Origin of the sequence: Delftia deserti (genome assembly GCF_042653485.1) — a bacterium.
Taxonomy (GTDB): Bacteria; Pseudomonadota; Gammaproteobacteria; order Burkholderiales; family Burkholderiaceae_C; genus Comamonas; species Comamonas acidovorans.
The window spans coordinates 1,223,678-1,567,500 of sequence record NZ_JBHSIH010000001.1 but is presented as its reverse complement, the minus strand read 5'-3'; the positions used below and the strand labels follow the sequence as shown (position 1 = coordinate 1,567,500).

General features: G+C 66.8%; 318 protein-coding genes, 12 tRNA genes, 2 rRNA genes and 2 pseudogenes (2 of these 334 running past the window's edge). 188 read left to right on the top strand and 146 right to left on the bottom strand.

Annotation, left to right across the window (positions count from 1 at the left end; translation table 11 throughout):
• The 5 genes from ACFPFG_RS07560 to ACFPFG_RS07540 form a co-directional block, all read left to right on the top strand.
• Window positions 1–2,758 (top strand): 23S ribosomal RNA (locus tag ACFPFG_RS07560); it begins 118 nt to the left of the window's first position.
• 124 nt (window positions 2,759–2,882) lie between these two features.
• Window positions 2,883–2,995 (top strand): 5S ribosomal RNA (rrf, locus tag ACFPFG_RS07555).
• 129 nt (window positions 2,996–3,124) lie between these two features.
• On the top strand, window positions 3,125–3,868 hold the full coding sequence (locus tag ACFPFG_RS07550) for a 16S rRNA pseudouridine(516) synthase (RefSeq protein ID WP_183018437.1): 744 nt from the start codon (window positions 3,125–3,127) through the stop codon (window positions 3,866–3,868).
• A gap of 19 nt (window positions 3,869–3,887) precedes the next feature.
• A complete protein-coding gene (gene guaD / locus ACFPFG_RS07545) occupies window positions 3,888–5,315 on the top strand; it encodes a guanine deaminase (RefSeq protein ID WP_312379028.1) in 1,428 nt (475 codons plus the stop codon).
• Window positions 5,316–5,362: 47 nt separating this feature from the next.
• Entirely contained in the window at window positions 5,363–6,736 is a 1,374-nt protein-coding gene (locus tag ACFPFG_RS07540; RefSeq protein WP_380105871.1) for a uracil-xanthine permease family protein, read from the top strand.
• A gap of 103 nt (window positions 6,737–6,839) precedes the next feature.
• On the opposite strand, the gene ACFPFG_RS07535 is transcribed toward ACFPFG_RS07540, so the two are convergent.
• From ACFPFG_RS07535 to ACFPFG_RS07525, 3 genes are read right to left on the bottom strand one after another with little or no spacing between them, the layout of a single operon-like run.
• Complete coding sequence (locus tag ACFPFG_RS07535; protein WP_183018440.1) at window positions 6,840–7,289, bottom strand: RNA-binding S4 domain-containing protein; 450 nt, start codon at window positions 7,287–7,289, stop codon at window positions 6,840–6,842.
• Between the two features lie 4 nt (window positions 7,290–7,293).
• On the bottom strand, window positions 7,294–8,781 hold the full coding sequence (locus ACFPFG_RS07530) for a sensor histidine kinase (protein ID WP_197956920.1): 1,488 nt from the start codon (window positions 8,779–8,781) through the stop codon (window positions 7,294–7,296).
• A 30-nt stretch (window positions 8,782–8,811) separates the two neighbouring features.
• Entirely contained in the window at window positions 8,812–9,534 is a 723-nt protein-coding gene (locus ACFPFG_RS07525) for a response regulator transcription factor (RefSeq protein ID WP_183018442.1), read from the bottom strand.
• Window positions 9,535–9,634: 100 nt separating this feature from the next.
• On the opposite strand from ACFPFG_RS07525, the gene ACFPFG_RS07520 reads away from it, so the two are divergent.
• The 23 genes from ACFPFG_RS07520 (at window position 9,635) to ACFPFG_RS07410 (ending at window position 32,511) form a co-directional block, all read left to right on the top strand.
• Window positions 9,635–10,594 carry a Bug family tripartite tricarboxylate transporter substrate binding protein gene (locus tag ACFPFG_RS07520; protein ID WP_013803365.1) on the top strand — a complete coding sequence of 320 codons (960 nt, stop codon included), beginning with the start codon at window positions 9,635–9,637 and terminating at the stop codon, window positions 10,592–10,594.
• Between the two features lie 216 nt (window positions 10,595–10,810).
• The gene (locus ACFPFG_RS07515) at window positions 10,811–11,380 is read left to right on the top strand and encodes a tripartite tricarboxylate transporter TctB family protein (protein WP_183018443.1); all 570 of its coding nucleotides are present in this window, start codon (window positions 10,811–10,813) and stop codon (window positions 11,378–11,380) included.
• Window positions 11,380–12,894 (top strand): tripartite tricarboxylate transporter permease, encoded by a 1,515-nt coding sequence (locus tag ACFPFG_RS07510; RefSeq protein WP_183018444.1) that lies wholly within the window; start codon window positions 11,380–11,382, stop codon window positions 12,892–12,894. Before ACFPFG_RS07515 ends, ACFPFG_RS07510 begins: the two co-directional genes overlap by 1 nt.
• 367 nt (window positions 12,895–13,261) lie before the next feature.
• Window positions 13,262–13,498 carry an RHS repeat-associated core domain-containing protein gene (locus ACFPFG_RS07505; RefSeq protein WP_380105867.1) on the top strand — a complete coding sequence of 79 codons (237 nt, stop codon included), beginning with the start codon at window positions 13,262–13,264 and terminating at the stop codon, window positions 13,496–13,498.
• 121 nt (window positions 13,499–13,619) lie between these two features.
• Window positions 13,620–13,946 (top strand): SEL1-like repeat protein, encoded by a 327-nt coding sequence (locus ACFPFG_RS07500; protein ID WP_380105865.1) that lies wholly within the window; start codon window positions 13,620–13,622, stop codon window positions 13,944–13,946.
• 263 nt (window positions 13,947–14,209) lie between these two features.
• A complete protein-coding gene (locus ACFPFG_RS07495; protein WP_380105863.1) occupies window positions 14,210–14,572 on the top strand; it encodes a hypothetical protein in 363 nt (120 codons plus the stop codon).
• Entirely contained in the window at window positions 14,572–14,820 is a 249-nt protein-coding gene (locus ACFPFG_RS07490) for a hypothetical protein (RefSeq protein ID WP_380105861.1), read from the top strand. The genes ACFPFG_RS07495 and ACFPFG_RS07490 overlap by 1 nt, the downstream gene beginning before the upstream one ends.
• A gap of 56 nt (window positions 14,821–14,876) precedes the next feature.
• Window positions 14,877–15,062: a hypothetical protein gene (locus tag ACFPFG_RS07485; RefSeq protein WP_183018447.1), complete on the top strand. Its 186-nt coding sequence runs from the start codon at window positions 14,877–14,879 to the stop codon at window positions 15,060–15,062.
• Window positions 14,992–15,528: a YbbD family protein gene (locus tag ACFPFG_RS07480; RefSeq protein ID WP_183018448.1), complete on the top strand. Its 537-nt coding sequence runs from the start codon at window positions 14,992–14,994 to the stop codon at window positions 15,526–15,528. The genes ACFPFG_RS07485 and ACFPFG_RS07480 overlap by 71 nt, the downstream gene beginning before the upstream one ends.
• Window positions 15,529–15,753: 225 nt before the next feature.
• Entirely contained in the window at window positions 15,754–17,067 is a 1,314-nt protein-coding gene (locus ACFPFG_RS07475) for an SGNH/GDSL hydrolase family protein (protein WP_380105858.1), read from the top strand.
• A gap of 137 nt (window positions 17,068–17,204) precedes the next feature.
• Window positions 17,205–17,723, top strand: a complete 519-nt coding sequence (locus ACFPFG_RS07470; protein WP_013803359.1) for a sigma-70 family RNA polymerase sigma factor — start codon at window positions 17,205–17,207, stop codon at window positions 17,721–17,723.
• 14 nt (window positions 17,724–17,737) lie between these two features.
• The gene (locus ACFPFG_RS07465; RefSeq protein WP_380105856.1) at window positions 17,738–18,745 is read left to right on the top strand and encodes a FecR domain-containing protein; all 1,008 of its coding nucleotides are present in this window, start codon (window positions 17,738–17,740) and stop codon (window positions 18,743–18,745) included.
• Between the two features lie 153 nt (window positions 18,746–18,898).
• The gene (locus tag ACFPFG_RS07460; RefSeq protein WP_380105854.1) at window positions 18,899–20,713 is read left to right on the top strand and encodes an ABC transporter ATP-binding protein; all 1,815 of its coding nucleotides are present in this window, start codon (window positions 18,899–18,901) and stop codon (window positions 20,711–20,713) included.
• Window positions 20,707–22,500, top strand: coding sequence for an ABC transporter ATP-binding protein (locus ACFPFG_RS07455; RefSeq protein ID WP_380105852.1), 1,794 nt, complete (start codon window positions 20,707–20,709; stop codon window positions 22,498–22,500). The genes ACFPFG_RS07460 and ACFPFG_RS07455 overlap by 7 nt, the downstream gene beginning before the upstream one ends.
• On the top strand, window positions 22,497–23,501 hold the full coding sequence (locus ACFPFG_RS07450; RefSeq protein WP_380105850.1) for an ABC transporter permease: 1,005 nt from the start codon (window positions 22,497–22,499) through the stop codon (window positions 23,499–23,501). The genes ACFPFG_RS07455 and ACFPFG_RS07450 overlap by 4 nt, the downstream gene beginning before the upstream one ends.
• Window positions 23,501–24,463: an iron chelate uptake ABC transporter family permease subunit gene (locus ACFPFG_RS07445; RefSeq protein WP_380105848.1), complete on the top strand. Its 963-nt coding sequence runs from the start codon at window positions 23,501–23,503 to the stop codon at window positions 24,461–24,463. Before ACFPFG_RS07450 ends, ACFPFG_RS07445 begins: the two co-directional genes overlap by 1 nt.
• A gap of 64 nt (window positions 24,464–24,527) precedes the next feature.
• Entirely contained in the window at window positions 24,528–25,577 is a 1,050-nt protein-coding gene (locus ACFPFG_RS07440) for a siderophore ABC transporter substrate-binding protein (protein WP_380105846.1), read from the top strand.
• Window positions 25,578–25,663: 86 nt separating this feature from the next.
• A complete protein-coding gene (locus ACFPFG_RS07435; RefSeq protein WP_380105844.1) occupies window positions 25,664–28,186 on the top strand; it encodes a TonB-dependent siderophore receptor in 2,523 nt (840 codons plus the stop codon).
• A 148-nt stretch (window positions 28,187–28,334) separates the two neighbouring features.
• A complete protein-coding gene (locus tag ACFPFG_RS07430) occupies window positions 28,335–28,655 on the top strand; it encodes an ArsR/SmtB family transcription factor (protein WP_183018455.1) in 321 nt (106 codons plus the stop codon).
• 71 nt (window positions 28,656–28,726) lie between these two features.
• Window positions 28,727–30,259, top strand: a complete 1,533-nt coding sequence (locus tag ACFPFG_RS07425) for a sigma-54 interaction domain-containing protein (protein WP_183018456.1) — start codon at window positions 28,727–28,729, stop codon at window positions 30,257–30,259.
• A gap of 96 nt (window positions 30,260–30,355) precedes the next feature.
• Window positions 30,356–31,510, top strand: coding sequence for a DUF4272 domain-containing protein (locus tag ACFPFG_RS07420; protein WP_380105842.1), 1,155 nt, complete (start codon window positions 30,356–30,358; stop codon window positions 31,508–31,510).
• 379 nt (window positions 31,511–31,889) lie between these two features.
• Window positions 31,890–32,279 carry a hypothetical protein gene (locus tag ACFPFG_RS07415; protein WP_380105840.1) on the top strand — a complete coding sequence of 130 codons (390 nt, stop codon included), beginning with the start codon at window positions 31,890–31,892 and terminating at the stop codon, window positions 32,277–32,279.
• Window positions 32,280–32,361: 82 nt separating this feature from the next.
• Window positions 32,362–32,511 (top strand): TonB-dependent receptor, encoded by a 150-nt coding sequence (locus ACFPFG_RS07410; protein WP_380105838.1) that lies wholly within the window; start codon window positions 32,362–32,364, stop codon window positions 32,509–32,511.
• A gap of 60 nt (window positions 32,512–32,571) precedes the next feature.
• Here the strand turns inward: ACFPFG_RS07410 and ACFPFG_RS07405 are convergent, their stop codons facing one another.
• The 4 genes from ACFPFG_RS07405 to ACFPFG_RS07390 are packed head-to-tail and all read right to left on the bottom strand — an operon-like array spanning window position 32,572 to window position 34,978.
• The gene (locus ACFPFG_RS07405; protein ID WP_380105836.1) at window positions 32,572–33,231 is read right to left on the bottom strand and encodes a hypothetical protein; all 660 of its coding nucleotides are present in this window, start codon (window positions 33,229–33,231) and stop codon (window positions 32,572–32,574) included.
• A gap of 55 nt (window positions 33,232–33,286) precedes the next feature.
• Window positions 33,287–34,030 carry a hypothetical protein gene (locus tag ACFPFG_RS07400; protein ID WP_197956909.1) on the bottom strand — a complete coding sequence of 248 codons (744 nt, stop codon included), beginning with the start codon at window positions 34,028–34,030 and terminating at the stop codon, window positions 33,287–33,289.
• Window positions 34,031–34,053: 23 nt separating this feature from the next.
• On the bottom strand, window positions 34,054–34,752 hold the full coding sequence (locus ACFPFG_RS07395; RefSeq protein WP_380105834.1) for a hypothetical protein: 699 nt from the start codon (window positions 34,750–34,752) through the stop codon (window positions 34,054–34,056).
• Window positions 34,745–34,978, bottom strand: coding sequence for a helix-turn-helix domain-containing protein (locus ACFPFG_RS07390; RefSeq protein ID WP_183018462.1), 234 nt, complete (start codon window positions 34,976–34,978; stop codon window positions 34,745–34,747). Before ACFPFG_RS07390 ends, ACFPFG_RS07395 begins: the two co-directional genes overlap by 8 nt.
• 73 nt (window positions 34,979–35,051) lie before the next feature.
• Between ACFPFG_RS07390 and ACFPFG_RS07385 the strand changes: the two genes are divergently transcribed.
• The 6 genes from ACFPFG_RS07385 (at window position 35,052) to ACFPFG_RS07360 (ending at window position 42,036) form a co-directional block, all read left to right on the top strand.
• A complete protein-coding gene (locus tag ACFPFG_RS07385) occupies window positions 35,052–35,717 on the top strand; it encodes a S24 family peptidase (RefSeq protein WP_183018463.1) in 666 nt (221 codons plus the stop codon).
• Window positions 35,718–35,870: 153 nt separating this feature from the next.
• The gene (locus tag ACFPFG_RS07380) at window positions 35,871–36,350 is read left to right on the top strand and encodes a S24 family peptidase (RefSeq protein ID WP_380105831.1); all 480 of its coding nucleotides are present in this window, start codon (window positions 35,871–35,873) and stop codon (window positions 36,348–36,350) included.
• Window positions 36,351–36,913: 563 nt separating this feature from the next.
• Window positions 36,914–40,201 (top strand): IPTL-CTERM sorting domain-containing protein, encoded by a 3,288-nt coding sequence (locus ACFPFG_RS07375; RefSeq protein WP_380105830.1) that lies wholly within the window; start codon window positions 36,914–36,916, stop codon window positions 40,199–40,201.
• 214 nt (window positions 40,202–40,415) lie between these two features.
• Window positions 40,416–40,853 (top strand): acetyltransferase, encoded by a 438-nt coding sequence (locus ACFPFG_RS07370; protein WP_312378989.1) that lies wholly within the window; start codon window positions 40,416–40,418, stop codon window positions 40,851–40,853.
• 181 nt (window positions 40,854–41,034) lie between these two features.
• The gene (locus ACFPFG_RS07365; protein WP_312378987.1) at window positions 41,035–41,526 is read left to right on the top strand and encodes a GNAT family N-acetyltransferase; all 492 of its coding nucleotides are present in this window, start codon (window positions 41,035–41,037) and stop codon (window positions 41,524–41,526) included.
• A gap of 231 nt (window positions 41,527–41,757) precedes the next feature.
• Window positions 41,758–42,036 carry a hypothetical protein gene (locus tag ACFPFG_RS07360; protein ID WP_312378986.1) on the top strand — a complete coding sequence of 93 codons (279 nt, stop codon included), beginning with the start codon at window positions 41,758–41,760 and terminating at the stop codon, window positions 42,034–42,036.
• A 32-nt stretch (window positions 42,037–42,068) separates the two neighbouring features.
• Here the strand turns inward: ACFPFG_RS07360 and ACFPFG_RS07355 are convergent, their stop codons facing one another.
• The 3 genes from ACFPFG_RS07355 to ACFPFG_RS07345 form a co-directional block, all read right to left on the bottom strand.
• Window positions 42,069–43,172, bottom strand: a complete 1,104-nt coding sequence (locus ACFPFG_RS07355) for a porin (protein ID WP_312378985.1) — start codon at window positions 43,170–43,172, stop codon at window positions 42,069–42,071.
• A gap of 102 nt (window positions 43,173–43,274) precedes the next feature.
• Window positions 43,275–44,144, bottom strand: a complete 870-nt coding sequence (locus ACFPFG_RS07350) for a substrate-binding domain-containing protein (protein WP_197956902.1) — start codon at window positions 44,142–44,144, stop codon at window positions 43,275–43,277.
• Between the two features lie 63 nt (window positions 44,145–44,207).
• Window positions 44,208–45,182: a Bug family tripartite tricarboxylate transporter substrate binding protein gene (locus tag ACFPFG_RS07345; protein WP_183018471.1), complete on the bottom strand. Its 975-nt coding sequence runs from the start codon at window positions 45,180–45,182 to the stop codon at window positions 44,208–44,210.
• Between the two features lie 104 nt (window positions 45,183–45,286).
• Between ACFPFG_RS07345 and ACFPFG_RS07340 the strand changes: the two genes are divergently transcribed.
• The 4 genes from ACFPFG_RS07340 to ACFPFG_RS07325 all read left to right on the top strand — a co-directional run bounded on the left by ACFPFG_RS07340 (window position 45,287) and on the right by ACFPFG_RS07325 (window position 49,225).
• A complete protein-coding gene (locus ACFPFG_RS07340) occupies window positions 45,287–46,189 on the top strand; it encodes a LysR family transcriptional regulator (protein WP_380105826.1) in 903 nt (300 codons plus the stop codon).
• A gap of 284 nt (window positions 46,190–46,473) precedes the next feature.
• Window positions 46,474–47,055, top strand: a complete 582-nt coding sequence (msuE, locus tag ACFPFG_RS07335) for an FMN reductase (RefSeq protein ID WP_380105824.1) — start codon at window positions 46,474–46,476, stop codon at window positions 47,053–47,055.
• A 44-nt stretch (window positions 47,056–47,099) separates the two neighbouring features.
• Complete coding sequence (locus tag ACFPFG_RS07330; RefSeq protein ID WP_380105822.1) at window positions 47,100–48,083, top strand: DUF1852 domain-containing protein; 984 nt, start codon at window positions 47,100–47,102, stop codon at window positions 48,081–48,083.
• A 116-nt stretch (window positions 48,084–48,199) separates the two neighbouring features.
• A complete protein-coding gene (locus tag ACFPFG_RS07325) occupies window positions 48,200–49,225 on the top strand; it encodes a methionine synthase (protein ID WP_380105820.1) in 1,026 nt (341 codons plus the stop codon).
• Window positions 49,226–49,228: 3 nt separating this feature from the next.
• Here ACFPFG_RS07325 and ACFPFG_RS07320 read toward each other — a convergent pair whose 3' ends face one another.
• Window positions 49,229–49,438, bottom strand: a complete 210-nt coding sequence (locus ACFPFG_RS07320) for a hypothetical protein (RefSeq protein ID WP_380105818.1) — start codon at window positions 49,436–49,438, stop codon at window positions 49,229–49,231.
• Between the two features lie 223 nt (window positions 49,439–49,661).
• Between ACFPFG_RS07320 and ACFPFG_RS07315 the strand changes: the two genes are divergently transcribed.
• Window positions 49,662–50,897, top strand: coding sequence for a porin (locus ACFPFG_RS07315; protein WP_312378980.1), 1,236 nt, complete (start codon window positions 49,662–49,664; stop codon window positions 50,895–50,897).
• Window positions 50,898–50,964: 67 nt separating this feature from the next.
• Here ACFPFG_RS07315 and ACFPFG_RS07310 read toward each other — a convergent pair whose 3' ends face one another.
• Window positions 50,965–51,717 carry an SDR family NAD(P)-dependent oxidoreductase gene (locus ACFPFG_RS07310; RefSeq protein ID WP_374620536.1) on the bottom strand — a complete coding sequence of 251 codons (753 nt, stop codon included), beginning with the start codon at window positions 51,715–51,717 and terminating at the stop codon, window positions 50,965–50,967.
• A gap of 130 nt (window positions 51,718–51,847) precedes the next feature.
• Here ACFPFG_RS07310 and ACFPFG_RS07305 point away from each other — a divergent pair, with 130 nt between their 5' ends.
• Window positions 51,848–52,600: a GntR family transcriptional regulator gene (locus ACFPFG_RS07305; RefSeq protein ID WP_183018478.1), complete on the top strand. Its 753-nt coding sequence runs from the start codon at window positions 51,848–51,850 to the stop codon at window positions 52,598–52,600.
• On the opposite strand, the gene ACFPFG_RS07300 is transcribed toward ACFPFG_RS07305, so the two are convergent.
• From ACFPFG_RS07300 to ACFPFG_RS07290, 3 genes are read right to left on the bottom strand one after another with little or no spacing between them, the layout of a single operon-like run.
• Window positions 52,597–53,130: a V4R domain-containing protein gene (locus ACFPFG_RS07300; protein WP_380105815.1), complete on the bottom strand. Its 534-nt coding sequence runs from the start codon at window positions 53,128–53,130 to the stop codon at window positions 52,597–52,599. The two genes, ACFPFG_RS07305 and ACFPFG_RS07300, sit on opposite strands and share 4 nt — an antisense overlap.
• Window positions 53,131–53,140: 10 nt before the next feature.
• Window positions 53,141–53,662 (bottom strand): aromatic-ring-hydroxylating dioxygenase subunit beta, encoded by a 522-nt coding sequence (locus ACFPFG_RS07295; RefSeq protein ID WP_183018480.1) that lies wholly within the window; start codon window positions 53,660–53,662, stop codon window positions 53,141–53,143.
• Window position 53,663: 1 nt separating this feature from the next.
• Window positions 53,664–54,980, bottom strand: coding sequence for an aromatic ring-hydroxylating oxygenase subunit alpha (locus ACFPFG_RS07290; RefSeq protein WP_197956893.1), 1,317 nt, complete (start codon window positions 54,978–54,980; stop codon window positions 53,664–53,666).
• A gap of 70 nt (window positions 54,981–55,050) precedes the next feature.
• Between ACFPFG_RS07290 and ACFPFG_RS07285 the strand changes: the two genes are divergently transcribed.
• Window positions 55,051–56,007, top strand: coding sequence for a PDR/VanB family oxidoreductase (locus tag ACFPFG_RS07285; protein ID WP_183018482.1), 957 nt, complete (start codon window positions 55,051–55,053; stop codon window positions 56,005–56,007).
• A 45-nt stretch (window positions 56,008–56,052) separates the two neighbouring features.
• Here ACFPFG_RS07285 and ACFPFG_RS07280 read toward each other — a convergent pair whose 3' ends face one another.
• The 8 genes from ACFPFG_RS07280 to ACFPFG_RS07245 form a co-directional block, all read right to left on the bottom strand.
• On the bottom strand, window positions 56,053–57,024 hold the full coding sequence (locus ACFPFG_RS07280; RefSeq protein ID WP_380105812.1) for a Bug family tripartite tricarboxylate transporter substrate binding protein: 972 nt from the start codon (window positions 57,022–57,024) through the stop codon (window positions 56,053–56,055).
• A gap of 122 nt (window positions 57,025–57,146) precedes the next feature.
• On the bottom strand, window positions 57,147–58,202 hold the full coding sequence (locus tag ACFPFG_RS07275; protein ID WP_380105810.1) for a carbon-nitrogen hydrolase family protein: 1,056 nt from the start codon (window positions 58,200–58,202) through the stop codon (window positions 57,147–57,149).
• Between the two features lie 13 nt (window positions 58,203–58,215).
• On the bottom strand, window positions 58,216–59,127 hold the full coding sequence (locus tag ACFPFG_RS07270) for a fumarylacetoacetate hydrolase family protein (protein ID WP_183018485.1): 912 nt from the start codon (window positions 59,125–59,127) through the stop codon (window positions 58,216–58,218).
• The gene (locus ACFPFG_RS07265) at window positions 59,118–60,281 is read right to left on the bottom strand and encodes a cupin domain-containing protein (protein WP_183018486.1); all 1,164 of its coding nucleotides are present in this window, start codon (window positions 60,279–60,281) and stop codon (window positions 59,118–59,120) included. Before ACFPFG_RS07265 ends, ACFPFG_RS07270 begins: the two co-directional genes overlap by 10 nt.
• A 112-nt stretch (window positions 60,282–60,393) precedes the next feature.
• Window positions 60,394–61,593 carry a dienelactone hydrolase family protein gene (locus ACFPFG_RS07260; RefSeq protein WP_183018487.1) on the bottom strand — a complete coding sequence of 400 codons (1,200 nt, stop codon included), beginning with the start codon at window positions 61,591–61,593 and terminating at the stop codon, window positions 60,394–60,396.
• A gap of 14 nt (window positions 61,594–61,607) precedes the next feature.
• A complete protein-coding gene (locus ACFPFG_RS07255) occupies window positions 61,608–61,904 on the bottom strand; it encodes a zinc ribbon domain-containing protein (protein WP_183018488.1) in 297 nt (98 codons plus the stop codon).
• Window positions 61,901–63,043, bottom strand: a complete 1,143-nt coding sequence (locus tag ACFPFG_RS07250) for a thiolase family protein (protein ID WP_183018489.1) — start codon at window positions 63,041–63,043, stop codon at window positions 61,901–61,903. The genes ACFPFG_RS07255 and ACFPFG_RS07250 overlap by 4 nt, the downstream gene beginning before the upstream one ends.
• On the bottom strand, window positions 63,040–64,650 hold the full coding sequence (locus tag ACFPFG_RS07245) for an AMP-binding protein (RefSeq protein ID WP_380105806.1): 1,611 nt from the start codon (window positions 64,648–64,650) through the stop codon (window positions 63,040–63,042). Before ACFPFG_RS07245 ends, ACFPFG_RS07250 begins: the two co-directional genes overlap by 4 nt.
• Window positions 64,651–64,838: 188 nt before the next feature.
• On the opposite strand from ACFPFG_RS07245, the pseudogene ACFPFG_RS07240 reads away from it, so the two are divergent.
• Window positions 64,839–65,232: pseudogene (locus ACFPFG_RS07240) on the top strand (peroxiredoxin); the annotation flags it as partial.
• Window positions 65,233–65,250: 18 nt separating this feature from the next.
• On the opposite strand, the pseudogene ACFPFG_RS07235 reads toward ACFPFG_RS07240, so the two are convergent.
• A pseudogene (locus tag ACFPFG_RS07235) lies at window positions 65,251–65,442 on the bottom strand (DUF779 domain-containing protein); the annotation flags it as partial.
• Window positions 65,443–65,732: 290 nt separating this feature from the next.
• On the opposite strand from ACFPFG_RS07235, the gene ACFPFG_RS07230 reads away from it, so the two are divergent.
• The 8 genes from ACFPFG_RS07230 (at window position 65,733) to ACFPFG_RS07195 (ending at window position 74,880) form a co-directional block, all read left to right on the top strand.
• The gene (locus ACFPFG_RS07230; RefSeq protein WP_183018491.1) at window positions 65,733–66,935 is read left to right on the top strand and encodes a substrate-binding domain-containing protein; all 1,203 of its coding nucleotides are present in this window, start codon (window positions 65,733–65,735) and stop codon (window positions 66,933–66,935) included.
• Window positions 66,936–66,938: 3 nt separating this feature from the next.
• Complete coding sequence (locus ACFPFG_RS07225) at window positions 66,939–67,721, top strand: ABC transporter ATP-binding protein (RefSeq protein WP_380105804.1); 783 nt, start codon at window positions 66,939–66,941, stop codon at window positions 67,719–67,721.
• On the top strand, window positions 67,718–68,461 hold the full coding sequence (locus ACFPFG_RS07220; RefSeq protein ID WP_374620555.1) for a branched-chain amino acid ABC transporter ATP-binding protein: 744 nt from the start codon (window positions 67,718–67,720) through the stop codon (window positions 68,459–68,461). The genes ACFPFG_RS07225 and ACFPFG_RS07220 overlap by 4 nt, the downstream gene beginning before the upstream one ends.
• Entirely contained in the window at window positions 68,458–69,441 is a 984-nt protein-coding gene (locus ACFPFG_RS07215; RefSeq protein ID WP_197956885.1) for a branched-chain amino acid ABC transporter permease, read from the top strand. Before ACFPFG_RS07220 ends, ACFPFG_RS07215 begins: the two co-directional genes overlap by 4 nt.
• A 13-nt stretch (window positions 69,442–69,454) precedes the next feature.
• Window positions 69,455–70,522, top strand: coding sequence for a branched-chain amino acid ABC transporter permease (locus ACFPFG_RS07210; protein WP_183018495.1), 1,068 nt, complete (start codon window positions 69,455–69,457; stop codon window positions 70,520–70,522).
• A 51-nt stretch (window positions 70,523–70,573) separates the two neighbouring features.
• Window positions 70,574–72,790 (top strand): 3-hydroxybutyrate oligomer hydrolase family protein, encoded by a 2,217-nt coding sequence (locus ACFPFG_RS07205; RefSeq protein WP_380105801.1) that lies wholly within the window; start codon window positions 70,574–70,576, stop codon window positions 72,788–72,790.
• Window positions 72,791–72,865: 75 nt separating this feature from the next.
• Window positions 72,866–73,774, top strand: coding sequence for an alpha/beta fold hydrolase (locus ACFPFG_RS07200; protein WP_183018497.1), 909 nt, complete (start codon window positions 72,866–72,868; stop codon window positions 73,772–73,774).
• Window positions 73,775–73,884: 110 nt separating this feature from the next.
• Complete coding sequence (locus ACFPFG_RS07195; protein WP_183018498.1) at window positions 73,885–74,880, top strand: rhodanese-like domain-containing protein; 996 nt, start codon at window positions 73,885–73,887, stop codon at window positions 74,878–74,880.
• Between the two features lie 13 nt (window positions 74,881–74,893).
• Here ACFPFG_RS07195 and ACFPFG_RS07190 read toward each other — a convergent pair whose 3' ends face one another.
• The 4 genes from ACFPFG_RS07190 to hemH all read right to left on the bottom strand — a co-directional run bounded on the left by ACFPFG_RS07190 (window position 74,894) and on the right by hemH (window position 78,541).
• Window positions 74,894–75,067 carry a hypothetical protein gene (locus ACFPFG_RS07190; protein ID WP_012204476.1) on the bottom strand — a complete coding sequence of 58 codons (174 nt, stop codon included), beginning with the start codon at window positions 75,065–75,067 and terminating at the stop codon, window positions 74,894–74,896.
• Window positions 75,068–75,078: 11 nt separating this feature from the next.
• Complete coding sequence (locus tag ACFPFG_RS07185; RefSeq protein ID WP_380105798.1) at window positions 75,079–76,176, bottom strand: YeeE/YedE thiosulfate transporter family protein; 1,098 nt, start codon at window positions 76,174–76,176, stop codon at window positions 75,079–75,081.
• Between the two features lie 146 nt (window positions 76,177–76,322).
• The gene (locus ACFPFG_RS07180) at window positions 76,323–77,297 is read right to left on the bottom strand and encodes a sulfurtransferase (RefSeq protein WP_380105796.1); all 975 of its coding nucleotides are present in this window, start codon (window positions 77,295–77,297) and stop codon (window positions 76,323–76,325) included.
• Between the two features lie 146 nt (window positions 77,298–77,443).
• A complete protein-coding gene (gene hemH, locus ACFPFG_RS07175) occupies window positions 77,444–78,541 on the bottom strand; it encodes a ferrochelatase (protein WP_380105794.1) in 1,098 nt (365 codons plus the stop codon).
• Between the two features lie 91 nt (window positions 78,542–78,632).
• Between hemH and ACFPFG_RS07170 the strand changes: the two genes are divergently transcribed.
• Genes ACFPFG_RS07170 through ACFPFG_RS07155 form a run of 4 tightly spaced genes read left to right on the top strand, consistent with a single transcriptional unit; the run spans window position 78,633 to window position 81,146 of the window.
• Entirely contained in the window at window positions 78,633–79,403 is a 771-nt protein-coding gene (locus ACFPFG_RS07170) for an HAD family hydrolase (protein ID WP_374620570.1), read from the top strand.
• 30 nt (window positions 79,404–79,433) lie between these two features.
• Window positions 79,434–80,267, top strand: coding sequence for a DUF2189 domain-containing protein (locus tag ACFPFG_RS07165; protein WP_380105792.1), 834 nt, complete (start codon window positions 79,434–79,436; stop codon window positions 80,265–80,267).
• Window positions 80,268–80,323: 56 nt separating this feature from the next.
• Window positions 80,324–80,536, top strand: coding sequence for a DUF2788 domain-containing protein (locus ACFPFG_RS07160; protein WP_016449600.1), 213 nt, complete (start codon window positions 80,324–80,326; stop codon window positions 80,534–80,536).
• A gap of 19 nt (window positions 80,537–80,555) precedes the next feature.
• Window positions 80,556–81,146: a class I SAM-dependent methyltransferase gene (locus ACFPFG_RS07155; RefSeq protein WP_183018503.1), complete on the top strand. Its 591-nt coding sequence runs from the start codon at window positions 80,556–80,558 to the stop codon at window positions 81,144–81,146.
• Between the two features lie 7 nt (window positions 81,147–81,153).
• Here ACFPFG_RS07155 and ACFPFG_RS07150 read toward each other — a convergent pair whose 3' ends face one another.
• The 3 genes from ACFPFG_RS07150 to ACFPFG_RS07140 all read right to left on the bottom strand — a co-directional run bounded on the left by ACFPFG_RS07150 (window position 81,154) and on the right by ACFPFG_RS07140 (window position 83,557).
• Window positions 81,154–82,152 carry a tripartite tricarboxylate transporter substrate binding protein BugD gene (locus tag ACFPFG_RS07150; protein ID WP_183018504.1) on the bottom strand — a complete coding sequence of 333 codons (999 nt, stop codon included), beginning with the start codon at window positions 82,150–82,152 and terminating at the stop codon, window positions 81,154–81,156.
• Between the two features lie 132 nt (window positions 82,153–82,284).
• A complete protein-coding gene (locus ACFPFG_RS07145) occupies window positions 82,285–83,148 on the bottom strand; it encodes an NAD(P)-dependent oxidoreductase (protein ID WP_380105789.1) in 864 nt (287 codons plus the stop codon).
• Between the two features lie 10 nt (window positions 83,149–83,158).
• Complete coding sequence (locus ACFPFG_RS07140) at window positions 83,159–83,557, bottom strand: carboxymuconolactone decarboxylase family protein (protein WP_374620578.1); 399 nt, start codon at window positions 83,555–83,557, stop codon at window positions 83,159–83,161.
• A 167-nt stretch (window positions 83,558–83,724) separates the two neighbouring features.
• Here ACFPFG_RS07140 and ACFPFG_RS07135 point away from each other — a divergent pair, with 167 nt between their 5' ends.
• Window positions 83,725–84,408: a GntR family transcriptional regulator gene (locus ACFPFG_RS07135; RefSeq protein WP_197956876.1), complete on the top strand. Its 684-nt coding sequence runs from the start codon at window positions 83,725–83,727 to the stop codon at window positions 84,406–84,408.
• A gap of 39 nt (window positions 84,409–84,447) precedes the next feature.
• Here the strand turns inward: ACFPFG_RS07135 and ACFPFG_RS07130 are convergent, their stop codons facing one another.
• The 4 genes from ACFPFG_RS07130 to hpnC all read right to left on the bottom strand — a co-directional run bounded on the left by ACFPFG_RS07130 (window position 84,448) and on the right by hpnC (window position 88,776).
• Entirely contained in the window at window positions 84,448–85,467 is a 1,020-nt protein-coding gene (locus tag ACFPFG_RS07130) for a Bug family tripartite tricarboxylate transporter substrate binding protein (RefSeq protein WP_380105786.1), read from the bottom strand.
• 126 nt (window positions 85,468–85,593) lie between these two features.
• Complete coding sequence (gene hpnE / locus ACFPFG_RS07125) at window positions 85,594–86,982, bottom strand: hydroxysqualene dehydroxylase HpnE (protein ID WP_380105784.1); 1,389 nt, start codon at window positions 86,980–86,982, stop codon at window positions 85,594–85,596.
• Complete coding sequence (gene hpnD, locus ACFPFG_RS07120; protein ID WP_012204489.1) at window positions 86,979–87,824, bottom strand: presqualene diphosphate synthase HpnD; 846 nt, start codon at window positions 87,822–87,824, stop codon at window positions 86,979–86,981. The genes hpnE and hpnD overlap by 4 nt, the downstream gene beginning before the upstream one ends.
• Window positions 87,825–87,891: 67 nt before the next feature.
• Window positions 87,892–88,776 carry a squalene synthase HpnC gene (hpnC, locus tag ACFPFG_RS07115; protein WP_380105782.1) on the bottom strand — a complete coding sequence of 295 codons (885 nt, stop codon included), beginning with the start codon at window positions 88,774–88,776 and terminating at the stop codon, window positions 87,892–87,894.
• Between the two features lie 174 nt (window positions 88,777–88,950).
• Here hpnC and ACFPFG_RS07110 point away from each other — a divergent pair, with 174 nt between their 5' ends.
• The 5 genes from ACFPFG_RS07110 (at window position 88,951) to ACFPFG_RS07090 (ending at window position 95,160) form a co-directional block, all read left to right on the top strand.
• The gene (locus ACFPFG_RS07110) at window positions 88,951–90,174 is read left to right on the top strand and encodes an efflux RND transporter periplasmic adaptor subunit (RefSeq protein ID WP_183018509.1); all 1,224 of its coding nucleotides are present in this window, start codon (window positions 88,951–88,953) and stop codon (window positions 90,172–90,174) included.
• Entirely contained in the window at window positions 90,171–93,386 is a 3,216-nt protein-coding gene (locus tag ACFPFG_RS07105; RefSeq protein WP_183018510.1) for an efflux RND transporter permease subunit, read from the top strand. Before ACFPFG_RS07110 ends, ACFPFG_RS07105 begins: the two co-directional genes overlap by 4 nt.
• Before the next feature lie 121 nt (window positions 93,387–93,507).
• Window positions 93,508–93,594 (top strand) — tRNA-Leu (locus tag ACFPFG_RS07100).
• Window positions 93,595–93,776: 182 nt separating this feature from the next.
• A complete protein-coding gene (locus ACFPFG_RS07095; RefSeq protein ID WP_380105779.1) occupies window positions 93,777–94,805 on the top strand; it encodes a tyrosine-type recombinase/integrase in 1,029 nt (342 codons plus the stop codon).
• A 64-nt stretch (window positions 94,806–94,869) separates the two neighbouring features.
• Window positions 94,870–95,160: a helix-turn-helix domain-containing protein gene (locus ACFPFG_RS07090; RefSeq protein WP_312378949.1), complete on the top strand. Its 291-nt coding sequence runs from the start codon at window positions 94,870–94,872 to the stop codon at window positions 95,158–95,160.
• 13 nt (window positions 95,161–95,173) lie between these two features.
• Here ACFPFG_RS07090 and ACFPFG_RS07085 read toward each other — a convergent pair whose 3' ends face one another.
• From ACFPFG_RS07085 to ACFPFG_RS07025, 13 genes are all read right to left on the bottom strand, one after another.
• Entirely contained in the window at window positions 95,174–95,404 is a 231-nt protein-coding gene (locus ACFPFG_RS07085) for a helix-turn-helix transcriptional regulator (RefSeq protein WP_380105777.1), read from the bottom strand.
• 2 nt (window positions 95,405–95,406) lie between these two features.
• Complete coding sequence (locus ACFPFG_RS07080) at window positions 95,407–96,267, bottom strand: DNA adenine methylase (protein ID WP_380105775.1); 861 nt, start codon at window positions 96,265–96,267, stop codon at window positions 95,407–95,409.
• Complete coding sequence (locus ACFPFG_RS07075; RefSeq protein ID WP_380105773.1) at window positions 96,264–96,551, bottom strand: hypothetical protein; 288 nt, start codon at window positions 96,549–96,551, stop codon at window positions 96,264–96,266. Before ACFPFG_RS07075 ends, ACFPFG_RS07080 begins: the two co-directional genes overlap by 4 nt.
• A 3-nt stretch (window positions 96,552–96,554) precedes the next feature.
• Entirely contained in the window at window positions 96,555–96,761 is a 207-nt protein-coding gene (locus tag ACFPFG_RS07070; RefSeq protein WP_380105771.1) for a hypothetical protein, read from the bottom strand.
• A gap of 29 nt (window positions 96,762–96,790) precedes the next feature.
• Window positions 96,791–97,018, bottom strand: coding sequence for a hypothetical protein (locus ACFPFG_RS07065; RefSeq protein ID WP_380105769.1), 228 nt, complete (start codon window positions 97,016–97,018; stop codon window positions 96,791–96,793).
• A gap of 15 nt (window positions 97,019–97,033) precedes the next feature.
• Window positions 97,034–99,076, bottom strand: a complete 2,043-nt coding sequence (locus tag ACFPFG_RS07060; RefSeq protein WP_380105768.1) for a replication endonuclease — start codon at window positions 99,074–99,076, stop codon at window positions 97,034–97,036.
• A gap of 6 nt (window positions 99,077–99,082) precedes the next feature.
• Entirely contained in the window at window positions 99,083–99,592 is a 510-nt protein-coding gene (locus ACFPFG_RS07055) for a hypothetical protein (protein WP_380105766.1), read from the bottom strand.
• Window positions 99,593–99,599: 7 nt separating this feature from the next.
• Window positions 99,600–99,743, bottom strand: coding sequence for a hypothetical protein (locus tag ACFPFG_RS07050; protein WP_380105764.1), 144 nt, complete (start codon window positions 99,741–99,743; stop codon window positions 99,600–99,602).
• Entirely contained in the window at window positions 99,740–100,048 is a 309-nt protein-coding gene (locus ACFPFG_RS07045; RefSeq protein ID WP_380105762.1) for a hypothetical protein, read from the bottom strand. The genes ACFPFG_RS07050 and ACFPFG_RS07045 overlap by 4 nt, the downstream gene beginning before the upstream one ends.
• On the bottom strand, window positions 100,045–100,446 hold the full coding sequence (locus ACFPFG_RS07040) for a DUF7673 family protein (RefSeq protein ID WP_380105760.1): 402 nt from the start codon (window positions 100,444–100,446) through the stop codon (window positions 100,045–100,047). Before ACFPFG_RS07040 ends, ACFPFG_RS07045 begins: the two co-directional genes overlap by 4 nt.
• On the bottom strand, window positions 100,443–100,853 hold the full coding sequence (locus ACFPFG_RS07035) for a hypothetical protein (protein WP_380105758.1): 411 nt from the start codon (window positions 100,851–100,853) through the stop codon (window positions 100,443–100,445). The genes ACFPFG_RS07040 and ACFPFG_RS07035 overlap by 4 nt, the downstream gene beginning before the upstream one ends.
• A gap of 114 nt (window positions 100,854–100,967) precedes the next feature.
• Entirely contained in the window at window positions 100,968–101,516 is a 549-nt protein-coding gene (locus ACFPFG_RS07030) for an Ogr/Delta-like zinc finger protein (RefSeq protein ID WP_380105757.1), read from the bottom strand.
• Window positions 101,517–101,525: 9 nt separating this feature from the next.
• Entirely contained in the window at window positions 101,526–101,774 is a 249-nt protein-coding gene (locus ACFPFG_RS07025; protein ID WP_380105755.1) for a hypothetical protein, read from the bottom strand.
• 80 nt (window positions 101,775–101,854) lie between these two features.
• On the opposite strand from ACFPFG_RS07025, the gene ACFPFG_RS07020 reads away from it, so the two are divergent.
• Window positions 101,855–102,427: a helix-turn-helix domain-containing protein gene (locus ACFPFG_RS07020; RefSeq protein ID WP_380105753.1), complete on the top strand. Its 573-nt coding sequence runs from the start codon at window positions 101,855–101,857 to the stop codon at window positions 102,425–102,427.
• Window positions 102,428–102,459: 32 nt separating this feature from the next.
• Window positions 102,460–102,993, top strand: a complete 534-nt coding sequence (locus ACFPFG_RS07015) for a hypothetical protein (RefSeq protein ID WP_380105751.1) — start codon at window positions 102,460–102,462, stop codon at window positions 102,991–102,993.
• 390 nt (window positions 102,994–103,383) lie between these two features.
• Here ACFPFG_RS07015 and ACFPFG_RS07010 read toward each other — a convergent pair whose 3' ends face one another.
• From ACFPFG_RS07010 to ACFPFG_RS06865, 30 genes are all read right to left on the bottom strand, one after another.
• Window positions 103,384–103,614 carry a hypothetical protein gene (locus tag ACFPFG_RS07010; RefSeq protein ID WP_380105749.1) on the bottom strand — a complete coding sequence of 77 codons (231 nt, stop codon included), beginning with the start codon at window positions 103,612–103,614 and terminating at the stop codon, window positions 103,384–103,386.
• Between the two features lie 89 nt (window positions 103,615–103,703).
• Window positions 103,704–103,997, bottom strand: a complete 294-nt coding sequence (locus tag ACFPFG_RS07005) for a BrnA antitoxin family protein (RefSeq protein ID WP_380105747.1) — start codon at window positions 103,995–103,997, stop codon at window positions 103,704–103,706.
• A complete protein-coding gene (locus ACFPFG_RS07000) occupies window positions 103,984–104,250 on the bottom strand; it encodes a BrnT family toxin (protein ID WP_034368507.1) in 267 nt (88 codons plus the stop codon). The genes ACFPFG_RS07005 and ACFPFG_RS07000 overlap by 14 nt, the downstream gene beginning before the upstream one ends.
• A gap of 53 nt (window positions 104,251–104,303) precedes the next feature.
• A complete protein-coding gene (locus ACFPFG_RS06995; RefSeq protein WP_380105745.1) occupies window positions 104,304–105,392 on the bottom strand; it encodes a contractile injection system protein, VgrG/Pvc8 family in 1,089 nt (362 codons plus the stop codon).
• Window positions 105,392–105,853 (bottom strand): phage tail protein, encoded by a 462-nt coding sequence (locus tag ACFPFG_RS06990; protein ID WP_380105743.1) that lies wholly within the window; start codon window positions 105,851–105,853, stop codon window positions 105,392–105,394. Before ACFPFG_RS06990 ends, ACFPFG_RS06995 begins: the two co-directional genes overlap by 1 nt.
• Before the next feature lie 11 nt (window positions 105,854–105,864).
• Window positions 105,865–108,444 (bottom strand): phage tail tape measure protein, encoded by a 2,580-nt coding sequence (locus ACFPFG_RS06985; RefSeq protein ID WP_380105741.1) that lies wholly within the window; start codon window positions 108,442–108,444, stop codon window positions 105,865–105,867.
• Window positions 108,437–108,562, bottom strand: a complete 126-nt coding sequence (locus ACFPFG_RS06980) for a GpE family phage tail protein (protein ID WP_380105739.1) — start codon at window positions 108,560–108,562, stop codon at window positions 108,437–108,439. The genes ACFPFG_RS06985 and ACFPFG_RS06980 overlap by 8 nt, the downstream gene beginning before the upstream one ends.
• A gap of 8 nt (window positions 108,563–108,570) precedes the next feature.
• Entirely contained in the window at window positions 108,571–108,945 is a 375-nt protein-coding gene (locus ACFPFG_RS06975; protein WP_380105737.1) for a phage tail assembly protein, read from the bottom strand.
• A 133-nt stretch (window positions 108,946–109,078) separates the two neighbouring features.
• Window positions 109,079–109,588: a phage major tail tube protein gene (locus tag ACFPFG_RS06970; protein WP_380105735.1), complete on the bottom strand. Its 510-nt coding sequence runs from the start codon at window positions 109,586–109,588 to the stop codon at window positions 109,079–109,081.
• A 36-nt stretch (window positions 109,589–109,624) separates the two neighbouring features.
• Entirely contained in the window at window positions 109,625–110,821 is a 1,197-nt protein-coding gene (locus ACFPFG_RS06965) for a phage tail sheath protein (RefSeq protein ID WP_380105733.1), read from the bottom strand.
• Between the two features lie 161 nt (window positions 110,822–110,982).
• Entirely contained in the window at window positions 110,983–111,411 is a 429-nt protein-coding gene (locus ACFPFG_RS06960; RefSeq protein WP_374620669.1) for a hypothetical protein, read from the bottom strand.
• 9 nt (window positions 111,412–111,420) lie between these two features.
• Window positions 111,421–112,221, bottom strand: a complete 801-nt coding sequence (locus ACFPFG_RS06955) for a hypothetical protein (protein WP_380105730.1) — start codon at window positions 112,219–112,221, stop codon at window positions 111,421–111,423.
• 2 nt (window positions 112,222–112,223) lie between these two features.
• Entirely contained in the window at window positions 112,224–112,904 is a 681-nt protein-coding gene (locus ACFPFG_RS06950) for a hypothetical protein (RefSeq protein WP_380105728.1), read from the bottom strand.
• A gap of 8 nt (window positions 112,905–112,912) precedes the next feature.
• Window positions 112,913–113,947 carry a virulence-associated protein gene (locus ACFPFG_RS06945; protein ID WP_380105727.1) on the bottom strand — a complete coding sequence of 345 codons (1,035 nt, stop codon included), beginning with the start codon at window positions 113,945–113,947 and terminating at the stop codon, window positions 112,913–112,915.
• A complete protein-coding gene (locus ACFPFG_RS06940; protein WP_380105725.1) occupies window positions 113,937–116,090 on the bottom strand; it encodes a DUF4815 domain-containing protein in 2,154 nt (717 codons plus the stop codon). Before ACFPFG_RS06940 ends, ACFPFG_RS06945 begins: the two co-directional genes overlap by 11 nt.
• Before the next feature lie 7 nt (window positions 116,091–116,097).
• The gene (locus ACFPFG_RS06935; protein ID WP_380105723.1) at window positions 116,098–116,586 is read right to left on the bottom strand and encodes a hypothetical protein; all 489 of its coding nucleotides are present in this window, start codon (window positions 116,584–116,586) and stop codon (window positions 116,098–116,100) included.
• Window positions 116,587–116,589: 3 nt separating this feature from the next.
• Window positions 116,590–117,537, bottom strand: a complete 948-nt coding sequence (locus ACFPFG_RS06930; protein ID WP_380105721.1) for a phage tail protein — start codon at window positions 117,535–117,537, stop codon at window positions 116,590–116,592.
• Complete coding sequence (locus ACFPFG_RS06925) at window positions 117,537–118,391, bottom strand: baseplate J/gp47 family protein (protein ID WP_380105719.1); 855 nt, start codon at window positions 118,389–118,391, stop codon at window positions 117,537–117,539. The genes ACFPFG_RS06930 and ACFPFG_RS06925 overlap by 1 nt, the downstream gene beginning before the upstream one ends.
• On the bottom strand, window positions 118,388–118,744 hold the full coding sequence (locus ACFPFG_RS06920; RefSeq protein WP_374620693.1) for a GPW/gp25 family protein: 357 nt from the start codon (window positions 118,742–118,744) through the stop codon (window positions 118,388–118,390). The genes ACFPFG_RS06925 and ACFPFG_RS06920 overlap by 4 nt, the downstream gene beginning before the upstream one ends.
• Window positions 118,744–119,343: a phage baseplate assembly protein V gene (locus tag ACFPFG_RS06915; RefSeq protein ID WP_374620696.1), complete on the bottom strand. Its 600-nt coding sequence runs from the start codon at window positions 119,341–119,343 to the stop codon at window positions 118,744–118,746. Before ACFPFG_RS06915 ends, ACFPFG_RS06920 begins: the two co-directional genes overlap by 1 nt.
• Before the next feature lie 79 nt (window positions 119,344–119,422).
• Complete coding sequence (locus ACFPFG_RS06910; protein ID WP_096915347.1) at window positions 119,423–119,893, bottom strand: phage virion morphogenesis protein; 471 nt, start codon at window positions 119,891–119,893, stop codon at window positions 119,423–119,425.
• 3 nt (window positions 119,894–119,896) lie between these two features.
• Window positions 119,897–120,436, bottom strand: a complete 540-nt coding sequence (locus ACFPFG_RS06905) for a phage tail protein (RefSeq protein WP_380105717.1) — start codon at window positions 120,434–120,436, stop codon at window positions 119,897–119,899.
• 1 nt (window position 120,437) lies between these two features.
• Window positions 120,438–121,019 (bottom strand): hypothetical protein, encoded by a 582-nt coding sequence (locus ACFPFG_RS06900; protein ID WP_380105716.1) that lies wholly within the window; start codon window positions 121,017–121,019, stop codon window positions 120,438–120,440.
• Entirely contained in the window at window positions 121,016–121,600 is a 585-nt protein-coding gene (locus ACFPFG_RS06895; protein ID WP_380105715.1) for a glycoside hydrolase family protein, read from the bottom strand. Before ACFPFG_RS06895 ends, ACFPFG_RS06900 begins: the two co-directional genes overlap by 4 nt.
• Window positions 121,597–121,848, bottom strand: a complete 252-nt coding sequence (locus tag ACFPFG_RS06890; RefSeq protein ID WP_380105714.1) for a hypothetical protein — start codon at window positions 121,846–121,848, stop codon at window positions 121,597–121,599. Before ACFPFG_RS06890 ends, ACFPFG_RS06895 begins: the two co-directional genes overlap by 4 nt.
• 1 nt (window position 121,849) lies before the next feature.
• Entirely contained in the window at window positions 121,850–122,074 is a 225-nt protein-coding gene (locus ACFPFG_RS06885) for a tail protein X (RefSeq protein ID WP_374620714.1), read from the bottom strand.
• 2 nt (window positions 122,075–122,076) lie between these two features.
• Window positions 122,077–122,562: a head completion/stabilization protein gene (locus ACFPFG_RS06880; protein ID WP_374620717.1), complete on the bottom strand. Its 486-nt coding sequence runs from the start codon at window positions 122,560–122,562 to the stop codon at window positions 122,077–122,079.
• Window positions 122,563–122,669: 107 nt separating this feature from the next.
• Window positions 122,670–123,389, bottom strand: coding sequence for a phage terminase small subunit (gene gpM, locus ACFPFG_RS06875; protein WP_374620720.1), 720 nt, complete (start codon window positions 123,387–123,389; stop codon window positions 122,670–122,672).
• Between the two features lie 70 nt (window positions 123,390–123,459).
• On the bottom strand, window positions 123,460–124,473 hold the full coding sequence (locus ACFPFG_RS06870) for a phage major capsid protein, P2 family (protein ID WP_238003894.1): 1,014 nt from the start codon (window positions 124,471–124,473) through the stop codon (window positions 123,460–123,462).
• Window positions 124,474–124,529: 56 nt separating this feature from the next.
• Window positions 124,530–125,375 (bottom strand): GPO family capsid scaffolding protein, encoded by an 846-nt coding sequence (locus ACFPFG_RS06865; protein ID WP_238003895.1) that lies wholly within the window; start codon window positions 125,373–125,375, stop codon window positions 124,530–124,532.
• 139 nt (window positions 125,376–125,514) lie between these two features.
• Here ACFPFG_RS06865 and ACFPFG_RS06860 point away from each other — a divergent pair, with 139 nt between their 5' ends.
• Both ACFPFG_RS06860 and ACFPFG_RS06855 read left to right on the top strand, forming a co-directional pair.
• Window positions 125,515–127,386: a terminase large subunit domain-containing protein gene (locus tag ACFPFG_RS06860; RefSeq protein ID WP_380105711.1), complete on the top strand. Its 1,872-nt coding sequence runs from the start codon at window positions 125,515–125,517 to the stop codon at window positions 127,384–127,386.
• Window positions 127,383–128,420, top strand: coding sequence for a phage portal protein (locus ACFPFG_RS06855; RefSeq protein WP_312379032.1), 1,038 nt, complete (start codon window positions 127,383–127,385; stop codon window positions 128,418–128,420). The genes ACFPFG_RS06860 and ACFPFG_RS06855 overlap by 4 nt, the downstream gene beginning before the upstream one ends.
• Before the next feature lie 56 nt (window positions 128,421–128,476).
• Here ACFPFG_RS06855 and ACFPFG_RS06850 read toward each other — a convergent pair whose 3' ends face one another.
• A complete protein-coding gene (locus ACFPFG_RS06850; protein ID WP_157760053.1) occupies window positions 128,477–128,653 on the bottom strand; it encodes a hypothetical protein in 177 nt (58 codons plus the stop codon).
• A gap of 875 nt (window positions 128,654–129,528) precedes the next feature.
• Here ACFPFG_RS06850 and tig point away from each other — a divergent pair.
• The 13 genes from tig to ACFPFG_RS06785 all read left to right on the top strand — a co-directional run bounded on the left by tig (window position 129,529) and on the right by ACFPFG_RS06785 (window position 139,217).
• A complete protein-coding gene (gene tig, locus ACFPFG_RS06845; RefSeq protein ID WP_012204528.1) occupies window positions 129,529–130,839 on the top strand; it encodes a trigger factor in 1,311 nt (436 codons plus the stop codon).
• 135 nt (window positions 130,840–130,974) lie between these two features.
• Window positions 130,975–131,583 (top strand): ATP-dependent Clp endopeptidase proteolytic subunit ClpP, encoded by a 609-nt coding sequence (gene clpP, locus ACFPFG_RS06840; protein ID WP_012204529.1) that lies wholly within the window; start codon window positions 130,975–130,977, stop codon window positions 131,581–131,583.
• A 107-nt stretch (window positions 131,584–131,690) separates the two neighbouring features.
• Window positions 131,691–132,953, top strand: coding sequence for an ATP-dependent Clp protease ATP-binding subunit ClpX (clpX, locus tag ACFPFG_RS06835; protein WP_183018538.1), 1,263 nt, complete (start codon window positions 131,691–131,693; stop codon window positions 132,951–132,953).
• 120 nt (window positions 132,954–133,073) lie between these two features.
• Window positions 133,074–135,488 (top strand): endopeptidase La, encoded by a 2,415-nt coding sequence (lon, locus tag ACFPFG_RS06830; protein WP_012204531.1) that lies wholly within the window; start codon window positions 133,074–133,076, stop codon window positions 135,486–135,488.
• Window positions 135,489–135,591: 103 nt separating this feature from the next.
• A tRNA-Gly gene (locus ACFPFG_RS06825) sits at window positions 135,592–135,667 on the top strand.
• Between the two features lie 58 nt (window positions 135,668–135,725).
• Window positions 135,726–135,801 (top strand) — tRNA-Gly (locus ACFPFG_RS06820).
• Between the two features lie 59 nt (window positions 135,802–135,860).
• Window positions 135,861–135,936, top strand: a tRNA-Gly gene (locus ACFPFG_RS06815).
• A gap of 45 nt (window positions 135,937–135,981) precedes the next feature.
• Window positions 135,982–136,055: transfer RNA gene (locus ACFPFG_RS06810), tRNA-Cys, on the top strand.
• Window positions 136,056–136,438: 383 nt separating this feature from the next.
• Window positions 136,439–137,203, top strand: a complete 765-nt coding sequence (loiP, locus tag ACFPFG_RS06805; protein ID WP_043824220.1) for a metalloprotease LoiP — start codon at window positions 136,439–136,441, stop codon at window positions 137,201–137,203.
• A gap of 149 nt (window positions 137,204–137,352) precedes the next feature.
• A tRNA-Gly gene (locus ACFPFG_RS06800) sits at window positions 137,353–137,428 on the top strand.
• A 98-nt stretch (window positions 137,429–137,526) separates the two neighbouring features.
• Window positions 137,527–137,617, top strand: a tRNA-Leu gene (locus ACFPFG_RS06795).
• Between the two features lie 329 nt (window positions 137,618–137,946).
• The gene (locus ACFPFG_RS06790) at window positions 137,947–138,573 is read left to right on the top strand and encodes a DUF6806 family protein (RefSeq protein ID WP_013803265.1); all 627 of its coding nucleotides are present in this window, start codon (window positions 137,947–137,949) and stop codon (window positions 138,571–138,573) included.
• Window positions 138,574–138,605: 32 nt separating this feature from the next.
• Window positions 138,606–139,217, top strand: coding sequence for a M48 metallopeptidase family protein (locus ACFPFG_RS06785; protein ID WP_380105705.1), 612 nt, complete (start codon window positions 138,606–138,608; stop codon window positions 139,215–139,217).
• Between the two features lies 1 nt (window position 139,218).
• On the opposite strand, the gene murI is transcribed toward ACFPFG_RS06785, so the two are convergent.
• The 4 genes from murI to ACFPFG_RS06765 form a co-directional block, all read right to left on the bottom strand.
• Window positions 139,219–140,109, bottom strand: a complete 891-nt coding sequence (gene murI / locus ACFPFG_RS06780; protein ID WP_380105703.1) for a glutamate racemase — start codon at window positions 140,107–140,109, stop codon at window positions 139,219–139,221.
• Window positions 140,110–140,167: 58 nt separating this feature from the next.
• Window positions 140,168–140,755 (bottom strand): GNAT family N-acetyltransferase, encoded by a 588-nt coding sequence (locus tag ACFPFG_RS06775; protein ID WP_380105701.1) that lies wholly within the window; start codon window positions 140,753–140,755, stop codon window positions 140,168–140,170.
• On the bottom strand, window positions 140,752–141,384 hold the full coding sequence (locus tag ACFPFG_RS06770; RefSeq protein WP_183018542.1) for a class I SAM-dependent methyltransferase: 633 nt from the start codon (window positions 141,382–141,384) through the stop codon (window positions 140,752–140,754). The genes ACFPFG_RS06775 and ACFPFG_RS06770 overlap by 4 nt, the downstream gene beginning before the upstream one ends.
• Window positions 141,385–141,540: 156 nt before the next feature.
• Entirely contained in the window at window positions 141,541–143,094 is a 1,554-nt protein-coding gene (locus tag ACFPFG_RS06765) for a fumarate hydratase (RefSeq protein ID WP_034391754.1), read from the bottom strand.
• Window positions 143,095–143,409: 315 nt separating this feature from the next.
• Here ACFPFG_RS06765 and fumC point away from each other — a divergent pair, with 315 nt between their 5' ends.
• On the top strand, window positions 143,410–144,801 hold the full coding sequence (gene fumC / locus ACFPFG_RS06760; protein WP_374620746.1) for a class II fumarate hydratase: 1,392 nt from the start codon (window positions 143,410–143,412) through the stop codon (window positions 144,799–144,801).
• A 64-nt stretch (window positions 144,802–144,865) separates the two neighbouring features.
• Here fumC and ACFPFG_RS06755 read toward each other — a convergent pair whose 3' ends face one another.
• The 4 genes from ACFPFG_RS06755 to ACFPFG_RS06740 all read right to left on the bottom strand — a co-directional run bounded on the left by ACFPFG_RS06755 (window position 144,866) and on the right by ACFPFG_RS06740 (window position 148,435).
• A complete protein-coding gene (locus ACFPFG_RS06755; protein ID WP_183018544.1) occupies window positions 144,866–145,765 on the bottom strand; it encodes an alpha/beta hydrolase in 900 nt (299 codons plus the stop codon).
• Between the two features lie 127 nt (window positions 145,766–145,892).
• Window positions 145,893–147,122, bottom strand: a complete 1,230-nt coding sequence (locus ACFPFG_RS06750; protein ID WP_183018545.1) for a multidrug effflux MFS transporter — start codon at window positions 147,120–147,122, stop codon at window positions 145,893–145,895.
• A 1-nt stretch (window position 147,123) separates the two neighbouring features.
• Window positions 147,124–147,633: a MarR family winged helix-turn-helix transcriptional regulator gene (locus ACFPFG_RS06745; RefSeq protein WP_183018546.1), complete on the bottom strand. Its 510-nt coding sequence runs from the start codon at window positions 147,631–147,633 to the stop codon at window positions 147,124–147,126.
• 115 nt (window positions 147,634–147,748) lie between these two features.
• Window positions 147,749–148,435 (bottom strand): DUF3334 family protein, encoded by a 687-nt coding sequence (locus tag ACFPFG_RS06740; protein ID WP_183018547.1) that lies wholly within the window; start codon window positions 148,433–148,435, stop codon window positions 147,749–147,751.
• A 139-nt stretch (window positions 148,436–148,574) separates the two neighbouring features.
• Between ACFPFG_RS06740 and ACFPFG_RS06735 the strand changes: the two genes are divergently transcribed.
• Both ACFPFG_RS06735 and ACFPFG_RS06730 read left to right on the top strand, forming a co-directional pair.
• Complete coding sequence (locus ACFPFG_RS06735; protein WP_374620753.1) at window positions 148,575–149,213, top strand: ParB-like protein; 639 nt, start codon at window positions 148,575–148,577, stop codon at window positions 149,211–149,213.
• Window positions 149,213–150,838: a SulP family inorganic anion transporter gene (locus tag ACFPFG_RS06730; RefSeq protein WP_312378726.1), complete on the top strand. Its 1,626-nt coding sequence runs from the start codon at window positions 149,213–149,215 to the stop codon at window positions 150,836–150,838. Before ACFPFG_RS06735 ends, ACFPFG_RS06730 begins: the two co-directional genes overlap by 1 nt.
• A gap of 225 nt (window positions 150,839–151,063) precedes the next feature.
• Here the strand turns inward: ACFPFG_RS06730 and proX are convergent, their stop codons facing one another.
• From proX to ACFPFG_RS06710, 4 genes are all read right to left on the bottom strand, one after another.
• Complete coding sequence (gene proX / locus ACFPFG_RS06725; RefSeq protein ID WP_312378728.1) at window positions 151,064–152,110, bottom strand: glycine betaine/L-proline ABC transporter substrate-binding protein ProX; 1,047 nt, start codon at window positions 152,108–152,110, stop codon at window positions 151,064–151,066.
• A 110-nt stretch (window positions 152,111–152,220) separates the two neighbouring features.
• The gene (proW, locus tag ACFPFG_RS06720) at window positions 152,221–153,444 is read right to left on the bottom strand and encodes a glycine betaine/L-proline ABC transporter permease ProW (protein ID WP_183018550.1); all 1,224 of its coding nucleotides are present in this window, start codon (window positions 153,442–153,444) and stop codon (window positions 152,221–152,223) included.
• Entirely contained in the window at window positions 153,441–154,775 is a 1,335-nt protein-coding gene (proV, locus tag ACFPFG_RS06715; protein WP_183018701.1) for a glycine betaine/L-proline ABC transporter ATP-binding protein ProV, read from the bottom strand. Before proV ends, proW begins: the two co-directional genes overlap by 4 nt.
• A 742-nt stretch (window positions 154,776–155,517) precedes the next feature.
• Entirely contained in the window at window positions 155,518–156,126 is a 609-nt protein-coding gene (locus ACFPFG_RS06710) for a TIGR00645 family protein (RefSeq protein WP_012204594.1), read from the bottom strand.
• 231 nt (window positions 156,127–156,357) lie between these two features.
• Between ACFPFG_RS06710 and acs the strand changes: the two genes are divergently transcribed.
• Together acs and ACFPFG_RS06700 are read left to right on the top strand one after the other, a co-directional pair.
• A complete protein-coding gene (gene acs, locus ACFPFG_RS06705) occupies window positions 156,358–158,358 on the top strand; it encodes an acetate--CoA ligase (RefSeq protein ID WP_183018551.1) in 2,001 nt (666 codons plus the stop codon).
• Between the two features lie 175 nt (window positions 158,359–158,533).
• A complete protein-coding gene (locus tag ACFPFG_RS06700) occupies window positions 158,534–159,016 on the top strand; it encodes a hypothetical protein (protein WP_013803246.1) in 483 nt (160 codons plus the stop codon).
• Window positions 159,017–159,126: 110 nt separating this feature from the next.
• On the opposite strand, the gene ACFPFG_RS06695 is transcribed toward ACFPFG_RS06700, so the two are convergent.
• Window positions 159,127–159,432 carry a c-type cytochrome gene (locus tag ACFPFG_RS06695; RefSeq protein WP_183018552.1) on the bottom strand — a complete coding sequence of 102 codons (306 nt, stop codon included), beginning with the start codon at window positions 159,430–159,432 and terminating at the stop codon, window positions 159,127–159,129.
• A gap of 105 nt (window positions 159,433–159,537) precedes the next feature.
• Between ACFPFG_RS06695 and ACFPFG_RS06690 the strand changes: the two genes are divergently transcribed.
• On the top strand, window positions 159,538–159,780 hold the full coding sequence (locus ACFPFG_RS06690; RefSeq protein WP_312378738.1) for a TIGR04438 family Trp-rich protein: 243 nt from the start codon (window positions 159,538–159,540) through the stop codon (window positions 159,778–159,780).
• 190 nt (window positions 159,781–159,970) lie between these two features.
• Window positions 159,971–161,830 (top strand): dihydroxy-acid dehydratase, encoded by a 1,860-nt coding sequence (ilvD, locus tag ACFPFG_RS06685; protein ID WP_183018553.1) that lies wholly within the window; start codon window positions 159,971–159,973, stop codon window positions 161,828–161,830.
• A gap of 339 nt (window positions 161,831–162,169) precedes the next feature.
• Here the strand turns inward: ilvD and bfr are convergent, their stop codons facing one another.
• Window positions 162,170–162,646 (bottom strand): bacterioferritin, encoded by a 477-nt coding sequence (bfr, locus tag ACFPFG_RS06680; RefSeq protein ID WP_013803242.1) that lies wholly within the window; start codon window positions 162,644–162,646, stop codon window positions 162,170–162,172.
• Window positions 162,647–162,909: 263 nt separating this feature from the next.
• On the opposite strand from bfr, the gene ACFPFG_RS06675 reads away from it, so the two are divergent.
• From ACFPFG_RS06675 to ACFPFG_RS06635, 9 genes are all read left to right on the top strand, one after another.
• Window positions 162,910–163,752: a p-hydroxycinnamoyl CoA hydratase/lyase gene (locus ACFPFG_RS06675; protein WP_013803241.1), complete on the top strand. Its 843-nt coding sequence runs from the start codon at window positions 162,910–162,912 to the stop codon at window positions 163,750–163,752.
• Window positions 163,753–163,916: 164 nt separating this feature from the next.
• Complete coding sequence (locus tag ACFPFG_RS06670) at window positions 163,917–166,079, top strand: acetate--CoA ligase family protein (protein WP_380105694.1); 2,163 nt, start codon at window positions 163,917–163,919, stop codon at window positions 166,077–166,079.
• A 106-nt stretch (window positions 166,080–166,185) separates the two neighbouring features.
• Window positions 166,186–167,562 carry a spinster family MFS transporter gene (locus ACFPFG_RS06665; protein WP_380105692.1) on the top strand — a complete coding sequence of 459 codons (1,377 nt, stop codon included), beginning with the start codon at window positions 166,186–166,188 and terminating at the stop codon, window positions 167,560–167,562.
• Entirely contained in the window at window positions 167,559–169,349 is a 1,791-nt protein-coding gene (locus ACFPFG_RS06660) for an acyl-CoA dehydrogenase (protein ID WP_374620778.1), read from the top strand. Before ACFPFG_RS06665 ends, ACFPFG_RS06660 begins: the two co-directional genes overlap by 4 nt.
• 109 nt (window positions 169,350–169,458) lie before the next feature.
• Window positions 169,459–169,923 (top strand): MarR family winged helix-turn-helix transcriptional regulator, encoded by a 465-nt coding sequence (locus tag ACFPFG_RS06655; RefSeq protein WP_183018558.1) that lies wholly within the window; start codon window positions 169,459–169,461, stop codon window positions 169,921–169,923.
• A 61-nt stretch (window positions 169,924–169,984) separates the two neighbouring features.
• On the top strand, window positions 169,985–170,830 hold the full coding sequence (gene lgt / locus ACFPFG_RS06650) for a prolipoprotein diacylglyceryl transferase (RefSeq protein ID WP_380105689.1): 846 nt from the start codon (window positions 169,985–169,987) through the stop codon (window positions 170,828–170,830).
• A gap of 229 nt (window positions 170,831–171,059) precedes the next feature.
• Window positions 171,060–172,505: a malonyl-CoA decarboxylase gene (locus tag ACFPFG_RS06645; RefSeq protein WP_380105687.1), complete on the top strand. Its 1,446-nt coding sequence runs from the start codon at window positions 171,060–171,062 to the stop codon at window positions 172,503–172,505.
• A gap of 96 nt (window positions 172,506–172,601) precedes the next feature.
• The gene (locus ACFPFG_RS06640) at window positions 172,602–173,597 is read left to right on the top strand and encodes a Bug family tripartite tricarboxylate transporter substrate binding protein (protein ID WP_183018561.1); all 996 of its coding nucleotides are present in this window, start codon (window positions 172,602–172,604) and stop codon (window positions 173,595–173,597) included.
• Window positions 173,598–173,713: 116 nt separating this feature from the next.
• A complete protein-coding gene (locus ACFPFG_RS06635) occupies window positions 173,714–174,868 on the top strand; it encodes an esterase-like activity of phytase family protein (RefSeq protein WP_380105685.1) in 1,155 nt (384 codons plus the stop codon).
• 12 nt (window positions 174,869–174,880) lie between these two features.
• Here ACFPFG_RS06635 and ACFPFG_RS06630 read toward each other — a convergent pair whose 3' ends face one another.
• Window positions 174,881–175,597, bottom strand: coding sequence for a GntR family transcriptional regulator (locus tag ACFPFG_RS06630; RefSeq protein WP_374620785.1), 717 nt, complete (start codon window positions 175,595–175,597; stop codon window positions 174,881–174,883).
• A gap of 39 nt (window positions 175,598–175,636) precedes the next feature.
• Here ACFPFG_RS06630 and ACFPFG_RS06625 point away from each other — a divergent pair, with 39 nt between their 5' ends.
• The 4 genes from ACFPFG_RS06625 to ACFPFG_RS06610 all read left to right on the top strand — a co-directional run bounded on the left by ACFPFG_RS06625 (window position 175,637) and on the right by ACFPFG_RS06610 (window position 180,339).
• Window positions 175,637–176,386 carry an enoyl-CoA hydratase/isomerase family protein gene (locus tag ACFPFG_RS06625; protein WP_183018564.1) on the top strand — a complete coding sequence of 250 codons (750 nt, stop codon included), beginning with the start codon at window positions 175,637–175,639 and terminating at the stop codon, window positions 176,384–176,386.
• Window positions 176,387–176,568: 182 nt separating this feature from the next.
• A complete protein-coding gene (locus ACFPFG_RS06620; RefSeq protein ID WP_380105682.1) occupies window positions 176,569–177,537 on the top strand; it encodes a Bug family tripartite tricarboxylate transporter substrate binding protein in 969 nt (322 codons plus the stop codon).
• Between the two features lie 17 nt (window positions 177,538–177,554).
• Window positions 177,555–178,742, top strand: a complete 1,188-nt coding sequence (locus tag ACFPFG_RS06615; RefSeq protein ID WP_380105681.1) for a CaiB/BaiF CoA transferase family protein — start codon at window positions 177,555–177,557, stop codon at window positions 178,740–178,742.
• A 43-nt stretch (window positions 178,743–178,785) separates the two neighbouring features.
• On the top strand, window positions 178,786–180,339 hold the full coding sequence (locus ACFPFG_RS06610) for a malonate--CoA ligase (protein ID WP_374620793.1): 1,554 nt from the start codon (window positions 178,786–178,788) through the stop codon (window positions 180,337–180,339).
• 105 nt (window positions 180,340–180,444) lie between these two features.
• On the opposite strand, the gene ACFPFG_RS06605 is transcribed toward ACFPFG_RS06610, so the two are convergent.
• Window positions 180,445–180,888, bottom strand: a complete 444-nt coding sequence (locus ACFPFG_RS06605; RefSeq protein ID WP_183018567.1) for a universal stress protein — start codon at window positions 180,886–180,888, stop codon at window positions 180,445–180,447.
• 116 nt (window positions 180,889–181,004) lie between these two features.
• On the opposite strand from ACFPFG_RS06605, the gene ACFPFG_RS06600 reads away from it, so the two are divergent.
• The 9 genes from ACFPFG_RS06600 to ACFPFG_RS06560 all read left to right on the top strand — a co-directional run bounded on the left by ACFPFG_RS06600 (window position 181,005) and on the right by ACFPFG_RS06560 (window position 189,360).
• Entirely contained in the window at window positions 181,005–183,440 is a 2,436-nt protein-coding gene (locus ACFPFG_RS06600; RefSeq protein WP_197956810.1) for a heavy metal translocating P-type ATPase, read from the top strand.
• Window positions 183,441–183,603: 163 nt separating this feature from the next.
• Window positions 183,604–183,741 (top strand): cbb3-type cytochrome oxidase assembly protein CcoS, encoded by a 138-nt coding sequence (gene ccoS, locus ACFPFG_RS06595; protein WP_013803228.1) that lies wholly within the window; start codon window positions 183,604–183,606, stop codon window positions 183,739–183,741.
• Between the two features lie 63 nt (window positions 183,742–183,804).
• Window positions 183,805–185,241: a cytochrome-c oxidase, cbb3-type subunit I gene (ccoN, locus tag ACFPFG_RS06590; protein ID WP_063326627.1), complete on the top strand. Its 1,437-nt coding sequence runs from the start codon at window positions 183,805–183,807 to the stop codon at window positions 185,239–185,241.
• Between the two features lie 19 nt (window positions 185,242–185,260).
• Window positions 185,261–185,893, top strand: coding sequence for a cytochrome-c oxidase, cbb3-type subunit II (gene ccoO, locus ACFPFG_RS06585; protein WP_183018569.1), 633 nt, complete (start codon window positions 185,261–185,263; stop codon window positions 185,891–185,893).
• Between the two features lie 11 nt (window positions 185,894–185,904).
• Window positions 185,905–186,042: a cbb3-type cytochrome oxidase subunit 3 gene (locus ACFPFG_RS06580; protein ID WP_012204625.1), complete on the top strand. Its 138-nt coding sequence runs from the start codon at window positions 185,905–185,907 to the stop codon at window positions 186,040–186,042.
• A gap of 27 nt (window positions 186,043–186,069) precedes the next feature.
• The gene (gene ccoP / locus ACFPFG_RS06575) at window positions 186,070–186,987 is read left to right on the top strand and encodes a cytochrome-c oxidase, cbb3-type subunit III (RefSeq protein WP_012204626.1); all 918 of its coding nucleotides are present in this window, start codon (window positions 186,070–186,072) and stop codon (window positions 186,985–186,987) included.
• A 78-nt stretch (window positions 186,988–187,065) separates the two neighbouring features.
• Window positions 187,066–188,520: a cytochrome c oxidase accessory protein CcoG gene (ccoG, locus tag ACFPFG_RS06570; protein WP_197956809.1), complete on the top strand. Its 1,455-nt coding sequence runs from the start codon at window positions 187,066–187,068 to the stop codon at window positions 188,518–188,520.
• Window positions 188,521–188,577: 57 nt separating this feature from the next.
• Window positions 188,578–188,892 (top strand): FixH family protein, encoded by a 315-nt coding sequence (locus ACFPFG_RS06565; RefSeq protein ID WP_197956808.1) that lies wholly within the window; start codon window positions 188,578–188,580, stop codon window positions 188,890–188,892.
• 180 nt (window positions 188,893–189,072) lie between these two features.
• Entirely contained in the window at window positions 189,073–189,360 is a 288-nt protein-coding gene (locus ACFPFG_RS06560) for a hypothetical protein (RefSeq protein ID WP_183018572.1), read from the top strand.
• An 81-nt stretch (window positions 189,361–189,441) separates the two neighbouring features.
• Here ACFPFG_RS06560 and fnr read toward each other — a convergent pair whose 3' ends face one another.
• A complete protein-coding gene (gene fnr / locus ACFPFG_RS06555; protein WP_183018573.1) occupies window positions 189,442–190,161 on the bottom strand; it encodes a fumarate/nitrate reduction transcriptional regulator Fnr in 720 nt (239 codons plus the stop codon).
• A 161-nt stretch (window positions 190,162–190,322) separates the two neighbouring features.
• Between fnr and hemN the strand changes: the two genes are divergently transcribed.
• The 4 genes from hemN to ACFPFG_RS06535 all read left to right on the top strand — a co-directional run bounded on the left by hemN (window position 190,323) and on the right by ACFPFG_RS06535 (window position 196,329).
• The gene (gene hemN / locus ACFPFG_RS06550) at window positions 190,323–191,705 is read left to right on the top strand and encodes an oxygen-independent coproporphyrinogen III oxidase (protein WP_034391810.1); all 1,383 of its coding nucleotides are present in this window, start codon (window positions 190,323–190,325) and stop codon (window positions 191,703–191,705) included.
• Window positions 191,706–191,710: 5 nt separating this feature from the next.
• Window positions 191,711–192,427: a sulfite exporter TauE/SafE family protein gene (locus ACFPFG_RS06545; protein WP_380105674.1), complete on the top strand. Its 717-nt coding sequence runs from the start codon at window positions 191,711–191,713 to the stop codon at window positions 192,425–192,427.
• Window positions 192,428–192,496: 69 nt separating this feature from the next.
• Window positions 192,497–193,846 carry an HD-GYP domain-containing protein gene (locus ACFPFG_RS06540; protein ID WP_197956806.1) on the top strand — a complete coding sequence of 450 codons (1,350 nt, stop codon included), beginning with the start codon at window positions 192,497–192,499 and terminating at the stop codon, window positions 193,844–193,846.
• Window positions 193,843–196,329, top strand: a complete 2,487-nt coding sequence (locus tag ACFPFG_RS06535) for a bifunctional diguanylate cyclase/phosphodiesterase (RefSeq protein WP_183018576.1) — start codon at window positions 193,843–193,845, stop codon at window positions 196,327–196,329. The genes ACFPFG_RS06540 and ACFPFG_RS06535 overlap by 4 nt, the downstream gene beginning before the upstream one ends.
• Here ACFPFG_RS06535 and ACFPFG_RS06530 read toward each other — a convergent pair.
• The 3 genes from ACFPFG_RS06530 to ACFPFG_RS06520 all read right to left on the bottom strand — a co-directional run bounded on the left by ACFPFG_RS06530 (window position 196,293) and on the right by ACFPFG_RS06520 (window position 198,134).
• Window positions 196,293–197,111, bottom strand: a complete 819-nt coding sequence (locus tag ACFPFG_RS06530) for a sulfite exporter TauE/SafE family protein (RefSeq protein WP_012204635.1) — start codon at window positions 197,109–197,111, stop codon at window positions 196,293–196,295. The genes ACFPFG_RS06535 and ACFPFG_RS06530 overlap by 37 nt on opposite strands.
• A 379-nt stretch (window positions 197,112–197,490) precedes the next feature.
• Window positions 197,491–197,892: a cell division protein ZapA gene (locus tag ACFPFG_RS06525; protein ID WP_183018577.1), complete on the bottom strand. Its 402-nt coding sequence runs from the start codon at window positions 197,890–197,892 to the stop codon at window positions 197,491–197,493.
• A 32-nt stretch (window positions 197,893–197,924) separates the two neighbouring features.
• A complete protein-coding gene (locus tag ACFPFG_RS06520) occupies window positions 197,925–198,134 on the bottom strand; it encodes a hypothetical protein (protein WP_012204637.1) in 210 nt (69 codons plus the stop codon).
• Window positions 198,135–198,448: 314 nt separating this feature from the next.
• Here ACFPFG_RS06520 and ACFPFG_RS06515 point away from each other — a divergent pair, with 314 nt between their 5' ends.
• The 16 genes from ACFPFG_RS06515 to ACFPFG_RS06440 all read left to right on the top strand — a co-directional run bounded on the left by ACFPFG_RS06515 (window position 198,449) and on the right by ACFPFG_RS06440 (window position 212,001).
• Complete coding sequence (locus ACFPFG_RS06515) at window positions 198,449–199,849, top strand: cobyrinate a,c-diamide synthase (RefSeq protein ID WP_380105671.1); 1,401 nt, start codon at window positions 198,449–198,451, stop codon at window positions 199,847–199,849.
• Window positions 199,846–200,439 (top strand): bifunctional adenosylcobinamide kinase/adenosylcobinamide-phosphate guanylyltransferase, encoded by a 594-nt coding sequence (locus tag ACFPFG_RS06510; RefSeq protein WP_380105669.1) that lies wholly within the window; start codon window positions 199,846–199,848, stop codon window positions 200,437–200,439. Before ACFPFG_RS06515 ends, ACFPFG_RS06510 begins: the two co-directional genes overlap by 4 nt.
• Window positions 200,436–201,314 (top strand): ABC transporter substrate-binding protein, encoded by an 879-nt coding sequence (locus tag ACFPFG_RS06505; protein ID WP_183018580.1) that lies wholly within the window; start codon window positions 200,436–200,438, stop codon window positions 201,312–201,314. Before ACFPFG_RS06510 ends, ACFPFG_RS06505 begins: the two co-directional genes overlap by 4 nt.
• Window positions 201,315–201,355: 41 nt before the next feature.
• Window positions 201,356–202,339, top strand: a complete 984-nt coding sequence (locus tag ACFPFG_RS06500; RefSeq protein ID WP_380110239.1) for a FecCD family ABC transporter permease — start codon at window positions 201,356–201,358, stop codon at window positions 202,337–202,339.
• The gene (locus tag ACFPFG_RS06495) at window positions 202,336–203,139 is read left to right on the top strand and encodes an ABC transporter ATP-binding protein (RefSeq protein WP_197956804.1); all 804 of its coding nucleotides are present in this window, start codon (window positions 202,336–202,338) and stop codon (window positions 203,137–203,139) included. The genes ACFPFG_RS06500 and ACFPFG_RS06495 overlap by 4 nt, the downstream gene beginning before the upstream one ends.
• A 16-nt stretch (window positions 203,140–203,155) precedes the next feature.
• A complete protein-coding gene (locus ACFPFG_RS06490) occupies window positions 203,156–203,956 on the top strand; it encodes an aminoglycoside phosphotransferase family protein (RefSeq protein WP_197956803.1) in 801 nt (266 codons plus the stop codon).
• A gap of 83 nt (window positions 203,957–204,039) precedes the next feature.
• On the top strand, window positions 204,040–204,831 hold the full coding sequence (locus tag ACFPFG_RS06485; RefSeq protein ID WP_380105666.1) for a phytanoyl-CoA dioxygenase family protein: 792 nt from the start codon (window positions 204,040–204,042) through the stop codon (window positions 204,829–204,831).
• A 224-nt stretch (window positions 204,832–205,055) separates the two neighbouring features.
• Complete coding sequence (locus tag ACFPFG_RS06480) at window positions 205,056–205,301, top strand: DUF6364 family protein (protein WP_183018584.1); 246 nt, start codon at window positions 205,056–205,058, stop codon at window positions 205,299–205,301.
• On the top strand, window positions 205,298–205,735 hold the full coding sequence (locus tag ACFPFG_RS06475; RefSeq protein WP_380105664.1) for a TA system VapC family ribonuclease toxin: 438 nt from the start codon (window positions 205,298–205,300) through the stop codon (window positions 205,733–205,735). Before ACFPFG_RS06480 ends, ACFPFG_RS06475 begins: the two co-directional genes overlap by 4 nt.
• A gap of 28 nt (window positions 205,736–205,763) precedes the next feature.
• Complete coding sequence (locus tag ACFPFG_RS06470) at window positions 205,764–206,420, top strand: aspartate/glutamate racemase family protein (protein ID WP_197956799.1); 657 nt, start codon at window positions 205,764–205,766, stop codon at window positions 206,418–206,420.
• Between the two features lie 63 nt (window positions 206,421–206,483).
• The gene (gene cobO / locus ACFPFG_RS06465; protein ID WP_013803210.1) at window positions 206,484–207,053 is read left to right on the top strand and encodes a cob(I)yrinic acid a,c-diamide adenosyltransferase; all 570 of its coding nucleotides are present in this window, start codon (window positions 206,484–206,486) and stop codon (window positions 207,051–207,053) included.
• Between the two features lie 39 nt (window positions 207,054–207,092).
• Window positions 207,093–207,800, top strand: coding sequence for a 5,6-dimethylbenzimidazole synthase (gene bluB, locus ACFPFG_RS06460; protein WP_183018587.1), 708 nt, complete (start codon window positions 207,093–207,095; stop codon window positions 207,798–207,800).
• Window positions 207,797–208,879 (top strand): adenosylcobinamide-phosphate synthase CbiB, encoded by a 1,083-nt coding sequence (cbiB, locus tag ACFPFG_RS06455; protein WP_197956798.1) that lies wholly within the window; start codon window positions 207,797–207,799, stop codon window positions 208,877–208,879. Before bluB ends, cbiB begins: the two co-directional genes overlap by 4 nt.
• Window positions 208,876–209,919 carry an aminotransferase class I/II-fold pyridoxal phosphate-dependent enzyme gene (locus ACFPFG_RS06450; protein ID WP_312378786.1) on the top strand — a complete coding sequence of 348 codons (1,044 nt, stop codon included), beginning with the start codon at window positions 208,876–208,878 and terminating at the stop codon, window positions 209,917–209,919. Before cbiB ends, ACFPFG_RS06450 begins: the two co-directional genes overlap by 4 nt.
• Window positions 209,906–211,411, top strand: a complete 1,506-nt coding sequence (locus ACFPFG_RS06445; protein ID WP_183018590.1) for a cobyric acid synthase — start codon at window positions 209,906–209,908, stop codon at window positions 211,409–211,411. Before ACFPFG_RS06450 ends, ACFPFG_RS06445 begins: the two co-directional genes overlap by 14 nt.
• Window positions 211,412–211,554: 143 nt before the next feature.
• Window positions 211,555–212,001, top strand: a complete 447-nt coding sequence (locus ACFPFG_RS06440; protein WP_183018591.1) for a hypothetical protein — start codon at window positions 211,555–211,557, stop codon at window positions 211,999–212,001.
• A gap of 94 nt (window positions 212,002–212,095) precedes the next feature.
• Here the strand turns inward: ACFPFG_RS06440 and ACFPFG_RS06435 are convergent, their stop codons facing one another.
• Together ACFPFG_RS06435 and ACFPFG_RS06430 are read right to left on the bottom strand one after the other, a co-directional pair.
• The gene (locus ACFPFG_RS06435) at window positions 212,096–212,506 is read right to left on the bottom strand and encodes a type II toxin-antitoxin system VapC family toxin (RefSeq protein ID WP_183018592.1); all 411 of its coding nucleotides are present in this window, start codon (window positions 212,504–212,506) and stop codon (window positions 212,096–212,098) included.
• Window positions 212,503–212,772 carry a type II toxin-antitoxin system Phd/YefM family antitoxin gene (locus tag ACFPFG_RS06430; RefSeq protein ID WP_183018593.1) on the bottom strand — a complete coding sequence of 90 codons (270 nt, stop codon included), beginning with the start codon at window positions 212,770–212,772 and terminating at the stop codon, window positions 212,503–212,505. The genes ACFPFG_RS06435 and ACFPFG_RS06430 overlap by 4 nt, the downstream gene beginning before the upstream one ends.
• A gap of 229 nt (window positions 212,773–213,001) precedes the next feature.
• Here ACFPFG_RS06430 and ACFPFG_RS06425 point away from each other — a divergent pair, with 229 nt between their 5' ends.
• Entirely contained in the window at window positions 213,002–213,373 is a 372-nt protein-coding gene (locus tag ACFPFG_RS06425; protein ID WP_183018594.1) for an oxidoreductase, read from the top strand.
• Window positions 213,374–213,391: 18 nt separating this feature from the next.
• Here the strand turns inward: ACFPFG_RS06425 and ACFPFG_RS06420 are convergent, their stop codons facing one another.
• The 7 genes from ACFPFG_RS06420 to ACFPFG_RS06390 are packed head-to-tail and all read right to left on the bottom strand — an operon-like array spanning window position 213,392 to window position 221,019.
• The gene (locus tag ACFPFG_RS06420; protein WP_380105659.1) at window positions 213,392–215,269 is read right to left on the bottom strand and encodes a TRAP transporter large permease; all 1,878 of its coding nucleotides are present in this window, start codon (window positions 215,267–215,269) and stop codon (window positions 213,392–213,394) included.
• Complete coding sequence (locus ACFPFG_RS06415; RefSeq protein WP_380105657.1) at window positions 215,266–216,282, bottom strand: TRAP transporter substrate-binding protein; 1,017 nt, start codon at window positions 216,280–216,282, stop codon at window positions 215,266–215,268. Before ACFPFG_RS06415 ends, ACFPFG_RS06420 begins: the two co-directional genes overlap by 4 nt.
• Window positions 216,283–216,342: 60 nt before the next feature.
• Window positions 216,343–218,010: an acyl-CoA synthetase gene (locus ACFPFG_RS06410; protein WP_380105655.1), complete on the bottom strand. Its 1,668-nt coding sequence runs from the start codon at window positions 218,008–218,010 to the stop codon at window positions 216,343–216,345.
• On the bottom strand, window positions 218,007–219,173 hold the full coding sequence (locus ACFPFG_RS06405) for an acetyl-CoA acetyltransferase (protein WP_380105653.1): 1,167 nt from the start codon (window positions 219,171–219,173) through the stop codon (window positions 218,007–218,009). Before ACFPFG_RS06405 ends, ACFPFG_RS06410 begins: the two co-directional genes overlap by 4 nt.
• Before the next feature lie 28 nt (window positions 219,174–219,201).
• Entirely contained in the window at window positions 219,202–220,047 is an 846-nt protein-coding gene (locus ACFPFG_RS06400) for an SDR family NAD(P)-dependent oxidoreductase (RefSeq protein WP_380105651.1), read from the bottom strand.
• Window positions 220,044–220,472, bottom strand: coding sequence for a PPC domain-containing DNA-binding protein (locus ACFPFG_RS06395; RefSeq protein WP_380105649.1), 429 nt, complete (start codon window positions 220,470–220,472; stop codon window positions 220,044–220,046). Before ACFPFG_RS06395 ends, ACFPFG_RS06400 begins: the two co-directional genes overlap by 4 nt.
• The gene (locus tag ACFPFG_RS06390; protein WP_380105647.1) at window positions 220,465–221,019 is read right to left on the bottom strand and encodes a PCC domain-containing protein; all 555 of its coding nucleotides are present in this window, start codon (window positions 221,017–221,019) and stop codon (window positions 220,465–220,467) included. The genes ACFPFG_RS06395 and ACFPFG_RS06390 overlap by 8 nt, the downstream gene beginning before the upstream one ends.
• A 143-nt stretch (window positions 221,020–221,162) precedes the next feature.
• On the opposite strand from ACFPFG_RS06390, the gene ACFPFG_RS06385 reads away from it, so the two are divergent.
• Window positions 221,163–222,074 carry a LysR family transcriptional regulator gene (locus ACFPFG_RS06385; RefSeq protein ID WP_380105645.1) on the top strand — a complete coding sequence of 304 codons (912 nt, stop codon included), beginning with the start codon at window positions 221,163–221,165 and terminating at the stop codon, window positions 222,072–222,074.
• Here ACFPFG_RS06385 and otnI read toward each other — a convergent pair.
• The 7 genes from otnI to ACFPFG_RS06350 all read right to left on the bottom strand — a co-directional run bounded on the left by otnI (window position 222,034) and on the right by ACFPFG_RS06350 (window position 229,064).
• Entirely contained in the window at window positions 222,034–222,831 is a 798-nt protein-coding gene (otnI, locus tag ACFPFG_RS06380; protein WP_380105643.1) for a 2-oxo-tetronate isomerase, read from the bottom strand. The two genes, ACFPFG_RS06385 and otnI, sit on opposite strands and share 41 nt — an antisense overlap.
• A gap of 35 nt (window positions 222,832–222,866) precedes the next feature.
• The gene (otnK, locus tag ACFPFG_RS06375; protein WP_380105641.1) at window positions 222,867–224,150 is read right to left on the bottom strand and encodes a 3-oxo-tetronate kinase; all 1,284 of its coding nucleotides are present in this window, start codon (window positions 224,148–224,150) and stop codon (window positions 222,867–222,869) included.
• Window positions 224,147–225,067, bottom strand: a complete 921-nt coding sequence (ltnD, locus tag ACFPFG_RS06370) for an L-threonate dehydrogenase (protein ID WP_380105639.1) — start codon at window positions 225,065–225,067, stop codon at window positions 224,147–224,149. Before ltnD ends, otnK begins: the two co-directional genes overlap by 4 nt.
• A complete protein-coding gene (gene denD / locus ACFPFG_RS06365) occupies window positions 225,064–226,047 on the bottom strand; it encodes a D-erythronate dehydrogenase (RefSeq protein WP_380105637.1) in 984 nt (327 codons plus the stop codon). Before denD ends, ltnD begins: the two co-directional genes overlap by 4 nt.
• A 42-nt stretch (window positions 226,048–226,089) precedes the next feature.
• The gene (locus ACFPFG_RS06360) at window positions 226,090–227,421 is read right to left on the bottom strand and encodes an MFS transporter (RefSeq protein ID WP_183018603.1); all 1,332 of its coding nucleotides are present in this window, start codon (window positions 227,419–227,421) and stop codon (window positions 226,090–226,092) included.
• 102 nt (window positions 227,422–227,523) lie between these two features.
• Complete coding sequence (gene otnC, locus ACFPFG_RS06355) at window positions 227,524–228,162, bottom strand: 3-oxo-tetronate 4-phosphate decarboxylase (protein WP_197956787.1); 639 nt, start codon at window positions 228,160–228,162, stop codon at window positions 227,524–227,526.
• A 134-nt stretch (window positions 228,163–228,296) separates the two neighbouring features.
• A complete protein-coding gene (locus ACFPFG_RS06350; RefSeq protein WP_183018605.1) occupies window positions 228,297–229,064 on the bottom strand; it encodes a FadR/GntR family transcriptional regulator in 768 nt (255 codons plus the stop codon).
• Between the two features lie 268 nt (window positions 229,065–229,332).
• Between ACFPFG_RS06350 and cobT the strand changes: the two genes are divergently transcribed.
• The gene (gene cobT, locus ACFPFG_RS06345) at window positions 229,333–230,415 is read left to right on the top strand and encodes a nicotinate-nucleotide--dimethylbenzimidazole phosphoribosyltransferase (RefSeq protein ID WP_197957438.1); all 1,083 of its coding nucleotides are present in this window, start codon (window positions 229,333–229,335) and stop codon (window positions 230,413–230,415) included.
• A gap of 17 nt (window positions 230,416–230,432) precedes the next feature.
• Here cobT and pdxR read toward each other — a convergent pair whose 3' ends face one another.
• The gene (gene pdxR / locus ACFPFG_RS06340; RefSeq protein ID WP_380105634.1) at window positions 230,433–231,896 is read right to left on the bottom strand and encodes a MocR-like pyridoxine biosynthesis transcription factor PdxR; all 1,464 of its coding nucleotides are present in this window, start codon (window positions 231,894–231,896) and stop codon (window positions 230,433–230,435) included.
• A gap of 104 nt (window positions 231,897–232,000) precedes the next feature.
• On the opposite strand from pdxR, the gene ACFPFG_RS06335 reads away from it, so the two are divergent.
• Together ACFPFG_RS06335 and ACFPFG_RS06330 are read left to right on the top strand one after the other, a co-directional pair.
• Window positions 232,001–232,717: a GNAT family N-acetyltransferase gene (locus tag ACFPFG_RS06335; RefSeq protein WP_183018608.1), complete on the top strand. Its 717-nt coding sequence runs from the start codon at window positions 232,001–232,003 to the stop codon at window positions 232,715–232,717.
• A 122-nt stretch (window positions 232,718–232,839) separates the two neighbouring features.
• On the top strand, window positions 232,840–233,475 hold the full coding sequence (locus tag ACFPFG_RS06330; RefSeq protein ID WP_374620979.1) for a TetR/AcrR family transcriptional regulator: 636 nt from the start codon (window positions 232,840–232,842) through the stop codon (window positions 233,473–233,475).
• Window positions 233,476–233,484: 9 nt separating this feature from the next.
• Here ACFPFG_RS06330 and ACFPFG_RS06325 read toward each other — a convergent pair whose 3' ends face one another.
• The 5 genes from ACFPFG_RS06325 to ACFPFG_RS06305 form a co-directional block, all read right to left on the bottom strand.
• Entirely contained in the window at window positions 233,485–234,444 is a 960-nt protein-coding gene (locus ACFPFG_RS06325; protein WP_380105631.1) for a Bug family tripartite tricarboxylate transporter substrate binding protein, read from the bottom strand.
• A 29-nt stretch (window positions 234,445–234,473) separates the two neighbouring features.
• Entirely contained in the window at window positions 234,474–235,619 is a 1,146-nt protein-coding gene (locus ACFPFG_RS06320) for a CaiB/BaiF CoA transferase family protein (RefSeq protein ID WP_380105629.1), read from the bottom strand.
• Window positions 235,620–235,644: 25 nt separating this feature from the next.
• Complete coding sequence (locus ACFPFG_RS06315; protein WP_374620865.1) at window positions 235,645–236,703, bottom strand: hypothetical protein; 1,059 nt, start codon at window positions 236,701–236,703, stop codon at window positions 235,645–235,647.
• Between the two features lie 26 nt (window positions 236,704–236,729).
• The gene (locus tag ACFPFG_RS06310; RefSeq protein ID WP_197956783.1) at window positions 236,730–237,899 is read right to left on the bottom strand and encodes an acyl-CoA dehydrogenase family protein; all 1,170 of its coding nucleotides are present in this window, start codon (window positions 237,897–237,899) and stop codon (window positions 236,730–236,732) included.
• A gap of 213 nt (window positions 237,900–238,112) precedes the next feature.
• Complete coding sequence (locus tag ACFPFG_RS06305; RefSeq protein ID WP_197957437.1) at window positions 238,113–239,015, bottom strand: LysR family transcriptional regulator; 903 nt, start codon at window positions 239,013–239,015, stop codon at window positions 238,113–238,115.
• A gap of 143 nt (window positions 239,016–239,158) precedes the next feature.
• On the opposite strand from ACFPFG_RS06305, the gene ACFPFG_RS06300 reads away from it, so the two are divergent.
• Window positions 239,159–240,166: a tripartite tricarboxylate transporter substrate binding protein gene (locus ACFPFG_RS06300; RefSeq protein WP_183018613.1), complete on the top strand. Its 1,008-nt coding sequence runs from the start codon at window positions 239,159–239,161 to the stop codon at window positions 240,164–240,166.
• 9 nt (window positions 240,167–240,175) lie between these two features.
• On the opposite strand, the gene ACFPFG_RS06295 is transcribed toward ACFPFG_RS06300, so the two are convergent.
• On the bottom strand, window positions 240,176–240,808 hold the full coding sequence (locus ACFPFG_RS06295; RefSeq protein ID WP_380110236.1) for a helix-turn-helix transcriptional regulator: 633 nt from the start codon (window positions 240,806–240,808) through the stop codon (window positions 240,176–240,178).
• Window positions 240,792–241,445 carry an endonuclease III gene (nth, locus tag ACFPFG_RS06290; protein WP_380105626.1) on the bottom strand — a complete coding sequence of 218 codons (654 nt, stop codon included), beginning with the start codon at window positions 241,443–241,445 and terminating at the stop codon, window positions 240,792–240,794. Before nth ends, ACFPFG_RS06295 begins: the two co-directional genes overlap by 17 nt.
• Window positions 241,446–241,684: 239 nt before the next feature.
• Between nth and ACFPFG_RS06285 the strand changes: the two genes are divergently transcribed.
• A complete protein-coding gene (locus ACFPFG_RS06285) occupies window positions 241,685–242,761 on the top strand; it encodes a PDDEXK nuclease domain-containing protein (RefSeq protein ID WP_197956782.1) in 1,077 nt (358 codons plus the stop codon).
• A gap of 39 nt (window positions 242,762–242,800) precedes the next feature.
• Here the strand turns inward: ACFPFG_RS06285 and ACFPFG_RS06280 are convergent, their stop codons facing one another.
• Window positions 242,801–243,709: a LysR family transcriptional regulator gene (locus tag ACFPFG_RS06280; protein ID WP_183018616.1), complete on the bottom strand. Its 909-nt coding sequence runs from the start codon at window positions 243,707–243,709 to the stop codon at window positions 242,801–242,803.
• Window positions 243,710–243,824: 115 nt separating this feature from the next.
• On the opposite strand from ACFPFG_RS06280, the gene ACFPFG_RS06275 reads away from it, so the two are divergent.
• The 4 genes from ACFPFG_RS06275 to ACFPFG_RS06260 all read left to right on the top strand — a co-directional run bounded on the left by ACFPFG_RS06275 (window position 243,825) and on the right by ACFPFG_RS06260 (window position 247,947).
• Window positions 243,825–245,312 carry an amidase gene (locus tag ACFPFG_RS06275; RefSeq protein ID WP_380105624.1) on the top strand — a complete coding sequence of 496 codons (1,488 nt, stop codon included), beginning with the start codon at window positions 243,825–243,827 and terminating at the stop codon, window positions 245,310–245,312.
• Window positions 245,313–245,371: 59 nt separating this feature from the next.
• The gene (locus ACFPFG_RS06270; RefSeq protein WP_380105622.1) at window positions 245,372–246,358 is read left to right on the top strand and encodes a Bug family tripartite tricarboxylate transporter substrate binding protein; all 987 of its coding nucleotides are present in this window, start codon (window positions 245,372–245,374) and stop codon (window positions 246,356–246,358) included.
• Between the two features lie 138 nt (window positions 246,359–246,496).
• On the top strand, window positions 246,497–247,693 hold the full coding sequence (locus tag ACFPFG_RS06265; RefSeq protein ID WP_380105620.1) for an aminotransferase-like domain-containing protein: 1,197 nt from the start codon (window positions 246,497–246,499) through the stop codon (window positions 247,691–247,693).
• Window positions 247,690–247,947, top strand: a complete 258-nt coding sequence (locus tag ACFPFG_RS06260) for a SlyX family protein (RefSeq protein WP_183018620.1) — start codon at window positions 247,690–247,692, stop codon at window positions 247,945–247,947. Before ACFPFG_RS06265 ends, ACFPFG_RS06260 begins: the two co-directional genes overlap by 4 nt.
• 55 nt (window positions 247,948–248,002) lie before the next feature.
• Here ACFPFG_RS06260 and ACFPFG_RS06255 read toward each other — a convergent pair whose 3' ends face one another.
• Window positions 248,003–248,137: a DUF3149 domain-containing protein gene (locus tag ACFPFG_RS06255; protein WP_016445252.1), complete on the bottom strand. Its 135-nt coding sequence runs from the start codon at window positions 248,135–248,137 to the stop codon at window positions 248,003–248,005.
• Window positions 248,138–248,350: 213 nt separating this feature from the next.
• Here ACFPFG_RS06255 and ACFPFG_RS06250 point away from each other — a divergent pair, with 213 nt between their 5' ends.
• Both ACFPFG_RS06250 and ACFPFG_RS06245 read left to right on the top strand, forming a co-directional pair.
• On the top strand, window positions 248,351–248,818 hold the full coding sequence (locus ACFPFG_RS06250; RefSeq protein ID WP_183018621.1) for a helix-turn-helix domain-containing protein: 468 nt from the start codon (window positions 248,351–248,353) through the stop codon (window positions 248,816–248,818).
• 3 nt (window positions 248,819–248,821) lie between these two features.
• Window positions 248,822–249,397 (top strand): PIN domain-containing protein, encoded by a 576-nt coding sequence (locus ACFPFG_RS06245; protein WP_183018706.1) that lies wholly within the window; start codon window positions 248,822–248,824, stop codon window positions 249,395–249,397.
• Window positions 249,398–249,412: 15 nt separating this feature from the next.
• Here ACFPFG_RS06245 and ACFPFG_RS06240 read toward each other — a convergent pair whose 3' ends face one another.
• Complete coding sequence (locus ACFPFG_RS06240; RefSeq protein WP_183018622.1) at window positions 249,413–250,840, bottom strand: M20 family metallopeptidase; 1,428 nt, start codon at window positions 250,838–250,840, stop codon at window positions 249,413–249,415.
• Window positions 250,837–251,856, bottom strand: coding sequence for a tripartite tricarboxylate transporter substrate binding protein BugE (locus ACFPFG_RS06235; RefSeq protein WP_197956777.1), 1,020 nt, complete (start codon window positions 251,854–251,856; stop codon window positions 250,837–250,839). Before ACFPFG_RS06235 ends, ACFPFG_RS06240 begins: the two co-directional genes overlap by 4 nt.
• 189 nt (window positions 251,857–252,045) lie before the next feature.
• On the opposite strand from ACFPFG_RS06235, the gene ACFPFG_RS06230 reads away from it, so the two are divergent.
• Window positions 252,046–253,035: a LysR family transcriptional regulator gene (locus ACFPFG_RS06230; RefSeq protein ID WP_380105617.1), complete on the top strand. Its 990-nt coding sequence runs from the start codon at window positions 252,046–252,048 to the stop codon at window positions 253,033–253,035.
• Between the two features lie 116 nt (window positions 253,036–253,151).
• The gene (locus tag ACFPFG_RS06225) at window positions 253,152–253,700 is read left to right on the top strand and encodes a DUF2721 domain-containing protein (RefSeq protein ID WP_183018625.1); all 549 of its coding nucleotides are present in this window, start codon (window positions 253,152–253,154) and stop codon (window positions 253,698–253,700) included.
• 43 nt (window positions 253,701–253,743) lie between these two features.
• Here the strand turns inward: ACFPFG_RS06225 and ACFPFG_RS06220 are convergent, their stop codons facing one another.
• Complete coding sequence (locus ACFPFG_RS06220) at window positions 253,744–254,649, bottom strand: HTH-type transcriptional regulator ArgP (protein ID WP_183018626.1); 906 nt, start codon at window positions 254,647–254,649, stop codon at window positions 253,744–253,746.
• Between the two features lie 70 nt (window positions 254,650–254,719).
• On the opposite strand from ACFPFG_RS06220, the gene ACFPFG_RS06215 reads away from it, so the two are divergent.
• Window positions 254,720–255,370, top strand: coding sequence for a LysE/ArgO family amino acid transporter (locus tag ACFPFG_RS06215; protein ID WP_183018627.1), 651 nt, complete (start codon window positions 254,720–254,722; stop codon window positions 255,368–255,370).
• A gap of 9 nt (window positions 255,371–255,379) precedes the next feature.
• On the opposite strand, the gene ACFPFG_RS06210 is transcribed toward ACFPFG_RS06215, so the two are convergent.
• Together ACFPFG_RS06210 and ACFPFG_RS06205 are read right to left on the bottom strand one after the other, a co-directional pair.
• Complete coding sequence (locus ACFPFG_RS06210; protein WP_183018628.1) at window positions 255,380–255,691, bottom strand: hypothetical protein; 312 nt, start codon at window positions 255,689–255,691, stop codon at window positions 255,380–255,382.
• A 30-nt stretch (window positions 255,692–255,721) separates the two neighbouring features.
• A complete protein-coding gene (locus tag ACFPFG_RS06205) occupies window positions 255,722–256,219 on the bottom strand; it encodes an Lrp/AsnC family transcriptional regulator (protein ID WP_183018629.1) in 498 nt (165 codons plus the stop codon).
• A gap of 108 nt (window positions 256,220–256,327) precedes the next feature.
• Here ACFPFG_RS06205 and ACFPFG_RS06200 point away from each other — a divergent pair, with 108 nt between their 5' ends.
• Entirely contained in the window at window positions 256,328–257,230 is a 903-nt protein-coding gene (locus ACFPFG_RS06200; protein ID WP_183018630.1) for an EamA family transporter, read from the top strand.
• 95 nt (window positions 257,231–257,325) lie between these two features.
• Here the strand turns inward: ACFPFG_RS06200 and ACFPFG_RS06195 are convergent, their stop codons facing one another.
• Window positions 257,326–258,111: a MetQ/NlpA family ABC transporter substrate-binding protein gene (locus ACFPFG_RS06195; protein ID WP_183018631.1), complete on the bottom strand. Its 786-nt coding sequence runs from the start codon at window positions 258,109–258,111 to the stop codon at window positions 257,326–257,328.
• 196 nt (window positions 258,112–258,307) lie between these two features.
• On the opposite strand from ACFPFG_RS06195, the gene ACFPFG_RS06190 reads away from it, so the two are divergent.
• Window positions 258,308–258,526, top strand: a complete 219-nt coding sequence (locus ACFPFG_RS06190; RefSeq protein WP_183018632.1) for a DUF3820 family protein — start codon at window positions 258,308–258,310, stop codon at window positions 258,524–258,526.
• A gap of 66 nt (window positions 258,527–258,592) precedes the next feature.
• Here ACFPFG_RS06190 and ACFPFG_RS06185 read toward each other — a convergent pair whose 3' ends face one another.
• The 4 genes from ACFPFG_RS06185 to mfd form a co-directional block, all read right to left on the bottom strand.
• The gene (locus ACFPFG_RS06185) at window positions 258,593–259,123 is read right to left on the bottom strand and encodes an ABC transporter substrate-binding protein (RefSeq protein ID WP_183018633.1); all 531 of its coding nucleotides are present in this window, start codon (window positions 259,121–259,123) and stop codon (window positions 258,593–258,595) included.
• A gap of 306 nt (window positions 259,124–259,429) precedes the next feature.
• Complete coding sequence (gene serB / locus ACFPFG_RS06180) at window positions 259,430–260,143, bottom strand: phosphoserine phosphatase SerB (protein ID WP_016445267.1); 714 nt, start codon at window positions 260,141–260,143, stop codon at window positions 259,430–259,432.
• A 79-nt stretch (window positions 260,144–260,222) separates the two neighbouring features.
• A complete protein-coding gene (locus ACFPFG_RS06175; protein WP_380105612.1) occupies window positions 260,223–260,888 on the bottom strand; it encodes a hypothetical protein in 666 nt (221 codons plus the stop codon).
• 17 nt (window positions 260,889–260,905) lie between these two features.
• Window positions 260,906–264,400, bottom strand: a complete 3,495-nt coding sequence (gene mfd, locus ACFPFG_RS06170) for a transcription-repair coupling factor (protein ID WP_207444023.1) — start codon at window positions 264,398–264,400, stop codon at window positions 260,906–260,908.
• Window positions 264,401–264,591: 191 nt separating this feature from the next.
• Between mfd and ispD the strand changes: the two genes are divergently transcribed.
• Window positions 264,592–265,422 carry a 2-C-methyl-D-erythritol 4-phosphate cytidylyltransferase gene (ispD, locus tag ACFPFG_RS06165; RefSeq protein ID WP_312378836.1) on the top strand — a complete coding sequence of 277 codons (831 nt, stop codon included), beginning with the start codon at window positions 264,592–264,594 and terminating at the stop codon, window positions 265,420–265,422.
• A 16-nt stretch (window positions 265,423–265,438) separates the two neighbouring features.
• Complete coding sequence (gene ispF / locus ACFPFG_RS06160; protein WP_183018636.1) at window positions 265,439–265,918, top strand: 2-C-methyl-D-erythritol 2,4-cyclodiphosphate synthase; 480 nt, start codon at window positions 265,439–265,441, stop codon at window positions 265,916–265,918.
• Window positions 265,919–266,021: 103 nt separating this feature from the next.
• Here the strand turns inward: ispF and ACFPFG_RS06155 are convergent, their stop codons facing one another.
• Window positions 266,022–267,524: an ATP-binding protein gene (locus ACFPFG_RS06155; RefSeq protein ID WP_012204699.1), complete on the bottom strand. Its 1,503-nt coding sequence runs from the start codon at window positions 267,522–267,524 to the stop codon at window positions 266,022–266,024.
• 258 nt (window positions 267,525–267,782) lie between these two features.
• Window positions 267,783–268,520, bottom strand: a complete 738-nt coding sequence (gene ompR, locus ACFPFG_RS06150; protein WP_017404718.1) for an osmolarity response regulator transcription factor OmpR — start codon at window positions 268,518–268,520, stop codon at window positions 267,783–267,785.
• Between the two features lie 305 nt (window positions 268,521–268,825).
• Between ompR and ACFPFG_RS06145 the strand changes: the two genes are divergently transcribed.
• Window positions 268,826–269,572, top strand: coding sequence for an SIMPL domain-containing protein (locus tag ACFPFG_RS06145; protein WP_183018637.1), 747 nt, complete (start codon window positions 268,826–268,828; stop codon window positions 269,570–269,572).
• Between the two features lie 78 nt (window positions 269,573–269,650).
• Here the strand turns inward: ACFPFG_RS06145 and ACFPFG_RS06140 are convergent, their stop codons facing one another.
• The gene (locus ACFPFG_RS06140; RefSeq protein ID WP_012204702.1) at window positions 269,651–270,445 is read right to left on the bottom strand and encodes a 3-hydroxybutyrate dehydrogenase; all 795 of its coding nucleotides are present in this window, start codon (window positions 270,443–270,445) and stop codon (window positions 269,651–269,653) included.
• 69 nt (window positions 270,446–270,514) lie between these two features.
• On the opposite strand from ACFPFG_RS06140, the gene ACFPFG_RS06135 reads away from it, so the two are divergent.
• The 3 genes from ACFPFG_RS06135 (at window position 270,515) to ACFPFG_RS06125 (ending at window position 273,912) form a co-directional block, all read left to right on the top strand.
• Complete coding sequence (locus ACFPFG_RS06135; RefSeq protein WP_380105607.1) at window positions 270,515–271,522, top strand: alpha/beta fold hydrolase; 1,008 nt, start codon at window positions 270,515–270,517, stop codon at window positions 271,520–271,522.
• Window positions 271,519–273,768, top strand: a complete 2,250-nt coding sequence (locus ACFPFG_RS06130) for a RelA/SpoT family protein (protein WP_183018639.1) — start codon at window positions 271,519–271,521, stop codon at window positions 273,766–273,768. Before ACFPFG_RS06135 ends, ACFPFG_RS06130 begins: the two co-directional genes overlap by 4 nt.
• Window positions 273,769–273,835: 67 nt before the next feature.
• A tRNA-Val gene (locus ACFPFG_RS06125) sits at window positions 273,836–273,912 on the top strand.
• Window positions 273,913–274,069: 157 nt separating this feature from the next.
• On the opposite strand, the gene speG is transcribed toward ACFPFG_RS06125, so the two are convergent.
• Together speG and ACFPFG_RS06115 are read right to left on the bottom strand one after the other, a co-directional pair.
• Entirely contained in the window at window positions 274,070–274,600 is a 531-nt protein-coding gene (gene speG, locus ACFPFG_RS06120) for a spermidine N1-acetyltransferase (RefSeq protein WP_012204707.1), read from the bottom strand.
• Window positions 274,601–274,604: 4 nt separating this feature from the next.
• The gene (locus tag ACFPFG_RS06115) at window positions 274,605–275,285 is read right to left on the bottom strand and encodes a TetR/AcrR family transcriptional regulator (protein ID WP_183017418.1); all 681 of its coding nucleotides are present in this window, start codon (window positions 275,283–275,285) and stop codon (window positions 274,605–274,607) included.
• Window positions 275,286–275,609: 324 nt separating this feature from the next.
• Between ACFPFG_RS06115 and ACFPFG_RS06110 the strand changes: the two genes are divergently transcribed.
• The 21 genes from ACFPFG_RS06110 to adhP all read left to right on the top strand — a co-directional run bounded on the left by ACFPFG_RS06110 (window position 275,610) and on the right by adhP (window position 320,765).
• Window positions 275,610–276,977, top strand: a complete 1,368-nt coding sequence (locus tag ACFPFG_RS06110; protein ID WP_380105604.1) for an NAD(P)-dependent oxidoreductase — start codon at window positions 275,610–275,612, stop codon at window positions 276,975–276,977.
• 34 nt (window positions 276,978–277,011) lie between these two features.
• Entirely contained in the window at window positions 277,012–278,331 is a 1,320-nt protein-coding gene (gene preA / locus ACFPFG_RS06105) for an NAD-dependent dihydropyrimidine dehydrogenase subunit PreA (RefSeq protein ID WP_183017416.1), read from the top strand.
• A gap of 132 nt (window positions 278,332–278,463) precedes the next feature.
• Window positions 278,464–279,957: an NCS1 family nucleobase:cation symporter-1 gene (locus ACFPFG_RS06100; RefSeq protein ID WP_183017415.1), complete on the top strand. Its 1,494-nt coding sequence runs from the start codon at window positions 278,464–278,466 to the stop codon at window positions 279,955–279,957.
• Window positions 279,958–279,987: 30 nt separating this feature from the next.
• Window positions 279,988–281,448, top strand: a complete 1,461-nt coding sequence (hydA, locus tag ACFPFG_RS06095) for a dihydropyrimidinase (protein WP_183017414.1) — start codon at window positions 279,988–279,990, stop codon at window positions 281,446–281,448.
• Between the two features lie 24 nt (window positions 281,449–281,472).
• Window positions 281,473–282,741 carry a Zn-dependent hydrolase gene (locus ACFPFG_RS06090; RefSeq protein WP_197956769.1) on the top strand — a complete coding sequence of 423 codons (1,269 nt, stop codon included), beginning with the start codon at window positions 281,473–281,475 and terminating at the stop codon, window positions 282,739–282,741.
• Window positions 282,742–282,811: 70 nt separating this feature from the next.
• Window positions 282,812–282,888 (top strand) — tRNA-Val (locus ACFPFG_RS06085).
• A 721-nt stretch (window positions 282,889–283,609) separates the two neighbouring features.
• Window positions 283,610–287,647, top strand: coding sequence for an SDR family NAD(P)-dependent oxidoreductase (locus tag ACFPFG_RS06080; protein WP_380105601.1), 4,038 nt, complete (start codon window positions 283,610–283,612; stop codon window positions 287,645–287,647).
• Window positions 287,644–298,725: an amino acid adenylation domain-containing protein gene (locus tag ACFPFG_RS06075; protein WP_380105599.1), complete on the top strand. Its 11,082-nt coding sequence runs from the start codon at window positions 287,644–287,646 to the stop codon at window positions 298,723–298,725. The genes ACFPFG_RS06080 and ACFPFG_RS06075 overlap by 4 nt, the downstream gene beginning before the upstream one ends.
• Window positions 298,722–309,338, top strand: coding sequence for an amino acid adenylation domain-containing protein (locus ACFPFG_RS06070; RefSeq protein ID WP_380105597.1), 10,617 nt, complete (start codon window positions 298,722–298,724; stop codon window positions 309,336–309,338). Before ACFPFG_RS06075 ends, ACFPFG_RS06070 begins: the two co-directional genes overlap by 4 nt.
• Entirely contained in the window at window positions 309,331–310,935 is a 1,605-nt protein-coding gene (locus tag ACFPFG_RS06065; RefSeq protein ID WP_183017408.1) for an MBL fold metallo-hydrolase, read from the top strand. Before ACFPFG_RS06070 ends, ACFPFG_RS06065 begins: the two co-directional genes overlap by 8 nt.
• A gap of 223 nt (window positions 310,936–311,158) precedes the next feature.
• A complete protein-coding gene (locus ACFPFG_RS06060; RefSeq protein ID WP_016445288.1) occupies window positions 311,159–311,737 on the top strand; it encodes a YcjF family protein in 579 nt (192 codons plus the stop codon).
• A gap of 29 nt (window positions 311,738–311,766) precedes the next feature.
• Window positions 311,767–312,540, top strand: a complete 774-nt coding sequence (locus ACFPFG_RS06055) for a thioesterase II family protein (protein WP_183017407.1) — start codon at window positions 311,767–311,769, stop codon at window positions 312,538–312,540.
• Entirely contained in the window at window positions 312,537–313,103 is a 567-nt protein-coding gene (locus ACFPFG_RS06050) for a hypothetical protein (protein WP_183017406.1), read from the top strand. Before ACFPFG_RS06055 ends, ACFPFG_RS06050 begins: the two co-directional genes overlap by 4 nt.
• 10 nt (window positions 313,104–313,113) lie before the next feature.
• Entirely contained in the window at window positions 313,114–313,296 is a 183-nt protein-coding gene (locus ACFPFG_RS06045) for a hypothetical protein (protein WP_016445291.1), read from the top strand.
• Window positions 313,297–313,299: 3 nt separating this feature from the next.
• A complete protein-coding gene (locus ACFPFG_RS06040; protein ID WP_197956764.1) occupies window positions 313,300–314,961 on the top strand; it encodes a cyclic peptide export ABC transporter in 1,662 nt (553 codons plus the stop codon).
• Window positions 314,958–316,133, top strand: coding sequence for a prohibitin family protein (locus ACFPFG_RS06035; RefSeq protein ID WP_183017404.1), 1,176 nt, complete (start codon window positions 314,958–314,960; stop codon window positions 316,131–316,133). The genes ACFPFG_RS06040 and ACFPFG_RS06035 overlap by 4 nt, the downstream gene beginning before the upstream one ends.
• Window positions 316,130–316,879 (top strand): 4'-phosphopantetheinyl transferase family protein, encoded by a 750-nt coding sequence (locus ACFPFG_RS06030; protein ID WP_183017403.1) that lies wholly within the window; start codon window positions 316,130–316,132, stop codon window positions 316,877–316,879. The genes ACFPFG_RS06035 and ACFPFG_RS06030 overlap by 4 nt, the downstream gene beginning before the upstream one ends.
• Window positions 316,880–316,933: 54 nt before the next feature.
• Entirely contained in the window at window positions 316,934–317,356 is a 423-nt protein-coding gene (locus ACFPFG_RS06025) for a hypothetical protein (protein ID WP_197956763.1), read from the top strand.
• 209 nt (window positions 317,357–317,565) lie between these two features.
• A complete protein-coding gene (phaR, locus tag ACFPFG_RS06020; RefSeq protein WP_197956762.1) occupies window positions 317,566–318,105 on the top strand; it encodes a polyhydroxyalkanoate synthesis repressor PhaR in 540 nt (179 codons plus the stop codon).
• A 92-nt stretch (window positions 318,106–318,197) separates the two neighbouring features.
• Complete coding sequence (rimO, locus tag ACFPFG_RS06015) at window positions 318,198–319,586, top strand: 30S ribosomal protein S12 methylthiotransferase RimO (protein ID WP_380105591.1); 1,389 nt, start codon at window positions 318,198–318,200, stop codon at window positions 319,584–319,586.
• A 150-nt stretch (window positions 319,587–319,736) separates the two neighbouring features.
• Entirely contained in the window at window positions 319,737–320,765 is a 1,029-nt protein-coding gene (gene adhP, locus ACFPFG_RS06010; RefSeq protein ID WP_380105589.1) for an alcohol dehydrogenase AdhP, read from the top strand.
• A 62-nt stretch (window positions 320,766–320,827) separates the two neighbouring features.
• Here adhP and ACFPFG_RS06005 read toward each other — a convergent pair whose 3' ends face one another.
• From ACFPFG_RS06005 to ACFPFG_RS05985, 5 genes are all read right to left on the bottom strand, one after another.
• A complete protein-coding gene (locus tag ACFPFG_RS06005; protein WP_380110233.1) occupies window positions 320,828–322,126 on the bottom strand; it encodes an MATE family efflux transporter in 1,299 nt (432 codons plus the stop codon).
• Between the two features lie 175 nt (window positions 322,127–322,301).
• Entirely contained in the window at window positions 322,302–322,922 is a 621-nt protein-coding gene (locus ACFPFG_RS06000; protein WP_380105587.1) for a DUF2239 family protein, read from the bottom strand.
• A gap of 138 nt (window positions 322,923–323,060) precedes the next feature.
• On the bottom strand, window positions 323,061–323,615 hold the full coding sequence (efp, locus tag ACFPFG_RS05995; protein ID WP_016445346.1) for an elongation factor P: 555 nt from the start codon (window positions 323,613–323,615) through the stop codon (window positions 323,061–323,063).
• Window positions 323,616–323,773: 158 nt separating this feature from the next.
• The gene (gene earP, locus ACFPFG_RS05990; protein WP_380105585.1) at window positions 323,774–324,907 is read right to left on the bottom strand and encodes an elongation factor P maturation arginine rhamnosyltransferase EarP; all 1,134 of its coding nucleotides are present in this window, start codon (window positions 324,905–324,907) and stop codon (window positions 323,774–323,776) included.
• Between the two features lie 5 nt (window positions 324,908–324,912).
• Window positions 324,913–325,797 carry a LysR family transcriptional regulator gene (locus ACFPFG_RS05985; RefSeq protein ID WP_012204721.1) on the bottom strand — a complete coding sequence of 295 codons (885 nt, stop codon included), beginning with the start codon at window positions 325,795–325,797 and terminating at the stop codon, window positions 324,913–324,915.
• 167 nt (window positions 325,798–325,964) lie between these two features.
• Between ACFPFG_RS05985 and ACFPFG_RS05980 the strand changes: the two genes are divergently transcribed.
• The 10 genes from ACFPFG_RS05980 to ACFPFG_RS05935 all read left to right on the top strand — a co-directional run bounded on the left by ACFPFG_RS05980 (window position 325,965) and on the right by ACFPFG_RS05935 (window position 335,108).
• Window positions 325,965–327,182, top strand: coding sequence for a CaiB/BaiF CoA transferase family protein (locus ACFPFG_RS05980; RefSeq protein ID WP_197956758.1), 1,218 nt, complete (start codon window positions 325,965–325,967; stop codon window positions 327,180–327,182).
• The gene (locus ACFPFG_RS05975) at window positions 327,179–328,168 is read left to right on the top strand and encodes a hydroxymethylglutaryl-CoA lyase (RefSeq protein WP_183018968.1); all 990 of its coding nucleotides are present in this window, start codon (window positions 327,179–327,181) and stop codon (window positions 328,166–328,168) included. Before ACFPFG_RS05980 ends, ACFPFG_RS05975 begins: the two co-directional genes overlap by 4 nt.
• Window positions 328,169–328,221: 53 nt before the next feature.
• Complete coding sequence (locus ACFPFG_RS05970) at window positions 328,222–329,208, top strand: Bug family tripartite tricarboxylate transporter substrate binding protein (RefSeq protein ID WP_380105581.1); 987 nt, start codon at window positions 328,222–328,224, stop codon at window positions 329,206–329,208.
• 58 nt (window positions 329,209–329,266) lie between these two features.
• Window positions 329,267–331,219 (top strand): excinuclease ABC subunit UvrC, encoded by a 1,953-nt coding sequence (gene uvrC / locus ACFPFG_RS05965; protein ID WP_312374648.1) that lies wholly within the window; start codon window positions 329,267–329,269, stop codon window positions 331,217–331,219.
• Between the two features lie 77 nt (window positions 331,220–331,296).
• A complete protein-coding gene (gene pgsA, locus ACFPFG_RS05960) occupies window positions 331,297–331,866 on the top strand; it encodes a CDP-diacylglycerol--glycerol-3-phosphate 3-phosphatidyltransferase (RefSeq protein ID WP_026062576.1) in 570 nt (189 codons plus the stop codon).
• A gap of 452 nt (window positions 331,867–332,318) precedes the next feature.
• A complete protein-coding gene (locus ACFPFG_RS05955; protein ID WP_012204727.1) occupies window positions 332,319–332,591 on the top strand; it encodes an HU family DNA-binding protein in 273 nt (90 codons plus the stop codon).
• A gap of 14 nt (window positions 332,592–332,605) precedes the next feature.
• Window positions 332,606–332,681: transfer RNA gene (locus ACFPFG_RS05950), tRNA-Val, on the top strand.
• 60 nt (window positions 332,682–332,741) lie between these two features.
• The gene (locus ACFPFG_RS05945; protein WP_183018971.1) at window positions 332,742–334,637 is read left to right on the top strand and encodes a SurA N-terminal domain-containing protein; all 1,896 of its coding nucleotides are present in this window, start codon (window positions 332,742–332,744) and stop codon (window positions 334,635–334,637) included.
• Between the two features lie 74 nt (window positions 334,638–334,711).
• Window positions 334,712–334,787: transfer RNA gene (locus ACFPFG_RS05940), tRNA-His, on the top strand.
• A 245-nt stretch (window positions 334,788–335,032) separates the two neighbouring features.
• Window positions 335,033–335,108: transfer RNA gene (locus ACFPFG_RS05935), tRNA-His, on the top strand.
• Between the two features lie 292 nt (window positions 335,109–335,400).
• Here the strand turns inward: ACFPFG_RS05935 and ACFPFG_RS05930 are convergent.
• The gene (locus tag ACFPFG_RS05930) at window positions 335,401–336,393 is read right to left on the bottom strand and encodes an AraC family transcriptional regulator (RefSeq protein ID WP_183018972.1); all 993 of its coding nucleotides are present in this window, start codon (window positions 336,391–336,393) and stop codon (window positions 335,401–335,403) included.
• A 287-nt stretch (window positions 336,394–336,680) separates the two neighbouring features.
• Here ACFPFG_RS05930 and ACFPFG_RS05925 point away from each other — a divergent pair, with 287 nt between their 5' ends.
• The 7 genes from ACFPFG_RS05925 to ACFPFG_RS05895 all read left to right on the top strand — a co-directional run.
• Entirely contained in the window at window positions 336,681–337,574 is an 894-nt protein-coding gene (locus ACFPFG_RS05925; protein ID WP_183018973.1) for a VOC family protein, read from the top strand.
• A 51-nt stretch (window positions 337,575–337,625) separates the two neighbouring features.
• A complete protein-coding gene (locus tag ACFPFG_RS05920; RefSeq protein ID WP_197956752.1) occupies window positions 337,626–338,450 on the top strand; it encodes an alpha/beta fold hydrolase in 825 nt (274 codons plus the stop codon).
• A 52-nt stretch (window positions 338,451–338,502) separates the two neighbouring features.
• Window positions 338,503–340,272 (top strand): FAD-dependent monooxygenase, encoded by a 1,770-nt coding sequence (locus tag ACFPFG_RS05915; RefSeq protein ID WP_380105575.1) that lies wholly within the window; start codon window positions 338,503–338,505, stop codon window positions 340,270–340,272.
• Window positions 340,273–340,397: 125 nt separating this feature from the next.
• Window positions 340,398–341,189 (top strand): 2-keto-4-pentenoate hydratase, encoded by a 792-nt coding sequence (mhpD, locus tag ACFPFG_RS05910; protein WP_183018976.1) that lies wholly within the window; start codon window positions 340,398–340,400, stop codon window positions 341,187–341,189.
• Window positions 341,190–341,218: 29 nt separating this feature from the next.
• Window positions 341,219–342,160, top strand: a complete 942-nt coding sequence (locus tag ACFPFG_RS05905) for an acetaldehyde dehydrogenase (acetylating) (RefSeq protein WP_312374665.1) — start codon at window positions 341,219–341,221, stop codon at window positions 342,158–342,160.
• A 10-nt stretch (window positions 342,161–342,170) separates the two neighbouring features.
• Window positions 342,171–343,190, top strand: a complete 1,020-nt coding sequence (dmpG, locus tag ACFPFG_RS05900) for a 4-hydroxy-2-oxovalerate aldolase (RefSeq protein ID WP_183018978.1) — start codon at window positions 342,171–342,173, stop codon at window positions 343,188–343,190.
• Window positions 343,191–343,463: 273 nt separating this feature from the next.
• On the top strand, window positions 343,464–343,823 hold the 5' end (the start) of the coding sequence (locus ACFPFG_RS05895; protein ID WP_380105572.1) for a Rieske 2Fe-2S domain-containing protein. Its footprint extends 672 nt past the window's final position; 360 of the gene's 1,032 nt are visible here — the first part of the coding sequence; the start codon lies at window positions 343,464–343,466; the stop codon falls past the right edge of the window.

The following is a 343,823-nucleotide window of genomic DNA, read 5'->3' as shown; positions in this document are numbered from 1 at the left end:
ATGGGGAAACCCACCCGCAAGGGTATCGCATACTGAATACATAGGTATGCGAGGCGAACCTGGAGAACTGAAACATCTAAGTACCCAGAGGAAAAGACATCAACCGAGATTCCGAAAGTAGTGGCGAGCGAAATCGGAAGAGCCTTCTAGTGATAGTCAGACGGTTAACAAAACGGAATGGAAAGTCCGGCCATAGTAGGTGATAGCCCTGTATGTGAAAACCGACTGGTGGTACTGAGCTAGAGAAAAGTAGGGCGGGGCACGAGAAACCCTGTCTGAATATGGGGGGACCATCCTCCAAGGCTAAATACTCATCATCGACCGATAGTGAACCAGTACCGTGAGGGAAAGGCGAAAAGAACCCCGGGAGGGGAGTGAAATAGATCCTGAAACCGCATGCTTACAAAAAGTAGGAGCCCGCAAGGGTGACTGCGTACCTTTTGTATAATGGGTCAGCGACTTACATTCAGTGGCAAGGTTAACCGAATAGGGGAGCCGTAGAGAAATCGAGTCCGAATAGGGCGTCCAGTCGCTGGGTGTAGACCCGAAACCAAGTGATCTATCCATGGCCAGGATGAAGGTGCCGTAACAGGTACTGGAGGTCCGAACCGACTAGTGTTGCAAAACTAGCGGATGAGCTGTGGATAGGGGTGAAAGGCTAAACAAACTTGGAAATAGCTGGTTCTCTCCGAAAACTATTTAGGTAGTGCCTCAAGTATTACCTGCGGGGGTAGAGCACTGTTTAGGCTAGGGGGTCATGGCGACTTACCAAACCTATGCAAACTCCGAATACCGCAGAGTACAGCTTGGGAGACAGAGCACCGGGTGCTAACGTCCGGACTCAAGAGGGAAACAACCCAGACCGCCAGCTAAGGTCCCTAAAATTGGCTAAGTGGGAAACGAAGTGGGAAGGCTAAAACAGTCAGGATGTTGGCTTAGAAGCAGCCATCATTTAAAGAAAGCGTAATAGCTCACTGATCGAGTCGTCCTGCGCGGAAGATGTAACGGGGCTAAGCCAGTTACCGAAGCTGCGGATTTGCAATTTATTGCAAGTGGTAGGAGAGCGTTCTGTAAGCCTGTGAAGGTGCCTGGTAACGGGTGCTGGAGGTATCAGAAGTGCGAATGCTGACATGAGTAGCGTTAAAGGGGGTGAAAAGCCCCCTCGCCGTAAGCGCAAGGTTTCCTACGCAACGTTCATCGGCGTAGGGTGAGTCGGCCCCTAAGGCGAGGCAGAGATGCGTAGCTGATGGGAAACAGGTCAATATTCCTGTACCGATGTGTAGTGCGATGTGGGGACGGAGAAGGTTAGCTCAGCCAACTGTTGGATATGTTGGTTCAAGCCTGTAGTCATGCCTGGTAGGCAAATCCGCCGGGCTTAGATGAGGGGTGATAACGAGTCTGCTTGCAGACGAAGTGAGTGATACCCTGCTTCCAGGAAAAGCCACTAAGCTTCAGCTACACACGACCGTACCGCAAACCGACACTGGTGCGCGAGATGAGTATTCTAAGGCGCTTGAGAGAACTCTGGAGAAGGAACTCGGCAAATTGATACCGTAACTTCGGGAGAAGGTATGCCGCAAGTAGGTGAACTTGAACAAAGGGAGCCCAAAGCGGTTGCAAAAAATCGGTGGCTGCGACTGTTTAATAAAAACACAGCACTCTGCAAACACGAAAGTGGACGTATAGGGTGTGACGCCTGCCCGGTGCTGGAAGATTAAATGATGGGGTGCAAGCTCTTGATTGAAGTCCCAGTAAACGGCGGCCGTAACTATAACGGTCCTAAGGTAGCGAAATTCCTTGTCGGGTAAGTTCCGACCTGCACGAATGGCGTAACGATGGCCACACTGTCTCCTCCAGAGACTCAGCGAAGTTGAAATGTTTGTGATGATGCAATCTCCCCGCGGAAAGACGGAAAGACCCCATGAACCTTTACTGTAGCTTTGTATTGGATTTTGAACGGATCTGTGTAGGATAGGTGGGAGGCTTTGAAGTGAGGACGCTAGTTCTCATGGAGCCGACGTTGAAATACCACCCTGGTGCGTTTGAGGTTCTAACCCAGGTCCCTTATCGGGATCGGGGACAGTGCATGGTAGGCAGTTTGACTGGGGCGGTCTCCTCCCAAAGCGTAACGGAGGAGTTCGAAGGTACGCTAGTTACGGTCGGACATCGTGACGATAGTGCAATGGCATAAGCGTGCTTAACTGCGAGACTGACAAGTCGAGCAGATGCGAAAGCAGGACATAGTGATCCGGTGGTTCTGTATGGAAGGGCCATCGCTCAACGGATAAAAGGTACTCTGGGGATAACAGGCTGATACCGCCCAAGAGTTCATATCGACGGCGGTGTTTGGCACCTCGATGTCGGCTCATCTCATCCTGGGGCTGTAGTCGGTCCCAAGGGTATGGCTGTTCGCCATTTAAAGAGGTACGTGAGCTGGGTTTAAAACGTCGTGAGACAGTTTGGTCCCTATCTTCCGTGGGCGCTGCAGATTTGAGGAAGCCTGCTCCTAGTACGAGAGGACCGGAGTGGACACACCTCTGGTGTATCGGTTGTCACGCCAGTGGCATTGCCGAGTAGCTAAGTGTGGAAGAGATAACCGCTGAAAGCATCTAAGCGGGAAACTCGTTTCAAGATGAGATCTGCCGGGGCCTTGAGCCCCCTGAAGAGTCGTTCAAGACCAGGACGTTGATAGGCTGGGTGTGGAAGCGCAGTAATGCGTTAAGCTAACCAGTACTAATTGCTCGTGAGGCTTGACCCTATAACTTTGATGACGTGATCATCAAGGTGGTTATGCCAAGTAAGGCGCAGTCAAAATACAAAGCTGATTACAGACTCTATGAATTCGTTGTGTTGCTCGATGAGCAGCATGACAACAAGTTATGCCTGATGACCATAGCAAGTTGGTACCACTCCTTCCCATCCCGAACAGGACAGTGAAACGACTTTGCGCCGATGATAGTGCGGGTTCCCGTGTGAAAGTAGGTCATCGTCAGGCTCTTACAGCCCAAAAAACCCCGTAGCCCAAAGCTACGGGGTTTTTTGCTTGTTTGCGCAGAAGTACTTGTATCGTCGCCTGCGCGATGTGCGTGCGCCATGGTGGGCGCAGACGGCTTGAAAGATGAACATGCAACTGCAAGACATTCTGTATTCCCAAGGGTTCGGCATCCGCCGCGTGTGCTCTGGCCTGGTCCAGCAGGGCTGGGTGGAACTGTGGGACACCGAGGCCAATGACTGGGTGCGTTGCCTTGACTCCACGCAGGACATCGATCCTGAAGGCCTGCGCTATCGCGTGCAGGGTGTGGAGTGGGCCTATCACGCGCTGGGCTATGTGCTGCTGCACAAGCCGGCGGGCACGGAGTGCTCGCAAAAACCTTCGACCTATCCGAGCATTTACTCGCTTTTGCCCCTGCCGCTGCGGCTGCGCCCGAACAAGGGTGCCGTGCAGGGCGTGCAGGCCGTGGGGCGGCTGGACCAGGACACGACGGGCCTGCTGCTGCTCAGCGATGACGGCCAGTTCATCCACCGCATGAGTTCGCCCAAGAAGCATGTGCCCAAGATCTATCGCGTGACCACCAAGCATCCGGTCGATGCCGGCCAGGTGCAGCGCCTGCTCGACGGCGTGGTGCTCGACGATGACCCCAAGCCCGTCAAGGCCGCTGCCTGCGAGCAGGTGAGCGAGCATGTGCTGGACCTCACGCTGACCGAAGGCAAGTACCACCAGGTCAAGCGCATGATCGCGGCCGTGGGCAACCGCGTCGAAGGCCTGCATCGCTGGAAGATCGGCGAGCTGGAACTCACCGACGACCTGCAGCCGGGCCAGTGGCGATGGTTGACGGCCGAGGACCTGGCCAAGCTCAAGGCCAAGTGAGCCAAGGGGGCGCGTTTCCATGATGAATTCCGCTGACGCAGGCCGGGGCTGGGCCCTGTTGTGTACTGCTTTCGATGCGCCCGTGCCGGATGCGCTGCGCATCCAGCAGGACGTGCTGATCGTGGTGGATGGCGGCGGCATGATCGATGCAGTGCTGGAGCGCGGTGATCCCCGCCGCGCCGCTCTGGAGGCCGCGCATGCGGCCGCAGGCACGCTGCAGCGCCTGCCCGAAGGCCAGTACCTTTTGCCCGGCATGGTGGACCTGCATGTGCATGCACCGCAATGGCCGCAAAGCGGCAAGGCCCTGGATGTGCCGCTGGAAACCTGGCTGCAGGAGTACACCTTTCCCCTGGAAGCGCGCTACGGCGATGCCGGCTTTGCCGCTTCGGTCTACGACAGCGTGGTGCGCACGCTGTTGGCCAATGGCACGACGACGGCCATGTACTTCGGCACCATCCACGCCGTGGGCAACCAGGTGCTGGCCGAACGCTGCCTGGCCCTGGGGCAGCGCGCCCTGGTGGGCAAGGTGGCGATGGACGAGCCGTCGCAATGCCCCCCGTACTACAAGGACGCCAGCGCCGCCGAAAGCATTGCCGAGACAGCGCGCTTTATCGACTGGCTGCGCCAGCATCCGGACAACGCGCAGCAGCGCGTGCTGCCGGTGATCACGCCGCGCTTCATTCCTTCGTGCACCGACGAGCTGCTGCACGGCCTGGGCGACCTGGCTGGACGCACCGGTGCCCATGTGCAAACCCATTGCTCCGAGAGCGACTGGGCGCATGCCCATGTGCTGGAACGCCAGGGCCGCACCGATGCGCATGCGCTGCATGATTTCGGCCTGCTCACGCGCCGCACGGTCGTGGCCCATGCCAACTTCCTCACGGCCGATGACGTGGCGCTGATGGCGCGCACGGGCGCCTCGGTCGCGCATTGCCCTCTGTCCAACTTCTATTTCGCCAACAGCGTGTTCCCTGCCCGCAGCGGCCGCTCGCAGGGGTTGGGCATGGGGCTGGCCACGGACATCTCGGGCGGCTACAGCCCCAGCATGTTCGATGCCTGCCGCCATGCCATGACGGCCTCCCTGGCCTTGCATGAGGGGGTGGACCCGGCCCTGGGCGCTTCGCAGCGCGGCAGGGCGGGCCAGGGCGTGCAGGCCCGCATCGACCACGTCTTTGCCCTTTGGCTGGCCACGGCGGCGGGGGGTGATGCGCTGGACCTGCCCATTGGCCGCATCGAGCCCGGCCATGCCATGGACGCCCTGGCCATCGACTGCCAGGGGCCTGACTCCAATGTCCAGATCTGGCCCGGGGCGGATGGCCCGGCCGACATTCTGCAAAAGATCATCCACCACGCCACGCGCGCCAATGTGGCCAGCACCTGGGTGCAGGGCGAGTGCGTGCACCGGCGCCAGGCCGCCGGCGCGGTCGGCGCTGTCACTGCTGTCTGAGCGCCGCAGTCTTTGCGCTGCGGCCGTTTTCCGCATTTTTCCGTCCCATGACCGAACCGACCTCCTCCTACGAAGGGCGCCTGATCGCCCGCCCCGACGACCGCGTCACGATCTCACAGGCCTTGTTGCTGGGCCTGCAGCATGTGATGGCCATGGACGTCTATGTCGTGCCCTTCATCATTGCGTCGGCCCTGGCGCTGTCGCAGGCCGACGCAGCGTCCATGATCCAGTCCACTTTCCTCGCGGCGGGACTGGGCACGTTGATCCAGACGGCCTGGTGCATGCGCATGCCCGTGGCACAAGGGCCGTCCTATATTCCTCTGGGTGCCATCCTGGCCGTGGCCTTTGGCGCGGGCGGCGGTTTCGGCGGCATGGGGGCCGTCTATGGCGCGCTGATTCCGGGGGCGCTGATCGTCATTGCGCTGGGGGCGCTGGGCTGGTTCCACCGGGTGATCCGCTGGCTGGTGCCGCCCATCGTCGGCGGCACCATCATCCTCGTGGTGGGGCTGTCGCTGCTGCCTATCGCGCTGAGTGCCAACGTGTTCTCGGTCCACGGAGGCATGACGGTCAACCAGTCCATTGCCCTGGCTTCGGTGTCGGCGGCCCTGCTGATCGCGGCCATGATGCTGGGTCTGCGCTTCGACAACCGGCTGGGCCGCTGGATGCGGCTGTCGTCGGTGATCATTGCGCTGGCAGGCGGCACGGCCGTGGCCTGGGCCATGGGCCTGTTCGCCTGGCAGCCGGTTGCGGATGCGCCCTGGCTGACGCTGCCCAAGCTGGCCGGCATCGACTACCCGCTGCAGTTCAGCCTGCCCGCCGTGCTGACCTTTGTCGTGATCTATCTGGTGGTCATGGCGGAAACCACGGGCACCTGGTTCGCGGTATCGGCCGTGATCAACCAGCCCATCACCAGCCGCCAGCTCGACCGTGGCGCCGTGGGCGAGGGCCTGAGCTGCAGCGTGGCCGCGCTGATCGGCGCCACGCCGGTCACCGGCTACTCCACCAATGCCGGCGTGATCTCCATCACCGGCGTGGCCAGCCGCATGGTTTTCATTGCAGCCGGTCTGGTGCTGGCCTGCCTGGGCTTCCTGGGCAAGTTCTCGGCGCTGATTGCGGCCATTCCCTCGCCCGTGATCGGCGGCATGTTTGCCGTGGTCTGCGTGACCATTGCCATGGCGGGCATCCGCATCCTGCGCCATGTGCGCCTGGACGAGCGTGCCATGCTGGTGGTGGGCGTGCCCATCATCTGCTCCTTCTTCGCCACGCTGGCCCCCAAGGACTGGGTGCAGACCCTGCCGGACATGCTGCAGTACCTGCTGGGCTCGGCCGTGACCGTGGGGGCCATGGCCGCCATGGTCATGAACCTCATCCTGCCGCGTGCGCAGGGCGACGACGCACCGGCCAAGGACCAGGTGATCTGAACGCCGCAGGGGTCCGCGCCCGCAAACCCATGAGAAAAGGCCATGCGCTGTCGTTGCGCATGGCCTTTTCTCGTTTGGCCGGAGGGCGGCAGGGCCGCGGGATTCAGCGCCGGTCCAGATCGTCGATGGATGCGCTCCAGCGGCTGTCCCAGTTGCCGCGCTCGCGCACCTGGTCGATCTGGCGGCGGTCGCGCTTGGTGGGGCGGCCGTCGTGCTGGTCGGCAATGCTGCTGGCGGGCTCGGGCGCCAGCCGGCGCTGCTCGGCCAGGCGCTCCCGCTCGGCCTGGCTTGCGGCGGTTTCTTCGTACAGGGCCTGGGCCACTGGCGCCGGGCCACGCATGCCGGACAGGCCACGGATGACCACGGTGCGCGGAATCTGGCCCTGGCGCAGCGCCACGGTGTCGCCGCAGCGCACCTCGCGCGCGGGCTTGACCGGGGCTCCGTTGACGGTGATGCGGCCCTTGCCGATCTCTTCTACCGCCAGGCTGCGCGTCTTGTAGAAACGCGCGCACCACAGCCATTTGTCCAGACGCATGGATTCGATATCGGTCATGGCGTTATTGTGCGCGCGGCGCGGGGTGCTTGCCAGTGGCCGGTTGCAGCGGAATCGCCACGTGCGCGTGCAATCCGCAGACCAGGCCTTGCCGGTAGATGTTGCGCAGTTCGATGGCGCCGCCCAGCGTTTGCACGATCTCGTGGCAGATGGCCAGCCCCAGGCCCGAGCCGCTGCGCGCATTGCCGGCCGAGAACGGCTGGAACAGCCGCTGGGCCAGGTCGCTGTCTATGCCCGGCCCGCTGTCGCGCAGGCTGAGCACGGCCTGGCTGCCGGCCTGGTGCACGCTGATGTGCAGGCTGCCGGCCGCGGGCATGTGGCGTATGGCGTTGTGCAGCAGGTTGCGCGTGAGTTCGCGCAGCATCCATTCGTGGGCCGGCACGGGGCAGGGTTCGGTGTCTATGGAGAAGTCGATGTCCTGCTCGGCAATCAGCGGGGAAAGTTCGATGGCCACGTCGCGCACCACTTCGTCCAGCAGGCTGGGTGCGGGCGACGCCGGCTCGGCGCTGTCTTCCTGGCGTAGCTGCTCGACCTTGGCCAGCGCCAGCATCTGGTTGGCCAGCCGCGTGGCGCGGTCCACGGTGGCGCCGATTTCCTCGAAGGCCTGCTCGGCCGGCACATCGCCGCGCTGGGCCGACTGCAGCTGTGCCTTGAGCACGGCCAGCGGCGTGCGCAACTGGTGCGATGCATCGCGCACGAAACGCTTCTGGTCCGACAGCAGCTGGCGCAGCCGCAGCATGAGCTGGTTGATGGCCTCCAGCAGCGGCTGCAACTCGCGCGGCGCAGCGGGTGCGGACAGCGGACTCAGGTCGCCGCGCGGGCGCGAGCGCAGGTCGCTGCTGAGCCGGCGCACGGGTTGGGTGGCGCGCTGGACGACGAGGATCACGATCAGCGCCACGGCGGCCACCAGCAGGGCCTGGCGCGCCAGCGTGGTGCGCAGGATCTGCAGGGCCAGGGTCTCGCGCAGCTCCAGCGTCTCGGCCACCTGGATCACGGCCATGCCGCGCCCCTTGGCGCTGGCCACGGGCTGCAGCAGCACGGCCATGCGCACGGGCCGGCCGCGGAACTGGGCGTCGTAGAAATCGACCAGGGCCGCGTAGGGCGGGCGCTGGGGGATGACGCCGTGCCACATGGGCAGCTCGCCAAAGCCCGACACCATTTCCCCGTCCAGCGTGGAGACGCGGTAGAACATGCGGCTCTGGTTGTCGGCCTCGAAGATCTCCAGCGCCGAGTAGGGAACGATGGCGTGAAGCTGGGCGGACTCGTCATAGCCCGTCACATCCAGCTGCTCGCTGATGCTCTTGGCCGATGCCAGCAGCGTACGGTCATAGGCCGTGTTCAGCGCAGCCAGCGTCTGGTGGTACAGGCTCCAGGTATTGAAGCCAATGAACAGAATGACCGGCACGAGAATGCCCGTCAGCAGCTGGCGGCGCAGCGACCAGGGCTGGCGCGTGCGTGCGGGGGCGGGAAGGGGAAGACCGGGGTCGCGCATGGGCTTGCGGTGCAGGAACGCGGCAATGCGTCAGGCCGACTCGGCCTTGAGCAGATAGCCCAGGCCGCGCAGCGTGACCAGCTGCACGCCCGTGCCCGACAGCTTCTTGCGCAGCCGGTAGGCCACCACTTCCACTGCCTCGTACTGCACATCGGACTCGCCAGGAAACACCAGCGCGAACAGCCGCTCCTTGGCCACGGCATGCCCGGGGCGTGCCAGCAGGGCGTGCATCAGGGCCAGCTCGCGGGGCGTCAGCTCCATGATCTCGCCATCGCGGTGGATGGCGCCGCTGGCCTTGTCGTAGCGCAGCGCGCCCATGGCAATGGTCTCGGGCGGCGGCTTGGGCGCGAAGCTGTCGCTGCTGCGGCGCAGCAGGGCGCGCAGCCGGGCCTCCAGCTCGTCGAGGTCGAAGGGCTTGGCCAGGTAGTCGTCCGCGCCGGCGTTCAGGCCCAGCACGCGGTCGCCCACGGTGCCGCGCGCGGTCAGAATGAGCACGGGCGTGCGCAGGCCCTGGCCGCGCGCACGCTCCAGCACCTGCAGGCCATCCAGGCCGGGCAGGCTCAAATCCAGCACCACGGCGTCGGGCTCGCGCATCAGCCACTGCGCCAGGGCCGAGGGGCCGTCGGCCGCCGTCTCCACCTGGATGCCGCGCCGGATCAGCGTGCGCTGCAGCGTGGTGCGCATGGCGTTGTCATCTTCTACGAGCAGCAATTGCATGGCCCGCACGTTAGCACCGGGCGCGATGCAGGCCATCGCGCCAAGAGCGATCTAGGGATTCCCCTAGGGGTTTGGACAGCCATTTGACAGGTAGCGAACCGATCATCGACAGCCTTACAACATAAGGAGTCAAACCATGCGTCGTGATACTTTTCTGAAGTCGCTGGCCGCACTGGCCGCCGCAGGCAGCCTGCCGCTGTCTGCGCAGGCTGCGGTCGCCGTCAAGATGATGCTGCCGGCCAACCCCGGCGGCGGCTGGGACACCACGGGCCGTGCCCTGGGCAAGGCTTTGCAGGACGCTGGTCAGGCTGCTTCTGTCACCTATGACAACAAGGGCGGCGCCGCCGGCGCCATCGGTCTTGCGCAGTTCGTCAACGGCAGCAAGGGCGATCCCAACGCCATGATGGTCATGGGCGCCGTCATGCTGGGCGGCATCATCACGGGCAAGCCGCCCGTGAACCTGACGCAGGCCACGCCGCTGGCGCGCCTGACCAGCGAATACAACGTGTTCGTGCTGCCCGCCAACTCGCCCTTCAAGAACATGGCCGAGGTGATCGCCCAGCTCAAGAAGGACCCGGGCTCCGTCAAGTGGGGCGGCGGCTCGCGCGGCTCCACCGAGCACATTGCGGCAGCCATGATCGCGCGTGAAGTCGGCGTCGATCCCTCCAAGATCAACTACGTGGCCTTCCGTGGAGGCGGCGAAGCCATCTCCGCCATCCTGGGCGGCAACGTCACCGTGGGCGGCAGCGGCTTCAGCGAGTTCGCCGAGTACATCAGCACCGGCAAGATGAAGCCCATCGGCGTGACCTCGGGCCAGCGCCTGAAGGGCGTGGATGTGCCCACGCTCAAGGAGCAGGGCATCAACGTGGAGATCGGCAACTGGCGCGGCGTGTACGGCGCGCCAGGCATCACCAAGCCGCAGCGCGATGCGCTGGTCGCCATGCTGGAGAAGGCCACCAAGAGCAAGGCCTGGGCCGAGGCTCTGCAGAAGAACGACTGGACGCCTGCATGGCTGGCCGGCGATGCCTTCGGCGAGTTCGTGGACCAGGAGTTCGCGAGCCTGCGCGCCACCATGGTCAAGTCCGGCATGGTGTGATCGAACTGCCGCATAGGCCTCTTGCGGGGCCGGTGCGGCAACAGGCCCGCACTGCTGCGGGCCACGGCAGGCATCAGTCGCAGCGCCTGCTCCAAGAAGCGGAAGATGCCCGCGCGCCGCGCCAGCGGCTCGCAGGCCCCGGCGGCTTAATTTTTTCCCCACGTCTGCAGCGGTGGCCGGCCCGGTCGCCGGTTCCGCTGCGGCCAGGAACTGACCATGTCCGAGTCCTCACAACCCAATCCACTTGCCACGGATGCCGCCCAGGCCGATGAGCCCAGCGGCTTTCCCTCGGTTCGCGCGCAGACCATCGTCGGCTCCGGCGTGCTGCTCGTCGCTGCAGGCCTGGCCTTCGGCGCGCTGCAAATTCCCGGCGATGCCGGCTACGGCGGCGTCGGTCCCAATTTCCTGCCCTGGCTGTGTGCCGTGGTGCTCGCGGTCTGCGGCGCCTGGCTGGTCTGGGAGGCTCGCACGGGCGGCTTTCGCGAAGCCTCCGCCCCGGGTGGCCATCCTCGCGCCGACATCGGTGCCTTCGTCTGGGTGTCGGCCGGCCTGATGGTCAATGCCGCGCTGATCGGCACGGCAGGCTTCATCGTCAGCTGCACCATCTGCTACGTGCTGGCCGTACAGGGCCTGCGCCGCGCCGGTGGCCAGACCCAGGCGGGCAAGCCCATCACCTGGGCCAAGGATGTGATCACCGGACTGCTGATCTCGGCGCCCGTGTTCTGGGCCTTCACGCAATTCCTGGCAATCAACCTGCCGGGCCTGACTGAGACAGGGTGGCTGTAATGGAAATCTTTGACGCACTGATGGCGGGCTTCGCCACCGCCATCACACCCGCCAACCTGCTGTGGGCTCTGGTCGGCTGTGCCCTGGGCACGGCCGTGGGCGTGCTGCCCGGCATCGGCCCGGCCGTGGCTGTGGCCATGCTGCTGCCCATTACCGCCAAGGTCGAGGTCACCGCCTCGATGATCTTCTTCGCGGGCATCTACTACGGCGCCATGTATGGCGGCTCCACCACCTCCATCTTGCTGAACACGCCCGGGGAGACCGCGAGCATGGTCACGGCCATGGAGGGCAACAAGATGGCCAAGAGCGGCCGCGCGGGCGCCGCGCTGGCCACCTCCGCCATCGGCTCCTTCGTGGCCGGCACCGTGGCCACCGTGGTCGTGACGCTGTTCGCCCCCTCGGTGGCCGACTTTGCCGTCAAGCTGGGCCCGCCCGAGTACTTCATGCTGATGGTGCTGGCCTTCACCACCGTCAGTGCCGTGCTCGGCCAGAGCGCGCTGCGCGGCATGACGGCCCTGTTCCTGGGGCTGGCGCTGGGCTGCATCGGCATGGACCAGATCTCCGGCGCTGCGCGCTACACCATGGGCAAGATGGAGCTGCTGGACGGCGTGGACATCGTGCTCGTGGCCGTGGGCCTGTTCGCCGTGGCCGAGGTGCTGTATGCCGCCATGTACGAAGGCAAGGTCGTCGATACGCAAAACAGGATGGGCCGCGTTCACATGACCGGCCGCGACTGGAAGCGGTCGTGGCCCGCCTGGCTGCGCGGCACCGTCATCGGCACACCCTTCGGCTGCATCCCTGCCGGCGGCACCGAGATCCCCACCTTCCTGAGCTACGCCACCGAAAAGAAGCTGGCCAAGGGTGAGAACCGTGCCGAGTTCGGCAGCAAGGGCGCCATCGAAGGCGTGGCCGGCCCCGAGGCCGCCAACAACGCCACCGTGACCGCCGCGCTGATCCCGCTGCTGACCCTGGGCATTCCCACCAGCAACACCACGGCCGTGCTGCTGGGTGCGTTCCAGAACTACGGCATCAACCCCGGCCCGCAGCTGTTCAGCTCTTCGGCCGCCCTGGTCTGGGCGCTGATCGCCTCGCTGTACATCGGCAACCTGATGCTGCTGGTGCTCAACCTGCCCATGGTGGGCCTGTGGGTCAAGCTGCTCAAGATCCCGCGTCCCCAGCTGTACGCCGGCATCCTGATCTTCGCCACCGTGGGTGCCTACGGCATGCGCCAGAGCGCCTTCGACCTGTTCCTGCTGTACGGCATCGGCGTGCTGGGCGTGATCATGCGCCGCTTCGACTTCCCCACCGCGCCCGTCGTGGTCGGCATGATCCTGGGCCCCCTGGCCGAGGCACAGATGCGCAATGCCGTGTCCATCGGCGAAGGCAGCTGGTGGATCTTCCTGCAGCGCCCCATGTCGCTGACGCTGATCATCATCGTGGCCTGCGTGCTCATCGTGCCGCGCGTGCTCAAGCGCCTGCAGCCCAAGCCGTCGCCGGAGGCGGCTGCCGGCTGATGCCAACCCGTTGCTAGCCGGCCCGGCGATGCCACGCATGGCGCCCCGGGCCCCTGACAGCTCCTGCCTTTCGAGGCAGGGGCTTTTTTTGTTGGCGCGCCTTGATGCGGGTCATCAGGCCGCACCCACTACTACGGCTGGGACGGCGACCGCCTCATCCGCACGGAACGTCTGCAGCACGGCAGTGACACGCGCCACATAGAACACACCATCTACGAACCGGGCAGCTTCACGCCCCTGGTACGCCTGGGCACCACGGCCAACGGCGATCCCCAAGGCGGGGCCCACCTGCTGGTACAAGCCATCACTGCAGGCCTGCCCGACCAGGAAGACCCCAACCACACGCCAGCCCTGGCCCTCATGCCAGGTGGCCTGGGCTGCCAAGCTGGACCCCTGGGGCAATGTGCTGCAGGAGTACAACCCGCAAGGCATCCACCAGGCGATCCGGCTGCCGGGGCAGCACCATGACAGGGAGACGGGGCTGTATTACAACCGGCATCGGTATTACGATCCGGTGGTGGGGAGTTGTATCAATCAGGATCCTATCGGCTTGAATGGAGGTGTTAATTATTACAATTACCCCAAAACCCAAATATTGGCATAGATCCATGGGGCTGGTCTATTTAAATCTCTTTCCGGAGAAAGATGATAGATTTCAACCCTTCGTCAAAGGGGAAATGATGCGGTACATTTTCATATTATTCATGCTCATAACAATGACCCACATGGCCAATTCAGATCAATCATCCGGATTGATATATCATTTAAATTCAAATGAAATCCTTGATCTTGAAAATAAGGCCGAAACTGATCCCAAGGCTTCTTATGGGCTTTACGAATACTATACACTCTCTGAATACAATGAGGAAGAATCCCTGACTTGGCTGGAAAAAGCTGCCTTGTTAGGTCATGAACTAGCGCAATTCAACTATGTGAAGCATTTTTATGACAACGGAAACAAAAAGAAAGCAAATTCGCTAGCAAAAAAATGGAAAGACAATGTTGAGATAAATAAATTATTTCTTGAAAAAAATCCATCAAATAAAAAATAACAATTCAGAAACACAATCCGAAGCAGATGCACCAGGCCTTCTGGCTGCCAGGGCAGCACCATGACAGGGAGACGGGGCTGTATTAAAACCGGCATCGGTATTGCGATCCGGTGGTGGGGCGTTATATCAATCAGGATCCGATTGGTTGACTGGGCGGGACTAATCATTTAAATTACCCTAAAAATCCATTGAATTGGATAGGCTCGGTGGGTCTACACTCAATTGGTCCCCCTGCGGCGGGAACATGCTATCCACGAAGAAAAATGCCAAGACCTATTTTGCTTAGCGATCTGCCTCGTCGTGCAGCATATGAGGCTGCTGCGAACATGACGCAAGCGCCAAATCCGGGGTATCCAGAAGATCCACTTGATCTTCCATGTGTCGAATGGGATTGTTCCGATAAAAATTCACTTATTTTAAAATCTGGTGATTCGAAAAAATCCACGGACTTCATCCCCCCTGAAAATTCAACAGCAGATCCTGCACAGGGATGCCGTTGCATATCTGCAGGTAGAGATCCTGCGTATAAAATGCCATTCGATCCAAAATTGGATCCATTCTCCAATGCTCATGATGTTGAAGATGATTGGAAGAGAGGATTAAGAATTATTCTCCTGGGAAGATAGTGAAAAAATTACTTTTCTTAATTGGTTGTTTCTTCATTGTTGTCACACTTGGGTTGCCCGATGGAGTCAATGTTCAGTCAGGATTGAAATCATCTCCATTCTATTTTATTTGTTGGTTGATGTTGCCGATTCTAGATTTTTTTGGGGAATGGGGTGGTATATTTTTGGGCGTGGCATTTATTGTTTTTGCCATTTTGACAGGTAATAAAAAGAAGAAAAGCCAGAAAGATTTCAATAAAAATAAATAAATGCATTGTGTCGAATTTTTGGCATGTTCTATTAATTGACTGCTTGCACAAAATTCATGGAAACAGACGGACTGCTTACCCCATCTGGCGTGTCGGAAAAACTGGAGATCAGTGGCGAAAAGCTGATCTTGGACGTGATGGATACTGAATATATAAAAAATGAAGAAAAAGATGAAGATATTCTTTGCGTTGATCTCTGGAGTTATATTCCTGATATTTGTTCTATTGATTTCAACGGCTGAAAATCAGGAGGAGAGTACGTTCTCTTCCTATGAGGACTTGAAGAAATATGGCAAAGGATATACGTCATGGATCCCCGGGTTCCTGCCAAAAGAGGCTTTTAATATAAGAATATATACTCACGTTGAAACAAACTATTTTTATATGTTTTTCCAGCTTGAAAAGAGTAAATATGTTGATTTTCGAGAAAAAATGAATATTGAGGCTTCAAGGGAAGGACTATCGATTCTTCAGAAAGGAGTTAGGGAAATAAAATCGGGGTGGTGTGTTTTTCAGGATTCATCGGATGGTTTTGGGGAGAATTTATATCTGATAGGGGAAATGAATTCTAATCAAGAAATATATTATTTAACGAAGGCAACAACTGGCATAAGATCTAGCTCAGTTGTATATGCTGATGAAATGGCAAAGAAATACTGTAGGCTTGAAGAATTAAAGCCTGAAATGCGAAAACTGAATATCAGGTAATTTCCACAGTGGAATCCAGGATATGTGCATTTGCCGGCAGAAGATCGCCTCAGCCTGACATCGCTCCTGCAGCAATCTCCTGAAACCCGCCCTGTTTATTGCCACCCGGGCACGGCATAGCTGTTATCGTGAATTAAATTCACAGATGGTGTTCCCGCAGACCGTCTAGTCCCGCGCAGCCCTTGAATCCATGATCCCGTCATCGACAGACATCGGATTCCTTGCATGCGGCAACCCTTTCCATCGCTTTCCACGGCCTCGGGCGCGGTCCTTCTGGCGCTTGTGATTTCCACGCCCACCATGGCGGATTCGACGGTGCCGGCGGATTCGGCTGAAGCCTCCAACTGGGCCGCCACCTGGCAGGCCAGCCCGCAGCCGGTCTGGGGGGCGGACTTCCTCTTTCCCACCAACCTGCCCGCTGTGCTGCAGGACCAGACCGTGCGCCAGGTGGCGCGCATCAGCCTGGGCGGGCCGCGCCTGCGCATCGTGCTGTCCAACGCCTATGGCGGCCAGCCTGTGACGGTGGGCAGGGCCACCGTGGCAAAGTCGTTGCCGGCGGGCGCCATTGATGCTGGCAGCCTGCAGGCCGTGACCTTTGGCGGCAGCGCGCAAGCCAGCATTGCCGCAGGCGCATACCTGGTCAGCGACCCTGTGGCCTTGCCTCTGGCGGCGCTGTCGCAGGTGGCCGTGAGCCTGTACCTGCCCGGCGCCACGCCTGTGCAGAGCTTTCACTGGGATGGGCGCCAGACCGGCTGGATCGTGGCGGGCGACCAGTCCGCTGCTGCGGCGCTGCGGACTTCGGACCCTGGCGCAATCAGCAGCACGGCCCGCCCGTTGTTGGCGGGTATTCAGGTCGAGGCCGACACCGCGGCGCCCGCGGTGCCCGTGGTAGCGGTGATGGGCGACTCCATCACCGACGGTGCCACGGCCAGCCTGGACCGGGACAGCCGCTGGCCGGACTTCCTGGCCGCGCGCCTGGCGCCGCACGGCGCGGCCGTGGTCAACGCTGGCATCTCTGGCGCGCGCCTGCTGTCCGATGGCATGGGCGAGCATGCGCTGGCTCGGCTGGAGCGTGATGTGCTGGCCCAGCCCGGTGTGCGCAGCCTCATCGTGCTGCTGGGCATCAACGATATTTCCTGGCCCGGCACGGCCTTTGCGCGGCAGGCGCCGCGTCCCATGCTGCAGGACATGGCAGAGGGCTATCGCCAGCTGATCGCCAGGGCGCGCAGCCACGGTTTGCGCGTGATAGGCGCCACCTTGCCGCCCTTCGAGGGCGCCTTGCCAGGCACGCCGCTGGACGACTACTACCAGGACGACAAGGACGATCTGCGCCGGCAGGTGAACGCCTGGATACGCCAGGGCGGTGCCTTCGATGCGGTGATCGACTTCGATGCCGTGTTGCGTGATGGCGCCCATCCTTCCCGCATGGCGGCGCGCTTCGACTCGGGCGACCGCCTGCATCCTGGCGACGAAGGCAATCGCGCCATGGCCGACGCGGTGGACCTGAACGCCATACTGCCGGGCCTGCCGCCGCGCTAGCCGCGCCTGCACGCGGTGGAGGTGGCGTTGATGGTGGCGTTGGCGGCGGCGGGGCTGTCTCCCTATAAAATGCAAATGGTTCTCATTTGTCATTCATCCCAGGCCTGCCTGTGCCCCGGGATACAGGGAGGGGTATCGTGGCCGCCGCCGAGTTTGCGCTTCAGCAACAAGTCGAAATTCTCTACACCGATCACCACGGCTGGTTGCGCGGCCTGTTGCGCCGCAAGCTGGGCAATGCCTTTGATGCGGCCGATCTGGCGCACGACGTTTACCTGCAACTGCTGCGCACCGGCCGTGTTCCGCCGGCCGACGAGCACCGCCGCCATCTCACCCAGATTGCCAACGGCCTGGTGATCGACCTGTACCGGCGCCGCCGCGTGGAGGCGGCCTATCTTGAAGCGCTGGCCCTGCTGCCTGAGCAGATGGCGCCCTCCGAAGAAACACGTGCCCTGGCGCTGGAGGCGCTGGTGGAGATCGATGCCGCGCTGAACGGCCTGCCGCCCAAGGCGCGCAAAGCCTTGCTGCTGTGCAAGCTGGACGGCATGGCCTACCGCGACATTGCGGCCGAGCTGGGCGTATCCGTGTCTTCGGTGGAGAAATACATCGCCGCCGGCCTGCTGGCCTGCTACCAGGCGCTGCACGGCCCTGTGTGCTGAACGGTTCCGCGCGCATGTCCTCATCGCCCGCATCTTCCGACGCCTCCGGCGAGCTGCTGGAGCCGGCCATTGTCCAGCGCGCCGCCGAATGGATGGCCCGGCTGTGGGCCGATGACGCCAGCGACGAAGACCGCGCCGCCTGTGTCCGCTGGCGTGCCGAGCATCCGCGGCACGAGCTGGCCTGGCGTCGGCTGCAGGCCTTTGACGACAAGCTGCGCAGCGTGCCCGGCGGCATTGCGCGGCATACGCTGGCGGACACCTCCGCTGCGTCGCCGGCGCCACGCCGTGGCCGCCGCCGCGCCGTGCAGGTGCTGGGCCTCATGGCCATGGCCGGTGGCATTGCCCATGTGGTGCGCGGCACCGATGCCTGGCAGATCGCCGCCGCCAGCCATGGCACGGCGCGTGGCGAGGTCCGCGAGATCACGCTGCCGGACGGCACGCAGGTGGTGCTGGCCTCGGCCTCGGCCATCGACCTGCGCTTTGACGGGGCCGAACGCCTGATCCTGCTGCGCGCCGGCGAAATCCTCGTGACCACTGCGCCTGACCCGCAACGCGCGCCGCGCCCGCTGCGCGTGCGCTCGCGCCACGGCACGGTGCAGGCCCTGGGCACGCGCTTCACGCTGCGCCAGGAAGATGAGCAGTCCCGCGTGGCCGTGTTCGATGGCGCGGTGGAAGTGCGTCCCGCCCGGGCGCCGGGCCAGGTGGTGCGCGTGGAGGCAGGGCAGGGCGCCGTCTTCTCCGGTGATCTGGCCCAGTCCCCGGTGGCCACGCAGGAAAGTGCCGCAGCCTGGGCGCGCGGCGTGCTGGTGGCCGACAACATGCCGCTGGGCGAGCTGGTGGCCGAGTTGGCGCGCTACCGCACGGGCCTGCTGCGCTGCGACCCGCAGGTGGCCGGCCTGCGCGTGACGGGCGTGTTCTCGCTGCGCGACACCGACCGCGCCCTGCACAACCTGGCGCTGGGCCTGCCCGTGCAGGTGGTCTCGCGCACGCGCTACTGGGTCACGGTGCTGGCGGCAGGCTGAGGCGCCATTCATCGCGGCGCCTTCCCCGTCTCTCGGAACCCGTTACCGGCTGATTCAACTTCCTTGCCCTGCGGATTGAGGGTTTGGCGTTCTCGTTCGGAAGACAGGCAAGAGCCCTTGTTTTCTGTCCCGCCATGCCTTCCAGGAAATCCCATGCACTCCACCGAGGCCGATGACGCCCAGGCCGCCCCCGGCCCCATTGCGCAAACGCTGCAGCCCATCCGCGCGCAGCTTGTTCTTGCCGCACTGCTGTCGTTTGCGGGCGCCGTGCTGGCGCTGGCACCGCTGGCCGGCATTGCCCACATCGCGCGGCTGGCGCTGGCCGATGGCGGCATGGTGGCGGCCGAGGCCTGGCGCGTCATCGCGCTGTGCCTTGCCTGCCTGCTCGCGGGCATGGCCCTGGTGTCGTCGAGCGAGCTGGTCGCCCATCTGGCCGACAACCGCCTCACCCACCAGTTGCGCCTGTCGGCCATGCAGCGGCTGGCGCGCGTGCCGCTGGGCTGGTTTACCGAGCGGGCCTCGGGCCAGGTCAAGCAGGCCATGCAGGACGACGTGGCCACCCTGCACGAGCTGACCGCGCACTTCTACACCACGGTGGGGCGCGGTGCGGGCACGGTGGCCGCTTCTGCGGTCTACCTGGTGGCCATGGACTGGCGCATGGCCCTGGTCTCCGCCCTGCCGTTCGGCATCTTCTTTCTGGTGATGCGCCATGCCATGCAGGCCAGCGGCGCCCACATGCCGGCCTTTGGCGCGGGGCTGGCGCGCATCAACAACGCCGTGGTGGAGTTTGTGCACGGCATTCCCGTGGTCAAGGCCTTTGGTGCCAGCGGGCGCGCCCATGGCAGCTACCGCGAGGCCGTCGATGGTTTTACCGACGCCTTCCTCGGCTTTGCGCGCCCGCTGGTGTCGGCGCGCGCCAATGCCAATGCGCTGATCGCGCCCGTGGCCGTGCTGGGCGTGGTGCTGGCCTTCGGCACGCTGTTCACGGCCCTGGGCTGGATGGCGCCCGTGGACGTGCTGCCCTTTGCCCTGGTGGCGCCGGGCATCAGCGCGCCGCTGCAGCTGCTCAGCTTCAACCTGCATGCGCTCAACCACGCCACGGGCGCCGCCCAGCGCGTGCAGGCGCTGCTGCGCACGCCCGTGCTGGAGCAACCGGCCGCCGATCAATGCAGGCTGCCCCAAGGCTGCGAAGTCCGCTTCGAAGGCGTTGGCCATGCCTACGAGGCGGGGCATGACGTGCTCAAGGGCATGGATTTCACGCTCAGGCCCGGCACGGTGACCGCCGTGGTCGGTGCCTCGGGCGCGGGCAAGTCCACGCTCGCCCGGCTGTTGCTGCGTTTCTTCGACCCGAACGAAGGGCGCATCACGCTGGGCGGGGTGGACCTGCGGCAGATCGAGACCCGGCAGCTGTACCGCCACCTGGCCTTTGTGCTGCAGGACGTGCGCCTGGTGCACGCCAGCGTGCGCGAGAACATTGCGCTGGGCCGGCCCTCGGCCAGCGCGCAAGAGGTGGAGGAGGCAGCGCGCGCTGCCCACATCCATGAACGCATCCTGGCGCTGCCGCGCGGCTATGACTCCGTGATCGGCGAAGACGCCCAGTTGTCCGGCGGCGAGCAGCAGCGCGTGAGCATTGCGCGCGCCGTGCTGCTGGATGCGCCCGTGCTCGTGCTGGACGAGCCCACGGCCGCCGCCGATGCCGAGAGCGAGGCCACCATCCAGGAAGCCCTGTCGCGCCTGGCCGCCGGACGCACCCTGCTGGTCATCGCCCACCGGCTGGACACCGTCATGCATGCGGACCAGATCCTGGTGGTGGAGGGCGGAGCCATCCGCGAGCGCGGCCGCCATGCCGAGCTGCTGGCGCTGGGCGGACGCTACGCACGGCTGTGGGCGCTGGGCGGGTATGCACCCCCGCCCACGCAAGCCCAGCCTTTCACCCCCGCCCTGGCCCCGGAGCTGCCGCCATGCTGAAGACCCTGATGCAACTGCTGGGCGACGATGCCCGGCTTTTCCGCCGCTATGCCTGGATGGCCGTGCTGCATGGCCTGCTCGGCGGCCTGGTCGTCACCGCTCTTGTGCCTGTGCTGTCGCGCCTGCTGGCGGGCGATGTGCGTGGTGCCGCGGCCTGGCTGGCCGTGCTGCTGGCCGGCGTGGTGCTGTGCTGGGCCTGGCAGCGCCAGGTGGAAAAAGCCGGCCTGGGCCTGGGCGCCGCCGTGCTGCGCGTGGCACGCCACCGCCTGGGTGACCATGTGGCCAGGCTGCCCGTGGGGTGGTTCACCCCTGAGAACACGGCCCGGCTCAATCACGTCGTTTCGCAGGGAATGATGGAAGTGGCCCAGCTGCCCGCCCATGTGTTCACGCCCGTGTTCAGCGGCGCCGTGGCGCCCGTTGCCGTAGTGGCCGCGCTGTTTGCCCTGGACTGGCGCATGGGCCTGATCGCGCTGCTGGCGTTGCCGCTGCTGGCCGCCGTGCTGTGGGCCACGGCGCGCATGGCCCGCCGCGCCGACGAGCGCCTGCAGCGCAGCATGGCCGGCGCCAGCCAGCGCATGGTGGAGTTTGCGCAGGCGCAGTCGGTATTGCGCGCCTTCAACGGCGAAGGCGGTGGCACACACAGGCTGGAGCAGGCCCTGGGCCGGCAGCGCGCATCGGGCGCGCAGTCCATACGCCTGTCTGCGCTGTCTGGTGTGCTCAACGGCTGGGCCGTGCAGGCCGTTTTTGCGGCCTTGCTGGTGGCCGGCGCACTGTGGCTGGACGAGAGCCTGGGTGCCGCCTCCGCACAGGGCATGGGCATGGCCGCCGCCATCCCCGTGATCGTGGCCCTGCTGCTGGCCTGCCGCCATGTCGATCCGCTGCTGGAGGTGGCCGGCTACGCCGACTCGCTGCGCGCCGCGCGCGTGCAGCTCGATGCCGTGCGCGACATCCTCGCGGTCCAGCCGCTGCCCGAGCCTGCCGTGCCCCAGGCGCCGCGCGATGCCTCGGTGGAGCTGCGCGACGTGGTGTTCCGCTACGCGCCGGGCCAGCCCGAGGTGCTGCGCGGCCTGAGCCTGCGTGTGGAGCCGGGCTCGATGACGGCCCTGGTGGGCGCCTCGGGCTCTGGCAAGTCGTCCGTGCTGCGGCTGATCGCGCGCTTTTTCGATGTGCAGCAGGGCAGCGTGCTGGTGGGCGGCATGGATGTGCGCCAGATCGCGGGCGAGCGGCTGGCCGGGCAGATCAGCCAGATCTTCCAGGACAGCTACCTTTTTCAGGGCTCCATTGCCGACAACATCCGCATGGGCCGCCCGCAGGCCAGCGATGCCAAGGTGATGGAGGCCGCGCGCCAGGCCGGCGTGGCCGAGATCATCGAGCGCCTGCCGCAGGGCCTGGACACGCCGGTGGGCGAGGGCGGGGCGCGCCTGTCGGGCGGCGAGCGCCAGCGCATCGCCATTGCCCGCGCGCTCATCAAGGATGCGCCCATCCTCCTGGTCGATGAGGCCACGGCCGCGCTGGATGCCGAGAACCAGGCGGCCATCGCCCAGGCGCTGGCGCGGCTGCGCGGCCGGTGCACGCTGATCGTGATTGCCCACCAACTGTCCACCGTGGCCATGGCCGACCAGATCATCGTGCTGGACCAGGGCTGCGTCAGCGAGCAGGGCCCGCCGCAGCAGCTGGCGCAGGCCCAGGGCCTGTACGCGCGCTTTCTGGCGCGGCGGCGTGCCGCCAAGGGCTGGCGCATTGCGGGAACGCGCACGGGAACGGACACGGGCGAGGACCTTCGTTGAACCCGCTTGCGAAGCCAGGGACGAAGACGCAGGCCCCGCGCCTGGTGCCATGGCTGCTGCCGTTTGCCGCGCTGTGCTGCGCATCCGTGCTCACCGGCGCGCGGCAGGTGGACTGGGGGCAGCTGCTGTCGCTGTCGGGCGATGCCTGGCTCACCCTCACGGCCAGCCGGCTGCCCCGCCTGGCAGCGCTGGTACTCACGGGCGTAGGTCTGTCGGTGTGCGGCGTGGTGCTGCAGCAGATCGTGCAGAACCGCTTTGTGGAGCCTGCTACCTGCGGCGGGCTGGATGCGGCCAAGCTGGGCATTCTGGTGTCGCTGACGGTGGCGCCCGCCTCGGCCTTCACCTCGGGCGCGTGGGGCGTGGCCTGGCGCATGGTGTTCGCGCTGGTGTTCTGCCTGGGCGCCAGCCTGCTGTACGTGGCCATCATCCGCCGCATGCGCCTGCGCAACCTGGTGCTGGTGCCCGTGGTGGGCCTGATGTACGGCAGCGTGCTCAGCGCCATCGCCGAGTTCTACGCCTTTCGCCACAACCTGCTGCAAAGCATGCAGGGCTGGCTGCTGGGCGACTTCTCGCGCATCGTGCAGGGCCACTACGAAATCATCTACCTCATCGTGCCCATCGTGGCGCTCACCTATGCGTTTGCGCACCGCTTCACCGTGCTGGGCATGGGCGAGGGCATGGCCACCAGCCTGGGCCTGAGCTATCCGGCGCTGGCCACGCTGGGCCTGGTGCTGGTGGCGGTCACCGTCTCGGCCACGGTCATCACCGTGGGCGCCATTCCCTTCGTGGGCCTGGTCATTCCCAGCCTGGTGGCCCTGCGCTGCGGCGAGAACCTGGGCCGCACCCTGCCCATCGTCGCGCTCAGCGGCGCCTCGCTGCTGCTGGCCTGCGACATCGTGGGCCGGCTGATCATGCACCCCTTCGAGGTGCCGATCGGCCTGACGGCGGGCGGCGTGGGCGGCGTGCTTTTTCTGGCGCTCATCCTGCGCAGGAGGCCGTGATGCGCAAGGCCTTGCCTCACACAACCGCATGGATTGCGGCTGCCGTGGTGGTGGCCGCGCTGGCGGCCTGCTTCGTGCTCCTGGGCTCGGGGCTGGACTTCGGCTATGTCATTGCACGGCGGCTGACGCGGCTGTCGGCCATCGTCATCGGCGGTATCTGCATTGCGCTGTCGTCCATCGTCTTCCAGACGCTTGCGGGCAACCGCATCCTCACGCCCGCCATCATGGGCTACGAGGCGGTCTACCTGCTGCTGCAGGCGCTGCTGGTGCTGGCCATGGGCGTGCAAAGCCTGGTGGTGCTGGGGCCCGCCGGCAACTTCTGGCTGTCGGTGGCCTGCATGCTGGGCTACTCCTGGGCCCTGCACCGCTGGCTGCTGGGCGGGGGCCGCGACAACGTGTACTTCCTGCTGCTGCTGGGCCTGGTGCTGGGCATGGTGATCGGCACCTTCACGCAGTTCGTGCAACTGCGCATCAGCCCCGGCGAATTCTCGGTGCTGCAGGGCTACAGCTATACCTCGTTCAACCGCGCGCGGCCTGCGCAGCTGCTGTGGTCGGCGCTGATCGTGGCCGTGGCCTGCGTGATCGTGCGGCGCAGCCTGCCCGTGCTGGATGTGCTGGCCCTGGGGCGCGAGCAGGCCATCTCGCTGGGCGTGCACTACCAGCGCCAGCTGCGCCTGCAACTGGCGCTGATTGCAGCGCTGGTGGCGGTGTCCACCAGCCTGCTGGGGCCCACGGCCTTCATGGGCATCTTCGTGGCCCACATCAGCTATGCGCTGGCGGGCACGGCGCGCCACCGGGTCACGCTGCCGCTGGGCTGCGCCGTGGCCGTGTCCATCTTCATCGCGGCGCAACTCGCGGTGGAGCATGTCTTCAACTACCGCACGTCGGTGGGCATCCTCGTCAACCTGGTGTGCGGCAGCTACTTTCTCGCGCTCATGGTGCGCGGGCGCGACCGGGCCTGAGCGTGCCCACAAGCCTCCAAAAACCGTCAACGCAATGCATTCCATTTTTCAGGAGAGAAAGCCCGTGACCCGTCTGTTCCGCATTCCCCATCACGCTTCCATGCTGGCCCTGGCCCTGGCCCTGGCTGCTGCCCTGGCCCTGTCGGCCTGCGACCGGCCCGCCACCCCGTCGGCACAGGCCGCAGCGCCGCAGGCGGCGGCCGGCGGGTTCAAGCCCGTCACCGTGCAGCACCAGCTGGGCACCACGGTGGTGGAGCACCTTCCGCAGCGCGTGGCCGCGCTGGACATGAACGAGGCCGACTTCCTCGACCAGCTGGGCGTGCCCATTGCCGGCATGCCCAAGGACTTCGTGCCCCACTTCCTGGCACGGTACAAGGACGATGCCGGCGTGCAGGACCTGGGCTCCATCGTCCAGCCCAACCTGGAGCGCGTGCATGCGCTCAAGCCTGACCTGGTGCTGATCTCGCCTATCCAGGCCAGCGCCTACCAGGAGCTGTCCGGCTTTGCGCCCACGCTGCATTTCGATGTGGACTTCAGGAACAGCGGCGCACGGCACCTGGACACCGTGCGCGATCATATGCTGACCCTGGGCCGCATCTTCGGCAAGGAGGACCTGGCGCGCGCCAAGGCCGCCGAGATGGACGACAAGGTTGCCCAGGCAAAGCGCGCCACCGACGGCCGTGCGGAGACGGCCCTCATCGTCATGCACAACAACGGCGCCTTCAGCTCGTTCGGGCCGCAGTCGCGCTACGGCTTTGTCTTCAACGCACTGGGCGTCAAGCCCGCCAGCACGGCGGCCGAGGCCGACCTGCATGGCCAGCCCGTCTCCAGCGAATTCATACAGCAGGCCAACCCGGACATCCTCTACGTGATCGACCGCACGGCCATCATGCAGCGCCGCCCCGGCATGGACGCCACAGGCATGGACAACCCGCTGCTGCGCCAGACCCGTGCCTGGAAGAACAACCGCGTGGTCTTCGTCGATTCAGAGGCCTGGTACGTCACGGCGGCCAGCGTGACCTCGGTGAAGCTCATGGTCGATGACGTGCTCAAGGGCTACGGCGATGCGCCAGCAGCGGGCGCGGGCCCGGTGGCTGCTGCGATTGCAAATTGATCGCATTCTCGATTGAGGGTTTGGCTTTCTCGTTCGGAAGACAAGGTGAAACACCCAACGCCTACCCGAATCGAAAGGAGTCCCGCATGGCACTACGCCATCCATCCCGCCCCGCGCAGAACGGCGCATCGCGCGCCCTGCCGCACCCGGCCTTTGCCTCCAGGCACACGGCCATCGCCGTGCAAATGCTCTGCATGGCGGGCCTGGCACTGGGCGGCCTGGCCGTGGCCATGCCGTCCGCGCTGGCGCAGGCGGCTGCCCAGGGGGCCGCATCTGGAGCTGCCTCCGGGGCGGCACCCGGCGAGGCCCGCCGCGCCTTCAACATCCCCGCCGGTCCGCTGGGCCAGGCGCTCAACGCCTTTGCCGCAGCGGCCGGCGTGGAGCTGACGGTGGATTCCAGCCTGCTGCAAGGCCGCAGCAGTGCCGGCCTGTCGGGCAGCTACAGCGTGTCCGAAGGCTTTGCCGAGCTGCTGCGCGGCCAGGGCCTGCGCGCGCTGCGCGAGGCCAACGGCAGCTATACCCTGGGCCGCGACCGCAACGCCGCAGCGCCCGTGGAGGGCGGCGTGCTCCTGCCCGCCGTCACCGTGCGCGCACAGGCTCAGCAGGCGCCGGAAGCCTATGCCGGTGGCCAGGTCTCCACCGGCGGCCGCATGGGCCTGCTGGGCGACAAGGACTTCATGGAGACGCCTTTCAACACCATCAGCTACACCGAGAAATTCATGGCCGACCGCCAGGCCCGCGACATCACCGACGTGATCTCGGCCGCCGACCCCACCGTGTTCAGCACGGGCATGACCGGCATCATCAGCGAGAACTACTCCATTCGCGGCTTCAGCTCCAGCATTGGCGATGTGACCTTTGGCGGGTTGTTCGGCGTGGCGCCGTTCTACCGCGCATCGCCAGAAATGTTCGAGCGCGTGGACGTGCTCAAGGGCCCCTCGGCCCTGCTCAACGGCATGCCGCCCGGCGGCTCGGTGGGCGGCACGGTCAACCTCGTGCCCAAGCGCGCGGGCGATGAGCCGCTCACGCGGCTGACCACCTCCTTCATGTCCGATGCGCAACTGGGCGCCCACCTCGACCTGGGCCGTCGCTTTGGCGAGCGCAAGCAGTTCGGCATCCGCTTCAACGGCGTGCTGCGCGACGGCGACGGCGCCGTGAACCACCAGGAAAAGGAAACCCGGCTGGCCTCGCTGGGCCTGGACTGGCGCGGCGACCGTGCCCGCCTGTCGGCCGACCTGTATAGCAGCGATGACCGCACCGACGGCCTGAACCGCGGCATCAACCTGGCCGCAGGCCTGCCCGTGCCCAGGCCGCCCAAGGCCGACACCCTGCTCAACCCCAGCTGGGCCTTCTACGACACCAAGGACAAGGGCGCCATGGTGCGCGGCGAACTCGACCTGGGCGACAGCGTCACGGCCTATGCCGCCGTGGGCACCAGCAAGACCCGGTACCGCTCCACGGGCGCCTACCTGATCCAGGTCTTCAACACGGCCGGCGACTACCGCACCAACCTGGCCGACCTGGGATTCGAGATGGACAAGAAGTCGGCCGAGGCCGGCCTCAAGGGCAAGTTCAACACGGCCGGCGTGGGCCACCAGTGGGCGCTCAACGCCACCTACTACACGCATACCGACAAGCAGTTCGGCCGCCGCAACGTACTGGCCCAGGACTGGATCACCAACATCTACAACCCCGTCTGGGGCCCGGCCACCAGCTTCAACGCGCCCCCGATCTCGCGCACCGAACTGCGGCTGACCAGCATCGGCGTGGCCGACACCCTGTCTTTTGCGCAGGACCGCGTGCAGCTCACCCTGGGCCTGCGCCGACAGCAGGTGCTCAGCGACACCTTCAACGTGGCCACGGGCGCGCGCACCGCGCGCTATGACGAAGGCGCCACCACACCCGCCGCCGCGCTGCTGGTGAAGGCCAGCGAGCGTGTCTCGGTCTACGCCAACTACATCGAAGGCCTGAGCCAGGGCGCCACCGCACCCATGACGGCGGCCAACGCGGGCGAAGTGTTCGCTCCCTACAAATCCCGGCAAAAGGAGCTGGGCCTGAAGCTGGACCTGGGCGACTTCGCCCACACCTTCAGCCTCTACGAGATCCAGCGCCCCAACGGCTACACCGATCCTGTCTCCAACGTCTTCTCCTTCGGCGGCGAGCAACGCAACCGGGGCGTGGAATGGGGCTTCTTCGGCAACGTGGCCACGGGCGTGCGCCTGATGGGCGGCATTGCCTACGTACAGCCCAAGCTCACCCGCACGGCAGGCGGCGTGAACCAGGGCAAGCTGGCAGCGGGCGTGCCCCGGCTGCAGGGCAAGCTGGGCGTGGAGTGGGACGTGCCTGCCCTGCAGGGCCTGACGCTGACGGCCAATGCCACCACGGCCTCCAGGCAGTACATCAATGCCGACAACTCGCTGTCCGTCCCGGGCCGCACCGTGTTCGACGTTGGCGCGCGCTATGTGACCACGGCGGCCGGCCATCCGCTCACGCTGCGCGGCAGTATCACCAACGTGGCCAACAAGGCCTACTGGGCCACGCCGCTGTGGACCAGCCTGGGTCTGGGCGCGCCGCGCACTTTCATGCTGTCGGCCACGGTTGATTTCTGAGCGATGGCACGGCGCCTGCCGTATATCAAGCCGAGCCCGAGCCGGGCCGAGCCTGCGCTGCCGCCCTGCGGGCTATAAACTAGCCCGATGGGGCGGCGAGCATGCCGGCCCTCCTGCCCACCCGCCATTACCAGGATGACAGACGCCTATGGACAGCCGCAATGACAGCATGGACCTGAGCGACGACAGCGTGTTCGAGAGCGCTGCGGAGCTGTTCCGTGCCATGGCGGCGCCCGTGCGCCTGAAGATCATCAGCGTGCTGTGCAATGGCGAGAAAAACGTGACCGAACTGCTCGCCGACATCACCACCACGCAGCCCAACATGTCCCAGCACCTGAACACGCTGTACCAGGCCGGCGTGCTGGGCCGGCGACGCGAAGGCGTCAGCATCTACTACTTCATCGCCAACGCGCAGGCGGCGCAGATGTGCCGCGCCATCTGCGCCCAGGTCGCCATCGCGCAGGGCTGAGCGCGGCAGACCCGCAGGCGGCAAAAAGGGATCTCAAGGGGACTCAAGGCGACTCGGCTAGGATGCCATCCATGCCGCCCACACCCACCCTGGTCCAGCCCCTGCCGCTCGATGCCGACGGCATCCTCGCGCTGGCAGCGCGCTCCATGTTCCAGCTGTTCTCCACCATGAGCCAGGGCATGTTCCTGGCCGACAGGGCAGGGCGCATCGTCTGGGTCAACGAGGGCTACCAGCGCTTCCTGCCCGACCTGGGCGTGGCCTCGGTGGACGACTTCCTGGGCCACATGGTCGAGGACGTCATCCCCAACACCCGCATGCGCAGCGTGCTGGAAACCGGCGAGCCCGTGCTCATCGACCTGCTCACCAACCGCGCCGGCACCTTCGTGGTCAGCCGCATCCCGCTCAAGGACGATGCGGGCGCGGTCATCGGCGCCATCGGCATCGTGCTCTTCGACCAGCCGGAGACCACGCTGCAGCCCCTCATCAGCAAATTCGCCGTTCTGCAGCGCGACCTGGACGAGGCCCGGCGCGAGCTGGCCGCCCAGCGCAACCGCAGCCTGCGCGTGGCCGTGCAGGGCGAGCGCCGCGCCAAATACAGCTTTGCCAGCTTTGTCGGCAGCAGCCCGGCGGCCGTGGAGGTCAAGCGCCAGGCACGCCGCGCGGCCCAGTCGCTCAGCCCCGTGCTGCTGCTGGGCGAAACCGGCACCGGCAAGGAACTGCTGGCCCATGCCATCCACGCGGCATCGGCCCGCACCGGCGGCCCCTTCGTCACCGTCAACATCGCCGCCGTGCCGGATGCCTTGCTGGAGGCCGAATTCTTCGGCGTTGCCCCCGGCGCCTACACCGGCGCAGACCGCAAGCCGCGCGACGGCAAATTCAGGCTGGCCGACGGCGGCACGCTGTTCCTCGACGAAATCGGCGACATGCCCCTGAACCTGCAGGCCAAGCTGCTGCGCGCGCTGCAGGAGGGCGAGATCGAGCCGCTGGGCTCCAACCAGCTCGTGCGCTTTGACGTGCGCGTGGTGGCTGCCACCTCGCGCGACCTGCCGCAGATGGTGCGTGACGGCCGCTTCAGGGAAGACCTCTTCTACCGCCTGCACGTGCTGCCCATCCGCGTGCCGCCGCTGCGCGAACGCAGGCGCGACATCCCGGCCCTGGTCGAAGTCCTCTCCGAAGAACTGGCCCTGCGCAACGACATGCCCCCGCCAGAACTGCTGCCCGACGCCCTGGCCCTGCTGGCCGGCCAGACCTGGCGCGGCAACATCCGCGAGCTGCGCAACGTGCTGGAGCAGGCCGCCATGCGCAGCGAAGACACCGCCATCAACGCAGAACAACTGCGCGAAGTGCTGCGCTCATCCGGCGTGGAACCCGCCGCCCCCGCGCCCGGCCCCGAGACTGCGCTCGCCCCGTCCCCTGCCCACAACAGCCCCGCCGACACCGACCTGCTGCGCCCCCTGGCCCAGCAGGTGGCCGAGCTGGAACGCAAGGCCATCACCGCCACCCTGGCCGCCAACAGCGGCAACAAACTGGCCACGGCGCGCCAGCTGGGCATCTCGCGGGCCACGCTGTATGACCGGATGGCGGTGCTGGAGCTGGGAGGCTGAGTCACCCGCCATCTGCAGGCCGTACCGTGGCCAAGAGGCAGGGCGATTCCTGCTGTTCTCAATCCCGGAAGCAATCCCGGAACCAAGCCCGTGAACATGAAACACCTCCTCGCCCGCCTCAGGACCGCATTCAGCAAGCCCGCCCCCGAGCCCGCTCGCCAACAGGAACACCAGCAAACCCAGCACCAGCAGCACGAACCCCAGTCGGATGCCGCAGAAGACGAAGTACTCATCAACGCCTACTGCACCGTCTGGGACCTTCCCGCGCTTGACTTTCCGCACACGCTGGCCGGGCGCCGTGATCTTTCGGACCCTGAGCTGGCACCCCATCTTTCCGGCTTTGTCGGCTATGTGCTGGGGCGCGGCGATGGGCAGATGACGCGCAACCGCTACCACGCCATGCGCCACATCCAGCGCGTGCAGCAGCACCTGAGCCTGGGCATTGCGCCGGCCCAGCTCGATGCCTTTGCCGGCTGGGCACAGCGCGCCAACGCCATCGCCTTTCTGAAGGACGGCAGCATCCGCGACCCGCAAGGCCGCATCCTGCTGGATGCCAACGGCGCCGAGCCTGATGACCAGGCCGCGCTGCCCTATCCGCAGCAGGCCTGGCAGCGCAAGCAGCGCAGCGAGCAGGCGCTGGCGCAGCGCGGCTTCACGCCAGCGGCCAGCCTGCCGCCGCTGATCTCCGAGCCCGAACTGCGCATGCGCGCACCCGACGAGATCGCCGCCCGCGCCTTCGCCCTGCTCGCCGTGGCCGTGCGCGCCGAATCACTGAACGGTGGTGAACCACTCACGCCCGAGCAGCTGTTCCAGCGCCTGCCGGCCGCCCAGGCCGCGCTCACCCCCAACGAGCGCGAGTTCATGGCCACTGCCCGGCCCTCCGAAGAGGCCATCGCCAAGTTCGGCTGGCGCTACGAAGCCGCGTATTTGCTGGAATGGGCGCTGGGCCTGGTCGATACGCTGCCGTTCCCCGACGCCATCTGCGACGTGCCGCTCACCTCGCGCACCCTGCTGCAGGCGGGCGACCTGCAAGGCGCCCTGCATGCCGCACGCATGCGGCCCGACAGCGAAATCCTCGACTCCCTCGACCAGCACTACCGCCTGCACTGGATCGTGCGGCAGGCCCAGGTGCAACAGCAGCCCGCGCCAGCCGGGCTGAGCGCCGACGTGCTCATGGAGCGCCACCATGCGCTGAACTGGCTGGTGCGATTCGAGGGCAATGACTGGGATGACGTGGATACGCCGACCTGAGGCGTGCTGCACAGGGCGCATCAAGAACCCATGCGGATCGGGGCGAGCACTATTGCACTGCTTGCCCTATCTGAAAATCCGGTCGAATGCATACCTGCACGTGGCCTGCAATTCCTTGGGAGAAAGCTTTCGATCTGCCGGAACGGGCGCGGCCTGCGGGATTGCATCAGCCACATGCGCAAAGCTCGCATCCCACCCTCTTGCACATGGGACGGCACACCGCTGACATGGCCCAGCTTGAGCGCATCGGCGGCGGCGATCAGGCCCAGACAGCGCTCGCCGGGAGAGCGGTCCAGCAACTCTCGCAAAGTCCGATAAATCCTGGAAATTGGGTGATCTAGCCGGGGTTTTATATAAGGGATGCTCAGGAGATGATTTTGTGAAAGTCAAATATGGTAAAAAATGGATATTTATCATCCTGGGAGTGGTGGTTGCGGTATTGCTTTTGCTTTTCATGACACCAAGGAAACAAGGTGAGAGCATCAGTCCGCGCGGCGCTTACAGGGTTGAGTACTATTACGTGCCATTGGCCCAGAAACTGATTTATCACCAGATGAAAATGCCCATGACTGTGCGTCTGTATGAAGTGAAAACAGGCAGACTTATTTCTGAAAGCGCTGTGGTGGATCTTTGGCTGAATGGCTCAATATATTGGTATCTTGAACCGCCAATGAATAGCATCATGGTGGGAAATGATGTGATATTTGAAAATATTCCAAGGGAGTGCCAAGATTGCCCAAGATTAACTCTTGAGCAAATGGCAAAATAGGTCATCGTTGCCCGTAGATACGGACTACCGGCCACAACACATCCCGCTGCGCCGCCGTCACCACATGCAGTCAGCTCTAGCCATGAACCTCAACAACGTCTTCGACAAGCGCTACTGGGTCCCCGGCTTTGTCGAACAAAACGGCAGCAACGACTTCGGTGACTCGCGCAACGTCATGTTCACGCTCATTACACGCCGCGCATCTGAGAGGCAGGCGTGCGCGGCGGACTGAGGGCACGGGCCGTGCGCGCATTGCCACCACGGCCCAACTCAGGCCCAACTCAGGCCCCACTCAGGCTGAACCCACGCCCAACTGCTCCAGCGTGATGCAGGCCAGCCACCTGCATCCATCCGATGGCCAGGCGGCGTTATCCGAGATGCAGCGTCCGGTGGCATCCATCTGGATGCGGGTGACGTGGCGGTCGGCCCCGGGCCTTGACCGGCGGGCGGGCATGGCCAGCAAGGCTTCGGGCAGCGGCTGCGCTGGTGGATAGGGTTCAAGGCGCGTGAGATTTTTTGCAGAGCGCAGGCGCAGCGGAGATCGCTCCATGCCGATCACCCAGGTCCAGAAGAGCGCCGGGCAGCGAAATCTGTGACCTGGCATTTCCAACAGCAGCATGGCGCTGCCGCCCCGCTGCATGGCTTGCGCACAACGCAGCGGAGCGAGGGCGGGGAAATTCTCAAGCTGCGCTCTCCAGCCGGGCAGCAGCAACGCCAGAACCTGCGCCAGCTCTTGCGGGCCGGGCTGTGGCGTCAACTGCAGCGGCAATTGCACCTGCAGCCAAGCCCGTTGCCGCAGCACGGCAGCGCATCGTCTTGCGCACCACCAGGCGCCCTGCGGATCGGGCAGGCACTGGGCATCGGGAACCGTGGGCAGTGTGGCCCAGCGCGTCTTGCGCGTCGGTGTATCCACCTCGTAGCGCCATTGCGTATCAAAGCGCAGGCCGGGCATGAAGGTATGAATGGGAGACCTGGGCGTGCGCATTGCGGCTGCAGATCCACCAGCGTCAGGCCGGTGGAGGCCTGGCAGCGAGCGTGACCGTGCCAAGCCACTGGCAGGGGAGCCAGGGGCCGTCCGCACCATGCAGGTGGCAGGACCCGTCGGCATGCACCTGGATCCGGGTGGCGTATCCGCTGGACCAGGGGAGGGTCGAGCCGAAGGGCAGTGCAAGCAAAGCCTTGGGAGCGGCCATGGCCTGTACTCCTGCTGATGGCAAGGCCTCGGATGCAACGCAATCGTCGGTGCACGACAACGGCAACTCCGGCTCGTACCCCACCACCCAGGCCCAGAAAATGCCGGGCTTGGGGCCGTCGCATTCTGGTGACTCCAGCATCAGCAAGGCACTTCCTTCCTGCTCGACCGCCTGGGCGCATAGCAAGGGCGTCTGGGCGCATTGAAAATGTGCCTGCACGTCCCAATCGGGCAGCAGCACATCAAGGATCTGCGCCAGCTCCTGTACGCCGGGAAGAGGGGGCAACTGAGCGGGCAGTTGCAGGAACAACCAGTGGTGCTGCTCCAGAACCACGGCACACCGGCGAACGCACCACCAGGCGCCATATGGGTCGGCCGGGCCAACAAGGTCGAAGGCCATCGGCAGTTGTGTCCAACTGGTCTTGCCGGCTTGCGTACACCTCCTGTATTGCCAGTGACCGTCAAAGCGCAGGCCGCCCATGAGGCGTTGACCGGGACTTGCTGGCTCCAGCGGAATTTCCCGCTCGTACTGCTCTGGCGCGAGATTGGACTTCTGCATTTTTTCGGGTCAGGAAAAGCCGGTCAGGAAAAGCGGTCGTTGTTGGCAAGGTCGTTGCTCAGTGGCTCCAGCGTGATGGTCGCAGTGCACCGGTATCGGCTCCCGCGCGCATCTATGCCTTGCGCATCGCACAGCCCTTTGTCATCCACCGTCACCCTCAAGGCATGGTTCCATGCCAGGGGCGAGCCGAACGGCCAGACCAGCAGGGCGCGAGGGCGCCCGGGCATTTCAAAGGCTGAAATGCGCTTTGCACGCTGGAATCTCTCGTGCATTTCCACGCCGATCACCCAGGCCCAGAAAACGGCTTGCGCGCCATCGCTCGAATCTTCGGCCTGAAGTTGCAGCAAAGAGCAGCCACCGGCAAGCAGCGCGTCGGTGCTGCGCAGCAGGGGCGCCTGTGTCGAGGGCTCATGGAGCACCTTCACGTTCCAGTCCTCAAGCATTGCGCCCAGGGCCAGTGCCACATCGCCGCATTCCGGCTGCGCAGGCAGGCCCGAGGGCAGATGCGCGGAATGCCAGGGCCTGCGATTGAGCACTGCAACGCACTGGCGCACGCACCACCAGGCCCGCTGTGGATCTGCTGCAGCCACGCCGCCTGCCCGGGTTGCCGGCAGCCTTGCCCAATAGGTTCGGCCAGACGGCGTGCGCGCCGCGTAGTTCCACAGTCCGTCAAAGCGAAGCCCCGGGGCGAAGCGGTGGGTGAGGTGAGCGGTCTCAGCCATGTGCAGCCTTGTCGGGCTGGGCTGTGGGCCTTATGCCGCACGGAGTCTTGATGCCGCAGCGTTTGCCGATGCGCATGAGCGCGAGGCCCAGCGAGGTGCGCGGCTCCTTGGTTTTGCCTAATGCGAGGTCAGAAATCGTTGCTTGACCGCAGCCCACTTCGCGGGCGATCTGGCTTTGACTGACACCCTGCGCTGCAATTTTGGCGAGGTAGTCTTTCCATTCCATAGCGTCATGCTATCGAAAAGTCGATTTTTATTCAATCGAATTTGAAGTATCGGTTTTCCGTAAGCTACGGAGCATGTCAACCGATTTCGGCCAACGTCTCAAAAGCGCTCGCAATCTCGCGGGCCTCACCCAAATGCAGCTGGGCCGTCTGGCGGGCATGGGGCAATCGACCATTGCCGACCTTGAGAGAAGCGGAAGCGGCACGTCCAAGACAGCCACGCTCGCTTCGCTGTGTGGTGTCTCGGCGCTGTGGCTTGAGTGCGGCAAGGGCCCCATGTCGGCCGACGCCGCAGCGCTGCAGCTCCAGCTGCCCAAGGGCATGCGCCGCTATCCGTTGCTCGGCATGCAGCAGGTCGGCGCTGGCAGCACACAGGACGCGATGGGCGACTCCGATGATGGCGAGGTCCTGTTCATCGAAGTCGCCAGCGACAGCGCATCGCCTCATGGGTTTTTCGTGCAATTGGACGACAACTCCATGGCCCCGGAAATCCGCGAAGGGGACCGCGTGCTCATCGACCCCTCCCTGCCGCCCCGGCCGGGGGACTGCGTACTGGCCACCGACTCCCGGCAACGGGCCATCTTGCGCAAGTACCGGGTGCGTGGAATAGACAAGGCCGGCGCGGAAATCTTTGAACTGGTGCCACTCAACGAAGACCATCCCACACTGCGCAGCGACGAGCAGGTGCTCCAACTGCGCGGCACCGGCGTCGAGCACCGCAGGCGGCTCCAGGCCCGGTAAAAGATCGGGACTACCCGCGGCCGCACCGGTCTTTGCCGTTTGCGTTGAGCGGCTGGGTGCAACGCCCCTGGTGCATCCCATGGCGGTGGTTGGTGAATGGCATGAGCGAGTCTCCCGGCTCGGGCCGACAATGGTTGGTTCAAGACAGGCCGCATGGACAAGATGTGGCTTCCCGTGGCCGGAAAGATACTGAGCGTAGACCTGCTTTTGGACGTTGATGTGTCCGCAGATGGTGCAGCCTCGGCGGTGGGGCGCGCCTTTCCCCTGAGCTTTACGGGTCCGTCCCGCCGCCGCAGGATTCGCCTCGTGGAGTTCGGAGACGACAGTCCCTCGCAGGGTGCTTTCTTCCTTCAACTCGATGGCGACTCCATGTTCCCCGATTTCCGCGAAGGTGACCGTGTGCTGATCGATCCTGCCGTCACGCCGCAGCCCGGCGACTATGTGGCCGCCGAGTCCGGAAAGAATGAAACCCTGTTTCGCAAGTACCGGCTGCTCGGCCACGATGACAGCGGCGAGGAGGTCTTTGAGCTGATGCCGCTCAACCAGGACCATCCCGTTATGCGCAGTGACAACTACGAGCTTTCCGTGATCGGAACCATGCTGGAGTTGCGCCGGAAGTTTCCGCGACCGTGAACCGAGGATCTGCCAGTGTGCGCAGTTCCGTGAACACCGGCTTGGCCAGTAGTCCAGCTTCTGGTCTGATATCGAGCCATTTGGTGGCGCTCATCTGTTGCTTGAGGGTGTCGGCTTTGCAGTGAAAGCAGACGTCGCGCCTGCTGGGCTGATTGACCGCAACCAGCCTCCCACAGGACTCTCGTACCGCCGACTCAGCAGCGGCATAGTCGCTCGATCCTGACAGATATATTCCCACCGACGCCAACACCATTTGTGACCATGGCGAGAGCTGAAGCGCGTGCCACCGGCATGGCTCCGCCCACGCCCTCCACACCCGCGTCGGCCGAGTACGCCGACTGGCTGCCCAGCCTGCACGTCTGAAACATCCAGTCAAGCGCGGCACGAACGCACAGTCAAGCCGCCAGGGCTGCGCGCCCGCAAGATGGCCGGCAGTGCGCATCCACCCGTGCCACATGCTTCCATGAATACGGCTTTCAGCGCTTGATGCACAAGCGCTGAAAGCATTTTTCATGGCCGATCGCGGCTGGGTGGAACACAGCTCCACCCACCCACCACATCGCATGAAAACCCTTGCCCTTCGAATTGCCGCGCTGCTGCTGACGGCAGCGGCTTCAGTGTCTGCTGGTGCAGTCACGGTATTCGACAACCTGGCAGCCGCCAATGACCCGTGGCTCATCCAGCACAACTCCAGCTACCACACCAACCTGTGGGTGGCCAACCGCATCCCGATTGGCAGCCAGTCGCTGCGCATCACGCAGGTGAAGATGAATCTCACCCAGATCGACCAGTTCGAGCTGCAAGTGTGCGCAACCGATGCCAGCGCCGCCACGCCGTTCGTGGACATGACGGCCTGCGCCCCCTTCACCGCCGACGCGGCCGTGCCAGGCATGCGCGTGTTCACAGGCGACCGCATCGTGGCGGCGGGCGACTTTGCCTGGGTGGTGGTGCGCAGCATCGGCCAGACCATGATCCGCCGCCAGATCACCACGGCCACCAATGACGGGCTGACCTGGTACTCGGGCGCGAGCCACAACCCAGCCTGGGTGGCCGAGCCGCAGACCTCCATCGGCATGACGGTCGAGGCCGGTTCCGTGCAGCTCGATGGCGTGTGCGGCAGCGCCAGCAGCAACACGCCTCGCCGCTATCCGCCAGACTCCTTGCTGTGCAGCGTGGGCACGACCAGCGGCGTGATGGGTGATACCTACTCCTTCACCTGGGTGTGCCAGAGCAGCTACGGCGGCAACCCTTCGCCGCAATGCTCCGTGCCTCGCACCTACCTCGTTGCCTCCCAGGCCACGGGCGGAGGCAGCATCGAGGCGGGGCGCGATGTAGCGGCGGGGCAGCAGGCCAGCTTCACGCTCACCACGCCGCCGGGCTACACGGTGCAGGTCAGCGGCTGCGGCGGATCGCTTGCAGGCAACACCTACACCACTGCGACCATTACCGGCAATTGCACCATCAGCGCCACCTTCGCCCCGCCGCCCACCAACGGCGCGTGTGGCAGCACTGCGCCTTCGCTCACCTTGCCAACCCTCTTGTGCAGCGCCGGTTCGGCCACCAACCAGTCTGCCGCGGCCGATGCCTTCCGCTGGGATTGCGCGGGCATCAGCGGCGGCACCACGGCCACTTGCCTGGCACCGCGCCAATACATGGTGACCGTCAACACGGATGCGGGCATCGCCAGCGCACAGTGCACCCCGAACCCCGTGACCCATGGCTCCAGTGCCACCTGCACGGCCACGGTGCACGACCCTGTCGCCCGCCCCTTCAGCGGCTGGGGCGGCGCATGCAGCGGCACGGGGGCTTGCCAGCCCCTGGTTCTCGGGACTACCACCGTCTCTGCCAACACGACGCTCATCACCTACGCCATCACCACCACTGCCACCACGGGCGGGAGCATGTCGTGCACGCCCAACCCCGTGCCCCACGGCCAGAGCGCTAGCTGCACTGCCACGCCGCAAACGGGCTTTCAGTTCACCGGCTGGACGGGCGATTGCGCGGGCTCGGGTGCATGCCAGTTCACCAACGTGACCAGCGCGCACAGCGTGGGAGCCACCTTCGCGCCCATTACCTACGCCATCGCCACCCCCGCCGTCACCGGCGGCAGCGTGAACTGCACGTCCAACCCCGTGCCCCATGGGCAAGACACTATCTGCGTCGCCTCGCCCGCTATGGGCTACCACTTCACCCATTGGTCGGGCGATTGCTCGGGCACTGCCAGCGCGTGCATTCTCTACAACGTGACCAGCCCGCGCAGCGTGAGTGCCACATTTGTGCTCAACACCTATTCCATCGGCATCGTCCCCGCCCCGGCCAACGGCACAGTCACCTGCACGCCCAACCCCGTCACCCACGGCCAGGATGCAAGCTGCACCGCCACGCCCGATGCGGGTTACCACTTCACCAGTTGGTCGGGCGATTGCACGGGCACGGGTGCATGCCAGTTCACCAGCGTGACCGCGTCGCGCACCGTCTCGGCCACCTTCACGCCCAACACCCACTCCATCGCCACCCCCGCCACAACCAACGGCACGGTCACCTGCGCACCCAACCCCGTTAACCATGGGCAGGGCGCAAGCTGCACCGCCATGCCCGATACGGGCTATCACTTCACCAGTTGGTCAGGCGACTGCGCGGGCACGGGTGCATGCCAGCTAACCAACGTGACCAGCCCGCGCAGCGTGAGCGCCACCTTCGCGCTGAACACCTACCCCATCAATATCACCCCCGCCACAACCAACGGCACGGTCACCTGCGCACCCAACCCCGTTAGCCATGGGCAGGCCGCAAGCTGCACCGCCACGCCCGATACGGGCTATCACTTCACCAGTTGGTCAGGCGACTGCGCGGGCACGGGTGCATGCCAGCTCACCAACGTGACCAGCCCGCGCAGCGTGAGCGCCACCTTCGCGCTGAACACCTACCCCATCAACATCACCCCCGCCACAACCAACGGCACGGTCACCTGCGCACCCAACCCCGTTAGCCATGGGCAGGGCGCAAGCTGCACCGCCATGCCCGATACGGGCTATCACTTCACCAGTTGGTCAGGCGACTGCGCGGGCACGGGTGCATGCCAGCTCACCAACGTGATCAGCCCGCGTAGCGTTTCGGCCACTTTCACCCACGACCCGGTCGATGCCACCTGCGGCTCAGCGACCACCGGTGCTGTGGCCTTCAAGCCCAGCGCGAATCTGTGCGCCACGGGCACGCCAGGGGCCGTGCTATCCGCTAGCGGCCAATACAAATGGCAGTGCAGCGGTGAATATGGCGGCGCAGCGCAGCTGTGCAGCGCACCGTGGCAGGGTGCGGGCGGCAACGGCAATCTGGGGGCGGTGGAGGTGGACAGCGCGAACGGCTGGGAGATCAGCAGCGCCGCCTTTGCCTCCACCTTGCCCGCGCCCTTGCCGTCTCATGTGCGTGCGGTGCACGCGCCGCTGGGGCTGGTGCTAGGGCGTGTCGCCGGCAATGCAGATGCGCAGGTGACCGTGCACTTCACCACACCAGTGCCGCAGAGGGCCGTTTATTACAAATACGGCCCCAGCCCCGACGGGCTGGGCTGCACCGGCGCTGCCTGCGCGCAGCCGCACTGGTATGCGCTGCCCGGCGCGCAGTTTGCGCCCGACGGCCTGAGCGTGACCTTCACCCTGGCCGATGGCGGCGTGGGTGACAGCGATTCCGTGCCCAACCAGATCACCGACCCCGGCATGCCCGTGCTGCTGGCCCCGCAGGCCATCCCCGCACTCGGCCCCTGGGCGCTGGCGTTGCTTTCGCTGCTGGCGGCGGGTCTGGTGGCGGTGCGTCGCCGAGCGTTGAGCGGTGGTTGCGCACCGCTGGTCAGAAAGTGAAGCCAAGCTGTCACCAAGGCAAAGCCGTCCCAGCGACGGGTTTCAGATGAGTTGCCGGCGGGACACAGGGGCTCCGCAAGGTTTCCTATTGCGGCCCACGCATAGGCGCTGCCGAAACAACGCCGCCGTTCAGTGTGTACAACTGGGGCCGAGGCGACTTCGCAGGTGTGTACCGTCATACTTCACGCAACGCTGAATCATTTGCAAAGTTGCCATGTACACACTCCGCACATCACGTCCTGAAGATGGTGCTGCTCTGGTTGACCTTTGGCGGCGTTCCGTAGACGCCACCCATCACTTTCTCAGTCCCGATGATCGAAAGGCAATCGATGCCGAAGTGGTCGAGTTTCTACCGCATGCGCCGGTGACTGTTGCTGTCGATGAACATGACCAGCCCCATGGCTTCATGCTGATCGATGGCACGCACATGGAGGCGCTGTTCATCGATCCGGATGTCCGTGGCACCGGCATCGGCCGCAAGTTGTTGCAGCATGGATTGGCGCTGCACGGGGCATTGAGCACAGACGTCAACATGCACAACTCCCAAGCGGTTGGCTTCTATCAACGGATGGGGTTCGTTGAAACTGGACGTTCGGAGGTGGATTCGCAGGGACGCCCTTATCCTCTTATTCACCTGCGATACCTGGGCTAGCTGGAAGCAGGCCGCTGCGGCTTGGCGAGCCAAGGGTGCTGCTCGTATGGGGCCTGCTTTGCATCAGCAGCAACCCCGCACTGTGGACTGCTGCCGACCCTTGGTTGACGCTCAGATACACCGTCAGCAACTACCGTTTTGGTACGCTCTGATTTTGATGGATAGGCAACCAGATACAGGCATGATTTTGGAATTTAAGCGGCTCACTGAAATTGAGCCGGATCATATTGTTTCGCTGAACAACAATCCAGATGTGCTACGACAAATGCCGCTTGGAAGCGCGAATTTCGACCTGGCGAAAGCAAATGAATGGGCTCGGCAAAAAGATGCCCAGTGGCAGCAATATGGCTATGGGCCATGGGCGTTTGAAATTGATCAGCAATTTGCTGGCTGGGGTGGTTTGCAGTACGAGGAAGGTGATGCCGACCTCGCTTTGGTGCTTCACCCCAAATTCTGGGGAAGTGGCAAAGCCATCTATCAAGAGATAGTGAAACGTGCATTCACTGGCTTGGGGCTGAACTCCATCACAATTTTGCTGCCACCTTCAAGAACCAGAATAAAAGGGATTCTCAAGCTGGGATTTCGGCCAGATGGCGCATTGGATATTGAGGGGACTCGTTTTTTGCGCTATCGCCTGCATGCACCCGGCAAACCCGCTCGACTAGATGTTTGAGCAGCGCGTCTTGATCCCGTCAGCATACAGTCTGTCGGTATCGACTGGCCGGATTGGCCGTTCCGCGACCGTCGAGTACAGGCGGATAGGCTGCCAGATGTCCGCTGTCCCGTCGTGCGAACGAGAGCTTGCGACCCTTTACGGCCACTCAGGCCCTGCGCCGTGAATGTCGCAGTTCAGCCTAGAGCCGTCGCTCGGAACTTTGCGCGACAACTACAAGAAAGGCAGTTGATGCAAAACGTACTGCGGATGGGCGCGATCATGGCGTTGCTGGCAACTTCGGGATGCAGCCAGTCGCCGAGTGGGCGGTGGGAAGCGACGCAAAGCGTCGATGTTCTGCTGAAAAAAGGCGATCCACAGACGGTGGCATTTGTCCTCAATGCAGGGGACATTTGCGCACTCGGCCAGCAGTGGAGCTTTGAAAAAGAGCTGCGTTACAGGGAAGTGATCTGCCCCCAAGGCAAGGGCTGGATCACTTCCGACACGCCGTTCAAAAAGCTGAGCGGCTGAGTTGGCGATGGGGCAAGTGCTCGCAACGCCCCTCAGAAGCTATGCATCAACCCCGCAGTTACCCCCGTAGCCACATCCTTGTTCTGCCCGCCCTGAAACCCTCCACTCCAATGCGTACGGTCCAGCTCCGCATACAGCTTGCTGCGGCGCGAGAGCTTGTATTCCGCAAACAGCAGGGCGCGGGTGTAGCCGTCTGCGGCGCGGCCGCTGCGTTCGCGTTCCATGCGGTACAGGGCGGCGGTCAGGTCCAGCGTGCTGCGGGCCGACCAGGTGGCGCCCAGCGAGTGCACGCGCTGCACGGTGCGGGCGGTGGTGGCGTTGGTCTGGCCGTCGCTGCGCGCGGTGTTCAGCGCAAGGCGCAGCTTGTCCCATTTGTAGGAGGCGCCCAGGGTGGCGGCTTTCAGCTCCCATTGGTCTGCGGTCTTGAAGCGCTGGTAGGCGCCGGAGACCGTCCATGTCTGCGTGCCATAGGCCAGGCCCGCGCCGGCCGACGAGCGGGCGGAGCCGCCTTGCGCCGTCTCGCCAAAGCTGTACATGGCGCGGGCGGTGAGGCCGCCGAAGCGGCCGGTGTACTTGACCGAGTTGTCCAGCCGGTAGGAGCCCGTGGTGGCGCCTGCGCTGCCGTATTCCACGCCCAGGCCGTGGCTGCTCAGGGCCGCTGTGGCGATGTTGGGGTTGAAGGACGCAAAGCGCATGCCCACGGGGTCCACGGGGCTGATGGCATCTGCCAGCAGGTTGGTCTGGCGGCCGGCCGTGACCTGGCCCCAGCTGCCGCCCAGGCCCACGATGGCCGCGCGGTCGAAGAATTTGCTGGAGTTGGCGGTGGTGCCGGTGTCCAGGTTCAGGCCGGTCTCCAGGTTGAACAGGGCGTACATGCCGCCGCCCAGGTCTTCGCGGCCGCGAAACCCGAAGCGGCTGGTGGTGTTGACGCCGCTGGACAGGGCGGCGCCCGAGCTGTTGCTGGCCGCGTTGGCGGCGGTGAGGCCGCTGGTGTAGCGCACGCCGGTATCGGCAATGCCGTAGAGCGTGATGCTGGATTGCGCAAGGGCCGACAGCGGTGCGGCGGCGAGGGTGATCAGCACCAGGGTTTTGGTGTTCATGGATGTGGCGAGGGTGATAGGGCTGGGCAGCGGCATGCCGCAGCAGTGCCGTTGCAGCGCCGCTGAATGGAGGTCGAACCGGGGGAGGGGTGAAGGCCCCCTCTGTGTCGAGGGCCTTGAGGGCTCGGGGCCCTGCCGTCAGGGCTTGGCCGCCGGCTCCATGCCGGTGCTGCGCACGATGGGCGCGGCGGCGGGGGCTGCCAGGAAGCGGATGAGGTGGCGCGCGGTCTCAGGGCTCTTGGCGCCGGTGGCCACGCCTGCGGAGAAGAAGACGCGCTGCTGCACTTCATCGGGCAGGGGGCCGACGAATTCCAGTTCCTTGAACGGCAGCAGTTCGCTCACCTGCTGGAAGCCGATGTCCGCATCGCCACGCAGCACCACGGCGCCCACGCGCTCGCTGAGGATGCGGGTGGCCTTGCCCTTCATCTGCTCGGCCACGCCCAGGCGCGGGAACAGTTCGTTGGCCAGATAGGTGCCGCTGGCGCTGGCCGAGTAGGCAATGGTCTTGGCATCCAGCAGGGTTTGCTTGAGCGCGTCCACGGTGCTGATGTCGGGCTTGGGCGTGCCCTTGCGCACGCTCATGCCGATCATGGAGCGCGCCAGGTCCACGCGGCTGCCCGCTTCCACCTTGCCTTGGGCGGCCAGATTGTCCAAGGCTCCATCCGCAAGGATGACGATATCGAACTGCTCGCCCCGTGCCAGGCGGCTGGGAATGGAGTCCTGCGCATTGCCCATGGAGGCACCGCGCGAGGTGACGACCTTGTGGCCCGTGGCCTGCTCGTACAGGGGTATCAACTGGTCATAGGCGGCAGAGAAGCCGCCCGAGGTGACCACGCGGATTTCATCTGCGCTGGCCGTGGAGGGCGTGGCAGCGCCCAGGGCCAGGCCCAGGCTGAGGGCGGCGCCCAGCAGCGCGCCCAGGGTGCGGCGGCGCAGGGTGGATGGCACGGAGAACTGCAGAGAGGACTGCACAGAGGGCGGCAGGGGGGTGGAATGGATGGCGGTCATGGTTTGTCTCCTGGTTTTTTATGGTTGGGGGATGCGGCCGAGGCTGCCGAGGCTGCCGGGGGATCAATCGGCGGTGATTTTTCGCTCGCGGATGATGCGGCCCCACTTGGCGTGCTCGGCGGCGATGAACTGGCCCAGTTCCTCGCGGGTGCCCGGGGCGGCGGTCTGGCCGTGCTTGAGCAGGTTGTCGCGTACTTCGGGGGTGTTCAGCACCTTGATCAGCTCGGTGTTCCAGCGGTCCAGCAAGGGCTTGGGCGTCTTGGCGGATGCCACGAAGGCGTACCAGTTGGTGGCGTTGAAGCCGGGGAAGCTTTCGGCCACGGTGGGCACGTTGGGCAGGTAGGCCGGGCGCGTGAGGCCCGTGGTGGCCAGCGGGATCAGCTTGCCCGATTCGATGTGGGGCAGGGCCGTGGGCGGGGCCGCGTAGAAGGAGGTCACGCGGTTGCCCAGCACGTCCTGCAGGGCGGGCGCGCCGCCCTTGTAGGGCACGTGCAGGGTGTCGATCTTGGCGACATCGTTGAGCAGTTCGCCGGCCAGGTGCGATGCGGAGCCGGGGCCGGTGGAGGCGAAGTCCAGCTTGCCGGGCTCGCGCTTGGCCTTGGCCACGTATTCGCCCAGGGTCTTGATGCCGGTGGCGGCAGGCACGACGAGCACGTTGGGAAAGTTCACGCCCATGGTGATGGGGGCCAGGTCCTTGAGCGGGTCGTAGCCGATCTTCATGAAGTGCGGCGCGATGGCCAGCGGGCCGATGGAGCCGAAGAGCAGCACCGAGCCGTCGGACGGGCCATTGGCCACCTGCGTGTGGGCCAGGTTGCCGCCTGCGCCGGGCTTGTTTTCCACGACCACGCTCTGGCCGATGTTCTCGCCCAGCTTCTTGGCGATGATGCGCGCGGCAATGTCGGCCGAGCCGCCTGCGGCGAAGCCGACCACCATGACCACGGGTTTCCTGGGGGGGAAGTCCTGGGCCTGGGCGGTGCCCACGGCCAGGGAAACGAGGGCGGCCAGGGCGCCGCCCACGATGAGTCTGCGTTGCTGCATTTTTTGTCTCCGTTGCATGCTGGCAGGGGGCCAGCGTTGTCAAGGGCGCCATCCTATGCAGCGGGTGTTATTCTGTGAATTGCAACTTTTAGAAGGACTGTTGCATGCGGCGCATCAAATTCGACATGGGGGAGCTGATTGCCTTCGTGACCACGGCCGAGAAGGCCAGCTTTCGCCTGGCCGCAGAAGCGCTTTTTCTTTCACCGCCAGCCTTGAGCCGCCGGGTGGAGCGGCTGGAGTCCGTGCTGGGCGCGCGGCTGCTGGAGCGCACCACGCGGCGTGTGGAGCTGACCGAGGTGGGCCATGAATTCCTGCAGGAGGCGCGCCGGGCACTGGCCGGCCTGGACGAGGCCGTGCAGCGCGTGGATGACCAGTTGAAGCTGCGCCGTGGCCGGGTGACGGTTGCCTGCGTGCCGTCGGTGGCCACCAATCTGCTGCCGCCCGTGCTGAAGTCCTTTGCCGTGGAGCAGCCCGATGTGCAGGTGCACGTCATCGACGAGAGCGCGCAGCAGGTGGTGGAGGCCGTGCTGCGCGGGGATGCGGACTTCGGCCTGAGCTTCACGGGCAGCCAGGAGCCTTTGCTGCGCTTTGAGGCGCTCACGCGCGAGCGCTATGTGCTGGCCATGCCGCGCAGCCATGCATGGGCCGGGCGCGGCCAGGTGGAGTGGGCCGAGCTGGCGGGCAAGCGGCTGGTCTCCGTCTCCCACAAGAGCGGCAACCGTCTGCTGCTGGACCAGGTGATGGCCGGCCTGCCGGAGCAGCCCGTGGCCTGGCATGAATGCAACCACGTCACAGGCGCCCTGGCCCTGGTGGAAGCGGGCCTGGGCCTGGCCGCCGTGCCCCAGCTGGCCCTGCGCCAGGACCACGCCCAGGTCTGCGGCGTGCCCCTGACCGCGCCCGATGTGTGGCGCACCCTGGGCCTGCTGCAACGGCGCGACCGCGTGCTCGGGCCCGTGGCGCAGGCGTTGCGGGAGTGCCTGGTGCAGGTGCAGGGGGCGGGCGGCTGAACTGGCCTTGGATTCACTGCGTTGCAAACCCGTTGCGCGCAGGCCCTGGCATGGCTGCCGCATAGCGCAGTGCGAAGAAGGATGGGATCACACCTTCACATGAATGCAGATCATGCATCTGTGAAATAAAACCATTTTACTTCATCGATTCGCATCCATACCATTCGCTCCCATTGTTCGTTTGCATTTTGGGAAGCAGTCATGGTCATCACCACACCCTCGGATCGCATGGATGCCAGAGCCGGCTCCTGCGCTGAACTTGGCCCTCTCGCGTGAAAGCAGCCATGTCACGTCCGCTCCGTCTGGTCGCCGTTTCCGGTGGACTGCAACGCCCCTCCAAATCTGCCGCCCTGGCAGAGCATCTGTCTGATCTGATCGCCGACGAAATTCCGTGCGAACAACGCCTGGTGGAACTGGGCCAGCTTGCGCCGCAGCTTGCCGGCGCGGTGTGGCGCTCGCAGTTGCCCGGGACGGTGGAGCGTGAGCTTGCGGCGGTGGAGCAGGCGGATGTGCTGGTGGTGGCCACACCGGTCTTTCGCGGTGCCTACACCGGCCTGTTCAAGCACTTCTTCGACTTCGTCCACCAGGACGCCTTGATCGACAAGCCCGTGCTGCTGGCGGCCACCGGTGGCAGCGAGCGCCATGCCCTGGTGATCGACCACCAGCTGCGGCCGCTGTTCAGCTTCTTCCAGGCGCGCACCCTGCCGCTGGGCGTCTACGCGACCGACAAGGATTTCGTGGACTACCGCCTGCACGACGAGGCACTGATACAGCGGGCCGCACTGGCGGTGCAACGGGCATTGCCGCTGGTCGAGCTGATGCACCGCGCCAGGCCCTGCCTGGCCGAGGAAATGGCTGCGGCCTGAATCAACCAACGTTTTTTATTTACAGCTCAGGTCATTGGATCACCATGAACGCAGAACTGCACTTCAGCCTCAAGAGCATCCGTTTCGATGAGAACTATCACCCATCGGACAGCACGCGCATTACCACCAACTTTGCCAATCTGGCCCGGGGAGCGAGCCGGCAACAGAACCTGCGCCACACGCTGAGGATGATTGACAACCGCTTCAATGACCTGGCGCATTGGGACAATCCGACGGGAGACCGTTATTCCGTCGAGCTGGACATCATCTCCGTGGACATGGGCATGGGTGCGGAGATGGGAAGTGGCGTATTTCCGTTGATCGAGATATTGAAGACCAGCATTCTCGACAGAAAATCGAACAAGCGCATAGCCGGTATCGCAGGGAATAATTTTTCATCCTACGTGCGTGACTATGACTTCAGTGTTCTGCTGCCGGAATACAACATCAACCGCCAGGAGTTCAGCACGCCGGACGATTTTGGCGACCTGCATGGAAAGCTGTTCAAGCAATTCGCCCGTTCGAGCACGTACAGGGAGCACTTCAACAAGCCCCCCGTCATCTGCATCAGCGCCTCTACCAGCAAGACCTATCAGCGCACCGGAAACCAGCATCCCGTACTGGGTGCCGAGTATCAGCAAAATGAGCTGTCATCGACGGACCGGTATTTCGGGAAGATGGGAATGCAGGTTCGATTCTTCATGCCACCCAATAGCGTTGCACCCCTGGCTTTCTATTTCCAGGGCGACCTGCTGGCCGACTACACGAATCTCGAGTTGATCGGCACCATCAGCACCATGGAAACCTTCCAGAAGATTTACCGCCCCGAGATCTACAACGCCAATTGCGCGGCAGGAAAAATCTATCAGCCGAGCCTGCAGAACCATGATTACTCGTTGACGCAGATTGTCTATGACCGTGAAGAGCGCAGCCAGCTGGCCGTCAAGCAGGGCAGGTTTGCGCAGGAGCATTTCATCGAGCCGTACAGGAATGTTCTTGAGCAATGGGCTGCCGATTGCGCGCTCTGACCGGCCAGGCAGACAGAAAGACAGACAGACCATTTTTCATTGATTGCGCAGCGGCTCGGGACAACGGTCCTGAAGTACGCTGGCACCACCCATTTTTGCCTTGAAGGACTTCTCCGATGTTTGAAACCTCTATCGCCGGCAGCCTGCCCAAGCCAGCCTGGCTGGCCGAAACCAACAAGCTCTGGCCCCAGTGGCGGGCCGAGGGCGATGCGCTTCGCCAGGCCAAGGCCGATGCAACCCTGCTGTGGATCAAGGCCCAGGAAGATGCAGGCTTGGACATCGTGTGCGACGGCGAGCAGTCGCGCCAGCATTTCGTGCATGGCTTTCTGGAGCAGGTGGAGGGCATCGACTTCGACAACAAGGTGAAGATGGGCATCCGCGACAACCGCTACGACGCGATGGTGCCGCAGGTGGTTGCCGCCCTGCGCCTGAAGGGCCGCGTGCATGCCTTCGAGGCGCAGCTGGCGCGTGCGCACACCAGGAAGAAGCTGAAGTTCACGCTGCCCGGCCCGATGACCATCGTCGATACCGTGGCGGACCGCTTCTATGGCGACAAGGTCAAGATGGCCTTCGCCTTTGCCGAGCTGCTCAACCAGGAGGCCCTGGCGCTGCAGGCCGACGGCGTGGACATCATCCAGTTCGACGAGCCCGCCTTCAATGTCTACATGAAGGATGCCGCCGACTGGGGCGTGCAGGCGCTGGAGCGCGCAGCGCAGGGCCTGACCTGCACGACGGCCGTGCATATCTGCTACGGCTACGGGATCAAGGCCAACACGGACTGGAAGAGCACGCTGGGCGAGGAATGGCGCCAGTACGAGACGGTGTTTCCCGCGCTGGCCAGGAGCCGCATCGACCAGGTCAGCCTGGAATGCATCCACTCCCATGTGCCGCCCGACCTGATGAGGCTGCTGGCCGGCAAGGACGTGATGGTCGGCGTGATCGATGTGGCCAGCGACGTGGTGGAGACAGCCGAGGAAGTGGCGGACACCATCGGCCGGGCACTGGAGTTCGTGCCGAAGGAGCGGCTGTTCCCCTGCACGAACTGCGGCCTGGCGCCCATGGGCCGGGACGTGGCGTGGCGCAAGCTGAAGGCGCTGGCAGAAGGCACGAGGCTGGCCAAGGATCGGTTGGCCACGGCTTGATGTCTATTGGAGTGAACCTGGGGAGCAACGACCAGGCCTTGCCGCCGTTTCGCGCTTTGGAGACCAGTCCTGCACTTCCTGTGCAATGAACTCGGCTGGAGGCGCGGTTCGGCCTTTGGCGCTGGCGCTCTCCAGCGCCTGCATGTAGGCATCCGGCCGGCTGATCTGGATCACGGGCCAAGGATAGCCGCCCGATGCCAGCAGCGTGGTCATCAAGAATCGAGCGATGCCTCTGTGGCCGTCGCAGTACGGATGGCTGAAAACGGAGAGGTGGTGGCCAAGCTCCGCGCGAGCGCAGGCCTCTGGTTCCGCTTGCAGCATTCCCCCCCCCTCCCCCCGCGCTTTCGACAAGAACACTCATGGCTTTCCATAGGGGGCATCGAAATGTCTTTGTAAAAATATACAATATACAGAATTATTTTTAAGGAGACATTCCATGCCCACGACTTCCTTTCTGGTTCCTGGTTCTGCCGCACAGGCATCGGCGCGCACCCCGTTGCCGCTACCGCTCCCTACGGGGGGGCATTGGTCTGTGGCACGCGGTTTTGCGCGAAAGTGCCTGCCGGCTGGCGCGCGCCTGCCAGCCGGTGCGTTGATGGCTGCAGCAGTGGGATGGGTGGCGATGGGCAGCTGCAGTGCTGCCAGTGCATCGTCGGTGACGATCTATGGGATCTACGACCTGGGCCTGACCCAGGTGAGCAACATTGCCGGCTCATCGGTCACGCGCATGGATGACAGCATTCTTCAAGGCAATCGTCTGGGCTTCCGCGGCCTGGAGGAACTCGGCGGCGGTCTGTCCGCCTTCTTCACGCTGGAGATGGGTTTTGCCGGAGATACCGGTGCGCTGCGGCAAGGGGGGCTGGGCTTTGGCCGCGCTTCCCTCGTCGGCCTGTCGCACAAATCATGGGGAGAGTTCTCGATGGGCCGCCAGTTCGACCAGATGAACACCACGCTGATCCGCTTCAGCCCGGTTCTGGGGGCGGGGATCTATTCAGCCACGGTGGGCGACGCGGACCGCGTCGGCGGCAACTGGCTGAACAACATGGTGACCTACAGGAGCCCGGTCATCGCCAATTTCCGGTTCACGGGCCAGTACAGCTTTTCGGAGGATGGGACCAGCACCACCAATGCGGGCAGGGCCTACAGCATCGGTGTGACCTACGCCAGGGATGGCTTCAACGCGGGTGCGGCCATGACCGAGATCAGGGGCTCCACGATCACGCCGGGAGCGGCCTTGGGTGTGTCTCAGTTCATGGGGGCGCCGATCGGCAAGTCGACGCCCGTCAAACTGTCCAACTACCGCACGGCGGGCGCAGGGGCTGGGTACACCATGGGCCGGGCGACTCTCAGCGCGCTGGCCACGCATACGAGGTATGAAAGCGAAGCGGGACGCACGCAGGCACTGTCGAGCTTCGCCATTCCCCTGGCCTACAGGTTGACCGACCAGTGGCAGCTGCAGGCGGCGTTCTCCCAAAGCCGCATGGCGCAATCGCGCTGGCGCAATACCAGCCTGATCGCCGATTACCTGCTCTCCAAGCGCACGGACCTCTATGTGTCGGCCCATTGGGAGAAGGCCTCGGGAGACGGCACATCGGCGGTGCTGTTCACCTTGCCCGGGTCCAGTACGAGCCGGCAGTCGGCGTTGCGCGTGGGCCTGCGGCATCGGTTCTGAGGATTGACGCAGACCAAGGCCCAGCGGGCCTTGGGTAGCGAGCAAGCGTGGGGGAGCGCGCTGAGGATCAGGGCGCCGCGGCCATGGCCTGCTGAAAGCCCACGGGGTCCTGGCGCCAGGCCTCGTGGGCCTTGGCGGCTTCGCCCGGGAAAAGGTCTTCATCGCCGCCTTGCAGGAAGTCGGCCATGGCATCGGCAAGCTCGCCGGGAGACATCTTCTGGACCTGCAGGTCGCGGCTCATGCGCGTGTCGATCGCGCTGGGGTAGACGCCGCAGACGCGCACGCCCTGCGTACGCAATTGAGCGCGCAAGGACTGGTTCAGCGAGTGCGCGGCCGCCTTGCTGGCGCAGTAGGTAGCCATCTGCGGCAGGCTGGCGTGGCTCAGCAGGCTCAGCACCGTCATCAGGGTACCGCCTCCGCGTGCCGCGAGCAGTGGGCCGAATACCAGGCCCACGTGCATCATTCCGAAGTAATTGACCTCCATCTCCCGCCGTGCGGTCCCGGTATCGCCGTCGGTGAACAGGGACTGGTTCCCATTGACGCCCGCGCAGTTGATGACGGCCCGCAGGTCCCTGCCTTGCAGGCGCGCGGCCAGGCCTTGCACGCTGGCAAGGTCGCTCACGTCGACGGTTTCATGCGCGATGGCCGCCATGGCGGCGTCCACGGGGGCGGGTTGCCGGGATGCCAGCACGATGGAGCGAAACCCCTCGCGGGCGAGCCGCTGCGCCAGGGCCGAGCCTATGCCTCCAGATCCCCCGATCAGCAGGAGTTCCGTTCCCTTCGGCGCCCCGGTTGCGGGGTTGCCATCCATGTCGGCCATATCGATTGCTCCTGTATTGCCTGTTGTCAGCAGGGTGAAATGGTTGGTATTCAGTATACTTTATGTTTGGAGTTCTCACACGCTGACGCTGCTGGCACAATGAAGCGCTAGCAAAGGAAACAGGGAATCTATGCTTGCCGCCTCGTTCAAGGTGCCCGTGCTCAATGCGGGCGAGTTGCCGAAACAGAATATTCGTGACCAGGTATACGCAGTCCTGAGGGACAGGATGTACCGCGGCGAGATCACCTTCAATGATCGGTTGATCGACAACGAGCTCGCCGCCCAGCTCAAGGTCTCACGCATGCCGGTGCGTGAGGCGCTGCTGCAGCTCAAGAACGAGGGATATCTGGAGGGGACCTCGCGCGGCTTCGTGCTGCCGCAGTTCACCCCGGAAGATATTGCCAACATGTTCGAGATCAGGCTGTTGCTGGAGCCCACGGCGGCCGCAGCCTCGTGCAGCCATGCCACGGTGGAGGGCCTGGGTCGGATGAAGGCGGCCGTCGACCAGGCGGACCGCGCCCACCAGAAGGCCGATGTACTGGGATACATCAGCGCCAATTGGGCGTTCTGGACGGCCTGGGTGGAGATGGTGCCCAACGATCGCCTGGTGCAGGTGATCAACCGCCTGCGCGACCATGCGCAGGTGGTTCGATTGGCCACGCTCAAGGACAAGGAATACCGGGCCCTCTCCCTGGCACGCACCAAGGAAATCCTGGAGGCATTCCTGAAACAGGATCCGGAGGACGTGAAAGACAAGGTGGCCCACAATCTGCGGGCATCGGCCGCCTCCTACTATGCCAAGCTGCAGTCCGAGCTGGATCAAAAGGGCACGGCGCCCGCGCAGGAGCCGGCGGCGCCGCGCAGGCGCTCGCGCCAAGGCTAGTGTGCAGGCTCCGGCGAGGCGGGCCTGGCATGGAACAGGCAGATCGCAGGCCCGCCAGGCTCTTCGCAAGCCGCGCAGCGGACCTCGCGCACCCGCATCGGGGCCTGTTCCAGCGTCTGCGCGACCGCCTCCAGCATGCCTGCAATGGCATGGCAGACGGGGCCGCCATCGCGGTGCCGGCTGCCCGCAGCGAAGGGGCTGTTGCGCACCTCCAGCCAAAGTCCGGTGCCGTCGCGCCTGAATGTCCAGCTGCCCCAGCCCAGGGATGCGGACCCTTGCACCATGGCCTGCAGCAGCGCATCCGGCCCGACCTGCGCGAGGTAGGCGCGCACGCTGTCCGCTCCGAACCGGGTGACGGAGGTGCCCAGGGCCTGCAGGGCCTGCTCGCGCGCCGGCTGTGGGAAATGGTCGAAGGCTCCCATCAGCACATCTGCCCGCATGAGCACATAGCGCCGCGGACCATCCAGCACCTGCCCGGCTGCCAGATCGAAAAGCAGCCGCTGGTGCAGTTGCAGGCAAGTGCTTGTCATCGGGATGCCCTCATGGAAACAGCTGGATCGCCTCGTGGGCGAAAGAGGCGTTCACAAGGTCGGTGCGCTTGAGCACGATTTGCAGTCCTGACGATGTGTTGCGCAGCCGGTGGCGCCATGTGCCGGCCAGCGTGGACCGATGCGCGCCGCAGACCTCGATATAGAGAAAGGGCGTGTAGACCTGCCATCCGGTATCTTCATCACCATTCCCATCGCCGTTCCCATCAGTATTGCCGCTGGCGGTTTCCACGCGAGGCTGCTGCAGCACATGCAGGCCGCGCACGCCGGGCTCGAGCGAATGCGCGCGCGGGCCCTGCAGGCGCCGGATGCGCGTGGCCAGCAGCAGCCGGTCTTCATAGGCGATGGAGGCATGGGCAAAAGGATCGGGCTGGCGATCGCCGGCCAGGGGCACCCAGTAGTGGCCGTCCGGTGCGAACAGGGCCAGCCAGTCGTCATAGCGCGCGTCATTGAGAAGGCGGGCTTCGTCCAGCACGAATCGGACGGGGTCGATGTCGGTGTGAGGCGTCGTCATTTCAGATCTCCTGCGCCGAGCCCATGAAGCGGGCCCAGGCCTGGAACTGGTTGCGCATCAGCTGCTCGCTGGTGCCCTTGCAGGGTGTCGGCTCCGTCACTTCCTCGTGGCCGGGAGCTGAGCCCCGGTGCAGGCTCACCCATTCGTTGCCCTGGGCCTTCAGGCCTTGCTGAACGCTCTCGAACAGGTGGATATCGTCGTGGGCGACGATGGACATGGGTGAGAAGACCAGTCGGTTGTAGGTCATGGCACGCTCGTGCAACAGATCCGGCGCGCCCTCGGCGCGCAAGCTCCAGGCTTCGACCAGCGTGCGGTCCACCGCCAGGGGCCGGATGACGCGCATCACCAGCGGGGCCCCCTTGACCGCGATGCTGGGATAGAGGACGGAGTTTTGCGGAGCCCTGGCCAGCACCTGCTCGGCATGCCCAAGGCCATGGGCCTGGGCCAGCGCATCCAGGTAGGGCTGGGGATAGGCATAGCCGGTGTGGGTGCTGAAGTTCACTGCCAGGGCGCTGTGGCCGTGGGGATAGAGCTCGGCGTCCATGCGGCTGAAGAAGTCGTAGCCCGAGGCGAAGGGCAGCATCTGCTCCATGGAGAGGGGCATCTCCTGGCCTTCGGGCTGATGGCTCCAGATGATCTTGGCGGCCTTGCCCGCGGATTCGTGGGTGGATACCGGGTGGATGGTGTCGTTGATGTTCTCCAGGTACATCTTCCAGTTGCACCGGATGGTGCTGCGGACGATGCCACCCGCCACGGTCAGCTTCCCGGTGGGGGAGCGGTCGGCCATGTTGTCCAGCCATTGCAGCGACGCGCCGAAGTATTCCTCGAAGCCCATGCCCTGTTCATCGAGGCGCACGAAGATGAAATCCCGATGGACGGCGACCGCTCCCACGCGCGACAGGCCGCGGCCTGCCTGGCACTGAGACAGGGACGATTGCGCGTACTCCTGCCGAAGCGGTATGCCCATGGTGCTGCCGTCCAGGCGATAGCTCCAGGCGTGGTAGCCGCATTGCAGTACCCTGCCTGCATGGCCGCGCTCATTGGTGTAGAGCTTGGTGCCCTTGTGCGCGCAGCGGTTGTAGAAGACGCCGATGCCTGCATCTGCCTGGCGCACCACGAGCAGCGGCCTTCCCGCGAGATCCAGGGTGACGTAGTCGCCGCTTTCGGGGAGCTGGCTTGCATGCGCGACGAAGTTCCAGGTCGCTGCGAAGAAGCGGCGCTGCTCCTGTTCGAACAAAGCTTCACTGGTGTAGGCGTCGCGGTGCACGCGGTCCGCCTGCACGATATGGGAGAGAAGGGACTCGGAGGAAGTGTTCATGGTTGGAGGCGGCGTTGTTTGTGCATTAATAGTATACTGTATTCTGTTATAGACAAATTTACCTCACTCCATGGAACCCGATCTGAAACTTTGTGTCGTCGACAAGCGGCTGATCGCCGAATCCATCGTCTTGCTGGAATTGCAGGCTGCGGGCGCAGGCCTGCTGCCTGCCTTCACGGCGGGCGCGCACCTCCAACTGGATCTGCCGGGAGGCCTGTCGCGGGCCTATTCGCTGTGCAACGACCCCGAGGAGCGCCACCGGTACCAACTGGCCGTCCATCTGGATCCGATGTCCCGCGGCGGCTCGCGTGCGGTCCATGAAAACATTCACCAGGGGGATCTGTTGCAGGCCCGTGGGCCGACCAATCTATTTGCGCTCGATGAGGCAGCGCCGCACTCCGTGCTGGTTGCCGGCGGCATCGGAATCACGCCCATGCTGGCCATGGCGCGCCGCCTGCAGCACCTGGGCCGGTCCTGGGAACTTCACTATGCCAATCGCAAGCCTGCCCGCTGCGCCTTTCGCGAGGAACTGACGGTGGGTCCGCTCGCCGCATGCAGCCGGCTGTACTTCGACGATGCGGAACCGGCGCGGCAACTCGACCTGGACCGTCTGCTGGGTGCACCGCGCGCGGGCGCGCATCTTTATGTGTGCGGACCTGCGGGCCTTATCGACACGGCGCTGTCGACGGCCCGGGCCATGGGCTGGGGTGAGGAGCGCCTGCACAGCGAGCGGTTCTCGGCGCAGCCCTTGGAGGTGGCCGGCGCCCGGGCCTTCAAGCTGGTTCTGGTGCGCAGCGGGCTGACGCTGGATGTCCCCGCCGACCGCAGCGTGATGAGCGTGGTCCATGAGGCCGGCGTGGACTTGCCTGCGTCCTGCGAGCAGGGGGTGTGCGGGACCTGCATCACCGATGTGCTCGAAGGGCGGCCTGATCACAGGGACCAATGCCTGGATGAGGCCATGCGCGAGCGATGCTTCACGCCCTGCTGCTCGCGCTCCCTGGATGCCGTGCTTCGCATTGATCTGTGAGGCCGGCCCGGGCGGGATCGACGCTGGGCGATCCCGCTGCGGTCATCAGTCAACCACCACGCCTGTCTCCTGGATGATGGGGCGGTAGCGGTGGCTTTCTGATTCGATGAAGGCGTTGAACTGCGCTGGCGCCATGGGCGTGCGGCTGTAGCCCAGGTCCGAGAGCTTCTTCCAGATATCGGGCAGGCTCAGGGCCTTTTCGATGGCGGCATGCAGGCGGTTGATGATGTCCGGAGGCGTGCCCTTTTTGACTGTCGCGCCTATCCACAGGTCCATTTGCATCGCCGGAAAGCCGATTTCGGTGGTCGTTGGAACCTGGGGCAGGAACTCGCTGCGCTGAGGTGCGGCTACCGCCAGCGGGACGGCCTTGCCATTGTGCACCATGTTCAGCGTACCTGGCACGCCGTCGAACAGCAGGTCGATCTCGTTGGCCATGATGGCCTGGAAGGCCGGCGGTGCGCCTTTGTAGGGAACATGCAGCAGCCTGGCCCCGGGGACGCTGCGCGACAGCAGATGGCCCAGGATGTGCGGTGCGGTGCCTGGGCCGAAGGAGCCATAGCTGAGCTCCCTGCCGGAGGCGAGGGCATCCTTCAAGGCGGAAACGCCGTGGAACTTGCCCGCCTTGCCGCTGTACATCACCATGGGTGTGCGTACCAGCATGGCCACGCCTTCGAAGTCGCGCGTGGGCTGGTAGCTGAGGTTCTTGTACAGGCTGGGATTGATGGCGAACGCCCCGATCTCGGCCACGAAGACGGAGTAGCCGTCGGCCGGCGCGTTGAGTACGGAGGAGGCGCCGATCTGGGCGCCTCCTCCGGGCCGGTTGTCCACGACGATGGGCTGGCCCAGTTCGGCGCTCAGTTGCGGGCCGATGGTGCGTACCAGCACATCGACGGCGCCGCCAGGAGGAAAGGGGATCACCATCTTGATCGGCCTGGACGGGTAGGGGCCTTGCGCCATGGCGCCGAGGCTGGCCACAGCGGCCACGATGCAGGCGAGGGACTTGAGGGCGGTTTTCATCAGGGGTCTCCGTGGTGGTTCTTTGCGGCCGGGCATTGCCCGGCCCCTTCGCGGTAAGGGGCCGCGAAGCGGTGGCGAACATTCCGGCCATGCGTTGTGGCCGGGTGACGTGGCGTGCTGTTCTAGTCGTTGTGTCCTGTGTTGCGGTCTGCCTCGCCCGGTGCGGAGGCGAGGGGCGGCTGCGCCGCGAGCAGTTCGGGCAGCGCGGCGGGATCGCCGTCATGGAAGGTGGCTGGGGCCAGGCTGCGGCGGTTGACGCGAAGGTCGAACACGTCGAAGCGGTTGTAGTGGCCCGTGATGTCATGCATCTGGCGGGGCTGTATGCAACGTGCGAGATCGATGTCGGCATAGACGATGCCTTCGGCATCGATCAACGGCTGGCCGAGCACGCGGCCGTCCGGGCCGATCACGCCCGAGAACGCGCTGTTGCCACGGCCCAGAAGCGCGGCCGATCCCGGGAAGGCCTGCTCCATCTGCGCGATGGTTTCGGTCGAGATGGTCGAGCAGGAGACGACGGTGTAGACCTTGCCTTCGAACGAATGGGCCATGGCCCGAACCTTGATGGCCTCGGCCATGTCGTAGTCCGGAGGCGCCACGGGCAGCGAGATATAGCTTGCCAGGTGCACCAGCTCGCCCTGGGCCAGCAGCGCAAAGCGCGCCAGGGTGTTGGTGTTCTCTCCACAGGCCAGCATGCCGATGGGGCCCAGGGCGGTGTCGTGCACACGCAGGCCCGCGCCGTCGCCGGGAGTCCATGTCAGCTTTTCGGCCCAGGTCGGCACCAGCTTGCGGTGGCGGCCCAGCAACTGGCCGTTGGGTCCGATCAGCAGCATGGTGTTGTAGATCGTGGTCAGGCTGCGCGGCGCGCGCTCATTGATGCCGATGGCAACATGCAGGCCGCATTCGCGTGCGGCCTGAGCGATGTGCGCCACCTCGGGACCGGGCACCTCCACGGCTGATTCGCACAGTCTCTGGAACCATGGGCCGGCGGCGATGGGGCTGCCGATCCAGCTCCAGTAGGGATAGGCGGACACAAAGACTTCGGGGAAGAGTACCAGTTGCGCGCCGCCGGCGGCTGCCTCTCGAATCAGGCGGCAGGCTTTGTCTACCGTCGCTGCGGTGTCCAGGAAAACCGGGCTGGCCTGTACGGCGGCCACCTTGAATGGGGCATGCTTGGGCATGGAGTCCTCCTGTTCAGACGGCAATGACCGGATGGCGGATCTGGCCGATTTTCTCGATGCAGGCCACGACCACGTCGCCGGGTACCAGCCACTCCTGAGGGGTGCGGCCGGCGCCCACGCCCTCGGGTGTGCCGGTGGCGATGATGTCGCCGGGCTCCAGAGTTATGCCGGCGCTGATGTCCGCCACCAGCTGGTTGACCTTGAACAGCATGTGGCGCGTGTTGGACTGCTGCTTGGTTTCGCCATTGACGGTGAGCCACAGGTCCAGGACCTGGGGATCGGGTATTTCGTCGGCGGTGACGATGCAGGGGCCAAAGGGGCCGTAGCTGTCCTGGCCCTTGGAGTAGATCCACTGCCCGGCCCGGCGGCAGTCGCGGGCACTGATGTCGATCATGACGCTGTAGCCGAAGATGTACTGCAGGGCCGTGTCGGCGCCGACGCGGCTGGCGCGTCGGCCGATGATGGCGGCGAGCTCCACTTCCCAGTCCATCTGTTGCGTGATGTCGGCGTTGTGACGGATCGGTTCGCCGGGGCCGATGACCGTTGTGGGCGGCTTGGAGAAGATGACGGGTTGTGCGGGCAGATCCCGCGAAGTGTCCAGCGTGCGGCTGGATTCGGCTACATGCTCGACGTAGTTCAGACCGATGCCGAAGATGTTCTTGCGCGGGCGGGGGATGGGCGCGAGCAACTGCACGTTCACGGTGGGCACGCAGCAGCCTGGAGGCCAGGTGCCGCGGGCGGCATCCAGCATGCGCTGCAGCGAACGCAGGGCCGCAGGCCCGAGATCGATCAGCGCGAGCATGCAGGACGGCAGCTCTGCGCCCTGGCTGGCGGCCAGGCGTTGGACATCGACGATTTCATCGCCCTGGATCACGCCCAGTCGGGCGGCGTCGACAACGCAGGGGCGGTAGGTAACTAGGCGCATGGGTGTTCCGTAGTAAAGGTGGGGTGGGATTCGATGGATTGATGGCCGCCGTTGGTGCCCAGGCCTTCCTCTCGGTACAGGCCCAGGGCCTTCATTACCGGCAGGTCGCTGAAGCTAAAAAGGCAGGCGTCCTCGGTGGCCTGGGTATTGGCGTGCTCGTGCCAGGCCCAGGACGGGACGCAGAAAATATCGCGCTCGCGCCAGTCGAAGCGCCTGCCGTTGATGACGGAGTAGCCCTCACCCTTGGCCACCTGGTACAGGTAGCTGCCGGTGTGGCGGTGGGCCTGGGTATGCTGCTGCGGCCGCAGCAATTGCATGCTCGCGCCGATGGTGGGCATCACGGGGCCACCGGTCAGCGGATTGACGTAGTGCATCAGGGCACCGTCGAACTTCGAGCCTTCGCTGACCTGGGCAAGGCGGCGCAGGGATTCATAGGTCGGACCCCATTCGTACTTGAACAGCGGCGAGTAGGACTTATTCCATGAATGTCCGTGCGGCTGCAGCGCGGTGCCGCTCCAGGCATGGCTGGAGTCGTCCACTGGGTAGGCCACCTGCTGGTGAAGGTCGGGGTGGACTTCGTAGAAGTTGGCCTCGAGCGCGTTCACGAAGGGAATATCCAGGCCGTCTTGCCAGATGCAGGGGGTTCCCTGCTCCGCCACGCCATGCTCGTGCCAGGTGCCGTTGGGCGTGAGAACGAAGTCGTTGGCGCCCAGCGTCATCTTGTGGCCGTCGACGATGGTGTAGGCCCCGCTGCCTTCCATGATGAAGCGCAGCGCAGAAGCCGAATGCCGGTGCGTGGAGGCGCATTCCCCGGGGTACATCACCTGCAGGCCGGAGTACAGCCAGCCCACGGCAGCCGAGACATCCCGGCGTCCCGGGTTGTTCAGGTAGATCACCCTGCGGCCTGCCTTTTCGGGCGTGACCAGGGCCACGGAGCGCAGCACATGTTCGCGCAGATCCCGGTAGCGCCACAGCGTCGGCACCGATACGGAAGCGGGCTGCCAGGGTTCGATCTTGTTGGCCACGGTCCACAGTGCGCCGGCTTCAAACCGCTCCAGGTCCCTGTAGTAGGCCACCAGCTCGGGGGTGTCCTGTACGTTGGCGCGTCCGGCCACGTCCTCGCGGTAGCTGTCGTAGGGGGTCTGTGTACTCATCTTCGCTCCTTGGCGTGCACGGGAGTTAGGGGCATGCTTATGCTGTTAAAAAGAATACTGTATTCTTTTATTCGAGGCGTAGGAATTTGCCTTGACAGGGTTTGCCCGGAATTCACCAGCCCGCGATGAGGCGGTTGCTGGGGATGCCGTTGTCGGTGATCTTGTCGGCGCCTTCGGCCCCGACCACGGGCAGGCCTGCCCTGTCCAGCAGCCCGGCCTGGACCAGGACGCATGCCTGGTCCCAGTAGATGTGCTCGTGGCATAGCTTGTCGCCCTTGAAGCGCACCACCCCCACCAGGCCGAAGCGCAGCCTGCGGCCCGTGGGCGCCACGCCGGGCAGCAGCCATTCGATGCGCCGGTCATGCGTGAAGCTGAAGATGACCTCATCCACGATCTGGCGCACGCCCTGGGTGCGCGAGACCGTGATCTGTCCCGTGTCCTCGGGGTTGGCGTTGATGAAGTAGTCCTTGTAGAAGCGCCGCAGGTCGGCATAGCCCACGCCGCCCGTCATGGTGGGGATGTGGTTGACATAGGGCTGGTCCACCATGGTGGACATGGTCAGGTCCACATCGCGCGTGGTGAATTCGTAGTCCAGATGTGCCTCCCAAAGGGCCTCCAGGTCATAGGCGGGCCCCACGCGCGGCACCAGGAAATTCATGGTCCGATCGTGGGCCAGGCGCGCGCTGTCGGCATGGAAATGGGGCGATCCCGCGCGCGCGAAGGCATGGTCGCAACCAGGATAGAAATGGGCTTTCAGGGGCCCCCGCGCGGCCTCGCGGATCGTGGCTTGCACGGGCGCGGAGCAGTAGATGTCCTGCTGCGGAACATGCAGCAATGCCGATTTGCCGGCGGGCAGCGGGCGGGTCGCCAATGTCTCCAGTCCCACCCCGTAGTAGGAGACCGAAGCAGTGACGGCCGTGTCGAACAGCGAGCGCAGGGCGAGTCGCCCGCCCAGACAGTAGCCAACGGCCGCCACGCTGCGAGGGCAGCCATGGAGGTGCTGTGCGAAAGCGATGCTTGCCGTGATGTCCTGCATGGCCTGGGCGTCGTCGAAGGACGCGAGCAGGGCCAGGGCGCGGTCCATGGCCTGCTCTGAGGAGGGGTCTATGTCGATGCCACGGCCCTGACGCCAGAACAGGTCTGGGGCGATCGCCACATACCCTTCCTGCGCATACTCGTCACACAGGGCGCGGATATTCGCGTTGACGCCGAAGATTTCCTGCAGGACCACGAGCAGTGGGCCGGTGCCGGCTGCAGGAAGCGCCACATAGGCGCCAAGTCCTTCGCCGCCGATGGGAGTGAGGTGGGTCATGGGATGGTCTCTTTTCAGGTTGCGGAAACGACGATGGCTCCATCCGCGCTTTGGGACAGGCCCACCAGGCTGCCGGGCGGCGGCGCGTGGGCAGAGGCCGCCAGCAGCGTGACGCCCCCGGCCGTGCATAGTTCGACCAGGCAGTTCCACGGGCAGGCATTGGGCAGGCGATGCGCCCGGACCACGCCGGTCACCCTGGCTTCGCGGACCGATTGCGCCTTGAAGGCCCTGCCGCCGCAATGCGGGCAGCGAAGGCGGGCGGGGAAATGCTGGGCGCCGCAGCCGAGGCAGGCGTTGATGTACAGGCTCATTCCAGACCCTCCAAAATGGTGGCGTTGGCGCACATGCCATATCGGTACTCGACCATTCCATAGCCCGAGACCAGGGCGGTGCGGGCACGGGCCAACTGGCGTTCGCCGCAGCGCCCGCCCAATTGGCGCACCGCCTCGACCAGCCCGTGCATGCCTCCTGCGGTTCCGGCCTGGCCCGCGGACAGTTGGCCGCCCGACGTGTTGACGGCGATCCGGTCCTGGGGCACGGCCTCCCGGAGAAAACGCTGCAGGCCGCCTGCCTCGATGAGACCCAGGTCCTGCAACTGCACCAGCGACATGACCGGATAGTCGTCATAGACCGACCACAGGTCGATGTCGCCAACGTTGCAGCCGGCCTGTGAGAACAGTTGGCCAGCCACCCGGGACAGTCCGGTGGACAGGCCGTCGCCTTGCTGGCCGTCATGGTTGTGGCAGGCCTGCAGGGAGCGCACGCGCACACAGCCGGCGCGCCGGGCCACTTCGTCGGCATGGCTGATCAGGATGGCGTTGGCTCCCGCAACGACGGGTACGCAGTCGTAGATCACCAGCGGATCGGCCACGGGCGCCGCGTTCAGGTAGTCGTCCATGGACATTGCGCTGCGGTAGACAGCCTGGGGATTGCGGCTGGCATGGCGGCGCTGGGCCAGTACCAACTGCCCGTAGTCGCTTCGCGACAGGCCTTCCCGCGCCATGTGGCGTTGGGTCAGCAGAGCGAACAGCGTGTTGGGATTGGCGATGCCCAGCGGCCTGAGCAGGGTCTGCGTGGTGCGGTTGTAGTTGGCCGAAAGGTCCTGGAACTCCGACGCCTGAAAAGCATCGCCCGCCAGCAGCACGATGTTGCGGGCCTGCCCGGTCTCGATGGCGGCGATGGCGTGCTGCAGCAGGTTCAAACCCGAAACGCCGCCGTTGCCGTCATCCATGAACCAGGAAAGCTGCAGCCCCAGACGCCAGGCCAGGTCGATGCAGCGGTCCGGTCGCAGCGTGAAGGACGCCACGCCCAGGCCATCGATGCGGCTGGCCTCGAACCCGTGCTGTTGCACCAGGGCTTCGAAGGCCTGTCCCAGCCAGTGGGTGGTGGATTCGGTCGTGCGGCGGGCATAGGGGATTTCGACCGCTCCCTGGATCAGCGCGTGATTCATCGCTTCACCACATGGCCGCTGCTGGCCAGATCCCAGGTGTCGGGCGTGCGCCCTTCGGCCCTGAGCTTGTACTTCTGGATTTTTCCGTTCTCGGTCTTGGGCAGCTCGTGCGTGATGCGAAGAAAACGCGGAACGGCGTAATAGGGCAGGCGGGGCTCGCACCACATGACCAGCGCCAGCGGATCGATGGTGCAGCCGTCGCGCAGCACGAGTGCGCACATCACTTCGTCTTCCGCCAGCTCCGAGGCCACCGCATAGGCAGCCACCTCGGCCACGGCTGGATGCGAGTGGAGCACCTGCTCGACCTCGTAGGATGAGATGTTCTCGCCGCGGCGGCGGATGCTGTCCTTGATGCGGTCCAGGAACCTGAAATAGCCATCCTCGTCGCGCAGCACCCGGTCGCCGGTATGGAACCACAGATTGCGCCAGGCCTCGACCGTCTTGTCGGGCATGTCCAGGTAGCCTGATGCAAAGGCGTAGGGCTGCTCGCTGCGCAAGATCAGTTCGCCTGGCGTGCCATGGGGCACTTCGTTGTCATGCTCGTCCACGACGCGGGCCTGGAAGCCTTGCGCCAGCGTGCCCATCCAGCCCGGGCGCGAGGCGTCATGCGGGGTGCAGATCACGAAACTGGTCTCTGTCGAGCCGAAGCCGTCGAGCATGCGGATTCCGGTACGCTGCTCGAAGAGCGCGTAGTGCTGCGCGGAAGCGCCCGGCGCCAGCGCAGTACGAACACGGTGCGCTTTCTCGCTGCCGTCGGGTGCCCGCGACAGCAGCATCGCCACCATGGCTCCGAGCAGGAAGGTGACCGTGGCCTGCGTGCTTGCCAGTTCGAGGAAGAACTGCGATACCGAGAACCTGGCACCCAGCGCGATGCGTCCTCCGCTGAGCAGTGCCTGGTAGAAGGTGTTGAGTGCATTGATATGAAAGAGCGGCAGACAGGTGTAGAGCACATCCTGAGAATCGATGCCGATGTTGCGCAGCGAGTGATGCCCCCACCAGTACAGCTGTGCGTGCGAGCAGATGACGCCCTTGGACGGGCCCGAGGTGCCGGAGGTGTAGATCACTACGGCCGGCGCCGGCGCATGGGGCGCGTGGGCCGGGATGTCCTCGGCCAGGGCCGCGTCCGCGAAGGGCGACAGGCCGGGCAGCGTGGCGACGGGCGCATGGGCATCCAGGGACCAGATGGCATGCAGGCCGGACAGGCTGTCCGGATCGGCCAGCTGCGCGCTGGTGATATGGTCAAACAGTGAAGGTTCGGTCAAAAGCACGCTTGCCCGAGAGTTCCTCATGTAGTAGGCGAGTTGGCTGCCGCGTGACGCGGTATTGATGGGGACCAGGACCAGGCCGGCCAGCGCGCAGGCCGTGAGAACGAACAGGAATTCAGGGCGGTTGCCACACTGCAGGGCGACGCGGTCGCCTGCCTTCAGCCCCGCTGCGGCAAAGGCCCGTGCGAACACGCTGGCTGCGGCCAGCAGTTCTTCGGCCGTGAAATCGCGCTCCTCCTGGCTGAGCAGGACGGAGTGGGGCGCGGCGGCGATGCGCTGGTGCAGCAAGGGGATGAGATGCCGTTGCGCGGCATCGGGACACAAGGGAAAAGATGTCGGCATAAGTTGTTGGCTTCGTGGTTTGTTGATAAAAAGTATATTGTATATTTTTAATGTCATCAACGGATTTTTCCTGTACCTGCGGGTCACGCGGATCTTTGAATGTGTCCTTGTGGCTGCGGTCGAAGGCCTTCAAGTGCGGTCTTGTGGAAGGGGGCTGTGCTTCGAGCGGCGCGATTGGTCACAATCGGGCCTCCACGCTCAAGAAGGGGCCGGTGGTGCTGTACTTCTTCCCCCAAGGCCTTCACCCAGGGCTGCACCATGGAAGCCCACGCCTTTGTCGAGGCCATGCCGCGTTTCGCGGCCATGGGCGCGACGGTGGTGGGCATGTCGCATGACGACATCGATACGCTCAAGCGCTTTTCCACCGAGGCCTGCCGCGACCAGTTCGCCGTGGCATCGGACCCGCAGGCGCAGACCATCCGCGCCTACGACGCCTCGGCCGCCGCCGACCTCCAGCGCGCCGACCGCATCTCCTGCGTGATCGGCCGGGACGGCAAGGTCCGCTTCGTGCACATCGGCTCGGACCCGGACGAGCATGTGCGCCAGACCGAGGCCGCGGTCAAGCGGCTGGCCGGCAAGTAGCCCGCCGCGCAGCCGCTGTCAGGGGCTGCCGCCCTCGCTGGCCAGGATCTCGGCGAATTCCTCGTCCGTGAACAGCCTGGAGCGTGCGTGGAAGGCCTTGCCCGTGCTGCCCTCCAGCGAGAAGCTGCCGCCCTGGCCCTCGATCACGTCCAGGATGAGCTGGGTGTGCTTCCAGTGTTCGTACTGGGAATTGCCGATGTACTTCGAAGCTTGGCGCAGTGGCATCTCCGTACTGTTGCAGGGAAAGATGCCGGGGTACCAGGGGTTCATGGTTTGCCCTGTATCGGATTCAGGCAACTGTCTGAAGTCAAGACAATGAATCTGTTCAATGGTCGGACACTCGCAGGCCATGCCCGGCCCGTGCCCGCGGCGCGCGGCCCAGGGGCGCAAGGCCGTTCCTGGCATTGCGCCCCCTGGCCGTGCCTGGCACAAAGCATGCATGGTCCCTCCCCACAAAAGCAGCGGGCGCCAGCCCAGCCGCCAACCCAAGGAGACACACCATGCAACGCCGCCCCTTCCTGCATTCCGCCCTCGCACTCTCCGCCATGGCCACCATGGCCGCTGCGGCTCCTGCCGCCATGGCCCAGCAGGGCGAGATCCGCATTGCCCACGTCTACAGCAAGACCGGCGCGCTGGAGGCCTATGGCAAGCAGACCCAGGCCGGGTTGCTGATGGGGCTGGAGTACGCCACGGGCGGCAGCATGGCGGTGAATGGCAAAAAGCTGGTGGTGATCGAGAAGGACGACCAGGGCAAGCCCGACCTGGGCAAGAGCCTGCTGGCCACGGCGTATTCCGATGACAAGGCCGATCTGGCCGTGGGGCCCACGTCGTCCGGCGTGGCGCTGGCGATGCTGCCGGTGGCCGAGGAGTACAAGAAGATCCTGCTGGTGGAGCCGGCCGTGGCCGATTCGATCACGGGCGACAAGTGGAACAAGTACATCTTCCGCACGGGCCGCAATTCCAGCCAGGACGCCATCAGCAATGCGGTGGCCATCGACAGGGCGGGCGTGACGATTGCCACGCTGGCCCAGGACAACGCCTTCGGCCGCGACGGGGTGAAGGCCTTCAAGGACTCCATCAAGAAGGGCAAGCTGGCGCATGAGGAGTACCTGCCTGCCGCCACCACGGATTTCACGGCAGGGGCGCAGCGGCTGATCGACAAGCTCAAGGACCAGCCGGGCCGGAAGATCATCTGGATCGTGTGGGCCGGGGCGGGCAATCCGTTCAAGATCGCGGACATGGATCTCAAGCGCTACGGGATCGAGATCGCCACGGGTGGCAACATCCTGCCCGCCATGGCGGCCTACAAGAATCTGCCGGGCATGGAGGGCGCCACGTACTACTACTACGGCATTCCCAAGAACCCGGTGAACGAGGCCCTGGTGTCCATGCACTACAAGCAGTACAAGACGCCACCGGATTTCTTCACGGCGGGCGGTTTCTCTGCGGCCATGGCCATCGTGACGGCGCTCAAGAAGACAGGTGGAGACACCAAGACCAACACGCTGATCAAGGCCATGGAGGGCATGAGCTTCGACACGCCCAAGGGCCAGATGACCTTCCGCAAGGAAGACCACCAGGCCCTGCAGAGCATGTACCACTTCAAGATCCGCGTGGACCCGGCGCTGGCCTGGGGCGTGCCCGAGCTGGTGCGCGAGATCAAGCCCGAGGAGATGCAGGTCCCCATCCGCAACGGCCGTTGAGCAATGCTGCGCACAGAGGATCTGACCATCCGCTTCGGGGGCCATGTGGCCGTCAACGGCGTGAGCTGCTCTTTCGAGCCGGGCACGCTGACGGCCATCGTGGGGCCCAACGGGGCGGGCAAGACCACGTATTTCAACCTGATCTCGGGGCAGCTCAAGGCCACGGCCGGGCGCGTGCTGCTGGGCGGGCGCGAGCTGACGGGGCTGGCCCCTTCGGCGCGCACGCGGGCCGGGCTGGGGCGGGCGTTCCAGCTCACCAATCTGTTCCCGCACCTGAGCGTGCTGGAGAACGTGCGCCTGGCCGTGCAGGCGCGCGACGAGGGGCCGCACCGGCGCGGCCTGAACCTGTGGAGCATCTGGAGCGACCACCGCGCGCTCACGCAGCGGGCGCTGCACATCCTCGACCAGGTGGCCCTGTCTGCCCGACGCGACGAGGCCGTGGCCGCGCTGCCGCATGGCGACCAGCGCAAGCTGGAGGTGGCCTTGCTGATGGCGCTGGAACCCCAGGTCTATATGTTCGACGAGCCCACGGCGGGCATGAGCCATGACGAGGCGCCGGTGATCCTGGACCTGATACGCGCGCTGAAGCAGGACCGCAGCAAGATCATCTTGCTGGTGGAACACAAGATGGACGTGGTGCGCGAACTGGCCGACCGCATCATCGTGCTGACCAATGGCACGCTGGTGGCCGATGGGCCCCCGGCCGAGGTGATGGCCTCGCCTGTGGTGCAGCAGGCCTACCTGGGTGTGGTGCCGGAGCAGGGCGCTGCAAAGGAGGCCGCATGAGCACCGCCGCCAACCCCAGCCCCAACCTGCTCGAGCTGTCGGGCGTGCACACGCATATCGGGGCCTATCACATCCTGCATGGCGTGGACCTGGCCGTGCCGCGTGGGCAGCTGACCATGCTGCTGGGGCGCAACGGCGCGGGCAAGACGACCACGCTGCGCACCATCATGGGCCTGTGGCGGGCCAGCCAGGGGCGCATCGCCTTTGGCGGGGCGGATATCACGGCCCTGCCCACGCCGGCGATTGCGCGGCTGAACATTGCCTATGTGCCCGAGAACATGGGCATCTTCGCGGACCTGACGGTGCAGGAAAACCTGCTGCTGGCCGCGCGCGGCGCCTCGCGCGCCGACCGCATGGACGCGCAGCGGCTGCAGTGGATCTTCGGCATGTTCCCGGCGGTGGAGAAGTTCTGGAACCACCCGGCCGGCAAGCTGTCGGGCGGGCAAAAGCAGATGGTGGCGGTGGCGCGCGCCATCGTGGAGCCGCGCGACCTGCTGATCGTGGATGAGCCCAGCAAGGGCCTGGCGCCGGCCATCATCGAGAACATGATCGCGGCCTTCGCGCAGCTCAAGGCGGGCGGCACGACGATTGTGCTGGTGGAGCAGAACCTGGGCTTTGCGCGCCGCCTGGGCGACCGCGTGGCGGTGATGGACAACGGCCGCGTGGTGCACGCGGGCGGCATGGCCGAGTTCTCGGCAGATGCGGCGTTGCAGCAGTCGCTGCTGGGGCTTTCGCTATGAACAAGCTGGATTGGGATTTCAAGCCGCTGCTGCTGGTGCCGGTGCTGGCCCTCGTGGCGCTGCCGCTGGTGGGCTCTGGCTCGACCTGGCTGACGCTGACGGTGGCGGGGCTGGCCATGGGGATGATCGTGTTCATCATCGCCTCGGGGCTGACGCTGGTGTTCGGGCTGATGGACGTGCTCAACTTCGGCCACGGCGTGTTCATCGCGCTGGGTGCCTTCGTGGCCACCAGCGTGCTGGGTGCCATGGGCGACTGGACGGGGTCGGACCAGCTGTGGCGCAACCTGCTGGCCGTGCTGCCGGCCATGGTGGTGGCCATGCTGGTGGCGGGCGCCATCGGGCTGGCGTTCGAGCGCTTCATCGTGCGGCCCGTGTACGGCCAGCATCTCAAGCAGATCCTGATCACCATGGGCGGCATGATCATCGGCGAGGAGCTGATCAAGCTGATCTGGGGCCCGCAGCAGATTCCGCTGCCGCTGCCCCAGGGCATGAAGGGCGCCTGGCTGCTGGGCGACGCCGCCGTGGAGAAGTACCGCGTGGTGGCCGTGCTGGTGGGGCTGGCGGTGTTTGCGCTGCTGGCCTGGACGCTGTCGCGCACCAAGATCGGCCTGCTGATCCGCGCAGGCGTGCAGGACCGCGAGATGGTGGAGGCCCTGGGCTACCGCGTGCGCCGCCTGTTCGTGGGCGTGTTCGTGGCGGGCTCGGCCCTGGCCGGGCTGGGCGGGGTGATGTGGGGCATGTACCAGCAGAACGTGGTGCCGCAGATGGGCGCGCAGGTGAATGTGCTGATCTTCATCGTGATCATCATCGGCGGGCTGGGCAGCACGGGCGGGGCGCTGATCGGCGCGCTGCTGGTGGGGCTGATGGCCAACTACACGGGCTTTCTCGTGCCCAAGGTGGCGCTGTTTTCCAACATTGCGTTGATGGTGGCCATCCTCTTGTGGCGGCCTCAGGGCGTGTATCCCGTAGCGAACCGCTGAAGGAGTGATCGACATGCTCAACCGATTGCTTTCCGGCGACATGCCGCGCAGCCGCGTGCTGGCGGTGCTGCTGCTGTTGATCTTTGCGGGCCTGGCGGCGGCGCCCTTCGTGTTCCCCGGCGTGAAGGCGTTGAACGTGGCGGCCAAGGTGCTGATCTTCGTGGTGCTGGTGGCCAGCTTCGATCTGCTGCTGGGCTACACCGGCATCGTGAGCTTTGCGCACACCATGTTCTTCGGCATTGGCGCCTATGGGGTGGCGATAGCGTCCTCGCGCATGGGCGCGGGCTGGGGCGCGCTGGCGCTGGGCCTGGGCGCGGCGCTGCTGGTGTCGCTGCTGCTGTCGCTGGCCATCGGACTGTTCTCGCTGCGGGTGCGGGCCATCTTCTTTGCCATGATCACGCTGGCCGTGGCGGCGGCGTTCCAGACGCTGGCCTCTCAACTGTCGGAATGGACGGGCGGGGAGGATGGGCTGAGCTTCAAGCTGCCCGAGTGGCTGTCCCCCGGCTTCGAGCCGTTCGAGAACGAGGTGCTGGGCGTGCTGATCGACGGGCGCATCCTCACCTACTACCTGTTGTTCGTGCTGGCCGTGGTGCTGGTGCTGGCGCTGCTGCGCATCGTCAATTCCCCGTTCGGCCGCGTGCTGCAGGCCATCCGCGAGAACGAGTTCCGCGCCGAGGCCATCGGCTACCGCGTGGTGGTCTACCGCACGCTGTCCAGCGTGCTGTCGGCCCTGTTCGCCTGCGTGGCCGGTGCCATGCTGGCGCTGTGGCTGCGCTATAACGGGCCCGATACCTCGCTGTCGTTCGAGATCATGATGGACTGCCTGCTGATCGTGGTGATCGGCGGCATGGGTACCATCTATGGCGCGGCGATCGGCTCGGTGCTGTTCCTCATCGCCCAGAGCTATCTGCAGGACCTGCTGCGCGTGGCCAGCGAGGCCGCGCACAGCCTGCCATGGCTTGCCGCGCTGCTGTCGCCCGACCGCTGGCTGCTGTGGCTGGGCGTGCTGTTTGTGTTGTCGGTCTACTATTTCCCCACGGGCGTCGTGGGGCGTCTGCGTTCTTCCCGCGTCGGGGCCTGACCAGGGCCCCTGGCGCATTCGTGCATCAGAGAACTATCACTAGGAGATGGCATGTTCAAGGCTGAAGAGTTGGCATTTTTGAATGAGCGAACGGAGGTGTCCGCCCCCTGGCGCTGGGCTTTCACGGCTCTGGCCGTAGCCACGCTGGCGGCCTGCGGCGCCGAAGGACGTGATCCCAGCAACGACCTGCCCAAGGGCTTTACCGAGCTGGGTGCCACGGTGTATCCGGCCACGGCCACCGGCACGGGCAGCACGGCGGCCACGCAGGACTTGCTGACCGGCGGCCTGGGCAAGACGGGCCTGGGCGCCGCGGCCGCCCCCCTGTACGCGGACCCTGCCAATCCCACGGCGGCCGAGCTGCGGCGCAATGCGCTGTACTCCAACTACCGGGGCATCCTGGACCCCACGGCGGGCGGCGGCTACGGCACGCTGTACGGCCCCAACATCACGGCCGACGGGCAGGTGACTGCGGGCGAAGGGCTGATCCCCGGGCGCGAGTATCTGGCCGTGCTGGACGACGGCACGGGCCGCAAGCAGACCATGGTGGCCGTGCAGGTGCCGGACAGCTTTGACCGCAACCGGCCCTGCATCGTGCTGGGCCCGTCCTCGGGCTCGCGCGGCGTGTATGGCGCCATCGGCACGGCGGGCGAGTGGGGCCTGAAGAAGGGCTGCGCCGTGGCGCTGACCGACGCGGGCAAGGGCGTGGGCCTGCACAACCTGAGCGACGATACCGTCAACAAGCTGGACGGCACGCGTGCCACGCGCACGGATGCGGGCAGCCTGTCCTTCTTTGCCGCGCGGCTGACCGATGCGGCGCGCGCCGCCTACAACGCGGCGTTTCCCAACCGCATCGCCATCAAGCACGCGCACTCCCAGCAGAACCCCGAAAAGGACTGGGGCAACGACACGCTGGCCGCGGCCCGCTATGCGCTGTACGTGCTCAATGCCCGCTATGGCACCACGCAGGACCCCGTGCCCTTCGGCAAGGACAACACGCTGGTGCTGGCGGGCTCGGCCTCCAACGGCGGCGCGGCCGTGCTGCGCGCGGCCGAGCTGGATGCGGACGGCCTGATCGACGGCGTGGTGGCCTCCGAACCCGTGACCGAGATGCCCACGCGCCAGGGCTACACCATTGCCGTGGGCAATGCGCCCATGCCCAACCCGGGCCGCCCGCTGGCCGAGTACACCACCTACGGCAACATCTACCAGCCCTGCGCGGCGCTGGCCCCCGATGCTGCGCTGACCGAAACATCCATCTTCAACTACATAGGCCTCACGGCCATGACGGCGCGGGCCGAGGCACGCTGCACCAGCCTGGCCGCCAAGGGCCTGGTCGTCGGCGCCACCACGGCCGACCGTGCCGCCAATGCACTGAGCAAGCTGCGCCTGTACGGCTGGACGCGTGACCATGACCGCATGCACAACGCCCACTACGCGCTGGGCAACGGCCCCATCCTGTCGGCCATGTACACCATGGCCTATGGCCGGTTTGGCGTGGATGCCAACCTGTGCCGCACCAGCTTTGCGGCTGCCAATGCCACGGGCGACGTGGTGCCCGCCACGGGGGCTGCGCTGGCCCAGAGCTTTGCCACGGCCAATGGCACGGCCAACGGCACGCCCGCCACGGTGGTCTACAACGACTCGGTGGGCGGGGCCAAGGCCTGGCAGTTTGCCGTGTCGCCCTCCACGCGCGTGGCCGACCTGGGCCTGGACAACGCGCTGTGCCAGCACGCGCTGGTGACGGGCTTCGATCCGGTGACCGGCTTCAATCTCTCCGAAAGCAGCGTGCCCACGCGTGCCCAGAGCGACGCGGTGCGCGCAGGCATTGCCGAGGTGCTGCACACCGCCAAGCTGCGCGGCAAGCCCACCATCATCGTGGCGGGCCGCAGCGATGCGCTGGTGCCGGTCAACCACAATGCGCGCGCCTACACGGTGCTCAACCGGGGGCTGGATGGCGCCAACACACGGCTGCGCTACATCGAGGTGGTGAATGCCCAGCACTTCGATGCCTTCCTGCCGTTCTCCGGCTTCGACACGCGCTTTGTGCCGCTGCATCCGTACTTCAATCAGGCCATGGATGCCGTGTGGGCCAACCTGCGTAGCAGCACCGCGCTGCCCGCCAGCCAGGTGGTGCGCACCACGCCGCGCGGCGGCCAGCCGGGCGCGGCACCCGCCATCACGGCGGCCCAGGTGCCGCCCTTCGTGGCGCGGCCCAGCACGGCCAACACCATCGAGGTCAGCGACGGGCTGATCCGCATTCCTGAGTGAGCAAGGCCGGGGGCGGGCGGCCGCCAGGCAGTTGCCAGGTCGCCGCCCACCCCCTGCACAGCAGAGATTTCTCCCATGGCTTCCAAAGCATCCCCCTCATCCGCGCCCGTACCCGCTTCCTGCTACACGCAATGCGCGGGCTACGAGATCCACTACATGGACTGGCAGCCCGCGCCCGAAGTGGCGCCAGCGGGCACCGTCGTCGCCTGGCACGGGCTGGCACGCACGGGGCGCGATATGGATGCACTGGCCCGGTTCCTGGCAGGCCAGGGCTGGCGCGTGATCTGCCCCGACACGCCGGGCCGGGGCCTGAGCCAGTGGAGCCGCGCGCCGCGCGAGGAATACCGGCTGGGCTTCTACGCCCGCATCGCGCGCGAGCTGTTCGATGCGCTGGGTCTGGAGCGCGCGCACTGGGTGGGCACATCCATGGGCGGGGCGATCGGCACGGTCTGCGCCTCGGGCCTGTTCGAGCCTTCGCTGCGTGCACGCATTGCCACGCTGGTGCTCAATGACAATGCGCCGCAGCTGGCCGAGTCGGCGCTGGCGCGCATCAAGGCCTATGCGGGCGAGCCACCGGCCTTCGACACCGTGGGCGAGCTGGAGGCCTTCTTTCGCCAGGCCTACCGGCCCTATGGCTGGCTCGGCGATGCCGAGTGGCGCAAGCTCACCGAGACCAGCGTGCGCCGCCTGCCCGACGGGCGCGTCACGCCGCACTACGACCCGGCCATGATCGAGCAGTTCACGGCCCATGACGACGACTACGGCATCTGGCCGCACTACGACGCGCTGGAGATCCCCGTGCTGCTGCTGCGGGGCGTGGACTCGGACCTGGTGCTGCCCGAGGTGGCCCGCGAAATGACCACGCGCGGCCCCGGCGCGAGCGGCCTGCTGCACTGGCAGGAGGTGCCCGGCTGCGGCCATGCGCCGGCGCTGAATGTGCCCGCGCACTGGCTATGGGTGCTGGAGCATCTGCAGCGCGGCTGAGCATCAACCCGGGCCGGGCGCGGATGTTGCCGCCGCGCTAGCATTTGCGACGGGTGCAGCCTCGCCTTCTTTTTCGGGTGCGGGCACCGTCTGGGCAAGAGAGGCCTGACATGGGTTTTCTGGTGGAGCTGATCCGCGAGTACGGCTTCGGCATCGTCTTTCTCAATGTGTTCGTCGAGCAGCTGGGCGCGCCGATTCCGGCCTACCCGGTGCTGGTCGTGACCGGCGCGCTGGAAGGCGCTGACTGGGTGCGCCTGCTGTGGCTGGTGGCCGTGGCCGTGAGCGCGGCGCTGATTGCCGACCTGTTCTGGTACCAGGCCGGCAAGGCCTACGGCCACCGTGTGCTGGGCCGCATCTGCCGCATCTCGCTGTCGCCCGATGCCTGCATCCGCCAGACCGAGACCGTCTACGGCCGCTGGGGCGCAAGGTCGCTGCTGGTGGCCAAGTTCGTGCCGGGCTTCGCCTCCATCGCCAGCGCACTGGCCGGCGTGATGGGCACGCCGCTGCGCAGCTTCGTGCTGTATGACGGGCTGGGCGCGCTGATCTGGGTGGGCTCGGCCGTGTACCTGGGCTCGCTGTTCAGCTCCACGGTGGAAGACCTGCTGGGCGTGCTCACGGCGCTGGGCCAGTGGGGCCTGTTGCTGCTGGGCGTGGCGCTGGGGCTGTTCATCGTGCGCAAGTGGTGGCAGCGCCATCGCATGGTGCGTTCATTGCGCATGCCGCGCATGTCGGTGCGCGAGCTGGCGGGCCTGCAAGCCCAGGGCATGGAGCCCACGGTGATCGATGTGCGAGCCCTGCCGCAGTACCGCCAGGGCCACATCCCCGGCGCCCAGTCCTGGGAACTGCGCCCGCGCGACGGTGGCGAGGTGCATGCCCATCTGCTGCCCCAGCACGACCATCCCCACGGGCTGGTGATCTATTGCGACTGCCCCAACGAGATATCCGCCGCACGCCTGGCGCGCCAGCTGCAGCGCGCCGGCTTTGCCAACGTGCGCCCCCTGGTGGGTGGCCTCAAGGCCTGGCAGGCCGCCGGCTTCGACGTGGAAACCGCACCGCTGCCCGTGACGGCCGGTGCGGACGAGGGGCCGGCGCCCAGCGTGCCCTGACCCTGACCTTGACCTACTTGCCCGCCGGCATCGAGCAATGCCCGCCTTGCGTGGCCTTGCCCGAGCCGGCCGCGATCAGCGGCGCCTCGAAGCGCAGGTCCACGGGCGGCGAGTGCAGGTGGTCCCAGGCCAGGAAGAGAACCAGCACGGCCCAGAAGACCGCGCGCAGGGTGTTTTGCTGTGTCATGGCGGGTCCTCTCAGAAATTGAAGTGGCGGCGGATGCGCAGGCCGAAGATGGTGCCGGCAAAGGCCAGCGGCACCCAGATCCAGCCGTGGATGCTGCCCGTGGAGATGCCCGAGAGCATGGCGCCCACGTTGCAGCCGAAGGCCTGGCGCGAGCTGTAGCCCAGCACCAGGCCGGCGACCAGGGCCACGATCCACTGCGTGCCCGTGAGCGGCTTGGCGTTGACGGGCTTGGCGGCGGCCACCCACAGGGCGCCGCCCAGGATGCCGATGTTGGTGATGCTGGTCACGTCCAGCAGCACGGTCTCGTGCAGGCGCGCGGCGTTGCCGGGTTGGCTCCAGAACCAGTTGCCGGCCAGGTCCACGGCGCCCGTGGCGTTGGCGATCTTGGCGGCCCACAGGCCGAAGCCGTAGACCACGCCCCAGGGCTGGCCCGCAATGACGAGGTTGAGCGTGGCCAGCACGGCCAGCAGCACGGCGCCCGCCACCCACTTGCGCACGAACAGCGGCTTGGCCGGGCGCTTGAGTGCCATGTTGGCGCCACGCACATACCAGGCCACGCCCAGCGCGACCACGGCCAGCGCCGCCAGCGTGGCCAGCAGGGCAGGGGCCCAGCCCCAGGCCGTTACCAGGCCCACGGGCTGGGTGTTGCCCAGGTCCAGCCACCAGCCCAGGTGCAGGCTGCCCAGGAAGCTGCCGACGGCAAACACGGGCAGGATGGCCGCATTCATGGGAATGCCCATGCCGGCCTTGTACAGCGTGCCGCTGCCGCAGCCGTCCGCGATCTGCATGCACAGGCCGAAGACGAAGGCGCCCACCAGCAGGCTGATGCTGGGCGGGCCCAGGGCGGCCGTGAGTTCGGGATAGTGGCCCAGCAGCGGCATGGCCAGCGCGGCGGCCAGCGCCAGCAGCAGCAATTGGCCGAAGACGCCGCTGGCGTCCTTGTCCTCAATCAGCATGCGCCAGCCCGTGGTGAAGCCGAAGCGCTTGCCGGCCAGCACCGCGCCCAGGCCCAGGCCCACGGCGAACAGCGCGGCCTGGCGCACCGAGACGCTCCACAGCAGCCAGCCAAAGAAAATGGCCAGGATGGCCGCAAGAGGAAGTCGTTTCATATCATTTTTCTCCATGGCGCGGCACTTTGCTACCGGCACGCTCCAAAGCCAGAGACGCCGGGCAAGAGCCGCCTCGCGGCGGGGGCGCCCAGCCGATGGCGTCGTCCCCCTTCAAGGGGGAAGGCGCGAAGCGTCTCAGGGGGTGTTTATTTGAACTTTTTTTCCCACCACTGCTTGGCGTCGTAGGCCAGGGATTCGGCGCGGCCGGGCTGGTTGGCCATGGGCGGCGCATCGGCCTGCTGCGTCCAGTCCACCATGGAGCCCGCATACAGCTTGACGCCCGGCAGGCCCGCGACTTCGGACAGGCCGAACCAGTCGGTGGCCGCCCAGTGGCCGGTGTTGCAGAAAGCCACCATGTCCTGGCCCTGCTCGCGCTTGACCTTGGCCGCGATCTGCTTGGCCGTGGCGGTATCGACAAAGGTGGAGGTGCCGGGCACGAACCACTGGTTGAAGTCCAGCTGCTGCGCGCCGGGCAGGGTGCCCGAGATCTTGGCGGCGGGTGCGCGCGTCTTGCCCTGGTAGAAGGCGTCGGGGCGCGAGTCCACCAGAGCGGCGTTGCTGAGCCTGACGTGCTGGCCCACGTCCTCGCGCGTGGCGATCAGGCTGGTGTCCAGCTGGGGCTGGTAGCTGCTGCGAGCGACTTTGACGGCCTCGTTGTCCTGCGGGAGCTTTTGCTCGTTCCAGGCCTTCATGCCGCCGTTGAGCACGGACAGCTCCTTGAGACCCAGCAGCTTGAGCGTCCAGTACACGCGCGCTGCCGCGCCGAAGTCGGTGGCGTCCGCGCCCGTGGAGACCACGATGGCGTGGTTGGCCGGCGTCAGCCCCAGGGACTGCACGAGTTCGGTGAGCTTGGGCAGCTCGGGCAGTTCACCGGGATTGGTGGCGGGGCCGCGCCATTTGCCGTAGGGGGCGTTGAGCGCGCCTGGGATATGGCGCTCGCCATAGGCCTTGGGATCGCGGATGTCGATGATGCGCACGGCGTCCTGGCCGGCGGCCGCCTGCACGCCGGCAGGGGGGAGCAAGGGTTCGGCGGCGTGGGCCGTGCCGAAGGCGGTGCAGGCGAGGCCCAGCGCCAGCAGCGGGGCCGCCAGGCGCAGAGCGGGGGAAAAGGTCTTGGTCATGATGGCTGGGGCCGGTCATGGAAGACCGGCGGAACAAGCAACTGGAGTGCAATTGTCCTGCTTGCAGCATCTATATACAAAGACGCTTATGCATTCTGCTCATGAGGCAGGGTTATATGGCGCGGCGCAGAAGATGCAGAACGGCCTCAGCGCTGTGCGCCCACGGCCTTGGCGCGCTCCAGGCTGGCTTCCAGTTCGGCCTGAGGCGCCTTCTGCGTGGGCCAGCCCTGCATATGCTGCTGGGCGATACGGCTCAGCGCCGTGATCCAGGGCGCGCTGTCGTTGAGGCAGGCAATGAACTCGAACTGCTCGCCACCCGCATGCAGGAAGGCCTCGCGCGCTTCCTGGCTGATTTCTTCCAGCGTTTCCAGGCAGTCGCTGGTGAAGCCGGGGCAGACCACGTCCACCCGCTTGGTGCCGCTGCGTGCCAGCTCGATCAGCGAGGGCTCGGTATAGGGCTCCAGCCATTTGGCCTTGCCAAAGCGCGACTGGAAGGTCACCAGGTATTGCGAAGGCGACAGGCCCAGGCGCTCGGCCAGCAGGCGGGCGGTCTTGCGCGATTCGCAGTGGTAGGGGTCGCCCAGGTGCAGCGTGCGCTCGGGCACGCCGTGAAAGCTCATGACCAGCTTTTCGCCACGGCCGTTGCCGCGCCAGTGGGCCTCGATGCGCTGGGCCAGCGCATCGATGTAGGAAGCGTCGTCGTGGTAGCGGTTGACGAAGCGCAGCTCGGGAATATGGCGCTGGGTGCGGGCCCAGTCATAGACGGCATCGAACACGCTGGCCGTGGTCGTGCCCGAGTACTGCGGGTACAGCGGAAGGATGAGGATGCGCGTGGCGCCCTCGGCCTTGAGGGCATCGAGCACGCTGGGGATGGAGGGGTTGCCGTAGCGCATGGCATGGCGCACCAGCACGTTGTGCCCGGCCTCGCCCAGCCAGCCGCGCAGCAGCAGGGCCTGGCGCGCGCTCCAGTGCTGCAGGGGGGAGCCGTCCTTCTCATGCCAGACGGTGGCGTACTTGGCGGCCGACTTGGCCGGCCGCGTGCGCAGGATGATGCCGTGCAGGATGGGCAGCCAGGCAATCCTGGGGATCTCGACCACGCGGTCGTCGCCCAGGAACTGCGCCAGGTAGCGGCGCACGGCCGGGGCCGTGGGCGCATCGGGCGTTCCAAGGTTGCACAGCAGCACGGCGGTGCGCTGGGGTTGGTCGTGGCGGAATGGGGGTTCTGGCGCGAAGCGGGAAGGCATGGGGCCGATTGTGGCAGGACGGAGCCGCCTGCCACGCGAGTCGGATGACCCGGCTGCAGCCGGCAACGGCTGCCTTCGCTATGCTCGAACCATGTCCCAAGCCGCCATCACCCCCCTCGCCGAATCCTCTCTTGACCCTGCATTGGCCGCCTTGCAGCAGCTGCGCCGCAGCGGCCGCATCCGCGCCATTTCCATCGACCTGGACGACACGCTGTGGCCTGTATGGCCAGCCATCTCGCGCGCCGAACAGGTACTGCTGGACTGGCTGCACGCCCATGCGCCCACCACGGCCGCAGCGCTGCGCGATGTGGCCGCCGTGCGCGCCATCCGCGTGCAGATCGAGCGCGACCGCCCCGACCTGGCCCACGACCTGAGCGGCCTGCGCCGCGAGTCCATCCGCCTGGCGCTGCAGCGCAATGGCGACGATGGCGGCCTGGCGGAAGCGGCCTTCGACATCTTCTTTGCCGAGCGCCAGCGCGTGGATTTGTACGAGGACGCGCTGCCCGCCCTGCAGTTCCTGGCCGCGCGCTGGCCCGTGGTGGCGCTGAGCAACGGCAACGCCAGCGTGCACGTGGTGGGCATTGGCGAGCATTTCCATGCCGCGCTGAGCGCGACCAAGGCCGGCATGGCCAAGCCCGATGTGCGCTTTTTCCAGGCGGCCGCGGCGGCGGCAGGCGTGGCGCCCCACGAGGTGCTGCACATTGGCGACGACGCGCGGCTCGATGCGCTGGGCGCCATGGATGCGGGTATGCACGCAGTCTGGCTCAACCGCACGGGCGTAGCATGGCCTCACGAGGGGTCCACGCCCCACGTCACGGTGGCCAGCCTTGCGCAGTTGTGCCAGGGGCTGGCTGACAGCTGACCCTGCCTGCCCGCGAAGCCGCGCCATGCCATGCCCACCAGCCACAGCACCGCTTTCTTCCACCCCCCCGTCCTCCCCGCCGTGCGCAGCATCGGCTGGAAACACCCCCTGAGCTGGCTGGCGCGTGGCGCGCGCGACATGGTCCGGGCGCCCTGGCTGAGCCTGGCACATGGCCTGGTCTTGACCTTGATCGGGTTTTTGATCTTGACGCTGGGGCACAATCGCTTTTGGCTGATGGCCGGGGCCCTGTCGGGGTTCCTGATCGTCGGCCCTGTCATGGCAACCAGCCTCTACGCCATCAGCCGCGCGCTGGAGCGCGGCGAGGCTGCCGATCTGTCCCTGGTGCGGCGCACCTGGACGCGCTGGCAAAGCTGCCATGCGGCCAAGGCCGAGGGGCAGGGCGGCTACTGGTGCCTGGTGCAGTTCGGGCTGCTGCTGTCGCTGGCGGCCACGGGCTGGGTGCTGGTGTCGGCGTCGCTGATCACGGTGCTCTCGCCCGTGAGCATTGCCACTCCGGCGGATTTCGTGCAGCACGTGGTGCTGGCCCGCGACGGGCAGTTGTTTGCGATATGGTTGGCGCTGGGCAGTTTTCTGGCAGCGCCTATTTTTGCGTCCAGCGTGGTGGCCATGCCGCTGATGCTGGACAGGCGGGTGACGGTGCGCCAGGCCGTGCTGACCAGTTGGTTGGCCGTGCTGGCCAACCCTGTGCCTCTGGCACTGTGGGCCGCCCTCATTGTGTTGTTGACCCTGCTGGGCCTGGGCAGCTGGCTGCTGGGACTGGTGGCCGTGATGCCCCTGCTGGGGCACGCGAGCTGGCACGCGTACCGCGATCTGGTCGATGCGTCGGCCTTCCCGGCGCGTTGAGCCGGGCGGGCCCGGACCGGCCGGGCCTGCAGGGGAGGATGTAGGACGGTGTTGTCGTGATATTCGGGTACACAGAAGAACAGATCGCCCATTTCTTCCTCACCTATGGCGTGGGGGCCTTCATCCTCTTCATGGTGTTCATCATCCTGCAGCTGGCGCGCCAGTCCAAGGCAGGAAAGTTCGGCACCTTCGTGATTTTCCTGGGCCTGGGCGTGGGCTTTGTGGGCTACGTCGCCAAGATCGTCATCCAGTGGTGGATGGAGAGATGACGCCGCAGGCGTCACACCCATGAGTTGGACGGACTACTACCGCTTTACCGAGGGACGCAAGATATCCCCCCTGCTGGTGCAGGCGCTTGACGCGTTGGCGGGTGATACGGCAGATAAAGCGGCCATCGATCTGGGCTGTGGCGCGGGCCATGAATGCCGCGTGCTGCTCAATACCGGCTGGTGCGTCCACGCCATCGACAGCGAACCTGCGGCCATCGAGGGCTTGCGCCCCCTGGCATCGCAGGCCTCCGGCGCTTTGACGCTGCAGGCTTGCCGTTTCGAGGATCTTTCCTCTTTGCCTGCAGCGCATCTGATCCACGCTGGACTGAGCCTGCCCTTTTGCCATCCTGAGTACTTCGATGCGTTTTGGTCGCTGGTGCGTTCTGCGCTGCGTCCGGGCGGTGTGTTCGCAGGTCATTTTTTCGGACCGCGCGATGCCTGGGCCGATTCGCAGTCCATGAGCTTTCATTCGCGTGATCAGGTCTTGCACCTTTTGGATGGCATGGAGCTGTTGGCCTTCAATGAGTTCGATGGCATGGCCCCCAGCATGCAGGGGCCAAAGCACTGGCATCGCTTTGATGTCGTGGCCCGCAGGCCGGTGTCGTCGTAGTGCGGCGTTACTCGGCCTTGGCCCCCGCAGCCTTGATCACCGGGTCCCAGCGCTTGATTTCTGCGGCGGTGTGCTGGCGCAGGGCGTCGGGGGTAAGGCGGTCTGCGGGCGGGATGATGACGCTCATGTCCGTGAAGCGCTTGACCAGGGCGGGCTCGGCCAGGGCGGTGCGCAGGGATTTGTTGAGGCGTTCGATGACGGCCTGGGGCGTGCCTCGCGGAGCGTACAGGCCGTGCCATACGGCAAGCTCGAAGCCGGGCTGGCCGGCCTGCGAGAAGGTGGGCACATCGGGCAGGGAGGGCAGGCGCTCGCGCGTGGCGACGGCGTAGCCCTTGAGCATGCCCGCCTGTATGTGCGGGCCGGTGGCCACGGGCTGGTCGCAGATGACATCGACATTGCCTGCCACCAGGTCCTGCAGGGCCGGGCCCGTGCCACGGTAGGGTACCAGGGTGGCCTCGGTGGAGGTGGTCTGCAGCAGCAGCATGGCGCACAGGTGGGAGGTGGCGCCTACGCCGGCGTGCGAGAAGCGTACTTCGCCCGGCCTGGCCTTCATGTGGGCGATGAAGTCCGCCAGCGTGGCGGGCGCAAAGCCTTTGCTGCGCACCAGGATCATGGGCACGTCGCCGGCCAGCGCGATGGGTTCCAGGTCGCGCCTCACATCGAAAGCGAGCTTGCTGTAGAGCGCGGGCGCAGTGGCAATGCCCATGTTGTGCAGCAGCAGGGTGTGGCCGTCGGCCTGGGCGCGTGTGACGCGGCTGGTGCCGATGGTGCCACCGGCGCCGCCCAGGTTCTCGACGATGACCTGCTGGCCCAGGTCGCGCGTCATGGCCTCGGCCAGCACGCGGGCCAGCACGTCGGTGGAGCCTCCGGCCGCGTAGGGAACGACGATGGTGACGGGCTTGTTGGGGAAGGCCAGGGCGGCAAGGCTGGCCGCTGACAGCGCGGCGGCGATAAGGGTCTGGGCGAGGGGGTTGCGGATGAGGGGGTTGCGGATGAGGGGGCGCATGGGTTTGTCTCCTGGAGGCGCGTGCAGGGGCCGCCGGCTCGGTTCGGCCGGTTGTCGGTGGCGTGTTTGGTGGCGTGAGGCAGGAAGGCAAGGGCCGCATGCGGCCCTTGACGACGGCGAGACGGAGCAGGCTCAGGCCGGGGCCACGTACCTGTACAGCTCGGTGTGGTCGGCGGCGAGTCCCAGGGACCTGGAGGCTTCGGCCGCCATGGCGCTGACCTGCTCGGCCAATGCCATGGGCGTGTGCATGGCCTGGCCCAGCGACAGGGCGATGCCCACGTCCTTGGCCTGCAGCGCCAGCGAGAAGCCCGAGTTGAAGGCACCGTTCAGCATGAACTGGTGGGCCTTGTTTTCGGTGGTGTTGTTCTTGCCAGTGGAGGCATTGATCACGTCCACGATGGTGGCCGGCGCAATGCCGAAGGCCGCGCCTGCGTGGATGGCCTCGGCTGTGGCGATGAGGGCCGCTGCCGAGACATAGTTGTTCAGCGCCTTGAGCGCATGGCCTGCTCCCACGGGGCCGACATGGGTGATGGCCTGTCCCATGCGCTGCAGCAGCGGCAGGTGCTGGGCGAGCAGGTCCGCATCGCCACCGACCATGATGGACAGCGTGCCCGCAATGGCGCGCTTGACGCCGCCGGAGACCGGCGCATCCAGCAGCCCGATGCCGCGCTCGCCCAGCAGGCCGGCCAGCGCCCGCGTGCGGTTGGGGTCGGCCGAACTCATGTCGATGATGCAGGCGCCGGGCGGCAGGTACGGTGCCAGTTCGCCCACCACGGCATCGACGATGCGGGAGTCGGGCAGCATGGTGAAGACCACGCTGCAGCCGGCAAAATCGGCCGCGCCGGATGCCACGGACACGCCCGCATGTTCGCTGGCAAAGCGCGCGGTGGCGGTGGGCACGGCGTCCCGGATGACCAGGGCGTGCCCTGCGGCGTGCAGCAGGTGGGCCATGGGCTGGCCCATCATCCCGAGGCCGATGAATCCTATGGTGGTCATGCTGCGTGCCTCAGATGTCCATCTCTTTGAAGACTTCCGAAGCCACGCGGAAGGAGTCGATGGCGGCCGGCACGCCGCAGTAGATGGCGGTCTGCAGGAAGACTTCCTTGATCTCTTCCTTGCTCAGTCCGTTGTTGATGGCGCCGCGCACATGCAGCTTGAGTTCATGCGGGCGGTTCAGCGCCGTGATCATGGCCAGGTTCAGGAAGGAGCGCGTCCTGCGGTCCAGGCCCGGGCGGTTCCAGACATCGCCCCAGCAGTACTGGGTGACCAGTTCCTGCATGTCGATGTTGAAGTCCGTGGCGTTCTGTATGGACGCATCGACATACTCGGCGCCCAGCACCTCGCGGCGGGTGGACAGGCCCTGGTCGAAGAGGGCGGGGTTCTTGGGTGCGTAGGCTCGGGTCATGAAAACTCCTGATGGAAGGCGGTGAAGGTGTTTTTCGGTGGAGTGAATTTAATCAGATTGTCAGACAATCCTACTTGATGAAAATCGGGATTGCCTGCCGAGCCAGGTGTGTGTATGACAATCCGTCAGTCCGTCCGGCCCCTGGATTGGCGGGTAGGATTCGTCCCATGAACCAGATGCTGCGTGTCCCCCGCGAAGAAACGTCGCTGCGCCTGCGCACGACGCAGACCCTGCGCACGGCCATCCTCGATGGCGTGTTTGCGCCGGGCCAGAAGCTGTCCGAGCGCGAACTGTGCGAGAGCCTTGATGTGAGCCGTTCGTGCCTGCGCGAGTCGCTGCAGCACCTGCAGGCCGAGGGGCTGATCACCATCGTTCCGCACCGTGGCCCCGAGGTCACGGACATCTCGGTGCAGGAAGTGCGCGATATCTACGAGGTGCGGGCCAGCCTGGAGGGGCTGGCCAGCCGGGGCTTTGCGCTGCATGCCTCGGCAGGCCAGCGCGCCGCGCTGCGCGCCAAGCTGGGCGAGCTGGCCGTGCCCGCCGTGGCCAGCGACAAGGTGGCCCTGCTGGCGATCAAGAACCAGTTCTACGACATCCTGATCGAGGGCTGCGGCAATCTGGTGGCCGGCCAGATGCTGCGGCAGCTGAACAACCGCGTGACGGTGCTGCGGCGCATCTCCATGTCCCAGCCCGGGCGCCTGCCGCAGACGCTGGCCGAGCTGGACGCCATCGTGGCGGCGATAGAGCAGGGCGACGCGGACCAGGCCGCGCGCCTGAGCGCCGATCATGTGCAAAAGGCCAGCCAGGGCGTGCTGCGGGCCATGGCCGAGAAGGCAGGCCCGGCCAGCTGATGCCGGGGCCTGTGCCTGGGGGTGTCAGTCCGTGTGCGCTCAGTCCGGCTTGACCTGGGCGCGCTTGAGCACCTTTTGCCAGCGTGCCTGCTCGGTGGCAATGAACTGCGCGAACTGCTGGGGCGTGCTGCCGATGGGCTCGGCCGCATCGCCCTGCAGGCGCTTGAGCGCGTCGGGCGCCTTGACGGCCTTGGCGCATTCGGCGGCCAGCTTGTCCACGTGGGCTCGGGTCATGCTGGAGGGGGCGAGCATGCCGTACCACTGCGTCATCTCGAAGCCCGGGAAGCCCTGCTCGGCCACGGTGGGCACGTCGGGCAACTGGGGCAGGCGCTGGGTCGATCCCGTGGCGATGCAGCGCACCTTGCCCGCCTTGATGAAGGGCAGCAGGGCGGCGGCGCCGACCGAGGCAGCGTCCAGCCGGCCCGACATCAGGTCCGTCATCATGGGGCCCGTGCCGCGATAGGGCACGTGCAGCATGAAGATCTCGGCCGTCATCTTCAGGTACTCGAAGGCCAGGTGCCCGGCGCTGCCATTGCCGGCCGAGCCGTAGCTGAGCTGGCCCGGCTTCTTCCTGGCGTAGGCGATGAGTTCGCGCAGGTTCTTGACCGGCACATCGGGGTGGACCACGTACAGGCTGGGCACCTTGGCCAGCAGGCTGACGGGCTGGAAGTCCTTGTTGGCGTCGTAGGGCAGCTTGTCGAAGATGTAGGGATTGACGGCCAGCGTGCCGATGTGGCCCAGGATGACGGTGCTCTGGTCATCGGCGCGCGCCACTTCCTGCATGGCGATGTTGCCGGCTGCGCCGGGCTTGTTGTCCACGAAGACGTTCTGGCCCAGGGTCTTGGACAGCTCGGCCGCCGTGGAACGCGCCACGATTTCCGAGCTGCCGCCCGGCGCAAAGGGCACGACAAAGCGGATGGGGCGTGTGGGCCAGGCGTCCTGCGCCAGCGCGGCCGCAGGCAGCAGGCCCGACAGGGCCATGGCGCCCGTGCCGGCCAGCAGTTGGCGGCGGCCGAGCGGGGGCAGGTCTGCGTGGTGAAGAAAGTCGCGCGAAGGCATGTCTGGTCTCCTGGCTATCGTTGTAGTGGATGGGCCGCAGCGGATGCGGCGCCAGCGATGGTGGCGCCGGTGGCTGTCAATCTGCTGTCAAACCAGGGTCTGCAGGCTACGGAGATACCCGGGGGATCAGGCTTTTCCCCCGGCACCCAGGGCCTGGCCGATGGCCTCGGCCGCCTGCAGGCCGCTGCGCACGGCGCCTTCGATGGTGGCCGGATACGGGCCATCCACATGGTCGCCGCAGGCCCACAGGCCGTGGCCCAGCTCCATGCCGGGGCGCTGCAGCTGCGGCAGGCAGGCGAAGGTGGCGCGCTTGTCGATCACGGTGCGCAGCGCAACCAGTCCATGCCAGCCCAACTGTGCCCGGGCCTGGGCCAGTACCTGGGCCTGCAGGGTTTCGCGGTCCGATGCGCTGTCGCTGATGACGAAGGCCATCAGGCCCTGCGGTCCTCCCAGCTGTCCCCGGTCGAAGACGAACTGCGCAGGCGCATCGGGCGTGGCGCGCAGTGCCAGCCAGGGCGCGCCCGGGGGCAATGCGTGGGAGGGATCGCCGGTCTGCGCATAGACGGTGGCAATGGGGCGGTGCTGCAGGTCCTGGGCCAGCTGCGCCCAGCGCTGCAGGGCTATGCCGTCGCGTGCAGGCAGGCTGTCGTGCCCGGCGGCGGTGAGCGCCAGGCGCGCCGCCTCGGGCGCGGGGCAGGCCAGCAGCACGGCGTCGAAGGGCGCGTCTTCGGCCTGGGCTGCGCCCAGCGTCCAGTGCGGGCCCTGGGGCTGCAGTTCGGCCACGCGGCTGCCCAGGCGCACGGCGTGGCCGCGCTCCTGCAGCCACTGCGCGGCCGGCGCGGGGAACAGGCCGCCCAGGTCACGGCGCGGCACCAGGAAATGCGAGCCGCCACGGCCGCTGAACAGCGCATCGCGCAGCACGCGCAGGAACACCGTGCCGCTGGCCAGGTGAATGGGTGTGTTGAGTGCCGAGATGCACAGCGGGTCGATGAACTCGCTGACCAGGCGCTGCGGCAGACCGGCGCACAGGTCGGCCACGGTGGCCTGCGGCGCGCAGCGAAAGCCCGCCAGCCGCCAGCGCACGGCGCGCGCCAGCAGGGCTGCACGCTCGCCCAGGCTCCAGCCGCGTGCGGTGGCAATGCCGGCCAGCGCATCCAGCGGCGCAGGCCAGTCGGGAAAGCGCAGGCCGCTGCCATCGGCATAGGGCAGGGCCATGGGCTGGCGGTGCAGCGCCCGTTCAGGGTCCACGCCCACTTCGCGCATGAGGCGCAGGCTTTCGGTGTACGCGCCGATGAGGATGTGCTGGCCGTTGTCCACGCGCAGCGGGCCCTGTGGCGTGTCGAGGTCCATGCCGCGCGCACGGCCGCCGGGCTCGCGTGCGGCCTCGTGCAGGGTGATGTGCCAGCCGCTGCGGGCCAGCGCAAGGGCGGCAGCAAATCCGGCCCAGCCGCCGCCGAGGATGGCGGCGCGCGGCTGAGCGGCGCGCGGCTTGTCTTTGGCGCTCTCTCTGCTCACCGCGCCATGCGTCCCAGCGCCTGCATCTTCCAGGCCAGCCACAGCTTGCGCAGCGGCGGCAGGCTGATGCGCTGGTGCAGCACGCGGAAGTCGTCGGCCTCGATCTCGCGCAGCAGGGTGCGGTAGATGCTGGCCATCATCAGGCCGGGCTTTTGCGTGCGGCGGTCGGCGGCGGGCAGCAGGGCCAGGGCCTCGTCGTAGAGGCGGTGGGCGCGCTCTGCCTGAAAGCGCATCAGCGCGGTGAAGCGGTCCGAGTACTCGCGCTTGGTGATTTCATGCGCCTTGACGTCGAACTGCTGCAGCTCGCTGATGGGCAGGTAGATGCGTCCGCGCATGGCGTCCTCGCCCACGTCGCGGATGATGTTGGTCAGCTGGAAGGCCAGGCCCATCTTGTGGGCGTAGGCCGTGGTTTCTTCCTGTGTCTGGCCGAAGATACGCGCTGCCACTTCGCCGACCACGCCTGCGACCAGGTGGCAGTAGCGCGTCAGGCCCTGGAAGTCCAGGTAGCGGGTCTGCTCCAGGTCCATGCGGCAGCCGTCGATGACCGCCTGCAGGTGGCGCTCCTCGATGCCGTAGACTGGGGCGTGCGGCATGAGCGCACGCATCACGGGATGCGAGGGCTTGCCTGCAAAGGCCTGGTGCACTTCGTTTTGCCACCAGCCGAGCTTGGTGGCGGCCACGCCGGGGTCGGAGACTTCGTCCACCACGTCGTCCACTTCGCGGCAGAAGGCATAGAAGGCTGTGATGGCGGCACGGCGCTCGCGCGGCAGGAAGAGGAAGGCGTAATAAAAGCTGCTGCCCGAGGCGGCAGCCTTGTCTTGGACGTACTGATCCGGATTCATATGGGGCGGGATTGTCCCATGGACGGCTGGGGGCCAAAGCCTGGGTGTCGCAACGGCCGGCCCGCCATCACATGCGCAGGGCGCGCCACAGCAGCAGCGGCGCATCGGCCTTGCCGACGGTGGGCCGGCGGTAGAGGCTGGCGCCCTGCAGCGCATCGACCTTGTCCAGGATGCGCAGCCCGCCCTGCACGACCAGGCGCAGCTCCCAGCCGATGCGGCCCGGCAGGCGGTGCGCCAGCGGTGCGCCGGACTGCATCAGTGCGCGCGCCCAGGCCGATTGTGCGGCCAACAGTGCACGCACGGCGGGGGTCAGTGCCGAGGGCTCGGCGCGCAGTTCATCGCGCTGCACGCCGTGGGCGGCGCAGTCGGCGTCGGTCAGGTAGTGGCGCCCGCGTGGCAGGTCCACACTGAAGTCCTGCCAGAAATTGATCAACTGCAGGGCGGTGCAGATGGCGTCGCTTCGGTTGAGCGATTCGGCATCGTCCACGCCGTACAGGTGCAGCAGCAGCCTGCCCACGGGATTGGCCGAGCGGCGGCAGTAGTCGAGCAGCTCGGCGCGGTCGGCATAGGTGGCGCCGGATTCGGTCTTGTGCACGTCCTGCGCGAAGGCGCTGAGCAGATCGTCCATCAGCGCCAGCGGAAGTTGGTGGGCGCGTACCTGCGGTGCCAGCCCTGCAAAGACCTGGGGCCATGCCGTGCGCGAAAGCATGGAAGCCTCGCCTTCGGTGCCCAGCGCCATCAGGTCGCCACGGTAGGCGGCCAGTGCGGCCAGGCGCTCGGGCGGCGTGGCGTCGCCCTCGTCGGCCAGGTCGTCTGCAGTGCGCGCGAAGTGGTAGAGCGCGGCAATCGGCGGGCGCAAGCGGGGTGGGCACAGCCAGGACGCCACGGGAAAGTTCTCGTAGTGCGTGACCGGGGCGGGGGAGGCGGGCAGGGTGGGTGCGGTGGACTTCACGGTGGCCGATTGTCGATGCTGTGCGCAAGGCCATGCATTTCACTTGACGGGCTCAAGGGCTTCTCCTAAATTACTAACCCGTCAGTCAGTAAACGGCGCCAGCCAGCTGCCGCGGCATGTTGCCCGGATCTTGCAGCCCGCAGCCGCTTTTCGCACCAGCCCTCCCGGATCCACATGCCCGACTTGCCATCGACCCCTGCCGCGCCCGCTTTGCCGCGCCATCTTCTTCTTGCCCCTCTGTGCCTGGCCGCCGCGCTGGCGCTGGGCGCCTGCTCCAAGGCGGAGCCGCCGCCCGAGCCGGTGCGCGCCGTCAAGCTGCTCACCGTAGGCGTGGGCGCGCTGGACACGCAACTGGAGTACGCGGGCGAGGTGCGCGCGCGCATAGAGTCGCGCCTGGGCTTTCGCGTGGCCGGCAAGCTCGTGCGCCGCGAGGTGGAGCTGGGCCAGCATGTGCAGGCAGGCCAGTTGCTGGCGCGGCTCGATGCCAGCGACTACCGGCTGGGAGCTGACGCCGCGCGCGCCCAGGTGGCGGCCGCGACCACGCAGCGCGATCTTGCTGCCGCCGATGTGAGGCGTTACTCGCAGCTGAAGGCGCAGAATTTCATCAGCGGTGCGGAGCTGGAGCGGCGCGAGGCCACGCTCAAGTCCGCCCAGGCCACGCTGGACCAGGCCAAGGCGCAGCTGGCATCGCAGAGCAATCAGGAGTCCTACGCGCAGTTGCTGGCCGATGTGCCCGGCGTGGTGACCGGCATAGACGCCGAACCCGGCCAGGTGGTGTCGGCCGGCTCGCCCGTGGTGCGCATTGCCCAGGACGGCCCGCGCGACGTGGTGTTCGTGGTGCCCGAGGACAAGCGCGGTGCCATCCGCGTGGGCCAGAAAGTGAATGTGCGCCCCTGGTCGGCCGGCATGCAGCCGCTGCAGGGCCAGGTGCGCGAGGTGGCGGCCAGCGCCGATCCCGTCACACGCACCTACCAGGTGAAGGTGGCACTGCCCGCGTCGGATGCGGCTGCCGTGCCGCCGCTGGGCGCGACGGTCCATGCGCTGCCCGAGGGCATGGGCCCCACGGGCCAGCCCGTGATCAAGCTGCCCACCACCGCGCTGCGCCAGGAAGGCGGCGGTGGCCAGGGCACGGCAGTGTGGGTGTTCGACGCCGCCAGCAGCACGGTGAAGCTGCAGCCCGTGCAACTGGCCACGGCCGATGGCAACGAGGCCGTGATTGCCGCAGGCCTGGCGCCCGGCATGCAGGTGGTGGCCGCCGGCGTGCATGTGCTCACGCCCGGGCAGAAGGTCACGGTCTATCAGGACCGGTATGACAAGACGCAGCAGCCGGCACAGGCCCCTGCCGCCGCAGGCGCCGCTGCTCCCGAAGGTGCTGCGTCCAGCGGAGCGGCCCAATGAGCGGGGCCAAGCACAAGGCGCCGCAGGGCGGGCACTTCAATCTTTCGCGCTGGGCGCTGGACCATGTGGCGCTGACGCGCTATTTCATGGTCGTGCTGCTGCTGCTGGGCTTTGCCTCGTACTTCCAGCTGGGGCAGGACGAGGACCCGCCCTTCACCTTCCGCGCCATGGTGGTGCGCACCAACTGGCCGGGCGCCACGGCGCAGCAGATGGCCGAGCAGGTGACCGACAAGATCGAGCGCACGCTGCAGGAGGTGCCCTACGCCGACAAGATCAGCAGCTATTCCAAGCCTGGCGAGTCGATGATCATCTTCCAGCTCAAGGACAATTCGCGCCCCGGCGATGTCCAGCAGCTGTGGTACACGGTGCGCAAGAAGATCGGCGACATGCGCTACACCCTGCCGCAGGGCGTGCAGGGGCCGTTCTTCAATGACGAGTTCGGCGATGTCTATGGCGTGATCTACGCCCTGCAGGCAGACGGCTTCAGCTACGCCGAGCTCAAGACCATGGCCGACGACGTGCGCCAGCGCCTGCTGCGCGTGCCCGATGTGGCCAAGGTGGAGCTGTTCGGCGTGCAGGACGAGAAGGTCTACATCGAGCTGTCGCAGCGCCGCCTGTCGCAGCTGGGCCTGGACATGAACCAGGTGCTGGGCCAGCTGGGCCAGCAAAACGCGATCGAGGGCGCAGGCGTGCTGCAGACACCGCGCGAGGATGTGCAGGTGCGCGTGGCCGGCCAGTTCCTGGCGGTGGACGAGTTGCGCGCCATGCCGATCCGCGGTGCCTCGGGCGCGCAGCTGCGCCTGGGCGATATCGCCGAGATCCGCCGCGGCTATGCCGATCCGGCCAATGTGAAGGTACGCCACCAGGGGCGCGAGACGATTGCGCTGGGCGTGTCCATGACCAAGGGCGGCGACATCATCCGCCTGGGCAAATCCCTGCGCGGCGCCGTGGGCGACATCGCGCGCACGCTGCCGGCAGGCGTCGAGCTGGCCAACATGCAGGACCAGCCCAAGGCCGTGGCCGATTCGGTGAACGAATTCCTGCAGGTGCTGATCGAGGCCGTGGTGGTGGTGCTGGCCGTGAGCTTCATCAGCCTGGGCCTGCACAAGCGCGAGGGCCACCAGCCGCTGTGGAAGCGCTGGTACATCGACCCGCGCCCGGGCCTGGTGGTGGCCATCACCATTCCGCTGGTGCTGGCCGCGACCTTCCTGGCCATGTGGTACTGGAACATCGGCCTGCACAAGGTGTCGCTGGGCTCGCTGATCATCGCGCTGGGCCTGCTGGTGGACGACGCCATCATTGCCGTGGAGATGATGGTGCGCAAGATGGAGGAGGGCTACGAGAAGTACCGCGCCGCCACCTTTGCCTACGAGATCACGGCCAAGCCCATGCTGACCGGCACGCTGATCACGGCAGCGGGCTTTCTGCCCATCGGCATGGCCAAGTCCATGACGGGCGAGTACACCTTCGCCATCTTCGCGGTGACGGTGATTGCGCTGGTGCTCAGCTGGTTCGCCTCGGTGTACTTCGTGCCCTACCTGGGCATGCTGCTGCTCAAGCGCCCGCCGCACGCGGCCACGCTGCCGCCCGAGGTGGCCTCGGGCGAGGTGCCCATCGAGGAGACCAACCTCAATGCCTCGTCGGCCGAGCATGAAGTCTTCGACAGCCCGTTCTACAACCGCTTCCGGCGCGCCGTGAACTGGTGCGTGACGCACCGCTGGCTGACCATTGCCATCACGGTGCTGGTCTTCGCGCTGGGCCTGGTGGGCATGTCGCGCGTGCAGCAGCAGTTCTTCCCGGATTCCAGCCGGCCCGAGGTGCTGGTGGACGTCTGGTTCCCCGAGGGCACGTCGCTGGCCGCCAACGAAGCCGTCACGCGCCGTGTGGAAGCGCGCTTCATGCAGCTGGACGGCGTGCGCACGGTCAGCGAGTGGGTGGGCTCGGGCGTGCCGCGTTTCTACCTGCCGCTGGACCAGGTATTTCCGCAGAACAACGTCTCGCAGTTCATCCTGGTCGCCCAGGACCTGCCCACGCGCGAGCGCCTGCGCAAATCGCTGCCGGCGCTGCTGGCCCAGGAGTTCCCCGAGGTGCGCGGCCGCGTCAAGCTGCTGCCCAACGGGCCTCCCGTGCCCTATCCGGTGCAGTTCCGCGTGTCCGGCACCGATCCGCAAAAGCTGCGTGCCTATGCCGACGAGGTCAAGCAGGTCATGATCGCCAACGCCGACATGCGCGGCGTCAACGACAACTGGAACGAGTCCGTCAAGGCCGTGCGCCTGGAGGTGGACCAGGACAAGGCGCGCGCCCTGGGCGTGAGCAGCCAGGCCATCGCACAGGCGGCCCGCGTCATGCTCAGCGGCTCCACCGTGGGCCAGTTCCGCGAGGGCGACAAGCTCATCGACATCGTGCTGCGCACGCCGTATTCGGAGCGCGACGCCATCACCGACATCGCCAACGCCTACCTGCCCACGGCATCGGGCAAGTCGATCCCGCTCACGCAGATCGCCAAGCCCGTGATGGTCTGGGAGCCCGGCGTGATGTGGCGAGAAAAGCGCATGTTCGCCATCACTGTGCAGGGCGATGTGCGCGAGGGCCTGCAGGGCGCGACGCTGACCCATGCGCTGCTGCCGGGTCTGCGCGAGATCGAGGCGCGCTGGCATGCCGCGGGCGACACGGCCTACCGCATCGATGTGGCGGGCGCCGTGGAGGAAAGCTCCAAGGGCTCGGACGCCATCGTCGCCGGCGTGCCCGTGATGCTGTTCCTCACCTTCACGCTGCTCATGCTGCAGTTGCGCAGTGTCAGCCGCTCGCTGCTGGTGTTCATCACCGGGCCGCTGGGCATTCCCGGCGTGGCGGCGGCGCTGCTGCTGCTGGGCCGGCCCTTCGGCTTCGTGGCGCTGCTGGGCGTGGTGGCGCTGATGGGCATGATCCAGCGCAATTCGGTGATCCTGATTGACCAGATCGAGACCGATCGTGCGCGCGGCGTGCCGGCCTGGGACGCCATCATCGAAGCCGCCGTGCGCCGCCTGCGTCCCATCGTGCTGACGGCCGCAGCCGCCGTGCTGGCCATGATCCCGCTGTCGCGCAGCGTGTTCTGGGGCCCCATGGCCGTGGCCATCATGGGCGGGCTGGTCGTGGCCACCGTGCTGACACTGCTGGCGCTGCCGGCCATGTACGCCGCCGTGTTCCGCGTGCGCCGCGAGCCCACGCACTGATGGCCGCGAAAGCGCAGAGGCCGCCGATCAAATCCGGGGTATGGCAATGGGCCCCGCAATTGCGGCTAGAATCTGCGCCCTGACCTAGGAGCCGCCGCGCAGGCGGCTCCCTCAAGAACCAGCGCGGGTGGCGAAATTGGTAGACGCACCAGGTTTAGGTCCTGACGCCAGCAATGGTGTGGGGGTTCGAGTCCCCCCCCGCGCACCACAATAAAAACCCGGTGTAATCCACCGAAACCCCCTCAAGCCCGTTTTCTCCTATGAAAACGGGCTTTTTTCTTGGTTCGACGCCTCTGCGCGTGCCGGCCGAAGCTGGCAGGATCTGGCGCAAAATCACATCCCAATCCCGCACGGTTCCCGCATGCGATCCCGCATGACCTGGCGCGGGTCATGGGGGTGTGGGTGGCGTATTTCCGAAAACTCAAAACGGGGTGGCGCGCAGAGGTTGAGCGAATGGGCGTGCGGCGCACAGCTGTGCGGCCGACAAAGGCCGAGGCTCAGGCCTGGGCTGTCGCTGAAGAGGCTGCGATTTTGGCCGGCGCACGGGGCGAGTTTCCCCGGCGCACCTTGGCCGAGGCCGTAGAGAGATATCGGTGCGAGGTCACGGACAAGAAGCCGTCATCGACGGCGCGGGCCGACAACTTGCGTTTCGACGCTTGGCTGCGCGATTTTCCCGAGCTGGCGGCCAAAGTCTTTCATGAGGTCACAGGGGACGATTTAGCGCGCTGGCGTGATGCCAGGCTGAAACAGGTGTCCGGGTCCAGCGTGTTGCGTGAAGCACAGCAGTTCCGGCCCATCTGGTCGCTGGCCGTCAAGCAGTGGAAATGGGCAGGCAAAAGCCCGTGGCCAGAAATCAAGCTCCCTGGGAAGGCCCACGCTCGACGGCGCACAGGGCAGTGGTCCGAAATCCGGCTGATGCTGCGATCTGCAATGGTTTCTCCACGCGTGGCTCCCGTGGCCCCCATGCAGCAGGCTGCGTGGGCCATGCTGGTGGCCCTGCATACCGGCATGCGAAGCGGCGAAATCCTGCGCATGTCACGCAGCAACGTGGATCTGCGGCGCAAAGTCTACGAGCTGCCTCACCACAAGACAGAGGCCATCGTGGGGGCGCGGCGCGTGCCACTGACAAGCCGCGCAGTGCGCCTGCTGCGCGTGCTGGACGCCTCAGCCGAAGCTGCTGGGCGTGACGCCTATTGGACCATCAGCGATGCGAGCCGCGACACGCTCTACCGCAAGCTGCGGGATCGGGTGATGGTTGAGGGCCTGCGCTTCCATGACCTGCGCGCCACGGCCCTGACGTGGCTCAGCAAGCGCGTGGACGTGATGACGCTGGCCCGCATCAGCGGCCATGTCGATATCAATGAGCTGTTCAATACCTACTATCGGGAATCGGCCGAAGACATCGCCGCACGGCTTTAGGCCATTTCATAACCCACCGGTTATTTTTTGCCTTTATCACCCCAGGGTGATTTTGGAGCACGCCATGGACTACCTGTTGCAGTTGCCGCACCAATTGGCCCCACAGCTCAAGTCATTACGCAAGGCGGCCGGCATGAGCCAGGCCCGACTGGCTCACCTGCTTGGAATCTCCCAGGCCCGCGTGGCGGTGATAGAGCGAGATCCGCTGGCTGTCAGCGTCGGCCAGCTGGCGGAAATTTTGCGGCTGCTGGATGTTCAGTTGGTGCTGCGTGCCAATGATGTGCCGGGCTCTGGTCGCGAAGCCTTGGAGCTGCCGCCCGGCTGGCAGCTGCGCAAGCCACAAGGGCACTGGTAGTCCCTCTCAATGCTCAATGGCGCCCCTCCGCCCATGCTTTCACGTCTGCCACGCGCCAGTAGCGAATGCGGCGGCTTGCGTTGATGAACGGCTTGGGGAAATCCGGGCGCTTGGTCAGGCGCGCAGTGACGTGCTCGCGGCTCAGTCCCAGATATTCGGCAATTCCTTGGGTGTCCATGCGGGGGGCGGTGCTCAAGTGCGGGTTCATTTCGCTGGTTCCTTGTTTCGGGTTGTGCTTGTTCATGTCTAGATCTCGAGCGCTTGCTGGACGGCGGGCGGCGCGGCCAGGCGCTGCTGGCACGCGGGGTTGAGCCACAGCACTTCGGTCTTGACCGCTGTGCCACGGCCGGCAGAGATGCGGGCGCCCGTGGTGTGGACCTGCCAGTCAGCCAGCTCGCGCTCGTACAGATCCGATGGGTAGCCGCACAGCACGACCATGCCCTGCAGGCCGCGCAGCACGGCCAGCAGCTCCAGGTGCTGCTCGTCGGTCATCTCGTGTCGATAGCAGCCCTGAGTCACGTTGCGCAGCGAGCGCGTGCCGAATACGTAGGGCGGATCCACGAAGTGCAGCGTGTCGAGCGTGTCGTGCTGCTGCATGACCTCGAGTGCAGGCCTGTTCTCGATCAGCACGCCCTGCAAGCGCTCGATGATGGGTGGCAGCTGGGCTGGGTAGCGGCTCCAGAGTCCCTGTGCTGTGCCGTACTGCCGAGCGGTATCAATGCGGAAGCCCGTGACTCCCTTGGTTGCGCCGGCAGAGCCATAGCCCATGCATGCCCGCACAGCCGTGCGCCTGGCGCGCTCCACCGGTTCGTCGCAGTCCTGATAGGACAGGTCGAACTCGGCCCGTGCGTAGGGCGTGAGGTTCAGCAGCTGGATCAGCCGCTCGGATTGGCCAGGGTCGCGCAGCACGCGGAAGAAGTTGGCGATTTCGTCGTCCAGGTCGTTGTAGACCTCGGCGTAGGCCCGGGGCTTTTGCAGCAACACGCCGGCCGCGCCGCCGAAGGGCTCGACGTAGCAGCGGTGCTCTGGGAAGTGCTGGAGCACCCAGGGCGCCAGCCGGAACTTGGCGCCGTGGTAGCGCAGGGCGGGGGATTCGACTTGACTCATGTCGTGGTTCCCTTGGTTTCCGCCGCAGGCGCGGCAGGGGCGGCAGGCGCCTCCTGAGCGCGCGCGTTCAACGTGAATGCGCCCTGGTTGCTTTCCAGATCGCGCAACACAACGAGCGCTGAATGCAGCTCCTGCTCGCGGTTGCGCATGTCGCGCACGGGTTGCGAATCCCATTCAAGAACCGATATCTGGTCCAGGTCTTTGGACACCTTGTCGAGTACGGCCTCGATGCTTGCGGCGGCCTGGGCGGCAGTCATTTCTGAAAGGTAACGTCGCGCGCCCATGGCTCAGGTCTCCAGGCGTTCAACGCGCAGCACGGGCAGGCCGCTGGCGGCGCCTGCGCTGACGGTTGCATGCGATGCGCTGGCAGCCTTGAGCTGCAGCACTGGCAGCAGGTTGTCGTCTGCCAACTGCTCCACCTCATCAGGGTGGATATCGGCGGGGATGAGGATTGCGCGGTAGCTGTGCGCGGTGGTGATGGTGTGCAGGCTCATGGTGGTGGTCCTCTGTGGTGGTTGCGGGGTCAGCCGACCAGTCGCAGCTGGGCGGGGTTGGTGTCGGGGATCGCGGCGCGGTGCTTGCGCTGGCGGCGGGGCTTTACGGCGGCCAAGCGCTCGCGCTCGGCGGCGAACACCTTGGCCAGGTGGTCAGGCGCCATGTGCTCGCTGTGCACGTAGTCGCCATTGATGGCGCGGGCCCAGCAGTGCACGCGGGGTTCTGTGCGGCGGGCGTGGGGGATGGATGCGGACACGGGTAGACCTCCTTTTCAGGAAAAACGAGAAGAAGCGGGGGATGCGGTGGCCGCATCGGGCCTGTAGAGCACTGAATCCGGGCTCGAAGGGCTGTTCCAGTCCTCGGCCTCATGGCGTCCACGGCCAAAAAGGTCACGGACGCTCTGGCTTTGAAGCCGGGCCGTGAAGTTATTGAAACCAGTCCAAGCGGCGCCCAAAGGGCGCCGTGTCTGCGCCTCTTGGCCAACGCTTTGGATGACTCCATCAGCATCAGCAGCCCCGCCTGCGGCGTGCACTGCTGGCGTTGCATCGGTGCAATGCGCCCAGGCAATGCGGCGGCTCACGAGCCAGTGACCACGGGCACGGCCACGCTGCACTTGCACGCCGCGCACCGGGCCGGCCTTGATCAAGTCGCCATACCTGTTGGTGGCGCCTTCCTTGGGTGCGCGACGCGCAGGGCGCAGCAGCCAGTCTTGGCGCTTGCAGCCATGCCCACCCATCGACTCCATGAACATGCGCCAGTCGGCTCGCAGTTCGCCGTGGCGGTGGCAGGCTTGATAGGCGCGCTGGATGTTGCGCTGGGCCTCACGGTCGAACAGGTCGATTTGCTCGGGCTGGTCCTTGCTGACGCGGCGCAGCTCTCGCCAGACCGTCACACTGGGCATGCCGAAGGCTTGGAACTGACGGATGTTCCACGTTGACGCCCAGGCGTCTACCCTCTTCTGGGCGGCCACCCCGTTAGATTCCATGGCCTCGGGGCTGTCAGGCTGCTCGGGGCTGTCCAAGCCCAGGGCCATCTGGATTTCCTGGCCCTGCACCACGTCCAGGTGCTCAGCAAGGGCGTGGTGGCCCACGTTCTTGGCGATGTACTTCGCCACGTAGCCTGCTGCGCCGCCGGCATTCATGCGCTTCACGTCTACGCGGTTTTCTTTGGCGCCGCGTTCGTTTCCGTCTTCGCTGAGCCAGTATTTGCGAATGGTGTCCACCAGGGCACGGGCCTGGGCCTCACCCTCGACCCACACAAGCATGTGCCAGTGGGGGGTGGCATCGTGGTGCGGCTCGGCAACGCGCAGACCGTAGCGTTTGACCTGCTGGCGGTCCAGTTTGGCCAGCACGCGCTTCCATTGCGCGAGCATCCATTGCTGACTCTCGCGCGGTGTCGCTCCGTTGTACTTCGGGTTGCGAGCTGCCCAGCGGTTGTCTCCACTGCCCATGAGGCGCATGGCGTGGTACTTGCTGGGCACAGTCATCGTCAGAAACAGGCCCACATGGCCGTGCGCATCAGCGTATTCCTCGGCACCACGAATGCGCGTCATCAGCTCGCCGCCGCGCACAGTGGGGTTAGACGTGCTCAGCGCGGACAGCTCGGCCAGGCTGTAGACCTGCCCGGCCTCGTTCTTGTAGAGAGTGCGGCCCAGCGCTTCGGCGTTGCGGGCCAGCTGGCCCTTGCGGGCTTTCAGGCCTCTCTGGCTGACGTAGCCGCCGCTGTTGAGGTGCACCAGACCCATGCTGATGGCCCCAGCCTCCACCACGCGCGCGATGTGGCGGCGCAGGCGACGGCGCCACCAGCGCGCGCACTTGGCGCGGGCGATTGCGGGTTCTCCCTCGATGGGCTTGCCTTCATCCACGCCGATTAGGTGGACGATGCCGCGCACCAGTGTCAGCCGCTCACGCAGGCCGCCGCCCATGGCGATGCATCGGTTTTCCAGCTCTTCCACGTCGTCGGCCAGCTTGGCCGCCCAGGCGCAGATTTCGCCATCGCCGATGTTCAGGCGCAGCGCGTCGCCGTAACGGTCCTCATAGTCGGCCAGCTCCTGCAGATCCATCCACGCCTGTTCGCTTTCGCTGGGCAGGCCCAGATACCAGCGTGCATAGGCGTCCGAATCCAACGCCACACCGGCAGGCGGCAAGGGTGCCGACTTCAGGAAGCGGGAGCGGATGGCGCCCTGCCACTCGCGGGGTGCTGACTCGACGATGCGCTGCAGGTGGTACTGCACATGGCCAGGCTTCGGACGGCTGTTGAGCCATTCAGAAAAGCTGGACGTGACGCGCTTGCGTGGGATGGGGGATACAGCCATTGCGAGCTACCAAAGGCTGGCGAGCGCCACCAGGCGCCCGGCGTGGCGCTTGAGGGAGCGCGCCACTGTCTTGATGGCCGCGCGCTCTGGCGGCGGCGTCTCGCGCCAATCACGGTCAGCCAATGCCCGCAGGTCGCCGCCCACGTTGGCCAGCAGCAGGATGGCCATGCGCAAGTCTCCCGGCATCCCGAACCATTCCTGGTTTTCGGCGTCGATGTAGCCGGCGCCCGATTGCTTGCGGTACTGCTCGCGCAACGTGGCCAGCTGCTTGCGCACGTCTGCCGGCATGGGCACGGCGTCATGCTTGTGCAGCGGCGTCCAGGCGTCCGTGGTGATGCGCAGCAGCTGCAGCGCTGCACCCGGCAGCACATCGGCCAGCACGGGCGCCAGCGTTGCAGCAGGCTCGGGCATATGCACCAGGCCGCACAGCGGACACAGGTCTGGCTCATGGGCTGGGTGCAGAGGCGTGGAATGCTGCGGCAGCATCACCAGGCCATTGCGCAATGGGGCATTCATGGGCGGCTCAGGCCTTCTTGCAGGACATGAACCAGGCCGAGCCATACAGGCGTTCGGCGCACTCCCAGGCCATGGCGCGGTTGGCCGCGCCGATCACGAGGTGGCGGCGCACATGCTGGGCATCGATATGGGTGATGGCGTACCGGCTCATGGCGCCACCCCTTGACCTTTGGCGTGGGCATTGAGGGCGCGCGCCTTGTCTGCTGCGGCAATCAGGGCTTCGCCCAGCTCTTGCGCGGCCTCTGGCGTCATTTGTCCTGGCAGCATTTCGGACCCCGCCTTGAACCCTTCAAGGCAGTGCACATCCAGGCTCACGTAGGCCGTCACCCAGCGGTGCACCTGCTCCACGAACACGCGGTAGCTGACTCCGCGCCGCGCTTCGATGAAGCGCTTGCTGCACTCTTCGTAGTTCTCCCAGGTGCCTGCCAGGTACGAGGGAACAGTTGGGCCGCTCATGCTTGCGAACCCTCCGCGTCTACGGCCCAGCGCAGGGGCGGCACGGGGTCAAGGTGCTCTTTCTTGCACCGGCCCTTGAGCCTCCAGGCGTGGGCCAGGTGCTCGAAGCGCATGCCGAAGTCCGTGCGGCCATACATCTGGTTCAGCCACTGGTGCACCTCCATCTGCGGGCGCGCGTCGAACTGCAGCAGCGTCAGCGCGAGCTGCAGGTTCTCGGCGTCCAGGCAGCGCAGGTCGGTCAGATCGAAGGGAAAGCGCGTGCCGTTGTACAGACCCAGCAGCAGGTGCGCCGCCACGCGGGCGCCGCTGTGGCTATGGCAGGTGGCCAGAATGAAAAACTGTGTGAGGGCGAGCAGCGGCTCATGCGTAGCGTCAGGGTGTTGGGCAAGGTTGCTCATGCCGCACCCCCTTGCACCCCAGCCGCCGCAGCGCGCGGGTCCACGTAGAAGGCCATGTGCAGGCCACCCAGGTCCAGCTCCACGGCGAAGCCGCCATCGTTGAATGCGGCCTTGTTGCGGGCCTTGCCGCCCAGGCCCATGAGGGCCTGCAGCATGCGGCCGTTGCGGGCGCGGTCCTGGCCGCCATGGATGAACAGGCCATTGATGTTGGCGCACTCGTGGCCGCCCAGCTCCACGCCGGCCGCGCGCAGCGCTGGCAGGTGCTGCTGCAGCCGCTGCAGGTCGCTGGCGAGGCCGTCAATTTCCTTGAGCCGCGCAGCGTGCCGGGTGTGCTCGGCCCGCAGGGCCTCATCCACCAGGGTGATCTGCTGCGCGGGCCGGGGCCTGCGGAGTTCAAAGATTTGCATTGCGTCCTCTCGGGTTTGCGTTTTTCAGGGTGAGCACGTCCCGCAGGGCCTTCTTTCAGGCTCCGCAGGGCAGGGGAAACGGGGTAGGTCAGGGCAGGGCGCCAGGCCCTGGGGTCAGTCCGCTGGCGGGCTGGTGCCGAACAGCTCCAGGGTCACGGGCGCCGTCTGGGTGGTGCGGTAGTCAGAGGGCTGGGCACACGCCAGCTGCTCGCGCATCAGATCGCGGCGCACATGGGTGCTCAGGGGCAGGCGCACGGTGGGGTCTGGCGTGGCGCTGGGGCTCAGGGTGCGCGTGATTTCCATGGTCGCGCTGAAGGTGTGGCCGCACTCGAAATTCGTGCAGGCAAAGGCGTATTCGCGCGTCAGGTTGGTGACCTGGTTGCTGCGCCGGATGGTGGCCGGGCTCAGGCAGTGCGGGCAGGCGATGCGGTGGAATTCGGTCTTCAGGCGCGGGCCATCGTCTGGCGCCTGGGCCGGAGCATCGGCGCGGGGGTCAGGCTTTGACAGGTTGTTACAGCCTTGCGCGCCTTTTCGTACAACGGCACGCGCCTTGGCGGCCGTGTCGCCGGCCCTGCGGACTACGCCCAGGGCGGCGCCCGTGAAGCCAATATTCGGCGGGGCGCCGATCAGGGGCTGAAAGGGGTTTGCTGCTGCGTGCGCCATGGGGGCCTTTCAGCGCTGCTCTGCAGCGGCGCCCCGCTGGAGCGTGCCCAGCTCGATGCGGCCGAGATGCTCGTACATCTCCATGCCCATCAGGTGGATCATCCGCGCGAAGTTGCTCTGGCTGCGGCCTTCGCGGGTGGCGCAGCCTTGCACGGCCTGGCGCTCGCCATGGGTCAGCCGCAGGGCGATCTGCTTGTCATGCACAAGGGGCTCGACCGTGGCCGAGCGGTGGCGGGTCTGGTGCGCTTGGGTGGTCATGTAGTATTTGGATCTAGGTTGTTACAGGGTGGCTCTAATTTACCAAACGAATGTTTGTGTAGCAAGAGATTTAATAGCAAATGTTGGATTTTTCTGCGCGCCTGAAAGAAGAGCGCAAACGCCTCGGGCTCAATCAGGAGAGCTTTGGCACGGTTGCGGGTGTCTCTCAGATGTCCCAACTCAACTACGAAAAGGGCGTGCGCAAGCCCGATGCCGAGTACCTGATGGCTATTGCCGCGCACGGGGTCGACGTCTCCTACCTGCTCACTGGTCTACGTTCGTTTGACCCCAGCGCCGCTCTGCATCCGAGCCCAGGGCAAACGATTGCTGCGCGACTTCAGCAAGAGCGCAAGCGGCTGGGGTTGACCTTTGGTCAGCTGTCCGAGAAATCAGGCGTAGACCGACTAGCCCTGCTGAAATTCGAAGAAGGCGAGTTCGCCCCAGACGCTAAGGCGCTGCAGCAGTTGCACGCCGTGGGCGTTGATGTGGGCTATGTGCTGCTTTCGCTGCGCGTTGGCGCTGCAGGCAGCGATACCGGCGCGGCGGCCTCAGTCAGTTCTGAGTCACAGCAGCTACTGCAGCACTACGACAAGGCGCCCCAAGAGGCGCAAGCCGCGCTGCGCACGCTGGCGGCCCTGGCCGCTCGCGCCTGAGCAGGCACCGTTTTTCACCACCGGAGGGAGCAATGAAGAAGTACGTTTTGGCGATGGGCCTTGCGGCCGTGGCCACGCTGTCGCATGCGCAGTTCAAGGGCAGCATTGAAAAGGTCATGGAAGAGATGGGCGATTTCTCGCCCGAGAACAACACATTCCAGGTGGTTCGCGCCAAGCCGCTGCACATCAGGTTGGCGGCCCGCATCATGGGTACGAACATGCCCGAGCACACCAAAGAAGAGGTGCTGCGCGCAGTGGTGTACGGCGTGTACCGCACATTTATCCACACTGACCAGGCACAGGTTCAGGTGACGGCGCAGCCGCTACTGGTGACCCTTGGCGGGAAGGATAACAAGCTACTTGACACCCCACATGCCACGGTGACGGTGACGCGCGCCAAGGCCCTGCAGGTGGCCCAGAAGACGCTGGGCGTGAAGTCGTTCAAGGAACTGGTGGACAGCGACGACACATGGAGCGACAAGATGCAAAACGGCCGTTATTTCACGCGCAAGCCGGGGCTGGCCAAGCTGGCCCATGATCTGGGCGTGGTGTACGTGGGCAAGTGATTGGCACGTCAGCCATGCGTTGCCTGATATTGGTGATGGCGTTCTCGGCTTGCCTAGCATCTGCCCTGCCTGCAGGTGCCGCCAACTACCCCTGCAGCGGCCGCAAGGGCGGCGTGGCGCATTGCTCTGGTGCGCAGTTTGTGTGCAATGACGGCTCGATCAGCGGAAGCAAGCGCCATTGCAGCGCCGAGCTGGGCCAGTCATCATCGCGCGCGCTGTTGGCGCCCAGCCGGGCCGGGGCATCAGCAGGCGACTGCTCATGCCGGTCCGGGGGCGTTTGCACTGGACCACGGGGTGGGCAGTACTGTATTTCTGACTCTGGGAAAAAGAGCTATTTGAAGCGTTGAGCCGCAAAAAAAAAGGCCCGCTGCGTGCGGGTTTTTTTGTGGGTCAATCGGCCTGCGCAGTCTGCAGGGCGGCCAGCACCTTGCGCTGGTCCAGGGCGCTGGCCGCACCGGCCCTGAGCATGACCAGCTGGCCGGTGCGCAGGTTGTGTGCCAGCGCGCCGATTGCGTGGCCGCGCTGCACGGTGCCTAGCATTTCCCAGCCCGGTAGCTCCACCCTCTGGTAGAGGCGCCACGGCCCCGCGGCGTCTACCGCCAGCTTTGCCCGCTGGCTCATGCCCGGCTGTACCAACCCAGCCGTACCACCTCGGCCACTTTGCAACGTGTTCAGAATTCCGGGGCCGGCTCTGAATGCCCTGCAGGAAATCATGCGGCCAGCTTGCCCTTTGTCACGGCGTCGCGCAGCACGCTATTGACACGCGATTGCCAGCCCGTGCCGGTGGCCTTGATGGCCTCCAGCACATCGGCGTCCACGCGCATGGTCATCGGCATTTTGGTCTGCTCCAGCGGGGGACGGCCACGCCGGGCCAGCGGTTGCATGTCGGCGAGCATCTCGCCCGTGATTTCCATGGTGTCCGGGTCTTGTTCGATGCCCCGGGCAATGGCGGCATCTTCGGCCGCCGTGGGCTGGATCAGCCCCACTTTCTTAGATTGCTTCATAAGCCTTGACCTCTCTGGAGTTTGCCTTGCGGAGACTAACGATTCGCATGGTCTGCCCGCGCTGCACGAACACCACAACGTACAGCCGTTGGCCGATGACGGTGAAGCCGATTTCACGTACTTCGCCGTAGTCCCGGCGCGCATCCGGCATGCACAGGACATTGCTCCATTCGATGTGGCCCGCCATCTCCAGCGAAACGCCGTGCTTGTCGATGTTGGCCTGGTTCTTGGCGGGGTCGAATTCGATGTCCATGGGAATTATTGTACGTACACAAATTCCCGTGTCAATGCTTTTTTGTATGTACGTTAATTATCAGGGCCCGGGGCCTCTTTGCTCCCATCGTGGGAGTCGTCGCCGTCCTCCTGCGCCTGCGCATCGCCATCGCCCTGGCGCTCCAGCTCGATCTGTGTCGTGAACCCGCCATCGCCCAGGGAGTGCTCCACGGATTTGACTAGCCAGCCCTCGCCGTCAATCTCGGGCTTGAAGCCCTCCACAGTCACGGCGGCCTGCGGCATGAGGTGGGGCCGGCCCAGGGCCAGGGCCAGGCTCAGGGTGGCGGCGCCACGGTCCACGCGCTGCATCTCGGACTGCGCGGCCTGGCGCGCGGCTTCGGCGCTGGAGAACGTGTCTTTCAGGGTCTTCACGCTGCCCTTGGTGCTGCCGGCCACCACGCCCTTGCGGCGGGCGTGCTTGCCATCGTGCCAGTACGCGCGCACGCCCGTGTAGCTGGTGCGGTCTGCGGTGTGCCAGCGGTGCTGGTCGCCCGATTCGCGGGTGATGTGCATGGGGGCAATGGGCTGGCCGCTGGCGTTTGTGCGGCTGTTGGTGCGCAGAAAGATCAACTGCCCCTTCTTGACCGTGGCCACGGCGTCGTGCTGGCGGGCCAGGCGGGACAGAAAATGCAGGTCCGATTCGTTTGTCTGGTCGATGTGCTGCACCTTGCGCTCGGCCAGCTCGGGGGCAATGCGCGCCGGCAGCTTGTTGCGCGCGGCAATGTCCTGCACCACGGTGCCCACGGTGCTGTCGTTCCAGCTGTGGCTGGCACGCTCGCGCAGGCTCTTGGCCATGTCCGCGCTGCGGGCGCGCACGCTGATGCGGTCGGGGCTGCCGCCGTGCTCCACCTCATCCACCACAAAGCTGCCCTTGTCCACCAGGCCCTCGTGCAGCCAGCCCAGGCGGATGGAGATGGTGGCACCCTTGGGCGGGATGGCCATCCGGCCGTCCGCATCGTCCAGGGTCAGATCCAGCTGGTCGGCCTCTTCCCCGCGGCTTTCGCGCAGGCGCAATTCGATCAGGCGTTTGCCGACCTTGGGGGTGATGTTGACGCCGTTGATAGTGAGCTGATAGTCCGGCTGCTGGTAGGCGCCCGTGGCCTGGTTCTCTGTGCCTGCCATCACATCCACCAATCCCAGAAATCGCCATCATCCCAATCGCCACCCGTGCCGCCATCGCTGCCGCCGCTGGGGTCGGCCTGGGCGTCGTCCACACGGGCCAGCTCCACGCTGAAATCAATGCGGCGGGGCAGGCCTTCCTTGACAAACACGCTGCCGTTCTCGCTCAGGCGCTGGATCACCCAGGCGCCCAGGTTGTCGCCCGCGCCGTTGACCATGGCGTATGCGCTGCCGGCGTCGGCCATCTTGCGCAGCTCATCCAGGGTCTTGCGGCCGCCACGGAATTCGGGAACGAACAGTCCGGTAAACGTGATGGTGTCATCACCCAGGCCCACGTACTGGCGCGCCGGCCGGGCGCCCACGCGGCTGTTGCTGGGGTGGCGCCAGTCGGTGGCGCGCTGCATTTCCTGATACGCCACGGTATCGAGGCCAAACACGAATTGGCCCAGGGTCATCATTGGCATGGGTCTGGCTCCTATCCCTCTGTGTCGCTGAGCTGGCTGAGCACGCGGGACTTGTTGGCGCGTTCGCGCTTGTCCAATTCTGTGGCCACTGCCTTAGCCACTTCTTTGGGATCCATTCCTGGGGCCGCGTGGATGGTGAAGTTGTAGGTTCCGCCAGCCATGACTGGTGCGGCAGCCGAGAGGCCTGGCACGCCGCCCTTGTCCTTGCCAATGGCTGAGCCCTGCACCAGTTTCAGCTGCTTTTCCATGGCCGCCTGGTCCATGCCCTGAGTGCTTGCCGCAGGTATGGCAATGCCTGCGGCCTCGGCCATACGCTGCCCCATCTGCTGCCCGGTTGAGGCGGTGTCTGGCAGCTTGCCATCAGCGCCAATGCTAATGGTGGCGGCCTTGTCGCCCAGTTGGTCCTGCATTTCCTTGCCGGCTTCAGCTGCGCTTTGCTTGACCTCATCAAGCCCGCCTGTCATGCGCCCCCACAGCTTGCCGAAGAATCGGCCGATAGGTTCCCAGTATTTGTACAGCAAGATTCCCACGCCAATCAGTGCAGCCACACCGGCCACGACAAGGGCAATGGGGTTTGCGGAAAGGGCAAGATTGAGCAGCCACTGTGCCGCCGTGAGCGATGCCGTTACACCCGTCGCAAACATCCCTGCCTTGGATGCCGCAATGCTGGCTCCCGTGTATAGCAGCCATGCGGTGCGAGCCGCGACCAGGCCAGCCCGTAGAGTCCACACCACACCGAACAGCAGATACATGGCCCCTGCGACTGCAACTGTAGCGATACGCCCAGCAATTTGAACTGCAGTGAGCGCCCAGCTTGCCAGGATGGCGCCGCGCGTGGCGACCGTTCCCGCCACGGTGGCGCCGGTGTAGAGCATCCAACCCAAACGAGCGGCCACAAATGCCCCGCGTACTGCCAGCAACGCACCTTTCATCAGGCCATAGACGAAGGTGATAGCGATGGCCGAAACCTTGCCGACGATGAGCGCCGCAGTGAAAAGCACGATGGCGCGCGTTGTACCGGGAAAGGCCTGGGTGAGGGCTGCAAGTCGCTCCATCCATGGAGAAAGAATGGACAGCCCGTCATTGAGCGCCGGCAGCAGGATGTTGCCCAGCGAGATGCCCATGGCCGCTGCCTGGTTGCTGGCGAGCTTCAGGCGGTTGGCGGTGGTGGCGGCGCGCTTATCGTATTCGGCATTGACGGCGCCGCCATATTTTGCGGCGTCGTTCACTTTGTCAAGGTTTTCCTTCAGCGTGTCCAACTGGCTGAGCATGGGTGCAATGGCCAGGATGGACTCTTTTTGAAAGATGGACTGAAGCACAGATGCCTGCCTGTACTTGTCCAGTTTCTTGACGCGTTTCAGCAGATCCACCATGGTGCCGGCCGCGTCTTTTTGCATGCTCTTCGCAACTTTCGTTGAGTCGAGGCCGAGTTGCTTAAAGCCTTCCTTCTGGCTCTTGCTGGCACTTTCGCCGGCCACCATGGCGAGAATCATGTTTTTGATGCCGGTGGCAGCCACTTCTTCTTGCACACCCATGCCGGCCAGTGTTGAGGCCATGGCCGCCAGTTCCCCCGAGGCGGTCCCAGCCACAGCACCAAGTGGCCCCACGCGCGTGACTATTCCGAGAATCTGCTTTTCGCTGGCCGCGCCTGTGTTTCCCAGCAGGTTGATTTTGTCGGTAAGCGTGGCCACCTCGGGAATGGTCATGCCAAAGCCTGATTTCATTTTGGCCATAGCCTCCCCCGATTCCTCGGCAGTCATGCCGAAGGCCACCCCCATCTTTATGGCGTGCTCCGCGAAGCCCACATCGCCGTCACCCTTGAGCTGTTTCTTTGTGAGGCCAGACTGCCCGCCCAAGGCCAAGATTTGGGCAATGTCCTTGGCGGCCATGGGTAGGCGCTTGGACAGGTCCAGGGCGTAGCTGCTCATTTCTTCTAGGCCGCTCTTGTCCAGATCCATGACCTTGTCGACATCGGCCATGGAAGACTCGAAGTCAACGGCCATCTTCAGCGGAGCGGCCAGCGATGCGGCCATGGCCGCGCCGTCGAACAGGGCGCCGCGCGCATCGGCGCGGGCGGTCTTGTTGGCTTCCACGGCGGCGCGTTGCTTGCTCACGAGCTCGTGGGCCTTGCGCTGGCGTTCCAGCGCCTTGGTGGTGCGGTCGATGGCCTCGCGCAGTTTTCCCTCGGCCTGGGCCGCATTGGTGATGCCCATTTCCGCCAGGCCGGCGCGCAGGCGTTTGGTCTGATCAATCTGCCGCTGATAGGTGGCTGCGAGCTTTTGCACTGCGTCGCCAGCGGCGCGGTACTGCCCGCCTGCGGCCTTGGCCGCCTCGCCGCCCTTGAGCATTTCAGCCACCAATGCAGCCTTGGCCGTGCGCGCGGCCTGCAGCTTGGCCTGCGTTTCGCGCAGGCTGGCCTGCATGGCGTTGGCCTTGCCCACGGCGGCCTGCTGCTGCTGGAGCTTGCGCAGCGCATCCTGGGTGCCACTCACGTCCAGACCCACGGACCTGGCGCCCGCGCCTATGCGTTTGAGCGGCGCGGTCACGCGGTCGGCCAAGTCCAGCAGCACCTGCAGCTTGAGCTTATCCATGCTTGTTCATCTTTTGGAAACGATCCACGGCCAGCTCGCGCCAGTGCATCAGCTCGGCCAGGTCCATGGGGTCCATGTCGGCGGGCCGCCAGTGGAAGATGGCGGCCACGTCGGCCATGGCTTCCTCTACGCGCCCAGGGATTCCTGGGCCTTCGCCTGTTCGTCCTTGGCCTTCTCCAGTTGTTTGGCTGGCACCAAAAAATTGACCACCTCCGAGGCGCAAGCCACCAGGTCCACGGGGTCCATCTGTTCCACGTCCTGCTGCGTGAGCGTGGGCGTGGTGATGCGGGGCAGCAGCTTCATGACGGCCTCGGCGCGCAGCTGCAGCAGCTCGGCCAGGTTGATGCCGCGCAGTGCGCCGGCCAGGGGCTTGCGCAGCGTCACCACGTCGATGACGCCGCTGCCGCGCGGGATGGGTGTTTCCAGCGTGACATTGACATGTACGGTCTTGGGGCTGGTGGTGGCGTCGGTGGTGTCGGTGGTCTTGGCTTGGGTGTCCATGGGTGCCTCGGTGGTGGTTGTGGTGAAAAAAAGCGCCGGCCAAGGTAGTGGCCCAGGTCGGCGCGAAGGGCCGTTTCCCATGCGGCCGGAGACAGACGAGAGGGGCAGAAAAACTGTTGGCGGGTGGCGGCGGTCAGATGCCTAGGGCGGTGCGGACACCGGCCATGCGGTCCTCGCCGTGGACCTTCTCAATCAGGTTCACGAAGTCGATTTCCAGAATGGTTTCGCCGTCCAGAACTTCCTTGTAGTAGCTCAGGCTGTACTTGTAGGTCTGCTCCACCATCTCGCCGGCCTTCGCGCTGCCGGGGTCGCGCTCGGTCAGTCGGCCGCGCATGACGACTTCGACGGCCTGCACGCCCTCGCTGTCATCTGTCTGCAGGGCGCCGGCAAAGCGCAGCAGCACGGCGTCAACCTTGCCCGCGCCCCATTGCTTCATGAGGCCCTTCATGTAGCCGGCGGCCTTGAGTTCGGCTTCCATCTTGTCCTGGCCCATGTCCAGATCAATGGGGCCGTTCATGCCACCCGCCCGGTATTCCTCCATCTTGCGGGTGAGGGTGGGCAGCGTGACTTCGGGCATGTCGCCCATGTAGTTCTCGCCGTCGATGAAGGTGGCGAAATTCTTGAGTTTGCGGGGCAGTCCCATGGTGTGGATCTCCTGTGTGCGCGGCGGTGGCCGGGGTTACTGGCCGGTGCCCACGCGCATGGCGAAGTCGGCGAAATACTTGTCGGTGATGCGCTGGCGAAAGCCCAGGTCTTCCAGCGGCGGCACGGGTGTGTAGTCGTAGTCAATGACCAGCTTGCCGGCCTTGAGCGCTTCGGTGGTGTTGACCTCGGTGTCAAACCAGGCGCTGCCGTCAAGGATGTAGCCCAGCGCCTTGAGTTCGCGGAACTTGGCATTGATGCCTTCGATGATGTCTTTCACCAGGCTGGGGTGCAGGGGCTTGTCGATGAAGGCGAAGTGACCTTCTGCGATGGTGTCGGCCAGCACCTGGGCGGTGCGGGTGGCGGACTCGAAGCGGAACAGTTCGTTCGTGCTGCAGGTGCGCGAGCCCCAGAAGCGATAGCCCTGGTAGTTGATGAGCGTGGTGACGTTGCCCTCATTGAGCAGGTTGGCATCCGTCTCCGAGCTTTGCAGGTCGAAATGCACGTCCTTGCTGATGCCCACGGGGCCATTGAGCGGCACGTTTGACAGGGTTTTGTGCCAACCCTGCTCCACATCGATGCGGGCGCGCAGGCCCAGCGCGTAGGCCACGGCCGGCACGTTGGCAACCTTGTTGGTGGTGGTGTTCCAGGCCTTGAAGTCGGGCCAGATGACCATGGTTTCGCGGGCGCCGAAACTCTCTGCATAGGCCAGCGCTTCGCTCACATCGTCTGCGCCGTGGCCCTGCACGTAGGCCATGGCGCGCAGCTTGATGGCGGCGGCCGTAAGCGCATCGGCCACGGGCTTGGAGTCCAGGCCCGGGGCGCCCAGGATGCGGGGCTTGACGCCCAGCTGCTGCTGCGCCGTGAGCAGGGCTTGAATGCCGGAGCGCTTGCCGGCCAGGTTGTCGCCAATGACCAGGCTGGTCTGGTCGGCGTCGATTTCTTCGGGCGTTGCGCCTGCGCCCACGGGCACGCGCACGATGACCAGCACGGGGCGGGACTGGTCCTTGATGGCTTTCAGGGCCTCGGGCAGCGTGCCGGTGGTGCCAGCCTTGTCCAGCGCTTTCTCGATGTTCGTGAAGAGCACGGGGGTATCCATGGGGAAGGCCTCGGCATCGGCCGTGGGGCCGGTGGCCACCAGGCCGATGACGGCCGTGGAGACGATGCGCAGCGTGGTGGTCCCGGTGTTGACTTCCGAGACGCGCACGCCGTGGTGGTAGCCGGCGAGTGACATGGTGATGGGCTCCTGCAGGGGGTTCGGTGGGTGTGCGGTGTGTGTCTGCATGTTCCCCCGCCCGCGCGTAGGCGGCCAGCAATGGGCGCGGTGCCAGAGCCTGCTACCCAGAAAGACAAGGCCCGCCATGGTGGCGGGCCTGTGGTGGTCGTGCGGCCAGGTCAGGCCGGCAGTTCGTCCGGGCGCGGCGGCGTGTCCGTGATCTGCAGCGCGCGGCCGTCTGCGATCAGGCCCACGGTTTCCAGCAGCTGCACGCCGGCCGCCACGTCCGGGTCGTCAAGGTCGATGAAGCTGGCCAGCTCCTGGTCCTTCAACGTGCTGCGCAGCTGCGCGGCCTGCTGGCGTTCGCCACTGGTGGCATCGGCGCGGTCCACGGCGGCCCATTCGATGGCGGCGCGCTCGGCGCCCGTGAAGCGGCGGCGGAAGGCCAGCGGGGTGATATGGCGGTGCTGCTCGTGCGGTGGCGCGGGCTGCTCCTGCTGCTCGGCCAGGCGCCAGCGGCCGGGGTGCATGGCCTCGGCGGTTTGCTCGTCGGCCACGATGGTGTTGATGACTTCGCCCGCGTTGTCGAGGATGTGGATGATTTTCATCGCTATGCCCTATGCGTTGACCCGTTGGTAGAGCCTCAGATAGCCCATTCCGGCACCACCATTTTTGACATCGCCGGCCGCGGCCCTTCCGGCCGATCCACCTCGGCCAGGATCATGTGCATTCTCCTGACCAGACACAGACCCTCCGCCCCCACCGAACATTCCAGCTTTTCGCGCACGGGAACCCCCACCGCCGGGAGATCCCGATTCATAGCCCCGGAACTGCACGGAGAACGGCCAGAAGAAGTAGCCCCATGGCACTCCAGCGCCCGTTCTGGATGAGCCTTCAAAATCCACACAATCGTCGCCAGATTTGTAATCTTTGTTATACGTCCCCGAACCCACGTCTACGGCCGCGCCACTGACAGGAGTTGTTCCATCCAGACGGCTTTTCGGCTGCACTCCCAGTTTCCAGATATCTGCGCCAATCACTTTGGCATTCAGAGGACTGACGGCAGTAGCTGTAGCAGGCCCGGCATCTCCACCCTGGCATGTGAGCACTGCCGCACCGTTGATGGAAATGACGGTATTGGAGCCAGCCTTGGCCGCCGAGGTGGCGCCCAGTTCGGCCAGGCCTCCCGCTCCGATTTCAAATGCAATCACATCCCCGGCTCGCACTGCGATGGCTTTGACCCCCCACGGCGCCGAGTTGCCGGGCGCATAGTTCTTGCAGCCGCCCGCGCCACCGCCCATTCCCGAGAGCACGGCATAGCCATCCGCTGCGATGTTGAATGATTTGGTGGTGAGCACCATTTCAGATTGCACGAGCAGCATCGGGTTGCTGCCCAAAAGTTCATCCAGATTCAGCATTCCTACCCCCTGGTTAGCGTCCAGTTTTTGTTGCCCGCATACGTAAACACGACGCTCCAGGCGTTGACGTTGAACAGTACATCTCCGGCCCGTCCGTTGATGGTGTAGGCGGGGTCGCTTCGGGCAATGGTGATGCGGCCCAGCTTCCATTCGCCCGTGGGGTCACGCAACCGGATGGAGTCGCCCAACTGAGCGTCGGCAGGCAATGGGCGGCTGTAGGCTGCATCTGCCAGCAGCGTGTATTCCACGCCAGCCACCAGCGGAGCGCCGTTGGTGGAGCTGTTCGCGGCTTCTTGCACCAGGCGCTTGATTTTTCCCACGCCCTCACGGGCCTGCTGCGCATCGCTGGCTTGAGCGACGGCCTGCAGGTTGACCGATTTGCTTTCTATGTCATCGGCCAGCTGATCTATCTGCTGCCCCATCTGCGCCAGGGCCTGGCCGGTGCTTTGCTGCAGCTGGTCGATGCTGTCGCCCGTCGCCTGGGCCAGCGCCTGCAGGGCTTCCCGGCTTGCGCTGGCGTCGATGGCCAGCCCCATGTCCTCGGCCACTTGGTCGATCATGTCCAGCGCTTGGCGCAGTCGGCCTATGTCCACTTCCAGCTTGTTCGCCGGGTGGGGCAGGGGCATGCCCAGGTGCGGCGTGTCTTCAAAGACAGGCGGGGTTTCGAGGGTGTCATCTGCCATATCCACCTCTACAGCACCACGGCGCGCAGGTTGTCCACCAGGGGGCGCGCCGTGGGCGTTCCGGTGAGCGTGAGGCGCAGGCGCAGGCTGGCCGCGTTGATGCCCTGCAGCCGGTGCGTGAGTTCGATGGTGCCGGCCGTCTGCGGGCTGCTGCTCAGGTAGGGCACCTCGGTCCACTGCTCGCTGGCACCCAGCTGCGCATGCACGGCCACGGCCGCGCCGGCAGGGATGGTGCCCTCGAAGATCACGCGCAGCTCGGTGCCGCCCGCCGTGGCGATGGTGGGCGTGATGTAGGTGCCGCTTTGCAGCAGGCTGCCCACCGCCAGGAGGGTTGCGGGAGCCAGCACGGCGCCCATGCCGCTGTCGCCCACGCGCAAAGTGGCCTTCACGCGCACGGTGCCGGTGTGAGGCTCATCCAGGCGCACGGGCTGGCCGGCGTCCGCCTCGATGGTGCGCAGCACGGCAGCGCCTGCGCCCAGCAGCTCGATGGAATAGGTGATGCGCGCCGTGGGGTCGGGCTGCTCGGCGCCGGCATTGATCAGCAGCATGGTGGCGTTCTCCACCTCCTGCGCACCAACGTCCACGGTTTTGACCGTGGCGGGATATTGGGCCTCGAACAGATCAAAGCGCAGCACGCGGTTGGCGTGGCGCGTGGCGATGCCGGAGGCATTGATCTCCAGCAGTTGGCCAAGCTCTGCCGGCGCGGTCGTGACCCATCCGGTGCCGTCCTGGCGCGCATCACCGATCTGAGCCACGGCCAGGGCCGTGTCTGTGTCAGCTGCCGATATGCACAGCGCGTAGCTGGTGCCCGCCTGCAGCTGCACCAGGGCTGTCCAGGTCACGCGCGTGGCGGCCCCGTCGGTCTTGATCTGCGCAATCTCCAGACGCTGCTCACGCAGTGCCACGCCGGGCAGGCCGGCGTCATCCAGTGCGGCCAGCACCACGATGGCGGGCCCGCCGCTGGCGGTGAAGTACAGATCCAGCGCCGCGCACTGCTGGGAGCGCGAGGGCGTGATGGTTTGGGTGATGGTGCTATAGGACATAGGTCACGGTGGCAAAGCCGGCAGATATGGCGCCGTAGGAGTTCGATCCCAGTACATCGAGATTGAGTTTCAGGGCTGCGCTGCCCACATACTGGGCACGGCCTGTGCTGCCGTGCTCCCCCTTGATTTCCACGGTCTTGGCGCCCACGGGAACGCCTTCGGGAATGGTGAATCGGCCTTCCAGCACGCCGGCAGCGTTGGCCACCAGGCCGCCACCCGCCAGCGGCTGGGCCGCGATGGGCTGGCCATCGAAGTGCAGGCTTTCCATCGCCTCCAGTGCGCGAAAGCCCGCCAGCGAGAAATGGACCTCCAGGGGCCGCAGCGTGATGCCACTGAGGTCCAGCAAATCCTTGTTGATCTGCCCCCGGTACTGCGCTTGAAGGTCTTCGCTCGTGCTGCCAAGGGCCTGGTAGAAGCGCACCAGCTTGGGATACTTGAGAGCCTGCGGAACCTCCCAGCGGTCCACGCTGGGCACCAGTTCAACGCTGGCGGGCAGGGCGCCCGCCGTGGCCTGCGCGTTGATCTTCATGGCGCGGCTGGTGGCTGTCTGGCCCATGGTCTTGGCCAGCGTGTACTCCAGGCTGTGGACGGTCTTGCCGTCGCCCAGTATGTAGGCATGGTCGGCCTCATAGAGCTGCAGCGCGCCGCCCGCGATCATGGCGCTCTGCTCCATGCCCTGGTCGCGCATGCTGTTGTCGATCATGGGGTCGGCGAAGTAGCCTTTTTTCAGGCCGCTGTATCGGCCTGCGGTGTCGGTGGCCAGGCGCAGTTCGGCCAGGTCCAGCTCGATGCGGTCCATGCGTTCGCGGTAGGCCACCAGGGTGGGCATGGAAACCACGCGCACGCCGTCCGGCTCGGTGCGGCGCGTGTCCGGCTCCCAGGTCTGGTAGATGCTGCCCAGGGCCAGCACATTGCCCGGCACGTCGGGCGCCACGGGCTGCCAGCTCGCTGGAATGCCCTTGACCACGTTGATGCCGCCATCGCCTCCCATCACGATGCGGTCAATGCGGCGCAGCGCATAGCGGTAGTCCACAAGAATCAGAGTGCCCGGCAGCGCGCCCTGCACGTCAAAGCCGCGGGTGGTCTGGTTCTGCGCGGGCTCGGTGCTGATGTAGTCATAGTTCACGCTGTAGGTGCTGCCCGGCGTGGGTTCGGCGCCGGCCGGGCTCCAGTCGATCTGCCCGGCCGTCAGCTTGTAGTCCACGTCCTTGGTGTAAGTGGTGCCGCCCTGGGTGACGCTGTTGATCTGCACCACGCTGGCATCGGGCAGCGGGTCAGCGGCGCCCACGAAACTGCCGTGCACCACCTGCGCGGTCTTGCGGCGCGTGATGCGCAGGGTGGCCTGCTCCAGCACGGGCCAGCGGTCGAATGCCACATGCTGCAGCGCATCCGTGCTGCTGCTGTGGGGCTCGCTGTTGACCTGGGCCATGTTGGCCTGGGCCGCATAGACCAGGCGCCGGTCTGCTGGCACCTCAATGGCAACGCCGCCCACTCGCGCGGCGCCGGCCGTGATGGCGTAGACCTGGCGGCCCTGGTCGTCGTCGGGTAGCTGCAGCGTCTGCAGGCCGCGCACGGCGTAGGTGCCGCCCGCGCTGTCGCGGTCATAGCGCTCGATGGCCTTTGTGACGGCGTTGAGCTGGGGTGCAGGCTCGCGGGGCTTGACGATGCCATCTTCAACGGTCCAGACGGGGTAAAAGTCCCCCTCGCCCTGGCCCTGCAGGCCCCAGGTGACGGACACCTGCAGGCGGTCGGCGCCGGGCTCGCCGTAGCCGCTGGTGCCCACTGCGGGGTTGTACAGGGTTGGGTCTTGCTCGGCCGTGACGATGCGCGTGGCGTAGTGCACGCCGATGTAGACGGTGCCCTGCACGGCGATCTGCAGCGCGGCGGCGGCCACGTCATGGACGGCGCCGTTCAGGTAGATGCTTCCGGCTTCCAGCTGGCAGGCGCCGGTTTCGGCGTTGACGGTGCAGCGCGCGCCGGCCGTGATGTCGCCATCGGCAAACAGCACATCGGCCACGCGGCGCAGGGCATAGCGGGCCTGGGCCTGCATTTCGTTGGGCTCTGCAGATTGCGCCACGCGGTCGGCGTGAAAGATGTGCTGCGTGTAGCCCTTGGCAGGGTCGTGTCGGTTGTAGCTTGTCATGCGCGGCTCACAGTGGGATCACGATTTCTTCGGTGGCCTTGGTCGTGCCGCTGCGCAGGACTGGCGAGCGGTATTCCAGGCAGTACACGGTGCCGGGGTTCTCCACCTCGGCCGGCGTCAGGTAGCGCTGTCCCGGCGGCACGCCGGCCTTGGCCACGGTGCCGAAGAACACGCCGCATTCGCGCACGGTTTCGCCCTGGGCATCGCCAAAGCCGAACGTGGTGCGCAGCAGCAGGAATGGCGTTGGCAACGGGCTGGTCTTGTAATAGACCTGGCCGGGCATCTCGATATCGTGGTCCTGTGCGGTGCCGGGCACGGCATAGCCCACGTCCACCACGGCGCGGCGGCCGATTTCGTCCTGCAACGCGGTGCGGTTGGATGGGGTGGCCGGTGGCGCGGTCCACGCACCATCGCCACGGCCCCATGCGATGTGCACGGGCATGGCGGCCAGGGATTTGGCCAGCGCAATGCGGCCGGCGTCTTGCAGTGTTTGCATGGGCTATTCCTCGGATTCGGTGGTCTTGCTGTGGATGTTGGATTGCTGCCAGCGGTCGCTGTCCCAGCGGCCCGTCCAGCCCCGGGCCGGGGCCATGCGGGGCTGGCAGGCAGCGGCCGCCAGGTGGTGGGCGGCGCCAGGCCACTGGCCCGGCCGCATGCCTGCACTGGCGGCGCAGGCTTCGCCGCTGGTGGTCCATGGCTGATGCCGGGCGCGCTGCGGCGCCAGGCCGGGGGTGGTCTGCAGCTGGCCGCCCGTGGCCAGGCGCTGCATGCGGCCGTCCCAGCGCCACACATCCAGGCGCAGCTGGTCGGCACGGCGCATGCGGCCGCTGGTGTGCAGGTGGTTCGCGCTGCGCAGGGGCGTGAGCTTGGGCGCCTGGGCCTGGGACTGGTTGATGCGGCCTTGACTGCCGATGACGGGCGGCTCACCCTCGCCCACGTCCACGGGCGTGCCGCTGTCGTTTTCCCAGAGGGCGCCGTCCAGCTTGGGCGCGCGGTCCCAGCGCAGGGCGCGCAGATCGAAGCGGTAGAACACGCGGTAGAAATGGACGTGCAGCGGGATGCTGGCTCGCACGACATGGGCCATGCGCGCGATATCGGCATTGCTGACTTCGCGGCCCGGGTTGATGTGCAGGCGGGCGCCGTCCTCTTCCAGGGTCACGGCCAGGTAGCCCTGCCAGGCCAGCGCGCGGCGCACGGCGGCGGCGCTGCCACGCTCGCGCAGCCAGGGCAGGCCCTTGTCCAGCAGCTCGCGCGGGTCGGAAAAATACCGCTCGAATTGCCCCAGCTGCCACTGCTGGGCCAGCCATGGCAGCAGGGCCGGGTGCTGGGCGGTGCTGGCCGGCTCGGCCGCGTCGGCCATGGTGCCCCAGTCACGCGGCAGCGTGGTGTCCACCACGCGCTCCAGGCTGGTGGATGCCGGGGGCAGGATGCTGCGGCGCGCGTCCATCAGGCCACCCCTGCGTCGATCAGGTCCACGGCGCCCAGGGCCGGGAATTCGCCGGCAGCGATGGGCGTGATGGGCGCGGGCCGCGTGTTGTCCGGGTAGTCCACGGCGTGCACGCCATCGACGTGCAGCAGCGTGGTGATGTAGCTGCGTGCCACGCTGCCTTCCAGGCTGGCCATGCCCGCAAAGGCCGCCTGCAGGCGCGCCTGCAGCTGCTGCAGCAGGCCAGCCGGCGCGGTGCGCGTGCGGGTGATGCGCGCGGTGATGTCGATGGTGCGCGGCACGGCCACGGCCACATTGACGGGCACGCCCAGCATGCGGGCGTTGTCGGCATTCAGCGCCTCGGACACCAGCTGCCGCACGGCCTGGGCCTGCGCCTGGTCGGTGACCCACAGCATGACCAGCACGCTGCCCGGCGCGGCCTGGCTGGCCCGCACGGCGCGCACCAGGGGCGAGGCGGTGAGGGCGTGGAATTCGTAGTGCTCGCGCGTGCCCTGGCCGGCCAGGGCCGCGATGCGCAGCTGCAGCCGGGTGCGCAGGCGGTCGTCGGCTTCGCCGGCCTGGCGGGTCACGCCGTACTGCGCGGCCAGGTGGTCGAGGTCGCCGCCCGTGGCAAAGGCCAGCAGGTGGGCGCGGGCGGCATCGTTGACGCGGGCGCGATACAGCAACTCACGGTAGGCGCAGGCCTCCAGCAGCTTGACGATGGGATCGGATTCGAGCGCCAGGACTTCGGCCAGCTCCGGCGCGCGGGCCAGTATGTCGGCCTTGAGGCCGGCCAGTATCTGCTCGAAGTCCAGCGGCTCGATGATCTGCGGGGCGGGGAGGGTGGCCAGGTCTGTGCCCAGGGATTGACTCATGGCGCCCCACCGATGGTGATGGCCAGGCGCAGGGCGCGGGCCTTGGCAGCGGCGCCGGTCAGCAGGTTGCCCACTACGGTGATGGTGGCCCGGCCCTTGGTCAGCGGGTCGCGCTCGATGTTGAGCTGCTGCAGCTGCAAGCGCGGCTCCCAGCGCATCAGGGCACTGGCGGCGGCAGACAGCAGGCGGATTTCGGTGGTGCGGTTATCGGGCTGGTCCACCAGCGCGGGCACAAGCGATCCATAGTCGCGGCGCATGACGCGCGTGCCGATGGGCGTGGCAAGGATGTCGCCGATGGACTGGCGCAGGTGCTCCAGCTCGGTGATGGCGCGGCCGGTGTTGCGGTCCATCATCACAGAGGCCCCCCGGTGTTGGCTGGGCCTGGCTCCACGCCGCCGTGGCGGTGGCGCGTGAGGCTGATGCCCCTGGCCTCGATATCCACGTTGGTGCTGATGCCCTCGCTCGTCATGCTGAGCGATGCGGTGCCCACGGTGAGCTGCAGGCTGTTGGGGGTCATGTGCAGGCGGCACTGGCCCTGCCCCACGTCCAGCGTGATGGATTCCAGGCACAGGATTTCCAGGGTGCCGCGCAGCCACTGCAGGTAGTTGTGCTCGTCCCACTCCATGCGCTCGCATGCTGCTTGCTCGCTGGGCTGGGGCATGGCGTCGGAGTACAGGCCCACCAGGGCCACGCCCTGGGCCATGTCGCCGCCCTGGCACAGCACCACGGCTTGCTCGCCCACCACGGGCGGGGACCAGTGCCGGCCGCCCTTGGCGCCGCCAGCGCGCAGGGCCAGCCAGGGGAGCCAGTCCGTGGTGTTGTCGCCCACCTTGACGCGGATGCGCGCCGGGCTGGCCAGCCGCACGGCGGCCACGGTGCCGCGCCGGATCAGGTTCTCCATGCGGCGGGCGGCCTCGTAGGGCGATTCGGTTTGTGCGACGGGCGATTCCATGGCTCCCATGGTGGCCACGCACGCGCGCGAAGGCCACAAGCATGGCCGGTGCCAGGCGGTGCAACCGCCGAGAGGCGATCTAGAGTTTCAGGTGCTGCAGCACCAGGGTGCGCAGTTTGTCCAGATCCTCGTCCCCGTAGCCCAGCAGCTCGCGTGCCGGGTAGTCGTAGCGCGGGCCTCGGCCCGGGTTCACGTTGTCGGTTTCCCCGAAGTGGTGGACGCGGGCCACGCGCTGGGCTCGGCCCAGGAATTCGACCACGGCGCCGTCTGTCTGGCCCTTGGCCTGCAGAGCCTTGGCGCGCTTGAGCTTGGCCATCATGGGGCCGGTCTTGGTTTCAAAGCGGGGCTTGCGCCGGCCCTTGAGGGACGGGGGCGGCTTGCGCGCTTCCCAGCGGCTGCCGTCTGGCGCCTGCTGCTGCGTCATGCGGCGCGTGTTGGTGGTGCGCAGGCTGCGCGCCACCTGGGCCGCCAGGCGCTTGCGCTCAGGCGGGCTGAGCTTTTCGAGAAAGGCGCCGGCCCAATCCTCCAGGGCCTTGAGTTCCTGGGCCATGGTTTACTGCGGCATGCGTTGGCGCCACACGGGCGGCAGAAATTCCCAGGTGGCCAGCAGCCGCTCGTTGCGCAGCCACAGCTCCCATTTCTCCAGCTGCTGAATGTCCTGGCCATCGAAGCGCTGCAGGCCCACCTGCCCGGGTTCTTCGGGATGGGTGATGTGCAGGCGCGTGTCGTGATCCGGGTCGTGCGTGACGATGGCGCGCTCTGTGAGGTCGATCTCTATGCCCAGGTCGTATGTGGATGCGCTTTGTGGTGCGACAGCAAAGCGTATGGCGTTCTCGCGCTTGGCAGGGTTGTCGAACAGCTCCGGCTGGTTGGCTTTGCACCAGGCCAGCAGCGGAACCATGATGGCGTCCGGGTGTCCTGCGTAGCCCAGCAGCGTGGCATAGACCGTATAGCGGTACTCGAAAGAGAGCGAGTTCGTGCCCGAGGCAATGAGCCGCCCGTCATCGCCATAGACGATGAAATTCTCAGGGTCGCGCGCCAGGTCGGGCGCGCATTGGGCCAGGAAGTCGCGCAGGCTCTGCAGCTTGAGCATGTCAGCCCCCCATGCCGGCCAGCGTCTGCTCGGTCCAGCGGTCCATGGCCTTGCGCATCAGATCGTATCGGTCAATGCAGTAATTCAGCTCCCGGATTCCCTGGTCCCCATCGTGGGCGATGTCGGCAAGATTTGCTGCTGCCGTTGGGTCAAGTTGGGCATACGCGGTTTCAGGCCCAGCGGCTCCACCCTGGGCGGGGCCGCGTGGCGCAGATCCACCGCAGGCGGGCACTGCAGGGACGATGGGGACGCGCACGCGGACAGTGCCAGCACGCACGCCAGCGACATGGGTTTGATGAGCTGCATTGGCGTTTCCTTGGGTGGTTTCGAGTTTGGCTTTCTGGTCGGCGATCTGCTTGCGCAAGTCGCGCTCTGTGTCGTCGCGCTCGGCGCGCAGCTTGTCCACAGCCTCGTCGGCCTTGCGCTGCTGATCCTGCAGGGCGGTCTGCTGTGCCTTGGCGGCGCTGCGCCCTTCGTAGAGCACGCCTATGCAAAACGCTGCCAGCAGCAAGGCCAGGAGCAGCACGGCGGGCAGCAGGAATTGCGAGCCAAGCAGGCCGCGCTGGTGATGGTGTGGTGTCACGTCAGGGCCTCCATGCAGGCGCTGTGCCGCGCGAGCTGCCGGGTCCAGACGCCGCGGCAAACGCGGTTGCCCGGCGTGCTGCAGTCAAAGCGCCAGCGGCGCGGCCGGCCCGCGCTGTCCCATTGGTAGGCGGTCCAGCCTGCGGCCTCCTGCCGCGTGCTGGTCATGTAGCGATAGGCCAGGTAGGCCTGGCAGGCGCCCGCATAGTCGCCGGCCCGGGTGCGCGCCAGCATGCTGGAGCCGCGCCAGGCGCTGCAGCCGTACTGGCCAGCGAAGTCCACCGCCTGGGCAAACTCGACCTGGTGCACCAGCGTGTCCCCCAGCGAGGCGCGCACGCAGGCCCCGTACTGCTGCTCCAGCAGGTTCGCGGCCAGGTCGCGGGCGCGCTCCCTGGTGATGGGCGAATCTGCCATGGTCACGCGCGTGCCGTCCTCGTAGCGCGTGGCGCCGTGGCCGATGGTTGGCACGTCGCCCTGCACCGGCACGATGGGCGCCGAGCTGAAACCCTCGGCCGCAATCCAGGCGGTGACGATGGCCGCGCCGATGCCCAGCAGCTTGGCGGGGATGCGCCGGCCGCTCATGCCTGCGCCTTGCAGGCTGCGGCCTGGTCCATAGCTTCGCGCGCCTGCTTGGCGCGGCGGTCTTCGCGCTCATTGCTCCAGCGCCACAGCAGGTACGCGGCCTGCAGCAGCAGATACATGATGGTGAGTGCGGTCACGGTGTGGGTCATGGTCCAGCCATTGGCCAGATTGGTGGCCACCACGGTGACGGGTGGTGCGGCCTTGGCTCCCTCTACCGCAACGGCTTTCACGATGGTTTCGCGGTCCATATCAATCCCACAGTTGAATCATTGGGCGGGCCGGCGCGGGCGCGGCCACGAGTTCGACGGGCTCGCCAGCGCCCAGGCCTGCGGCGCGCTTGGCCAGGCCCGGGTGGGCGTTGAGCGTGGCTTCCACGGCGCCGGCCGTGCGGCCCAGGTGCCGGTGGCACAGGGCGTCCAGCGTGTCGTGCTCATGGGCGCGCACGGTGGTGGTGGGGCTGCTGGTGGTGGCCATGGCTACAGCAGTTCCACGGTGCAGCGTGCACGGCCCAGCAGGTCGGCAATGGCCCAGCGCTGGTTTTTGCGGTGGTAGTCCACCTTGGCCGCCAGGGCCTCGCGCACGGCTTCCTCGCCGCCGCCGCCCACCTTGGTGGCCGCGCTTTCGCGGTAGGCCTCCTGCAGATCGGCCTGCATGCATTCGTGCACGGCGCGGCGGTAGTGCAGGAGCTTGGCGCTTTCGCCGCCGACCTGGGGCGCGGGCACGTCCGCCAGCTGCTCATAGCCCCAGCGGGCGCGCTGCTCGGCCGCCCACTCGGCCAGCTCGGCATTGACGCTGAGCATGGCGTCCTTGAGGGCCGGCAGCAGGCGCGCGGTGGTCACGGTGCCTTCCAGGCGGCAGGCATCGCGCACCTGGGTGGGCGCCAGGTCGGGAAACCAGCCGTCATTGCTTACGGTGGGCTCTGCGGTGGATGCGGGCGGGTTGGCGGTGGCAATGAAGGACATGGCAGGCGGTGGCGGGTGGTGTAGGTGGGCGGTGGTCCGTGGCGTTGGCCGTGCGTGGCATGGCCAGATGGCCGTGGCCACGGAGCCGCCCGGCGCGGGGGGTGCGCTCAGGTGGGAGCGTCGGACTGCAGCTCGGTCAAGCGGCGCTCCAATCGCTCCACGTCTTTTTTCACGCCCACCTTGTCAAACAAGGTGACGGCGCGTGTCAGGTGCTCCAGCGCGATTTGCACGGGCTGCAGCTCCAGCTGTTTGGGGTCCACCTCGGTGGTGGTGGTCTTGCCCATGGCGGCCCAGCCGATGGCCTTGTGCAGCTTGGCGCGCACCTGGTCATGGATGTCCAGGCCGGTGGTGAGCTGGTCCACCTTGGCCAGCGTGACCATGGCGTCATGGCCGGCCAGCTTGCCGACAATGGCGGCCTCGGCGGTTTCCTCCATGACCACGGCCGGCAGGTCGCGGTTGTACTGGTCGGGCATCTTGAGCTGGTGACGCAGCGCGTAGTCGGCCAGCTCCAGGACGCGGGGCCAGTTGCCCACGTCGATCTGCCACACGAGCACTTCCACCAGCACCGGGTCTTGCGCGCCCGCATCGGCCTGCAGCACGCCGTCGATGTAGGCATCGAAGTCGGGCAGCAGCTTGACCTTGGCCGCGATCTTGTTGTCCACGGCCTTGATGTTTTTCAGCGTGGCCTTGTGGGCGTGGAGCGTGGCCAGCATGAGCTGGTGTTCGCTGCCTTGCATGGGGCCGTGCGGGTCGATGGCGGCCGCCTTCGCTGCATGCTCTTCGGCCAGGACGCGGGCGCGGTGACGTTGTGCGGGTGTTTGTGCCATGGTTCAGTGGGCCTTGAGTTGTGGGCCGCCGCCTTTCGGCAGTCGCGGCCCCGGGTCTTGGCTCGGTCGCTCAGGCGACGAGTTCGATGTTTTCCACCATGGCGCACAGGCCGTAGTCTTCGACCACAAAGCTGTCGTTGGAGCTTTCGTAGAACTCGATGCGGTCACGCTTGGGCACGTCCACCACGGCACGGCGGCGGGCGCCGTCCTGGTAGTAAATGGACAGGTTGTCCAGGCGCGTGATGAGCGTTTTTCCGGCCGGGAAATAGGGCACCACCATGGCCGGCAGGCCACCCAGGCGGCGCTGGCTCACCACGATGTCAGCAGCAAGGCGCTCGGTAGGCGCGTCGTTCTTTTCCACCAGGGGAAAGAGCTTGTCGTGCATGAGGTCACGGCCCACGAGCACCACCAGCTGCGGATCTTCTTGAAACCAAGGGTCCAACAGTGTTTTGTAAGCGTCGTACACCAGGGCATCGAGGTGGGCATAGTCGCCGCCTGCGCCAACCATGACTTTGCCCGCCACCTTGTCGCCTTGCTTCATCACGCGGCTGGCGGCGCGGGTGCGCAGCTTTTCCAGCCAACCGATATTCACGTCCTGCAGCAGAGGGTTTGCCACGCGGTCGGTGGTTTCTGCAGCGCTGGTGCCGTGCCAGCCGATGGTGATGCGATCCAGTGCGCCACGCGCCAGGACCTGGCCGCTAACCCGGGCTTGGAAGTCCTTGAACTTCGACCAGGCATCCAGCGTGGCATAGCGGATGTGGGTGTCGTAGTTGGTTTGCTTGCATTCGTAGCCGTCTTTTTCCAGGCCCGTGGGGTCCACGGTTTTGCGTTCGCCCTCGCCCTTGGTGTCGGTGCGGCTGGCAATGGTCCCGCTGATGCCCAGGCCCAGCTTCTCGCCTTGCATTTCGCTCACGCCGATCACGTTGATGCGGCTCAGGAAATCGCTGCTTTCCTGAATCTTGGTTTCCAGCTTTTGCTGTACCGATGGCGCGACATTGAATTTACTGGTGACGTTGTCCACGCCATTGATACGGGACTGCTGGCCCAGGTAGCCATTGAAGAGGACGCGGGTTTCGTTGCGCATGATGAGTTTCCTATTTCGCGTGTGGTGGTGGTCTTGTGCCGGCCGTTGCTGCTTGGTCAGTAGTCAACGAGGTCGGCACCGCTGCCGCCCGTGGCGGGTGCGCGCCGGTTGCCTTCTGGCTCTTCATTGCTGAGCTTTTTCACCAGGTCGGTGTGCTGGGTTTGCAGCTGTGCGAACTGGCTGGCCATTTCGTCCTGCTTTTGAGCCATGGCCTTGAGAGCCTTGCCGGCCTCGTTGAGCGCGTCGACCAGTGGCGCCTGGTCAGCTGTCATGCTGTGCGTCTGCACGGGTTCGGTCTTTTTCTCGGTCTGAGGAAGGAACCGCTCCAGCGCCTTGGTGAATGCTCCAACCACCGCCTGCACGGTGCCGGTTTCGCTGCCACTCGGTGCCGGCGTCTCTTCAAACACCAGCTCCGCAGGTTCAGCCACCGAGAACATCAGCGCCTTGTCCACCTTGCGGCCGACAAACGGGCTTTTCGCCAGGTCGCCGGCCGAGAACTTCAGCACCTCGGTGCTGAGCGAGGCGGGGCTATCGGTGACGGCCAGGCCGAAGAAGTAGGCGCCGCCCGTCTTGGGAAAGCTGGGATGAATTTCGATGGAGCTGAAAATCTTCTGCCCCTTCTTGTTCATCTCGATGAGGCCCTGCAGCGGCTCGATCTGCGCGAACAGCTGCAGCTTCTTTTCCTCGTTTTCTTCGGCCTTCAGTGCCAGCACGTCGCCCAGGGCGTCGAATGGGCCACCGGGCACGGTGCCCCGGTAGTGCTCCAGCCAGACCCGCGCACCATAGGTTTTTTCGCGGTCATAGCTGGCGGCCATTTGCTGGATTTCGGCGCGCGTGATTTCGCGGCCATCGGTGGTGGCGCCTTCGGTGGCCACGCGGAACCATTTGGACTTGGTGGGCATGTGCTGCAGTTCGGTGGATGGTGTGGATCGGCCCCTTTTGGGGATGCCTCTATGCTCCCGCCGCACCGCGTAGGCGTCCAACTGAATGGCCGGTGCGAGGCGATCACAGCGGGCAAAGGTGATGCGCGCGCGCGAGGGCATGCAGACACTCGATGGCATGACTGCTGCCGTGCGCCGAAAGAGGCCTGCCAACCCCTTCCCCATCCAACCCGACGCCACGCCGGCCGACCAGGTGCAGCTGCTGCATGACCTCACGGCAGACGGGGAGGCGGGCCAGCGGCGCCAGGCTCGGGCGCTGTACTGGATGGGGTGGCGCATCACGCATATCGCCGAGCACCTGGGCATCGCGCGCACCACGCTGCACGACTGGAAAAAGTCCGATGGATGGGATGCGGCCAAGCCCGTGGAGCGTGTCGAGGGATCACTGGAAATGCGCCTGTGCACGCTCATCCACAAGGAGGGCAAGGGCAACGGCGATTACAAGGAAATGGACGCGCTGGGGCGCGCCCTGGAGCGCTTGGCGCGCGTGCACAAATACGAGCGCACGGGCCGCGAAACAGATCTGAATCCGACCATTGAAAAGCGCAATGCCGGGCCAAAAAAGCAGCCCGAGCGCAATCACTTCACCCCCGAGGATGTGGACAAGATTACGCAGGCATTTCTGGATTCACTTTTCAACTACCAAAAGACATGGTGGGAGCAGATCCAGCAGCGCACGCGCGCCATTCTCAAATCGCGCCAGATCGGGGCAACGTGGTACTTCGCCCGCGAGGCCCTGATTGATGCCCTGCAGACAGGCCGCAATCAGATTTTTCTTTCGGCCAGCCGTGCGCAGGCCCATGTTTTCCGGCAGTACATCATCGCGTTTGCAAAGGAGCATTGCGATATCGATTTGAAGGGCGACCCCATCGTCCTGAGCAATGGCGCCACGTTGTATTTCCTGGGCACGAGCGCCCGCACCGCGCAGTCGTACCACGGCAATCTCTATTTCGATGAATTCTTTTGGGTCAACAACTTCACGGAGCTGTGGAAGGTGGCCAGCGGTATGGCCATCCACAAGCATTGGCGCAAGACGCTGTTTTCCACGCCCAGCAGCCTGCAGCACCAGGCCTATGCCCTGTGGAGTGCGGAGCGCATCAACAAGAAGCGCGCCAAGAAGGACCGCATAGAGCTTGACCTTAGCCATTCGCACCTGGCTGGCGGCTTCACCGGCGAGGACAAGATATGGCGGCAGATTGTCACGGTGCTGGATGCGCAGCGCGGCGGCTGCAATCTGTTCGACCTTGACGAGCTGCGCTTCGAGTATTCGGACGAGGAATGGGACAACCTGCTCATGTGCGGGTTTGTCGATGACACCTTCGCCGTGTTCCCACTGTCCACGCTGATGCGCTGCCATGCCGACAGCTGGGACGCATGGAGCGATTTCAAGCCTTTCACGTTGCGGCCGTATGGCAGCAAACCCGTCTGGATTGGCTATGACCCCAGCCACACGGGCGACTCTGCCGGCCTGGTGGTGCTGGCCGCGCCCGACAGGCCCGGGGGCAAGTTCCGCGTGCTGGAGCGCATCCAGTTCAAGGAGCCGGACTTTGAGGACCAGGCCGAAGTCATCCGCAAGATGACGGAGAAATACAACGTGGCCCACATCTGCATAGACACCACGGGCCTGGGCCAAGGCGTTTATCAGATCGTCAAGAAGTTTTTCCCGTCCGTGAAGGCGCTGCAGTACAGCGTGGAAGTCAAAACGCGCCTGGTGATGAAGGCGCAAAGCCTGATGCGCGCCGGCCGCTTTGAATTCGATTCCGGCGACGTGGATCTGCAGCGCAGTTTCATGGCCATCAAACGCGAATTGACGGGGTCGGGCAAGAGCGTGACCTATGCGGCTGGCCGTGGCGGTGAGACAAGCCACGCAGACCTGGCCTGGGCATGCATGAATGCGATGGACAACGAGCCGCTGGAGGCCGTCGCCGTGGGCGGCGCTCCCAGTCGCACGACTTTGGAGATTTTTGGATGACAGAAACCACAGCCCCAGCGGGCACCATGGCGGCGCCGGCCACTGCCGAGGCCTTCTCTTTTGGCGATCCCGAGGCCGTGCTGGACCGGCGCGAAATCTTGGATTACGTGGAATGCTGGCTCAATGGGGATTGGTACGAAACCCCCATCAGCTTCGATGGCCTGGCGCGCACGCTGCGCGCTGCCACCCACCACGAAAGCGCCATCCAGTTCAAGGCCCAGGTGCTCGCCAGCACGCTGCGCCCGCATCCGCTGCTGAGCCGCGCCACGGTGCATTGGGCTGCTCTGGACTTCCTTGTTTTTGGCAATGGCTACTTGGAGCGCCCGCGCAATCGGCTGGGTGGCACATTGCCACTGCGCCACGTACTGTCCAAGTACACGCGGCGGCACCGTGGCTTGAGGCTCTTCGGATTCCGGCGCACCTGGCAAGAAGAGCACACGTTTCCCGAAGGCAGCATTTGCCACATCTTCCAGCCCGATGTACACCAGGAAATCTATGGACTGCCGCAGTACTTGGCCGCCTTGCAATCTGCCTGGCTCAATGAGTCGGCCACGCTGTTTCGGCGCCGGTATTACAACAACGGGAGCCATGCCGGATACATCCTCTATCTGAGCGACCCCGAAGTGGCAAAAGACGATGTGGATGCGCTGCGCCAGGCCTTGAAATCCTCCAAGGGCATGGGCAATTTCCGCAATCTGTTTTTCCATTCGCCTGGTGGCAAAGAGAAAGCCATCCAGCTGCTGCCCATCGGCGAGGCGGCGGCCAAGGATGAGTTTTTCAACATCAAGAACGTGAGCCGCGATGACCAATTGGCCGCCCACCGCGTGCCGCCGCAGCTTATGGGCGTGGTGCCGGCCAATGCTGGCGGCTTCGGCGATGTGGTCAACGCTGCAAGGGTGTTTGCGCGCAACGAAATCCAGCCCCTGCAGACCCACTTCGCGCAGGCGATCAATGATTGGATGGGGGATGTGGTCTGCAGCTTCGACCCCTATCTGCTGCCCAGCGTGGAGCCGGCACAGCAAGGGTTGAAGTAGACGGGAAACGATGGAGCAAAGGGGCCTGCCTGCAGGCCCCATTTTCATTGGCGCGGTCAGCTGGTGGCGCGGTCCAGCGTCTTGAGAGCGGGTTGCAGCAGCTGCCGCACATGGCAGGCGGGAATGGGGTTTGCCTGCGCCGCCTGCAGCAAAGCATCCAGTGCAATCAGGCTCGCATAGATGTCCCGCGCTGCCGCATGCATCGGGTCGTCGGTCTCATTGCTATCGCTCACTCGTGGCCCCTTGTGTCTCTTGGTTCTGTGGAAATATACAGTGTGCTACTGTTTAAATATACAGTACTTTTGAATCTGTAACTTTTCGCTTGTGCACCCGCAGGCCTCCAGCGCGCTCGACGCATGCGGCCTGCCCCACCCCTTGCCGCTGTCCCGTCGCGCTGCCCAGCGGCCCGCCACGCCCCTGCACGCCCCCATCGCAGGGCACCCCCTTTCCCGCCACCCAGCCGAAAAGCCCTATCTTGACCGCCAGCGCGCGCCGAGACCCCCGCCTCGCCCCCGCCCTAAATGTGTGGCTTTCGACGGCCCTGCCGGCCGGCGCCAGCGCAAAGCGCGGCGCGGCTTGCGCGGCGATGTGGCTCATATTTCACATGACGATATTTGACGATCAAATAGGGCTTTTGACGGCTGCCCGGCTGCCCGGCGGCCTGCGTGGGTGGCGGGCTTGCGATAAGCGCAACAACAAGCCCCGAGCCCCGCTGTAATCCCGCATTTAGTGCGTAAACTTTTGATTCGTATTGCTTTTCGTCCCGCCCCCCGCGCACCACGCACCAACGCCGCTCAACTGCGGCGAACACTGCTCAAGCCCGCTTCCTGTAGAGGAGGTGCATTGGCCAGGCGGATTGCGGGATTCCCCTGCAAGAGCGCGCGTCTGGAAGGCAAAACCGCCTCGTTTATAATGTCCGGCTTCGCTTACATCACGGGTTGAGCGAACCATGTGCGGTCCACAGCGGCCAGGCGCATGTGATGTAAGCCCTTGAAATCTGAGGTGCCGCGCGGCCGACTGGCTTGGCTCGCGTCGCACCGTGACTTTTGCGCAATACGGTGCGGGCTGTACAGCAGCCGGCACGGTCCAATCCCTCATAGGAACAAACATGGCCGTTACTGTTGAAACCCTTGAAAAGCTCGAGCGCAAGATCACGCTGAGCCTGCCCCTGAACTCCATCCAGAGCGAAGTGGAAAACCGTCTGAAGCAGGTGGCGCGCACCGTGAAGATGGACGGCTTCCGTCCCGGCAAGGTGCCGATGAGCGTGGTGGCCCAGCGTTATGGCTACTCGGTGCAGTACGAAGTGCTCAACGACAAGGTTGGCGAGGCTTTTGCACAGGCCGTCAACGAAGCCAAGCTGCGCGTGGCTGGCCAGCCACGCATCTCCGAAAAGGAAGGCGCTCCCGAGGGCGAGGCCCAGTTCGAAGCCATCTTCGAAGTGATGCCTGAAGTCAAGATCGGTGACCTGACCTCGGCCGAAGTCGAGAAGCTGACCGCCGAAGTGGACGACGCCGCCATCGACAAGACCGTGGACATCCTGCGCAAGCAGCGCCGCACCTTCGCCCAGCGCGCCCAGGCCGATGTGGCCGTGGACGGCGACCGCGTGACCGTGGACTTCGAAGGCAAGATCGACGGCGAGACCTTCTCCGGCGGCAAGGCTGAAGACTTCCAGTTCCTGGTCGGCGAAGGCCAGATGCTCAAGGAATTCGAAGACGCAGTGCGCGGCATGAAGGCTGGCGAGTCCAAGACGTTCCCGCTGGCATTCCCCGCTGATTACCACGGCAAGGACGTGGCCGGCAAGACCGCCGATTTCCTGGTGACGGTCAAGAAGATCGAAGCCGCCAACCTGCCCGAAGTGGACGAGGCCTTTGCCAAGGCCCTGGGCGTGGCGGAAGGCACGGTCGAAGGCCTGCGCGCCGACATCAAGAAGAACCTGGAGCGTGAAGTCAAGTTCCGCGTCCAGGGCCGCAACAAGCAAGCCGTGATGGATGCCCTGGTGTCCAAGGCCGAGCTGGAACTGCCCAAGGCTTCGGTGCAGGCTGAAGTCGCCCGTCTGCTGGAAGGCGCCCGCGCCGAGCTGCAGCAGCGCGGCATCAAGGACGCCGAGAAGGCCGAGATCCCTGAAGACGTGTTCCTGCCCCAAGCCGAGCGCCGCGTGCGTCTGGGCCTGGTGGTGGCCGAGCTGGTGCGCGCCAACGAGCTGCACGCCACGCCCGATCAGATCAAGGCCCACGTGGAAGAGCTGGCCGCCAGCTACGAAAAGCCCGAAGACGTGGCACGCTGGTACTTCGGCGACCGCCAACGCCTGGCTGAAGTCGAAGCTGTTGTCATCGAAAACAACGTGACCGAGTTCGTGCTGGGCAAGGCCAAGGTCTCCGACAAGGCCGTGTCCTTCGACGAACTGATGGGCCAGGCCTGAGGGCTTGAGCACCGCCTGCCTGCCGCTTCGTGAGATCGGCGGGCGGGTTGGCATCTGCGGGGCTTGTGCTTTGGCGCACAAGCCCCATTTTCTTTCCGGATACGGCTAAAGTAGCCCCCTAGTACTGGAGAAAACATGAGCGCATTGGAAACTCAGGGTTTGGGCATGATCCCAATGGTCATCGAACAGTCCGGCCGCGGAGAGCGGTCGTACGACATCTACTCGCGCCTGCTCAAGGACCGGGTGATCTTCCTGGTGGGTCCTGTCAATGACCAGACGGCCAACCTCGTCGTGGCCCAGCTGCTGTTCCTCGAAAGCGAAAATCCCGACAAGGACATTTCGTTCTACATCAACAGCCCCGGCGGCTCAGTGAGCGCCGGCCTGGCCATCTTCGACACGATGAATTTCATCAAGCCCGATGTGTCCACGCTGTGCACCGGCATCGCAGCCAGCATGGGCGCCTTCCTGCTGGCCGCTGGCACCAAGGGCAAGCGCTTTGCGCTGCCCAACTCCCAGGTCATGATCCACCAGCCGCTGGGCGGCATGCAAGGCCAGGCCACCGAGATCGAGATCCACGCACGCGAGATCCTCAAGACCCGCGAGCGCCTGAACAAGATCCTGGCCGAGCGCACGGGCCAGCCGCTGGAAAAGATCCAGCACGACACCGAGCGCGACTACTTCCTGTCCGCCGAGGAAGCCAAGGACTACGGTCTGGTCGATCAGGTGATCAACAAGCGCTCCTGAAGCCCAGAGGCTGCATGAGAATGGGCGGCGTTTTCCCCCTACGGAAAACGCCGCTTTCCATTTGGTTATCATCCTTTTCCATATTTCTGTAACAAGGCACCGACCCCATGGCCGAGAAAAAAGGCTCCTCCAGCGAAAAAAACCTTTATTGCACCTTCTGCGGCAAGAGTCAGCATGAGGTCAAGAAGCTGATCGCTGGTCCGTCAGTCTTTATCTGCGACGAGTGCATCGATCTCTGCAACGAGATCATCCGCGACGAGCAGCCCAGCACCGAGGCCAAGGACGGCCGGGGCGACCTGCCCACGCCCGCCGAAATCAAGGCCAACCTCGACAACTACGTGATCGGCCAGGACCTGCCCAAGCGCACGCTGGCCGTCGCCGTCTACAACCACTACAAGCGGCTGCGCCACAAGGACAAGGCCGGCAAGGACGAGGTGGAACTGGCCAAGAGCAACATCCTGCTCATCGGCCCCACGGGTTCCGGCAAGACGCTGCTGGCGCAGACGCTGGCGCGCATGCTCAACGTGCCCTTCGTCATGGCAGATGCCACCACGCTGACCGAAGCCGGCTACGTGGGCGAGGACGTCGAGAACATCATCCAGAAGCTGCTGCAAAGCTGCGAGTACGACGTCGAGCGTGCGCAGCGCGGCATCGTCTACATCGACGAGATCGACAAGATCTCGCGCAAGTCCGACAACCCCAGCATCACGCGCGACGTGTCGGGCGAGGGCGTGCAGCAGGCCCTGCTCAAGCTCATCGAAGGCACCATGGCCAGCGTCCCCCCGCAAGGCGGCCGCAAGCATCCGAACCAGGACTTCCTGCAGATCGACACGACCAATATCCTGTTCATCTGCGGCGGTGCTTTCGCGGGCCTTGAGAAGGTCATCGAGAACCGCACCGAGGCGTCTGGCATCGGCTTTGGCGCCACGGTCAAGAGCAAGAAGCAGCGCTCCATCTCGGAAGTGTTCCAGGAGATCGAGCCTGAAGACCTGATCAAGTTCGGCATCATCCCCGAGCTGGTCGGCCGCATGCCGGTGGTCACGGCCCTGGCCGAACTGGGCGAAGACGCCCTGGTGCAGATCCTGACCGAGCCCAAGAACGCCCTGGTCAAGCAGTACAGCAAGCTGCTGGCCATGGAAGGCGTGGAGCTGGAGATCCGGCCTGCCGCGCTCAAGGCCATCGCCCGCAAGGCGCTGGCGCGCAAGACGGGTGCCCGTGGCCTGCGCTCCATCCTGGAGCAATCGCTGATCGGCACCATGTACGAGCTGCCCAATGCCGACAATGTCGAAAAGGTAGTGGTGGACGAGTCCACCATCGAAGACGGAAAGGCGCCGCTGCTGGTTTACCGCGAAGCGGCCAAGAAGGCCTGATGCGCCGTCGCCTGCAAAGGTCCGGCAGCGCAAGTCCCCGCGGCACGAAATCCTTTCGGGCCGCGGGGTTGAAATACACCGGTGGGCGGACCATCTTCCGCTGACAAACCGAGGATTCCCATGTCAGGACATACCCCTTTGCCTTCCACCCCCCTAGACCTGGCGCTGCTGCCGCTGCGTGATGTGGTCGTGTTCCCCCACATGGTGATCCCGCTGTTCGTGGGGCGCGCCAAGAGCATCAAGGCGCTGGAGCTGGCCATGGAGGGCGACCGCCGCATCATGCTGGTGGCCCAGAAGACCGCCTCCAAGGACGAGCCCACGGCCGCTGACATGTTCGATGTCGGCTGCGTGTCCACCATCCTGCAGATGCTCAAGCTGCCCGACGGCACGGTGAAGGTGCTGGTCGAAGGCCAGCAGCGCGCGCTGGTCAAGCAGGTCATGGACGAAGAGACCCACTTCGTGGGCTCCGTCGTCCCCGTGGCGCCCGAGGCCGAAACGCACAAGCCCAGCGAGATCGAGGCCCTGCGCCGCGCCGTGACGCAGCAGTTCGACCAGTACGTCAAGCTCAACAAGAAGATCCCGCCCGAGATCCTCACCTCCATCGCCAGCATCGACGATGCAGGCCGCCTGGCCGACACCATTGCCGCGCACCTGCCGCTCAAGCTTGAGAACAAGCAGGCCGTGCTCGACCTGGTGGACATCAAGGAGCGCCTGGAAAACCTGTTCGAGCAGCTGGACCGCGAAGTCGACATCCTCAACGTCGACAAGCGCATCCGTGGCCGCGTCAAGCGCCAGATGGAGAAGAACCAGCGTGACTTCTACCTGAACGAGCAGGTCAAGGCCATCCAGAAGGAGCTGGGCGAGGGCGAAGACGGCGCCGACATCGAAGAGATCGAAAAGAAGATCAAGCTGGCCCGCATGCCCGCCGAGGCGCGCAAGAAGGCCGAGGCCGAGCTCAAGAAGCTCAAGCTCATGTCGCCCATGTCGGCCGAAGCCACCGTGGTGCGCAACTACATCGACGTGCTCACGGGCCTGCCCTGGAGCAAGAAGACCAAGATCAAGCACGACCTGGCCAATGCCGAGGACGTGCTCAACGCCGACCACTTCGGCCTCGAAAAGGTCAAGGATCGCATCCTTGAATATCTTGCTGTGCAGCAGCGCGTGGACAAGGTCAAGGCGCCCATCCTGTGCCTGGTCGGACCTCCGGGCGTGGGCAAGACCTCGCTGGGCCAGTCCATCGCCAAGGCCACGGGCCGCAAGTACGTGCGCATGGCGCTGGGCGGCATGCGTGACGAGGCGGAAATCCGCGGCCATCGCCGCACCTACATCGGCGCCATGCCGGGCAAGGTGCTGCAAAGCCTGGACAAGGTCGGCACGCGCAACCCGCTGTTCCTGCTGGACGAGATCGACAAACTCGGAATGGACTTCCGTGGCGACCCGTCGAGCGCCCTGCTGGAAGTGCTGGACCCCGAGCAGAACCACACCTTCGGCGATCACTACGTCGAGGTGGACTTCGACCTCAGCGACGTGATGTTCGTGGCCACCTCCAACTCCATGAACATCCCGCCCGCGCTGCTGGACCGCATGGAAGTGATCCGCCTGTCGGGTTACACCGAGGACGAAAAGGTCAACATCGCCATCCGCTACCTGCTGCCCAAGCAACTCACCAACAACGGTGTGAAGGACGGCGAAATGCAGGTCGATGAGTCCGCCATCCGCGACATCGTGCGCTACTACACGCGTGAAGCCGGCGTGCGCTCTCTGGAACGCGAGCTCTCCAAGATCTGCCGCAAGGTGGTCAAGGGACTGCAGCTCAAGAAGCTGGAGCCCACCGTCGTCGTCAATGCCGACAACCTCACCGACTACCTGGGTGTGCGCAAGTACAGCTACGGCCGTGCCGAGCACAACAACCAGGTCGGCCAGGTCGTGGGCCTGGCATGGACCGAGGTCGGTGGCGATCTGCTGACCATCGAGGCCGCCATCATGCCCGGCAAGGGCGTGATCTCGCGCACCGGCTCCCTGGGTGATGTGATGAAGGAATCCGTGGAAGCTGCCCGCACCGTGGTGCGCAGCCGCTCGCGCATGCTCGGCATCAAGGACGAGGCCTTCGAGAAGAAGGACATCCACGTGCACGTGCCCGATGGCGCCACGCCCAAGGACGGCCCCAGCGCGGGGGCGGCCATGACGACGGCCTTCGTCTCTGCTCTGACCGGTATCCCGGTGCGTGCCGATGTCGCCATGACCGGCGAAATCACGCTGCGCGGCGAGGTCACCGCCATCGGCGGCCTCAAGGAAAAGCTGCTGGCGGCCCTGCGTGGCGGCATCAAGACGGTGCTGATCCCCGAAGAGAACGTCAAGGACCTCCAGGAGATCCCGGACAACGTCAAGAGCGGCCTGGAAATCATCCCCGTCAAGTGGATCGACCAGGTCCTCAAGGTGGCGCTGGAGCGCGTGCCCGAGCCCCTGTCCGAGGAGGAGGCTGCAGCGCCGCCGCCGGCGGAATCCAAGCCTGTGGAACCGGCCGTCAAGCACTGAGGATGAAAAAATGTAGCGTTTTTCCTGAACCCTCCAAGAACTACGCTACAATTCATCCCATCGCAGCAAACGACGTTGTAGAATGTCAGGCTTCGGTAGAAATGCGGGAATAGCTCAGTTGGTAGAGCGCAACCTTGCCAAGGTTGAGGTCGACGGTTCGAACCCGTTTTCCCGCTCCAGTTTCAGGATGTGCCCTGTGCATATCTGATTCAGGTGGCGGTGGCTGCTTGAATGTTTGCGGGAATAGCTCAGTTGGTAGAGCGCAACCTTGCCAAGGTTGAGGTCGACGGTTCGAACCCGTTTTCCCGCTCCAGTTTTGAATGTGCCTCGTGCGCATCCGATTCAGGTGACAGTTGGTTGCTTGAATTTTTTGCGGGAATAGCTCAGTTGGTAGAGCGCAACCTTGCCAAGGTTGAGGTCGACGGTTCGAACCCGTTTTCCCGCTCCAGTTTTAGGAAAACTGCAGCAATGCTGCATGTTTGATAGTGATCTTGGCGCGATAGCAAAGCGGTTATGCCCCGGATTGCAAATCCGGTTAGACCAGTTCGACTCTGGTTCGCGCCTCCAAGAATATTAAAGAAAATCAAATATTTATAAGGCCCTTCGGGGCCTTTTTCTTTTTTCTGCATCACGGATTGTTGTTCGTCCTTGGTGCCATGTCTTCGCCACGGCCTCGACTTGGCTGGCGCATCTTGTTCTCTTGCGATTCAGTGCCATGCGGTGCTTCACGGTCTGCACACCGACAGCATGGCTGCATGCCTGTTTTGGTCATTCATTGCTGATTTAGTGAGTTTAATTGTTTCTATTTGTTCAAATGATTGGTGGTCATTGAAATTTGGCATTTCTTGCTCATTGAGAAATTGCAAGAAATTGCAAATAGGTCGCCATTGCCGGTAGCTTTAATTGGCTGGTCCTGGATATGATGCGCGCTTCATTTATCGGGAGGGACTATGAAGATCAAGCTATTGACGGCCATTGTTGCCAGCGGCGTGGTGCTGGCTGGCTGTAAAACCATGGAATCCGCTGATGTGGGCGGGCTGCTGGATTCGGGCTCCACGGCCATGAAGGCCATGACGCTCACGGATGACGACGTGGTCACGCTGTCCAATGATTCCTGCGCAGCCATGGATGCCCAGAACAAGGTGGCAGATGCAAAGAGCAAGTACACGCTGCGGTTGAACAAAGTGATCGCCGGCATGCCGCAGGCTGTCAATGGGAAGAAGGCTGTATACAAGGTCTATATGACGCAGGATGTGAATGCCTGGGCCATGGCCAATGGCTGCATTCGTGTCTACAGCGGCCTGATGGATCTGATGAATGATGACGAGCTGCGTGGCGTGATCGGCCATGAGATCGGGCACGTGGCACTGGGTCACAGCAAGAAGCGCATGCAGACGGCCTATGCGGCGTCGGCTGCACGTTCTATTGCCGCCAATAGCGGCAATTCGGCGCTGGCCTCGCTGTCGCGTTCGCAGGCTGGTGATCTGGGCGAGAAGTTCATCAATGCCCAGTTCTCGCAGTCGCAGGAATCGGCTGCTGATGACTACTCCTTCGATCTGCTCACGGAAAAGAAGATGAGCCGCCAGGGGCTGGTCACATCGTTCCAGAAGCTGGCCAAGCTCAGCGCCGGCAGCGGCGGCAGCTCCATCCTGAGCTCCCATCCGCCGTCCGAACAGCGGGCCAAGCGCATGCAGGATCGCATCGATGGCAAGTAGGCGTCGACGGTGAAGCAGCCTGCCGCCGCAAGGTGCAAGGCAGGCTGCCATCTGCCTCGGTGCAGATTTTTTACGAGCTTCTTCCGAAGCACCAAAAATCTGCGCTAGAATTCAAGTCTGCTCTGTGAAGCGAACAGCTTGACAGATACGCGGGAATAGCTCAGTTGGTAGAGCGCAACCTTGCCAAGGTTGAGGTCGACGGTTCGAACCCGTTTTCCCGCTCCAATTCAGAAAAAAGGGAAGCGGTAACGCTTCCCTTTTTCGTTGGTGCTGCAGTTGCAGGTGTGAGCAGTTCGCGCTGACCTGTGACGCTGCGGTGCAGGGCCCCGATGGTGAAATTGGTAGACACTGCGGACTTAAAATCCGCCGCTTCCGAACAGGGGCGTGCCGGTTCGATCCCGGCTCGGGGCACCACAACCCAATACCTACTAGGCATTGTTGCTATCTATACGGTAGCGGATTAAAGCAGCCAAGGCGCCTGCTGTTCCGCAAATTCAGGCGTCGTGCCGCAACGTGCATCGACGGTCCTGCCCGCTTGCTGCGCTGCACGGTGTCCATGCGTTGCCAAGACCTTGCCCGTTGGCATAACGTGCGAGAATCCATTCATCAGGCCCCGGGCTGCTTGCCTGGATGGCGCGGCGCGGGCAGACAGTGATGGCGATGCCTGCATGCGTTCCGTTGACGTTGATCGTGGCACACGGTGCGGCGTGACAGGTGTGGCCAAACTCATCCCAGACGAGAACATGTCGAATTACAACGCTCCATTTGAAATCCACGTGCACGGCCAGGTGCTGCTGCGCCCCGACACGACCTACGAGCAGTTGCAGGAAGCGCTGGGTCCGCTGTGGAAGTATGCGGGGGCCCGTTCCCTGGCCGATGGCGCTGGCAGCGTCTATGAGGAAGAGCCAGGCATCCAGTTCGATACCAAGGAGCGCCTGCTCCAGGTGTGCTGGACGGTGCGTGGCGACGAGGACTTCCGCCAGTCGCTGGACGACATGTGCATGGGCATCAACGAGCTGGCCGAGCAGGGCGCGGCCATCGAGGTGACCTTCTACGACACCGAGTTCGACGAGGAAGAAGAGTCCGAAGAGGCCGAATCGCGCGACGACTTCGTCATGCTCTTCGTTGGTCCGACGCCCGCGGCCATCATGCAGGTGCAGCGCGATCTGCTGGTGCAGGACGTGGTCAACCTGATGGAGCGCCATTTCGACGGCTCCGAGCTGGGTGGCGTGGTGCAGGAGATCGACAAGCTGTTCTCCCAGCGCTTCGACGCCCTGGTCAGCTCGCTGGAGATCGGCAAGCCGCCGCGCGGCATGGGTGGATCGGGTTCGGGCCACGGTGGCAATCGCCGCCCCCGCCACCTGCATTGAGCGCACGGCGCTGCCTCGCGCGGCGTACAGCCATGGCGACACAGGCCAGCACGCCCAAGTATTCCGGAGCAGTCACCGAGACCGTGCGCCGCCAGCGCGAGCAGCGGCGCGAGGTGGCTGGCGGTGCACTGCCTCTTCCCTACCTGTCCGCCTACCCGGCCGCGCTGCAGTCGCAGGTGCGCGGCTGGCTGGCCGATGACAAGGCCGAGGCCTGGCTGCTGCGCAAGCATCCCGAGGCCCATGCCGTGCGCACGGACAAGAGCCTCTATGACTACGTGGATGCCCTCAAGGGCCGGCACATGCGCAATGCCGGCACGCTGAACAAGGTGGCCTACGACGGCCGCATCCATGTGGTCCACAACGCCCTGGGCCTGCACACGCGCCGCACCGTGGTGCAGGGAAGCCGCCTCAATGCCCGGCACGAGATCCGCATCGGTGCACTGTTCAAGCAGGCGCCCGAGGCTTTCTTGCGCATGATCGTCGTCCATGAGCTGGCCCATCTGCGCGAGCCTGACCACGACAAGGCCTTCTACCAGCTGTGCACCCACATGGAGCCCGACTACCACCAGCTGGAGTTCGAGCTGCGGCTGTACCTGAGCTGGATGGACCACTCGGGCCGGCGCCTGTGGCAGGCGCAGCCGTGATTCAGGCGGCCGTGGGGACGGCGCTGGATTCGCCGACCTGAACGCACGAGCAGCATTGCGCGGGCAGATCCAGCCAGCGCGATGCGGCCGATTGCAGGGCCTGCAGCGATCCCGTGGTCATCAGCTGGACCTGGCCCTCTGCTGCGGGCAAGGGGCCTGATTCGCTGGCCAGGGTGCCCAGGCGGTCAAGCACGCGCCGCGTCTGGCGAGCTACCGGGGCACCTGTGTCGATGAACTGGATGTCCGGCCCCAGCAGCGTGCGCAACTGCTCGCGGGCGAATATGTAGTGGGTGCAGCCCAGCACCAGGGAATCCATCTCACCCGTCTTCTGTCCGAAGCTGCCCAGGGCATTCACATACCTGGCGCACAGTTGCGCCACCTCGGTGGCCATGGGGTCGGCGGGAACGGGTTGCTCCGTGCTTTCCTCGATGGCCTTGGCCAGTCCGTCGCAGGGCTGGACATGGAATTGCACGCGCTGGCCATGGTCGGCCACCAGGCGTGCAAAGCGTGCGCTGCCCACCGTGCCGCGCGTGGCCATCACGCCCACGTGGCCGGTCTGGCTCGACAGCGAAGCGGGCTTGATGGCGGGCTCCACGCCGATCAGGGGCAGTTCGGGCATTTCGGCGCGCAGCATGTCCACGGCCGCTGCCGTGGCCGTGTTGCAGGCGATCACCAGCACCTTGATCTGGTGCTGCTCACGCAGATGGCGCGCAATGGTGCGCGTGCGCTGCTGCACGAAGGCGTCGCCGCGTGCGTCGCCATAGGGTGCATTGCCGCTGTCGGCCAGGTAGACGAAGCGCTCATGCGGCAGTTCATGGCGCAGCGCCTGCAGCACGCTGAGGCCGCCGATACCGCTGTCGAAGACGCCGATGGGAGAGGCCGGGGAGGTCATGTGCAGATCCGGATAAAGGCTTTTGGAGGCGGCGCCCAGTATGCCCGCTCGGGCGCGTTCATGCTGCGCCCATGGCTTGCTGCTGCAGCCATTGGGCCTGTGTCAGGCGATACAGGCAATGCCTGCGCAGCGCGTGGCCTGCGGGCACCTCCGGATGGTCGAAGTCATGTGCCTCGCGCTCCATGCCCAGGCGCTGCATCACGGCCTGCGAACGCAGGTTGGACAGCGCGGTGAACGAGACGATGGACTCCAGATGCAACCCGCTGAAGCCGTGCTCCAGCGCCGCCCGCGCGCCCTCGCTGGCCAGGCCCTGGCCCCAGAAAGGCCTGGCGAGCCGCCAGCCGATTTCCACGCAGGGCGAGAACGGCAAAGACGCGGCGGGAGTGTGCAGCCCGATGAAGCCCATGAACTCGCCGCTGGCAAGGTGCTCTGCCGCCCAGAAGCCCCAGCCGCGTTCCTCGATCAGTGCCTGGATCCTGTCTGCCATGGCATCGCTTTGTCCACGGCTGAGCAGTGCCGGAAAGTGCTCCATGACCTGTGGGTCGGCATTCAGCGCGGCAAAGGGCTGCCGGTCGCCGGCCTGCCACTGGCGCAGTATCAGGCGCGGTGTCCGCAGGGTCGCTACAGGGGAATGTGTGGTGGTCATGGTTGGAGAGGGCGCTGCAGTACCAGCAGATAGGCGGCTGCATGGCCGTGGAAGGAGTGGGGGATGAAGCCTGCCTCGCCTGCCAGCTTTTCCACGCTGGTGCGGCGCTGGAAATGCGGGTCGAAGACCAGTTCGGCCACGGCCAGCAGGCCGCCGGGGCGCAGGCTCTGGAATACATCGGCCAGCGCGGCCTGGCGGTTCGGGATCTCTCCCAGCACGGCGGCCATCACGGCGCGGTCGTGCTGCCCGGCTGCGAGCTGCCCCTGGCCCAGCGCAGCCGCCTGGGTGCGCACGTTCTCCAGCCCCTGGGCATGCGCCTTGGCAGCCACCTGTTCGAGCATGGCAGGCTGCAGGTCCACGGCCAGCACATGGCCCTGGGCACCGACCGCACGGGCCAGCGGCAGGGTGACGCGTCCCGGGCCGCAGCCCGCATCCAGCACCTTCATGCCTGGTTGCACCTGCAGTTGTCCGACGATGAAGGCGGCCTTGTTGCTGGCCGCGAAGGGGTTGTCGAGTTCGACCATCCAGCGCAGCCAGGAGGGGCAGGGCAGGACATGGCGGCGGGAGGACAGGCGCCATGCCATGCTGGTCACGGCCAGCAGGGCGATGAGGACGAGCGCGATGGTCATGTTGAATGGGCAGTGGGGCAGTGGGGCAGTGGGGCAGTGGGGCAGTGGGGCAGTGGGGCAGTGGGGCAGTGTTGCAGGCAGCGGGCAGTCTGTCACAAATGCCCGCACCAATGAAAAGACCGCCCGAAGGCGGTCCCTTTGCGCTCGACGCCGGCTTCAGGCCGAAGCGATCTCAATCGTCTTGAACTCGCCGGATGCGATGCGCTTTTGCCATTCGGCCGGGCCTGTGATGTGGGCGCTGGTGCCGCCGGCATCAACGGCCACCGTCACGGGCATGTCCACCACGTCGAACTCGTAGATGGCTTCCATGCCCAGGTCCTCGAAGCCCACGACCTTGGCGTTCTTGATGGCCTTGGACACCAGGTAGGCGGCGCCGCCCACGGCCATCAGGTAGGCCGACTTGTGGTTCTTGATGGACTCGATGGCCACCGGGCCGCGCTCGGCCTTGCCGATCATGGCGATCAGGCCGGTCTGCTCCAGCATCATGTCGGTGAACTTGTCCATGCGGGTGGCCGTCGTGGGGCCTGCGGGGCCCACGGCTTCGTCCTTGACCGGGTCCACCGGGCCGACGTAGTAGATCACGCGGTTGGTGAAGTCCACGGGCAGCTTCTCGCCCTTGGCCAGCATGTCCTGGATGCGCTTGTGGGCGGCATCGCGGCCCGTGAGCATCTTGCCGTTGAGCAGCAGGGTGTCGCCGGGCTTCCAGCTGGCCACTTCTTCCTTGGTCAGGGCGTTGAGGTCCACGCGGCGCGACTTGTTGTAGTCGGGCTCCCAGTCGATCTTGGGCCACAGGTCCAGCGAGGGCGCGTCCATGTAGACCGCGCCGGAGCCGTCCATCACGAAGTGCGCGTGGCGCGTGGCCGCGCAGTTGGGGATCATGGCCACGGGCTTGGAGGCCGCGTGCGTGGGGTACATCTTGATCTTGATGTCCAGCACGGTGGCCAGGCCGCCCAGGCCTTGCGCGCCGATGCCCAGGGCGTTGACCTTCTCGTACAGCTCCAGGCGCAGTTCCTCGACCTGGTCGAGCTTTTCTCCGCGCGCGGCCTTGGCCTGCAGCTCGTACATGTCCAGGTCTTCCATCAGGCTTTCCTTGGCCAGCAGCACGGCCTTCTCGGCGGTGCCGCCGATGCCGATGCCCAGCATGCCCGGCGGGCACCAGCCCGCGCCCATGGTCGGAACGGTCTTGAGCACCCAGTCCACCAGGTTGTCGCTGGGGTTCATCATGATCATCTTGGACTTGTTCTCCGAGCCGCCGCCCTTGGCGGCCACAGTCACGTCCAGCTTGTCGCCGGGCACGATCTGCACGTTGATGACGGCAGGCGTGTTGTCCTTGGTGTTCTTGCGCGCGAACAGCGGATCGGCCACGACCGAGGCGCGCAGCGTGTTCTCGGGGTGGTTGTAGCCGCGGCGCACGCCTTCGTTGATGGCGTCTTCCAGGCCGCCCGTGAAGCCTTCCCAGCGCACGTCCATGCCCACCTTCAGGAACACGTTGACGATGCCGGTGTCCTGGCAGATCGGGCGGTGGCCCGTGGCCGACATCTTGGAGTTGGTCAGGATCTGGGCCATCGCGTCCTTGGCCGCCGGGCTTTGCTCGCGCTCGTAGGCGCGGGCCAGGTGGGCGATGTAGTCGGCGGGGTGGTAGTAGCTGATGTACTGCAGGGCGCCTGCGATCGAATCGATCAGGTCCTGCTGGCGGATCGTGGTGGTCATCGGTGGGGTGTCTTTTTTGATCGGGGGAACAGGGGGAGGGGAATCCCGGGGGCGATTATCGGCGCTGCAGGGGGAAAAGTGCACGCAATGGGCGCAGTCTTGTACAAGAGTCGAGGGGTTTGGCTGGACAAGCCATGCCTGGCGACACCGCTGTGGGGGATGGATGCGAGGGGTTCCCATTTACGGAGTTACCATGAGCGGGTTTTTGCCATTGCGGCCCTGCCAGCCAGACATCCCCGAGCCACGTCCTGCGCGGCCCGCCGACCTGCCTCCAGCCAACTGCGCCGCGTTGTTTTCACCAAGGAGTCCATACCAATGACCGCGACCCGCCAGGAAAAAGACACTTTCGGACCCATAGCCGTCCCCGCAGACAAGCTCTGGGGCGCGCAGACGCAGCGCTCGCTGCAGAACTTCGACATCAGCGGAGAGCAGCAGCCGCGCGAGATCATCCACGCGCTGGCCCAGGTCAAGAAGGCCTCGGCCACCGTCAACCACAAGCTGGGCCTGCTGGACGAGAAGAAGACCCAGGCCATCCTGGCCGCCGCCGACGAGGTGATCGCCGGCAAGCACCCGGACGAGTTCCCGCTGGTGGTCTGGCAGACCGGCTCGGGCACGCAGACCAACATGAACGTCAACGAGGTGCTGGCCAACCGCGCCAGCGAAATCCTCGGTGGCGAGCGCGGCGAAGCGCGCCTGGTCCACCCCAATGACGACGTGAACAAGAGCCAGTCGAGCAACGACGTGTTCCCCACCGCCATGCACGTGGCTGCCGTCACGGCCATCGAGCAAAAGCTGCTGCCCGCCATTGCCCTGCTGCGCAACACGCTGCAGGCCAAGAGCGAGGCCTATGCCGACATCGTCAAGATCGGCCGCACCCATCTGCAGGACGCCACGCCGCTGACGCTGGGCCAGGAAATCTCGGGCTGGGTGGCCCAGCTGGCCCATGGCGAAAAGCATGTGCGCGCCGCGCTGCCGCACCTGTACGAGCTGGCGCTGGGCGGCACGGCCGTGGGCACGGGCCTGAATGCTCCCAAGGGCTATGCCGAGGGCGTGGCGGCCGAGCTGTCCCGGCTCACCGGCTACCCGTTCGTGACGGCGCCCAGCAAGTTCGAGGCCCTGGCCTCGTGCGACGGCCTGGTCCACGCCCACGGCGCGCTCAAGACGCTGGCCGCCAGCATGATGAAGATCGCCAACGACGTGCGCTGGCTGGCCTCGGGCCCGCGCAGCGGCCTGGGCGAGATCTCCATCCCCGAGAACGAGCCCGGCTCGTCCATCATGCCCGGCAAGGTCAATCCCACGCAGAGCGAGGCTGTGACCATGCTGGCGGCCCAGGTCTTCGGCAACGATGTGGCCATCAACTTCGGCGGCGCCTCGGGCAACTTCGAGCTGAACGTGTTCCGCCCCATGGTCTCCCACAACTTCCTGCAGAGCGTGCGCCTGCTGGCCGATGGCATGAAGAGCTTCAACGACCACTGCGCCGTGGGCATCGAGCCCAACCGCGAGCGCATCACCGAGCTGGTGCAGCGCTCGCTGATGCTGGTGACGGCGCTGAACCCGCACATCGGCTACGACAAGGCGGCCTACATCGCCAAGAAGGCGCACAAGGAAGGCTCCAGCCTGCGCGAAGCGGCTGTGGCATCGGGCCACCTGACCGGCGAACAGTTCGACGCCTGGGTGATCCCTGCCAAGATGGTCGGCAATCTGTAAGACCTGCTGATGCAATCAAAAAGGGGAGCCGATCGGCTCCCCTTTTTTTGCTTCATGGCCTGGCTCAGTTGTCCGCCTGCGGGCGGCGCACGGTGCGGAATACGTACTTGAGCGCGTCGCCGATGGTGCTTTCCCAGACCGGCCATTCATGCTTGCCGTTGACGATGCGCAGCTCGGCAGGCTGCTTGTTCCTGCGCAGCTGGGCGTAGAGCTGGGCGGCGTCGGACTCGATCATGAATTCATCGTCGTCGCCCGAGTTGATGTACATGGGCACGCTGATCTTGCGGGCGAGAAAGCTGTCCCACAGCACAGGGTAGTTGTAGCTTTTCCAGACGGTGGTGCTGTACTGGCCGCCCGTGTTGGGTTCGGCAAAGACCTTGACCGAGCGTGCCGAGGAATCGGCGGGCGGCTCTGGGTTGTAGATGGCGGGGCTCAGCAGGGCGGCGGCCTGGAATTTCTCGGGGTACTTGAGCACGTAGCGCAGCGCGCCGTAGCCGCCCATGGACAGGCCGCCGATCACGCGGCCATCGCGGCTGGTGAGGGTGCGGTACTTTTTCTCGACATGGGGGACGAGGTCCTGGAAGAAGGCCGTCTCCATGGGCTCCTTGAGGTCCACGTACCAGGTCGTTCCCGCGTCGGGCATGACGATGATGGCGGGCGGGATCTCGCCGTTCTGGATCAGTTGGTCCACCGTGCGCAGCAGGCTGCCCTTGACGGGCCAGTCGTTGCGCTGGCCGTCATTGCCGTGCAGCAGGTACATGACGGGGTAGCGCAGCCTGGACTGGGCGTCGTAGCCCGTGGGCAGGTAGACGTTGTAGGTCCAGCTGCGCTGCAGCGTGGCGCTCTTGAACTCGGCGGCCTCGATGGAGCCGGCCTGGGCTGCTGTGCCGGCCAGCAGCGCGGCGGCTGCCAGCGTGCCGGTGGCGGCCTGGCGCAGGACGATGGAAAAGGAAAGTTGGCGCATGTTTTTGTCTCCTGTGGTCCGTGGCAGTGGCCACGGCTGCGCCAATGTAATCGAGGCCCTGGCTCCGCCTGCGCTTTGCGCGGCCGGGCCGTCGCCTCGGGGACCATGGCCCTCAGCCGGACTGCCCTCAGCCGGGCGCACGCTGCGCGTGGCGCAGCGCACCACGAAAGCCCAACTGCCCCACCACGCAGGCTACGACCAGGGCGAGCGCGGCCGACAGCGCCGGGTTGCTGCCCAGGCTGGCGCCCAGCGTGCACAGGCCGCCCACGGCCATCTGGGTGCTGCCGTAGACCCCGGCGGCCGAGCCCGTGAGGCGCGGATGCACGCTGAGCGCGCTGGCCAGCGCCGCAGGGCTGGTCAGGCCCGAGCCCAGCGCGAACAGCACCATCAGCGCGACCACGATGGCCGGCGTGAGCTGGTTGCACAGGGCCAGCAACAGCAGCATGGCCGCGCTGGCCAGGCTCAGCAGATTGCCGTTGAGCATCAGCCGCTCCAGGGGCCAGTGGCGTATCAGCTGGCGGGCAAGCGCATTGCCCGCGGCCATGCCGCCCATGAGCAGGCCCAGGTAGATGGCCACTTCATGCTTGGTGGAATGCAGTTGCTCGATGAAGACGAAGGGCGCCGCCGCCAGGAAGGCATAGATGGACGTTGTGGCGCAGCCGCCGCCCACGGCAAAGCCCACGAAGGCCGGGGAGCGCAGCAGGCTGCGGTAGTCGTCGCGGATGGTGCCCAGGTGCAGGCGGCCCGTGGGCTGTCCGGTTTCGGGCAGCAGCTTCCAGATGCCGAAGGCCGTCACGCCGCCGACCACGGCCAGCGTGCCGAAGATGGCGCGCCAGCCCAGGGCGTCGTCGATGGCCGAGCCGATGGCCGGCGCGATGCCCGGGCCGATCATCATCATCAGGTTGAGCAGCGCCAGGCTACCGACGGCGTTCTCGGGCGTGCTCGAATCGCGCGCAATGGCGCGTCCCAGGGCCAGGCCCGCGCAGCCGCCCAGCGCCTGGAGCAGCCGCGCGCCGATCAGCCAGGGGGCGGACGGGGCGAGAAAGGCCGCCAGGCTGGCCAGCGCATAGAGGATGAGCCCTGCCAGCAGCATGGGGCGGCGCCCCAGGCTGTCCGACAGCGGGCCGTAGACCAGCTGGCCCACGCCCAGGCCCAGGATGTAGACCGTGATGGTCAGCTGCATCTGGCTGGCGCCGGCCTGGAGCTGGCGTGCCGCATCGGGCAGGGCGGGCAGGAACATATGCATGGCCAGCGTGCCGACGATGGTCACGATCACCAGCAGCCATAGCGGAGCCTTGCGGCTGGCCGCTGTATCGCCTTGCACCGGTGGTGGCAGCGAAGAGTGCTCGGGCGCCATCTCAGCGAGCCTGCTCGTCGTGCAGGTCCGCGTCTGAGGCGGGCTCGGCGGCCATGGCTTGCAGCAGGCGCTGCAGCGTGGCGTAGGCCGCCTCCAGTTCCTCGGGCGGCACGGCGCCCAGCACCTGGGCACGGGCCTGCTGCAGCAGGCCCTGCACGGCTTCGACCTGGGCATGGCCGGCTGGCGTGAGCTGGATTTTCCTGACGCGGCGGTCGCTGTCGTCCACGCGCTCTATCCAGCCTTGGGCGGCCAGGCCGTCCACCAGCCGTACGACGGAGGAGCTGTCCAGCGCAAGGGAGTGGGCCAGATCCTTCTGGCGCATGGCGTCAGGGGAACGCGCCAGATGCATCAGCGGCATCCACAGCGCCTGGGTCAGCCCCATGGGCGCCAGCAGTCGGTCCAGCGTGCGGCGCCACTGCTTGTTCACCTGGCCCAGCGTGAACATGAAATGCCGCTGCACGCTCGCGGCATCGGCCTGCGCGGGCAGGGACTGGTCGGACTGGGAGGACATCGTGGTATTCAAATAGTTGACATTCCAATTATCTGCATGTCAACGATATCGTTCCCGGAGTCTCCCGATACATCCGCAGGCGCCAGGGTTTTGGCTCCCGCACCGCAGGCCGGGCTTACATGCCCAGCGACTTGAGCAGTTCGTCGGTGTCGGTACTGGCGGGCGGCGCGGGCGCTGCGGCCGGGGTGCTGGCGGCGGTCTGGGCCATGAGCGCATCGGGATCGGGGCGCTCCTGGGGCTCGAAGTCCACGACCTTGATGAACTCGGTGCGGTCCATGGCCAGTTCAAGATAGAAGATGTTGTTGTTGCCCGTGTAGAAGGTCACGCGACGCGCCTCGGGGGAGTCGAGGTTGGCATCCACGCTGAGGTTGACCTGCTTGTTCAGGCGGATCATCTTGGGCTGGCTCTGGGTGATGTAGGTCTGAAGCTCGCGCTGGACCTTGCTGGTGAAGTCGCCCACCACCTGGTTCATCAGCTCGCCCATGACGTTGCTGACATCGTCCGAGGTATAGGAGGTGGCCAGGTCATCCTCGCCCATGCCCATGCTCAGCATGTAGCTGCGGTACAGCTCCATGGCGGCGGCGGCCGAGAAGTTGATGATCACCAGGCCCGAGAAGCCACCGTCCACCAGGACAAAGCAGCCGATATCGGGCTTGAGGCTGGTCTTGGTGATGCGTTGCACCATGCCCGAATACTGGATCTGGCACTGCGTGGCCACCTGGAGCACGCGGGATACCGAATTGCAAAGGCTGATCAGCACGTCTTCCGTGCCATGGACGATGGGGTGTTGGGGCTGGTTCATGAGGTCAACGGGACAAAATTGTGAGCGATTATGGGTGCAAGTCCGTTGTTGCGACCATTTGTAACCTCGAAGGCGTATTCTGGATGCCGGACCTGGCTGCCCGCCGGTCTGCACCCTTGATGCAACGGAGGTTTGGACGATGAGAGCACAGCAGCATCTGATCCGGGTTTCGCTGGCCGCACTGCGTCCCACGCAGATGACCATAGGCGCCGCCGAAGTGCAGGCCAAGCGCGCCCAGTGGGGCCGTCTCAAGCGCAAGGAGCGCGAAGGCGTTCTGGCATCGCACTGGTTCCCGGCCGTGCTGGGGCCGCAAGGCCTGCACTACATCGTCGACCACCACCACCTGGGGCTGGCGCTGACGCAGGAGTCCGTGGACCAGGTCTGGGTCATGCAACTGGCCGATTTCAGCGAGGCCGATCCGCTGATGTTCTGGCGCCTGATGGAGTTCCACCAATGGGCCCATCCGTATGACGAGCGCGGCCGCCGCTGCGACTGGGCCAAGATGCCCGAGCAGCTGGACCGCCTGCGCGACGACCCCTACCGCAGCCTGGCCGGCGCCGTGCGCAAGGCTGGTGGCTATGCCAAGGACACGGCGCCCTTTGTCGAATTCCTGTGGGCCGATTTCTTTCGCACGCGCTTCGCCACCAAGGACCTGCGCAGCGGCAAGGGCGATGTGGCCTTGCCCGAGCAGGCCCTGCACGAGGCCCTGGGCCTGGCGCACGGCGCCGAGGCGCGCTACCTGCCGGGCTGGTCCGGCGTCGTTGCTCCGCAATCCTGATGCGTGCGCCCGGCCTGCCTGCCTTGGCCGATTGGGGCGCCGGCCTGTCCATCGCCGGCCTGTTGCTGCCCGAGGCCGTGGCCTATTCCGGCATTGCCGGCCTGCCGCCGCAGGCCGGGGTGATTGCGCTGTTCGCCGGGCTGCTGGCCTATGGCCTGCTGGGGAGCAGCCGCTTCGCCATCGTCTCGGCCACATCCTCCTCTGCCGCCGTGCTGCTGGCGGCCACGGCGTCCATGGCCGGCACCTCGCCGCAGCAGCGCATGCTGCTGGGCGTGGGCATCGTGCTGCTGACGGGCCTGTTCTTCGTGGTGGCGGGGCTGGCGCGGCTGGGCGCGGTCTCCAATTTCATTGCCAAGCCCGTGCTGCGTGGCTTTGCGCTGGGGCTTGCGCTGACCATCGTGGTCAAGCAGATCCCGCATGCCGTCGCCTTCCAGCCCGTGCATGGCGATCTGCCGCGCTTTGTCTGGGAGCTGCTGGCCGGCTGGCGCCACTGGAATGGAGCGGGTCTGGCCATGGCCGTTGCGGCACTGCTGCTGATGCGTGCGCTGGCCCGCTGGCGTGGCCTGCCTGCGGCCTTGCTGGTGATTGCGGCCGGCATTGCGCTGGATGCGGGCGGCTGGTGCGCGCGCTGGGGCATTGCGGCCGTGGGGCCGATACGGCTGGATTTCTCCAATCCCGGCATTCCCTCGCTGCACCGCGCCGAATGGCTGCGCCTGGGTGAGCTGGCCTTTGCGATGGCGCTCATCCTCTATGCCGAGTCCTATGGCTCCATCCGCAGCTTTGCGCTGCGCCACGGCGACCGCGTCGATGCCAACCGCGACCTGATGGCGCTGGGCGCGGCCAACCTGCTGTCGGGCGTGTTCCATGGCATGCCCGTGGGCGCGGGCTACTCGGCCACCTCGGCCAACGAGGTGGCGGGCGCGCAAAGCCGCGCTGCAGGCCTGGTGGCCTGCGCCGTGGTGGGCCTGGCCGTCTGGCTGCTGCTGCCCTGGATAGAGCGCACGCCGCAGCCGCTGCTGGCCGCCATCGTCATCCACGCCGTGGGCCACACGCTGAACCCTGCCGCGCTGCGACCTTACTTCGCCTGGCGGCGGGACCGGCTGATCGTGGTGCTGGCGTTCCTTGCCGTGCTGGCGCTGGGCGTGCTCGACGGGCTGCTGCTGGCCATTGCGGCCAGCCTGCTCATGCTGCTGCAAACGCTGTCGCGCTCGCATGTGAGCTGGCTGGGCAGGCTGGCAGACACGCATGACTTTGTCGATGTCGCACGCCACCCCGACGCGGTGGTGCCGGCCGGCCTGCTGATCGCGCGGCCCGAGGCACCGCTGTTCTTCGGCAATGCCGACCCGGTGTTTGCGGCCATCCGCGAGCGGCTGCAATCCCTGCCTTCGCCCTGCGGCGTGGTGCTGAGCCTGGAAGATTCGGCCGATCTGGATGCCACCAGTGTCGAGGCGCTGTGCGACTTCGCGGCCCAGTTGCAGCAACTGGGCGTGCCGCTGGCCCTGGCCCGCGTCAAGGACCCCGTGCGCGACCTGCTGGCGCGCGTGGGCAATCCGGCCTTGCCGCCCGCCAGCTATGCGGGCTGGAGCGTGGACGACGCCGTGCGCCAGTTGCAGCTCCCTGCGTGATCCCTGCCCCGGTGCAAGGCCTCGGCCCGCAGCCTGCGTGGACTCGCGCACGATATTTGGCTGCAACCGGTGCAAGCCGGGTGCCAGGCCTGCTGGCCGACGCATCCGCAGGCGCATCGTGGCGGCCAAGGCCATCCTGCCCAAAAAGCCCGCCGAGGCGCGCATTTGGAAGGGGTTGCCGCAAGAGTGTCAGCAGAGACTCCCTTCCCTGGCCGTTTTCAGCGTTCAGCGGGCTGCCGCGCGGGCCTGTTCCAGCCAGCCGTCGAAGGTCTTCTGGTGGGCCTTGATCCAGCCGTCCACATGGCGGTTGATGTCCGAGGGCTTGTTCTGGCCCTGGCTCATCATGTGATTCTGCGCACTGATGTCGCCCACGGGCAGCTGCATCAGCTCGAACAGCTTGCCGGCGTCGGGATGCTTGTCGGTGAAGGCCTTGTTGGCCACGATCTGCTGCTTGTTCACCACGAAGCCGTAGTTCTTGCCGTTGGGCAGCTTGGTATCGAACTTGGCCTGCTCGCCGGGCAGCGAGGAGAAGGGCACCTCCAGCCACACCACGTCCTTGCCGGGCTTGAGCACGTTGCTCACCCAGTAGGGCGTCCAGGTGTAGTAGAGGATGGGCTTGCCGGCCTTGTAGCGCGAGATGGTGTCGGCGATCAGCGCCGAGTACGTGCCCTGCTTGTGGGTCACGGTGTCGCGCAGCTTGTAGGCCGTCAGGTGGTGCTCGATCACGGCCTCGCAGCCCCAGCCCGGCGTGCAGCCGGTGAGGTCGGCCTTGCCGTCACCGTCCGAGTCGAACAGCTTGGCGATCTTGGGGTCCTTCAACTGGCCGATATTGGTGATCTTGTATTCGTCGGCCGTCTTCTTGTCGATCAGGTAGCCCTGGGCGGCGTTGTCCGAGTAAACGCCCTTGCGGAACAGCTTGGCGTCGCCGCCCGCGTTCTTGTAGTAGTCGGCGTGCAGCGGGTTCCAGTGCGTGGCCAGGAAAGTGGCGTCGCCATTGGCAATCGCCACATGGGCCGTGGGGTACTCGACTTCCTGGAAGGGCTGCACCTCGTAGCCCAGCTTCTCCAGGGCCTTCATGACGATCAGGGTCTGGAAGCTTTCTTCGGCGATGGAGCTCTTGAGCGGCGACACCTTCACGCCTTTGCCGGGCTGGTCGCTGGCGGCCGATGCGCCTGCGCAGGCCAGTGCGATGCCGGCAGCCATCGTGGCGGTGCGCAGCCAGTGGCTGGGGGTGGTCGCTTGCAGTCGGTTGTGGTTCAGGGCTTGGTTCATCCTCGGGTTCCTCCGTTGTGTGATGAAAGGGGAGTGGGCGGCCAGCGTGGCTGACCGCTTTTCGGGAAGGCGGCGCGGCAGTGGGCCCATCCGCGCCGCAGTGAAGGCATTCAGCTGGTGCTGCCGCGGTGGACCGGCTTGTTGCCGGCGCCCAGCAGGCGGGCCACACAGCCGGCGGGGCCGCTGTGCCACCAGCGCGCACCGCCGCGGGTCGTCTGCCCCATGGCCTGGGTGATGCGGTCCAGCACGATGGCCAGCAGCACGATGCCCAGTCCACCCACGGTGGCCAGGCCCATGTCCAGGCGGCCGATGCCGCGCAGCACCATCTGGCCCAGGCCGCCCACGGCGATCATGGAGGCGATCACCACCATGGACAGCGACAGCATCAGCGCCTGGTTCACGCCCGCCATGATGGAGGGCATGGCCAGCGGCAGCTGCACCTTCCACAGCAGCTGCCAGGGCGATGCACCATAGGCGCGGCTCGCTTCGATCAGGTCGGGGCGCACCTGGCGGATGCCCAGGTTGGTCAGGCGGATCAGCGGCGGCAGCGCGAAGATGATGGTCACGATCACGCCGGGCACGTTGCCGATGCCGAACAGCATCACCACGGGCACCAGGTAGACGAAGGCCGGCGTGGTCTGCATGGCGTCGAGCAGCGGGCGTGTCCAGCGCTGCGCACGGTCGCTGGAGGCCAGCAAAATCCCCGCAGGCAGGCCGATGACCATGCAGAACACCAGCGAAGTCAGCACCAGGGACAGCGTCACCATGGCCTCGGGCCAGATGCCCAGCATGGCGACCACCACCAGCGAGACGGCGGCGCCAATGGCCATGGCGCGGCCCGCGAACTGCCAGGCCACCAGGGTCAGGACCAGGACCAGCAGCGGCCAGGGCAGGGCCAGCATGGCATCGGTGATGCCCGACAGCGTGCCGTCGATGGGCGTGCGCACGGCCTGGAAGAAGGGGCGGAAATGGTGGACCACCCATTCCAGGCCGCTGTTGATCCAGCCCTGCACGGGCAGGCCGTCGGTGGTCAATTGGTGCCAGAGGCTGGCATGGGCGTCGTCGGGAACGCCCGAGCCGGCCGAGGCGCCCAGCCAGTCACCGCCTGCGGCATCACCGCCGCTGGCGGCGCCCCAGGGATCGGCCGAGGCATCGGGCGCCGGCGTGGCGGCGGTTGCCCAGGGATCGGCGCTTGCAGGCGCTGCAGAGGCTGCGGAATCGGTGGAAGCAGGGGCGGCGCTTGCACTAGCGCCTGCACCGGCGCTTGCATCGGCCCAGGGATCGGTGGCGGCAGCGGCGGTGTTCGGGTTCAGGCTGTTGGTTGCATCGCTCATGCGGCATCTCCTTGTCGTTGTTCGATCGGCTCCACGGTCGGCGCGACGGTGGGGGCGACGGTGGGGGCGTTGGAGGCCGGGAAATGCGGGTTGAGCGTGACCGGCGGCACGATCTCCTGCGGCGGCGGCACGGGCGGCGTGTCGCGGTCCAGGAAGCGCAGCATGGTGGTGCGGCTGACCACGCCCATGAACTGGCCGTCGTCGCTGGTCACCGGCAGCGCGCAGGGCGCGGCGGCCACGGGGCCGAACAGCTCGGCCACCGGCGTGCCTGCGGACAGCGGCTCGACGTTGGGCAGGAAGGCGTGGCTCAGGCCCAGCATGCCCGGGCGGCCATGCAGTGCGTCGCGCAGCGATTGCGAGGACACCACGCCCAGGAAGCGGCGGCGCGCGTTGACCACATAGGCGTAGTCGCGGTCCGAATCCTCCAGCAGGCGCTGGGCCGCGCGGCAGCCGCGGTCGCTGTGCTCGGACACCACGGTCAGCGCCTGGCGCGCGATGTCGCCGGCCTTGAAGACCGAGGCCGCATCCACGCCGCGCACGAAGCTGCGCACATAGTCGTCGGCAGGGCTGCGCAGGATCTCGTCGGGCGTGCCGACCTGGATCACCTGGCCATCCTTCATGATGGCGATGCGGTCGCCGATGCGCATGGCCTCGTCCAGGTCATGCGAGATGAAGACGATGGTGCGGCGCTGGATCTGCTGCAGGCGCAGCAGCTCGGACTGCATCTCGGTGCGGATGATGGGGTCCAGGGCCGAGAAGGCCTCGTCCATCAGCAGGATGGACGGATCGGACGCCAGCGCCCGGGCCAGGCCCACGCGCTGCTGCATGCCGCCCGACAGCTCGTCGGGGTAGCTGGCGCCCCAGGCGCCCAGGCCCACCTGCTCCAGCGCGGCCTGGGCCTGTGTCTGGCGCTCGGCCTTGTCGGCGCCGGCCAGCTCCAGGCCGAAGGCCGTGTTGTCCAGCACCGTCATGTGCGGCATCAGCGCAAAGGACTGGAACACCATGGAGATGTCCTTGCGGCGAAGGGCGCGCAGGTCGCGCTCGCCCAGGGCATTGATGTCCTGGCCATCGACCACGATGCGCCCGGCCGTGGGCTCGATGAGGCGGTTGAGCATGCGCACCAGGGTGGACTTGCCCGAGCCCGACAGGCCCATGACGACGAAGATCTCGCCGGCCTCGATGGTGAAATTGGCGTCGAACACGCCGATGGACTGGCCCGTGCGCTCCAGGATCTCCTGTTTGCTCAGGCCCTGTTGGACGAGGTCGAGTGCGGTCTTGGGGTCGTCCCCGAACACCTTGAACACATGATCGATGATGATCTGCTTGGCCACTGTGGCGTTCTCCTTTTGGGTGAGATGGAACACAGTCCAGCGTCCTCGACGGGCGAAGACGCTGGCGCGCAAGCCAAAAATGAAGCCCTGATGCCGTTCGCTGCAGGGGACTGCCGTCCCCCGTTGCTGGGATTCAAACAGGTGCGAAAGCACCCGAGGCGGCTCGGATGGCACGCGAAGCGGTGCGCAAGAGCCAGAAGTCGAGAGCAGCCGGCGGTGAGGCGCGCGGTGTCTCAGTCGGGCATCGTGGCTGAAGATCAGCCAGCGCGATGCCCCACAACATCAGGACCGAGTTTCGGCCCGGTTGACGGGGCTGTGCCGGAAGCACAACGATCCGCCGGGGTATATCGGCAGGCCGTGAAGACGGTGCCGATGACCTGCTTGGCAGGTTGTAAAGAAGCTGAAATTATATAAAACAGGTTTTACTGCGTCAAAACGCATGAGCCGAACAAGGCCTGTTTTGGGCTGTTTCAAGCCCTTGGGGGCTGCAATCGGGCCAGTATTTGCTCACTTAATGAGAGCGTTGAGGCCATGATTTGCAAGGCATATGCTGTCATCGATGAATAAAATCGGTCAAGCGTCAGCTTGAGGAAAGCTTCAGGCCCGATCTGCGGCAAAAAGCGTGCCTGGCGCGCTGGCCGGCCGGGCGCCAGAAGGTGTCCGACCCGTTGCCTGCGCCCGCCCATGAAAAAAGCCCCGCGGCGGCTGGCGCTGCGGGGCTTTGGTGCGGGATGCCGCCGGCTCAGTGGTTGCTGGCCGTGCTGTTGATCAGCTTGTCGGTATAGGCGATGGCCAGGGCGCTGGCCAGGAAGGTGACGTGGATGATGGTCTGCCACATCAGCACCTTGACGTCGTAGCTGCCCGCGTTGATGAAGGTCTTGAGCAGGTGGATGGAGCTGATGCCGATGATGGACAGGGCCAGCTTGACCTTGAGGATGGAGGCGTTCACGTGGCCCAGCCACTCGGGCTGGTCGGGGTGGCTGTCCAGGCCCAGGCGGCTGACGAAGGTCTCGTAGCCGCCCACGATGACCATGATCAGCAGGTTGGAGATCATCACCACGTCGATCAGTGCCAGGACCACCAGCATGATGATGGTCTCGTTGAGCGCGCCGATGGGCGCATCGTGCTTGTAGCCGATGCTGGTGATCAGGGCCTGCAGCGCCTCCTGGTTGCCGAAGGCGGCCTCGATCAGGTGCCACAGCTCGAGCAGGAAGTGCCAGACATAGACACCCTGGGCGGCGATCAGGCCCAGGTACAACGGCAGCTGCAGCCAGCGGCTGGCGAAGATCAGGGAAGGCAGGGGACGCAGGGGGGAGCCGGGGGCTCGATTGGAGTTTTGCTGGCGGGCCATGGTGGTCGGTCGCGCTTGTCTGGTGTGGGAGCGTGGATGGGAGGGGACAATGGCCGTGGAAAACGGGCGCGCGATTTTAGCGGTGAAACAGGCCAGTGCCCGTGACAGCCGGGAACTGCGGGGAATCCCCAGGTCGGCGCGCCCAAGGGGGTTTCAGTCAGTGGCATGTAAGACCGGCCCCCGACAGTCGCACCACAATTTTTATTTGGCCAGCCCAGGAGACAAGCAAGCATGAGCACTGCAACAGCATCCCCCATTGAATCGGTACTGGTGGAGAACCGGGTCTTCCCGCCGCCGGCCGACTTTGCCGCCAAGGCCCGCATCTCCGGCATGGAGCAGTACCAGGCGCTGTGCGCCGAGGCCGAGAACGACTACCAGGGTTTCTGGGCCCGCCTGGCCCGCGAGAACGTGGTCTGGTCCAAGCCCTTCACCCAGGTGCTCGATGACAGCAACCCGCCCTTCTACCGCTGGTTTGCCGATGGCGAGCTCAATGCCAGCGCCAACTGCCTGGACAAGCACATGGGCACGGACGTCGAGCACAAGACGGCCATCATCTTCGAGGCCGACGGCGGCGAGGTCACCAAGGTCAGCTACCGCGAACTGCTGGAGCGTGTCTCGCAGTTCGCCAACGCGCTCAAGGCCCAGGGCGTGCAAAAGGGCGACCGCGTCCTGATCTACATGCCCATGACCATCGAGGGCGTGATCGCCATGCAGGCCTGCGCGCGCATCGGCGCCACGCACAGCGTGGTGTTCGGCGGCTTCTCGGCCAAGGCGGTGCAGGAGCGCATCGTGGACGTGGGCGCCGTGGCCGTGATCACCGCCAACTACCAGATGCGCGGCGGCAAGGAGCTGCCGCTCAAGGCCATCGTGGACGATGCGCTGGCGCTGGGCGGCTGCGAGGCCGTGCGCCATGTCTTCGTCTACGAGCGCACGGCCACGGCCTGTGCCATGACGGCAGGCCGCGACAAGACCTTCGGCGAGATCCTGGCCGGCCAGAGCACCGAGTGCGCGCCCGTGGCCGTGGATTCCGAGCACCCGCTGTTCATCCTCTACACCAGCGGCTCCACGGGCAAGCCCAAGGGCGTGCAGCACTGCACGGGCGGCTATGTGCTGTGGGCCAAGCAGACCATGGAGTGGACCTTCGACCTCAAGCCCAGCGACGTGTTCTGGTGCACGGCCGACATCGGCTGGATCACGGGCCACACCTACGTGGCCTACGGCCCGCTGGCCGCTGGCGCCACGCAGATCGTGTTCGAGGGCGTGCCCACCTTCCCCAACGCGGGCCGCTTCTGGCAGATGATCGAGCGCCACGGCTGCACCATCTTCTACACGGCGCCCACGGCCATCCGCTCGCTGATCAAGGCGGCCGACAGCGATGCCGCCGTGCATCCGAAGAACTCGGACCTGTCCAGCCTGCGCCTGCTGGGCAGCGTGGGCGAGCCCATCAATCCCGAAGCCTGGATGTGGTACCACCGCAATGTGGGCGGCGAGCGCTGCCCCATCGTGGACACCTTCTGGCAGACCGAGAACGGCGGCCACGTGATCGCCCCCATGCCCGGCGCCACGCCGCTGGTGCCGGGCTCTTGCACGCTGCCGCTGCCGGGCATCATGGCCGCCATCGTCGACGAGACCGGCCATGAACTGCCCAACGGCGCAGGCGGCCTGCTGGTGGTCACCAAGCCCTGGCCCAGCATGATCCGCACCATCTGGGGCGACCCCGAGCGCTTCAAGAAGAGCTACTTCCCGGCGGAACTGGGCGGCCAGACCTATCTGGCAGGCGACGGCGCCGTGCGCAGCGAGGACCGTGGCTACTTCCGCATCACGGGCCGCATAGACGACGTGCTCAATGTCTCGGGCCACCGCATGGGCACGATGGAGATCGAGTCGGCCCTGGTGGCCAAGACCGACCTGGTGGCCGAAGCCGCCGTGGTGGGCCGCCCCGATGACCTGACCGGCGAGGCCATCTGCGCCTTCGTGGTGCTCAAGCGCTCGCGCCCCACGGGCGAGGAGGCCAGGCAGATCGCCAAGGAACTGCGCGACTGGGTGGCCAAGGAAATCGGCCCCATCGCCAAGCCCAAGGACATCCGCTTTGGCGAGAACCTGCCCAAGACGCGCAGCGGCAAGATCATGCGCCGCCTGCTGCGCTCGATTGCCAAGGGCGAGGCCATCACCCAGGACACGAGCACGCTGGAGAACCCGGCCATCCTCGACCAGCTGGCCGAGACGAACTGAGGGCGGACACGCCCGCCATGAAGAACCGGAGCACAGGCTCCGGTTTTTTCTTGGCTGGACTGCGGGCGGCGCGCTGTCTTGCAGTCCTATTTTGTGTGGGCCGACAGCTCAGGCATGATGGCTGCAGTACAACCGAAGCTGTTGCTTTCACCACTGCCGAGGGAGGCGTTGCACCATGAATCTGAGAACCCTGTCGCTGCTGATCACCGTGGCCCTGATTGCGCTGCTGGCGGCATTCAACTGGAACACGCTGGCCGCGCCGTCCGTCGTGTCGCTGGGCGTGACCGAAGTCCAGGCGCCGCTGGGCGTGCTGATGCTGGCGCTGACCTGCCTGCTGGGCGTGTTCTTCGTCGCCTATGTGCTGTGGCTGCAGGGCTCGGTACTGATGGAGGCGCGCCGCCACGCCAAGGAAATGCAGGCCCAGCGGGACCTGGCCGACAAGGCCGAGGCCTCGCGTTTCACCGAGCTGCGCACCGTGCTGGAAGACCTGCATGCGCGCGACAAGGAAGTGCTGATGGCGCGGCTGGACGGGCTGGAGGCCCACCTGGTGCAGCGCGCCCAGGAGTCGGACAACAGCACGGCCGCCTATGTGGGGCAGCTGGAGCAGCAGGTTCGCCTGTACCAGCAACCCGGCGCAGGCGCACCGGACTACAGGTAGGCGGCCCGCGCCCGGATTCACGGGCGGACCATGAAAAAAACCGCGCTACTTGCGTTGCGCGGTTTTTTCGTTGCGGGCCCCGAGGCGGGGGGCGGGCAGGTCAGTGGAACTTACTTCAGAGACAGCACCCAGGCGGCCAGCTTCTTGGCGTCGGCATCGTTGACCTGGGGGTTGGCGGGCATGGGAACCGGGCCCCAGACGCCGCTGCCGCCCTTCATGATCTTGGCAGCCAGCTTGTCCACCGCGTCCTTCTGGCCTGCGTACTTGGAGGCAACATCCTTGTAGGACGGGCCCACCAGCTTCTTGTCCACGGCGTGGCAGGCCATGCAGTTCTTGGAGGCGGCAAGAGCCTGGTCGGCCATGGCGGGAGCCACGGCGGCGACGGTCAAGGCCAATGCGATCAATGTCTGCTTCATCATGAGTTCCTGGGGTTGTCGGGAATAATTATGCGGAGCATTGTAGTGGGCGCGCATATCTGATGCGTTACCTCGTGTGAAGCACCGTCTGGTGAAGGAGAAGTTATGTATCTGTTGGGAATCGCGGTCTTGCTTACCCTGCTGAAGTTGGCCGATATCGAGCCTGTGGCCTCCTGGTCCTGGTACGTCATCCTGGGCGCCTATGGCGTGACGGCAGCCTGGTGGGCCTGGGCCGACATGTCGGGCTATACCAAGCGGCGCGCGGCCGACAAGATCGAACAGCGGCGCCTGAAGCGCATCGAAAAGAACAAGGAAGCCATGGGCACGGGCACACGCTCGCGCCGCTGAGGGGCCCTGAACGGGTGGTGCAGGCTTCGCAGCAGGCGATGCCTGGGGTCTGCAAAGGGGCAGTCCATGCCGGCCGGGGCATTCCTGGGGCCCAGCGGTACGGCGGGCGCTGCGCCATAATCTTCGCCCAGACCCTGGCCTTCCCCACAGGACCAGGGATGGACCGAGACGACAGACAACTGGATTCCCCATGCCCGCATACCGTTCCAAGACTTCCACCGGCGGCCGCAACATGGCTGGTGCGCGCGCCCTGTGGCGTGCCACCGGCATGAAGGATGGCGACTTCGACAAGCCCATCATCGCCATCGCCAACTCCTTCACGCAGTTCGTTCCGGGCCACGTGCACCTCAAGGACCTGGGCCAGCTGGTGGCGCGCGAGATCGAGGCCGCAGGCGGCGTGGCCAAGGAATTCAACACCATTGCCGTGGACGACGGCATCGCCATGGGCCACGACGGCATGCTGTATTCGCTGCCCAGCCGCGACATCATCGCGGATTCGGTGGAGTACATGGTCAACGCCCACTGCGCCGACGCGCTGGTGTGCATCTCCAACTGCGACAAGATCACCCCCGGCATGCTGATGGCCGCCATGCGCCTGAACATTCCGGTGATCTTCGTCTCCGGCGGCCCCATGGAAGCGGGCAAGACCAAGCTGGCCAATCCCAGCACGCACAAGCTGGAGTTCAAGAAGCTGGACCTGGTCGATGCCATGGTGATCGCGGCCGACAACAACTACACCGACGAGCAGGTCGCCCAGGTCGAGCGCTCGGCCTGCCCGACCTGCGGTTCCTGCTCGGGCATGTTCACCGCCAACTCCATGAACTGCCTGACCGAGGCGCTGGGCCTGTCCCTGCCCGGCAACGGCACGGTGCTGGCCACGCATGCCGACCGCGAGGAACTGTTCAAGCGCGCCGGCCGCCGCATCGTCGAGCTGGCCCGCGAGTACTACGAGCAGGAAGACGCCTCCGTGCTGCCGCGCTCCGTGGGCTTCAAGGCCTTCGAGAACGCGATGACGCTGGACATCGCCATGGGCGGCTCCACCAACACCATCCTGCACCTGCTGGCCATTGCCCGTGAAGCCGAGATCGACTTCACCATGGCCGACATCGACCGCCTCTCGCGCTCCGTGCCCCAGCTGTGCAAGGTGGCGCCCAACACGCAGAAATACCACATCGAGGATGTGCACCGCGCCGGCGGCATCTTCGCCATCCTGGGCGAGCTGGCCCGCGCCGGCAAGCTGCACACCGACGTGCCCACCGTGCACGCCAAGACCCTGGGCGAAGGCCTGGCGCAGTGGGACATCACCACCACCGAGGACGAGGCCGTCAGGCACTTCTACCTGGCAGGCCCGGCCGGCATTCCCACCCAGGTGGCCTTCAGCCAGAACACGCGCTGGCCCAGCCTGGACCTGGACCGTGCAGAAGGCTGCATCCGCTCCTACGAGCATGCCTTCTCCAAGGAAGGCGGCCTGGCCGTGCTGACGGGCAACATCGCCCTGGACGGCTGCGTGGTCAAGTCGGCCGGCGTGGACGAAAGCATCCACGTGTTCGAAGGCACGGCCCACGTGACCGAGTCGCAGGACGAGGCCGTGCAGAACATCCTGGACGACAAGGTCAAGGCCGGCGACATCGTCGTCGTGCGCTACGAAGGCCCCAAGGGCGGCCCCGGCATGCAGGAAATGCTCTACCCGACCAGCTACATCAAGTCCAAGGGCCTGGGCAAGGCCTGCGCACTGCTGACCGACGGGCGCTTCTCGGGCGGCACCTCGGGCCTGTCCATCGGCCACTGCTCGCCCGAGGCGGCCGCTGGCGGCGCCATCGGCCTGGTGCGCAACGGCGACCGCATCCGCATCGACATTCCCAACCGCAGCATCAACGTGCTGGTCTCCGACGAGGAGCTGGCCCGCCGCCGTGCCGAGCAGGATGCCAAGGGCTGGAAGCCCGCCCAGCCGCGTCCGCGCAAGGTCTCGGCCGCACTCAAGGCCTATGCCAAGCTGGTGATGTCGGCCGACAAGGGCGCCGTGCGCGACCTGTCCCTGCTGGACGACTGACACCGGGCCGCACCGCCGCCCGGCGGTGCGCACCCGATGAAAATGAAAAGGGATGGAAGGCCTTGCGGCTTTCCATCCCTTTTTCTTTTCTTCTCTCAGGCCCTTCTTGAGGGCTCTTGCTACTTCGCGGGGCGACCGGCTTGCCGTTTCATCGTGGCTGCCGGTTCGGGTTTTCATCGTGGAGCAAACAGCCCACTCTCATTTATGGGAAGTGCCTGAAAAACTGGCGCGGCCAAAACAAGGGACAGCGAGCCAGGGCCGCCCCGCCGCGAGGCTGTCGTCCCCCTCCCGCGAAGCGAGAGAGGGGGAAGGCGCGAAGCGCCTCAGGGGGAGCTTCATTCAGGCCGGCTCACCCATCTTGCTTTGCAGGTAGTTGGGCAGGCCGATCTTCTCGATCAGGCCCAGTTGCTTCTCCAGCCAGTAGGCGTGGTCTTCTTCCGTGTCGCGCAGCTGGGCCAGCAGCAGGTCGCGGCTGTTGAAGTCGCTGTGGCGCTCGCACAGCGCCATGGCCGAGCGCAGGCTGTCACGCACGCGGTATTCGGTGGCCAGGTCCTTGCGCAGCATCTCTTCGACGGTCTCGCCGGGCGTGAACTCGTGCGGGCGCATGTCGGGGCGGCCGCCCAGGAACAGGATGCGGCGCAGGATGGCGTCGGCGTGCTGGGTTTCCTCTTCCATCTCATGGCCGATGCGCTCGAACAGGCGCAGCAGGCCCTGGTCTTCGTACTGGCGCGAGTGGATGAAGTACTGGTCGCGCGCGGCAAGCTCGCCGCGCAGCAGTTCTATGAGGCATTCGATGACTTCTGGCTGGCCTTGCATGTTCTTCTTCTCCTGACTGTGTTGAACACCGCAAGTATCGCGTGAACACCGGGATCGGCCAAAACGCCTGCCGCAATTCCCCGTGGGCCGCGCATTGCATGCATGCGCGACGCAGAAGCATTCGCATCGCGGCAGGCTGGCGGGAGGCGGAGCTAGGGTAAACGCTGTATTGCGGGCTTCAATAATAGTTATTTATCATAACGATTATGGAGCCGAAGCATCGGTGTCCAAAACCCCATTTCCCCTTTGCACAAGGAAGCGCAATGAGCACCGAACGTACCGAAGAACAGACCGTGTCCTGCACCGTCACAGGCCGCGTGGCCTGGGTGAAATTCAACCGCCCCGAAAAGCGCAACGCCATGAGCCCCCAGCTCAACCGCCAGATGATGCGCGTGCTCGACGACCTGGAGTTCCGTGACGACGTGGGCGTGGTCGTGCTTGCAGGCGAAGGCACGGCCTGGACGGCCGGCATGGACCTGAAGGAATACTTCCGCGAGACCGAGGCCACCGGCCTGGCCGGCACCCGCAAGGCCCAGCGCGAGAGCTATGGCTGGTGGCGCCGCCTGCGCTGGTTCCAGAAGCCGACCATTGCCATGGTCAACGGCTGGTGCTTCGGCGGCGGCTACGGCCCGCTGTTCGCCTGCGACCTGGCCTTTGCCTCGGATGACGCCAAGTTCGGCCTGTCCGAAATCAACTGGGGCATCCTGCCCGGTGGCGGCGCCTCCAAGGTGGCGGTGGAGCTGCTGTCCTTCCGCCGTGCCATGTACCACGCCATGCTGGGCGAGAACATCGACGGCCGCACGGCCGCCGAGTGGGGCCTGGTCAATGAGTCGCTGCCGGCCGATCGCCTGCAGGCCCGCGTCACCGAAGTGGCCGAGGCCCTGCTGCAGAAGAACCCCAGCGCCCTGAAGGCCACCAAGGACGCCATCCGCCGCGTGCGCGACATGAGCTACGACAACGCCGAGGACTATTTGGTGCGCGCCCAGGAAGCCGCCAACAGCTACGACAACGAAGGCCGCAAGGAAGGCATGCGCCAGTTCCTCGACGACAAGACCTACAAGCCAGGTCTCGGAACCTACGACTTGAGCAAGCAAGTCACCCCCTGAGGCGCTTCGCGCCTTCCCCCTCTCTAACTCGCTTCGCGAGGGAGGGGGACGACACCCTCAGTGCGGGGCGGCGCGGCCGGCTTAGGCCCTTCCTCGGTGTCCCTCGCTTGGGCAGCGTCCACCACGCGCGGTAGGCCTCCCAGCTTTAATCATTGGAGACAAGAATGACAACGACAGAGATGGCGGCCGCCGTGCGGCCCGACATCGGCAGGCTGCTGAGGCCGCGTTCCATCGCCATCGTCGGCGCCTCGGCCACGCCGGGTGCGCTGGGCGCATCGGTGCTGGGCAATCTGGAGCGCAACGGCTTTGCCGGCGACATCCACCTGATCAATCCCAAGCGCAGCGAGATCGCAGGCCGGGCGTGCCTGGCTTCGGTGGACCAGTTGCCCGAGGGCGTGGACGTGGCCGTGCTGGCCATCCCCCAGCCCTTTGTGCTGGACACGGTGCGCGCACTGGCGGCGCGCCGCGTGGGCGCGGCGGTGATCTTCTCGGCCGGCTTTGCCGAGGCGGGCGAGCGCGGCATGGCCGAGCAGCGCGAGATCGCGCGCATTGCCGCCGAGGCCGGCATGGTGGTGGAAGGCCCCAACTGCCTGGGCTGCATCAACTACCTGCAGCGCGTGCCGCTGACCTTTGTCGAGGTGAATATCGACGCGCAGCAGGTCGATGCCGCGCGGCCCGCGATCGGCGTGGTCTCGCAAAGCGGCGCCATGATGACCGTGCTGTGCACCACGCTGGCCAGCCGCGCGCTGCCGCTGTCGCACGCCATCTCCACGGGCAACGAGGCCGCCAGCCATGCCGAGGACTATGTGGACTTCCTGCTGGAGCAGCCCTCCACGCGCGTGGTCGCCATGATCGTCGAGCAGTTCCGCCAGCCCGCGCGCATCCTGGCCGCCGTGGCCCGGGCGCGCAGCCTGGGCAAGTCGGTGGTGCTGCTGCATCCGGGCAAGAGCAGCGCGGCGCGCGCCTCGGCCGCCACGCACACCGGCGCCATGGCCGGCGACTATGCGCTGATGCGCACCAAGCTGGAACGCGCAGGCGCCGTGTTTGCCGAGACGCTGGAGGAGCTGGGCGACATCGCCGAGATCGCCATCCGCTGCCCCGTGCTGCCATTCACGGGTTCGGCGGGGGCCGCAGGCGTGGCCGTGCTGGGAGAGTCCGGCGCCTTCAAGGCGCTGACGCTGGACTGGGCCGAGGAGCTGGGCCTGGCCCTGCCCGCCATCGACGACGACGACTCGCCCGCGCTGCGTGCGGCCCTGCCGCAGTTCGTGGGCGTGAGCAACCCGCTGGACCTCACGGCCCAGGGCCTGGTCGAGCCCGACCTGTATTTCCGCACGCTGGATGCGCTGTTTGGCGATGCGCGCTTTTCCACCATCATCGTCGGCCTGATCCAGGGCGACCCGGTGACCTGCGGCATCAAGATGCCGCCCGTGCTGCGCGCCGTGCGCGAGCTGCGGCCGGCCAAGCCCGTCATCGTCGCGGGCCTGGACGAGGGCGCGGCCGTGCCTGCCGAGTTCATCGCCGAGATGCGTGCGCTGGGCGTGCCGTACTTCCCCAGCACCGAGCGTGCCCTGCGCGCCGTGCAACGCCTGACCGCCTTCAGCCAGCGCAGTTTCGAGCGCACCGATGCCCGGCCCATCGCGCTGACCCTGCCCGCAGGCCGCACGGTGGTGCCCGAGTACGAATCCAAGGCCGTGCTGGCACAGGCCGGCGTGCCCTTTGCGCGCGGCCGGCTGGCCACCTCGGCCGAGCAGGCCGTGGCGATTGCGTCGGAGATCGGCTGGCCCGTGGCGCTCAAGGCGCAGTCCGCCGACCTCAGCCACAAAAGCGATGCGGGCGGCGTGATCCTGAACATTGCCGACGCGCAGGCCATGGGCGAGGCCTGGAGCCGGCTGCATGCGAATGTGGCCGCCTATGACAGCGCCATTGCGCTGGACGGCGTGCTGATCGAGGCCATGGGCCGGCGTGGCCTGGAGATGATCATCGGCGCGCGCAACGATCCGCAGTGGGGCCCGGTGATCCTGGCCGGCCTGGGCGGCGTGACGGCCGAGATCATGCGCGATGCGCGCCTGCTGGATGCCGACCTGTCCACCGGCGAGGTGCTGCGCGAGCTGGACCGCCTGCAGGGCGCTCCCCTGCTGCACGGCTACCGGGGCGCCCCGGCGCTGGACCGCCAGGCGCTGGCCGAACTCATCGTGCGCCTGGGCCAGGTGCTGCGCGGCACGCCGGCCATCCGCGAGATCGACCTCAACCCCGTCATCGTGCTGCCACAGGGGCAGGGCGTGGTCGCGCTCGATGCGCTGATGCTCGTCGAGCACAGCGCCGGCTGATGCCCGTGCAAGGGCTGGCGCGGTGCGCCGGCCCTTTTCATGCGCATCCCTTTTTCGCTTTCCCGCTTTCTTTTTTCCGCTTCCCCTTCCTCCACAGGAGGTCTCCATGAGCCTGCCTTACCCGCCGGGCCGCGTGTCCACGCCCACGCCCACGGCGGCCGAGTCGAACGGACTCGGCTATGCCTACTACGTCACCATCATCCTGCTGCTGGCCTACACCCTGTCCTTCGTGGACCGGCAGATCCTGGGCCTGCTGGTGCAGCCCATCAAGAAGGATCTGCAGCTGTCGGACTGGGTGTTCAGCATCGTCCACGGCTTCGCCTTCGCCATCTTCTACACCTTCGTCGGCATCTTCCTGGGGCGCCTGGCCGACCGCTGGAACCGCCGCAACCTCATCGTCATCGGCATGGCGATCTGGGTGGTGGCCACGGCGGCCGGTGGCTATGTCACGGGCTTTGTCTCGCTGTTCGTGGCGCGCATGTTCGTGGGCGTGGGCGAGGCGGCGCTGTCGCCGGCTGCCTATTCCATGCTGGCCGACTACTTCCCGCCCGAGCGCCGCGCGCGCGCCATGAGCATCTACACCTCGGGCGTGTACATCGGCTCGGCCACGGCCTTCATCGTGGGCGGCCTGGTCATCCAGGCGACCAGCCAGGCCGGCGAAGTGGTGTTCCCGCTGCTGGGCAGCTTCAAGCCCTGGCAGGCGGCCTTCATCTTCGTGGCCCTGCCCGGCATTCCGCTGGTGGCGCTGATGTACACCGTGCGCGAGCCGGTGCGCCGCGGCCTGCAGGCCCGGGCCGCGTCCGCAAAAATGGCCGCGCCCGCAGTACCGGCGCCCGACCTGTCCCATGTGTTCCGCAACAAGCGCGCCTTCCTGCCGCTGCTGCTGGCGCCGGGCATCACGGCCATGATCACCTTCGGCGTCACGGCCTGGCTGCCGGCCACCTTCATCCGCCAGTGGGGCTGGACGCCCGGCGAGATCGGCCCGGCCTACGGCGTCATCATCCTGACCTTCGGCATTGGCGGCATGCTGCTCAGCGGCTTCCTGGCCGACTACCTCACGGCGCGCGGCAAGCAGGTGGGCTCGATCGTCATCTCGCTGGTGGCCACCGGCGTGCTCATCGTCACCGGCCTGGTGCTGGCCTTTGCGCCCTCGCCCACGGTGGCCCTGGTGGCCGTGGCGGCCACCACCTTCTTCCTGGGCATGCCCGTGGCGCTGGCGCCGCCCATACTGCAGGCGGTCACGCCCAACCAGCTGCGCGGCCAGGTGACTTCCATCTACCTGCTGCTGATCAACCTGATCGGCCTGGGCCTCGGCCCCTTCCTCGTGGCCTTCTTCACGGACTTCGTCTTCCATGACGAAAAGCTCGTGGGCCTGTCGCTGGGCCTGGTGTCCGCCCTGGCCGCGCTGCTGTCCGTGCTGTGCCTGGCCAGCGCCATCGGCCCCTACCGCCGCCTGGTCGCGGCCATGGAGGGCCGGGCATGAGCGCGCAGGCATCACATTGCTCGCATTACCAGCCGCCGCTGCAGGACATCCGCTTCGTCCAGCAGCACTGGCTGGGCGCAGAGGCCGACTGGCGCCGCATGCCGGCCCATGACGCCCTGGACCAGGAGACGGCCGACATGGTGGTCGAGGCGGCCGGGCGCTTTTGCGCCGACGTGCTGGCTCCGCTCAACGGCCCGGCCGACCTGCAGGGCTGCCGCCTGGAAGAGGGCAGGGTGCGCACGCCCGACGGCTTTCCCGAGGCCTATGCGGCCTTCGTGGAAGCAGGCTGGCCGGCCCTGGCCTGCGCGCCCGAGGCCGGCGGCCAGGGCCTGCCCCAGCTGCTGGACGCCGCCCTGCACGAAATGCTGGCCTCGGCCAACCATGGCTGGACCATGTACCCGGGCATCCTGCACGGCGCCTATGCCTGCCTGCACGCCCATGGCGACGAGCACCTGCGCACCACCTATCTGCCGCACATCGTCAGCGGGCGCTGGCTGGCCACCATGTGCCTGACCGAGCCCCAGGCCGGCTCCGACCTGGGCCTGCTGCGCAGCCAGGCCCGGCCCCGGGGCGATGGCAGCTACCGCCTGGACGGCAGCAAGATCTTCATCTCGGGCGGCGACCAGGACATGAGCGAGAACATCGTCCACCTGGTGCTGGCGCGCCTGCCCGATGCGCCCGCAGGCACGCGCGGGCTGTCGCTCTTCCTGGCGCCGCGCGGCATTCCGCAGGACGGCGGCGGGTTCCTGCCCAATGCCATTCACTGCGACGGCATCGAAAAGAAGATGGGCATCAAGGGCAGCGCCACCTGCGCCATGCGCTTCGAGGGTGCGCAGGCGTGGCTGGTGGGCCAGCCCCACCAGGGCCTGGCCGCCATGTTCGTGATGATGAACTCCGCCCGCCTGCATGTGGGCCTGCAGGGCCTGGGCCATGCCGAGATGGCCTGGCAACTGGCGCGCGCCTATGCGGCCGAGCGCCGCCAGATGCGCGCCCAGCCCCGGCCCGCCGATGCGCAGGGCCCCGCCGACCCCATCGCCCTGCAGCCGGCCGTGCAGCGCATGCTGGCCGACCTGCGCGTCTGGACCGAAGGCATGCGCGCCATTGCAGGCTGGGTGGCGCACCAGCTGGACCTGGCCGAACAGGCGCCGGATGCGCAGGAGCGTGCCCAGGCCCATGCGCTGGCCTCGCTGCTCACGCCCGTGGTCAAGTCCTTCTTCACCGAGCGGGGCTTTGCGCTGGCCAGCGAGGCGCTGCAGGTCTTCGGCGGCTACGGCTATGTGCACGAGTACCGCATCGAGCAGACGCTGCGCGATGCGCGCATCGCCATGATCTACGAGGGCACGAACCAGATCCAGGCGCTGGACCTGCTGCAGCGCAAGGTGGCCGCCAGCGGAGGGGCCGCGCTGGCGCCGCTGCTGGCCGCACTGCGCGAGGAGGCCGCTGCCTGCGAGGCGGCGGGCATGGAGCCCGGCCTGGCCGGCGCGCTGCGCAGCTGGAGCGATCGCACCGAAGCGCTGACGGGCGCGCTGTGCGCCCGCGCCGCAGGCGACGCCCCGTTGCTGGCGCGCTGCGCCGAGGACTATCTGCGCCTGGTCGGCACGCTGTGCATGGCCTTTGCCTGGGCGCGTGCGGCGCGCGTCAGCCAGCCGCTGGCCGATCCGGCGCTGCGCCGCTCCAAGGCGGACAGCGCGGCCTGGTTCTTCGCGCATGGGCTGCTGGATGCCGAGCACTGGCTGCGCCGCACCGAGTCCGCCGCGCGCACGCCGCTGCCGGCCGCCGTGGCCTGAGCGGGCCGCCGGGGCTTTTATGATGGAACGCCGCACCGGCCCTGACGATCCGCAGGCGCCGGGGCGGCTCTGCCTCGGTGCGCCTTCTTCCTCTTCCAGACCCGTGTCCATGGACAGCTCCTCCGAACCCGCCGTCGATCAGTCGCGCCTGCAGCGTTTCCTGGGCTACCGCCTCACGCGCGCGGAAATCCACATCCACAAGCTGTTCGCGCGGCGCGTGGCCGAACTGGACCTCAAGCCCAGCGAGTTCTCCATCCTGGTGCTGATCCACTCCAATCCCGGCATCTACCTGCGCCAGCTGGGCGAGGCGCTGGACATCTCGCCGTCCAACCTGGTGCCGGTGGTCGAGCGCCTGGTGCAGCGCGGGCTCATCGGGCGCCAGCCCGATCCGCGCGACCGCCGGCTGCAGCAGCTGCACATGACGGCCGAAGGCAGTGCGCTGCAGGCACGGGCCGAGGGCGTGGTGGTGCAATTGGAAGACGAGCTGGAGCAACTGCTGACCTCCACCGAGCAGCGCCATCTGTTCGCGGCCCTGGACAAGCTCATGGCCATCCAGGAAAGCCGGCCGGGCTGAACCGCCGCGCCGCCAGCTTTCCAACCCCTGGCCGGCGCCGGCCATGCGGCGCTGCGGCACAATGCCGACCATGCTGATGTACCCGCAGATCGATCCCGTGGCCCTGCAGATCGGGCCCCTCGCCGTGCACTGGTACGGCCTGACCTATCTGGCCGCTTTCGGCCTCTTCCTCTGGCTGGGAACGCGCAGGCTGCGCCACCCGCCCTTCGTGCGCATGCAGGGCGACCGCGCCTGGACGCGCAAGGACGTGGAAGACATTCTTTTCCTGGGCGTGCTCGGCGTGGTCGTCGGCGGCCGGCTGGGCTACTGCCTGTTCTACAAGCCGGGCTACTACCTGAGCCACCCGCTGGAGATCTTCTATGTCTGGCAGGGCGGCATGAGCTTTCATGGCGGCCTGGTCGGCGTGATCGCCTCCATGGTCTGGTTCGCGCGCTCGCGGGCCCGCTCCTGGCTGGAGGTGGCCGACTTCGTCGCGCCCTGCGTGCCCACGGGCCTGGCGGCCGGCCGCGTCGGCAACTTCATCAACGGGGAACTGTGGGGCCGCTTCGCCAGCCCCGAGCTGCCCTGGGCCATGGTCTTTCCGCAAAGCGGCTCCATGCTGCCGCGCCACCCCTCGCAGGTCTACCAGTTCCTGCTGGAAGGGCTGCTGCTGTTCGTGCTGCTGTGGCTGTATGCGCGCAAGGAGCACAAGCCGGGCCAGGTGGCGGCGGTCTTCCTCGTCGGCTACGGCGCCTTCCGCTTCATTGCCGAGTACTTCCGCGAGCCCGATGACTTCCTGGGCCTGTTGTCGCTGGGCATGAGCATGGGCCAGTGGCTGTGCGTTCCCATGGTGATCGGCGGCATCGCCATGTGGTTCTGGGCAGCGGGGCGCCCGTCCTATCCTGGCCAGGCGGGCAAGCCGGCCTGAGACCGGCGGTACGGACGCATACGAAGCGGGCCTGGTGCCCGCTTTTTTTTGCAAGGTTGACGCGAGGGGGGGACAGGGGCATGCATGGGGATAGCCCGAAGACAAGAACGCGACATCGGCGTACACGGTCTGCCGCGCAGGCTCTCATAATGTGAGCAGCAAAAGATTGTCATTGGCCCGACTGACGGCATGACAGTCCCGTGACCGCTTGACATGGAGGAACTTCTGAATGGGTCTGGCTACCGACTGGATTGCCCGCAATGTGTCCCGCTTTCGCAGCACCGATGCGGCTGTGCCTGCAACAAAGTCCGAGGGCGAGGCAGCCAAGGGCCCCGCGCCGCGCGGCACGGCCCAGCGCCTGCAGGCCACCCTGCGGCGCGGCCAGGAAGTGCTGTCCCCGCGCGAGCTGCGCAAGCTCATGGAAGACCTGCAGGCTGCCGCCGACGCCGGCCTGAGCGATGTCGAGGGCGGCCGCCATGCGCAACTGCTCATGGACTGGTACGCCCAGGCCGAGCTGCCCGCGCACAAGGATTTCTGGGCACTGATCGTCGAGCAGTTCGGCCCCGATACCGAAGCCCTGATGGCCGCGCGCAAGCGCTATGACACGGCGGCCAGCGATGCCGAGCGCGGCCAGGCCGAGATGGACCTGCGCCGCGCGCTGATGTCGCCGCGCACGCGGCTGCTGCAGCGCTTTGCCCAGCCCCAGGGCGGCATGGGCTTTCTGGTGGACCTGCGCGCCGAACTGCTGGCCCTGCCCAAGGCGGAGCAGCAGCGCTTTTCCGCGCTGGACGCCGAGCTGGAGCATCTGTTTGCCACCTGGTTCGACGTGGCCCTGCTGGAGCTGCGCCGCCTGAGCTGGGACTCGCCGGCCTCGCTGATCGAAAAGCTCATCCAGTACGAGGCCGTGCACGACATCCGCAGCTGGGCCGACCTCAAGAACCGCCTGGACAGCGACCGCCGCTGCTACGGCTTCTTCCACCCGCGCATGCCCACCGTGCCGCTGATCTTCGTGGAGGTGGCGCTGGTGGACCGGATGTCCGACAGCATCGCCCCGCTGCTGGACGAGACGGCGGCGGCCGCCGACCTGGGCCGCGCCACCACGGCCATCTTCTACTCTATCAGCAACACCCAGACCGGCCTGCGCGGCGTGAGCTTCGGCGACTCGCTGATCAAGCATGTGGTGGAGACGCTGACGGGCGAGTTCCCCCGGCTGCGCCATTTCGCCACGCTGTCTCCCATTCCCGGCCTGCGCGCCTGGATCGCCAAGCACGGCGACGCCATCCTGGAGAAGATGGACGAGCGCCAGCGCAAGGCCTTCGAGCTCAAGGCCGGGGGCATGGGGGCCGAGCACCTGCTGGCGGCGCTGGATGCGCCGCAGGATCTCAAGCCCGATGCGCCCGTGCGCCGCGCCCTGCTGTTCTGCGCTGCCCACTATCTGGGGCGCGAGACGGCCAAGGGCCGGCCGCTGGACCCGGTGGCGCGTTTTCACCTGGGCAACGGCGCGCGCGTGGAGCGGCTCAACTGGGCGGCCGACCTGTCGGCCAAGGGACTCAAGCAGTCGCTGGGGCTGATGGTCAACTACCTCTACGACCTCAAGCGCCTGGACAAGCATCGCGGCCTGCTGGCGCAGGGCCGCATACCGGTGTCCTCGGACATCGAAGCCCTGTGCAAATGAAAAGAGGCACGGCGCAGGCCGTGCCTCTTTTCTTGCACGGGGACTGCTGCGCCTGACAACGAAGACAGCCTCAAAGAGGCGACAAGGAGACAAGTCATGCAAGCTTCCCATCCCACGGGGCGGCGCGCGGTGTTGCGCGCGGCCGGGGCCTCGATGGCCGCGCTGGCCCTGCCCATGGCAGCCCGCGCGGCGGACTGGCCGTCCAAACCCGTGAACCTGGTCGTGCCGTTTCCGGCAGGCGGGGGCACCGATGCCTTTGCCCGGCCGTTCTCGGCCCAGTTCGCCAAGAGCGCGGGCAAGACCCTGGTGATCGACAACCGCGGCGGCGCAGGCGGCACCCTGGGTGCCAGCTACGCGGCCAAGCTGGCGCCGGACGGCTACAACTTCTTCATGGGCGGCACCCACCATGTGATTGCGCCGTCCATGTACCCGCGCCTGGACTATGACCTGGAGCGCGACTTCATCGCGCTGGCCCTGCTGGCCAGCGTGCCCCAGGTGCTGGTGGTCAACCCGCGCAACGTGCCGCACAAGACCGTGCAGGAGTTGCTATCCGACCTGCGCAAGCGGCCGGGCAAGCTCAACTACGCATCGGCGGGCGCGGGCACCTCGCACCACCTGGCCGGCGAGCTGTTCAAGCTGCAGACCAATACCTTCATCACCCACATTCCCTATCGGGGAGCAGGCCCGGCGCTGCAGGACCTGATCGCCGGCAATGTGGACATGATGTTCGACGGCCTGGGCTCGTCGGCCCAGCACATCAAGAGCGGGCGCATCCGCGCGCTGATGGTCTCGGGCGACAAGCGCAACCCCGCCTTCCCCGACGTGCCCTGCGCGGCCGAGTCCGGCCTGCCCGACTACACGGTCACCACCTGGTACGGCCTGTGGGCGCCCAAGGGCACGCCGCAGGCCGTGCAGGCCCAGGTCATCGACCAGGTACAGCGCATAGGCACGGCCGAGGACATCAAGTCCACCTGGGCACGCAACGGCGCCGACTACGGCGGCATGAACCAGCAGCAGTTCGCGGCCATGGTGCATGGCGAGATCGCACGCTGGGCGCAGGTGGTCAAGGCCTCGGGCGCCAAGCTGGAGTAGCGGACGGGGGGCCGGTCAGGGCAGGGGCAGGGCGGCGGCATGCGCGCGCATGTCACCACCCTGTCACGGGCCTTGGCTACGGTCCATCCCTTCTGAGATCCATCCTGGGAGGGAATATGAACAAGGCAGACAAGGTCCGCTCGCCCGCATCCGTGCTGCTCGCGCTGGTCCTGGCTTTCGGCACGGCCACGGGCCTGGCAGGCTGCGGCGGCAGCGACGACGGCCCCGAGACCATCGGCTCGCTGCGGCTGATCGGCGACTACAGCATCAAGACCAAGACACTGTTCGACGGCGTGGAGTTCGGCGGCATCTCCGGCCTGGACCGCGCGCCCGACGGCAGCTACTGGGCCATCTCCGATGAGCGCGGCGGCGAGCGTGGCACGCCGCGCTTCTACAACCTGGGCATTGAGTTCGACGACAAGGCCATCCAGGCCGTGACCATCCGCAAGATGGTCACGCTCAAGGGCCGCGACGGCCAGCCCCTGCCCGGCACGCGCCGCACCGTGGACCCCGAAGGCATCCGCGTGGCGCCCAACGGCAACCTCTACGTGTCCAGCGAGGGCAACTTCAGCACCGACCCCGCCAGCCTGTTCCAGCCCTTTGTGCGCGAGATCAAGGTGGACGGCAGCTTCGTGCGCGACTTCGAGACGCCTGCGGCCTTCAACTACGTGGACAACACCACAAGCGGCGGGCGCAACAACAAACTGTTCGAGGCCCTGGCCGTCACGCCCGACGGCAGCGTGTTCACGGCCAACGAGGATGCGCTGGTGGAAGACGGCCCTCTCACCACGCTGGCTGCGGGCAGCGTGGTCCGTGTCCTCAAGCTCGATCCGGCCACGGGCAAGTCCGGCGCGCAGTACGCCTACCAACTGCCCAAGATTCCGCTGGACAAGGCCGCCAGCGGCAGCTTTCCGCCGGACAACGGCCTGCCCGAGCTGCTGGCGGTCTCCAACCAAGAGTTCATTGCCATCGAGCGCGCCTTTGCCGATGGCGTGGGCAACACCATCCGCCTGACGCGCGCCACCATCGAGCCGGACACCACCGATGTGCGCAGCTTCAAGAGCCTGGTGGGGGCCAGCTACAAGCCCATGAGGCGCGAGCTGCTGCTGGAAATGCCCGTGACCTACCAGGGCGTCAAGCTCGACAACATCGAAGGCATCTCCTGGGGCCCGCGCCTGGCCAACGGCAACCGCACCCTGGTGCTGGTGGCCGACAACAACTTCGCGGACAACCAGGTCACGCAGTTCCTGGCCTTCGAAGTGCGGCCCTGAGCCCTCTTCGGGCTACCTTGGCTTGCGCGGGCGTTCGTAGCCGGCCTGCGCGGGCGCGCCCAGCACCATGTCGGTGAAGGCGCTGCCGCCTGCGCAGATGTGCTGGCGCATGGCCTCGGCGGCCACCTCCGCCTGGCCTGCGCAGATGGCGGCCACCACGGTGGCGTGCTCCTGCTGCGAGCGCGCCAGCCGGCCGGGCTTCTCGAACATGCGGCCCCGGTAGGGCGTGATGCGCAGCCGCAGCAGCCGGGTCTGTTCCACGATGAAGTCGTTGCCGCTGGCCTCGTATATCAGTTCGTGCAACTGCATGTTGGCCTGTACATAGCCTTCGGCATCCTGCGCCTGGGCGCAGGCGGCGGTGTGTGCCAGCGCCGCCTGCAGCCGCTCGCGCAGCTGCGCATGGATGCGCGTGGCAGCCAGCCGGGCCAGCACGCCTTCCAGCTCGGCCAGGCCTTCCATCATGGCCACCAGCTCGCGCGCATCCAGCCGCCGCACATAGATGCCCGAGCGCGGAACGATCTCCACCAGCCCCTTGGCCACCAGCAGCAGCAGCGCCTCGCGCACGGGGGTGCGCGAGGCGCCGAAGCGCTCGCACAGGGCCGGCTCGTCGATGGCGTCGCCGGGCCGCATGGCGCCCGAGCGCAGCTCGTCTTCCAGCGATTGCCGTATACGCTCCTGCAGGCTGGAGGTGGCCGGGGTTTTCTCCAATGGCTGCTTGGCTGGAAGCATTTTCTAATTCAAATATATCTGATTGACTGACTGATACATATGACGCCCAGACTCGACATCCAGGATCACCTGGCCACCATCACGCTGCAGCGCCCCGAAGCGGCCAACAAGCTGGCCCCGGAAGACCTGGGCACGCTGGTCGCGCACGTGGAGCATATCAACCACCGCGATGATGTGCGCGTGGTGGTGCTGCGCAGCGAGGGCCGGTACTTTTGCAGCGGCTATGATATATCAGAGATCCAGGGAAGCCAGACCGAGGGCAGCAGCTTCGGCGAGATGGTGGACGCCATCGAACAATGCCGCGCCGTGACCGTGGCGGCCATCCACGGCGGCGTCTACGGCGGTGCCACCGACATGGCCCTGGCCTGCGACTTTCGCGTGGGCAGCACGGCGGCCGAAATGTTCATGCCGGCCGCGCGCCTGGGCCTGCATTTCTACGCGGGCGGGCTGGAGCGCTATGTCTCGCGCCTGGGCCTGGACACGGCCAAGCGGCTGTTCCTGACCTGCGAGCGCATCCAGGCCCCGGAGATGAAGGCCTGCGGATTCCTCACCCATCTGGCCGATCCCGCCGCCTTCGATGCCGCCGTGGCCCAGCTCACGGACACGCTGGCGGCCATGGCGCCCATCCCCCTGTTCGGCATGAAAAAGCACCTGAACCTGATCGCGCGTGGCCGCCATGACGTGGCCGAGATCACGCGCGAGGTGCAGCGCAGCATCGCCTCCGAAGACCTGCAGGAAGGCGGCCGGGCCTGGCGCGAGAAACGCAGCCCGGAGTTCAAGGGGCGCTGAACCGCATCCTCCCGCATACACGCAGACTGCCCGTGGTGCTGCCTACCGCCCACAGCCCACGGAACCGGCGCGGCCCAACTCGGGGACACCGAGGAAGGGCCGCTCCCGCACCGAGGGTGTCGTCCCCCTTTGGGGGAAGGCGCGCAGCGACTCAGGGGGTATCAATAAACAGGAGACAAGCCATGTTCAAGCGTTTTGCACTGTCGTTGCTGCTGGCCGGATTGGCCGGTGGCGCGATGGCCCAGTCCTATCCCGCCCGGCCCGTCACGCTGGTCGTGGGATTTCCGCCCGGCGGCGGCGCCGACGCGGTGGCACGCATCGTGGCCGACAAGGTCGGCAAGATCCTGGGCCAGCCCCTGCTGGTGGACAACCGCCCGGGCGCCGGCACCACGCTGGCCTCCGAGCATGTGGCGCGTGCAGCGCCCGACGGCTACACGCTGCTGCTGGGCAGCGCCAATATCTATGGCTCGGACCAGTTGCTCTACAAGAGCGCGCGCTATGACGGCGCGCGCAACTTCACGGGCATCACGCGCTGGAGCTCGGCCCCCATGCTGCTGGCCGTGCGCAAGGATTTTCCGGGACAGGGCGTGGGCGATCTGGTGGCGCTGGCGCGCAGCCAGCCCGACAAGCTCAGCTATTCCTCCTCGGGCGCAGGCGTGATCACGCACCTTGCAACGCTGTCGTTCGCGGGCGCCAGCGGCGGCCTGCGCATGCTGCATGTGCCGTTCAAGGGCGGTGCGCCATCGATACAGGCCGTGGCCGCCGGCGATGTGGACCTGACCTTCGGCACGCCGCCCTCGGTGCTGCCGCTGGCCCAGGCCGGCAAGCTGCGCATGCTGGCCGTGAGCACGGCCGAACGTTCGCCGCTGTTCCCCGAGCTGCCGGGCATGAAGGAGTCCGGCGTGCGGGGCTTCGACTACACCTTCTGGTTCGGCCTGTTCGCGCCGGCGGGCCTGCCCGAGGAGGTGGCCAGGAAGCTGTTCGATGCCAGCACCAAGGCCCTGGAAGACCCCGATGTGAAGGCCAGGCTGGCCAAGCAGGGCAATCTGGCCGCACCCTCGGCATCCCTAGAGGAATTCCGTGCCTGGGCCCTCAAGGAAGGGCAGGAGTCCAAGGCCCTGACCCAGCGTTCCGGCGCCGGATTGCAGTGAATATGAATGAGCAAACCATGAATGAACAAGCCACGGGCCTGCCGCTGGAAGGCCTTACCGTCATCGACCTCACGCGCGTGCTGGCCGGTCCCATGTGCACGCAGATGCTGGCCGACCTGGGCGCGCGCGTGATCAAGGTGGAGCAGCCCGGCACGGGCGATGATGCGCGCGGCATCGGACCGTTTGTGAACGGGAGCTCGGCCTATTTCCTGTCGGTGAACCGCAACAAGGAATCCATTGCGCTGGACCTCAAGCAGCCGCAGGACCGCGAGGTCTTCGAGCGCCTGCTGAGCGGCGCCGATGTGCTGGTCGAGAACTTCCGCCCCGGCACCATGGACAAGCTCGGCTACGGCTGGGAGGCCCTGCACGCACGCCATCCCCGGCTGGTGATGACCTCGGTCTCGGGCTTTGGCCAGACCGGCCCCTACAGCGGCTTTCCGGCCTACGACATGGTGGTGCAGGCCATGAGCGGCATGATGAGCGTGACCGGCCACCCGGACGCCGGGCCCTGCCGCGTGGGCGTGTCCATCGGCGACCTGGGCGCGGGGCTGTATGCCGTCATCGGCACGCAGGCCGCCCTCATGCGCCGCGCCCGCACGGGGCAGGGCGAGCGCGTCGATGTCTCCATGCTCGACTGCCAGGTGGCCCTGCTGGAGAACCCCGTGGCCCGCTTGGGCGCGCTGGGCAGCGTGCCGGGGCCGATCGGCACTCGGCATCCCTCCATGGCGCCCTTCGATGTGTTCGCGGCGCAGGACGGCTGGTTCGTCATCGCCGTGGGCAGCGATGCGCTGTTTCGCAAGCTCTGCGGTCTGCTGCAATTGCCCGAACTGGCACAGGACGCGCGCTTTGCCGGCAATGCCCTGCGCTGCGAGCACCAGGCCGAACTCAAGGCCGCGCTGGAGGCGCGCCTGCGGGACAGTCCCAGGGCGCATTGGCTGCGCCTGCTCACTGATAATGGCATCCCGGCGGGGGAGTACAACAGCGTGGCCGATGTCGTCGAGCACCCCCAGGTGCGCGAGCGCGGCATGCTGGCCCAGGTGCAGGCCCCCGGTGGCCAGACGCTGCGCGTGGCGGGCAACCCCTTGCTGGCCGCGTGCAATCAGCCCCTGGTGCGCAGGCAGCCGCCCGCGCTGGACGCGGACCGCGAGCGCATCCTGCGCGAGCTGTCCGTGGCGCAGCCTTCGCCCCACCATGAACATGCCTGAGATTTCCCAGCTTCCCGCGGACTCTTCCTTCTTCTTCACAGCCATGACCAACCGCAATCTGTTCGCTGCCTTGCGCGCCGCCTTTCCCCAGGATCTGCACAAGTGGGCCGTAGAGGCCATAGGCGCGGACGGCGCCAGCCTGTTCTACAGCTGGGCCGACCTGGACCGTGGCAGCGCGCGCATGGCCAACCTGCTGCAGTCGCTGCAACTGCCGCCCGCCAGCCGCATCGCCGTGCAGGTGGAAAAGTCGGTCGAGGCGCTGATGCTCTATCTGGCCACGCTGCGCAGCGGCCATGTGTTCCTGCCGCTGAACACGGCCTACCAGAGCGCCGAGATCGAATACTTCGTGGGCAATGCCGAGCCTGCCGTCGTGGTCTGCGCGCCGGGCAATTTCGGCTGGGTCTCCAAGATCGCCTTCACCTCGGGCGTGGCCCATGTCTACACCCTGGGCGACGACCGCAGCGGCACGCTGCTGGAGCGCGCCGCCCACCATGGCGACGAGCATGAGGTGGTGGAGCGCGGCGAGGACGACCTGGCCGCCATCCTCTACACCAGCGGCACCACGGGCCGCAGCAAGGGGGCGATGCTCACGCACGGCAACATGCTGTCCAACGCCGAGACGCTCAAGGACTACTGGGGCTGGCAGGAGGGGGATGTGCTGATCCACGCGCTGCCCATCTTCCATGTGCACGGCCTGTTCGTGGCCATCCACGGCGCGCTGATCAATGGCAGCCCCATGATCTGGCTGGCCAGGTTCGAGCCCGGCACGGTGATCTCGCGCATGCGCGACGCCACCGTCTTCATGGGCGTGCCCACGCTCTACGTGCGCATGCTGGCGGACGCGCGGCTCACGCGCGAGGCGGCGGCCCACATGCGGCTGTTCATCTCGGGCTCGGCCCCCATGCTGGTGGAGACGCACCGCGACTGGCAGGAGCGCACCGGCCACGTCATCCTGGAGCGCTACGGCATGAGCGAGACCATCATGCTGACCTCCAATCCCTGCCGCGCCGACGCGCACAACGGCGGCCAGTCCGAGCGGCGCGCCGGCACCGTGGGCTTTGCGCTGCCCGGCGTGGGCGTGCGCATCGTGGACGACGCAGGCCAGCAGGTGCCCGTGGGCGAGATCGGCAATATCCAGGTGCGTGGCCCCAATGTGTTCAAGGGCTACTGGCGCATGCCCGAGAAGACGGCCGAGGAGTTCACGGCCGATGGCTGGTTCCGCACGGGCGACGTGGGCAGGCTCGACGAGCGCGGCTATGTGAGCATCGTCGGCCGCAGCAAGGACCTGATCATCTCGGGCGGCTACAACGTTTATCCGGCCGAGATCGAAGGCTTCATCAACGAGCTGCCCGGCGTGGCCGAAAGCGCCCTGGTCGGCGTGCCGCACCCGGACTTCGGCGAAGTGGGCGTGGCCGTGGTCGTGCCGCGTCCCGGTGCCGCGCTGGAGCCCCAGGCGGTGGTCGATGCGCTCAAGGGCCAACTGGCCAACTTCAAGATTCCCAAGCGCTGCTTCGTGGTGCAGGAGCTGCCCCGCAACACCATGGGCAAGGTGCAGAAGAACCTGCTGCGAGACGAGCACAAGCAGCTGTTCGCCTGAGTCGCCAAGGCGCGTTACGCGCATTTCCCCGATTGAAAAAGCAAAAGGCATCGGCGCCGCCGATGCCTTTTTTTGTGTGGCGGCCGCCGACGCTGCCGCTACCCTTCAACGCAGGACCAGCACGGGGATATGGGTGTGCGTGAGCACATGCTGCGTCTCGCTGCCCAGCAGCAGGCGCTGCAAGCCCTTGCGGCCATGCGAGGCCATGACGATGAGATCGCAGTCGCGGCGCTTGGCCGCGTCGATCACGCTTTCCGCCACGAGGTCGGACTTGACGATCTCGGTGGTCACGTTGACCTTCAGAGCCTGCCCCTTGGCATGGATGGCGTCCAGCACGGTCTGCGCATTGGCGGTCCACTGGCCTTCGATGCGCTCGATCTGCTTGAGGTCCACGGTCTCGCCACCCTCGAAGTAGCTGCGCGGATAGTGTTGCACCACCTGGACGACGACGACGCTGGCGCCGCACAGCGCGGCAAGGCCCAGCCCGCTGTCCACGGCCTTGTCGGAAAGCTCGGAACCGTCGGTGGCGATCAGGATGCGGTTGTACATGCGTGCTCCTTTCGTGTGTGCTGATGGATGGGATGAAGTCAGCATAGACCCAACCATGAGTTAACGGTTGATTAATGTCAATACGCTTATCATGCGGCCCAATTACGCTAAGAACCATGCCCCACACCACGATAGCCCCATCCAGCGAGGCGGCGGTGGCGGCGCTTGATTCAGGCCCCTCGCCCTTGCCGCAGGCCACGGCCCGGCTGCTGGATGATCCGCAGGAGTGGAGTTCGTTCGGACGGCCTGCGGGCTCCGCAACTCCCGCCGATCCTTCCAAGGAACCTACCGACTTCCCCGCCTGGGATTCGCACGTCGTTCTGGAAGGCATGCACTGTGCCGCATGCGCCCTGACCATCGAGGATGCTCTGCGTGCCGTGCCTGGAGTGGAGAAGGCCGAAGTCAGTGCTGCCACGCGCCGCGCCCGTGTCACCTGGCGCCATGCACAGGTGCTTCCCTCCGAGTGGATGGAGGCCGTGCGGCGCGCCGGCTACCAGGCGCTTCCCGCACGCGATGCCTTTGCGCGCGAGCGCCGCCAGGCCGAGAGCCGACGTGCGCTGTGGCGCTGGCTGGTGGCCGGCTTTTGCATGATGCAGGTCATGATGTATGCGTGGCCCGCCTACGTGGCCCGCCCCGGCGACCTGTCGCAGGAGATGGAGACGCTGCTGCGCTGGGCCTCCTGGGTCATCTCGCTGCCTGTGGTGCTGTTTTGCTGCGGACCGTTCTTCTCCAGCGCGCTGCGCGACATACGCCAGCGCCGCGTGAGCATGGACCTGCCCGTGGCCTTGGGCATGCTGATCACCTTCGTGATCAGTTCGCTGGGCACCTTCGATCCTTCGGGCCCCTTCGGCGAGGAAGTCTTCTACGACTCGCTGACCATGTTCGTCTTCTTCCTGCTGTCCGGCCGCTGGCTGGAGCTGCGCCTGCGCGACCGCACGGCCGGCGCGCTGGAAGCGGTGATGAACCGCCTGCCCGATGCCGTGCTGCGCGAGAACGCAGCCGGCCATTTCGAGCGCGTGGCCACGCGCCGCCTGCGGGCGGGCGACCGGGTGCGCGTGCTCAGTGGCGAGGCCTTCCCTGCCGACGGCACCATCGTGCGCGGCCGCACCCATGCCGACGAGGCCCTGCTCACCGGCGAGTCCACGCCCGTGCTGCGTGCCGAGGGCGATACCGTCACGGCCGGCAGCTACAACCTGGATGCCGTGGTCGATGTGCGCGTGGATGGCGTGGGCGCCGATACGCGCTTCGCCCAGATCGTGGGCCTGATGGAAAGCGCCTCGCTGCAAAAGCCGCGCCTGGCCCAGCTGGCCGACAAGGTGGCGCGGCCCTTCCTGGTCGTGGTGCTGCTGGCCGCGCTGGGCGCCGCCATCTGGTGGTGGCCCACCGATCCCGGCAAGGCCATGATGGTGGCGGTGGCCGTGCTCATCGTCACCTGCCCCTGCGCGCTGTCGCTGGCCACGCCCGTGGCCATGCTCACTGCCGCCGGCACGCTGGCGCGCAGCGGCGTGCTGGTGCGCAACCTGCAGGGCCTGGAGGCGCTGGCCGCCGTGGACACCCTGGTGTTCGACAAGACCGGCACGCTCACGCGCGATGGCCTGGCCCTGTCTTCCTTCGAGCCTGCTGGGGGCGAAGATGCCGACGAAGTGCTGGCACTGGCGGCGCTGCTGGCGCGCCAGTCCATCCACCCGGCCTCGCGCGCCATTGCGCAGGCCGGCGCCGATGCCGCCACCGACTGGAAGCTGGACACCATGCAGGAAATGGCCGGCCTGGGCCTGGACGCCTGGGTGCAGCGCGCCGGCGCGCGCCGCCATCTGCGGCTGGGCTCGGCCCTGCACGCAGGCCTGGCCGGGGAGCAGCCCGTGCAGGGCGTGCTGCTGGCCGAGGAGACCTCGCAGGGCTGGCACACCCTGGCCCGCTTCGTGCTCAGCGAGGACGTGCGGCCCGAGGCTGCCGCCGTGGTGCAGGCGCTGCACCGGCATGGCGTACAGGTGATGCTGCTGTCCGGCGACCGCGAGGACGCGGCCCGCGCCATGGCGGCGCGCGTGGGCATCACCCAGGCCGAAGGCGGCTGCAGCCCGCAGGACAAGCTGGAGCGCCTGCAGCAGGCGCAGGCGGCCGGCCACCACGTGGCCATGGTGGGCGACGGCCTCAACGACGGCCCAGTTTTAGCTGGAGCGCATGTCTCTTTTGCGTTTGGTAGAGCAGTGCCCCTGGCACAATCGCGCGCAGATTTCGTTGTTCTGGGTGACAGCCTGGAACTGGTACTCCAGGCATGCCTGTTGTCGCGCCGCACACTGCAGGTGGTGCGCCAGAACATGGCCTGGGCAGCCGCTTACAACGCGGTGTCGATTCCGCTGGCCCTGGCGGGCTTCATGCCTGCCTGGGTGGCCGGCCTGGGAATGGCGCTGAGTTCGCTGCTGGTGGTGATGAATGCCGCGCGCCTTGCGCGCAGCCTGCCACTGGCCGCAACGAAACATACGGGCACGCCTGCTGCGCCCGCAGCGTCCGTCGCGATAAAGACGGGCTCCACCGCAACGGTGGGGAGGTTCTGATGGAAATACACCCCCTGAGCGGCTGCGCCGCTTTCCCCTCTCTCGCTTCGCGGGCGGGGAACGACACCTTCGCCGCGAGGCGGCTCTTGCTCGGTGTCACCGAGCTGGATCGCGCCCGTTCTGGGGGCAAGGCGTGGCGCGTCAGCGCCACGGGGAACTGAGCATGGATATTTTGTATTTGCTGATCCCGCTGTCGGTGGTGCTGGTGCTGGCCATCCTTGCGGCTCTGTGGTGGGCCGTGTATCGCGGGCAGTTCGAGAGTGTGGAGCAAGAGGGTGAGCGCATTCTTCGGGACGATTGACGTGGGTCAACACGCCCGGGAGCGAAGAACGTAACACTTTGATAGCAATCTAAGGGGTGCACGATGGATAGTTCAAATAAAAACGCTGTCTATTACGACGATTCCGTCGTAAGGCAGTTCTCTATCATGGCCGTCGTCTGGGGGGTGGTAGGCATGGCTGTCGGGGTGTTGATCGCCTCGCAGCTGGCCTGGCCGGAACTCAACTTCGGCATTCCATGGCTGAGCTACGGACGCCTGCGTCCGCTGCACACGAACGCCGTGATCTTTGCCTTTGGCGGATCGGCGCTGTTCGCAACCAGCTACTACGTGGTGCAGCGCACCTGCCAGACGCGGCTGTTCATGCCCAAGCTGGCCAGCCTGACATTCTGGGGCTGGCAGATCGTCATTCTCGCCGCCGCGATCAGCCTGCCGCTGGGCTACACCCAGGGCAAGGAGTACGCCGAGCTGGAGTGGCCGATCGACCTGCTGATCGCCGTGACCTGGGTCTCGTATGCCATCGTGTTCTTCGGAACCATCGGCATCCGCAAGGTCCGCCACATCTACGTGGCCAACTGGTTCTTCGGCGCCTTCATCATCGCCGTGGCGCTGCTGCACATCGTCAACAGCGCGGCCATTCCGGCCGGCTGGATGAAGAGCTACTCGGCCTACGCCGGCGTGCAGGACGCGATGGTGCAGTGGTGGTACGGCCATAACGCCGTGGGCTTCTTCCTGACTGCAGGCTTCCTGGGCATGATGTATTACTTCATCCCCAAGCAGGCTGGCCGTCCGGTCTACAGCTACCGCCTGTCCATCGTCCACTTCTGGGCGCTGATCTTCACCTACATGTGGGCGGGTCCTCACCACCTGCACTACACCGCGCTGCCCGACTGGACGCAGTCCGTGGGCATGGTGTTCTCGCTGATCCTGCTGGCTCCCAGCTGGGGCGGCATGATCAACGGCGTGATGACGCTGTCGGGCGCATGGCACAAGCTGCGCGACGACCCCATCCTGCGCTTCCTGATCGTGTCGCTGTCGTTCTACGGCATGTCCACGTTCGAAGGTCCGATGATGTCCATCAAGACCGTCAACGCGCTGTCGCACTACACGGACTGGACCGTGGGCCACGTTCACTCGGGCGCCCTGGGCTGGGTCGGCCTGATCACCATGGGCTCGCTGTACTACCTGATCCCGCGCCTGTTCGGCAAGACCAAGATGCACTCGGTGGGCGCCATCGAACTGCACTTCTGGATGGCCACCATCGGCATCGTGCTGTACATCGCCGCGATGTGGATCGCCGGTGTGATGCAGGGCCTGATGTGGCGCGCCGTCAATCCCGATGGCACGCTGACCTACACCTTCGTCGAGAGCGTCAAGGCCAGCTATCCGTTCTACGTGATCCGCGTGGCCGGTGGCCTGCTGTACCTGGGCGGCATGCTGGTCATGCTGTGGAACACCTGGAAGACCGCGATCTCGGGCCGTTCGGTGAAGGTGGCCGTGCCTGCCGTCGTGGCCCACGCCTGAGCGTCTAGGAGCATTACTCATGTCCGATCACAACAATAGCGCTCCCAAGAGCTTTTCCCACGAGAAGGTGGAAACCAACAATTTCCTGCTGATCGTGCTGACCCTGCTGGTGGTCGCCGTCGGCGGCCTGGTGGAAATCGTTCCGCTGTTCTTCCAGAAGTCCACCACGGAAGCGGTGGCGGGCCTCAAGCCCTACACGCCGCTGCAGCTGATGGGCCGCGACGTCTACCTGCGCGAGGGCTGCTACAACTGCCACTCGCAGATGATCCGCCCCTTCCGCGCCGAGACCATGCGCTACGGCCACTACTCGGTGGCTGGCGAGTTCGTCTATGACCACCCCTTCCAGTGGGGTTCCAAGCGCACGGGTCCCGACCTGCACCGCGTGGGCGGCAAGTACAGCGACGAATGGCACCGCATCCACCTGAACAACCCGCGCGACGTGGTGCCCGAGTCCAACATGCCCGCCTACTCCTGGCTGGAAAAGAACAAGGTGGATGACACCGTGGTCGCCCAGCACATGAGCGCGCTGCGCAAGGTGGGCGTGCCCTACAGCGACGAGGAAATCAGCGGCGCTGCCGAGCAGGTCAAGGGCAAGACGGAAATGGACGCCGTCATCGCCTACCTGCAGGTGCTGGGCCGTTCGGTCAAGTAAAGGAGAGCGACATGGACATCACCACCATGCGCATCGTGGCCACGCTGGCCTCGCTGGCCTGCTTCATCGGCATCTGGTGGTGGGCGTTCGCCCGCCGCAACCAGGCCCGTTTCGACGAGGCCGCCCAGCTTCCGTTCGAGCAAGACTGAGTCCCTCCACCAGAACGAGAACTTCCCATGAGCGATTTCGTAAACAACTTCTGGTCGATCTATGTCACGGCGATCACGCTGGGCGGCATCATCGGCTGCCTGCTGCTGCTGTATCTCACCGCACGCAAGAAGGTGGTCCCATCGGCCGACAACACCACGGGCCACGTCTGGGACGAGGACCTGCGCGAGCTGAACAACCCCATGCCCAAGTGGTGGATGTGGCTGTTCATCATCACCTCGGTGTTCGGTTTCGCCTACCTGGCGGCCTATCCCGGCCTGGGCTCGTTCGCGGGCAAGCTGGGCTGGACGCAGCTGGGCGCCTATGAAAACGAGATGGCCAAGGCCCGCGCGGACCTGGAGCCGCTGTATGCCAAGTTCACGAGCATGAGCACCGAAGACATGGCCAAGGACCCCCAGGCCATGGCCATCGGCGAGCGCCTGTTCATGAACAACTGCGCGCAGTGCCACGGCTCGGACGCACGCGGGGGCAAGAGCTTCCCCAACCTGACCGATGGCGACTGGCTGCATGGCGGCACGCCCGAGAAGATCAGGGAAACCATCACGGGTGGCCGCATCGGCATCATGCCGCCCATGGCCGCTGCCGTCGGCACGCCCGACGATGTGCGCAACCTCTCGCACTATGTGCTGAGCCTGTCGGGCAGCCCGCACGACTCGCTCAAGGCCTCGCTGGGCAAGTCCAAGTTCACGGCCTGCGCCGCCTGCCACGGCATGGACGGCAAGGGCAACCAGGCCCTGGGCGCGCCCAACCTGACCGATGACATCTGGCTGCACGGCTGGGGCGAGGCCGCCATCACGGCCATGATCAACAACGGCAAGCACAACGAGATGCCTGCCCAGAAGGACAAGCTGACCGAGGCGCAGATCGCGGTGCTCGCTTCCTATGTCTGGGGCATGTCGCACAAAGACGGCGCAGTCCGTCAATAAGGACAGAGGGCGGCGCTGCGGCGCCGCCTTTTTGCCTTTTGAGTTTTCAGATATTCCAAAAAAACCAAGGAACCCACCATGAAGCCCGAGAACGGGGATGGCGCCGGGAAGCCTCCCCGCAAAGTCATTCCGATCACGCCTGCCGACCCGGATCCGGGCCAGCTGGTGTCGATGTTCGAGTCCGAGAAGAAGGTCTACCCGCGCTCCATCAGCGGTGTCTTCGCACGCTGGCGATGGGCCCTGGTGTTTCTCACCCAACTGCTTTTCTACGGCCTGCCCTGGCTGGAGTGGGGCCAGCGCCAGATGGTGCTGTTCGACCTGGGCGCGCGGCGCTTTTACCTGTTCGGGCTGGTGCTGTACCCGCAGGATTTCATCTACCTGGCGGGCCTGCTGATCATCTCGGCGCTGGCGCTGTTCCTGTTCACGGCCGTGGCCGGGCGCCTGTGGTGCGGCTTTTCCTGCCCGCAGACGGTCTACACCGAAATCTTCATGTGGGTGGAGCGCAAGGTCGAAGGCGACCGCAGCGCGCGCATGCGCCTGGACAAGAACGGCTGGACCTTCGAGAAGCTCTGGAAGAAGTCGCTCAAGCAGTTCCTGTGGATTGCCATTGCCCTGTGGACCGGCTTCACCTTCGTGGGCTACTTCGTGCCCATCCGCGAGCTGGGCGGCGAGCTGCTGGCGCTGCAGGGCAGCTGGCAAATGTTCTGGGTGCTGTTCTACGGCTTTGCCACCTACGGCAACGCGGGCTACATGCGCGAGCAGGTCTGCAAATACATGTGCCCCTATGCGCGCTTTCAGAGCGCCATGTTCGACCGGGACACCATGATCGTCAGCTACGACACGGGCCGGGGCGAGCCACGTGCGCCACGCACCAAGAAGGTGGACTACAAGGCCCAGGGCCTGGGCGACTGCATCGACTGCAAGATGTGCGTGCAGGTCTGCCCCGTGGGCATCGACATCCGCAACGGACTGCAGTACGAATGCATCGGCTGCGGCCTGTGCATAGACGCCTGCAATTCCATCATGGACAAGATGGAGTACCCGCGCGGCCTGATCCGCCTGACAACGCAGAACGCCATGGCCGGCCTGTGGCGCCGCGCCCAGGTGCTGCGCCGCATCTTCCGTCCGCGCGTGCTGATCTACTCGGCCGTGCTGGTCGGCCTGAGCGTGGCCATGATCGTGAGCCTGGCGCTGCGCCAGTCGGTCAAGGTGGACGTGATCCGCGACCGTGCCTCGCTGTCGCGCATCGTGGCGGGCGGCAAGCTGGAGAATGTCTACCGGCTGCAGATCATGAATGCCACCGAACAGGCCCAGCGCTACCGCATCAGCGCCCATGGCCTGGACGGGCTGGAGCTGGCGTCCGAGCAGGAAGTCGAGGTCGGCCCGGCCGAGACGCGCGGCATTGCAGCGCGCCTGCAGATTCCCTACGGTTCTGCCGAGCCGGGCTCGCACACCGTATTCTTCGATATCGATGCCCTGCAAGCGGGTGCGGGCCGCACGTCCGAAAAGGCCGTGTTCCTCGTTCCCCGGTGATGTTCCTGGCAGGCGCGGCACGGTCCGCGCCTGCCGCCTGAAAGAAAGAGGTTTCCCATGTCTTCCAGTCCCGCAGTTCCCGCACCCGCCCAGGCCGCTTCGCATCCCGACGCCGGCAAGCCCTGGTGGAAGTTCGGCCATGTCTGGCTGGTGGTGGCAGGCCCGGCCGCCGTGGTGGTGGCCGCCGTGATCACGGCCATCATCGCCATCAATGGCGCCGATCCCGTGATCGACCCCGACTACTACCGCAACGGCATCACGATCAACGAGCGTGCCGATGGCGTGCGCGAAGTGCCCAAGAGCATGGCGCCCGCCGTCACCGGTCGCAACCATGCGGCCACGCCAGCGCACGACCATCCCACGGACCGCTGACCGCGCCAAGCCCCCTCACGAGGCCGCAGTCGCGGCCTTTTTGCATGGCGGATCGCATCTCCGGCATGTGCGACGGGTGAGGGTTTCCTACAGGCGCGCAGGGCGCTTCGGGGCTTGGCGCCAGGCGTTGGCGCGGCGCACAATGAAGGCGACCCCCTCTACAGCACAAGGAGATCGCTGATGTTGGCCCAACGCTGGATGTGGATTGCCTGGCCTGCCTTTCTGGCCGCCGCCGTGATGGAGATGCTGGTTTTTGCCTTTGTTGATCCGCTGCAGCTGCATTGGCTCGGCGATCTGGGCTGGTCGCGCCAGGGCATCTACACGCTGGCCTTCTTCGCCTTCTGGGGCGTGACCATGCTCTCCAGCCTGATGACCACCATGCTGGGCCGCTCGGCCCGCGATCTCAATGACGGCGTGGTCTCCGAGCCCGAACCGGACCTGGCCATGCAGGGGCTGGGGCGGGACTGAGAGAACGCCGGCCGCAATGAACAAGGCCCGCTGTCGCGGGCCTTGTTCATTGGCGGATGAATGCCTGCAGCCCCTGCAGCCTTACTGGCACTGCTGGCTATTGACGATGCGCTTGAGCGCCTCCGTGTCCAGGATGCGCAGATGGCGCTGGCGCACCTCGATGATGTTGTCGTCCGCGAACTTGGAGAACGTGCGGCTCACCGTCTCCAGCTTCAGGCCCAGGTAGCTGCCGATTTCCTCGCGCGTCATGCGCAGCACCAGTTCGGACTTGGAAAAGCCCCGCGCATGCAGGCGCTGCACCAGGTTGAGCACGAAGGCGGCCAGGCGCTCTTCGGCGCGCATGCTGCCCAGCAGCAGCATCACGCCGTGCTCGCGCACGATCTCGCGGCTCATGACCTTGTGCACATGGTTTTGCAGGGCCGTGACCTCGCGCGACAGGTCTTCCAGCTTGTCGAAGGGCATGACGCAGACTTCGGCGTCTTCCAGCGCGACGGCATCGCAGGTGTGGTGGTCGTTGACGATGCCGTCCAGGCCGATGATCTCGCCGGCCATCTGAAAGCCCGTGACCTGGTCGCGTCCGTCCTCGGTGGCCACGCAGGTCTTGAAGAAGCCGGTGCGGATGGCGTACAGCGAGGTGAAGGCCTCGCCGTTGCGAAACAGCAGGCCTCCGCGCTTGACCTTGCGGCGCGTGGCCACGATGTCGTCGATGCGCTGCATCTGCTCGGCATCCAGGCCCATGGGCATGCACAGTTCGCGCAGGTTGCAGTTGGAGCAGGAGGCTTTGATGGTCTGAAGGTTCATGGAGTGATAAACATCAGCGGCACACAGCGTGCCGGCGGTGACCTCGTGGATTGCGATGAGTTGGATCAAATTGTCGCAGCAGTGCCTCAAACAACTCTTGATATGAGTCAAGGACATGACCGATGTGCTGCGGCACAGTCAAGGTATTAGAGGAAAAACCCATGACCGCTGTCACCCCAGAGCTGCTGCGTCGCTTTGACGTACCGGGGCCCCGATACACCTCGTTCCCTACCGCCGACCGCTTTGTCGAGGCCTTTGGTGCAGAGGACTATATCCTGGCGCTGCAACAACGCAAATCGAGTACCGCAGCGCGTGCCATGCCTTTGTCGCTGTATGTGCACGTGCCCTTTTGCGAGTCGCTGTGCTACTACTGCGCCTGCAACAAGATCGTGACGCGCCACCACGATCGCGCCGCCGTCTACCTGGACTACCTGGCGCGCGAGATGGCCTTGCACACGGCCCATTGCGGCAAGGGCCAGACCGTCAGCCAGCTGCACCTGGGCGGCGGCACGCCCACCTTCTTCTCCGACGACGAGCTGCGTACGCTGATGGGCCTGTTGCGCGAGCATTTCAAGCTGGAGCCGGGCGGCGAATACTCCATCGAGGTCGATCCGCGCACCGTCAGCGTCGAGCGCCTGGCCGTGCTCAAGGAGCTGGGCTTCAACCGCCTGAGCTTCGGCGTGCAGGACTTTGACGAGCAGGTGCAGATCGCGGTGCACCGCGTGCAGCCGGCAGAGCAGGTGTTCGAGCTGGTGGCGGCCGCGCGGCAGCTGGGCTTTGCCTCCATCAACGTGGACCTGATCTACGGCCTGCCCAAGCAGACGCCCGAATCCTTCGAGCGCACGCTGGCCCAGGTCAACGCGCTGCGGCCCGACCGCATCGCGCTCTATGCCTATGCCCACCTGCCTGAGCGCTTCAAGCCGCAGCGGCGCATTGCGGCCGAGGATCTGCCGCAGGGGGCCGACAAGCTGGCCATGCTGTCGCGTTCCATCGCCGCGTTCATGGACGGTGGCTATGTCTACGTGGGCATGGACCACTTCGCCCTGCCCGAGGACTCGCTGGCCGTGGCCAAGCGCCAGGGCCGGCTGCACCGCAACTTCCAGGGCTACAGCACCCAGCCCGACTGCGACCTGATCGCGCTGGGCGTCTCGGCCATCGGCAAGGTGGGCGCCAGCTACAGCCAGAACGCCAAGACGCTGGAGGAGTACTACGACGCCATCGACGCCAGCCACCTGCCCGTGGTGCGGGGCCTGGCGCTGTCGCGCGACGACCTGGTGCGCCGCGCCGTCATCATGGCCATCATGTGCCAGGGCGCCGTGCTGTTCGAACCCATGGAGCAGGCCTGGCTGCTGGGCTTTCGCGAGTACTTCGCGCCCGAGATGGCGGCCCTGGAGGACCTGCAGGCCAAGGGCCTGGTGCAGATCAGCGACGAGGGCTTCCAGGTCACTCCCATGGGCTGGTACTTCGTGCGTGGCGTGGCCATGCTGTTTGACCGATATCTGCAGGCGGACAAGAACCGGGCGCGGTTTTCGAGGATCATCTAGGCCCCATGCTGTTGTCGCTGCTCTGGACCGCTTTGATCATGGGGCTCGTCGGCGGGCCCCATTGCCTTGCCATGTGCGCGGCGCCCTGCGGCGTGGTCACGGGCGGGGCGGGGCGGGGCGGCGGCTCCCAGGTGGTGGCCGTGCATGGATTGCAAGGCCGGCTGTGGCTGCGCACGGCGCTGTTCCATGGCGGACGTCTGGCCGGCTATGCCAGCCTGGGCGCTGCCTCGGCCATGGCCATGGAGAGCCTGTCCTGGCTCACCAGCCAGACCACGGCGCTGCAGCCGTTCTGGACACTGACCCATGTCGCCGTGATGGCCTGGGGCCTGGCCATGATGGTGCAGGCCCGCCAGCCCGCCTGGCTGGAGTCTGCCGGCCGCGCCGCCTGGCGGCGCGTGCAGCCCTGGGTGTCGGCGCCGGGCGGCACGCTGGCGGCAGGCTATGCCTGGGCGCTCATGCCTTGCGGACTGCTGTATTCGGCCGTGCTGGTCGCCGCGCTCAGCGGCGGCCCGTTGCAGGGCGCGCTGGCCATGGCGGCCTTTGGTGCGGGCAGCGGCCTGTGGCTGGTGGCCGGCCCCTGGTTGTGGCGGCTGGGCCGGCGGCGCCTGAACGGCCTGCGCGCCGAATGGGGCACGCGCCTGGCCGGCCTGATGCTGGTGGGCGTGGCCGTGTGGGCGCTGTGGATGGACCTGATCTACAAGCCCAGCCTCTGGTGCCGTTGAGCAACAACTGGGGCCGGACTTGGGCCCTGGGGCCGCGTATTGGCTGCGAGGCTCTCAGAACTGGAGATAATGCCCGAATCATCGGCTTACATATTGCCGATTCCTTCAGCCTCGGGGCCGTTGCCGCGCGTGAACCATTCCGTCCTCATCGATATCCGAGACCTCCGTCCGGGCATGTTTGTCCAGCTCGATGTTGGGTGGCTGAACCATCCCTTTCCGGTCAGCAGCTTCAAGATCACCTCCAGCGCACAGATCCAGACCCTGAAATCCCTGGGCCTGGAAGTGGTGCGCTGTGTTCCGCACAAAAGCGACACCTGGCCCGCCGAGGTGCGCAACCCGCCGCCGCAGGAGCTGCCACCCGTCGTGGAGGCCCCCGAGCCTGCGCCCACCGAACTTTCGCCCGCAGCACCGCTGCTGCTGTCCGTGCCCGACTGGCGCGGCCGGCTGGAGGACTGCAATGCGCGCTTTCAGAAAGTGGAGCGCGGCTATGTGGCCATAGAGACCACCATTGCCAGCGCGCCCGAGCAGGCTCGCATGCCCACCGAGGCCCTGGTCGATGGCTGCCTGGCCGAACTGGCGGGCCCGCAGGACGTGGCCATTCACCTGCTGTCCGATGGCGTGGGCAGCAGCCAGAGCGTGCATGCCGTCAACGTGACCGTGCTCAGCCTGCTGCTGGGCCGGGCCCTGGGCCTGGAGGCATCGTTGCTGCGCGACCTGGGCCTGGCGGCGCTGCTGCATGACGCGGGCAAGCCCGTGGCCGGTGTCGACGGCATGCATGGCCTGGCCCTGGAGCCTTCCGTGCCCGACGTCCTGCGCGAGCGCTACGAGCGCCATGTGGGCGAATCCGTGGCCATTGCCATGCGCATGGGCCTGTCGGCCCAGGTCACCACGGCCATCGCCCAGCACCATGAATGGGCCGATGGCACGGGGTTCCCGTTGAGCCTGGTGGCCGAAGACATGGAGCTCACGGGCCAGATCCTGGCCCTGGTCAACACCTACGACCGCCTGTGCAATCCCGGCGATGCACAGACGCCGCATACGCCGCATGAGGCCCTGTCCCTGCTGTTCAGCCGGCTGCGCGACAAGTTCGCCGCGCCCGTGCTCAATGGCTTCATCCGCATGATGGGCGTGTTCCCGCCGGGCTCGGTGGTGGAGCTGACCGACGGGCGCCATGCCATGGTCATGTCCGTGAATGCATCACGCCCGCTCAAGCCCTCGGTGATGGTCCACGATGCCGGCGTGCCGGCCGCGCAGGCGCCCGTGCTGGCGCTGGAGCTGTTTCCCGAGCTGGGCATACGCCGGGGCGTGGCGCCGGCGCAGCTGCCGCGCGATGCGCTGGACTACCTGTCGCCGCGCCGGCGTGTCTGCTATTACTTTGAACGGGCGGTGGAGTTGGATCCACCGAAGGTGGCGTCTTGAACAAGCAAGCGCTGAACCGCGCCTGGCCCCGTCTGCTCGATGCACTGCAGGAGGCCCTGTGGCTGATCGATGCGCGCACCCTGAAAGTGCTGCGCGCCAACGCCGCCAGCGAATCCGTCACCGGCTATGAGGCCGATGCGGCCCCGGGCCTGCCCGTGCAGGTGCTGGCCGCCACACCGCAGCAGCAGGCTTTCTGGAGCGATCCCTTCAACTGGCAGGCCGGAGCCCAGTTCATTGCAGAGGTGCGCCGCGCCGATGGCCAGCTGGCGCCCGTGGAGATGCGCGTGCGCGCGCTCGACGGCGAGGTGCTGCTGGTCAGCATGCTGGACCGGCGCGAGCAGGCATTGCACGAGGCCGAGTTCGAAAGCCTGCTGGGCGAGCTGCGCGCCACGCTGGAGTCCGCGGCCGACGCCATCCTGGTCTGCGATCCCGATGGCCGCATCCGCGCCTTCAACCACCGCTTTGCCACGCTCTGGGGCATTCCCGAGGCACTGCTGGTGCGCCGCAACGACGCGGCCATCCTCGATCACCTGACCGGCCAGGTGCGCGATGCCCAATCCTACGCGCAGCAGTTGAAACTGCTGTCGGCCCAGCCCCTGATGGAAGCGTCCGATGTGTTGGACCTGCGCGACGGCCGCATCCTGGAGCGCCGCGCCGTGCCCCAACTGCGCCGGGGCCTGCCCATGGGGCGGATCTTTTCCTTCCGCGACATCACGGCCGAGGCCCAGACCCAGGCGGGCCTGGAGCTGGCTGCGCGGGTCTTCGAGTCCAGCCTGGACGGCATCTTCATCGCCGATGGCCACATGGACGTGGCACGCACCAATCCGGCCTGCGAACGCTTGCTGGGCGGCATGCCCGTGCAGGGTCGCACGGTGGAATCGCTGTTCGAAGCTGCCGAAGGCCAGGCCGACACCCTGGGCGACCTGGCCCGCATCCAGTGGCACCAGGGCGGTTTCTGGGAGGGCGACCTGTGGCTGCGCCAGGCCGGCGGCGCGCGCTGCGCCGTGCGCCTGTCCTGGGTGCCGCTGCGCAATGCGCAGGGCGACGTGGTGCAGAGCATCGGCTTCATGCGCGACCTCACGCAGCAGCGCGTGGCCCAGCAGCGCATTGAACAACTGGCCTACAGCGACGCGCTCACCGGCCTGCCCAACCGGCTGAACCTCACGGAGCGCGTGGATGCAGCCATCGAGGCCGCGCGCGCAGGCGGCACGGTGTTCAGCATCCTGTTCATCGACCTGGACCGCTTCAAGATCATCAACGACTCGCTGGGCCACCAGTTCGGCGACCGCGTGCTCAAGCTGGTTGCGCAGCGCCTGAGCGACTGCATGCGGCCCGTGGACATCCTGTGCCGCCTGGGTGGCGACGAGTTCGTGCTCTACCTGCAAGGCTGCAACGCCGAGCTGGCCGCGTCGGTGGCCAGGCGCATCCTGCAGGAGATGGAGCGCCCCTTCCTGCTCGACGGCCTGGGTTTCTCCGTGCAGTGCAGCATCGGCGTGGCCCAGTACCCGGCCGATGGCCTCACGCTGGATGAGCTGATCCGCCAGGCCGACACCGCCATGTACCGCGTCAAGGAACGGGGCCGGGGCCATTTCAGTTTCTACCAGCCGCAGATGAGCGCCGGCCTGCTGTCGCGCATGAAGCTGGAGCACGCCATGCGCCAGGCGCTGGAGCATGGCCGCATGGCGGTCTACTTCCAGCCCCAGGTGCACATTGACAGCGACCGCATCGTCGCGGCCGAGGCGCTGCTGCGCTGGACGGATCCCGAATTCGGCGTGGTCTCGCCGGGTGTCTTCATCCCGCTGGCCGAGGAGTCGGGCTACATCGTCACGCTGGGCGCCTGGGTCATGGAGCAGGCCGTGCAGGAGGCTGCGCGCTGGCAGCAGCAGGGCATGCCCATCAAGGTCTCGGTCAACGTGTCGGCGCTGGAGTTCCGCCAGTCGGGCTTTGTCGAGCGGGTGACCGAGCTGCTGCGCAGCTACGGCCTGGCGCCCCAGCTGCTGGAGCTGGAACTGACGGAAAGCATCTTGCTGCAGGACGCCCAGGACATGGCGCTGCGCGTGTGCCAGATCGCCGACCTGGGCGTGGGCATGGTCATTGACGACTTCGGCACGGGCTACTCCAACCTGGCCTACCTGAAGAAGCTGCCCATCTCCAAGATCAAGATCGACCAGAGCTTCGTGCGTGGCCTGCCCAGCGACGAGGGCGACCAGGCCATCGTGGGCGCCATCATCAGCCTGGGGCTGGCGCTGGGCGTGGAGATCGTGGCCGAGGGCGTGGAAACGCCCGAGCAGCTCACGGCCATCCATCGCATGCAGGGCCACTACTTCCAGGGCTTTCTGTGTGCCCCGGGCCTGCCGCGCGAGCAATTCGGCGAATGCCTGCAGGCCCAGCGCGCCGGCATTGGCGCCATCGCCTACCGGCAGAGAATGGCCCAGGCCGCGAGCGTTCAGCTGCCTGCGCTCAAGCCCTTCCAGAGCATGTAGGCCGCCAGGCCGAACAGCAGCGTGGCAAAGATGCGCTTGAGCTGGCCCACGGGCAGCCGGTGCGCTGCCCGTGCCCCTAGCGGTGCCGTCAGCACGCTGCAGCAGGCCAGGGCCAGCAGGGCCGGCAGCCACAGGTAGCCCAGCGAATATTCGGGGCGCCCCGCGTCACCCGCGCCGGTGAAGATCAGGCCCGCCGCATTCACCACGGCAATCGGAAACCCCAGCGCCGCGCTGGTGCCCACGGCCATGTGCATGGGCACCGAGCAGCGCATCATGAAGGGCACGCTGATGAAGGCCCCGCCTGCACCCACCAGCCCCGAGATGAAGCCCAGGCCCGTGCCCGCACCGTACAGCCCCAGCGGCCCCGGCAGGGCGCGCGTGGCCGTGGGCTGGCTGTTGCTGCGCAGCATGCGAAGCGCCATGTAGCCGATGAACACGCCAAAGAACAGTGCCAGGTACTTGCCGCGCAGCAGCGCGAAAACCCCCAGGCTGGCGAGCAGGCCGCCCGTGATGATGCCCGGCGCCAGGCTGCGCACGATGTCCCAGCGCACGGCGCCGCGACCGTGGTGGGCGCGCAGGCTGGAGATCGAGGTGAACACGATGGTGGCCATGGCCGTGGCGATCGCCATCTTCACGGACAGGTCCGGGCCGACCCCGCGCTTGTCGAGAAAGTAGGTCAGAAACGGTACAAGAACCATGCCGCCGCCCACTCCCAGCAGGCCGGCCAGGAAACCGGAGCACAGGCCCAGCAGGGCCAGTTCGAGAAACAGCAGGTCAGGCATGCGGCAGAAGATCGGTAGAGGAGGGGCGGGCAACAAAAAACCCGGCGCACCGTGGAGGTGCGCCGGGTTGGGATCAGGTGTCTGCAAAGACCACCGGGCCGTCATCCTGAACCGGGGTTCAGGGGGGCAAGGGCAGCCAGACGTTGGGTTCATCTGACGCGAGACGATCACGCTCGAATGGCAATGTACCAAGCCCGGGCTCATAGAGCATTGGTCCAAGGAACTATAAAGCCCGGCGGGTTTGCAGACGCCTCCATTCTACGGCGATTGGACAGGCCCGCAATCAAGTTCTTTGAACGGCATGGGCTTTCCATTGACATGGGCGATGCCATGAAAAACGGCCTCCGAAGAGGCCGTTGCATGGGCGGGGCGCGGCGTCTCAGAGCAGCCGTGCATCGCTCTCCAGGGCCTGGTCCAGGCGCAGCACCAGTTGCTCGGCAAGCGCCTCCTGGCGTGCGCGCTCGGCCAGCTCCTCGGGGCTGGGCTCGGGTGGCTGGGAGGGGGCGTCCTGCTGGGAAGCGGCCTCGTCATGCAGGGATTGCATTTCGGCCTGGGCCGTGGCCATGGCGCTTTCCTGGGCTTCGCGGTCCAGCACGTCGAAGGCCATGTTCAGCGCGGACAGCACGGCCACGCGCTCGCGGGAGCGGACCTTGCCGCTGTCGCGGATGCGGGTCATGGCCGTGTCCACACGGCGCACGGCCTCGAGCAGACGCTCTTCCTGGCCATCGGGGCAGGTCAGCACATAGCTTTGCTGCAGGATTTGCACTTCGATCTGCTTCATGGGCGTTCGGGGCGTCGGCGGTTGCGAAGGGGTCAAGCCCCCTGGTTGGAGGGCAGGCGCTCGATCAGGGCATCGACGCGGGCCCGGGCGGCGTTGAGCCGCGAGCGCAGCGAATCACGCTCCTGGGTCAGGGCCGCCACCTGTTCGGCGAGTAGCGCATTCGTGCGTTGCAGTTCCTCGTGGCGAACCAGCAGGCGCTCCACGCGCTCTGCAATGTGGTCGAGGGAAGTCTGGGAGGTCATAGACGCTGAGATTGTAGGACGTGCGAACGAAGTGAGCGCATTCCGTGGAAGTATCCGAGGAAACCTGGTAGCAGGAGGGCGTAGAAGGCTTGACGTCAGCGCCGTGCTCAGGTATTCGAGCGCAGGCGGCAAACTGTCTCACAAAATCGTAGCGCCATGTGTAGGACTCGTCTGCTTCGGCGGGGTGTAATGCGTAAGCATTGGTTGCGGGCGCGGTGCGGGTACGGGGCGGATACGGTGGGGGTGCGCACTACAATGCGCCGCGTTGGCGGAGCGGCCGGTTCAAGGCAGCGTCGCACGGAGCAAACAAAACCATGAATATTGACCTGGGCCGGGGCGGGGCACGCTGCCCGGCGCTGCTCATCACTTCCACGGCCTCAGGGCAGGGCAAGACCACGCTGACGGCTGCGCTGGCGCGGCTGCATGCGCGCCAGGGGCGCCGCGTGCGCGTGTTCAAGTGCGGCCCTGACTTCCTGGACCCGCACTGGCACGAGCTGGCCAGCGGCGCGCCCGTGCACAGCGTCGATCTGTGGATGACGGGCGAGTCCGACATGCGTGCGCGCCTGCACGCCGCCGCGCTTGAGGCCGACCTCATCCTGGTGGAAGGCGTCATGGGCCTGTTCGACGGCACGCCCTGCGCTGCCGATGTGGCCGAGCGGCTGGGCCTGCCGGTGCTGGCCGTCATCGACGCGTCGGGCATGGCCGGCACCTTTGGCGCACTGGCCCATGGCCTGCAGCACTACCGGCCCGGCCTGCGCTGGGCCGGCCTGCTGGCCAACCGAGTGGGCAGCATCCACCATGCCGACCTGCTGCGTGCCGGCCTGCGCGAGCCTTCGCTGTGGCTGGGCGCGCTGGCGCGGGTGCAGGGTGCAGGCGCTGCCTCGCTGCTGCCCGAGCGGCACCTGGGCCTGGTGGCCGCGCATGAGCTGGACGATGCCCTGCAGCGCCTGGACCAGGCCGCCGATGCGCTACTGGCCACGCCGCTGGGCCAGTTGCCCTGGCAGGCGGAAGCCGGCCAGAGCGCCAGCTGGCAGGACTGGTCCGTGGACTTTGAACCGTGCCCGGAACCTGCCGAAGCCGTGCAGCCCTGGCTGGCGGGCCGCACCGTGGCGGTGGCGCGTGATGCGGCCTTCAGCTTCATCTACCAGGCCAACCTCGACTGCCTGCGCTCCATGGGGGCGCAGATTGCCTTCTTCTCGCCCCTGGCCGCAGAACGCCTGCCGCAGTGCGATGCGCTGTGGCTGCCCGGCGGCTATCCGGAGCTGCACCTGGACGCGCTGGCAGCCCATGCCGCGCTGCGCGGCGACATCGCCGGCCACGTGGCTGTCGGCCGGCCGGTCTGGGCCGAGTGCGGCGGTATGCTCGCGCTGTGCGAGCGACTGACCGACACTGCGGGCCGGACCACGGACCTCTGGGGCCTGTTGCCCGGCCATGCGCGCATGCAGCCGCGGCTGGCCGGCCTGGGCATGCAGCAACTGCCCACGCCCTGGGGCCTGCTGCGTGGCCACACCTTTCACTACAGCCGGCTGGAGACTTCCATGGCCGAGGCGGGGCGCAGCAGCCGCCCGGGACAGGATGCCCATCCCGACCGGGGCGAGGCGCTGTACCGCCACGGCAGCGTACATGCCAGCTATTTCCATGCCTGGTTTGCCTCGCAGCCGCGTGCCGTGGCCGCGCTGCTGGGCGCCGACATTCCCGCAGGCCAGGCGTCATGACCGAGCCCATCTCCACCGTTTCGCTTCCCCGCAGCCAGCTCATTCTGGGCGGCCAGAAAAGCGGCAAGTCGCGCCGTGCCGAATTGCTGGCCCGCGCCTGGCTCGATGGCGCCCTGGACCGCGAGGCCGCGCTGATCGCCACCGGCCAGCCCTGGGACGACGAAATGCGCGAGCGCATCGCCCGCCACCGGCGCGACCGCGCCGAGCGCGTGCCCGGCATGGCCACGCTTGAGGAGCCGCTGGACCTGGCCGCCATGCTTGCGCGGCACAGCACGCCGCAGCGCCTGCTGGTGGTGGACTGCCTGACGCTGTGGCTGACCAACTGGATGATGCCGGCCCGGCCTTCCGAGGAACTGGCGCGCGGATGGGCGGGCCAATGCACGGCCTTTCTGGCCGCCTTGCAAGCTGCGCCCGGCCCGGTGATCCTGGTCGGCAACGAGATCGGCCTGGGCGTGATCCCGCTGGGATCGCAGGTGAGGGCCTTTGTGGATGCGCTGGGTGTGCTCAACCAGCGTGCGGCGCAAAACTGCGAAACCGTCACGCTGATGTGCGCCGGCCTGCCGCTGGCGCTCAAGGGCCCGCAGCCGTGAGGCCATGGCGTCCCGCCCTGTGGGGCCTGGCGTTGGCACTGGCGCTGTCTGCGGCGCAGGCTGCCATCCGGGTCACGGACGGGCGGGGCGTTCCGGTGGAGCTGCCACAGCCGCCGCAGCGCATCGTCAGCCTGCTGCCCTCGCTGACCGAGACCGTGTGCGAGCTGGGCGGCTGCCAGCGCCTGGTCGGCGTGGACCGCTATTCGAACTGGCCGGCCCATGTGAAGACCCTGCCCGTGGTGGGCGGCGGAATGGACCCCAATATCGAGGCCATCGTCGCGCTCAAGCCCGATCTGGTGCTGGTGTCCATGGCATCGCGCTCGGTGGCGCGGCTGCAGGCACTGGGCCTCAAGGTCGTGGCGCTGGAGCCGCGCACCCATGCCGATGCGCAGGCCGTGCTGCGCACCGTGGGCCAGTTGCTGGACCTGCCGCCCGCGCAGGGCGCCGACCGTGTCTGGTCCGCCATCGAGGCGCGCCTGCAGGCGGTGGAGCGCAGCATGGCCCCCGCGCTGCGCGGGCAGACGGTGTATTTCGAGGTCAACCGCGGCCCCTTTGCCGCAGGCGAGTCTTCGTTCATCGGCGAGACCCTGGCGCGCCTGGGCATGCGCAACATCGTGGGCGCGCAGCTGGGGCCGTTTCCGCGCATCAACCCCGAATTCGTGGTGCGCGCCGATCCGGACTTCATCCTGGGCGGCGATCGCAGCCTGGGCACATCGGGCGAGCCCTATCCGGGCTGGGGCCGCATGCGTGCCATGCAGGCCGGGCGCGTCTGCCGCTTTGTTCCGGCCGAGCTGGACGTGCTGGTGCGCGCCGGCCCGCGCATGGCCGAGGGCGCCGCGCTGATGGCGCGTTGCCTGAACGGGGCCGCACGGTGATGCAGGCCCGCACGCTGCACGGCGGCCTGGCCGCGCCCTGGATGGCTCTGGCCCTGCTGGTCGTGAGTGCCCTGCTCATGCTGCTGGGCGCGGGCGTGGGCAGCACGGGCTGGGAAAGCGTGTGGGCGGCGCGCAGCGATCCGCTGTCCTGGCAGATCGTCACCGAGATCCGGCTGCCCCGCACGGCGGGCGCCTGGCTGGCGGGCGGCCTGCTGGGGCTGGCCGGGGCCATTGCCCAGGGCGTGTTCCGCAATCCGCTGGCCGATCCCTATCTGTTGGGCAGCGCCTCGGGCGCCTCGCTGGGCGTGGCGCTGAGCATGGCGGCGCTGGGCGTCTCGCCCTTCGCGCTGGCGGGCCTTGCGCGCCTGGGTGTCACGGGCGCGGCCTTTGCGGGCGCGGCCCTGGCCGTGCTGCTGACCCTGGTGCTGGCCCAGGGCGCGCACAACACCATGCGGCTGCTGCTGGCCGGCGTGGTGGTGGGGGTGGTGCTGGGCGCCGCCGCGTCCCTGGTGCTGTTGATGAACCCGGACATCATGCAGGCCATGCAGGCCTTCATGCTGGGCAGCACCTCCTTCATCGGCTGGGGCGCCTGCGCGCTGATGCTGGCCGTGCTGCTGGCCACCGCCCTGGGCGCCTGGTGCCTGGGCCGCGTGCTCGACGGCCTGTCCCTGGGCGAGGCCACGGCCCACAGCCTGGGCCTGCCGCTGGCGCCGCTGCGCATGGTGCTCATTTTGCTGCTGGCACTGGCCACGGGCACGGCCGTGGCGCAGACCGGGCTGATTGCCTTCGTCGGCCTGGCCGCGCCGCATCTGGTGCGCTCCATGGTGCGGTCCATGCACCGCTGGCTGCTGTTGCTCAGCGCGGGCATGGGCGCCGTGCTGCTGCTGGCCGCCGACCTGCTGGCGCGCTGGCTCATCGCCCCGCAGGAGCTGCCGGTGGGTGCGCTCACGGCCCTGCTGGGCGGCAGCTACCTGCTGTGGCTCATGCACCGCCGCCACGGCCTGCGCGGCGGGGAGGCCGCATGACGGCGCTGGCCGCCGCACTGCAAGCGCGCGCCCTGCAGGTGCGCCTGGGCGACCGCCAGGTGCTGCACGGCCTGAGCCTGGCCCTGCCCGCCGGCCGCTGGACCGCCATCGTCGGCCCCAATGGCGCAGGCAAATCCACGCTGCTGCGCGCCCTGGCAGGCATGGAGTCCGGCGCTGGCGTGCAAGGGGAGGTGGAGCTCCTGGGCCGCCCGCTGCGGCAATGGAGCGCGCGCAAGCGGGCCTGCTCGCTGGCCTGGCTGGGCCAGAACCAGCCCGTGGCCGGCGACATGCAGGTCTACGACCTGGTCATGCTGGGCCGCCTGCCGCACCAGGGCTGGCTGGCCGCGCCCGGTGCTGCCGACCATGCGGCCGTGGAGCAGGCGCTGCGCCAGACCCAGGGCTGGGACTGGCGCATGCGCAGCGTGGGCAGTCTCTCGGGCGGGGAGCGCCAGCGCGTGCTGCTGGCGCGCGCCCTGGCCGTGCAGGCCCGCGTGCTGCTGATGGACGAGCCCCTGGCCAACCTCGATCCGCCGCACCAGGCTGACTGGCTGGAATGCGTGCAGGCCCTGGTCGCCAAGGGCTGCACCGTGGTCAGCGTGCTCCATGAAATCTCCATGGCCTTGCAGGCGCAGGAACTGGTCCTTCTCGACAAGGGCCGGGTGATGCACCAGGGCGCCTGCGCCGACGCGGCCACCCATGCGGCGCTGGAGGCCGTGTTCGAGCACCGGCTGCGCATCCGCGCCATCGACGGGCAGTGGCTGGCCCTGCCACGGCTGCGGGGTCAAGCCGCAGCGCCTTGATTGCCTTTTCGAAAAAATGTCCCACTATGAGCCGTATCTGAGCCGCTGGGCTCTGGTCATCGACGGCCAGCCCCTGTCCACGCCGCGCGGCGTGCTGCTGCCCGTGCGCCAGGGCGGCGCGCCCGCCATGCTCAAGATCGCCCAGGAGCCGGAGGAAGTGGCCGGCGCCCAGCTGATGGCCTGGTGGAATGGCGATGGTGCCGCGCCCGTGCTGGCCCATGAAGGGCCGGCCTTGCTGATGCTGCGCGCCACAGGACCCGAATCGCTGGTGGAGATGGCCCGTGGCGCGCGCGATGAGGAGGCCACGCGCATCCTGTGCACCGCTGCCATGCGCCTGCACCTGCCGCGCGCCAAGGCGTTGCCATCCCTGGTGCCGCTGTCGCAGTGGTTCCATGCATTGCTTGCACAAGGCCATGGAACCACCAGCCTGCTGGGCCAGTGCGCCGCCACGGCACGCGAACTGCTGGCCGCACCGCGCGATGTGGCGGTGCTGCATGGCGACATGCACCACGGCAATGTGCTGGACTTCGGCCCCCTGGGCTGGCTGGCCGTCGATCCCAAGGGCCTGCACGGCGAGCGCGGCTTCGACTACGCCAATATCCTGAGCAATCCCGACCGCGCCAGCGCGCAGGTGCCGGGGCGCTTTGCGCGCCGCCTGGCCTCCATTGCCGAAGTCTCGGGCATCGAGCACAGGCGCCTGCTGCAATGGGTGCTGGCCTGGTCGGGGCTGTCTGCCGTCTGGAGCATGGAAGACGGCGACGATCCTGGCGCTGCGATGGCTGTGGCGCAAATGGCGGCTTCGGCCCTGGCATGCTGATTTTCAGGCTGCGATACATCTCTTTTTCTGTCGCAGCAGGGTGAAATGGCGGTTCACAAAAAAGAGGGCGGAGGAATTTTTCGATGCTTGCCGATGCACTGGAGATGTTTGAGCAGCAGGGATTTGTCATCTGGCCAAGATCCATGGAGAAGGGCCTTCTCGACAGCTTGGTGGCATCTGTTGAAGCCATCCAGCGCAATGCGCAGGCCAGAACACTGGATCCGGCGTTGGACGAGCTGTTGGTGTACGAGAAAGATCTGTCGGCCAGCAAGCGCGCCGGCTTGGATGGTGCCCTTACCGGAAACTCGATCTTCATCGTTGGAGATCCCGCCCGCTTTGATGAAGTCTTCGCAGAGACACTTCACGATGCCGCGCTTGTCTCGGCTGCAACGACGCTTCTTGGCGTGGACGAGGCTGTGCTCCATTTCATGAACGTGACCATCAAGAATCCCGGGTTCGGACGGTCAATCTCCTGGCACCGCGATTATCCCAATGGGTATTTCTGCACCAGGGATTCCAGCTTTGTCCGTCTGATGATCTGCCTGGATGGCATGTCGGTGGAAAGCGGTGCCACCTGCTTCGATGCGGGCACTCATCGCATCTCCGACCAGGAGGCGCAGCAGCAAAAGGCGAATGGCAAATGGCCCACTCCCGATCCGGCCAACACTGTCACGGTGCAGTGTGGCCCAGGCCAGATCGTGGCGATCCACCCGAAGGTGCTTCATGGCGGAGGCATGAATACCGGCTCTGGAATGCGGCGCAACGTCATCCTGCAGATCGGCACTCTGGGTGCAGAGCCCATGACACACGCCAATGAATCTCTGACCGGCATCGTCATCGGCGCGAAAGGCTGCAGGGAACACCTGAATCGCTGAAGGCGTATCGGGGACGAGGTCAAGGCCATCGTGGACCGCGTGGTGAGGGGCATGATGCCTTCGCCCATCCTTCGCCCATTCCTCGTCCCAGGGCATCTGAAGGGCGCAGGCCGGGCTGGTTGCCCTGGCGGTGGAATTTTCCTAACATACAGAAATCTGTACGAAAGATTTTTGCAAAGATCTGTGCGGGAAATCTGTACGAAATTCCTGCTCCGGGGGCCGCCATGAAGACCACGCTTGACCTCAACGATGCATTGCTGACCGAAGCGAAGACCTATGCGGCACAGCAGCACACCAGCCTGACGCGCCTGATAGAAGAGGGCCTGCAATTGCGTTTGCGCAAGGCCCAGGCACCTGCCCGGCGTGTGCGCCTTCCCGTCTACCATGGCAAGGGCGGACTGGCACCGGGGCTGGACGCACTGAGCAACCGCGCGCTGCTGGATGCCGCCGACCAGAACGAGCAGCCATGACGCCCGACGTCAACCTGCTGGTGGCGGCATCGCGCAGCGACCACCCCCATCATTCGGTGGCCCGCGAATGGCTGGAGCAGGCCATGGCCGATGCCAGCCAGGGCGTGCTGTTGAAATTGCAGCCCATGGTGGTGGCGAGCTTTCTGCGCCTGGTCACGCATCCGAAGATCTTCGTCAACCCGACTCCCATGGCCGAGGCTTTGCGCTTCATCGACGCAGTGCTGGCCTCGCCAGGCGTCGAGCAGGCCGTGCTGGGTTCCGAATGGCCGGCGCTGAGGCAACTGTGCGCCGACAAGGCGTTGGCCGCCAACGACGTGCCGGACGCATGGCTGGCCGCCGCCGCCATCCACCAGGGCGAGCATGTGGTCAGCTTCGATGCCGATTTCAAGCGCCTGCTGCCGCGCTCCCAGTTCACCCGGCTGTCGCCCCGATGACTCCTTTCCATTCCAGACTCCCCCATCCATGACCCGCATCGCCCTCATCCACGCCCTCAGCCACTCCGTCGCTCCCATCAACGAAGCCTTTGCGCGCGACTGGCCCGAGGCGGTTCGCATGAACCTGCTGGACGACAGCCTCTCGGCCGACCTGGCGCGCAACGGGCGCGGGCTGGACGCCGCCATGCACGAGCGTTTCCAGCGCCTGGCGCAGTACGCCGTGGACACGGGCGCGCAGGGGATCTTGTTCACCTGCTCGGCCTTTGGCCCCTGCATCGAGGCCGTGGCCGCGCGCCATGCGCCGCTGCCCGTGCTCAAGCCCAACGAGGCCATGATCGAAGAGGCCGTGCAGGGCCGGCAGGGAGCCTTGGGTTTGATCTCCAGCTTCGCGCCCACGCTGCAGTCCATGCCGCCGGAGTTTCCGGCCGGCATCGAACTCGTGCCTGCCCTGGCCGATGGCGCCATGGACGCGCTCAACCGGGGCGACACCGCCACGCATGACCGCCTGGTGGTCGAGCAGGCCAGGGCCCTGGCCGCGCGCGGCTGCACGCGCATTGCGCTGGCCCAGTTCAGCATGGCGCGTGCCCGCGCCGCCTGCGAGGCCGCCACGGGCCTGCCCGTGCTCACCACGGTGGACAGCGCCGTGCGTGCCCTGCAGCGCCGGCTGGGCGCCCGCCTCGGTTAAAGTGGCGCTCCGCTGCGGCGCATGCCCACCGCAGCGCGTGCAACTTTTGAGGATGACAGACCCATGCAGATCGAACAGGCCCCGACGGAAAAGCCCTATGAAAAGCCCGAAGGCGAACGCCGTGGCCTGGTGCTGGTGAACACCGGCGACGGCAAGGGCAAGAGCACGGCGGCCTTCGGCCTGGCCCTGCGCGCGCATGGCCGGGGCAAGTCCGTCAAGATCTTCCAGTTCATGAAGGTGCCCACGGCGCGCTTTGGCGAGCACCGCATGTTCGAGCAGCTGGGCATGCCCATCGAGGGACTGGGCGACGGCTTCAGCTGGAAGAGCCAGGACCATGAGCGGTCGGCCCAGATCGCGCGCGAGGGCTGGGAGCGTGCGCGCACCGCCATCCTCTCGGGTGATCACTTCCTGGTCGTGCTCGACGAAATCACCTATCCGCTGATCTATGGCTGGCTGCCGCTGGAGCCTGTGCTGCAGGCACTGGCCGACCGCCCGCGCCATGTGCACGTCATGCTCACGGGTCGCCGCTGCCCCGAGGAAATCATTGCCGTGGCCGATACCGTCACGCGCATGGAACTGGTCAAGCACGCCTTCCAGGCCGGTATTCCCGCCCAGCGTGGTATTGAGGACTGATGCCGCCCGCAGGCCCGGCCTGCGGCGGACAATGGCGGCATGAGCAGCGAAACGCAATCCCGGGCGCCAGAGACCATTCCCGCCCAACCCTTTGCCGAGGCCGAGCGGGCAGCCGTCTACCGTGCCATCCATGAGCGGCGCGACATGCGCCACTTCTGCGGCGGCGAGGTCGCGCCCGAGGTGCTGCTGCGCCTGCTGCGCGCCGCCCACCATGCGCCCAGCGTCGGCTTCATGCAGCCCTGGCGCTTCATCCGCGTGCGCGATGCGCATTTGCGCCAGGAGATCCATGCCGTGATCGAGCAGGAACGCCTGCAGACCGCGCGTGCGCTGGGCGAGCGCGAGGAAGACTTCATGCAGCTCAAGGTCCAGGGCGTGCTGGATGCGGCGGAGGTCCTGGTCGTGGCCATGCCGCCAGGGCGTGAGTCCCATGTCTTCGGCCGGCGCACCCTGCCGGAGATGGACGTGGCCTCGGCCGCCTGCGCCATCCAGAACCTGTGGCTGGCCGCGCGTGCCGAGGGGCTGGGGCTGGGCTGGGTCTCGCTGTTCGATCCCGAGGTGCTGGCCGCGCTGCTGCAAATGCCCGTGGGCAGCCGGCCGCTGGCCGTGCTGTGCCTGGGCCCCGTGTCGGCCTACTATGCCGAGCCCATGCTGCAGCAGCAGAAATGGGCCAGCCGCGCACCGCTGCAGGACATGCTCTACGACGACTTCTGGGGCCAGCGCGCCGCCGGTCCGCAGCCGCAGGCATGAGCGACAGCTCTTCCTGGCAACTGCTGGGCGCCGCGCTCAGCCCGCTGTGGTGGTGCTGGCAGGCGCTGTCGCAGCCTGTGTCCGAACCCTGGGCGCGCCACGCCCTGGCCGCCGCGCTGGCCGTTCCCGTGGCCCTGCTGATCGACCGGCTCTGGGGCGAGCCGCCCGTGTGGATGCACCCCGTGGTCGCCATGGGCCGGCTGCTGGCTGCGGTTGGGCGAAGAATTGCCCCACGCGAAGAACATGTGCGCGACTGGCCACGCTTTGCGCTGGGCGCAGTCGCCTGGTGCCTGCTGGCGCTGCTGTTCTTCGCCATCTACGCGTTCATCCAGTGGCTGCTGCCGCCCATGCCATGGTGGCTGGGCGCCCTGGTGCTGGGCGTGCTGCTCAAGCCGCTTTTGTCCTGGCGCATGCTGCGCGACGAGGTGCTGGCCGTGGAAGCCGCACTGCAGCAATCCCTGCCCGCAGGCCGCGAGCGCCTGACCTGGCTGGTCAGCCGGGACACGGCGCGGCTCGACGCAGGCCAGGTGCGCGAAAGCGCCATCGAAACCCTGGCCGAGAACCTCAGCGACTCCGTGCTGGCGCCGCTGTTCTGGTTTGCCGTGGCCGGCCTGCCGGGCGCGGCCCTCTACCGCTTTGCCAATACGGCCGATGCCATGTGGGGCTACCCGGGCTGGCGCGGGCAGGGCGATGACCGGCGTCACTGGCAATGGGCCGGCAAATGGACGGCGCGTGCCGATGACCTGCTCAACTGGATACCGGCGCGCCTGACCGCCTTGCTCCTGGCCTTGTCCGGCCTGGCCGCTGGCCGGCGGCCGGGCTGGGGTGCGCTGCGCCAGGACGCGCGCATCACCCCGTCGCCCAACGGCGGCTGGCCCATGGGCGCCATGGCAAGGCTGCTGGGCGTGCGCCTGGGCAAGCCCGGCGTCTACGTGCTCAACCCCGCAGGCCGCGTGCCGCAGGCGGCCGAGCTGCAGCAGGCCGTGGCGCATGCGGGCCGCGTGGTGGCCATGCTGGTGGCTGCCGGGCTGGCTGTCGCCCTGGTCCTTGGATGGGTGATGGTAGGAAAGACACCATGAAACCAATGACAGTCATCCACGGCGGCACGGACGCGCTGGGCGTGCCCGCGCACGATTTCTCCACCAACCGCAATGCCTGCGGACCCTGCCCGCAGGCGCTGGACATGCTGGCCCAGGCACATGCGGCCCAGTATCCGGACCCGCACTACACGGCGTTGCGCGCACGGCTGGCGGACCTTCATGGCGTGCCGGCCGAGCGCATCGTCATCGCGGCCAGCGCCAGCGACTTCATCCACCGCATCACCATGCATGCGGCGCGCGAAGGCGCGGCCGTCGCCAGCCTGCCGGCCCACCATTACGGCGACTACGCCCACGCCGCCCAGGTCTGGCGCCTGCGCCAAGCCGCGCGCGACGGCATCACCGAGGCCGGCCCCGGCCTGCACTGGGCCTGCGCGCCATCGAGCCCGCTGGGCCGGCCCGAGGATGTCTGGCCCCTGTGGAGCGAGCCCGCACCGCCCGGCACCTGGCGCGTGATCGACTGCGCCTATGCCCCCCTCAGGTTGGAGCCGGGCATTGAACCGGCCGTGCCTGCCCAGGTGCGCGATGCCTGGCAGATGTGGACCCCCAACAAGGCCCTTGGCATGACCGGCGTGCGCGCGGCCTACGCCATTGCGCCCGAAGCCGTACCGCACGACGAGATCGATGCCTTGCGTGCCCTGTCGCCATCCTGGCCCGTGGGCGCCCATGGCGAGGCCATGCTCACGGCCTGGACCGCACCGGCCACCCGGCAATGGCTGGCGCAAAGCCTGCAACGGCTGCGCGATTGGAAGGCGCAGCAGATCGAACTGGTGCAGCGCCTGGGCTGGCAGGTACTGCCCGGCTCGCAGGCCAATTACTTTGTGGCGCGCTGGCCGCAAGCACGGCAGGGCGACGCCATGCAGACGCGCCTGGCCCAACTGCGCGCGCAGGGCATCAAGCTGCGTGACTGCGACAGCTTCGGCCTGCCCGGCTGCGTGCGCATGGGCGTGCTGGCGCCCGCATCCCAGAACGCCTTGCTGGCCGCCTGGCAGCCAATGGAGAAGCACCATGCAATCGAATGAACCCGCCGCCGTGAACCTGCCCCTGCCCACGCCCGGCCAGCGCCCCGCGCTGTGCGTGATGGTGCTGGGCACCAGCAGCGGCGCCGGCAAGAGCTGGGTGGCCACCGCGCTGTGCGCCTGGTACCGTGCCCAGGGCTACAAGGTGGCGCCCTTCAAGGCGCAGAACATGAGCAACAACGCGCGCGTGGTCTCCGCGCCGGGCGGTGCCTGGGGCGAGATCGGCACGGCGCAGTACCTGCAGGCCCTGGCCGCAGGCTGCGCGCCCGATGTGCGCATGAACCCGCTGCTGCTCAAGCCCGAGGCCGACATGCGCAGCCAGGTCGTGCTGCTGGGCCGGGTCAGCGAGGAACTCTCGGCCTTGCCCTGGCGCGGCCGCAGCGCCCGCGTCTGGCCGCAGATCGCCGAGGCGCTGGACAGTCTGCGTGCCGACAACGATGTGGTCGTCATCGAAGGCGCAGGCTCCCCCGCAGAAATCAACCTGCATGCCAGCGACGTCGTCAACATGCGTGTGGCGCGCCACTGCGGCGCGCATTGCCTGCTGGTATCCGACATCGACCGGGGCGGCGCCTTCGCCCACCTCTACGGCACCTGGGCCCTGCTGCCGCCGGACGAACAGGCGCTGATCCGCGGCTTCGTGCTCAACAAATTCCGGGGTGATGCCAGCCTGCTGGCGCCCGCCCCGCAGATGCTGCAGGAGCGCACCGGCGTGCCCACCGTGGCCACCATCCCCATGCAGTTCCAGCATGGCCTGCCGGAGGAGGATGGCGTCTTTGACGACCGTGGCTCTGGAGGAGGGGCGGGGCGCGCCGTGCACACCACCATCGCCATCATTGCCTACCCGCGCATCAGCAACCTCGACGAATTCCAGCCCCTGCTGCAGGTACCGGGCCTGCGCGTGGCCTGGGCGCGCACGCCGGCCCAGCTGGCAGGCGCCGACTGGGTCATCCTGCCGGGCTCCAAGGCAACCGCCGCCGATCTGGCCTGGATGCGTTCCCAGGGCCTGGACGCCGCCGTCGCAGCCCACGCCGCAGCAGGCCGGCAGGTGCTGGGCATCTGTGGCGGCCTGCAGATGCTGGGCGAGGCGCTGATCGACCTGCATGGCGTGGACGGCAACGCAGCCGGCCTGGGCCTGCTGCCCTTGACCACGCTGTTCGCACCGGACAAGACCGTGCTGCCTGCCAGCGTGCGCCTGCCACCGCTGCCCGGTGCGCTGGCGCCGTTGTCCGGCGTCCAGGCCCGGGTCTATGAGATTCACCATGGCCAGACCAGCGTGCGCGCCGACATGGTGGCTGCAGGCAGTGCCGTGGCCGAGCCCGTGCCCGGCCTGCTGTGGCACAGCCCCGATGGCCGCATCGCCGGCTGCTACTGGCATGGCCTGTTCGAGAACGCCGAGGTGCTGCGCGCCCTGTGGGGCGCCGAGGTGCCCACGCTGGACAGCGTCTTCGCACGCATGGCCGAAGGCGTGCAGCGCTGGTTTGCGCACAAGGCTTGACCCAGGTCAGGAGCCGCGTGCAGGGGGTCCGGCAAGCTGTAGGCCATGGCCTGCATGCGCAGCCGCGCTGTACCGATAAATGGGGAGCTGGAAAACACGCATGCTTGGGCCTTGACTTTTTTCACGAGGAATGGAGTGAAGCTATGAAGAACCCATGGATTCGTCCCCTGCAGCTGTGTATTGGCGCTGCCGTCCTGGGCATGGCCGGCCTGGCCACCGCCCAGCCCGGCCCTGGGCCTGATGGCGCACCGCCCCCGCCGCCGCCCGCTGCGGAAAAGGCAAAGCCCCATCACCACCACAAGAAGCACGCCGATCAACATACCGATCACAAGGGCCCCGCCAAGCGCGGCTATGACCGCCGTGACCCCGACCAGCACGAGGCCGCCGCCGTCAAGGAACAATCGCGCCGAGGCGGCGTCCAGTCGGGCGATCACTTCCAGCGCAACGCTGTCGCCCGCTGCGATGTCTTCAAGAACGAAGGCGACCGCCGCTCCTGCGTGGAACGCGTCAAGGACGGCCAGGTCAGCGGCTCCGTCGAAGGCGGCGGCGTGCTGCGCGAATACACGGAACAGGTTCCGGTAAGGCAATAACAGCATCTGCTGTTACTCACCCGGGAAAACCCGCCGGGCCACGAAGCCGGTGGGTTTTTTTGTGGGGAAATACAGGCGGCAGCGGCAGCTGCATTCAGGCCAGAAGCACCACGTTCAGGCCATGAACCCTCTGGAAGGCAGCGTCCCCCGTCAAGAGCCTGTGGTGTGGTCCCAGTTGCAGGCAACTGGCGGCGTGCAGGGCATCGGGGGTCCGCAGTCCATGCCGCGCGCGGATCGCGGTGGCCAACTCCACCACCTCGCGGCTCAGTTCCACCCAGATCAGGTCCGCCCGGGCAAAGAAGGTGTCGAAGACCGCCAACGCGACCGAGTCATTCGACTTCAAGGGGCCGGTGCGGCACTCCAGCCAGGACAGCCGGCTCACGGCGGATGCCATGCCCGGATTGGCCGTATGCAGCGCCTGGAGCTCGGCCCGGGCATGGCTGGCAAAAGGCTCTCGGGCCTGCAGCAGGTAGATCAGTGCGCTGGCATCAAAAAAGGCGATCACCAGTCGCGCTCCCCTGACAGGAATGCATCGATCTCCGCCTTCTCGCGTGCGCCTGTGGTGGGTTGCGACAGCAGCCATTGCACCGCTGTCATGCCGTGGTGCGGCTGCGGAGCCTGCTCCAGCAGTTTCCGGTACTCCTGCTCGGACAGCACCACCGCGGTTGCCTGGTTGCGCTTGATCAGGTGGACAGGGCCATGCCGAAGTCCATCCTCAATGGCGGCCATGCCGCGGCGCTTGAGCTCTGCGGCAGTCAAGGTGTTGTGCACGGTGGCTCCTTATCGGCATCGATGTGTTGAATGGTACTGAATTCAGTATCGAATCTCCAACGCGGATACCGGTGATTTGGGAGGGGCATGGAGGGTCCGCCACCACGCCCCTGTCCACCGGATTTGACCTGGGTCATACAAACCCATTCCACCCGCCCCGGACCGGCGCGCACCGGCAAGGCATTTCTATGATGGCGCCGTACTTCCCATATGCAAAAGGATTCAACCCATGCAAGCCTTCCGGATCGTGGTCATTGGTGCGGGGCAGACCGGCACTCCCTTGCTGCAGCAGTTGCTGGACGCGCCCTTCGTGCAGTTGCTCGGGGTGGCCGACCTGGACCTGGACCAGCCCGGCATTGCACTGGCGCGCGCGCGTGGCGTGCCGGTCACCACACGGTTCATGGATCTGGTGGATGCAGCGGTGGACGTCATCATCGACGTGACCGGCTCCGTGCAGGTGCGCGAATCGCTGCGCAGCAAGATGGTGGAGACCGGCAACACGCACACGCTGATCATGCATGAGGCGATTGCGCTGCTGATGATGTCGCTGTCGGCCGGCCGGCTGGTGACCAGCAAGCACAGCGATCTGGAGTATTCCTGAGCGGGGGCGGCCGCGCCTCTACAGGAACCCGATCGACAGCCAGGGCACGGCCGCCACCGCCACCGTACCCAGCAGCAGCGCCAGCAGGTAGCCCACGATGGGCCGCAAACCCTTGTCCGGGTGGATCTGTCCTATGGCGCAGGCTGCGTAGTAGCCCACGCCCAGCGGCGGAGCGAACAGGCCCAAGCCCATGGCGAGCACGACGACGATGGCGTAGTGCACTTCATGGATGCCCAGGTCGCGTGCGATGGGAAACAGCAGCGGGCCGAACAGCACGATGGCGGGTATGCCTTCCAGCACCGATCCGAGGATGACGAAGATCAGTAGCGAGACCGCGAGAAACGCGGGTGCCCCGCCGGGCAGGGCGGCCATCGCCTCGGCCAGCGAGCGCGAGAAGCCCGATTGGGTCAGGCCCCATGCCATGGCCGTGGCAGTGCCGATGATGAGCAGGATGGCGCCCGACAGCGATGCGGTAGCCACGAGCATGGGCCCCAGGCGGCGCCAGTCAAACTGGCGGTAGATCAGCAGACCCGCAATGGCCGCGTAGGCAATGCCCAGGGTCGAGACTTCGGTGGCCGTGGCCACGCCCTCGACCACGGCCGCGCGGATCACGAAGGGCAGGGCCAGTGCCGGCAGGGCGATGAAGCCGAGCCGCGCGATCTGCGACCAGGGCTGGCGCTGTGTCTGCGGCGGCTGGTCGTGGCGCGAGCGCCACCAGACGACCACACACAGCGACAGGCCCAGGGCCAGCGCCGGCAGCAGTCCGCCCGTGAACAGCGCTGCAATGGACACGCCCGTGACTGAGCCGATGGTGATCAGCACCAGGCTGGGCGGCACGGTTTCCGTCTGCGCGCCCGTGGCCGACAGCAGGGCCACCAGATCGCCTTCGTCCGCGCCGCGCTTGCGCATTTCGGGGAACAGGGCCGGAGCCACGGCCGCCATGTCGGCGGCCTTGGAGCCCGAGATGCCCGAGACCAGGTACATGGCCCCCACAAGCACATAGGACAGGCCGCCGCGTACATGGCCGAGCAGGCCCGCGAGAAAAGCCACCATGGCGCGCGCCATGCCCGTCATCTCGATCAGCAGTCCCAGGAAGACGAACAGCGGAACGGCCAGCAGGATGAGGTGGGACATGCCTTCGTCCATGCGCCCGACGATCACGGGCAGGGCGGTGTCCGTGGCCAGGGCCAGATAGCCGAGCGTTCCCAGGCCGAAGGCAAAGGCAATGGGCACGCCGCCGAACACGCAGGCCGCGACCACGCCGACGAAGAAGACCAGCAGGTTCAGGCGCCCCAGGTCCTCGAAGAGGTCGAAGATGCCGTTTGCCAGCACGAACGCCGCCATGATGGCGGCCACCACGGCCAGTGCCTTACAGGCCGCCGCCTTTTCGCCGCTGCGCACTAGGCGCAGCACCGAGAAAGCAGCCATCAGCACGATGCCGGCGGGCAGTGCCGCAGCGCGCCAGATGTTGGAGATTTCCAGCGCCGGCGTGGTAATGAATCGCTCGTCCGCTGCCCATTCCCAGGCGGGCCAGGCCACCAGGGCGAGAAAGGCCAGCGTGGCACAGGTTCCGATGGCATCGAACAGGGCCCGGCGCGCGGGCGACAGGCGCGAGAGCAGGGCCGTCATGCGCATGTGCTCGGCGCGCCGCAGTGCAATCACGGCACCCAGCATGGCCAGCCAGATGAAGAGCATGGAGGCCAGTTCATCCGCCCAGACCAGTGGCTGGTGGAAGACAAAGCGTGCCACCACTCCCGCAAACAGCACGGCGATATCGGCCAGCACAAGCAGGCCCGCCGCGCAAGCCACGGCCGCGCCCATCCAGCGGTCGATGCGGTCCCACGCGGTCCGGGCGTCGTGCGGGGCGTGGGCGGGCTTGTCCTGGGGCGCAGTCATGCCAGCGCCCCGACGCTGCGCTCGAGAATGGCCCAGGCTTGGTCACCGTACTTGCGCTTCCATTCGGCGTAGAAGCCGGCCTTGCGCAACCGCGCACGAAAGGCGGCGGTGTCGGCGGTGTTGAAGGCCAGGCCCTTGGCGGCCAGCTCCTTTTGCAGGCCGGCGTTGAGCTCGGCGACATCGTCGCGTTCGCGCAGGCCTGCGGCATTGATGTGTCGTGCCACGATGTCGCGCAGGTCGGGGGGCAGCTTCTCCCAGGCGCGGCGGTTGGCCAAGAACCAGAAACCGTCCCACATGTGGTTGGTGAGCGAGCAGTACTTCTGCACCTCGTAGAGCTTGGCCGTGGAGATGATGGCCAGCGGGTTCTCCTGCCCGTCCACGATCTTCGTCTGCAGCGAGGAATAGACCTCGGCAAAGTTGATGGACGCGGGCGCGCTGTCCAGCGCCTTGAACATCGAGGTCCACAGCGGAGAGACGGGCACGCGGATCTTGAAGCCCTGGAGGTCGGCGGGACCCGCGATGGGGCGCGTGGAGGAGGTGATCTGCCGGAAACCGTTGTCCCAGATGCGCTCCATGGCCACCAGGTTGGCCTGGGCGATGCGTGCGCGGATATGGGCGCCCAGCTCGCCGTCCATGGCCTTCCAGACACTGTCATAGCCGTCGAATGCAAAGCCCACGCCGCTGATGGAGGCTGCCGGCACCAGGGTGGACAGGATCAGGCCCGACAGCGTGAAGAACTCCACGCCTCCCGAGCGCAACTGGCCTAGCACATCGGTGTCCGAGCCGAGCTGCCCATTGGAGAAGACCTGGATGTCCACCCGTCCACCGGTCTCGGCCAGGATGGCCTGCGACATCTGCAGGGCCCGGATGTTCATGGGATGCGTGGCGGGCAGGTTGTTGGCGTACTTGTAGCGGAATTCGGCCTTGCTGGCGAAGGCGCTGCGCTGTGAAAGGGCCAGAGGAAGGGCGCAGGCTGCGGCACCGTGCAGCAAGTGGCGTCGGGAAAGGGTCATGGCTTGTCTCCTGGGTGTTGTCTTTGTGTCGTTCGGGCGCAAGCGGCGCGCGGGGGCGCATCACGGGATAGGGGCGGCCTGCTCCTTTCCCTGCGCCGTGTCCTGCAGCAGGCGTTCGCGTATGTCCTTCTTGGCCACCTTGCCGTAGCCCGAGCGGGGCAGGGCGTTCCAGAAGTGGAACTGGCGCGGCCAGCGATAGCGCGCGCAGCGGCCCTCCAGGTGCGCCAGCAGCGCCTCGGCAGTGAGTGCTCCTGCGGTGGCATTGGCACCCCCCCGCGCGACCACCACGGCCACGCCGATCTCGCCCCAGGTGGCGTCGGGCATGCCGAGCACGGCGACCTCGGCGACGGCGGGATGGGTCAGCAGCGCCTCCTCGACTTCGCGCGGATAGACGTTGGAGCCGCCCGAGATGTACATGTCCGACTCCCGCCCCGTGATGTAGAGCAGGCCCCGCTCGTCCAGCCGCCCGAGATCGCCCGTGTGAAACCAGCCGCCCCGAAAGGCCTGGGCCGTGGCCTCGGGGTTGTCGTGGTAGCCCGCGAAGACGGCGGGGCCGCGGCAGCAGATCTCGCCGATGGCGCCCGTGGGCACGGGCTGGAACTGGCGGTCGAGGATGGCGACCTCCATGCCCGTGCGCGGGCGCCCGCAGGTTCCGATCAATGTGTCGGCGGTGCCGTCGCTGTGCCCGTCGTCCAGTGCGTGCATGGAGGGCGTCAGCACGGTGATGCAGCCCGTCACCTCGCCCAGGCCGAAGTACTGCACCAGCACCGGGCCCAGCTTGTGCAATGCGCGCTGCTGGTCGGCGTGGTACATGGGCGCGCCCGCATAGACCACGTAGCGCAGCGATCCGTGGTCGAAGCGGTCCACCGCGGGGTCTTCCACCAGCAGCTTGACGATGGTGGGCACGGTGAAGAGATTGGTGACCCGGTGCCGCTGCACCAGCTCCCAGACCTCGGCAGGGTTCAGCCGGTCGGCGGTGGGCAGCACGGTGGCCGCACCGCGCGCCACGTTGAGCAGGGCATGTATGCCTGCGCCGTGCGACAGCGGTGCCACGGCAATGGAGCAGTCGCGCTCGTCTGTGCCCGGGATCAGGTCGGCAAGGTGGTTGGTCACCACGAAGGCCATCTGTCCATGGGTGAGCATCGCGGCCTTGGGCCGGCCTGTGGTGCCGGAGGTGTAGAAGAACCACAGCGGCGTATCGGCATGCACATGTGCTGTATATGCGGGAGCGCCTGCGTTGTCATGCAGCAATTGCTCGTAGTCCTGCTCGCCCTGGCTTTCGCGAGGCCGGCCGATGGTGATCACCTGCCGCAGCCGTGGCGAGGTGGCGCGCACGGCGTCCACGTGGCCGGCGAAGCCCTCTTCTGCCAGCATGGCGGTGGCGCCGCTGGCGTGGCCCAGCCAGGCCACTTCGGATGGTGTAAGCCGGAAGTTGACCGGCACCCAGACGGCGCCGAGCCGGAAGGCGGCCCAGCAGCTTTCAAACAGGGCAATGCCGTTGCGCGACTGCACCAGCAGGCGGTCACCGGCCTGCATGCCTAGCGCACGCAGGCCTTGGACCAGCGCATTGACGCGCGCATCGATCTGCGCCCAGGTCCAGCGGCGGTCGCCCTGGATCAGGCCAGGCCTGTCGGGAAACAGGGCGGCCGTCTGCGACAGCAGCAGCGACAGGTTGGCTGCCTGGGGCGCGGGTACTGCAGCGATGTCCGCAGGTGCAAGCCTGTTCATGCGGCCTCCAGCACGCTCAGGTAGTTGGCCACGGCCGCACCACCCATGTTGAAGACGGCGCCCAGCCGGGGCGCGGGCAATTGCATGGCCCCGGCCGAGCCTGACAGCTGCATGGCCGCCATCACGTGCTGGGAAACGCCTGTCGCGCCTATGGGATGGCCGCGCGACTTGAGTCCTCCCGACGGGTTGACGGGCAGCCTCCCGTCGCGGCATGTGCTGCCGTCGAGGATGGCGCGCGCGCCTTGGCCATGTGGCGCCAGGCCCATGGCCTCGTATTCCAGCAGTTCGGCCATGGTGAAGCAGTCATGTGTTTCCACGAAGTCCAGGTCGGCCAGCGTGGCACCTGCGTCGGCCAGCCCGCGCTGCCACGCCAGGGCGGCGCCTTCGAAGCGCGTGGGGTCCCGCCGCGACAGGGGTAGGAGGTCGTTGACCTGGGTGCGCGAGCGCCAGCGCACGGGCGCCACGCTGGCATTGCCGCAGGACTCGCGCGAGATGACCAGGGCGGCCGCGCCGTCGGAGACCAGCGAGCAGTCCGAGCGCTTGAGCGGGCCTGCGACGAAGGGGTTCCTGTCCGAGGCGTGGCGGCAGAAGTCCAGGCCCAGGTCACGCCGCATGTGGGCGAAGGGGTTGTGTACGCCGTTGGCATGGTTCTTGGCCGCGATGGCTGCCAGCGCATCGCTCTGGTCGCCGAAGCGTTCGAAATAGCGGGTGGCGATCTGCCCGAACACGCCTGCGAAGCCCGCCGGGGTGGCAGCTTCCTCCTTCACGTAGGAGCAGCGCAGCAGGATCTCGGCAATTTTCTGCCCAGGCTGTGCGTTCATGATCTCGAAGCCCACCACCAGCGCGCAACGTATGCGGCCGGACTGCACGGCGTCGAGCGCAGCCCAGATGGCAGCCGAGCCGGTGGCGCAGGCGTTCTCGCTGCGCGTGGCGGGCACATGGCGCAGTTCAGGCACGGCCAGGGCCACCAGGCTGGCGCTGAAATCCTGAGGCAGGAGGCCGCCATTGAAGTGGCCGACGAAGATGCCGTCGATGTCCCGGGGCTCCAGGCCGGCGGTTTGCAGTGCCGGGTCGATGGCGTCACGCAGCAGTTGCTCGGCATCGGCTGCGGCATGCTTTCCGAAGGGCGTGTGGCCCCAGCCGATGATGCGGGGTAGGTTCATGGCGTGGCTCCTGTGGTGCGGGCGGTGTTCAGGACTGCGCGGAATGCACTGTTGCCGGTGCCTCGGCCAGCCGGCGGCGCAGCGTAGGCAGACCCACGCCTGCGGCATCGAAGCCGCCGTCGACGGCCAGCACCTGGCCGTTGATGAAGCTGGCCGTATCGCTGCACAGAAAGCCCACGGCCTCTGCCATTTCCTGTGGTGTGCCGTAGCGGCCCAGCGGGATGGCGTCGTGGTAGTCGGAGCGTATGGCGACGCTGTGCACGAGCTTGGCCATCTCGGTCTCCACCGGCCCCGGCGCGATCACGTTGACGCGCACGCCCAGATTGCCCAGTTCCACTGCATGCTGGCGCGTCATGTGGATGAGCGCGGCCTTGCTTGTGCCATAGGCAACCCGCAGGGTGCTGGCCCGCAGGCCTGAGATGGAGGCGATGTTGACGATGGCTCCGCCGCTGCCGCTGTGGCCTTCGTTGCGAGCCATACGGGCACCGAAGGCCTGCGTGCAGAGAAAGGCGCCGTCGAGGTTGGTGGCCATGACCGTGCGCCATTCCTCGAACGATGTCTCCAGCACGGGCTTGAAGACCGCCACGCCGGCGTTGTTGACCAGCGCATCCACGCGGCCCCAGCGCGCTATGACGGCGGTGGCGGCTTCGTGCACCTGCTGCGGGTCCGAGACGTCGCAGTGCTGGCACAGCAGCCGGGCTGGGCAGTCCATGTCCTGCGCCGTGCGCTCCAGTGTTTCACTGTCGATGTCCAGCAGCGCTACGCGCCAGCCCCGCTGTAGAAACCATTCGCCGATGGACCGGCCTATGCCGCGCGCCCCTCCGGTGACTACGGCGACGCGCGCGGGGGATGAATGGGAATCTCGTTGGTTCATGGACAGGCTCCTGGATCCGAGGTCAAGGCAGAAGGGGTTTGGGGAAGCCACTCTTCGAGGGTCAGCTCGAAGGTGATGCAGACGGGGTTGGCTCCGGCCACGAAGGGGCCGCCATGCACCTGGCCGGTGGTGTCGGCGACCACGCCGCTCAGGCAGGCACGCAGCGAGCCGTCGTCCTGGCAACGCACCTCACCGGCGAGGCTGACCACCTCGATGGCCGGCCCTCGCAGCAACAGGCAACCGCCGTCGGCGCGCGCCAGGCAGGCATCGACCAGGCTGCCCAGGGCGCCGCGCACGAAGGCGTTGCGAAAGCCCTGCAGCGCGCAGAGCTTTTCCACGCTCAGCACCAGATCTTCGTTGGGGGCAATGCGTGCATAGGCGACGCGGCCCATGCGGCCCGACTCGACCATGCAGGCCTCAGCCATGGCAGACCTGCGCGGCGACCGGACGCATCAGGGACATGCGCGTTTCAGGGTCGTAGGCGATGCGCAGTCCGAACCCGTCCAGCGAGGTCGCCAGGGCGCTGACGGGCGCATTGACGATGCGGCAGCGCTGCGTGATGACATGGCCGCCGAGCAGGTGGCCCTGTGCGCTGGAGAAGACGGCATGGCAGTGCACGGCCGGATGCCCTGTTTCGGCGCAGCCCAGCGTGGCGTTGCCGAACAGCAGCCTAGCGGACCGCAGTGTCGCGGGCGGGCCGTAGGTGGCCACGACATGGCCGCTGCGATCGGGTGGCGCCACGCAGAAATCCAGGTCTTCGAGATCGCCTTCCAGCAAGGTCAGCGAGGCGCTCTCGACGCTGGCCGATGACAGTGCACCGACGATGGCGTCGAACAGCGTCAGCCCGGGCGCCAGGGCCAGCCGCAGGTGGCGCGCAGCGGGCACTTGCCGGTGATCCAGTCGCACGGCGCTGCAGGGGCCGGGGTGTATGAGGGTGCGTGGCCTGGGCAGGCCCGCGAGGCGCTCTGGCATGTTTGTCTCCTGCTGCTGCTTTGTATTCAGCTTGTGTTGTCCTGGGCGCGGGATGGTGCGTACAGGCCTGCAGCGCAGTCTAGGGATCTGGTTCAATGCAAGGAAATTTGCAATTCATATGGATCGATTTGCGGAGGCTATGAATGGACATGCGACATCTGCGGTGCTTCGTGGCCGTGGTCGAGGAGATGCACTTCGGTCGCGCGGCCGAGCGTCTGCACCTGACCCAGCCCCCCGTGAGCCTGGCCATCAAGGAGCTGGAGGAGGAGCTGGGCGTGACGCTGCTGGAGCGCACGTCGCGGCGCATCGTGCTTACGAAGGCCGGGGAGGATGCGTTGCGCGACGCCCGTGCCGTGCTGGCCGCTGCTGACACCATGCGGCGCCGCGCACGCGAGACCTCGCAGGGGCTCATGGGTTCCATGTCCATCGGGTTCATCAGCCTGCCGGCCTACTCCTTCCTGCCGGAAACGCTGAGGCGCTTTGGCGAGGACTATCCGCAGGTCCGGCTATCGCTGCAGGAGGGCACGACCGACCAGATCGCACATGACATCGAGAGCGGGCGGCTGGATATCGGCTTGGTGTTTCGCACGCCGGACCTGCCTGCGTCACTGGACTCTGTGCTGGTGCGCAGCGAGCCGCTGGTGGTGGCCTTGCCCGAGTCCCACCCGCTGGCCCGCAACCGGCGCATCGCGCTGGAGAAACTGGCCCAGGAGCGTTTCCTGGGCTTCGAGCGCCACCAGGGGCCGTTGATGTTCGATGCCATCGTCTCCACCTGCATGCGCCACGGCTTCAGTCCCCGGCTGTTCGCGGCGCGGCAGATGCACACCATCGTCAGCCTGGTCTCTGGCGGTTTGGGCGTGGCGCTGGTGCCCGCCTGTGTGCAGGCCCTGCACCGTGAAGGCGTGGTCTACCGGCCCTTGCTGGGGGAAAGGACGACCGTGGAGACGGTCGCTGTCTGGCGGCGTGCCGATGATTCGCCGCTGGTGGGCGCGCTGCGAGGGTATCTGCCCGGATCTACAGCCACCCCTTCATCCACCCCAGCCCCTCGCTGGTAGCGTGTGCCGCCGCGCCGCGCGCGGGGCGGTATTCGCAGCCTATCCAGCCGTCGTAGCCCAACTGGTCCAGCAGGCGGAACAGGTAGGGGTAGTTGACCTCGCCCACGTCGGGTTCGTGGCGCTCGGGCACGCCTGCGATCTGCACATGCCCCACGCGGCCCGTGGGCAGGTGCTGGCGGATCTTCATGGCGAGGTCGCCTTCGACGATCTGGCAGTGGTAGAGGTCCATCTGGATCTGGACATTGGGCTCGGCAATGTCGGCCAGCAGGGCGTGGGCCTGGTCCTGGCGGCTCAGGAAGAAGCCGGGCATGTCCCTGCCGTTGATGGGCTCCAGCAGGATGGCGATGCCATGGGGCGCGGCCAGGCGTGCAGCGTGGCGCACGTTGGCGATATAGGTGGCGCGCAGGATCTCTTCGCTGGCACCTGCAGGCTTGAGCCCGGCCATGACGTGGATGCGCGGGCAGCCCAGGGCCTGGGCGTAGGCCACGGCGCGGTCCATGCCCTGGGCGAATTCCGCTTCGCGCCCCGGGATGCAGGCCAGGCCGCGCTCGCCCGCGTTCCAGTCGCCGGGCGGGGCGTTGAACAGCACTTGCTGCAGGCCGTTGTCCCGCAGGCGCCGCGCCAGTTGCTCGGGGGCGAAGTCGTAGGGAAACAGGTATTCGACGGCCTGGAAGCCGTCGCGCGCGGCGGCCGCGAAGCGGTCGAGAAAGTCCAGGTCGTTGTAGAGCATGGACAGGTTGGCGGCGAAACGGGGCATGAAAGCTTTCCTGAAAACGGAGGCTGAGTGTGGCATCAGGCGCGCTGCAACGCGCCGAAGGCCTTGGTGAAGAAGTCCGTGGTGCCGAAGTTGCCGGACTTGAGCGTGAGGTGCAGCCCCTGGGGCGCCAGCGGCGAGGCGGCATGGCACCAGGGCACGCCAGGGTCGATCTGCGGCCCTATGCGCATCTGCTCGATGCCCAGCGCCTGCACGCAGGCGCCCGAGGTTTCTCCGCCCGCCACGACAAGCTGGCGCACGCCCATCTCGACCAGCCCCCGGGCGATGGCGGCGATGGTCTGTTCGACCAGGGCGCCGGCCTGCTCCACGCCCAGGCGGCCCTGCACGGCCTTGACGGCCGCGGATTCGGCGGTGGAGTAGATCAGCACCGGGCCGCTGGCGATGTGCCGGCGTGCCCAGGCCAGGGCCTTGCCGGCTTCGTCCTCGCCGGCGGCGATGCGCAGGGGCTCCAGCGCCAGGGCAGGGCGCCCCGAGGCGATGAAGTGCGCCACCTGTGCATTGGTGGCCACCGAGCAACTGCCCGAGACGACCGCCTGCAGGCCGGTGGCGGTTGGCAGGGCAGCGGCTTGGGCCGTGGGCTGGATGCCGAAGTTCGCGGGCAGGCCGATGGCCACGCCCGAGCCCGCCGTGACAAGCGGCATGCCGGCCAGGGCCGGGCCCAGGCGCAGCAGGTCGTCGTTGGAGACGGCATCGACGATGGCCATGCCCACGCCCTCGGCCTGGAGTGCGGCGATGCGCGCGCGGATGGCGGCCTCGCCCTGTGCGACGGCCACATGGTCGATCAGGCCCACCTTGCGCCGTGTCTGCGCCTGCAGCACGCGCACCAGGTTGGCATCGGTCATGGGGGTGAGCGGGTGGTTGCGCATGCCGCTGTCGCTGAGCAGCACATCACCCACGAACAGGTGGCCCTTGAAGACGGTGCGCTGGTTGTCGGGGAAGGCCGGCGTGGCGATGGTGAATTCGCAGCCCAGGGCGTCCATCAGGGCCTCGGCCACGGGGCCGATATTGCCCTGCGGCGTGCTGTCGAAGGTGGAGCAGTATTTGAAGTAGATCTGCGGAGCACGGCCGTCGGGGCCCTGGCCGCGCAGCCACTGCAGGGCCTGCAGCGACTGCGCAATGGCGTCGGCCTGCGCGATGGTGCGCGACTTGAGCGCGACAACGACGGCGTCCACGCCCTCGTCCACCGGGCCGGCGGGTACGCCAATGCTTTGCACCACGCGCATGCCCGCGCGCACCAGATTGTTCGCCAGATCGGTGGCGCCCGTGAAGTCGTCGGCTATGCAGCCCAGAAGAAGTGTCATGGGGATTCCGATGAAGCCGGGGGCAGGGTGATGCCCGGGAAGATCTTGATGACGGCGCTGTCGTCCTCGCGGCCATGCCCGGCCGTCGATGCCTGCATGAACATCTGGTGGGCGGTGGAGGCCAGGGGCAGCGGGAAGGTGCTGTGGCGTGCCGTGTCCAGCACCAGCCCCAGGTCCTTGACGAAGATGTCCACGGCCGACAGCGGGGCGTAGTCGCCGGCCAGCACGTGGGCCATGCGGTTCTCGAACATCCAGCTGTTGCCCGCGCTGTGGGTGATGACCTCGTAGAGCGCGGCGGCATCGACGCCTTCGCGCAGGCCCAGGGCCATGGCCTCGGCCGCCGCCGCGATGTGCACGCCGGCCAGCAGCTGGTTGATGATCTTGACCTTGCTGCCCGCGCCCGCGCTGTCGCCCAGACGGTAGACCTTTGCGGCCATGGCATCGAGCACGCCTTCGCAGGCGGCATAGGCCTCGGGGCGGGCGGCCGTCATCATGGTCATCTGGCCCGACGCGGCCTTGGCCGCGCCGCCCGAGATGGGCGCGTCGATGTAGTGCACGCCCTGCGCCTGCAGCCTGGCCTCCAGCGCCACGGACCAGCGCGGGTCCACGGTGGAGCACATGACGAAGACCGAGCCGGGCCGCAGTTCCGCGGCGATGCCGCCTTCGCCGAACAGCACGGCCTCGGTCTGCCGGGCGTTGACGACCACGCTGACGATGATGCTGCAGGCGGCGGCCATGTCGGCCAGCGTGGCGCAGGCCGTGCCCCCTTCGGCGGCGAAGGTGGCTGCGGCCTCGGGACGGATGTCGTGGACATGCACGTGGTGGCCGGTGCGGCGCAGGCTTTGCGCCATGCCGGCGCCCATGGCGCCCAGGCCGATCACGCCGACGGCGCGGGGTGTGGCGGCGGTGTGGTTCATGGCTGGCGCGGGGGTGTCAGGTCATCGGCGATGTAGGCGCGCACGATGGCCGCAAAGTCCTCGTCGCCGCGCAGGCCCAGCTGGTCGGCGCGCGTGGTGTCCCAGCGGCCGGGCCAGCTGCCGACGATGCGCTCGACCTTGTCGTCGCGCTGCCAGCTCACGCGGTTGGCCGCCTCGTCGCCACCCACTTCGCGCAGCGCGCGCACCATGTCGCCTGCGCTGACGCACACGCCGGGCAGGTTGATGGGGCGGCGGTCGGCGACGGCGCTGGCATCGAGTTCGCAGCCTGCGACCAGGGCCTCGACGGCGCGGCGCGGGGACAGCAGCCACAGGCGCGTGGTGGCACCCACGGGGCAGTTGGCCGCCTCGCCGTTGAGGGGCTCGCGGATGATGCCGCTGGCAAACGACGAGGCGGCCGCATTGGGCCGGCCAGGGCGCACGCTGATCGTGGGCAGGCGCAGCACGCGGCCGTCGACAAAGCCGCGCCGCGTGTAGTCGGCCAGCAGCAGCTCGGCAATGGCTTTTTGCGTGCCGTAGGAGGACTGCGGGTTCAGGGCCGTGCCGTCCAGCACGGTGTCGGGCAGGTCGCCCCCGTAGACGGCCACCGAGCTGGTGAAGACCACGCGCGGCACGTGGCCCACGGCGCGGCAGGTCTCCAGCAGGGCGCGCGAGGCATCGAGGTTGATGCGCATGCCCAGGTCGAAGTCGGCCTCGGCCTGGCCGCTGACCACGGCGGCCAGATGGAAGATCACGGCCGTGTCCTGGTCTATGGCGCCGCGCAGCACCTGCGGGTCGGCGATGTCGCCCACCAGCGAGCGCACGCGCGTGTCCGCGATGGCGTCGCTGGCCGCCACGTCGAGCAGGTCGATCTGGTGGATGGGCCAGCGGGTGCCGGCCAGCGTCAGCGAGCCTTGTTCGAGCAGTTTGCGGGCCAGGCGCTGGCCCAGGAATCCGGCGCCGCCGGTGATCAGTACTTTCATTTGGCTTGAGCTTGGAGCAGGAGGATGGGAAAGAGAGGCCGGTCAGCGGTTGACCATCTTTGCGGGGGTGAGCCAGACCGCGATGGCGCCTATGACGAGCACGCCCGCCAGCACGAACATGCCCGCCTGCGTGGACTGGGTCAGGTCCTTGAGGTAGCCGATCATGTAAGGGCTGGCGAAGCCGGCGAGGTTGCCGACCGAGTTGACGATGGCAATGCCCGCCGCCGCCGCCGTGCCCGACAGAAAGGCCGTGGGCAGCGACCAGAACAGCGGCGCGCAGGTCAGCACGCCGGCTGCGGCCAGCGACAGGAAGATCAGGGAAAGAACGGTGTTGTCGGCGAAGAAGGCCGTCATCGCAAAGCCCACGGCGCCCATCAGCGCAGGCACGATCAGGTGCCAGCGGCGCTCGCGGCGCCTGTCGGCGCTGTGGCCCATCAGGTTCATGACGACGATGGCGCACAGGAAGGGAATGGCACTGAGCAGGCCGATGTTCAGCGCGCCCGTGACGCCAGTGGACTTGATCAGCGTGGGCATCCAGAAGGTCAGCCCGTACTGGCCGGCGACGAAGGCGAAGTAGATCAGGCACATCCACCAGACGCGGCGGTCGGCGAACACGGCCTTGAGCGAGTGCTTCTGGGCGCCCGAGTGCTGCTGGTCCAGCTCGATCTCGCGCGCCAGCAGCTGCTTTTCGGAGGCCGTCAGCCACTTGGCGCTGGAGATGCCGTTGTCCAGGTAGAAGATGGTCACCACGCCGATCACCAGGGCGGGGATGGCCTCGATCAGGAACATCCACTGCCAGCCGTGCAGGCCGTGGTCGCCGTGGAAGGCCTCCATGATCCAGCCCGACAGCGGGTTGCCGAAGATGCCGGCCACGGGAATGGCCGACATGAACAGCGCCACGATCTTGGCGCGCCGGTGGGCCGGGTACCAGTAGGTCAGGTACAGGATCACGCCGGGGTAGAAGCCCGCCTCGGCCAGGCCCAGCAGAAAGCGCAGGATGTAGAAGCCCGTGGGCGTTTCCACATACATGAACAGGGCCGACAGAATGCCCCAGGTGATCATGATGCGGGCGATCCAGATGCGCGCGCCCAGGCGGTGCATGAGCAGGTTGCTGGGCACCTCGAAGAGGAAGTAGCCGATGAAGAACACGCCTGCGCCCAGGCCGAACACGGTCTCGCTGAAGCCCAGGTCCTGGGACATCTGCAACTTGGCAAAGCCCACGTTCACGCGGTCCAGGTAGGCGATCACATAGCACAGCATCAGGAATGGCACGAGGCGCCAGAACACCTTGGCGTAGGCGCGTGCCGTCTCCAGCGAGTCGGGCTGGCGCGGGGCGGCCCCGGCCTGGCCGGATGCGATATCCGTTGTCGTCATTTCAAGTCTCCCTTGGGTTCGCCGCTTGGTGCGCCGCCTGGCGGCTGCGCGGCTGTGGATGGGCTGGGTGGTGGAATGCGGCCGTGGGCGCCGCGGTGCAAATCAGTAGCGCGCCCCGAAGGTGGTGCGCAGCTCGTCGATGGCGGCCGCGTCCAGGGGCTGCGGGCGGGGATGGGTCATGAGCCAGAGCCTTGCGGTTTCCTCCAGCTCTTCCAGCACATGGCTGGCCTGCTCCACCGAGCGTTCCCAGACCACGGGGCCCAGGCGCTCGAACAAGGCGCCGCGCACCTGGGCGGCCTGCGCGGCCACCTCGGCGGCGGCCTGCGGATCGCCGGGGCGGCGGTAGCGGATCAGCGGAATACGGCCCACCTTCATGACCTGGTAGGGGGTGATGGGCGGTAGCACCTCGTCCTCGCGCCAGACGCCGGACAGCGTCAGCGCCACGAGATGGGTGGAATGCGTGTGGATAACGGCGCGCGCCTGGGCGTCATTGCCGTAGATGCCCCGGTGCAGGACCAGGGTCTTGGAGGGCTTGGCGCCGCTGACCCACTGCCCGCCGGCATCGACCTTGGACAGCTCGGCCGGGTCGAGCCTGCCCAGGCAGGCGTCGGTGGGGGTGATCAGCCAGCCATCATGGAGGCGCGCGCTGATGTTGCCGGCAGCGCCGACGGTGTAGCCGCGCTGGTAGAGGCTGGCACCGGTGGCGCAGATCTGCTCGCGGATGCGGGATTCGTCGCTCATGGTCGCAGGCCGCGATGAGCGGCGGAAAATGGATGACTGACTGATATTGTCATCAGGTCATCATACAAATTTTGCGAGAAAATCCAAACAAGGTGAAAACCCTTGGCCATGCGCCCAGGGATGGTTTCGGAGGTTCAGGGCTTGGCGGCCAGGATGTCGCGCGCCAGGCGCTCGCCATCCTGCTCCCAGAAGCTGGCGTCGGCGCGGTGGATGCGGTCTATGGCATTGCCCATGTGCGTGGCGGCGGCCTTGCGCGCGGCCTTGGGGTCGCCGGCCTCGATGGCCAGCACGATGCTGTGGTGCTCGCGCTCCACGGCCTTGCCGAAGTCCTCGCGCCGTGCCTCGTTGGCGCGCGTGATGCGCATGGCGCCGCGCAGGAATTGCGACAGGTAGTCCAGCGTGCTGATCAGGAAGGGATTGCCCGAAGCCTGGGCAATGGCGCGGTGAAACGCCATGTCCTCCTCCACGCCGTCACGGCCCAGCCGCACGGCCTCGGCCAGGGCTCTCTCTGCGTCGTGGATGCGCTGCATGTCCTCTTCGCTGCGCCGCCGCGCCGCGAGTTCGGCCACCTCGGCTTCCAGCGCGCGGCGCACCTCGGTGATCTGGATCAGCGCATTCCTGCCAGCCGCCGGCAGGCCTTCGAAGTCCAGTGGCTCTATGCCTGCCGCCTTCACGAACACGCCGCTGCCCTGGCGCGATTCCACCAGGTTGCGCGACTTGAGCTGGGACACCGCCTCGCGCACCACGGTGCGGCTGACCTCGAGCTGCTGCACGAGTTCGGCCTCGGTCGGCAGCTTCTGGCCGGGCTGCAGATTGCCGGCGCGGATGCGCGCCTCGAGCTGCCGGGCAACCTGGTCCGCAAGCTTGAGACCGGGCTGGATGGCCGAGAAGGAAACCGTCATGGAGGTGGGGGCTGGAGAGACACGTGTGGCAGCGATTGTCTCAGAACGATGGTGTCTGCCGGGCAGGCTGCGGCAATCAGGGCAGAGGGTATCTGCGCGGGCAGGAAAGAGACCGATGGTTCTGCCGGCGTTGCGCGGCGCGCCATACTTGCGCCTTTGCAATCCGCCCGTCACGCCCGCCCCGGGCCAAGGCCGCTTCGCCATGTCAACGCCCACCCCGCATTCCGCTGCACCCACAGAACACTCGCACGATGGCGCCATTGCCGCTATGGCCGCTATTCCCGCCATCGCCTCGCTCGCCGATGCCGCCTTCACCCAGCGCGTGCAGCACGCCATAGACCACAAGACCAAGCCTCTGGGCGCGCTGGGGCGGCTGGAGCAGCTGGCGCTGCGCATCGCCTGCATCCTGGGGCAGGACAGGCCGGTGCTGCAGCAGCCGCAGATGCTGGTGTTTGCGGCCGACCACGGGCTGGCTGCGCGCGGCGTGTCGGCCTATCCGGTGGATGTGACCTGGCAGATGGTCGAGAACTTCATGGCCGGCGGCGCCGCCGTCAGCGTGCTGGCGCGCCAGCATGGGCTGGCGCTGAACGTGGTGGACTGCGGCGTGGCACGCGACTTTCCCGCACGCGAGCAGGACCCCGACGACAAGCTGCCCCGGCCCGGCCAGCCGCGCCTGTGGCGCCGCAAGCTGGGCTACGGCACGCGCGACTGCAGCCAGGGCCCGGCCATGACGGCTGCCGAATGCGCCATGGCCCTGCGCAACGGCGCTGCCCTGGTGCGCCAGCTGCCCGGCAATGCGCTGCTGCTGGGCGAGATGGGCATTGGCAATACCTCCAGCGCATCCTTGCTGCTGGCACGGTTGTGCGGCGAGCCGCTGGCCGAGGTCACGGGCGCTGGCACCGGCCTGGATGCGGCCGGGCTGGCGCGCAAGATCGGGGTGCTGCAGGAGGTGCTGCAGCTGCACGCCCAGGCCACGCAACCGCTGGACGCACTGGCGGCCATGGGCGGCTTCGAGGTCGCCACCATGGTGGGCGCCGTGCTGCAGGCCGCTGCCGAGCGCCGCGTCATCGTGGTCGATGGCTTCATCACCACGGCCGCCGTGCTGGTGGCCAGCCGCCTGCAGCCGGCCGTGCTGGAGCGCTGCGTTTTCTCGCACCGCTCGGGCGAGCCCGGCCATGTGCGCATGCTGGCCCACCTGGGTGCCGAGCCGCTGCTGGACTGGCAACTGCGCCTGGGCGAAGGCTCGGGCGCGGCCCTGGCCTGGCCGCTGCTGGTGTCGGCCTGCGCCATGCTGGGCGAGATGGCCAGCTTCGAGCAGGCCGGCGTGAGCACGCGTTCGCAAGAGGCATAGCCGCCTGCGCCGGGCAGCTATGTCCGCACCGTGGCCGCCGCCAGTTGGCCCAGGCGCCTGACCAGTGCGCCGAAGCGCGCGGCATCGGTATTGCCGTAGCCGATCACCAGGCCGTTGTCCTGGGGCAGCGGCTCCATGGCGAAGGACGAGAGGGCGCCCGGGTTCATGCCGACGCGCCGCGCCTGCTCCACGATGGCGCGGTCGGGCAGGCGGGGCGGCAGCCGCACTGTCAGGTGCAGGCCGCCGTGGCCGCCCAGCACCTCGTGCTCCACGCCCAGTTGCGTGGCAAGCGCTTCGCGCAGGGCCGCCTGGCGCTCGCGGTACAGGCGCCGCATGCGGCCCAGGTGGCGCGAAAACTGGCCGCTGTCCATGAAGTCCGCCATGGCCAGTTGCTCCAGGCGGTGGCCGCCGCGCAGCATCTCCTGCACGGCGGATGCCGCGCTGGTGGTCAGTGCCTGCGGCAGCACCACAAAGCCCAGGCGCAGTGCCGGGAACATGGTCTTGCTGAAGGTGCCCACATAGAGCACGGGCGCGTCCGGCACCTGGCCCTGCATGGCGGCGATGGGCGTGCCCTGGTGGCGGAATTCGCTGTCGTAGTCGTCTTCGATGATCCAGGCCCCCGCGCGGCGTGCGCGCTCCAGCAGCTCCAGCCGGCGCGCCACCGACAGCACGGCGCCCGTGGGATATTGGTGCGAGGGCGTGATCTGGATCAGCCGTGGAGGATGGCTGTCCCACAGGCCGGGGGCAATGGCTGCACCATCCGCATCCACGCGCAGTGTGCTGACGCACAGGTCTCCCCCCGCAAAGGCCGACTTGGCGCCCCGGTAGCCGGGCTCCTCCAGCCAGGCATGGTCGCCCGGGTTGGTGAGCAGTTGCACGCACAGGTCCAGCGCACCCTGGGCGCCCTCGGTGACGATGATGCGCGAGGCATCGCAGCGCACGCCGCGCGAGATGCGCAGGTGCTGCGCAATGGCCTGGCGCAGTGCGGGCTCGCCCGCAGGATCGCCATAGTCCAGCGTGGCGTTGGCGGGAAGGCGCAATGCGCGGTCCTGCGAACGGCGCCAGGCGGGCAGGGGGAATCTGTCCAGCGCGGGCGTGCCCGGCGTCAGGGGCAGGCTGCGGTCGATGGCATGGCGCGTGGGCGCGATGCGGTCCAGGCGCCGTGCCGTGCGGGGTGCGCAGGGGGGCGCGGCGGCCGCCTCGGCGGCTGCCGTGGAATGGGTGGATACAGCCGCCACGCGCGTGCCCTGCCGGTCGGCGATCACATAGCCTTCGGCCGCCAGTTGCTCGTAGGCGATGAGCACGGTGTTGCGCGAGACCCCCAGATCCTCCGCCAGCGAGCGCGAGGCCGGCAGGCGGTCGCCGGCCGGCAGCCGGCCCGCAAGAATGGCCTGCTTCAGGCGCTGGATCAGTTGGCGCTGGCGCGGCGGCGCGCCGGCGCCGGTGAGCAAGGGGCTGGTCAGCAGGTCAGGGGCGGGCATGGAGGGTGTGGCGTGGCACCATGAAAAAATTGAATATGGCACTTTCCATGATGCCACGCCAGCGCTATCGTGGCCCTGCCAAATGACCTGACCAGGAATCTCCGATGCCCCCCGCACTCAATGCCCACTCCCAACCCGTAGGCCACGACCTTCCCAACTGGACCCCGCGCCAGCGCCCACCCCGCACGCCCATCGAAGGCCGCTACTGCCGGCTGGAGCCGCTGTCCGCCGCGCGCCATGCAGCCGATCTGTTCGATGCCTTCAGCCAGGCGCCGGACGCCAGCGACTGGACGTACATGTCGGTAGGCCCCTTCGCGGATGCCGAGGCCTATCTGCGCTTTGCCGAGGCCGCCCAGGCCAGCGATGACCCGCTGCACCACGCCGTCATCGACCTGGCCACGGGCCGTGCCATCGGCTCGCTGGCGCTGATGCGCGTGGACACGGCCAGCGGCGTGGTGGAGGTGGGCTTTGTCTGCTACTCGCGCCGGCTCAAGCGCACGCGTGCGGCCACCGAGGCGCAGTTCCTGCTGATGCAGCGCGCCTTCGACGAGCTGGGCTACCGCCGCTACGAGTGGAAGTGCGACAGCCTGAACGCGCCGTCGCGTGCCGCAGCGGCGCGCCTGGGCTTTCGCTTCGAGGGCGTGTTCCGCCAGGCCGTGGTCTACAAGGGCCGCAGCCGCGACACGGCCTGGTTCTCCATCATCGACAGCGAATGGCCGGCGCTGCGCGCGGCCTACCAGCGCTGGCTGGAGCCGGGCAACTTCGATGCCGGGGGCGGGCAGCGCCAGCCGCTGGCGGCGCTGCGTGGGCAGGGGGCCTGAGGATTGCCTGTTGCGCTGGCGACATTGCGCGGATCGCCACGGCCGGTGGGTGGATAAACCACCCGGTATCATTTCGGCAGTTTGTCAACCTGGATTGCTTGCCCGTGGTGACCTCTTCCGACATGGCCACCTGGTTGGCCGCCAGCTATGACACGCTGCCGTCAATGCAGCTGGCCATCCTTGACGCCGCAGCCAAGGCGTTCACGACGCTGGGCTTCGCCGCCGCATCGGTGGATCTGATCGCCAACCAGATCGGGGCAACCAAGGGCAGCGTCTACTACCACTATCGCAGCAAGGCGGATCTGTTCTTTGCCGTGCATCGGCGCGCCATGACCATGAACCTGCAGGCACAGTTGCCCATTGCCGAGGACATGTCTTTGCAGCCGGGAGCCCGGTTGCAGGCCATGGCCCACCGCCATGCCCGCCTGATGATGGAGCACCTGTATTACCAGCGCGTCACGGTGCAGGGTGTGGAGCTGCACCAGTCCGCCAGCACCACGCCCGCACAGCGCGAGGCACTGGCCGAGGTGGTGGCCATGCGCGATGCCTACGAGGGCCTGTTCCTCAGGGTCTTGCGGGATGGCGTGGCGTGCGGGCAGTTCGCCGGCCTGGACTGCCCCTTGGCCGCCAAGGCCATCTTGGGCTCGCTCAACTGGATCACGGTCTGGTACCGGCCGCGCGACACGGATACCTCCGACTACAGGGAGCATGTGGCCACGCAGTTCGCACGTCAGGTGGTGCAGGGCGTGCTTGCTTAGGCCCTGGCCCTATTCCGGCTGGATCTTTGCCTGTGCCATGCGTTTGCGCCAGGCTGCAAGCTGGGCCCGGACGAAGGCGTCCTGGTTTTCCAGTGTGTTGGGTGCCGACTGCATGCCCAGCAGTCGGAACCTTTCCTGGGTATCGGGCTGGGTCAGCGCCTTGTTGATGGCGGCGTTGAGCCTGCGTGCCACATCGGGTGGCATGCCCGAAGGTCCTCCCAATCCCACCCAGACCACCAGGTCGTAGTCCTTGTAGCCCGCCTCGGCAAAGGTGGGAACGCCTGGCCAGTCGGCCAGGCGCTGGGGGGCGCTGATGGCCAGTGCCTTGATGCGGCCGGCCTTCATCAAGGTGGTGGCAACGGACAGATCGGCCAGCACATAGTCCACCAGGCCTGCCGCGAGATCGGTCAATGCCGGCGGCTGGCTTTTGTAGGGTACGCCCAAGGCTTCGAAGGCGGCGGCGCTGTTGAAGGCGACGGCACTGACCTGCCCGCCGGGCGATCCATAGCCATAGGAAAGCTGGCCGATTTTCCCCGTGGCCACGAAGTCCTGCAGCGTGGCATGGGGTCCGTCGGCCTTCACCAGCAGGGCAATGGGCATGGTGGTCAGCCGCGAGATATGGGTGAAGTCCTTGACGGGGTCGTAGGGCAGTTTCTTGAACAGTCCCGGATTGATGGCGTTGAGGGAGCTGCTGGTGATGGTCAGTGTGTAGCCGTCGGCGGGTGAGCGCACTGCCGCCTCGGTGCCGATGACACCCTGGGCGCCCGGTTTGTTGTCCACGATGATGACGGCGCCCAGTTCATTTTTGAGGACCTCGCCGACGATGCGGGCGCTGATGTCCGTGGCGCTGCCGGGCGAGAAGGCCGCGATGATCCGGATCGGCTTGTCGCGCGGGAAATTCTGGGCGGTGGCGGGGCTGGTGCACAGTGCCAGTCCGAACAATGCAATTGCCGAGGTCAGGATGCGCATGGTGTTGTCTCCCTGGCGATGCGATGCCTTCAGTTGAAAACCTTGCCGTCGGCCGCCCAGACCGCATCGCCCAGCGTGGGCGGCGGCCTGCGGATGGCGGCAGGGGTGTCGCTGAGCTTGATGGGGCAACCGGGGCCCGTGTAGTCCGCGCGTCGCAGCACCATCTCGCGCACGCGGGCATGCTCGGATTGCGCCACCGCCTGTATGTCGAGAATCGGCGCGGCAGGCACGCCTTGGGCCAGCAGGGCAGGGCCCAACTGTTGCGCATCCATGTCCAGGAAGGCCTTCTCCAGCAAGCGCTCCAGTGTCAGTCGGTTTGCCACCCGCCGCTGGTTGCTCGAAAACCGCGGGTCCTGCGCCAGCTCCGGCAGGTCCAGGCTTTGGCACAGCTTGACGAACAGGCGGTCGTTGGCCACGGCGATGAACAGGGGCGTGCTGCGGGTCTGGTAGACGTTGTAGGGAACGATGTTGGCGTGCTGGTTGCCCGTCGGGCCGGGGACCTGGCCGCTGTGCAGGAAGTTCGTGAGAAACGGATGGGCGACCGATATGGCGCTGTCATAGAGGGATACATCGGCCATCTGGCCGCGCCCCGTGCGATGGCGGGCCTGCAGCGCCAGCAGCACCGCCATGGCGGCATTCATGCCCGTGGCCAGGTCCACCACCGGCACGCCGATGCGCACGGGTGCGCCCTGTGCGTCGCCATTGACGGACAGCAGCCCGGCCATGGCCTGCACCGCAGCATCGTAGCCGGGCAGGCCGCCGTAGGGGCCATGGTCTCCGAAGCCGGTGATGCGGCAGTGCACCAGGCGTGGAAAGCGCGCCGTAAACCATGCCGGATCGGGTATGCCCCAGGCGCTGAGGCTGCCCAGCTTGAAGTTTTCTATCAGCACATCGGCTTCGTCGAGCAGGCAAAACAGCCGCTCGCGTTCCTCGGGCCTGGCCAGGTCCAGCACCAGGCTGCGCTTGTTGCGGTTGACGGCATTGAAGTAGGCGGAGCTGCCCCGGACGAATGGTGGACCGAAGCTTCGGCATTCATCGCCTTCGGGTGCCTCGATCTTCACCACGTCCGCGCCGTGGTCCCCCAGTATCTGGCCGGCGAAAGGCCCGGCCAGCACGCGCGAGGCATCGATCACTTTCAGTCCCTGAAGGGCTCCGGGCTTGGTCGTTGCATCCATGGTCATGGCTCCTGCGGGCTGCGGGTCAGGCGGGGGAGACGGTCCATTCGAGCGTCCGGCCTGCCTCGGACCGTCCGCATTGGAAGCCCAGTTGCAGGCGCCGGTTGTGCGCCTGTAGCGCGCCTTCCAGCAAGCCGTTCCAGGCCCCAGCGAAGCAGGCATGGAATGCCGGCATGTCCTGCATGAAGGCCCAGCCCTGCTGGGTGACCCGGTAGCCTTGGCCATGCTCGTGCACGGCGGCGGTGTCGCCCTGGGCGTGGGCGAGGTCGCGCAGGAAGGCGGAGAATCCCGCCGCGTCGCCGCCGTAGGCTCCTCCCAAGCCGCGCGCAGTCTGGTGATAGAACTGCATGCCTATGAGCCGGCCGGCCATGCGCAGGTGGTGGCCTGCGGCGTCGGGGCCCCACAACTGCAGGGCCACGGGGTAGGCTGAGCGCACATACTCCATCGCATAGTTGCGATGTGCCTTGGCCAGGCGGGCGGCAGGCCAGGTGTCGGTGGGCAGCGTCGGGGCCTTGTGGGGCGCGAAATCGGGCGCGTCCTCATGGCGGGCGAAGCGCAGGCGCTCGTGCGGTGCCAGATCGTGCTCGTACTCCAGGTAGTAGCCTTCCAGCCCCGACTGCCCGTCCACGGCCTGCTTGGTGCAGACAAAGCCCAGGCGAGGGTTGTCCAGCATCACGCCGTTTTGCGCATGCCAGCCGGTGAGCATGGCCCGGGACACCTCGGGGGGGATGCCGCACAGCGCCGTGCCAGACCAGATCCAGCGCGGGGCGGAATACCGTATCCAGGCCTTGCGGTCGGACTCGTAGATGTACTCGACAGGCACGCCGCCGATGTGGTTGGACAGGTAGTGGTACTGTGCCGCCGCCACGGCATGGGGCAGATGGTCCAGGCCGAGCTTGCGCAGTCCGGGGACAAAGCGCTCGCGGCGCTGATGGCAGAAGATCTCATGGACGAACTCTTCAGCCTTGGCCGTGCCCAGCCGCGAGACGGTGAACAGCACCATGCCTGTGAAGCAGGCGTGGTACCAGTCGGCCACGGCCTTCCAGGAAGACAGTTCGCTGTCGGCGGGATGGGTGTTTTGCATGGTGCGGCGCATGTAGCAGGTGCCGTTCAGGCGGTGACGGCGGCAGTGTTCGCATGGCGCTTGATGGCGCGAGCGATCACCAGGCGCTGGATTTCCGAGGTGCCTTCGTAGATCTCGGTGATGCGCTGGTCGCGATAGCAGCGCTCCACAGGGCTGGGTTTGACGTATCCCCGTCCCCCCAGGATCTGTACGGCGTCGTCGCAGACCTTGTGGGACACCTCGCTGGCATGGAGCTTGGCCATGCTGCCAAGGGTGGCGATGTCTTCGCCACGGTCATGGGCCGCGGCGGCCTGGTACAGCATCATCCTGGCGGCCGATAGCTGCGTGGCGCCATCGGCGAGCATGAAGCCCACGCCCTGATGGTCGATGATGGTGTGGCCGAAGGTGCTACGCGTGGCTGCGAAGGACGATGCGGCCGAGAAGGCGCATTGGGCAATGCCCACAGCCTGTGCGGCCACCACGATACGGCCGATGTTGAGTGTGGACAGCGCCAGGCGCAGCCCCGAGCCCGGCTCACCGACGATGCTTGACGACGGCACCCAGGCGTCGATCTTGAGGTTGGTGGTCGTCGTGCCGCGTATGCCCATCTTGTCTTCGTGGAAGTCGACGACGGCGCCCGGGGTCTCGCGCGGCACCCAGAAGGCGGTCACATGGTTGCGCGTGCCGGCCGCAGTGCGGGCGAAAACGATGAAATGCCGGGAATGTCCGCCATTGCCCAGCCAGCATTTCTCACCGCGGATACGCCAGCCGTCGCCTTCTGGCGTGGCCGTGGTCTCCAGGTTCGCGGCATCCGAGCCGGCCCCGCGCTCGCTCAGGGCGAAGTTCACCGCTTCACCACGGCGAGCCAGTCCGCCCAGCAACACCTGCTTTTGCGTCTCGCTGCCGCCCAGCAGCACCGGGAATGCGCCCAGGGACAGTGCTGCCAGGATGGCCGCCGTGGAGGCGCAGCCGCCGGCCACCGTTTCCACCACGGCGCTCAGCGCCGTCAGCGATGCGCCCGCACCGCCATAGGCCTGGGGCAGGAACATGCCCGAGATGCCGCTGGACAGCAGATGCGGCAAGTGCTCCAGCGGATAGCGCTGCTCTCGGTCGATGGCATCGGCCAGGGGCGCAAACCGTTCATGGGTGAGCCGGGCGGCAATGGCGCGCCAGCGCGCGCAATCCTCATCAAGTGCTGGTGTCCAGATGACGGGCATGGAGACTCCCCAAAAAGAGTTTCAGGTTCAGGATTCATGCGAACATACTACTTGGTAGGTTGTGGCCGTATAGGTGAAGTCCCCAGTCCCGCGGGCGTGGCAAGAGGCGATCGGACGGCACGGCCGCACTGCCTCGATGCGGAACGAGCCGGCTCGAGAAAGAAAGGGAAAAGGAAAAAGGGGGAAAAGGGCCGGTGCCGGCCCGGTCTGGGGCTACCGCGTGCCGCCTGCGTAGTAGGCCTGCAGCACCTCGATCAGGGCCTGCGCATGGCGCGGCAGCCGGCCCTGGTCGCGCACGAGGATGCGGCGCTCGCGCACGCTCCAGGCGTCGGTCAGATCGATGAGTGCCAGCCCCATGCTGTCGCGGTTGCGCCGCGCGGCGCTCTCGGGAACGATGCCGATTCCCACGCCGGCGCCGATCATGCGGCACATGGCGTCGAAGCTGGACAGCTGTATGCGCAGCTTCATGGGCTTGCCCAGGCGCTCGGTCACGCCCGCCAGAAAGGTCTGCAGCGTGCTGCCCTGCTGCATGCCGATGGCGTCCTCGTCCAGCGTCTCGGCAAACGCAATGCGCTTGCGCCGCGCAAAGCGGTGGCCGCGCGGCGTGGCCAGCACCAGCCGGTCGGTGCTGAAGTGGATGGTCTGCAGGCCCAGCGTATCCACCTGGCCGGCCACGATGCCCAGGTCGGCCCGGCCGTCGAGCACGCCGCGCGCGATCTCGGCGTTGGGCCGCTCCTGCAGGTCCACGTTCACGCGCGGGTGGTCGGCAAGAAAGGCCGGCAGGATCTCGGGCAGAAAGTCGGTCACGGCCGTGGTGTTGGCAAACACCCGCACATGGCCGCGCAGGCCGGCGCCGTACTCCTGCAGGTCGTGGCGCAGCTGCTCGGACTGCAGCAGCATGCCGCGCGCATGGTGCAGGAAGGCTTCGCCGGCCGGCGTGGGCCGTACGCCGCGTGCCTCGCGGTACAGCAGCGGCATGCCCGCCTGCTCCTCCAGCGCCTTGATGCGCAGGCTGGCTGCGGCCAGGGACAGGTGCTGCCTTTGCGAGGCGCGCGTGAGGCTGCCCAGTTCGGCGGCATGCACGAACAGGCGCAGGTCCGTCAGGTCGAAGTGCATGAGGGGCATGAAGGGCGAAGAGGGCATGGGCGGGGTCAAGGCTTTGTCGATTCCGAAGGCAGGGTCAGGAAATGCGCGATTGTGCGCTGGCCCGGCACGGGCAACCATGCGGGCTTGCGACAAGAACAAATGGAGACATGACCATGCCGGATTCTTCCTTTCCCCTGCCGTCGAGCCTTTTGCGCCGCCGAAGCCTGGTGGCCGCCGTACTCGCCTTGCCCATGCTGGGCCGTGCCCAGGCCTGGCCCGCGCGGCCCATCGTGATGATCGTCCCGCAGGCGCCGGGCGGTACCAACGACATCGTGGGCCGGCTGGTCAGCCAGAAGCTGGCCGAGGTGCTGGGCGCCAGCGTGGTGGTCGAGAACCGGCCCGGCGCGGGCGGCAACATCGGCACCCAGGCCGTGGCCAAGGCGCCGCGCGACGGCCATACCCTGCTGATGACCATCAGCAGCAGCCAGGCCATCAACCCCGCGCTGTACCGCAAGCCGGGTTTCGATCCGGTGAAGGATTTCCGGCCCATAGGCCTGATCGGCTCCGTGCCCAATGTGCTGCTGGCCCATCCCGGCTTTGCGGCCAAATCCGTGCCCGAGCTGATCGCCATGGCCCGGGGCCGGCCCGACGAGTTCCGCTATGCCTCGGCCGGCAACGGCACGCTCAACCATCTGCTGGGCGAGATGCTCAACAGCATGGCGGGCATCCAGCTGCAGCATGTGCCCTACAAGGGCGTGGCGCCCGCGCTCAACGATGTGCTGGGCGGCCAGGTGCCGCTGCTGTTCGGCAGCCTGCCATCGACCCTTCCCCATATCCAGGCCGGTCGGCTGCGCGCGCTGGCCGTGAGCGGTGCGGCGCGCTCGCCGCTGCTGCCCGATGTGCCCACCATCGGCGAGACCGTGCCCGGCTACAACGGCACGCTGTGGGTAGGCCTGTTTGCGCCTGAAGGCGTGCCCGCGCCGGTGCTGGCGCAGTTGCAGGACGGCATGGCGCGTGCGCTGGCGGCCGGCGATCTGCGCGGCAAGCTCGAAGCCTCCGGCGTGGAGTTGGCCGGGCCTGCGGACAGGCCCGTGCCGCCCGCCCAGATGGCGGCCCTGCTGCGCGAGGACATCGCCAAGTGGGCGCGCATCGTCAAGGCGTCCGGCGCATCGCTGGATTGATGCAAGGCCTCAGCCCTGCGGCTCCATGGCCAGCGCGAACAGCTCGCTGCGAAAGTGGATGCCCAGCCGCGCAAAGGCGCGGTTGCGGTAGGTCTTGACGGTGGGCAGGCTCAGGCACAGGTCGCAGGCAATGCCCTCATGCGTCATGCCCTGCAGCAGCCGGGCGCAGACATCGAGTTCGCGCGGCGTCAGATCGGGCTGTGCCTGCAGCAGGCGCATGCGCAGGGCCGGCAGTATGGGCGCCATGCTCCAGAAGCCGTCGATCTGCGCATCGCCCAGTGCCCTCTGGTGCTGGTGGCGATAGAAATTGACGGCAAACACATCGCCGTCGTCCTGGTGCTCGACCATGGACACGCGCTCGGCCATGCCGTGCGCGTCGTAGACCAGGGCGCGGTGCTCGCCTTCCACCTCCTGGGCCGTGACGTGGCACAGCGCCGTGCTGCGTGCCGGGCCGGCGTCGCCGTGGTTCCAGGTGCTGTCCCGCAGATAAGGACCTGAAGGATAGGCCCACCAGCAGTCGCGCGCGGTGTCGCGCGCCTCGCTGCTGGCCGACAGGAGCAGCTGCGGTCGGCTGCGCAGGCCCGTGCGGTAGACCGACCAGGAGGCGGAGGGATGCGGTACCGGCTCAGCACTTGCCCGCAGCCGGGGAAGGCGTCTTGGGCGAGTAGTCGCAGTACGGTGCCACCACGCACTCCCAGCAGCGTGGCTTGCGGGCCTGGCAGACGTAGCGGCCCAGCAGGATGAGCCAGTGGTGCGAGTCCACGGCATAGGCCGGGGGCACGCGCTTCATCAGCTGCATCTCCACGGCCAGCGGCGTCTTGCCCGGCGCCAGGCCCGTGCGGTTGCCCACGCGGAAGATGTGCGTGTCCACGGCCATGGTGGGCTCGCCAAAGGCCACGTTGAGCACCACGTTGGCGGTCTTGCGGCCCACGCCGGGCAGGGCTTCCAGTTCCTCGCGCGTGCGCGGCACCTGGCCGCCGTGGCGCTCGACCAGGATCTGGCAGGTCTGCATCAGGTGCCTGGCCTTGCTGCGGTACAGGCCGATGGTCTTGATGTAGCCCTCCAGCCCTTCGAGTCCCAGGTCCAGGATGGCCTGGGGGGTATTGGCCACGGGAAACAGCTTGCGCGTGGCCTTGTTCACGCCCACGTCGGTGGCCTGGGCCGAGAGCAGCACGGCAGACAGCAGCTCGAACACATTGGTGTATTCCAGCTCGGTCTGGGGAGAGGGATTGGCTGCCTTGAGCGTGGCGAAGAAGGGTTCGATGCTGGTGGTTTTCATTGTGGGGGCGCGTATCCATCGATGTGGCGTGCATTGTCGTGCAAGCGTGATTTCGTCGGCACGCAACAGGGCGTCACATGCTCTAGGACTGTTCTGGTTTTTCATGTCTGCCAGGGTCAGATCGTCTGGTTATGCAGAAGCGGCGTTGACTGGCTGGGGTCGCATGGCAATAGTGGGCCGGGCCGATTCCGCAGGCACCACATATCCAGACATCACGCCACCAGGAGGGGGGCGACCACATGGCCACTCGCAAGATATCCGTTTCTCCCGCGCTCGCATCGTCTCAGGCCCTGCTGGGCAATGTGCGGGACCTGATCGAGGCCGCGCGGCTTCGCGTGGCGGCCAACGTCAACAGCGAACTCACCCTGCTGTACTGGCACATCGGCCAGCATATCCACGGCCATGAATCCGAGGTGCGGCAGGCAGGCTGCAGCGATGGGGTCCTGCCGGTGCTGGCAGGGCATCTGGTCCAGGACTATGGCAGCAGCTTCTCGGAGAAGAACCTGTGGCGCATGATGCAGTTCTCCACCGCGTTCCCCTACGAGCCCCTGGTCATCTCGCCGACCCGCAAATTGAGCTGGGCGCATGTGATCGTGCTGATTGCGCTCCGGGACCCTGTGCAGCGAGAGTATTACGCCAGCATGGCGAGCATTGAGCGCTGGAGCGCACACACGCTGCGCAGCCGCATCGACTCCCGGCTCTATGAACGCCTGGCGCTGCCCTGCGATGCCGAAGCGCTGATCGCGCAGGAGCCGGTCACGCCGCGCAGCACCGAGCGCATGTCGCCGGCGCTGTTCATGCGCGATCCCTACATCTTCGACTTTCTGGGGCTGCACGATGCCTGGCAGGAGGGCGACCTGCAGGCCGCCATCATCCGCGAGATGGAGGCCTTCCTGCTGCGGTCGGGCACGGGCTTCACCTTGGTGGCGCGGCAAATGCACATGCATATGGATGGGCAGGACTTCCACCTCGATCTGCTGACCTACAACCGCAAGCTGCAGCGGCTGGTGGCGGTGGAGCTGAAGGTGGGCGAATTCACGGCCGAGGACAAGGAGCAGATGGAGAAATACCTGCGCTGGCTGGACCGGCATGAGCAGGAGCCGGGCGAGAACACGCCGATGGGTATGGTGCTGTGCACGGGCAACAGCGCCGAGCAGATCGAGCTGCTGGAGCTGGGCCGCTGTGGCGTCCAGATGGCCGAGTATCTGCCGGGCCTGCCTGCGCGCCAGGCCCTGGCACAGCGGCTGCGGCAGGCCACGCGCCGGGCGCAATGGCATTGGGCGCAGCGCCAGCTGGAAGGCGGCGGGCCAGCCTGAGCGCCCAGCCCTTCCTTTGGGAACCGCTTCCTCTTCCTCCTACCCAGGCGGCAGCAGCTCCCGCAGGTGCTCCACGAAGGCCCGCACGCCCTTGGACAGCGTGCGTCCGGCCAGGGTCTGCAGTTCGATGGCGCGCGCATTCATGCCGCGCTCGCGGATGGGCGCCGCATGCAGCTCGCCTCGGCGCACGCGCTCGCGCATGGTGACCTCGCCGCCCAGCGACAGGCCGCCGCCATGCAGCACGAAGTGCACCAGGGTCTCGAACTGGCCGCTGACCAGGGCGGGCTCGAACACCAGGCGGCGGTGGCTGCAGGCGATGTCGAACAGCTGGCGCGCGGTGTTGGCGTCCTCGGGCAGGGCAATGGCATGGGGATGCATCTGGGCCAGGGTGATGCTGGCATGCCGGGCCAGCGCATGGTCGGGCCGCATGATGGCGACCACGGGCGAGACCTGGCGGTGCCAGACCTCGATGTCGCGTGCCGCCGCGCGGCTGTAGGTCAGGCCCACATCGGCCTCGCCGCCCAGCACGGCCTGGGTCACGGCGGCAGGGGCTTGCACGCGCAGGTGGAACTGCATGCCCGGGTACTGTTCGCGGAAAAGCGCCATGGCGCGTGGCAGGAACTCGATGGCAAAGCCGCCCGAGCTGCACACGCGCACCACGCCCCGGCGCAGGCCTTGCAGGGCCTCGATGTCCGAGACCACACGGTCGGCCTCCAGCGCACCGCGGCGGGCATGGGCGGCCAGCAGCTCGCCTGCCGGGCTGGGCGCCATGCCGCGCGGACGGCGCTCGAACAGCGGCACGCCCAGCATCTCTTCCAATCCGGCGACCTGGCGGCTCACGGCCGAAGGCGAGACATTGAGCCGCGTGGCGGCTTCGCTGACCGAGCCGCTGCGCACCACTTCGAGAAAGTAGCGCAGGGCCGTGTCCTGTAGGCGGTTGGAAAGCATGGTGGCCTGCTCATGGTTTGCGAAAAACGCAACGATAAGCCAAGAAAAAGGCGATTGTCGAAATAATTTCGCCTGCTTATGCTGACTTCGTTCTGTCACAAAAACGAGGAAATCCATGGAGTCAAACGCAAGCACTGCAGCGCAGCGGCCGGATCTGGCCACCGGGGGTGGTGCCGTCGTGGAGATGTCGGCCGTCGCGCTGTCAAAGGCCATCCATGGCCGCGATCTGTCCTGCGTGGAGGTGCTGGATGCCTATTGCGCACAGATCGACCGACTCAACCCCGTGGTCAATGCATTGGTGGCTCCGCTGGACCGCGACTGGCTGCGCGGACGCTCCCGCGAGCTGGACACGCTGCTGGCACGCGGCCAGAGCCTGGGGCCGCTGCACGGCTTTCCGCAGGCGCCCAAGGACATCATGCCGGCCGCAGGCATGGTGACGACCAAGGGATCGCCGATCTTCGCGAACCAGCTCTCGCAGGTCGATTGCGTGGTGTTCGAGCGCATGCGCGCAGGCGGAGCGCTCTTTGTGGCACGCAGCAATTCGCCCGAGTTCGGCCTGGGCGGACATACCTACAACCCGGTCTACGGGACCACCCGCAATGCCTTCGATCCTTCGCGCTCGGCAGGCGGCAGCAGCGGCGGGGCCGGCGTGGCCGTGGCGCTGCGCATGCTGCCCGTGGCCGACGGCTCGGACATGATGGGCTCGCTGCGCACGCCGGCCGCCTTCAACCATGTCTACGGACTGCGCACCTCGGTGGGCTGCGTGCCGCATGGCCCCTCGGAAGAGCTGTTCTTCCAGCAGTTCAGCGTGGCCGGCCCCATGGCGCGGGACATTCCCGACCTGGCCCTGCTGCTGTCCGTGCAGGCAGGCTTTGATGCGCGCCTGCCGCTGACGCGCCGCAGCGAACCGCCCAAGGACTGGACTACCCACCTGGCGCGCGACTGCAAGGGCCTGCGCATCGGCTGGCTGGGGGACCTGGGCGGGCACCTGCCCACCGAGCCCGGCCTGCTGGAGACCTGCCGCGCGGCGCTGCGGCATTTCGAGACCATCGGCTGCACGGTGCAAGAAGCCGTGCCGGCCTTCGACTTCGAGCGCCTGTGGCGCGCCTGGATCGACCTGCGCAGCTTCAGCGTGGCCGGGGCCAACGCCGCCCTGTACCGCGACCCGGTCACGCATGCCCTGCTCAAGCCCGAGGCCCTCTGGGAAATCGAGCGCGGCCTGGCGCTGCCGGCCATGGCTGTCTATGACGCGGCGCGTGTGCGCTCGGCCTGGTACGAAACCCTGCGCCGCCTGTTCGAAAGCTACGACTTTCTGGTGCTGCCCTCCGCCCAGGTCTTCCCGTTCGATGCGGCGCTGGACTGGCCGCATGCCGTGGGCGGCCGCGAGATGGACACCTACCACCGCTGGATGCAGACCGTGGTGCCCGCCACCATGGCCGGCCTTCCGGCCCTGGCCGCACCTGCAGGCTTCGGGCCGCAGGGCCTGCCTGCGGGGCTGCAGATCATCGGCCCGGCGCAGGCCGATCTGGCCGTGCTGCAGATCGGCCATGCCTATGACCAGGCCGGCGGCTTCTCGCGCGTGCGCAGCCCGCTGCTCGACTGAAACCGCTGCATCGAGTTTTCCCAGGTTCCCGTTCCCTCGTCCCCCAGGAGATCCGTGCCATGGCCTTGTCCCGTTCCCGTTTTCTGTCGTGTCTGATGGCCGGTGCCACGGCACTTGCGCTGCCCGCAGCCAAAGCCCAGCCCCAGTCCTACCCGGATCGTCCGATCAAGCTGGTCGTGCCCTTTGCGCCGGGCGGCGCCACCGACATCCTGGGCCGGCTGCTGGCCACTTCGCTGGGTGAGCGGCTGGGCCAGCCCGTGGTCGTGGAAAACCGCCCCGGTGCAGGCACGGTGGTGGCGGGCGCGCTGGTGGCCAAGGCGCCGCCCGACGGCTACACGCTGCTGCTGGGCGCCAGCACCACGCTGACGCTCAACCCCGCCATCCGCAACCCGCTGCCCTATGACCCGCTGCGCAGCTTCACGCCGCTGGGGCTGGTGGCCGACATGGGCCTGGTGCTGGTGGCCCACAACGAGACGCCTGCACGCACGCTGCCCGAACTCGTGGCCCTGGCCAAGGCCGATCCCGACAAGCTCTCCTACGGCTCCTTCGGCACGGGATCCTCGGTGCACTTCGGCGGCGAAATGCTCAAGACCGCCACGGGCATGCGCATGGTGCATGTGCCCTTCAATGGCAGCTCGCCCAGCCTCACCGCGCTGATGGGCGGCCAGGTGCAGGTGGCCGTGGACACGGTGGTGGCCACCACGCCGCTGATCAAGGCCGGCAAGATCCGTCCCATCGCAGCCCTGGGCCCGCAGCGCCTGGCCCTGCTGCCCCAGGTTTCCACCGTGGCCGAAAGCGGCTACCCGGGCTTTGCCATGGACACCTGGTTTGCCTTCCTCGCCCCGGCCGGCCTGCCCGCACCCATCCAGAAGAAGCTGGAAAAGGCGCTGGCCGACGCCATGGCCGAGCCGGCCATGAAGAAGAAGCTGGTGGACATCGGCCTGTCGCCCGCATGGGGTCCGGCCAGCGCGCTGCAGGAGCGCATAGAGCGCGAACTGCCGCAAATGCGCGCCGTGGCCGCCAGGGCCGACATCAAGGTGGATTGAACGCAGCTGCCTTCCGGGAGAGAGGGGGCAGGGCGCGAATCGACTCAGGGGGCTTCTAATCGTGCAGGAAAGCTGCGGCAGGATTGGCGACAATGCAGGCTTCGCCTTTTCATTGCACCGACAAAGAGACTCCTGCCCATGCAATTCGCCGACCGTCTGAACAACGTAGAAACCTCCGCCATCCGCGAGCTGTTCAAGCTGCTGGGCAAGCCCGGCATCATCAGCTTTGCGGGTGGTTTCCCGGACAGCGCCATGTTCGACGTGGCCGGCATCAGCGCCGCCTCCCAGGCTGCGCTGCAGCAGGAGCCGGGCGCCGCGCTGCAGTACGGTGCGACCGAAGGCTACCAGCCGCTGCGCGAGCAGATCGCCGCCTTCATGGCCGCCAAGGGCGTGCGCGAGCTGGCCCCCGAGCAACTGGTGGTGACCACGGGCAGCCAGCAGGCGCTGGACCTGCTGGGCAAGACCATGATCAACCCCGGCGACAAGGTCATCGTCGAAGGCCCGACCTTCCTGGCCACCATCCAGTGCTTCCGCCTGTACGGCGCCGAAGTCATCAGCGCGCCCATCGATGCCGAAGGCGCCCAGGTCGATGCGCTGGAGCAACTCATTGCCGAGCACCGCCCCAAGCTGGTCTACCTGATCCCCACCTTCGGCAACCCCAGCGGCGCCATGCTGAGCCTGGAGCGCCGCAAGAAGGTGCTGGAGCTGGCCGTCAAGTACCAGACCCTGGTGGTGGAGGACGATCCCTACGGCGACCTGTATTTTGGCGAAGCGCCTCCGCCCAGCCTGCTGGCGCTGTCCAGCGAGGTGCCCGGCAGCCGCGACTGGCTGGCGCACTGCGGCTCGCTGAGCAAGGTGCTCAGCCCCGGCCTGCGCATTGGCTGGCTGGTGGCCCCGGCCGAGCTGCTGGGCCGCGCCGTGATGTGCAAGCAGTTCAGCGATGCCCACACCAGCACCTTTGCCCAGGCCACGGCCGCGCAGTACCTGAAGTCCGGCGCCATGCCCGCCACGCTGGCTCATGTGCGCGAGGTCTACGCGCGCCGCGCCAAGGCCATGGGCGATGCGCTGCGCGAGCACCTCGGCGATGCCGTGCAATTCCTGCAGCCCCAGGGCGGCCTGTTCCTGTGGGTGCGCCTGACCGGCAAGGGCGGTGCGCTGGCCGATGCCGGTGAGCTGGCCAAGCGGGCCATTGCCCAGGGCGTGGCCTTTGTGCCGGGTGCGCCGTTCTTTGCGCAAAACCCCGATGCCACCAGCTTCCGCCTCTCGTTCGCCACGGCTGACGAGGACAAGATCCGCGAAGGCATCGCCCGCCTGGCCCAGGCGCTCAAGGCATGAGCGTGGCTGACGACGGAGAACATGGCGGCGGGCACGCAGACGCCGATGCCCTGCAGGCGCGCGTGATGGAGCTGGAGATCAAGGCCAGCTACACCGACGACCTGCTGGAGCAGCTGAACCTGACCATCTACCGCCAGCAGCAGCAGATCGACCGGCTGCTTGACGAGCTGCGCGACCTGCGCCGTCGGGTGCCCGAAGGCGGGCCCGCCGGCGGCGCGACCCATCTGCGCGACGAGCTGCCCCCTCACTATTGAGTGCGCAGGGCTGCTGCGTGCGAATGCCCAGGCCAGCCCCTGCCTGGGCATTTCTTCATTCAAGCGGCTTGTTGGCCACGTGCTTCATCTTGCCCAGGAACAGGCGCAGGAAGAAGCCCGCCATGATCAGGATGAAGACGATGACGCCCAGGCTCATCAGCCCGTAGTCGGTGGAAAAGAGATCGATCATCAGCTTCACAAGTCCTCCTGTGGTTTGTAGGTATCGGTGGGGTCCCGATCCGACTATCGCCGTGGCATGGCGTGGAGGGCTTGTGATGGGTCAACGCGGTGGCAGGGTGGGTTTGCGGCAGCGCAAAGGGGCAAGCCCTGGCACGGTGCCGCCCATGCTGTTTCGTTTGTTTCGTTTAGACTGGTGAAATATTTTTCCTTTCGGAGTGCTGCCATGAGCCACGCCATCTCCTCCAGAGTGATCCTGCCCGTTGAGCGCGAAGTCGAGGCCGCCGTGCAAAGCCGCCGTGTGTTGGCTGCCTATGTCGGCACGCAGCGCGAGACACAGTGCATCCAGATCTTCGATGAGCACAACCAGGCCCATCAGGTGGAGTTGCCCACATCCGCCCTGCGTCTGCTGATGGATGTGTTGACGGAACTGGCCGATGGCAATGCGGTTCAGGTTGTCCCCATCCATGCAGAACTCACGACTCAGGAGGCCGCGGATCTGCTCAATGTCTCGCGGCCTCATGTTGTCAGGCTGATGGAGGAGGGGGCTCTGCCATTTCATCGTGCTGGCAAGCACAGGCGTGTGCGGTTCGCAGACCTGATGCAATTCAAGGCGGATCGTGACAATTGCAGCGAACAGGCCATGAAGGAGCTGGCCCGGCAAGCCCAGGAACTGGGCATGGGGTATGAATGAGGCATTCGCCCTTCACCCTTCACTGCCATCTACGATGCCTGCGTGCTGTATCCCGCGCCCTTGCGGGATCTTCTGCTTTGGCTGGGCTTGTCCGGACTCTTTCGGGCGCGCTGGAGCGCGCAGATTCACGATGAATGGAAGCGCAATCTCCTGCTCAACCGTCCTGATCTTCATCCCGAGCAATTGGACCGCACCTGCTCCTTGATGGATGGGGCCATTCCCGACGCCTTGGTCACGGGCCATGAAGCGCTCGTCGCCGGTCTTTCGCTTCCTGATCCTGAGGACCGCCATGTGCTTGCAGCCGCCATCCGCTGCCAGGCTGGCGTGATCGTGACCTTCAACCTGAAGGATTTTCCGCAGGCATCGCTCCAACCCTTTGGTATCGAAGCCCAGCATCCCGATGAATTCATTGCCAATCTGTTTGACCTTGACCGGTCTGCCGTTCTTGAGGCCGCGCGGCGCCAGCGCGCAAACCTCAAGCGACCGGCCATGGATGCGAAGCACTATCTGCAAGTGCTGCGCAGGCAGGGCCTGGTGCAGGCCGAACAATTGCTGGGCCGCTTCGAGTCCATCATCTAGGGCGAGCCAAGCCCATCACCCCCGCATGAACGGCAAGGGTACCTCCGCAGGAATCGGGCACGCATAGGGTCGGCCGCCGCGGCGCTCAAGCAGCTCCGCCTTGGCCTGGGCAATGCGTTCGGGCTGCTCCAGCAAGGCGATGGCCGTGGCCGCCAGCACCTGGGCGGCGCGCACCATGCCTGCGTGGGCCAGGCCGGACTGGCCTTGCGAGACCATCTGCCAGGAGTGCAGCGGCGTGCCGAAGGCGTAGCAGGCCACCCAGGCCTGGACGGTGGGCGTGATCCAGCTCACATCGGCCACGTCGGTGGAGCCGAACAGGGTGTCCTCCACGGCAGGATCGTAGGGCGCCAGGCCTTCGAAGACGGCCGGCACCTTGCCGCGCAGCACGCTGGCCAGCGGGCGGCTGACCTGGTCCACGTCGTTGCTGTCCAGCGTGGCCTGGAAGTCTCCGGCCAGGCGATGCAGGCCGGGGTCCACGTGCAGCGGGCCCAGGGCCTGCATCTGCCCATACATCACCTGGTTCAGCGTGCGGTTTTGCAGCAGGTTGGAGCAGGCCTTGTCGAAGACGATCTCCAGCCGGCAATCCGTCATCAGCGCGGCGCCGCGCGCCACGTTCTGCACGCGCTCGTAGAGTGCGGCCGCCTCGTGGTTGCGCGCGGCGCGCACCAGGTACAGCACCTCGGCGCGCGCCTGCACCACGTTGGGCGACAGGCCGCCCGAGTCGGTGATGGCGTAGTGCACCCGCGCATCGGTGGGCATGTGCTCGCGCAGGTAGTTCACGCCCACGTTCATCAGCTCCACGGCGTCGAGCGCGCTGCGGCCCAGGTGCGGGGAATGCGCGGCATGCGCGGCCTTGCCGTGGAAGATGAATTTCGCCTGGATGTTGGCCAGCGTGCTCTGGCTGAACACGCCGGTGAAACTGGCCGGGTGCCAGGTCAGCGCCGCGTCCACATCGTCGAAGACCCCGGCGCGCGCCATGAAGGTCTTGCCCGATCCGCCTTCCTCGGCCGGGCAGCCGTAGTAGCGCACGCGTGCCTTGGCACCGCTGCGGCGCAGGTGCTCCTGCAGCGCAACGGCCGCGAAATGCGCCGAGGTGCCCAGCAGATGGTGGCCGCAGCCATGGCCGGCCAGGCCCGGGCTGTCGGTGGAGGGCGTGCAGACCAGGGCGCCGCTTTGCTGGTTCAGGCCCGACAGCGCGTCGTACTCGCCCAGGAAGGCCAGCACCGGGCCCTCGTCGCCCCATTCGGCCAGGAAGGCCGTGGGAATGCCGGCCACGCCGCGCGTGATGCGAAAGCCTGCCTGCTCCAGCGCATCGATGTGCAGTTGGGCCGAAGCGGTTTCGGCATAGCGCAGCTCGGCCAGGGACCAGATGCTGTCGGCCAGGGCCGCCATGCGCGGGGACTGCTGCTGGAAGAAGTCCTGGAGATGCTCGACCGCGCTCATTCCGGCTTCACTCCTGCCTTGTCCAGCAGCGCCTTGTTGCGCTGCAGTTCGCTGGCGATCTGGGCGGGGAAGCGGCTCTGGTCCATCTCGGTGACCGAGGCGCCCAGCAGCTTCAGGTGCTTTTGCACCTCGGGCAGGCGCACGGCCTTCACCGACGCATCCTGCAACTGCCGGACGATGGCCGGCGGCGTGCCGGCCGGCACGACCAGGCCGAACCAGCTGATGCCCAGCTCGTTGAGCTGCGCATAGCCCAGCTCCTTGAAGGTGGGTACATCGGGCAGGTCGGGCGAGCGGCTGTCGCCCGACAGCGCCACGGCGATGAGCTTGCCGCCCTTGATCTGGGGCATGGCCGAAGGCAGCTGGTCGGTCATCACCTGCACCATGCCGGCCAGCGCATCGTTGAGCGCCGGCCCGTTGCCGCGGTAGGGCACGATCTGCACCTGGGTCTTCATGGTCTCGTTGAAGGAGGCCACCATCAGATGGCCCAGCGTGCCCAGGCCCGGCACGCCCGCGCTGTAGGCGCCGGGCTGGGCGCGCAGCCTGGCCAGAAAGCCCGGGAAATCCTTGACGCCCATCTTGGGGTGGACCATGTAGACCGATGGCATGGTCACCAGGTTGGCCACGGGCAAAAGCCTGCCTTCCAGCTTGGCGGCGCGCGTGTACAGCGAGGGATTGATGGTGGCCGTGCTCACCGTGGCCATGCCGATGGTGTAGCCGTCAGGCGCGGCCTGGGCAATGCTTTCGGTGCCGATCAGGCCGCCCGCGCCGGCCTTGTTGTCCACCACCACGGGCTGGCCCAGCGTGCTGCGCAGGCCCTCTGCGATCACGCGCGCGACGATGTCGGTGGAGCCGCCGGCCGCAAAGGGCACGATGAGCTTGACGGGCTTGCTCGGATAGGCGTCGGCCGCGTGGGCCAGGGTGAGGCCGCACAGCGCGGCGCAAAGGCCCGCACCCAGGGAAAGCAGGGTGCGGCGCGGCAGGTGAGAGAGAGGCTGTAAGAGGGGCTTGGCTTGCATGACATGGACTCCATCGACGAGGAGGGAGCCGCAGCCTGGGCCGTGCCGGCTCCCGATGCAGGCGACTATAGAAATCCTGCCGCCCGCGTGGGCCACGGTATTTGTGCCAAGCTATAAGCCGTTCCGATAGCTCGCCTTGCTCCGCCTGTGGTGCGCCAGCGCCTGCGTCGGGAAAACACCGAGATTCCCATGAGCCACGATTTTGACGACCGCGAGGGCCTGGACGATGCGGCCACGCCCCAGGGGCGGCTGCTGTATTCGCGCCTGACCAAGCATGTGCGCCTGCGCCAGCTGCAGCTGCTGGTGGCGCTGCAGCAATGCGGCTCGGTGGTGCAGGCCGCCGCCACGCTGCACATGAGCCAGTCGGCCGCCACCCAGGCGCTGGCCGAGATGGAGCGCGTGCTGGACATCCGCCTGTTCGAGCGCCATGCGCGCGGCATACGCCCCACGCTGGCCGGCCAGACCCTCGTGGACACGGTGCGCGGCGTGCTGGCCGCGCTGGAGGAGGTGGCGGAATCGCTGGCCGCCATTCGCCGGGGCGCCGCGGCCGCGCTGCGCCTGGGCGCCATTCCGGCGGCAGCCCTGGCCATTCTTTCGCCCCTGCTGGCGCGGTTTTATGCCGAGCATCCCGAGGTGCATGTCGATGTGCACGAAGACGCCAGCACCCGGCTGCTGTCCCAACTGCTGGGCGGCGGGCTGGACGCGGTGTTCTGCCGCGAGCCCGCGCTGCTGCCCGGCCCCTTCGCCTTCGAGCCGCTGCTGGCCGACACGGCCGTGGTGGTGGCTGCACGCTCGCATGCACTGGCCGGGCGCCGCGATGTGCCGCTGCAGGCATTGACCGGCGCACGCTGGGTACTGCCCACGGCCAACATCGCCGTGCGCGGGATTTTCGAGACCGAGGTGCTCAAGGCGTTGCCGGATGCGCCCTGGTTTCCTGTCTCCACCGTTTCCCTGCCCATTCTGGAAGGTCTGTTGAGCCAGCCCGGCGCCGTGGCGCTGGTGCCACTGAGCATTGCGCCGGGCCTGCAGACCCACGCGCGTGTATGCCGGCTCGACGTGCGGCTGGCGGGCGGGCTGGCGCCGCTGGGCGTGGTCTGCCGGCGCGACCAGGCGCCCGCCCTGCTGACCGAGATGCTGTCGCTGTGCCAGCAGATGCTGCCAGCGCTACCGGCCCGCTGAACGCCAAAAGCTGGCGACATGGCTTCTTGCCGCCCCCGCTTGCGGCCACAATACTGTCCGCGCGAAAACACGGCAGCATGGCCGCACCAGACAACAGAAAGCACGCAGAGGACCGCATGATCAATTGGTCGCTAGACGCCGATACCGTCACCCACAGCATCCAGCTGGCGCTGGCGCCGGTGTTCTTCCTGACGGCCGTGGCCGGCATGATCGGCGCCGTGGCCGGGCGGCTGGCCCGCATCATCGACCGCGCGCGCAAGCTGGAAGAACTGCTGCGCAACCCGCAGGAAGAGGAATTCATCGCGCGCAGCCTCACGGAACTGCACTTTCTGCGCAAGCGCGGCCGGCTGGCCAATGTCTGCATAGGACTGTTGACGGTCTGCGGCTTTTGCATCGGCCTGACCATTGCCCTGCTGTTCCTGGGCGAGGCCTACGGCATCAACGGCCATGGCTATGCGGTGCTGGGCTTTCTGTTCGGCGTGCTGATGTTTCTCTCGGCACTGGCCTGCTTTCTCTGGGAAACCATCATGGCCACCAGCCTGCTGGACTTCCACACCCTGACCCGCGTGCGCGCCGCGGTGCGCACCATACAGCGGCCGGAACGCAACGACCAGGCACAGGCTGAACCGTCCACCCCGGCGGACGAAACCGGCCGCCAGCCCTGAGCCGGGCGCGGACGGCGCCGCCGTCGCTGTCGCCGCTGCCCATTCACTCCATCGGGTCCAGGCAGGCGGCTGCCGCCTGGATCACGCAGTCCGTCAGGCGCTGCAGGCTGGCCTGCGCATTGCGCGCATGGGCCCAGTACATGGGAATGTCCAGGTCGTTGCCGGGCAGCAGCTCCACCAGGCTGCCTTCGGCCAGTTGCGCGCCGATCATCAGTGGCGGGTGCATGCCCCAGCCCATGCCCAGCTCGCAGGCCCGCGTATAGCCCTGGTTGGAGGGAAGAAAGTGGCGCGGCGTGCTGCGCCGCCCCTCTGCGCCCAGGCGCTGCAGCCACTGGTCCTGCAGGCTGTCCTTGCGGCCATAGCTCATCATGGGTGTGCGCGCCATGGCCTCGGGCGTGATGCCGTCCTTCAGGTAGCGGCGGATGAAGTCGGGGCTGGCGGCCGCCACGTAGCGCATGCGGCCCAGCGGCCAGGTATTGCAGCCCGGAATGGCCGAGGAGGTGGCCGTGACGGCAGCCAGCACCTCGCCCTCGCGGATGCGCTTGGCCGTGTGGTCCTGGTCGTCGATGCTGATGTCCAGCAGCTCGTTGCCGTCGCGCGTGAAGGCGGACATGGCATCCATGAACCAGGTGGACAGCGAGTCGGCATTGACGGCCAGCTTGAGCGTGGGCAGGGCGGTCTGGCCCTCGGGGACCAGCTCCGGGTTCTTGCGGCGCAGATCGTTCTCGAGCAGGGCCACCTGCTCCAGGTGCAGGCACAGCCTGCGGCCCGCATCGGTGCCCGAGCAAGGCTGGCCACGCAGTACCAGCACCTGGCCCACACGCTCCTCCAGCAGCTTGATGCGCTGGGAAACGGCCGAGGGCGTGACATGCAGCTTGCGCGCCGCGCGCTCGAAGCTGCCTTCGCGCACCACGGCCGCCAGGGCTTCGAGTCCGGCGTAGTCGAGCATTTAGATATTCTTCATTTGGTTGAGTAAATGTAATTTTACTTAACCATTTGCCGGCCAGACAATCCCGGCCATGTGGACTGCAAATGTTTCTTCTTCCTGGCTGGCGGGCTTCACGGTCTGCCTGTCTCTCATCGTCTCCATCGGCGCCCAGAACCTCTATGTGCTGCGCCAGGCCGTGCACGGCCAGCATGTGCGCGCCTGCGTGGCCTGGTGCGTGGTGAGCGACGTGGTGCTCATCGGCCTGGGCGTGGCGGGCATGGCCCGGCTGCTGGGCGACAACCCCGAGCTGGCCCGCTACCTGACGCTGGGCGGCGCCCTGTTCCTGCTGGCCTATGGGCTGATCGCGCTGTGGCGCATGGCCATGGCGCCCGATGCGCAACTGGCGGCGTCGGGCGGGCAGCTGGCCCCGCGTGGCCTGCTGGGCGTGGTCTCCACGCTGGCCGTGATCACCCTGTTCAACCCCCATGTCTATCTGGACACGGTGCTGCTCATGGGCTCCATCGGCGCACGCCAGGAAGGCGTGCTCAAGTGGGTCTATGTGGTGGGCGCCGCATCGGCCAGCCTGTCGTGGTTCGTGGCGCTGGCCTTTGCGGGCCGCCGCATGAAGCGCTTGTTCGAGAAGCCGCAGGCATGGCGCGTTCTCGATGGCCTCACGGGCGTGATGATGCTGGCGCTGGCCTGGTGGGTGGCTGGCAGCGCGTTGGCGCCGGCGGGTGGCTGACGGCGCAGATCAGTCTGCGGCCGGGGCTTCCTCGCCGGGCGCCCAGGTGCCCACGGCCTCGATGAGGTTCCAGCTGTTGCATTCGATGCAGTAGTGGCCCGTGGCGCCGGTCTTCTGGCTGGTCGCCTCGATGACGACCTTGTGGCCATGGCGCCGGGCCTCGGACAAGGGCTGGATCTTGTCGTAGCTGTATTGCTCGGCCAGGTCGCCCCGGAAGGAAATGGTGATGCGGTCGCGCTTGGGATAGTAGTCACGCTCGTACTTGTCGAGGGTGCGTGTGGCGACGAGGCGGGCCATGCTGTCCGGTGAAGGTGCGCTCAAAGCAGTCTCCTGGTGTGTGTCTAGGTTGCGTCAACTTGTTTCATTGTCGGGACTGTGTTCTGCCATTGGCAACTGCAGCCCGGTCTTGATGCGTTCCAGAGCGATCGAGGTGGTGTAGCGCCGGATGTTGTCGTCTCCAGAGAACAGCCGCGCCGCCAGCGCCTGGTACTCCTGCATATCGGCAGCCGTGACGATCAATGAATAGTCGGCTTCCCCGGTCACGTAGTAGCACTGCTGCACGGCGGGCTCGCGCGCCACGCGCGCGCGAAAGGCCAGGGACAGGTCCGGGCGCTCGTTGGCCAGCTGCACGTTGATGAGCACGGTGAGCGGGCGTCCCGTGCGCACGGGATCGACCACGGCGACGTTGGCCGTGATCACGCCCAGCTCCTGCAGGCGCCGTATGCGCCGTTGCACGGCTGGCGCCGAGAGGTGGACACGCTCGGCAATGAGGCGCTGCGGCGTGAGGTTGTCGCGCTGGAGCACGTCGAGGATGGCACGGTCAAAAGTATCGAGCGCGATGGCGGGCATGGGGGAGGGGCGGAAAACGGGTGCGGGGAGGTCGGAAATAGCGAATGTTGCGCGAAGAGGCCCCAAAACGAGCCTTTTCCATCGCTGGCCTGCAATATCGTACGTGCCATGACAACAAACACCACATGGAACCGCGCCTGGCCCCTGCTGGCCGTGCTGGGCTCGGTCACGGCACTGGGCGTGGGCACCTCACTGGCCAAGCAGCTTTTTCCGGTGCTGGGCGCCCAGGGCACTTCGGCATTGCGCGTGGGCTTTGCCGCGCTGATTCTGGTGGCCATCTGGCGGCCCTGGCGCTGGACGCTGGCCCGTCCCCAGGCCTGGGCGCTGCTGCGTTTCGGCGTGGCGCTGGGCGCCATGAACCTGCTGTTCTACATGGCGCTGCGCACCATTCCCTTTGGCCTGGCCGTGGCCATCGAATTCTCCGGTCCGCTGGCCGTGGCCATCTACCACTCGCGCCGGCCGGTGGACTTTGTCTGGCTGGCGCTGGCCGTGGCGGGGCTGGCCCTGATTTTGCCGATAGGGGGCGCCGGCGCGGGCGGATTGGTGCTGGAGCCCGTGGGCATTGCCTGCGCCGTGGGCGCCGCCATCTGCTGGGCGCTGTACATCCTGCTGGGGCAGCGCCTGGGCAGCATTCCCAGCGGCCAGGCCGTGTCGCTTGGCCTGGTGTTCGCCGCCATGGTCGTGGTGCCCTTCGGCGTGGCCGAGGCGGGGGCCAAGCTGCTGCAGCCGTCCATCCTGGCCTTCGGGGTGGTGGTGGCGGCCATCTCCAGCGCCTTGCCCTATACGCTGGAGATGATGGCCCTGCGCCGCCTGCCGCCCGCCACCTTCGGCATTGCCCTGGCCACGGAGCCTGCGATTGCCGCCCTCATGGGCATGCTGCTGCTGCATGAGCACTTGGTGGGGGCCCAATGGCTGGCCATCGCCTGCATCATGGGCGCGGCCATGGGCAGCGCCATTACGCGGCCCGCCGCGGCGGCCAAGGCGCCGGCCGAGGTGACGCCTGCGGGTTGAGTGGCGATACCTGGGAAGGGGAATGAAAAAAGCGCTGCCGAGGCAGCGCTTTTTGCGGGGACAGGATGCAGCCGACCGGCTGCATTCCTTGCGCCTCAGAACGCAGGAACGACGGCGCCCTTGTACTTCTCGATGATGAACTTCTTCACGTCGGGCGTGTGCAGTGCGTTCATCAGCTTGGCGATGTTGGGATCGTTGGCACGGTCCTGGCGCGAGACCACGATGTTGGTGTAGGGCGAATCGGCGCCTTCGATGAACAGCGCATCCTTGGTGGGATTGAGCTTGGCCTCGATGGCGTAGTTGGTGTTGATCAGGGCCAGGTCCACGTCCGCCAGCGCGCGCGGCAGCAGCGGGGCTTCGAGCTCCTTGAACTTGAGCTTCTTGGGGTTCTTGGCCACGTCCAGCGGTGTGGGGGTCAGGCTCTTGGGGTCCTTGAGCTCGATCAGGCCCTGCTTGGCCAGCAGGATCAGGGCACGGCCGCCGTTGGAGGGGTCGTTGGGGATGGCGATGGTGGCGCCGTCCTTCAGGTCCTTGACGTTCTTGATCTTCTGCGAGTAACCGCCGAAGGGCTCCACATGGACCTTGCCATTGGGCACGGCCACCAGCGAAGTCTTGCGGTCCTTGTTGTAGCTGTCCAGGTAGGGCTGGTGCTGGAAGAAGTTCACGTCCAGCTGCTTGTCCTCGACGGCCGCATTGGGCTGCACATAGTCGCTGAATTCCTTGATCTGCAGGTCGATGCCCTGGGCCTTCAGCGCCGGCTTCACATGGTTGAGGATTTCTGCATGGGGCACGGCGGTGGCGCCGACCTTGAGCACGTCGGCGGCCTGGGCCGTCAGGGCCAGCGTGGCAATCGCGATTGCGGAGAGGGCTTTCTTCAACATGACCGAAGGACTTTCTTCAACGGGTTGCAAAAACGCCATACGCCCGGTGGAATGGTTCTGTGTCGGGCTGTACGGCAGGCAGGCGCATAGTCTAGTGCGGCGCCAGCCGCCGCAATGAACAATTTTGCTATTTGGTTATAAGGCTGTGGCTTTTTATGCAGATTCTTGCGATGCCGCAGCGCTTACCATCGCCATCATGGACCCCGAAATGCTGCAAAAGCTGGTGCAGGTGCAAATGCCCTATGGCAAGTACAAGGGGCGGCTGATCGCCGACCTGCCCGGCAACTATCTCCACTGGTTTGCGCGCGAAGGCTTTCCCAAGGGCGAGTTGGGCCAGTTGCTGGCGCTGATGCGTGAGCTGGACCACAACGGGCTGTCGCACCTGCTGCAGCCGCTGCGCGCCGGGCCGCGCTGAAGCGGCCGCGACACAAAGCAAAAGGCCGCGACAATCGCGGCCTTTCCAGGGAAAAACGCAGGCGGCTTACTTGGCGGCGGCGCGTGCAGCCTCGGCCTTGGCCTTGGCTTCGTCGGCCTTGCGCTGCAGCTCGGCTGCCTCGGTCTCGGCGGCCTTGGCCTTGGCTTCGGCTTCCTTGGCGGCGGCGTCCTTTTCAGGAGTCATGGCGCCAGCCAGCGCATTGCCGGCCATGGAGCCGGCGACCGCGCCCACGGCGGCGGCGCCCAGCGTGCCCATCATGCCGGGGCCTGCTGCAGCTGCAGTGGCAGGTGCTGCTGCCGGAGCGGCGCCTGCTGCAGGCGCTGCCGGTGCTGCGGGGGTGGCAGGAGCTGCCGGGCTGGCAGGCGTTGCCGCCTTGTTGGCGGTGGGGGCCGCAGGCGCCGCGGGCTGGGCAGGGGCCTTGCCGATCGACGCCGGGCGCACGGACTTGCCGCCGCTGCCCATGCGCTTGGCCTGGGCCAGCGTGGGCACGGTCAGGGATGCAATGGCCAGGGCGATCACGGAGGCAGTGGCGCGGAACGAAGTCTTCACGGAAGTTTTTCCAATCATGGTGGTCATGTACACGGTCGGCGCAGGCATGCCTGAGCCGGTCGGCGCGCCACAGGCTGCCCGTATGCGGGCAGGCCTGCGGCCTTGGGTGTCACATGGGGATGGGGGAGGAGATTCCAAGCACCGGCGCGCGGATGCGCCGGCGTACAGCCTGCTGTTGTAGGAGAGCCACCGGCGCTGAGGCGGTGGCCTATGGGGCTGCGTCAAGCATTGTAGAAAAGACTGGGGCTTGCCGGAAAAGCAAGCCCACAGAACATTCTCAGCTATTGATTGCGGAGCAGCGCAGCGGCCTGCGCAAGTCCCTGCCGCCCGTTCTCAGCGCAGCACTTCCAGCAGGCGGTCCAGGCCGCCTTCGGTGATGGAGACCTTGGCCTCGTTGCGCACGCGCGGCTTGGCGTGGTAGGCCACGGACAGGCCGGCGACCTGCATCATGGGAATGTCGTTGCTGCCGTCGCCCACGGCGATGCACTGGTCGGGGCGAATGCCCAGCAGCGAGGCGACTTCCAGCAGCGTGCGGCGCTTTTCGGCGCCGTCGCAGATGTCGCCCCAGGGCTGCTCGATCAGGCCTCCGGTCAGCGCGCCGTCACGCATCTCCAGCACGTTGGCACGCACGAAGTCTATGCCCAGCATGCCGCGCACATGTTCGGCAAAGTAGGTGAAGCCGCCCGAGACCAGCAGCACCTTCAGGCCCGCGGCCTGGGCTGCGCGCACCAGGGTTTCGGCGCCCGGGGAGAGCTTCAGGCGCTCGGCCAGCACGCGGGCCATGTCGGCCTCGGTCACGCCGACGAGCTTGCCCACGCGCTGGCGCAGGCTGTCCTTGAAGTCGGTGATCTCGCCGCGCATGGTGGCTTCGGTGATGGCTGCGACCTCGGCCTTCTTGCCGGTGGCGTCGGCGATCTCGTCGATGCACTCGATGGTGATCAGCGTCGAGTCCATGTCGAACGCGATGAGCTTGTAGTCGGCCAGCTTCAGTGGCGGCTGTATGCCGCGGATCAGCAGTCCGGGCGCGAATTCGGTGACATCGGTCATGGGTGGGGCAGCAAAAAGGGGACGGGCCGCCGGGCTGGCGGGAAACAGGCGCAAATCATATCCAGTGGCGGGCCTGCCGTCAGGCTGCGGGCGGCTGGCGCAGGTAGATGGCGTCCGACCAGGTGGCCAGCCATTGGGGGCGAAACACCACGAAGATGGCGGTGACCATGCCGGTGACCACGGCATCGCCCCAGGCCATGAGCCAGCGCGCGATGCGCGACAGATCCTCGTTGACGCCGGGCAGGGCGTGGCCCGCCGCCTGGGCCAGTAGGGCCGAGATGAAAACGCACAGCACCGTGCCCGCAAAGCCGCGCGCAAGAATGAAGACAAAGATCTGGTGCGGCAGCCAGCGCCGCAGCGCCGCGCCCCAGAGCATGGCCAGCGTGGCAGGCACGATGCCCTGCCAGACCGAGATGCCCAGCGCATCGCCCCAGCCCAGGGCCGGCGACAGCAGGGCGGCCAGCCCGCCCACGATGAGCAGCAGCGGCACGGCCAGAGGCCAGCCCAGCATGAGCACCACCAGCGGCGCAGATGACCACTGCAGTTGCAGCGGCATGCGGTGCAGCGTGGGCAGGGCCCAGATCCAGGGCAGCAGCACGAGCACGCCCAGCAGCGGCGTGACCAGGGGCGAGGCAACGCGGTCCTGCGGGCCGCCCGGACCAGTGCGGCCGGCCAGCATGCGCCAGGGGCGCAGCCACAGCGCGGTGGCCAGGGCCAGCAGGGCAATGCTCGCTTCGAGGAACATGGCTGGAACGACGCGTTCTATGCGGGCTGGGCGGCCTTCGCCTCCACCAGCGGCTGGCCCAGGCTGCGCAGCACGTCGCGCACCATCTGGGCGCGGTCCTTGGGGTTGTCCAGGGCACGCTCGATGCGCAGCTTCTCGTTGCCGGCCAGCTTGATGTGCTTGTTCTTCTGGATGAGGTGGATGATGGCCATCGGGTCCACGGGCGGCTGGGGCTTGAAGGTGATGTTGATGACGCCGGGCGCCGCATCCACCTTGACCACGCCGTAGGGCTGGGACAGCACGCGCAGGCGGTGCACGTCGATCAGCGTCTGCGCCTGGGGCGGCAGCTTGCCGAAGCGGTCCACGATTTCTTCGAGCAGGGTGTCGATCTGGTCGCTGGTGCGGGCCGTGGCCAGTTTCTTGTAGAAGGACAGGCGCAGGTGCACGTCGCCGCAGTAGTCGTTGGGCAGCAGGGCCGGCGCGTGCAGATTGATGTCGGTGGAGGCCGACAGCGGGCTGAGCAGATCGGGCTCCTTGCCGGCCTTGAGGCTGCGCACGGCCTCGGACAGCATCTCGTTGTAGAGCTGAAAGCCCACCTCCATCATGTTGCCGCTCTGGTTCTCGCCCAGCACCTCGCCGGCGCCGCGGATCTCCAGGTCGTGCATGGCCAGGTAGAAGCCCGAGCCCAGCTCCTCCATCTGCTGGATGGCCTCCAGCCGCTGCTGGGCCTGCTTGGTCAGGCTGTCCAGGTCGGGCACCATCAGGTAGGCATAGGCCTGGTGGTGGCTGCGGCCCACGCGGCCGCGCAGCTGGTGCAGCTGGGCCAGGCCGAACTTGTCGGCGCGGCTGATGAGGATGGTGTTGGAGCTGGGCACGTCGATGCCGGTCTCGATGATGGTCGAGCACAGCAGGATGTTGTAGCGCTGGGCCACGAAGTCGCGCATCACGCGTTCGAGCTCGCGCTCGGGCATCTGGCCGTGGGCCACGGCAATGCGTGCCTCGGGCAGGATTTCCTCGAGCTTTTGCTTGCGGTTCTCGATGGTCTCGACCTCGTTGTGCAGGAAGTAGCACTGGCCGCCGCGCTTGAGCTCGCGCAGCACGGCCTCGCGGATCACGCCCGTGCCCTCGTTGCGCACAAAGGTCTTGATGGCCAGGCGCCGCTGGGGCGCGGTGGCGATCACGGACAGGTCGCGCAGGCCTTCCAGCGCCATGCCCATGGTGCGCGGGATGGGCGTGGCCGTCAGCGTGAGCACGTCCACCTCGGCGCGCATGGCCTTCATGGCTTCCTTGTGGCGCACGCCGAAGCGGTGCTCCTCGTCGATGATCAGCAGGCCCAGGTTCTTGAACTGCGTGGACTCCGACAGCAGCTTGTGCGTGCCCACGACGATGTCCACCGAGCCATCGGCAATGCCCTTGACGGCCGCCGTGATCTCCTTGCCCGAGCGAAAGCGCGAGACTTCGGCCACCTTGATCGGCCACTTGGAGAAGCGGTCCACCAGGGTCTGGTAGTGCTGCTCGGCCAGCAGCGTGGTGGGCGCGAGAAAGGCCACCTGCTTGCCGCCCGTGATGGCCACGAAGGCCGCGCGCAGGGCCACCTCGGTCTTGCCGAAGCCCACATCGCCGCAGACCAGTCGGTCCATGGGCTGGGGGCTGATCATGTCCTGGATCACGGCGTGGATGGCGGCGCGCTGGTCCGCCGTTTCCTCGAAGCCGAAGTCGTTGGCGAACTGCTCGTAGTCCTGGGGCGAGTAGCGGAAGGCATGGCCCTGGCGTGCGGCGCGGCGCGCATAGATGTTCAGCAGCTCGGCTGCCGAGTCGCGCACCTGCTCGGCCGCCTTGCGCTTGGCCTTTTCCCACTGCGTGCCGCCGAGCTTGTGCAGCGGCGCGTCCTCGGGCGAGACGCCCGTGTAGCGGCTGATCAGCTGCAACTGGCTGACAGGCACGTAGAGCACGGCGTTGCCCGCGTACTCCAGGTGCAGGAACTCCTGCACGGCCGGCGTGCCGTCAGGGTTCTTCTGACCCATGTCCATGTTGACCAGGCCCTGGTAGCGGCCGATGCCGTGGTCCGAATGCACCACGGGGTCGCCCACCTTGAGTTCGGACAGGTCCTTGATCAGCGCCTCCACATCGCTGACCTGCTCCTGGCGGCGGCGCCTGCGGCCCGTGGGGCTGGTGGCGAACAGCTCCGTCTCGGTGACGAAGTCCAGGCCTTCCTCCACCCAGGCAAAGCCGTTCATCAGCCCGGCCGTGGCAATGCCCACCTTCTCGCCCGCATCGCCCTGGAACTCGGCCAGCGAGTCGAAGACCGGCGGGTTCACGCCCGAGGCGCGGAAGAAGTCCAGCAGGCTTTCGCGCCGGCCATCGGACTCGGCCAGCAGCAGGATGCGGTGGGCGCTGCTGGCAATGTGCCTTTGCAGGCGCGCCAGCGGGTCTTCCGCGCCGCGCACCACGGACAGGTCCTCCAGCTTCTGGAAGATGGCGCTGTCGGCCACGTCCTCGGTGCCGGGGCGCAGCGCGAGCTGGGCGTGCTCCTTGGCGCGCGTGTAGAACTGGTCGGCGGACAGGAACAGCACCTCGGGCGCCAGGGCCGGGCGCTCGGGGTCGCCCTGCACCAGGCGGAAGCGCTCCTTGGTGTCCTGCCAGAAGCGCTGGAAGGCCGGCTCCAGGTCGCCATGCATCACCACGGTGGCATCGGCGCCCAGGTAGTCGAAGACGGTGGCCGTTTCGTCGAAGAACAACGGCAGGTAGTACTCGATGCCGGCCGTGGCGATGCCCTGGCCCATGTCCTTGTAGATGCGGCTGCGCGTGGGATCGCCCTCCAGCAGCTCGCGCCAGCGGTGGCGGAACTTGGCGCGCGCGTCCTCGTCCATGGGGAACTCGCGGCCGGGCAGCAGGCGCACCTCGGGCACGGGGTAGAGGCTGCGCTGGGTGTCGGGGTCGAAGGTGCGGATGGAGTCGATCTCGTCGTCGAACAGGTCCACCCGGTAGGGCTGCAGCGAGCCCATGGGAAACAGGTCGATCAGGCCGCCACGCACCGCGTACTCACCGTGGCTGACCACCTGGGAGACATGCTGGTAGCCGGCCAGGGTCAGCTGGGCCTTGAGCTTGGCCTCGTCCAGCTTCTGGCCGCTCTTGAACTCGAAGGTGTAGCCGGCCAGGAAGGAGGGCGGCGCCAGCCGGTACAGCGCCGTGGTGGCGGGCACCAGCACCACGTCGGCACCATGCTCCTTGTCGCGCTGGTTGATGCGCCACAGCGTGGCCAGGCGCTCGCTGATCAGGTCCTGGTGGGGAGAGAAGCTGTCGTAGGGCAGGGTCTCCCAGTCGGGGAACAGTGCGCAGCGCAGGCCCGGGGCGAAGAAGGCCATCTCGTCGATCAGCCGCTGGGCATCCGAGGCGTCGGCCGTGACGATGGCCGTCACCCGGCCCGCAGCCTTCTCGCGCTCGCCCAGGCGGGCCAGCAGCAGGGCGTCGGCGCTGCCCACGGGACGGGGCAGGGTGAAGCGTTTTCCGGGAGTGAGCTTGGGCAGTTCCATGGTGCTTGGACGTGGGCGCCGCAGCGCCTGGGCGAAGTAACGACAAAACCCCTCGGCACGCGCAGAGGGGTATCGAAGTATTTTAGCCAGCACGCATGGCGGCCATGCAGGCATGCCCGCATGTCCATGGTGGCTCATGGCGGCTCATGGCCGCTCATGGCCGTGCATCGCGGTCACTACAATGCGCCTCCATGACAGATCTGCTTGCGGCGGCTGCGCCCGCGTCCCTGGAGCCGGCCCGGCTGTGGGCCTTGATCCCCTGTGCGGGCACGGGCTCGCGCGCCATCGCGCCCGATGCGCCTGCGCCTGAACTGCCCAAGCAATACCACCTGGTGGCCGGTGCGCCCATGGTGGCGCACACGCTGGCCGCCTTTGCCGGTGCAGCGCGCGTGCACCACACCCTGGTGGTGATCGCGCCTGGCGATGATTTCTGGCGCCAGGGCCTGCCGGGCCCGTCGCCCACGCGCTACTCCACGGCGTCTTGCGGCGGCGCCACGCGGGCCGAATCCGTGACCAACGGCCTGAAGGAGCTGCTGGCGCGCGGCGCAAGCGCGCATGACTGGGTGCTGGTGCACGACGCCGCACGCTGCCTGGTGACGCCCGAACTGATCGATGCGCTGATCGACGCCTGCGAGCACGATGCCGTGGGCGGCCTGCTGGCGCACAAGCTGCCCGACACGCTCAAGACAGCCGTGACCGGGCCTGGCGGCGTGCGCGTGGCGGGCACCGTGGACCGCAGCGACAAATGGCTGGCGCAGACGCCTCAGATGTTTCGCATCGCGCCGCTGCTCGACGCCCTGGAGCACGCGGGATCGGCCGTCACCGACGAGGCCAGCGCCATGGAGGCCGTGGGCCAGCGCCCGCGCCTGGTGCCCGGCGGTGCGCAGAACTTCAAGGTCACCTATCCCGACGACTTTGCGCTGGCTGCCGCCGTGCTGTCGCAGCGCGCGCATGGCACGACGCTGGAACGCTACCGGGGCAAGCGCGACCAGCCGCAGGCGTCGGGCAATCCGTTTTTCTGAACCTGGAATGTTTCACATGAATTTTCGTATTGGCGAGGGCTGGGACGTGCATGCCCTGGTGCCCGGGCGCAAGCTGATCCTGGGCGGCATCGAGGTGCCGCATGAACTGGGGCTGCTGGGCCATTCCGATGCCGACGTGCTGCTGCACGCCATCACCGATGCGCTGCTGGGCGGCGCGGCGCTGGGCGACATCGGCCGGCATTTCCCCGACACCGACCCCGAATTCCGCGGCGCCGATTCGCTGGTGCTGCTGGTGGAGGCTGCGCGCCGCGTGCGCGCCACGGGCCTGGAGATAGGCAACATCGACAGCACCATCATTGCCCAGGCTCCCAAGCTGGCGCCGCACATTCCTGCCATGCGCGAGCGCATCGCCACGGCGCTGGGGCTGGCGCTGGACCAGGTCAACGTCAAGGCCAAGACGGCCGAGAAGCTCGGCCCCGTGGGCCAGCTGCAGGCCATGGAAGCGCGCGCCGCCGCCTTGCTGTTCCGCGCCTGACCAGCGGGGTGCCATCCCCATGCAAAAGGCCCCGGCGATCGTTGACCGATCGGCCGGGGTCTTTGTATCTGCCGAACGTATCTGACGAACGCGCGCTGCGGGCTCAGTCCTCTCCGTCCAGGGCGCCGTCCTGCGCACGCGGGGGCAACTGGCGCTTGATCTGCGGGCGCTGCAGACGCTGCTCGGGCTCGGCACCCTTGGCCACGCCCGAGGCACGCTGCAACTGCACATGGGCGACCAGCCCCCCCGTGGAGGAATTGGACAGCGCAAACACGCCGCCCATGCGCTGCACCGTCTTGTCCACGATGGACAGGCCCAGGCCCGCGCCCGCCGCGGCCGTGCGCGCGGAGTCGCCACGGAAGAAGGGCTGGGTCAGGCTGGCCAGCTGCTCGGGCGGCACGCCCCGGCCATGGTCGCGGATGCGGATCACGACCCAGCTTTCGCGCTCGGATGCGGTCACGTCCACATGCGTGGTTTCGGTCTCGGGCGTCTTGCCGTAGCGGCGTGCGTTCTCGAACAGGTTGGAGATCACGCGCGCCAGTTCCACCTCGTCGGCCAGCACATAGACGCCTTCGGGCACGGCCATGCTGATCTGCAGCTCGCGGTGGTCCTGCACCGCATAGACGCAGGAGGACACCACGGCATGCAGGTTCACCGGGTTGAGGGTCACATGGTCGGGGCGGGCGTAGTCCAGGAATTTGTCGATGGTGGCGTCCAGCTGCACGATGTCGGCCACCATGTGCTCGCGCGCCACATCGTCCACCACGCTCATCTCGGTCTCCAGCCGCAGGCGCGCGAGCGGCGTGCGCAGGTCGTGGGAGATGCCGGCCAGCATCACCGCGCGGTCCTGCTCCAACTGGGCGAGTTTCTGCGCCATGCGGTTGAAGCCGATATTGACCTCGCGGATCTCGCTGGTGACGGCTTCCTCGTCGAGCTGGCTGGCGTCGAAGTCGCCGTCGCGCACGCGGTTGGCCGCATAGCTCAACTGCTTGAGCGGCCGGTTGATCAGGCGGGCAATGGCCGCGGCGCCCGCCAGCGACAGCAGGCCGGCCGTGATCAGCCAGATCAGCCAGGTGCGCCCGCTGGCCGGCGTGAAGCGCGAGCGGTCCATCAGCAGCCAGGTGCGGTCGCCATTGATGGTGAAGCCCACCCACAGGCCGGGCTCGCCATTGACGCTGCGCGCCACGATGGTGCCGTAGCCCAGGCGGCGCGTGAGTTCTTCGGTCAGGCGCTTGCCCAGCGTGCTCTGGTCCAGCAGCTCGAAGCTGTCGCCAGGCTCGCGCGGCAGAATGCGCACGCCTTCCTGGTCGGCCATGGTCTTGATCAGCGAGACACGGTTGATGGCATCCGAATGCACCAGGGCCGCGCGGCTGAGGTTGACCAGCGAGGCGATCTGCTGGGCGGTGTGCAGCGTGCGTGGCTCGAATTCGAAGGCGCGCAGCGTCTGCAGCCAGGCCAGGATGCTGCCCACCAGCAGCAGGGCCAGCAGGCAGAAGGTGCGCCAGAAAAGATTGAGTCCCAGCGGAGAGCGCGCAGTCATGCGTCGCTCGTAGTCGAGCGGCGCAGGGCTGGTGGCGTCATGGGGCGGGACGGTGAAGGAACTCATGGAATGCGGTTCGTCATTCTAGGGGCCGGCTGCGAGATTACGCCTGTGCCGGCCAGCCTGCGTTACCGGTTGTCTCGGTCGACAGGGTGAGGTTTTGGCGCTGCGCATTTGTCGACGGCACATAAAACGTTGCGGCTCCAAGCCAGCGACGCCGAGCAAGAGCCGCCTCGCGGCGGGGGCGCCTAGCCGAGGGCGTCGTCCCCCTCCCGCGGAGCGAGAGAGGGGGAAGGCGCGCAGCGCCTCAGGGGGTGATGCATTTCAGTTCGCGCCATCGGGTACGAACACGTAGCCCACACCCCAGACCGTCTGGATATAGCGCGGTGCGGCGGCATCTTCCTCGATCAGCTTGCGCAGGCGCGAGACCTGCACGTCCAGGCTGCGGTCGAAGGGCTCGAACTCGCGGCCGCGCGCCAGCAGGGCCAGCTTCTCGCGCGACAGCGGCTGGCGCGGGTGGCGTACCAGGGCCTTGAGCATGGCGAATTCGCCCGTGGTCAGCGGCAGTTCCTCGCCGTTCTTCTGCAGCACGCGCGTGCCCAGGTCGAAGGTGAAGGGGCCGAAGCTCACCACCTCGTTGTCGCCGGAAGGCGCGCCCGGTGCTTCCTGCGGCGGGCGGCGGCGCAGCACGGCATGGATGCGGGCCAGCAGTTCGCGCGGGTTGAAGGGCTTGCCCAGGTAGTCGTCGGCGCCCACTTCCAGGCCCACGATGCGGTCCACATCCTCGCCCTTGGCGGTCAGCATGATGATGGGCGTGCGGTCGTTGGCCGAGCGCAGGCGGCGGCAGATGGACAGGCCATCCTCGCCGGGCATCATCAGGTCGAGCACGATCAGGTCCACTGTTTCGCGCAGCAGGATGCGGTTCAGCGCCTTGCCATCTTCGGCAATCATGATCTCGAAGCCTTCCTGCGTCAGGTAGCGGCGCAGCAGGTCGCGGATGCGCGCATCGTCATCCACCACCAGGATCTTGTCGGTGCGGTTGGTCGTAGTGGCCATGTTCATCCTCGGTCGGTCATTTGTAACAGCAGCCATTGTTACCAGCTTGCGCCGAAAAGTCTGGTCAAACCCCCGAACTTTTGCCGTGTGTTACAGATGTTGCGTTTAAATTTAGAACGGAAAATGTGTCTTTAGAATATTTAACTATGGGTTTTCCGTGTTGATGCATTTATCGTTGCAATAATGTTGTGAATGATGGAGGGGGTAGGCCTGACCGGCTCCACTCCTGTCACCATCTGGCGGCATGCCGTAGCGAAAGGGCGGCATGCAGTTGTATCCCTGAACTACCTTTCATTTCAAAGGGTGAACGCATGAGCAAGCTTTCCAAACAGCTGTCCCGCCCCTGGGTCAAGTCCGTTGTCGCGGCCACTGCACTGGCCTGTGCCAGCGGTGCCTGGGCGCAGAGCGCCGCCACGGCGCAGGCCCAGCCGGCCAATGTGGTGCAGTTGTCTGCAGAAGGCTCGGTGGATGTGGTGCAGGACCTGCTGACCGCCACCTTGTCGGCCACGCGCGAAGGGCGCGATGCGGCCACGGTCCAGTCCCAGCTGCAGAAAGTGGTCGAGGCCGCCATGGCCGTGACCAAGCGCAGCGCCCAGTCGGGCCTGATGGATGTGAGCACCGGCAGCTTCGGCATCTATCCGCGCTATGGAAAGGACAACAAGGTGGAAGGCTGGCAGGGCCGTGCCGAGATTCTTCTGCAGGGCCGCGACTTTGCGCGCATCACGCAGACGGCGGCCCAGGTGCAGGACATGACGCTGTCGCAAGTGGGCTTCGGCCTGTCGCGCGAGGCCCGTGAAAAGGTCGAGGGCGAGGCCCAGGCCAAGGCCATCGAGCAGTTCAAGCAGCGCGCCTCCACGCTGTCCAAGAGCTTCGGCTTTGCCAACTACAGCCTGCGCGAGGTCAACGTGAGCAGCAGCGATACCTCGGTGCCCATGCCGCGTCCGCGCATGATGGCCATGTCGGCCAAGGCCGCCGGCGCGGAAATGGATGCCGTGTCCGTGGAAGCTGGCAAGGCGCAGGTGATGGTCCACGTGTCGGGTTCGGTGCAGATGTATTGACCGGGTGACCCGTCCATGAAAAAAGGAGCGCCGTGGCGCTCCTTTTTTGGGAGTGGAGTGGATCGGGTCTGGCCGCGATTACTGCGCAGCCCAGCCGCCATCCATGTTCCAGGCCACGCCGCGCACATTGGCGGCAGCGGGCGAGCAGAAGAACACGGCCAGTTCGCCAAGCTCCTCGGGCGTGGTGAACTGCATCGAGGGTTCCTTCTCACCCAGCAGCAGTTTCTTGGCTTCTTCATTGCTGATGCCGTGCTGCTCGGCCTTGGCGTCCACCTGCTTTTGCACCAGCGGCGTCAGCACCCAACCGGGGCAGATGGCGTTGCAGGTGATGCCGGAGGTGGCGTTCTCCAGGGCCGTGACCTTGGTCAGCCCGACGATGCCGTGCTTGGCCGCCACATAGGCGGACTTCTGCGCCGAGCCCACGAGGCCGTGCACCGAAGCCACGTTGATGATGCGGCCCCAGCCCTTGCCGCCATCGGCCGCCTGCATCATGGGCAGGACCAGGCGCGAGGTGTGGAAGGCGCTGGACAGGTTGATGGCGATGATGGAATCCCAGCGCTCGGGCGGGAAATCCTCCACGCGCGCCACGTGCTGGATGCCGGCATTGTTCACGAGGATGTCGATCTGGCCGAAGTTGCGCACGCTGTACTGGACCATGTCCTCGATGTCTGCCACGCGGCTCATGTCGGCGCCGTGGTAGGCGACCTGGGCGCCGGCGGCCTGGCCTGCGGCCAGCACTTCGGCACGCGGGCCGTCCACATCGCCGAAACCATTGAGCACGATATTGGCGCCCTGGCGGGCCAGCGCTTTCGCGATCCCGAGGCCGATTCCGCTGGTCGAACCGGTCACGAGGGCGGTCTTGCCTTTCAACATAGAGAGTCTCCGAATGAATGTACGATGCAACACAGCCATTATCGGCGCCGGCTCCGCGAATGCGTTTCCATGAATCATCCTACGCTGAACTACGTATCCTGCCCCGCAGTTGCCGGGCGTGCCTCACCCTGGAGCCGTACTGCCAGCCCGGCTGCTCAAGAGAATGCGTCGCACCGCATGGCCTATTGGGAATGGAATCGCACCGGCGATCCGAACCATCCCCATGTCGTGGTCTGCGTGCACGGCCTCTCGCGCCAGGGGCGTGACTTCGACGTGCTGGCCGGGCGGCTCAGCGAACGCGCCCGCGTGATCTGTCCAGACGTGGTCGGGCGTGGCGAAAGCGACTGGCTGCAGGAGCCGGCCGCCTACCAGGTGCCTCTTTACGCAGCCGACATGCTGGCCTTGCTGGCCCAGGTGCATGCGCAGGCGCCTGTCGAACAATTGGATTGGGTGGGCACCAGCATGGGCGGGCTGATCGGCATGGCGCTTGCGGGCCAGCCGGGCCTGCCATTGCCGGTGCCCGTTCGCAGGCTGGTGCTCAACGATGTGGGGCCTGTCATCGAGTGGTCTGCCCTGGAGCGCATAGGTCAGTACCTGGGCAAGGGCGTGCATTTTGAAAATCTTGAGCAGGCAGCCCATGCGCTGCTCTTGATTTCCGAGGGCTTCGGCCCACATAGCGAAGAGCAATGGCTGCGATTGACGCAGCCTATGATGCGCCATGCCGCCGATGGCGGCCTGGTATTGCATTACGACCCGCAGATTGCAGTACCCATGCAGCAGATGACGCCCGAGATGGCCCAGGCCGGCGAAGCGCTGCTCTGGCAGCTGTATGACCAGATCAAGGCACGCGTCTTGCTAGTTCGTGGTGCGCAGTCCGATCTGCTGACTGCGGCCACGGCGCAGGCCATGGCGCAGCGCGGCCCGAAGGCGCATTGCGTGGAATTTGAAGGGGTGGGACATGCGCCCACCTTCGTCGCAACAGGGCAGGTGGCCTTGCTGTGCCGGTTCTTATGGGGAGAAGAGCGCTTGCCAAGCACCATGAATCTTGCCGAGCAGGCCAGGGAGAGTGACGAATGAAGACTGCCAGCAGCGAGGCCGCCGTGCAGGTGCCTTCGCCCGCCGCAGCCGCGCCGGGCCAGGTGCCGGCGGTGCTGCCGCACCTGATCACGGCCACGTCGCAGACCCTGCCCGAACAGGTCAATGCACTCGCCCGCGCGCGCAGCTTTGCCGAGCCGCTGATCGCTACCGAGACCATGGAGTCCGGCGAGAACACGATGGCCCATGCCGATGCGGTGGCCGCCATCCTCAAGACCATCGGTGGCTCCGAAACAATGCAGGCGGCGATCTATCTGGTGCATGCCAGCGTGCACCTGAATCGCCCGCAGGAAGTGATCGCAAAGGCCTTTGGCGAGAATTTCGCCACCCTGGCCGTGGAAACCAACAAGCTCATGCGCGTGCAGCAGCAGGCGCGCGGCGCCGAGCTGGGCGGCCAGTATCTGGACGATGAGGCCACGCAGACCGAGAACGTGCGCAAGATGCTGCTGGGCTTCTCGCGCGATCTGCGTGTCGTGCTGCTGCGGCTGGCCTCGCGCCTGCAGACGCTGCGCTACTACGCGGCCAGCAAGCGCCCGGTCTCTCCCGGCATTGCGCGCGAGGCGCTGACGGTGTTCGCGCCGCTGGCCAACCGGCTGGGCATCTGGCAGATCAAGTGGGAGCTGGAAGATCTGTCCCTGCGTTTCCTGGAGCCCGAGACCTACCGTGAAGTGGCCCGTCTGCTCGACGAAAAGCGCGTGGAGCGCGAGGCCTACATGGAGCAGATGCGGGCACGGCTGGAGGCCGACCTGCGCGCGCACAGCATCAGCGCCACGGTGCAGGGCCGGCCCAAGCACATCTACAGCATCGTCAAGAAGATGCGCGGCAAGTCGCTGAACTTCGACCAGGTCTTCGACATCCGTGCCATGCGTGTCGTCGTGCCCACGATCAAGGACTGCTACGCGGCCCTGTCCTGGGTGCATGAGCAGTTCACGCCGATCGAGGCGGAGTTCGACGACTACATCGCACGCCCCAAGCCCAATGGCTACCAGTCGCTGCACACCGTGGTGCGCGACGAGACGGGCCGTGCCATCGAGATCCAGATCCGCACCCAGGCCATGCACGACCATGCCGAGCACGGCGTGGCGGCCCACTGGGCCTACAAGGAGGCGGGCACCAAGGGCTATGCGGGCGTCACGGCCAGCAGTGAATACGACGCCAAGATCGCCGTGCTGCGCCAGCTGCTGGCCTGGGGCAGCGACCTGGCGGGCGCACACCATCGCGGCCTGTTCGAGGACCGCATCTACGTGCTCACCCCCGACGCGGCCGTCATCGAACTGCCGCAGGGCGCAACGCCCGTGGACTTTGCCTACTCGGTGCACACCAGCCTGGGCCACCGCTGCCGTGGCGCGCGCGTGGACGGCGCCATGGTGCCCCTGAACACGCCGCTGCAAAACGGCCAGACCGTGGAAATCACCACGGTCAAGGAAGGCCGCCCCTCGCGCGACTGGCTCAATGCCGACCTGGGCTATCTGACCAGCAACCGCGCCAAGGCCAAGGTGCGCGCCTGGTTCAATGCCCAGGCCACGCACGAGACCGTGGCGCGCGGCCGGGAGGCCGTCGAAAAGCTGCTGCAGCGCGAGGGCAAGACCGCCGTCAAGCTGGAGGAGCTGGCGGTGCAGCTGGGCTTCAAGTCGGCAGATGCGCTGTTCGAGGTCGTCGGCAAGGACGAGTACTCGCTGCGCAATATCGAGACCGTGCTGCGACCGGTCGAGGTGGAGGAAGAGCCCGAGGAGTTCACCCTGGTGCGCAAGGCGCGCGGCACGGACTCGCCCAAGGGCGGCGTGCTGGTCGTGGGCGTGGACTCGCTGATGACCCAACTGGCCAAGTGCTGCAAGCCTGCGCCGCCGGACGACATCCGGGGCTTCGTCACGCGCGGCAAGGGCGTGAGCGTGCACCGCTCCGACTGCTCCAACTTCCGCGAGATGGCGGCGCGCAATTCCGAGCGCGTGATCGACGTGGCCTGGGGCCAGCCCAAGGCGGCCACCGTGGCGGCGGCCGTCTATCCGGTCGATGTGTCCGTGGAGGCGGCCGACCGGCAGGGCCTGCTGCGCGATATCTCGGAAGTCTTTGCGCGCGAAAAGACCAATGTCATTGGCGTGCAGACCCAGTCCGTCAAGGGAACGGCCTGGATGACCTTCACCGTGGAGGTGGCCGATTCGGGTCGCCTGAGCAAGGTGCTGGGCATCGTGGCCGCCGTGGCGGGCGTGCGTTCGGCGCGGCGGCGTTGAGCATGTTCAGGCATTTTTGCCTGGGCGCTGAAAAAGCCGTGCTAGAATCGCTTTCTCGAACAAACACAGGCGCGTAGCTCAGCTGGTTAGAGCACCACCTTGACATGGTGGGGGTCGTTGGTTCGAGTCCAATCGCGCCTACCAATTTTCCATTGCCAGATGGAATGAAAAAAGCCTTCTGATCACTCAGAAGGCTTTTTTGTTTGGTTTTTTTGTTTGTTTTTTTGTTTGTGCGTCCGCCAACGATGGGGTGACGTGCCGGCCAAGGAGGCGGGCAGGGCCCGCGCTCCTCTGGCAGCGGTCAGGTGCCGATTCCGGCCTGTGCCTGCAGGTAGTCGTTTTGCAGCAGGTACATGCGGATGGCGTTGCGATACTGGCCGTTGGCGAAGAACTCGTCGATCAGCACGCCTTCCTGCACGAAGCCTATGCGGGCGTAGATGTGGATGGCCTTCTCGTTCTCCTGGTCCACATGGAGAAAGATCTTGTGCAGGTTGAGCGTCTTGAACCCATAGTCCAGCGCCAGCCGCGTTGCCTGGGCTGCGATGCCCTGGCCTTGCTGCTCGGGGGCGATGATGATCTGGAATTCGGCGCGCCGGTGGATCAGGTCGATCTCCACCAGCTCGACGAGGCCGGCGCGATCGCCCTGGTGCTCGACGATGAAGCGGCGCTCGGTCTGGTCGTGCACGTGGGCGTCGTAGAGTGCGGAAAGCTCGTCGAAGGTCTCGTAAGGCTCCTCGAACCAGTAGCGCATGATGGCGGCATTGTTGTTGAGCAGATGCACGGAGCGCAGATCTTCGCGCTCCAGGGGTCTCAGGCGGATGCTGTGATTCATGCGCTCATTGTGCGAGAGCCGCGGTATCCGGCTGCAGGCCACGGATTACCAGCCGGTAGATCAGCTCCGCTGCAGTGTCGTAGTCTTCGGCGGTCAGTGCCGGCTGGCCCAGCAGCAGCGCGAACTGGGCCTGCTGATCGGCATAGGCCTGGGTCACGGACCAGAGGATGAACATCAGGTGGGTGAAGTCCACGCGGGCAATCTTGCCCTGCGCCACCCAGCGCTCGAACGCCTGCACGTCTGCCGCCAGTGCCGGGCCCACCTGGCTCGATATGGCATGTCCGAAGCGGGGCGCACCGGCCATCACCTCGCGCGTGAAGACCCTGGAGCCATGGGGCCGTTCGCGCGAGGACTGCAGCTTGGCCCGGATGTAGATGCGCAAGGCCTCTGCAGGGTCGTCGCCCCGCAGCAGGTCGGACATGCCGGCCAGCCACTGCGTCAGCACATCGCCCAGTACGCGCAGGTACAGCTCCTCCTTGCTGGCGAAGTAGTACAGCAGGTTGTGGCGGCTCAGGCCGGCGTCGTGCGCGATCAATTCCAGCGATGCGCCTTCGAAGCCGTATTGCGCGAAGTGCAGTTCGGCCGTCTGCAGGATGTTCAGCTCCTTGCGCAGCCGTGCGGCCGTGGGCTTGCGTGTGGCCGAACGGGCCTGGGAGGAGGGCGCAGTGTCAGAAAGGGTTGCCATTGCGCAGATGGTAAGTCGGGATAAGTTGCGTCATTTTGGTGCGATTGTCTGGCATCTTTCTTGCTGACGACTTTCTGGGTGATTTTACTGATTGGTAAATTTTTTCACCCGCGTACATTCCGTTCCATCCCCAGTGCGCCCGACAAGAGGCGTCACCCACACATGCGAGGACCACGATGAAACCTCCGAAGACTGTGTTGTTGGATCCGGTGCCCTGCAGGAGTCCTTCCTGCGGCCCGCCTTGCGTTGTTCGAGATGGTCCGGCGTGCGCCCGCATGCCGTGGCCCCCTTCACGCCCTCAATCCCGACTCTGGAGGATGCACCATGGATAGCCCCGCGCAACGCGCCTGCGGCATTGCCGCAGGCCGCCTGAACCTGGCCGACTACGCGGCCAATTTCTCGGACGCCCACCCCCCGCTGAACCGCTCGCAAGCCTTGATCGAGGCCGAGCGCTGCTACTACTGCTATGACGCGCCGTGCACCACGGCCTGTCCCACCAGCATCGATGTGCCGGCCTTCATCGCCCGCATTGCCCAGGACAACGTCCGTGGCGCGGCGCGTGAAATCCTCACAGCCAATCCGCTGGGCGGCATGTGCTCCCGTGTCTGCCCCACCGAGCAATTGTGCGAGCAGGCCTGCGTGCGCAACACCCAGGAAGACAAGCCGGTCGAAATTGGTGCGTTGCAGCGCTATGCGACCGATGCCTTCATGGCCTCCGATGGTGCACCGCTGTTCCAGCGTGCCGCCGCCACGGGCCGCAAGGTGGCCGTGGTCGGGGCAGGGCCTGCCGGCCTGACCTGCGCCCACCAGCTGGCGCTGCAGGGCCACGAGGTGGTGCTGTTCGATGCCCGGCCCAAGCTGGGCGGACTCAATGAATACGGCCTGGCCAGCTACAAGACCCCGGGCGATTTCGCGCAAAAGGAAATCGACTGGCTGCTGTCCGTGGGCGGTATCACGCCGCGCAACAACCAGCGGCTGGGGCGTGACTTCACGCTGGATTCGCTGCTGGCCGAGCATGACGCCGTGTTCCTCGGCCTGGGCCTGGCGGGCGTCAATGCGCTGGGCGCGGCCGAGCCGCAGGCCGAAGGCTTGCGCAATGCGGTGGACTTCATTGCCGACATCCGCCAGGCGGCCGACAAATCCACGGTGCCGGTGGGCCGGCGCGTGGTGGTGATCGGCGGAGGCATGACGGCGGTGGATGCGTCCGTGCAGGCCAGGCTGCTGGGCGCCGACGAGGTCACCATGTTCTACCGCCGGGGCAAGGATGCGCTGTCCGCCTCCTGGGTGGAGCAGGAATGGGCGCAGACCCATGGCGTCAACCTGCGGCTGTGGGCCGCGCCCCAGGAGATCCTGGTGCAGGACGGCAAGGTCTGCGGCGTGCGCATGGCCTGCACCCGCATGGATGGCGACAGGCTGCAGGTGACGCAGGAGGTGTTCGACGTGCCGGCCGACATGGTGCTCAAGGCCATTGGCCAGACCTATGTCGGCACGCCGGCGGGCGCGGCCATTGCCCTGCGTGACGGCCGCATCGACACCGACGACGAAGGCCGCACCAGCGTGCCGCGCGTGTGGGCCGGGGGCGACTGCCGCGCCGGTGGCCAGGACCTGACCGTACAGGCGGTGGAGCACGGCAAGGTCGCCGCGCGAGCCATGCACCAGGCGCTGACCAGCGCCGTGGCGGCCGGGGTTTGAGCGGCTGTGCCCGCGCTTTTCAAGGAGCATTGACATGGCAGACATCAGCAGCCGCTTTCTGGGCATTTCCAGCCCCAATCCGTTCTGGCTGGCCTCGGCACCGCCCACGGACAAGGAGATCAACGTCACCCGCGCATTCGAGGCCGGCTGGGGCGGCGTGGTGTGGAAGACGCTGGGCGAGGACCCGCATGTGGTCAACGTGAACGGGCCGCGCTACTCCACCCTCATGGCGCAGGACCGGCGCGTGATGGGCCTGAACAACATCGAGCTGATCACCGACCGGCCGCTGCGCACCAACCTGGAGGAGATGACCCGCGTGAAGAAGGCCTGGCCTGACCGTGCGCTGATCGCCTCGCTGATGGTGCCCTGCGTGGAGGAAAGCTGGAGGCGCATCCTGCCCATGGTGGAGGACACCGGCGCCGACGGGCTGGAGCTGAACTTCGGCTGCCCGCACGGCATGAGCGAGCGCGGCATGGGCGCGGCCGTGGGCCAGGTGCCCGAGTACATCCAGATGGTCACGCAGTGGTGCAAGCAGTACAGCCGGCTGCCCGTGATCGTGAAGCTCACGCCCAACATCACCGACGTGCGTTTTCCCGCGCGTGCGGCCAAGGCCGGCGGGGCGGATGCGGTCTCCCTGATCAACACCATCAACTCGGTGATGGGCGTGAATCTTGACACGCTGGTCATGCACCCCAGCACCGACGGCCAGGGCTCGCACGGCGGCTACTGCGGCCCGGCCGTCAAGCCCATCGCCCAGAACATGGTGGCCGAGATCGCGCGCGATCCGCAGACGGCGGGCCTGCCCATCTCGGGGATCGGCGGCATCACCACCTGGAAGGACGCGGCCGAGTACATCGCACTGGGATGCGGCAACGTCCAGGTGTGCACGGCGGCCATGGTCTACGGCTTTCGCATCGTGCAGGACATGTGCGACGGCCTGTCCAACTACATGGACGCGCACGGCTTTGCGCGCATCGAGGATTTCCAGGGCCGGGCAGTGCCCACGGTCAGGGACTGGAAGGACCTGAACCTCAACCACATCGACAAGGCCGTCATCAACCAGGACAGCTGCATCCAGTGCGGGCGCTGCCATGTGGTCTGCGAGGACACCTCCCACCAGGCCATCACCTTCAGCAAGGACGGCGGTGTGCGCCGGTTCGAGGTGGATGACACCGAATGCGTGGGCTGCAACCTGTGCGTGTCCATCTGCCCCGTGCCCGAGTGCATCACCATGCGCAGCCTGCAGCCGGGCGAGGTGGACGCTCGCACCGGCAAGACGGTCTCCGGCGACTATGCGAACTGGACCACGCATCCCAACAACCCCATGCGCCAGGCCGTGACGGCGCAGGGCTAGAGGGGGCATTGCGGCAGGTCGGCGCACGGACCGCATCCGGGCCGACCTGGCACGAAAAGCGCTTGATGCAAAAGGTCAGACCCTGGATCAGCAATGGATTGGTGATTTCTCTCTTCGAGAAGGAGCTTCGCAATGTCGCATGCCCCGCATTCCGGTGACTCCACAGGCAGCCTGTGGAATCACGACCTCGCGCCCACGCTGCCGAGCCAGCGCACCTGGACCTGGTACCACTTCGCCGCCCTGTGGATAGGCATGGTGATGTGCATCCCGGCATACACGCTGGCCGCCAGCATGATCACCAATGGCATGTCCTGGTCGCAGGCGGTGATGACGGTGTTCCTGGGCAATCTCATCGTGCTGATTCCCATGCTGCTCATCGGCCATGCCGGGGCCAGGTACGGCATTCCCTTCGCCGTGCTGGCCCGCGCCTCCTTCGGCACCCACGGCGCCAAGCTGCCCGCACTGCTGCGGGCCCTGGTGGCCTGCGGCTGGTACGGCATACAGACCTGGTTCGGCGGCATGATGATCTACACCCTGCTGGGCGTGCTGCTGGGCCATCCGCTGGAGGGCGAGAAGATCGCGGGCCTGGGCATCAATGTGGGGCAGCTGGTGTGCTTTCTGGTGTTCTGGGCCATACAGTTCTACTTCGTGGTGCATGGCATAGAGTCCATCCGCAAGCTGGAGACCTGGACCGCGCCACTCAAGATCGTGATCTGCTTCGTGCTGCTGGGCTGGGTCTACCAGAAGGCCGGCGGCTTCGGCCCCATCATGGAGCAGCCTTCGCAGTACGCGCCGGGCGGCCCCAAGGCGGGCCAGTTCATGTCGGTGTTCTGGCCGTCGCTGACCGCCATGGTGGGCTTCTGGGCGACGCTGGCGTTGAATATTCCGGACTTCACGCGGTTCGCCAAATCGCAGAAGGACCAGGTGGTGGGCCAGGCCATCGGCCTGCCCGTGCCCATGGGCTTGCTGGCCATGCTGGCGGTGGTGGTGACATCGGGCACGGTGGTGATCTACGGCAAGGCCCTGTGGGACCCCGTGGATGTTGCCAGCCGCATGACGGGCGCGGCCGTGCTGATCGCGCTCATCGTGCTGCTGATCGACACCGTGAGCGTGAACCTGGCGGCCAACCTGGTGGGGCCGGCCTATGACTTCTCCGCCCTGGCGCCCCGCAGGATCAGCTACCGCGTGGGGGGCTACATGACGGTGGCCATTGCCATCGTGATGATGCCCTGGAAGATCCTGGAGTCCACCGAGGGCTACATCTTCACCTGGCTGATCGGCTACTCGGCACTGCTGGGGCCGATCGCGGGCATCCTGATGGTGGACTACTTCCTGGTGCGCAAAACGCAGCTGGTGGTGGAAGACCTGTACAGGGAAGAGGGCGCCTACCGCTACTCCAACGGCTGGAACTGGGTGGCCGTGGCGGCCTTCGCCCTGGGCGTGGCGCCCAACCTGCCCGGCTTCCTGCACGCGGCGTTCCCCGCTGCATTCCCGAACGTGGGTGATTTCTTCAAGCATGCCTATGACTACGCATGGTTCATCGGCCTGTTCATTGCCGGCGTGGTCTACCGCATCGGCATGGCAGGCCAGGTGGCCAAGGGCGCGCCCGCTCTGAGCAAGGCATAGGCCGGACCAACCAACAGGAGGCATGACGCTATGGGTCAATCACAGGGTTCGGTATGGGTGCGTGGCGGCACGGTGGTGAATGCAGACCGGCAGGAGAAGGCCGACGTGCTGTGTGTGGATGGGGCGATTGCGGCCGTGGGGCCGGATGTGGCGGCCCTGGTGCCGGCCGGGGCGCAGGTGATCGATGCCTCGGGGCAGTTCGTCATGCCCGGCGGCATCGATCCGCACACCCACATGCAACTGCCCTTCATGGGCACGGTCACGGCCGATGACTTCTACACCGGCACGGCGGCGGCGCTGGCCGGTGGCACCACCAGCATCATCGATTTCGTCATTCCCGATCCGCAGGAGCCGCTGCTGGACGCCTACCGCAAATGGCGCGGCTGGGCCGAGAAGGCTGCGGCCGACTACTCGTTCCACGTGGCCGTCACCTGGTGGAGCGACAGCGTCCATGCCGACATGGGCACGCTGGTGCGCGAGGAGGGCATCAACAGCTTCAAGCACTTCATGGCCTACAAGAACGCCATCATGTGCGACGACGAAACGCTGGTGAACAGCTTCAAGCGCGCGCTGGAGCTGGGCGCCATGCCCACGGTGCATGCCGAGAACGGCGAGCTGGTCTACCTGCTGCAGCAGGAAGTGGCCAAGATGGGCATCACCGGGCCCGAAGGCCACCCTCTGGCCCGCCCGCCCATGGTGGAGGCCGAGGCGGCCAACCGCGCCATCGCCATCGCCGGCGTGCTGGGCGTGCCCATCTACGTGGTGCATGTCAGCTGCACCGAGGCGGCGCAGGCCATTGCCGCCGCCCGTGCACGCGGCCAGCGTGTGTATGGCGAAGTGCTGGCCGGCCATCTGGTGATCGACGAAAGCGTGTACCGCGACCCCGACTTTGCCAAGGCTGCCGCCCATGTGATGAGCCCGCCCTTCCGGGCCAAGGGCCACCAGGAGGCCTTGTGGCAGGGCCTGCAGTCGGGCCAGCTGCACACCACGGCCACCGACCATTGCACCTTCTGCGCTGCGCAGAAAGCCATGGGCAGGGACAACTTCGCCAAGATCCCCAACGGCACCGGCGGCGTGGAAGAGCGCCTGGCCGTGATCTGGGACGCTGGCGTGAACACCGGCCGGCTGACGCCCAGCGAATTCGTGGCCATCACCTCGGCCAACACCGCGCGGCTGTTCAACATCTATCCGCGCAAGGGCCTGGTCGGCGTGGGGGCCGATGCCGATCTGGTCGTCTGGGACCCTGCCGCCACCCATACCCTGTCGGTCAAGACCCAGCATTCCAAGGGCGACTACAACATCTTCGAGGGCCGCACCGTGCAGGGCATGCCCAGCCACACCATCAGCCAGGGCGTGGTGGCCTATGCGCAGGGCGATCTGCGTGCCGAGATGGGCCGTGGCCGCTATATCAAGCGCCCGGCATTCGGCCCCAACTTCGACGCGGTCCAGCGCCGTGCCGCCGCGCTGCAGCCCACGGCCGTGGCGCGCTGAAGCCCGCATGACAAGGAGACAGCAATGGATACAGATACCCAAGTGAAGCAGGACATCGCACAACTGCGCGTCAACGGAAGCCGGCTGTGGGATTCACTCATGGAGCTGGCGCAGATCGGCGCCACGCCCAAGGGCGGCGTCTGCCGCCTGACGCTGACCGACCTGGACCGCCAGGGCCGTGACCTGGTGACCCGCTGGGCGCGCGAGGCAGGCATGACGGTGACCATCGACAAGATCGGCAACGGCTTCATGCGCCGGCCCGGGCGCGACAACAGCCTGCCGCCCATCATGACGGGCAGCCACATCGACACCCAGCCCACGGGCGGCAAGTTCGACGGCAACTACGGCGTGCTGGCGGGGCTGGAGGTGGTGCGCACGCTCAACGACCACGGCATCGAGACCGAAGCGCCCATCGAGGTGGCCTTCTGGACGAACGAGGAAGGCTCGCGCTTCGTGCCGGTGATGATGGGCTCCGGGGTGTTTGCCCGGGCCTTCACGCTGGAGCATGCCTATGCGGCCACCGACTCCGAAGGCAAGACCGTCAGGGACGAACTGGAGCGCATCGGCTATGTGGGCGGCCAGGAGCCCGGCGACCACCCGATCGGTGCCTATTTCGAAGCGCATATCGAGCAGGGCCCGGTGCTGGAGGACCATGCCAAGACCATTGGCGTGGTCACCGGCGTGCTGGGCATCCGCTGGTACGACTGCGTGGTCACGGGCATGGAGGCCCATGCCGGCCCCACGCCCATGGCGCTGCGCAAGGACGCGCTGCAGGCGGCCGCGCAGCTCATGCAGGAAGTGGTGGCCTGCGCCCACCGCCATCCGCCCCACGGGCGCGGCACCGTGGGCATGGTGCAGGTCCATCCCAACAGCCGCAACGTGATCCCGGGGCAGGTCAAATTCAGCATCGATCTGCGCAACGCCACCGATGCCGACTGCGAAGCCATGGACGCCGACATCCGTGCCGTGGCCGCGCGCATCAGCCAGGAGACGGGGCTGCCCATAGCGATCAACCTGGTCTCCAGCTACCCGGCCCAGCCCTTCCATGCCGACTGCGTGGATGCGGTGGCGCGCGCTGCCAAGGCCCTGGGCTACTCGCACATGCCCGTCGTCTCGGGCGCCGGGCATGATGCGGTCTACATGGCGCGGCTGGCACCGGCCGGCATGGTGTTCATCCCCTGCAAGGACGGCATCAGCCACAACGAGATCGAGGACGCCACGCCGGCCGACATCACCGCAGGCTGCAATGTGCTGATGCACGCCATGCTGGAACGCGCCCAAGTGGTGGGGTGATCCAAAAATCTGCTCAACTTGCCCGGAAGCCCTGTTTTGCACTGCTATACTTGCGGCTTCAACAAACGACAGGCGCGTAGCTCAGCTGGTTAGAGCACCACCTTGACATGGTGGGGGTCGTTGGTTCGAGTCCAATCGCGCCTACCAAATATATTGGTAAAAAGCCTCTCGGATAAAGTCCGAGGGGCTTTTTTTCGTCTGGACGATCTTTCTCGTGCAAATCCTGGCCCCTGCCCAGCTCGGAATTTGCATTGTTTTGTTTCGATGGCTTTCCGTGCTGTTTCCGTGACTGTGGCGCAATTGCTTCAATAAGCGCTTGCGTCAAAAAAAAAGATCCTGGCAGCGCTGATTTATGGGTGGCATGCTTATTCATGGCAGGGCTGCCACTGATGACCATTTCATGCACAGCCATGGTGCATTGGCCACCTGCCCATGCCCTGCCCATGCCCCGCCCGTTCCAGGTCGGCAGCTCTCTTCCAGTCACCCTCCAGTTCCCGGGCCTGCATGGCTTTCGCCGCGATCTTGCCACCGGCTCTTCCTGGCGCCGCTCTTTGACGCCACGATGTCGATATCACTGATTTCAGTGATATACATGTGGTGAAAATATATTGAAAATCCATTTTCAATAATCAATCGACTTTGCCAGGATTTTCTGCAGGCGTTTCTCTTGCGTTGGCATGCCAATGCTCCCATTGAACCTTCTCTTAATGAGAATGGCTGCATTGACATTAAAGAAAATGTTTGTAACTATCCGGCCGGTCTTTGGCCAGGGCAGGTGAATCGGCGTCGGAACCACAGCTTTGAAGGGATCGGATCGATGGCGGGTACGGACAGCGGGGCGGAAGCGGGCGGTCTGAAAGCCCGCCTGATGGCGGCGGGAGCCGCCGATGTGCATCTTTCTCGGCGCAATGCTGCGGGGTTCGACGGTCTGGTCGCCTACGTGGTGGGCGGAGAGCGCGATACCCTGCAGGCTGCCCTGGCTGGCGCAGGCGATGCGGTGGTGCGGGTCAGCGCCTTGCCGCTGGATGACATGGGCGCCATCGACGAGGCCGCCCTGGCCGCATTGCCAGTCTGGTCGCCGGGCGCGGTCGACGCCGCGCAGCGGCAATGGGGCAGCGCCCTGGTCGCCCGGCCTGCCGTGCAGCCGGCTTCCCACCTGCACCTGTGCGATCTGCTGCCCGGCCGGCCCTTGCTGGGCGATCCGGCGCCCGCACCTGCGGCGCGGCGCGGCACGGTGCCTTTGCACGAGCGCATTCCTGCCATCCACCATTCGCCTGCGCTGCCGGACGCGGGTGTCGGATATGCGCTGGAGCAGGCGCTGGTGCGAGCGGCTGCGCGTCCCGCAGCGGGCATCGTCCATGTGGCTGCCGATCTTTCCCAGTCCCGCACCAGCTATGCGCAGCTGCTCGACGAGGCCTGCCGTGCCTTGGGCGGGCTGCTGGCCCTGGGGCTGAAGGCGGGTGACACCGTCATCGTGGATGCCGGGGACAGTCGCCACCTGCTGCCCGTGTTCTGGGGCTGTGTGCTCGGCGGCCTGGTGCCGGCGCCTCTGGCACTGGGACCGGCGGCGGCCGGGGGGGCCGGCCTGGAGCGGCTGCTCAACTGCTGGGAGGTGGCGGGCAGGGCGCCCGTGGTCGGCTCTGCGGCAGCCCTGGCCGGCTTGCGGCCCCACGCCGCAGCGCTGCAGGGCATGCAACTGCTCGAGGCCCAGGCACTGCAGGCGGGTGCGCCCGCCCAGCCCTCGGCCAGCGCCGGGCCGGCGCAGCCCGCACTGATGCTGCTGACTTCGGGCAGCACCGGCACGCCCAAGGGCGTGGTACTGAGCCGCGGCAATCTGGCCGCCATGATCAGCGGCGTGCAGCAGCAACTGCGCTTCGTGCCCGGCGAGACCGCGCTGAACTGGATGCCGCTGGATCATGTGGGTGGCGTGGTGTTCCTGTGCGTGATGCCTACGGTGCTGGGCCTGGACCAGGTCCAGGTGGATACGGCCACCATTCTCGAGGCTCCCGCGCGCTGGCTGGATCTGGTGGCCGAGCACCGGGTCGCAGCGGTGTGGGCGCCCAACTTTGCATTCGACCTGCTGCTGCGTGCAGCCCGCAGCCAGGCACCCGGCCATTGGGACCTGTCCTGTTTGCGCATGCTCATCAATGCCGGGGAGCCGGTGTCGGAGCCGGTCCTCGTGGATTTCGAGCGCCGCTTTGCGCAGGACGGGCTCAGGCAGGGCGCCGTCTGGATGTCCTTCGGCATGACCGAGACGGTGTCTGCGTTCTCGCTGCGCTGCTGGACAGCGTCCGGCGAGGCGGTGACCAGCCTGGGCCACCCGATCGCAGGCGGTGCACAGCGCATCGTGGACGATGCAGGCCGCACCCTGATGGAGGGTGAGATCGGGCGGGTCGAACTCAGCGGGCCCTCGGTGTTCTCGGGCTATCACGGCCGGCCCGACCTCACGGCCGAGGCGCTGCGCGATGGCTGGTTCCAGACCGGCGACATGGGGTTCCTGCGTTCGGGCGAGCTGCACATCGTGGGCCGCGTCAAGGAAATGATCATCGTCAACGGTGCCAATTTCTACAGCGCCGAGATCGAGGAGGCCGCTGCGCGCGTGCCCGGCCTGGACCGCCAGGGGCTGGCTGCCATCGGCGTGCGCCCGGCCGGCGCGGCCACCGACCAGTTGGTGCTGTTCTTTCACGCGCCAGGCGCTGGCGAGCCGCAACTGCGCCGTTCGCTCATGCGCGCCTTGCGCATGCGCCTGGGCCAGGACCTGGGATTGGCCGTGGACCATTTCATTGCCGTGCCGCCCGAGCGCCTGCCGCGCACGGGTGCCGGCAAGGTGCAGCGCGTGGAGCTGCGCCGCCTGGTGGAGGCAGGGGCCTTCGATCGCGAAATCAAGGATGCCGCCTGCCTGATCGGCGGTGCAGGCACCGTGCCTGCCTGGTTTGCCCGGCCCGTATGGCGCCCGCGCCAGCACGATGCGTCGCCGGCCATGGCGCCTGCGCAGGCGCATGCGTTGACTGTGGCGCTGTGTGGTGCCGGCGCCCAGGCGCTGGCGCAATTGCAGGCCCTGCAGCCCCGTCACCGCTGGATGGCGCTGGACGATACCGGGTCACCGGCCGATGCCGTGGCCGCGTTGCGCGAGTGGGCGCCTGATGTGCTGGTGCTGGCCGGTGAACAGGCGCTGGCGCCTGGCCTGCTGCAGGCAGCCCGCTGGCTGGCGGCCCCCGGCGGGCATGTGCCGGGCCGGTTGCTGGTCTGCGCAGGTACGGGCCAGGACGAGGGCCAGCGGGCGATGGCGCGCGCGGTCCTGCGCAGTCTGGAGGCCGAGATGCCTGCCTTGCGCTGCCGCCATGTCGCCTGGGGCGACGCCGGTGTCGCTGCCGACGCCGACGCCGACGCCGACGCCGACGCCGACGCCAGTGTCGTTGCCGATGCCGCCGTTCTTGATGCCGCCGGGCTGTGTGCGGAGCTGGGCTGCAGCCAGCGCGAGCCCGAGGTGCTGTGGCATGCCGGCGTGCGGCGGGTGCGGCGCCTGCTGCCCCTGGTTCCCGAGGCTGCAGGGCATCAGGGATTCCAGGAGCAGGGGCTGTACCTGCTGGCCGGTGGGCTGGGAGGCGTGGGCTTTTTGCTGGCCCGGCACCTGCTCGGCCGGTACCGCGCCCGGCTGCTCATCGTCGGCCGTGCCCCTGCTGTGGAGCGCCGGCAGCCGCTGGAACTGCTTTCGCGCAGCGGGGCGCTCCTGTACGTGCAGGCCGATGTCACCGACCCCGCCGCCCTGCAGGCCGCGGTGGTCCAGGCGCAGCAGCACTTCGGACAGACGCTGGCCGGCGTGGTGCAACTGGCGGTCGAGTCGCGCCTGGCCCTGTGTGCGGAGGAAGAAGAGCAATGCTTTGCCCGGGCGCAGCGCGCCAAGGTCGAGGGAACGCGCCATTTGCACGCCCTGATCGCCCACGATCCCCGGGCCCTGTTCCTGGTGGCCGGCTCGGTCATGGGCCTGCTGGGGGGGCGCCGCGTGGCTGCCTATGCGGCGGGGGATGCCTGGCAGATGGCCTTTGTGGAGCGACAGGCGCACAGCGCCGGTGGCGCCCGCTGCCGCTACCTGGGTTTTTCGGCGTGGCGGGACACCGGCCTGAGCCGCCAGGTGTCGAACCCGGCGCTGTTCGCCGCCTCGGGCTATCTATCGATCGATGAGGCGCAGGGCCTGCAGGCCTTCGAATTGGCGGTGCGCGGCGAGCAGCCTGTCATGACCGTGGGCCTGGACTTCGGCCATCCCCGCCATGCCGCGCTGCGCGAGGGCGCCATCTGCGGTGCCGATGAGCTGGTCTGGGTGCGTGAAGGCGCCGCAGTCGACGCGCGCCGCGCCGGCGAAGAGGAGCAAGTGGATCAAGTGGAGCAAGTGAATGAAGTGGCCGGCAGCGGTGACCCGTCCGCACCGCATCGGTGGCTGCGCGATGCCTGTGGCCGGCCGGTGAGCGTGCCGGTGCTGAACGTCGCATCCCTGCCCACCGATGCCCGGGGGGCGCTGGACCGCGCGGCCCTTTTGCGCCTGGCTGCGGGCATGGCATCCAGCGCAGCGCCACGCAATGCGTTCGAGCGCTACATGGTGCGCCTGTGGTGCAAGGCGCTGGGCCTGGCCGACTGCGGTGTGGACGACGACTTCTTCTCGCTGGGCGGCAATTCGCTGGGGGCGGCGCAGATCGCGGCGCGCACGCGGGAGCTGTTTCGCGTCGATATATCGATGGCCGAGCTGTTGCGCCACCCCTGCATGGCAGATTTTTGCCAGCGCGTGATTGCGCTGGAATCCCGCCCGGGAATCACGCTGGCCATTGCGGGCCGGCTGTTCGAGATCGAAAGCATGACCCCTGATCAAAAGGCGGCCGCCCACGGCGCTGCAGCAACCAAGGCGCTGCCATGAGCACGGGCGGTTTTTCCGACGACGATCTGCTGGCGGCCCTGCTGGCCGAGGATGGGTTCGAGCTGCCAGACACGCAGGCGCCAGGCGCCGCGCCGCGTGCCGCAGATGCGCCCGTGACCGCGCTGTCGGCGCAGCAGCGGCTATGGATGATGGAGCGCATTCATGGGGCTCGCGGCGAGTTCAACCTTGGCCTTGCCGTGCGCTTTGGTGGCGCGGCGCCCGATGTGGCCGCGCTGCAGGCCGCACTGACCGCCCTGGCGCAGCGCCATGAAAGCCTGCGTGCGCGCTTCGAGGATGCCGATGGCGAAGCGGCGCGCCTGGTCTTCGATGCGCTGGATGCATTGCCGCTGGCAGTGCACGATGTCGGCCCGGCATCGATGCCGCAGGCGCTGCAGGACGCGGCGGCCCGGCCTTTCTCGCTGGAGCGGGGCAGCCTCTTCCGGGCCGATCTGTTGCGCGCCCCCGGCGAGCAGGTGCTGCTGCTGGGTTTTCACCACGCCATCATCGACCTGTGGTCGGCCTCGCTGGTGCTGCGCGAGCTGGCCGCTCTCTACGCCGCGCAGCTGGGCGAGGCGGCCGCAGACCTGCCGCAGCCGCAGCGCTTTGGCGACTACGTCGCCTGGCTGGGCGACAGCGCCCGACAGCAGGCCGTGCCGGCCCTGACAGCGTACTGGCGCAACAGGCTTGCAGGCCTGCCGCCGCTGCTGGAGCTGCCCTTTGCCGGGCCGCGCGAGGCGGGCCAGGACCGGTGCGGCCGTATCGCGGTGGTGCTTGCGCCCGCGCTGGCGGCGGACCTGGGAAGATTCGCCGCCGCCTGTGGCACCACGCCTTTCACCGTGGTGCTGGCCGCCTTCAATGCCGTCCTGGCGCGCTTCACCGGCCAGGACGATCTGGCCGTGGGCGTGCCCGTGTCCAACCGCCACCGACCCCACACCGGCGGCACCGTGGGCTTCCTGGTGGAGACCCTGGTGCTGCGCACCGACCTGCGCGCAGACCCCGGTTTTGCAGCCCTGGTGGAGCGCGTGCGCGAAGCCTGCCTTGAGGATTTTGCCCACCAGGACCTGCCGCTGCAGGCCGTGGTGCAGGCGGTCAACCCGCCGCGCCTGCCGGGGGTGCAGCCGCTGTACCAGGCCATGCTTGTCTTCCAGGCCCTGCCTGCGCTGCGCGAGGCGGCCGGCGATGTCCTGCTGACGGGACAGGCCGTTCCCCTGCCTGTGGCACGGGCCGATCTCACGCTGGAGCTGGACCAGGGGCGCGACGATGGCGCCATTGCGGGCTGGCTGGAGTACCGCGAGGGCCTGGTGGATGAGCAGGTGGCTCAGGCCATCGCCATCGCATTGCCGGTGCTGCTGCAAGCGGCGCTGGCCCAGCCCTCGCTGCCGCTGTCCGTGCTGCCGCTGCAGCGGCCGGCCGACGCACGGCGCGGCCTGGACGCACTGCATCCGGCGCCGCTGGGCGAGCGCATCGAGAGCGCAGGCAGCCTGGCGGCGATGTTCGAGCGGCGCGCGCGCCAGTCGCCCGCCGCGACTGCGCTGATAGATGCGGGCCGCGCAGTCAGCTACCAGGAACTGGACCGGCGCTCGGCGACCCTGGCGGCGCACCTTGTCGCGCAGCTTGGCGCATCGATGGCCACGGGGGCCGGGGCAGGGGGGGCTGCAGCCGGCATTCCCGTGGCCGTGTGTCTGCCGCGCGGTGCCGACCTGGCCGTGGCCCTGCTGGCCGTGCTGCGCGCCGGCGCGGCCTTTGTGCCCATGGACCCGGACCATCCTGCGCAGCGCCTGGCCTATATGCTGGCCGACAGCGGTGCATCGGTGCTGCTGGCACAGGGCCGGCCCGCATGGCTGCCGGCCGCAGGCGCTCCCCTGCTCATCGATCCCGGCATGCCGTTGCCGGAGGCCCAGGCGCCTGCGCTGTGCATCGGCCCCGATACCCTGGCCTACGTGCTCTACACCTCGGGCTCCACGGGCGAGCCCAAGGCTGTCATGGGGCTGCACCGCGGCGCCGTGAATCGCCTGCTGTGGATGTGGGATGCCTATCCCTTTGTCGCGGGCGAAGTGTGCTGCCAGAAGACCACGCCGGCCTTCGTCGATTTCATCTGGGAGTTCTTCGGCCCCCTGCTGGCGGGCGTGCCCAGCGTGGTGCTGGCGCATGCCGATGTGGTGGACCCGCATGCCTTTGCCGGCGCACTGGCGCGCCATGGGGTGACCCGGCTGGTGGTGGTTCCCTCGCTGCTCAAGGCCCTGCTGGAGCCGGCCGCTGATACGGCAGGCCTGCTGCCCGCGCTGCGGCACTGTACGGTCAGCGGCGAGGCGCTTTCCAGCGACCTGGCCGGCCGCTTTCTTGCGGCCCTGCCGGGCTGCCGCCTGGTCAACCTCTATGGCTCCTCTGAAATCTCGGCCGACTCGACCTTCCAGGAGGTGACACAGGCCGGTGGCCATCTCGTTCCCATAGGCCGGCCCATTCCGGGCCACCGCATTGCGGTCTGCGACGCCGCTGGCCAGGCGCTGCCCGTGGGGGTGGCAGGGGAGATCGTGGTGGGCGGCGATGGCCTGGCGCTCGGCTACCTGGGCCGCGAGCGGGAGACCCGGCAGCGCTTCCAGCCCACTGCGGCCCTGGACGGCGCCCGGGGCTTTCGCACCGGCGACCTGGGCCGCTGGCGGCCCGATGGCGGTCTTGACTGCCTGGGGCGGCTGGATCGGCAGATGAAAATCCGTGGCGTTCGCGTAGACCCTGCGGAGGTGCGCGCGGCCCTGTTGCTTCACCCCGGCGTGGCCGACGCGGCCGCCGCCGGATGGGTGGGCACCGACGGCGAGACCGTCCTGGCCGCCTGGGTGGTACACCTGCCGGGGCATGCGCCCGCGGCCTCCGCACTGCATGCCTGGTTGCACGATCGCCTTCCCCGTGCAGCGCTGCCCAGTGCCTATGTGCGTCTGGCGCAGTTGCCGCTCAATCCGAACGGCAAGGTCGATGTGCGCGCCTTGCCGGCCCCGGGCCCCGACGACCTGCCGGCGAGCGGCGAGGGCAACGCGCCCCGCCTGCCGCTGACGGCCGCACAGGCGCGCCTGGCCGATGTCTGGGAGCGCGTGATCGGCTCCCGTCCCGGCAGCGCCGACGCGGATTTCTTCATGATGGGCGGGCATTCGCTCAATGCGGCCCGGCTGGCCCAGGCCGTCCGCCAGGAATGGGGCGTGCCGCTGGACGCGGCGGCCGTGTTCGAGGTGCCGACGCTGGCCGCCATGGCGACGCGCATCGGCCAGGCTGCGCCCGGCGCGGGCCTGCCGGCCATCGGCCGGGGGGCGGCGCATCCGGGGCGCGAGGCTCGCGCCTCCTCCAACCAGGAACGCCTGTGGCTGATCGAGCAGCATGAGGCCCAGCGCGGCGCCTACAACCAGGTGGTGTGCTACCGCACTTGCGCCGGGCTGGATGCCGGAAGGCTGGAGCAGGCACTGCGCGCCGTGGTGCTGCGCCACGAGGCCTTGCGCACCCGCCTGGTGCTGCGCGATGGCCTGCTGTGGCAGCAGGTGGGGGAGGCCGGTGATTTCTCGCTGTGTCGGCGGGATCTCTCGGGCCCCGGTGCCGAAGCGGCGCTGGAGCGCTTTCTGGACGACGAAGTGGCGCGGCCGACTGCGCTGGACCACGCGCTGCCCTGTTCGGCCACGCTGGTCACCCTGGGCATGCACGACCACGCGCTGGTGATTTCCATGCACCACACGGCGGTGGACGGCCAGTCCTGCGAAATATTCATGCGGGAGCTGGCGCATGCGCTGCAGGGCGGTGATCTGTCGGCGCTGCCGCAGCCCCTGCAATGCATCGATGTGTCCGAGTGGCAGCGCGCCTGCGGCGATAAGGGCCTGTGGGCACCGCAGCTTGAATACTGGCGGCGCGCACTGGCCGCCGCCCCCGCCGTGCTGGGACTGCAGCCCGAGCGCATGCCGCAGCGGCGCAGCTACCGCAATGCCCGGGCCGCACTCTGCCTGCCGCCGGCGAGCATGCAGCGGGTGACGGCAGCGGCGCGGCAAGCGCGCACCACGCCCTTTGCGTTGCTGCTGGCCGTATGGGCTGCCACCCTGGCACGCTTTGGCGGTGATGCCGAAGTCATGGTTGCAACCCCCGTTTCCGCGCGCGAACGCGAGGGCATGGACAGCGCGGTCGGCTTCTTCAGCAACACCGTCGTCCTGCGCGTGGGCGTCAGCGGCAGTACCGGCCTGGATGTGCTTGCCCGCAACGTGCGCGACCAGCTGGCCGAGGCGCTGCGCCACCAGGATGTGCCCTTCGCCCAGGTGGTGGAGGCCTCGGGCGTGCCCCGCGCCGCGCAGCGCCCCGCGCTGGCACAGGCGATGTTCGTGCTCTCCCGGGGGCAGGACTGGGATCTGGTGTTCGACGGGCAGCGCGTCCCGCCCCGTATCCAGGCTGCACCGGTGTCGCGCTGCGACCTGTCGCTGGCCTTGCTGGCAGGGCAGGGCGAAGACGACCTCGTGCTCGGCGGGCATATCGAATATGCGGCCGATCTCTTCGGCCCCGCGCTGGCGGCGCGGCTGGCTTCGGCTTTTTCGGCCCTGCTGGAGGCCGCCTTGCAGCAGCCTGCCGCGCCGCTGGACGGCCATCCGCTGTGCGATGCGCATGAACAGGCCCTGCTGGACAGGCTGGCCTGCGCTGCGGCGCCGCCGCAACGGTTGAACCCGCCGCACCGGGGTCCGCAGCGGCTCGATGCGCTGCTGCGCCGCGCCGCCGCGCAGCATCCCGGCCTGCCAGCCGTGGCCAGCATGGCGGGCGCGCCGCAGGCGATGGACTATGGGCAGCTGTCGCGCCTGGCCTCGGCCTATGCACGCTGGTTGCGCAGCAAGGGGGTGCAGGCGGGCGACTGCGTGGCGCTGGTCGCGCAGCGCTCGCCCGCGCTCATCGTGGCGCTGGCCGGGTTGTGGGAGGCGGGGGCCACCGTGGTTCCCGTGGACCCTGCCTATCCCGGCGCGCGCATCGCTGCCATGCTGGAAGATGCCTGCGCCACGGCCGTGGTGGCCGAGGCGCCCGTCGCGGGCTGCAGCCTGCCCCTGTGGCCCCTGCCCATGTCACTGTCCTTTCCCGTGGCAGGCGAGCCAGGCTCAGGCGTTGACTTGGTCGAGGGCCAGGACCAGGGCTCCCCTGGCGCCAGCGCCGCGCCGGCAGGCCATGGCGACGAAGCCCTGGCCTGCATCATCTTCACCTCGGGCTCCACGGGCCGGCCCAAGGGCGTGCGCGTCACGCATGCCGCACTGTGCCGGCTGGCCGAGGCGGCGGGCACGGCCTTCGGCATCGGGCCCGGCAGCCGCGTGCTGCAGATGGCGGCCTTCGGCTTCGACGTGGCCATGTCCGATATCGCCTTCGCCCTGTCGGCCGGTGCCTGCCTGTGCCTGGCCTCGCGCGATCAACTCCTGCCTGGCGCCCCGCTGGTCGGCACGCTGCAGGCCATGGCCGTCACCCACCTGCAGATCCCGGCCTCGCTGCTGGTGGCCACGCCGGTGGCGGACCTGCCGTGCCTGCAGACCCTGGTCGTCGGCGGGGAACGCTGTCCCGATGCCGTGGCCGATGCATGGTCGCGCGGGCGCAGCCTTTTCGTGGCCTACGGCCCGACCGAGGCTACCGTGACAGCCACCGCTGCACGCCATCTGCCGGGCCAGTCGCCGGGCATAGGCCGCCCGCTGGGCGATGCGCGCCTGTACGTGGTGGACGACAAGGGACGGCGGGTTCCCGTGGGGGTGGCCGGGGAGATCTGGATCGGCGGCCCGAATGTCAGTCCCGGCTATGTCGCCAGCGGCATGGGCGACGGACGTTTCGGCCCCGATCCTTTTGACGGCTCGGGGGGCGCACGCCTGTACCGCAGCGGTGACCGGGGCCGGTGGCGTGAAGACGGAACCCTGGAATTCCTCGGGCGCATGGACCGCCAGATCAAGCTGCGCGGCTTTCGCATCGAGCCTGGCGAGATCGAGGCCGCCCTGCTGGAGCAGCCCGGCGTGGCCCAGGCCTTTGCCATGCCCTGGACCGATGCACAGGGCCAGCAGCGCCTGGCCGCCTGGGTGGCCGGTGGCCAGGATCTGGACGCGGCAGCCTTGCGCGCGCGGCTGCGCGGCACGCTGGCCCCGCACATGGTGCCGGCCGTGGTGGTGCGCGTGGATGCGATGCCGCTGACTGCGCATGGAAAGATCGACAGCAGGGCGTTGCCGCAACCGCAGTTCGATGGCGGGCCGGACGGCGGCAGCCGGACCCCCTTGCCGGCGCCGATGCCCGCGGCCACGCAGGCACGCGTGGCCGCGCTGTGGAGCGAGGTGCTCGGCCGTGCCGGCATCGATGCGGATGCCAACTTCTTCGACGTGGGGGGCCACTCGCTGCTGCTGGTGGCGCTGCACGACAGGCTGGGATCGGACCTGGGTGTATCCGTGCCCATCAGCGAGCTGTTTCGCTTCACGACCATCCGCAGCCAGGCTGCGTATCTGGACGCGCTCCGGTCCCCGCACGCTGGCGCAGCGCCGATGGCCCAGCGGGTGCCGCAGCCTGCGGGCGACCAGGATGTAGCCGTCATCGGCATGGCCTGCCGCTATCCCGGTGCGCCTGATCTCGATGCCTATTGGCGCCTGCTGCTTGAAGGCCGCGAGGGCATCGACCACGGTGGCGCGCCAGACGCTCCGCTTCCGGGCTTCGTGGGCTCGGCCGGGCACATCGGCGATGCGGACTGCTTTGATGCGGCCTTCTTCGGCGTGGGTCCGCGCGATGCCCTGACCTTCGACCCGCAGCACCGCGTGGCACTGGAGTGCGCCTGGCACACGCTGGAGCATGCGGGCTACACGCCCGAAGCCCATGGCGGGCGCATCGGCGTCTTCCTGGGCGTGGGCACCAACACCTATCTGCGCGTGCTGTATCCGGGCGGCGAACTGCCGGCCGGCGCCGACACCTACCACGCGCTGTCATGCAATGACAAGGACTTTGCCGCCAGCCGCATCGCCTATCACCTGAACCTCAAGGGCCCGGCCATGGCCGTGCAGACGGCCTGCTCCTCGTCCCTGGTCGCGGTGGACATGGCCTGCCGTGCCATCCGCGAGGGCAGCGCCGAGATGGCCCTGGCCGGGGGGGTGTCCATCCAGTTCCCGCAGCGCGACGGCTACGTCCACCAGCCCGGCATGATCCTGTCGCCCGATGGACGCTGCCGCCCCTTCTCGGCCGACGCGGGCGGCACCGTGCCGGGAGGCGGCGTGGGCATGGTGCTGCTGAAATCGCTGTCCCGCGCCCTGGCCGATGGCGACAACGTGCTCGCCGTGGTGCGCGGCAGCGCCGTCAACAATGACGGCTCCGCCAAGGTCGGCTACACCGCGCCCGGCGCCGACGGGCAGGCCGCGGTGATTGCCGCCGCGCTGGCAGCGGCGCGCCTGGCTCCGGGCGACATCGACTACATCGAGGCCCATGGCACGGGCACGGCACTGGGCGACCCGGTGGAGATCGCGGCCCTGGGCCGTGTTTTCGGCAACACAGCCGGTGGCGCGGGCGCGCAGGACACGGCGGCCCGCAGCCGTCCCCTGGCGCTGGGCTCCGTCAAGAGCAACATCGGCCATGCCGATACGGCTGCAGGCATTGCAGGCTTCATCAAGGCCGTGCTGGCCGTGCACCATGGCGTGCTCCCGGCCAGCCTGCATTTTTCGGCCCCCAATCCGCATGCGGACTTTGCCTCCGTCCCCATCGAGGTGGTCTCCCGGCAGCGGCCGTGGATGCATGACGGCACGCGCCGCGCAGGCATCAGTGCCTTCGGCATCGGCGGCACGAATGCGCATGTGGTGATCGAGCAGGCGGCGGCGCACGCGCCCCATGCGTCCAGCACGGGCGCGCTGCCGCAGGCCTGGGTGCTGCCGCTTTCGGCGCGCACGCCGGCCGCGCTGCAGGCCGGCCTGCTGGCCCTGGCAGGGATGCTGGACAAGGCGCCAGAGACTTCGCTGGCCGACCTCTCGTTCACGCTGCACCAGGGCCGGGCCGCCTTTGCCTGGCGCGCGGCCGTGGTGGCGCACGGCACGGCCCAGGCGGCGGCGCTGCTGCGCCGCGCCGCGCCCTGTCAGGCGTCCCAGGCGTCCCAGGTGTCCCTGGGCGACCGGCCTGCGCAGGCCTGGCTGTTTCCTGGCCAGGGCAGCCAGTATCCCGGCATGGGACGCGCGCTGTACGAGCAGGACGCCGACTACCGCAGCGTCTTCGATCGTTGTGCCGATGGGCTGGCTCCGCACCTGGGGCAGGATCTGCGCGGCATTCTGTACGGCCCGGTCGGCGTGGCCGTCGATGCCCAGGCACTGCGCCAGACCGAGCTGGCGCAGCCCGCGCTGTTCGCCGTGTCCTATGCCATGGCCAGCGCCGCGCTGGCCCGTGGCCTGGAGCCGGCGGCCTTGCTGGGACACAGCCTGGGCGAGTACGTGGCAGCCTGCCTGGCCGGGGTCTTCTCGCTGGACGACGCCCTGGCCCTGGTGGCCGCGCGCGGCCGCATGATGCAGGCGCTGCCGCACGGTGCCATGCTGGCCGCGCCGCTGACACAGGCTCAGGCGCGCGAACTGCTGGCCAGCCCGGCCCATGCCGGCATCGACCTGGCCGCCATCAACGCGCCGCAGCAGTGCGTGTTCGCCGGGCCGGTGCCGGCCATAGACCGGCTGCAGGCGGCGCTGGCGGATGCGGGCCAGGCCGCCATGCGGCTGGACACCTCGCATGCCTTCCACTCCGCATCGATGGAGGGCATGCAGCGCGCGTTCACCGACTTGTTCGATGGCATGGTGCTGCACCCTCCGCAGCGACGCTTCCTGTCCAATCTCACGGGTACCTGGATCACGGACGCCGAGGCCACGGACCCGGCGTATTGGGCGTGCCACCTGCGTGCGCCAGTGCGCTTTGCCGACGGCCTGAAGACCCTGCGCGCCGAGGGCATCGGTGTGCTGGCCGAATTCGGCCCGGGCAGGGTGCTGGGCAAGCTCGCTGGCGCCAATGGATGGGCTGCAGATGCGCTGGCGCCCTCGGCGCTGCAGCGCAGCGAGGGGTCCGCCGCCGAGCCTGCGCTGGATGCGCTGGATGCGCTGCATGCGCGGCTGTGGTGCCTGGGCGCTGCCTCGCGTCCGGGGCGCCTGCCGCCCGCAGCCGGCCGGCGCATTCCCCTGCCCGGATATGCCTTCGAACGCATCCGGCACTGGCCTGCCGAAGTGGCAGGCAAGCCGCATGCGCCAGCAGCCCCTTCGCTTTCCGCTGTTTCACCGGCCTCGCCTTTCCTGGGCGATGTCCGGGCCGCTCCGCCGAAGCTGCCCGACATGGCCGACTGGTTCCATGTGCCGGGCTGGCGCCGCGAGCCCGCTGCACAGGCGGCTGGCATTGCGGCACCCGCCGCAGCCTCGCTGCGCTGGATGGTGGTGGGCGTACACCTGCCGGCCGGCGCCGCGCTGGCGCAGGCCCTGAGCGTGGCCGGCCAGCAGGTGCTTGCCGTCAGCGCCGGCCAGGCGTTTGCGCAGGCGGCGCCCGGCCATTTCACGATCGGTGCTGGAGATCACCAGGATTTCCGGCGTCTTCTGGATGCCTTGCCCGAGCATGCACGGCCGCAGCGCATCGTGCACCTGGAGGCCACACGCGGCGGCGCGCCGGACGATCTGTTGCGGCGCGGCTTCTTCGGCGTCCTGGGGCTGGCACGCGCCCTGGGCAGCGCGGTGCCGACCTGGCCGGTGCGGCTGGACATCGTGACCACCGGCGCAGCCGATGTGGACGGCGACGAGGCCCTGGCCGCGGGCGCGGCAACGCTGCTCGGCGCCGTCAAGGTGTTGCCGCTGGAGTATCCGAACCTCGATTGCCGCCTCATCGATGTCCGTGACCTGGACGGCCCGGGCGCAGGCGAGGCGCTCCAGGCGCTGGCTGCCGAGCTGCTGCGCACCGATCCGCTGGAGCAGGCCCCGCAGCAGCCCGTGGTCGCCCTCAGGCGCGGGCGGCGCTGGGTGCCGCAGTTCACGGCGCAGCGCCTGCCCGAGCCGCAGGCCGGCCAGGCGCGCTTCAGGCCTGCAGGCGTCTATGTGCTGACGGGCGGATTCGGCGGCATGGGCTCGGCGCTGGCGCGCGAGCTGGCCGGCAGTGGCGCGCATCTGGTGCTGCTGGGCCGGCATGTCGATGCATCCTTGGTCGCGCAGTTGCAATCGCGCGGCGCCCAGGTGCTGGCGCTGGCCTGCGATGTGTCGGACGCCAGAGCGCTGGGCGATGCCCTGGCCCGGGCCCGCAGCCGGTTTGGCCGCGTGGACGGCGTGCTGCATGCGGCCGGGGTGGCGGACCAGGGCGGGGTGGTGCACAACCGCGACGACGCCAGCATCGCCACGGCCATGGCAGCCAAGGTCCAGGGCGCCCTGGCGCTGGATGCGGCCCTGGCCGGACACGAGCCCGACTTCGTCGTGCTGTTCTCCTCGCTGGGCACGGTGGTGCCGGGCAGCAAGTTCGGCCAGATCGGCTATGCCGCCGCCAACGAGTTCCTGGCGCTGTTCGCCGCCGAGCGCACGGCGCGCCGTGGCGGCTTCACGCAGGCCATCGACTGGGACGACTGGACCGAAGTGGGCATGACCGTCATGGCCCGCCAGCGCTGGGGCCTGCCCGCGCTGGCCGCCAGCGAGGGACTGACGCCCGCCGAAGGCGTGGCCGTGCTGCGGCGTGCCCTGGCCTCGCCCCATCTCCGCGTATCGGTTTGCGTGCGCGACCTGCCCTCCCTGCTGCGCCTGGCCGGGAGCGTCTGGACGGACGCGGCTGCGGCGCCCGCAGGCCTGCCCGCCAGCGGCGAGCCTGCACAGCCCCCGGAGCAGGGCGGCGAAGGCCCGGACACGCGGCAACGGCTGGCCGCAGTCTGGCGCGAGGTTCTGGGCGTGGCCGAGATCGGTGCGCAATCCCACTTCTTCGAACTGGGCGGCCATTCCCTGATTGCCATGCGCGTGCTGGCCTATGTGCGTGAGCACTTCGGCGTGGAGCTGGGCATCGCGGCGGTGTTCGAGCATCCGGTGCTCGGCGACTTGGCGGACTTTGTTGACGCGTGCCGGCCCATGGGCGGCACCGTGGAGGAATTCACCTTATGAAGAGTGCGAGCGACAGGGCAAGCGATCTGCTGGCCCGCCTGGCGCAGCTGGGCGTGACCGTGCAAGGCGAGGGCGGCGATCTGAAAGTGCGCGGCCCGGCAGGTGCCATTGGCGGGCAGATGCGCGATGAGCTGCGCGCGCTCAAGCCGCAGCTGCTGGCCCTGCTGTCACGCAGCGGGCCCGCGCCGGTGGCCGCAGGAGCGGCTGCAGAGGTGGACCCCGACCGCGTGCCGCTGTCCTTCAACCAGCGCCGGCTCTGGTTCCTGGACCGGCTGGAGGGCGGTGGCAGCGCCTTCATCATGGCCGCCTGTTTCGAGCTCGACGGCCCTTTGGACCTTGAGGCCCTGCAGCAGGCGCTGACGGTGCTGGTGGAGCGCCACGAGCTGCTGCGCAGCGTCATCGTGGACGAGGCCGCCGAGCCGGTGCTGCGCATCGGCGCTGCCACGGCCGTGCGCCTTCAGCCAGAGGCCGTGGACGATGCCTCACCCCGGGGCCTGGCCGAGCTGATGGCGCAGCAGGCGCGCCAGCCCTTCGATCTGACGCAGGCGCCCCCCTTGCGGCTGCGCCTGTTCGCACTGGAGCCGCAGCGCCACGTGCTGGCCCTGTCGCTGCACCACATTGCCGGGGATTTCTGGTCCATGGGGCTGCTGCTGGCCGAACTCGGCCAGCTGTATGGCGCGGCCTGCCGGGGCCTGCCGTCGCCGCTGCAACCGCTGCCCCTGCGCTACCCCGACTACTCGGCCTGGCAGCGCGCCACGCTGGACGAGGCGCGGCTGGCGCCGCAACTGGCCTTCTGGCAGGCGCAACTGCAGGGCGCACCCACCCAGCTGGCGATGCCGCTGGACAGGCCCCGGCCCGCAGAGCGCGGCGCCAGTGGCGCCCACCATCACTTTCGCATCTCGCCGGAGGGCACCCAGGCGCTGCAGGAGGCGTCAGCACGCGCAGGCGTCACGCCCTTCATGGCGCTGCTGGCCGCCTATGCCGCCGTGCTGGGGCGCTGGACCGGCCAGGACGAGATCGTCATCGGCTGCCCTGTGGCCCACCGGGACACGCCGCAGACGCAGGGACTGGTCGGTTTCTTCATCGACACGCTGCCGCTGCGCATCGACCTGCGCGACGACCCCCGACCGGCCGAGCTGCTGCAGCGCGTTCGCCGCACCTGCCTGCAGGCATTCGAGCACCAGGACCTGCCGTTCGAGCGCATCGTGCAGGCCGTGCGGCCCGAGCGGGCGCTCAACCGCGCGCCCCTGTTCCAGACCATGTTCGTGCAGCAGACCGCTGGTGCAGCCGTGCTGGCGATGCAGGGGCTGGCCGTGCGGCCGCTGCCCGTGCCAGCGGCGGCACCCGAGCTGGACCTGAACCTGTCGGCGCGCCTGGACGGCGAAGCCTTCGCCTGCGACATGGAGTACGACGCCGACCTGTTCGACCCGGCCACCGTGGCTGCGCTGTGCGCGCAGTTTGCGCATGTGGCGGGGCAGTGGGCGTGCGGCCTTGCACTGTCCCGGCTGGCACTGGCCCCGCAGGCCTGCGCCGTGGCGCCCGCACCGGCCATGGCCGAGGGCGTTGCGCCGGCATCCGTACCCGCGCTGATAGCCCGCGCTGCCGATCGCTGGCCGCAGCGCATGGCCGTGCAGGCGGATGGCGCGGCACTTTCGCTGCGCGAGCTTGTGTGCCAGGCCGACGCACTGGCCGGGCGACTGCGCGGCGCGGGTGCCAGGCCCGGCGACCTGATCGGCCTGGGCCTGGGCAACTGCCTGGCCCTGCCGGTGGCCATGCTGGCGGCCTGGCGCTGTGGCTGTGCCTATGCCGTACTCAGCCTGGCGAGGCCGCTGGCACAGCGCGCGACCATGATGGAGGCGGCCGGCGTGCGCCTGGTCATTTCCGCGTCTGCGGCGGAGCAGTGGCCTTCGCATACGGTGCTGGTGGCGCCGGACCTGGTGGCAGAGCCTGCCGGCAGCGCCGCGCAGCAGCCCTGGCTCGCAGACCCCGCGCAACGGGCCTATGTCTGCTTCACCTCGGGATCGACCGGCGCCCCGAAGGGCGTGGTCGTGAGCCATGCCAACCTGGCCCACCATGCGGCGGCGGTGGCGCGTGAGTTCGGCCTGTGCGAGACCGATCGCGTGCTGCAGTTCGCGGCCCCCGATTTCGATGTGGCTGCCGAGGAGATCTTTCCCACGCTGGCCTGCGGTGCCTGCGTGGTGCTGCGGGCACAGAACAGTCTTGACAGCCTGGAGGCTTTCCAGGCCCAGGTGGCAGGCGCGCGGCTGACCGTGCTCAATCTGCCGTCCGCGTTCTGGCACGAGTGGGTGGGCATGCTGCAGGCGTCGGGCACGGCTGTTCCGCCCGACCTGCGGTTGGTGGTCACGGGCAGCGACCGCGTTTTCGTGCGCAGCTTGCGCCAGTGGCAGGCGCTGTGCCGCCATCCTGTGGCCCTGCTCAGCGGCTATGGCCCGACGGAGGCCACCATTTCGGCCGCGTTCTTCGACCCCGCGCACGACGTGCTGCCGCTGGGGGCCGAGATCCTGCCGCTGGGCCATGCGCTGCAGGGCGTGCAACTGGCCGTGGTGGACGGCGCCGGGCAGGCCTTGCCTGCCGGGGCCATCGGCGAAATCGTCATCGGCGGCGGTGGTGTGGCGCAGGGGTATCTGCAACAGGACGAGGCCACACAGGCCGCGTTTCGCGCCTGCGCCGCACTGGGCGGGGCGCGCGCCTACTGGAGCGGCGACCTGGCGAGGCGGCGTGCCGACGGTGCGCTGGAGTTCCTGGGCCGGCGCGATGCGCAGGTGAAGATCCGGGGATTTCGCATCGAGCCCGCCGAGGTGGAGGCCGCCCTCATGGCCCATCCCTGCGTGCGCGAGGCTGCCGTGGTGCTGGCGCACGATGTCGCAGGCCAGCCGGTGATGCTCGCGGTGGTTGCGGGACAGGCCGATGCGGCGGCGCTGCGCAGCTGGCTGTCCGAGCGGCTTGCGCCCTACATGGTGCCTGCCGTGTGCCGCGTGCTGGAGAGCCTGCCCCATACGGCTTCGGGCAAGATCGACCGGCGCGCGCTGGCGGGGCTGGCCCTCCAGTCGCCGCCGCAGCTGCCTGTGGGGGACGGCACGGCCCAGCCTTGCAGCCCGCTGGAAGCCACCCTGGCCAGGCTCTTTGCCGAGGTGATGAACCTTGCGCAGGTGGGCGTCACCGACAACGTCTTCGACCTGGGTGTGGACTCCATCCGCTGCCTGCAGATCGTCTCGCGTGCGCGCCGCCAGGGCCTGGACCTGGTGGTGCGCGACATCTTCCGCGCCCAGACCGTGCGTGCCCTGGCCGGGGAGATCGCCCTGCGGTCGCGGGCCGCGCCGACGGTACCGGTGGCGGAGGCCGGGGCACCGTTGTCACCGACCCCCATCCAGGCCTGGTTCCTGGAGCATGCAGGGTCAGGGGCCGCTCACTACAACCAGGCGGCCGTGCTGCGCGTGCCCCCGCAGTTGCCGGCCGAAACGCTGGAGCGGGCGCTGGCGGGCGTGGTGGCATGCCACGAGATGCTGCGCCTGCGGGTGGACGCGCAAGGCAGGCTGGATATTGCCCCCATGGCGCCCGGGCCTGTGCTGGACGTGGTCTGCCTGGAGGGCCTGGCGCCGGCAGAGGCACAGCAGCGCCGGGCCGAAGCCTTTGCCGCGGCCCAGCGCGCCATGGACCCGGCGTCCGGCCGCATGGTGCGTGGCGTGCTGCTGCCCGGCACGGGCCGGCTGATGCTGGCCATTCACCACCTGGCGGTGGATGCCTACTCCTGGTCGGTACTGCTGGAGGACCTGGCCCTGGCCTGCGCACAGGTGTCGCGCGGCGAGCCCGTGCGACTGCCCGCGCCCACCAGCTCCTATGCGCGCTGGTCGCACCGGCTGGGCGAGCTGGCCGCCGGGCCCGAGGCGGCTGCGCAGGCGCAGGCGTTGCAACAGGCGTTCAGCCAGATGGGCGCGACCGTGTTGCCTCGCCAGACGCCAGCCGGTTGCGTGGGCCAGGCCCAGACCCTGGCCTTCGAACTGGACGAGGAGACGACGCAGGCCCTGGTCCACGAGGTGCCGCGTGCCTTTGCCGCCCGCGTGGACGAGGCTTTGCTCGCCGCCCTGGTTCTGGGAGGCGTGCGGCTGGGGGTGGACGGACCCTGGCGGCTGGATCTGGAGCGCAACGGACGCGCCGACCTCTTCGAGGAGCTGGACCTGTCTCGCACCGTCGGTTGGTTCACGGCGCTGCAGCGCGTGGGCATCGAGCCAGTCCACGGCGCCGCCGATGCCGCGGCGGTGGTGGCACAGGTTGCCGCTCAGGTGCGCGGCGCCGCATGGCAGGGACTGGCGCTGGGGCTGCTGCGCTACCGCTCGCCCGACGGCGCCGTGCGCGCCGGTCTGGCCGCGCTGCCTGAACCGGAACTGCTGCTGAACTACCTGGGCCGCATGGATGGCGCCCCTGCCGGGGACGAGACCATCGCCCCGGTGGATGAGGCGGCGGGCCCTGCGCAGGCCCCCGGCCTGGCGCGCAGCCATGTGATCGAACTCAATGCGGGGCTCTGGAATGGCCGGCTGCGCGGGGAGCTGAGCTTTCCGGCAGGGGAGCCGAACCGCGAGCGCATCGCCCACTGGCTGGACGAGGTGAAGGCCGTGCTGGCCGAGATCGCCAGTGCCGCGCGTGAGGGCCGTGGAGCATGTGCTGCCCCGGCCGGGCAGGTGCCGCAGGCCGTTCCCCGCAGCCGTGCCCCGGTGGCCGTGCTGGCGCTCACGCCCCTGCAGCACGGCCTGCTCTACCACAGTCTGCGTGCACCCGATGACCAGGTCTACTTCGATCAATTGACACTGACCCTGCAGGGTCCGCTGGACCCGGCAGCGCTGCGCCGTGCCTGGGAGGCTGTGGTGGCACGCCATGGCGTGCTGCGTACCAGCTTCCACTGGGACGATGGCGAGGCCATGCAGCATGTGCATGCCCACGTGGAGCTGCCCTGGCTGCACGACGACTGGCGCACCATGGATGCGGCCGCGCAGCCTGCCGCCCTGTCGGCACTGCTGGCGCAGGACCGGGCCCGGGGCTTCGACCTGCGCCGCGCACCCCTGATGCGCCTGCATCTGCTGCACACGGCAGAAGACCGCCATGAGCTGTTGTGGAGCGCCCACCACCTGCTGCTGGACGGGTGGTCGGTCTCGGTGGTGATGGACGAGGTCTTCCGCCTGTACGGCCAGGCCCTGGGCGATGGCACGCCAGCGCTGCCGCGCGCGCCCGATTTCGCCGACTGCGTGCGCTGGCACCAGCGGCGCGACGTGCAGGCCGACCAGGCCTTCTGGCGCCAGGCGTTGCAGGGCCTGCACGAGCCCACCTCGCTGGCCTTTCTGCGCCAGGCCGGGGAGCCTGTCGAGCCTGAGGCTCCGGACCCGATCGAATGCCTGCTGTCGCCCGCCACCAGCAGCGCCCTGGCCGCGCTGGCCCGCGCCGCGCGTGCCACGCCCGGCATCGTGCTGCAGGCCGCCTGGGCGCTGCTGCTGTCGTGCCACAGCGGCAGCCGCGACCTGGTGTTCGGTGTGACCGTGTCGGGGCGCTCTCCCGACATCGCTGACGTGGAGCAAATGGTCGGCATGCTGATCGCCACGGTGCCGGCGCGTGTGCGTGTGGCTGCCGGCATGCCGCTGCTCTCGTGGCTGTCCGCGCTGCAGCAGGACCACCTGGAGCGCGAGCAGCATGCGGCCGCATCGCTGGCGGAAATCCGCCAGGCTTCGGAACTGGAGCCAGGCTGCGATCTGTTCCAGTCCCTGGTTCTGGTGCAGAACTATCCTGCGCCCGATGCGCTGCAGGCCGGTGGTCTGCGCCTGGCCGCAGTCGCCAGCCATGAGCGCACGAACTTCCTGCTCACCCTGGCCTGCATGCAAGGCGCGCACGGATGGCACCTGGCACTGCACCGCGACCGCGAGCAGGTGCCGGCTGCGGCAGCGCGCCGCCTGCTGTCGCACCTCGATGCGCTGCTTGCCGCCATGGCGGCGCAGCCCGGCCAGGCACTGGGCTCGCTGCTGCAGCTCGCGCCCGAGCAGGCGCGCGATGCCCTGGAGGCCGGCACCGGCCCTGCCGAGACCATGGACGAGCGCTTTCTGGTGGACTGGATCGACCACTGGGCGCAGCACACGCCCGGCGCCACGGCCCTGGAAGGGCCGCACGGCCGCATGGACTATGCGCAACTGGCGAGGCTGTCGCGCCAGGCGGCCTGCTCGCTGTCTGCCCTGGGCGCAGGGCAAGAAACCCGTGTGGCCCTGTGCCTGGGCCGCTCGCCCGTCTGCCTGGCGGCAATTGCCGCAATCCTGCGCGCGGGCGCAGCCTTTGTGCCCATCGACCCTGCGCTGCCGGCGCAGCGCCAGCGCTTCATGCTGGAGGACAGCGGCGCAGTGCTGGTGCTGGCCGATGCCGCGCTGCCCGTGGCGGAGGAGGTGGGTTTGCGCTGCCTCACGCCGGAGCAGTTGTTCGGCACCATGTCGCCAGCCGAGGCTGCCGAGGCCACTGTGCTTGCCCAACCGCAGGCCTCGTCCTCGGCCTATGTGATCTATACGTCCGGCTCCACGGGCACGCCCAAGGGCGTGGTCAATACGCGGGCGGGCATGCGCGCCCTGGCCCATGCCCAGCAGCGCGTGTTCGCGCTGGATGGAAGCGATCGCGTGCTGCAGTTCGCCTCGCTGTCCTTTGACGCCTCCGTCTGGGAGATGACCATGGCCTGGCGCCATGGGGCTGCGCTGCTGGTGCCTGCCCCGGACATGGCAAGGGCCGGGCCGCAGCTGCAGGCCTTTGTGCGGCGCCATGGCATCACCGCCGCAACGCTGCCGCCCACGGTGCTGTTCACCCTGGATGCGGCCTCGCTTGATGCGCTGCGCCTGCTGGTGGTGGCCGGCGAGGCCTGTGCACCGGAGTTGGCGCTGCGGTGGTCGGTGGGCCGGCGCTTTTTCAATGCCTATGGCCCGACCGAGGCTTCGGTGGCGGTCAGCGTGCAGGAGGGCGTGCAACGCGCAGACCGGCTGCCCATTGGACGGCCGCTGCCGAACATGCAGCTGCATGTGCTGGACGAGGACATGCGCCTGCTGCCCCCGGGGGCGCCGGGGGAGCTGTACATCGGCGGTGCAGGGCTGGCGCGGGGCTACCTGGGGCGTCCCGGGCTGACGGCGGCCAGCTTTGTGCAGGATCCGTTCGGCGACCCCGGCGAGCGGCTGTACCGCACGGGCGACCGGGGCTGGCGCCTGGCCGATGGGCGCGTGCACTTTGCAGGCCGCAACGACCACCAGGTCAAGCTGCGCGGCCTGCGCATCGAGCTGGGCGAAATCGAGGCTGCGCTGGCCACCCACCCGGGCGTGGAGGCCGCAGCGGTGCTGGTCATTGCGCACGGCGAGGCCGATCACCGGCTGACGGCCTTCGTGGGGGCCGCGCACCCCGTCGGCGCCGAGGCGTTGCGCGCGTACCTGGCGCCCCGCCTGCCTGCGCACATGGTTCCCGCCTATTTCGTGGAGCTGAACCAGCTCCCGCTCACCCACAGCGGCAAGATCGACCGCCAGGCACTGGGCCGGCAACTGGCGGCGCAGCCGGCCCGGCCGTCTTCGCCAGCGCCTGCCGCCGATGCCGCTGCAGGCGACGCCTGCGCGCGGCTGGCGGCGGTCTGGGCCCAGGTGCTGGGCGTTGCCGAGGTGGGGCCGCACCAGAGCTTCTTCGAGCTGGGCGGGGACTCCATTCTTGCCATCCAGGTGGTTGCGCGGGCCAACCGGCAGGGGCTGGCCATCACGCTGGCGCAGCTGATGGACCCGGCCTCGCAGACGGTGGCCGCTCTCGTGGCGCTGCTGGATCAGGACGGAGGGCCGGTGGTGCTGCCCCGCGCCACCGAGGACGTTGCGGGCGATGGCCGCGTGCCGCTCACGCCCATCCAGCGCTGGTTCCTGGCGCTGGAGGCTCCGCAGCGCCAGCACTACAACCAGAGTTTCCTGTTGACCGTGCCTGCCGACCTCGCGCCCGAGCGGCTGCAGGCCGCGCTGGCGCTGCTGCTGCAGCGCCATGATGCGCTGCGCCTGCGCTATCGCCGCGAGGACGGCGGCTGGGTGCAGACGCTGGCCGATGGCCTTGTGCCGCCTGCGGTCCCGCTGCTGCAGGTGGTGGCATCGCCCCCTGGCGAAACGCCGGCCGCCTGGCGCGAGCGGCTGCAGGCCGCCGCCGTGGCCAACCAGGAGCGGCTGGACTTGCAGGCGGGCCCGCTGATGCACGCGGCTCTGTACCTTCCCCCGGGCCAGGAGGAGGCGCCAACTCAGGCACAGGCACGCCTGCACCTGGTCGTGCACCACCTGGCCATCGACGCCGTGTCCTGGCGCGTGCTGCTGGACGATCTGGCCGAGGCCTGCCGCCTTGGCCGCATTGCCAGGCCGCCTGGCGCGTCCTTCAGCCATTGGGCGGCAGCCGTGTCGCGCCATGCGGCATCGCAGTCGGCGCGTGCCGAGCTGCCGTACTGGCTGGCCCAGTCTGGCGACGCCTGCCTGCCGCTGGCGCGTGGCGCCGGGGCGGCCTCCACGGTGGGCGGAGCCGTCACCCTCGGCGTGCAGTTATCCGTGGACGAGACTGGCGCCTTGCTGCGCGAGGCGCCACGGGTCCATGGTGCCTCCATGCAGGAACTGCTGCTGGCGGCGCTGGCCTCGGCCCTGGCCGGTCGCGTCCAGGGCCGTTGCATCGGTGTGGCGCTGGAGTCGCATGGCCGCGATGTGGTGCTTGAAGGCCTGGAGGTGGGCTCCACCGTGGGGTGGTTCACGGCACTGGCTCCCCTGGCACTGCCGCTGCCACGGTCGTTGCCTGACGCCCCGCCTGCGGACGGCGCTGCGGGCCCGTCCGCGCTGTCTGCACTTGCGGTCGTGCGTGAGGCGCTGCGCGCCATGCCGCGGCGCGGCTTCGGCTATGGCGTGCTCAGCCAGCTTTCGCCCGAGCCGGCCGTGCGCCAGGCCCTGGCCGCGCAGGCCCGGCCCGGCATCGCCTTCAACTACCTGGGGCAATGGGATACGGCCTGGCCCGAAGGAGAGGGCCTGCGCCCGGCTCCGGAGCGCGATGGCCCGGGCTTCGCGGCGAGCACGCCGCGTACCTTCCCGCTGGAAGTCAATGCCATGGTGGCGGACGGGCGGCTGGCGCTGGACCTCACCTACGATCCCCGGGACCTGGAGGAAGGCTGGATTGCGGCGCTGGCCGCCGACATGCAGGCCTGGCTGGTGCACGCGGCGGCCAGTGCGCGGCAAGCCGGTCCTGTACAGGCAGGCGGCGCACAGGCCAGCCCGTCCTTGCGCGCGCCAGCCTTGCCCTCGCATGGCCTGGGGCCGCAGCAGGACGCCATGCTGTCCCACGCCCTGGCCTGCCCGGGATCGTCCGCCTATGTGGTGCAACTGGGGGCCAGCCTGCCTGCGACGCTGGACGTGCCCGCTTTCATGGCTGCCTGGAACGCCGCCGTGGCTCGCCATGCGGCGCTGCGCGCCTGTTTCTCTGTGGACGCAGCAGACGGGTCGGGGCGCCAGCATGTGGACGACAGCCTCACCGCCGCGCCCTGGCGCACCGAGGACTGGTCTGCCTGGACACCCGCCGATGCACAGGTCGCATACGATGCACTGCGCGAGATCGAGCAGGCGCGCGGCTTCGATCTTGCCAGCGCCCCGCTGATGCGCTTTGCGCTCGCCCGCATGCCGGACGGCGGCTGGCGCTTTTGCTGGACCTACCATCACCTGCTGGTCGATGGCTGGTCGATGCCGATTTTGATGGCCGATGTGCAGGCCGCCTATGCGGGCCGCTTGCCCGGCGCGGCGGCGCCCGACACTCCAGCGCCCGACGTGCGGCGCTTCCTCGACTGGCTGGGTGCGCAGGATGCGGACAGCGCGCAGGCCTTCTGGAAGAATGAACTGGCGGGCCTGGCGCCCTCGCGCTGGCCTGCTGCCGAGGCAGCCGTGGCCAGCGGACGTTCCCGCCAGGTGCACCGGGTGCTGGCAGCCGGGACGGGCGCCAGCGTGGCTGCCTTTGCCCGCCGCCACCGCCTGTCGGTGCCCAGCGTGGCCCTGCTGGCGTGGGCGCTGGTGCTGGCGCGGCACATGGAGCGCGACGACCTGGCCTTTGGCGTCACCTCGGCCCTGCGTCCCGCAGAACTCGAGGGTGCCGAGGCCATGGTGGGCGCCATGTTGGCCACACCGCCGCTGCGCGTGAGGCTGGACCGGGCGCAGGGCTTTGCCGCCGCCTGCCAGCAGTTGCAGCGCCGGCGCATGCAGGCGTCCGGTCATGCCTGGCTGGCGCCGCGGGCTATCGCATCGGCCGCCGGGCTGGCCGCTGCCGATGACCTGTTCGGCACGGCGCTGCGCATCCAGAACTACCCGCTGGGCGAGCTGGGCAGCGACAGCGCCGCCCTGGCTTTTCACGATGTGGACATCCGTGACGCCTGGCACCACCCGTTCAACCTGGAAGTCATGCCCGGCGACGATTTTCGCCTGCTGGCGGTGCACGACGCGCTCAAGGTCGCCCCGGCCGTGGCCGACGCCCTGCTGGAGTGCATGGCGCACCTGCTGGAGACGCTGGACCAGGACCGGCCGCTGACCTATTGGCTTGAGGAGACACATGGCTGACGCAACACCGCTTTATCTGCGCGAGGACGTGGTGGCCGTGCCACGGTTCGCGGGCTGGTATGCCTGGTCCTTTCTGATTTCGCCCGCCACGGCGGCCCTGTACCTGGCCAACCGCTACGTGCGCATCATGGAGTCCTATCTGGAGGCGCCCGAGCTGCATGCGCAGGCCGTGGCCAATGCCGCCATGCGCGGAGGCCCCTTCATGGACTGGCCGGCCGAGCGCCGCGGGGACATCCAGGCCCTGCTGGACGAGACGCGCCAGCGCCATGCCGGGCTGCTGTCGTTTGCTGCCGACCTGGGGCAGTGCTGGGAGTTGCTCAAGACCCAGGCCGACGGGCATTCGATGGCGCAGCTGTATCCGCGCCTTCCCGATTCGGTGCGCGGCTATGCGGAGCTCGTGTACTCGCTGACCGGCGCACCGGACCTGCGCCTGATCGAGGCGCTGCTCTACCGCAGCCCGCTGTATGACACCTCGGCTCAGAGCACGCTGGTGATGCGCGGCGGCGATGTGCGGCCCTTTGCCCTGGGCACGCCGCAGCTCGAACGTGACGGGGCGGTCGCCCTGCAGATACCGTATGCCAGCCCCGCCAACGACATGCTGGCAGCGCTGCGGAACGCACCGCGCCCCTTCGACGCCATCGCCGAGTCGCTCGGGCTGGAGGGCGCTCGGGCCGATCGCTTCCACGCCTTGCTGACCGGCACGCCACCGGCCCGGCGCGGTGGGGACCTGGCGGACACGGCGCCGGTGGGCAGTGCGCGCTGGCGGTATTTCGGCCATGCCTGCGTGCTGGTCGAGACGCCAGGTGGGCGCAGCGTGCTGATCGATCCCCTGGTGCCTGCCGGTGGCAGCGCGGGCCAGACACCGCGCTTCACGCTGGCCGACCTGCCGCAGCGCATCGACTGCGTGGCGCTGACGCACAACCACCAGGACCATGTGCAGCTGGAGACCTTGCTGGCCCTGCGCTCGCGCATCGGTCGGGTTCTGGTGCCAGCCGGCGGGGGAGGCAGTCTTGCCGACCCCTCGCTCAAGCTCGCACTGCAGGCGGCGGGCTTTGCCGATGTGCAGGAAATCGGCCCGCTGGAGGTTTTCAGCGAGGGCGACCTGACGGTCACTGCCCTGCCTTTCCTGGGCGAGCATGCCGACCTGGACATTCGCACCAAGGCCGCCTGGCTGGTGGATGCCGCCGGCAGCCGCCTGCTGTTCGCGGCGGACTCCAACAATCTGGAGCCTCGCCTGTACGAGCACCTGCGTCCCGTGGTGGGCTCGCTGCAGGCCCTGTTCATCGGCATGGAGTGCGAGGGCGCGCCCCTGAGCTGGCTGTACGGTCCGCTGCTGCCGGCACCGCTGGACCGCGCACGCGACCAGTCGCGCCGGCTCGACGGCTCGGACTACCGCCGCGCCATGGGCCTGCTGCGCATGCTGCAGTGCGAGCAGGTCTTCGTCTATGCACTGGGGCTGGAGCCATGGCTGTCGTTCATCACCAGCATCGAGTTCGACCCGGAGTCGGCCGCCATGCGCTCCGTGCGCTCCCTGCTGGCCGCCTGCGAGGATCTGGGCATCCCGGCCGAGCGCCTCTACGGAAAAGCCGAAGGCTGAGGCCCCGAATGCACCCCGTTCGCAGTCCCCTGACCCCCTCCTGCGCCCCCGGCCAGGGCGCGGCGCGCAGGGTTGACTGTTCCCTGTGTTTCACGAATGATTCCGGTGTCGGTGACACTTTGGAACATTTGTGTTCCGCCGTGGCACTGGGCGAACTCCGCTTCCTGTGCCGCCTTCCCGGCGCCGTGCGCCGGGCCACTTGTTCCCCAACTGGAGATTTCCCATGAGCGTGGAAAAAGCCGAAAGTACCGTGAGCCCCGCCACCGACACGGCCATTGCCGATGCTGCCGTGGCCTCTGCCGAGACAGCCGATGCGCCCCTGACCCCGCAGGAGCGGCAAAACGAGGCCCTGCACACCATCAAGAACCACGTGATCACGGCCATGGGCATCGGCATCCTGCCGGTTCCGGGCCTGGACCTGATCGCCCTCACCGGCGTGCAGCTGAGCCTGCTGCGCAAGGTGGGCCGCCTGTACGGCCATTCGCTGTCGGACGAGACTGGCAAGAAGCTGCTGGGCGCGCTGCTGGGGGGCTACCTGCCGCTGGTGGTGACGGCACCGCTGGCCAGCCTGCTGAAGTTCATTCCGGGCGTGGGCATCGCCGCCGGCGTGCTGGCCCAGTCCACTTTGGCGGGCGCGACCACCTACGCGGTCGGCAAGCTGTTCATGCAGCATTTCGAGACGGGCGGCACCTTCCTGGATGTCAAGGTCTCGGACATGAGCAGCAAGCTCAAGCAACAGGTGGAAGAGGGCAAGGCCTTCGTCCAGAAGAACGTCGGCGGCGGCAAGGCCGGCGCGTCCTGAGCAGGCACTGCCCGGTTGCGATGACATCGATGCAGCCCTCCCGCTGCCCCTGGCTGGCCTTCGGTGCAGGTGCGGCGGATGCAGGCTTGCGCCTGCTGTGCCTGCCCTTCGCCGGTGGCGGTGCCTCGACCTATCTGGGCTGGCGCCGTCATCTGCCAGGCGTGGCCGTGGCGCCGCTGCAGTACCCGGGCCACGAAACGCGGCTGTCGGAAAGGCCGCTGGTCAGCCTGGACGCCATGCTGGCCGGCCTTGCCGATGCCGTGGCGCCCTGGCTGGACCGTCCTTACGCGCTCTTTGGCTGCAGCCTGGGCGCGCGCTTGGCGTTTGCCCTGGCCCGGCAACTTGCCGAACGCGGCCTGCCGCCACCGTGCGGGCTGCTGGTGGCCGCCAGCGCGCCCCCCGGTCGCCCGGCCGTGGCCGATACGGCTGGCCTGGATGATGGCGCCTTCCAGCGGCTGGTCCGCTCCTATGGCGGCATCCCGCCCGAGCTGGATGCCGACCCCGGTTTCTGGGCCATGGCGCTGCCCGTGCTGCGGGCCGACTTCGCGCTGGCGGCCCAGCCGCTGCCGGGGCCGGGGCATCCCCTGGATTGCCCCGTGGTGGCCTATGCGGGACGGGCCGATACGCTCGCCACGCCCCTGGCGATGGCCGGATGGTCCGCCATGACCACGGGTGGCTCGCGGCTGCATTGCTTCGATGGCGGGCATTTCTTCCTCCAGTCGGCTCCCGACTTCCTGGACACTCTGTCCGCCGACATCGACCGCCTGCGCCTGGGCGCAGCGGCCTGCCTGGTGCCTGCATGAACGATTTCCCGATGATGACGAGCGGCGCGCTGCGTGCCGCGCTGCTGTGTACGCTGATGGCGGGCGGCCTGGCCGCCACCACGACGGGCGCCAGGGCCCAGGACGTGGGGCACCGGCTGGGCAGCAACAACCATGTGATCGAAGAGCCGCTGCAGGAACTGGTCAAGAGGCGCCGGCCCAAGGGTCAGATCTATGTGTCCATTCCCCAGGCCCTGGTGATCCTGGCCAACGACGGCATGAACCGCCGCTCCGTGTGCTCGCCCCAGATCCAGGTGAACAACTCCTCCAACCAGACCATGGAGGAGCTGGTGGCCGGCATCCGCTACCGCAAGCAGGGCAACGACAAGTCGGCCGGCAGCACGATCGCCCGCTTCTATGTCCTCAAGGTCGGCAAGCAGGACCTGACCCATCTGTCCAATGCCATCGATGTGGGCAGCTGCGACAACCTGACCGGAGAGCTCGAAGTCATCGAGTGCACGTACTCCAACGGCGCCGACTGCTCCGCCGACGTGCGTGCGCTGGCCTACGGCGCCATTCCCCTGAAGATCATCGACAAGAAATAGGAGCCCGGGCATGTCGAACGCCTTTCTCATCTATCTGATTTTGTGCCTGATCGTTTCCTTCATCGGCCGGCGCACCCGCCTGGGCTGGATGCGTACCCTGGTCGTGGCTTTCATGCTGACGCCGCTGGTGGCATTCATCTACCTTCTGCTGTTCGCCTCGCTGCAGGCCGAAGACCGCCTGGGTGGCCGCTGACGCATGCGCCTGACGGAACTCCTGATCCGCGATGCGCGGACCCCGCTGCAGCGCCTGGGCTTTGTCGCTTTCCTCGCCGGTGCCTCCAGCACGGTGATCCTGGCCGTGGTCAACTCGGTGGCGACGGACAGCCAGCTGCGTTCGGGCGGCAACGCCCAGTACGTGGCGCTGTACGGATTGGCGCTGCTGGTCTACATCTTCAGCCAGCGCTATGTTCTCAACACCACCACCGACGAGGTCGAGCGCATCGTTGACGAATGGCGCCGCCGCCTGATCCGCAAGCTGGCCGCCAGCCGCCTGGTGGGGGTGGAGAAGATCGGCCATGGCGCCATCTTCACGGCCATCAATGCCGATACGCAGACCGTCTCGCACACTGCCGGCAGCCTGATCCTGGGCGTGCAGGCCGTGATGATGATCCTGTGCACGGCGGTCTACATCGCCACGCTGTCCCTGCCTGCGCTCGGGCTGGTGGTGGTGGTCCTGCTGCTGGCCGCGCGCGTGTATGCCCGCCGTGGCCAGCGTGCCAGTCAGGATCTGCGCCGCGCGCATGAGGAAATCGGCGCCCTGCACGAGATGGTCGAGGCGCTGCTGGGCGGCTTCAAGGAAATCAAGCTGTCCAGCCGCCGCGCCGCGGAACTGCTGGACGATGCGGTGCGCGTCTCCTCGCGCACGGCCCACTACCGTTCGCTGGCGCAGCGCACGCTGGGCATGAATTTCGTGTTCTCCCAGGCGGCGATCTTCGTGCTGCTGGGCTCGCTGGTCTTCATCCTGCCGGTGTTGAGCACGACCTTCGCGGCCATCACGGTCAAGGTGCTGACCGCCGTGCTGTTTCTGGTCGGGCCGGTGTCGGGTGTGATCTCCGCCGCGCCGCAGATCACCGTGGCCAATGCGGCTGCGGAGAACCTGCTGGCTGTCGAGAAACTGCTGGATGACAACGTGGAGCCTCCGGGCACCAGCACTGGCAACCCCACGAGCACGGGCACCGATTCCGGCGCGCCCGCCAGCTTCGACACCATCGAGTTGCGCCATGCCGTCTTCACGCGAGGCGAGGGCAGCGACCGTTTCACGGTGGGGCCTGTCGACCTGAGCATCAACCGGGGTGAGACGTTGTTCATCACGGGCGGCAACGGTTCGGGCAAGACCACGCTGGTCAAGCTGCTGACGGGGCTGTACCCGCTGGACTCCGGCTCCCTCGTCCTGGACGGGCAGCCCGTGGACGCCCAGGGCCTGCAGGCCTACCGCGACCTGTTCGGCGCCATCTTCTCGGACTTCCACCTGTTTCGCACGCTGTACGGCCTGGACCCTGTCGATAGCGCACATGCCGATGCGCTGATCGACGAGATGGAGATCGAGAGCAAGGTACACATAGAGGGCGGCCGGCGCTTCTCGACCGTGGGCCTGTCCACCGGACAGCGCAAGCGCCTGGCCCTGGTGGCGGCCCAGCTGGAAGGCCGGCCCGTGCTGGTGCTTGACGAATGGGCGGCAGACCAGGACCCGCATTTCCGCGCCAAGTTCTACGAGGTCCTGCTGCCGCGCCTGCAGCACAAGGGGGTGACCGTCATCGCCATCACCCATGACGACCGCTATTTCCACCATGCGGACCGCCGCGTACACATAGAGGACGGGCGCATCGCCTCCGTCTCCAACCGAGGGAGTGCATCATGAACGCCACCACCGCAAGCCGGGATGGCGGCATGGCCGCGATGGGCCGCAGGCTGTGGGCACGGCTGCGTTTTTTCGGGGACGATCTGCTGATCGCCGCCGTGGTCCTGCTGGTCATGCTGGTCTTTCTGCTGCCCTCCATGGTCGTCACCATTCCGGCGGGCCACCTCGGGGTCCACTGGAAGCGCTTTGGCGGGGGCACGGACATCGACTCGGTGCGCTCCGAGGGCACGACCCTGATTCCGCCCTGGGACATCCTCTACATCTACGACGCCCGCCTGCAGAGCGTGGACCGCGAGTACGAGGTGCTGGCCTCCGACGGACTGAAGCTGCAGGTCACGCTGGCCTGGCGATTCCGCCTGGTGCCCGAGTTCCTGGGGGAGCTGCACCGCTACATCGGCAGCGACTACACCGAGACCCTGGTGGGCCAGTCCATCGGTGCGCGTGCGCGCGACGTGATAGCCATCTACCGCCCCGAGGATATCTACACCAGTCACCGTCTGGAAATCCAGAACCAGATCTCGGAGTCGGTGCGCTACGACATCCGCCACCGCTTCAACACCGAACTGCGTTCTGGCCAGGAGTGGGTGCTGATCGAGGACGTGCTGATCAAGCGCATCGTGCTGCCGGGCGGCGTGGAAGATGCCATCGTGCGCAAGAACGTCACCCGCCACGAAGTCGAGCAATACGCGCTGATGGTGGAAAAGGAAGGGCAGGAGAGCGAGCGCAAGCGGGTCGAGGCACTGGGCATCCGCAACTTCCAGGAAATCATCAGTGGCGGCATGAACGATGCCTATCTGCGCTGGCGCGGCATCGAGGCGACCCTGGAGCTGGCACGCTCCGAGAATGCCAAGGTGGTCATCATGGGCAACGACAAGACGGGCGGGCTGCCGCTGATCTCCATCGGTGGCGAGGGCCTCAAACCCGAGGGCAAGACGGCCGGCAAGCCGGTCGCCGGCACCAGCAGGGGCGATGCCTCCACGCCGGCAGATGCCGTTGCCGGACCGCTGGTGCGCGACGCCAGGCCTGCCTCGTCCGCCATGCCACGGCCGACGGTTCCCGACACGCACCGGCGCGAAACGGCCAGGCCGGAAGCCACCCCGGCGCCTGCTGCGGCTGCGGCTCCTGCTCCTGCTCCGTCCATGCACCGCGATGGCATCGCGGCCGCCAGGTGACACTGCAGCGGCTGCGCGTGCCGGCCCATGCGCCGCTGGATTTTGAGCTGCCACCCCTGGCGCCGGACTCTGCCGTCTGCCTGGGGCTGACACTGGACTGGACACTCGAGCGCGTCTTTCGCCCGGCCCTGGCGGCGCATACCGCCACCTGCGAACATGCGCGCGCTGCGCGTTTTGTGCAGGGGCGCGATGCGCTGCGCCACCTCGCGGGGCGCAGCCTGCTGCGGCGTCTGGCCAGCGCCTATGGCGGCATGCCGGCGCTGGCGCCGCTGGCACTCAACTCCTTCGGTCGGCCCGATTTCGCGGCCTTCGGGCTGGGTTGCAACCTGAGCCACAGCGGCAACCAGGTCTGGGCCGTGGCCACGCGCTGCACCACGGCGGGCATCGACGTCGAATCCGCCCAGGCACCCCCTGACTTCCTGGGCATTGCGGCCTGTTTCCACCCCGCGGAGAAGCGGGCCATGGAGGCCCTTGCCGAAGAGGCGCCCGGTGCGGCCATGCGCTGCTGGGCGCGCAAGGAGGCAGTGTCCAAGGCAGTGGGCCAGGGGCTGTCGCTGCCGCTGGATGCCTATGCCGTGGACTGCGGGCCTGCCGCCTCCGGTTGGCTGTGCCATGCCCCGGCCGGCATGGCGCCACAGGACTGGACCACGCTGGATCTGCCTGTGCCGGCCGGCTATGTGGGCGCGCTGGCCGTGGGGGCGCCGGGAGTCCAGGTGCAAGTGCTGCTGCTGGAGATGGAGGCCTGAGCGGGGCTGATCCCGGCGCGCCGTGCACACCATGCGTGAAACGAGGGCTGAACCATGACCATTTCCCGTGCCTTGACCCGCGATGGCCTGCGCCGGCTGCGTGCGCGCGAAGTCATCCGCAATCACACGCTGATGACCGCTGCCAGCGCTGCGGCGCCTCCCGGCATGATCAGCGCGGCCGTCGCCATGGCCGTGCAGCTGCGCATGGCGCAGCGGCTGTGCCTGCTGTTCGGCGCGCCTTTCACACAGGAGCTTGCGGTGCAGGTCATCACCGGGCTCGTGCAGGCCATGGAGCCGCCGCGCCTGGGCACGCAGGTGCTGCGCCTGGCCTCCATTGCCAGCTGGTTCACCGGGCCGCTGACTTGTGCAGGCATCAATGCCGCCTATACCTGGGCCATCGGCGAGGCCTTGCTGGAGCAACTGGCCACGCATGCCAGCCTGGGAATGCCGCCTGCCAGCCCGGGCCTGCCGGCTTGACGGCGTGCGACCTGCAACTGGCTGCGCACTGCGGCCTGGCCAAGGTCGCCCTTGAGACGCTGTTGCGCGCGGCAAGGCCCGCAGGCGCGCCGTACGCGGCTACCATCAGGGTTACTGCTGCGCCAGGTGATGTGGGCGCTGCCTAGAATCTGCTGCAGTGCAATAGATCAATTGCCCGTACAAGCACGTACAAGAGGAGAAGCATTGCAATGCAAGAGACGACAACAGCCGCCGCCCCCAGCGCCCAGCGCGTGATCAAGAAATACCCCAACCGCCGTCTCTACGACACCAACACGTCCTCCTACATCACGCTGACGGAAGTCAAGCAGCTGGTGATGAGCAACGAGCCCGTGGTGGTCAAGGACGCCAAGAGCGGCGAAGACCTCACGCGCAGCATCCTGCTGCAGATCATTCTGGAAGAAGAGGCCGGCGGCGCGCCCATGTTCTCCGAGACCGTGCTGGCCAACATCATCCGTTTCTACGGCCATGCCATGCAGGGCTACATGGGCTCGTACCTGGAAAAGAACGTGCAGATGTTCACCGACTTCCAGAACAAGCTGGCCGAGCAGGCCCAGGGCACCTCGCCCGAGGCCTGGAGCCAGTTCATGCGCATGCAGCCGCCCGCCATGCAGAACATGATGAGCAGCTACATGGAGCAGTCGCAGAACATGTTCACCCAGATGCAGGAGCAGATGCAAAAGCAGACCGAGCAGATGCTGAGCGCCCTGGGCATCAAGCGCGGCAGCTGAGCTTTCAGGGATAAGTTCGGGGGCGATGTGCCAAGTTCACGCAGAACTGGGACAATATCGCCCCTATGAATCCCACGAGCGACGCAACAACCATGACAACCCCTGCCGGCGCGGCCGCTCCGCGCGTGGGCTTCGTGTCTCTTGGGTGCCCCAAGGCACTCACCGACTCCGAACTCATCCTTACCCAGCTCAGCGCCGAGGGCTACCAGACCTCCAAGACCTTCGAGGGCGCTGACCTGGTGATCGTCAACACCTGCGGCTTCATCGATGACGCCGTGCGCGAGAGCCTGGACACCATTGGCGAGGCGCTGGCCGAGAACGGCAAGGTCATCGTCACGGGTTGCCTGGGTGCCAAGGCGGGCAAGGATGGCGGCAACCTGATCCAGGAAGTGCATCCCAGCGTGCTGGCAGTGACCGGTCCGCACGCCACGCAGGAGGTGATGAATGCCGTCCACACCCATCTGCCCAAGCCGCACGATCCCTTCATCGACCTGGTGCCGGGCGCCTTTGGCGAGGCGGGCATCAAGCTCACGCCCAGGCACTACGCCTACCTGAAGATTTCCGAGGGCTGCAACCACCGCTGCACCTTCTGCATCATTCCCTCCATGCGCGGCGATCTGGTCTCGCGTCCCGTGGGCGATGTGCTCAAGGAGGCGCGCGCGCTGTTCGAGGGTGGCGTCAAGGAACTGCTGGTGATCAGCCAGGACACCTCGGCCTATGGCGTGGACGTGAAGTACCGCACGGGCTTCTGGGACGGCAAGCCGGTGAAGACGCGCATGCTCGAACTGGTGCAGACGCTGGCCGAGATCGCCGAGCCCTATGGCGCCTGGGTGCGCCTGCACTACGTTTATCCGTACCCCAGCGTGGACGAGATCATTCCGTTCATGGCCACGGGCCGCGTGCTGCCCTATCTGGACGTGCCCTTCCAGCACAGCCATCCCGACGTCTTGAAGCGCATGAAGCGCCCGGCCAATGGCGAGAGGAACCTGGAGCGCCTGCAGCGCTGGCGCGAGATCTGCCCGGATCTGGTGATCCGCTCCACCTTCATCGCGGGCTTCCCCGGCGAGACCGAGCAGGAGTTCGAGCACCTGCTGCAGTTCCTGCGCGAGGCGCAGATCGACCGCGCGGGCTGCTTTGCCTACAGCCCGGTCGAAGGCGCTGCCGCCAACGAGATTCCCGGCATGCTGCCGCAGGAAGTGCGCGAGGAGCGCCGCGCGCGCTTCATGGCCGTGGCCGAAGAGGTTTCCACTGCGCGCCTGCAAAAGCGCGTGGGCCAGACCATGCAGGTGCTGGTGGACAAGTCCGTGGGCCTGGGCAAGAAGGGCGGCGTGGGTCGCAGCTATGCCGATGCGCCCGAGATCGATGGCCTGGTGCACCTGCTGCCGCCCGAGAAGGCCAGCAAGACCTACAAGGTGGGCGACTTCGTGAAGGCGCGCATCGTGGGCACGCAGGGCCACGACCTGGTGGGCCAGCCCGTGTAAGGCCTGCATTCGCATCCCTGAAAAGCGGGCAAGGTTTTCCTTGCCCGCTTTTTTTGTCCTTGATGGTCCAAGGCCTGATTTTGATCAAGGCGTTCAGGTCGCTTCGCTGAAATGCTGTACCTACTTTGACGCAAAGAAAGGATGGCGCGAATGAACAAGACCATGAAGGCCGCCGTGGTGCGGGAGTTTGGCAAGCCGCTCACCATCGAGGAAGTCCGGGTGCCCCGGCCCGATCCCGGCCATGTGCTGGTGAAGATCGAGGCCTGCGGCGTCTGCCATACCGACCTGCATGCGGCGCAGGGCGACTGGCCCGTCAAGCCCAATCCGCCTTTCATCCCCGGCCATGAGGGCGTGGGCTATGTGGCCGCCGTGGGTGCGGGCGTCACCCATGTGAAGGAGGGCGACCGCGTCGGCATTCCCTGGCTGTACACGGCCTGCGGCCATTGCGAGCATTGCCTGGGTGGTTGGGAGACGCTGTGCGAGCAGCAAAAGAACACCGGCTACTCCGTCAACGGCGGCTTTGCACAGTACGCGCTGGCCGATGCCAACTTCGTGGGCCTGCTGCCCGGCAGCGTGGACCTGATCGAGATCGCCCCCGTGCTGTGCGCGGGCGTCACGGTCTACAAGGGTTTGAAGGTCACGGACACCAAGCCCGGCAACTGGGTGGTGATCTCGGGCATCGGCGGCCTGGGCCACATGGCCGTGCAGTACGCCAAGGCCATGGGCCTGAACGTGGCGGCGGTGGACGTGGATGACGACAAGCTGGCGCTGGCCCGGCGCCTGGGTGCCCAGGTCACGGTCAATGCCATGACCACGGACCCTGCGGCCTACCTGAAAAAGGAGATCGGTGGCGCACACGGCGCCCTGGTGACAGCGGTATCACCCAAGGCCTTCGAGCAGGCGCTGGGCATGGTGCGGCGCGGCGGCACGGTGTCGCTCAACGGCCTGCCGCCCGGCAGCTTCCCGCTGCCTATCTTCAACATGGTGCTCAGCGGCGTGACCGTGCGCGGCTCCATCGTGGGCACGCGGCTGGACCTGCAGGAATCGCTGGACTTCGCGGCCATGGGCAAGGTCAAGGCCACCGTGTCCACCGACCGGCTGGAGAACATCAACGACATCTTTGCGCGCATGCATGAAGGCAAGATCGAAGGGCGCGTGGTGCTGGACCTGAACGCCTGACGCTTTGCCCACCCCAAAAAAACAGGCTTCCCGAGGGAAGCCTGTTTTGCATGGCGCACGCCTCACACCATGCGGCGGATGGGGCGCTTCTTCCAGACCAGCTTGTAGTAGGCGGTCTGCAGGCACAGCGTCAGGGTGTAGGACAGCGGAAGCGCCATCCAGATGCCCATCAGCCCGAAGCTGCGGCTCAGCCACCAGGCCAGGGGCAGCTCCAGCACGGCCAGCACCGTGATGGTGATGGCCGTGGGAATGATCACATCGCCGCTGGCGCGCATGATGGACGACAGGGCGATGAAGCAGCCCAGCAGCAGACCGCTCCACAGCACGATGTACAGCAGCTCGATGGCCAGCACCAGCACCTGCTCGTCGGTGATGAACATGCCCAGCAGCGGCCGTGCGAACAGGCTGCCGATCAGGGCCAGGGCAGCGCCCAGCACCAGGTTCATGCGGATGGCCGTGGCCGTGATGGCGCCCAGGCGCTCGCTGCGGCCCGCGCCGATGGCCTGGGCGCCGAGGATGGAGGCCGTGATGGCCACCGAAATGACCGGGAACTGCGCAAACGAGTTGATCTGGTTGACCGCACCGTAGGCCGCCGTGGCGCTGGAGCCAAAGCCGTTGACCAGTGACACGACGACCAGCCCGGCCATGGACGAGGCGATCATCTGCACGCCGGTGGGAATGCCCACGCGCAGGATGCTCTTGAGCAGGGTCCGGTCGATGCGCATGGCCCTCCACAGCTCGGCATTGGGTGCCAGCGGGCTGGCTATGCGGCGCAGCCGCCAGCCCAGCCAGGCCAGCGCCAGGGTGAAGCCCAGGATCATGGACACGCCCGCGCTGGCCACGCCCAGGCGCGGCAGGCCGGCCCAGCCCGCGATCAGCGCCGGGGTGCAGGCCAGGCCCGTGCCCGTGGAGATCAGCAGGGCCAGCATGGGCGAGACCGTGTCGCCCACTCCGCGCAGCAGCGAGGTGGCCAGCAGGAACACGAACAGCCCCGGCATGCCCAGCAGCACGATGCGCGAGTACAGCGTGGCCTGCTCCATGATGTCGGGCGGCGTGCCCAGCAACCGCATCAGCGGCTCGGTGAACAGCCCGCCGAACAGGGCCACGATGGCGCCGAACAGCAGTCCCATGCACATGGCCGTGCCTGCGATGGCGCGCAGCTTGTCGTGCATGCGCGCGCCGTAGGCCTGGCCGATCAGCACCGAGGAGCCCGCGCCCAGGCCGATCACGAAGGCGATGAAGAGGAACATCACCGGAAAAAAGGCCGCGACGGCGGCCAGCGCCTGCACGCCCAGCATCTGGCCGATGAAGACGCTGTTGATGGTGCCCGACAGCGATTGCAGGATGTTGGCCAGCACCATGGGGCCCAGGAACACCAGAAAGGTGCGCCACAACGGCTGGCTGCCGGCAATGGGCGGCCCGGCGGGGCTGGATGCGGCAGGCGCGGCGGCCTGGGGCAGGGGGGTCGGTTGGTTTCGTCATGTTGTGTCTGGTAATGCGACGAGAAAAGCAGTGAGGTCGGGCCGGGTCAGGTCTTCAGTCCTGGGCTGGCGCCGCAGGTGAGCCTGCCCACACGGGGTCGCCCAGTTGCTGCAGATAGCTTCGCACATCCTCGGGCCAGGCGGCGGTGTGCTGTGCAAAGGCTTCGGCCTGGCGTGCAAACAGGGCGCGGCTGGCGTCCTCGAAATGGGGCAGGTCGCCCGCCATCTCGCTCATGAAGCGGTAGACGGCTTCGGTGGCGGCGCGCACGGCATCCTGCGCGGCGTGCTTGCCGCGCGCCTCCTCGATCAGCCTGCGCAGTGCGCCGGAGGCGCCGCCGGGCTGGCGGTTCAGCCATTCCCAGTGGCGCGGCAGCAAGGTCACCTCGCGCGCCACCACGCCCAGTTTGGGGCGGCCCACGCTGCGGGGGGCGGCGGCTTCGGTGGGGGCAGGCGCTGCGGCCAGCTCGCTGCGCCAGTCCAGGTCCAGCCGCATGCCGCTGTGGTCGTCGAACACCCACAGCGGCGGCGCGGACCCGCTGCCGTGGGCCTGTTGCTCATGGCTTTGCAGGAACTGCAGGATGGCCGGCCTGCCGGCCTGCAGCAGCCGGCTGTGGCCCTGGAAGATGGTGTAGCTGGGGGCGGGCTCGGCGGCCGCTGCGCTGGATTTGGTAGTCATGGCGCAGATATTAGCCGGGTAAAAATATCAAGTCAATTAAACCCGGGTTAAATTTTTTCGATCGTCCTGCATGCCGCCAAAGAAAAAGCCCCTGGCAGAGACTGCCAGGGGCTTCGCAGGGGGAACTGCAGGCGTCGTTCAGACGCGCTTGCGGTACTCGCCTGTGCGGGTGTCGATTTCGATCTTGTCGCCCTGGCTCACGAACAGGGGCACGGGCACTTCGAAGCCGGTGGCAATCTTGGCGGGCTTGAGCACCTTGCCCGATGTGTCGCCCTTGACGGCGGGTTCGGTCCAGGTGATTTCGCGTTCCACGGACGTGGGCAGTTCGCAGGAGATGGCCTTGCCGTCGTAGAACACGACTTCGGCTTGCATGCCGTCTTCCAGGTAGTTGATGGCGTCGCCCATGTTGGCGGCTTCCACTTCGTACTGGTTGTACTCGGCATCCATCCAGACGTACATCGGATCGGCGAAGTAGGAGTAGGTGCACTCCTTCTTGTCCAGGATCACGTTGTCGATCTTGTCGTCGGCCTTGAACACGACTTCGGTGCCCATGTTCGACAGCAGGGCCTTGAGCTTCATGCGGACGGTGGCGGCGCCGCGGCCACCGCGAGCGTATTCGGTCTTCAGGACGATCATCGGGTCCTTGCCGTGCATGATCACGTTGCCGGCGCGGATTTCTTGAGCGATTTTCATAGCTTGCTTGGCTGAGGTTGAGCCGCTCAACAGGGCAGGCAAGCGAAGTCGCTGGGACGGTGCGCCTGCCGCAGTTCCGCGGCGGGTGCAACCCTGGTCAGTGGCGGCCGGCTGGCGGTCGCCCGCAGCGGCGCCTCCAGGGAGGCAAAACGTGCATTCTAGCTTTTTTCGGTCACGAAAGCTTGTAGCTGCTCAATCAATGGGGTCTGTTGCAGCAGCCGCAAGCGTGCCGCCTGCACGCATTCCTGCCAATGCTGCAGCAGCGCAGGCGTGATTGCGGGCAGGGTGCTTGCAGGTGCCATGCCGTTCCAGGCGTGGTGGAAGGCGCGCAGGCTGGCCGGTGCCTGCAGCCAGTCAAGAAAGGCGTCGAGCTTGTCGTGATGGGCGTCTTCGTGCTGGGGATAGATGTGCCAGACCAGCGGCTGGCCAGCCCACAGCGCGCGTACCAGCGAATCCTCGCCACGCACCAGGTTCAGGTCGCAGGCCCAGAGCATCTCGTCGAACTGAGGTTGGGGGCAGGGCTGCAGCGCATGCCGGGTCACCGCGCCTTGTTCCGTGGCGGGCACGCTGGCCATGGCCTGTTGCACGGCGGCGGCTGCGCGCCCCGGGGTCACCAGCAAATGCGTGGCCTGCGGCGCAAGGGGCGCTGCATGCAGTTGGGCCAGCCATTGAGGCAGGGCAGGGGGCTCGTAGCAGAACAGCGAGATGGCGCAATCGCCGGTGCCTATGCCGTGGCGTGTGCGCCAGGCCTGCCGGCCCTCGGAAGCAAAAGCTGCCTGGCGCGCGGCCAGGTCCGGCTCGCGCAGCAGGCCGCCCGTGGCGGCCGTGAAGCCCGGGTAGAAGAACCAGCGCGTCAACCCCGCAGCCGGCCCCGACATCAGCGGCGAGGGCAGGCGGTGGCAGCGCTCCACATAGTCCTCTGCCGACAGGTATTCGAGGTTGATCCACAGCGGTGCCCGGCGCGCGATGGCTGCCAGAAAGGGCGGCGGGATCTCGCAGCCGAAGGCCTCGATGACCACATCACCCATGGACTGTGGGACGTCCTGCGCCTGCGTGGGCCAGCCATGGACGCTGAGTCCGGCCGGGTGCGGCCGGGGAGCCATCCAGGCCAGGGCGCTGGCGTCGTCCATCCACAGCCGCACGCGCTGGCCGCGTGAGGCCAGGTCGGTGGCAGCGCGCCAGCACACGCCGATGTCGCCAAAGTTGTCTATGACCTGGCAGAAGATGTCCCAGGTCCGTGCAGTGGCCTGCTTTGGCGGCGGGTCCGGGGGGATGGGGTTGAAGGCAAGCATGGGAATCAGGGTTCGCACAGATGTTCGACCAGCAACTGCGCCACGGGCGGCAGTGCCTCTTGCGAGCGCACGCACAGCATCAGCTGGCGCTCGGCCCAGGGCTCGTCCAGCGCAATGCAGCGCAGCGGCAGGGCGCCCAGGTACAGGCGTGCGCTGCCTTCGGGCAGGATGCCTACGCCCAGGCCCGAGGCCACCATCAGGCACAGCGCGTCATAGCCCGTGACCTTCATTCGCAGCCGGGGCTGCAGGCCCAGGTCGGCGGCGGCGCGCGTGATCTGGTGGTTGAGCGCGCTGCCCGCGTGCATGCCCACCAGGTCATGGTCCAGCACCTGGGCCAGCCGCAGCGAGCGCCTGCGTACCAGCGCATGGCCCTGGGGCACGATCACGATGAGGCGATCGCGGCGGTACGGGCGCAGGCGGATCTTCTCGCCATAGCTGCCCTGGTTGAGGATGCCGATGTCGGCCTCGTTGTCGGCCACCGCGCGTGCGATGTCGCTGCTCACGCGCTCCTGCAGGCGCACGTCCACATGCGGGTGCTGGTCCAGGAAGCGCTGCAGCTGGGAGGGCAGGAACTGCGTGATGGCCGAGATGTTGGCCATCACGCGCACATGGCCGCGCAGGCCGCTGCCGTACTCGCGCATCTGCTCGCCGATGCCGTCCAGGTCGTTGAGCACGCCACGCGCCATGTTCAGCAGCGCATAGGCGGCAGCCGTGGGCACGCTGCCGCGGTTGCTGCGGGTGAACAGCTCCACCTGCAGCTGGCTCTCCAGCTCGGCCAGCCGCCGGCTGGCGGCCGAGGGGGCGATGTGTTCGCGTGCGGCAGCGCGTGCGATGGCGCTTTCCTCCATCACGGCCACGAACAGGCGCAGCGAAATCGGGTCGAGTTTCATGGGGTGGCGATTATCGCCCGGCCCCGTCCGGCTGGGTTCTGCCATGCCGGTTTGCGATGGCAGCGTCGCGCTTGAGCGTTTTGCGGCGCGCGCGGACGGCGGCAAGATCGGCGCCGCGGCAATGCCATCGCAGGCAGGCCGTGGAGACAACGAGGAAGCGTTCACCCATGACACAACAGACAAGGCAGGTTCCCACCCCCGGCGCACTCAACGGCGTGCGCGTGGTCGAGATGGGGCAATTGATCGCCGGGCCGTTCTGCGGCAAGACGCTGGGCGAGTTCGGCGCCGACGTGGTCAAGATCGAGGCGCCGGGCGCAGGCGATCCGCTGCGCAACTGGCGCCTGATCAAGAACGGCACCTCGGTCTGGTGGCAGGTGCAGTCGCGCAACAAGCGCTCGGTGGCGCTGGACCTGCGCCAGCAGGAGGGCCAGGACATCGCCCGGCGCCTGATCGCCGAGGCCGATGTGCTGGTCGAGAACTTCCGCCCCGGCACGCTGGAAGGCTGGGGCATGTCGCCCGAGGAGCTGCATGCGCTCAATCCCGGCCTGGTCATCCTGCGCATCTCGGGCTACGGCCAGACCGGCCCCTACCGCGACCTGCCGGGCTTTGGCGTGATCGGCGAGGCCATGGGCGGCCTGCGCCACCTGACAGCCGAGCCGGGCCGGGTGCCGGTGCGCGTGGGCGTGTCCATTGGCGACACGCTGGCCGCGCTGCATGGCGTGATCGGCGTGATGATGGCCCTGTACCACCGCAAGGTGAACGGCGGTGCCGGCCAGGTCATCGACGTGGCGCTGCACGAGGCCGTCTTCAACGTCATGGAAAGTCTGCTGCCCGAATACAGCGCCTTTGGTGCCGTGCGCGAGGCGGCGGGCAGCGCGCTGCCGGGCATCGCGCCGTCCAACGCCTATCCCTGCCAGGACGGCTGGGTGCTGGTGGCCGGCAATGGCGACTCCATCTTCAAGCGCCTGATGGCTACCATCGGCCGCCAGGACCTGGCCGACGATCCGCAGCTGGCCGACAACGCGGGCCGCGTGGCACGCATCGCCGAGATCGACGCCGTCATCGGCGGCTGGACGCGTGCCCAGAGCGTGCAGTCCGTGATGGACCAATTGGCCGCCGCGCGCGTGCCGGCCGGCAAGGTCTACACGGCCAAGGACATTGCCGAGGACCCGCACTACCGCGCCCGCGACATGATCCTCAGCCAGCACACGCGCGACGGCGACGACATCGAGGTGCCGGGCATCGTCCCCAAGCTCTCGCTCACGCCCGGCACGGTGCGCAGCAGTGCGCCCCATGTGGGCGATGACACCGATGCCGTGCTGGCCGAGGCCGGCCTCACGGCCCAACAGATTGCGCTGCTGCGCAGCAAGGGAGTGATCCAATGAATGCCGTCCACCCCACGGATGTCTGGCAGGGCGCGGGCCGCCGCGTTTTCTTCAACGAGGTCGGCACGCGCGACGGGCTGCAGATGGAGCAGGCCTTTGTCCCCACCGAGGACAAGATCGCCCTGGTCAATGCGCTGTCGCAGGCCGGCCTGTCCAAGATCGAGGTCACGGCCTTTGTCTCGCCCACGGCCATTCCCGCGCTGCGCGATGGCGAGATCGTGATGCGTGAGATAGAGCGCCGCCCCGGCACCGTCTACACCGCCCTGGTGCCCAATGCCCGTGGCGCCGAGCGCGCCATCGAGGCGCGCACGGACGAGCTCAACCTGGTCATGTCGGTCAGCGAGACGCACAACCTGTGCAACCTGCGCATGCAGCGCAGCCAGTCGTTCGCGGCGCTGGCCCAGGTCGTGGCCACGGCGCAGCAGGCCGGCGTGCCGGTCAATGTCTCGCTGTCATGCTGCTTTGGCTGCCCCATGGAGGGCGATGTGCCGCAGCAGGAAGTCTTCGACTGGGTGCAGCGCTTTGCCGACCTGGGCGTGCAGGGCATCACGCTGTGCGACACCACGGGCATGGCCTTCCCGACCCAGGTGCGCGCCATGGTGGCTGCCTTCCGGCAGCGCTGGCCGCAGCTGGGCATGACCCTGCATTTCCACAACACGCGCGGCATGGCCCTGGGCAATGTGCTGGCCTCCATCGAGGCGGGCGGCGACCGCTTCGACGCCTCCATCGGAGGCCTGGGCGGCTGCCCCTACGCGCCCGGCGCCTCGGGCAATGCCTGCACCGAGGACATCGTCCATGCGCTGCAGCTCATGGGCTACGACACCGGCGTGGACCTGGCGCGGATCGTTGCGGCCGCGCGCAGCCTGCCCGCGCTGATCGGCCATGACACGGCCAGCCAGATCGCCAAGGCCGGCGCGCGGCTGGACCTGCACCAGCCGCCGCCCGAGTTCGCGGCCATCCGCGAACGGGCGCTGGCCAAGGGCTGAGGCCGGCGCGAAATTTCACCCACAAGAACCGGACAACCCTCAAGGAGACAAAGATGAAGAAGATTCAACGCAGGCAGATCGCAGCCGTGGCCATCGCCATCGCAGGACTGGGCCTGGGCGGCACGGCCGCGCTGGCGCAGGGCGGCTACCCCGCCAAGACCATCACCATGATCGTGCCTGCCGCAGCCGGTGGCACCACCGACCTGGCGGCGCGCATGGCGGCCCAGGCGCTGGCGCCCGTGATCGGCCAGTCGGTGGTGGTGGACAACAAGGGCGGCGGCAACGGCTCGATTGCGGCCAGCCTGGTCAAGCGTGCCGAGGCCGATGGCTACACCCTGCTCATGCAGTACTCGGGCTACCACGTGATCTCGCCCCACCTGACCAAGGCCCGCATCTGGGAGCAGGGCGACTTCCAGCCCGTGGCCAATGTGCTGTCGGCGCCGCAGATCATCGTGGTGCGGTCCGAACTGCCCGTGAAGACGCTGGCCGAACTCGTGGCCTATGCCAAGGCCAACCCCGGCAAGCTGAACTACGCCTCATCAGGCAATGGCTCGCTGCAGCACGTGACGGGCGCCATGCTGGAGCAGCAGGCCGGCATCAAGATGGTCCACGTCCCCTACAAGGGCACCGGCCCCGCGCTGCAGGACCTGCTGGGCGGCCAGGTGGACCTGACCTTCGGCACGGCGCCGCCCTTCATGCCCCATGTGCAAAGCGGCAAGCTGCGCGTGCTGGCCGTGACCGGCCCCCAGCGCCTGCCCAGCCTGCCTGATGCGCCCACCACGGCCGAGGCCGGCTATGCGGGCGTCAACGCCACCTCCTGGTTTGCCGTGTTTGCGCCCGCCGCCACGCCCAGGCCCGTGATCGACAAGCTCACGGCCGACCTCAAGAAGGTGGTGGAGAACCCGGCCTTCAAGCAAAAGGCGCAGGAGCAGGGCGCCACGGCGGACTACATGAACCCGCAGCAGCTGGGCGCCATGGTCAAGACCGAGTGGTCCAATTGGTCCCAGGTGGTCAAGTCCTCGAAGATCGAGGCCGAGTAAGAGCCTGAAGGCCCGCAGGCCCGCTGCGGCGGGCCCGGGCAGCGGCCACAATAGGCGCATGTCCGAACCCCATTCCGATGAACTGCTGGCCCAGGTGGCAGCGCTGCCGGGCCTGCCCGGCGTCTATCGCTATTTCGACGCGGCAGGCAGCCTGCTGTACGTGGGCAAGGCCATCAACCTCAAGCGCCGCGTCTCCAGCTATTTCAGCAAGAACCATGGCGGCACGCGCATAGGCCACATGGTCGGCAAGATCGCTCGCCTGGAGACCACGGTGGTGCGCTCCGAGGCCGAAGCCCTGCTGCTGGAAAACAACCTCATCAAGACGCAGCACCCCAAGTACAACATCCTGTTCCGGGACGACAAGAGCTATCCCTACCTGAAGATCACCGGCGTGGCCGCGCGCGACGGCCAGGCCGGCGAGCCCGCGCACCAGCGCTTCGCGCGCATGGCCTACTACCGCGGTGCCGTGGACAAGCGCCACCGCTACTTCGGCCCCTATCCCAACGCCTGGGCCGTCAAGGAAAGCATACAGCTGCTGCAGAAGGTCTTCCGGCTGCGCACCTGCGAGGACACGGTCTTTGCCAACCGCTCGCGGCCCTGCCTGCTCTACCAGATCAAGCGCTGCAGCGGCCCTTGCGTGGATCTGATCTCGCCCGAAGCCTATGCGCTGGACGTGCGCAATGCCGAGGCCATGCTGCGCGGCGAAACCCAGGAACTGCTGCGCCAGCTGGAGGCCCGCATGATGGAGCTGGCCGAGCGCATGGAGTACGAGCAGGCCGCCGAGGTGCGCAACCAGATGACGGCGCTGTCGCGCGTGCTGCACCAGCAGGTCATAGAAACCGCCGACGACCGCGACGTGGACATCCTCGCCGTGAAAGTGCAGGGCGGCCGCGCCTGCGTGAACCTGGCCATGGTGCGCGGCGGCCGCCACCTGGGCGACCGGCCGTACTTTCCCGCCAATCTGGGCGATGCCGCCTCGGTCTACGCCAGCGAGGAAGAGGCCAGCCTTGCCGAGTCCGCGCGCCCGGTCGAGGACATCGTGCTGGAGGCCTTCATCGCCCAGCACTACACCGGCGTGGCCGTGCCGCCCGTGCTCATCGTCAGCCATCCCGTGGACAAGAAGCTGCTGGCCCTGCTGAGCGAGCAAGGCGGCGTGCGCATCACCGCCGTGCAGCAGCCGCGCGAGCAGCGGCGCATCTGGCTGGAGATGGCGCAAAAGAATGCCGACATCCAGATGGCCCGCCTGCTGGCCGAAGAAGGCTCGCAGCAGGCGCGCACGCGCGCCCTGGTCGAGGCGCTGGACCTGGCCTGCGAAAACCTCGATGAACTCACCATCGAATGCTTCGACATTTCGCACACGGCGGGCGAGGCCACGCAGGCCTCCTGCGTGGTCTTCCATCACCACAAGATGCAAAGCAGCGAATACCGGCGTTTCAACATCGAGGGCATCACGGGCGGCGACGACTACGCGGCCATGCGCCAGGTGCTGACCCGCCGCTACAGCCGCGTCGCCGAAGCCCAAAGAGAGGCGGGAGGTGCCGAGCTCACGGGCAAGCAGCCGCAACTGCCCGACCTGGTGCTGGTCGATGGCGGCAAGGGCCAGGTCAGCATGGCACGCGAGGTGTTCGACCAGCTTGGACTGGATGTCTCCCGCATCGTCGGCGTGGAGAAGGGCGAAGGGCGCAAGGTCGGCCTGGAGGAGCTGGTCTTTGCCGACGGGCGCGAGAAAATCTACCTGGGCCATGACTCGGCCGCGCTGATGCTGGTGGCCCAGATCCGCGACGAGGCCCACCGCTTCGCCATCACCGGCATGCGCGCGGCGCGTGCCAAGGTGCGGGTGAGCGGCGGCAAGCTCGAAGAGATTCCGGGCGTGGGCCCCAAGAAGCGCGCGCGCCTGCTGCAGCGCTTTGGCGGCGTGCGCGGCGTGTCCGAAGCCACCGTCGAGGACCTGTGCAGCGTGGATGGCATCTCGGCCGCGCTGGCTGAAGATATCTACCGTGCATTGCATTGAAATGACCGTCCCGCAGGCTGCACCGCGGCCCCCGAAACAGAACCTCAAACACCAAGGTACGTGACACAATGGCGGCCATGTTTCTCACAATCCCCACCTTGATGACCTGTACGCGGATCGTCGCGATTCCGCTGATCGTCGGGGTGTTCTACGCGCCGTTCGATGTGGCGACCCGCAACCTGGTCGCCACGGTCATGTTCATCGTCTTCGCGGCCACCGACTGGCTCGACGGCTACCTGGCGCGCAAGCTCAACCAGACATCGGCATTCGGCGCCTTCCTCGATCCGGTGGCCGACAAGTTTCTGGTCTGCGCCTCGCTGCTGGTGCTGGTGCACCTGCAGCGCACCGACGTGTTCGTGGCCCTGATCATCATCGGCCGCGAGATCGCCATCTCGGCCCTGCGCGAATGGATGGCCCACCTGGGCGCGGGCAAGAGCGTGGCCGTGCACATGCTGGGCAAGCTCAAGACCACGGCGCAGATGGTGGCCATCCCCTTCCTGCTGTACGACGGCCGTGTGTTCGGCATGATCGACACCGGCGTCTGGGGCCAGGTGCTGATCTGGGTGGCGGCGGTGCTCACCGTCTGGTCCATGGTGTACTACCTGCAAAAAGCCCTGCCCGAGATCCGCGCGCGGGTCACGCACTGAGGGCCTTTTCGACCGGTCCCGGATCCTGCGCCAGACACGTCAAACTGTCTGGCGTTGCTATTTTTTCGGAAGCATTTGAATCAGGCAGGGCAGCAGCTGTGGCGCCGCGGATGCGAAGCGATGATGCGCTTTGCAGCACCGGCAAGGCCTGCAGAGGACAAGTCCATTGTCAACCCTTGTCAATTCGTGAAGCCGCTAGCCTCGGCTGGGCGCAAAAAACCGGCCGCAAAGCCAAAGCTGGCGCCAAAACCGCATAGAATCGTCCCCTGTCGCTGCGATGCGCAGCGTGCATTGACACCTGGAAGGTCGATGGCTTTAATTCACCGATGTCTGCCCCCGGGGCAGGCGTCCAGCGGCAAGCCAGATTCCGTATCCGTCGCGCCGGGTCTCTGGCCGAGCCAAGTTGGTGGCCGCAGAGACATCCCATTCACTTATTTCTCCAGAGGCATCTTGTGAATAAAACCGAACTGATTGAGCACATCGCTAACAACGCCGACATCTCCAAGGCTGCGGCTGCTCGCGCACTGGATTCCACGATTGAGGCTGTGAAGAAAACCCTCAAAAAGGGTGGTACAGTGTCGCTCGTTGGTTTTGGCACATTCGCCGTTGGTAAGCGCGCTGCTCGTACGGGCCGCAACCCCCGCACCGGCGAAACCATCAAGATCAAGGCCGCCAAGGTTCCAAAGTTCCGTCCGGGCAAGGCATTGAAAGATGCCCTGAACTGACACCAGTCAAGGTGGGGTGCTTAGCTCAGTTGGTAGAGCGGCGCCCTTACAAGGCGTAGGTCGGCGGTTCGACCCCGTCAGCACCCACCAAGAACAAAAGGCGAACGAAAGTTCGCCTTTTCTATTTCTGCCATTGAAAGACGACAGACCATGTTCGAATCCATCCGCAAGCATTCCAAGTTCGTGATGATCTTGTTGTTCTTGCTGATCATTCCCTCGTTCATCTTCGTGGGTGTGAACCAGAACTACTTCACGGAGTCCAGCGTCATCGTCGCACGTGTCGATGGTCATGAGATCAAGCAGGCCGACTGGGAGAACGCGCACCGCATGGAGAGTGATCGCCTGCGCGCCGAGAACCCCAACATCGACCCCAAGCTGCTGGACTCGCCGCAGGCGCGCTACGCCACGCTGGAGAAGATGGTGCGTGACCAGGTGCTGGCCGCTGCCGTGCAGAAGATGCACCTGGCCGCGTCCGATGCGCAACTGGTGCGCACGCTGCAGGAGATCCCCGCGATTGCCGCGCTCAAGAAGCCTGATGGCTCGATGGATGCCGAGGCCTACCGCGCCCTGGTCGGATCTCAGGGCCTGACGCCCGAAGGCTTCGAGGCCAACCTGCGCCGCGAGCTGTCCATGAACCAGGTGATGGGTGGCGTGACGGGTACGGCCTTTGCGACCGACACCCAGGTCAGGCAGGCCATCGATGCGCTGTACCAGCGCCGCGAAGTGCAGGTGGCCCGCTTTGAAGCCAGCGCCTACGCCAGCAAGGTCCAGCCCACCGAGGCCGAACTCAAGGCCTACTACGATGCCCACACCAGCCAGTTCCAGCAATCGGAGCAGGCCAAGGTGGAGTACCTGCTGCTGGACGTTCCCAGCATCGAGGCCGGCATCACGCTGAGCGAAGACGATGTGCGTTCCTACTACAACCAGAACGCCGAGCGCCTGGCCGGCCCCGAAGAGCGCCGTGCCAGCCACATCCTGATCAATGCAAGCAAGGATGCGCCTGCTGCCGAGCAGGAAAAAGCCAAGGCCAAGGCCGAGGAACTGCTGGCCGAGCTGCGCAAGGACCCCAAGCGCTTCGCCGAACTGGCCAAGGCCAATTCGCAGGACGGCGGCTCCGCTGCATCGGGCGGCGATCTGGGCTACTTCGGCCGCGGTGCCATGGTCAAGCCCTTCGAGGACGCAGCCTTCGGCATGAAGGTGGGCGACATCAGCGACGTGGTGCACAGCGACTTCGGCTACCACATCATCTCGCTGGTGGACATCAAGAAGCCCAAGGCTCCGAGCTTCGAGCAGATGCGTCCCAAGCTGGAAGCCGAACTCAAGCAGCAACAGGCCCAGCGCAAGTTCGCCGAACTGGCGGAAGGCTTCTCCAATGCGGTCTACGAGCAGTCGGACAGCCTGCAGCCCGTGGCCGAAAAGTTCAAGCTCACCGTGCAAAAGGCAGACCATGTGACGCGCCAGCCTGGCCCCAACGTCAAGGGTCCCCTGGCCAATCCCCGCTTCCTGGAAGCGCTGTTCTCCAGCGACTCGCTGAACAACAAGCGCAACACCGATGCAGTGGAGCTGGGTTCCAGCCAGCTGGTGGCCGGCCGCGTGGTGGAGTACACGCCGGCCCGCACGCTGCCCATGGCCGAGGTCGGCGACAAGCTGCGCACCCTGTACGTGGCGCAAAAGTCCGCCGAACTGGCCAAGGCCGATGGCGAGGCCAAGCTTGCAGCATGGAAGGCCAAGCCTGATGCGGCGCAACTGCCTGCCGCCAAGGTGATCAGCCGTGACCAGCCGGAAGGCCAGTCGCGCGAAGTGGTGGATGCCGCCCTGCGTGCACCGACCGCTCAACTGCCTGCCTGGACGGGTGTCGACATGGGTGCCCAAGGCTATGCCGTGGTCAAGATCAACCGCATCGTCGAGCGTCCGGCCGATGATGCACAGGCCGCTGCCGCGCAGAAGCAGGACTTCCTGCGAAGCTCTGCGGTCGCAGAAGCTATGGCATACTACGAGCTTCTCAAGAAACAGCTCAAGGTGCAGATCAAGGTCCCGCGCCCCTGATGAGAGAAATTTCTAGAAAAACAGAAATTTCAAAAATCAAGCAGTTTATTGACATACAATAGCATTCTTCTACGGTGGCTGTAGCTCAGTTGGTAGAGTCCAGGATTGTGATTCCTGTTGTCGTGGGTTCGAGCCCCATCAGCCACCCCAAATAAAAAGATCCCCAGTGCAGAAATGCATTGGGGATTTTTGCTTTCGGCGGCGGTTCTGGCTGGAGATGCCCGAAGCCTCCAGATCAGGCAGGCAGGGCGTTTTGCCTGCGGCAGGCGCACAGAGGGGCTGCTGGCCGCGTCTTCCGGCGAGATCTGATCGTGCAGCGCACAGGGCAACACAGCAGTTGCTGCCCGCAAGTCATTTGGCTGCCGGTTTCTGGCATATAATTCGATGCTTCTACGGTGGCTGTAGCTCAGTTGGTAGAGTCCAGGATTGTGATTCCTGTTGTCGTGGGTTCGAGCCCCATCAGCCACCCCAAACAAAAAAATCCCCAGTGCAGGAATGCACTGGGGATTTTTGCTTTTCCGTTGCCAGGGATGTCGAATATTCGCTTCGGCCATGGCAGGAGATGGAGGCTGGGAGTGTGCGCTCGTACGTACGTGCCGCCTTTCGGGGCGAAATCGATGGCCCGATCTGGGCGTGCCCGTTGCAGTGGCGTTTCGACGACGGCCCTGCAGACTGGACGCCGCAGCCCTGCTGGCCCGGCCTGATCCCAGCGTCCATGAGTATGTCTGCGGCCCCAGGGATTTCATGGATCATGTCATTGAAATCAATACAGGGCGCGATTGCGCCGCCTCAGCGTTTCCGAAGGCAACTCGCCGAACATGCGCTTGTAGTCTGCAGAGAAATTTCCCAGGTGCGACAGGCCCACTTCCATGGCTATTTCGGCAATGGACAGAGTCGGGTTTCGGGAGCTCTCGAGCTCGCGCCTTGCTTTGCGCAGACGTTGTGCCTTGAGGTAGCCCATGGGTGTGAGATCCCGGTAGGTCCTGAACGCTTTGTAGAGATTGCGCTCACTGGTGCCCGAGGCCAGCACCATGTCGGCCAGCGAGAGATCCAGCGCCAGGTGTGAGTCCACGTAGCGCTCCGCACGCAGCAGGCACTCCGGGCCGTCGCTGCCGATCACCCGTTCGACGCGATCCGAGTGGGAGTGTGGTACGGCCCAGAAGAAAGTGTCTGTCAGCTGGCTCTCGAAAATACGGGCCAGCTTGGGCGTGTGGATGGTCGCGTAGGGGTCCTCGAGTTCCGCACAGATGTGCTCAATGGAGCGGACCAGACTGCCCACGCGCTGCTGGTTGCGCAGTACAAAAGGTGTGAACTCCACCTGGTTCGCCACGGTGTGGCCCAGGAGGCCGGTGAGATGCTGCTGCATCGCGCTGCGCTCAATGCGCACGATCAGTGCGCAGCAGTCGGCGCTGTGATGCAGCAGCGCGGGACGCATGGGATTGATGATCGCCATCGCGTTGCTGTCCACGGAGTACGAATGGCCGCCCATGCAGACGTCAAGCTGTCCTGACAGGACGATCTGGATGTAGTAGTTGTCTTGCGTCGGGAAACCGTCGATCAGCGTTTCTGCGCCGAAACCCAGGTTCGCCACCGCCATGCTGCCGAGCGAGACGTGGTGCAGGTAGCCTTCTTTGATCTGTCGCCCATTGGATGGCCGGACCTGATGCTGGGCAATGCGCTGCTGGGCATGCGCCGAAACGGTGTCTGCGGAAACACCGTGCAGCACACAGTGGCGCTGTAGCGTGGAGGTGTCCATGCGTCGACTCCTGAGGTTCTGGTGGGGCGATCGGGGTGAACGCAAACGTGAATCACACAGCAAGAAATATCACAGGCTTCGGTCAATCGTTCGTCTGGTTTTCCCTTTGAACCGGGGTCCTGTGAGGTGCCGTGCAGCCGCTGGATAACGGCGTGCTGCCAGGCGATAGACCGGGGGACGGCCTGGCCAGAACAATCACTGCAAGCAGGCGGTGAAGCGTGTCGATGCTCCGCAGGAGCGGCGTCCCGGCCGACTGCGTACCCATCGATATCAAGGAGGCATATCTCATGGCAGAAATCAGTTCCCTGGGCTACCTGGGCTTCGGCGTCAGCGATTTGGCGCGTTGGGAAACCCTCTTGGTGGACGTGCTCGGCCTGCAGGCGGGCGAGCGTGATGGCCACCGCAGCCTCGCACTGCGCATGGACGACCGCATGCAGCGCGTTGTTCTGGAGCACGATGGCTGCGACGACCTGAGCTACGCCGGCTGGATGTTCGATACCGAAGCCGAGCTGGAGGACTATGTGCGTGCGCTGGCTGCCAAAGGGTTGGCCGTGAACGTGGTGGACCGAGAAGCCACGCAGCGCCGTTGCGTCGAAAAGGCGTATGCCTGTATGGACCCGAACGGCCTGCGCCATGAGTTCGCCTTCGGCATGAAATTCGCAGCCGAGCGCTTCGCCTCCAAGGTGCTGAACAAGGGCTTTGTGACGGGGCGCCTGGGAATGGGCCACATTCTGGTGGCCGGCAGAAATTACCCCGCCACGCTGGACTTTGCGCGCCAGATCCTGGGCCTGCGCCTGAGCGACTATGTCCGTGCTCCGCTGGAAACGCCCCATGGCGTGGTGCAGGTGGACGCAACGTTCTTTCATACCGTCACTGGCCGCCACCACTCTCTGGCGGCTGCCGCCGTGCCCTTTCCCAAAAAGCTGCACCACTTCATGTTGGAGGTGGAGGACTTCAACGATGTCGGCATGGCACACGATCGCTGCGCCAAAGCCGGCTTCCCGGTGGCCACGGGCCTGGGCCACCACCCGAATGATCAGATGTTCTCGTTCTATGTGGTGACGCCTTCCGGTGTTCAGCTCGAGTTTGGCCACGGGGGCCTCGTGATCGATGACCGCGATTGGGAGGTCAAGACTTACTCGCAGCTCAGTGACTGGGGCCACATCTCGCCGTGCGCCTGAATTGCGCCTGCATCTCCGGTTTCCTTCAGATCAATCAAGGAAGACATGACCATGAACCCACAAGACCACAAACTCATCCAGACCGGTGAATTCAGAACCGCTTACTACGAAGCGGGCTCGGGCGAGACCATCATCCTGATCCACGGTGGTGGCGCTGGCGCCGACGCCTGCGGCAACTGGAAGAACTGCTTCCCGCTCTTCTCACGGCGTGCACGCGTGCTGGCGATGGACATGGTCGGCTTTGGCGCCTCCGATGCACCCGATCCGGCGCTGTTCAGCTACACGCAGGACGCCCGCACTGCCCAGGCCATCGCCTTCATCGAGGCGATTGGCGACGGGCAGCCGGTGCATATCGTCGGCAACTCGATGGGCGGGGCCACAGCCCTGGGGGTGGCGATGCAGCGTCCCGAGCTGGTCAGGAACATCGTGCTGATGGGCAGTGCCGGCCTGAACCGCGATCTCAACGCCGCCTTGGCCCCGGTGATCAACTACGACTTCACTCTGGAGGGGATGCGCAAGATCGTGGGCGTGCTCGCCAACCCCGATCTGGGCATGTCGGAGGAACTGCTGAGCTACCGCTACGAGCTGTCCATCCAGCCCGCCAGGAAAGCGGCCTACAAGGCCACGATGGGCTGGGTCAAGGAACGCGGCGGCCTGCACTACGAGGAAGCGCAGATCGCGGCCGTGAAGACGCGTGCGCTGGTGTTCGCAGGAAAGGATGATCTGGTGATTCCGATGGAGGACAACCTGCGTTTTCTGCAGCTGCTGGACCATTCGACAGGCTACTTTCTGCCGCACTGCCGCCACTGGGCCATGATGGAATATCCGGAGATATTCAGCCGCGTAACCATCGACTTCCTGCTTCTCGACCGCTGAGCCGAACGGCGTCAGCTACTTTTCATCCCCTTGGAAAATTGGAGGCAACGTCGTGTCAAAACCGGCTGAAACTGATGTTCTCATCGTTGGCTCCGGGCCTGCGGGTGCTGCCGCTGCGGTGGCCCTGGCCCAGGCGGGCGTGAAGAATACGGTCATCAACAGGTACCGTTCGACCTCCCCCGGGCCGCGCGCGCACATCACCAACCAGCGCACGATGGAAATCCTGCGCGACTTCGGCATCGAAGAGGCTGCCAAAAAGCTGGCCACGCCCTGGGAGTTGATGGGCGAGCATGCCTACGCGACCAGCTTGGTGGGCGAGGAGTTGGGCCGCATTCCAGCTTGGGGAACCTCGGATGCCGCCCGAAGCGCGCAGCTCAAGGCGAGCCCCACCACCTATTGTGATCTGCCCCAGCTCTACCTGGAGCCACTGCTGGTGGCCGAAGCCAGCCAGCGCGGATCGGACCTGCGCTTTCGCACCGAGTATCTGTCGCATGTGCAGGACGCCGAGGGCGTGACGGCACGCCTGGCCGACCACGTGAGCGGGCTGGAGTATGAGGTCCGTGCCAGGTATCTGATTGGCGCCGATGGCGCCAGATCCAAGGTGGCGCAGGACATTGGGCTGAGCTTCGAGGGCGAGCTGGCCTTCGGTGAGTCCGGCTCGGTCAATATCGAGTTCACTGCGGACCTCTCCGCGTTCTGCGCCCATCGTCCCAGCGACATGTACTGGATTCTGCAGGTGGGCCGAGGTCTGAACGGTCCGGCTGCCGGCCCCGGGTTTGGCGTCATGCGCATGATCCGGCCCTGGAACAAATGGATGTGCGTGGTGGGCTACGAGCTTGCCGGCGGCGTGCACAGACCGACCGACCAGGAGGCGCGCGAGATGGTCTGCAGAATCCTGGGGACGCACACGGTGCCGATCCAGATCGATGCCATTGGCCACTGGGCCAACAATCGACAGTATGCGCTGAACAACACCAACGGCCGCGTGTTCTGCATGGGTGACGCCGTGCACCGCCACACGCCTTTCGGCGGGCTGGGCATGAATACCAGCATCCAGGATGCCTATAACCTGGCCTGGAAACTGGCCTTGGTGCTCAAGGGCCAGGCAGGCCCAGCGCTGCTGGCCTCCTACGAGGCAGAACGTGCGCCAATCGCCAGACAGGTGGTGGAGCATGCTTTCCAGAGCACCCTGACTCTTGGGCCGCTGTTCCAGGCGCTGGAGCTGCCGCCCGGCGCTTGCGAGCAGGACATGGAGCACGCGCTGGCACGGCTGAAAGAGCCTTCGGCCGACGGAGCCCGCATGCGCAAGTCGTTGCGGCAAGCGATGGACAAGACGCTGGACGGTTTTGGCGCCGCCCATGGCGTGGAACTGAACCAACGGTACGTCTCCAGTGCGATCGTAGCCGACGGAACGGCGGACCCTGGTTTCTCACGCGATCCGGTGTATTTCTACCAGCCCAGCACACGACCTGGTGCCCATCTACCCCATGCGTGGCTGACATGCTTGCAACGCAAGGTCTCGACGCTGGACCTGTGTGGCAAAGGCCGTTTCACGCTGCTGACAGGCCTGGCCGGTCAGGCCTGGGCCGAGACGGTCGCCATGGCGGCGCATGAGTTGGGGATCGATTTGCACATGCATGTGATCGGCCCGGGTCAGGAGTACGTGGATAGCCATGGCGATTGGGCGCGCGTGTCGGGCCTTGACGAGGCCGGCGCGCTGCTGGTGCGCCCCGACATGTTCATCGCATGGCGTGCTGCGGATTGCTCCTCGGCCAGCCGCGATGGCCTTGTGCCGGCGGTGCTCCAGATTCTGGGGCGCTGATGGGCCTGCCACCGCAGGACGCCTGCCGTTCGACCAGGCCGGTCGCCGTCTTGGTCCGACCCGGCTATTGAGCTGACGCAGAGATCCAGCAGAAAGAGTGCGCAATGCCAATGCAGGAAAACCCAATGCAAACATCGGATCTGATTCAAGAACTGGCGCTGAGCCTTCGCACGGCAGAGGCTCGCCGCGCGCCGATGCAGCCCCTGCGGTCACGGTTGCCGAACGACGGGGGTGCCTCTGCCTACGCGATCCAGCGCAGGAACGTGGAGCACGCGATCCGTGCAGGACGGCGTGTGGTGGGGCGCAAGATCGGCCTGACTTCACCGGCCGTGCAAAGGCAATTTGGCGTCGAGCAGCCGGACTTCGGAACATTGTTCTCCGACATGGTCTTTGGCGATGGTGAAAGCGTGCCCTTCGCACGCCTGATCCAGCCCAAAGTGGAGGCCGAAGTCGCGCTGGTGCTCGGACGGGATATCCCGATGCTCGATGCCACGCTCGTCGACGTGATAGGTGCCACCGAATATGTGTTGCCGGCGATCGAAATCGTGGACAGCCGCATCGCCGGATGGGACATCGGCTTCACGGACACGGTGGCCGACAACGCATCCAGTGGCGCGATCGTTCTGGGCGCGGTTCCTACCGCCCTGGCCGGGCTGGATCTGAAACTGGTGGAAATGAATCTGCTGCAAGGCGGCCAGCCAGTGTCCAGTGGCAACGGCGCCGCATGCCTTGGGCATCCTTTGAATGCCGCAGTCTGGCTCGCTCGCAAGCTCGCCGCCATGGGAGAGCCGCTGCGCGCGGGCGACCTGGTCCTGACGGGTGCACTGGGGCCCATGGTGGAGGCCCATCGCGGTGACGAATTCGTGGCCCATGTCACCGGCATCGGGAGTGTACGCACCCGGTTCGCAGCCGTCTGACGGCCCAACCGAGACCTAAAGGAGCGCAGATGAGTCGCAAATTGAAGGCTGCCATCTTGGGCAGCGGCAACATCGCAACGGATCTGATGATCAAGATCCTGCGCCACGGCAAGCACATCGAGCTGGCTGCCATGGTGGGGATCGACCCCGCTTCCGACGGGCTGGAGCGTGCCTCGCGCATGGGCGTTGCCACCACGCACGAGGGGGTGGATGGGCTGGCGGGATTGCCGGTGTTCCAGGATATCGGTCTTGTGTTCGATGCCACCTCGGCTTCGGCGCATATCCGCAACGACGCCTTCCTGCGCGGGATCAGGCCGGACATGCGCATGATCGACCTGACGCCTGCAGGCATCGGCCCGTACTGCGTTCCCGTGGTCAATGGCCAGCAGCACCTGGAGGCCAGAAACCTGAACATGGTCACTTGCGGTGGCCAAGCCACTATTCCGATGGTGGCGGCGGTCTCGCAGGTGGCGAAGGTCCACTACGCCGAGATCGTGGCGAGCATCTCCAGCAAAAGTGCGGGCCCTGGCACGCGTGCCAATATCGACGAGTTCACCGAGACCACGTCGAGGGCGATCGAGAAGATAGGAGGTGCCGTCAAAGGCAAGGCCATCATCATCCTGAATCCGGCCGAGCCGCCGTTGATCATGCGGGATACGGTCTACACCTTGAGTGAGCTGGCCGATACCGACGCCATGGAGGCGTCGGTGGTGAGCATGGTCAAGAGCGTGCAGGCCTATGTGCCAGGCTATCGCCTCAAGCAGCGCGTGCAGTTCGATCGCATCGACCCCGGCAATCCGATCCGTATTCCTGGCGTGGGCGACCGCCTGAGTGGCCTGAAGACCTCCATATTCCTGGAGGTCGAGGGAGCTGCCCACTACCTGCCGGCGTATGCGGGCAATCTGGACATCATGACCAGTGCCGGGCTTCATACCGCAGAGCAAATCGCGCTGCGCATGCTCAACGCCTGAGGGGCAAGCTATGCCCGGCAAGAAACTCTATATCTCCGACGTGACGCTGCGTGACGGCAGCCATGCCATCCGGCACCGGTACTCTGTCGAGAATGCCAGGCAGATTGCCAGGGCATTGGATGAGGCCAAGGTCGACTCCATCGAGGTGGCCCACGGAGACGGTCTACAGGGCAGCAGTTTCAACTACGGCTTCGGCGCCCATACCGACCTGGAGTGGATCGAGGCCGTCGCCAGCGTGGTTCGGCATGCCAAGGTCGCTACCCTGCTGCTCCCGGGCATTGGCACTTTGCATGACCTCAAGGCTGCCTTCGATGCGGGAGCGAGCATTGTGCGTGTGGCCACGCATTGCACCGAGGCCGATGTCTCCAGGCAGCACATCGAATACGCCAGGAAGCTGGGCATGGAGGCGGTGGGCTTTCTGATGATGAGCCACATGCAGACGCCCAGGGGTTTGGCCGAACAGGCCAGGCGGATGGAAAGCTATGGCGCCACCGTGTGCTATGTGGTGGACTCCGGCGGTGCGCTGAGCATGTATGGCGTGCGCGACCGCCTGCGTGCCTTCCAGGACGTACTCAAACCGGAGACGCAAACCGGCATTCACGCACACCACAACCTGAGCTTGGGCGTAGCCAACTCCATCGTCGCAGTGGAAGAGGGCTGCGACCGCATCGACGCCAGCTTGTCCGGCATGGGCGCTGGTGCGGGCAATGCGCCGCTGGAGGTGTTTGTCGCTGCTGCCGAGCGCCTGGGGTGGAACCACGGAACCGACCTGCACCGGCTCATGGATGCGGCCGATGACATCGTGCGTCCGCTCCAGGACCGTCCGGTGCGGGTGGACCGCGAGACGCTGGCGCTGGGGTATGCCGGCGTCTACAGCAGCTTTCTGCGCCACGCCGAAGCGGCGGCCTCCAGGTACGGCTTGAAGACGGTCGACATTTTGGTGGAGCTGGGCCGCAGGCGCATGGTTGGCGGGCAGGAGGACATGATCGTGGACGTGGCGCTGGACCTGCTGAATCAGAGCAAGGCGTGATCGCGCCCAGGCTTGCGTGCCCCATCAATGCCAATCGACGCAAGCCGTGCAAGGACCTGACAAAGACGTGCAATGCCGAGATAGACCACGGTTACGGCATTCCACAGAATATGTCATGTAAATAAATACATCAAAGGAGACAAACCCATGATGGACGCCCCTTGCCAGTATCGGCCGGGTTCTGAAGTGCACGCATCCTGGTGCACAAGCCATTCAGGTTCCGGTTTGATTTCATGCTATGCCCATGATTCGGCAAACAGATAGGAGAAAATCATGTATTTGCGAAATTGCTGGTATGTTGCCGGGCACGCAGAAGAAGCCACGGTCAAACCATTAGGGCGTATTTTTCTGGACGAACCCGTGGTCATTTTTCGTACCGAAACGGGCACCCTGGTGGCCATGGACGATCGTTGCCCGCACCGTCTGGCACCCTTGCACAAGGGAACCGTCTGTGGCGAGCAGATCCAGTGTCCCTACCACGGGCTGCGATTTTCTCCCGCCGGAATGTGCACCGCGACGCCCAGTGGCGACCGGCCGCCTGCCCGTGCCCGGCTCAAAACTTATCCACTAGTGGAGCGCCATGAAATGCTGTGGATATGGATGGGCGAAGCGTCCTTGGCTGACACCTCGCTG

Coding starts and splice junctions, on each gene's coding strand:
- ACFPFG_RS06995 (WP_380105745.1), bottom strand. CDS start 105,392: ATGGCAGGCACAGAGAACCAGGCCACGGGCGCCTACCAGCAGCCGGAC.
- earP (WP_380105585.1), bottom strand. CDS start 324,907: ATGCTTGCCTTCAACCCCATCCCCCCGGACCCGCCGCCAAAGCAGGCC.
- ACFPFG_RS06055 (WP_183017407.1), top strand. CDS start 311,767: ATGCAGCCCTCCCGCTGCCCCTGGCTGGCCTTCGGTGCAGGTGCGGCG.
- bfr (WP_013803242.1), bottom strand. CDS start 162,646: ATGCAAGGCCAGCCAGAAGTCATCGAATGCCTCATAGAACTGCTGCGC.
- efp (WP_016445346.1), bottom strand. CDS start 323,615: ATGAAAATCGCTCAAGAAATCCGCGCCGGCAACGTGATCATGCACGGC.
- hydA (WP_183017414.1), top strand. CDS start 279,988: ATGGGTCAATCACAGGGTTCGGTATGGGTGCGTGGCGGCACGGTGGTG.
- ACFPFG_RS07280 (WP_380105812.1), bottom strand. CDS start 57,024: ATGAAAACCGCCCTCAAGTCCCTCGCCTGCATCGTGGCCGCTGTGGCC.
- ACFPFG_RS06235 (WP_197956777.1), bottom strand. CDS start 251,856: ATGCAAGCCAAGCCCCTCTTACAGCCTCTCTCTCACCTGCCGCGCCGC.
- ACFPFG_RS06185 (WP_183018633.1), bottom strand. CDS start 259,123: ATGACCACCATGATTGGAAAAACTTCCGTGAAGACTTCGTTCCGCGCC.
- ACFPFG_RS05980 (WP_197956758.1), top strand. CDS start 325,965: ATGACACAACAGACAAGGCAGGTTCCCACCCCCGGCGCACTCAACGGC.
- ACFPFG_RS07520 (WP_013803365.1), top strand. CDS start 9,635: ATGCGTCGTGATACTTTTCTGAAGTCGCTGGCCGCACTGGCCGCCGCA.
- ACFPFG_RS07045 (WP_380105762.1), bottom strand. CDS start 100,048: ATGAGCGGCCCAACTGTTCCCTCGTACCTGGCAGGCACCTGGGAGAAC.
- ACFPFG_RS06090 (WP_197956769.1), top strand. CDS start 281,473: ATGGATACAGATACCCAAGTGAAGCAGGACATCGCACAACTGCGCGTC.
- ACFPFG_RS05905 (WP_312374665.1), top strand. CDS start 341,219: ATGAGTCGCAAATTGAAGGCTGCCATCTTGGGCAGCGGCAACATCGCA.
- ACFPFG_RS06940 (WP_380105725.1), bottom strand. CDS start 116,090: ATGACAAGCTACAACCGACACGACCCTGCCAAGGGCTACACGCAGCAC.
- ACFPFG_RS07020 (WP_380105753.1), top strand. CDS start 101,855: ATGTTGGATTTTTCTGCGCGCCTGAAAGAAGAGCGCAAACGCCTCGGG.
- ACFPFG_RS06735 (WP_374620753.1), top strand. CDS start 148,575: ATGAGAGCACAGCAGCATCTGATCCGGGTTTCGCTGGCCGCACTGCGT.
- ispF (WP_183018636.1), top strand. CDS start 265,439: ATGAATTTTCGTATTGGCGAGGGCTGGGACGTGCATGCCCTGGTGCCC.
- ACFPFG_RS07105 (WP_183018510.1), top strand. CDS start 90,171: ATGAGCGGGGCCAAGCACAAGGCGCCGCAGGGCGGGCACTTCAATCTT.
- ACFPFG_RS06745 (WP_183018546.1), bottom strand. CDS start 147,633: ATGTCCTCCCAGTCCGACCAGTCCCTGCCCGCGCAGGCCGATGCCGCG.
- ACFPFG_RS07015 (WP_380105751.1), top strand. CDS start 102,460: ATGAAGAAGTACGTTTTGGCGATGGGCCTTGCGGCCGTGGCCACGCTG.
- ACFPFG_RS06655 (WP_183018558.1), top strand. CDS start 169,459: ATGGACAGCTCCTCCGAACCCGCCGTCGATCAGTCGCGCCTGCAGCGT.
- ACFPFG_RS07260 (WP_183018487.1), bottom strand. CDS start 61,593: ATGACCCACCTCACTCCCATCGGCGGCGAAGGACTTGGCGCCTATGTG.
- fumC (WP_374620746.1), top strand. CDS start 143,410: ATGACCGCGACCCGCCAGGAAAAAGACACTTTCGGACCCATAGCCGTC.
- guaD (WP_312379028.1), top strand. CDS start 3,888: ATGATGAATTCCGCTGACGCAGGCCGGGGCTGGGCCCTGTTGTGTACT.
- proW (WP_183018550.1), bottom strand. CDS start 153,444: ATGAGCGATGCAACCAACAGCCTGAACCCGAACACCGCCGCTGCCGCC.
- ACFPFG_RS06080 (WP_380105601.1), top strand. CDS start 283,610: ATGGCGGCGGGAGCCGCCGATGTGCATCTTTCTCGGCGCAATGCTGCG.
- ACFPFG_RS07310 (WP_374620536.1), bottom strand. CDS start 51,717: ATGGCCGACATGGATGGCAACCCCGCAACCGGGGCGCCGAAGGGAACG.
- ACFPFG_RS06310 (WP_197956783.1), bottom strand. CDS start 237,899: ATGCCCGTCATCTGGACACCAGCACTTGATGAGGATTGCGCGCGCTGG.
- ACFPFG_RS06670 (WP_380105694.1), top strand. CDS start 163,917: ATGACAACGACAGAGATGGCGGCCGCCGTGCGGCCCGACATCGGCAGG.
- ACFPFG_RS06960 (WP_374620669.1), bottom strand. CDS start 111,411: ATGAAAATCATCCACATCCTCGACAACGCGGGCGAAGTCATCAACACC.
- ACFPFG_RS06275 (WP_380105624.1), top strand. CDS start 243,825: ATGGAGTCAAACGCAAGCACTGCAGCGCAGCGGCCGGATCTGGCCACC.
- cobO (WP_013803210.1), top strand. CDS start 206,484: ATGCAGATCGAACAGGCCCCGACGGAAAAGCCCTATGAAAAGCCCGAA.
- ACFPFG_RS06050 (WP_183017406.1), top strand. CDS start 312,537: ATGAACGATTTCCCGATGATGACGAGCGGCGCGCTGCGTGCCGCGCTG.
- ACFPFG_RS06440 (WP_183018591.1), top strand. CDS start 211,555: ATGAAGAACCCATGGATTCGTCCCCTGCAGCTGTGTATTGGCGCTGCC.
- ccoP (WP_012204626.1), top strand. CDS start 186,070: ATGAGCGATTTCGTAAACAACTTCTGGTCGATCTATGTCACGGCGATC.
- ispD (WP_312378836.1), top strand. CDS start 264,592: ATGACAGATCTGCTTGCGGCGGCTGCGCCCGCGTCCCTGGAGCCGGCC.
- ACFPFG_RS07040 (WP_380105760.1), bottom strand. CDS start 100,446: ATGAGCAACCTTGCCCAACACCCTGACGCTACGCATGAGCCGCTGCTC.
- ACFPFG_RS07220 (WP_374620555.1), top strand. CDS start 67,718: ATGAGCACCGCCGCCAACCCCAGCCCCAACCTGCTCGAGCTGTCGGGC.
- ACFPFG_RS07255 (WP_183018488.1), bottom strand. CDS start 61,904: ATGAGCCTGTACATCAACGCCTGCCTCGGCTGCGGCGCCCAGCATTTC.
- ACFPFG_RS06935 (WP_380105723.1), bottom strand. CDS start 116,586: ATGCAAACACTGCAAGACGCCGGCCGCATTGCGCTGGCCAAATCCCTG.
- ACFPFG_RS06400 (WP_380105651.1), bottom strand. CDS start 220,047: ATGAACCAACGAGATTCCCATTCATCCCCCGCGCGCGTCGCCGTAGTC.
- loiP (WP_043824220.1), top strand. CDS start 136,439: ATGAAGATCAAGCTATTGACGGCCATTGTTGCCAGCGGCGTGGTGCTG.
- speG (WP_012204707.1), bottom strand. CDS start 274,600: ATGAATCACAGCATCCGCCTGAGACCCCTGGAGCGCGAAGATCTGCGC.
- ACFPFG_RS06385 (WP_380105645.1), top strand. CDS start 221,163: ATGGACATGCGACATCTGCGGTGCTTCGTGGCCGTGGTCGAGGAGATG.
- ACFPFG_RS06925 (WP_380105719.1), bottom strand. CDS start 118,391: ATGAGTCAATCCCTGGGCACAGACCTGGCCACCCTCCCCGCCCCGCAG.
- ACFPFG_RS06350 (WP_183018605.1), bottom strand. CDS start 229,064: ATGACGGTTTCCTTCTCGGCCATCCAGCCCGGTCTCAAGCTTGCGGAC.
- ACFPFG_RS06915 (WP_374620696.1), bottom strand. CDS start 119,343: ATGGAATCGCCCGTCGCACAAACCGAATCGCCCTACGAGGCCGCCCGC.
- ACFPFG_RS07420 (WP_380105842.1), top strand. CDS start 30,356: ATGAAACACCTCCTCGCCCGCCTCAGGACCGCATTCAGCAAGCCCGCC.
- ACFPFG_RS06130 (WP_183018639.1), top strand. CDS start 271,519: ATGAAGACTGCCAGCAGCGAGGCCGCCGTGCAGGTGCCTTCGCCCGCC.
- ACFPFG_RS07550 (WP_183018437.1), top strand. CDS start 3,125: ATGCAACTGCAAGACATTCTGTATTCCCAAGGGTTCGGCATCCGCCGC.
- ACFPFG_RS06500 (WP_380110239.1), top strand. CDS start 201,356: ATGGCTCTGGCCCTGCTGGTCGTGAGTGCCCTGCTCATGCTGCTGGGC.
- ACFPFG_RS06880 (WP_374620717.1), bottom strand. CDS start 122,562: ATGTCCTTCATTGCCACCGCCAACCCGCCCGCATCCACCGCAGAGCCC.
- ACFPFG_RS06620 (WP_380105682.1), top strand. CDS start 176,569: ATGTTCAAGCGTTTTGCACTGTCGTTGCTGCTGGCCGGATTGGCCGGT.
- ACFPFG_RS07395 (WP_380105834.1), bottom strand. CDS start 34,752: ATGGCTGAGACCGCTCACCTCACCCACCGCTTCGCCCCGGGGCTTCGC.
- ACFPFG_RS07360 (WP_312378986.1), top strand. CDS start 41,758: ATGCAAAACGTACTGCGGATGGGCGCGATCATGGCGTTGCTGGCAACT.
- ACFPFG_RS06755 (WP_183018544.1), bottom strand. CDS start 145,765: ATGCGCCAACTTTCCTTTTCCATCGTCCTGCGCCAGGCCGCCACCGGC.
- ACFPFG_RS05920 (WP_197956752.1), top strand. CDS start 337,626: ATGAACCCACAAGACCACAAACTCATCCAGACCGGTGAATTCAGAACC.
- otnC (WP_197956787.1), bottom strand. CDS start 228,162: ATGAGCGACGAATCCCGCATCCGCGAGCAGATCTGCGCCACCGGTGCC.
- ACFPFG_RS07285 (WP_183018482.1), top strand. CDS start 55,051: ATGGAACCCGATCTGAAACTTTGTGTCGTCGACAAGCGGCTGATCGCC.
- ACFPFG_RS07535 (WP_183018440.1), bottom strand. CDS start 7,289: ATGACCGATATCGAATCCATGCGTCTGGACAAATGGCTGTGGTGCGCG.
- ACFPFG_RS06305 (WP_197957437.1), bottom strand. CDS start 239,015: ATGCACTTCGACCTGACGGACCTGCGCCTGTTCGTGCATGCCGCCGAA.
- ACFPFG_RS06675 (WP_013803241.1), top strand. CDS start 162,910: ATGAGCACCGAACGTACCGAAGAACAGACCGTGTCCTGCACCGTCACA.
- ACFPFG_RS06495 (WP_197956804.1), top strand. CDS start 202,336: ATGACGGCGCTGGCCGCCGCACTGCAAGCGCGCGCCCTGCAGGTGCGC.
- ACFPFG_RS06970 (WP_380105735.1), bottom strand. CDS start 109,588: ATGGGACTGCCCCGCAAACTCAAGAATTTCGCCACCTTCATCGACGGC.
- ACFPFG_RS07515 (WP_183018443.1), top strand. CDS start 10,811: ATGTCCGAGTCCTCACAACCCAATCCACTTGCCACGGATGCCGCCCAG.
- ACFPFG_RS06240 (WP_183018622.1), bottom strand. CDS start 250,840: ATGAGCGCGGTCGAGCATCTCCAGGACTTCTTCCAGCAGCAGTCCCCG.
- lon (WP_012204531.1), top strand. CDS start 133,074: ATGTCAGGACATACCCCTTTGCCTTCCACCCCCCTAGACCTGGCGCTG.
- ACFPFG_RS06300 (WP_183018613.1), top strand. CDS start 239,159: ATGCCGGATTCTTCCTTTCCCCTGCCGTCGAGCCTTTTGCGCCGCCGA.
- ACFPFG_RS06155 (WP_012204699.1), bottom strand. CDS start 267,524: ATGAGTTCCTTCACCGTCCCGCCCCATGACGCCACCAGCCCTGCGCCG.
- ACFPFG_RS06065 (WP_183017408.1), top strand. CDS start 309,331: ATGGCTGACGCAACACCGCTTTATCTGCGCGAGGACGTGGTGGCCGTG.
- ACFPFG_RS06485 (WP_380105666.1), top strand. CDS start 204,040: ATGCTTGCCGATGCACTGGAGATGTTTGAGCAGCAGGGATTTGTCATC.
- ACFPFG_RS07465 (WP_380105856.1), top strand. CDS start 17,738: ATGTCCTCATCGCCCGCATCTTCCGACGCCTCCGGCGAGCTGCTGGAG.
- ACFPFG_RS07095 (WP_380105779.1), top strand. CDS start 93,777: ATGGGGGTGTGGGTGGCGTATTTCCGAAAACTCAAAACGGGGTGGCGC.
- ACFPFG_RS06190 (WP_183018632.1), top strand. CDS start 258,308: ATGGACCCCGAAATGCTGCAAAAGCTGGTGCAGGTGCAAATGCCCTAT.
- ACFPFG_RS06965 (WP_380105733.1), bottom strand. CDS start 110,821: ATGTCACTCGCCGGCTACCACCACGGCGTGCGCGTCTCGGAAGTCAAC.
- ACFPFG_RS07315 (WP_312378980.1), top strand. CDS start 49,662: ATGCCCACGACTTCCTTTCTGGTTCCTGGTTCTGCCGCACAGGCATCG.
- ACFPFG_RS06580 (WP_012204625.1), top strand. CDS start 185,905: ATGGACATCACCACCATGCGCATCGTGGCCACGCTGGCCTCGCTGGCC.
- denD (WP_380105637.1), bottom strand. CDS start 226,047: ATGAAAGTACTGATCACCGGCGGCGCCGGATTCCTGGGCCAGCGCCTG.
- ACFPFG_RS06070 (WP_380105597.1), top strand. CDS start 298,722: ATGAAGAGTGCGAGCGACAGGGCAAGCGATCTGCTGGCCCGCCTGGCG.
- ACFPFG_RS07165 (WP_380105792.1), top strand. CDS start 79,434: ATGCCCACCAGCCACAGCACCGCTTTCTTCCACCCCCCCGTCCTCCCC.
- ACFPFG_RS06000 (WP_380105587.1), bottom strand. CDS start 322,922: ATGACTACCAAATCCAGCGCAGCGGCCGCCGAGCCCGCCCCCAGCTAC.
- ACFPFG_RS06280 (WP_183018616.1), bottom strand. CDS start 243,709: ATGCTTTCCAACCGCCTACAGGACACGGCCCTGCGCTACTTTCTCGAA.
- ACFPFG_RS07455 (WP_380105852.1), top strand. CDS start 20,707: ATGCTGAAGACCCTGATGCAACTGCTGGGCGACGATGCCCGGCTTTTC.
- ACFPFG_RS06325 (WP_380105631.1), bottom strand. CDS start 234,444: ATGCGCATCCTGACCTCGGCAATTGCATTGTTCGGACTGGCACTGTGC.
- ACFPFG_RS06415 (WP_380105657.1), bottom strand. CDS start 216,282: ATGACCCTTTCCCGACGCCACTTGCTGCACGGTGCCGCAGCCTGCGCC.
- ACFPFG_RS06775 (WP_380105701.1), bottom strand. CDS start 140,755: ATGACCACCACACATTCCCCTGTAGCGACCCTGCGGACACCGCGCCTG.
- ACFPFG_RS06660 (WP_374620778.1), top strand. CDS start 167,559: ATGAGCGCGCAGGCATCACATTGCTCGCATTACCAGCCGCCGCTGCAG.
- ACFPFG_RS07375 (WP_380105830.1), top strand. CDS start 36,914: ATGAAAACCCTTGCCCTTCGAATTGCCGCGCTGCTGCTGACGGCAGCG.
- ACFPFG_RS07510 (WP_183018444.1), top strand. CDS start 11,380: ATGGAAATCTTTGACGCACTGATGGCGGGCTTCGCCACCGCCATCACA.
- ACFPFG_RS07525 (WP_183018442.1), bottom strand. CDS start 9,534: ATGGCCTGCATCGCGCCCGGTGCTAACGTGCGGGCCATGCAATTGCTG.
- ccoO (WP_183018569.1), top strand. CDS start 185,261: ATGTCCGATCACAACAATAGCGCTCCCAAGAGCTTTTCCCACGAGAAG.
- fnr (WP_183018573.1), bottom strand. CDS start 190,161: ATGAACCTTCAGACCATCAAAGCCTCCTGCTCCAACTGCAACCTGCGC.
- ACFPFG_RS06790 (WP_013803265.1), top strand. CDS start 137,947: ATGTCGAATTACAACGCTCCATTTGAAATCCACGTGCACGGCCAGGTG.
- ACFPFG_RS06765 (WP_034391754.1), bottom strand. CDS start 143,094: ATGACCACCACGATCCGCCAGCAGGACCTGATCGATTCGATCGCAGGC.
- ACFPFG_RS06200 (WP_183018630.1), top strand. CDS start 256,328: ATGACAACAAACACCACATGGAACCGCGCCTGGCCCCTGCTGGCCGTG.
- ACFPFG_RS06360 (WP_183018603.1), bottom strand. CDS start 227,421: ATGACGACAACGGATATCGCATCCGGCCAGGCCGGGGCCGCCCCGCGC.
- ACFPFG_RS07270 (WP_183018485.1), bottom strand. CDS start 59,127: ATGCGCCTAGTTACCTACCGCCCCTGCGTTGTCGACGCCGCCCGACTG.
- ACFPFG_RS07275 (WP_380105810.1), bottom strand. CDS start 58,202: ATGCCCAAGCATGCCCCATTCAAGGTGGCCGCCGTACAGGCCAGCCCG.
- ACFPFG_RS06930 (WP_380105721.1), bottom strand. CDS start 117,537: ATGGACGCGCGCCGCAGCATCCTGCCCCCGGCATCCACCAGCCTGGAG.
- ACFPFG_RS06205 (WP_183018629.1), bottom strand. CDS start 256,219: ATGCCCGCCATCGCGCTCGATACTTTTGACCGTGCCATCCTCGACGTG.
- ACFPFG_RS06615 (WP_380105681.1), top strand. CDS start 177,555: ATGAATGAACAAGCCACGGGCCTGCCGCTGGAAGGCCTTACCGTCATC.
- ACFPFG_RS06955 (WP_380105730.1), bottom strand. CDS start 112,221: ATGCTGAATCTGGATGAACTTTTGGGCAGCAACCCGATGCTGCTCGTG.
- ACFPFG_RS05925 (WP_183018973.1), top strand. CDS start 336,681: ATGGCAGAAATCAGTTCCCTGGGCTACCTGGGCTTCGGCGTCAGCGAT.
- ACFPFG_RS05945 (WP_183018971.1), top strand. CDS start 332,742: ATGTTCGAATCCATCCGCAAGCATTCCAAGTTCGTGATGATCTTGTTG.
- ACFPFG_RS06945 (WP_380105727.1), bottom strand. CDS start 113,947: ATGTCCTATAGCACCATCACCCAAACCATCACGCCCTCGCGCTCCCAG.
- ACFPFG_RS06565 (WP_197956808.1), top strand. CDS start 188,578: ATGTCTTCCAGTCCCGCAGTTCCCGCACCCGCCCAGGCCGCTTCGCAT.
- ACFPFG_RS06035 (WP_183017404.1), top strand. CDS start 314,958: ATGAACGCCACCACCGCAAGCCGGGATGGCGGCATGGCCGCGATGGGC.
- ACFPFG_RS06890 (WP_380105714.1), bottom strand. CDS start 121,848: ATGGACCGCGAAACCATCGTGAAAGCCGTTGCGGTAGAGGGAGCCAAG.
- ACFPFG_RS07355 (WP_312378985.1), bottom strand. CDS start 43,172: ATGCCGCTGCCCAGCCCTATCACCCTCGCCACATCCATGAACACCAAA.
- ACFPFG_RS06985 (WP_380105741.1), bottom strand. CDS start 108,444: ATGGATAAGCTCAAGCTGCAGGTGCTGCTGGACTTGGCCGACCGCGTG.
- tig (WP_012204528.1), top strand. CDS start 129,529: ATGGCCGTTACTGTTGAAACCCTTGAAAAGCTCGAGCGCAAGATCACG.
- clpP (WP_012204529.1), top strand. CDS start 130,975: ATGAGCGCATTGGAAACTCAGGGTTTGGGCATGATCCCAATGGTCATC.
- mfd (WP_207444023.1), bottom strand. CDS start 264,400: ATGGAACTGCCCAAGCTCACTCCCGGAAAACGCTTCACCCTGCCCCGT.
- ACFPFG_RS07385 (WP_183018463.1), top strand. CDS start 35,052: ATGTCAACCGATTTCGGCCAACGTCTCAAAAGCGCTCGCAATCTCGCG.
- nth (WP_380105626.1), bottom strand. CDS start 241,445: ATGAAAACCACCAGCATCGAACCCTTCTTCGCCACGCTCAAGGCAGCC.
- ACFPFG_RS07435 (WP_380105844.1), top strand. CDS start 25,664: ATGGCACTACGCCATCCATCCCGCCCCGCGCAGAACGGCGCATCGCGC.
- ACFPFG_RS06920 (WP_374620693.1), bottom strand. CDS start 118,744: ATGATGGACCGCAACACCGGCCGCGCCATCACCGAGCTGGAGCACCTG.
- ACFPFG_RS06260 (WP_183018620.1), top strand. CDS start 247,690: ATGAGCGTGGCTGACGACGGAGAACATGGCGGCGGGCACGCAGACGCC.
- ACFPFG_RS06075 (WP_380105599.1), top strand. CDS start 287,644: ATGAGCACGGGCGGTTTTTCCGACGACGATCTGCTGGCGGCCCTGCTG.
- ACFPFG_RS07135 (WP_197956876.1), top strand. CDS start 83,725: ATGAACCAGATGCTGCGTGTCCCCCGCGAAGAAACGTCGCTGCGCCTG.
- ACFPFG_RS06605 (WP_183018567.1), bottom strand. CDS start 180,888: ATGTACAACCGCATCCTGATCGCCACCGACGGTTCCGAGCTTTCCGAC.
- ACFPFG_RS06865 (WP_238003895.1), bottom strand. CDS start 125,375: ATGCCCACCAAGTCCAAATGGTTCCGCGTGGCCACCGAAGGCGCCACC.
- ACFPFG_RS07265 (WP_183018486.1), bottom strand. CDS start 60,281: ATGAGTACACAGACCCCCTACGACAGCTACCGCGAGGACGTGGCCGGA.
- ACFPFG_RS06855 (WP_312379032.1), top strand. CDS start 127,383: ATGACAGAAACCACAGCCCCAGCGGGCACCATGGCGGCGCCGGCCACT.
- ACFPFG_RS07305 (WP_183018478.1), top strand. CDS start 51,848: ATGCTTGCCGCCTCGTTCAAGGTGCCCGTGCTCAATGCGGGCGAGTTG.
- ACFPFG_RS07230 (WP_183018491.1), top strand. CDS start 65,733: ATGCAACGCCGCCCCTTCCTGCATTCCGCCCTCGCACTCTCCGCCATG.
- ACFPFG_RS06640 (WP_183018561.1), top strand. CDS start 172,602: ATGCAAGCTTCCCATCCCACGGGGCGGCGCGCGGTGTTGCGCGCGGCC.
- ACFPFG_RS07345 (WP_183018471.1), bottom strand. CDS start 45,182: ATGCAGCAACGCAGACTCATCGTGGGCGGCGCCCTGGCCGCCCTCGTT.
- ACFPFG_RS06140 (WP_012204702.1), bottom strand. CDS start 270,445: ATGTTGAAAGGCAAGACCGCCCTCGTGACCGGTTCGACCAGCGGAATC.
- ACFPFG_RS06445 (WP_183018590.1), top strand. CDS start 209,906: ATGCAATCGAATGAACCCGCCGCCGTGAACCTGCCCCTGCCCACGCCC.
- ACFPFG_RS06490 (WP_197956803.1), top strand. CDS start 203,156: ATGTCCCACTATGAGCCGTATCTGAGCCGCTGGGCTCTGGTCATCGAC.
- preA (WP_183017416.1), top strand. CDS start 277,012: ATGGCAGACATCAGCAGCCGCTTTCTGGGCATTTCCAGCCCCAATCCG.
- bluB (WP_183018587.1), top strand. CDS start 207,093: ATGAGCAGCGAAACGCAATCCCGGGCGCCAGAGACCATTCCCGCCCAA.
- cbiB (WP_197956798.1), top strand. CDS start 207,797: ATGAGCGACAGCTCTTCCTGGCAACTGCTGGGCGCCGCGCTCAGCCCG.
- ltnD (WP_380105639.1), bottom strand. CDS start 225,067: ATGAACCACACCGCCGCCACACCCCGCGCCGTCGGCGTGATCGGCCTG.
- ACFPFG_RS06690 (WP_312378738.1), top strand. CDS start 159,538: ATGTATCTGTTGGGAATCGCGGTCTTGCTTACCCTGCTGAAGTTGGCC.
- ACFPFG_RS06480 (WP_183018584.1), top strand. CDS start 205,056: ATGAAGACCACGCTTGACCTCAACGATGCATTGCTGACCGAAGCGAAG.
- ACFPFG_RS06950 (WP_380105728.1), bottom strand. CDS start 112,904: ATGGCAGATGACACCCTCGAAACCCCGCCTGTCTTTGAAGACACGCCG.
- ccoN (WP_063326627.1), top strand. CDS start 183,805: ATGGATAGTTCAAATAAAAACGCTGTCTATTACGACGATTCCGTCGTA.
- ACFPFG_RS07480 (WP_183018448.1), top strand. CDS start 14,992: ATGAAGATATTCTTTGCGTTGATCTCTGGAGTTATATTCCTGATATTT.
- ACFPFG_RS07485 (WP_183018447.1), top strand. CDS start 14,877: ATGGAAACAGACGGACTGCTTACCCCATCTGGCGTGTCGGAAAAACTG.
- ilvD (WP_183018553.1), top strand. CDS start 159,971: ATGCCCGCATACCGTTCCAAGACTTCCACCGGCGGCCGCAACATGGCT.
- acs (WP_183018551.1), top strand. CDS start 156,358: ATGAGCACTGCAACAGCATCCCCCATTGAATCGGTACTGGTGGAGAAC.
- ACFPFG_RS06255 (WP_016445252.1), bottom strand. CDS start 248,137: ATGATCGATCTCTTTTCCACCGACTACGGGCTGATGAGCCTGGGCGTC.
- hemN (WP_034391810.1), top strand. CDS start 190,323: ATGACCGCTGTCACCCCAGAGCTGCTGCGTCGCTTTGACGTACCGGGG.
- adhP (WP_380105589.1), top strand. CDS start 319,737: ATGAACAAGACCATGAAGGCCGCCGTGGTGCGGGAGTTTGGCAAGCCG.
- ACFPFG_RS06885 (WP_374620714.1), bottom strand. CDS start 122,074: ATGGCCACCACCAGCAGCCCCACCACCACCGTGCGCGCCCATGAGCAC.
- ACFPFG_RS07405 (WP_380105836.1), bottom strand. CDS start 33,231: ATGCCCGGCCTGCGCTTTGATACGCAATGGCGCTACGAGGTGGATACA.
- ACFPFG_RS05930 (WP_183018972.1), bottom strand. CDS start 336,393: ATGGACACCTCCACGCTACAGCGCCACTGTGTGCTGCACGGTGTTTCC.
- ACFPFG_RS06475 (WP_380105664.1), top strand. CDS start 205,298: ATGACGCCCGACGTCAACCTGCTGGTGGCGGCATCGCGCAGCGACCAC.
- ACFPFG_RS06530 (WP_012204635.1), bottom strand. CDS start 197,111: ATGCCTGACCTGCTGTTTCTCGAACTGGCCCTGCTGGGCCTGTGCTCC.
- ACFPFG_RS07080 (WP_380105775.1), bottom strand. CDS start 96,267: ATGAGTCAAGTCGAATCCCCCGCCCTGCGCTACCACGGCGCCAAGTTC.
- ACFPFG_RS06420 (WP_380105659.1), bottom strand. CDS start 215,269: ATGACTGCGCCCCAGGACAAGCCCGCCCACGCCCCGCACGACGCCCGG.
- ACFPFG_RS07210 (WP_183018495.1), top strand. CDS start 69,455: ATGCTCAACCGATTGCTTTCCGGCGACATGCCGCGCAGCCGCGTGCTG.
- ACFPFG_RS07145 (WP_380105789.1), bottom strand. CDS start 83,148: ATGACCACCATAGGATTCATCGGCCTCGGGATGATGGGCCAGCCCATG.
- pgsA (WP_026062576.1), top strand. CDS start 331,297: ATGTTTCTCACAATCCCCACCTTGATGACCTGTACGCGGATCGTCGCG.
- ACFPFG_RS06740 (WP_183018547.1), bottom strand. CDS start 148,435: ATGAACCAGCCCCAACACCCCATCGTCCATGGCACGGAAGACGTGCTG.
- ACFPFG_RS07200 (WP_183018497.1), top strand. CDS start 72,866: ATGGCTTCCAAAGCATCCCCCTCATCCGCGCCCGTACCCGCTTCCTGC.
- ACFPFG_RS07110 (WP_183018509.1), top strand. CDS start 88,951: ATGCCCGACTTGCCATCGACCCCTGCCGCGCCCGCTTTGCCGCGCCAT.
- ACFPFG_RS06335 (WP_183018608.1), top strand. CDS start 232,001: ATGCCCCCCGCACTCAATGCCCACTCCCAACCCGTAGGCCACGACCTT.
- ACFPFG_RS07075 (WP_380105773.1), bottom strand. CDS start 96,551: ATGGGCGCGCGACGTTACCTTTCAGAAATGACTGCCGCCCAGGCCGCC.
- ACFPFG_RS07495 (WP_380105863.1), top strand. CDS start 14,210: ATGCCAAGACCTATTTTGCTTAGCGATCTGCCTCGTCGTGCAGCATAT.
- pdxR (WP_380105634.1), bottom strand. CDS start 231,896: ATGCCCGCCCCTGACCTGCTGACCAGCCCCTTGCTCACCGGCGCCGGC.
- ACFPFG_RS05970 (WP_380105581.1), top strand. CDS start 328,222: ATGAAGAAGATTCAACGCAGGCAGATCGCAGCCGTGGCCATCGCCATC.
- ACFPFG_RS06410 (WP_380105655.1), bottom strand. CDS start 218,010: ATGAACAGGCTTGCACCTGCGGACATCGCTGCAGTACCCGCGCCCCAG.
- cobT (WP_197957438.1), top strand. CDS start 229,333: ATGGCCGCTATTCCCGCCATCGCCTCGCTCGCCGATGCCGCCTTCACC.
- ACFPFG_RS07005 (WP_380105747.1), bottom strand. CDS start 103,997: ATGAAGCAATCTAAGAAAGTGGGGCTGATCCAGCCCACGGCGGCCGAA.
- ACFPFG_RS07370 (WP_312378989.1), top strand. CDS start 40,416: ATGTACACACTCCGCACATCACGTCCTGAAGATGGTGCTGCTCTGGTT.
- ACFPFG_RS07250 (WP_183018489.1), bottom strand. CDS start 63,043: ATGAATCACGCGCTGATCCAGGGAGCGGTCGAAATCCCCTATGCCCGC.
- ACFPFG_RS06005 (WP_380110233.1), bottom strand. CDS start 322,126: ATGGTGCTGGCCAACATCCTGCAATCGCTGTCGGGCACCATCAACAGC.
- ACFPFG_RS07225 (WP_380105804.1), top strand. CDS start 66,939: ATGCTGCGCACAGAGGATCTGACCATCCGCTTCGGGGGCCATGTGGCC.
- ACFPFG_RS07070 (WP_380105771.1), bottom strand. CDS start 96,761: ATGAGCCTGCACACCATCACCACCGCGCACAGCTACCGCGCAATCCTC.
- ACFPFG_RS07010 (WP_380105749.1), bottom strand. CDS start 103,614: ATGAGCCAGCGGGCAAAGCTGGCGGTAGACGCCGCGGGGCCGTGGCGC.
- ccoG (WP_197956809.1), top strand. CDS start 187,066: ATGAAGCCCGAGAACGGGGATGGCGCCGGGAAGCCTCCCCGCAAAGTC.
- ACFPFG_RS06545 (WP_380105674.1), top strand. CDS start 191,711: ATGCTGTTGTCGCTGCTCTGGACCGCTTTGATCATGGGGCTCGTCGGC.
- ACFPFG_RS07325 (WP_380105820.1), top strand. CDS start 48,200: ATGTTTGAAACCTCTATCGCCGGCAGCCTGCCCAAGCCAGCCTGGCTG.
- ACFPFG_RS07185 (WP_380105798.1), bottom strand. CDS start 76,176: ATGAAACGACTTCCTCTTGCGGCCATCCTGGCCATTTTCTTTGGCTGG.
- ACFPFG_RS06110 (WP_380105604.1), top strand. CDS start 275,610: ATGGATAGCCCCGCGCAACGCGCCTGCGGCATTGCCGCAGGCCGCCTG.
- ACFPFG_RS06390 (WP_380105647.1), bottom strand. CDS start 221,019: ATGCCAGAGCGCCTCGCGGGCCTGCCCAGGCCACGCACCCTCATACAC.
- ACFPFG_RS07290 (WP_197956893.1), bottom strand. CDS start 54,980: ATGAACACTTCCTCCGAGTCCCTTCTCTCCCATATCGTGCAGGCGGAC.
- ACFPFG_RS06770 (WP_183018542.1), bottom strand. CDS start 141,384: ATGACCATCGCGCTCGTCCTCATCGCCCTGCTGGCCGTGACCAGCATG.
- ACFPFG_RS06980 (WP_380105739.1), bottom strand. CDS start 108,562: ATGGCCGACGTGGCCGCCATCTTCCACTGGCGGCCCGCCGACATGGAC.
- ACFPFG_RS07085 (WP_380105777.1), bottom strand. CDS start 95,404: ATGAACAAGCACAACCCGAAACAAGGAACCAGCGAAATGAACCCGCAC.
- ACFPFG_RS06100 (WP_183017415.1), top strand. CDS start 278,464: ATGTCGCATGCCCCGCATTCCGGTGACTCCACAGGCAGCCTGTGGAAT.
- ACFPFG_RS07180 (WP_380105796.1), bottom strand. CDS start 77,297: ATGACCAAGACCTTTTCCCCCGCTCTGCGCCTGGCGGCCCCGCTGCTG.
- ACFPFG_RS07400 (WP_197956909.1), bottom strand. CDS start 34,030: ATGCAGAAGTCCAATCTCGCGCCAGAGCAGTACGAGCGGGAAATTCCG.
- ACFPFG_RS07130 (WP_380105786.1), bottom strand. CDS start 85,467: ATGCCTTCGCGCGACTTTCTTCACCACGCAGACCTGCCCCCGCTCGGC.
- ompR (WP_017404718.1), bottom strand. CDS start 268,520: ATGAACATGGCCACTACGACCAACCGCACCGACAAGATCCTGGTGGTG.
- ACFPFG_RS06515 (WP_380105671.1), top strand. CDS start 198,449: ATGAATATTGACCTGGGCCGGGGCGGGGCACGCTGCCCGGCGCTGCTC.
- mhpD (WP_183018976.1), top strand. CDS start 340,398: ATGCAAACATCGGATCTGATTCAAGAACTGGCGCTGAGCCTTCGCACG.
- ACFPFG_RS06540 (WP_197956806.1), top strand. CDS start 192,497: ATGCCCGAATCATCGGCTTACATATTGCCGATTCCTTCAGCCTCGGGG.
- ACFPFG_RS06060 (WP_016445288.1), top strand. CDS start 311,159: ATGAGCGTGGAAAAAGCCGAAAGTACCGTGAGCCCCGCCACCGACACG.
- ACFPFG_RS06395 (WP_380105649.1), bottom strand. CDS start 220,472: ATGGCTGAGGCCTGCATGGTCGAGTCGGGCCGCATGGGCCGCGTCGCC.
- ACFPFG_RS06525 (WP_183018577.1), bottom strand. CDS start 197,892: ATGAAGCAGATCGAAGTGCAAATCCTGCAGCAAAGCTATGTGCTGACC.
- ACFPFG_RS06560 (WP_183018572.1), top strand. CDS start 189,073: ATGTTGGCCCAACGCTGGATGTGGATTGCCTGGCCTGCCTTTCTGGCC.
- uvrC (WP_312374648.1), top strand. CDS start 329,267: ATGTCCGAACCCCATTCCGATGAACTGCTGGCCCAGGTGGCAGCGCTG.
- ACFPFG_RS06895 (WP_380105715.1), bottom strand. CDS start 121,600: ATGAGCGGCCGGCGCATCCCCGCCAAGCTGCTGGGCATCGGCGCGGCC.
- ACFPFG_RS06910 (WP_096915347.1), bottom strand. CDS start 119,893: ATGGCCCAGGAACTCAAGGCCCTGGAGGATTGGGCCGGCGCCTTTCTC.
- ACFPFG_RS07390 (WP_183018462.1), bottom strand. CDS start 34,978: ATGGAATGGAAAGACTACCTCGCCAAAATTGCAGCGCAGGGTGTCAGT.
- ACFPFG_RS07245 (WP_380105806.1), bottom strand. CDS start 64,650: ATGCCGACATCTTTTCCCTTGTGTCCCGATGCCGCGCAACGGCATCTC.
- ACFPFG_RS06405 (WP_380105653.1), bottom strand. CDS start 219,173: ATGAACCTACCCCGCATCATCGGCTGGGGCCACACGCCCTTCGGAAAG.
- otnK (WP_380105641.1), bottom strand. CDS start 224,150: ATGACACTTCTTCTGGGCTGCATAGCCGACGACTTCACGGGCGCCACC.
- ACFPFG_RS07445 (WP_380105848.1), top strand. CDS start 23,501: ATGCGCAAGGCCTTGCCTCACACAACCGCATGGATTGCGGCTGCCGTG.
- ACFPFG_RS07500 (WP_380105865.1), top strand. CDS start 13,620: ATGGCCAATTCAGATCAATCATCCGGATTGATATATCATTTAAATTCA.
- ACFPFG_RS07150 (WP_183018504.1), bottom strand. CDS start 82,152: ATGCGCCCCCTCATCCGCAACCCCCTCATCCGCAACCCCCTCGCCCAG.
- ACFPFG_RS06135 (WP_380105607.1), top strand. CDS start 270,515: ATGAATCATCCTACGCTGAACTACGTATCCTGCCCCGCAGTTGCCGGG.
- ACFPFG_RS06225 (WP_183018625.1), top strand. CDS start 253,152: ATGATCAATTGGTCGCTAGACGCCGATACCGTCACCCACAGCATCCAG.
- rimO (WP_380105591.1), top strand. CDS start 318,198: ATGACAACCCCTGCCGGCGCGGCCGCTCCGCGCGTGGGCTTCGTGTCT.
- ACFPFG_RS07425 (WP_183018456.1), top strand. CDS start 28,727: ATGCCGCCCACACCCACCCTGGTCCAGCCCCTGCCGCTCGATGCCGAC.
- lgt (WP_380105689.1), top strand. CDS start 169,985: ATGCCGACCATGCTGATGTACCCGCAGATCGATCCCGTGGCCCTGCAG.
- ACFPFG_RS07090 (WP_312378949.1), top strand. CDS start 94,870: ATGGACTACCTGTTGCAGTTGCCGCACCAATTGGCCCCACAGCTCAAG.
- msuE (WP_380105824.1), top strand. CDS start 46,474: ATGTCACGTCCGCTCCGTCTGGTCGCCGTTTCCGGTGGACTGCAACGC.
- ACFPFG_RS06860 (WP_380105711.1), top strand. CDS start 125,515: ATGCAGACACTCGATGGCATGACTGCTGCCGTGCGCCGAAAGAGGCCT.
- ccoS (WP_013803228.1), top strand. CDS start 183,604: ATGGATATTTTGTATTTGCTGATCCCGCTGTCGGTGGTGCTGGTGCTG.
- gpM (WP_374620720.1), bottom strand. CDS start 123,389: ATGGCACAAACACCCGCACAACGTCACCGCGCCCGCGTCCTGGCCGAA.
- ACFPFG_RS07050 (WP_380105764.1), bottom strand. CDS start 99,743: ATGAGCCGGTACGCCATCACCCATATCGATGCCCAGCATGTGCGCCGC.
- proX (WP_312378728.1), bottom strand. CDS start 152,110: ATGAACCAAGCCCTGAACCACAACCGACTGCAAGCGACCACCCCCAGC.
- ACFPFG_RS06145 (WP_183018637.1), top strand. CDS start 268,826: ATGAGCAAGCTTTCCAAACAGCTGTCCCGCCCCTGGGTCAAGTCCGTT.
- ACFPFG_RS06630 (WP_374620785.1), bottom strand. CDS start 175,597: ATGCTTCCAGCCAAGCAGCCATTGGAGAAAACCCCGGCCACCTCCAGC.
- ACFPFG_RS06785 (WP_380105705.1), top strand. CDS start 138,606: ATGGCGACACAGGCCAGCACGCCCAAGTATTCCGGAGCAGTCACCGAG.
- ACFPFG_RS07030 (WP_380105757.1), bottom strand. CDS start 101,516: ATGGCGCACGCAGCAGCAAACCCCTTTCAGCCCCTGATCGGCGCCCCG.
- ACFPFG_RS06870 (WP_238003894.1), bottom strand. CDS start 124,473: ATGCGCAACGAAACCCGCGTCCTCTTCAATGGCTACCTGGGCCAGCAG.
- ACFPFG_RS05985 (WP_012204721.1), bottom strand. CDS start 325,797: ATGAAACTCGACCCGATTTCGCTGCGCCTGTTCGTGGCCGTGATGGAG.
- ACFPFG_RS07460 (WP_380105854.1), top strand. CDS start 18,899: ATGCACTCCACCGAGGCCGATGACGCCCAGGCCGCCCCCGGCCCCATT.
- ACFPFG_RS06635 (WP_380105685.1), top strand. CDS start 173,714: ATGAACAAGGCAGACAAGGTCCGCTCGCCCGCATCCGTGCTGCTCGCG.
- ACFPFG_RS07205 (WP_380105801.1), top strand. CDS start 70,574: ATGTTCAAGGCTGAAGAGTTGGCATTTTTGAATGAGCGAACGGAGGTG.
- ACFPFG_RS06175 (WP_380105612.1), bottom strand. CDS start 260,888: ATGTTCCTCGAAGCGAGCATTGCCCTGCTGGCCCTGGCCACCGCGCTG.
- ACFPFG_RS06315 (WP_374620865.1), bottom strand. CDS start 236,703: ATGCAAAACACCCATCCCGCCGACAGCGAACTGTCTTCCTGGAAGGCC.
- ACFPFG_RS06990 (WP_380105743.1), bottom strand. CDS start 105,853: ATGCCAATGATGACCCTGGGCCAATTCGTGTTTGGCCTCGATACCGTG.
- ACFPFG_RS07055 (WP_380105766.1), bottom strand. CDS start 99,592: ATGAATGCCCCATTGCGCAATGGCCTGGTGATGCTGCCGCAGCATTCC.
- ACFPFG_RS07295 (WP_183018480.1), bottom strand. CDS start 53,662: ATGACGACGCCTCACACCGACATCGACCCCGTCCGATTCGTGCTGGAC.
- ACFPFG_RS06665 (WP_380105692.1), top strand. CDS start 166,186: ATGAGCCTGCCTTACCCGCCGGGCCGCGTGTCCACGCCCACGCCCACG.
- ACFPFG_RS06645 (WP_380105687.1), top strand. CDS start 171,060: ATGGGTCTGGCTACCGACTGGATTGCCCGCAATGTGTCCCGCTTTCGC.
- ACFPFG_RS06330 (WP_374620979.1), top strand. CDS start 232,840: ATGGCCACCTGGTTGGCCGCCAGCTATGACACGCTGCCGTCAATGCAG.
- murI (WP_380105703.1), bottom strand. CDS start 140,109: ATGACCTCCCCGGCCTCTCCCATCGGCGTCTTCGACAGCGGTATCGGC.
- ACFPFG_RS06320 (WP_380105629.1), bottom strand. CDS start 235,619: ATGGATGCAACGACCAAGCCCGGAGCCCTTCAGGGACTGAAAGTGATC.
- ACFPFG_RS07035 (WP_380105758.1), bottom strand. CDS start 100,853: ATGCAAATCTTTGAACTCCGCAGGCCCCGGCCCGCGCAGCAGATCACC.
- ACFPFG_RS07430 (WP_183018455.1), top strand. CDS start 28,335: ATGGACAGCCGCAATGACAGCATGGACCTGAGCGACGACAGCGTGTTC.
- ACFPFG_RS06425 (WP_183018594.1), top strand. CDS start 213,002: ATGCAAGCCTTCCGGATCGTGGTCATTGGTGCGGGGCAGACCGGCACT.
- ACFPFG_RS07340 (WP_380105826.1), top strand. CDS start 45,287: ATGCGGCGCATCAAATTCGACATGGGGGAGCTGATTGCCTTCGTGACC.
- clpX (WP_183018538.1), top strand. CDS start 131,691: ATGGCCGAGAAAAAAGGCTCCTCCAGCGAAAAAAACCTTTATTGCACC.
- ACFPFG_RS06730 (WP_312378726.1), top strand. CDS start 149,213: ATGCGTGCGCCCGGCCTGCCTGCCTTGGCCGATTGGGGCGCCGGCCTG.
- ACFPFG_RS07195 (WP_183018498.1), top strand. CDS start 73,885: ATGGGTTTTCTGGTGGAGCTGATCCGCGAGTACGGCTTCGGCATCGTC.
- dmpG (WP_183018978.1), top strand. CDS start 342,171: ATGCCCGGCAAGAAACTCTATATCTCCGACGTGACGCTGCGTGACGGC.
- phaR (WP_197956762.1), top strand. CDS start 317,566: ATGCAAGAGACGACAACAGCCGCCGCCCCCAGCGCCCAGCGCGTGATC.
- hpnD (WP_012204489.1), bottom strand. CDS start 87,824: ATGAATCCGGATCAGTACGTCCAAGACAAGGCTGCCGCCTCGGGCAGC.
- ACFPFG_RS06510 (WP_380105669.1), top strand. CDS start 199,846: ATGACCGAGCCCATCTCCACCGTTTCGCTTCCCCGCAGCCAGCTCATT.
- otnI (WP_380105643.1), bottom strand. CDS start 222,831: ATGCCCCGTTTCGCCGCCAACCTGTCCATGCTCTACAACGACCTGGAC.
- ACFPFG_RS06220 (WP_183018626.1), bottom strand. CDS start 254,649: ATGCTCGACTACGCCGGACTCGAAGCCCTGGCGGCCGTGGTGCGCGAA.
- ACFPFG_RS06025 (WP_197956763.1), top strand. CDS start 316,934: ATGACCATTTCCCGTGCCTTGACCCGCGATGGCCTGCGCCGGCTGCGT.
- ACFPFG_RS06230 (WP_380105617.1), top strand. CDS start 252,046: ATGAGCCACGATTTTGACGACCGCGAGGGCCTGGACGATGCGGCCACG.
- ACFPFG_RS07320 (WP_380105818.1), bottom strand. CDS start 49,438: ATGACCACGCTGCTGGCATCGGGCGGCTATCCTTGGCCCGTGATCCAG.
- ACFPFG_RS07380 (WP_380105831.1), top strand. CDS start 35,871: ATGGACAAGATGTGGCTTCCCGTGGCCGGAAAGATACTGAGCGTAGAC.
- ACFPFG_RS07060 (WP_380105768.1), bottom strand. CDS start 99,076: ATGGCTGTATCCCCCATCCCACGCAAGCGCGTCACGTCCAGCTTTTCT.
- ACFPFG_RS05975 (WP_183018968.1), top strand. CDS start 327,179: ATGAATGCCGTCCACCCCACGGATGTCTGGCAGGGCGCGGGCCGCCGC.
- ACFPFG_RS07540 (WP_380105871.1), top strand. CDS start 5,363: ATGACCGAACCGACCTCCTCCTACGAAGGGCGCCTGATCGCCCGCCCC.
- ACFPFG_RS06450 (WP_312378786.1), top strand. CDS start 208,876: ATGAAACCAATGACAGTCATCCACGGCGGCACGGACGCGCTGGGCGTG.
- ACFPFG_RS07330 (WP_380105822.1), top strand. CDS start 47,100: ATGAACGCAGAACTGCACTTCAGCCTCAAGAGCATCCGTTTCGATGAG.
- ACFPFG_RS06700 (WP_013803246.1), top strand. CDS start 158,534: ATGAATCTGAGAACCCTGTCGCTGCTGATCACCGTGGCCCTGATTGCG.
- ACFPFG_RS07190 (WP_012204476.1), bottom strand. CDS start 75,067: ATGACACAGCAAAACACCCTGCGCGCGGTCTTCTGGGCCGTGCTGGTT.
- ACFPFG_RS07140 (WP_374620578.1), bottom strand. CDS start 83,557: ATGACCCGAGCCTACGCACCCAAGAACCCCGCCCTCTTCGACCAGGGC.
- ACFPFG_RS07025 (WP_380105755.1), bottom strand. CDS start 101,774: ATGACCACCCAAGCGCACCAGACCCGCCACCGCTCGGCCACGGTCGAG.
- ACFPFG_RS06215 (WP_183018627.1), top strand. CDS start 254,720: ATGTGGACTGCAAATGTTTCTTCTTCCTGGCTGGCGGGCTTCACGGTC.
- ACFPFG_RS06115 (WP_183017418.1), bottom strand. CDS start 275,285: ATGGCAACCCTTTCTGACACTGCGCCCTCCTCCCAGGCCCGTTCGGCC.
- ACFPFG_RS07350 (WP_197956902.1), bottom strand. CDS start 44,144: ATGACCGCCATCCATTCCACCCCCCTGCCGCCCTCTGTGCAGTCCTCT.
- ACFPFG_RS06270 (WP_380105622.1), top strand. CDS start 245,372: ATGGCCTTGTCCCGTTCCCGTTTTCTGTCGTGTCTGATGGCCGGTGCC.
- ACFPFG_RS06250 (WP_183018621.1), top strand. CDS start 248,351: ATGAGCCACGCCATCTCCTCCAGAGTGATCCTGCCCGTTGAGCGCGAA.
- ACFPFG_RS06285 (WP_197956782.1), top strand. CDS start 241,685: ATGGCCACTCGCAAGATATCCGTTTCTCCCGCGCTCGCATCGTCTCAG.
- ACFPFG_RS06625 (WP_183018564.1), top strand. CDS start 175,637: ATGACGCCCAGACTCGACATCCAGGATCACCTGGCCACCATCACGCTG.
- ACFPFG_RS06750 (WP_183018545.1), bottom strand. CDS start 147,122: ATGGCGCCCGAGCACTCTTCGCTGCCACCACCGGTGCAAGGCGATACA.
- ACFPFG_RS07215 (WP_197956885.1), top strand. CDS start 68,458: ATGAACAAGCTGGATTGGGATTTCAAGCCGCTGCTGCTGGTGCCGGTG.
- ACFPFG_RS07410 (WP_380105838.1), top strand. CDS start 32,362: ATGAACCTCAACAACGTCTTCGACAAGCGCTACTGGGTCCCCGGCTTT.
- ACFPFG_RS07365 (WP_312378987.1), top strand. CDS start 41,035: ATGATTTTGGAATTTAAGCGGCTCACTGAAATTGAGCCGGATCATATT.
- ACFPFG_RS07475 (WP_380105858.1), top strand. CDS start 15,754: ATGCGGCAACCCTTTCCATCGCTTTCCACGGCCTCGGGCGCGGTCCTT.
- ACFPFG_RS07155 (WP_183018503.1), top strand. CDS start 80,556: ATGAGTTGGACGGACTACTACCGCTTTACCGAGGGACGCAAGATATCC.
- ACFPFG_RS06195 (WP_183018631.1), bottom strand. CDS start 258,111: ATGTTGAAGAAAGCCCTCTCCGCAATCGCGATTGCCACGCTGGCCCTG.
- ACFPFG_RS06470 (WP_197956799.1), top strand. CDS start 205,764: ATGACCCGCATCGCCCTCATCCACGCCCTCAGCCACTCCGTCGCTCCC.
- hemH (WP_380105794.1), bottom strand. CDS start 78,541: ATGCCTTCCCGCTTCGCGCCAGAACCCCCATTCCGCCACGACCAACCC.
- ACFPFG_RS06520 (WP_012204637.1), bottom strand. CDS start 198,134: ATGACCTCCCAGACTTCCCTCGACCACATTGCAGAGCGCGTGGAGCGC.
- ACFPFG_RS07170 (WP_374620570.1), top strand. CDS start 78,633: ATGTCCCAAGCCGCCATCACCCCCCTCGCCGAATCCTCTCTTGACCCT.
- ACFPFG_RS06045 (WP_016445291.1), top strand. CDS start 313,114: ATGTCGAACGCCTTTCTCATCTATCTGATTTTGTGCCTGATCGTTTCC.
- serB (WP_016445267.1), bottom strand. CDS start 260,143: ATGACCGATGTCACCGAATTCGCGCCCGGACTGCTGATCCGCGGCATA.
- ACFPFG_RS06710 (WP_012204594.1), bottom strand. CDS start 156,126: ATGGCCCGCCAGCAAAACTCCAATCGAGCCCCCGGCTCCCCCCTGCGT.
- ACFPFG_RS06610 (WP_374620793.1), top strand. CDS start 178,786: ATGACCAACCGCAATCTGTTCGCTGCCTTGCGCGCCGCCTTTCCCCAG.
- ACFPFG_RS06265 (WP_380105620.1), top strand. CDS start 246,497: ATGCAATTCGCCGACCGTCTGAACAACGTAGAAACCTCCGCCATCCGC.
- ACFPFG_RS06975 (WP_380105737.1), bottom strand. CDS start 108,945: ATGGACACCCAAGCCAAGACCACCGACACCACCGACGCCACCACCAGC.
- ACFPFG_RS06905 (WP_380105717.1), bottom strand. CDS start 120,436: ATGCTCAAGCTGCAGAGCCTGCGCGACTTCCTGGCCCAATGCGCGCCC.
- ACFPFG_RS07530 (WP_197956920.1), bottom strand. CDS start 8,781: ATGCGCGACCCCGGTCTTCCCCTTCCCGCCCCCGCACGCACGCGCCAG.
- ACFPFG_RS06040 (WP_197956764.1), top strand. CDS start 313,300: ATGCGCCTGACGGAACTCCTGATCCGCGATGCGCGGACCCCGCTGCAG.
- ACFPFG_RS07300 (WP_380105815.1), bottom strand. CDS start 53,130: ATGACAAGCACTTGCCTGCAACTGCACCAGCGGCTGCTTTTCGATCTG.
- ACFPFG_RS06695 (WP_183018552.1), bottom strand. CDS start 159,432: ATGAAGCAGACATTGATCGCATTGGCCTTGACCGTCGCCGCCGTGGCT.
- ACFPFG_RS06600 (WP_197956810.1), top strand. CDS start 181,005: ATGCCCCACACCACGATAGCCCCATCCAGCGAGGCGGCGGTGGCGGCG.
- ACFPFG_RS07000 (WP_034368507.1), bottom strand. CDS start 104,250: ATGGACATCGAATTCGACCCCGCCAAGAACCAGGCCAACATCGACAAG.